This window comes from Bacillus sp. FDAARGOS_235 (genome assembly GCF_002073415.2).
Taxonomy (GTDB): domain Bacteria; phylum Bacillota; class Bacilli; order Bacillales; family Bacillaceae_G; genus Bacillus_A; species Bacillus_A toyonensis.
This window is the reverse complement of sequence record NZ_CP020437.2, coordinates 346,028-807,400: the sequence shown is the minus strand read 5'-3', so window position 1 is coordinate 807,400 and position 461,373 is coordinate 346,028. Positions and strand designations below refer to the sequence as shown.

436 protein-coding genes, 15 pseudogenes, 3 riboswitches and 4 other annotated features (1 of these 458 running past the window's edge) are annotated in these 461,373 nt (G+C 33.2%); of the genes and pseudogenes, 340 read left to right on the top strand and 111 right to left on the bottom strand.

The window, feature by feature from the left end; genetic code table 11:
- Both A6J74_RS05720 and A6J74_RS05715 read right to left on the bottom strand, forming a co-directional pair.
- Window positions 1-987, bottom strand: the 5' portion of a protein-coding gene (locus A6J74_RS05720; RefSeq protein WP_000836580.1) for an ABC transporter permease. It extends 33 nt beyond the left edge of the window; 987 of the gene's 1,020 nt are visible here — the first part of the coding sequence; it begins with the start codon at window positions 985-987; its stop codon lies off the left edge, out of view.
- Entirely contained in the window at window positions 984-1,886 is a 903-nt protein-coding gene (locus A6J74_RS05715; protein ID WP_000903311.1) for an ABC transporter permease subunit, read from the bottom strand. The genes A6J74_RS05720 and A6J74_RS05715 overlap by 4 nt, the downstream gene beginning before the upstream one ends.
- Before the next feature lie 652 nt (window positions 1,887-2,538).
- Here A6J74_RS05715 and A6J74_RS05710 point away from each other — a divergent pair.
- The 5 genes from A6J74_RS05710 (at window position 2,539) to gnd (ending at window position 9,587) form a co-directional block, all read left to right on the top strand.
- Window positions 2,539-3,696: a serine hydrolase domain-containing protein gene (locus A6J74_RS05710; protein WP_000747388.1), complete on the top strand. Its 1,158-nt coding sequence runs from the start codon at window positions 2,539-2,541 to the stop codon at window positions 3,694-3,696.
- Between the two features lie 152 nt (window positions 3,697-3,848).
- The gene (locus tag A6J74_RS05705) at window positions 3,849-5,180 is read left to right on the top strand and encodes an erythromycin esterase family protein (protein WP_000728394.1); all 1,332 of its coding nucleotides are present in this window, start codon (window positions 3,849-3,851) and stop codon (window positions 5,178-5,180) included.
- A 589-nt stretch (window positions 5,181-5,769) separates the two neighbouring features.
- Window positions 5,770-7,308: a gluconokinase gene (gntK, locus tag A6J74_RS05695; RefSeq protein WP_000450022.1), complete on the top strand. Its 1,539-nt coding sequence runs from the start codon at window positions 5,770-5,772 to the stop codon at window positions 7,306-7,308.
- Window positions 7,309-7,322: 14 nt separating this feature from the next.
- Window positions 7,323-8,672: a GntP family permease gene (locus A6J74_RS05690; protein WP_000260212.1), complete on the top strand. Its 1,350-nt coding sequence runs from the start codon at window positions 7,323-7,325 to the stop codon at window positions 8,670-8,672.
- Window positions 8,673-8,690: 18 nt separating this feature from the next.
- On the top strand, window positions 8,691-9,587 hold the full coding sequence (gene gnd, locus A6J74_RS05685; protein WP_000765983.1) for a phosphogluconate dehydrogenase (NAD(+)-dependent, decarboxylating): 897 nt from the start codon (window positions 8,691-8,693) through the stop codon (window positions 9,585-9,587).
- A gap of 68 nt (window positions 9,588-9,655) precedes the next feature.
- Here the strand turns inward: gnd and A6J74_RS05680 are convergent, their stop codons facing one another.
- The gene (locus tag A6J74_RS05680; RefSeq protein ID WP_002047963.1) at window positions 9,656-10,420 is read right to left on the bottom strand and encodes a DUF2711 domain-containing protein; all 765 of its coding nucleotides are present in this window, start codon (window positions 10,418-10,420) and stop codon (window positions 9,656-9,658) included.
- Window positions 10,421-10,559: 139 nt separating this feature from the next.
- On the opposite strand from A6J74_RS05680, the gene A6J74_RS05675 reads away from it, so the two are divergent.
- The 12 genes from A6J74_RS05675 to A6J74_RS05620 all read left to right on the top strand — a co-directional run bounded on the left by A6J74_RS05675 (window position 10,560) and on the right by A6J74_RS05620 (window position 24,678).
- Window positions 10,560-11,780 carry a glycosyltransferase gene (locus A6J74_RS05675; protein WP_000526215.1) on the top strand — a complete coding sequence of 407 codons (1,221 nt, stop codon included), beginning with the start codon at window positions 10,560-10,562 and terminating at the stop codon, window positions 11,778-11,780.
- A 34-nt stretch (window positions 11,781-11,814) separates the two neighbouring features.
- Entirely contained in the window at window positions 11,815-12,969 is a 1,155-nt protein-coding gene (locus tag A6J74_RS05670; protein WP_000422338.1) for a CgeB family protein, read from the top strand.
- 145 nt (window positions 12,970-13,114) lie between these two features.
- Window positions 13,115-13,651 carry an NADPH-dependent FMN reductase gene (locus A6J74_RS05665; RefSeq protein WP_000780368.1) on the top strand — a complete coding sequence of 179 codons (537 nt, stop codon included), beginning with the start codon at window positions 13,115-13,117 and terminating at the stop codon, window positions 13,649-13,651.
- A gap of 1 nt (window position 13,652) precedes the next feature.
- Window positions 13,653-14,882, top strand: a complete 1,230-nt coding sequence (locus A6J74_RS05660) for an MFS transporter (protein WP_000097148.1) — start codon at window positions 13,653-13,655, stop codon at window positions 14,880-14,882.
- A gap of 63 nt (window positions 14,883-14,945) precedes the next feature.
- Complete coding sequence (locus tag A6J74_RS05655; protein ID WP_001045784.1) at window positions 14,946-15,503, top strand: YdcF family protein; 558 nt, start codon at window positions 14,946-14,948, stop codon at window positions 15,501-15,503.
- 104 nt (window positions 15,504-15,607) lie between these two features.
- Entirely contained in the window at window positions 15,608-16,555 is a 948-nt protein-coding gene (locus tag A6J74_RS05650) for an ABC transporter ATP-binding protein (protein ID WP_000614062.1), read from the top strand.
- A 3-nt stretch (window positions 16,556-16,558) separates the two neighbouring features.
- Window positions 16,559-18,070 (top strand): ABC transporter permease/substrate-binding protein, encoded by a 1,512-nt coding sequence (locus tag A6J74_RS05645; RefSeq protein WP_000129123.1) that lies wholly within the window; start codon window positions 16,559-16,561, stop codon window positions 18,068-18,070.
- A gap of 213 nt (window positions 18,071-18,283) precedes the next feature.
- Complete coding sequence (locus A6J74_RS05640) at window positions 18,284-19,711, top strand: basic amino acid/polyamine antiporter (RefSeq protein ID WP_000129459.1); 1,428 nt, start codon at window positions 18,284-18,286, stop codon at window positions 19,709-19,711.
- Window positions 19,712-19,787: 76 nt separating this feature from the next.
- Window positions 19,788-20,048, top strand: coding sequence for a hypothetical protein (locus A6J74_RS05635; protein WP_000391448.1), 261 nt, complete (start codon window positions 19,788-19,790; stop codon window positions 20,046-20,048).
- Between the two features lie 105 nt (window positions 20,049-20,153).
- Window positions 20,154-21,971 (top strand): AAA family ATPase, encoded by a 1,818-nt coding sequence (locus A6J74_RS05630; protein ID WP_000766161.1) that lies wholly within the window; start codon window positions 20,154-20,156, stop codon window positions 21,969-21,971.
- On the top strand, window positions 21,961-23,811 hold the full coding sequence (locus A6J74_RS05625; RefSeq protein WP_001243345.1) for a hypothetical protein: 1,851 nt from the start codon (window positions 21,961-21,963) through the stop codon (window positions 23,809-23,811). The genes A6J74_RS05630 and A6J74_RS05625 overlap by 11 nt, the downstream gene beginning before the upstream one ends.
- 270 nt (window positions 23,812-24,081) lie before the next feature.
- Complete coding sequence (locus A6J74_RS05620; RefSeq protein WP_000487809.1) at window positions 24,082-24,678, top strand: hypothetical protein; 597 nt, start codon at window positions 24,082-24,084, stop codon at window positions 24,676-24,678.
- 97 nt (window positions 24,679-24,775) lie between these two features.
- Here A6J74_RS05620 and racA read toward each other — a convergent pair whose 3' ends face one another.
- A complete protein-coding gene (racA, locus tag A6J74_RS05615) occupies window positions 24,776-25,318 on the bottom strand; it encodes a chromosome-anchoring protein RacA (protein ID WP_000456002.1) in 543 nt (180 codons plus the stop codon).
- A gap of 359 nt (window positions 25,319-25,677) precedes the next feature.
- Here racA and A6J74_RS05610 point away from each other — a divergent pair, with 359 nt between their 5' ends.
- Complete coding sequence (locus A6J74_RS05610; RefSeq protein ID WP_000356239.1) at window positions 25,678-27,033, top strand: hemolysin family protein; 1,356 nt, start codon at window positions 25,678-25,680, stop codon at window positions 27,031-27,033.
- Between the two features lie 132 nt (window positions 27,034-27,165).
- A complete protein-coding gene (locus tag A6J74_RS05605) occupies window positions 27,166-28,590 on the top strand; it encodes an aldehyde dehydrogenase family protein (protein WP_000716471.1) in 1,425 nt (474 codons plus the stop codon).
- Window positions 28,591-28,630: 40 nt separating this feature from the next.
- Here the strand turns inward: A6J74_RS05605 and A6J74_RS05600 are convergent, their stop codons facing one another.
- Entirely contained in the window at window positions 28,631-29,023 is a 393-nt protein-coding gene (locus tag A6J74_RS05600; protein WP_000247575.1) for a YueI family protein, read from the bottom strand.
- A gap of 253 nt (window positions 29,024-29,276) precedes the next feature.
- Between A6J74_RS05600 and A6J74_RS05595 the strand changes: the two genes are divergently transcribed.
- Window positions 29,277-30,395 carry a BA2291 family sporulation histidine kinase gene (locus tag A6J74_RS05595; RefSeq protein ID WP_000451750.1) on the top strand — a complete coding sequence of 373 codons (1,119 nt, stop codon included), beginning with the start codon at window positions 29,277-29,279 and terminating at the stop codon, window positions 30,393-30,395.
- A 33-nt stretch (window positions 30,396-30,428) separates the two neighbouring features.
- Here the strand turns inward: A6J74_RS05595 and A6J74_RS05590 are convergent, their stop codons facing one another.
- The gene (locus tag A6J74_RS05590) at window positions 30,429-31,178 is read right to left on the bottom strand and encodes a DUF4397 domain-containing protein (protein ID WP_000083272.1); all 750 of its coding nucleotides are present in this window, start codon (window positions 31,176-31,178) and stop codon (window positions 30,429-30,431) included.
- A 1,003-nt stretch (window positions 31,179-32,181) separates the two neighbouring features.
- Here A6J74_RS05590 and A6J74_RS05585 point away from each other — a divergent pair.
- The 10 genes from A6J74_RS05585 to A6J74_RS05540 all read left to right on the top strand — a co-directional run bounded on the left by A6J74_RS05585 (window position 32,182) and on the right by A6J74_RS05540 (window position 41,666).
- The gene (locus A6J74_RS05585; protein ID WP_001205888.1) at window positions 32,182-33,492 is read left to right on the top strand and encodes an aspartate aminotransferase family protein; all 1,311 of its coding nucleotides are present in this window, start codon (window positions 32,182-32,184) and stop codon (window positions 33,490-33,492) included.
- The gene (gene atoD, locus A6J74_RS05580; protein WP_000208115.1) at window positions 33,489-34,187 is read left to right on the top strand and encodes an acetate CoA-transferase subunit alpha; all 699 of its coding nucleotides are present in this window, start codon (window positions 33,489-33,491) and stop codon (window positions 34,185-34,187) included. The genes A6J74_RS05585 and atoD overlap by 4 nt, the downstream gene beginning before the upstream one ends.
- Window positions 34,172-34,834, top strand: coding sequence for a CoA transferase subunit B (locus A6J74_RS05575; RefSeq protein WP_000525263.1), 663 nt, complete (start codon window positions 34,172-34,174; stop codon window positions 34,832-34,834). Before atoD ends, A6J74_RS05575 begins: the two co-directional genes overlap by 16 nt.
- Before the next feature lie 15 nt (window positions 34,835-34,849).
- Complete coding sequence (locus A6J74_RS05570) at window positions 34,850-36,118, top strand: peptidase (protein WP_080609409.1); 1,269 nt, start codon at window positions 34,850-34,852, stop codon at window positions 36,116-36,118.
- Complete coding sequence (gene ablB / locus A6J74_RS05565; RefSeq protein ID WP_000878583.1) at window positions 36,115-36,972, top strand: putative beta-lysine N-acetyltransferase; 858 nt, start codon at window positions 36,115-36,117, stop codon at window positions 36,970-36,972. Before A6J74_RS05570 ends, ablB begins: the two co-directional genes overlap by 4 nt.
- Window positions 36,973-37,180: 208 nt before the next feature.
- Window positions 37,181-38,566: an arginine utilization transcriptional regulator RocR gene (rocR, locus tag A6J74_RS05560; protein ID WP_002047977.1), complete on the top strand. Its 1,386-nt coding sequence runs from the start codon at window positions 37,181-37,183 to the stop codon at window positions 38,564-38,566.
- A 210-nt stretch (window positions 38,567-38,776) separates the two neighbouring features.
- On the top strand, window positions 38,777-40,198 hold the full coding sequence (kamA, locus tag A6J74_RS05555; protein WP_000902144.1) for a lysine 2,3-aminomutase: 1,422 nt from the start codon (window positions 38,777-38,779) through the stop codon (window positions 40,196-40,198).
- Window positions 40,195-40,467 (top strand): YokU family protein, encoded by a 273-nt coding sequence (locus A6J74_RS05550; RefSeq protein ID WP_000995765.1) that lies wholly within the window; start codon window positions 40,195-40,197, stop codon window positions 40,465-40,467. The genes kamA and A6J74_RS05550 overlap by 4 nt, the downstream gene beginning before the upstream one ends.
- Before the next feature lie 72 nt (window positions 40,468-40,539).
- Window positions 40,540-40,755 carry a YozE family protein gene (locus A6J74_RS05545; protein WP_000750718.1) on the top strand — a complete coding sequence of 72 codons (216 nt, stop codon included), beginning with the start codon at window positions 40,540-40,542 and terminating at the stop codon, window positions 40,753-40,755.
- 248 nt (window positions 40,756-41,003) lie between these two features.
- Window positions 41,004-41,666 (top strand): hypothetical protein, encoded by a 663-nt coding sequence (locus tag A6J74_RS05540; protein WP_000101503.1) that lies wholly within the window; start codon window positions 41,004-41,006, stop codon window positions 41,664-41,666.
- A 4-nt stretch (window positions 41,667-41,670) separates the two neighbouring features.
- On the opposite strand, the gene A6J74_RS29720 is transcribed toward A6J74_RS05540, so the two are convergent.
- Window positions 41,671-41,826 carry a DUF3930 family protein gene (locus A6J74_RS29720; RefSeq protein ID WP_000456536.1) on the bottom strand — a complete coding sequence of 52 codons (156 nt, stop codon included), beginning with the start codon at window positions 41,824-41,826 and terminating at the stop codon, window positions 41,671-41,673.
- Between the two features lie 149 nt (window positions 41,827-41,975).
- On the opposite strand from A6J74_RS29720, the gene A6J74_RS05530 reads away from it, so the two are divergent.
- From A6J74_RS05530 to A6J74_RS05510, 5 genes are all read left to right on the top strand, one after another.
- Window positions 41,976-42,155, top strand: a complete 180-nt coding sequence (locus A6J74_RS05530; RefSeq protein ID WP_000658452.1) for a YozD family protein — start codon at window positions 41,976-41,978, stop codon at window positions 42,153-42,155.
- Between the two features lie 110 nt (window positions 42,156-42,265).
- Complete coding sequence (locus A6J74_RS05525; protein WP_000473369.1) at window positions 42,266-42,448, top strand: hypothetical protein; 183 nt, start codon at window positions 42,266-42,268, stop codon at window positions 42,446-42,448.
- Complete coding sequence (locus tag A6J74_RS05520) at window positions 42,448-43,269, top strand: serine/threonine protein kinase (protein WP_000871044.1); 822 nt, start codon at window positions 42,448-42,450, stop codon at window positions 43,267-43,269. The genes A6J74_RS05525 and A6J74_RS05520 overlap by 1 nt, the downstream gene beginning before the upstream one ends.
- Window positions 43,251-44,006 carry a sporulation protein gene (locus A6J74_RS05515; RefSeq protein ID WP_000486638.1) on the top strand — a complete coding sequence of 252 codons (756 nt, stop codon included), beginning with the start codon at window positions 43,251-43,253 and terminating at the stop codon, window positions 44,004-44,006. The genes A6J74_RS05520 and A6J74_RS05515 overlap by 19 nt, the downstream gene beginning before the upstream one ends.
- A gap of 77 nt (window positions 44,007-44,083) precedes the next feature.
- On the top strand, window positions 44,084-44,719 hold the full coding sequence (locus A6J74_RS05510) for a phosphatase PAP2 family protein (protein ID WP_002093763.1): 636 nt from the start codon (window positions 44,084-44,086) through the stop codon (window positions 44,717-44,719).
- On the opposite strand, the gene A6J74_RS05505 is transcribed toward A6J74_RS05510, so the two are convergent.
- Window positions 44,709-45,590 carry a cation diffusion facilitator family transporter gene (locus A6J74_RS05505; RefSeq protein WP_000380382.1) on the bottom strand — a complete coding sequence of 294 codons (882 nt, stop codon included), beginning with the start codon at window positions 45,588-45,590 and terminating at the stop codon, window positions 44,709-44,711. The two genes, A6J74_RS05510 and A6J74_RS05505, sit on opposite strands and share 11 nt — an antisense overlap.
- A gap of 628 nt (window positions 45,591-46,218) precedes the next feature.
- The gene (locus tag A6J74_RS05500) at window positions 46,219-46,533 is read right to left on the bottom strand and encodes a thioredoxin family protein (protein ID WP_001206937.1); all 315 of its coding nucleotides are present in this window, start codon (window positions 46,531-46,533) and stop codon (window positions 46,219-46,221) included.
- A 636-nt stretch (window positions 46,534-47,169) separates the two neighbouring features.
- Here A6J74_RS05500 and A6J74_RS05485 point away from each other — a divergent pair.
- The 5 genes from A6J74_RS05485 (at window position 47,170) to A6J74_RS05465 (ending at window position 50,473) form a co-directional block, all read left to right on the top strand.
- Entirely contained in the window at window positions 47,170-47,910 is a 741-nt protein-coding gene (locus A6J74_RS05485; RefSeq protein ID WP_000135303.1) for an N-acetylmuramoyl-L-alanine amidase, read from the top strand.
- A gap of 200 nt (window positions 47,911-48,110) precedes the next feature.
- The gene (locus tag A6J74_RS05480) at window positions 48,111-48,389 is read left to right on the top strand and encodes a hypothetical protein (RefSeq protein WP_002093762.1); all 279 of its coding nucleotides are present in this window, start codon (window positions 48,111-48,113) and stop codon (window positions 48,387-48,389) included.
- 414 nt (window positions 48,390-48,803) lie between these two features.
- Window positions 48,804-49,070 (top strand): DUF3947 family protein, encoded by a 267-nt coding sequence (locus A6J74_RS05475; RefSeq protein ID WP_000500115.1) that lies wholly within the window; start codon window positions 48,804-48,806, stop codon window positions 49,068-49,070.
- 131 nt (window positions 49,071-49,201) lie between these two features.
- Window positions 49,202-49,738: a C1q-like domain-containing protein gene (locus tag A6J74_RS05470; RefSeq protein ID WP_001278084.1), complete on the top strand. Its 537-nt coding sequence runs from the start codon at window positions 49,202-49,204 to the stop codon at window positions 49,736-49,738.
- 117 nt (window positions 49,739-49,855) lie between these two features.
- Complete coding sequence (locus A6J74_RS05465) at window positions 49,856-50,473, top strand: hypothetical protein (RefSeq protein ID WP_079995200.1); 618 nt, start codon at window positions 49,856-49,858, stop codon at window positions 50,471-50,473.
- A 426-nt stretch (window positions 50,474-50,899) separates the two neighbouring features.
- Here A6J74_RS05465 and A6J74_RS05460 read toward each other — a convergent pair whose 3' ends face one another.
- Window positions 50,900-51,094, bottom strand: a complete 195-nt coding sequence (locus tag A6J74_RS05460) for a hypothetical protein (RefSeq protein ID WP_000712072.1) — start codon at window positions 51,092-51,094, stop codon at window positions 50,900-50,902.
- A 272-nt stretch (window positions 51,095-51,366) separates the two neighbouring features.
- On the opposite strand from A6J74_RS05460, the gene A6J74_RS05455 reads away from it, so the two are divergent.
- From A6J74_RS05455 to A6J74_RS05435, 5 genes are all read left to right on the top strand, one after another.
- Window positions 51,367-51,963 carry a hypothetical protein gene (locus A6J74_RS05455; RefSeq protein ID WP_001157702.1) on the top strand — a complete coding sequence of 199 codons (597 nt, stop codon included), beginning with the start codon at window positions 51,367-51,369 and terminating at the stop codon, window positions 51,961-51,963.
- Window positions 51,964-52,452: 489 nt separating this feature from the next.
- Window positions 52,453-53,451 (top strand): glycoside hydrolase family 25 protein, encoded by a 999-nt coding sequence (locus A6J74_RS05450; RefSeq protein WP_000540675.1) that lies wholly within the window; start codon window positions 52,453-52,455, stop codon window positions 53,449-53,451.
- 198 nt (window positions 53,452-53,649) lie between these two features.
- Entirely contained in the window at window positions 53,650-54,501 is an 852-nt protein-coding gene (locus A6J74_RS05445) for a peptidylprolyl isomerase PrsA (protein WP_000727478.1), read from the top strand.
- Between the two features lie 570 nt (window positions 54,502-55,071).
- Window positions 55,072-55,290: a hypothetical protein gene (locus A6J74_RS05440; protein ID WP_000864289.1), complete on the top strand. Its 219-nt coding sequence runs from the start codon at window positions 55,072-55,074 to the stop codon at window positions 55,288-55,290.
- 620 nt (window positions 55,291-55,910) lie between these two features.
- Complete coding sequence (locus A6J74_RS05435; RefSeq protein WP_033658415.1) at window positions 55,911-56,246, top strand: YolD-like family protein; 336 nt, start codon at window positions 55,911-55,913, stop codon at window positions 56,244-56,246.
- A gap of 207 nt (window positions 56,247-56,453) precedes the next feature.
- On the opposite strand, the gene gerPF is transcribed toward A6J74_RS05435, so the two are convergent.
- Window positions 56,454-56,669: a spore germination protein GerPF gene (gene gerPF, locus A6J74_RS05430; protein WP_001141565.1), complete on the bottom strand. Its 216-nt coding sequence runs from the start codon at window positions 56,667-56,669 to the stop codon at window positions 56,454-56,456.
- Window positions 56,670-56,873: 204 nt separating this feature from the next.
- Here gerPF and A6J74_RS05425 point away from each other — a divergent pair, with 204 nt between their 5' ends.
- The 4 genes from A6J74_RS05425 (at window position 56,874) to A6J74_RS05410 (ending at window position 59,577) form a co-directional block, all read left to right on the top strand.
- A complete protein-coding gene (locus A6J74_RS05425) occupies window positions 56,874-57,209 on the top strand; it encodes a hypothetical protein (RefSeq protein WP_001066863.1) in 336 nt (111 codons plus the stop codon).
- Window positions 57,210-57,570: 361 nt separating this feature from the next.
- A complete protein-coding gene (locus A6J74_RS05420) occupies window positions 57,571-58,299 on the top strand; it encodes an SDR family oxidoreductase (RefSeq protein WP_000238413.1) in 729 nt (242 codons plus the stop codon).
- A 191-nt stretch (window positions 58,300-58,490) separates the two neighbouring features.
- Complete coding sequence (locus A6J74_RS05415) at window positions 58,491-59,192, top strand: DUF6944 family repetitive protein (protein ID WP_001070052.1); 702 nt, start codon at window positions 58,491-58,493, stop codon at window positions 59,190-59,192.
- Window positions 59,193-59,364: 172 nt separating this feature from the next.
- The gene (locus A6J74_RS05410; RefSeq protein WP_000990226.1) at window positions 59,365-59,577 is read left to right on the top strand and encodes a YqaE/Pmp3 family membrane protein; all 213 of its coding nucleotides are present in this window, start codon (window positions 59,365-59,367) and stop codon (window positions 59,575-59,577) included.
- A 68-nt stretch (window positions 59,578-59,645) separates the two neighbouring features.
- Here A6J74_RS05410 and A6J74_RS05405 read toward each other — a convergent pair whose 3' ends face one another.
- Window positions 59,646-59,852: a KTSC domain-containing protein gene (locus A6J74_RS05405; RefSeq protein ID WP_000777816.1), complete on the bottom strand. Its 207-nt coding sequence runs from the start codon at window positions 59,850-59,852 to the stop codon at window positions 59,646-59,648.
- Window positions 59,853-60,318: 466 nt separating this feature from the next.
- Between A6J74_RS05405 and A6J74_RS05400 the strand changes: the two genes are divergently transcribed.
- Window positions 60,319-62,808: a transglycosylase domain-containing protein gene (locus A6J74_RS05400; protein WP_001294001.1), complete on the top strand. Its 2,490-nt coding sequence runs from the start codon at window positions 60,319-60,321 to the stop codon at window positions 62,806-62,808.
- Between the two features lie 112 nt (window positions 62,809-62,920).
- Here the strand turns inward: A6J74_RS05400 and A6J74_RS05395 are convergent, their stop codons facing one another.
- Window positions 62,921-63,202, bottom strand: a complete 282-nt coding sequence (locus A6J74_RS05395; protein WP_000270098.1) for a hypothetical protein — start codon at window positions 63,200-63,202, stop codon at window positions 62,921-62,923.
- Between the two features lie 237 nt (window positions 63,203-63,439).
- Here A6J74_RS05395 and A6J74_RS05390 point away from each other — a divergent pair, with 237 nt between their 5' ends.
- From A6J74_RS05390 to A6J74_RS05355, 8 genes and pseudogenes are all read left to right on the top strand, one after another.
- The gene (locus tag A6J74_RS05390; RefSeq protein WP_000440643.1) at window positions 63,440-64,594 is read left to right on the top strand and encodes an MFS transporter; all 1,155 of its coding nucleotides are present in this window, start codon (window positions 63,440-63,442) and stop codon (window positions 64,592-64,594) included.
- Window positions 64,595-64,596: 2 nt separating this feature from the next.
- Window positions 64,597-64,869 (top strand): annotated as a pseudogene (locus tag A6J74_RS30190) (HesB/YadR/YfhF family protein).
- A gap of 417 nt (window positions 64,870-65,286) precedes the next feature.
- Window positions 65,287-66,405 (top strand): citrate synthase, encoded by a 1,119-nt coding sequence (mmgD, locus tag A6J74_RS05380; protein WP_000642649.1) that lies wholly within the window; start codon window positions 65,287-65,289, stop codon window positions 66,403-66,405.
- 98 nt (window positions 66,406-66,503) lie between these two features.
- Window positions 66,504-67,940 (top strand): 2-methylcitrate dehydratase, encoded by a 1,437-nt coding sequence (prpD, locus tag A6J74_RS05375; RefSeq protein WP_000598146.1) that lies wholly within the window; start codon window positions 66,504-66,506, stop codon window positions 67,938-67,940.
- 18 nt (window positions 67,941-67,958) lie between these two features.
- The gene (gene prpB / locus A6J74_RS05370; protein WP_000312644.1) at window positions 67,959-68,867 is read left to right on the top strand and encodes a methylisocitrate lyase; all 909 of its coding nucleotides are present in this window, start codon (window positions 67,959-67,961) and stop codon (window positions 68,865-68,867) included.
- Between the two features lie 155 nt (window positions 68,868-69,022).
- A complete protein-coding gene (locus A6J74_RS05365) occupies window positions 69,023-70,732 on the top strand; it encodes an acyl-CoA dehydrogenase family protein (RefSeq protein ID WP_000415977.1) in 1,710 nt (569 codons plus the stop codon).
- A gap of 16 nt (window positions 70,733-70,748) precedes the next feature.
- Window positions 70,749-71,639 (top strand): NAD(P)-dependent oxidoreductase, encoded by an 891-nt coding sequence (locus tag A6J74_RS05360; RefSeq protein WP_000719424.1) that lies wholly within the window; start codon window positions 70,749-70,751, stop codon window positions 71,637-71,639.
- Between the two features lie 22 nt (window positions 71,640-71,661).
- Window positions 71,662-73,122 carry a CoA-acylating methylmalonate-semialdehyde dehydrogenase gene (locus tag A6J74_RS05355; protein ID WP_000633339.1) on the top strand — a complete coding sequence of 487 codons (1,461 nt, stop codon included), beginning with the start codon at window positions 71,662-71,664 and terminating at the stop codon, window positions 73,120-73,122.
- Between the two features lie 228 nt (window positions 73,123-73,350).
- Here A6J74_RS05355 and A6J74_RS05350 read toward each other — a convergent pair whose 3' ends face one another.
- Together A6J74_RS05350 and A6J74_RS05345 are read right to left on the bottom strand one after the other, a co-directional pair.
- Window positions 73,351-73,983 carry a LysE family translocator gene (locus A6J74_RS05350; RefSeq protein ID WP_000572351.1) on the bottom strand — a complete coding sequence of 211 codons (633 nt, stop codon included), beginning with the start codon at window positions 73,981-73,983 and terminating at the stop codon, window positions 73,351-73,353.
- A 149-nt stretch (window positions 73,984-74,132) separates the two neighbouring features.
- On the bottom strand, window positions 74,133-75,185 hold the full coding sequence (locus A6J74_RS05345; protein ID WP_000138562.1) for an enoyl-CoA hydratase/isomerase family protein: 1,053 nt from the start codon (window positions 75,183-75,185) through the stop codon (window positions 74,133-74,135).
- Between the two features lie 460 nt (window positions 75,186-75,645).
- On the opposite strand from A6J74_RS05345, the gene A6J74_RS05340 reads away from it, so the two are divergent.
- From A6J74_RS05340 to A6J74_RS05325, 4 genes are all read left to right on the top strand, one after another.
- On the top strand, window positions 75,646-75,903 hold the full coding sequence (locus A6J74_RS05340) for a hypothetical protein (protein ID WP_002093761.1): 258 nt from the start codon (window positions 75,646-75,648) through the stop codon (window positions 75,901-75,903).
- A 182-nt stretch (window positions 75,904-76,085) separates the two neighbouring features.
- A complete protein-coding gene (locus tag A6J74_RS05335) occupies window positions 76,086-76,325 on the top strand; it encodes a DUF2584 domain-containing protein (RefSeq protein WP_000667358.1) in 240 nt (79 codons plus the stop codon).
- Window positions 76,326-76,340: 15 nt separating this feature from the next.
- Window positions 76,341-77,498, top strand: coding sequence for an exonuclease SbcCD subunit D (locus tag A6J74_RS05330; protein WP_000765125.1), 1,158 nt, complete (start codon window positions 76,341-76,343; stop codon window positions 77,496-77,498).
- The gene (locus A6J74_RS05325; RefSeq protein WP_001247478.1) at window positions 77,495-80,584 is read left to right on the top strand and encodes an AAA family ATPase; all 3,090 of its coding nucleotides are present in this window, start codon (window positions 77,495-77,497) and stop codon (window positions 80,582-80,584) included. The genes A6J74_RS05330 and A6J74_RS05325 overlap by 4 nt, the downstream gene beginning before the upstream one ends.
- A 236-nt stretch (window positions 80,585-80,820) precedes the next feature.
- On the opposite strand, the gene A6J74_RS29965 is transcribed toward A6J74_RS05325, so the two are convergent.
- The gene (locus tag A6J74_RS29965; RefSeq protein ID WP_001142745.1) at window positions 80,821-80,994 is read right to left on the bottom strand and encodes a hypothetical protein; all 174 of its coding nucleotides are present in this window, start codon (window positions 80,992-80,994) and stop codon (window positions 80,821-80,823) included.
- 371 nt (window positions 80,995-81,365) lie between these two features.
- On the opposite strand from A6J74_RS29965, the gene A6J74_RS05315 reads away from it, so the two are divergent.
- On the top strand, window positions 81,366-81,665 hold the full coding sequence (locus A6J74_RS05315; protein ID WP_000214792.1) for an ArsR/SmtB family transcription factor: 300 nt from the start codon (window positions 81,366-81,368) through the stop codon (window positions 81,663-81,665).
- A gap of 179 nt (window positions 81,666-81,844) precedes the next feature.
- Here the strand turns inward: A6J74_RS05315 and A6J74_RS05310 are convergent, their stop codons facing one another.
- Window positions 81,845-82,030 (bottom strand): YkvS family protein, encoded by a 186-nt coding sequence (locus tag A6J74_RS05310; RefSeq protein ID WP_000646787.1) that lies wholly within the window; start codon window positions 82,028-82,030, stop codon window positions 81,845-81,847.
- A gap of 649 nt (window positions 82,031-82,679) precedes the next feature.
- Between A6J74_RS05310 and A6J74_RS05305 the strand changes: the two genes are divergently transcribed.
- The 11 genes from A6J74_RS05305 (at window position 82,680) to A6J74_RS05255 (ending at window position 100,511) form a co-directional block, all read left to right on the top strand.
- Window positions 82,680-82,997 (top strand): hypothetical protein, encoded by a 318-nt coding sequence (locus tag A6J74_RS05305; RefSeq protein WP_000627296.1) that lies wholly within the window; start codon window positions 82,680-82,682, stop codon window positions 82,995-82,997.
- 796 nt (window positions 82,998-83,793) lie between these two features.
- Entirely contained in the window at window positions 83,794-84,996 is a 1,203-nt protein-coding gene (locus A6J74_RS05300) for an L-lactate MFS transporter (RefSeq protein WP_000750116.1), read from the top strand.
- Window positions 84,997-85,712: 716 nt separating this feature from the next.
- The gene (dhbA, locus tag A6J74_RS05295; protein ID WP_000991101.1) at window positions 85,713-86,498 is read left to right on the top strand and encodes a 2,3-dihydro-2,3-dihydroxybenzoate dehydrogenase; all 786 of its coding nucleotides are present in this window, start codon (window positions 85,713-85,715) and stop codon (window positions 86,496-86,498) included.
- 26 nt (window positions 86,499-86,524) lie between these two features.
- Entirely contained in the window at window positions 86,525-87,724 is a 1,200-nt protein-coding gene (gene dhbC / locus A6J74_RS05290) for an isochorismate synthase DhbC (protein ID WP_001004385.1), read from the top strand.
- 12 nt (window positions 87,725-87,736) lie between these two features.
- Window positions 87,737-89,353, top strand: a complete 1,617-nt coding sequence (locus A6J74_RS05285; protein ID WP_000955332.1) for a (2,3-dihydroxybenzoyl)adenylate synthase — start codon at window positions 87,737-87,739, stop codon at window positions 89,351-89,353.
- Between the two features lie 24 nt (window positions 89,354-89,377).
- Window positions 89,378-90,271 carry an isochorismatase family protein gene (locus A6J74_RS05280; RefSeq protein ID WP_001007270.1) on the top strand — a complete coding sequence of 298 codons (894 nt, stop codon included), beginning with the start codon at window positions 89,378-89,380 and terminating at the stop codon, window positions 90,269-90,271.
- A 33-nt stretch (window positions 90,272-90,304) separates the two neighbouring features.
- Entirely contained in the window at window positions 90,305-97,462 is a 7,158-nt protein-coding gene (locus tag A6J74_RS05275) for an amino acid adenylation domain-containing protein (RefSeq protein ID WP_080609406.1), read from the top strand.
- On the top strand, window positions 97,459-97,683 hold the full coding sequence (locus tag A6J74_RS05270; RefSeq protein WP_000184074.1) for an MbtH family protein: 225 nt from the start codon (window positions 97,459-97,461) through the stop codon (window positions 97,681-97,683). Before A6J74_RS05275 ends, A6J74_RS05270 begins: the two co-directional genes overlap by 4 nt.
- Complete coding sequence (locus tag A6J74_RS05265) at window positions 97,683-99,125, top strand: MDR family MFS transporter (protein WP_000865164.1); 1,443 nt, start codon at window positions 97,683-97,685, stop codon at window positions 99,123-99,125. Before A6J74_RS05270 ends, A6J74_RS05265 begins: the two co-directional genes overlap by 1 nt.
- 58 nt (window positions 99,126-99,183) lie before the next feature.
- Window positions 99,184-99,933, top strand: coding sequence for a 4'-phosphopantetheinyl transferase Sfp (sfp, locus tag A6J74_RS05260; RefSeq protein WP_000573008.1), 750 nt, complete (start codon window positions 99,184-99,186; stop codon window positions 99,931-99,933).
- Between the two features lie 35 nt (window positions 99,934-99,968).
- Complete coding sequence (locus A6J74_RS05255) at window positions 99,969-100,511, top strand: hypothetical protein (RefSeq protein ID WP_000959151.1); 543 nt, start codon at window positions 99,969-99,971, stop codon at window positions 100,509-100,511.
- 43 nt (window positions 100,512-100,554) lie between these two features.
- Here A6J74_RS05255 and A6J74_RS05250 read toward each other — a convergent pair whose 3' ends face one another.
- Window positions 100,555-100,827, bottom strand: a complete 273-nt coding sequence (locus A6J74_RS05250; RefSeq protein ID WP_001043908.1) for an HU family DNA-binding protein — start codon at window positions 100,825-100,827, stop codon at window positions 100,555-100,557.
- 204 nt (window positions 100,828-101,031) lie between these two features.
- Between A6J74_RS05250 and A6J74_RS05245 the strand changes: the two genes are divergently transcribed.
- Both A6J74_RS05245 and A6J74_RS05240 read left to right on the top strand, forming a co-directional pair.
- Window positions 101,032-101,799, top strand: a complete 768-nt coding sequence (locus A6J74_RS05245) for a DUF3891 family protein (RefSeq protein WP_000577310.1) — start codon at window positions 101,032-101,034, stop codon at window positions 101,797-101,799.
- Between the two features lie 14 nt (window positions 101,800-101,813).
- The gene (locus A6J74_RS05240; protein WP_000656262.1) at window positions 101,814-102,338 is read left to right on the top strand and encodes a DinB family protein; all 525 of its coding nucleotides are present in this window, start codon (window positions 101,814-101,816) and stop codon (window positions 102,336-102,338) included.
- Between the two features lie 149 nt (window positions 102,339-102,487).
- Here A6J74_RS05240 and A6J74_RS05235 read toward each other — a convergent pair whose 3' ends face one another.
- From A6J74_RS05235 to A6J74_RS05210, 5 genes are all read right to left on the bottom strand, one after another.
- Complete coding sequence (locus A6J74_RS05235; RefSeq protein ID WP_000790784.1) at window positions 102,488-103,681, bottom strand: S8 family peptidase; 1,194 nt, start codon at window positions 103,679-103,681, stop codon at window positions 102,488-102,490.
- Between the two features lie 341 nt (window positions 103,682-104,022).
- The gene (locus A6J74_RS05230; protein ID WP_000644814.1) at window positions 104,023-105,033 is read right to left on the bottom strand and encodes a DUF3994 domain-containing protein; all 1,011 of its coding nucleotides are present in this window, start codon (window positions 105,031-105,033) and stop codon (window positions 104,023-104,025) included.
- A 62-nt stretch (window positions 105,034-105,095) separates the two neighbouring features.
- Window positions 105,096-105,749 carry a DUF7018 domain-containing (lipo)protein gene (locus A6J74_RS05225; protein WP_000644851.1) on the bottom strand — a complete coding sequence of 218 codons (654 nt, stop codon included), beginning with the start codon at window positions 105,747-105,749 and terminating at the stop codon, window positions 105,096-105,098.
- A gap of 537 nt (window positions 105,750-106,286) precedes the next feature.
- A complete protein-coding gene (locus tag A6J74_RS05215; RefSeq protein ID WP_000451042.1) occupies window positions 106,287-107,654 on the bottom strand; it encodes an alanine/glycine:cation symporter family protein in 1,368 nt (455 codons plus the stop codon).
- Window positions 107,655-107,761: 107 nt separating this feature from the next.
- A riboswitch (glycine riboswitch) is annotated at window positions 107,762-107,882 on the bottom strand.
- A gap of 208 nt (window positions 107,883-108,090) precedes the next feature.
- Window positions 108,091-108,672 (bottom strand): hypothetical protein, encoded by a 582-nt coding sequence (locus A6J74_RS05210; protein WP_000721822.1) that lies wholly within the window; start codon window positions 108,670-108,672, stop codon window positions 108,091-108,093.
- Window positions 108,673-109,014: 342 nt separating this feature from the next.
- On the opposite strand from A6J74_RS05210, the pseudogene A6J74_RS05205 reads away from it, so the two are divergent.
- The 9 genes and pseudogenes from A6J74_RS05205 (at window position 109,015) to A6J74_RS05165 (ending at window position 119,859) form a co-directional block, all read left to right on the top strand.
- Window positions 109,015-109,235, top strand: a pseudogene (locus A6J74_RS05205) (hypothetical protein).
- 212 nt (window positions 109,236-109,447) lie between these two features.
- Window positions 109,448-110,068, top strand: coding sequence for a DUF4937 domain-containing protein (locus A6J74_RS05200; protein ID WP_000925134.1), 621 nt, complete (start codon window positions 109,448-109,450; stop codon window positions 110,066-110,068).
- 185 nt (window positions 110,069-110,253) lie between these two features.
- Complete coding sequence (gene rluF / locus A6J74_RS05195) at window positions 110,254-110,961, top strand: 23S rRNA pseudouridine(2604) synthase RluF (RefSeq protein WP_001222161.1); 708 nt, start codon at window positions 110,254-110,256, stop codon at window positions 110,959-110,961.
- Between the two features lie 121 nt (window positions 110,962-111,082).
- Window positions 111,083-111,306 (top strand) — a binding site (T-box leader).
- A gap of 35 nt (window positions 111,307-111,341) precedes the next feature.
- Window positions 111,342-111,564: a binding site (T-box leader), on the top strand.
- 44 nt (window positions 111,565-111,608) lie between these two features.
- Window positions 111,609-113,531, top strand: coding sequence for a threonine--tRNA ligase (gene thrS, locus A6J74_RS05190; RefSeq protein ID WP_000663081.1), 1,923 nt, complete (start codon window positions 111,609-111,611; stop codon window positions 113,529-113,531).
- A gap of 249 nt (window positions 113,532-113,780) precedes the next feature.
- A complete protein-coding gene (locus tag A6J74_RS05185) occupies window positions 113,781-114,548 on the top strand; it encodes an ABC transporter ATP-binding protein (RefSeq protein WP_000106414.1) in 768 nt (255 codons plus the stop codon).
- 11 nt (window positions 114,549-114,559) lie between these two features.
- Window positions 114,560-116,443, top strand: a complete 1,884-nt coding sequence (locus tag A6J74_RS05180; protein ID WP_000897866.1) for an FtsX-like permease family protein — start codon at window positions 114,560-114,562, stop codon at window positions 116,441-116,443.
- A gap of 289 nt (window positions 116,444-116,732) precedes the next feature.
- Entirely contained in the window at window positions 116,733-117,764 is a 1,032-nt protein-coding gene (locus tag A6J74_RS05175; protein WP_000721401.1) for an alpha/beta hydrolase, read from the top strand.
- Window positions 117,765-117,989: 225 nt separating this feature from the next.
- A complete protein-coding gene (locus A6J74_RS05170; RefSeq protein ID WP_000470649.1) occupies window positions 117,990-118,856 on the top strand; it encodes an ABC transporter permease subunit in 867 nt (288 codons plus the stop codon).
- A 1-nt stretch (window position 118,857) separates the two neighbouring features.
- Window positions 118,858-119,859 (top strand): ABC transporter permease, encoded by a 1,002-nt coding sequence (locus tag A6J74_RS05165; RefSeq protein ID WP_000267901.1) that lies wholly within the window; start codon window positions 118,858-118,860, stop codon window positions 119,857-119,859.
- 45 nt (window positions 119,860-119,904) lie between these two features.
- Here the strand turns inward: A6J74_RS05165 and A6J74_RS05160 are convergent, their stop codons facing one another.
- Together A6J74_RS05160 and A6J74_RS05155 are read right to left on the bottom strand one after the other, a co-directional pair.
- Entirely contained in the window at window positions 119,905-121,605 is a 1,701-nt protein-coding gene (locus tag A6J74_RS05160; protein WP_000467253.1) for a pyruvate oxidase, read from the bottom strand.
- An 81-nt stretch (window positions 121,606-121,686) separates the two neighbouring features.
- Complete coding sequence (locus tag A6J74_RS05155) at window positions 121,687-122,424, bottom strand: ZIP family metal transporter (protein WP_000440622.1); 738 nt, start codon at window positions 122,422-122,424, stop codon at window positions 121,687-121,689.
- A gap of 155 nt (window positions 122,425-122,579) precedes the next feature.
- Here A6J74_RS05155 and A6J74_RS05150 point away from each other — a divergent pair, with 155 nt between their 5' ends.
- Complete coding sequence (locus A6J74_RS05150; RefSeq protein ID WP_001184102.1) at window positions 122,580-123,446, top strand: MBL fold metallo-hydrolase; 867 nt, start codon at window positions 122,580-122,582, stop codon at window positions 123,444-123,446.
- Between the two features lie 166 nt (window positions 123,447-123,612).
- On the opposite strand, the gene A6J74_RS05145 is transcribed toward A6J74_RS05150, so the two are convergent.
- Window positions 123,613-124,554, bottom strand: a complete 942-nt coding sequence (locus A6J74_RS05145; RefSeq protein WP_002093760.1) for a nucleoside hydrolase — start codon at window positions 124,552-124,554, stop codon at window positions 123,613-123,615.
- Window positions 124,555-124,587: 33 nt separating this feature from the next.
- Window positions 124,588-125,190, bottom strand: coding sequence for a DUF2441 domain-containing protein (locus A6J74_RS05140; protein ID WP_001001042.1), 603 nt, complete (start codon window positions 125,188-125,190; stop codon window positions 124,588-124,590).
- A 223-nt stretch (window positions 125,191-125,413) separates the two neighbouring features.
- On the opposite strand from A6J74_RS05140, the gene A6J74_RS05135 reads away from it, so the two are divergent.
- The 16 genes from A6J74_RS05135 to A6J74_RS05055 all read left to right on the top strand — a co-directional run bounded on the left by A6J74_RS05135 (window position 125,414) and on the right by A6J74_RS05055 (window position 148,565).
- Window positions 125,414-125,896, top strand: a complete 483-nt coding sequence (locus A6J74_RS05135) for a DUF2798 domain-containing protein (protein WP_001143399.1) — start codon at window positions 125,414-125,416, stop codon at window positions 125,894-125,896.
- Between the two features lie 175 nt (window positions 125,897-126,071).
- Window positions 126,072-126,497 carry a DMT family transporter gene (locus A6J74_RS05130; protein WP_000676419.1) on the top strand — a complete coding sequence of 142 codons (426 nt, stop codon included), beginning with the start codon at window positions 126,072-126,074 and terminating at the stop codon, window positions 126,495-126,497.
- 19 nt (window positions 126,498-126,516) lie between these two features.
- Window positions 126,517-127,212, top strand: a complete 696-nt coding sequence (locus A6J74_RS05125) for a Crp/Fnr family transcriptional regulator (RefSeq protein WP_000431587.1) — start codon at window positions 126,517-126,519, stop codon at window positions 127,210-127,212.
- 16 nt (window positions 127,213-127,228) lie between these two features.
- Window positions 127,229-127,699 carry a DMT family transporter gene (locus tag A6J74_RS05120; protein ID WP_000578999.1) on the top strand — a complete coding sequence of 157 codons (471 nt, stop codon included), beginning with the start codon at window positions 127,229-127,231 and terminating at the stop codon, window positions 127,697-127,699.
- 1,294 nt (window positions 127,700-128,993) lie between these two features.
- Window positions 128,994-130,223, top strand: coding sequence for a helix-turn-helix domain-containing protein (locus A6J74_RS05115; protein ID WP_001097923.1), 1,230 nt, complete (start codon window positions 128,994-128,996; stop codon window positions 130,221-130,223).
- A gap of 1,507 nt (window positions 130,224-131,730) precedes the next feature.
- Entirely contained in the window at window positions 131,731-133,050 is a 1,320-nt protein-coding gene (hblC, locus tag A6J74_RS05110) for a hemolytic enterotoxin HBL lytic component L2 (RefSeq protein ID WP_002105282.1), read from the top strand.
- A 61-nt stretch (window positions 133,051-133,111) separates the two neighbouring features.
- Complete coding sequence (gene hblD / locus A6J74_RS05105) at window positions 133,112-134,332, top strand: hemolytic enterotoxin HBL lytic component L1 (protein ID WP_000714444.1); 1,221 nt, start codon at window positions 133,112-133,114, stop codon at window positions 134,330-134,332.
- A gap of 36 nt (window positions 134,333-134,368) precedes the next feature.
- Entirely contained in the window at window positions 134,369-135,496 is a 1,128-nt protein-coding gene (gene hblA, locus A6J74_RS05100) for a hemolysin BL binding component B (protein ID WP_000977258.1), read from the top strand.
- Window positions 135,497-135,821: 325 nt separating this feature from the next.
- On the top strand, window positions 135,822-137,219 hold the full coding sequence (hblB, locus tag A6J74_RS05095; protein ID WP_000730117.1) for a hemolysin BL regulatory component HblB: 1,398 nt from the start codon (window positions 135,822-135,824) through the stop codon (window positions 137,217-137,219).
- Window positions 137,220-138,050: 831 nt separating this feature from the next.
- Window positions 138,051-139,865: an acyltransferase family protein gene (locus A6J74_RS05090; protein WP_000165414.1), complete on the top strand. Its 1,815-nt coding sequence runs from the start codon at window positions 138,051-138,053 to the stop codon at window positions 139,863-139,865.
- Window positions 139,866-140,342: 477 nt separating this feature from the next.
- Window positions 140,343-140,750: a hypothetical protein gene (locus tag A6J74_RS05080; protein WP_000866988.1), complete on the top strand. Its 408-nt coding sequence runs from the start codon at window positions 140,343-140,345 to the stop codon at window positions 140,748-140,750.
- Window positions 140,751-141,020: 270 nt separating this feature from the next.
- On the top strand, window positions 141,021-143,426 hold the full coding sequence (locus tag A6J74_RS05075; protein ID WP_000584266.1) for a PAS domain S-box protein: 2,406 nt from the start codon (window positions 141,021-141,023) through the stop codon (window positions 143,424-143,426).
- Between the two features lie 266 nt (window positions 143,427-143,692).
- Entirely contained in the window at window positions 143,693-145,909 is a 2,217-nt protein-coding gene (locus tag A6J74_RS05070) for a binary toxin-like calcium binding domain-containing protein (RefSeq protein ID WP_000811548.1), read from the top strand.
- Window positions 145,910-146,201: 292 nt separating this feature from the next.
- Window positions 146,202-146,915 carry a response regulator transcription factor gene (locus A6J74_RS05065; protein WP_000746049.1) on the top strand — a complete coding sequence of 238 codons (714 nt, stop codon included), beginning with the start codon at window positions 146,202-146,204 and terminating at the stop codon, window positions 146,913-146,915.
- Complete coding sequence (locus A6J74_RS05060) at window positions 146,912-147,991, top strand: sensor histidine kinase (protein WP_001239395.1); 1,080 nt, start codon at window positions 146,912-146,914, stop codon at window positions 147,989-147,991. The genes A6J74_RS05065 and A6J74_RS05060 overlap by 4 nt, the downstream gene beginning before the upstream one ends.
- A 76-nt stretch (window positions 147,992-148,067) precedes the next feature.
- The gene (locus tag A6J74_RS05055) at window positions 148,068-148,565 is read left to right on the top strand and encodes a DM13 domain-containing protein (RefSeq protein ID WP_000824730.1); all 498 of its coding nucleotides are present in this window, start codon (window positions 148,068-148,070) and stop codon (window positions 148,563-148,565) included.
- A 429-nt stretch (window positions 148,566-148,994) separates the two neighbouring features.
- Here A6J74_RS05055 and A6J74_RS05050 read toward each other — a convergent pair whose 3' ends face one another.
- Together A6J74_RS05050 and A6J74_RS05045 are read right to left on the bottom strand one after the other, a co-directional pair.
- The gene (locus A6J74_RS05050; RefSeq protein WP_000237906.1) at window positions 148,995-149,816 is read right to left on the bottom strand and encodes a class I SAM-dependent methyltransferase; all 822 of its coding nucleotides are present in this window, start codon (window positions 149,814-149,816) and stop codon (window positions 148,995-148,997) included.
- Window positions 149,817-149,849: 33 nt separating this feature from the next.
- A complete protein-coding gene (locus A6J74_RS05045; protein WP_000018437.1) occupies window positions 149,850-150,290 on the bottom strand; it encodes a MarR family winged helix-turn-helix transcriptional regulator in 441 nt (146 codons plus the stop codon).
- Between the two features lie 534 nt (window positions 150,291-150,824).
- Between A6J74_RS05045 and A6J74_RS05040 the strand changes: the two genes are divergently transcribed.
- Together A6J74_RS05040 and A6J74_RS05035 are read left to right on the top strand one after the other, a co-directional pair.
- Entirely contained in the window at window positions 150,825-151,232 is a 408-nt protein-coding gene (locus A6J74_RS05040) for a GNAT family N-acetyltransferase (protein ID WP_001065229.1), read from the top strand.
- A gap of 66 nt (window positions 151,233-151,298) precedes the next feature.
- Complete coding sequence (locus tag A6J74_RS05035; protein WP_000401507.1) at window positions 151,299-151,952, top strand: MBL fold metallo-hydrolase; 654 nt, start codon at window positions 151,299-151,301, stop codon at window positions 151,950-151,952.
- Between the two features lie 124 nt (window positions 151,953-152,076).
- On the opposite strand, the gene A6J74_RS05030 is transcribed toward A6J74_RS05035, so the two are convergent.
- On the bottom strand, window positions 152,077-152,700 hold the full coding sequence (locus A6J74_RS05030) for a TetR/AcrR family transcriptional regulator (RefSeq protein WP_000436004.1): 624 nt from the start codon (window positions 152,698-152,700) through the stop codon (window positions 152,077-152,079).
- A gap of 121 nt (window positions 152,701-152,821) precedes the next feature.
- Between A6J74_RS05030 and A6J74_RS05025 the strand changes: the two genes are divergently transcribed.
- Complete coding sequence (locus A6J74_RS05025) at window positions 152,822-155,053, top strand: MMPL family transporter (RefSeq protein WP_000716532.1); 2,232 nt, start codon at window positions 152,822-152,824, stop codon at window positions 155,051-155,053.
- A 47-nt stretch (window positions 155,054-155,100) separates the two neighbouring features.
- On the opposite strand, the gene A6J74_RS05020 is transcribed toward A6J74_RS05025, so the two are convergent.
- Entirely contained in the window at window positions 155,101-155,283 is a 183-nt protein-coding gene (locus tag A6J74_RS05020; protein WP_000543745.1) for a DUF4021 domain-containing protein, read from the bottom strand.
- A gap of 302 nt (window positions 155,284-155,585) precedes the next feature.
- On the opposite strand from A6J74_RS05020, the gene catA reads away from it, so the two are divergent.
- The 3 genes from catA (at window position 155,586) to A6J74_RS05005 (ending at window position 158,068) form a co-directional block, all read left to right on the top strand.
- A complete protein-coding gene (catA, locus tag A6J74_RS05015; protein ID WP_000668560.1) occupies window positions 155,586-156,233 on the top strand; it encodes a type A chloramphenicol O-acetyltransferase in 648 nt (215 codons plus the stop codon).
- A 221-nt stretch (window positions 156,234-156,454) separates the two neighbouring features.
- Window positions 156,455-157,399 carry a GNAT family N-acetyltransferase gene (locus tag A6J74_RS05010; protein WP_002048030.1) on the top strand — a complete coding sequence of 315 codons (945 nt, stop codon included), beginning with the start codon at window positions 156,455-156,457 and terminating at the stop codon, window positions 157,397-157,399.
- 159 nt (window positions 157,400-157,558) lie between these two features.
- Window positions 157,559-158,068, top strand: a complete 510-nt coding sequence (locus A6J74_RS05005) for a GNAT family N-acetyltransferase (protein ID WP_000406153.1) — start codon at window positions 157,559-157,561, stop codon at window positions 158,066-158,068.
- Window positions 158,069-158,110: 42 nt separating this feature from the next.
- Here A6J74_RS05005 and A6J74_RS05000 read toward each other — a convergent pair whose 3' ends face one another.
- Window positions 158,111-158,998 carry a DMT family transporter gene (locus A6J74_RS05000; RefSeq protein WP_000842526.1) on the bottom strand — a complete coding sequence of 296 codons (888 nt, stop codon included), beginning with the start codon at window positions 158,996-158,998 and terminating at the stop codon, window positions 158,111-158,113.
- Window positions 158,999-159,169: 171 nt separating this feature from the next.
- Between A6J74_RS05000 and A6J74_RS04995 the strand changes: the two genes are divergently transcribed.
- The 4 genes from A6J74_RS04995 to A6J74_RS04980 all read left to right on the top strand — a co-directional run bounded on the left by A6J74_RS04995 (window position 159,170) and on the right by A6J74_RS04980 (window position 162,641).
- The gene (locus A6J74_RS04995) at window positions 159,170-159,730 is read left to right on the top strand and encodes a helix-turn-helix domain-containing protein (RefSeq protein ID WP_000582249.1); all 561 of its coding nucleotides are present in this window, start codon (window positions 159,170-159,172) and stop codon (window positions 159,728-159,730) included.
- 33 nt (window positions 159,731-159,763) lie between these two features.
- Window positions 159,764-160,711 (top strand): hypothetical protein, encoded by a 948-nt coding sequence (locus A6J74_RS04990; RefSeq protein ID WP_000428927.1) that lies wholly within the window; start codon window positions 159,764-159,766, stop codon window positions 160,709-160,711.
- A gap of 169 nt (window positions 160,712-160,880) precedes the next feature.
- Window positions 160,881-161,030, top strand: coding sequence for an aspartyl-phosphate phosphatase Spo0E family protein (locus A6J74_RS04985; protein WP_000424361.1), 150 nt, complete (start codon window positions 160,881-160,883; stop codon window positions 161,028-161,030).
- A 210-nt stretch (window positions 161,031-161,240) separates the two neighbouring features.
- Window positions 161,241-162,641 carry a protoporphyrinogen oxidase gene (locus tag A6J74_RS04980; RefSeq protein WP_000860341.1) on the top strand — a complete coding sequence of 467 codons (1,401 nt, stop codon included), beginning with the start codon at window positions 161,241-161,243 and terminating at the stop codon, window positions 162,639-162,641.
- A 60-nt stretch (window positions 162,642-162,701) separates the two neighbouring features.
- Here A6J74_RS04980 and A6J74_RS04975 read toward each other — a convergent pair whose 3' ends face one another.
- On the bottom strand, window positions 162,702-163,250 hold the full coding sequence (locus tag A6J74_RS04975; RefSeq protein ID WP_000275259.1) for a hypothetical protein: 549 nt from the start codon (window positions 163,248-163,250) through the stop codon (window positions 162,702-162,704).
- A gap of 338 nt (window positions 163,251-163,588) precedes the next feature.
- Here A6J74_RS04975 and A6J74_RS04970 point away from each other — a divergent pair, with 338 nt between their 5' ends.
- Entirely contained in the window at window positions 163,589-164,140 is a 552-nt protein-coding gene (locus A6J74_RS04970) for a GNAT family N-acetyltransferase (protein WP_000231763.1), read from the top strand.
- A gap of 37 nt (window positions 164,141-164,177) precedes the next feature.
- Here the strand turns inward: A6J74_RS04970 and A6J74_RS04965 are convergent, their stop codons facing one another.
- Together A6J74_RS04965 and cspD are read right to left on the bottom strand one after the other, a co-directional pair.
- Entirely contained in the window at window positions 164,178-164,363 is a 186-nt protein-coding gene (locus A6J74_RS04965; protein WP_000286203.1) for a cold-shock protein, read from the bottom strand.
- 86 nt (window positions 164,364-164,449) lie between these two features.
- On the bottom strand, window positions 164,450-164,653 hold the full coding sequence (gene cspD, locus A6J74_RS04960; protein WP_000176365.1) for a cold-shock protein CspD: 204 nt from the start codon (window positions 164,651-164,653) through the stop codon (window positions 164,450-164,452).
- A 381-nt stretch (window positions 164,654-165,034) separates the two neighbouring features.
- On the opposite strand from cspD, the gene A6J74_RS04955 reads away from it, so the two are divergent.
- The 3 genes from A6J74_RS04955 to A6J74_RS04945 all read left to right on the top strand — a co-directional run bounded on the left by A6J74_RS04955 (window position 165,035) and on the right by A6J74_RS04945 (window position 167,451).
- The gene (locus A6J74_RS04955) at window positions 165,035-165,931 is read left to right on the top strand and encodes a CPBP family intramembrane glutamic endopeptidase (protein WP_001180195.1); all 897 of its coding nucleotides are present in this window, start codon (window positions 165,035-165,037) and stop codon (window positions 165,929-165,931) included.
- Complete coding sequence (locus A6J74_RS04950) at window positions 165,931-166,590, top strand: DEAD/DEAH box helicase family protein (RefSeq protein ID WP_000862575.1); 660 nt, start codon at window positions 165,931-165,933, stop codon at window positions 166,588-166,590. Before A6J74_RS04955 ends, A6J74_RS04950 begins: the two co-directional genes overlap by 1 nt.
- A gap of 255 nt (window positions 166,591-166,845) precedes the next feature.
- A complete protein-coding gene (locus A6J74_RS04945; RefSeq protein WP_000853587.1) occupies window positions 166,846-167,451 on the top strand; it encodes a PRK06770 family protein in 606 nt (201 codons plus the stop codon).
- A 71-nt stretch (window positions 167,452-167,522) separates the two neighbouring features.
- Here the strand turns inward: A6J74_RS04945 and A6J74_RS04940 are convergent, their stop codons facing one another.
- Window positions 167,523-168,413, bottom strand: a complete 891-nt coding sequence (locus A6J74_RS04940) for a LysR family transcriptional regulator (RefSeq protein ID WP_002038649.1) — start codon at window positions 168,411-168,413, stop codon at window positions 167,523-167,525.
- A gap of 105 nt (window positions 168,414-168,518) precedes the next feature.
- On the opposite strand from A6J74_RS04940, the gene A6J74_RS04935 reads away from it, so the two are divergent.
- On the top strand, window positions 168,519-169,562 hold the full coding sequence (locus tag A6J74_RS04935; RefSeq protein ID WP_000039420.1) for an aspartate-semialdehyde dehydrogenase: 1,044 nt from the start codon (window positions 168,519-168,521) through the stop codon (window positions 169,560-169,562).
- 122 nt (window positions 169,563-169,684) lie between these two features.
- On the opposite strand, the gene A6J74_RS04930 is transcribed toward A6J74_RS04935, so the two are convergent.
- Window positions 169,685-170,587, bottom strand: a complete 903-nt coding sequence (locus A6J74_RS04930) for a LysR family transcriptional regulator (RefSeq protein WP_080609792.1) — start codon at window positions 170,585-170,587, stop codon at window positions 169,685-169,687.
- 130 nt (window positions 170,588-170,717) lie between these two features.
- Between A6J74_RS04930 and gabT the strand changes: the two genes are divergently transcribed.
- The 6 genes and pseudogenes from gabT (at window position 170,718) to A6J74_RS04900 (ending at window position 178,284) form a co-directional block, all read left to right on the top strand.
- Window positions 170,718-172,043 (top strand): 4-aminobutyrate--2-oxoglutarate transaminase, encoded by a 1,326-nt coding sequence (gene gabT, locus A6J74_RS04925; RefSeq protein ID WP_000920471.1) that lies wholly within the window; start codon window positions 170,718-170,720, stop codon window positions 172,041-172,043.
- Window positions 172,044-172,054: 11 nt separating this feature from the next.
- Window positions 172,055-172,747: an MOSC domain-containing protein gene (locus A6J74_RS04920; RefSeq protein WP_002048039.1), complete on the top strand. Its 693-nt coding sequence runs from the start codon at window positions 172,055-172,057 to the stop codon at window positions 172,745-172,747.
- Window positions 172,748-173,004: 257 nt separating this feature from the next.
- Window positions 173,005-173,889 (top strand): GNAT family N-acetyltransferase, encoded by an 885-nt coding sequence (locus tag A6J74_RS04915; RefSeq protein WP_000528654.1) that lies wholly within the window; start codon window positions 173,005-173,007, stop codon window positions 173,887-173,889.
- A gap of 33 nt (window positions 173,890-173,922) precedes the next feature.
- Window positions 173,923-174,518: pseudogene (locus tag A6J74_RS04910) on the top strand (DUF1349 domain-containing protein).
- 222 nt (window positions 174,519-174,740) lie between these two features.
- Window positions 174,741-176,495, top strand: coding sequence for an ABC transporter ATP-binding protein (locus A6J74_RS04905; protein ID WP_000834796.1), 1,755 nt, complete (start codon window positions 174,741-174,743; stop codon window positions 176,493-176,495).
- Window positions 176,488-178,284 carry an ABC transporter ATP-binding protein gene (locus A6J74_RS04900; protein ID WP_001243546.1) on the top strand — a complete coding sequence of 599 codons (1,797 nt, stop codon included), beginning with the start codon at window positions 176,488-176,490 and terminating at the stop codon, window positions 178,282-178,284. Before A6J74_RS04905 ends, A6J74_RS04900 begins: the two co-directional genes overlap by 8 nt.
- A 247-nt stretch (window positions 178,285-178,531) precedes the next feature.
- Here A6J74_RS04900 and A6J74_RS04895 read toward each other — a convergent pair whose 3' ends face one another.
- Both A6J74_RS04895 and A6J74_RS04890 read right to left on the bottom strand, forming a co-directional pair.
- On the bottom strand, window positions 178,532-178,792 hold the full coding sequence (locus A6J74_RS04895) for a hypothetical protein (protein ID WP_001281132.1): 261 nt from the start codon (window positions 178,790-178,792) through the stop codon (window positions 178,532-178,534).
- A gap of 459 nt (window positions 178,793-179,251) precedes the next feature.
- Window positions 179,252-179,836, bottom strand: coding sequence for a LysE family translocator (locus A6J74_RS04890; RefSeq protein ID WP_001121301.1), 585 nt, complete (start codon window positions 179,834-179,836; stop codon window positions 179,252-179,254).
- 116 nt (window positions 179,837-179,952) lie between these two features.
- Between A6J74_RS04890 and A6J74_RS04885 the strand changes: the two genes are divergently transcribed.
- The gene (locus A6J74_RS04885) at window positions 179,953-180,510 is read left to right on the top strand and encodes a helix-turn-helix domain-containing protein (RefSeq protein ID WP_000391306.1); all 558 of its coding nucleotides are present in this window, start codon (window positions 179,953-179,955) and stop codon (window positions 180,508-180,510) included.
- 380 nt (window positions 180,511-180,890) lie between these two features.
- Here the strand turns inward: A6J74_RS04885 and A6J74_RS04880 are convergent, their stop codons facing one another.
- Window positions 180,891-181,514 (bottom strand): BclA C-terminal domain-containing protein, encoded by a 624-nt coding sequence (locus A6J74_RS04880; RefSeq protein ID WP_001152966.1) that lies wholly within the window; start codon window positions 181,512-181,514, stop codon window positions 180,891-180,893.
- A 220-nt stretch (window positions 181,515-181,734) separates the two neighbouring features.
- Between A6J74_RS04880 and A6J74_RS04875 the strand changes: the two genes are divergently transcribed.
- Entirely contained in the window at window positions 181,735-182,997 is a 1,263-nt protein-coding gene (locus A6J74_RS04875) for a DUF4183 domain-containing protein (protein ID WP_080609404.1), read from the top strand.
- 63 nt (window positions 182,998-183,060) lie between these two features.
- Here A6J74_RS04875 and A6J74_RS04870 read toward each other — a convergent pair whose 3' ends face one another.
- Window positions 183,061-183,351 carry a DUF4183 domain-containing protein gene (locus A6J74_RS04870; RefSeq protein WP_001121652.1) on the bottom strand — a complete coding sequence of 97 codons (291 nt, stop codon included), beginning with the start codon at window positions 183,349-183,351 and terminating at the stop codon, window positions 183,061-183,063.
- Window positions 183,352-183,820: 469 nt separating this feature from the next.
- Between A6J74_RS04870 and A6J74_RS04865 the strand changes: the two genes are divergently transcribed.
- Window positions 183,821-185,071 carry an exosporium glycoprotein BclB-related protein gene (locus A6J74_RS04865; protein WP_000203325.1) on the top strand — a complete coding sequence of 417 codons (1,251 nt, stop codon included), beginning with the start codon at window positions 183,821-183,823 and terminating at the stop codon, window positions 185,069-185,071.
- A 541-nt stretch (window positions 185,072-185,612) separates the two neighbouring features.
- On the opposite strand, the gene A6J74_RS04860 is transcribed toward A6J74_RS04865, so the two are convergent.
- Window positions 185,613-186,245 (bottom strand): cupin domain-containing protein, encoded by a 633-nt coding sequence (locus A6J74_RS04860; RefSeq protein WP_000126318.1) that lies wholly within the window; start codon window positions 186,243-186,245, stop codon window positions 185,613-185,615.
- A 229-nt stretch (window positions 186,246-186,474) separates the two neighbouring features.
- Between A6J74_RS04860 and A6J74_RS04855 the strand changes: the two genes are divergently transcribed.
- From A6J74_RS04855 to A6J74_RS04845, 3 genes are all read left to right on the top strand, one after another.
- Window positions 186,475-186,780 (top strand): luciferase domain-containing protein, encoded by a 306-nt coding sequence (locus A6J74_RS04855; protein WP_000010328.1) that lies wholly within the window; start codon window positions 186,475-186,477, stop codon window positions 186,778-186,780.
- Window positions 186,781-186,873: 93 nt separating this feature from the next.
- On the top strand, window positions 186,874-188,184 hold the full coding sequence (locus A6J74_RS04850; RefSeq protein ID WP_000712982.1) for a phytoene desaturase family protein: 1,311 nt from the start codon (window positions 186,874-186,876) through the stop codon (window positions 188,182-188,184).
- A complete protein-coding gene (locus A6J74_RS04845; protein ID WP_000447155.1) occupies window positions 188,162-189,031 on the top strand; it encodes a sigma-70 family RNA polymerase sigma factor in 870 nt (289 codons plus the stop codon). Before A6J74_RS04850 ends, A6J74_RS04845 begins: the two co-directional genes overlap by 23 nt.
- A 32-nt stretch (window positions 189,032-189,063) precedes the next feature.
- Here the strand turns inward: A6J74_RS04845 and A6J74_RS29960 are convergent, their stop codons facing one another.
- A complete protein-coding gene (locus A6J74_RS29960) occupies window positions 189,064-189,222 on the bottom strand; it encodes a hypothetical protein (protein ID WP_001100984.1) in 159 nt (52 codons plus the stop codon).
- Between the two features lie 304 nt (window positions 189,223-189,526).
- Here A6J74_RS29960 and A6J74_RS04830 point away from each other — a divergent pair, with 304 nt between their 5' ends.
- From A6J74_RS04830 to A6J74_RS04820, 3 genes are all read left to right on the top strand, one after another.
- Window positions 189,527-190,120: an O-methyltransferase gene (locus tag A6J74_RS04830; RefSeq protein ID WP_002105252.1), complete on the top strand. Its 594-nt coding sequence runs from the start codon at window positions 189,527-189,529 to the stop codon at window positions 190,118-190,120.
- Window positions 190,121-190,434: 314 nt separating this feature from the next.
- Window positions 190,435-191,547 (top strand): toxic anion resistance protein, encoded by a 1,113-nt coding sequence (locus tag A6J74_RS04825; protein WP_000137413.1) that lies wholly within the window; start codon window positions 190,435-190,437, stop codon window positions 191,545-191,547.
- Between the two features lie 24 nt (window positions 191,548-191,571).
- Window positions 191,572-192,405 (top strand): DUF3974 domain-containing protein, encoded by an 834-nt coding sequence (locus A6J74_RS04820; protein WP_000008388.1) that lies wholly within the window; start codon window positions 191,572-191,574, stop codon window positions 192,403-192,405.
- Window positions 192,406-192,460: 55 nt separating this feature from the next.
- Here A6J74_RS04820 and A6J74_RS04815 read toward each other — a convergent pair whose 3' ends face one another.
- Complete coding sequence (locus A6J74_RS04815; RefSeq protein WP_000605562.1) at window positions 192,461-194,020, bottom strand: glycoside hydrolase family 10-like protein; 1,560 nt, start codon at window positions 194,018-194,020, stop codon at window positions 192,461-192,463.
- Window positions 194,021-194,246: 226 nt separating this feature from the next.
- Between A6J74_RS04815 and A6J74_RS04810 the strand changes: the two genes are divergently transcribed.
- The 7 genes from A6J74_RS04810 to A6J74_RS04780 all read left to right on the top strand — a co-directional run bounded on the left by A6J74_RS04810 (window position 194,247) and on the right by A6J74_RS04780 (window position 200,809).
- Window positions 194,247-194,552, top strand: a complete 306-nt coding sequence (locus tag A6J74_RS04810) for a PTS sugar transporter subunit IIB (protein WP_000865901.1) — start codon at window positions 194,247-194,249, stop codon at window positions 194,550-194,552.
- Between the two features lie 11 nt (window positions 194,553-194,563).
- Window positions 194,564-195,847 (top strand): PTS sugar transporter subunit IIC, encoded by a 1,284-nt coding sequence (locus A6J74_RS04805; RefSeq protein WP_001032297.1) that lies wholly within the window; start codon window positions 194,564-194,566, stop codon window positions 195,845-195,847.
- 78 nt (window positions 195,848-195,925) lie between these two features.
- Window positions 195,926-196,192 (top strand): hypothetical protein, encoded by a 267-nt coding sequence (locus A6J74_RS04800; RefSeq protein ID WP_001021949.1) that lies wholly within the window; start codon window positions 195,926-195,928, stop codon window positions 196,190-196,192.
- Between the two features lie 21 nt (window positions 196,193-196,213).
- Window positions 196,214-197,368, top strand: a complete 1,155-nt coding sequence (gene anmK, locus A6J74_RS04795) for an anhydro-N-acetylmuramic acid kinase AnmK (protein ID WP_000274948.1) — start codon at window positions 196,214-196,216, stop codon at window positions 197,366-197,368.
- 15 nt (window positions 197,369-197,383) lie between these two features.
- Entirely contained in the window at window positions 197,384-198,283 is a 900-nt protein-coding gene (locus A6J74_RS04790) for a BadF/BadG/BcrA/BcrD ATPase family protein (RefSeq protein WP_000876608.1), read from the top strand.
- A 138-nt stretch (window positions 198,284-198,421) separates the two neighbouring features.
- The gene (gene plsY, locus A6J74_RS04785; protein WP_000610842.1) at window positions 198,422-198,970 is read left to right on the top strand and encodes a glycerol-3-phosphate 1-O-acyltransferase PlsY; all 549 of its coding nucleotides are present in this window, start codon (window positions 198,422-198,424) and stop codon (window positions 198,968-198,970) included.
- 243 nt (window positions 198,971-199,213) lie between these two features.
- Entirely contained in the window at window positions 199,214-200,809 is a 1,596-nt protein-coding gene (locus tag A6J74_RS04780; protein ID WP_000511441.1) for an aminotransferase class V-fold PLP-dependent enzyme, read from the top strand.
- A 104-nt stretch (window positions 200,810-200,913) separates the two neighbouring features.
- Here the strand turns inward: A6J74_RS04780 and A6J74_RS04775 are convergent, their stop codons facing one another.
- Window positions 200,914-201,051 (bottom strand): DUF3956 domain-containing protein, encoded by a 138-nt coding sequence (locus A6J74_RS04775; protein ID WP_000443202.1) that lies wholly within the window; start codon window positions 201,049-201,051, stop codon window positions 200,914-200,916.
- Window positions 201,052-201,385: 334 nt separating this feature from the next.
- Between A6J74_RS04775 and A6J74_RS04770 the strand changes: the two genes are divergently transcribed.
- On the top strand, window positions 201,386-201,598 hold the full coding sequence (locus A6J74_RS04770) for a hypothetical protein (protein ID WP_000416118.1): 213 nt from the start codon (window positions 201,386-201,388) through the stop codon (window positions 201,596-201,598).
- A gap of 248 nt (window positions 201,599-201,846) precedes the next feature.
- Here the strand turns inward: A6J74_RS04770 and A6J74_RS04765 are convergent, their stop codons facing one another.
- Window positions 201,847-202,176, bottom strand: a complete 330-nt coding sequence (locus tag A6J74_RS04765; RefSeq protein ID WP_000415068.1) for a YkvA family protein — start codon at window positions 202,174-202,176, stop codon at window positions 201,847-201,849.
- Between the two features lie 204 nt (window positions 202,177-202,380).
- On the opposite strand from A6J74_RS04765, the pseudogene A6J74_RS30320 reads away from it, so the two are divergent.
- Window positions 202,381-202,642: pseudogene (locus A6J74_RS30320) on the top strand (MazG nucleotide pyrophosphohydrolase domain-containing protein); the annotation flags it as partial.
- Between the two features lie 126 nt (window positions 202,643-202,768).
- Window positions 202,769-203,455 carry an MBL fold metallo-hydrolase gene (locus A6J74_RS04755; protein ID WP_000691130.1) on the top strand — a complete coding sequence of 229 codons (687 nt, stop codon included), beginning with the start codon at window positions 202,769-202,771 and terminating at the stop codon, window positions 203,453-203,455.
- A gap of 46 nt (window positions 203,456-203,501) precedes the next feature.
- Here the strand turns inward: A6J74_RS04755 and A6J74_RS04750 are convergent, their stop codons facing one another.
- The gene (locus tag A6J74_RS04750) at window positions 203,502-204,293 is read right to left on the bottom strand and encodes a hypothetical protein (RefSeq protein ID WP_073990678.1); all 792 of its coding nucleotides are present in this window, start codon (window positions 204,291-204,293) and stop codon (window positions 203,502-203,504) included.
- Between the two features lie 29 nt (window positions 204,294-204,322).
- On the opposite strand from A6J74_RS04750, the gene A6J74_RS04745 reads away from it, so the two are divergent.
- The 5 genes from A6J74_RS04745 (at window position 204,323) to A6J74_RS04725 (ending at window position 208,681) form a co-directional block, all read left to right on the top strand.
- Window positions 204,323-204,592 (top strand): hypothetical protein, encoded by a 270-nt coding sequence (locus A6J74_RS04745; protein WP_000054889.1) that lies wholly within the window; start codon window positions 204,323-204,325, stop codon window positions 204,590-204,592.
- A 73-nt stretch (window positions 204,593-204,665) separates the two neighbouring features.
- Window positions 204,666-206,018, top strand: coding sequence for a DEAD/DEAH box helicase (locus A6J74_RS04740; RefSeq protein ID WP_002038674.1), 1,353 nt, complete (start codon window positions 204,666-204,668; stop codon window positions 206,016-206,018).
- 302 nt (window positions 206,019-206,320) lie between these two features.
- Complete coding sequence (locus A6J74_RS04735; protein ID WP_000787490.1) at window positions 206,321-207,031, top strand: class I SAM-dependent methyltransferase; 711 nt, start codon at window positions 206,321-206,323, stop codon at window positions 207,029-207,031.
- Between the two features lie 118 nt (window positions 207,032-207,149).
- Window positions 207,150-207,557: a VOC family protein gene (locus tag A6J74_RS04730; RefSeq protein WP_000072494.1), complete on the top strand. Its 408-nt coding sequence runs from the start codon at window positions 207,150-207,152 to the stop codon at window positions 207,555-207,557.
- Between the two features lie 341 nt (window positions 207,558-207,898).
- Window positions 207,899-208,681, top strand: coding sequence for a class I SAM-dependent methyltransferase (locus A6J74_RS04725; protein ID WP_000381781.1), 783 nt, complete (start codon window positions 207,899-207,901; stop codon window positions 208,679-208,681).
- A gap of 180 nt (window positions 208,682-208,861) precedes the next feature.
- Here A6J74_RS04725 and A6J74_RS04720 read toward each other — a convergent pair whose 3' ends face one another.
- Window positions 208,862-210,538, bottom strand: a complete 1,677-nt coding sequence (locus A6J74_RS04720; protein ID WP_000857157.1) for an alpha-keto acid decarboxylase family protein — start codon at window positions 210,536-210,538, stop codon at window positions 208,862-208,864.
- Window positions 210,539-210,664: 126 nt separating this feature from the next.
- On the opposite strand from A6J74_RS04720, the gene A6J74_RS04715 reads away from it, so the two are divergent.
- From A6J74_RS04715 to spoIISB, 5 genes are all read left to right on the top strand, one after another.
- Window positions 210,665-211,147: a MarR family winged helix-turn-helix transcriptional regulator gene (locus A6J74_RS04715; RefSeq protein ID WP_000191892.1), complete on the top strand. Its 483-nt coding sequence runs from the start codon at window positions 210,665-210,667 to the stop codon at window positions 211,145-211,147.
- A 167-nt stretch (window positions 211,148-211,314) separates the two neighbouring features.
- Window positions 211,315-212,052, top strand: coding sequence for a 2,3-diphosphoglycerate-dependent phosphoglycerate mutase (gene gpmA, locus A6J74_RS04710; protein WP_000594132.1), 738 nt, complete (start codon window positions 211,315-211,317; stop codon window positions 212,050-212,052).
- Window positions 212,053-212,238: 186 nt separating this feature from the next.
- Entirely contained in the window at window positions 212,239-212,979 is a 741-nt protein-coding gene (locus tag A6J74_RS04700; protein WP_000155917.1) for a type II toxin-antitoxin system SpoIISA family toxin, read from the top strand.
- A gap of 112 nt (window positions 212,980-213,091) precedes the next feature.
- A complete protein-coding gene (locus tag A6J74_RS04695; protein ID WP_000588713.1) occupies window positions 213,092-213,217 on the top strand; it encodes a hypothetical protein in 126 nt (41 codons plus the stop codon).
- A 75-nt stretch (window positions 213,218-213,292) separates the two neighbouring features.
- Entirely contained in the window at window positions 213,293-213,469 is a 177-nt protein-coding gene (spoIISB, locus tag A6J74_RS04690; RefSeq protein ID WP_000808012.1) for a stage II sporulation protein SB, read from the top strand.
- Window positions 213,470-213,517: 48 nt separating this feature from the next.
- Here spoIISB and A6J74_RS04685 read toward each other — a convergent pair whose 3' ends face one another.
- Window positions 213,518-213,907: a YxeA family protein gene (locus tag A6J74_RS04685; protein ID WP_000732294.1), complete on the bottom strand. Its 390-nt coding sequence runs from the start codon at window positions 213,905-213,907 to the stop codon at window positions 213,518-213,520.
- A gap of 243 nt (window positions 213,908-214,150) precedes the next feature.
- Between A6J74_RS04685 and pepD the strand changes: the two genes are divergently transcribed.
- The 4 genes from pepD to A6J74_RS04665 all read left to right on the top strand — a co-directional run bounded on the left by pepD (window position 214,151) and on the right by A6J74_RS04665 (window position 219,051).
- Window positions 214,151-215,620: a beta-Ala-His dipeptidase gene (pepD, locus tag A6J74_RS04680; RefSeq protein WP_000287565.1), complete on the top strand. Its 1,470-nt coding sequence runs from the start codon at window positions 214,151-214,153 to the stop codon at window positions 215,618-215,620.
- Between the two features lie 310 nt (window positions 215,621-215,930).
- Window positions 215,931-216,740: a papain-like cysteine protease family protein gene (locus A6J74_RS04675; protein WP_000678380.1), complete on the top strand. Its 810-nt coding sequence runs from the start codon at window positions 215,931-215,933 to the stop codon at window positions 216,738-216,740.
- Window positions 216,741-216,767: 27 nt separating this feature from the next.
- A complete protein-coding gene (locus A6J74_RS04670; protein ID WP_000517300.1) occupies window positions 216,768-217,370 on the top strand; it encodes a hypothetical protein in 603 nt (200 codons plus the stop codon).
- Window positions 217,371-217,869: 499 nt separating this feature from the next.
- On the top strand, window positions 217,870-219,051 hold the full coding sequence (locus A6J74_RS04665; RefSeq protein WP_001169635.1) for an agmatine deiminase family protein: 1,182 nt from the start codon (window positions 217,870-217,872) through the stop codon (window positions 219,049-219,051).
- Between the two features lie 425 nt (window positions 219,052-219,476).
- Here the strand turns inward: A6J74_RS04665 and A6J74_RS04660 are convergent, their stop codons facing one another.
- Window positions 219,477-219,728, bottom strand: a complete 252-nt coding sequence (locus A6J74_RS04660) for a response regulator transcription factor (RefSeq protein ID WP_000827556.1) — start codon at window positions 219,726-219,728, stop codon at window positions 219,477-219,479.
- 247 nt (window positions 219,729-219,975) lie between these two features.
- Here A6J74_RS04660 and A6J74_RS04655 point away from each other — a divergent pair, with 247 nt between their 5' ends.
- The 6 genes from A6J74_RS04655 (at window position 219,976) to A6J74_RS04630 (ending at window position 226,533) form a co-directional block, all read left to right on the top strand.
- The gene (locus tag A6J74_RS04655) at window positions 219,976-220,854 is read left to right on the top strand and encodes a helix-turn-helix domain-containing protein (RefSeq protein ID WP_000397971.1); all 879 of its coding nucleotides are present in this window, start codon (window positions 219,976-219,978) and stop codon (window positions 220,852-220,854) included.
- A 140-nt stretch (window positions 220,855-220,994) separates the two neighbouring features.
- Window positions 220,995-221,273 carry an AbrB/MazE/SpoVT family DNA-binding domain-containing protein gene (locus tag A6J74_RS04650; protein ID WP_000842219.1) on the top strand — a complete coding sequence of 93 codons (279 nt, stop codon included), beginning with the start codon at window positions 220,995-220,997 and terminating at the stop codon, window positions 221,271-221,273.
- 478 nt (window positions 221,274-221,751) lie between these two features.
- Window positions 221,752-223,002: a hypothetical protein gene (locus A6J74_RS04645; protein ID WP_001032371.1), complete on the top strand. Its 1,251-nt coding sequence runs from the start codon at window positions 221,752-221,754 to the stop codon at window positions 223,000-223,002.
- Window positions 223,003-223,069: 67 nt separating this feature from the next.
- The gene (locus A6J74_RS04640; protein ID WP_000347979.1) at window positions 223,070-223,828 is read left to right on the top strand and encodes a TSUP family transporter; all 759 of its coding nucleotides are present in this window, start codon (window positions 223,070-223,072) and stop codon (window positions 223,826-223,828) included.
- A gap of 252 nt (window positions 223,829-224,080) precedes the next feature.
- Window positions 224,081-224,740: a CatB-related O-acetyltransferase gene (locus A6J74_RS04635; RefSeq protein WP_000682552.1), complete on the top strand. Its 660-nt coding sequence runs from the start codon at window positions 224,081-224,083 to the stop codon at window positions 224,738-224,740.
- Between the two features lie 479 nt (window positions 224,741-225,219).
- Entirely contained in the window at window positions 225,220-226,533 is a 1,314-nt protein-coding gene (locus A6J74_RS04630; protein WP_033658416.1) for a D-alanyl-D-alanine carboxypeptidase family protein, read from the top strand.
- 235 nt (window positions 226,534-226,768) lie between these two features.
- Here A6J74_RS04630 and A6J74_RS04625 read toward each other — a convergent pair.
- Window positions 226,769-227,931, bottom strand: a protein-coding gene (locus A6J74_RS04625) for an IS3 family transposase (protein ID WP_087963640.1) whose coding sequence is annotated in 2 segments (ribosomal slippage) — window positions 226,769-227,664 and window positions 227,664-227,931 — 1,164 coding nt in all. Because the reading frame shifts where the segments join, the coding sequence is not laid out codon by codon here.
- Between the two features lie 449 nt (window positions 227,932-228,380).
- Here A6J74_RS04625 and A6J74_RS04620 point away from each other — a divergent pair.
- The 5 genes from A6J74_RS04620 to A6J74_RS04600 all read left to right on the top strand — a co-directional run bounded on the left by A6J74_RS04620 (window position 228,381) and on the right by A6J74_RS04600 (window position 234,814).
- On the top strand, window positions 228,381-229,490 hold the full coding sequence (locus tag A6J74_RS04620; RefSeq protein ID WP_000044180.1) for an acyltransferase family protein: 1,110 nt from the start codon (window positions 228,381-228,383) through the stop codon (window positions 229,488-229,490).
- Window positions 229,491-229,665: 175 nt separating this feature from the next.
- Entirely contained in the window at window positions 229,666-230,286 is a 621-nt protein-coding gene (locus tag A6J74_RS04615; protein WP_002050274.1) for an SGNH/GDSL hydrolase family protein, read from the top strand.
- A 460-nt stretch (window positions 230,287-230,746) separates the two neighbouring features.
- Window positions 230,747-232,714, top strand: a complete 1,968-nt coding sequence (locus A6J74_RS04610) for a penicillin-binding transpeptidase domain-containing protein (protein ID WP_000737734.1) — start codon at window positions 230,747-230,749, stop codon at window positions 232,712-232,714.
- Window positions 232,715-233,463: 749 nt separating this feature from the next.
- Window positions 233,464-233,997, top strand: a complete 534-nt coding sequence (locus tag A6J74_RS04605) for an RNA polymerase sigma factor (protein WP_000435490.1) — start codon at window positions 233,464-233,466, stop codon at window positions 233,995-233,997.
- Window positions 233,987-234,814 carry an SH3 domain-containing protein gene (locus A6J74_RS04600; protein ID WP_001086152.1) on the top strand — a complete coding sequence of 276 codons (828 nt, stop codon included), beginning with the start codon at window positions 233,987-233,989 and terminating at the stop codon, window positions 234,812-234,814. Before A6J74_RS04605 ends, A6J74_RS04600 begins: the two co-directional genes overlap by 11 nt.
- Window positions 234,815-234,825: 11 nt before the next feature.
- Here A6J74_RS04600 and A6J74_RS04595 read toward each other — a convergent pair whose 3' ends face one another.
- Entirely contained in the window at window positions 234,826-236,586 is a 1,761-nt protein-coding gene (locus tag A6J74_RS04595; protein WP_000903346.1) for a peptidoglycan D,D-transpeptidase FtsI family protein, read from the bottom strand.
- Between the two features lie 390 nt (window positions 236,587-236,976).
- Here A6J74_RS04595 and A6J74_RS04590 point away from each other — a divergent pair, with 390 nt between their 5' ends.
- From A6J74_RS04590 to A6J74_RS04560, 7 genes and pseudogenes are all read left to right on the top strand, one after another.
- Window positions 236,977-239,112, top strand: a complete 2,136-nt coding sequence (locus A6J74_RS04590; protein WP_000744251.1) for a peptidoglycan D,D-transpeptidase FtsI family protein — start codon at window positions 236,977-236,979, stop codon at window positions 239,110-239,112.
- Between the two features lie 220 nt (window positions 239,113-239,332).
- The gene (gene bla / locus A6J74_RS04585; protein WP_033657364.1) at window positions 239,333-240,259 is read left to right on the top strand and encodes a class A beta-lactamase Bla1; all 927 of its coding nucleotides are present in this window, start codon (window positions 239,333-239,335) and stop codon (window positions 240,257-240,259) included.
- A 702-nt stretch (window positions 240,260-240,961) separates the two neighbouring features.
- Window positions 240,962-242,281 (top strand): hemolysin BL lytic component L2, encoded by a 1,320-nt coding sequence (gene hblC / locus A6J74_RS04580; protein WP_000791008.1) that lies wholly within the window; start codon window positions 240,962-240,964, stop codon window positions 242,279-242,281.
- A 61-nt stretch (window positions 242,282-242,342) separates the two neighbouring features.
- Window positions 242,343-243,572: a hemolysin BL lytic component L1 gene (hblD, locus tag A6J74_RS04575; RefSeq protein ID WP_079995204.1), complete on the top strand. Its 1,230-nt coding sequence runs from the start codon at window positions 242,343-242,345 to the stop codon at window positions 243,570-243,572.
- Window positions 243,573-243,599: 27 nt separating this feature from the next.
- On the top strand, window positions 243,600-244,733 hold the full coding sequence (gene hblA, locus A6J74_RS04570) for a hemolysin BL binding component B (RefSeq protein ID WP_001063465.1): 1,134 nt from the start codon (window positions 243,600-243,602) through the stop codon (window positions 244,731-244,733).
- Window positions 244,734-245,289: 556 nt separating this feature from the next.
- Window positions 245,290-247,899 (top strand): putative mucin/carbohydrate-binding domain-containing protein, encoded by a 2,610-nt coding sequence (locus tag A6J74_RS04565; protein ID WP_001245633.1) that lies wholly within the window; start codon window positions 245,290-245,292, stop codon window positions 247,897-247,899.
- A 392-nt stretch (window positions 247,900-248,291) separates the two neighbouring features.
- A pseudogene (locus tag A6J74_RS04560) lies at window positions 248,292-248,393 on the top strand (DUF2179 domain-containing protein); the annotation flags it as partial.
- Between the two features lie 537 nt (window positions 248,394-248,930).
- Here A6J74_RS04560 and A6J74_RS04555 read toward each other — a convergent pair.
- The 4 genes from A6J74_RS04555 to A6J74_RS04535 all read right to left on the bottom strand — a co-directional run bounded on the left by A6J74_RS04555 (window position 248,931) and on the right by A6J74_RS04535 (window position 254,543).
- A complete protein-coding gene (locus A6J74_RS04555) occupies window positions 248,931-250,058 on the bottom strand; it encodes a Ger(x)C family spore germination protein (RefSeq protein WP_000619989.1) in 1,128 nt (375 codons plus the stop codon).
- Window positions 250,055-251,158 carry a GerAB/ArcD/ProY family transporter gene (locus A6J74_RS04550; protein ID WP_000527375.1) on the bottom strand — a complete coding sequence of 368 codons (1,104 nt, stop codon included), beginning with the start codon at window positions 251,156-251,158 and terminating at the stop codon, window positions 250,055-250,057. The genes A6J74_RS04555 and A6J74_RS04550 overlap by 4 nt, the downstream gene beginning before the upstream one ends.
- Entirely contained in the window at window positions 251,145-252,653 is a 1,509-nt protein-coding gene (locus A6J74_RS04545) for a spore germination protein (protein WP_000055708.1), read from the bottom strand. Before A6J74_RS04545 ends, A6J74_RS04550 begins: the two co-directional genes overlap by 14 nt.
- Window positions 252,654-253,499: 846 nt before the next feature.
- The gene (locus A6J74_RS04535) at window positions 253,500-254,543 is read right to left on the bottom strand and encodes a Fic family protein (RefSeq protein ID WP_001204202.1); all 1,044 of its coding nucleotides are present in this window, start codon (window positions 254,541-254,543) and stop codon (window positions 253,500-253,502) included.
- Window positions 254,544-255,821: 1,278 nt separating this feature from the next.
- On the opposite strand from A6J74_RS04535, the gene A6J74_RS04530 reads away from it, so the two are divergent.
- Window positions 255,822-257,198, top strand: coding sequence for a lytic polysaccharide monooxygenase (locus tag A6J74_RS04530; protein WP_001049730.1), 1,377 nt, complete (start codon window positions 255,822-255,824; stop codon window positions 257,196-257,198).
- A 189-nt stretch (window positions 257,199-257,387) separates the two neighbouring features.
- On the opposite strand, the gene A6J74_RS04525 is transcribed toward A6J74_RS04530, so the two are convergent.
- Window positions 257,388-258,803 carry a phosphatidylinositol-specific phospholipase C gene (locus A6J74_RS04525; RefSeq protein ID WP_001033557.1) on the bottom strand — a complete coding sequence of 472 codons (1,416 nt, stop codon included), beginning with the start codon at window positions 258,801-258,803 and terminating at the stop codon, window positions 257,388-257,390.
- A gap of 412 nt (window positions 258,804-259,215) precedes the next feature.
- Window positions 259,216-259,785, bottom strand: coding sequence for a hypothetical protein (locus tag A6J74_RS04515; RefSeq protein WP_000782800.1), 570 nt, complete (start codon window positions 259,783-259,785; stop codon window positions 259,216-259,218).
- A gap of 658 nt (window positions 259,786-260,443) precedes the next feature.
- Between A6J74_RS04515 and A6J74_RS04510 the strand changes: the two are divergent.
- The 13 genes and pseudogenes from A6J74_RS04510 (at window position 260,444) to A6J74_RS04450 (ending at window position 273,548) form a co-directional block, all read left to right on the top strand.
- Window positions 260,444-261,285, top strand: a pseudogene (locus A6J74_RS04510) (metallophosphoesterase).
- A 215-nt stretch (window positions 261,286-261,500) separates the two neighbouring features.
- Window positions 261,501-261,752, top strand: a complete 252-nt coding sequence (locus tag A6J74_RS04505) for a hypothetical protein (protein WP_000548627.1) — start codon at window positions 261,501-261,503, stop codon at window positions 261,750-261,752.
- 186 nt (window positions 261,753-261,938) lie between these two features.
- Entirely contained in the window at window positions 261,939-262,664 is a 726-nt protein-coding gene (locus A6J74_RS04500; protein WP_001171599.1) for an ABC transporter ATP-binding protein, read from the top strand.
- Window positions 262,661-263,680, top strand: a complete 1,020-nt coding sequence (locus A6J74_RS04495) for an ABC transporter permease (RefSeq protein WP_001265602.1) — start codon at window positions 262,661-262,663, stop codon at window positions 263,678-263,680. The genes A6J74_RS04500 and A6J74_RS04495 overlap by 4 nt, the downstream gene beginning before the upstream one ends.
- A gap of 24 nt (window positions 263,681-263,704) precedes the next feature.
- Entirely contained in the window at window positions 263,705-264,358 is a 654-nt protein-coding gene (locus A6J74_RS04490) for a TetR/AcrR family transcriptional regulator (protein WP_000711182.1), read from the top strand.
- A gap of 4 nt (window positions 264,359-264,362) precedes the next feature.
- Window positions 264,363-265,331 (top strand): YbgA family protein, encoded by a 969-nt coding sequence (locus A6J74_RS04485; protein ID WP_001248627.1) that lies wholly within the window; start codon window positions 264,363-264,365, stop codon window positions 265,329-265,331.
- A 216-nt stretch (window positions 265,332-265,547) separates the two neighbouring features.
- Window positions 265,548-266,693: an acyl-CoA dehydrogenase gene (locus A6J74_RS04480; RefSeq protein WP_000397277.1), complete on the top strand. Its 1,146-nt coding sequence runs from the start codon at window positions 265,548-265,550 to the stop codon at window positions 266,691-266,693.
- A 15-nt stretch (window positions 266,694-266,708) separates the two neighbouring features.
- Window positions 266,709-268,046, top strand: a complete 1,338-nt coding sequence (locus A6J74_RS04475) for an acetyl-CoA carboxylase biotin carboxylase subunit (protein ID WP_000486758.1) — start codon at window positions 266,709-266,711, stop codon at window positions 268,044-268,046.
- A 26-nt stretch (window positions 268,047-268,072) separates the two neighbouring features.
- Entirely contained in the window at window positions 268,073-268,288 is a 216-nt protein-coding gene (locus tag A6J74_RS04470) for an acetyl-CoA carboxylase biotin carboxyl carrier protein subunit (RefSeq protein ID WP_001987345.1), read from the top strand.
- Between the two features lie 21 nt (window positions 268,289-268,309).
- A complete protein-coding gene (mvaB, locus tag A6J74_RS04465) occupies window positions 268,310-269,221 on the top strand; it encodes a hydroxymethylglutaryl-CoA lyase (protein WP_000775419.1) in 912 nt (303 codons plus the stop codon).
- A gap of 4 nt (window positions 269,222-269,225) precedes the next feature.
- Window positions 269,226-270,014, top strand: coding sequence for an enoyl-CoA hydratase (locus A6J74_RS04460; protein WP_000939823.1), 789 nt, complete (start codon window positions 269,226-269,228; stop codon window positions 270,012-270,014).
- A 2-nt stretch (window positions 270,015-270,016) separates the two neighbouring features.
- The gene (locus A6J74_RS04455; RefSeq protein WP_000893092.1) at window positions 270,017-271,558 is read left to right on the top strand and encodes an acyl-CoA carboxylase subunit beta; all 1,542 of its coding nucleotides are present in this window, start codon (window positions 270,017-270,019) and stop codon (window positions 271,556-271,558) included.
- Between the two features lie 49 nt (window positions 271,559-271,607).
- Complete coding sequence (locus tag A6J74_RS04450; protein ID WP_000806475.1) at window positions 271,608-273,548, top strand: AMP-binding protein; 1,941 nt, start codon at window positions 271,608-271,610, stop codon at window positions 273,546-273,548.
- Window positions 273,549-274,013: 465 nt separating this feature from the next.
- Here the strand turns inward: A6J74_RS04450 and A6J74_RS29955 are convergent, their stop codons facing one another.
- The gene (locus A6J74_RS29955; RefSeq protein ID WP_000358199.1) at window positions 274,014-274,181 is read right to left on the bottom strand and encodes a hypothetical protein; all 168 of its coding nucleotides are present in this window, start codon (window positions 274,179-274,181) and stop codon (window positions 274,014-274,016) included.
- Between the two features lie 317 nt (window positions 274,182-274,498).
- Here A6J74_RS29955 and A6J74_RS30315 point away from each other — a divergent pair, with 317 nt between their 5' ends.
- Window positions 274,499-274,744 carry a hypothetical protein gene (locus tag A6J74_RS30315; RefSeq protein ID WP_000237355.1) on the top strand — a complete coding sequence of 82 codons (246 nt, stop codon included), beginning with the start codon at window positions 274,499-274,501 and terminating at the stop codon, window positions 274,742-274,744.
- 15 nt (window positions 274,745-274,759) lie between these two features.
- A complete protein-coding gene (locus A6J74_RS30620; protein ID WP_275952108.1) occupies window positions 274,760-274,945 on the top strand; it encodes a hypothetical protein in 186 nt (61 codons plus the stop codon).
- Window positions 274,946-274,962: 17 nt separating this feature from the next.
- Here the strand turns inward: A6J74_RS30620 and A6J74_RS30555 are convergent.
- Both A6J74_RS30555 and A6J74_RS04435 read right to left on the bottom strand, forming a co-directional pair.
- Window positions 274,963-275,019: pseudogene (locus tag A6J74_RS30555) on the bottom strand (exosporium leader peptide-containing protein); the annotation flags it as partial.
- A 197-nt stretch (window positions 275,020-275,216) separates the two neighbouring features.
- Complete coding sequence (locus A6J74_RS04435; protein WP_000526889.1) at window positions 275,217-275,585, bottom strand: FtsB family cell division protein; 369 nt, start codon at window positions 275,583-275,585, stop codon at window positions 275,217-275,219.
- A gap of 635 nt (window positions 275,586-276,220) precedes the next feature.
- Between A6J74_RS04435 and A6J74_RS04430 the strand changes: the two genes are divergently transcribed.
- Both A6J74_RS04430 and A6J74_RS04425 read left to right on the top strand, forming a co-directional pair.
- Window positions 276,221-276,601, top strand: a complete 381-nt coding sequence (locus tag A6J74_RS04430; RefSeq protein ID WP_000450239.1) for a hypothetical protein — start codon at window positions 276,221-276,223, stop codon at window positions 276,599-276,601.
- A gap of 391 nt (window positions 276,602-276,992) precedes the next feature.
- Complete coding sequence (locus A6J74_RS04425) at window positions 276,993-277,454, top strand: hypothetical protein (RefSeq protein ID WP_000569863.1); 462 nt, start codon at window positions 276,993-276,995, stop codon at window positions 277,452-277,454.
- Between the two features lie 554 nt (window positions 277,455-278,008).
- On the opposite strand, the gene A6J74_RS04420 is transcribed toward A6J74_RS04425, so the two are convergent.
- On the bottom strand, window positions 278,009-278,287 hold the full coding sequence (locus A6J74_RS04420) for a hypothetical protein (RefSeq protein WP_172101613.1): 279 nt from the start codon (window positions 278,285-278,287) through the stop codon (window positions 278,009-278,011).
- Window positions 278,288-278,862: 575 nt separating this feature from the next.
- Between A6J74_RS04420 and A6J74_RS04410 the strand changes: the two genes are divergently transcribed.
- From A6J74_RS04410 to A6J74_RS04390, 5 genes are all read left to right on the top strand, one after another.
- Complete coding sequence (locus A6J74_RS04410) at window positions 278,863-279,219, top strand: hypothetical protein (RefSeq protein WP_000535569.1); 357 nt, start codon at window positions 278,863-278,865, stop codon at window positions 279,217-279,219.
- 103 nt (window positions 279,220-279,322) lie between these two features.
- Window positions 279,323-279,862 (top strand): GNAT family N-acetyltransferase, encoded by a 540-nt coding sequence (locus A6J74_RS04405; RefSeq protein WP_073990635.1) that lies wholly within the window; start codon window positions 279,323-279,325, stop codon window positions 279,860-279,862.
- A gap of 50 nt (window positions 279,863-279,912) precedes the next feature.
- Window positions 279,913-280,473, top strand: coding sequence for a nucleoside/nucleotide kinase family protein (locus A6J74_RS04400; RefSeq protein ID WP_001080627.1), 561 nt, complete (start codon window positions 279,913-279,915; stop codon window positions 280,471-280,473).
- Window positions 280,466-281,206, top strand: a complete 741-nt coding sequence (locus tag A6J74_RS04395) for an alpha/beta fold hydrolase (RefSeq protein WP_000237661.1) — start codon at window positions 280,466-280,468, stop codon at window positions 281,204-281,206. The genes A6J74_RS04400 and A6J74_RS04395 overlap by 8 nt, the downstream gene beginning before the upstream one ends.
- A 2-nt stretch (window positions 281,207-281,208) precedes the next feature.
- Entirely contained in the window at window positions 281,209-281,667 is a 459-nt protein-coding gene (locus tag A6J74_RS04390) for a DinB family protein (RefSeq protein ID WP_000288861.1), read from the top strand.
- Between the two features lie 58 nt (window positions 281,668-281,725).
- Here A6J74_RS04390 and A6J74_RS04385 read toward each other — a convergent pair whose 3' ends face one another.
- The 3 genes from A6J74_RS04385 to A6J74_RS04375 all read right to left on the bottom strand — a co-directional run bounded on the left by A6J74_RS04385 (window position 281,726) and on the right by A6J74_RS04375 (window position 284,766).
- On the bottom strand, window positions 281,726-282,742 hold the full coding sequence (locus A6J74_RS04385; RefSeq protein ID WP_001160069.1) for a D-alanyl-D-alanine carboxypeptidase family protein: 1,017 nt from the start codon (window positions 282,740-282,742) through the stop codon (window positions 281,726-281,728).
- Between the two features lie 181 nt (window positions 282,743-282,923).
- Window positions 282,924-284,081, bottom strand: coding sequence for a sensor histidine kinase (locus A6J74_RS04380; protein WP_001243277.1), 1,158 nt, complete (start codon window positions 284,079-284,081; stop codon window positions 282,924-282,926).
- On the bottom strand, window positions 284,071-284,766 hold the full coding sequence (locus A6J74_RS04375) for a response regulator transcription factor (RefSeq protein WP_001043192.1): 696 nt from the start codon (window positions 284,764-284,766) through the stop codon (window positions 284,071-284,073). The genes A6J74_RS04380 and A6J74_RS04375 overlap by 11 nt, the downstream gene beginning before the upstream one ends.
- Before the next feature lie 198 nt (window positions 284,767-284,964).
- Between A6J74_RS04375 and yqeK the strand changes: the two genes are divergently transcribed.
- The 4 genes from yqeK to A6J74_RS04355 all read left to right on the top strand — a co-directional run bounded on the left by yqeK (window position 284,965) and on the right by A6J74_RS04355 (window position 287,925).
- Window positions 284,965-285,573 carry a bis(5'-nucleosyl)-tetraphosphatase (symmetrical) YqeK gene (yqeK, locus tag A6J74_RS04370; RefSeq protein ID WP_000966606.1) on the top strand — a complete coding sequence of 203 codons (609 nt, stop codon included), beginning with the start codon at window positions 284,965-284,967 and terminating at the stop codon, window positions 285,571-285,573.
- Window positions 285,574-285,586: 13 nt separating this feature from the next.
- On the top strand, window positions 285,587-286,261 hold the full coding sequence (locus tag A6J74_RS04365; RefSeq protein WP_001176113.1) for a DUF3885 domain-containing protein: 675 nt from the start codon (window positions 285,587-285,589) through the stop codon (window positions 286,259-286,261).
- Window positions 286,258-286,995, top strand: coding sequence for a 5'-methylthioadenosine/S-adenosylhomocysteine nucleosidase (gene mtnN, locus A6J74_RS04360; protein WP_000215738.1), 738 nt, complete (start codon window positions 286,258-286,260; stop codon window positions 286,993-286,995). Before A6J74_RS04365 ends, mtnN begins: the two co-directional genes overlap by 4 nt.
- An 81-nt stretch (window positions 286,996-287,076) precedes the next feature.
- Complete coding sequence (locus A6J74_RS04355; RefSeq protein ID WP_000617088.1) at window positions 287,077-287,925, top strand: GNAT family N-acetyltransferase; 849 nt, start codon at window positions 287,077-287,079, stop codon at window positions 287,923-287,925.
- 537 nt (window positions 287,926-288,462) lie between these two features.
- Here the strand turns inward: A6J74_RS04355 and A6J74_RS29950 are convergent.
- The gene (locus A6J74_RS29950) at window positions 288,463-288,627 is read right to left on the bottom strand and encodes a hypothetical protein (protein ID WP_001115305.1); all 165 of its coding nucleotides are present in this window, start codon (window positions 288,625-288,627) and stop codon (window positions 288,463-288,465) included.
- Between the two features lie 194 nt (window positions 288,628-288,821).
- On the opposite strand from A6J74_RS29950, the gene A6J74_RS04340 reads away from it, so the two are divergent.
- Both A6J74_RS04340 and A6J74_RS04335 read left to right on the top strand, forming a co-directional pair.
- Window positions 288,822-289,196, top strand: a complete 375-nt coding sequence (locus A6J74_RS04340; protein ID WP_001106150.1) for a hypothetical protein — start codon at window positions 288,822-288,824, stop codon at window positions 289,194-289,196.
- 540 nt (window positions 289,197-289,736) lie between these two features.
- A complete protein-coding gene (locus tag A6J74_RS04335) occupies window positions 289,737-292,409 on the top strand; it encodes a M4 family metallopeptidase (protein ID WP_000791124.1) in 2,673 nt (890 codons plus the stop codon).
- Between the two features lie 436 nt (window positions 292,410-292,845).
- On the opposite strand, the gene A6J74_RS04330 is transcribed toward A6J74_RS04335, so the two are convergent.
- Window positions 292,846-294,072: an AraC family transcriptional regulator gene (locus A6J74_RS04330; RefSeq protein ID WP_000162857.1), complete on the bottom strand. Its 1,227-nt coding sequence runs from the start codon at window positions 294,070-294,072 to the stop codon at window positions 292,846-292,848.
- 581 nt (window positions 294,073-294,653) lie between these two features.
- Here A6J74_RS04330 and A6J74_RS04325 point away from each other — a divergent pair.
- The 7 genes from A6J74_RS04325 to A6J74_RS04295 all read left to right on the top strand — a co-directional run bounded on the left by A6J74_RS04325 (window position 294,654) and on the right by A6J74_RS04295 (window position 305,479).
- Window positions 294,654-296,315, top strand: coding sequence for a SpaA isopeptide-forming pilin-related protein (locus A6J74_RS04325; protein WP_000722899.1), 1,662 nt, complete (start codon window positions 294,654-294,656; stop codon window positions 296,313-296,315).
- A gap of 92 nt (window positions 296,316-296,407) precedes the next feature.
- Window positions 296,408-297,220, top strand: a complete 813-nt coding sequence (locus A6J74_RS04320) for a class C sortase (protein ID WP_000827934.1) — start codon at window positions 296,408-296,410, stop codon at window positions 297,218-297,220.
- A 147-nt stretch (window positions 297,221-297,367) separates the two neighbouring features.
- Complete coding sequence (locus A6J74_RS04315) at window positions 297,368-299,602, top strand: MSCRAMM family protein (RefSeq protein WP_001239491.1); 2,235 nt, start codon at window positions 297,368-297,370, stop codon at window positions 299,600-299,602.
- 395 nt (window positions 299,603-299,997) lie between these two features.
- A complete protein-coding gene (locus A6J74_RS04310) occupies window positions 299,998-300,555 on the top strand; it encodes a class I SAM-dependent methyltransferase (protein WP_002109459.1) in 558 nt (185 codons plus the stop codon).
- A gap of 200 nt (window positions 300,556-300,755) precedes the next feature.
- Window positions 300,756-301,235, top strand: coding sequence for an SRPBCC family protein (locus A6J74_RS04305; protein WP_000879009.1), 480 nt, complete (start codon window positions 300,756-300,758; stop codon window positions 301,233-301,235).
- A gap of 79 nt (window positions 301,236-301,314) precedes the next feature.
- Window positions 301,315-304,485, top strand: a complete 3,171-nt coding sequence (locus tag A6J74_RS04300; RefSeq protein ID WP_000867744.1) for an ATP-binding cassette domain-containing protein — start codon at window positions 301,315-301,317, stop codon at window positions 304,483-304,485.
- 181 nt (window positions 304,486-304,666) lie between these two features.
- Complete coding sequence (locus tag A6J74_RS04295; RefSeq protein ID WP_000472652.1) at window positions 304,667-305,479, top strand: MerR family transcriptional regulator; 813 nt, start codon at window positions 304,667-304,669, stop codon at window positions 305,477-305,479.
- A gap of 196 nt (window positions 305,480-305,675) precedes the next feature.
- On the opposite strand, the gene A6J74_RS04290 is transcribed toward A6J74_RS04295, so the two are convergent.
- Entirely contained in the window at window positions 305,676-306,392 is a 717-nt protein-coding gene (locus A6J74_RS04290) for an SDR family oxidoreductase (RefSeq protein ID WP_000011251.1), read from the bottom strand.
- Between the two features lie 195 nt (window positions 306,393-306,587).
- On the opposite strand from A6J74_RS04290, the gene A6J74_RS04285 reads away from it, so the two are divergent.
- From A6J74_RS04285 to A6J74_RS04275, 3 genes are all read left to right on the top strand, one after another.
- Window positions 306,588-306,926 carry a winged helix-turn-helix transcriptional regulator gene (locus A6J74_RS04285; protein ID WP_000365532.1) on the top strand — a complete coding sequence of 113 codons (339 nt, stop codon included), beginning with the start codon at window positions 306,588-306,590 and terminating at the stop codon, window positions 306,924-306,926.
- A gap of 273 nt (window positions 306,927-307,199) precedes the next feature.
- Window positions 307,200-307,949 carry a class I SAM-dependent methyltransferase gene (locus A6J74_RS04280; RefSeq protein WP_001003847.1) on the top strand — a complete coding sequence of 250 codons (750 nt, stop codon included), beginning with the start codon at window positions 307,200-307,202 and terminating at the stop codon, window positions 307,947-307,949.
- 138 nt (window positions 307,950-308,087) lie between these two features.
- The gene (locus tag A6J74_RS04275) at window positions 308,088-308,918 is read left to right on the top strand and encodes an alpha/beta fold hydrolase (protein WP_000833435.1); all 831 of its coding nucleotides are present in this window, start codon (window positions 308,088-308,090) and stop codon (window positions 308,916-308,918) included.
- Window positions 308,919-309,021: 103 nt separating this feature from the next.
- Here A6J74_RS04275 and A6J74_RS04270 read toward each other — a convergent pair whose 3' ends face one another.
- On the bottom strand, window positions 309,022-309,465 hold the full coding sequence (locus A6J74_RS04270) for a carboxymuconolactone decarboxylase family protein (RefSeq protein ID WP_000194102.1): 444 nt from the start codon (window positions 309,463-309,465) through the stop codon (window positions 309,022-309,024).
- Window positions 309,466-309,710: 245 nt separating this feature from the next.
- On the opposite strand from A6J74_RS04270, the gene A6J74_RS04265 reads away from it, so the two are divergent.
- Window positions 309,711-310,505, top strand: a complete 795-nt coding sequence (locus A6J74_RS04265; protein WP_000627950.1) for a VOC family protein — start codon at window positions 309,711-309,713, stop codon at window positions 310,503-310,505.
- A 44-nt stretch (window positions 310,506-310,549) separates the two neighbouring features.
- Here A6J74_RS04265 and A6J74_RS04260 read toward each other — a convergent pair whose 3' ends face one another.
- Window positions 310,550-310,957, bottom strand: a complete 408-nt coding sequence (locus tag A6J74_RS04260) for a tautomerase family protein (protein ID WP_001117403.1) — start codon at window positions 310,955-310,957, stop codon at window positions 310,550-310,552.
- Between the two features lie 110 nt (window positions 310,958-311,067).
- Between A6J74_RS04260 and A6J74_RS04255 the strand changes: the two genes are divergently transcribed.
- Window positions 311,068-311,937 carry a LysR family transcriptional regulator gene (locus A6J74_RS04255; RefSeq protein WP_000403086.1) on the top strand — a complete coding sequence of 290 codons (870 nt, stop codon included), beginning with the start codon at window positions 311,068-311,070 and terminating at the stop codon, window positions 311,935-311,937.
- A 167-nt stretch (window positions 311,938-312,104) separates the two neighbouring features.
- Complete coding sequence (locus A6J74_RS04250) at window positions 312,105-312,854, top strand: aminoglycoside phosphotransferase family protein (RefSeq protein ID WP_001048445.1); 750 nt, start codon at window positions 312,105-312,107, stop codon at window positions 312,852-312,854.
- Window positions 312,855-312,934: 80 nt separating this feature from the next.
- Here the strand turns inward: A6J74_RS04250 and A6J74_RS04245 are convergent, their stop codons facing one another.
- Entirely contained in the window at window positions 312,935-313,882 is a 948-nt protein-coding gene (locus A6J74_RS04245) for a phosphotransferase enzyme family protein (protein WP_000661041.1), read from the bottom strand.
- A 323-nt stretch (window positions 313,883-314,205) separates the two neighbouring features.
- Here A6J74_RS04245 and A6J74_RS04240 point away from each other — a divergent pair, with 323 nt between their 5' ends.
- Entirely contained in the window at window positions 314,206-315,300 is a 1,095-nt protein-coding gene (locus A6J74_RS04240; protein ID WP_001008133.1) for a helix-turn-helix domain-containing protein, read from the top strand.
- A 14-nt stretch (window positions 315,301-315,314) separates the two neighbouring features.
- Here A6J74_RS04240 and A6J74_RS04235 read toward each other — a convergent pair whose 3' ends face one another.
- Window positions 315,315-317,006 (bottom strand): M3 family oligoendopeptidase, encoded by a 1,692-nt coding sequence (locus tag A6J74_RS04235; protein WP_000903465.1) that lies wholly within the window; start codon window positions 317,004-317,006, stop codon window positions 315,315-315,317.
- A gap of 17 nt (window positions 317,007-317,023) precedes the next feature.
- Window positions 317,024-317,962, bottom strand: a complete 939-nt coding sequence (locus A6J74_RS04230; protein ID WP_000683321.1) for a DMT family transporter — start codon at window positions 317,960-317,962, stop codon at window positions 317,024-317,026.
- 127 nt (window positions 317,963-318,089) lie between these two features.
- On the opposite strand from A6J74_RS04230, the gene A6J74_RS04225 reads away from it, so the two are divergent.
- The 3 genes from A6J74_RS04225 to A6J74_RS04215 all read left to right on the top strand — a co-directional run bounded on the left by A6J74_RS04225 (window position 318,090) and on the right by A6J74_RS04215 (window position 320,214).
- Window positions 318,090-319,460, top strand: a complete 1,371-nt coding sequence (locus tag A6J74_RS04225; RefSeq protein ID WP_000280147.1) for an aminotransferase-like domain-containing protein — start codon at window positions 318,090-318,092, stop codon at window positions 319,458-319,460.
- A gap of 20 nt (window positions 319,461-319,480) precedes the next feature.
- The gene (locus A6J74_RS04220) at window positions 319,481-319,828 is read left to right on the top strand and encodes a hypothetical protein (protein ID WP_001214245.1); all 348 of its coding nucleotides are present in this window, start codon (window positions 319,481-319,483) and stop codon (window positions 319,826-319,828) included.
- Between the two features lie 182 nt (window positions 319,829-320,010).
- Complete coding sequence (locus A6J74_RS04215) at window positions 320,011-320,214, top strand: hypothetical protein (RefSeq protein ID WP_000290882.1); 204 nt, start codon at window positions 320,011-320,013, stop codon at window positions 320,212-320,214.
- Window positions 320,215-320,241: 27 nt separating this feature from the next.
- On the opposite strand, the gene A6J74_RS04210 is transcribed toward A6J74_RS04215, so the two are convergent.
- A complete protein-coding gene (locus tag A6J74_RS04210) occupies window positions 320,242-320,484 on the bottom strand; it encodes a hypothetical protein (RefSeq protein ID WP_000582705.1) in 243 nt (80 codons plus the stop codon).
- 227 nt (window positions 320,485-320,711) lie between these two features.
- Here A6J74_RS04210 and A6J74_RS04205 point away from each other — a divergent pair, with 227 nt between their 5' ends.
- The 4 genes from A6J74_RS04205 (at window position 320,712) to A6J74_RS04190 (ending at window position 323,946) form a co-directional block, all read left to right on the top strand.
- A complete protein-coding gene (locus A6J74_RS04205; protein WP_000689422.1) occupies window positions 320,712-321,569 on the top strand; it encodes an NAD-dependent epimerase/dehydratase family protein in 858 nt (285 codons plus the stop codon).
- Window positions 321,570-321,624: 55 nt separating this feature from the next.
- Entirely contained in the window at window positions 321,625-322,122 is a 498-nt protein-coding gene (locus A6J74_RS04200) for a DUF421 domain-containing protein (RefSeq protein ID WP_001021705.1), read from the top strand.
- Between the two features lie 262 nt (window positions 322,123-322,384).
- Entirely contained in the window at window positions 322,385-323,014 is a 630-nt protein-coding gene (locus tag A6J74_RS04195) for a class I SAM-dependent methyltransferase (RefSeq protein ID WP_000397623.1), read from the top strand.
- 299 nt (window positions 323,015-323,313) lie between these two features.
- The gene (locus A6J74_RS04190; protein WP_001194786.1) at window positions 323,314-323,946 is read left to right on the top strand and encodes a type 1 glutamine amidotransferase family protein; all 633 of its coding nucleotides are present in this window, start codon (window positions 323,314-323,316) and stop codon (window positions 323,944-323,946) included.
- 149 nt (window positions 323,947-324,095) lie between these two features.
- Here A6J74_RS04190 and A6J74_RS04185 read toward each other — a convergent pair whose 3' ends face one another.
- Together A6J74_RS04185 and A6J74_RS04180 are read right to left on the bottom strand one after the other, a co-directional pair.
- On the bottom strand, window positions 324,096-324,797 hold the full coding sequence (locus A6J74_RS04185; protein ID WP_001079469.1) for a class I SAM-dependent methyltransferase: 702 nt from the start codon (window positions 324,795-324,797) through the stop codon (window positions 324,096-324,098).
- Window positions 324,794-325,696, bottom strand: coding sequence for an SMP-30/gluconolactonase/LRE family protein (locus tag A6J74_RS04180; RefSeq protein ID WP_000492439.1), 903 nt, complete (start codon window positions 325,694-325,696; stop codon window positions 324,794-324,796). Before A6J74_RS04180 ends, A6J74_RS04185 begins: the two co-directional genes overlap by 4 nt.
- Before the next feature lie 139 nt (window positions 325,697-325,835).
- Between A6J74_RS04180 and A6J74_RS04175 the strand changes: the two genes are divergently transcribed.
- Together A6J74_RS04175 and lysS are read left to right on the top strand one after the other, a co-directional pair.
- Window positions 325,836-326,006, top strand: coding sequence for a DUF2197 domain-containing protein (locus tag A6J74_RS04175; RefSeq protein ID WP_044810524.1), 171 nt, complete (start codon window positions 325,836-325,838; stop codon window positions 326,004-326,006).
- 78 nt (window positions 326,007-326,084) lie between these two features.
- Window positions 326,085-326,341: a binding site (T-box leader), on the top strand.
- An 82-nt stretch (window positions 326,342-326,423) separates the two neighbouring features.
- Window positions 326,424-327,977, top strand: a complete 1,554-nt coding sequence (lysS, locus tag A6J74_RS04170; protein ID WP_000558628.1) for a lysine--tRNA ligase — start codon at window positions 326,424-326,426, stop codon at window positions 327,975-327,977.
- 59 nt (window positions 327,978-328,036) lie between these two features.
- Here lysS and A6J74_RS04165 read toward each other — a convergent pair whose 3' ends face one another.
- A complete protein-coding gene (locus A6J74_RS04165; RefSeq protein WP_001128414.1) occupies window positions 328,037-328,465 on the bottom strand; it encodes a cell wall hydrolase in 429 nt (142 codons plus the stop codon).
- Between the two features lie 151 nt (window positions 328,466-328,616).
- On the opposite strand from A6J74_RS04165, the gene A6J74_RS04160 reads away from it, so the two are divergent.
- The 3 genes from A6J74_RS04160 to A6J74_RS04150 all read left to right on the top strand — a co-directional run bounded on the left by A6J74_RS04160 (window position 328,617) and on the right by A6J74_RS04150 (window position 331,343).
- On the top strand, window positions 328,617-329,531 hold the full coding sequence (locus tag A6J74_RS04160; protein WP_000285650.1) for an acetamidase/formamidase family protein: 915 nt from the start codon (window positions 328,617-328,619) through the stop codon (window positions 329,529-329,531).
- Window positions 329,532-329,655: 124 nt separating this feature from the next.
- The gene (locus A6J74_RS04155; protein ID WP_000239006.1) at window positions 329,656-330,363 is read left to right on the top strand and encodes a response regulator transcription factor; all 708 of its coding nucleotides are present in this window, start codon (window positions 329,656-329,658) and stop codon (window positions 330,361-330,363) included.
- Window positions 330,360-331,343, top strand: coding sequence for a sensor histidine kinase (locus A6J74_RS04150; protein WP_000620173.1), 984 nt, complete (start codon window positions 330,360-330,362; stop codon window positions 331,341-331,343). The genes A6J74_RS04155 and A6J74_RS04150 overlap by 4 nt, the downstream gene beginning before the upstream one ends.
- A 182-nt stretch (window positions 331,344-331,525) precedes the next feature.
- On the opposite strand, the gene A6J74_RS04145 is transcribed toward A6J74_RS04150, so the two are convergent.
- Window positions 331,526-332,152, bottom strand: a complete 627-nt coding sequence (locus A6J74_RS04145) for a DUF6518 family protein (RefSeq protein ID WP_000361817.1) — start codon at window positions 332,150-332,152, stop codon at window positions 331,526-331,528.
- A 424-nt stretch (window positions 332,153-332,576) separates the two neighbouring features.
- On the opposite strand from A6J74_RS04145, the gene A6J74_RS04140 reads away from it, so the two are divergent.
- A complete protein-coding gene (locus tag A6J74_RS04140) occupies window positions 332,577-333,476 on the top strand; it encodes a LysR substrate-binding domain-containing protein (RefSeq protein ID WP_306472665.1) in 900 nt (299 codons plus the stop codon).
- 74 nt (window positions 333,477-333,550) lie between these two features.
- Here the strand turns inward: A6J74_RS04140 and A6J74_RS04135 are convergent, their stop codons facing one another.
- A complete protein-coding gene (locus A6J74_RS04135) occupies window positions 333,551-334,540 on the bottom strand; it encodes an aldo/keto reductase family protein (protein ID WP_000395979.1) in 990 nt (329 codons plus the stop codon).
- A gap of 518 nt (window positions 334,541-335,058) precedes the next feature.
- On the opposite strand from A6J74_RS04135, the gene abc-f reads away from it, so the two are divergent.
- From abc-f to A6J74_RS04105, 5 genes and pseudogenes are all read left to right on the top strand, one after another.
- A complete protein-coding gene (gene abc-f / locus A6J74_RS04130) occupies window positions 335,059-336,687 on the top strand; it encodes a ribosomal protection-like ABC-F family protein (RefSeq protein ID WP_002105200.1) in 1,629 nt (542 codons plus the stop codon).
- An 18-nt stretch (window positions 336,688-336,705) separates the two neighbouring features.
- Window positions 336,706-337,299 (top strand): annotated as a pseudogene (locus A6J74_RS04125) (GNAT family N-acetyltransferase).
- Between the two features lie 370 nt (window positions 337,300-337,669).
- Complete coding sequence (locus tag A6J74_RS04120) at window positions 337,670-338,440, top strand: ABC transporter ATP-binding protein (RefSeq protein ID WP_000404264.1); 771 nt, start codon at window positions 337,670-337,672, stop codon at window positions 338,438-338,440.
- Window positions 338,415-340,346, top strand: a complete 1,932-nt coding sequence (locus A6J74_RS04115; RefSeq protein WP_000144137.1) for an ABC transporter permease — start codon at window positions 338,415-338,417, stop codon at window positions 340,344-340,346. The genes A6J74_RS04120 and A6J74_RS04115 overlap by 26 nt, the downstream gene beginning before the upstream one ends.
- Window positions 340,347-340,566: 220 nt before the next feature.
- Window positions 340,567-341,235 (top strand): lipoprotein BA_5634 family protein, encoded by a 669-nt coding sequence (locus tag A6J74_RS04105; protein WP_000831680.1) that lies wholly within the window; start codon window positions 340,567-340,569, stop codon window positions 341,233-341,235.
- A gap of 66 nt (window positions 341,236-341,301) precedes the next feature.
- Here the strand turns inward: A6J74_RS04105 and A6J74_RS04100 are convergent, their stop codons facing one another.
- A complete protein-coding gene (locus A6J74_RS04100; protein ID WP_001165487.1) occupies window positions 341,302-341,643 on the bottom strand; it encodes a DUF3914 domain-containing protein in 342 nt (113 codons plus the stop codon).
- Window positions 341,644-341,921: 278 nt separating this feature from the next.
- Here A6J74_RS04100 and A6J74_RS04095 point away from each other — a divergent pair, with 278 nt between their 5' ends.
- From A6J74_RS04095 to A6J74_RS04070, 6 genes are all read left to right on the top strand, one after another.
- A complete protein-coding gene (locus A6J74_RS04095) occupies window positions 341,922-343,163 on the top strand; it encodes an esterase/lipase family protein (RefSeq protein ID WP_000517087.1) in 1,242 nt (413 codons plus the stop codon).
- 87 nt (window positions 343,164-343,250) lie between these two features.
- Window positions 343,251-344,276 carry a homoserine dehydrogenase gene (locus A6J74_RS04090; protein ID WP_000701775.1) on the top strand — a complete coding sequence of 342 codons (1,026 nt, stop codon included), beginning with the start codon at window positions 343,251-343,253 and terminating at the stop codon, window positions 344,274-344,276.
- A gap of 227 nt (window positions 344,277-344,503) precedes the next feature.
- Window positions 344,504-345,952, top strand: coding sequence for a MocR-like pyridoxine biosynthesis transcription factor PdxR (gene pdxR / locus A6J74_RS04085; RefSeq protein WP_000471599.1), 1,449 nt, complete (start codon window positions 344,504-344,506; stop codon window positions 345,950-345,952).
- Window positions 345,953-345,956: 4 nt separating this feature from the next.
- The gene (gene ddlB / locus A6J74_RS04080) at window positions 345,957-346,871 is read left to right on the top strand and encodes a D-alanine--D-alanine ligase (protein WP_002038752.1); all 915 of its coding nucleotides are present in this window, start codon (window positions 345,957-345,959) and stop codon (window positions 346,869-346,871) included.
- 73 nt (window positions 346,872-346,944) lie between these two features.
- A riboswitch (TPP riboswitch) is annotated at window positions 346,945-347,050 on the top strand.
- Between the two features lie 127 nt (window positions 347,051-347,177).
- Complete coding sequence (gene tenA, locus A6J74_RS04075; RefSeq protein ID WP_000144530.1) at window positions 347,178-347,867, top strand: thiaminase II; 690 nt, start codon at window positions 347,178-347,180, stop codon at window positions 347,865-347,867.
- A gap of 649 nt (window positions 347,868-348,516) precedes the next feature.
- Window positions 348,517-348,840, top strand: coding sequence for a heterocycloanthracin/sonorensin family bacteriocin (locus tag A6J74_RS04070; protein ID WP_001032074.1), 324 nt, complete (start codon window positions 348,517-348,519; stop codon window positions 348,838-348,840).
- Between the two features lie 155 nt (window positions 348,841-348,995).
- Here A6J74_RS04070 and A6J74_RS04065 read toward each other — a convergent pair whose 3' ends face one another.
- The 4 genes from A6J74_RS04065 to A6J74_RS04050 all read right to left on the bottom strand — a co-directional run bounded on the left by A6J74_RS04065 (window position 348,996) and on the right by A6J74_RS04050 (window position 351,762).
- Window positions 348,996-349,268: a hypothetical protein gene (locus tag A6J74_RS04065; protein ID WP_000088127.1), complete on the bottom strand. Its 273-nt coding sequence runs from the start codon at window positions 349,266-349,268 to the stop codon at window positions 348,996-348,998.
- A gap of 437 nt (window positions 349,269-349,705) precedes the next feature.
- Complete coding sequence (locus tag A6J74_RS04060) at window positions 349,706-350,053, bottom strand: exosporium leader peptide-containing protein (protein ID WP_000343263.1); 348 nt, start codon at window positions 350,051-350,053, stop codon at window positions 349,706-349,708.
- A 1,107-nt stretch (window positions 350,054-351,160) separates the two neighbouring features.
- Complete coding sequence (locus A6J74_RS04055) at window positions 351,161-351,460, bottom strand: hypothetical protein (RefSeq protein ID WP_000110270.1); 300 nt, start codon at window positions 351,458-351,460, stop codon at window positions 351,161-351,163.
- An 80-nt stretch (window positions 351,461-351,540) separates the two neighbouring features.
- Window positions 351,541-351,762: a hypothetical protein gene (locus A6J74_RS04050; RefSeq protein ID WP_000807684.1), complete on the bottom strand. Its 222-nt coding sequence runs from the start codon at window positions 351,760-351,762 to the stop codon at window positions 351,541-351,543.
- A 493-nt stretch (window positions 351,763-352,255) separates the two neighbouring features.
- Here A6J74_RS04050 and A6J74_RS04045 point away from each other — a divergent pair, with 493 nt between their 5' ends.
- From A6J74_RS04045 to A6J74_RS04025, 4 genes and pseudogenes are all read left to right on the top strand, one after another.
- Complete coding sequence (locus tag A6J74_RS04045) at window positions 352,256-353,056, top strand: C1 family peptidase (RefSeq protein ID WP_000097507.1); 801 nt, start codon at window positions 352,256-352,258, stop codon at window positions 353,054-353,056.
- A 279-nt stretch (window positions 353,057-353,335) separates the two neighbouring features.
- The gene (locus A6J74_RS29945) at window positions 353,336-353,506 is read left to right on the top strand and encodes a hypothetical protein (RefSeq protein WP_002109451.1); all 171 of its coding nucleotides are present in this window, start codon (window positions 353,336-353,338) and stop codon (window positions 353,504-353,506) included.
- Between the two features lie 27 nt (window positions 353,507-353,533).
- Window positions 353,534-354,017, top strand: a pseudogene (locus A6J74_RS04030) (ArpU family phage packaging/lysis transcriptional regulator).
- A pseudogene (locus tag A6J74_RS04025) lies at window positions 354,017-354,106 on the top strand (site-specific integrase); the annotation flags it as partial. The pseudogenes A6J74_RS04030 and A6J74_RS04025, both read left to right, overlap by 1 nt.
- A gap of 190 nt (window positions 354,107-354,296) precedes the next feature.
- Here the strand turns inward: A6J74_RS04025 and A6J74_RS04020 are convergent.
- Window positions 354,297-355,520 (bottom strand): ATP-grasp domain-containing protein, encoded by a 1,224-nt coding sequence (locus A6J74_RS04020; protein ID WP_000379782.1) that lies wholly within the window; start codon window positions 355,518-355,520, stop codon window positions 354,297-354,299.
- Window positions 355,521-355,650: 130 nt separating this feature from the next.
- Between A6J74_RS04020 and A6J74_RS04015 the strand changes: the two genes are divergently transcribed.
- Both A6J74_RS04015 and A6J74_RS04010 read left to right on the top strand, forming a co-directional pair.
- Window positions 355,651-356,748: a YheC/YheD family endospore coat-associated protein gene (locus A6J74_RS04015; protein ID WP_001028915.1), complete on the top strand. Its 1,098-nt coding sequence runs from the start codon at window positions 355,651-355,653 to the stop codon at window positions 356,746-356,748.
- A 271-nt stretch (window positions 356,749-357,019) separates the two neighbouring features.
- Window positions 357,020-357,550 (top strand): hypothetical protein, encoded by a 531-nt coding sequence (locus A6J74_RS04010; protein ID WP_000429651.1) that lies wholly within the window; start codon window positions 357,020-357,022, stop codon window positions 357,548-357,550.
- Window positions 357,551-357,962: 412 nt separating this feature from the next.
- Here the strand turns inward: A6J74_RS04010 and A6J74_RS04005 are convergent, their stop codons facing one another.
- Window positions 357,963-358,268 (bottom strand): WGxxGxxG family protein, encoded by a 306-nt coding sequence (locus A6J74_RS04005; protein WP_000728142.1) that lies wholly within the window; start codon window positions 358,266-358,268, stop codon window positions 357,963-357,965.
- A 642-nt stretch (window positions 358,269-358,910) separates the two neighbouring features.
- Between A6J74_RS04005 and A6J74_RS29940 the strand changes: the two genes are divergently transcribed.
- The 8 genes from A6J74_RS29940 to A6J74_RS03970 all read left to right on the top strand — a co-directional run bounded on the left by A6J74_RS29940 (window position 358,911) and on the right by A6J74_RS03970 (window position 361,633).
- Window positions 358,911-359,078: a hypothetical protein gene (locus A6J74_RS29940; protein WP_001293570.1), complete on the top strand. Its 168-nt coding sequence runs from the start codon at window positions 358,911-358,913 to the stop codon at window positions 359,076-359,078.
- Window positions 359,079-359,140: 62 nt separating this feature from the next.
- Entirely contained in the window at window positions 359,141-359,413 is a 273-nt protein-coding gene (locus A6J74_RS04000) for a hypothetical protein (RefSeq protein ID WP_000368154.1), read from the top strand.
- Entirely contained in the window at window positions 359,392-360,042 is a 651-nt protein-coding gene (locus tag A6J74_RS03995; RefSeq protein ID WP_002050290.1) for a P-loop NTPase family protein, read from the top strand. Before A6J74_RS04000 ends, A6J74_RS03995 begins: the two co-directional genes overlap by 22 nt.
- 15 nt (window positions 360,043-360,057) lie before the next feature.
- A complete protein-coding gene (locus tag A6J74_RS03990; protein ID WP_000332432.1) occupies window positions 360,058-360,252 on the top strand; it encodes a hypothetical protein in 195 nt (64 codons plus the stop codon).
- A gap of 26 nt (window positions 360,253-360,278) precedes the next feature.
- Complete coding sequence (locus tag A6J74_RS03985) at window positions 360,279-360,452, top strand: DUF3954 domain-containing protein (RefSeq protein WP_000761511.1); 174 nt, start codon at window positions 360,279-360,281, stop codon at window positions 360,450-360,452.
- A gap of 14 nt (window positions 360,453-360,466) precedes the next feature.
- Window positions 360,467-360,721: a hypothetical protein gene (locus A6J74_RS03980; protein ID WP_000811857.1), complete on the top strand. Its 255-nt coding sequence runs from the start codon at window positions 360,467-360,469 to the stop codon at window positions 360,719-360,721.
- A 12-nt stretch (window positions 360,722-360,733) separates the two neighbouring features.
- On the top strand, window positions 360,734-361,162 hold the full coding sequence (locus tag A6J74_RS03975) for a hypothetical protein (RefSeq protein ID WP_000174365.1): 429 nt from the start codon (window positions 360,734-360,736) through the stop codon (window positions 361,160-361,162).
- A gap of 15 nt (window positions 361,163-361,177) precedes the next feature.
- Entirely contained in the window at window positions 361,178-361,633 is a 456-nt protein-coding gene (locus A6J74_RS03970; protein ID WP_016091113.1) for a nucleoside triphosphate pyrophosphohydrolase family protein, read from the top strand.
- A gap of 331 nt (window positions 361,634-361,964) precedes the next feature.
- Here A6J74_RS03970 and A6J74_RS30300 read toward each other — a convergent pair whose 3' ends face one another.
- Complete coding sequence (locus A6J74_RS30300) at window positions 361,965-363,281, bottom strand: exosporium leader peptide-containing protein (protein ID WP_080609398.1); 1,317 nt, start codon at window positions 363,279-363,281, stop codon at window positions 361,965-361,967.
- A 392-nt stretch (window positions 363,282-363,673) separates the two neighbouring features.
- Window positions 363,674-364,393, bottom strand: coding sequence for a hypothetical protein (locus A6J74_RS03955; protein ID WP_080609395.1), 720 nt, complete (start codon window positions 364,391-364,393; stop codon window positions 363,674-363,676).
- Window positions 364,394-365,173: 780 nt separating this feature from the next.
- On the opposite strand from A6J74_RS03955, the gene A6J74_RS03950 reads away from it, so the two are divergent.
- From A6J74_RS03950 to A6J74_RS03895, 11 genes and pseudogenes are all read left to right on the top strand, one after another.
- Window positions 365,174-365,635 carry a nucleoside 2-deoxyribosyltransferase gene (locus A6J74_RS03950; RefSeq protein ID WP_000358207.1) on the top strand — a complete coding sequence of 154 codons (462 nt, stop codon included), beginning with the start codon at window positions 365,174-365,176 and terminating at the stop codon, window positions 365,633-365,635.
- A gap of 169 nt (window positions 365,636-365,804) precedes the next feature.
- Window positions 365,805-366,002, top strand: a complete 198-nt coding sequence (locus A6J74_RS03945) for a hypothetical protein (protein WP_000901425.1) — start codon at window positions 365,805-365,807, stop codon at window positions 366,000-366,002.
- A 116-nt stretch (window positions 366,003-366,118) separates the two neighbouring features.
- Window positions 366,119-366,289 carry a hypothetical protein gene (locus A6J74_RS29935; RefSeq protein ID WP_000862383.1) on the top strand — a complete coding sequence of 57 codons (171 nt, stop codon included), beginning with the start codon at window positions 366,119-366,121 and terminating at the stop codon, window positions 366,287-366,289.
- Window positions 366,290-366,316: 27 nt separating this feature from the next.
- Complete coding sequence (locus A6J74_RS03935) at window positions 366,317-366,799, top strand: ArpU family phage packaging/lysis transcriptional regulator (protein WP_000166153.1); 483 nt, start codon at window positions 366,317-366,319, stop codon at window positions 366,797-366,799.
- Entirely contained in the window at window positions 366,799-367,341 is a 543-nt protein-coding gene (locus A6J74_RS03930; protein WP_001012111.1) for a site-specific integrase, read from the top strand. The genes A6J74_RS03935 and A6J74_RS03930 overlap by 1 nt, the downstream gene beginning before the upstream one ends.
- Window positions 367,342-367,671: 330 nt before the next feature.
- Window positions 367,672-369,636 (top strand): M6 family metalloprotease domain-containing protein, encoded by a 1,965-nt coding sequence (locus tag A6J74_RS03925; protein ID WP_001188942.1) that lies wholly within the window; start codon window positions 367,672-367,674, stop codon window positions 369,634-369,636.
- Window positions 369,637-370,592: 956 nt separating this feature from the next.
- Window positions 370,593-371,341 (top strand): annotated as a pseudogene (locus A6J74_RS30610) (terminase large subunit domain-containing protein); the annotation flags it as partial.
- Window positions 371,326-371,949 (top strand): annotated as a pseudogene (locus A6J74_RS03910) (N-acetylmuramoyl-L-alanine amidase); the annotation flags it as partial. The pseudogenes A6J74_RS30610 and A6J74_RS03910, both read left to right, overlap by 16 nt.
- A 41-nt stretch (window positions 371,950-371,990) precedes the next feature.
- A complete protein-coding gene (locus tag A6J74_RS03905; RefSeq protein WP_080609391.1) occupies window positions 371,991-372,827 on the top strand; it encodes an exosporium leader peptide-containing protein in 837 nt (278 codons plus the stop codon).
- A gap of 37 nt (window positions 372,828-372,864) precedes the next feature.
- Window positions 372,865-373,092, top strand: a pseudogene (locus A6J74_RS30550) (hypothetical protein); the annotation flags it as partial.
- A gap of 232 nt (window positions 373,093-373,324) precedes the next feature.
- Window positions 373,325-373,828: a hypothetical protein gene (locus A6J74_RS03895; RefSeq protein WP_000343310.1), complete on the top strand. Its 504-nt coding sequence runs from the start codon at window positions 373,325-373,327 to the stop codon at window positions 373,826-373,828.
- A gap of 1,131 nt (window positions 373,829-374,959) precedes the next feature.
- Here A6J74_RS03895 and A6J74_RS30765 read toward each other — a convergent pair.
- Window positions 374,960-375,115, bottom strand: a pseudogene (locus tag A6J74_RS30765) (DUF7852 domain-containing protein); the annotation flags it as partial.
- A 323-nt stretch (window positions 375,116-375,438) separates the two neighbouring features.
- Between A6J74_RS30765 and A6J74_RS03880 the strand changes: the two are divergent.
- Window positions 375,439-376,107, top strand: a complete 669-nt coding sequence (locus A6J74_RS03880) for a pPIWI_RE module domain-containing protein (RefSeq protein WP_080609389.1) — start codon at window positions 375,439-375,441, stop codon at window positions 376,105-376,107.
- Between the two features lie 68 nt (window positions 376,108-376,175).
- Here A6J74_RS03880 and A6J74_RS03875 read toward each other — a convergent pair whose 3' ends face one another.
- Window positions 376,176-377,285, bottom strand: coding sequence for a site-specific integrase (locus tag A6J74_RS03875; protein ID WP_080609387.1), 1,110 nt, complete (start codon window positions 377,283-377,285; stop codon window positions 376,176-376,178).
- A gap of 656 nt (window positions 377,286-377,941) precedes the next feature.
- Here A6J74_RS03875 and A6J74_RS03870 point away from each other — a divergent pair.
- The 3 genes from A6J74_RS03870 to A6J74_RS03865 all read left to right on the top strand — a co-directional run bounded on the left by A6J74_RS03870 (window position 377,942) and on the right by A6J74_RS03865 (window position 379,555).
- Window positions 377,942-379,081 carry an AimR family lysis-lysogeny pheromone receptor gene (locus tag A6J74_RS03870; RefSeq protein ID WP_179863402.1) on the top strand — a complete coding sequence of 380 codons (1,140 nt, stop codon included), beginning with the start codon at window positions 377,942-377,944 and terminating at the stop codon, window positions 379,079-379,081.
- A 2-nt stretch (window positions 379,082-379,083) separates the two neighbouring features.
- Entirely contained in the window at window positions 379,084-379,227 is a 144-nt protein-coding gene (locus tag A6J74_RS29930) for a hypothetical protein (RefSeq protein WP_179863400.1), read from the top strand.
- A 142-nt stretch (window positions 379,228-379,369) separates the two neighbouring features.
- Complete coding sequence (locus tag A6J74_RS03865) at window positions 379,370-379,555, top strand: hypothetical protein (RefSeq protein WP_255410456.1); 186 nt, start codon at window positions 379,370-379,372, stop codon at window positions 379,553-379,555.
- A gap of 10 nt (window positions 379,556-379,565) precedes the next feature.
- On the opposite strand, the gene A6J74_RS03860 is transcribed toward A6J74_RS03865, so the two are convergent.
- The gene (locus A6J74_RS03860; RefSeq protein WP_080609385.1) at window positions 379,566-379,913 is read right to left on the bottom strand and encodes a helix-turn-helix domain-containing protein; all 348 of its coding nucleotides are present in this window, start codon (window positions 379,911-379,913) and stop codon (window positions 379,566-379,568) included.
- A gap of 164 nt (window positions 379,914-380,077) precedes the next feature.
- Between A6J74_RS03860 and A6J74_RS03855 the strand changes: the two genes are divergently transcribed.
- From A6J74_RS03855 to A6J74_RS03810, 11 genes are all read left to right on the top strand, one after another.
- The gene (locus A6J74_RS03855) at window positions 380,078-380,350 is read left to right on the top strand and encodes a helix-turn-helix transcriptional regulator (RefSeq protein WP_080609383.1); all 273 of its coding nucleotides are present in this window, start codon (window positions 380,078-380,080) and stop codon (window positions 380,348-380,350) included.
- A gap of 223 nt (window positions 380,351-380,573) precedes the next feature.
- Entirely contained in the window at window positions 380,574-380,840 is a 267-nt protein-coding gene (locus tag A6J74_RS03850; protein ID WP_080609381.1) for a helix-turn-helix domain-containing protein, read from the top strand.
- Entirely contained in the window at window positions 380,840-381,004 is a 165-nt protein-coding gene (locus A6J74_RS29925) for a hypothetical protein (RefSeq protein ID WP_080609379.1), read from the top strand. Before A6J74_RS03850 ends, A6J74_RS29925 begins: the two co-directional genes overlap by 1 nt.
- A 29-nt stretch (window positions 381,005-381,033) precedes the next feature.
- A complete protein-coding gene (locus tag A6J74_RS29920; protein ID WP_080609377.1) occupies window positions 381,034-381,210 on the top strand; it encodes a hypothetical protein in 177 nt (58 codons plus the stop codon).
- Window positions 381,211-381,215: 5 nt separating this feature from the next.
- Window positions 381,216-382,079 (top strand): phage replisome organizer N-terminal domain-containing protein, encoded by an 864-nt coding sequence (locus A6J74_RS03840; RefSeq protein WP_080609375.1) that lies wholly within the window; start codon window positions 381,216-381,218, stop codon window positions 382,077-382,079.
- Window positions 382,021-382,884: an ATP-binding protein gene (locus A6J74_RS03835; RefSeq protein WP_080609373.1), complete on the top strand. Its 864-nt coding sequence runs from the start codon at window positions 382,021-382,023 to the stop codon at window positions 382,882-382,884. Before A6J74_RS03840 ends, A6J74_RS03835 begins: the two co-directional genes overlap by 59 nt.
- Window positions 382,885-382,886: 2 nt before the next feature.
- Window positions 382,887-383,081: a hypothetical protein gene (locus tag A6J74_RS03830; protein ID WP_080609371.1), complete on the top strand. Its 195-nt coding sequence runs from the start codon at window positions 382,887-382,889 to the stop codon at window positions 383,079-383,081.
- A 26-nt stretch (window positions 383,082-383,107) separates the two neighbouring features.
- Window positions 383,108-383,281 carry a DUF3954 domain-containing protein gene (locus tag A6J74_RS03825; RefSeq protein WP_080609369.1) on the top strand — a complete coding sequence of 58 codons (174 nt, stop codon included), beginning with the start codon at window positions 383,108-383,110 and terminating at the stop codon, window positions 383,279-383,281.
- Window positions 383,282-383,295: 14 nt separating this feature from the next.
- Window positions 383,296-383,550: a hypothetical protein gene (locus A6J74_RS03820; protein ID WP_080609367.1), complete on the top strand. Its 255-nt coding sequence runs from the start codon at window positions 383,296-383,298 to the stop codon at window positions 383,548-383,550.
- Window positions 383,551-383,562: 12 nt separating this feature from the next.
- Window positions 383,563-383,991, top strand: a complete 429-nt coding sequence (locus A6J74_RS03815) for a hypothetical protein (protein ID WP_080609365.1) — start codon at window positions 383,563-383,565, stop codon at window positions 383,989-383,991.
- Between the two features lie 15 nt (window positions 383,992-384,006).
- Window positions 384,007-384,471 (top strand): nucleoside triphosphate pyrophosphohydrolase family protein, encoded by a 465-nt coding sequence (locus A6J74_RS03810; protein WP_080609363.1) that lies wholly within the window; start codon window positions 384,007-384,009, stop codon window positions 384,469-384,471.
- A gap of 851 nt (window positions 384,472-385,322) precedes the next feature.
- On the opposite strand, the gene A6J74_RS03805 is transcribed toward A6J74_RS03810, so the two are convergent.
- The 4 genes from A6J74_RS03805 to A6J74_RS03790 form a co-directional block, all read right to left on the bottom strand.
- Window positions 385,323-385,610 (bottom strand): phosphoglycolate phosphatase, encoded by a 288-nt coding sequence (locus tag A6J74_RS03805; protein WP_255410455.1) that lies wholly within the window; start codon window positions 385,608-385,610, stop codon window positions 385,323-385,325.
- Between the two features lie 1,967 nt (window positions 385,611-387,577).
- Window positions 387,578-388,366 (bottom strand): sulfotransferase family 2 domain-containing protein, encoded by a 789-nt coding sequence (locus A6J74_RS03800; protein ID WP_001123055.1) that lies wholly within the window; start codon window positions 388,364-388,366, stop codon window positions 387,578-387,580.
- A 1,503-nt stretch (window positions 388,367-389,869) separates the two neighbouring features.
- Complete coding sequence (locus A6J74_RS03795; protein ID WP_001123249.1) at window positions 389,870-390,154, bottom strand: DUF4183 domain-containing protein; 285 nt, start codon at window positions 390,152-390,154, stop codon at window positions 389,870-389,872.
- 255 nt (window positions 390,155-390,409) lie between these two features.
- Window positions 390,410-391,096, bottom strand: coding sequence for a CPBP family glutamic-type intramembrane protease (locus A6J74_RS03790; protein WP_001087425.1), 687 nt, complete (start codon window positions 391,094-391,096; stop codon window positions 390,410-390,412).
- A 303-nt stretch (window positions 391,097-391,399) separates the two neighbouring features.
- Here A6J74_RS03790 and A6J74_RS03785 point away from each other — a divergent pair, with 303 nt between their 5' ends.
- The 4 genes from A6J74_RS03785 (at window position 391,400) to A6J74_RS03775 (ending at window position 392,920) form a co-directional block, all read left to right on the top strand.
- Window positions 391,400-391,597, top strand: a complete 198-nt coding sequence (locus A6J74_RS03785) for a hypothetical protein (RefSeq protein ID WP_080609360.1) — start codon at window positions 391,400-391,402, stop codon at window positions 391,595-391,597.
- A gap of 116 nt (window positions 391,598-391,713) precedes the next feature.
- Window positions 391,714-391,884 carry a hypothetical protein gene (locus A6J74_RS29915; RefSeq protein WP_080609358.1) on the top strand — a complete coding sequence of 57 codons (171 nt, stop codon included), beginning with the start codon at window positions 391,714-391,716 and terminating at the stop codon, window positions 391,882-391,884.
- Between the two features lie 23 nt (window positions 391,885-391,907).
- Window positions 391,908-392,381, top strand: coding sequence for an ArpU family phage packaging/lysis transcriptional regulator (locus A6J74_RS03780; protein ID WP_080609356.1), 474 nt, complete (start codon window positions 391,908-391,910; stop codon window positions 392,379-392,381).
- Window positions 392,378-392,920 carry a tyrosine-type recombinase/integrase gene (locus tag A6J74_RS03775; RefSeq protein WP_080609355.1) on the top strand — a complete coding sequence of 181 codons (543 nt, stop codon included), beginning with the start codon at window positions 392,378-392,380 and terminating at the stop codon, window positions 392,918-392,920. The genes A6J74_RS03780 and A6J74_RS03775 overlap by 4 nt, the downstream gene beginning before the upstream one ends.
- 121 nt (window positions 392,921-393,041) lie before the next feature.
- Here the strand turns inward: A6J74_RS03775 and A6J74_RS03770 are convergent, their stop codons facing one another.
- Together A6J74_RS03770 and A6J74_RS03765 are read right to left on the bottom strand one after the other, a co-directional pair.
- Window positions 393,042-393,836: an FRG domain-containing protein gene (locus tag A6J74_RS03770; protein WP_080609353.1), complete on the bottom strand. Its 795-nt coding sequence runs from the start codon at window positions 393,834-393,836 to the stop codon at window positions 393,042-393,044.
- A 322-nt stretch (window positions 393,837-394,158) separates the two neighbouring features.
- On the bottom strand, window positions 394,159-395,610 hold the full coding sequence (locus A6J74_RS03765) for an ApeA N-terminal domain 1-containing protein (protein ID WP_080609351.1): 1,452 nt from the start codon (window positions 395,608-395,610) through the stop codon (window positions 394,159-394,161).
- Window positions 395,611-396,046: 436 nt separating this feature from the next.
- On the opposite strand from A6J74_RS03765, the gene A6J74_RS03760 reads away from it, so the two are divergent.
- The 21 genes from A6J74_RS03760 to A6J74_RS03660 all read left to right on the top strand — a co-directional run bounded on the left by A6J74_RS03760 (window position 396,047) and on the right by A6J74_RS03660 (window position 415,816).
- Window positions 396,047-396,262 carry a hypothetical protein gene (locus A6J74_RS03760; RefSeq protein WP_080609350.1) on the top strand — a complete coding sequence of 72 codons (216 nt, stop codon included), beginning with the start codon at window positions 396,047-396,049 and terminating at the stop codon, window positions 396,260-396,262.
- The gene (locus tag A6J74_RS03755; protein ID WP_071730879.1) at window positions 396,255-396,617 is read left to right on the top strand and encodes an HNH endonuclease; all 363 of its coding nucleotides are present in this window, start codon (window positions 396,255-396,257) and stop codon (window positions 396,615-396,617) included. The genes A6J74_RS03760 and A6J74_RS03755 overlap by 8 nt, the downstream gene beginning before the upstream one ends.
- 161 nt (window positions 396,618-396,778) lie before the next feature.
- Window positions 396,779-397,159: a phage terminase small subunit P27 family gene (locus A6J74_RS03750; protein WP_000357493.1), complete on the top strand. Its 381-nt coding sequence runs from the start codon at window positions 396,779-396,781 to the stop codon at window positions 397,157-397,159.
- Complete coding sequence (locus A6J74_RS03745; RefSeq protein ID WP_080609348.1) at window positions 397,140-398,912, top strand: terminase large subunit; 1,773 nt, start codon at window positions 397,140-397,142, stop codon at window positions 398,910-398,912. Before A6J74_RS03750 ends, A6J74_RS03745 begins: the two co-directional genes overlap by 20 nt.
- A gap of 21 nt (window positions 398,913-398,933) precedes the next feature.
- A complete protein-coding gene (locus tag A6J74_RS03740) occupies window positions 398,934-400,142 on the top strand; it encodes a phage portal protein (protein ID WP_179874626.1) in 1,209 nt (402 codons plus the stop codon).
- Window positions 400,120-400,872: a head maturation protease, ClpP-related gene (locus A6J74_RS03735; protein ID WP_080609344.1), complete on the top strand. Its 753-nt coding sequence runs from the start codon at window positions 400,120-400,122 to the stop codon at window positions 400,870-400,872. The genes A6J74_RS03740 and A6J74_RS03735 overlap by 23 nt, the downstream gene beginning before the upstream one ends.
- A complete protein-coding gene (locus A6J74_RS03730; RefSeq protein ID WP_080609342.1) occupies window positions 400,872-402,053 on the top strand; it encodes a phage major capsid protein in 1,182 nt (393 codons plus the stop codon). Before A6J74_RS03735 ends, A6J74_RS03730 begins: the two co-directional genes overlap by 1 nt.
- A gap of 58 nt (window positions 402,054-402,111) precedes the next feature.
- Window positions 402,112-402,330: a fibronectin type III domain-containing protein gene (locus tag A6J74_RS03725; protein WP_472926415.1), complete on the top strand. Its 219-nt coding sequence runs from the start codon at window positions 402,112-402,114 to the stop codon at window positions 402,328-402,330.
- An 8-nt stretch (window positions 402,331-402,338) separates the two neighbouring features.
- Complete coding sequence (locus tag A6J74_RS03720; protein ID WP_080609338.1) at window positions 402,339-402,605, top strand: head-tail connector protein; 267 nt, start codon at window positions 402,339-402,341, stop codon at window positions 402,603-402,605.
- Complete coding sequence (locus tag A6J74_RS03715) at window positions 402,602-402,949, top strand: phage head closure protein (protein WP_001069935.1); 348 nt, start codon at window positions 402,602-402,604, stop codon at window positions 402,947-402,949. Before A6J74_RS03720 ends, A6J74_RS03715 begins: the two co-directional genes overlap by 4 nt.
- The gene (locus A6J74_RS03710) at window positions 402,937-403,374 is read left to right on the top strand and encodes an HK97-gp10 family putative phage morphogenesis protein (RefSeq protein ID WP_080609336.1); all 438 of its coding nucleotides are present in this window, start codon (window positions 402,937-402,939) and stop codon (window positions 403,372-403,374) included. Before A6J74_RS03715 ends, A6J74_RS03710 begins: the two co-directional genes overlap by 13 nt.
- Complete coding sequence (gene gp17, locus A6J74_RS03705; protein WP_080609334.1) at window positions 403,371-403,733, top strand: tail completion protein gp17; 363 nt, start codon at window positions 403,371-403,373, stop codon at window positions 403,731-403,733. Before A6J74_RS03710 ends, gp17 begins: the two co-directional genes overlap by 4 nt.
- A gap of 15 nt (window positions 403,734-403,748) precedes the next feature.
- The gene (locus A6J74_RS03700) at window positions 403,749-404,318 is read left to right on the top strand and encodes a major tail protein (RefSeq protein ID WP_080609332.1); all 570 of its coding nucleotides are present in this window, start codon (window positions 403,749-403,751) and stop codon (window positions 404,316-404,318) included.
- Window positions 404,319-404,378: 60 nt separating this feature from the next.
- Window positions 404,379-404,753 (top strand): phage tail assembly chaperone G, encoded by a 375-nt coding sequence (gpG, locus tag A6J74_RS03695; protein ID WP_080609330.1) that lies wholly within the window; start codon window positions 404,379-404,381, stop codon window positions 404,751-404,753.
- 163 nt (window positions 404,754-404,916) lie between these two features.
- Window positions 404,917-409,800: a phage tail tape measure protein gene (locus tag A6J74_RS03690; protein WP_080609328.1), complete on the top strand. Its 4,884-nt coding sequence runs from the start codon at window positions 404,917-404,919 to the stop codon at window positions 409,798-409,800.
- Window positions 409,797-410,582, top strand: coding sequence for a phage tail domain-containing protein (locus A6J74_RS03685; protein ID WP_080609326.1), 786 nt, complete (start codon window positions 409,797-409,799; stop codon window positions 410,580-410,582). The genes A6J74_RS03690 and A6J74_RS03685 overlap by 4 nt, the downstream gene beginning before the upstream one ends.
- Before the next feature lie 10 nt (window positions 410,583-410,592).
- Window positions 410,593-413,844 carry a phage tail spike protein gene (locus A6J74_RS30605; protein ID WP_080609324.1) on the top strand — a complete coding sequence of 1,084 codons (3,252 nt, stop codon included), beginning with the start codon at window positions 410,593-410,595 and terminating at the stop codon, window positions 413,842-413,844.
- A gap of 5 nt (window positions 413,845-413,849) precedes the next feature.
- Window positions 413,850-414,218 (top strand): phosphodiesterase, encoded by a 369-nt coding sequence (locus tag A6J74_RS03675; RefSeq protein ID WP_176543868.1) that lies wholly within the window; start codon window positions 413,850-413,852, stop codon window positions 414,216-414,218.
- A gap of 61 nt (window positions 414,219-414,279) precedes the next feature.
- Window positions 414,280-414,516 carry a hemolysin XhlA family protein gene (locus tag A6J74_RS03670; RefSeq protein ID WP_080609319.1) on the top strand — a complete coding sequence of 79 codons (237 nt, stop codon included), beginning with the start codon at window positions 414,280-414,282 and terminating at the stop codon, window positions 414,514-414,516.
- Window positions 414,516-414,755 (top strand): holin, encoded by a 240-nt coding sequence (locus tag A6J74_RS03665; RefSeq protein WP_080609317.1) that lies wholly within the window; start codon window positions 414,516-414,518, stop codon window positions 414,753-414,755. Before A6J74_RS03670 ends, A6J74_RS03665 begins: the two co-directional genes overlap by 1 nt.
- Entirely contained in the window at window positions 414,752-415,816 is a 1,065-nt protein-coding gene (locus tag A6J74_RS03660; protein WP_080609314.1) for an N-acetylmuramoyl-L-alanine amidase, read from the top strand. The genes A6J74_RS03665 and A6J74_RS03660 overlap by 4 nt, the downstream gene beginning before the upstream one ends.
- Window positions 415,817-415,879: 63 nt before the next feature.
- On the opposite strand, the gene A6J74_RS30290 is transcribed toward A6J74_RS03660, so the two are convergent.
- From A6J74_RS30290 to A6J74_RS03630, 7 genes are all read right to left on the bottom strand, one after another.
- Window positions 415,880-416,014 carry a hypothetical protein gene (locus A6J74_RS30290; protein WP_002109431.1) on the bottom strand — a complete coding sequence of 45 codons (135 nt, stop codon included), beginning with the start codon at window positions 416,012-416,014 and terminating at the stop codon, window positions 415,880-415,882.
- 40 nt (window positions 416,015-416,054) lie between these two features.
- Window positions 416,055-416,660: an immunity protein Imm33 domain-containing protein gene (locus tag A6J74_RS03655; RefSeq protein WP_080609312.1), complete on the bottom strand. Its 606-nt coding sequence runs from the start codon at window positions 416,658-416,660 to the stop codon at window positions 416,055-416,057.
- Complete coding sequence (locus tag A6J74_RS03650) at window positions 416,644-416,847, bottom strand: hypothetical protein (protein ID WP_080609310.1); 204 nt, start codon at window positions 416,845-416,847, stop codon at window positions 416,644-416,646. Before A6J74_RS03650 ends, A6J74_RS03655 begins: the two co-directional genes overlap by 17 nt.
- Before the next feature lie 211 nt (window positions 416,848-417,058).
- Window positions 417,059-417,511, bottom strand: coding sequence for an SMI1/KNR4 family protein (locus A6J74_RS03645; RefSeq protein WP_001060035.1), 453 nt, complete (start codon window positions 417,509-417,511; stop codon window positions 417,059-417,061).
- 12 nt (window positions 417,512-417,523) lie between these two features.
- Window positions 417,524-419,107: an HNH endonuclease gene (locus tag A6J74_RS03640; protein WP_000056063.1), complete on the bottom strand. Its 1,584-nt coding sequence runs from the start codon at window positions 419,105-419,107 to the stop codon at window positions 417,524-417,526.
- Window positions 419,104-419,466, bottom strand: a complete 363-nt coding sequence (locus A6J74_RS03635; RefSeq protein ID WP_080609307.1) for a DUF3958 family protein — start codon at window positions 419,464-419,466, stop codon at window positions 419,104-419,106. The genes A6J74_RS03640 and A6J74_RS03635 overlap by 4 nt, the downstream gene beginning before the upstream one ends.
- Window positions 419,467-419,507: 41 nt before the next feature.
- Window positions 419,508-419,783, bottom strand: a complete 276-nt coding sequence (locus A6J74_RS03630; protein WP_080609304.1) for a TIGR04197 family type VII secretion effector — start codon at window positions 419,781-419,783, stop codon at window positions 419,508-419,510.
- 302 nt (window positions 419,784-420,085) lie between these two features.
- Between A6J74_RS03630 and A6J74_RS30600 the strand changes: the two are divergent.
- A pseudogene (locus A6J74_RS30600) lies at window positions 420,086-420,160 on the top strand (N-acetylmuramoyl-L-alanine amidase); the annotation flags it as partial.
- A gap of 57 nt (window positions 420,161-420,217) precedes the next feature.
- Here the strand turns inward: A6J74_RS30600 and A6J74_RS03620 are convergent.
- Complete coding sequence (locus A6J74_RS03620) at window positions 420,218-420,676, bottom strand: DUF2691 family protein (RefSeq protein WP_080609302.1); 459 nt, start codon at window positions 420,674-420,676, stop codon at window positions 420,218-420,220.
- A 352-nt stretch (window positions 420,677-421,028) separates the two neighbouring features.
- Between A6J74_RS03620 and A6J74_RS03615 the strand changes: the two genes are divergently transcribed.
- From A6J74_RS03615 to A6J74_RS03605, 3 genes are all read left to right on the top strand, one after another.
- Window positions 421,029-422,699 (top strand): RNaseH domain-containing protein, encoded by a 1,671-nt coding sequence (locus A6J74_RS03615; protein WP_000626117.1) that lies wholly within the window; start codon window positions 421,029-421,031, stop codon window positions 422,697-422,699.
- A gap of 218 nt (window positions 422,700-422,917) precedes the next feature.
- A complete protein-coding gene (locus A6J74_RS03610; protein WP_000732196.1) occupies window positions 422,918-423,691 on the top strand; it encodes a DUF3959 family protein in 774 nt (257 codons plus the stop codon).
- A 143-nt stretch (window positions 423,692-423,834) separates the two neighbouring features.
- A complete protein-coding gene (locus A6J74_RS03605; protein ID WP_000905313.1) occupies window positions 423,835-424,251 on the top strand; it encodes a DUF3995 domain-containing protein in 417 nt (138 codons plus the stop codon).
- A gap of 191 nt (window positions 424,252-424,442) precedes the next feature.
- On the opposite strand, the gene A6J74_RS03600 is transcribed toward A6J74_RS03605, so the two are convergent.
- Entirely contained in the window at window positions 424,443-424,634 is a 192-nt protein-coding gene (locus A6J74_RS03600; protein ID WP_000369809.1) for a hypothetical protein, read from the bottom strand.
- Between the two features lie 628 nt (window positions 424,635-425,262).
- Between A6J74_RS03600 and A6J74_RS03595 the strand changes: the two genes are divergently transcribed.
- Complete coding sequence (locus A6J74_RS03595) at window positions 425,263-425,466, top strand: hypothetical protein (RefSeq protein ID WP_000878374.1); 204 nt, start codon at window positions 425,263-425,265, stop codon at window positions 425,464-425,466.
- A 249-nt stretch (window positions 425,467-425,715) separates the two neighbouring features.
- Here A6J74_RS03595 and A6J74_RS03590 read toward each other — a convergent pair whose 3' ends face one another.
- Window positions 425,716-425,928 (bottom strand): hypothetical protein, encoded by a 213-nt coding sequence (locus A6J74_RS03590; protein ID WP_000416832.1) that lies wholly within the window; start codon window positions 425,926-425,928, stop codon window positions 425,716-425,718.
- Window positions 425,929-426,226: 298 nt separating this feature from the next.
- On the opposite strand from A6J74_RS03590, the gene A6J74_RS03585 reads away from it, so the two are divergent.
- From A6J74_RS03585 to A6J74_RS03560, 6 genes are all read left to right on the top strand, one after another.
- On the top strand, window positions 426,227-427,231 hold the full coding sequence (locus A6J74_RS03585) for a DUF1835 domain-containing protein (protein ID WP_000565711.1): 1,005 nt from the start codon (window positions 426,227-426,229) through the stop codon (window positions 427,229-427,231).
- A gap of 142 nt (window positions 427,232-427,373) precedes the next feature.
- Complete coding sequence (locus tag A6J74_RS03580) at window positions 427,374-427,778, top strand: hypothetical protein (protein WP_000282698.1); 405 nt, start codon at window positions 427,374-427,376, stop codon at window positions 427,776-427,778.
- A gap of 159 nt (window positions 427,779-427,937) precedes the next feature.
- Window positions 427,938-429,173, top strand: coding sequence for a cytochrome P450 family protein (locus tag A6J74_RS03575; RefSeq protein ID WP_000062113.1), 1,236 nt, complete (start codon window positions 427,938-427,940; stop codon window positions 429,171-429,173).
- A gap of 268 nt (window positions 429,174-429,441) precedes the next feature.
- Window positions 429,442-430,725: an MFS transporter gene (locus A6J74_RS03570; protein ID WP_000108180.1), complete on the top strand. Its 1,284-nt coding sequence runs from the start codon at window positions 429,442-429,444 to the stop codon at window positions 430,723-430,725.
- On the top strand, window positions 430,715-431,344 hold the full coding sequence (locus A6J74_RS03565) for a Vat family streptogramin A O-acetyltransferase (protein WP_001069238.1): 630 nt from the start codon (window positions 430,715-430,717) through the stop codon (window positions 431,342-431,344). Before A6J74_RS03570 ends, A6J74_RS03565 begins: the two co-directional genes overlap by 11 nt.
- Before the next feature lie 73 nt (window positions 431,345-431,417).
- The gene (locus A6J74_RS03560) at window positions 431,418-431,573 is read left to right on the top strand and encodes a DUF1540 domain-containing protein (RefSeq protein ID WP_000046090.1); all 156 of its coding nucleotides are present in this window, start codon (window positions 431,418-431,420) and stop codon (window positions 431,571-431,573) included.
- 102 nt (window positions 431,574-431,675) lie between these two features.
- Here the strand turns inward: A6J74_RS03560 and A6J74_RS03555 are convergent, their stop codons facing one another.
- The gene (locus tag A6J74_RS03555; RefSeq protein WP_000289118.1) at window positions 431,676-432,173 is read right to left on the bottom strand and encodes a PadR family transcriptional regulator; all 498 of its coding nucleotides are present in this window, start codon (window positions 432,171-432,173) and stop codon (window positions 431,676-431,678) included.
- 141 nt (window positions 432,174-432,314) lie between these two features.
- On the opposite strand from A6J74_RS03555, the gene A6J74_RS03550 reads away from it, so the two are divergent.
- The 7 genes from A6J74_RS03550 (at window position 432,315) to A6J74_RS03520 (ending at window position 441,878) form a co-directional block, all read left to right on the top strand.
- Window positions 432,315-433,529, top strand: a complete 1,215-nt coding sequence (locus tag A6J74_RS03550) for a cytochrome P450 (protein WP_000378115.1) — start codon at window positions 432,315-432,317, stop codon at window positions 433,527-433,529.
- A 113-nt stretch (window positions 433,530-433,642) separates the two neighbouring features.
- Window positions 433,643-434,221: a cysteine dioxygenase family protein gene (locus A6J74_RS03545; RefSeq protein WP_080609299.1), complete on the top strand. Its 579-nt coding sequence runs from the start codon at window positions 433,643-433,645 to the stop codon at window positions 434,219-434,221.
- Window positions 434,222-434,398: 177 nt separating this feature from the next.
- Entirely contained in the window at window positions 434,399-435,250 is an 852-nt protein-coding gene (locus A6J74_RS03540) for a Cof-type HAD-IIB family hydrolase (RefSeq protein ID WP_000766360.1), read from the top strand.
- A gap of 455 nt (window positions 435,251-435,705) precedes the next feature.
- Entirely contained in the window at window positions 435,706-437,493 is a 1,788-nt protein-coding gene (locus A6J74_RS03535) for a PAS domain-containing sensor histidine kinase (protein ID WP_000994069.1), read from the top strand.
- 219 nt (window positions 437,494-437,712) lie between these two features.
- On the top strand, window positions 437,713-439,839 hold the full coding sequence (locus tag A6J74_RS03530; RefSeq protein WP_000726031.1) for a peptidoglycan D,D-transpeptidase FtsI family protein: 2,127 nt from the start codon (window positions 437,713-437,715) through the stop codon (window positions 439,837-439,839).
- 76 nt (window positions 439,840-439,915) lie between these two features.
- Complete coding sequence (lepB, locus tag A6J74_RS03525) at window positions 439,916-440,446, top strand: signal peptidase I (RefSeq protein WP_000811461.1); 531 nt, start codon at window positions 439,916-439,918, stop codon at window positions 440,444-440,446.
- Between the two features lie 253 nt (window positions 440,447-440,699).
- Window positions 440,700-441,878: a macrolide family glycosyltransferase gene (locus A6J74_RS03520; RefSeq protein ID WP_000932110.1), complete on the top strand. Its 1,179-nt coding sequence runs from the start codon at window positions 440,700-440,702 to the stop codon at window positions 441,876-441,878.
- Window positions 441,879-441,927: 49 nt separating this feature from the next.
- Here A6J74_RS03520 and A6J74_RS03515 read toward each other — a convergent pair whose 3' ends face one another.
- On the bottom strand, window positions 441,928-442,611 hold the full coding sequence (locus A6J74_RS03515; RefSeq protein WP_002048228.1) for an aspartate/glutamate racemase family protein: 684 nt from the start codon (window positions 442,609-442,611) through the stop codon (window positions 441,928-441,930).
- A gap of 151 nt (window positions 442,612-442,762) precedes the next feature.
- A riboswitch (SAM riboswitch) is annotated at window positions 442,763-442,878 on the top strand.
- A 139-nt stretch (window positions 442,879-443,017) separates the two neighbouring features.
- Here A6J74_RS03515 and A6J74_RS03510 point away from each other — a divergent pair.
- The 4 genes from A6J74_RS03510 (at window position 443,018) to A6J74_RS03495 (ending at window position 446,313) form a co-directional block, all read left to right on the top strand.
- Entirely contained in the window at window positions 443,018-443,566 is a 549-nt protein-coding gene (locus A6J74_RS03510) for an ECF-type riboflavin transporter substrate-binding protein (RefSeq protein ID WP_001038217.1), read from the top strand.
- A gap of 10 nt (window positions 443,567-443,576) precedes the next feature.
- Window positions 443,577-445,277, top strand: a complete 1,701-nt coding sequence (locus A6J74_RS03505; RefSeq protein WP_001182462.1) for an ABC transporter ATP-binding protein — start codon at window positions 443,577-443,579, stop codon at window positions 445,275-445,277.
- The gene (locus A6J74_RS03500) at window positions 445,270-446,070 is read left to right on the top strand and encodes an energy-coupling factor transporter transmembrane component T family protein (RefSeq protein ID WP_000552028.1); all 801 of its coding nucleotides are present in this window, start codon (window positions 445,270-445,272) and stop codon (window positions 446,068-446,070) included. Before A6J74_RS03505 ends, A6J74_RS03500 begins: the two co-directional genes overlap by 8 nt.
- A gap of 135 nt (window positions 446,071-446,205) precedes the next feature.
- Window positions 446,206-446,313: a YjcZ family sporulation protein gene (locus A6J74_RS03495; RefSeq protein ID WP_000120182.1), complete on the top strand. Its 108-nt coding sequence runs from the start codon at window positions 446,206-446,208 to the stop codon at window positions 446,311-446,313.
- Between the two features lie 99 nt (window positions 446,314-446,412).
- Here A6J74_RS03495 and A6J74_RS03490 read toward each other — a convergent pair whose 3' ends face one another.
- Window positions 446,413-447,714 carry a sensor histidine kinase gene (locus tag A6J74_RS03490; RefSeq protein ID WP_002038784.1) on the bottom strand — a complete coding sequence of 434 codons (1,302 nt, stop codon included), beginning with the start codon at window positions 447,712-447,714 and terminating at the stop codon, window positions 446,413-446,415.
- A 41-nt stretch (window positions 447,715-447,755) separates the two neighbouring features.
- Window positions 447,756-448,637, bottom strand: a complete 882-nt coding sequence (locus A6J74_RS03485) for a serine/threonine-protein kinase (RefSeq protein ID WP_000651958.1) — start codon at window positions 448,635-448,637, stop codon at window positions 447,756-447,758.
- A 127-nt stretch (window positions 448,638-448,764) separates the two neighbouring features.
- On the opposite strand from A6J74_RS03485, the gene A6J74_RS03480 reads away from it, so the two are divergent.
- The 12 genes from A6J74_RS03480 (at window position 448,765) to A6J74_RS03425 (ending at window position 461,262) form a co-directional block, all read left to right on the top strand.
- Window positions 448,765-449,271: a GrpB family protein gene (locus tag A6J74_RS03480; protein ID WP_000372152.1), complete on the top strand. Its 507-nt coding sequence runs from the start codon at window positions 448,765-448,767 to the stop codon at window positions 449,269-449,271.
- A 189-nt stretch (window positions 449,272-449,460) separates the two neighbouring features.
- Window positions 449,461-450,450, top strand: a complete 990-nt coding sequence (locus tag A6J74_RS03475) for a zinc-binding dehydrogenase (RefSeq protein WP_000643940.1) — start codon at window positions 449,461-449,463, stop codon at window positions 450,448-450,450.
- A 263-nt stretch (window positions 450,451-450,713) separates the two neighbouring features.
- Entirely contained in the window at window positions 450,714-451,313 is a 600-nt protein-coding gene (locus A6J74_RS03470; protein WP_001110147.1) for an undecaprenyl-diphosphatase, read from the top strand.
- Window positions 451,314-452,048: 735 nt separating this feature from the next.
- Window positions 452,049-454,187 carry a penicillin-binding protein gene (locus A6J74_RS03465; protein WP_080609297.1) on the top strand — a complete coding sequence of 713 codons (2,139 nt, stop codon included), beginning with the start codon at window positions 452,049-452,051 and terminating at the stop codon, window positions 454,185-454,187.
- A gap of 176 nt (window positions 454,188-454,363) precedes the next feature.
- Window positions 454,364-454,621, top strand: a binding site (T-box leader).
- A gap of 65 nt (window positions 454,622-454,686) precedes the next feature.
- Window positions 454,687-455,925: an MFS transporter gene (locus tag A6J74_RS03460; RefSeq protein ID WP_000722090.1), complete on the top strand. Its 1,239-nt coding sequence runs from the start codon at window positions 454,687-454,689 to the stop codon at window positions 455,923-455,925.
- Window positions 455,926-456,035: 110 nt separating this feature from the next.
- Window positions 456,036-457,061 (top strand): serine hydrolase domain-containing protein, encoded by a 1,026-nt coding sequence (locus A6J74_RS03455; protein WP_000598070.1) that lies wholly within the window; start codon window positions 456,036-456,038, stop codon window positions 457,059-457,061.
- Between the two features lie 177 nt (window positions 457,062-457,238).
- The gene (locus A6J74_RS03450) at window positions 457,239-457,874 is read left to right on the top strand and encodes a VanZ family protein (RefSeq protein ID WP_105299425.1); all 636 of its coding nucleotides are present in this window, start codon (window positions 457,239-457,241) and stop codon (window positions 457,872-457,874) included.
- Between the two features lie 204 nt (window positions 457,875-458,078).
- Complete coding sequence (locus tag A6J74_RS03445) at window positions 458,079-458,534, top strand: CcdC protein domain-containing protein (RefSeq protein WP_000353187.1); 456 nt, start codon at window positions 458,079-458,081, stop codon at window positions 458,532-458,534.
- A 79-nt stretch (window positions 458,535-458,613) separates the two neighbouring features.
- The gene (locus A6J74_RS03440; protein WP_000576345.1) at window positions 458,614-459,120 is read left to right on the top strand and encodes a DUF3189 family protein; all 507 of its coding nucleotides are present in this window, start codon (window positions 458,614-458,616) and stop codon (window positions 459,118-459,120) included.
- Between the two features lie 199 nt (window positions 459,121-459,319).
- Complete coding sequence (locus A6J74_RS03435; protein WP_000831953.1) at window positions 459,320-460,126, top strand: DegV family protein; 807 nt, start codon at window positions 459,320-459,322, stop codon at window positions 460,124-460,126.
- A 243-nt stretch (window positions 460,127-460,369) separates the two neighbouring features.
- Entirely contained in the window at window positions 460,370-460,843 is a 474-nt protein-coding gene (locus A6J74_RS03430; RefSeq protein WP_001030626.1) for a helix-turn-helix transcriptional regulator, read from the top strand.
- A 38-nt stretch (window positions 460,844-460,881) separates the two neighbouring features.
- Window positions 460,882-461,262 (top strand): hypothetical protein, encoded by a 381-nt coding sequence (locus A6J74_RS03425; RefSeq protein WP_000584987.1) that lies wholly within the window; start codon window positions 460,882-460,884, stop codon window positions 461,260-461,262.
- The last annotated feature ends 111 nt before the right edge of the window (window positions 461,263-461,373 follow it).

Genomic DNA, 461,373 nt, shown 5'->3' with positions numbered 1-461,373 from the left:
ATCTTTATTTTTAACAAACTTTTTATGATCTGGAACGTTTTGAGTTGCTACAACTTGAGAATCTCTTGCTTTCAGTGCATCTTGAATCCCGATTGTCATAAGCTTAATAAATAGAATCGTAATAAAGAATGAAGCGAGAGTATAAAAAATAATCCACCATGAAAGATTCATTTCATTACGATTTAATCCAATAAGGCCTGCCCAATCATTAGATATAGAAACAGGTCTGAGCACTCCGTCATAGAGTTCACGCATTTGTATCCCGCCAATTACAATGTTAAGCAACGCTAAATGGATAACGAGTATGAGTGTTTGGACGATATGTTCCATGAATAACACAAATAAGCGGTCAAGTAATAAGACTCGTAAGTGTTTTTTGATAATATGAAAACGGCTAGCACCCAGTAATTGTGAACTTAAGATGTAATCTCGTTTCATAAATTCATCCACCTCTGAGGATATATATAAAGAAAGTGTAGGCAGAGCGACGAAAATAAGTACGAGTACTTGATAAAACGTAAATGAAATATTTGGATCTAACCCATCGGCATTTGATGTGATTACAATATTAACGGGCGTGATGAGTATGAATGCGATAAATAGAGTTGGAATATAATAAAAAACTTCTGAGCATGCCTGGAAAAATCTCTTGAGTTTTGGAGCGTATAAACTTAAGAGGATTCCTATACATGTTCCGCATAAAATTCGAAAGAAGCTAATTGCCACGGCTAATAAAATAGTGAATTTTGCTCCTTCTACAATTTGTAAGAAAACAGATTCTCCAAAACGATCAGATCCAAAAGGCGGTATTAACGATGGTGGAAAGGGGGCCTTTCCAAGTAATTCGTTATTGCCATTGTAAAGTAACTGAGGAGGTTTTGGGATGTTATCTTTAAAGAACCAACTATAAATAAAACTAGCTGAAATAAGTATGAATAAATAAGTAAAGCCGATTAAAAAGCGTTTTGATTTCCAAATAGATTTCATAATGTTGCTCCTTTCAATTGATTTTGCCATCTATTCATCATGAATGAGATTATTTGAAAAATGGCATAAAACGGTAAAATAATCATAACAAGTATGATAAATGCAGCTGGTGGTGAAATAAACGCCTTATTAAATAAAAATTGAATAATACCTTGCATATTAAAAACAAATTCTAAAATGAATAAGTTAGACAGTAAGAAAACAAAAATCGTTTTTAAATGATGGAAGAAGTGGATAGATATATTTTTGAATAAATGAATGCATAGTATATAACTTGATGAAAGGCCTTTTCCATATGCAACCTCTACGTAATGTTTTCCATGTTCTTCTTTTATGTATAACACCATCATCCGAAACATTTGTAATGTAGGTAAGACAGCTAAAGATAAAATAGGGAGTAAATAAGCTCGATTTTCATTAAAAGAAATAATGGTGACAGGAGATTCCCCGAATTTCTGAAGTACCCATATGAAAAATATTTGCAAACAAATCATCATCATCATATCAGGGACAGCTTCTAATATGAACACAATTCGGTTTATCCATTTTTTTATATAATCTTTTGCTAAAAAATAAAAAAATGCCATGCTAGAAGATAGAAAGAGCGCAAGTAAAAAGGCTAAAAATAATACAGTAAATGAATATAGGTAAGGTTCTAAAACAGTTGGGAATAATGGTGTTTTTTTGAAACTACCAAATTTCGGGTCTGAGCCGATAACCACTAATGATTCAGGGGAGAAAACCTCTTTTAACATAGTAACGATCTGATTAAAAAAATATATTGGTTGAAAGGTAAATCCTTGTTGAGTGATAAATAAATAAGGTAAATTTAATAATAGTAAGAGTGATAAAAGAATTGATGAAAGCTTAATTGTGAATTGAGTTATTGTATGTAACATTAAATCCCTCCGACATCTTTTTACAACATTATACAATAAATCCTAATTTATTGTTTTATTTTTCTGAAAAATAAGAAATTTTTTAGGTTTTATAATTATAATACGTAATATATATTCATATGGTAAAAAGGTTATACTAAGGAGCCGGTCCCTATGTCCATCAAGCAAAATGTGCAGTATTTTCATTTTCGAGGCATTTACTTTTCTTCAGTTGATGGGCATTTGGTGCTATTCCATTGCGATCAAGTTAATAGAACTAAGTTTTCTTAAAATAAAAACCACCGAAATATAGAAGTGATTTTGAACGTAAGGAATTTGTAAGGAAGGAGTAAGAAAAAAGAGATTTTCAATGTGTATGATCAAAATATAGAGAAGAACGAGAGGGGGAATAGTTACTGTATATTTATATAAAAAAATTAATTAATGAAACTCTATGGAAGAAAAGAAGAAATTATAGAAGTGAACAGACAACTGAAGAAGAGGGGTTAATCATTTATTAGGTCAGAGAGTTGTTTGTGGAAATAATTGGTGTATAGATGATTGCAAATTCAGTATTGACTTTTATCATTGGGAGGGTTGATAGCTGTGTGATTAGCATATGAGATACCTATCAACCATCAATACAATTTAAATAAGAGGAGGGGAATGCTTTATGAAAAAACGCAGTAAAATTACATGTGCCAGTCTAGCACTTTTAATAGGTGGAAGTTCCCTGTTATACATAACATCAAACTCAATTGTAAAAGCAGAACCCATGCAAAATGTATCTAGCTCGTTACAAACAAGTACTCAAAGCGATCGTACTTCCGTTAAGAACGCAATACGGGATGCACTACAACTTGGATACCCGGGAATACTCGCTAACATTTCTAAGGGTGGTAAAACTTGGAGTTATGCCGCTGGGATAGCGGATGTGAGAACCAAGAAACCAATGAAAGCAGATTTTCGCTTTCGTATTGGCAGTGTGACGAAAACGTTCATTGCAACAGTTCTACTTCAATTATCTGGAGAGAATCGTTTGAATTTAGACGACTCCATTGAAAAATGGTTGCCTGGTGTCATTCAAGGAAACGGATATGATGGTAACCAGATTACGATCCGGCAAATATTGAATCATACAAGTGGTATTGCTGACTATATGAATTCAAAAGACTTCGATATTATGGATACAAAAAAATCGTATACGGCTGAAGAATTTGTAAAGATGGGGATTTCACTTCCCCCAGAATTTGCCCCAGGAAAGGGTTGGTCTTATTCAAACACAGGATACGTATTACTGGGGATCCTTATTGAAAAAGTAACTGGCAACAGCTATGCGGAAGAGATTGAAAATCGGATTATTGAACCGCTTGATTTGTCAAATACATTTCTACCTGGTAATTCAAGCGTAATTCCAGGCACGAAGCATGCCCGTGGCTATATCCAACTAGACGGAGCAAGTGAGCTAAAAGACGTTACGTATATTAACCCAGGTAGCTCGGATGGGGATATGATTTCTACTGCTGACGATTTAAATAAATTCTTCTCATACTTACTCAGTGGTAAATTGCTGAAGGAACAGCAGCTAAAAGAAATGCTTACTACAGTTCCTACAGATAGAGAAGGAACGGGATATGGTCTTGGAATCGTTGAATTTAAGCTTCCGAATGGTGTCTCGGTATGGGGACATAGAGGTAGCGTTCTAGGGTTTTCCACTTTTGTTGGTGGAACACTTGGAGGCAAACATACATTGGCCGTCAATTTGAACAGCTTTAATTTTAGTAATCCTGATCCTTTTAAAAGTATTTTACTTGCTGAATTTAGGAAGTAGGCAAAAAGGCGAAATGGATAAGTTTTGTCATAGGTTTATAGTTTAAAATATATCATTTTGGTGCAAAAAACAACTTGCTCTAAAAAATTTAATACTCGTAATTAAGTATAAAAGAACGCTATCGCTTTAAGACAATATTTCAGGAGGGTTTTATGAAAAAGAAAATGATTACTGCATTTGGTGTTTCTGCTATAATACTGACTAATTTTGTAGGAAGTACTTATGCAGACTCGAAAACAGGAGTTTCTGTTACAGCTCCCTACAATAAAAATCAAATAGCGGAATGGTTAGAAATGCACGCGAAGCCTTTAAGAACAACGAATCCAAATTCACCTTTTAATGATTTAAAACCACTTAAGAATATGGTAGGTTCAGCTTCAATTGTAGGTTTAGGTGAAGCTACGCATGGGGCTCATGAAATTTTTACGATGAAAAACCGTATTGTGAATTATTTAGTATCTGAAAAGGGCTTTACCAATCTAGTTTTAGAAGAGGGGTGGGACAGAGCTTTAGAACTTGATCGATATGTTCTTACTGGTGAGGGAAATCCAAGCCAACATCTATCACCTGTATTTAAGACGAAAGAAATGTTAGATTTACTTGATTGGATTCGGCAATATAATGCTAATCCAAAACATAAATCTAAAGTGCGTATCATCGGGATGGACATTCAATCAGTAAACGAGAATGTTTATAATAATATAATAGAATATATTAAAAGAACCAATTCAAAACTTGTGCCGAGGATAGAAGAGAAGATAAAAGGTCTTATTCCTGTAACAAAGGATATGAATACTTTTGAAAGCCTTACGAAAGAAGAAAAAGAAAAGTATATTTCAGATGCTAAACAAATTAGTGCTTTATTAGAGGGAAATAAAAGTTATTTAAATGGGAAATCTAAAGAGTTCGCATGGATAAAACAAAATGCTCGTATTATTGAACAGTTTACTACAATGTTAACGTCACCTCCTGATAAACCATCTGATTTATATTTGAAACATGATATCGCAATGTATGAAAATGCGAAGTGGACTGAAGAACATTTAGGAAAAACTATTGTATGGGGGCATAATGGCCACGTTTCGAAAACAAATATGCTTCCTTTTGTATACCCTAAAGTAGCTGGGCAGTATTTAGCAGAGTATTATGGAAAACGGTACGTATCTATTGGAACATCAGTTTATGAAGGACAATACAATGTCAAGAATAGCGATGGTGAATTTGGCCCATATGGAATATTAAAATCGGATGATCCAAACAGTTATAACTACATCTTTGGACAAGTTAAAAAAGATCAATTTTTTATTGATTTACGTAAGGCAAACGGCGTGACAAAAACTTGGTTGAACGAACAACATCCAATTTTCGCTGGAGTAACTACCGAAGGGCCTGATATACCAAAAACAGTTGATATATCATTAGGTAAAGCGTTTGATATACTTGTTCAAATTCAAAAAGTGAGTCCATCTCAACTACATCAATAAATTTAGAATAATGTACCTTAATGAAGTGTAGTGTTAAGTGTCAATAGAGTTGTTTGAATATGTCAGTTAGGTTATTTTCATTAAAGAATTATTAAATGGAATAAATGTTTTTAAATTAGAGACGATGTGGTGGGATAGAAGCACAGTATCATCAAGTTAACAAAATAAAATTCTACCTAAAATGAAAAAATACGCTATTCTTTCTATAGAATCATAGGAAAGGATGGCGTTTTTTGATCTAATCTATTACTACAATTTGCTCAAGGAATTTAAAATTTTTTATGCAAAAATACCTTACGAAATCTTACTAAAAATGTTGGTTTTGTACAATGAACCACATATCCATCAAGCTAAAGAACTAGTTACCCAAAAACTAGAAAAAGAGTGTGTTGTGAAACAAATATGAAGCAATTTTACCGCATGGAAAAGCTAAATATAGTATGTAAATGAAAGGGAATGAGGGAATTTATTTTCCGTTATGAAAAAAATTTTCTTTTTAAAACTTGATTAAAGAAAAAATATTTTATATACTAATTCATGTAAACGGTTTACTAAATCGTATTTTGCTAGAAACGAAGGGAAGATTCGCATGGAAACAAGGGGGAGAGTAATCGGGATTGATATCGGTACCACAAGTACGAAAACGGTTGTATTCACTGAAAACGGTAAAGTCGTTGCATCACATGCAATTGATTATCCAATCATTCAACCGAACGTCGGATGGGCGGAGCAAGATCCTGATGTAATATGTGCCGCTGTATACAAAAGTGTAAGCGTTGCCATTAAAAAAGGTAATGTACTACCAGAAGATATTTCTTCAATCGGTATTAGTACAGCTATGCACGCATTAATTGCAGTAGATGAAAACGGTGCGCCGTTAACGCGTTCTATCATTTGGGCAGATAATCGAAGTACGAAGCAATCAGAAAAATTATTACAACAAATGAATGGGCATGAAATTTATAGACGTACAGGTACACCAATTCATCCGATGTCACCACTTTCTAAATTGTTATGGATGAAAGAAGAGGAACCAGAGTTATATACAAGTGCTTATAAATTCATTTCCATTAAAGAGTATGTGATTTACCAATTATTTTCACGCTACGTAGTTGATTATTCGATTGCTTCTGCTACGGGGTTATTTAATTTAGAAACATTAAACTGGGATGAAGATGTTTTAACTATGTTACATATGTCACCAGAACAATTATCAACACCTGTACCAACTACATATATTTTATCGGGAATGAAACCGGAATTAGCACAAAAAATGGGCATTCATGAAGATACTCCAGTTGTTATTGGTGCGAGTGATGGTGTTCTTGCAAATGTAGGTGTTGGTGCAATATCACCTGGCTCCGCTGCAATTACGATTGGGACAAGTGGTGCGGTTCGAACTATTGCATCGAGTGTTAATACAGATGAAAAAGGAAGAACTTTTTGTTACGCATTAACAGATGAGCACTGGGTTATCGGTGGGCCAACGAATAACGGTGGAATATTACTTAGGTGGTTACGTGATGAATTTGGTAGCCCGGAACAAGAGGTAGCGAGGAAGCTTGGGATTGATCCTTATGATTTATTAATTAAGTATGCGGAAAGTGTACCAGCTGGAGCAGATGGATTACTATTTTTACCGTTTCTATCTGGAGAACGTGCACCCTACTGGAATGCAAATGCTCGAGGTACATTCTTTGGGATAAACCTTCAGCACAAACGAGAACATTTTATACGAGCAGTTATGGAAGGTGTCTGTATGAGTGTATATTCAGTTGCACTTGCAATCCGTGATTGTACAGGACCACTTACTGAAATACGTGTTTCAGGAGGATTTGCGAAGTCTGCATTTTGGAGACAAATGCTCTCCGATATGATGGGAAAAGAATTGCTTGTTCCTGAAAGTCATGAAGCATCTGCGCTTGGGGCAGCGGCACTTGCTTTATATGCGGTAGGAAAAATTGATTCTCTTGACGAGGTGAAGGATTGGATTGATATTGTCCATCACCATGTACCAAATAAAGAAAATACGGCTATTTATTTAGAAATGTTTTATATGTATGAACGACTTTACAATCGATTGAAAGAAGAATTTGATTGTATAGCTGCTTTCCAACGTAAACAATAGGGGGATTGGGAGAAATGGTAGTTGGGATTGTACTAGCGGCAGTTGTCATACTACTTCTACTTATTACAGTAGTGAAATGGCATCCATTTGTCGCATTAATTTTAACAGCAATCGGAGTTGGGCTAGCAATGGGGATGCCCTTGGTTGCAACTTCACCACAACATCCAGGGATTATTGATTCTATTAAATCGGGTCTTGGAAGTACGTTAGGGTTTTTAGCAATTGTTTTAGCATTAGGAACGATGCTTGGGAAAATGATGGCCGAATCTGGCGGTGCTGAACGAATTGCTAACACATTAATTGATCGTTTTGGGAAGAAACGTGTTCACTGGGCAATGATGTTTGTTGCATTTTTAGTAGGGATTCCGGTGTTTTTCCAAGTTGGATTTGTACTATTAATTCCATTAGTATTTACAATCGCCATAGAAACAGGGGTATCACTTATTACAATCGGTATTCCGCTTGTAGCAGGTCTTTCAGTTGTACATGGACTTGTTCCACCACATCCAGCAGCGATGGCAGCGGTAGGTATTTTTAAAGCAGATGTAGGGAAGACAATTTTATATGCATTAATTGTCGGACTTCCAACTGCAATTATTTCGGGGCCGCTTTACGGAAAATGGATCGGTGCTCGTATACATAAAGAAGTGCCGTTAGATATAGCGGAGCAATTTATTGAAAGAGACAAGAAGAAAGAACTTCCTAGCTTCGGAAATACATTGTTTACTATTTTACTTCCAGTATTTCTTATGCTTGGTGCATCCATTGCTGAAGTAGCGTTACATAAAACGAGTCAACTTGCACAAGTGTTACACTTTATTGGAGATCCAATAGTCGCTTTATTAATTGCAACGATTTATTCTTTCTTTAGTCTTGGTTATGCAAAAGGATTTTCTAAAGATAAAGTATTACAATTTACAAATGATTGCTTAGGGCCAATTGCAAACATACTGTTAGTAATTGGTGCTGGTGGTGCGTTTAATAAGGTGTTATTAGATTCTGGAATTGGTACTACAATTGCTGAAATGGCGAAAGAATCACATATTTCACCAATATTACTTGGATGGGGAATTGCAGCACTTATCCGAGTTGCAACGGGATCAGCTACTGTTTCTATGATGACAGCAGCTGGAATTGTAGCACCGATTGCAGCAAGTACACCTGGGGTAAATGTTGAACTACTAGCACTTGCAACAGGCGCAGGGTCATTAATTTTATCACATGTGAATGATTCTGGATTTTGGATGATTAAAGAGTATTTCGGAATGACTGTGAAAGAAACATTATTAACATGGACTGCAATGGAGACGATACTATCAGTTGTAGCACTTGGATTAATTTCGTTATTAAATATATTTGTATAGAATGGGAGATTGATTAATATGAAACTAGGTTTAATTGGATTAGGAAAAATGGGATTCCCATTAGCTGAACACTTACATGAAGACAAGCATGAAGTAGTTGTATACGATGTAAATAAAGAGCTTGTAGAAAAGGCAGGAAAACTAGGAATTACTGCACGTCATACATTAAAAGAAATGATCGCTGAATTAGAAGCTCCTCGTACGATCTGGGTAATGGTGCCTGCAGGAGAAGTTGTAGAGTCAGTATTAAAAGATGTGTATCCGTTATTAGATGAAGGTGATATCGTTATTGAAGGTGGAAATTCATTCTATAAAGATACGTTACGCCGTGCTGAAGAAGCAAAAAGCTTCGGATTACATTATGTAGATATCGGTACATCTGGCGGTGTAGAAGGAGCTAGATACGGTGCTTGTTTAATGGTTGGTGGAGAAAAAGAAATTTATTACCAATTAGAACCTTTATTTAAAGATTTAGCAGTAGAAAATGGCTATTCTTATGCTGGCCGCGTTGGTAGTGGTCATTTCTTAAAAATGGTTCATAACGGTATTGAGTACGGCATGATGCAAGCAATCGCTGAAGGATTTGAAGTACTAGATAAGAGTGACTTTGATTTCAATTATGAAGATGTTGCAAAAGTATGGGCGAACGGATCAGTAATCCGCGGTTGGTTAATGGACTTAACTGAAAAAGCATTTGCAGATGATCCTAAACTTGATGGCATTAAAGGTGTAATGAACTCTTCAGGAGAAGGGAAATGGACTGTTGAAACTGCGCTTGAGTTACAAGCAGCGGCACCAGTAATCGCGATGTCATTATTTATGCGCTATCGTTCTCAGGAAGATGATACATTCCACGGAAAAGTAGTTTCAGCACTACGTAATCAGTTCGGTGGACATGAAGTTGTAAAAAAATAAGGATGTTTTTGAAAAGAAACTTGTGCATAAGCGCAAGTTTCTTTTTTATAGTTTAAGAAATTACTAATTTAAAAATACCAATCAATCATCGTTTTTTTGTCACAAATGACAGCTTCAACATTCATTGATTGAACAATATATTCTATATTTTCTTCTTTAGCTAATAATAAGGTTGTAAAGGAATCGTATATACTCATAAACGCATACTCATTGTCTTCTCCAGTAATAATTAACTCATTATTGCTAATGTCCCAAATATCTAATGGAGTAGTATTATTTACCTGTAATAATCCGTTTGTATCAAGAATTGGTTCAGAGAAATATAGATTTTTTGCACCTTTAGAACCGAGGAGTTTAAGTAATTTGTGTAATAAAAATATAGACGTATAATCTTCTGTTGGATAATAAAGATCTTTTTTTAAGTTTGAATGTAGCTTTTCAGCTAAATCCTCTCTTTTATATTCTTCTGAAAAGGCACTAATGGAAGTCAACATGGCCATTGCTAGGTCTGCGTATGAATGTAATCCACTACAAGACATTATTTCCTTCCAATAAACGGATTTCCCATTGTGAATGATTTCTTCAGCGCTAGGATAGATGTGCTCATATGGTCTTTTTCTCACAGACTTTTCCCATCCTAAAGGCATTTGGACAAATGGATGTAGCAATATAGCTGCAGATTTAAAATTACTTGGTAGTTGTTCTAAAATTGGTGATTTGTCATCTAGCCAAATGTAATCCAACAAAATATAACCTCCTTTTAGACTTTGAAATGTACGGATTCCCGTATTATGTTTTTTTGTATTGATTGTATCAAATATAAAGCGAAGCATGAAATATGTCCCAACATAAAAGTAAGAATAAATAAAATGAAGTTTTCATAAATAGTAAAAGGGTGCTTATGTCATCAGTATAGCTAAAAAATGTTGTTACATATGAGAAGAGCGTGTTAATAAAATATGAGGTGGTTAAATGGGAAATGAGCAAGTGAAGTCTGCAAAGGAAGAAAAAAAGTTATGTCTTTGTATGATTGTCAAAAATGAGTCTAGAATTATGGAAAGATGTTTAAATGCAACAAAATCAATTGTAGATTATGTTTCTATTTGTGATACTGGATCGACGGATAATACGCCTGAAATTATTGAAAATTGGTGTAAGGAAAATGAGATACCTGGGACGGTTCATCATGAGCCGTTTAAAAACTTTGGTTATAACAGAAGTTTAGCTGTTTCATTAGCGCAAAAAACATATCCAGAAGCAGATTATTTATTAATATTAGATGCGGATATGATTTTAGAGGTTGATCCGAATTTCGATAAAACGAGCTTAACGGAAGATCATTATCTTACATTGCAATATGATGTTCATATTAAATATTGGCTTACACGTCTTTTGAAAGCTTCTTTACCATGGAAATCTGTCGGTGTTACTCATGAGTATTGGGATATAGATCGCTCAAAAGTTGGAGCGAATTACAATACGAGGGTAGATCGGTTAGAGACTCTTGTCGTGAATGATCCCGGAGATGGCGGGAGTAAAGCTGATAAATTTGAAAGAGATGAGAGGTTGTTGTTACAAGGAATAAACGACCCAGAAACAACGCCAGATTTGCATATAAGATATTTATTTTATTTAGCTCAGACTTATTTTCATTTAAGTCAATTTGAAGATTCGATTAAATGGTATAAAAAACGAGTGGAAGCAGGGGGTTGGGTTGAAGAGGTATTCTATTCGTTATTGCGAATAGGATTTTGTTATGAGCAGTTAGCAAATCGTTCAGCAAATAAACAAAATGAAGTGACAGATGCTGATGAAAAAGAAAATGTTAAAGGGCAAGAAGAGAAATATTTAGCATTAGCTGTTTTTTATTTTCAAAAAGCGTGGGAATATAGACCAACTCGGGCTGAACCATTATACCAACTTGCAAGGTTGTATCGATTACGATCTCAAAACAATATTGCTTTGATGTATGCTCTGCAAGGGAAGGAAATTCCTTTTCCAAAGGATGATCTTTTATTTGTAGATTATCATGTGTATGATTACTTATTTGACTATGAAATTTCTATTAGTGCTTTCTATATACCTCATAAAAAACATTTAGGGGCGGTGTCGCAAAAGTATTTGGAATCGATTAAAGAAGAGATTCCATTTCATATAGCAAATGTAGTAGAGAATAATGCGAAATTTTATTAAATACATTTTCGGTTAAAGGAGTAGTGGAGTAATCATGGAATTAATGCGATGGGCGATTGAACTAGGAGAATCGGTGCATGGAAATACGTATGAAGAATTGATGCCACTACTAGACTATTATTATGATCGTGATCATTTAAAAGCGTATTGTATCGCAAATCTTCTTTTAAACATGGATGTATTAGATGAACATCGTGAAAGAATCGAATTAAGAAGATGCATCGCTGCTTATTATGCTGGATTATATAAAGTGGCAAGAAAACATGCAAATGAGTTGGTACTTAAACATCCGGATGTAGATTTATATAAAAATAATTTAAAATTAATGGAAGTTTATTTGAATAAAGAATATGATTATTGTCTTTTTATATGCCCAAAAACATACGGTAGTTTCATAGATGTTGCGCGAGCTTTGAAATGGAGGTTGGAGCAGGAGGGAAATACAGTAATTATATCAGAAACAATACTGGGAAATGTAAAGAATACAGTTGTTTTTGGAGCGCATACATACGCTTATAACCCGAATCTCCTTCCGCAAGATGCAATTATTTATAATTTAGAACAGCTATACGAAGGAAGTCCATATGCGCACCCGCTTTATTTAATATTATTAAAAAATAGAGTGATTTGGGATTATAGTAAACAAAATATAGAATGGTTAAAACAAAAAGGGGTAGGAAAAGAAATAAAACATGTAGGAATGAACTATGCTCCAACTTTGGAAATAAAAAAAGATGCATTTGAAGATGACATTACTGAAGATATTGATATTCTGTTTATAGGTGCTCTTAATCCGAGGCGGCAAGCTATTTTTGATCATCTAAAAGCGATTGCCCCAAATTTAAATATAGTTTTTAAAAATAATGCGTGGGGAATTGTTAGAAATGAATTGATTGCTAGAGCTAAAATTATATTAAATATTCATTTTTACTTATCAGGAATTCTTGAAACACCTCGCGTGTCTTATGCAGTCGCAAATAAGAAATTTATTATTTCCGAAAATAGTAATCCAGAAGATGAGGTAGAGTGGCCGGGAATTGTATTTACTCCGTACGAAAAAATAATTGAAAACGTAATGAAATATATAGAATTACCAGAAGAACGAAAAGAATTAGCGAAAAAAGCATATTACCATTTTGAAGCAAATAAAAGCATAGGTACAATAAGTCAGAATGGTGAAACAAAGTAATAGCGCGAAACTCATACGAAAGTATGAGTTCTTTTTTCGTGTATCATACTATTTGATTAAGGAAGTTCCCTCTTTATATTGTGTTTTGTATAGAAATTTCTGATAATATATAAGTAGAATTTGAAAACAAAGGGGAGAATTGTTTATGAAACTAGTCGTTATTAACGGTACACCAAGAAAATTAGGTAGAACTCGCGTTGTGGCAAAATATATTGCAGATCAATTTGAAGGGGAATTATACGATTTAGCAATAGAGGAATTGCCTTTATATAATGGCGAAGAATCGCAACGTGATTTAGAGGCAGTAAAAAAATTAAAAGCGTTAGTGAAAGCAGCAGACGGTGTAGTACTATGTACACCAGAATATCATAATGCAATGAGCGGAGCGCTGAAAAACTCGTTAGATTACTTAAGTAGTAGTGAGTTTATCCATAAACCTGTCGCATTACTAGCTGTTGCGGGGGGCGGTAAAGGAGGAATTAACGCATTAAATAGTATGCGAACTGTTGCTAGAGGTGTTTACGCAAATGCAATCCCAAAACAAGTAGTACTTGATGGACTTCACGTACAAGATGGTGAACTTGGAGAAGATGCAAAACCATTAATTCATGATGTAGTTAAAGAATTAAAAGCATATATGAGCGTATATAAAGAGGTGAAAAAACAACTAGGAGTGGAGTGATATGTCCTCGCTTTATCATGATTCTCGCTTGTATTACATTCTAGGAGCCAATAGTCTATCAGCCATTGGTTCCGGGATTGTTATGATTACGATCCCATGGTTGTTAATTAAAGAAGGTGGGGGAGAGACAACGTTTGGTTATGTTTCGATCGTTGCAACCCTCATTATGTTTTTATTCACACCATTCATTGGGCAAAGTATTGATCGTTTTTCAAGAAAATCTTTATTGTTATGTAACGAAGGTATCGGGATAGCCGTTATAGGAATGATGACTATATGGGGATTTGCCGGGCAATCTTATCATTCTATTCATTACATTATTATTTATATAGCAGGGTCATTCTATTATCTATTATTCTATCCTACAATTTTTGCATTTAACCAAGAAATATTTCAAGCAGAACATTATAAAAGTTTAAGTGGAACGATGGAGATACAAGGACAGTTAACACAAGTTATTTCAGGAGCAGCTGCGAGTTTTTTAATTGAAATTGTTTCTTTGAAATGGATCTTGTTAGTAGATATGTTAACTTTTGCAGGAGCATTTTTTCTTTTCTTATGTATACCGTACGTAAAGAAAAAAGAAGTGAAACGGAAAGTACCGTTTAAGAAGCAATTGTTCGAAGGAATTCACTTTATGAAAAAGTGTCCTAAGCTTTTTTGGTTTTTACTTGCCACTTATATGCCGTTTATCGGTGTTATGATGGCAAATTATTTAATACCAGTTTATATTTCAGATATACTTAAAGCCAATGCTTCTGTATACGCAGTAGAAGGTATGATGTACGGTGTCGGAGCGGTTATTGCGGGAATCAGTATTCCACTCATAATGAAGTATGTCAAAACAGAAGTTTCAATCGTTTTGACGATGATCATTTATGTAATTTCAATTACCATAATGATCATTGAACCGTCCGTAATGCTGTTATATGGACTAGCGATTTTTCATGCGATTGGAAACGCTGGAACAAGAGTCGCGAGAAATGTATTGATGATGGAGGAAATCCCAAACGAAGTAATGGGACGAGTGGACAGCTTATTTCGCTTAATTGGTACAGGAATACGAATAGTAATATTAATGGTGTTTACAGCAGGTGTATCTAAAGTTGGGGTAATGCTCCCATTTTACCTATTAAGCTGTATATTGATCCTATCATTAGGAATCGCTCTTTACTATGTGATATCACAACGTAAAATCAGAGCGGATGTTCCGAATAAATCACTCGTTTAAAAATTACTTCTGCCTCCCTTTCTTTTTCTATATAATAAAAAGAAAGGGAGTGTTAACTTATTTATGAACAAATGGATATTACTTATAATCTTATTACTACCGCCACTATACATTATTTATATGACGTTTCGAATGAATAAAGTTGCTCGTGAGAAATTGAGTAATCACTCTCCATACGTTCTTATATTAGGTGCAAAGTTATTTGGAGATAGACCGTCTTTATCACTTCAAAACCGTTTGGATGTAGCGTTGGAATATTTATATTCTCACCCTGAGGTGAAAGTAATTGTTTCAGGTGGTCAAGGAGAAGATGAAGATATACCGGAAGCTCACAGTATGAGAAACTATTTAATGGTACACGGTATAGATGAGAGTCGTATTTTAATGGAAGACCGTTCGACAAATACGTATGAAAATTTGAAGTTTAGTATGGATTTATTTGATGTAAAACATGCGGTAGTTGTCAGTAATACGTATCATTTATATCGAACAAAAATAATTGCAAGGCGTTTAGGAATAAAGATGGAGGCATTAGCTGCAGAAACGCCAATGCGTTCTAAGAGAAAAATGTATGTGCGTGAATATGCTGCTATTATGAAAACAATATTGTTCGACCGTTAGAGCTCAAATGTGAGCTCTTTTTTATATAGAAACAATGCGTATCATTTGAAATGAATTCCATATTCCATCAAAATAAAGGAAACAACAATAAAGGAGTTGTATTTGTGATTCAATTTAATCATGTGTCAAAAGCGTATGAAGATGGCACAAAAGCAGTGGATTCATTGCATTTAGAAATTAAAAAAGGAGAATTTTTTGTTCTCATTGGTCCGAGTGGTTGCGGGAAAACAACGACAATGAAGATGATTAATCGTTTGATTGAAACGACAGAAGGTTCAATTTTAATCGATGGAAAAGATATTCAACAATATAATATAAATGAATTACGTTGGAATATAGGATACGTGTTGCAGCAAATTGCTTTATTTCCACATATGACAATCGCTGAAAATATTGCAGTTGTTCCTGAAATGAGAAAATGGAGCAAAAAAGAAATAAAAGCACGTGTCGATGACTTGCTACAGATGGTTGGGCTCGATCCAGATGTATATCGTGATCGTATGCCTGATGAATTGTCAGGAGGGCAAAAACAACGTGTCGGTGTCGTACGGGCATTAGCCGCAAATCCGAAAATTGTTCTTATGGACGAACCATTTAGTGCGTTAGATCCGTTAAGCAGGGAGCAACTTCAGAAGGATATCGTACAACTGCAAAAAAAGATTCAAAAAACGATCGTGTTTGTAACGCACGATATGCAAGAGGCATTATCACTTGGTGATCGCATTTGTGTAATGAGAGCAGGAAAAGTTGTTCAATTAGATACACCTGAAGGTATTATACATAATCCGAAAAATGAGTTTGTTGAGGAGTTCATTGGAAATCGTGGGCGACAATGGTATGAGGGAATAATTATAGAAGATGTAATGCCACTAGACGATCATACACGAATAGAAGGAGCTGCTTTATCTTTACATGCTCCTTTACAAGAAGCACTAGTCCGTTTACAAACTGAAGAATCAGTGCCGGTTGAAAAAGATGGTCAATATGTTGGTATGTTAACAAGTCGTCATATTGTCAATTATATTGTTGAACAAATGAAGGAGAGAGGCTAAACAGTGACTGATTTTATTCAAACGTTCCAAGAAAGAAAAATAGAATTGCTAAGTGCATTAAGTGAGCATTTACAAATATCGCTTATTTCACTATTTTTTGCAGTAATTATTGCAGTGCCACTTGGCATTATATTAACGAGAAAAGAACGAATGGCTGAATTTATAATAGGGACTTCTGCTGTTATGCAGACAGTGCCCTCACTTGCTTTACTTGGACTATTAATTCCGTTAGTAGGAATTGGAAAACTGCCAGCTATAATCGCATTAGTTGTGTATGCACTATTACCTATTTTACGAAATACATATACAGGAATACGGGAATTAGATGAATCACTTATAGAAGCGGCGAGAGCTATGGGGATGAATAGCTGGAAAAGGTTATGGAAGGTAGAGCTTCCGCTCGCGTTGCCAATTATTATGGCTGGTATTCGTACAGCGATGGTATTAATTGTTGGAACGGCTACATTAGCTGCTTTAATAGGTGCTGGTGGGCTCGGTAAGCTCATACTACTCGGGATCGATCGAAATGACCATGCGCTTATCATTTTAGGGGCCGTACCAGCTGCGTTACTCGCTTTATTCTTTGATATAGTACTTCGCATACTTGAGAGTCCCAAACGCTCTTCTAAGCGCGTTATATTGACGATATGTATAGTTGTAGTTATGATTGCTACTCCATTTCTATGGAATACACAAAAGAAAGATATAGTTATTGCTGGAAAACTTGGATCGGAGCCAGAAATTTTAATTCAAATGTACAAACAACTTATTGAACAGGATACAGATTTACAAGTAGAATTAAAGCCGGGTCTTGGGAAAACAGCATTTGTATTTGAAGCGTTAAAATCAGGTGAAGTAGATATATATCCAGAATTTTCAGGAACAGCCTTATCTACTTTCGTGAAAGAAGAACCGAAAAGCACAAATCGTGAGGAAGTATATGAACAAGCTCGCGTTGGAATGGAAAAAAAATATAATATGGTTATGTTAAATCCAATGGAGTATAACAATACATATGCACTAGCGATGCCGAAAAAAATAGCAGATCAAAAGAATATAAATACAATTTCTGATTTAGGAAATATTGCACAGGAAGCTAAAGTAGGATTTACATTAGAATTTGCAGATCGTGAAGATGGTTATAAAGGAATGCAAAAGTTATATAACTATAAGTTTTTAAATGTTAAAACGATGGAACCGAAACTGCGTTATAGTGCAATTCAATCTGGTGATGTGAACGTAATCGATGCATATTCAACGGATAGTGAATTGGAGCAATACGGACTTAAAGTGCTAAAAGATGATAAAGGATTATTCCCACCTTATCAAGGTGCGCCGTTATTAAGAAAAGAGACATTACAAAAATATCCTGAACTTGAAAAAGTATTAAATAAATTAGCTGGAAAGATTTCAGATGAAGAAATGCGAAAAATGAATTATGAAGTAAATGTGAATGGTAAAAGTAGTGAAGAAGTAGCGAAACAATTTTTACAAAAAGAGAATTTACTTCGTTAATTTTACAAGAAATATACAATTTTATATGTTTAAAATGACCGCTCATTACAAAATGAGCGGTTTTTTTGTGCATACTTATACATTTTTTCAAAAAAGTATTCCATTTTTCTTCATTTTCTTTTAGAATAAGTAATGTTTTCCTGAAAAAATATAAGAGAAACGTCTATTAGAGAAAAAGGTGACTTTAATAGTTGAACGAACATAACACCTAGAATGACAGATGGGGTGGTACAAATAGAAAAGAAGTTAGGATTTTTTCCGTTAATCGCATTAGTAGTTGGAACGATGGTTGGTGGCGGTGTTTTTAGTTTACCGCATGATTTAGCAGTAGGAGCAAATAGTGGTGCAACGATAATTGGTTGGTGTATTACAGCAATGGGAATGATTCCACTTGCGCTCGTATATCAAACGTTAGCAAGACAAAAACCGGAGCTTGAGGGCGGAATTTATAGTTATGCACGAGCTGGATTCGGTGAATATATTGGTTTTAACAGTGCTTGGGGATACTGGCTGGCAGGGATTTTAGGAAATGTTGCAACAATTATGCTACTGTTTAGTACATTAGGTTACTTCTTCCCAATTTTTAAAGGTGGAAATAATGTTGCGTCAATCGTAGGTGCATCACTTTTACTATGGACATTGCATTTTCTAATTTTATTTGGAATTCGTGAAGCTTCCATTATGAATGTTATTGCAACAGTAGGGAAATTAGTTCCGATCTTATTATTTATTGTCGTAATGGTAACAGCGTTTCGCTGGGATACATTTACACATGATTTTTGGGGAGAAGGAACAATCTCACTTTCCGCTATTCTTGGTCAAGTGAAAAATACAATGCTTGTAACGCTATGGGTGTTCATTGGGGTTGAAGGAGCAGTTGTATTATCAGGAAGAGCAAAAAATAGTAGGGACGTTGGAAAAGCGACAGTACTTGGATTAATTTTAGTTATGTCTATTTATATTTTAATTTCTGTTCTGTCAATGGGAGCAATGACGCGAGGAGAACTTTCCGTTTTAGAAACTCCTTCAATGGGACATGTATTAGAACATGTTGTTGGGCCATGGGGTGCAATGGCAATTAATATTGGATTAGTTGCGTCACTTGTAGGTACATTAATTGGCTGGTTTTTACTTGTTTCGGAAATTTCTCACGTAGCAGGAAAAGATGGCGTGTTTCCGAAGGTCTTTACGAAAACCAATAAAAAGCAAACGCCACACATGGCATTATGGATTTCAAATATCGTTGCTCAAATTATATTTATAATTGTTCTGTTTTCAGAATCGACATATCAAATTATGTATTTTATTGCGTCAACATCAATATTATTACCATATTTATTATCAGCGCTATACCAATTCAAATTAGTAATTACAAATGAACTAAAAGATGCAAAAGTAAAAAATGGCTCGTTAGCTTTAATTGCCTCTATTTATTCTGTATGGCTTATTTATGCAGCGGGTTTAAAGAATTTATTACTCGTTTCAATCGTATATGGAATTGGGATTATCGTTTACATGTTTGCACGAAAAGAAAAAGGGAATCGTTGTTTTGTAGGTATAGAGAGCTATGTGATGTGGGCAATTGTTGTCGCAGCTATCACATCACTTTATCTGTTGATAACTGGAACGATAAAAATGTAAAAGTCCTTTTCATTTAAAGGGCTTTTTTCTTTGTGTAGAGAATATTTAATACATAAGATATTCAGGAGGGATGAAAATGGAAGAAAAAGAACAGTTGTCTAGAATAATTGATTTAGCTAGTGAGTTAAGGAAAGTATTAGTACAAGAATCTTTTTTTAATCATCATCCTGAACTAAGGGGAGTAATTGAAAATTTAGCGAGTTCTGTTGAGAATTTAGCGGAGTTGCAGCAAAATAAAGATGAAAACGCTGAGGATCGATTACGATATGTACTGGCTAAAATGAAAATTGCTCACAATGCTATTTTACAAGAGAAAAAAGCATTTCCATCTCATTAATATACGTTTTAATTTTGAACCTGGCGGATAACGTCAGGTTTTTTATTTCTAGTTTTTTTTTTCTTTCATACACTAAGAATAGTATGAAAAAAGAAGGTGATTAAGATGAAATTACATAAAGCTCTTCAGCCAAGTTTTATAAAACGAATGTACTATATGAGGTTTATCGGGAAATTTATAAAAGCGGAGAGAGAGAAGAATGGAGAGAACTTTTTTGTACAATGTCTATCGCCAATACCATCTAATTTACAAGAGCAATTTACAAATGAACATTATATATTTGAAGGGTTATGTAGCAATAAAAAGAATGAAAAGATTTTTTCAGAATTAAAGAAGAAGAAATTAGAAAAGCAATTGGTTATGTTTCGTCTTTATTATGAAAGAGGAAATGTGTACGTGGAGTTAATATGTACAGAAGAACCTAGAGAAATAGCAACTGGCTATAAAATGATTCCAGCACCTAAAGTTGCAGATAATAAAAAAAGAGAGTCTTTAGAACGAAAGCTTTGTAATGGTTATTTATCATTTCTTATGCCGAAATATCCAAAAGACTTTGAGTCTCCTGAATTACTGTGGCATGATGGAAGGTTATATGGAAATATATTGTTAAAGTCATCAATTAGTTCAATCGCGTATTTTGAACAAAATCGAGAATGTAAATATATAGACTTAAGTGACTGGATGAAGCATGTAGAAATCGCGGTAGAAGAGCAATTGTATTTCGTAAGTGATCAAGTGTATGAGCTATTAAAAAAACGAATAACGGAAGAAGGGAAGCTAGTTGAAGTAGAGGATATAAAAATACACAAGGAAGTATGGGAATGGGATGAGCGTGAATCATCCTTTTTACAGTATGTACAAAGTACGGTGCGTAATAAAGGGATGTATTTGGACGAAACAGATATTTATAATTTTCATATAAGTGTAAAAACCAATATGTTAACGATTCTTGGTGGTATACCGGGAGTTGGAAAATCACGCTTTGTGCAAGCTTATGCAGAGGCACTTGGATTACAGTATGGAGAAGAATTGGTTTGGATTCCGATTTCTCCATCGTATCAAGAACCACATGATTTACTTGGATATCTTCACCCAAATGGTACTTTTATTGAAAGTGAAACAAAGTTAGTTAGAGCGTTAATGAAGGCAAAAGAAAATCAAAATCAATTGTATATAATCGTTTTTGATGAAATGAACATGTCACATATTGAACACTGGTTTACTCCATTTCTATCTGTTCTTCAACTTGAAAAGGAAAATCGTATTTTGAATTTGTATGAGGGTGCGCAGAAATTAGAAAACCAAATTCCATCAAAAATTGAAATTGGAGAAAATATTATCTTTGTAGGTACTGTGAATTTTGATGAAACAACGAAAGAACTCTCTGATCGATTATTAGACCGAACCAATTTAATTACGTTACAAAAAATTCCGTTTTGTGAGATGTGCATGGTACAAGAGAAAGGTGTATTACAACCACCTCTGAAAGTAACAGCGGGAGAATTTCGGATAAATTGGATCAGAAAGAAATCTATGATTGAAGTGTTTTCTGAAGAAGAGTTAGAGCTATTAGATAAGTTGCATGTTGTATTGTCATCACATGATGCGTCAAAGGGAATTTCTTTTCGATGTGCAAATGCAATTGCTATGTATTTGCAAAATATACCGTTTCAAAATAATCATTCTTATATGATTAGCAGAGAAGAAGGTTTTGATTTACAAATAAAGCAACGTGTACTGACGAAATTAAGAGGTACTGAAATGATGGTTGGGTCATTACTTTCTGAAGAAGTAAAAAGGGGAGCGACTTTAGTACCTCTTTTGCAATCGCCACTTGCAAACAGAGTCTCTACATTTGAACACTCTTTAGCATATATAAGAGAAAAACGTAGAGAACTGGAGTTGTATGGATATGCGAAATGAAGAGCGGTATGAAACAGAAATCGTTGATACGAATGAAACGCTCCCTTTTGTATTAAAGTTAATCATAGGAACAGAGGCAAAAGGGGAGTATATTTTATTAAATCGTCTTTGCACATCTACTACAGCATTAGTTCAATGTATTTACAAAGTACAAGAATTAAAACCGATAAGATTGCATTACCATTATGAAAGTCCAATGAATATTACTTTCATATGGAATAAAGTGTATGAGGGCCAGAAAAATATAAAAGAGTCACAATACGAAATAAATGAAAAAAAACAAAAGGTACTAATTTATGAACATGGAAAAACGGAATTCTTTTATCCATGGCGATGTGGTTTATATCATTTTGAAGTTCGCATAGAAGACACAACGTATTATGGTGCTTTTCAAATCGTTCCAAAAAATTTTTTTGATGACCAATTTGAAATGATTCAAAACTATGTAAAGTCAATTTTAAATGAGTTGATTTTAGATAGAGGTTATTATAAAAAGACTTTCTCTGCCCTTAGTGATATTGAGGATTCTTCTTATTTAGTATTACTTAGAAAGCTGCCGCAAAAAATGAAAAAGATAAAACAAGTTTTTAAAAAGATTGAATCAAGTTCAAAATTTATACATGAATATAAATGGGAAGTGAAGGAACGGAAGGCAACGAGAAAAGGAACAATAATGGCGGAAAGAAAGTCCTATACGAAATATTATAATCGTAAGTTTATTGAACAAAAAAATAGTAGGGAAAATGCATTTCTTAAATTTAAAGCGATGCAATTTTATCATTATTTACTTGAAGCCGAAAGTTTTTTACGTCAAACAATTGAAATATTAGAAAGAGAAAAAAAGAAAAAATTAGAAGAGTTTCAAGCTGTAAAAACGATTATGCAAACAATTGAGCGTAATGGATCTGTGACTGATAGAGAGAAGCAAAAATATAAAAATATATATTTACTAAAAGAAGCCGATTTACGTAAAAGCTCTGTGAAAATACAAGAATATAAAATATTAGCTCATATTGTACGTGAAAGTGTACAATACTTTAAAACTTTAATATATTCCCCCTTTTGGAGAGAAGTTTCTGAAACGGGTAATATGAACTCATACGATTTACCAATTCCACATCAACAATTACTACAGCATTTAAACTTACTTCCACAATATACAGATCAATCTCCATCTTTATTATTTGTATATAAACCAACGTTTTTAGTGTATGAATATTACGCTTTTTTTATCGTTATTTCCATGCTAGAGCAAATTGGTTTTAAAGCTAGAAATCCCATTCGTGAACAAATACAAGAGCATTTTTATGTAGATGGGTTACAAGATGGGACGACAGTAGTTTTACATCAAGATGATATGAAGGTCCATGTTGCATTTAATGACTTAATTGAAACACACCCCCTTATTGCATTAAGTAAAGGGAGTAACTTTTATAATGGCGAGGATACAAAAAAACCAGATATTCGCTTAGACTGTTATGTAAAGGAAGAAGGGAAATACGTATATAAATCTTCTATTATTATTGAAGTGAAGTATAGCCCAATGTACAATATTTTTCAGCACGTTGGAAATACGAAAGCGACTGAGCAAATGTATAAATACTGGTCTATAAAGTATGTAGAAGAACAGAATGGAAAACGTGTTTTTCATCGACGGGCAATTTATGAAGTTATTTGTGTATATCCAGGAAGTCATATGCATAGTAAAAAAATTGAATCTGGGTGCGGTGTCTTTTTGCAATTATATCCATATAAGACGAAACAAGGAGAAGAAAAATTAGCAGGAAAACATGGGATGGTACAAATCTTTGAGAAGTGGTTAAAAAATAATAAGAAGTAAAAGAAATCCTTTTTCATAAAGGATTTCTTTTAGATTAAGAAGAATTATATGCTGTATGGAAGTAAGTAGGATGTAATTTGAAAAGTGATACACATAAGTTATTAGAATAACTGTACATGTGAGGTAAAAGACGACGAAGTTGGAATTTAATTCATTTTGCAGAATATAATAAGTCATAAATATTTTTAGTTGCATACGAAGATTTGTTCTTATATGATAGATAGTGAAAGCGTTATCAAAACAGAGCGACGATGGGAAAGGCGGGGAAATATGTTCCAGCGTGTTCAAACAAAGGAAGAACATTTTTGGTTCGAGCAACTATGGGGAGATTTTTGTGAAGAAAGAAACTTAATGTTCGTAGAACGTAATTTAAATCCAACACGATTTTTATTAATAGAAGATGAGCATCATATAGGTACAGTAGAGTGTATTAAGTATACGGTACCCGAACAATCAAATTCTGAGTTTTTCTATCCGTTTTCTAAAAATGATTTAGTGAAAGATTTGAAAAATGTGTATGAAATAGGCAAGCTAAGTATTGCGAAAACGTCTCGTGGGAGAGGGCATTTCAAAAGGCTAACAGCTATTTTATTTGTGCATGCGTTAGAAACGAAAGCGGAATGGTATATTGCAGCAGTTACAAAAAGAATGTATATGTATCTACTAACACTCGGTTTTCCTATAGAGCCGATAGACAATCCATTTCAGTTTCATGATACTTTACAAGGTGTACCAGTGCGAATTCATGCTCGAAAAGGAGTTACGCATTTGTATTCTTTAAAAGAATTTCGCGATGTGATTCAAGGGAATGCTCATGCACAGGCATTAATCGCGGAATACAGTAAGAATATTATGTTAACAAAATAATTAGAAGTGAATATATATAATATAGAGAATGATATATTAATATGGCAGTATCCTTCATGAAAAAATGACCCTTATTGTTTTAATAAGGGTCTAAAAATCATAATCCAAATATACTAAAAATCATTTTGCGGCGCTTCGGTTTCTTTTCTCTTTCATATGTTGGTTTTGAATCAGGAGTAATATATATGGGCTCTTCTTTTTTGAGGGAAGCTTCTAGCTTTTGGATTCGTTCTAACATTTCCTCCATTTCACGACGGTGTTGCAAAAGTTGGTACGTAACGACATCGTTTGCCTTATCTTGCATTTGCTCCTCCATTCGATCTAGCCTTCTTGTAATTGTGTGTAATTGAATAGCTAATTGTTCAAAGTCATTTGATGATGTGTTTTGAAAAATTGTGTTTACTTGAGTTTTTAATTTTTCAACATCATTTGATGATGTTTTTTGAGTAGGTTGAGAGTTTTGCGAATGCTCAATTTGAGAACGATGGTATTCTAACATTTGATCTACATCATCTTGTTTGAAAATAAAGTGACCATATTTATTTTTTTCTATCGTAAGATTTAATTGTTGTGCAATCCGGACAACAGCCTTGGGGCTAACACCTAACTTTTTTGCGATAAATGGTGTTTTATATTCCAAAATAATCCCTCCTATATATATCCTGTTGAATGATTTCGATCTATGAAGTAAGTTCCCTTCCGGTATGACAAAAGAAGTGTGGAATCGGCAAAGAAAGTGTTTTTTCACGAAATTAAGTTGTGAAGAATATATCGTTTATATAAAAATGATTCATCTTAAGATTTAGAATAATTTGATTTGACGAGGGGAAATGAATTAGATTATCATAATGATAAATATCTTTTTTATGTATGCATATAATATATAAAAAGGTGGTTGCTAATGTAGAATTTTGTTAGAGTATTAGAATGCTTACTTCACTTGAATAAAATTAAGTAGGAGGTGGCTTCCTTGCTTACAATGTAAGTAAGGAAAAGTATTTGGACATATATAGTATAAGTATAGTGATTGTTTTAATTGCCTTAACGGCATTTTTCGTTGCAGCAGAATTTGCAATTGTTAAAGTGAGGAGTTCACGAATTGACAATTTAATTGCAGAGGGAAATAATCGTGCAACTTCTGTCAAAACAGTCATTACAAACTTAGACGAATATTTATCGGCTTGCCAGTTAGGAATAACAGTTACAGCTCTTGGAATTGGTTGGTTTGGTAAACCTGCGCTAAAGCAAATATTTGACACGCTTTTTGCAAATTGGAACATATCTACTCAGCTCGCAGATATTTTTGCTGTAATTTTAGTATTTTTGTTAATTACTTTTTTACATGTTGTAATAGGGGAATTGGCCCCAAAAACAGTTGCAATTCAAAAATCTGAACAAGTGAGTTTGCTTGTTTCTAAGCCGTTAATTTTCTTTTATCGTATTGCATTCCCATTCATTTGGCTATTAAATGGTTCAGCTCGAATCATTACGAAGCTGCTAGGGCTGAAACCGCCGAAAGGGCATGATGAGGTTCATTCGGAAGAAGAATTACGGTTGTTAGTTTCAGAAAGTTATAAAAATGGTGAGATTAATCAATCTGAATATAAATATGTAAATAAAATTTTTGAATTTGATGATCGGATTGCAAAAGAAATAATGGTACCTCGAACTGAAATGAATATTATAAGTAAAGAAATGCCCGCTGAAGAAGCTTTGCAAAAAATGTCTCGTGAAAAATATACAAGGTATCCAGTTGTTGATGGCGACAAAGACCACGTAATAGGTTTTGTAAATTTTAAAGATATTTTTACTGAGTTTGTACAGCATAAAGCTGTTAATAAAAAGACAGTAGAGCAATATGTTAGACCAATTATTTTAGTTATTGATTCTATTCCAATTCATGATTTGTTTTTAAAAATGCAAAAAGAAAGAACACATATTGCTATATTGATAGATGAATATGGTGGTACATCTGGACTTGTTACTGTTGAAGATATTTTAGAGGAAATTGTAGGAGATATTCAGGATGAGTTTGATACGGATGAACAGCCAGAAATTCAACAAGTTAGTGAAACAAAGACGATACTAGAGGGAAAAGTACTCGTTAGTGAAGTGAATACGTTATTTGGTCTAGCGATTGATGATGATGGTGTTGATACAATTGGTGGTTGGATATTAACGAAGAATATAGAGATTGCTGAAGAGGATTCCATTGAAATTGAAAATTATAAGTTTTGTGTGAAAGAATTAGACGGGCGCTATATTAAAAGGTTAGAAGTTACAAAAACAGTAGAATCGATTGTCGTTTTAGAAGATGAAAAACAAATTTCTTTACAAGAGCAAATTAGCTCGTAAACTCTGCTATATAGCAGAGTTTTTTTGAGCATAATGTTTTTGGAGGAATACGGGCTATGATACAATTACATAAGTCAGACCTTTCACTAGGTGAAGTATTATTTTATACATATATTTGGAAGGGGAAGAAAGATGAAAAAGCATTTATATATAAATGGAGATTGGAAGTCAGTAAACACGTATAAACCATTATATGCACCATACTCTGAAGAAACGTTAGCGGAAATTGCACAAGGAACGGAAGAAGATGTTCAAGAGGCTGTTACTTCTGCAAAAAATGCAATGAAAAAAATGAATACATTAACAGCATACGATCGGGCAACTATTTTAGAGAAGGTTGCGCAAATAATGGATGAAAGAAGAGAAGAGTTTGCAGAAATTATTGCAAAAGAGGCTGCAAAACCAATACGTGCTGCAAGGGGAGAAGTAGATCGTACTGTTCTAACATATAAATTTGCAGCAGAAGAAGCGAAGCGTATATATGGTGAAACATTGCCACTTGACGCAGCACCTGGTGCAGATGGGCGGATTGCCTATACGATTCGCAAACCAATTGGGGTTATAGGAGCTATTACGCCATTTAACTTTCCGTTAAATTTAGTAGCGCATAAAGTGGGCCCTGCAATTGCTGCCGGAAACACAGTTGTGTTAAAACCAGCTGATCAAACGCCATTATCTTCTTACGCATTAGTTGAATTATTTGAAGAAGCAGGGTTGCCAAAGGGAGCTTTGAATATCATTTCTGGTCCTGGTGCAACTGTTGGCGAGGCAATTGTTAAAAATGATGATGTTGCGTCCATTACTTTTACCGGAAGTCCGAAAGTCGGAATCGGAATAAAGGAAAAGGCTGGATTAAAACGAGTTACGTTGGAATTAGGATCCAATGCTGCCGTTATTATTGATGAAGATGTAGAGTTAACTGATGAGATAATGGAACGCGTGAAATGGGGCGCATTTGTTAATAATGGACAAGTTTGTATTTCGGTACAACGTGTGTTTGTACACGAAAAGAGAATGGATGAATTTCTTTCGAAGCTAAAGAAAGCGATGGAAACTGTTGTTGTTGGTGATCCAATGAATGAGGAAACGGATGTATCAGCTTTAATTTCGAAAAAAGATGTAAAGCGAATTGAAATGTGGGTGCAAGAAGCAATTAAGGAAGGAGCAACTGTTTTATACGGTGGTAAGAAGCGTGATGAAAGAATTTTCGAACCAACTGTATTAACAAATGTTCCAGAGCATGTATCTGTACAGTGCCAAGAAGTATTTGGTCCAGTTATGACAGTAAATACATTTAAAGAATTTGATGAGGCGATAGAGAAAGTAAATCATTCACGTTACGGTTTACAAGCAGGCGTATTTACAAATAACTTATTTAAAGCGATGCGTGCAATTGATGAGTTAGAGGTTGGTGGGGTTATGATTAATGATATTCCAACGTTTAGAGTAGATCATATGCCTTACGGTGGTGTGAAAGAAAGTGGCACGGGTCGTGAAGGAATTAAATATGCAATTGAAGAAATGACAGAAATGAAATTAGTGTGTATTAAAAAATAAAGCAAAAGGTACACTTGTTTAATTAAGTGTACCTTTTATTTTACTTCATTTCTTGTTTGAAAATAGCATCTTCTACATAAATTTGTTCTTTATCTACAGCTGTGCTATGAGATAATACTAAACCGATTGGTGTTGCTGTATCTTTATTTTGAACAATTGTAAAAGGAATATTTTTTTCGTTTGCTAATTTAATGTATTTTGATAAATGTGGGTAAGCAATGCCACCGTTTAGGAGGATTTGTAATGATTGAGAAGAGCGTATGCTACTTGCTACTTCAGTATATACATTACTTTGCATTACTTGACCGATAGTTAAAGCGATTTCTACGCGCTCACGTAATGTAGTTAAATACATATTACGTTCTTCTGGTTTGTTTTGCTTTTGGCCATAAATGCCTTCTTGGAGATAGTCTTCCACATTTTTATTTACCATATTTTTCACACCTTTCACTTCCTATTGTACGCAAGAATTAAAAATGATGCAAAAAAAGTCGTTTTGAATATGGAAATAATTAAAAAAATGAGAAGGAAAAAGAGAGATTTGAATATAAATAATTAAATAAGAAAGAAAAAAATAATTTTATCAACAGAAATTAACAAAATGTGACAATAATCTATTAACGAAACATATTTTTTGTGTTAATATTCAAAATATAAAGGGTATTCGTCGTATGGAAATGGAGTGAATGGAGGTTTTTCCAATCGATAAGGATATTAAAGAAGTATTTTGTTCACACTTGAAAAACAATAGGCACCAATTCGTAGAGAACTGGAAAAACAAAATGATAATTTCCGAAAAAGATCCATTTAAACTAGAAGTAGTTCAAAATGGAGAGGATTTATTAGAGTTAATAATCGAACTTACTATGGAAGATAAAGATATAAATTATCTTCAACCATTATGCGAGAAAATCGCAATTGAACGAGCAGGAGCAGATGCGAATATTGGAGACTTTGTTTATAATGCAAATGTGGGAAGAAATGAACTTTTTGAAGCGATGTGTGAATTAGATGTTAGCGCTCGTGAATTGAAACCAATTATGGCCAAAATACATACTTGTTTTGACAAATTAATTTATTATACCGTTTTAAAATACTCGGAAATTATATCGAGGAATTTAGAGGAAAAACAGCAATATATTAATGAAACACATAAAGAAAGGCTGACGATTTTAGGCCAAATGTCAGCTAGTTTTGTACATGAATTTCGTAATCCGCTTACTTCAATTATGGGATTTGTCAAATTATTAAAGGCAGACCATCCGAGTTTATCGTATTTAGATATCATTTCGCATGAATTAGATCAATTAAATTTTCGAATCTCGCAATTTTTACTCGTTTCGAAAAAAGAAATGTGGAATGAATCGGAACGTTTTTGGCTTAATGACTTGTTCCAAGATATTATACAGTTCTTATATCCGAGTTTGGTTAATGCAAATGTTTCGATTGAAAAGAATTTGCCGTATCCAATACCACTTGTTGGTTATCGGAGTGAAGTGAGGCAAGTATTTTTAAATATTTTAATGAACTCAATTGACGCTATGGAAGCAATGAAAGAAGAGCGGAAAATTATCATTGATGTTTTTGAAGAAGAGCAAGCTATTCGAATTGTGATAAAAAATAATGGACCGATGATTCCAGCTGAAAATGTAGAAACGATTTTTGAACCATTTGTAACTACTAAAAAATTAGGAACTGGTATTGGGTTATTTGTATGTAAACAAATTGTAGAAAAACATAACGGGTCCATTATGTGTCGTTCAGATAGCGATTGGACAGAATTTCAAATTGCATTTCAAAAGTAAACAGTCTACACCAAATAAATGGTGTAGACTGTTTTAATTTGTAAGTATAACGACTTCTAATTTAGGGTCTTTAGTTGAATAACCTACTATTGAAATGGTATAAATTATATTCGGTTCAACATCGAATTTAGGTAAAGTTAACAGGATTTTTTTATTATCTGCGAGTGAAACTTCAATATCTGCTGTACCAGGGCTAACTTGTAAAAAATCTGTTATTTGTTTAAAGAGCACATTTTCAAATAAATGATCTCCACCTTTTAAATCTACGTTAACAACAGGGGTATCTGGAGAAAAATGCATAAATCGAATTTTGGCTTGCCCAGATGGTATATGTGTATTATCAAGTATAGGTTGTAATTGTAGGTGATTATCACTATTTATTGCGGCAAGTGTATACGTATGATTTCCCATTATCGGTACTAAAGCTGAAAAAATTGGAGTTTCGTTCCCGACAGGGACGATATCAATGCGATATTTACCTTGCACTAATGATAAATAGGGGCTAAATTGCTTAAATGAAATGTTTTTGATTACCTTTTGTCCATTTACTAAAATGTCAACCGCAGGCGTGTTTGGTGCAGAATGAAAAATTCTTATATGTGACGGTAAAGCAGCTTCTTGTGAATCTCTTTTTTCATATGCCTGTACAAGTTTTGTAAGTGCATCGTAATACTTCATATATAGTTCTACATATTTTTTGGGATTGCTATATTGATAGTAACGGGCGAGCTGATCGTAACGTACAGCTTCTTGTCCATATTTTTCGATTTCAGATTGAGACATGCACATTCCTCCTTTGTCATCATTAAAACTATATGCGAAGTGAGAAAGAGGTTATGCGAAAAACTTGTATTTCTGAATGGGAAAAGTAAAAGATTAAAAACATATTTTGGGAGAAGTATGTCTGAGTATTATTGGCTAGTAAAGTGGTGCTAAAAGAGATGTATATGGAGTTAGTTAAGTTGAATAGAAGCTTATATTTACTAGGAGTAATAAAAATATAAAAAGACTAAATTATAAGGGCATTTCAATCAACGTATCGAATACATGTATAAAAAATTTTTAGTAAAGGGATTTTTTAATTTATAGGCAAACACACATACAAAGGGATAATTGTCCTACATAATTTATAAAGGAAAGGTAGTTTAACTTCGGTGGAAGGAGTGGCACCTTGGGATGGGGATATCCCGATTATGATTGTGAATGAAGTTATGAAGGAATTTGTGTGAAAAATCGTTATATGACTGTTGAATTCGTAAAACGTATGGTTTTTTGATTTATTTTAGCGAGTCCCAGTAATATTGATAAAAGAGCGTCGTGCCGAACTGATTAATGTGGTTAATCGGTTCTTTTTTTATGTATAAACTGAAAATATTAAATGTGGAAAATTAGTTTCTATAAAAAGATTGTTATCATTGCGGCGAGATAATTGTCGAAATTTTTTTGGAAATATGCAATTTAAAGTAGGATAATAGGAAGGAGTTTAAAGGGAGTTCCGTCGAAGTTTACACAATGTCGGCATTTGAGGGAAGCTGTCATTATGTTAGGAAAACATTTAGTAATACGTTACTTTTATATAAGGGAGGGTTATTTGAGCGTATAGATAAGGATTGGTCTTCGTTTTAAGTTCTGAATTTTCTGTTTTCGAAACATTTATTAGCACTCATTTGTATATTTTATAATAGTATTTTGATAAATTCACTGCTTGTGCAGAGGATTCTTTTTTATGAAAGAAACGTCAATTTTCTTCATATACATATACAAATTGAAGAAATGGGGGAGCGCTATGCGCGATTACTTAATTAAACCACTTGTTGGTCAGCCGTATCCAATGATTTCACATGGAAAAGGTGTATATTTGTATGACCAGAACGGAAATAAATATTTTGATGGTTCGTCAGGAGCAATTACGGCAGGTATTGGACATGGCGTAAAGGAGATTGCAGATGTTATTAAAAAGCAAGCAGAGGAGATTGCTTTCGTATATAGATCACAGTTTACGAGTGAACCAGCTGAAAAACTAGCAAAGAAGTTAAGTGATTTAAGTGTAGGAGATTTGAACTGGAGCTTTTTCGTAAATAGTGGTACGGAAGCAAATGAAACAGCTATGAAAATTGCAATTCAGCATTTTCAGGAGCGCGGTATTCAAGGGAAACATAAAATTTTATCACGCTGGATGAGCTATCACGGTATTACGATGGGAGCCTTGTCAATGTCTGGGCATCCGCTGCGCAGACAACGTTTCGTATCTATTTTGGAAGATTATCCAACTATTCCAGCCCCATATTGTTTCAGGTGCCCTGTACAAAAGGTATATCCAACTTGTCAGCTTGCTTGTGCAACTGAACTAGAAAGATCAATTGAAAGAATTGGTGCGGAGCATATTGCAGCTTTTATTGCTGAACCGATTATCGGAGCAGCTGGCGGTGCGGTTGTACCGCCGAAAGAATATTATAAAGTGATTAAAGATATTTGTAGTCATTACGATATTTTATTCATTGCGGATGAAGTAATGACTGGGCTTGGTCGTACTGGTGCATGGTTTGCGATGGAGCATTGGGGTGTAGAACCGGATATTATGACGCTTGGTAAGGGATTAGGAGCGGGATATACACCAATGGCTGCGACGATTGTTAGTGACCGAGTTATGGAGCCAATTTTACGTGGGTCACGTTCTGTTATGAGTGGTCATACGCTAAGTGCAAATCCATTATCTGCAGCAACGGCTCTAGCTGTTATTGAATACATGGAGAAACATAATCTACCTGAAAAAACAGCGGAAAAGGGAGAATATTTAATTAAGGGACTACAGAAAGTTCAGCAACAATCGACAATTATTGCGGATGTGCGTGGAAAAGGGTTGCTGATCGGAATAGAATTGCAACCGTTTACAAAAGCTTCGGAGCTTATTTCGGTTGCAGCTAAAAATGGTCTCCTTTTATACCAAGCTGTTTCAGGGCAAGCAGGAAAAGAAGATAGCGCACTGCTTGTGGCACCGCCAATGACAACTACATATTCCGAGTTAGATGAATTACTTTCAATTTTTGCAAAAAGTGTAGAAGAGATGATGCAAAAAGGAGGGCATAGTATCGTATGACAACAATTACAAATACATTCAATAAATTAAAAGGGATAGAGGAAGTAATTTCTTTGTTCCATGATGATATGACATTAATGTTTGGGGGATTTGGGGGAATTGGATCCCCTCCAACTTTAATACAGGCTATTTTAGAAAAGGGAGTTACAAATTTAAATTTAATAGGAAATGACACTGGCTTTCCTGATGTAGGAATCGGTCGTCTTGTTACAAATGAACGGGTTAAGTCTTTAGTTACTTCCCATATTGGTTCAAATCCAAATGCAGGAAGACAGTTAAATGAAGGACGATTACAAATTGAGTTTTCCCCGCAAGGAACATTAGCAGAGCGTATTCGCGCTGGAGGCGTAGGGCTTGGTGGTGTTTTAGTTGATGTTGGTGTTGATACGATTGTTGAAGATGGAAAACGAACAGTCGAAATGAATGGCAAGACATACTTAGTTGAAACTGCATTAACTGCTGAAGTTGCGATTGTTTATGCGAAAAAAGCTGATCCGTTTGGTAATCTTGTATTCGACAAAAGTGCGCGGAATATGAATCCTCATGTTGCTATGGCTGGGGACATAACGATTGTAGAAGCAGAAGAAATTGTTCCACTTGGAAGTTTAGATCCTGAGGAAATTGTCGTTCCAGGTGTTTTCGTAAATTATATCGTACCGTCGGAAGGAGTGAATTGGAAATGGGTATGGGCGTAGAAGTGAGAGATAAGATTGCTAGGCGTGCGGCGAAAGAAATACAAAATGGCATGATTGTAAATTTAGGTATTGGCATTCCATCGCTTATACCGAATCATTTGCCTGACGATATAAATGTAATGTTTCATGCAGAAAATGGAATCGTCGGTATGGGGCCAACGCCAAGTAAAGGGAATGAAGACGAGAATTTATGTAATGCAGCAGGTTTACCGACTTCTCTTATTACAGGAGCGAGTTATTTTGATAGCTGCACTGCGTTTGGGATGATTCGAAAAGGTTTACTAGATATAACGATTCTTGGGTCATTACAAGTGAGTGAGAATGGAGATTTAGCAAACTGGATTGTACCAGGGAAACGTGTGCCCGGTATTGGGGGAGCGATGGATTTAGCACAAAAAGCGAAGCGTGTCGTTGTTGTGATGAATCATGTTGATAAATACGGAAATGCAAAAATTGTTTCAGAGTGTACATTGCCATTAACGTCAAAGAAATGTGTAGATTTAATTATTACAGATATGGCGGTTATGGAAGTGACTTCGAGTGGACTCATTTTACAAGAATTAATGAGCCCGTATACAGTAGAAGATATAAAGCGACATACGGAAGCTGAGTTTCAAATTGGCTCTAACTTACTAGTTATTGAATGAGGGGAGATATAATATATGAAGCAATTAAAAAAGCAAGTTTGTGATTATATTGAGAGTCATGAAGAGGAAAGTGTGAAATTTTTAACACGGTTAATTCAAGAAAAAAGCGTATCTGGTGATGAAAGTGGTGCGCAGGCAATTGTGATTGAAAAATTACGTGAGCTAGGTTTAGATCTTGATATTTGGGAACCATCTTTTTCTAAAATGAAAGATCATCCTTATTTTGTATCACCACGTACAAGTTTTTCAGACAGCCCGAACATTGTGGCAACTTTAAAAGGAAGCGGCGATGGAAAATCTATGATATTAAATGGGCATATTGATGTAGTACCAGACGGCGATGCGAATCAATGGGACCATCACCCATATAGTGGTGAGAAAATAGGGAATCGTATATATGGCCGCGGAACGACGGATATGAAAGGCGGCAATGTCGCACTTATGCTTGCGATGGAAGCGATTATTGAATCTGGTGTTGAATTAAAAGGAGATATTTATTTTCAAAGTGTCATAGAAGAAGAAAGTGGCGGGGCAGGGACATTAGCGACTATATTACGAGGATATAAGGCAGATGGTGTCATTATTCCAGAACCGACTAATATGAAGTTTTTCCCGAAGCAACAAGGGTCAATGTGGTTCCGTCTACATGTAAAAGGGAAAGCTGCACACGGTGGTACACGTTATGAAGGAGTAAGTGCAATTGAAAAAAGCATGTTTGTTATAGATCATTTGAGAAAATTAGAAGAGAAGAGAAATGGTCGAATTACTGATCCGTTATTTAAAGGAATTCCGATTCCAATTCCAATTAATATTGGGAAAATTGAAGGTGGTAGCTGGCCAAGTTCTGTTCCTGATTCGTTAATTTTAGAAGGAAGATATGGTATTGCGCCGAATGAGACTATAGAGGCAGCAAAAGAAGAGTTTGAGAGTTGGATCGCTGAATTACATGATGTGGACAATTGGTTTGTTGAAAATCCAGTAGAGGTAGAATGGTTTGGAGCGAGATGGGTTCCTGGTGAACTAGAAGAAAACCATGAGTTAATTACAACACTTCAGCATAACTTTGTTGAAATTGAAGGGAAGGAACCAATGATTGAAGCATCTCCGTGGGGGACTGATGGAGGTTTATTTACACAAATCTCAGGTGTACCAACGATAGTATTTGGTCCGGGAGAGACGAAAGTAGCACACTATCCAAACGAATATATAGAAATTGATAAAATGATAGCTGCCGCAAAAATTATTGCATGTACATTACTAGATTGGTGTGAGGTGAAAAAATGAAATACTATGAATCTTTTAGAGAGCAGACAAATTGCCATACAGTAGAAGGAGTTTTAGATTATTTTAATAAACGTATTCGAATAGATCACTATACAGGAAATGTTGAAAGTATTATACAGACAATTGACGGACTAGCAGAGAAACATTCTTTCACTAAATGTATTATTAAAGGAAAGGGAGAGCATGTTTCAACATGGCTCTCTTTCGGTTTCTTATTGGAAGCGACGATACCTCATTATTTTCAAGGACACGATGCATACTTCTTTGTGAAATATAATAATGATGAAAGACGAAATAGTATTCATTGGTCTGAGGAAGATACTATTTTAAGTGGTGTAAAAGCAAAAGAAGTAAAAGAAAAAGTAGTCCCGGAGAAATTTCTGTTAAGAAAAGCGACTGAAGAAGATGCAGAAGAATTAGCAACTGTCTTTGGAAAAGTATTTGAAGTGTATCCGACACCTTTAAATGAAGCGAGTTATGTATTACAGACGATGAAAGAAGACGATACAATTTACTACGTATATGAATTTGAGGGGAAAATCATTAGTACAGCGTCTGCAGAAATGAACGTAAAGGAAGGCAATGCAGAATTAACGAATTGTGCTACTTTACCTGAATATCGTAAACATGGGTTTATGAAAAGTTTGCTCATTAAGTTAGAAGAAGAGCTTCAAGAAAAATCTATTTTCTGTTCCTATACAATTGCTCGATCGCTATCTTTCGGTATGAATGCTGCCTTTCATCAGTTAGGCTATACATATACAGGAAGACTGGCGAACAATTGCTACATTTTCGATAAGTTGGAAGATATGAATATATGGGTAAAAGATTTATCTAGCTATTCGAAAGCATGAAGGCTCCCGCCTCAAAATTCGGCTGTAAAGTAAAAAAGTTAGGTGGGAATCGGGCCGCTCGTAAAAGCCCGACTAATTAAAGTTTTACGTTATCTAATCAAAAATAAATTTCATCAAAATATTAGAACGGAATCGTCATGCTTATAATCGCACATAGGTATGCCGGAAATTCGGCATAGTATTTGCTGAATTTTCGGCAAAAGGGGGGATGACATTGCTAGCAGTTTCGACACAAGAAGTCATTGAAGCGATTTTGGGCAGTATTGATGAGGCTATACACGCAGTAGATGAAAATGGTATTACAATTTTTTATAATACAGTTGCTGCGAAACACGATGGATCCAAAATTGAAAAAGTGTTAGGAAAGCATTTGTTAGAGGCGTTCCCATCTTTAACTAGGGAAACGAGTACATTGATGAAAGTTTTAGATACAAAAAAACCAATTGTACATCAAGTGCAACATTATCAAAATTTAAATGGAGAAGATGTTTGTACTGTAAATACGACGTTACCTATTTTTATAGATGGGAATATTGCTGGTGCTGTTGAAATTGCGAAAGACTACTCTACAATTCAAAAGCTAACTGATACCATTGTCGATTTACAGTCGAAAATAAAGCGATCGTCTAGAAAAAAAGTGATTAAAAAGCATGCTGCATTTGAGACGATAGTGACAAATGATTCTCGCTTTAAACAGACGAAAGAGTTAGCGCAAAAAGTAGCGCCAACAGATGCAAACGTTTTAATATATGGTGAAACGGGAACAGGAAAAGAACTGTTCGTGCAAGCAATTCATGAAGCTTCTAAAAGAAAAAACAAGCCATTTATTGCACAAAACTGTGCAGCTTTACCAGAATCACTATTAGAAAGCTTACTGTTTGGAACGACAAAAGGTAGCTATACAGGGGCGATTGAACGGGCAGGCTTATTTGAACTTGTAGATGGAGGAACATTATTTTTAGATGAACTGAATTCAATGCCGCTCGATTTACAAGCGAAAATGCTACGTGTATTAGAGGATGGAGTCATTAGACGAATCGGTGATAATAAGACGAGGAAAGTAGATGTTCGCGTGATTACCGCGATGAATCAGCCGCCAGAAGTATGTTTACGAGAAAATAAAATTCGCACTGATTTATATTATAGATTAAATGTGTTTTCATTATATATCCCGCCACTACGTGAAAGAACTGAGGATGTATTACTATTAGCTTCTTATTTCTTGAAAGAATATAATAAAAGCTATAAAAAAGGTGTACTTCAAATTGATAAGGAAGCGAAAGAAAGACTACAAGCTTATCAATGGCCTGGAAATGTTCGTGAGTTAAAACATACAATTGAACATGCTGTCATTATTGCGGAAGGAAATGCATTAACCGCAAATTGTTTACCTCGTATATTTAAGAAAGAGAAACTTCAAAAGAAGAAAAGTATATTACCGCTTCGGGAAGCTCTTCATCAAACAGAAAAGGAATTAATAGACCAAGCGTTGATTGAAACGGAAGGAAATATTTTGCAAGCAGCAAAAATGTTAGGTATTCCGCGTCAAACTCTTCAATATAAACTGAGTAAGTACGACAAAACCGCCGAATAATCGGCGGTTTTTGTGTGTTTGCACCAATAAAAGAACGTTTACATATATAAAAGGTAATGAATATGATAGTTAATATTCTGTTATTACTGCACTTGAAAATATTTTTTCTCCTATATAATAGGGTATTTCGCACATTTACTTATCAAGAATATGAAGTTGGCATAACAATTGCTTATATAAAGGATGAGCGTATAAAAAGGGGGAATAGCAATGTTACATGATGTATACAAACCAAATCGTCACTGGAAGGATATCGAATTATGGAAAGATGTTACTGAAGAGCAATGGAATGATTGGGTTTGGCAATTAACGAATACGATCAAAACGTTAGATGACTTAAGGAAAGTGATTAACTTAACACCTGAAGAAGAAGAGGGCGTTAAAATTTCAACGAAAACGATCCCGTTAAATATTACACCGTATTATGCTTGGCTAATGAATCCTGATGACCCACGCTGTCCGATTCGGATGCAATCTGTACCGATCTCGGAAGAGTTATATAAAACGAAATATGATTTAGAAGATCCACTTCATGAAGATGAAGATTCACCAGTTCCAGGGCTAACACATCGTTATCCTGACCGCGTATTATTCTTAGTAACGAATCAATGTTCTATGTATTGTCGTTACTGTACACGCCGTCGTTTTAGTGGACAAATTGGAATGGGTGTACCGAAGAAACAATTAGACGATGCGATTGCTTATATTAGTGAAACACCACAAGTACGTGACGTTTTAATCTCTGGTGGTGACGGTCTTCTAATTAATGATAAAATTTTAGAATACGTATTAAAAAATTTACGAGAGATTCCGCATGTTGAAATTATTCGTATCGGAACGAGAGCACCAGTAGTATTCCCGCAACGTATTACAGAAAACTTATGTAACATTATTAAAAAGTACCATCCAGTATGGTTAAATACACATTTCAACACTTCTATTGAAATTACAGAGGAATCGAAAAAAGCATGTGAAATGCTAGCGAACGCGGGTGTTCCAATTGGAAACCAAGCGGTAATTTTAGCAGGTATTAACGATAGCGTTCCAATTATGAAAAAGCTAATGCATGACTTAGTAAAAATCCGTGTACGTCCATATTACATTTACCAATGTGACTTATCTGAAGGTATTGGACATTTCCGTGCACCAGTTTCTAAAGGTCTTGAAATTATTGAAGGCTTACGTGGACATACTTCTGGCTATGCAGTACCGACATTCGTTGTGGATGCACCGGGCGGAGGCGGAAAAATTGCGCTTCAGCCAAACTATTTAATTTCACAAAGTGCGGATAAAGTTGTACTTCGTAACTTTGAAGGGGTTATTACGACGTATCCAGAACCAGAGAGCTACATTCCAGGAAGAGCTGAAGGTTACTTTAAAGAAATTTATCCGAACTATGAAGAAAAACGTTCAGATGTTGGTATTGCAGGTCTTATGAGCGATAAGAAATTTAACCTTGTTCCAGATGATTTACAGCGTATGAACCGTCGTAAAGACTATGAAGATAATGATACGCATGCATCTTTAAAAGATAAACGTGATAAGCGAGACCAATTAAAAGATAAAAAATATCAATCGCAAATGGCTAAATTAGAAGAAAACGACAAAAAAACTGAGGGTGATGCAGTATGAATTGTATGTGGTGTGACAGTACAGAAGCGAAAGAAAGCTTGAATACTGTGTATTGGGAACTACCAGATGGTACGAAAGCCATTGAAATCCAAAAGACACCATGTATTTCTTGTTCCTCATGTGGAATGGACTATCAAGCAGACCATACTGTAAAAGAAATTGAAGATCAGTTGTTTTTAATTTATACGAAAGATTTGCCAAAACAACTAACATATGAAGAGTTAATGGGAAGACCAAGACTATTAAAAAGAAATTATTTCGACTTTTAACCAGCTTTTATGCTGGTTTTTTTCTTTTTTGCCTTGTATAATGTATCCAAGTTAGAAAGGCAGGGAATATTTTTGAAAAAGACATTTTACCATTATATGATGAAGCATCGCGCAGCTTTATTTAGAAATGAAATTTCAGATTTAGCAGAGGCAATGTATGATGATTTAAGTTTTCCGAAGCAATCTGAAGACTATGATGAAATTAGTTCATACTTAGAGTTAAGTGGAATGCTAGAAAGTATGTCTATATTTGATGAAGCGTGGGATTTATACATACAAGAAGGATAAAAACGATTTGAAAACATACAGAATACATTACTTTTTGAAAGTGAAGTATTCTGTATGTTTTTTTATATGAAATGTCTTGATTTAAAGCTAGTCTATTTACTAGCTTTTTTTGCGTTTCACATAAATTTTATGTAGTGATATTTTTTTATCGAAAAAATTTATGAATATAAGCTTCTGTGATAAGCGTTTTTAAGTAGGTTGCATATACTGTTATCAAAATCACGACGTCAAAAAAAGGAGAGATAGAGATGGCAAGAAAAAAACAACCTAAATACAACGTAGGGGACATAGTCGTGATTACGCTATATGGAACCGTTGGTAAAATCACAAATATGAAAGTTTTAGATGGGGTTTATGTATACGAAGTCAATAATCACGATGGATTTTATGTAGAACAAACATTGCAGCACGTTACAGAGCAAGAAATGAAAAAGGGCGATACGGAGTGGATTGAATTAAATTATAATTTCACCTTTGGTGATCTCGTGCAAGTGACTGGATATGATAAAGATGTTTTCCGTATTGTTGGTTTTCGTACAGAGGTATGGAGATACAAAAATGACGCATGGGAAGATACGATATATGAGTTATCACGAATTACGGATGGTGAATGGTTAGAAGCGGATGAATCAGATTTAACTTTACTTGCCAATGCTCAAACGGCAAATGCAATTTTGAAGAAAATGAAACAAGATAAAGCTGGCATGAATAAATTGGATTTAGGAAAATTAAAGTCAATTAACAACTCGAAAAAAGTGAGTGTTAAGACAAATCGTCAAGAAATCATAGATGGGTTACTTGATATTTATAACGATTATCAATTGTTATTTGATACATTTAAAGATGAAGAATATAAAATTGTTATGGATGTTGTTCATAATTATTTAGTTAAATTGACAGAGAAAAAATAGTTAACTAGACAGAGAGAATAAATTGAACAACAACATATGCAGTATAAGGTATGCCTACAATTATTAAAAAAATAAAAAGCCATTTAATAAGAGAGTCTGCCCATTGATCTTCATGCATGAACTCTTCTTTTGTTTGTTCTACTTCGTATTGGTATTCCATTATTATTTCCCCCTTTTGGATAGCTTGTACTACCATCGTATGCACCTCGTCCAAATGATATGACCTATAAAAAAGAAAAACTATTTTTCTAATCTCATATACATAATTTTGAGATTTTTTCATAAAACAGAAATAAAGGAGTGATGCTCATGAAGGAAATTGAAGTCGTAATTGATACGGAAGAGATTGCGGAGTTTTTTTATGAGCAACTAATTGAAAGGGGATACGTCCCAAAGCGAGAGGAAATTGAAGATCTCGCAGATATTACATTCGAGTATTTATTAGAGAAATGCATGATTGACGAAGTTTTTGATGAAGAGGAAGATTGAAAGTAACGGCGGGCTAAACTCGTCGTTTTTTACTCTTTACAAACTTGTCACAAATGTGCTTATAAATTATTGGTATAATTAAGAGAAAATTTTACTAAAGAGGTGAAGGGATGTTCAAAAAAATTATTGATTCTTTATTAGGAAAGAAAAAAAATCGTTCGTATTCGAGTAGTGATTATCGTCATAGAGGGCGCTCTTATTCAAGTAGTGACTATAAGCGACGTTCTTCTGGTTATGGACACCAACATTATAAAAGAAAACGTAAAAGCCGTAGCTTCTTTTCAAGTAGCTGATGAAATGGCATCGTGTACTAGCTTTATTTGATAGACCACTGCGAAAAAATACAATTGTAGCAGAACGTTATAAAATTGAATCAGTAATTGGAATGGGCAGTTATGGGGTTACATATGTCGTTAATGATTTACAAATAAATAGATATAAAGTCTTAAAACAGTTAAGACAAAGTAAACAAAGATATGAGTCTGGTAGAAAATCATTTGAGCAAGAGAAAATGATTTTACAAACATTGAATCATCAAGCAATTCCTAGTTTCTATGATCAGTTCTTATGGGGGAAAAAAAGCTTTTTTGTGATGGAATATATGCCTGGTGAAAATTTTGAAGATTATATTTTCTCAGATGGGCGTGTATATAAAGAACGTGAAGTTTTTGAAATTTTATATGAAATATTAGGAATTGTTTCAGTTTTTCATAGTAAAGGTATTATTCACCGAGATTTACGTATTCCGAACATATTAATGAAAGAAAATCAAATTAGTATTATTGATTTTGGATTAGCTAAATATAAAGGTGAGGATGATGAGCGAGCTACAACGTATGAAGGTGAACAAGCTTTGATGCGAGAAGTTCACTTTCGTAGCGATTTTTATGCGCTTGGCCATTTCTCGTTATTTTTATTATATGCAGGATATGAATCTATTGAAAAACATGAAAAGCCATGGTATGAAGAGTTAACTTTGAAAAATGATAATCGTGAAATATTGATGCGAATGTTACAAATAAAAACACCGTACTATGAGAATGTACAAGATTTAAAAAAAGATATAGCTTTTGCTTTAGAAAGGATGGAGACTCCATGTTTCAAAAGTTTTTAGCGAGTGTTGGCATTGGTAGTGCAAAAGTAGATACTGTTCTTGAAAAAGAGGAGTATGTAGTTGGAGAAACGATAGTAGGGAAGGTTCGTATAACTGGGGGATCAGTTAGCCAACAAATTGAAAGCATTTACTTAACGTTATCTACATCATATGTAAGAGAAGTGGATGATAAAAAAGTAACAGCAACGTTTGACTTAGAGCGAGTTCGTTTAACAGATCCATTTTCTGTAGAGCCAAATGAAAAGAAAGAAATTCCATTTTCATTTAAGATGCCAATTGAAGCACCACTAACACTTGGAATGAAAACGGTTTGGGTTCATACAGGCCTTGATATTAAAAATAGTATTGATCCAAGTGACCGTGATTACATTCAAGTGTTGCCAAATGCACTATTGAACAGTGTATTAGAGAGTGTAAATCAATTAGGTTTTAAAGCGCGTCATATAGAATGCGAAGAATTACCATATCGATTACGTAAGCAAGTACCATTCGCACAAGAGTTTGAGTTTATTCCTGTTTCAGGACAGTATTATGGGAAATTAGATGAATTAGAATTATTAATCTTGCCAAGTTCCCACGATCGGTTAGAAATCATTATGGAAGTAGATAGAAAATCACGTGGATTGGCAGGTTTATTTGCAGAAGCACTTGATCTGGATGAGAAGGTTATTCGCTTTACAGTAACGAATGAAGATATCCCAACGATGCAGCAAAAAATTAACAATTATATTTTTTAATAAACTATGCATAAAAAAGAAATGGAGAGGAAAACTAAAACAACCGCTCCATTTTTTTGCATAGTGAGGTTATGTATGTGAAACGATATCGACATTTATACTTGTTAAGCTTTACTCTACTCATTTGTTTTGTCGCACTATCACTTTCGTATCATACCGCTTGTATTGAGAAATTTGACAATATAGTTGCACACTTTATTCAAAGTTTTCGAAACGATTATTTGACAACCTATTTTACTTGGGTGTCCTTTATCGGTTCCAAAAGAATATATTTTCCGTTACTCATTATTCTTGTAATGTATTTTCTCGTTAGAAAAAAGTTGCTTAGTGCATTACTTCTAACAATTAATTACTACGGATCTCGTTATTTAAACAGTATGCTTAAACTATGGTATGAACGGGCAAGACCTGATGTAACGCAGCTTGTTACTGCAACTGGATATAGTTTTCCGAGCGGTCATACGATGAATGCTACTGCTTTTTTAGGATTTATTGCATACGTCACAATTACTGAAGAGCGTATTTCATTGCATAAAAAACTGTTGATTATTCTTATAGCAAGCTTTGTTGTATTATCTATTTCAGTTAGCCGAATATATCTTGGCGTGCATTTTCCATCTGACATATTAGCAGGATGGGCAGCTGGCGGTAGCTGGCTCGTTTTATGTGTTATATTTCATAAAGCGTTTATAAAAAAAGAACCTATGTCATAATAGGTTCTTTTTCCATTGGTTCAACATGAATGTGGGCATGGTAAATTCCGAATTTTTTTCGAAGCATGGCTTCGATGTTGTCAGTAATACAGTGACTTTCTCCAACATCCATACGAGCGTCTACCTCGATTGTAATATCAACGTACGTTTGATTCCCGTACATACGCGCTCGAATATCTACAATGTTTTCCACACCAGAAATATGCTCAATAGCATCAGCATATTCTTCCATTTTATTAGGATCAATGCCATCTGTTAGCATATGAGAAGCTTCTACGAAAATTTCCCATGCAGTTTTACAAATAATAAGGCCGACAATTAGAGCGGCAATAGGATCTAAAATAGGCATTTGGAACTGTGAGCCGACAATGCCTACAACTGTACCAATACTTACGAGCGCATCTGATAAATTATCCTTTGCGGCAGCTTCTAATGATTTACTCTTTGTTCGAATTGCAATCTTTTTCGTATACCTAAATACACAGTACATAACGACAGCAGAAAATAAAGCTACCCATGCAGCAAGTACATTGGGCGCAGCTTGTTTCGGATTTAAAAATGATTGAATGGCACTAATAACAACTTCTAATCCGACCGTTGCCATAATGAAAGAAGCAACAAGCGAAGCTATTTGTTCTGCACGCGAATGCCCATATGGATGATCTGGATCTCGAGGTTTACGAGAAATTTTTAAACCGATTAATATTGCTAAAGAGGCACCAATATCCGTTAAGTTATTCAAACCGTCAGCACGTAATGCGCTAGAGAGGGTAATATAACTGATGATAATTTTCATAGAGGATAAAAATATGTAGGCCATAATGCTGACAATAGCACCTTTATCAGCTTCTTTATGAGAAAGAGTATCCATTTTAATCACGCACCTTTCTTTAAAGGAATTTCTTTCTATACATAGAGTATCAAATGAAACTCGTGTGGGTCTATACAAACATTGTTGACACTTTATAGCTTTTTAAGTAGGGGGTAACAATGTTTCGTTAAGGAAAAATATGTTGAAAAGTACAAAGTGAGGGTATGAATATAATTGGGAATCATTCACAATGAAAGGGATACGATGGTAGGTGGATGTAGAAACGAATACTTTTCTTACTATGTATTTTTCTAATAATGACTGGATGTAATTCATCAAATGATGAAATTGTGAAGAAGTATTATATTTCTAAATGATCAATATCTACATGTAAAGGATACGGTGGATTAAATGAAAGATATGTAATGAACATAGAAAACAAACAAATAATCAATGGGGTTCATAATTTTTGGATTGAAATGAAAAAACAAAAGGAAAGTGGCGAAATACGACAATACGATATATTAATTACATATGAAAGTGGTGATACGAACGTATACATCTATACTTAGGGGATGAAGGGGGAAGGAGTGTAATTATATACATTGGTCATGAAGAAAGAGCTACGACAATAATTGTGAAAAAAGATGAAAATCCTCTGAAAAATATTTTTCAGAGGATTTTCATCTTAGTATGCTTCTAAAAACTCAGTAACTTGCTCTTCAGTTTTTGCATTAGCACTATGTAAGTGGCCTAGCTTCTCGCCATTTTGATATACAAGTAAACTTGGAATACCCATTACTTGATACTCTTCAGCGATACTTGGGAACTCATCTTTATTAATAGAATACCATTCAAACTTATTGAACTCTTCCATTACCTCTCCGATAAAGTTGTCCATGCGTACACAATCTGGGCACCATGTAGTAAAGAACTTAACAACTACTGGCTCCTCACTTGCGATGATGTCTTTGAATTCTTTTTCAGACTTGATTTCTCTCATGTTTTTGACTCCTCTCAATGTTACACGGATAAGCTAGTATTTGTATGCGAAATCCGTAATTGCAAACATTAGTATTTTTGAAATAGATTGTTTGCAAAATCTTCGACTGCTTTTTCTTGTAGGTCTGGTACAACTTGTGAGTAGGTGTCTAATGTGTTGCCTACTCTTTCATGTCCTAATCATTCGCTTACGATCTTTAGTTAAATACATTATTGCAACATTAATGTTAAGGGATTGCTTTAGATTATGAAACCGAATATCAGGAACCTCACTTTTCTTTATAAGCTTTTTCTTCATTTTTTGCAAGTAGCTGGGATGGCATGATTAGAAATTTCTTTAGATATTTATGGGGAAGTATCGTTAATAGAGTGACATTAAAACTAAATGGACTAGATAATTAGAAAGTGAGAGTGATTCATAATGAATTTTTCAAAAGAGAATACAAAAAAGATTCCGTAACTGAAAAAATGGGTTGCGGTTTTTTCTTTACTTGAATTTTATTATATTAAATTCGGTATGCGAAAAGATTTTAGATGAATTAGCGCCTTATTTGTCTGCACTTGGTATGGACTTAGGTATATGGACAGACCATGAGGAAATCTCTGAATATACTAATAAAAAAGGAGATGTTGAGTAATGGCGCGTTATAGTTTACATGGAGGACACAATAGTATTGTACAAGGGGCTAACTGGGGAAATCGGAAAGAGCATGTTTTGGATCGTCAAGTTAAAGATGCGGTTGCGGCCAAGTTAAAAGCTTTAGGACACACAGTCTATGATGATACGGACGAAGTAGGAAGCACTCAAGCTCAAAATTTAAATAATATTATTCGTAATAGTAATTCACATGTTGTAGATTTAGCTATTGCTTTTCACCTTAATGCAAGTGATGGGACTGGGCAGGGTGTTGAAGTGCTGTATTATGATCAGAATGAACTAGCATCTAAAATTTCAGCTCAACTAGCAAAAGATATTGGATGGCGTGATCGTGGTGCGAAACAACGTAAAGATTTAGCAGTATTGAATGGGACTAAAGCACCAGCTATTCTTATCGAATTAGGATTCATTGATAATGATTCCGACATGGCAAAATGGGATGTTGATAAAATCGCTAATTCAATCGTTTTTGCTTTAACTGGACAATCTGGTGGAGGTAGCCAACCACCTCAAAAACGTAATATTGTCGAAGTTGGTGGAATAGGTAAAGAAAACTTGGCTGAATTAGTAAGTGCTTTAAACTCAGTTAAGATGACAGGTAACTTAATTCTTAGAAGTGATGGCTATGTTTATCCTGTAACTGATCCAACTAGCGATACTCAATTAAAAGCATTCACTGATTATCTTGACCGTAAAGGCTGGGCATATACTGTTAAGTAAACATACTATGTAAATACCAATAAGCCTATGTAAAGCGAAAAAAAGAGGCCTACTCGTATGATGAGTAGGCTGCTTTTTTATTTTATAAAATAAATTAATTTGAATAGAGGTTTTCCTCAAGCATTTATTAAAGCTACGAATATTTATAAGAATATGAGTATGGAAACAGGTCTAATTTTGGAATAGCGGAGGAGATTGTTGTGGACATAACTCAAAGTGTGGCAAGAATAGTGGTAAATGGGAAAGACCTTCCGTTCACTGCAGTTCAAACTTCTGCGTGGAATAATGGTCCTGTATATGATGTAACTGTTTCAACAAAGCAGAGAGTGAACGAGCTTTATCAATTTATGTGGTCACAGGTACCAGTTACACTTACGATGTATTTTCTTCAAGGAGCAGACTTAATGCGATTTGTAAGGATTACTGGGATTAATGAAAGTGTAACGGGAGAATATATATATCATTTCTCTTGGGGATAAAAGCAATTTAAAGTAGCCTAAAAGCTACTTTTTTATTTTGTTAAGGAATTATCGGAAAATCGTGAATGAAAAGTCTCTCCAAAATATATGAAGTGACTTTTCATTCACAAATACTAATAAATTAAGAATGTATGAAAAAGGTTGTAAGTTCACCTATATAAGGAGGGCTGATAGAGCTAGCCACATATAGTTTTTTATTTGAGGTACATTTATTTTTGGATCATAAAATCACCTTTAATAGTTAAAGTATTATTAGCAGATGAAGCTTGGAAGTGAAATAGGAAATTAGGAGGGCAATAGAAACGTTTAAAATGAAAAACGTGCTAAAGGCTAGTAGACTAGCTCTTAGCACTCACTGAAATAATTATACATAACATACTTTGTAATAACTTATTCGAAAGTGAGTTGAAATTAATGTTTTATTCATATGTGGATTCTCAAGTTGGCATACGACCAGCGTATGGTACGGCTATAACGTATAGCGGGGCACAAAGTACAGTTCAAGCTGTTCAACAAGCATTGCAAATGCAACAACAAATGCAAATGCAACAACAAATGCAAATGCAGCAAGGTATACAACCGTATTATTCCTCAATGGAGTATTTTTACCCAACGCAACATTTTACACCATATGGAATTGCTTTTACTTCAATTCCATATGGAACAGTATTCAATTTATAAATATAGAGGAATAAAATGAATACAAAAGGGTGCAAGTAAAAAGCACCCTTTTAAAAATAAGAATAGCTAGTCCAAACCTCTCTAATCAATCTTGCATAATATGTAGTAATAAGCTTGAAAGGGGAACGAGTATGTCTTGTTATTACTACTGTAAGTATTGTAAGGATTATAAAAAGAAGCAACATGATTGTCGTAATAACACTAGTAAGTGTCATGCCAACAAGGATAACCTTGTTAGGGCATCAGCATTTAGAGCTAGAAATACTGTAAATCAAAATGTTCCTGCTAATACTTTTGTGAAAGTGTCATTCCAAAATGAACAATTTGATTTAGCAAATGAGTATAATCCAGCAACGTCTATTTTTATGCCGAAGACGAAAGGCGTATATTCTATTATTGGAACGATTGGTTTCTTTCCAAACGATACAAATTTAAATTATAGAGCTCGTGTAGAAATTCGTGTGAATGGAAATGCAGCAATAGCTATAGATAATGACTTTTTTGGTCCAATAGGTTTTGGAAATGTTGTAAGTGTTTCAACAATCATTCAATTGAATGCAGGAGATACAGTTGAGATTTATGCACAAAGTAGTATAGATGGTGTTTTAAGCCCCTTAGAAGATGGTTCGCACTTTGAAGCGGCAAGATTTCCGTCTCCTACTAAATAAAGTAGGTAATTTAAAAATGAATAGAAGTTTAATAATAGATCCTCACCAAACAGGTGGGGATTCATTTTTTTATTAATAATAGTAACAGCTCATCCAAGCTTTTCTAATCAATTTTGCATAGTATGTAATAATAAATTTAAAGGGGGACTTACTACGTTTTATTATTACTGTAAGTATTGTAACGAGTACAAAAAGAAGAGTCATGATTGTTATAGGAAAAGTAGTCAATGTGATGGGAAGTATGTAAAAGTAAATTGTTGTGGTAATAAGAAAGAGGAGCTTGTAAGAGCGTCGGCATTTAGAGCTGTGAATACAGTTAATCAACCTATTCTGGCAAATACGTCTGTTAAAGTGTTATTTCAAAATGAACAATTTGATTTAGCAAATGAATATAATCCAGTAACATCCACTTTTATGCCTAAGACTAGAGGGGTGTATAGTGTATTAGGGAATATAACATTCTCACCAAATGATATTAATGTGAATTACAGAGCTAGAGTAGAAATTCGTGTAAATGGAAATACAGCAATAGCTATAGATAATGATTACTTTGGGACAGGGGTATTTTTTAATAATGATGTTTCAGTCACTTCTATTCTTCAATTAGAAGCAGGGGATGTAGTTGAAATTTTCGCAGAAAGTAGTATTGATGGCGTTATTGTACAAAACGTTAATGGTTTAAATACTGTTCATTTTGAAGCGGCAAGGTTTCCTTCTCCAATTGAATGGAGCTGATAAGTAGATGTTTTATAGAAAGTTTGTTAAGACCCTCACTAAATAGTGTGGGCTTTTTATTGTTTTTCTAAAATATATAAGCAATCAGATTTAATTTCGTTTATTATATGAGTGTTTTATGAATTAGATATAATAGAAGAGAAATGAATGGTAATAGTGAGAGTATAATATATAGAAGGTTATTGTCGAATCCACACGATGGATATAAAAAAAGAGCATACATAAAAAGTATGCTCAAAAGAAAGATAGGTTTTATGAGTGGATAATCTCCATAGGATAATATATGCGTGTTTAATGAAAATGTGTAAAGAATCAATAAATTATCAATGGAATATCATGAAATGAGTAATTTTAGTTTAGGGATGTAGTTGTTTTCTTTCGAAATAATCTAGGTAACAAAGTTGTGAAAATCGTGCATGATGGGGACTAACAATGGGATAATGATCGTACTTCAGTTACATATTTCTTAAAGTTTGGATATTGCGTGATAGTTTGGCATTTAGGGGTGAGTAGTTGATTAATTATAGAAACATTTGTAATTACTTCGTTACAAGGACCGAAAAATGTAACTTTTAGTTTTGAATTCGGTGGAACTTTGAACACGATAGGTTCTTTTTTCATGAAATCAGCTCCTAATATTCCACATTATATGTGCTTCACCTTTTGATTTAAATGATTATTAAGGTGTATTTATATAATATGAAATCTTTGTTAAGTTGATTATAATATAGAACCTCATTGTCGTATAAGTACATAAACATGTGGGGAAAAGCGGAGAATACTCTATGAAATGTATAATTAATATAATATGAAAAATGATTTGATTATCTAATGCATTTTATGTCCTGATACATATTACGGTAGTAAGAATAGTATGAGGAGGTAATAAAAGAATGCAAGAAAATGTACAAGCTCAGCCACAGCTTTCACCACCGTGGATCACACATTTTAATGAACTAAGAAATTCAATTGGTGCTGATCCAACAGTTACAGTGGGGCCACTTATTCCGGTTGGCGGGAATTATATTATTTTAGTGCATGCGTTAAGTAATGAAAAAGCGAGAGCATTAGCAACGCTTCTAAAATCTTCTGTACAATTTGGAAATGTAAGTGTAACGGTTATTGTAACGAATAATGAAAATGAAATTGTAAATCCATTTCCTTGTCCACTAGATGCATTTGAAATTGCGCATTTATTTCAAGTAGCGTTAGAGAATAATCCTTATTTTGAACAAGTTGTGGTACAACCTCAGTTCCCTGGTGGAGTGAATGTTGTATTTCCAGTTTTTAAAGCGGAAGTGATTCAATTTTTTAATGATGATATTTCAAATCTATGTCAAACGTTTACAGGTGTTGCTGCAAATGTGTTTCGTGATGTAATGCAGGATGATGTTTGTGATATCCCAATATTATTTTCCACAAGTTGCGTTATGAACAGTGAAAATCCACAATTACAAAATAAAGATTTAGAACCAAAGTTGTTTTATTAAGATGCAAAAAGACATTTTCAAAAATCGGAAATGTCTTTTTTTATGTATTAATATTATTTTGTACCAAAATTTATTGGCTGGCAATCAGTGGTAAAATGTAAAAAAATTATAGTTTTACTCAATTTTAAATAGGCTGGATAGCGTATGGAATTGTTGATTACAGATAGAAATGAAATAAACAATGAGTGTTAGGCTAGACTATTATAAAAAGATAGTTCACATATAGGGGTTTTCTACGTACAAGCAAATAAACATAGGACATATAGAAGATTTTATATTATCAACAGAAAAATCATTTTTAAATAAATTGATATTTTCACGCCTAATTATATGAGTTAGAGGAGAGATTGAAAGAAGTAGTTTTAAAGATTATATATTTCAAAAAATAAAGATTTCTTCTTATTTATATTATAGATAGATAGTAATAGATATATGTGGATTATGCTAAAACAAGCTTTGAATATGATAATAAAAAGGAGTTGAATTGTAATGGGTTACATTGTTGATATTTCAAAGTGGAATGGAACTATTAATTGGGAAATTGCAGCGCCTCAACTAGATTTAGTTATTGCTAGAGTGCAAGATGGTTCAAATACGGTGGATTTTATGTATCAAAATTATGTGAATGCAATGAAGAAGCATAGTGTTCCGTTTGGTAATTATGCATTTTGTCGTTTTATTTCTATTGCAGATGCAAAGAAAGAGGCACAAGATTTTTGGAATCGTGGCGATAAGTCTGCTGCGTTTTGGGTGGCGGATGTTGAAGTACAAACGATGGTAGATATGCAAGGCGGGACACAAGTATTTATAGATGAATTACGTCGTTTAGGTGCGAAAAAAGTAGGTTTATATGTTGGGCATCACACGTATGTATCGTTTGGAGCGCGTAATATTGATGCTGATTTTGTATGGATTCCTCGTTATGGAGGGAATAAGCCGGCGTATCCGTGTGATATTTGGCAATATACGGATTCGGGGAATGTTCCTGGGATCGGGAAATGTGATTTGAATCAATTAATAGGAAATAAGTCACTTTCCTGGTTTATAGATTCGAATCAAGAAAATCAATCTAATGTAGTGGATTTGCAGCAATCAAGTGGTATTGGTATTGCAGTTTCAAAATATCCTGATGGATACGGCATAAATTTATATGAAAATCCTGTGAACCCCCAGTATACAGGTGCAATCACTAAGAAAATCCCGTATTTAATTTTAAACAGTTATTGGGGAGGCGGCGATAAAGATATGATTTGCTTAGGGAATGATAAGCAGTGGGTATATTTAAACCATTTTGATGTGAGATGGTATTATGCTTCTTCAAAATATCCTGTCGGGTACGGAGTGAATTATTATGGAGAGCCTGAATGTATTAATTATAAAGGAAATATAGATGGATCAACATCTTACCGTGTGTGGGGAAGAGTAAAAAATGCGGTAGATATCGGACAAAGTAGTTGGATACCGGAAAAACATTTAATCATTAAGTAACCTTAGTCGTTAAATGTTTTTGAGGCATTCGTAAAGAGTCTTCTCATTAATAAATAGTGAGAAGATTTTTCATATTTGTGTATAAAAAATATGATACATATTTGATTCAAATGAAATGAATTACATATGGAAAACACACTGTTTTCACAATAACGGTGTATAGTTACGTTGCATAATAATAAAAGTGAGGTATTTGAATTGAAAAAGAAAAAGCTATTTTTGGGAACAATTATTTCATGCGTGGTACTCGCATTATCTGCATGTGGTTCCTCAGACAACGTAGTAACATCAAAAGTAGGAAATGTTACAGAGAAAGAGTTAAGTAAAGAATTAAAACAAAAATATGGAGAAAGTACATTATATCAAATGGTATTAAGTAAGGCGCTGCTAGATAAATATAAAGTTTCAGATGAGGAAGCAACAAAACAAGTAAAAGAAGCAAAAGATAAAATGGGCGACAATTTTAAAGAGACTTTAGAAAAACTTGGGTTAAAAAACGAAGATGAATTAAAAGAAAAAATGAAACCAGAAATTGCATTTGAAAAAGCGATTAAAGCGACTGTCACAGAAAAAGATGTAAAAGATAACTATAAACCAGAAATGAAGGTAAGTCATATTTTAGTAAAAGATGAAAAAACCGCTAAAGAAGTAAAAGAGAAAGTGAATAATGGTGAAGATTTTGCCGCTTTAGCGAAGCAGTACTCAGAAGATACTGGTTCAAAGGAACAGGGCGGGGAAATAGCTGGTTTTGGCCCTGGGCAAACTGTTAAAGAATTTGAGGAAGCTGCGTATAAATTAAATGCAGGACAAGTAAGTGAACCAGTTAAAACATCTTACGGTTACCATATTATTAAAGTGACCGATAAAAAAGAGTTGAAACCATTTGAAGAAGTGAAGGATAAGATCCGTAAAGATTTAGAACAACAAAGATTACAAGATACGACAGGTAAATGGAAACAGCAAGTAGTCAATGATTTATTAAAAGATGCTGATATTAAGGTGAATGATAAAGAATATAAAGAGACATTTAAATTTCTAGAAAAGAAATAATACGGATAAAAAAACAGAAATGTAGCATTTTGCTAGACTTCTGTTTTTTGTTTTTTTGAAAAAAGAATGCAGACTTCTTCGGTAAACACAATCATACTAGAATGATTCGGATAAGTAAAAAACAAAAAACTAAATAAAATAAAATTTTTAAAGGTAAAACTCTAGAAGTATTATGTAACTTGAATTAGAAAAGGGAACTCATATTGAGTTCCCTTTTCTAATTAGTGTGTGTGTTATAAAAAAGATAGTAAGACAATATAATATTACATTTAAATATTAAGAATTACAATGGAAAATTGTAGGAAAATGAAATTGGAAATAATAATCGTTTTAAAAAATGTTGATATAGTAATGTTTTGATTATTTTATTACATATAAATTAAGTATATAAATTTTTATAGTGGATCAACATAATTTGAAGAATAGTACATATAATATTTTTGAATAAACATTTGCAATATTATAGGAAGTGAAAAGTTGAGCATTCTATTAAAAAGGATGTTCTTTTTGTTATGAATATTTCTAAATGTATTATTTACTAGATGAATAAATGAAAGTGGGGGAGAATATATGAAAGTGATTTTTCAAAGAGAAGACGGAGGGAAAGTTTTTGAATCGAATGATGAAAATATAAGTGATTTATTAGCTATATTAAAAGAAACGAAAGGGATTAAAATTGGGATGGTTGAGTATGAAGTGTTAAAATATGAAATAGAGTATTTTCGTCATCCGAAAAGAGGAGAAACGGAGAGAGAGTTACATATAACCATACATCCTAAATATATGTAATGAATGGTAGCGATATCAAACTATTATGAAAGCAAAGGAGTATTTGATATTGTAATATGATATGTACGAAAAGAGAGTGTGGAAATCGCCCTCTTTTCACAGAAAACCTATAAGGAATAAATTGAATTACATTATAAATTTCTTAAATTTTGTGAGTTCGTTCATTATAATGTATGTTTGCGTTTAAGAATGGTTCATGCAAAAAAATAAAGGTTTGTAGTGTAGGCAGGGATTTTATATTCAATTAAACGAATATAATGTTGTAGTTTGTTGACGAATAATAAATGAAACTTTCATTCAGAAAGAAAGCTAGTCAAGATAAAAAAATAAAGTTGAAAATATAACGTATTAGAAAAAACGATTTCACTTTATGTGAAATCGTTTTTTATTCGCTAAATGTGTTTCAATGTGTAGAGAGTGAAAAGTTTGTTTTAAGGGAAAAAAATATAAATATGCTCCTTCTCAAAAGAACGTAGGTTCGTGTATAATTAGAACGAATGTTCTTTTTTGGTGCAGACCTTATACAATTTAGAAATAAATACGAACTTAGTAATTACTAAAAATGATGGAGTAACAGTATGTGTGAAATAGAGTGGATAAATGATCAAGGAGATAAAGAAATGAATCATGTAAAGAGGCAGAAAGAAGAAAGAGAGTGGGTTCCATTTACAGTAATGTCGGAACAATTGTTAAGTATGAGAAAGGTTATTGGTGAGAAATTAAAAGTGCAAAGGCCGATAGTAACAAATGAAGAAAAAGAAAGAATTTCTGATAAATTGCTAACGGCATTATTGTCTGAGCAAGAAATATTGGTGACATATTTTGAAGATGGCTACATACTTACAAGTTATATGACAGTCGTTCATATAGACCCGGTAAGGCAGATTATAATGTGCACAGACGCATTTTATAAAACTCACGTAATGAGTTTTACAGATGTAATTGAAATAATGTAATAGAAGCTGAACTTTAATATCCAGCTTCTATTATTTCTGATAGATGGAAGAAATAATGCGAAATAGCAGCTAGCTTCATGCTAACTGCTAAGCCCCAGGGAAAGGGAGAAAAAGATAGGTACTCCAACATTCAATAATAGCTGTGAAACAGCCTGATTATAGTATAGACAAATTTAAAATTCCTATACAGAAAGATGAAAAATAGGGTTAGGCTGTACCCACTTGATTTTGATCTGCAAGGTCCGAATCAAACGTATTAGTCGCACTAACACCGTTAAAAGTATTAACAACAAAACCAACGTTTGATGCGCCAGATCCATTGTAAGCTTTCGTATTTTCTTTCGGAGAAACGTTGTAGAAATCACCTAAGTTAAATGATCCGTTACTATTTTGTACAACTAAATTCCCTACAACTGAGGGCATAATTTTCACCTGCTTTATAATGAATTGTTAACATTACTATATGGGAGTAAAGTCCAAATGGTTCATGTAACAAAAATTGTGGAATAGTAAAACGTTTCAAGCGTGGCTTTCAATAAAAGTGTGTTAAACTTAATATGAGTTGGATAATAAAAAAGAAATAATTTGTATAATTAATATATACGAAAACAAAGGAGGCAAAATGTTATGAATAACGTTATAAAAAAAGTAGATTTATCAGATGCAAAATCAAGTAATCTTGTTGCGCTTATTTATAGCAATGAAGTTATATTGATTGAAAACGCATTTTGTCCAAATGAAATAAAATTAAAGTTTAATGAGATTGCAATTTTATCTGCAATTAAAACAGCTCATATTGCAAAAGTGTCCATCAGAAAAGAACTTGAAGCGCTTTTTCATGATACAGGAGTATTACTGGTGAAACAAAGTGCTGAAGTTGGTAGCAGTCAATCTATAACAATGCATTTTGAGCAGTTCAAAAAATTACAATATGAAATTGAGCTTTTAAATAAAAGTATGTAATCAGGCTAGTTGAAGATTTTTTCACAAAAGTGGACTGTGTTATGTTGAAAAGTGGATTGGAAATTATTTAGATGAATCGCACTATAAACATAAATATAGTTTTATGAAAATGCAGGGTAATGAGGATTTTCAAGCTGGTAAATTAGGTACAGTTTATATGTATCAATGTAAAAATGCGGGAAAGAAAAGTTGCAATTTAAAAATTAATAATGAAATAAACAACGAATTTTTAAATATGTAAACGGGAGTAACCATTATGGTTACTCTTTTGTTTATGTGTGCAATATTAAAAATACTTCTAAAGTATGAAGTGTTTTTAATACTTTAGTAAATAGATAAATGAAGGTTAAAGGAGTAAAATATGGTAAAGGGAGGCGAGGGATTGAAGCGAAATGACATTAGGAAACTCGTAATTATTACAGGAGTGACGCAAGGATTAGGACGCGCGATGGTTGATCGATTTCATGAATTGGGATGGAACATATGTGGATGTGGACGTTCAAAAGATAAAATTGAAGAACTAAAAAAACAATACGGTAATACACATGATTTTCAAATAATTGATGTTTCAGATTCGCAGCAAGTTAGTAGTTGGGCAAATGATATCCTTACTAAATATCGGGCTCCCGACTTGTTAATAAATAATGCATCAATTGTGAATCAAAATGCACCAATTTGGAAAGTTACCGCTGGGGAATTTGAAAATGTAATGAATGTAAACGTGAATGGTGTAGTAAATGTAATAAGAGCATTTGTCCCAGCAATGGTAGATAGAAAAGAAGGAATTATTATTAATATGAGTTCTAGTTGGGGAAGAGAAGGTGAGGCAGATCTTGCACCATACTGTGCCTCGAAGTTTGCAATTGAAGGTATCACGAAATCTATGGCACTGGAATTGCCTGATGGTGTGGCTGTAGTTGCTTTAGATCCTGGCGGTGGTATTAGCACTCCAATGCTGCATTCATGTGCACCACAGTATGTTAATGAATCACCCACACCTGAAATGTGGTCACATAATGCGATTCGATATATATTGAATATAACAATAGATAAAAATGGAGATTCATTGACATGCCCAGCATGTGTTTAAAAATAAGTATCTATTACTCAATGTAATTTCAGTGATATACGTTTTGGCTAAAAAAGTACCTTTAAGGTACTTTTTGTATTAGTAACACATTATAGAATGCACAAAATTACATATGGAAAATAAAATATTTGATTAAGAGTGACTTTTGGTTATTTCGAAAGCACGAGAAAATATCAAAATAGGTGATGAAAATGAATCCAAGCAGTTTAAAAGTGACAGGAGCATGGTATCAAGTAGGAGGAAATCTTACAGCTGCTATTGGAACGACAAGAGGATTTATTGGGGAAGAGAAAATTGAATCGGACCTTGTTATTATAGGAAGCTCATTACAAGCCTTCGGGTATATTTTACAAATTATAGCGAGTAATTATACCGAAGATGAAGATGAAGAAGTAGAAAATCGAAATATATGTTTGCAGAATGAAAGTGAAACACTGGATAAAATGGGAATTGAGTTATTGGCATTAGGGAATATATCAAATGTAATAGGAACATATTTTAATAAAAATGAACAATTAACAGAGAATGATTATCTTATCATTGTCGGGAACAGTTTACAATCGATTGGTGCTTTTTTAGGAGTAGAAGCAGCTTTGATTGAGATGAAAGTAATACAGCGAATCATTGTACTAGGCAATTCTATGCAAAGCTTAGGGGCCGGACTACAAGCGTATCAAGGCATAATTAATTTATCGAAGGATGAAGTAGAAAACGAAGATCGTATTCTTGATAAGAAGGATGAGAGGATAATAGCACTGATTGGTATTTGGATACAGGCAATAGGAACGGTAATTTCTGCGATTGGATTAACTGCAGTAGAGAAAGAGAAAAGTTTTGAAAATAATAAGAATTTTAAAATACTCATTGAAAGAGCGGATGTAAAATGTAATTAAATAGGTAGGAAGAGTTTGGTCTAGTAGGTTTTTTTGCATATGGACAGAATATATATTATAGAAGAAATGTTATAATTGCTTAATTGAAATTTGTGTAACTTCAAAATCAAAGAGTGTGCTTGCATATGAAAAGAAGTGTTATAAAAAATCCAAAATAAGGAGTTTTCAAGAGATGATGTACTTATTGGCAATTCTACTTCCACCTGTAGCTGTATTATTTTGCGGAAAGCCATTTCAAGCAATAATTAATTTCATATTAACTTTAATATTTTGGGTTCCAGGCGTCATACACGCGATTTTAGTCGTACATGATAAAAAGGCGGATCGGCGAGTGAGAAAACAAATTCAAGCATATGATGAAATTAATAAGAGGAATAGAAGATAATTCGTCTGTGAAAATAGTATAAAAAGAAAGGGGGATTAACCTCCTTTCTTTTTATTTGGTGCTTAAGTTTAAATTTTAGTGTAGCGGAAAGAATTTTTAATGTAAGTTTTATGGTAATAACTTTTAGATTGTGCATTTAATAAACCATTGTAAATGCTTTCAGGTACATTAAAGAAATCATACATGCCATTTTTGAATTGGATTCGTAAAATCATAGAAAAGGGATTATAACCAACAGCAATCAAATTTTTTGATATAACAGGAGATAATTTCATAAGCATACAACTCCTTAATTTTATTTGTAAATTCTTTTAGAAATGAGGATTAGGTTGTTGAAATAAGAATATGTAAAGCAGCAGTAATACGGATAGCCAATATATTAAATCTTTGTTATACCTATTTATAAAGAAGTTCACACGAAGTTCATATCGATATGCTATTTTTATCTCACCTTTGATGAAATTAATAAGAAAATATTGACCATTTGAAAAAAAGGTATATTATTTATACGAGGTATTAAAATTTTATCTCTTCCATTTTATGCGTAATGGGGCAGCTTTATTTGAAGGAATAGAGGTAAAAAATAATTTGTTTAAGAGTATCTAAAATTTATAATCTGTGAATTAGGAAAATATTGAATGCTTCCGATGAACACACTTTCTAAATGTAAAGATATTTGGGAAGGTGGCCTCAATATTTTTAGTAAATCAACGGGAGAATTGAAAGGCAGGAGAAAGTAACATGTCAGAAAATTATCGTTCTCGAGAAGAGCGACGACAAGTTAAAAAGAAAAATCAGCCAGCTTCTAAAAAACAAAAACCAAAGGGTAAAACATCATTTTTCCGTAAGTTTTTAATTAGTTGTTTATTACTTGGTATTGTAGGTTTAGTGGCGGGGGTTGCTACCTTTTTTGTAATGATTAAGGATGCACCAAAACTTGAAAAAGCAAAACTTGTTAATCCGTTATCCTCAAAAATTTATGATAAAGACGGGAAGTTGGTATATGAATACGGAAAAGAAAAGCGAACCAACGTTACGTATGATCAAATCCCTAAATTAGTAGAAAATGCTTTTTTAGCTGCGGAAGATGCACGTTTTTATGAGCATAGTGGTGTGGATTTCAAAGGTACTGCTCGTGCAGTTTTAGTTAGTTTAAAAGGAGATTACGGTTCGCAAGGCGGAAGTACAATAACGCAGCAAGTTATTAAAAACTACTTCTTATCAATGGATAAAACACCAAAGCGTAAGGCGCAAGAAGTGTATTTAGCTTATAAGCTAGAACAACAGTATTCAAAACATGAAATATTAGAGATGTACTTAAACAAAATTAATTTAGGAAACCGCTCATACGGAATCGCAACAGCAGCACAAAACTACTATAAAAAAGAATTAAAAGACTTAACATTACCAGAAGTTGCGATGCTTGCAGGTTTACCGAAAGCACCAAATAATTACGACCCGTCGAAACCACAAAATATTCAAAAGGCAACAGAAAGAAGAAATGTTGTACTAAAGTTAATGAATCGACATGGTTATATTACAAAAGCAGAAATGGAAGAAGCGTCGAAAGTACCAGTAGACAAAGGTGTTGAAAAGGCAGCTGAATTACAAGCGATGCCATATCCTGCATTTATGGATGCAGTTGTGAAAGAAGTTGAAAAAGAATTACCTGATGCTAATATTGGTTCTGACGGTTTAGAAATTTATACAACATTAGACACAGAGGCACAGAAATTGGCTGATAATATTTTAAATACAAATATTATTGATTATCCAAATGAGAAATTCCAAGGGGCTTTCACATTTATGGATACGAAAACAGGTGAAGTACGTGCTATAGGTAGTGGGCGTGGTGAAAATAAGGCTGTATTTAAAGGTCATAATATGGCAACTGAATTAGATCGCTCAGCAGGTTCAACAATGAAACCGATCTTTGATTATGCTCCTGCAATTGAATATTTAAAATGGGCTACTTATCATCAAGTCGATGACTCGCCATTTAAGTATACTGGTGGTCAAGATGTCAGAAACTCAGATAGAGGGTATTTAGGACAAATTACAATGCGTGAAGCATTAAAATTATCACGTAATGTTCCAGCTATTAAAACTGCAAAAGAAGTAGGAATAACTAAATCAAAAGCTTTCTCTGAAAAGTTAGGTATTACATTTAATGCACCACCGACAGAATCAACAGCGATTGGTACAAATGAAGTATCGCCAACTGAGATGGCAGGTGCGTATGCTGCATTTGGTAATGACGGTAAATATACGAAGCCGCATTTTGTTAAAAAAGTGGTTTATCCAGATGGTAAATCGAAAAGTTTTGAGCAAAAGTCAAAACGAGTGATGGAAGATTATACAGCTTATATGATTACAGATATGCTTCGTTCCGTCGTAACATCTGGTACTGGTACAGCTGCTAATATAAGTTCTTTAGATGTAGCTGGTAAAACAGGAACAACGAACTATTCTTCGGAAAAAGCAGCGCAATATAAATTACCAGACAGTGCGACTCGTGATAGCTGGTTTGCAGGATATACACCGCAGTATACGATGGCAGTATGGACTGGTTATATGAAAGATAGTAAAGACGATTATATTAGTAGTAAAAATACGAAAATTGCACAGTTGATCTTTAAAGAAATGATGAGCGAGATGGCTACTGATAAATCACAATTTAAGATGCCAAGTAGTGTTGTGAAAGAAGGTAATGAATTACGTATAAAAGGTGAGAAACGTGATTCTTCACCAAATACGAGCGTACCGAATACAACTGAACAGCCGAAACAAGATCAGCAGCAAAAAACTGAAGAAGAGAAAAAGCAAGAAGAACTTAAGAAACAGGAAGAATTAAAGAAACAAGAAGAACAAAAGAAACAAGATGACCTTAAGAAGCAACAAGAAGAACAAAAGAAACAAGATGACCTTAAGAAGCAAGAAGAACAAAAGAAAGAAAATGAACAAAATAATGGAAATGGTCAAGGAAATACAACGCCTCCAAACAACGGAGGAGGCGGGAGCACAACGCCGCCGAACAACGGAGGAGGCGGGAACACAACGCCGCCGAATAACGGAGGAGGCGGGAACACAACGCCGCCGAATAACGGAGGAGGCGGGAACACAACACCGCCGAATAACGGGGGAGGTCAAGGGAATCCAACCCCACCAGTGACAACTCCACCGAATAATGGGGGGAATGCAGGAGAAGTCCCTGCTAATACTGGCCAATAAGAAAAGTTAATAAAAAGCAATTAAAAAAGTCGAATTTCTTACATAAGGAATTCGACTTTTTTATGTTGAAAAGGGATTGGAAGTAAATATAGGAGCTATGCAATGATGCTATTTAAATGTTAAACGTACCATAGAAATTTTGAAAATAAATGGATGGAAAATGATAAAAGACTTGAGTCGGGGGTAATGGAACATAACTGGGGTTATAAAAGGTAGTGCTACTTGGGTGTGTACCGTGATGCCAAAATGAGGGAGTAACTTGACCGGGAACTTGATATTGTTGCCAAGTTGCGGGAAGTTCAATGCCAACATCAGAGCTAGCTGTATGGACGGCGGGCACATGTATTCCGGGAGTTGAAGGAACCACGGCAGTTACTCTTGATAATACCCACATAAAAATAATCACTCCTAAGTTGAGATAATAAAATAGTATATTCTCTTAACACGTATAAAGGTACAAATACATAGGACTTTCGGTTAAAGCATACGTACAAAGTCGTACGAGCAATCAATGCTGAGAGTGGACTATTTAATATGAAAAGATACGTCTTTTTGCTGAGGGAAAAGAGACAGAGAAAATGTACAATGGGAGTGTTAATCGTAAATTTCACGTGTTTATGGGGGGGGTTTTATGGAACGATTATGGACGAAGTCATTTATTCAAATGTCTTTCGCAATGTTATTTTTATTTACAGGGTTTTATTTACTTGTTCCAACGCTTCCTCTATTCATTAAAGAGATTGGTGGAAATGAATCACAAGTTGGATTGATGATGGGAATGTTTACAATAGCTGCTGTTGTAATACGACCGATTATTGGAGGTATGTTAGATCAATATGGTAGAAGGTCTTTTATTATTTTCGGACTCATCCTTTTTGGGCTAACGATGTATTCCTATAATTTAGCATCGACTATAGTCCTTTTAGCAGTTTTACGCGTTATTCACGGAGTGACATGGGCCGTTTCTACAACAGCTGTTGGAACTGCGATAACTGATATTATTCCAGATTCACGCCGTGGAGAAGGTATGGGCTGGTACGGGATGGCTATGACAATTGCAATGGCAATCGGACCGATGATTGGATTATGGGTAGTACAATATTATTCATTTCATGGTCTATTCCTTTTAGCAACTCTTTTATCTTTCATGGCAGTTATATTATCGTTAATAACGAAAATGTCATTCACGCCACAAAAGGAAAAAGGGAAAATTCAACTATTTGAAAAATCCGTTTTATCAATTACGGTTGTTGTTTTCTTTTTATCATTTGCATATGGTGGCATTACAACGTTTTTACCGTTATTCGCTTCTTCAATTAATGTGAATCCTGGGATGTTCTTTCTTGTATATGCAATTGCATTAACAATTGTAAGACCGATTTCAGGTAAATTATTAGATAAATATGGAGAAGTATTCATCATACTTCCAGCACTATGTATTACTATTTTAGCTATAGTTGTATTAACGATGGCAAATGGTTTGACGGGCATCATTATTGCAGCGACATTATACGGTGTGGGATTTGGCTCAGCACAGCCAGCTTTACAAGCGGCGATGCTTACAATTGTTGATCCTAGTAAAAGAGGAGTTGCTAACGCTTCGTTTTTTACAGCATTTGATTTAGGTATAGGATTAGGTGCAATTTTACTTGGATTTGTGTCACAAATTTTTGGCTATCGTATTTTATTTACAGCAAGCTCTGTTTCAGCTGTAATAGCTTTACTTGTTTTTGGTATGTTTGTAAGACAAAAGTTAAGTGAAAAAGAATTAAGCCGAGAGGGATAAAATTGAATATTATCGTTGAAAACGAAGCTGTAAAATGGTTTAAAGAAGAATTACGAATCAATCGCAATGAATGTATTCGATTTGTCATAAGATATGGTGGAAACAGTTCAATTCAGCCCGGATATTCTTTTAGGGATTGTTTCTGAGAAACCAGATGGGGAAATAGTGTCAGTGAAGAAAGATGGTATTCTATTTTTGTAGATTTTGATGATCTTTGGTACTTTCAAAACTATGATTTAGTTGTAAGTTATCATAAAGAAACAGAAGAAATTTAATTTAATTATGTAAAATAATAACTTTATTAAAAATGAATAAGTTTTATATAAGAATTATATTTAGAGGATAGTGAAATAAATATCATATAGAAACGAGCTGTACATGTGTACAGCTCGTTTTTTCTATTTTGTAATAAAATTCGGAAAAAAGATATGTTTGATGGGATTACATGAATTATCTTTATATTTTGTTTTAAAAAGAATTGTAAAGAAGTCTGTCCTTTCTTTGAAAAATATGAAAATTATTTTCAAAAAATTGTATTGTTACATCAATAAAAGTATAGGAAACTTATCATTATAAAATAAATTGAAATCTTCTAAAAACTCTGATACATTGAAATAGAAATGTAGTTCTAAAGTATTGTAAAGGCTTACAGTTATGTGCACGAAGATCTATTAGGATTGGAGGAAATAATAATGAAAGCTGAAGAAAAATTTTCCCCGGGATTAGATGGTGTAGTAGCAGCGGAGACGAAAATCTCGTTTCTTGACACAGTAAAAGGTGAAATTGTAATTCAAGGGTATGATTTAATCGAACTCTCAAAAACAAAAGAGTATTTAGACATTGTGCACCTTTTATTAGAAGAACATCTACCGAATGAGGATGAAAAAGAAACACTTGAAAAGAAATTAAAAGAAGAATATGCAGTGCCAGAAGGGGTATTCAACGTTCTAAAGGCGTTGCCTAAAGAAACGCATCCTATGGATGGCTTGCGTACAGGTGTGTCTGCATTAGCTGGTTATGATAATGATATTGAAAATCGCTCGTTAGAAGTAAACAAAGATCGAGGTTATAAGCTTTTAAGTAAAGTACCAAATATTGTAGCAAATAGCTATCATATTTTAAATAATGAGGAGCCAATTGAGCCTCTTCAGGAATTGTCATATAGTGCGAATTTCTTCTATATGTTAACTGGTAAGAAACCGACTGAACTTGAGGAGAAGATCTTTGATCGTTCCCTTGTTTTATATAGTGAACATGAAATGCCAAACTCTACATTTACAGCGCGTGTAATTGCGTCAACACAATCAGATTTATACGGTGCTCTAACTGGTGCGGTTGCATCTTTAAAGGGAAGCTTACACGGCGGTGCGAATGAAGCTGTTATGTACATGCTTTTAGAGGCTGGCAATGTTGAGAAGTTTGAAGAGTTATTACAGAAAAAACTATATAACAAAGAAAAAATTATGGGCTTTGGACACCGTGTTTATATGAAGAAAATGGATCCAAGAGCACTTATGATGAAGGAAGCTTTAAAACAGCTATGTGATGTAAAAGGCGATTATACACTATATGAAATGTGTGAAGCTGGAGAGAAAATCATGGAGAAGGAAAAAGGCATTTATCCGAATCTTGATTATTATGCAGCACCAGTATATTGGATGCTTGGTATCCCAATTCAACTGTACACACCAATCTTCTTTAGCTCTAGAACAGTAGGACTATGTGCGCACGTTATTGAGCAACATGCAAATAATCGCTTGTTCCGTCCACGTGTAAATTATGTTGGCGAGCGACATGTACTTAGTAAATAAGAACAACTGGGGAGTTGTTAGCGCCGCCCGCCAGATGGGTGTTTGACAGACACCCATCATTAATAATAACGAATTTTCGACAGAAAGGGAAGAATAGCATGATTAAAACAAATGAAATTAAACAAAAAGATGCATTATTAGAAGAAATTACGGATTATGTATTAAATAAAGAGGTTACTAGTGCAGAAGCATTTAGTACTGCTCGCTACGTATTATTAGATACACTTGGATGCGGAATTTTAGCACTGCAATATCCAGAGTGTACGAAATTATTAGGTCCAGTTGTACCAGGAACGGTTGTGCCAAACGGTACACGTGTACCAGGAACGTCTTATGTACTAGATCCAGTAAAAGGTGCATTCAATATTGGATGTATGATCCGTTGGTTAGACTATAACGATACTTGGCTTGCAGCAGAATGGGGACATCCATCTGATAACTTAGGCGGAATTTTAGCAGTTGCAGATTATATTAGCCGTGTTCGTATTTCAGAAGGAAAAGAACCATTAAAAGTACGTGAAGTACTAGAAATGATGATTAAAGCACATGAAATTCAGGGTGTACTTGCTTTAGAAAACAGCTTAAACCGCGTTGGTCTTGACCACGTATTATATGTAAAAGTAGCAACAACTGCAGTAGTTGCGAAAATGCTTGGTGGAACACGTGAAGAAATCTTTAATGCATTATCACATGCGTGGATTGATAACTCTAGTCTTCGTACATATCGACATGCTCCAAATACTGGATCACGTAAATCATGGGCAGCAGGTGATGCGACGAGTCGCGGTGTTCATCTTGCAATGACTGCTCTAAAAGGTGAAATGGGTTATCCAACAGCATTATCTGCGCCAGGATGGGGATTCCAAGATGTATTATTTAACAAACAAGAATTAAAATTAGCTAGACCACTAGAGTCTTATGTAATGGAAAATGTATTATTTAAAGTATCATATCCAGCAGAATTCCATGCACAAACAGCTGCAGAATGTGCAGTGAAATTACATCCGGAAATTAAAGAAAGATTAGATGAAATTGATCGTATTACAATTACAACTCATGAATCAGCAATTCGTATTATCGATAAAGAAGGTCCATTAAATAACCCAGCTGATCGTGATCATTGTTTACAATACATTACGGCAATTGGTTTATTAAAAGGAGATATCGTAGCGGACGATTATGAGGATGTAGTAGCAAATGATTCACGTGTAGATGAATTACGTAATAAGATGGTTGTTGTTGAAAACAAACAGTACAGTTTAGATTATCTTGACCCGAACAAGCGCTCAATCGCCAACGCTGTTCAAGTTCATTTTAAAGATGGTACTGTAACAGAAAACGTGGAATGTGAATACCCACTTGGTCACCGTTTCCGTAGAGACGAAGCGATTCCAAAAGTTGTTCAAAAATTCACTGCAAATATGGCAGGTCATTATTCTAGTAAGCAACAAGAACAAATTCATGAAGTTTGTTTAAATGAAGAAAAACTAGAAAATATGAATGTAAACGAATTTGTAGATCTATTCTTAATTTAATAATAGGGGGAATTTAGAATGGCTTGGGTTGTGAATAAACAGTCAACACAAGAGGAGCTTGCGAATGGCTTCCGAGCTTTAGTAGAAGCAAATGAAATTTTGCAAATTCCAGGTGCTCATGATGCAATGGCCGCTCTTGTTGCAAAAAATACAGGTTTTTCAGCTCTTTATTTATCGGGAGCTGCTTACACTGCAAGTAAAGGTCTGCCAGATTTAGGTATCGTGACATCTACTGAAGTAGCTGAAAGAGCAAGAGATCTAGTTAGAGCTACAGATTTACCAGTTCTTGTTGATATTGATACAGGATTTGGTGGAGTACTAAACGTAGCGAGAACAGCTGTAGAAATGGTAGAGGCAAAAGTAGCGGCTGTTCAAATTGAAGATCAACAATTACCGAAGAAATGTGGACATTTAAATGGTAAGAAACTTGTTACGACAGAAGAATTAGTTCAAAAAATTAAAGCGATTAAAGAAGTTGCGCCAAGCTTATATATTGTTGCACGCACAGATGCTCGCGGTGTAGAAGGACTAGATGCTGCGATTGAAAGAGCGAATGCATATGTTAAAGCAGGTGCAGACGCAATTTTCCCAGAAGCGCTTCAATCGGAAGAAGAATTCCGTTTATTTACTAGCAAAGTGAATGCACCTTTACTAGCAAATATGACTGAGTTTGGGAAAACACCATATTATAGTGCTGAGGAATTTGCGAATATGGGCTTCCAAATGGTGATTTATCCAGTAACGTCGCTTCGAGTTGCTGCAAAAGCATATGAGAATGTATTCACGCTAATTAAAGAGACTGGTTCTCAAAAAGATGCACTTTCAAATATGCAAACGAGAAGCGAGCTATATGAGACAATTTCATATCATGACTTTGAAGAATTAGATACTGGAATTGCAAAAACAGTATTATCAGAAGATCAATAGATAAAACAACTAGGGCGATGAGAATACATCTTTGGCAAAATGAACTGCTTGATGTGAAAATTCATCGCCTTCTGTTTTCAATAATAAGATATTCCACTCATCGTAGACGAGCATACGCAAAAAGCAATGAAGGTCGAAATGATAGGGGGATTCAGATGGAGAAAACGAAGTTACCTTGGGATGAATTTTTTTCAATCAATAAAGATGTGAACAATACTTTCTTTACACCAGAAGATTTTTCAGGGGATGAAGACTTAATCGCAAAAACGACAGAACAATTCGTTAAACAGGAAATTATTCCACAAATTGAAAACATTGAAAAACATAACTATAAAGTTTCTCGTCAATTATTTGAGAAAGCTGGGGAACTTGGATTATTAGGCATTGAGGTACCAGAAGATTATGGCGGGTTCGAGTTAGGAAAGGCTGTCTCAGGTCTTGTAGCAGAGAAGATGGGTTACGCTGGTGCATTTAGCGTTTCTTTTAATATACACGCTGGTGTCGGTACATTGCCTTACATATATTACGGAACGAAAGAACAGAAAGAAAAATATTTACCAAAAATCGCATCGGGAGAATGGATTGGGGCTTATGCTCTAACTGAGCCAAATGCTGGTTCTGATGCATTAAGTGCAAAAACAAGCGCAATTTTGAATGAAGAGGGTACAGCTTGGAAGTTGAATGGTGAGAAGCAGTGGATTACAAATGCTCATATGGCAGATGTATACGTTGTTTTTGCGAAGACAAATAAAGGAATGACAGCGTTTATTGTCGAAAGAGCATGTGAAGGTGTATCTATTGGATTAGAAGAAAAGAAAATGGGGATTAAAGGTTCTTCAACAGCGACGCTTATTTTAGAAGATGTAGTTATCCCTGCTGAAAATGTGTTAGGGGAAGTTGGGAAAGGGCATCACGTAGCCCTTAATATTCTTAACTTCGCTAGACTAAAACTTGCTTTTGGAAATATTGGAACAGCAAAACAAGCAATCGGTTTGTCAGTTCAATATGGAAAAGAGCGAAAACAGTTCCAAACGGAATTAGTAGACTTTACGATGATACAAGAGAAAATTGCAAATATGATCATTACAACATATGGAGCAGAAAGTGCAGCTTATCGTACAGCAGGTGTAATTGATGACGCAATTCATGAGAGTGATGAGGACCTTATGAAAAAAATGTCCCAATTTGCAATTGAATGTGCACTGAATAAAGTGAACGCTTCTGAAACACTTGCTTATATCGTAGATGAAGCTGTACAAATTCATGGCGGTTACGGTTATATGCAAGAATACGAAGTAGAACGATTATATCGTGATGCTAGAATTAGTCGTATTTTTGAAGGAACAAATGAAATTAATAGATTAACAGTTGCTAAAATGTTAATGAAGCAAATCGAACAAATAGAAGATACTGAAGTAGAAATTGATATAGCAACTGTAGAAAGAAACCATCGTTACATTTTATTAGCGAAAAAATTGTTGAAACAATCTTTGAAAACGCTCTCTAAAACTCCAGGATTAAAAATTGATCAAGAGCAAGAATATTCACGTGTATTATCAAATATGTTGACGGACGTGTACGTCATGGAATCAGCATTTTTACGTACGAGTAAAGCAATTAATAAAAATGGTGAAGAAAAAGAGCGTACAAAACAAATGATAACGGATGTTATTTGTGAGGAAGGCTATCGTAAAGTAGAAGAAGCGGCGATTTCTATACTTTCAGCGGCTGTCACAGAAGAACAAGATAGACACGTAATGTTAGCTGAAATCCGTCAATTATTAGTGCCTTTATACACGAACGTATTTACGAAAAAGAGAGAAATTGCGAAAGCTATTATAAATCGTGGGAAATATATTGTGTAAATAGGAGGAAAGCGATATGAAAAAGATTGGTTTTATCGGTTTAGGTAACATGGGCCTTCCGATGTCTAAAAATTTAGTTAAATCAAGTTACACAGTATATGGTGTGGATTTAAATAAAGAGGCTGAAGCTTCCTTTGAAAAAGAAGGAGGAATTATCGGCTTATCAATCTCAAAATTAGCAGAGACATGCGATGTGATTTTTACAAGTTTACCTTCACCTCGTGCTGTTGAAGCAGTATATTTTGGGGAAGAAGGATTATTTGAAAATAGCCACTCGAATGTCGTATTAATTGATACAAGTACTGTATCTCCACAATTAAACAAACAGTTAGAGGAGTCGGCGAAAGAAAAGAAAGTAGACTTTTTAGCCGCACCAGTTAGCGGTGGGGTAATTGGTGCAGAAAATCGTACATTAACGTTTATGGTAGGTGGATCAAAAGACGTATATGATAAAACTGAATCTATCATGGAAGTATTAGGAGCAAATATTTTCCACGTAAGCGAGCAAATTGATAGTGGTACGACTGTTAAATTAATTAACAATCTATTAATTGGTTTCTATACAGCTGGTGTGAGTGAAGCTTTAACATTAGCGAAAAAGAGTAATATGGATTTAGATAAAATGTTTAATATTTTAAATGTAAGTTACGGTCAAAGTAGAATTTATGAGCGCAATTATAAAAGTTTCATTGCAGCAGAAAACTATGAGCCAGGATTTACTGTAAATCTATTAAAAAAAGATTTAGGCTTTGCAGTTGATTTAGCTAAGGAAAGTGAACTTCACTTACCTGTAAGTGAAATGTTATTAAATGTATATGAAGAAGCGAGTGAGGCAGGATATGGTGAAAACGATATGGCTGCTTTATATAAGAAAGTTAGCGAACAATTAATTTCTAATCAAAAATAAATCATAAAAAGGAGAGAATACAATGATTACAACTGAAATTAAACGAGTAAAAAATCATATTAATGGCGAGTGGGTAGAATCTACTGGTACAGAAGTAGAAGCGGTTCCGAATCCAGCGACTGGAAAAATCATTGCTTACGTTCCACTTTCTCCAAAAGAAGACGTTGAAAAGGCTGTTGAAGCGGCAAAAGCGGCATTTGAAACATGGTCTAAAGTACCAGTTCCGAATCGTTCAAGAAATCTATATAAATATTTACAGCTATTACAAGAAAATAAAGATGAGCTTGCAAAAATCATTACGCTAGAAAATGGTAAAACGCTAACAGATGCAACAGGTGAAGTACAACGTGGTATTGAAGCGGTAGAACTTGCAACATCAGCTCCAAATTTAATGATGGGACAAGCTCTTCCTAATATCGCAAGCGGAATTGATGGATCGATCTGGCGCTATCCAATTGGAGTTGTTGCGGGTATTACACCGTTTAACTTCCCAATGATGATTCCATTATGGATGTTCCCACTTGCAATTGCTTGCGGTAATACGTTCGTATTAAAAACATCTGAGAGAACGCCACTTTTAGCAGAGCGACTTGTAGAGTTATTCTATGAAGCTGGTTTTCCAAAAGGGGTATTAAATTTAGTACAAGGCGGAAAAGATGTTGTAAATAGCATTTTAGAAAATAAAGATATTCAAGCTGTTTCGTTCGTTGGTTCTGAGCCGGTAGCTCGTTACGTATATGAAACAGGTACGAAACATGGAAAACGTGTACAAGCGTTAGCAGGTGCGAAAAATCATGCGATTGTAATGCCAGATTGCAATCTTGAAAAAACGGTACAAGGTGTAATTGGATCTGCGTTTGCAAGTAGTGGAGAGCGCTGCATGGCATGTTCAGTAGTAGCAGTAGTAGATGAAATTGCTGATGAATTTATCGACGTACTAGTAGCAGAGACGAAAAAACTAAAAGTAGGTGACGGTTTCAACGAAGATAATTACGTTGGACCATTAATCCGTGAATCGCATAAAGAGCGTGTTTTAGGCTATATTAATAGCGGTGTAGCAGATGGAGCAACTTTATTAGTAGATGGTCGTAAAATTAATGAAGAAGTTGGAGAAGGTTACTTCGTTGGAGCAACAATCTTTGATGGCGTAAACCAAGAAATGAAAATTTGGCAAGATGAAATTTTCGCTCCAGTATTAAGTATTGTGAGAGTGAAAGATTTAGAAGAAGGTATTAAATTAACAAATCAATCTAAATTTGCGAATGGTGCTGTTATTTACACTTCAAATGGGAAGCATGCACAAACATTCCGTGATAACATCGATGCTGGTATGATCGGTGTAAACGTAAATGTTCCTGCACCAATGGCATTCTTCGCATTTGCAGGAAATAAAGCTTCCTTCTTTGGTGATTTAGGTACAAATGGTACAGATGGCGTTCAATTCTATACACGTAAAAAGGTTGTAACGGAGCGCTGGTTTTAATAAAGAGTAGACTGCCAGATTAGTTGTTAAATGCGAAAAACACCACTATTAATAGTGGTGTTTTTCGCATTTATCCCGCTATTAGCGAGCAGTAAAACTCCCATCTCCAAATTCGGCTAGAGCAAAAAAGTTAAGTGGAAGCCCTGTGCAGTCCGTAAACGCCCGATTGGTGAAGGCTAATAATTGGCGGGGGATGAACAAAACCCCATTGATTAAAGTTTCACTTTATTAATTATTTTTTTCTAATGCTAGTTTAATACCAAATCCAATTAAAACGATTCCTGTTAGCCCTTGAATATAACGTTGCGTCTTCGGTTTCTTCATAAAAGCACTAATTTTATCAATTAAAAATATATAAAAGGCAAACCAAATGATTGTTAAAACGAGATAAGTAAGACCCATTACGAGAAGCTGAATAAATGTATTATGACTTGGATTTAAAAATTGTGGTAAAAAAGTTAAAAAGAAGACTGCAATTTTAGGGTTTAATAAATTCGTAAGAAACCCTTGGCGAAAACAAGAAGTATGTTCTTTATCATTATTTATAGATACATCATTTGTATTTACACCTTCTTTGTTTTTCACTGCTAATAGGGCTTTAATACCAATATAGATTAAATAAAGGGCCCCAACATATTTGAAAATAGAAAATAAAAGAGCTGACTTTACAATAAGTGCGGAAAGACCAATTACAGCAGCTAAAGTATGAATCAAAAGTGCTACACATGTACCGAATACTGTTTTAACACCGCCCATTTTACCAGCAACTAATGTGTTCTTCGTAGCCATCGCTGTATCAGGTCCAGGTAAAATGATTAGACAAATAGACATAATGATGAAAAGAAGATAATTTTCTATCATATTCGTCCTCCTTCTTTATTTTTAGAATATTTGATTAAAATTAGTTTAGCACAAAATTTGATTTAATAAAATTAAATTTTGTTAAAAAATATTAAATAAGAAGAGGCTATATTCGTAGTGGTGAATACACTACAAATATAGCCTCACTGTTAGGCATTAAGTAAGTTAAAGAAACGATTTACGTCGTCTTCTGAAACATCGCTTACCTGTTTATATTTATAATTCGGATTTTGGTCTTTATCAACGACAACGGAGCGTACGCCTTCGAAGAAATCTTCATGTCTCATGAAATTTTTAGCAAGTATAAGATCTGTAGCGAAACATTCTTCAACAGATTTTCCTTTGCCATCTAATAGTTGTTTTAAAGTTACTTTTAATGAAATTGGAGATTTTGATAATAATATTTGTTTCGTTTGTAAAGCGAATTCGCTATCTCCTTTTTCTAATGAGTCGATAATTTCTTCAATCGTTTCTAAGGCAAAGTGTGTATTAATTTCCTCTAATGAAGCAGCAAGTTTGCTTTCTAAGTCAGGAGTAGATGTAAAGGTTTGAAGAACTGCTTTTAAATGAGTATGTACATCTTCAGTATGCCAATTTACGTTGTCAAGTTCGGCTAGAAAAGCTGGTAATGAATCAGACGTCATAAAGTAATCAGCAGCATGAATAAATAATACGTCAGAAGCTTTTAAAATAGATGCTGTTAAAGCAACGTAATATCCTGTATATCCAGGTGCTTTATTTAAGAAATATGCGGCGCCGACGTCTGGAAAGAAGCCGATGTTCATCTCAGGCATCGCCCATTTTGTGCGCTCCGTCACAATACGATACTTCGCACCATTTGTAAGTCCGACACCACCACCCATTACAATTCCATCTAAACAAGCGATAATCGGTTTTTTATATTGATAAATATATGTATCAATTTCATACTCTTCTTCAAAAAAACGTTCTGCATGCTGTAAAGCAACTTCGTTTGAACGTGCTTCGTAAAGAGTTTTAATGTCACCGCCTGCGCAAAAACCTTTCGTTCCGGCTCCCTTTAATACGATAATTGCAATGCGCTCATCGTTCTCCCATTCTTTAAGTTTTTGCCCAATTGGTTGTAACATATCATAAGATAAAGAGTTAAGTGCTTTTGGGCGGTTTAAAGTAATTGATGCAACGCCGTTTTCACTAACAGAAAATAAAACGTTTTCAGTCATGATTCATCCTCCCTTATATATCTTCTTATTCTTAATTCTTGATACGTATTGAAATGTCCTGTATAAATTTTGTCTAAAGTTGACGGTAAGTGTTATTTTATTCCGCTATTTGTGGATAAGAAGGCCCACACCTTGAAATTCGACGCATACGAGAAAGTTAGGTAGAAGAGAATGGCTGTTAAAAGTTTGATAGGTACGAGCGATAGGCAGTGGGAGTTTTGTTCATACCTATTAATTCATGCTTCACTTTATTCAACGCATATTTTGCCGAGTTATCTTTGCAGGATTTTGAATATTGAAGATGAATAATACATTATTAATGTAAGTGATATTATTTGAAATTATTATGGCAAAAGCGCTATTATAAATGTGTAAAATGTAAAAAATTTCTTGAAAACAGATGGTTTAAATGATAAAGAATGTTTACATGGAATTAGAAATAGAGAAAGGAGAAATCGGAATGCCAGGACCTTTATTATTGTCGGTTATTATCTTGTCATCATTAATGATAGGGATTACTCAGTTTTTTCATCATACAGATACGACAGAAGAAGTAAAGGATAAAGTTCGTCTCGTATTTCCGATTTTTATCGTATCTATTTCCTTATGTTTTCTATTAAATAAAGATGGGTATATTGTGGTGGTTTTTTCATTTTTCGTAGCGAGCGTTTTAATAACGATTTTATATTATGTAATGAAAGATTATATGCAAAAATAAAAATGTCTAAATAGACATTTTTATTTTTGCATAGCATTAAATTTCACATACCGTAATTTTAATAAAAACATAAAACATATAGCAACAGAAAAGTGTGTACTTTACCGTGTATGTACTTGTCAATCTTGCATAGCCACTATACTATTAAAATGTAGAGATTATAAGAAGGGGTTGTATCTATTATGAAATTTGAGATGCACACAAAAATAGTTTCAAATGAAAAAGAAGTAAGATTACATATGGAAGAAAACATATTTCAATTAAACTTGAATGGTTATCATTTATTTGCAGTTCAAGAAATATTACCTTTATATAAATCAAATGAAGAAAGAATTGGTAGTGCGATTATACAAAAGTTAGAGTGGGAGAACGGAAAAACTACAGTAAACTATCAACTCGTATCACTAAACTCAGTAAATTAAAAGGAGAAGGAAATTATGAAGTTATTTCATACAGCGGATTGGCATTTAGGCAAGCTTGTTCATGGCGTGTATATGACTGAAGATCAAAAGATTGTATTAGATCAGTTTGTACAAGCTATTGAAGAAGAAAAACCAGATGCCGTAATTATTGCAGGGGACTTATATGACCGAGCAATTCCACCTACGGAAGCAGTAGACTTATTAAATGATGTATTACAAAAAATAGTGATTGATTTACAAACACCAGTTATCGCAGTTGCAGGAAACCATGATAGTCCAGATCGTATACATTTCGGTAGTAGTTTAATGAAGAAACAAGGATTATTTATTGTGGGGCAATTTCAATTTCCATATGAACCCATTGTATTAAATGATGAATATGGCGAGGTTCACTTCCATCTAGTTCCCTATGCGGATCCAAGCATAGTTAGACATGTATTGAAAAACGAAGACGTCCGATCTCATGATGATGCGATGCGTATTTTTATGAATGAACTTTCTGAAACGATGGATAAAGAAGCAAGACATGTATTTGTAGGTCATGCATTTGTAACTTCTGCGGGAGAAGCGGAGGAGAATACAAGTGATGCAGAACGTCCGCTTTCAATTGGTGGTGCTGAATACGTAAATAGTCATTATTTTGATAAATTTCATTACACAGCGCTTGGACATTTACATCAAGCGCATTTCGTACGTAATGAGACAATTCGATATTCAGGTTCGCCACTTGCATATTCTATTTCTGAAGAAAAACATAAAAAAGGATATTATATCGTGGAACTGGACGAAAAGGGTGAAACAACAATTGAAAAAAGATTACTTACACCACGTCGTAAAATGCGAACAGTAGAAGCGAAAATAGATGAATTATTACAACATCCGGTAAGTGAAGATTACGTGTTTGTAAAACTATTAGATGAAAATCCTGTTTTGCAGCCAATGGAAAAAATACGCTCTGTATATCCAAATGCAATGCATGTTGAAAGGTCTATTCAAAGGCGAGAGTTCACAGAGTCAAATGAAGTAACTGTTTCAAGACATAAAACGGATGATGTATCTCTTTTAAAAGCTTTTTATAAAGAAATGAAAGGCTTAGATTTATCAGAAGAGAAAGAACGTCTATTTGTAGAAGTATTACAAACAGTGCAAGAACGGGAAGGTGAACGAGGATGAGACCGATTCAGCTAATTATGACAGCATTTGGGCCATATAAACAGACAGAAGTAATCAATTTTGATGATCTTGGAGAGCATCGCATCTTCGCCATTTCTGGAAATACGGGAGCTGGAAAAACAACGATTTTTGATGCGATTTGTTACGTATTATATGGTGAAGCTAGTGGGGAAGAACGTAGTGATACGAGCATGCTTCGAAGTCAGTTTGCTGATGATGATGTTTATACAAGTGTAGAACTAACTTTTCAGTTAAAAGGGAAGCGCTATGAAATAAAACGGCAACTTGGCCATAAAAAACAAGGGAATAAGACGATTACAGGGCATGCAGTAGAATTATATGACGTTATGGATGGAGAAAAAATTCCAGCTGTTGATCGTTTTCATGTAACAGATGTAAACAAAAAATTGGAAGATTTAATTGGGTTAAGTAAACATCAATTTAGTCAAATTGTTATGTTACCACAAGGAGAATTCCGAAAACTATTAACATCTGAGACAGAAAACAAAGAAGAGATTTTACGTCGTATTTTTAAAACAGATCGTTATAAATTAATGCGTGAATTACTTGATCAAAAACGAAAACAATGGAAAGACGTTCTGCAAGAAAAACAAAAAGAGCGAGAGTTACATTTCCGCAATGTATTTAAACTACCAATTCGAGATGGAGCATTATTAGAGACATTAGTGGAACAAGAACATGTAAATACGCATCAAGTAGTAGAGGCGTTAGAGCAAGAAACAACGGCATATAAGACAGAGGTTGCGCAATTACAACTAGAACAAGATGCTCGAACAAAGCAATTAAAAGAAGCTGAAACACGTTTTCATGCAGCAAAATCTGTAAATGAGAAATTTACAGATTTACAACAAAAGAATGAGAGATACAACACTTTACAAGAAAACCGTGCAGTCATTGAAAGGAAAGAAACATCTTTTAGACGTGCGGAACAAGCAAAGCATTTATTACCATTTGAGCAATGGCACGAGGAAGCAATGCAAAATGAACAGAAGGCTGAAAGTTTATTAAAGCAGATTATCGTAAAAAAAGAGAATATAATAACCAGTTTTACACTTGCACAGCAGAAATACGAAGTAGAAAAAAATAAAGAACTTGAACGAGAAGATGCTAAAAAACTTGTTCAAAGATTAGAAGAATTACAATCAATTATTGCATCATTAGCTGAAAAAAAGTTGAATTTACAAAACGCTGAAATTCAACTAGGAAGATTAAAAGAAAGTATGCAAAAGCTCGATCAACTACTAGAAGAGCATACAAATCAAAAACAGAGAATGTCTGGTGAATTACAGCAATTGGAACAAGCACTTGAGCAGTATGTAGCGAAAGTAGAAGAACTAACGAACATGCGAGAAGATGCAAAAGTTTTAAAGCAAGCATATGACGTTTGGCAAGAGAAACAAAAATTCGAGCAAGAAAAAGAAGCAGCATATACTAAGATGCAAGAGGCAGTTCGTGCATATGAAAATATGGAACGCCGCTGGCTAAGCGAACAAGCAGGCATATTAGCACTTCATTTACATGATGGTGAATCTTGTCCAGTTTGTGGTAGTACGAATCATCCGAAAAAAGCGACAGAGCAAAGTAATGCGATCGATGAAAAAGAGTTAAACGATTTAAGAGACAAGAAAAATGTTGCTGAAAAATTACATGTTCAAGTAGAGGAGAAATGGAATTTCTATCGACTACAATATGAACAGGTGATCGAAGAAGTCATGAAACGAGGGTATCACTCAGATGAATTAGTTGAAACGTACAGTGCACTCGTTCAAAAAGGAAAACAATTAGCGGCAGAAGTTAATACGTTAAAAGAAAGCGAAGAAACGCGTAAGCAAATTGCTGTGAATATAAAAAGTGTAGAAGAAAAAGTAGATGAACTTCAGAAACAAAAGCGTGAAGCAGAAACATTGCAGCACCGTACAGAAATGGAGTGCATGCAACTTCGTACGTCATATGAACATGATAAACAAAATATTCCAGATAACTTACAAACAGTACAAGCTTGGAAAGCACAGTTTGACCAAGCAATGCAACAACTTAGGTTAATGGAAGACGAATGGAAGAAAGTGCAAGAAGCATATCAACATTGGCAAAATGAAAATATACGTATTCAAGCAGAACATGAAGGTGCATCTAATCAATTTGAAAGTGCAAAATTGAAGAAAGAAGAGACTCTCGCGCGCTTTATGAAAGAACTAGAGCAGAGGGGATTTATAGATCAGCTAACGTATAAAGAAGCTAAGTTAAATGATGCTGAGATGGAGATGTTACAAAAAGAAATTCAAAGTTACTATTCATCTCTTGAAGTACTTGCAAAACAAATTGAAGAGTTACATGCTGAATTAAAAGATAAAGAGTTTATGGATATTACATCGTTAGGTGAGTATATAAAAGAATTAGAAATCAATCTCGATATAAGTAAAGAAAAACGACAACGTGCGCAAAACGCTGTAACATATATTTCTGATTTACATGAAAGTATTAGACGTATTGATGAACAAATTCATGAGGAAGAAAAAGCTTTCCAAGAACTAGTTGATTTATATGAAGTAATGAAAGGCGATAACGAAAGTCGCATATCATTCGAGCGTTACATCTTAATTGAGTATTTAGAACAAATTGTTCAAATTGCAAACGAACGATTACGAAAATTATCAAATGGGCAATTTTATTTAAAAAGAAGTGAGCGAGTTGAAAAAAGAAACCGTCAAAGTGGATTAGGTTTAGATGTGTACGATGCATACACCGGCCAAACACGTGATGTGAAAACATTATCTGGCGGTGAGAAGTTTAACGCATCGCTTTGCTTGGCGCTTGGAATGGCAGACGTCATTCAAGCGTATGAAGGTGGTATTTCCATTGAAACGATGTTTATCGATGAAGGTTTCGGTTCATTAGATGAGGAATCATTAACGAAAGCAGTAGACGCTTTAATTGACTTACAAAAATCAGGCCGATTTATCGGTGTTATTTCACACGTTCAAGAGTTGAAAAACGCAATGCCAGCTGTATTAGAAGTAACAAAGCAGAAGGATGGGTGTAGTCAGACTCGGTTTGTGGTGAAGTAAGTTCAATTTTAGTTCATGCTAAAAGATTTAATCACGCTTTTCTCGAATTGTTTCATAAATTTATTATGTAAGTAATAGTTTATATTTTAAAATGTTTTATTTACATTTAAATTTAAATAAAAGTATGTAAGCTGGTTCTAATCGTTATTAAATGTAGAACTTATGAAAAATCAAAGGCCGTCTCTTTTTTTAGAGACGGCCTTTGTATGTTTGTTATTCAAAATTTGATAACTCACCTATGAATTATCAGAAGAAGGCGGTGTATTTTCCAAACGATTATAAGCTTTAAAAGCTACGATTGCCGATATAACACCACCTACTAAAAATAGAGTTGATCCACCAACTAAAATGATACGACTGACATATGTCTCACGTGCTTCTTCAATTTCTTCTTGTAACATTGTAGGCATATGGAATCCTCCTTTGCCAAATTGTTTTGTAAATAGTATATACAAACGCCTAAAATGTGTTAAGATTACTGGATAGTTTTATGCGGAAGATACAAAATGCATAAAACTATCCAGCACGTAGTAGGATGCAAGTCATTAAATAAATCTTCATCATAAATTTATGCTAACTTCACATAGAGCACATATTAACATTGTATTATGTATATGTACCAAATAAATAAATGAATAAATAAAAAAAGTGAATAATTGTAAGTTCTATTTTTGAAAATTTGAGATCCTATTATTTCTATATAAAGGTCTTGAGCGGGAGTATTGAATTTTGTAGAAATGGATCTTAATAAAAAGGAATTCATATAAAAGGGGAATGTCTTATGACAACATATACGAGTGAAATGAAAAAAAGTGTAGTTTCAGAAGAGGATGTAGATATTTTAAAAATTATGGCGCATCCAATCCGATTACAAATTGTAAATGAATTAAGTACTAGAAAAACTTGTAATGTAACACAATTAACAGAATTGTTGAATATTCCACAATCGACTGTTTCGCAACATTTATCAAAAATGAAAGGTAAAGTGTTACGAGCTGAGCGAAAGGGTTTAGAAATTTATTATCACATTAATAATTTAAAAGCGAGTAAGATTGTTAATGTTTTAGGATATATAAACTAATGAAGTATTATGATATAAAATAGCCTCTGCTGGTGAGCAGAGGCTATTTTGTGTTGTTTTATCCCGCATTAACGGGCAATGAAACTTCCACCTCAAAATTTAGCTTGAGCAAAGAAATTAGGATGGGAGATAAACTGCCCGTTAATGCCCGATTGGTGAGGGTTGATTAAAGTTTTACTTTATGTATTTGCATTTAAAATTTTATAGTTTTTATGATTTACTATCGTTCGATCAAATTCAAAAGTACCACCGCTTACATCTGTAATTTCAACTAAGACCGATTCAGTATATAGTTTTAGTACAGACCCTGTAATCTTTAAATTATTTCGTTGAAAAAGTATAGTATCCCCTACGTTTGCTTTCATAGTACCTCCTTATAAAAGACAGAAATATTTGTTTATTACATATATTAAACCACGGATAGTTATATTAGTGAATATTTAGTTTTGTTTATCAATGAAAAATTTTTTATTTAATAAAAAAGTATAGAGTGCTCCTATGGTAAAAGTTATATTTTGTTTAAGGTTATTATATGCAAAGTAAAATTTTTCAGAATTGGCGAACCAATATTTCTATGTAAATTATGTAGCTAAACAAATTAATCAAAAGAGAGATAATATGTAGCTCTAAACGTAAAGTAGATAAGCAAAGTTTTATAGGGAAGGCAGCATTGTTTTTAGGAGTACAGTAAGTGATTTCTTCAATAAGTATAAATAAGCGTTTCTCAAAAGTAATAGTATTCAGGTGAATATAGTATAAGGAATGAAAAGAAATGGAGTTATGATCTGTATAAATCTGACTAAAAATATAGAAAAACTCAAATATAAAAAGGTATTCAATTAAAAATGGAGAAGTAATATATATGAAAGGAGAGATTCATATGAGTAAAGGGAAAAAGAAAGTTAAGCAAACTAGTTTTCTGGTGAATTTTTTGAACGGCAAGGGGAGTCTCGTGAAATTTTAATAGTATTATAGTTATCCCCTTGTGAAAAAATTGGTTGGGGGAATATATAAATGATAACAGAAATGAATATTAAAGTAGTTTGTGAGGAACAGTTTTCAAATAGAGAAATAAAAATTTTAGAGACGTTTCTTTCAACTCTATCGGGGCATTCTAACGCTTTCGTTACAAAAGAGGGGATGTTTTTAAATCCTTTAAGTAAAGAGAAGAGTGTGGTCTATTATCACAATTTTGTATTTGTAAAATCACTTACAGAAGAAAAGTGTGCAGAATTAAAAGAAGTTTTAACAAGACGTATTAAAAACGCTTTCGTTATGATGGAATTTGTAGAGCCAATCGTTACATTTGAAGAAACAATTATAAACGTATAAAGAAAATCAGCCTTATGAATTGACCTAATAAAACCTTCTCTTTACTAAATAGTAAAGAGAAGGTTTTATTACAGCCCAGTTTAATTTACGAAAATACAACAACTCAATTCAAATAGTACGTGTATTAACAAAGGCTGACAATGATTTCATTTGTGTTCTACTATTTAAAGTTCAATTCAAAGATGGTTGTCAAACAGATATTCATATAGGCCGAATTTTTGAAAGTAAAGTTTTTAATAAGATAGGTATAGATGAGAAGTCATTCTGAGATTAAAGAGGACACTATAGGATTGTAACCATTACACTTTTAATGTAATGGTTTTTTTCATGCAAACAACCAGAAACTTCGAAAAGAAGTTATATATATTCGTATCCAATTAAGTAGGGAACCTTTTGTTTGCATAAGGTAATCAAAATTTGACTGGAGCAAAGAAATTAGGTGGGAGTCGGGCTGCCCGTAAACATCTGATTGGTGTGGCCTAATAATCAATGAGAGGTGAATAAAATCCTACAGATTAAAGTTTCACTAAATGAAAAAGATTTCAAAAACACTTGTAAGCCGTACTTATATAACACAATACGAACGGCCGCTACGTATTTAATAAGTAGTTCTTTGTATTTCACCCTTCGTTTTCTGTAACTGATTTCATATTTTTGACGCTTTGTATTGTAAGTGCTTACATAAGCGGAAACATCTTATACAATGAAGTTGTCAAATCAAAGAGGTGGACAAAATGAACATAAAAAAATCAAATGTAGCGAATAGCATTGAAATAGAAGGAGGAGGCGGGATAATATGAAAAAATCAACTGTTAATCCATGGCTTGTTGTCCTTGGTACAGTCATAGTACAAATGGGGCTTGGAACGATATATACTTGGAGCTTGTTCAATCAGCCTTTAGTTAGTAAATTTGGTTGGAGTCTGAATGCTGTTGCTATAACTTTCTCGATTACAAGCCTTTCTTTAGCGTTTTCAACATTGTTTGCGAGTAAATTGCAAGAAAAATGGGGACTTCGTAAACTCATTATGATAGCTGGACTAGCATTAGGACTAGGATTAATACTTAGTTCACAAGCTTCCTCATTAATATTGCTTTATGTATTAGCAGGAGTTGTCGTAGGGTATGCAGATGGTACAGCATATATCACTTCACTATCGAATTTAATTAAGTGGTTTCCAGAGCGTAAAGGTTTAATTGCTGGTATATCTGTCTCTGCATATGGTTCAGGTAGCCTAATCTTTAAATACATAAACGCACAGTTGATTGAATCAGTTGGTGTATCACAAGCGTTTATATACTGGGGTTTAATTGTTACAGCTATGATTGTGATTGGCGCTTGTTTAATCCATCAAGCTGCTGATCAAGGGGCAGTTCATGAAACAAAAACGCAGGAATATACAACGAAAGAAATGCTAGGTACAAAACAAGTATACTTATTATTTATTATGTTATTTACATCATGTATGAGTGGCTTATACTTAATTGGCATGGTAAAAGACATCGGTGTTCAACTTGTAGGGCTTAGCGCAACAACAGCAGCTAATGCAGTGGCTATGGTTGCAATCTTCAATACATTAGGTCGTATTATTCTAGGACCGTTATCAGATAAAATCGGCCGTTTAAAAATCGTTACTGGTACTTTTGTTGCTATGGCGACTTCAGTCTTGGTCCTAAGTTTCGTAGATTTAAATTATGGTATCTACTTCGTCTGTGTAGCAAGTGTAGCGTTTTGCTTTGGCGGAAATATCACTATTTTCCCAGCTATTGTTGGTGATTTCTTCGGCATGAAAAATCATAGTAAAAACTACGGAATTGTGTATCAAGGATTCGGGTTTGGAGCGCTTGCAGGTTCCTTTATCGGTGCAATTCTAGGTGGATTTAAACCAACTTTCATGGTGATCGGCGTATTATGTGTCGTGTCATTTATTATCGCAATTTTAATTCAAGCACCTAATAAGAAAAAAGAAAAAGAAGAAGAATATCGCAGTGTAGCGTAACGATTTAAACCTTCTATGGCACTACGATAAGAAAAAGCACTCTATGAAATAGGGTGCTTTTTTCTATATGAACTTTTTTAAATTATTTTTCCCTACCAAGTCCTTGTAATCGACGTAATGATACGAATAAAAGCGCGAGTAAAACATCAATTTGGATTATATTAGGATTTTATTAAGGGATGCATAATATAGGAAAATCTAAATAAATCTTAGATTATACATAGAATATTTATTGAGAAATGAAAGATGTAAAATAAAATATTTTCAGAAAAATGTTGAGAAAAGAAAAAATGAATTTTTGGTAAAGCATTGTAGGCGAAGAAATCTACAAGTTATCTTTTTGAATTTCAAAAAGATGATAAGGAATTATGGATTTATTTTGTATCCTTTATTACAGCCCGTAAAACCCCCAATGAATAAAGTTGCACTTTATTTAAAGTACTTTTTAATGCTTATAGATGTAGACTTACATAGAAACATAAAAAATATTTTGTCTGAAAAATAAAAAAAGATTGACAAGATTATTGAGAAACATTATCATTTCGATGTAAGAGCAGTAAATGAAAAACATTATCAATTAATTGCATTTTAATGAAAAATACACTTGACCAATTAGTTTAGTAAGTGTATTATTTTTTACATTACCAATGATAATGAAAATCGTTATCATTTAATTTGTTTCATTAGATTAATTTTTATATGAAAGGATAGAGGAAATGAATGCAGGGGAATTTGATGGAAAAACCGTTTTCGTAACAGGTGCAGCGCAAGGTATAGGTAGTGTTGTAGCAAAAATGTTTTTAGAAAGAGGGGCTACAGTTATTGCGGTTGATCAAAATGAAGAAGGGTTAAATGTGTTATTAAATCATGATGCATCATATGAAACGCGTATGAAGACATTTCATTTAGATGTGAGTGATAGCAATGCTGTTGAAGAGGTAGTAAACCGAATTGAAAATGACATAGCGCCTATAGATATATTAGTAAATGTCGCAGGAGTTTTACGAATGGGAGCGATTAACTCTTTAAGTGATGAAGATTGGCATAAAACATTCTCTGTAAATACTACAGGAGTTTTCTATATATCTCGATCGGTAAGTAAACGTATGATGGTAAGAAAATCAGGGGCAATTGTTACAGTTGGCTCAAATGCAGCAAATACTCCGAGAATGGAAATGGCTGCGTATGCTGCATCAAAAGCTGCAACGACAATGTTCATGAAATGTTTAGGATTAGAGCTTGCATCATACAATATTCGCTGCAACTTAGTTTCTCCTGGTTCTACTGAAACTGAAATGCAAAGGTTACTATGGGCTGATGAGAATGGAGCTAAAAATATAATTGCTGGTTCCCAAAATACATATAGAATCGGTATACCATTACAAAAAATTGCACAACCTTCAGAAATTGCTGAAGCAGTATTGTTTTTAGCTTCTGATAAAGCGAGTCATATTACAATGCACAATTTATGTGTCGATGGCGGAGCTACATTAGGAGTTTAATAAAAAATTCAGGAGGTTTTCATACTATGAATGAACTTACAGCCGTAAAGGAACTGTCAGAAAAATTATTAGAAGATTATAAGACTGAATCTTCGTTCTTTTTCGCTTCACCAACTCGAACGATATTGACAGAAGGAGAGGTTACTACAGTAAAACATCATGAAATTGAAAGTTTTCCAGAACTTGTACAAGCGGTATTAAGTAATGCAAAACAATCCGGAAATCCGAATCCTATCGTTGTTGGTGCTTTGCCTTTTGATCGTAGAAAAGAAGTTCAACTTATTGTACCGGAATATTGCAGAATTACTGAGCGTTTACAGTTGGAGACAACAAATGAGATAAAACCAAATGAGAAACTGACATTTGAAATGACACCGGTTCCAGCTTCTGAAACTTATATGAATGGTGTGAAGCAAGGGATTGAAAAAATTCAGGATGGAGATTTAAAGAAAATCGTTCTATCTAGATCGTTAGATGTTAAATCTTCAGAGAAGATTGATAAACAAAAACTACTTCGCGAATTAGCAGAGCATAATAAGCACGGTTATACATTTGCTGTGAATTTACCGAAAGATGAAAAAGAGAACAATAAGACATTAATTGGAGCAAGCCCTGAATTGCTTGTTTCACGTAGTGGTATGCAAGTCGTTTCTAATCCATTAGCTGGTTCAAGACCAAGAAGTGACGATCCAGCTGAAGATAAAAGAAGAGCAGAGGAACTACTCTCTTCACCAAAAGATTTACATGAACATGCGGTAGTAGTTGAAGCGGTTGCTGCTGCGCTTCGTCCGTATTGTCATACATTGCATGTGCCAGAAAAACCATCAGTTATTCATAGTGAAACAATGTGGCATTTGTCTACCGAAGTGAAAGGTGAACTTAAGAATCCAAATACTTCTTCTTTACAATTAGCAATTGCTCTCCATCCTACGCCAGCAGTTTGCGGAACTCCAATGGAAGCAGCAAGAGAGGCTATTCAAAAAATTGAGCCATTTGACCGTGAATTCTTTACAGGAATGTTAGGGTGGAGCGATCTAAATGGAGATGGCGAATGGATTGTTACAATTCGTTGTGCGGAAGTGCAAGAGAATACACTTCGTTTATATGCAGGAGCTGGAGTTGTTGCTGAGTCAAAACCAGAAGATGAGCTAGCAGAAACATCAGCTAAGTTCCAAACAATGCTGAAGGCTTTAGGGTTAAGAGATAATTCGTTGAATGAAAAATAGGGGGAAGAAAGAATGTTAACAGGTTATACGGAATGGCCAAAAGAATTCGTCGATCGTTACCGAGAAGAAGGGTGTTGGCTTGGTGAAACATTTGGCGGAGTGTTAAGAGAGCGTGCTGAAAAATATGGAGATCAGATTGCAGTTGTAAGCGGTAATAAGCATATAACGTATAGTGAACTTGATAAAAAGGTAGATCGCTTAGCTTCAGGTTTACTGAATGTAGGAATAAAGAAAGAAGACCGAGTTGTAATCCAGTTACCTAATATTATAGAGTTTTTCGAAATATGTTTTGCACTATTTCGAATTGGAGCGCTTCCTGTTTTTGCGCTACCTTCACATCGAAGCAGTGAAATTAGTTATTTTTGTGAGTTTGGCGAGGCGAGCGCTTACGTTATTTCAGATAAGGCTCTCGGTTTTGATTATCGAAAACTAGCAAGAGAAGTGAAAGAGAAAGTGCCAACTTTACAACATGTAATTGTAGTGGGAGAAGAAGAAGAGTTTGTGAACATAAATGATCTGTATATGGATCCCGTCTCATTACCAGAAGTTCAGCCAAGTGATGTTGCGTTTCTTCAATTATCAGGAGGGACAACAGGACTTTCTAAATTAATTCCTAGAACACATGATGACTATATTTATAGTTTACGTGTTAGTGCTGAAATTTGTAATTTAAATGCAGAAAGTGTCTATATGGCCGTTCTTCCAGTAGCACACAATTACCCGATGAGTTCTCCAGGAACATTTGGAACTTTCTATGCGGGTGGAAAGGTAGTGTTGGCAACTGGAGGGAGTCCAGACGAGGCATTTGCTCTTATAGAAAAAGAAAAAGTGACGATTACAGCGCTCGTTCCACCATTAGCAATGATTTGGCTTGATGCTGCATCTTCCCGTAATAACGATTTATCGAGCTTGCAAGTGATTCAAGTAGGTGGCGCGAAATTTAGTGCCGAAGTTGCGAAGCGTATTCGTCCTACATTTGGATGTACGTTACAGCAAGTGTTTGGTATGGCAGAAGGGCTAGTAAATTACACAAGATTAAATGATCCGGAAGAAATCATTATTCATACACAAGGTAGACCGATGTCTACATCCGATGAAGTAAAGGTTGTTGATGAAAATGATAACGATGTAAAACCGGGTGAAGTAGGTAGTTTATTAACACGAGGTCCATATACAATTCGTGGTTATTATAAAGCGGAAGAGCATAATGCACGATCATTTACAAAGGATGGATTTTATCGCACAGGTGATCTTGTAAAAGTAAATGAACAAGGTTACATCATTGTAGAAGGAAGAGATAAAGATCAAATTAATCGTGGTGGTGAGAAAGTTGCTGCGGAAGAGGTTGAAAATCATCTATTAGCACATGATGCAGTACATGATGTAGCAATTGTATCTATGCCTGACGATTATTTAGGTGAACGCACCTGTGCTTTTGTTATAGCTCGCGGACAAGTTCCAACTGTAAGTGAATTAAAAATGTTTTTAAGAGAACGTGGTATAGCGGCTTATAAAATTCCAGATCGAATTGAATTTATTGAATCATTCCCGCAAACAGGAGTCGGAAAAGTCAGCAAAAAAGAACTACGTAAAGTCATTGCTGAAAAACTTATTACAGTAAAACAATAATAAAAACCGGAAGGAAGTGATTAGATGGCTATCCCATCTATTTCAGTATATAAAATGCCAATTGAATCAGAACTACCAAAAAATAAAGTGAATTGGACACCAGACCCGAAACGTGCAGTACTTTTAATTCATGACATGCAAGAATATTTTCTTGATGCATATAGCGATAAAGAATCACCAAAAGTAGAACTTATTTCAAATATTAAAATGATAAGAGAAAAATGTAAACAACTTGGTATACCAGTTGTTTATACAGCGCAACCTGGTGGACAAACGTTAGAACAAAGAGGTTTATTACAAGACTTTTGGGGTGACGGTATTCCTGCTGGACCAGATAAAAAGAAAATTGTTGATGAACTTACTCCTGATGAGGATGATATATTCCTAACAAAATGGAGATATAGTGCATTTAAAAAGACAAATCTATTAGAAATTTTAAATGAACAAGGAAGAAATCAACTCATTATTTGCGGTATTTATGCGCATATTGGATGCCTTTTAACAGCTTGTGAAGCATTTATGGATGGTATAGAGCCGTTCTTTGTAGCAGATGCAGTTGCTGATTTTTCACTAGAGCATCATAAACAAGCATTGGAGTATGCATCTAATAGATGCGCAGTAACGACATCAACAAACCTATTGTTAAAAGATTTACAAAGTGTAAAAGGTGATGAGAGTGAAGGAATCACTATACAGGAAGTACATGAACTAGTTGCACAACTACTTCGTGAGCCAGTAGAGAGTATTGATATTGATGAGGACTTATTAAATAGAGGGCTTGATTCGGTCAGAATTATGAGTTTAGTAGAGAAGTGGCGTCGTGAAGGGAAAGAAATCACGTTTGCAGATTTAGCAGAACGTCCAACTGTTGCAGGTTGGTACAGCTTACTATCTTCACAAACAGCACAGGTGCTGTAACAAATAGACTACATAATAAAGGGGTAGTAAAGAATGCCTAACAGTCAAAAGATTCGTCATTCGTTATCATCTGCGCAGTCTGGTATGTGGTTTGCGCAACAATTAGATCCGCTTAATCCGATATATAATACTGGGGAATATGTAGAAATAAACGGGAATATTCATCAAGACATTTTTGAATTAGCTGTACGTAAAGTTGTAATGGAAGCAGAAGCACTTCATGTTCGCTTCGAAGAGGATGAAATTGGCCCATGGCAAGTTATTGAAGAATCACAGTTTCATATGCATTTTATTGACGTTCGTAAAGAAGAAAATCCTGAAGAAGCTGCTAAAGTATGGATGAAAAATGATTTATCTATGCCAGTCGATTTGAAAAAAGATACTTTATTTACTGAAGCACTTATTCAAGTTGAAAATAATCGTTTCTTTTGGTATCAGCGCATCCATCACATTGTGATGGATGGCTATGGATTTTCACTTCTTAGCCAAAAGATAGCGAATGAGTATACATCACTTATAGAAGAAACAAACAAGAATGAAAAGCCATTTGGTTCTCTTGCAAAAGTTGTGCAAGAAGATATTGAGTATCGTGAGTCTAAACAATTTCAGGAAGATCGTACTTTTTGGTTAGAAAAATTTGCGGATGAACCAGAAGTTGTAAGTTTGGCAGAACGAGCACCGAGAACATCAAATGGATTTTCACGAGAAACAGCTTATTTATCTAGTTCTAGCACGAAAACTTTACTAGAAGAAATCAATATTTCGTTAACAAGTTGGCCGGAATTCATTGTCGCTGTAACAAGTATTTATATGCATAAATTAACAGGTGAAAATGATATTGTTTTAGGTTTACCAATGATGGGACGTCTAGGTTCTGTATCTATTCATACACCTAGTATGGTAATGAATTTAGTTCCACTTCGTATTACAGTAACTCCAAATATAACTCTTGCGGAATTATTGCAACAAGTTTCTAAAGAAATCCGAGATGTACGTCGCCATCATAAATACCGTCATGAGGAATTAAGAAGAGACTTAAAGTTACTAGGTGAAAATCAAAGGTTGTTTGGACCGTTAGTGAATGTTATGCCATTTGATTACGGGCTTAATTTTGCTGGGAAGCGTGGTATTACGCATAACTTATCAGCAGGACCTGTCGATGATTTATCGATAAATGTATATAAACGTTTTGATCAAAAGGAGTTAATGATTCATTTTGATGCGAATCCCGAAGTATATAATGGCGCGGAGCTAGCATTGCATAAAGAAAGATTTATGAATCTATTTGAATTAGTAATAAATAATTATGAGAAAAACGAGTCTATTGGAAAAATAAACATTACTCTGCCTGAAGAAAACCATAAAGTTTTATTGGAATGGAATGAAACGAAGGAAGATGATGAGTTAATCAGTCTACCTATATCATTTGAAAAACAAGTGCAAAAAAATCCAAATAAACTAGCGATTACTTGTGACGGTGTAAACCTTACGTATAAAGAGCTAAATGAACGAGCGAATGAACTAGCACATTATTTAGTAGAAGAAGGCATACGACCAAACCAGTTTGTAGCTTTAGTATTCCCTAGATCAATAGAAATGGTAGTTAGTATGCTAGCGGTCTTAAAGGCTGGTGCAGCATATTTACCAATAGATCCAGAATACCCAGCAGAAAGAGTTAATTATATAGTAAATGATGCAAAACTAGTTTGTATCATAACACATTCATCTGTTTCATCTAAGTTAGTTATAGAAAATGATATGAAAAAAATTGTATTAGATGAAGAAGAAACGAAACTAGCGTTACATACATATTCTCGTATGAATATAGCATGTAAGAATGATGTATCACTTTTAAACCCAGCCTATACAATATATACTTCAGGCTCAACAGGAAACCCAAAAGGTGTAATTGTTCCTATGAGAGGTTTAAGTAACTTTTTAATGGCTATGCAACAAAAGTTTTCATTAAATGAAAATGATCATTTATTAGCAGTTACAACTTTTGCGTTTGATATTTCTGCTCTAGAAATTTATTTACCTCTTATTAGTGGCGCAAGTTTAACAATTGCGCAAAAAGAAGACATACAAGAGCCATCAGCATTAACGACACTTTTACAAGAAGAAAGAGTGACCATTATGCAGGCTACACCGACGCTTTGGCAGGCGTTAGTAACTGATTATCCAGAAAAGCTACAAGGGCTAAACATACTTGTTGGTGGTGAAGCTCTTCCAGCGTATTTAGCAAATAAATTAAAAGAATTAGGTTGCTCAATAACTAATTTATATGGACCAACTGAAACGACGATTTGGTCTACTTTCATGAACATTGATGAAAGTGAAAAGGGTATACCACCTATTGGAAAGCCAATTTGCAATACAGAAGTGTATGTATTGGATGCAGGATTACAACCTGTTCCACCTGAAGTTATCGGTGAATTATATATTGCAGGAGAAGGAATCGCAAGCGGATATTTAGGAAAACCTGCGTTAACGGCTGAACGATTTGTTGCAAATCCATATGGAGAACCAGGGAAGCTTATGTACCGCACAGGTGATCTTGTGAAATGGCGTAACGACGGTGTGCTAGAGTACATGAGTCGCGCAGATCATCAAATAAAAATTCGTGGTTTCCGAATTGAATTAGCTGAAATTGAAACGGTATTACAACGACATGAAAATATTCAACAAGCGGTAGTGATGGTACGAGAAGATCGTCCAAATGATAAACGCATCATTGCGTATATCGTTGCAGAAGAAAAGGAACCGATTAATCTTTCAGAAATTCGTTCTTATGTTTCAGAAAGTTTAGCGAATTATATGATACCATCGGCATTTGTTGTGCTAGAAGAATTACCATTAACGCCAAATGGTAAGGTTGACAGAAAGAAATTACCTGCTCCTGATTTTAATGGAATGAACAATGAGAGAGTTGCTAGAAATCCGAAAGAAGAAATATTATGTGATTTATTTGCAGAAGTACTTGGTGTTTCTCGAATTAACATTGATGATAATTTCTTTGAAATGGGTGGACATTCACTTCTCGCATCTCGTTTAATGGCAAGAATTCGTGAAACGTTAAGTGTGGAATTAGGAATCGGGAAACTATTTGAATCACCAACTGTTGCCGAACTGGCGAAACAATTAAACCATGCAAAAAGTGCAAGACCAGCTATTCAGAAAGCAAGTAGGCCAAATGAAGTTCCACTTTCATTTGCACAGCGCAGGTTATGGTTCTTAAATTGTTTAGAAGGTCCAAGTCCTACTTATAATATTCCGCTAGTCATTCGTATGAATGGAATATTGAATCGGCAAGCATTACAAGGTGCTTTTTATGATGTAGTTGAGAAACATGAAACACTTAGAACAATTTTCCCTAACGTATTAGGTAGTTCCTATCAGAAAATTTTAGATATGGAAAACTTAAATCTAGAAATGGTTATAACTAATACATGTAAAGATGAATTAGAAAGTGTACTTTCAGAGGCGGTAAGATATAGCTTTAACCTCGATTTTGAGCCGGCAGTTCGTTTGCAACTTTTTACAGTGAGTGAAAACGAACATGTATTATTAATTCTATTACATCATATTGTAGGTGATGGCTGGTCATTACAGCCGTTAACGAGAGATTTTACAGCGGCGTATAAAGCACGATGTCAAGGTGACAGAGTTCAGCTGGAGACACTACCAGTTCAATACGCAGATTATGCACTTTGGCAACAGCAATTGCTAGGTGATGAAACGACACCAGAAAGTCTTATTTCAACACAATTAGATTTTTGGAAAGAAGAACTTAAAGGTTTACCAGACCAAATGGAGTTGCCTACAGATTACCAGCGTCCGGTGGAAACGAGTTATCGCGGGGAAACAATTCATTTTCATATAGATGAAGGTATGCATAGTAGGTTAGTAGAGCTTGGTCGTAAAAATGGGGTTAGTTTGTTTATGGTATTGCAAGCAGGACTTAGTGCACTATTTACAAGATTAGGTGCAGGCACTGATATACCAATTGGAAGTCCGATTGCTGGAAGAAATGATGATGTACTTTCAGATATTGTTGGTTTATTTGTAAATACATTAGTGTTACGTACAAATACGTCAGGAGATCCAAGTTTTAAAGAATTATTAAATAGAGTGAAGCAGGTAAATCTTGCAGCTTATGAAAATCAAGATGTTCCATTTGAAAGGCTTGTTGAAGTGTTAAATCCAGTACGTACTCGAAACAGCCACCCGTTGTTTCAAGTTATGTTGGCTTTTCAAAATACACCAGAAGCAACGTTTAATGCACCAGATTTAGAAGCGAGCCTTGAAATTCAAAGCGTTGGTTCTGCAAAATTTGATTTAACATTTGAAATTAGTGAGAGTAACGAGGTTGATGGTACTCCGAACGGTTTACATGGATTACTAGAGTTTAGTACCGATTTATATAAACGTGAAACGGTTCAAAAACTAATAGAACGATTCATTTTGTTATTAGATGATGCAGCTACAAATCCGAATCAATCAATTGGCAGATTAGAAATATTAACTGTAGCAGAGAAAAATACAGTATTAGAAAAGTGGAATGGTGGTTTTCAAATTGCACCAGAAATGACATTGCCACAATTGTTTGAAAAGCAGGCTCATATAAATCCAAATTCTATAGCTGTTGTCTTTGAAGATAAGAAATTAACTTATGAAAAGTTAAATAGAAAAGCAAATAAAATAGCTCGATTCCTAATAGCAAAAGGGGTTGGTCCTGATCAACTCGTTGCTTTAGCGATGCCAAGATCATTAAACATGGTTGTAAGCTTACTTGCTGTTCTTAAAGCAGGTGCCGGATACCTTCCGTTAGATCCAGATTATCCGTCAGATCGTATTTCATTTATGCTACACGATGCGAAACCATCATGTGTATTAACAAATTCAAGTGTAGAAATTGAATGTGATGAGTCACTAAAGATTTTAGTTGATGATGTGAACGTAATGGAAAAAATTGAGAAATATAGTGAAGACAATATTGATGAAATGGAGTGCCTGAAGCCGTTATCTCCTTCACATATTGCTTACGTTATTTATACGTCAGGCTCAACAGGTAGACCGAAAGGAGTTATGATACCTCATCAAAATGTAGTAAGACTTTTAGGAGCAACCGATCATTGGTTCCAATTTGACGCAGACGATGTGTGGACGATGTTCCATTCATACGCTTTTGATTTCTCGGTTTGGGAAATTTGGGGACCTTTATTATATGGAGGGCGTTTAGTTGTAGTACCACATACTGTAAGTCGCTCGCCGAAAGAATTTTTACAGCTTCTTGTTAAGGAAAAGGTTACTGTTTTAAACCAAACTCCATCAGCGTTCTATCAATTGATGCAAGCAGATCGTGAAAATGAAGAGGTTGGTCAAAAACTATCTTTACGATATGTTGTTTTTGGTGGAGAAGCACTTGAACTAAGTCGATTAGAAGATTGGTATAGTCGTCATCCTCATAACGCACCGAAACTTATTAATATGTACGGTATAACGGAGACGACGGTACATGTTAGTTATATTGAGTTAGATGAGAGTATCGTTTCTTTACGAGCAAATAGTTTAATCGGGTGCAGTATACCAGATCTTAAAGTATACGTATTAGATAACTATTTACAACCAGTGCCGCCAGGAGTAGTTGGAGAAATGTATGTTGCAGGTGCTGGACTAGCTCGTGGATATTTAGGAAGAGCAGGATTAACGGCTGAACGTTTTATCGCAGATCCATTTGGTAAACCTGGTACAAGAATGTATCGCACAGGAGACTTAGCGCGCTGGCGTCAAGATGGGACGTTAGATTATATAGGACGTGCAGATCATCAAATTAAAATTCGTGGATTCCGAATTGAATTAGGGGAAATAGAAGCGGTCATAATGAAACATGATAAAGTTGAACAAGTGGCTGTTATTGTCCGGGAGGATCAACCAGGGGATAAACGATTAGTTGCTTATATCGTCGCATCAAATAATGAAACGATTGATACGAATGAAATGCGTCAGCATGCTAGTGGTAGTTTACCAGATTATATGGTTCCATACGCTTTTGTAGTAGTAAATGAGTTACCTTTAACTCCAAACGGTAAATTAGATAGAAAGGCATTGCCAGCTCCAGAGTTTATTGCATCATCATCTAGCCGCGGACCGAGAACACCGCAAGAAGAAATGTTATGTGACTTGTTTACAGAAGTTTTAAGTGTGTCTCAAATTGGAATTGATGATGGATTCTTTGATCTTGGTGGTCATTCACTTCTTGCAGTGCAGCTTATGAGTCGTATGAAAGAGGCACTTGGCGTTGAACTGAATATTGGAACTTTATTTGCAGCACCTACTGTTGCGGGGCTTGCTGAAAGGCTTGAGATTGGGAATGGTCAAAGTGCACTTGATGTATTGCTTCCATTACGAGCAAGCGGGGATCAATTACCACTATTTTGTGTACATCCAGCAGGTGGATTAAGTTGGTGCTATGCAGGACTTATGAAATCTTTAGGAACAGATTATCCAATCTATGGTGTACAAGCACGTGGTATCGCTGAAAATGAAGAACTTCCAAAAAGTTTAGAGGAGATGGCGGCGGATTACTTGAAACATGTTCGTGAAATACAGCCTCATGGACCATATCGTTTATTAGGTTGGTCGCTTGGAGGAAATGTTGTGCATGCAATGGCGGCGCAACTACAAAATGAAGGAGAAGAAGTAGAATTACTCGTTATGCTTGATTCTTATCCTGGACACTTCTTACCGAATACGGAAGCGCCTACTGAAGAGGAAGCGTTAATCGCATTACTTGCTTTAGGCGGATATGACCCAGACAACATGGATGGTAAACCACTTACAATGGAAAGTGCAGTTGAAATCCTTCGTAAAGATGGAAGTGCATTAGCAAGTCTTGAAGAAGAGACTATATTGAACTTGAAAGAAACATATGTAAATTCAGTAGGGTTGTTAGGGAAATATGTACCGAAAGTTTATAACGGGGATATTTTATTCTTTAGGTCTACTGTTATACCAGACTGGTTTGATCCTATTTCTCCAAATACATGGCTAAATTATTTAGATGGAGATATCGTGCAACATGATATTGATTGTAGACATAAAGATTTATGTCAGCCAGGGCCGCTTACAGAAATTGGGCAAGTACTAGCGAAATATTTACAGAATAAGAAAGGGGTAAATAGAGTATGACGAATCCATTTGAAAATGATAATTACACATATAAAGTATTAATGAATGAGGAGGGCCAGTATTCTCTCTGGCCTGCCTTTCTCGATGTACCAATTGGATGGAATGTCGTACATGAAGAAGCTAGCAGACAAGTTTGCTTAGAATGCGTTGAAGTAAACTGGAATGATTTAGAGCCAAAAAAAAATCAAATTAGCGAAAAAATATTAGTAGGAAAACAATAATGAAAGTAAAAATAAATCCAAAAGTAGTTATAAGCATCGTGTATATAACAGCGATGTTTATGGCTGCGATGGATGCAACAATTGTGAATGTAGCATTGCAAACGATAAGCAAAGAACTGCAAGTACCCCCATCTGCAATGGGGACAGTAAATGTTGGGTATTTAGTTAGCTTAGCTGTTTTTCTTCCGATTTCCGGTTGGTTAGGCGATCGTTTTGGTACGAAAAGAGTATTTTTAACTGCCCTTTTCGTTTTTACAATTGCATCTGCATTATGTGGAATTGCGAATGATATTACTTCATTAAATATTTTTCGTATCATTCAAGGTGCTGGTGGCGGACTTTTAACACCGGTCGGGATGGCGATGTTATTCCGAACATTTTCACCAGAGGAAAGACCAAAAATTTCTCGATTTATTGTACTGCCAATTGCTGTTGCACCAGCGATTGGACCAATTATTGGTGGTTTCTTTGTAGATCAAATGTCTTGGCGCTGGGCATTTTATATTAATTTGCCGTTTGGTATTATTGCGTTGCTATTTGGACTTCTATTTTTAGCAGAGCATATTGAAAAATCAGCTGGTCGTTTTGATTCTCTCGGTTTTGTTCTTTCAGCACCAGGTTTTGCGATGCTCATCTATGCACTCAGTCAAGGGCCGTCAAAAGGATGGATTTCTCCAGAAATAATAAGTACTGGGATAGCTGGGATTGTATTCATTTCACTGTTTATAATAGTAGAATTGAAAGTAAAGCAACCGATGTTAGATTTACGCTTATTAAAAGAACCCGTTTTTAGAAAAATGAGTCTCATATCCTTGTTTTCATCTGCTGGTTTACTTGGAATGCTATTTGTTTTTCCGCTTATGTATCAAAATGTAATCGGAGTTTCTGCGCTGGAATCAGGTCTTACGACATTCCCAGAGGCGATTGGATTAATGATTTCTTCGCAAATTGTACCATGGACGTATAAGAAATTAGGTGCTCGAAAGGTAATCTCTATTGGACTAATAAGTACCGCGGTTATATTTGTATTATTAAGTTTTGTAAATCATGATACGAATCCATGGCAAATACGGGCATTATTGTTTGGCATAGGTATTTTCTTAGGGCAGTCTGTCGGTGCAGTTCAATTTTCTGCTTTTAACAATATCACACCATCTTCTATGGGTAGAGCAACTACTATATTCAATGTGCAAAACCGATTAGGATCTGCAATAGGAGTTGCTGTTTTAGCTAGTATACTGTCTGGTTTTGGAAGTAATAACGTACAGAATAACGCACAATCAGATTTCTTGCCATATCAAGCGGCATTAATTGGATCAGCACTATTTTTACTTATAGCATTACTATTTTCTTTACGTATTTCTGATAAAGAGGTAATGTCAAAGAAGAAAGAAAAAATGTTATCCGTATCACAAAAAGAGAAAGAACTCGTCAATGAATAGCAATATATGTATGCTACTTTAATTGAAATTGATATTAGTAGTAAAAAGGAGATTTTACATGATAGAAAGTAAAGTTGTAGATTCTATACCAACTTTGAATGAGAATGATTGTCAAATATGGTGGGCAAGAATTTCAGATTTACAATCATGGCATTACAATTTACTAAATGATGTAGAGCAAGAGAAAGCAAATTCATATCATCATTCGGCAGATCGTGCACGTTTTATAATAGGTTGCGTAATTAGTAGGTTAGTTCTTGGAAAGATACTTTCTATGTCGCCAGTTCAAGTGCCGATTGATCGATTGTGCCCAGTATGTAAGTTACAACATGGTAGGCCGCAATTACCAGAAGGTATGCCACAATTATCAGTTTCACATTCGGGTGAGTGGGTTGTCGTTGCATTTACAAAATCTGCATCTGTCGGTGTTGATGTTGAACAAATGAATCCAAATGTAGATGTGATGAAAATGGCAGAGGGCGTATTAACAGATATTGAAATAGCACAAGTTATGAAATTACCTAATGAACAGCGATTAGAAGGATTTTTAACGTATTGGACTCGAAAAGAAGCTGTGCTGAAAGCGACAGGTGAAGGACTATTGATTCCACCAGTTGAAATTACTGTATCAGCTCCAAATGATCCTCCTAAATTGTTGGTTTTTAGGGATAGACAAGAGTTAGCAGAAAATACAAGGATGGAAGATGTAAGGCCTAGTTTAGATTATATGGCTTCCATTGCAATATTTAGTAAAGAAGTAACTGAAATTACGCAGTTAGACGCGGTAGCGCTATTAAATTATAAATAAGTTTAATAAAATATTTTATAGAAGAGGTGTTCCACATGTTAGTGGCGGAAAGTAGAACAAATGAATTCACTTATAATGTACAAGCAATTAAAAATATTTTATTTTCTGGAGATACATCATCTATTCTTGCTTTAGAAAAGCTTTTGAATGATACAGTTCAATTTGATGTTCTAGAACAAGAGGTAATAGATAGGCAGTACATTCCGAAAGAAGCAAAAAATTTCTTTGATAAAAACGGAACATTTCTTTATCGTGTATCTAATGTTAGTTATAATGGTAAGGTGTTATCTGAAAATCTAATTTTTGCGGATACTTCTTTTTTACCGGATACAATAAAAAGTGAATTAGAAAGTGGAACTATTCCTGTTGAAAACCTGATAGAAAAAATGGAAGTAAGAAGAAACGTATTATATGAAGGATATCAGCCATCTGGAAATATTATCGAATTGTTTGATGGATGTTCAGTTGCGGCGAATGTGTATCCAACTAGAAAATATCAAATTGTAAGTAACTGCAAATGTGTATTTTATATTTGTGAAGTGTATCATGCAGAAAATATAAAGGACTTGCTTAAATAAGAAATAAACAAGAAACCAGCCTATAAAATGGCTGGTTTCTTGTTTATTTAACAGCTTCTTTTAATTCTTTACCTGCTTTAAATGCTGGAACTTTACCAGCCGCAATTTGAATTTCTTCCCCAGTTTGTGGGTTACGCCCTGTACGAGCAGATCTTTCACGCACTTCAAACGTTCCAAAACCGATTAATTGAACTTTATCGCCAGATTGTAATGCGTTAGCAATTGTGTCAAATACGGATTGTACAGCTGCAGAAGCATCCTTTTGAGAAATATCAGCTGTTTGTGCCACATTTTTAATTAATTCTGTTTTATTCATGTTTTCACCTCATAAAAATTTTTTTAGAATGAATGTTTTAGTATAATGGATAGTAAAGATAAAGCTAGTTTTATGGTTGGAAAGAATACTATATAGTTATGTTAATTTCGTTGCAAGAGACTGAATCCCTGCTAATAATTGGGGATTAATTAAGAATTGATGCATACAAAAAGCAATAGTATGAGGATGAGGGGGAATATACGTATGATTTTTCGTGAAAAGAGTGAGAAAGAGAGTATATTAATTCGTCAACATGATCATGGTTTTTTGGCTGGAGAGATTGCTAGGCATATAAAAGAATGTTTTTTTGAAGATACAACATACTTAAAAGAGACAATTGATGCAATATATGAACATGATAGAGGATGGATAGAACTTGATAAAGTACCAATTTTGAATGATGCTAAAAATATTCCGTATACATTTATGGATTGTCCAAGCCCATTACGTTTTGTTTTTTATACGATTGGTTTGAATGAAATTGAAGATTCTAATCCATACGGGGCATTACTGTGTAGTAAACACTTTTTATCATTCCCATTAAATGAGGAAGATGAAGAGATGCTTTCTTTTTATAAACATGAATTAGAACGGCAAAAAAGAATTTTGAAAACGTTAACAAAGGAACAGTTTGCAATGTTCGATAAACATTATAGATTATTAAAGTTTTGTGATGAACTTTCTTTATACGTATGTATGAATAAGCCTGGTGTCAAAAAGAAAGATGAAGTTGATTTATTTAAAGATGGTTTTGAAGGAACAGAAATGTTTAATAGTAAAGAGGAGAAACTTATTCAAGCTGAATGGGTGGACGAGGAAACAATTCGGATTACACCATTTCCATTTCAAACGGAATTTTATACGTATGTAAAATATAAAACGATAAATAAACATGAAATTGAAGAAAAAGGGATTGTAAAAGCTGATAGAGAATCGGAAATGAAGGAGCAAAACATTCGTTTTATACAATAAGGAGGTAATATAAATTGAAAGATTATATATTAAAACAGTGTGATTACCATGCTTGGGCTAATACTAGATTATTCAATCGATTAAAAGAGTTACCAAATTATGAGACAATTTTTAAAGAGCAGATACAGAGTGTATTCCCATCCATTAAGGATACTTTTGCGCATATTTATATTACAGATCAAGTGTGGTTACACATATTACATGGCAGAAGTATGAGTGAAGCAATACAAGATCGTGAAAAGTTAAAAAAACAAATCGATACAAAATCGCTAAATGAATTAGAAGAAATGTTTTTAAATATAGCTAATCAGTATAAAGAATTTCTAAGTACACAACAAGATGTACATGCTGAATTTGTTATTAAGAATCCATATGCAGGGACACTACATACTTCAATTTTAGAATTAGTGCAACACGTCGTAAATCATGGTACATATCATAGAGGAAATATAACAGCAATGATCCGTCAACTTGGTCATTCATCGACAATGATGGATTTTGTACTGTATTTACATATGATTCAGAAAAAGGGGGAGTAATATAGTTTGTAAGAAGGAGAGACTTTAATTGTAAAAGTCTCTCCTTCTATTTTATCCTGCATGAACTGCCTATAAAGTACCAATTAGTGTGGGAAAATAATCATTTGGGATGTACAAAGCCTCCAATAATTAAAGTTTCACTGTATTTCTTACGAAGCTTTATTTTCTTGTAATTGCTTAGCGTATTGTACAGCCTTATATGCATTGACTCTACCGTTTTTCCAGTACGTACCTGTACCACTAATTTTATCAGAAGTTGACTCAATAATTTGGCGGATTTGTGTATTGCTATATCCTTGATTTGCTAAAAGAGCAGCGACTCCTGCAACATGAGGTGTTGCCATAGATGTACCACTTAATGATTGATACGTGCTCCCTTTATATGTTGAATATATATTTGAACCTGGTGCTGCAACATCTACCCAGCTACCATAAGTAGAAAATGAAGATTTTCTATCTGATTGATCTGTAGAAGCAACTGCAATTACTTCGCTGTAATAAGCAGGGTAATTAGCTTTTGTATTTCCAGCATTTCCAGCAGCTGCAACTATAACAGAGCCTTTATTCCATGCATATTGAACTGCTTGTTGTAATGCAGTACCACCATTTGGAGCTCCTAAACTTAAACTAATTACTTTTGCACCCGAATCAGCAGCTTCTCGAATACCTTGCGCTACAGCATCAAGAGTCCCGCTTCCTTGATTATCTAATACGCGAACAGCGTAAATGGAAGTCTGCGGGGCAACACCAGCAATTCCGACGCTATTATTCGTAAGTGCTCCAGTAATTCCAGCGCAATGTGTACCATGACCATTACCATCATCAGATGTATTGTCGTTATCAACATAATCATGTCCGTAAATTACTTTAGAAGCTAAATCAGGGTGTGAGCCTTGAACTCCTGTATCAATGATAGCTACTTTTACACCAGGATCACTTCGTTGGCTATCCCAAGCTTGTGGAGCTTGGATCTTTTGTAATCCATATTGATTTTTAAAATATGGATCGTTTGGATTCCAAAAGGCATGAACGTAATAATTCGGCTCTGCATATTCCACATCTGGATTATTTTTATAACTCTTTATTTTTTCTTTTACAGTACCTTTTGAAAATTGAACGACTTCAAAACCTAACTTATCATCTTTAGATAAGACATTAGCTCCGACAGATTTATGAAAAGATTGCACATTATTTAAAGATGCATTTTGCTTGAACTTAACGATTAATTGGTTAGGAACGTAATCAGTAGATGATGTTTCAGCACTTGAAGTATTCGTGTTAAAGAAGAAACCACCAATAATAAATGACAAAACAGATAGGAAAACAATGAATTTGTTTTTCAAAAGATTTTTCCTCCCTTTTCTTGGATGAGTTTTTCAGCGACACTTTAATGTCGCATTCCTTTTCAACTATATAGTTAGACCATACGATTTATGACATTTATGTGAAAAACTTTTATTGGAATAAAAAGGGGGGAAGATTGATATAAATTTATTTTAAATGATATTGGTTGAGTAAGAGAACGAAAAAAGGAATGCTCATTATGCATGAATCATTCCTTTTTTCATAGATTAATTGTGATTTCCAAATGAAGTTATACCATTTATAAATAGTTGTTACGTTTTATCCATCTTGATAAAAGAAATCTAAGTGGTTAAGAGGGAGTGACTCTATTTCTTGTCTATTAGAAACTTTGTTTCACATATCTTGTTGTATTATTTGTTTCTGTATTTAATAATTGTAAGGTCTTACCATCGAAATTCTGTACCATATAAGGTATGTCTTTCTTAGAAACAGTGACTTCTTTACCGTTGTCCATTCGCTTCGTTATATGTAATTCAAAAGTCATAGAGTTTTTATCGTAAGACCATGTTCCTTCCGTTATATTGTCCTTGTTTGGGTAAGTTCCTGCTGTATATAACTCAAAAGTATTTCCACCTTTTATGATAAATGTTACTAGGAAACCACTAGAAGTTTCAAGTCCCCAGTCAGCAATTAACTCAGTTCCGTCTGTTACTTTACTCTTAACGTTTGCTTCGTTAACACCTGAATTAGTGTCTATTCCTGTTTTCTCACTAGCAGATATTCCGCCGCCGTTCGCCTTCGTTACTTCGTTTTTCATGTTGTTATATACTTCAATCCAGTATTTGTCGCCTTCTTTAACTAACTTTTCAGCGTTTTCAATTACTTCTTTGTCAGTTTTACCACCAGTATTTTTCTCTGTGTTTTGTGAGAAAATACGTTCTACTCCCTCAAAGGCTTTTCTGTACTTAGCGGTTGCTTTCTCAATATCCTTTTGAGCATCTATATACTTGTTCGGTGGGTCGATTTCTTCAAACTTATCAATTGCTTTAAAGATGTTTTCGACACTAACTAATACGTCTTTTCGTGTCTTATTGCCTTTGCTAGCTTCCCCAACTATATTATTGTACTCTTTGAATAATCTATCAAACTCATTTCCTAAATCAATTAAATACATAGGATAGTCGTCTGCTAATACTCTTACTTTCTTCACATCAGAAGTTGACTGCTTTGAAGTACTAGAGTCAGCTTCTTTAGAAGTCTTAACTTCAGAATCCGTCTTAGCGGTTTTAGACTCTTCTGTTTTAGCAGGTTTAGACTCTTCTATTTTTATGCAACCGTTCATTAACAACATAACTGGTATGGTTAATCCTATTAGTTTCTTTGCTTTCATGATTAAATGCCCCTTATCCTTAGTTAATAAATTAGCCGTATCTATTTACCTTGATTTCAGCCTTACTGTGTTTTTCTAGAAATACTATCTGTTGCTTCCTCAAAAAGCTTTGAACCATCTTTAGCTTTCGTTAATGACTGATTCATCTTACTTTCGTTTTGTTCTTCTATTGCATCAAAAAGAAGTGCAAATGCTTCATTATAAAGTTCCATTGATTGTTTTATATTTTCTTGTTCTACTTTTAACTCAGGCGGTGCTTGGAGGTTTCTTAACTTTGTTACATATGCTTTTGCTCCACCTATACTTAATTGTACTTCACTTTTCTTTTGACTATATGACTTAATATCTGAACTTGCTACCTTTTCCATTAATTTCAAAACATCATCAACTTTAGTAGCATTTTCTACTATTTCTGACTTGTATTTCTCAACTTCTGAACCACTTAACTTTGCAGTGGATGAACTAGAGGAAGTAGATGATTTTGAATTGTTAGAAGAAGAACTTGGTTTACTACTTGATGAGTTACTGTTTGCATCTTTACCATTCGCTGCAGATAAGCTATCATCTTTTTTACTATCGGTTGACTTACTCTCTTTCTCCATCTTTTGCGTTTCTTCTTTCTTTGGTTCCGCTTTCTTACTATCAGTTTCAATTGTAATACAACCACTTAATAACATAACTGGTAATGCTAAACTTACTAATTTCTTTGCTTTCATGATTCTTAATACCCCTTTATTTGTAAAATTTAGTGCAAACAAGTTAACATACTTAACTAAGAAGTTTTCTCCGAATAACATCTTAGAATCGTCTATCTATAGATTACCTTTATATTACATAATCTTCAAGAGTTTTCCTTTTGTAATTTTCTGGTTATTAAGTTGTGATTTGTATTGATTTGTATATAATCAACTGGACTTTAAAGTTTTTTGATAATACTGCTTAAAAAAAGAGGGGATTCTTACAGAGATATTTATGTTGAGTTTTGTTCTATTTTAGCATTACTTCACTATAATTTATGTGTGATGCTAATGATTTTTAGAGTAACCAACACTGATCAATTTAAATGAAGTTTACTTAAAAAATAAAAGAATATGCTAAACATATTCTTTTATTTACTTTAATGGAATTTTTTTAATAATATAAAATAAAAAGCCCTACATTTTGACCAATTTCTTTTTCAAAATGTAGGGCTGTATTCTATATAAAATTAATATTTATAGTGAAATTTGAACTGCAGTTATTTTAAACATAGATTAACTTGCCTGTTTTTTATGATTTTCTTTCAATTTTTCTGCTTGTAAAAAGCGATTTGTTTCAGCGACAACGATACCACTTAATCCGATTAATCCGATTAAGTTTGGAATTGCCATAAGTCCATTTGCAATATCAGCAAATGTCCATACGATACCAAGTTTTAAATTGGCACCAATCGCAATCATCACGATAAAGATTGCTTTATAATATCGAACAGCACCTTCTCCAAATAAATAAGCGACACATTTCTCACCGTAATATGACCAGCCTAAAATAGTAGAGTAGGCGAATAAAATTATGGCAATACCAAGGATCATACTACCAGCGGTGCCGAATACAGATTGGAATGCAAGTGTTGTAGCTTCAACACCGGTTTTACCGGATTTCCATGCTCCAGTTGTAATTAATACAAGTCCTGTAATTGTACAGACGATAAATGTATCAAGAAAAGTACCAGTCATAGAAACTAAAGCTTGTTTTGCAGGTGAATCTGTTTTTGCTGCAGCGGCCGCAATAGGAGCACTACCTAAACCAGCTTCGTTCGCAAATACACCGCGCGCCATTCCGATTTGAATAGCTGATGCGACTGTTGCTCCAATAAAACCACCTGCGGCTGCTGTACCTTGAAATGCACCAGAAAAAATAAGTGAAAATGCTTCTGGAATTTGATCAAAGTGATAGAAAATAATAATAAGACCAGCAATTATATAAAAGAAAGCTTTAATAGGAACGATAAATCCCGTTACTTTCCCGATTTTTTTTACACCGCCTAAAATAACAATAGCGATTAAAAATGACATTAATATACCAGTTAAAGCAGGGGGGAAAGAGAAATTAATTCGCATTGCCTCTGCAACTGAGTTAGATTGCACCATATTACCGATCCCGAAAGAAGCAGTTGTACCGAATATAGCGAATAAAACAGCAAGCCATTTCTTACCTAAGCCACGCTCTAAATAATACATTGGTCCACCTGAATATTCACCATTTTCATTACTAACACGGTATTTCACTGCTAGAATTGCTTCGGCATACTTTGTTGCCATTCCGAATAAAGCGGTAATCCACATCCAAAAAATTGCACCAGGACCACCAATTGTAACAGCTGTTGCAACACCGGCGATATTTCCCATACCAATCGTTGCGGCCATAGCTGTCATGAGTGCTTGGAAGTGGCTAATATCTCCAGAAGATGACGTATCTTCTGACTTTTTAAATGCTATTTTGTGAGCGTATAATAGTTTACTAAACTGTAAACCTTTCAAACGCACTGTGAGAATGATACCAGTACCAACGAGTAGCAACAAAGTTGGCAATCCCCACACGTAATGATTCATTTGTTCTAATACTTTACTTACTGTCTCCATCTTTATTCTCCTTTTTTAGAAAAAATAAAAACCACTTCAAGTAAATGAAATGGTCTCTGGAGAAACAAGGAATAGAAAAATAAACCGATACAAATCGGCATTTTCCTTCGCTTGTCTCTGTCCTTTTTACCTGAGAGATTATCCGCTAAAATAGCGGATTTGCTCCTTCGGCGCTCTTTTTCCTCCGCGCTATTAAAAGCGAGAGGGAGTCTCTCCAGAGATTCGTCCCCATGCAGTTCTACTTGTAACCAAGACCTGAGAGTTTCAAAGTTGGTATTACAACTTTTTGCCCCGTCGGTAGATCAATTGACCTTCTCCTGAATGGTTCATCCGAATTATAAAATTAATATACACATTGAATGTAAATCAATAAAAATATTATAGACAGATAAACTGTGAATTGCAATCTTTTTTTATTTTAAAATAGTAAACAGTTTTATTTTTTAGAAATTCCTAATTTATCTTTAATTTCATTTAAAGTAGATAAAGCGATGACAATATGTTGATCGGCAAGCCCTAAAGCCTGTTTTGTATTTTCAATTATTTCATTGGCCGGAGTAGAATTATTGTATTTATCAATAATTAAATCTGCTGCATTTTTCATGTAATTTGATGCGGATTTAAACTGAGTTGTGAATTGGATTAGTTGTTTTTGTATATGTATATCCGTTATGTTTTCTTCGATTTTTATCGTGTCTATTTCGTTCATAAGTGTTTCATACTGTTTGGAAACAGCACTCATTGTAACTAATAGTTTATTTCTATCCACTGAATCTCCGTTCGTGTTCATCTCTTCCCAGGCAGGCAACCAATCTTTTTCGATAATGTCATTATAATTAGTAGTCAATTCCTTAATTTTAGGTTGTAATTTAGTTTTGAAAGTTTTTGTATCCACTGTTTCTACAGTTTCTTTTTCATTATCAGTTTTATTTTTACCATTAGTTACGTAGAAAATCGTACCGAAAATGATGAAAATAGAAATAACTACTGTCCATTTAGTAAAAAGAATTTTCTTCAATATGTAACGCCTCCAAAATTTAAAAACTTATAATTATAATATATAACAATAATGTTGTTTTAAATAGAGAAAATAAAGTTAGAAGTGATTTGAATTACATCTTTTTTATACGTAACTAATTAAAATTAGTAAAAAGATGAAAGGAATATGTAAGAAAGGGGAATCTTAGTGAAAGTGAATAAAAGAAAACTAGTTTTAAATATTGTAACGGCTATGTTATTAATTGGTGTATCTCGCATTAACGGGCAGTAAGACCCCCACTTCAAAATGCAGCGAAAGCAAAGAAGTTAGGTGGGGGATGAAGAATCCCAAAATGAGTAAAGTTTCACTTTATTTGCACTCATTTATGTAGACAAAGAATCTAAAATTGAAAAATTTCCAGTACCAATGTCAGCAATCCATATTAATGATGATAATGAAGAGGTTTATACATATATAAGTGTAATGCTTATTATAAAGGCAAGTGGATGGGAGCCAGCCTAGTTAGTTTTAAAAAAGTGGAACGAAAGGTAAATGTAAAACATTATCCGAGAGAAATTACGTATTATTTATTTGAGCAATAGATATACAAGGGAGAAAAGATTTCGATGTAATTCCTATAGAGCTACATTTTTTATATTCCGAATTATTTGAAATGAAAACAGATAGATGGTTTGATAGATATAGTGCAAAAAAATGATTATTTGTACAAAAGTAGAAGTTTTTAGTTACCATAGTTTTGTTATGTAAACTAATTGTTGTAAGAGAGAGATTGTATAATAAGGGGGAAGTAGAAATGTTACTAAAAACAATATTTTGCAAAGTGGGAGAAGAGAAAAGGGAGATGTTTTCGGCTGCTCAAGAAAAATGGCGTGATTTACAACATTTAGATGGTTTTCATGGGCAATTTGGTGGATGGAATGAAGATGAGGCATGTGTATATACTTTATGGGAAGATAGAAGTGCATATCAATCATTTATGAACGGTGCTCACGATACAATTTATTTAAATAGTAATCAAAAAGATACGTTTCTTTCATGTGAAATTGAACTATTTCAAACGTTGTATGATATAAATGATAAGCCTTTGCAAAACGTTGTTACAGAAGGATCATTCGTAAGAGTTGCCATATGTGATGTAAAGGGAGAAAAAGAAAATCATTTTTTACATAAGCAAGAAACAATTTGGAATAAAGGAATGGAGAATGCAAAAGGGATGTTAGGTGGAGTAGTTGCGAAGTCTTTAAAAAATGAAACTCGTTACATAGTATTAACTTATTGGGAAGATGAAATGGCGCATCAATATTATGTGGAAGAGGGTTTTCCCATGTTGTATAAACTGGCTAACATTCATGAAGATATAGAAGAGATAAGAAGTAAACAAGCTGTATGTAAGGAAGAATGGCTTGTATATTAAGTGCAGAAAAAGTGTATAAATGAATGTATAATAAAGATAATTTCTTGTAAACAAGAAATTAATAGAAGACGTCATATACCCTTTCATGTTAATATATTTAAGTTAAAATAGGAGGCTTACCCTTTTGTATTGTACGGTAGAAGCAGTGTGAGCTTGAAATTTTTTATGAAAAGGATGTGCCTAACTTGCGTATCAATAAATTTATTAGTGAAGCTGGAAAAGCGTCTCGACGCGGAGCAGATAAATTAATTAATGAGAGAAGAGTAATTATTAACGGTAAGGTTGCAAAAATTGGTGACCAAGTAAATCCAGGTGATGATGTACGAGTGAATGGAGAGCAACTTCGTATTGCTCGAGACCATGTGTATATCGCTTTAAATAAACCAGTAGGTATTACATGTACAAGTGAAAAAGCAGTAAAAGGTAATATTATTGATTTAGTGAATCACCCTTTACGTATTAGTCATATTGGACGTCTCGATAAAGACTCAGACGGTTTAATTTTGTTAACGAATGATGGCGATATCGTTAATGAGATTTTACGTGCTGAAAACAAGCATGAGAAAGAATATATCGTTTCAGTGGATAAGCCAATTACACCTGATTTCTTAGAGAAAATGGCAGCGGGAGTTAAAATTTTAGGTACAAAAACACTTCCTTGTGAGGTTACACAGTTATCAAAATATGAGTTCCAAATTATTTTAACACAAGGGCTGAATCGTCAAATTCGCCGTATGTGTGAAGCTTTAGGTTATCAAGTGTATACGTTAAAACGTACGAGAATTATGAATATAGAATTGAATAATTTACCAGTTGGGCAGTGGAGAGATTTATCGAAGAAAGAGAAAAGACGTCTATTTTCAGATTTAAATTACGAACCACAAGATTGGTAAAATTGTGAAGTGAAACCAAAAAAATTTGGTTTCACTTTTTTAAATTAAATAAATAATTTTTTTAAACACTTGCAAAAATAAAATGAATAAGATATATTAAATAACAATAAATGGATGTTTTATAAAAGCAAAGAAAAGGACACGAGTTATTTTACCCGGTTATACAGAGAAGGAAGGAAAGCTGAGAACTTCCTAACGCAGAAAAATAACTTACCACCTTAGAGCTGCACTGGGGAAATGAAGTATCTAGTGCCGTGTATGCGACGTTATCGCAAAAGAAGCCATTATGTTTTTTGTGATGGGAATCTGGGTGGAACCACGGATATAAGTATATTCGTCCCTATTTTAGGGATGAATATGCTTTTTTGCATTCAATTTCATAATAAGCGAAGAAAAGGACACGAGTTATTTTACCCGGTTATACAGAGAAGGAAGGAAAGCTGAGAACTTCCTAACGCAGAAAAATAACTTACCACCTTAGAGCTGCACTGGGGAAATGAAGTATCTAGTGCCGTGTAAACGACGTTACCGTAAAAGAAGCCATTGTAGGTTTACAATGGGAATCTGGGTGGAACCACGGGTAAAAGCACGCTCGTCCCTATTTTAGGGATGAGTGTGCTTTTTATTATGAAATGGAGAGATGAAAAATGAAAGAACAGATGATTGAAATTAAATTTCCAGATGGTAGTGTTAAAGAATTTGTAAAAGGAATTACTTTAGAAGAAATTGCTGGATCAATTAGTAGTAGCTTGAAAAGGAAAGCAGTCGCGGGGAAAGTAAATGATCAGTTATATGATTTACGCCGAAATATTGAAGAAAATGCGGAAGTAGAAATCATTACTATAGATTCAAATGATGGAGTAGAAATTGCAAGACACTCTGTGGCACATATTTTAGCGCAAGCTGTAAAAAGATTATATGGTGATATAAATCTTGGGGTAGGGCCTGTTATTGAAAATGGATTTTATTATGATATGGATCTTCCAAGTAGTGTAAACGTAGAAGATTTACCAAAAATCGAGAAAGAAATGAGAAATATTATAAAAGAAAATATAAGTATAGAACGAGTTGAGGTTTCTCGAGAAGAAGCAGCAAAACTGTTTCAAGAAATGAACGATCGCTTGAAATTAGAACTTTTAGAAGCAATTCCTAGTGGGGAAAGTGTAACACTATATAAACAAGGTGAATTTGTAGATTTATGTAGGGGGCCACATGTACCATCTACAAGTTATTTGAAAGCATTTCAATTAACTCACGTTTCCGGTGCATATTGGCGAGGTGATAGTAATAACCAAGTGCTTCAGCGTATATATGGTGTTGCATTCTCTTCTCAAAAAGAGTTAGAAGAGTATTTACATTTTGTTGAAGAAGCAGCAAAAAGAAACCACCGTAAGTTAGGTAATGAACTTGAGTTATTTATGTTTTCTGAAGAGGCTCCGGGAATGCCATTTTATTTACCGAAAGGCCAAATTATTCGGAATGAATTAGAAGCATTTTTAAGAGAAATTCAAAAAGAATACAATTATCAAGAAGTACGCACTCCGTTTATGATGAACCAAGAAGTATGGGAGAGATCAGGGCACTGGGGCCATTATAAAGATAATATGTATTTCTCAGAAGTAGACAACAAAAGTTTTGCATTAAAGCCAATGAACTGTCCAGGACACATGCTTATGTTCAAAAATAAATTGCATTCTTATCGTGAATTACCAATTCGCATGTGTGAGTTCGGTCAAGTGCATCGCCATGAATTTAGCGGAGCGTTAAACGGATTATTAAGAGTACGTACTTTCTGCCAAGATGATGCTCATTTATTTGTAACACCAGAACAAATTGAGGATGAAATTAAATCCGTAATGGGGCAAATTGATTACGTATATAAAACTTTTGGATTCGAATATGAAGTGGAGCTGTCTACTCGTCCAGAAGATTCAATGGGTGACGATAAATTGTGGGAGCAAGCAGAAGCCGCATTAGAAAATGTATTACAGTCATTGAATTATAAATATAGACTAAATGAAGGTGACGGCGCATTTTATGGACCGAAGATTGATTTCCATATTAAAGATGCCTTAAATAGAAGTCACCAGTGCGGAACAATTCAGCTTGATTTCCAAATGCCAGAGAAATTCGATTTAAATTATATAGATGTGAAGAATGAAAAGAAAAGACCAGTTGTTATTCACCGAGCAGTTTTAGGTTCGTTAGACCGCTTTTTAGCAATATTAATTGAACACTTTGGAGGCGCGTTCCCGGCATGGGTAGCACCAGTTCAAGTGAAAGTAATTCCAGTTTCAAATGCAGTTCATGTACAATATGCAAATGAGGTTGCAGATAAATTAGCACAAGCTGGAGTTCGTATTGAACGAGATGTGCGAGACGAAAAGTTAGGATATAAAATAAGAGAAGCACAAATGCAAAAAATTCCTTATGTTCTTGTTATTGGGGATAAGGAAATGGAAAACGGATCTGTAAATGTACGTAAATATGGGGAAGAAAAGTCAGAAGTTGTTGCGCTAGATGTATTTGCGGCAAGTATGGAAGAGGAAATAAAGAATAGAAAATATTGATTAAAAAGAAAACACACCATTAGAATTTGGTGTGTTTTCTTGTTTACCTTACAAAAATGTAAGGTAAATGTAAGAGAAATCGAATGAACGAGTTTTAGAAAAGTGAGAATATGAAGGAGGAAAAAGGTTCATGTTACTTGTGCATCTCTTTCTGTTTGAAAAGCTAAAAAATAGTAAGATTTTACATGAGTGAAAAATAAGGATTATATGAAAAAAATAATACTATACAAAAGGGATGGAGTGAAAGAAATGTCAACAAATGTAGTTACTGTAGAAAGTGTAGAAAAAACGTATGGGAAAAGAAATGAGAATCAGTCAAAAGCATTAAGAGGCGTATCATTACATATTAAGGAAGGGGAATTCGTCGGGATCATGGGTCCTTCTGGATCTGGAAAAACGACTTTACTTAATGTGATTAGTACACTGGATCAAGCGACAGGTGGTAGTGTGACGATAGCTGGTACAAATATTACTTCTATGAAGGGGAATGCATTATCAGATTTTCGTTCTCAAAAATTAGGATTCATTTTTCAAGATTTTAACTTACTAGAAAACTTATCAATTTATGAAAATATTGCTTTGCCTCTTTCTTTGCAAGGTGTACCGTCAAGTGAGATTACAGGAAAAGTAAATGAGGTTGCGAAGAAATTAGGAATTACTGAAATTTTAACAAAATATCCGACTGCTGTTTCTGGTGGGCAAAAACAAAGAACAGCGGCAGCACGAGCTTTAGTACATAATCCGGCAATCGTATTAGCAGATGAACCAACAGGAGCACTTGATAGTAAAAATGCAAAAAGTTTATTAGAAGCAATGCAAGATTTACATGAAAATCACAATGTAAGTATTTTGATGGTTACACATGATGCGTTTAGTGCAAGTTACTGTGAGCGTATTTTATTCATTCAAGATGGTCTTCTTTATAAAGAATTAAATCGTCAAGGCACTCGAGAGAATTTCTATCAAGACATTTTAGGTGTGCTCGCTCATATGGGCTCAGCTGCTGAGTCTAAGTAGGGGGCGAAACAATGTTATTTAAATTATCACGTCATAGTATGAAAAAGATGTTAAAAGATTATATGGTTTTACTGATTGGTCTCGTTATTAGTATTAGTATTTTCTATATGTTCCAAACGATGGCGATGAACAGTGAATTTACAAAAGATAATAGTCTCATTAGTAGTATTAGACTCGTCTTCTGGGTAGGTGCAATATTACTTTCTTTCATAACTGTATTTTATATTATATATGCCAATTCTTTTTTACTTACATTAAGAAGAAAAGAACTTGGTATGTATATGATGCTTGGAGCGAAAAAGAAAAAAGTAGCACAGTTATTATTTATTGAAACATTCGGTATGGGTATTGTCAGTATTATTATCGGTATTTTAGTAGGAATGTTACTTGCAAGTGTAGCAGGAAATTTTTTAATGAATGGCATGGAAATTTCAGCAAAAGGTAGTTACGCATCTGTATACACACCAGCTATTTTAGTTACATCTATTTTCTTCTTAATACTATTTTTCATTACGGGTATAATGAATAGCATTCGATTGTTACGTAAAACAGAACTAGAGTTAATTCGTGAAGATGAAACACTAGATGAAGTAAAGAAAAGTAAAACTCGCATTATTATAATGACAGTACTGGGTGTATTACTAGTAAGTACAGGGTATTATTTTATGGTAAATATAAGAACGTATGCTGAACTTGGTTTTATAATAGCGACGATTGTTACAACACTTGGAACGTACTTTATTTTTAGTTCATTGCTCCCATTTTTTGTGATGAAAATTAAGGGAAATAAAAAACGAAATGAAATGGGCTTAAATAGTTTTACATATGCACAGTTACGCTTTCGAGTAAATAGTTTATCGAGAGTATTAGGAACTGTAGCGATGTTAATTGCATTAGGTGCAGGGGCAATGACAGCAGGTATGGCATTTCAAAAAAATGTAGGCATTATGACAGATTTCTCACGTGTATATGATGTCGTAATTCATGATCCAAATGATCAAGATACAGCAGCATTAAAGGAAATGGAAATAGTTGAAGAAAGCAAGTATAAGTATAAAGTAGATGGAGAAGCGGTGTATTACTTACGTGACGATTTAACTGCGAAACCGCCACTTATTTCCGACCGCTTTAATATGGAAACTTTAAAAGAGCCTGCGCGTAAACGGGTGGCTGAACCTTTAACTGAACCTGTATATTCTGCTTTGGAAGCTCCCGAAGCAGTGAATAAACTTCCTCGTATGCCAAAAGATTGGGAAGATGCGGTTGTAAGAGAAATACAAATTACACATAATCAATTTAACGGAAAGCCTGTAAGAATTGCTGATGAAGAGCATTATAAAGGAATTCAAGGAACAGAACATACTGTAACATTAGCAAAAGTAGATGATATGAAAAAATATAAACCATTATTGATCGAAATAGACAAGAGACAAAAAGAACAAATTGAAAAAACAACAGGTGCAAAAGTAGACTTATTTACGAAAATGACAATTTATCAGTTTATGAACAGTTTCATGAGTGGGACAATGTTTATGGGGTTTTTCCTCGGAATTGCCTTTCTAGCAATGATGGCAAGTTCGCTTATGTTCAAAATATTAACGGGTGCTTCTCGTGATGTACGACGTTATGAAATGTTACGAAAAATAGGTGTTAGACGTAGTATGCTGACAAAAAGTATTTATAAAGAAATTTCATATTTATTTATCTTCCCAGCAATCATTGGAATTTCCCACGTTTTAGTAGGGCTTAACTTATTCAGTTTTATTTTAGTTGACCCGTTTGTAAAAGTGTGGGTGCCAATAGGGATTTTCTTAGTCATTTATTTCATCTATTACTGGATAACTGTTCAACTTTATAAAGGGATGGTAATGCCGAAAGAAGAAGTAGCGAAATAGTTTATGAAAAAAGTCCTTGTTTTGAAAACAAGGGCTTTTTTCTATGTTTGTGATACATAAATACGGTATGCAAGACGTTATTAAGTCTTCATAATAATAAAATATTGAAAATTAAGAAAATATTAAGAGTTTATATAGCGGAAAGTTAAGATGTGTATGGGACATTAGTAATGTACAAAAACATTGAGATGAAATTGGAAAGTGTACTGGTTTAGTACTTTTATTTTCTTGAGGTAGTTTTGCAGAAATAAATTGATATTTTATAAATTTAACAGAAAGGAAGCGTATTATGAAAAAGATAAAAAAATCAATAAAACTTATTGGAGTCATTACTATACTATTACTAACCATAGCACTAATATTTCCTACATGGACTTCGCAAATAAAGAGTAATAACAGTATAAGTACATTAGAACAAGTAGAGATAAATGGAAGTGGTCATGAGATTATGATACGTGGCAAAGATAAGAGGAATCCAGTAATTATCTTTGTTCATGGTGGACCAGGTTCTTCGGAAATACCATATGCTCAAAAATATCAATACTTATTGGAAGAGAAATTCACAGTTGTTAATTATGATCAAAGGGCAAGCGGGAAATCGTATCATTTTTTTGAAGACTATTCGAAATTATCATCAGACCTACTTGTAGAAGATTTATTAGCTATGACAGATTATGTTTCAAAACGTCTCGGTAAAGAAAAAGTAATATTGATTGGGCATTCTTACGGTACATATATTGGAATGCAAGCTGCCTATAAAGCTCCTGAAAAATATGAAGCGTATGTTGGTATAGGGCAGATGAGTGACACAGTAGAAAGTGAGATGGATAGTTTAAAATACGTTATTGAACAGGCGCAAAATGGGGGAAATGCGGAGGAGGTTTCATATTTAAAAGAGTTAACCGAAAAAATTAAAAACGGCGATACATACACTCCGAGAGATTATGTTACAAAATATGGTGGAACATCAAGACTCATTGAAAATCCAGATGGTGATAACATTCAGATGTTACTTAGTAATGAATATAACTTGTTAGACGTAATTCGTTATAACGTTGGATTATCACATTCCCAAACGGTCTTATTAGAAAAAGATTTAAAGAATCCATTACCTACTAAAGTAACTAAGCTAAAGCTACCATTTTATCTTCTTATGGGTAAATATGACTATAATACTTCATTTCATGCAGCTAAAAAATATTTTGATTTGATTGAAGCGGATCAAAAGGAATTTATAGCTTTTGAAAACTCAGCACATTACCCTCAATTTGAAGAAAAGGAAAAGTTTTATGAGTGGATGTGTGATACATTCGTAAAATAGAATTAAATACAAAAAGCACTTAGTTTAAAAATAAGTGCTTTTTTATAGTATGGAATTGATTAGGAAGGAAAATATTGGATAATGATCGAAAGATATAATACAACTTCCAAAAAATGACGGGAATTGCTATGTTTTTTAGAAAGAGGAGTTAATTTGTTAAAAGGTATAGGTACTATACATGGATTTTATTTCCGAATATTCATTTAAATAGGAAGGATAATAGTTATGTTCATTCGAATTGGTAAGTGGTGTGGAGTTACATGTTTACAATTATTTGCGGCACTTATTTGTATCCTTTTTTTAGGGGCACTTCCGCGTTTATTTAAAGGACTGCAAATTGATTTAATCGGTTTTTGGGACACAGTTCTGTTTCTCGGGGAGAAGTTACTAAAACCGGGTGAAATTACGTATGGATTTCGGAACTCAAGAAAGTTATTTCCACAAATATGGATTCATTATGTAGAGACAATGTTTGTATTTATTTCGGCATTTATACTTTCTTTACTCATTGCGTATGTTATCGTTGTGTGGGTATTGCAGCGCTCTCAATCAAAGCAACGTATATGGAATGGAGTTTTCGTCGCACTTGAAAGTATCCCGGACATTTTATTAATTTTATTATCTCAACTTCTAGTAGTAATTATCTTTCAAAAAACAGGATTTATGCCAGTGAAACATGCGGGATTTGGTGAGGATAGAGCTCGTATGTTACCAATAATATGTCTTGCTATACCTACAACGTTATTATTTATGAAGCTACTATTATTACGTTTTAGAGAAGAATTAGAGAAAGATTATAGCATATTTGCAAAGAGTAAAGGACTGAGTTTAAGACATGTTTTGACGCACCATATTTCAAGAAATGTCTTGTTAACAACAGTCTATTATGCAAAAACAAATATTTTATTTATGTTATCAAATTTATATATTATTGAATGGCTATTTAATACGTACGGCATGTTTGTTTTTTTAAAAGAAAATTCCAAATTAGAAATATTTACAGTGAGTTTAGTTATATTATACGTACCGCTTTTTATACTATTTCGTTTATTACATACGCTTTTAAAAAATGTTATAAAGGAGCGTGTGTAACATGTGGCAAGTTGTAAAAAGAGATGTGAGATTTTGGCTAGGTGTTACTTTTTTGAGTGTATTAATGATTGTTAGTATTGGAAATACGGTGTTTTTTGACGGAAATATTCGTGAATTAACAATGATGTATAACGAAAAAGGAGAATTAGAGGCTGCTCCGTTTTCACCATCGAGTAAATTTTGGTTTGGAAGCGATGAGAAAGGACGCGACCTTTTTCAGTTAATAATAGAAGGAGCGAAATGGACAGTTGGTGCTAGTATCGTTATCGCAATTTTACGTGTAGTAATTGGCGGAACGATTGGTTTATTGCTTGGTATGTACAGTAAACGCTCATTTTCAGTTATCTCATCTTTTTTTGATCCGTTTAGTATTGTACCGATGATTATGATTTCCTATTTTATGTTAAATGAAGTTTTAATGTTTGAAAGTGGAGAGGAGGCTGCTCCGTTTCACTTACGGGTTACGTTTCAAATTATAGTTCTTGCGTGCCTTGCTGTACCAACTGTTATGTTGTATACGGCGCAAGAAGTAAAGCGTATTAAGAATGAAGAATTTATGTTGGCTGCTACTGTGCTCGGAGGGAGTAAGTGGCAGCGGTTGAAACGCCATGTATGGCCACATATGTTACCATCATTTCTTTTATTAGTAGCCCAGCAATTTGTAAGCACCCTATTACTTCTCTTACATCTTGGTTTGTTAGAACTGTTTTTCGGCGGAACAATAATCTTTGGTATAGAGGCGGATAGTGTAACAAAAGAATGGACAGGATTAATTGGTCAAAACTTCCGTCATTTAACTACTCATACTTGGATCGTGGTCATACCAATTCTTTTTTATAGTATGACAATCTTATCTGGAAATTTGATTAGTAATAGTATGCAAGATGCAATTAAATTAGGAAATGTGAGAAGGCCAAAGGGGGAAAAGAAAAAAGGGAAAGTAGAGAAACAAATACAACCAACTATGAATGATTTTTCATTCTATAGAGAGGTACAAAAATAAAAAAAGATAGCTGAAGACAAATCGTTTTCAGCTATCTTTTTTCGTTTAAAGTGGAGGTAAATCAATTTTACCTTCTTCAAATAATTCTTTTATCATATGTTTCGTATAACCAGCTGCTTGACCAAATGTGATTTTTGCTGGCATTGGTGCTTCGTTTACATCTACAACTACATCAATAATACACGGCCTGTTTTGTTTTACTGCACTTTCGAAAGCAGGTAGTAGTTCATCTAATTTCTCAATACGGTAGCCAATACCGCCGCACGCCTCTGCATATTTTGCGAAATCTGGATTCGTTAAATCGGTGCCGAATTCGATATTACCCATAACTTCTTGTTCGAATTTAATCATGGCAATTTTATTATTGTTCAATACGACGACAACGATTGGTAGTTTATATTTTACAGCTGTTACAAAATCGTTCATAGTCATTCCAAATCCGCCGTCACCACAAACTGCAAATACTTGTTTATTCGGGAACGCAATTTTTCCAGCAAGTGCACCAGGTAAACCGCAGCCAAGTGTTGCGAGCCAGCTTGAAATGATAAATTGCTGGTTCGTCATACGGAAGTGCCTTGCTGTCCAGACCGTTACATTTCCGACATCAACTGAAAGAATGGCGTCATCTTCTGCTACTTGCTGCAATGCATGCATAACGCGTTGTGGTTTAATTGGAGTAGAGGAATCTTCTTCCTGACCGTGTAATTTTTCTTCCCACTTTTTCATCATTTCTTGATGATCCTCTAAGAAGGAATGGTCCTCGTGTTTTTCTACATTTTCAATTAACCATTTTAATGTTTTATCAGCATCACCGGCTAAGCCGATATCTGTCACATAACGCTTCCCGATTTGGGCAGGATCTGTATCGATATGAATTGTTTTTGCCTTTTCAGGTAAGAAACCAGTGAACGGATAAGAAGTACCCACCATAATTAAAGTATCCGCGTGTTTCATTGCTTCATAAGATGGTTTCGTTCCAATTAATCCTAATCCACCGATGCAAAGTGGGTGTTCATCAGGAACAATTCCTTTAGCTGGCAATGTAAGTACGATTGGAGCGCCGATATGTTCTGCGAATGCAAGTAAAGATTCTCTTGCATGTTTTGCGCCTTTACCTGCTAAAATAACAGGTTTTGTCGCTTCATTTATTGCGAGTTTCGCTGCATCTAAATCTTCTTTTTGCGGAAATAGCTCAGGCAATGTAAAAGAAGTGTTTGTAACACGAGCCCCATTTTTTACTTCGAATTTCGGAACGTCATCCGGAATAGTGAGAACAGATACACCTTTTTTCGTATAGGCCATACGAATCGCTTGATTCACTACAGCAGGTAGTTGCTCCGCTGACATAATGCGCTGGTTATACACTGCAACATCATCAAACAATCTTTCTAAGTTTACTTCTTGGAAAAAATCCGTTCCGAGTAAATCGGTTTCTACCTGTCCTGAAATTGCTAGCACAGGAGCCTTATCGAGTTTCGCATCATATAAACCGTTTAATAAATGAATAGCTCCAGGTCCTGCGATTGCCATACAAACACCGAGTTTCCCTGTTAATTTCGCATAAGCGGCCGCTGCTAATGCGCCAGCTTCTTCGTGGCGAACTTGAATGAATTTAATTTTATCTTGTTTTTTTCTTAAAGCTTCAATTATAGAATTAATAGAATCTCCAGGCATACCGTATATATGTTCTACTCCCCATTCAATTAATAAATCAACTAATGCTTCACCAGCTGTTTTCCCAAACATAATTGTTCCTCCTCATAATAGGTAGATAACATTATGTTTTGAAGAAAAAGGAAAAATATACAAATAATAAATTTTTTAGCTTTAATGATGAACAGCGAATAAAGTAAACACTGTTATTAGTAAAAAACCACTAGTTGCCCACATGAGAAATATAAGGAAAGAGAGCTGTTTCTTAGCTTTCCAAAGCATTTCATGAATTGTGACATAACCAAGTGAACCGATAGCGCTTCCCATAATGAGACCTTGTAAATGAAGAGCTTTTCCTTCCATTAAAATGCCAAACACCGTACCGGTACCGAGAATAAGAGAAAGTAATAAAGTTGTTAATAGAAATGAAATATATTTATGTTTTGTAAAAAGAAAGGGGATAATTAAAGCTAATCCTTCTGGAATATGGTGAACGACGATTGCTATTAAAAAGGGGATGGCTGAGTCAGCATGATTAATAAAAGCTGTGCCTAACGCAAATCCACTCGGTATATTATGAATAAATATAGCGAAAGAGAGAAACAGGAATGTTTGCCATGCTTGTTGATCCTTTTTATGTATCATTGGATGGTGACAATAGTTATCTAATAAGCTCATAACTAAAATACCGATAGCTATACCAAGTATAGGACCAATCATTTCATAGCTTGAAAATGTTTCAGGAATAATTTCAAGGGATAAAAGGCCAAGCAAAATACCACCACATAATGCATATAAACGATGCATTTTTTCTTCAATTAGTTGACGTGTTGCAACTCCAACAGCACCTCCTAATAGTAATCCACCGAACGAAAAAAATGTTACAATCATTGGAATCCATAAACGCTCCATAATATCACACTCCGATTGTAGTCCCTTATTTTTAACTTACGAAAAGTTAAGTTGGATTAGTCCAAGTAATTGTGTTTGAGTATAGAGAAAAAACTAGCAATTCGTTATAATTTATATATTAAATTTAAGTGGGAATATGAAAAGGGGAATTGATTATGCAGCAAATTAAAAAAATAGGAAACTCATTTTGGTATATGACACCTGTTTCTGAAACAGATAGACCTATATTAGGAATGGTCGTTGGAAAAGAAAAAACTTTAATGATTGATGCAGGGAATTCAGAAGAACATGCACAATTGTTTTTAGAAATGCTAAAAGAACAGAATGTATCGAGTCCTGATTTCGTAGCACTAACGCATTGGCACTGGGATCATATTTTTGGATTACCTGTACTACAAGAGGCATTGTCTATTGCACATTCTGAAACGAAAAAAGAGATGAGTACACTTGTTTCTTATGAATGGACAGATGAAGCGTTGGACACACGTGTAAAAGAGGGTACTGAAATTGAATTTTGTGCGGAGTGTATCAAAAAAGAGTTTAATGAAAAAGCGAGAAATATTAAAATTATTCCTCCAACTTTAACATTCCAGAATCAACTTGAATTAGATCTTGGTGAAGTGACATGTGTGCTAAAGCATGTGGGCGGAGATCATTCACATGACTCTGTTGTTATGTATATAAAAGAAGAAAAGATATTGTTTTTAGGAGACTGTATATATGCAGATATTTTTTCTTCGAAGTGGAACTATACGACGAAACGAACGGTTACATTAATAGATGAATTAGAAAAATTTGATGCTGAGACATATATTCTTTCTCATGGGACAGCTATAAATCGGGAGGAGTTTTTAAAAGAAATACAATTGCTAAAAACAGTAGGAACATACACAGAAGCTCATAAAGGCGATGAAGAGAAGATAAAGGCAGCGTATAAACAAGAGCTAGATAGAGAATTAAATGAAGATGAGTTAGAAACAATAACGTATTTTGTAAATGGTTATGAAATGGTTAGCCAGTAAAACGCAACTCTAATCAAATAGCCTTAAACTGTACAAAAAGAGTATTGAAGTTTACTTCAATACTCTTTTTAATAAGTAAATATTAAGCCGCAACCAATTTGAGTTTTTTTGCAGGCTTATCATCTGAAGTTATACGACTTTATTTATTTTTCGTATAGATAGAATTTCAAGTGGAAGCTTTCTTTGCTAAGTCAGTTATATAGTTGAAAAAAACATTGTGGTTTACATTATAAACGACATTTACAGGTCGCCCATCATCAGTTTCCACTGTACGCCCTTGGCTAGGTCCGTATGTATGAACAATACTTTTAATCGTTTGTACCTTTGCAAGGTCAGCTTTCCCAACAAACGCAGCGGTTAATACATCCCACAAATAGTAAGTAGAGTTCGTTGAAAAGTGAACGAGAGGAGGAACCATCGCATAGCATTGACCAAGGAAATCAACACCAATATATTTACGCTCTTTTGCCCACTGTTCACGTATGTCTATTGTTAACGGAACTTGATTTGTACTTTCTAGTGTTACTAAGTCGATTTCAATCTTCGCCTCCCATACACGATCTACTGCTTCAGGGTCCCAAAACGAATTCCACTCAGCCGTTCCATCGTGTTCCGGCTCATGTACATTGCCTGCGGTCCGAAATGTACCGCCCATCCAAACGAGACGTTCAATTTTATCTTCGATTATAGGAGCCTCATATAATGCACGGGCTAGGTCAGTTAGCGGCCCTGTAAATAATAAAGTTGTTTTTCCTTCCGTTTGTAGAAGAGTTTCTATTAAATGATGATGCGCAGGTTTGGCTGCTGCAGGTGTTGCAACTTTTCCATACTCATTTAAAATGGGTAAAGCATCTACATAAAATGCATGCATTCGCCAGTCTTTCGGAAATGGATTTTTTCCACGAGAGTTTGACGCTGCTACTTCGATATTACCTTTGCCGAAGCGATCAATAATTTTACGACTTGCAGACATTGCGGGTTCTAAATAACAATCTGCAGGGATAACTGAAACACCTGTAAGTTCGACATTACCCATCTGGAGTAATAAAAATAGTGAAATTAGATCATCTACACCACCATCATGATTGAAGTACACCTTTTTCATCATTGTAATCTCCATTCTCTAATATTTAGCCAAGAATTAAATTTTAATTTTGGAAAAATCATCGATAATTTCCACCACCTGAATTTTCCCATTAATCAGTAGTTCAGGTAATTCGCTTTTGCTATTTCCTTTCCAATAGTCTCTAGCCTGTTCAATTTTTCTGGAGAAAGAAATACCATCTTCTTTTGGTAAAAGATTTCCGTCGCTTTCAAAAGAATTTCCACTCACTAGTAGCTTAACAATCTGTAAAACATCTCGGTTGTAAGAATCAAATAACGCTTTCCATTTCAAAGCATCTTCATAGCTTTTAGAAGCATATAAGCAAGATAACCTTGAAGGGTATTCAGGATATTCTTGAAGCCTAACCATTTCGACAATCGTTTCCCTAACGGCTCTAATTGTTTGATCCGTATATTTCATAACTACTTGAGCGTTTTCATTATTTATATGTAGTTCGTTATTTATATAATTGCTTTTTAAAATTTGAATAGAATCTTCGCCAGTAGCATTTAAGTGTTCTCTTTCAAAAAAGAAGTGATATAAAGTGTTAGTTTGATTATTATCAAAATGAATGATTTGTCCGATATTCATTTTTTTCTTTGTAACGATGTGATATGCGTAAAATTCTGCTTCATTCATAGTTATCCTCCTAGTAGTAATATATTTCAATGTTAAATTTAGTAATTCAACATTGAAATATATAAAACCTTTATAAGCATACAGTTATAGAATGGGAAGATTAGAGTGAAGAGTGAAAGAAATACACGTAAACGCTTTCGAAATGTTCACAAAATGTTCACTTACGAAGGAGTTTCCAATATCGATATAATGGCAAAGACTCAAAGAGAAGGGATGATGAAAGTTGCCAACAACAAGAAAGGAAAACCTCCAATTCGGTATGATGATGTGCCTAGGGATGGTTATCGTAATGACGTTTTACAATTTATTATTGAACGGAGCAGGAGGGCCAATTCATATTAAGGAGATCGCATTAGAACTACTAATTGGATTTATGATTGCGTTATTAATTGAGATATGTATCGTTGGACCTTGTGCGAAAAAAATTGTATTCGCGATACCGTTTAATAAATCGAAGAAAATAAATATTATAGTAGCGATGGCTACAGCTATGGTAATCGGAATGGTTTTCTTTATGTCATTTTACGGAATGGCTATGATGTATTTACATGGTGGACTACAAGGGGAATCATTTGTTTCAAGTTATTTTTCAATTTTTATTAAAAATTTCATTATGGCTTATCCATTACAATTAATTATTATGGGGCCGCTTGTGCGTTTCTTATTTGCGAAGTTTGTTATGAAGAAGACTGTTAATGTAGCGTAGTTATAATATGTAAAAAATTATATATTAATAAAAATATAAAAACACATCTCAAATTTTTGAGATGTGTTTTTTGTTCATTTCTAATTATTTTCATAGTGATGTGACATTTGTCCTTTTGCCTTTTAGGGTCATAGCTTTTAATTAAGTTAGAAATAAAAAATTAGGAGATGATTTTTTGAAAGGCATTGTATTTGCTGTTTTTGCTGGTGTATGTATAACACTTCAAGGAACCTTTAATGCGAAACTTAGTTCACATATCGGCATATGGTCAACGAGTATTATAACGCATTTAATTGGGTTCCTTATTGCAATAACTATATTTTTGTTAAAGAAAGAAGAGAAAGTAACGGATTTAAAGGGTGTGAAAAAAACATATTTAGTAGCCGGTGCATTTGGTGGATTCATTATTTGTGCAGAAACTATGGCGATATATTCAATGGGGGTTACATTGACAGCTGGCACACTTATGGTTGCTCAATTGTTAACAGCAACTTTCATTGAAATAAAAGGACTGTTCCATATAAAAAAGATACAGATGGAGAGATATCATATTGTGGGAACAATAGTAATGATTATAGGGATTGTAATATTTAATATGTGAATAGAAGGAGGAAATGAGAATGGAGAATAGATCAGATTTAATTATTCATTATTTGAAAACTAATAAAATATTTGAGATTTTTTCAGAAATAGATACAGCTTATTTTCAAATAAATCATTTTGAAAAAGGCAAGTTTATTTGCAATATAGATGACGAAATGGATCGTTTATATTTTGTAGTGAAAGGTAAAGTAAAAGTTTATACGATTACACCAGAAGGAAAGAAACTAATTCTTCGCTTTATCAATCCATTGGCGGTTGTTGGTGATCTTGAATTGATACAAAAAAGCAAGACTCATAATGTCGTTGAAGCTTGTTCAGATGTTGTAGCTATCTCCATTTCTAATACGGTTATTAGAAACAAGTTATTACATGATCCTATATTTATGAACTTCTTGCTTGAAAACATTGCGAACACGTTAAAAATATCGACCCGTTTTACAGCTCTAAATTTACTTTATCCAGTAGAAGTGCGTGTAGCTAGTTATTTACTATCAATTTCAACAGATAGTAACGGAAATATGTATAAAGAGGATTTAGATGCAACTTCCATATCAAGTATTGCTGATTTTATAGGAGTAAGTTATAGGCACGTAATTCGGGTGTTACAAAAATTAAATAAAGAAAAATTAATTGAAAAGAAAAATGGAGTTATCGTAATTAAAGATTTTTCTAGAATGAAGGAAGTTGCTAAAGATAATATATATGAGCAATGAAAGGGAGAGGAATATTTTGATTGGATTTAGTTTAGCTATATTTGCTGGAGTATTAATTAGCTTACAATCTATTTTTAACACAAAGGTCAATGAATGTGTAGGACAGTGGTTAACAACTGCATGTGTTCTTGGAATAGGTCTCATAAGTTCTGGTCTATTTTATATCATAACAGAGAAAAGTATTAGCATTAATTTTTACACTACAAATTATTTGTTTTATATAAGCGGATTGTTTGGCATTGGATTAATTATTTGTATAATGGGTGCAATAAAGAGTTTAGGTCCAGCGTATACGGTGTTAATTAGTCTTATTACACAATTAGTTGTTGCATTATGTATTGATACATTCGGATTGTTTGGAATGGAGAGCGTTCCAATACAAATAAATAAATTAGTTGGAATAGGTGTATTAATTGTAGGGGTAGGAATTTTTAAAAATCTATTTTCGAATAAGAAAGCTATTCATATAAACAAGGATAGGGTCTAAAGAATTTAAAGGAAAAAGGTGTTAATGATTAGAATAATTACACTTAGCTCGAATGGCTGAGGAACAATTAACTGGGCAATATAGATTAGACTAAGTTAAAGAAATGAAAAAAGAAACTATATATAAAACGGGTTCTTTTTTACATAAATTTCAAGAATTTTGATGGTGAACTAGAAAAATGGCTTCTCAAATTCTTTTAAAACGATCCTTTAAAGTGGAGTTAATACCATAGGTATCATTAGGGGAAAAACCTCATATGAGTAGTCAGAGGATGTTTAAATAGCATTTTGTTTTTATTTATAGTATTTAATAAACTATAATATAACTTCATTTAAAGGTATTTTGATTCTTAATTAAAAATAAAGTGGAAAATTAAGAATATGTTGATGTGGTGCGGTATGAAAGCTAGGTAGCATAAAGATTAATAATACAAAGATGAACAACATATAAATAAAGTTTATTCATATGTTCTATCTCCCCTGCAATTCCTAGTATTTTTGAAATCTATATATTTCTTCCTCATTTGTGGAAAATAAAACTAATGTTGGGACCAGTAATATTGTGGGGATTAGATAAAAATAGTTGTCCCTATATCGCCAGAATTTTAAATATTCCATTCGTTTTTTATGTTTTCTTTTTTTATTTTTGTACTGATGATAAGATTCTTTTCTCAATTAGATCTTTAAATAACGTAGATCTATTTGGTGCTTGAATTTCTTCCAACGTGTACTTTCCGAAGCATAGTGGTTCATAAATAGTCTTATCATTGTCCTCTGTCGTTAATTTCCCGACTTTTTGTTATCTTTGTCTAAAATTTGAAACACAGTAGGTTTTCAGTTTTACATTTAAATGAGCATTATCTATTTTTGGAATTCAATTTGTACAAGTAATTGAATTGAAATTTTGATTGTTGGTTTTTGTGGTGGTACAGTATCTCTTGTTACTTTCGCTGTATTTTGAATCTTTTTTCCAGCTTGGTCCTCGCATGGAGTACCACTGTATTTTGTATGTTCTTCACTGTTTTCTCAAGTGTAATGATTAGATCTTGTAGAATTAAGAAATGACCTTCATTCATTTCATTTTCTTATCTACTCTGATATTTAGATGCTAATTACAATTAAATAATATATGATTTTCATAAAAAAGATATAGTAATATTTTGTCGTGAATTGTACTAATTTGATATTTTATAGTATTATTTGTCGTGAATTATACCTAGCAGAATATATATTATGAAACTATAAAAGGAACAATGAGGAAATTTATCAAATAATTTACTTAAAAGGAGAATGTAATGAATACTTCTATCGATATACAACACTTGTGTGATCTTGCACATAAAGCATTTAATGCCCCTGTACATATTTTATCTACAGACAAAAAAATTTTATATCATTCTACATCTGATGATGTTTATAGTCCTTTTTATTCTTCAAAAGAAGAACATCTTAGTGATATTTATCAAGAAAACGATCCCTTTAACTTACCACTTTTCAGATGTAACAGCTATCTTGAAAATTTTGTTCTAATACATATAGAAAATCATGATCACATTAAAGGGACTATTATTATCGGTCCCACTATACATCCAAAAGGTTCAGATGATATGACCATAAAACTTCAAAAAGAATTTAAATCAAATGATAAAATTCAAGAAAGACTAGCCTATTATCAGTGTTTATCTGAGATTGAAAAAACTACATTAATTGATATGGGAATTTTATTACATTACATGATTTTCAATGAAAAGTTAGATGTGGGTATTGTTTTAGAAAAAAATAAAGTACTAGAGGAAGTTCCTAATAAAATTGTGAAACCTGATTTATATATTTTAAAACGCCGACAAAACAAACCTAAAACTCACAACATGGCATTAGTAAATGATTTCTTTTTGACTATCAAAGAAGGAAATAAAAAAAGGTTAATACAGTATATGTATGCAGTTTCACAAGAGGATGTTGAACTGATGTTAATAGAGGATCCGCTCAGGAACCAAAAAAACCTTGGAATTATTGCGATTACCTTAGCTACTCGATATGCGATAGAAGGGAACCTGCCACCAGATATTGCTTTTGCTCATAGTATTTTATATATACAAACTCTGGAACAATTAGATAACGTAGAATCTGCAAAGCGATTGTCAGGAGACGCTTTACGTACCTTTGCAGATCGTGTGAAAGAATTCAATGCACAAAAGTATTCATACGCGGTTACTACATGTATGAAACATATTAATAAAAATGTTTACGATGGAATAACTCTCAATGAACTTGCTAATCATTTGGAAATTACCCCTACTTATCTGTCTAAACTATTTAAAAAAGAAATGGGAATTACTTTAAGCGAATATATTCAAAGGGAACGAGTGGAAGAAGCAAAAAAATTATTAACTCTAACTACTTATTCGCTATCAGATATCTGTGCTTGGCTTAACTTTAATGACCAAAGTTATTTTACGAGGGTTTTCAAAAAAATTACTAGCATGACCCCTAGACAGTACCGTGAAAAATATACAATAATATAGGCTTGTTATCTGGTCTCAATGTAAAAACTTAAAAATAGGTGTAAGTAATCTCTAAAACTTGAAAATACTGAGCTTATTACTCTAGAAAAAGTGTGTGATTTGTTTAGATAAGGAACTTGTATTCAAATAGACGTATGATCAACCTGATATTATCTTGTTAGCGGAACAGTTTCAATTTTCAGGAGTTGGCAAAAATAATGGAGAAACGAAGCTTATCTATTTTTTAAATAATAATTAGGCGCTGGATTTATCAGTATAGTTCTGAATTAGACAAACGAGTCTGACGTCAGCTCAAACAAATAGCTTTTGAAGAGTCCATGAAACATATATCCAAGCAAAAGCACAATGGAAATGTTTATACCATATTGTTAACTTGAAACACTATTTTTCTAAAGAAAACAAAAAAACAGAAGGCTGCAAAGGATTTTTAAGAAAGCTTTGCAGCTATTTTATATTTTAAAATCTATGGTTATAACGATGGATAAGTTTATAGATTAATATCTCCATTTTAAATATTTATTAATGTTGATATTAGGGTATATTTCGTAAAAATTAATAATGTAACATATATCACATGATATATCTATGTTTTATGCAATTATACATAACTAAATAAAGGTAAAAAAGTATAAAAAAACCTATTAAATTATTCTATAAGTATTTTTTCTAAAATATAATTTCTTGGTTAAGCTAAAATAGTTATTTTGTAACCTTATATATATTAATTTGTAATCATTACAATTACAGAGGTGAAATTTTTAATTAATTATATTTGTATAATATTTTTGGCTCGTATTTTTACTTAACAGTTAAATTATTGAGTACAATCGACAAAATTTTGCTATTTACGCATTAAAAATTTAATGTTTTAATGAACAACATAACTGGTATGACCAGAGAGAAAGGAGAAGATGACGCTAATAGGAGTATAGCGAAGTTGTAAGTAACATTATGTTGAAAATAATTTTCTTAATAATCAGTTAATTAACGAGAGACCTAGAATCTCAAAATGATCAAGTTTGTAATAAAAGTGTTCTAAGTTTTTGCATAACAAAAGTGAATTTATTCCGCAATAAAAGTATAAGCAATGTACAGTATAAGTTCATCTTTTGTAGTCTTGTAAGGCTCTTGCTGACAAAACTAAGAGACATATTATGTAATTGATATTAAACAAGGTCAAAACAGGATTAACTGTCAGCATTGGTTTATCTATCCTCGCGGTTCTGTAAGTTAAACCGCAACTCTATGGGAGAATTAATATTTTACTACCCATTGGGTGTCTAATTCAAATATAGCTGATGAATTTTTATTGTTTATTTTGAAAAATAGAGTATCTAAATGAGAGATGAGTAAAATTCTTACATCCTATTAGAAGTAAAAAATAAGGATAACACCCTATCTGAAAGACTTCTCTTTCCTCATCCGTGTACAAAGAGAGAGCCTAGTGCTAGGTCGTACAAGTTATATGAATCAATTTATAGAAAAAAATGGTAAAGGAGTGTACGGAATGAAGAATAAAATAATGACAGGATTTTTAATAACATCCATTGTAACTGGAGCGACTATTCCTATCAATACTCTCGCAACACCAATCGTTCAAGCAGAAACTCAACAGGAAAACATGGATATTTCTTCATCATTACGAAAATTAGGTGCGCAATCTAAATTAATCCAAACGTATATTGATCAATCTTTAATGAGTCCTAATGTACAGCTAGAGGAAGTCCCAGCTTTAAATACAAATCAATTCCTAATCAAACAAGATATGAAGGAATGGTCATCGGAACTCTATCCACAGTTAATTCTATTAAATTCAAAAAGCAAAGGATTTGTAACAAAATTTAATAGCTATTATCCGACATTAAAATCGTATGTAGACAATAAAGAAGATAGAGAAGGTTTTGTGGATAGACTTGAAGTACTTCAAGAAATGGCTATGACGAATCAAGAAAATGCGCAACGACAAATTAATGAGTTAACTGATCTTAAATTACAGCTTGATAAAAAATTAAAAGATTTCGATACTAATGTGGCAACTGCGCAAGGCATATTAGGTACAGATGGAACAGGAAAAATAGATCAGTTAAAAAATGAAATATTAAATACCAAAAAAGCAATTCAAAATGATTTACAACAAATTGCATTAATACCAGGAGCTTTAAATGAGCAGGGATTTGCTATATTCAAAGAAATTTATAGTCTTTCAAAAGAAATTATTGAACCGGCTGCTCAAGCGGGGATGGCAGCGTATAACAAAGGAAAAGAAATTAACAACTCTATTCTAGAAGCGGAGAAAAAAGCAGCGCAAGAAGCGACAGAACAAGGTAAAACTGCTCTAGAGATTGAATCGGCCAAAAAGGCAGCTCGTGAAGCAATTGAGAAAAGCAAACAAGGTGAAATAGCTGCAGCTGCAGCTGCAAAAACGCAAGAATATGACCTGATGAAAGCCATTGATACTGAAAAGATTAAGAAAACATTTGGTGTCTTCGCAGAAGTAAATAAACTAACAGCAGAGCAGCGATCATATTTAGATGACTTAGAGAAACAAAACCAAAAAATATATGATTTAACAACGAAACTATCAATAGCAGATTTGCAAAAATCAATGCTTCTTCTTTCACAAAATGATTTGCATACATTTGCAAATCAAGTAGATGTAGAACTTGACCTACTAAAGCGCTATAAAGAAGATTTGGATCAAATAAAAAATAATATTACAAAATTATCTACTAATGTTGATGCAACTAACGAGCAGTCTCAAAAAGATACATTAAGACAATTAAAAAATGTAATAAGTTACCTTGAAGAACAGGTATATAAATTTTGATATTACGTTTTTGGAAAAACTATGAAAATTCTAGGAATCTAGCGAAAAAAGGAGAAAAGTGATGAAAAAATTCCCATTCAAAGTGCTAACTTTAGCCACTCTGGCAACGGTTATAACTGCTACTACTGGTAACACTATTCATGCATTTGCACAAGAAACGACCGCTCAAGAACAAAAAGTAGGCAATTATGTTTTAGGTCCTGAGGGACTGAAGAAAGCATTGGCTGAAACAGGGTCTCATATTCTTGTAATGGATTTGTACGCAAAAACAATGATTAAGCAACCGAATGTAAATTTATCTAATATCGATTTAGGATCAGAAGGAGGAGAGTTGCTCAAAAATATTCACCTTAATCAAGAACTGTCACGAATCAATGCGAATTATTGGTTAGATACAGCGAAGCCACAGATTCAAAAAACAGCTCGTAATATTGTAAATTACGATGAACAATTTCAAAATTATTACGACACATTAGTAGATACTGTACAAAAGAAAGATAAGGCAGGTCTAAAAGAGGGCATAAATGATTTAATTACAACAATTAATACAAATTCAAAAGAGGTAACAGATGTAATTAAGATGCTACAAGACTTCAAAGGGAAACTATATCAAAATTCTACAGATTTTAAAAATAATGTTGGTGGTCCAGATGGGAAAGGTGGATTAACTGCAATATTAGCAGGTCAACAAGCAACGATTCCACAACTTCAAGCTGAAATTGAGCAACTTCGTTCTACTCAGAAAAAACATTTTGATGATGTATTAGCATGGTCAATTGGTGGTGGATTGGGAGCAGCTATTTTAGTTATTGCAGCTATTGGAGGAGCAGTTGTAATTGTTGTAACTGGTGGTACAGCAACACCGGCTGTTGTTGGTGGACTTTCAGCTCTTGGAGCAGCTGGTATCGGTCTAGGAACTGCGGCTGGTGTCACGGCATCTAAGCATATGGACTCCTATAACGAAATTTCTAACAAAATCGGGGAATTAAGTATGAAAGCAGATCGTGCTAATCAAGCAGTTCTTTCGCTTACTAACGCGAAAGAAACATTGGCATATCTATACCAGACTGTAGATCAAGCGATATTGTCTCTAACAAATATTCAAAAGCAATGGAATACAATGGGCGCAAATTATACAGATTTACTGGATAATATCGATTCTATGCAAGACCACAAATTCTCTTTAATACCGGATGATTTAAAAGCTGCTAAAGAAAGTTGGAATGATATTCATAAAGATGCAGAATTCATTTCAAAAGACATCGCTTTTAAACAGGAATAGAACTGAAAATGAAAACTTATATTGGAGGAATATAAAATGATGAAAAATATCCCGTACAAACTAATCGTCGCATCGGCTCTTTTAACTATGACAGCAACTTCTGTAGTCTCACCAGTAGCAACTTTTGCAAGTGAAATTGAACAAACGAACAATGGAGATACGGCTCTTTCTGCAAATGAAGCGAGAATGAAAGAGACCTTGCAAAAGGCTGGATTATTTGCAAAATCTATGAATGCCTATTCTTATATGCTAATTAAGAATCCTGATGTAAATTTTGAAGGAATTACTATTAATGGATATGTAGATTTACCTGGTAGAATCGTACAAGATCAAAAGAATGCAAGAGCACATGCTGTTACTTGGGACACGAAAGTAAAAAAACAGCTTTTAGATACATTGACTGGTATTGTTGAATATGATACAACGTTCGACAATTATTATGAAACATTGGTTGAGGCGATTAATACAGGGGATGGAGAAACTTTAAAAGAAGGAATTACAGATTTACGAGGTGAAATTCAACAAAACCAAAAGTACGCACAACAATTAATAGAAGAATTAACTAAATTAAGAGACTCTATTGGACAAGATGTTAGAGCATTTGGAGGCAATAAAGATCTTTTGCAGTCGATTCTAAAAAACCAAGGTGCAGATGTTGATGCAGATCAAAAGCGTCTAGAAGAAGTATTAGGATCAGTAAACTATTATAAACAATTAGAATCTGATGGGTTTAATGTAATGAAGGGTGCTATTTTGGGTCTACCAATAATTGGCGGTATTATAGTGGGAGTAGCAAGAGACAACTTAGGTAAGTTAGAGCCTTTATTAGCAGAATTACGTCAGACCGTGGATTATAAAGTAACATTAAATCGTGTAGTTGGAGTTGCTTATAGTAATATTAATGAAATGCACAAGGCACTTGATGATGCTATTAACGCTCTTACTTATATGTCAACGCAGTGGCATGATTTAGATTCTCAATATTCGGGCGTTCTAGGCCATATTGAGAATGCAGCTCAAAAAGCGGATCAAAATAAATTTAAATTCTTAAAACCTAATTTAAATGCAGCGAAAGATAGTTGGAAAACATTACGAACAGATGCTGTTACATTAAAAGAGGGGATAAAGGAATTAAAAGTGGAAACTGTTACTCCACAAAAATAGGGAAATATTTATTCTGTTGCAAAGTGACCCATAACATAGAGAGTCTATGATTACACTGATAAACAGTAAAGCGGTAATTAATAAATCCTTATATATTAAAAAGGCGGAGTCTCATTAAAGACTTCGCCTTTCACTTATATATAAGTTGTATCCAAATAAAAAGATAGCCATGTAGTTTACTTGTTTTTAAAAATTTGTAACAGAATCGATCAATAGGAGACAGGTTATATAGATTTGCTTAATAATATCGAATCTATGCAACAACATCTTCTTTTAATAAGAATAGGACTTGAAATCATACTCTATACAGGAGGAATAAGAAAAGATGAAAAAAAAACCTTATAAAATACTGGCTGTATCAGCATTTTTAATTATGACAACTACCTATGCACTCACACCAATAGCAACCTTTGCAATTGAAACTGAACAAACGAACACTGGAGATATGTCTCTTTCAGCAAATGAAGAAAAGATGAAAAAAACTGTACAAGATGCTGGGTTATTTGCAAAGGCTATGAATGAATATTCTTATTTGCTAATTAATAATCCGGATGTGAGTTTTGAAGGGATTTCTATTAATGGGTATGCAGATTTACCTAGTAAAATTGTACAGGATCAAAAGAATGCAAGAGCACATGCTGTTACATGGAATACAAAAGTAAAAAAACAGCTTTTAGATACATTGACCGGCATTATTGAATACGATACAAAGTTTGAAAATTATTATGAAACATTAGTAGAGGCGATCAATAATGGAAATGGGGATACTTTAAAAAAGGGGATTACAGATTTAAGGGTGGGGATTCAACGAAACCAAAAGTCCGCAAAAGCGTTAATAGAAGAATTAACTAAATTTAAAAACGCTATTGGAGAAGATGTTAGAGTATTTGGAAGCCATAAAGAGACCTTGCAATCGATTTTAAAAAACCAAGGAGCTGATGTAGAGACTGATCAAAAGCGTTTAGATGAAGTTTTAGGACAAGTAAACTATTATAAGAAATTAGAATCTGATGGGTTAATAATGGTGAAAGTCCCTTTTATCCCCACGCTTATTTCTGGTGGCATAATGATAGGTACTGCTAGAGATAATTTAGGTCGATTAGAGCCTGCTTTAGCAGAATTACGTAAAACTGTAGATTATAAAATTACATTAAATCGTGTAGTCGGAGTTGCATTTCATAATATTAGTGATATGCATAGTACGATTGATAGTGCTATTACTGCTCTTACTTATATGTCCACACAATGGGATGATTTAGACTCTCAATATTCGGGCGTAATGGGGCATATTGATAAAGTTGATGAAAAAGCTGATCAAAATAGATATAAATTTTTAAAGCCTAACTTGAATTCAGCTAAAGACAGTTGGAAAACATTAAGAGCAGATGTTGTCACATTACTAGAAGGCATAAAAATTGCAGAGAAGAAAGAACAAGATTTTATGAATCTACTTCGTCCATCAAACGTTTTTTACTTTTATAAAAAAATCCATAACGCATATACTTTTGAAATAAAGACTGGAACAAATGCACCAAATGCGTCTTATAAAGTTATGAATTTAACTAAAAACACTGTTCATCATATGTGGAGTGGAGGTGCTAATACAAGCATGTGGGCTGACTGGCTTTCATTCAATCCAAATGATGAATTTGCGGTGGTAGCAGTAGTGGATGGAAAAGAATATGTTGTATATAAAGACAAAGTAGAAAATATAATGAACTGAACCCGAAAAAACGTATTAATTGGAGATGGTACACTAAACTAGACACCAAGTTAATTGAAAAATTGACCGGCATATGGCTCCTTATTTCCTAGAACCCCTAGCTAAAGCAAAGGAATTCGTACATAGATTAGTTGACATTTATGTAGGTTTCATCCATTTTCAAAGATAGTTTTTCTTTTTTGTTTTATTTTTCAAAAATCACGAATGAAATTTCCGCATTTACGAACTCAGCACATAATGGTTGTTAGATGAATTGACATACCACGTCCCTTTAGAATTTCAGGCATATTATGATAACTTAAAGAAAAAAATAATAGTAGCAAATGGCTACTATTATTTTTCTTTAAAATATCACATCTATCATGTTCCTTATTTGCTTTCCCAGAATTTATTCTAGTTAAAAAAACCTTGCACCAGAACACATATTGTTCTGATGCAAGGTTCGCTGCAATATAAAATACACGACAGTAAGGGCAAGACATAAAATGTGATTTCAAATGAAACATATGTATATGTGAAGTAAGGTAAAAGAGGGGCTGCTCATAACCAGTAGCCCTTCTTTATAACGTTATTTTGCAGGGGAATGTTCAAATATACGTTATATATCATATTCCTCTTTTTCGGAAGAGCAACAAGAACATCTAGCTTAAAAATTTTCACAACAGAGCCAGATAACGTGTTAAAGTATTAATTACTGTGCATGTAAAGATAAAAAAAAGAGCCTTACAAAAAGATGTTTGTAATAGTTTAGCTTATACGATTTTAGGGGATTAATAGTACTTTGTGCCGTTATTATTAACCTAATTTCCAAGAAAAAGAGGTGAATGTAGGATGACTAAACCTTTTAAAAAAAATAGTCGTTATATGGTTGGATTGGACAGTCTAAGGGGCCTAGCTATACTAGGTGTTATTTTGTATCATATTAATTTTAATTGGATGCCTGGAGGATTTTTAGGAGTTACTGTATTTTTTGTACTTTCAGGTTATTTAATTACAGATATTCTAGCCATAGAGTGGAAGAGAAATAAGAGAATTGATTTAAAAAAATTCTGGCTTAGTAGGGCAAGGAGATTGCTTCCAGGAATGCTTGTTATGCTCGTTATAACGTTGGCATGGATTACAGTTTTTCATAGCTCTTTACTTGAAAAAATGCGCGGAGATTCATTAGCGGCATTATTTTATGTTAGTAACTGGTGGTATATTTATCATAAATTATCGTACTTTGATAATTTTAACCAGCTTTCTCCATTGAATCATTTTTGGTCGTTAGCAGTTGAGGAACAATTCTACGTTGTTTGGCCATTTATCATTAGTTTAGGGCTTTACTACATAAAAAAACAATCCCGTATGATTTTATTAATTTGTCTGGGAGCCGTTGCTTCAGCTTTAGCGATGGCAATTTTGTATGAACCTGGAGCTGATCCGAGCAGAATATATTATGGTACAGATACGAGGGCCTTTTCCTTACTTATCGGAGCGGTACTTGCCTTAGTTTGGCCAAGCAATAGACTTGCAAATAAAATTATCCCAAAGGCGCGTTTCATTCTTGATGTAGTGGGGGGCATTGCCCTTATTATTATTTTGGTTATGTTTTGGAAGACCAATCAATATGATCCATTTCTATACAAGGGAGGAATGGTTCTCTTATCAATTGCAACAGCATTGTTAGTCGCAAATCTAGCTCATCCAGCTAGTCGTATTGCTCAATTTTTACGATTTAGACCTTTACGTTGGATAGGGATAAGATCGTATGGCATATACCTCTGGCATTATCCAATTCTTACATTGACGACTCCAAAGGTAAATGCTGGGGATTTTTCATTAATAAGAGCAATCCTTCAATTTCTTTTGATTATATTGATTGCGCAAATTTCATGGAAGTTTATTGAAAAACCAATCCGACAAGGTGCGCTCCGGAACATTCAGTTTAAGAATTTAAGAATTCAAAATGTCACTTTAGGTGTTAAGTTAGCTTTAATTTGTACATTATTCGTTTCGTCGATAGCGGTCGTAGGGTTATCAAAAGCTAGTAAGGCTAAGGAGAACTCTCAACAAGATAAGGTAAAAGCAGCACAAACACAACCGGCGCCACATCCAGTTGCAGTTTGGGAAAATCCAAATCAAGAGACGCCTCAAAAACAAGGGGAATCAAGAGAAGTAAATTCTGCGCAACCTAAAAATTCACTCACAGTTACTGCGATAGGCGATTCCGTTATGATTGATATTACTCCGTATTTAAAAAATACTTTTCCTGATATTAGGATTGATGCCCAAATTGGTCGCCAGCTGTCAAAAGCGATTCCGGTAGTTGAACAGTTAAAATATGAAGGTAATTTAGGAAATTATGTCATTATTGGATTAGGTACAAATGGAGCCTTTACTACTGAACAACTTGTTTCATTAATAAAAGTAATTGGAAACGAACGTAAAATCATATTTATTAATACGAGAGTACCACGTCCGTGGGAATCAATCGTGAATGAGAGACTGAAAGTAACGGTATCTGAATATCCGAATGTAACTCTAGTTGATTGGTATGCAGCAAGTGCTGGAAAGAAAGACTACTTTGCACCTGACGGTGTGCATTTAACCAAAGTAGGTGCAGAAGCATACGCAGCACTTGTAGCCAAAGCGGTGAAGCAATAATTAAATATGTTTTATTAACTTCTGTTGGGTAAGGAAATGGTTCTGAGTATGAGGTGCCACTCTGAGGTTTAATTACAATTCAAAAAAGAATATTATTCATGTTCTTCTAATCTAAGATTTAGAGTGGCCTGACTCACTTCTGTAATTTGACATGAAATATATGCAAACCTGAAAAAAAAGAAAAGGAACTAGAAGAGGCTACAAAGAATACAAAATATGAAGTTGAAATATTAGGAAGAGACTCCGCAGGTAGAAGCACTGCAAATACATTAAAAGAACGACTTGCAATGAAAAAAATTAATTCAAATCCACAAAGAATAGTTCTAACGAGAATACCAATGACAGATTCTTGTTGACCCAAAGAAGGTGGCTAGGAATGGAACTCTTGTAGCAATTCATTATTTTAAAAATAATAGAACAGGCGAATTTAATGATTTTAAATTTAAAAATTAATTTTTTGTTGATAGGAGCTTGTATGTGAAGGTAATGTGTATAAAAAATTCAGGAGATACATTTTCAGAGGTTTTATTAGATCAAGGATATAATCGAGACTCTATTATAAATTTAGAAACCGATAAGGAATATGTGGTTTATGGTATTAGTTCATTGAATGGAGCATTAGACTATCTAATCTTGGGTGAAAATGCAAACTTGCCTTCATGGTACCCAGCAGAATTGTTTGAAGTATCGAACCCTTTACAACCTTTAGAATGGTATTTTGCGGATCATAAACATAGTAAAGCGACAACGATACAATATATATGGGGTTATAAAGAATTAGCTTTAAATGATAGACATGCTCTTGGTTTAATAGAAAGGGAGAATAAAGATATTGCAATATTTTTAAAGCGAAAAGCCGAAATTGAGGAATTAGAAGAATCGTAATAGTGAAGGAATTGATTAATTTATAAAAAACGTAGGAATTAAATATTCCTACGTTTTTTTGTACATAACATTTAAATAAACACCTTATTTTTGGGGGATTTACAGGTTCAAATGGAAGATGCCCTGATTTTCGATTTGAATCAATATGATACTATTTACATGTATTGTCATGTACGGAATTATATTTTTTTGCACCTGAACTGTGTATATTATTTGTAGGATTTTCTGTTTTTATGTCGAATATATCTTTAATGCAGGGAGGGACATTACATGATTATTAAAGACTATTTCATCAATCTTTCTATTTTTTCTTTATTAGTTAGCGCAGCGATATTTATTCAAGTGTTTTTGATTCATTCCAGGCGATATTTCGAAAAATTCTATGGAGGGATTATTGCAGTTACTTTGATGCTCTTTTCTTTTCCATACATGGGATTTTCCTACGATCTTCGAGTTGTTCCTCTTATTCTATCTTTTATTTACTTTGGTCGCATTGCTGGTTGGATTACACTAATTAGCATAATTATAATGCGTATCTTTTTCATTGGTGGGTATTGGGAGCCACCTGTGATTGCATATTTAAGTATGAGTGTTCTATTTTTTACTTTTAAAACATATTTTAAAAACCTTCATCCTTTTAAAAGTGCATCTTTATATTTTTCTATTTTTGTCGGAATAAAGTGGTTAGTTGGTGTATTATTTAATACTACATTACTTTACACAGGAGGCTTATTATATATAGCGTTAGGACTTTTAATTGGGCTATTTCTTATGGAAGCCTACCAGAGATTGTATTATTTAACACAGGACTTATCTAAAATGAACCGGGAATTAAAAAAATCCAAGCAAGAACTTACAGATACCGTACATGAGCTTCAAGGAGGGATTTTTAAATTTAAAAAAGTGGGTAAGCACTTTATACACACTTTATGTGATGGACAGTTTTATTATCAAAAAGGATTTTACTCTGAACAGGTGGTAGGGAAAAGCTTACGGACTATTGATGCCTCTATTGTTCCACCACATTTAGTTTCACAATTGATGAAGTATTATCTTCAGGCATGGGAAGGGAAAGAAATTATATTCGAATTACCCTGGCCAGATGATAAAACAATTATTCTTATTGCACTTAGGCCGATTAAACGAAATGGACAAGTTATTGAAGTTGTTGGTTCTACAGTCGATATAACCGAAAGGAAAAAGGTAGAATCAGAATTAAGAGCTACCAAAGAATTACTAGAATCATTTATAAAGCATAATGTAGATGCTATTACCATATCTGATCGAGAAGGGCATATTTTACAAGCAAATAAAGCTTATGAAAAGATATTTGGATGGTCATTAGAAGAAATCATAGGTAAGAGATTACCTTGTGTACCAGATTTCTTAATGGAAGAATCACTCGAAAATATTCAGAAAATTCTAACAGGAGAATCCGTAGTTACTAGATTAGAAACTGTTAGACGACGTAACGATGGAAGTCTTCTTGATGTCAGTCTGACAGTTTCTCCTATATTAGACGTAAGAGGAAATGTGATAGCTTTATCTGCAATATGTAGAGACATCTCTGAAAGAAAACAAGCAGAAAGAGAGCGACATCAATTACATCAACAATTAAAAGATAGTGAAATGAAGTACCGTGCACTAATCGAACAAGCAACTGATGCAGTATATGTAGTAGAGCTGAATGAAAATTATGTTCCCAGTCGATTCATTGAGGTAAACCCTGTTGGTTGTAAAAGATTTGGATATAGTAGAGAAGAGCTGCTCTCGTTACCATTTCCAAATGTAGTACCACAAGATTCTAAAATGATTGTAAGGTTGTTAGAAAAAATTAGAGAGGGAGAAACTTCCTTCACTTTACAAGATGAATATGCTTTTCCAACAGGAAAAATAATAACAACTGAGTTTAGTGTCCGTGTTTTTAACTTAAATGGTAAAAAGGTTTTCCTGAGTATTTCTCGTGATATCACTGAACGGCTAAAAACAGAAGAATTACTACGGAAATCTGAAAAACTTGCTGTCGTAGGACAATTAGCGACTGCAATGGCTCATGAAATTAATAATCCATTAACCGCAATGAAAGGGTTTATGCAATTACTAAAATCAACGGAAACTGAGAATAATCAGGGGTATATAAATATAGTATCATCAGAGATTGAGCGTATAGAAAGTATTACTAATGAATTTATGGCGGTAGCCAAACCACAGGTGGTAAAGATACAACCTAATGATATTAGTGTGCTAATGGATCAAGTTTTAATGCTACTGCAACCTCAAGCAATGATGAATAATATAAAAATTAGAATTGATTTTACACCCGGTATTCCATTGATTCCATGTGAAGGAAATCAATTAAAACAAGTATTTGTTAATATTATAAAAAATGCAATTGAATCCATGCCAACAGGAGGAGAAATTTTGATTCAATTTGATAAACTTGATAATAATCAAATAAGGATTCGCTTTATCGATCAAGGATGTGGGATTCCAAAAGAACGTATACCATACTTAGGAGAACCTTTTTACAGTATTAAGGAAGAGGGAATCGGCTTAGGATTAATGGTATGTTATAAAATTATTGAAACACACCAGGGGAAGGTATTTATTGAGAGTGAAGTGAATAAGGGAACTATAGTTGAAGTCACTCTTCCAATTTGCACGCTTCAAAATTAAAACATTCTTTTACTGAAATTTTATAAATTAGTAAGCAGTTAGCTTTGGCTAGCTGTTTTTTTGTATATATTGTAATCGATTCTTCATATTACGGCTTTTTAATGTTTCATATATAGATTTTAAAAACTCTGTAAGTGTTTTGTAACATTTACGAGAGACTTTTTTAACAGTTATGAGAGAGAAAAGAAAGATTTGTTATATATGATGAAATTAATCTTACTAGTAGGTGTTCTAATTGACCTAGAAACCAAGGAGGAAAAATAACAATGAAACAATTGAAGCCAGCAATTAGTGTATTAGGTAGTGTATCGATGGCACTGACTTTAGCATCTCCTGCTTTAGCAGATGTAAAACAACCGAATCCAGGAGGTACAGTTGAAATATTCAAAGAGAATGTAAATGTAAAAAAAGAAGATAAGAATTTCACGCTCGGATCTGATGGGGAAATAGGTTCACTCATTACACAAAACATTGAAATGGCAAACAACGATTGGGATAAAGATGGTATTTCTAACGACTTAGAGATGAATGGATATAAAATTGAATTCAATTCACAAACTGGAAAAAATGAAGCGAAAGCATGGGATCCCGAGAAGGATAAAGGGAAACCAAAATTTATATCGAATCCTATGAATGCAAATACGGATGGTGATCCTTTTACTGATATGTATGAGGTTGAGAATTATAACAACGATTCTGATACTAATTTCAATCCGATAGTTGCCAACATGCCGAATTTGCAAATTGGTGTCAAACGAATTGAAGTAATTCCTATTGCAACCATTACGGATAATAATGGCGGATCAGTCAGCAGAGGATGGGAAAAAAGTGTATCTACACAACATTCATTTAATGTAGGTTTAAGTGGTTCAGGTGGTGTAGAAGGCTCAGCAGCCGGTCCTGTTCCTTCCGGAAGTGTTTCAGCAAATGTGGGATACGGATATTCAAAAACAACTACGGAAACGGAGAGTTATACAAATAATTTTGATTGGTCTACTGCAACAACTGTGGATACAGCGAACGCAGCAAAATTACGGGTACATTTGGAATATAAGAATGTAGGAACAGCATCCGCTGAAAATGTTTCGCCTCATTTTAATATTCGTTTAGGAAACAAAATTATTAATACTGTAAAGGCAACACAAGATCGTTATAAAGCAAACTATTTAAGTACAGAAAAAGGTGGACGGAATAAAACAGAAGTAGTAATTGACAGTTTAGAAGGACAAGCAGATGCGAATATTGTCTTATCTTTGGATGAATTGAAAGCTGTTGAACAAGGGGAACTTCTTTCGATTGAAGTTTTACCTACAAGTACAATGGATTTATCTATTGAAAAAGGTGAAGAAATTATGCATTTGGGGGATTCAGGGAGATATGAGTCTAGAGTAAATGCAGCTACTGAACAATTAGAAACAGATATAGGAAATATACCAAAGTTTAGGGTATATACTCCTAAAGACAAATCCCTTGCTGATACGCCAGTTTTATCCTATAACGAAGTTTTTCAACATGTAAATATAGATACGAAAAAAGTAAATCATATTGTAAACAAGGCTAAAAGTACTAATAGCGTATCAGTAGTTTCAGCTAATAATGGAACTGATGCATTGAACGATTTAAAAGCGGGACAGGGAAATCGCGGTTATTTACATAAAGACTCTGTACACGGTGCTTTTGCAAAACTACAGCAACCAACATTAGTAGAAGGTAGTTTTGATTCTGTGACGCAAAAGATTAGGGCAACAATTTTACCTGGTTTATTTGGTGTGAGTAAAGAGATTCCTACTACTTATAGTAAGAAATGGAATGCTCCGTCACAAACAGTAACACTAGTTAAACGTGAGAATGGATTTACATATGAGTCTAGAGAAAATATACACCCTATTAAATCTGAAATTGCTTCGCACAGAAAAGTTACATTTGAAATCAATGACGCACACAATCTAACCCCTACACAAAAGATTGATACTGAAATTAAAGCTAATAAAGAATTTGAAGATTATGTAGTAGATAATTCAGGTGAATTTGTTACAGAAGGGGTTCCTTATACCGTAGCTTCATATGGAAATACAGCTTATTGGGGAAGTCATCATGCCGGGAATAAATGGGAGTATCTTTGGGCTGAAAAATCTAGCGATGAAAAAGTGAATGTAATTATTGAAAGAGTAGGTCAACCTAAACCTGGAAAACCAATTAAAAAGGATGAAGAGGTATTAATTAAATTTCGAAATCCTATTTATTCAGATTATGCATATTTAAAACTTCAAGATAGTTATATCCATTTAGATCAAAAACAGAATGCAAGTACTTTTAAATTTAATCATGCATATCCAAAGAATTTCACTGGATACCATAAGCAATGGAACATACTATCTAATGGTAACAAGTTAAAGGTAGGATATTTAATCGATTATATGAAATATGGTAATGGAGAGAATGGGACTGATACTATAGCATGGAATCTATCAAGAGTTCAGTAATCGGTAACAGTTCTGTTGCTAAGTTTGAAAAGAGAACCGGAAATGAATTGAATCCGTAAAGTTAGATACAATAATTTAGGTTACTAATAAGGAATGAGTTCGATGTTGAATCGGACTCATTCCTTTTAATTTATATAATTTAGTAACTACTATTTTAAATACTTATCTAGTCATATAAGTAATCAAATGTTAAGATTACTATCTGTATTACAAAATTTATTTTCTGAATTTTCATTGGATAATAGAAACAATAAATTTTGCATTATTGGTGAAAAAGAAGTGAGGATAGTATATGAAGAAAAGAATTTTAATCGTAGAAGATGAAGAAAATATTCGAGAAGTATGCAAACGGTATTTAGAAAGAGAAGAATATGAAGTTTATACCGCTGTAAATGGTAAAGAAGGTTGGGATTTATTTCTTACACATCAACCAGATTTAATTATATTAGATTTGATGATGCCAAAAAAAGATGGATGGGAATTATGCGAGGAAATTCGTCAACAGTCAAATGTCCCTATTATTATGTTAACTGCTAAGGGAGAGGAAAGGGATCGAATTTTAGGCTTAACAATGGGAGCAGATGATTATTTAACAAAGCCATTTTCCCCTCGTGAATTAGTATTAAGGGTTCAAATTATACTAAGAAGAGGAAGCCATGTACCAATACAAGCGAAAGAATCTCTATTGGAAGTGATAGAGTTTCCAGATTTAAAAATATATCCAAAGACAAGATATGTACTTGTTTGTGATAAGGAAGTGGAGTTAACGGTGAAAGAGTTTGAGGTACTTTATCTCATGGCAAAGCATCCAAAACAAGTATTTTCTCGCTCGCAGCTTCTTGAATTAATTTGGGATTTTGGACATGAAGGAGCATCAAACACAGTTACCGTGTTAGTGAGTCGTTTACGTGAAAAGCTCGAAAAGCATACGATAAAGAATCGTTGGATTCATACGGTTTGGGGTATAGGATATCGCTTTGAGCCAAATGGAGGAAATGAAACATGAGATTACGTATTCAATTGTTACTCATGAATCTATTAAGTACTAGTATTATGGTAATTGCTATATGGTATAGTGAGACGAAAATGTTACTTGAACCGGAACAAACGCGGTTATTAACAGTAATTGCATTTGTGGCATTCATTATTTCAACGTTTATTTATTGGTTAATGACACGTCCTATCATGAAATCTATACAAAATTTAATAAAATTGACGAAACAATTTAGTGATAGACACTTTGAAACGATGTATATAATTGGGCAAGAACCACGTGAGTTTAAAGAATTGGCAACAGCTTTTCAACAGATGGCAAAAAAATTAGAAGAAGGGTTTACTAAGTTAGAGGAACAGGAAAACTCTCGTAAGGAGCTAATTACCAATATCTCACACGACTTACGAACACCTATGGCGAGCATGCAAATGATGATAGAAGCATTACAAGATAACCTGATTGAAGATCCTGAAATAAAAAAGCAATACCTGGCAACGATTTTAAAAGAAATAGAAAGATTAAATGGATTAATTAACGACTTATTTGATCTTTCAAAGTTAGAGTTTGAGCAAGTAGATTTTCACCCAAGTTTCACACATTTAGATAAAGTTCTATTAGATGTATTAGAGTCACATTCTGTCTTATTAGGAGACAAACAAATCCATGTGCAATTGGATGTCCCTGATACATTACCTCGACTTTTGATTATGCCTTGCAAAATTGAAAGGGTCATAGGTAATTTATTACATAATGCAATTCGATATTCTCCTATCTCTGGAACAATTGAATTGACTGTAGTGGAAAATAAATCAACTCAACAGGTCCAATTCACTATGCGGGATGAAGGAATGGGAATTTCTCCAAATGATCAATTACGTGTATTTGAACGTTTTTTTAGAACAGATCGATCAAGAAGTTCACAATCTGGAGGTTCCGGACTTGGATTAGCTATTGCAAAATCATTAATTGAAATGCACAAAGGGGAAATTGGTGTAAGGAATCGCGCAGATGGTAAGCAGGGAAGTGAATTTTGGTTCACTCTTCCCATCACATCAGTAAAAAATAAGATGGCTGAAAGACTTTTGTAACATTTACGTTAGAAAAATGAAAGACCTTCTTGTTAACATACTACTACACAGTATGTTACAGGAGGTTTTTTACTTTATGAAAAGAAAATATGTATGGCTTATAGGTGGTTTAATAATTGTATTGGGGATTTTATGGTCATTGTTCCGACCAGAGAAATTATTTATTGATAAGCACGTAAATGAATCATTGCCACAAGCAGAGATACAATCAACTGAAGTAAGGCAACAAAGTGATCGAGTAATAAGGGAAGGTCAGTTTCAAAACGGTGTCCATGAAACAACTGGAACGGCAAAAATTCACCAATTAGCGGATGGAAAACGTGTTTTACGACTTTCTAATTTTGCAACATCAAATGGGCCAGATGTACGAGTTGTATTAGTTCCTACAAATCGTTTGAAAAATAATGAAGACGTAAAAAACTATCAGTATATTGAATTAGGAAAATTAAAGGGAAATAAAGGAGACCAAAACTACGAAATTCCTGAAGGGATAGATGTAAATGAATATGGTTCGGTTTCTGTTTGGTGTAAAAGATTTAATGAAAACTTTGGTGCGGCTTATTTTAATAATTAAATATGAACTTAAAATTTCCTCTTACAGACGAAATTCATATGGGTTATGGTAAAAGCTGCAGCGGACTTAGTTGCTAAGAAGGGCACTCATAAGAGTGTCTTTTTCATATTTCTCAATTTTTGTATATTTTAGTGCAATTGGAGGTTTACGAAGAGATTTTATTCGTGCATAAATAATTTTAAGAGTATGCCAGGAAATCTTTGATTTATCAAGAAAAATTAAATTTAAAATGTATTATATACAGAAGCCACTTGAGGGGTGTTAAGATGCTAAATTTCTTATTTTGGGGTAGTTGCTTTTCATAGCTATATGACTATGTATCGGTACCCCATAAGAAAAAGGCAGGAACATATCAAATATGTTCCTGCCTTTTTCTTAAGTTTAACATGTATAACCTAAATATAAATGTAATGCGGCCTTCTTTATTTATTATTTTTCAAACCGCAAATGAACAAACTTCAACATCTTTATTACGTTTACAATTCGCATCATAATACGTGTACTACCATCCCAATCTTTATTTGTAGGTATACCTTTAAAAAAAGGGGAGCAACTTAATACTTTTATGGAAGAAGACCATTTTTCTATTGATTTTGGATTGTTTACATAAAAATACATCATCGCGCCGTTATTACCAGATTTTTTTACGGTTGCATTCGAAAGGTTCAGTGCGAATTTTGATTCAGCATCAAAATATAGCTCTCCTCCAGGAAAACGTTTTGACATAGCAACTATGATCTCTTTTAAATCTTCTTCTTTAAAGTAATAAAATACACCTGCTGATATAAAAAGAATACCGTCGTTTGGATCATATCTTATATCGTCAAACCAAGAAGTATCAAAAAATGATTTAGTGATGCTAATATTCCTCGGTGTATCTTCAATTAAAGTCTTGCGAAAAGAGATTGCATCGGGTAAATCAAGGTTATACCAATGTATTGTACCGTTATCAATTCTTGAAAAAGTAGTATCTACTCCTGAACCGATATTTACTATAGTGGCGTTCGGGTGTTTTGCTATAAATTGTTTTATCGTATCATCAATTTTTCGTGCACGAGTAATGTATGTGATACATCCGTATTCGCCAAATGTATTTGCTATTGTCGAGAAGTCAAAATCGCATTCTTTAATTATTCGAATAGCCTCTGTATCATCTAAAATATCCTTATTTTTCTCGCTGCCATATGCTCGTCCCCATAGGGGAATAAGCATCGTACCTTGTACTGATTGTAAATCTAACTCTTTAACCATGAAACATCCTCCGTTTAATCATAAACAATATATTTAGTCGTTATGTAACATTTTTGAGAGCATTGTATTTGTTTTATATAGTCCGTAAGTTAAATCCCGCCTATCTTCTTCAGATAACTTTTCGAGGTTTACTGTGAAATTTTTATAAATTTGTTTCCATCTCTCATAATGTACCTTTTCAGCCTTTTCTGTCAGAGAAATTAATACAGCTCTTTTGTCTACCGTATCTTGTTTTTTTACAATATAGCCGTTTAGTTCTAAATTACGTAAAGTTACACTTAATTGTTGCTTAGGAATGTTTAAATAATTAGCAATCATCTTTGAATTTACAGGTACTTTTTGCTGGGCGAGATACTCCACTACGTGTTGTTCTAAATGTGTAAATTCAGAGGATTTTTCTGATAGAAATTTGAAAGTACCTGACATATTTAATAATAAATTCATGTATTCGTTTAATAATTCTTTATGAGACATTATTTTCGCTTCCTTTTTGGATTTAGTCATTATTTTATTACTAATTTAGCTATAAATCAAATGTTTAAACTTATTATAGTAAATTAACATTTACTAATTTGTTATTTTGAGATTATGTGGACTAAAGCAGAGGAGGAGGAGAATTGATTTTAGAAAAGGCGAATATGGCTAAAATTAAAATATTACTAAATATACGTAACTAATGAATGTAATGTCTTTTTCAGTTATTATGTTGTAAATAATTTTATGATAAAATCTTTTACATAATGAAATAAAGGGGTAGTATTCTATGGGTTATTTCTCAAATGGTTTATTAGTTTTGTTTGTTCTTATCGTCTGTAGCTGTATGATTTTTGGTTGATAATATAATAATAGATTTTTATAAAAGAAGTTAACTGAGGTGAGGTTAACTTCTTTTTATTTTATGTTGAGTAGGAATTTTATTATTTTTATGGAAGTTTATTTAAATTAATTTCATATTAATAAGGGGAATTTTATAAAATACAAACAAACGAAGGAATAAGGAGTATTTACATGAATAATAGAATAAATTACACAATTAAACACCCAACAGATTTCAATGGATTATTAAGCTTATATGAATCTTTAGAATGGAATTCTCTTAATTTAACGCTGAATGAATTGGAACAAATGTGTAAACAAAGTTGGTATGTAATTTATGCTTTTGATGATAAAGAGTTAGTTGGGATGGGGCGTATTATATCAGATGGTGTAATAACAGGCGTTATTTGCGGTGTATGTGTATTGCCAAAATATCAGTCCATTGGCATTGGAAAAGAAATAGTGGAACGATTAATCCAGCACTGTGAACAAAACAAAGTTATTCCCCAACTTATGTGTGTGGAAAAATTGCAATCTTACTATGAATCTATAGGGTTTGAGGTATTCTCTGTTGGGATGACAAAACATCTTAAAAGATAGCGGCGCTTTATATTTTCAGTTTACTCGTACATATTTTCAAACTTCAGTATAAAGGAGAATTGCTGTATGGAGATTGCTAAAGGAGTAGAAATGTTACAACTTGAATTTCAAGGATTTATTATTCACCCAATTCTTTTATGGGATGATGAAATGGCAGTATTAATAGATACTGGCTTCCCTGGACAAATTGAAGATATACAAGTAGAGATGGAGAGAGTTGGCGTATCGTTTGATAAATTAAAAGCTGTGATTTTAACGCATCAGGATATAGATCATACAGGTAGTCTTCCAAAGTTGTTGCAGAATTGTGGAAGTAATATTAAAGTTTATGCGCACGAGCTAGATAAGCCATATATTGAAGGAGATTTACCTTTATTGAAAGGTGGAAATGTGGAGAATCCACCAAAAGGAAAAGTGAGTGATACTGTGATTGATGGACAAGAACTTCCGTATTGCGGTGGCATACTAATTCTCCATACGCCAGGACACACGCCGGGTCATATTAGTTTATATTTGAAACAAAGTAAAACTCTTATCGCTGGGGATTCAATGTATAGTGCAAATGGAATGTTAGGAGGAATTCATGCTCCAACTACTTTGGATGTTCAGGAAGCACAACAGTCTTTGAAGAAGTATTTAAATCTAGATATTGAATCCGTAGTTTGTTACCATGGGGGATTAAGTAAAGGGAATATAAATGCACAAATTCAAAATTTGTAAATAAAAAATTTTGAATTTGTGCTAAAGAATAATCTAATTGTAAGTATATAAATAAAACACGTAATTGATAAAAGAGCATGTTTGAGAAAAATTCAAATATGCTCTTTTATTAAAGGGAATTTATTTAATACGAATGACCTAACCCGTTCCAATAAAAAGAAACGATTTCTTGTGCTAACTCATCTATATTTGCAAGAATAGGATTGTGATTTTCATCCTTAAAATTCCCAATTGATAATAAAGATACGAAAGCATGGGCAGCAAATTTAGGATTGCCTTTACTTATTTCTCCAAGTTGCATCGCGTTATGAAGTGCTTTTTCCAACACTTCATACATGTTATCTTCGGCATTTTTTAATTCTTTCAACTGCTCTTCACATAAAGAGTGTTTTGCATCTTTCATAAAGTTCGTCATGTCAATATCCATCGTTGCGTGTAAGTATACTGTAGCGAAGTCTAACAACCTTTCTTCCAAAGTTTTATTCGTGGAAAGTATTTGATCCATATTCTCTCTTATACGTATCATCATTTGAATCATAGTAGCGGTAAATAAATCAGCTTTTGTAGAATAGTAATAGTAGACGGTTGCTTTCGTAACACCGCATTCTTTCGCGACCTCATCCATGGAAACGACTTGATAATTTTGAGTAAGAAATAATCGAGTTGCAACTTCTAAAATTATTTCTTTTGTAGATTTTGTATTTTTATTTTGACGAGGTCTTCCGAGAGGACGTTGTTTTTGTTCCAAATACATTCGCTCCTGACATTTATTATTGAGATAATTATAACATAATTTTTAATCTTTCTTGATTAATTAACTGACCAGTATATATAATTAATATTGGAGGAAAAAAGGAAGGTGGGTTTTTATGAAAAAGCACCCGTTACATATGTTAGGGAGGATTGTAGCAGGGAAGAATACGCAATGGATAACTTTATCAGTTTGGATTCTTATTACATTAGTACTTTCATTTACGTTGCCACAAGTAAATAGTACGAAAGAACCAAATCCGAAAAATTTACCTGAAACAGCTATGTCACAGCAAGCGGAAGAACTTATGAAAAAAGAGTTTCCTAATAATGCAGGAAATCCGTTGTTAGTAGTATGGCATAGAGATGGTGGATTACAGTCAAAAGACTATAAACTCATACAGGACGTTTATAAAGAGTTAAAAGCTAGCCCTTTAAAAGAACAATCAATGTTACCACCATTTGATACAATTCCAGAGCAAGTATTATCAAAAAGTGCATCAAAAGATGGTACATCATTTGTCACACCGATATTCTTTAATAAATCAGCTGGTACGGATATATTAAAGGGAAATCTTGAAGATGTAAGAAAACTAGTGAATAGTAAGGTGGATGTTGATCCATTTAAACAAAAAATAACGGAATCTGGTTTACATGTTCGATTATCTGGCCCTGTAGGTATTCAAACAGATGCGGTTAGTTTATTTAGTCAAGCTGATGTGAAATTATTAGTCGCTACTGTACTATTAGTATTGGTTTTATTAATTTTACTTTACCGTTCACCAATTTTAGCAATTTTACCTTTACTTGTTGTTGGCTTTGCATACGGTATTATTAGTCCTACACTTGGTTTTTTAGCTGATCATGGGTGGATTAAAGTAGATGCCCAAGCGATATCAATCATGACCGTATTATTGTTTGGCGCGGGTACAGACTATTGTCTATTTTTAATTTCAAGATATAGAGAGTACTTGTTAGAAGAAGAAAGTAAATATAAAGCGCTGCAACTTGCGATTAAAGCATCTGGCGGGGCAATTATAATGAGTGCATTAACTGTCGTACTTGGATTAGGAACATTATTACTTGCTCATTACGGCGCCTTTCATCGATTTGCAGTACCATTTAGTGTTGCTGTATTCATAATGGGGGTTGCTGCTTTAACAATTCTTCCTGCATTTTTATTAATTTTCGGCAGAGTTGCATTCTTCCCGTTTATACCAAGAACAACTGCGATGAATGAGGAGTTTGCAAGAAAGAAACAGAAAGTAATAGAAGTTAAAAAATCAAAAGGCTCCTTTAGTAATAAACTTGGAGATATTGTCGTACGAAGACCGTGGACAATAATTATGCTAACTATGTTTGTATTAGGTGGATTAGCTTCATTCGTACCACGTATTCAATACACATATGACCTTTTAGAATCGTTTCCGAAGGATATGCCTTCACGTGAAGGGTTTACGTTAATTAGTGATCATTTTTCAGCTGGAGAACTAGCGCCAGTAAAAGTTGTTGTTAATACGAAAGGAAAAGAGCTTCCTATTAAACAAGAGATAGAGAAATTTTCTTTTGTAAATACAGTGAAAGAGCCAAAAGAGGGAAAAGAAAATAAACAAATACAAATGTATGAAGTTTCTTTAGCGGAAAATCCGTACGCAATTGAAGCGCTAGATCAAATCCCTAAATTGAAAAATAGTGTAGAAAAAGTATTAAAAGATGCGGGGATTAATGATGTTGAAGGTCAATTGTGGATTGGTGGAGAAACAGCGTCACTATATGACACAAAACAAATTACGGAACGTGATGAAGCAGTTATTATTCCAGTAATGATTAGTATTATAGCTTTACTATTACTTGTCTACTTACGATCAATTGTAGCGATGATTTATTTAATAGTAACAGTTGTTTTATCATTCTTCTCTGCATTAGGAGCAGGATGGATATTACTTCACTTTGGTATGGGAGCGCCGGCAATACAAGGGGCGATACCGCTATACGCATTCGTATTTTTAGTTGCTTTAGGTGAAGATTATAATATCTTTATGGTTTCAGAAATATGGAAAAACAGAAAGACACAAAATCACTTGGATGCAGTAAAAAATGGTGTTATACAAACAGGAAGTGTCATTACATCCGCAGGTTTAATTTTAGCAGGAACTTTTGCGGTGTTAGGTACGTTACCGATTCAAGTTTTAGTTCAATTTGGTATTGTGACGGCAATTGGAGTTTTACTTGATACGTTTATTGTAAGACCGTTACTTGTACCGGCAATTACAGTTGTTTTAGGTCGCTTTGCTTTTTGGCCAGGGAAACTTTCAAAAAAGAGTGAAGAAATACAAAAAGTGGATGCATAGTTAAAAAAGCCGAGGATATTTTCCTTGGCTTTTTTCTATGTAGTTCATTAATTTTTTGAAGTCAAATCATCAGTTACAGCGTGATCAGCATCTTCAATGGTTGTTTCGGGCATTCCGTATAAGCCGTTCATTGCTTGTTCTTCGCTAGTTAAATTTGCAGTATTATTATTGTGAATAGATGTAGTGTTTTCGATAACATTTACTTTTTTATTTTCATTTTTATCATGCATGTTTGAATCCTCCAAACGTCATTTGATTTATCCCGCATTAACGGACAGTAAGACCTCCACCTCAAAATTCGGCAAAAACAAAGAAGGTTAGGTGGGGGATCAACTGCCCCCACTGATTAAAGTTTCACATTATTAATAGTATGTGGATGGATTGCAAGAAATATGTGAATGGATTTTTGCAAATGTTATATAATTAAATAAAAACGTGAGTATAAATGTAAACTATAAGGAGTGAACAAGTGTGGTGAAAACAAGGAAATTAGCCTTCTAAAATAAAAATGAAATTTTAGGAGGCTAATGAAATGAAGTTTCATGTAATTGACAGAGAAAATTGGAATAGAGAGCAGTATTTTGAACATTATTTAAAATTAAAGTGTTCGTTTAGTATGACAGCGAATGTTGATATTACGATGATGCTAGAGAAAATACATCAAAAGGAAATAAAATTTTATCCGACTTTTATTTATATAATTTCTAGAATGATAAATAAACATAAAGAATTTCGAACATGTTTTAATGATGAAGGAGTTTTAGGGTATTGGGAGGAAATGATACCTAGTTATACAATCTTTCATAAAGGTGATAAATCTTTTTCAAGTATATGGACGGATTATTCTAGTGATTTCCACATTTTCTATAAAAACTATGAAGAGGATATGAAATGTTTTGCTAATGTTCATGGTCTCTTCCCGAAAGAAAATATTCCGCCAAATGTTTATCCGATTTCTGGGATACCTTGGACTAGTTTTACAGGATTTAATTTAAATATTAATAATGATGGTGATTTTCTATTACCAATTATAACTTGCGGAAAATATTTCAATGATGGAAGCAAGGTAATGCTACCTTTTTCATTGCAAGTACATCATGCGGTTTGTGATGGATATCATGCGAGTCGTTTTATAGAGGATTTACAGGAACTAGTTAATACATGTAACGAATGGCTTTAAGTAATATCAAATTTTTAATTATATAAAATTGAAAATGAATAAGCGTAAAATAAAAAGAAGAGAACATGTGTATATTACATGTTCTCTTCTTTTTATTCATTCATACTAAGTAACAGTGGAAAATATAGGTTGATTTGTAGTTTAATAGTAAAGAGAGTGATTGATTTTAATTTTCTTTATTTTATAACTATATAGATTACAAAAGTTATGAGATTGTAACAATGAAGGGGAACACAAAAATGACAATAATATCTATAGAAAAAGCTACAATTTTAGATGCTGAAAAGTTAACAGAAATAATGAAAAGAACATTTGACGAAGAAGCGAAGCGGTGGTTATGCGGCCAAGATGATGTAATTGATTATAACATTCAACCGCCAGGATATTCTTCAGTTGAAATGATGAAATATTCAATTGAAGAATTGGATTCTTACAAAGTGATAATGGATGAAAAAATAATCGGGGGAATTATAGTTACGATCTCTGGTAAATCGTACGGAAGAATCGATCGTATTTTTGTAGAGCCTTTTCTTCAAGGAAAAGGAATTGGATCAAGGATTATTAAGTTAATAGAAGAAAAATTTCCGAACATAAGGATTTGGGATCTTGAAACATCTAGTAGACAAGTTAATAATCATCATTTTTATAAAAAAATGGGCTATGAAATCATTTTTAAATCTGAAGATGAGTATTGCTATGTAAAAAGAAAAAATGTAGGTGCAGGTGAAGAGAACCTAATTAAAAATAAAGATATGAAAAATGGTCAATACGAAAACTGTAATTTGGTTCATACAGAATATTATCAAGTAAATTTAAAAAATAGTGCATTTGTTGGTAGTAATATAATGCATATGAATATGAGTAATTGTAATGTAAGTCAATCAAAGTTTAGGAATATAAACTTTAGAAGGTCTTCATATGCAGATTTAAATCTTTCTAGTAGTACATTTAATTTGGTGACATTAGGTGGAGTGCAATTCAAAAATACAAGTCTTGGAGATGAGAAGGAACCTCTTTCATTTGAAAACTGTGATTTGGAAGGTAGTACAATGCATAATAGTAACCTGAAAAATATTGAAATAGTAAATTGTGATGTAACTGGTATGAAAATAAATGGTATTCCAATAGAGAATTTTCTTGAGCTATATAATAAGGTGAAAATTTAAAGTATAGGGTTATTAGGTTGTTAGGATAAGGTGTTTGGAAACTAAGTGTTATACTAAAATAATTATGTAGAAATAACATAAAGACATACATGTGGGGAATGATTTAATATAGGTTTCTAGAATGATAATATAATTCTATTTATATGGAGGGTGAGGAATATGGAAATCAGCATACGAGCAGTAGAAATACAAGATGCTAGAGCAATTCATCGTATATGTATACAGGATGAGGTTTTACCTTATATGGTTTTCTTACCTAGCATGCGTGTAGACGCTATGGAAAATAGAATTCGAAACTTAGCACCAAATCAATTTGAATTTGTTGCAGAGTATGACGGGGAAGTAGTAGGGTTTATTGGCTTAACACAAAGTCCGGGACGAAGATCTCATTCAGGCGATTTATTTATTGGGGTAGACAGTGAATATCATAATAAAGGTATTGGCAAAGCACTTCTTACAAAAATGCTTGATTTAGCTGATAATTGGTTAATGTTAGAGAGAGTAGAACTTGGTGTATTAGAAACGAATCCGAAAGCAAAAGATCTATATGAAAAATTTGGGTTTGTAGTAGAAGGGGTAAAGGTAGGGAATTTAAAGGCTCACGGAAAGTTTATAAATGAAATTATGATGAGTCGTTTTAGACCTGATGGTTTAATTGTACATAATTAATATGTAAAAGCATGACAAATCAATGTCATGCTTTTTTAATTGTCATTTGCGATTCACTAGTTTCGGTTGTAATAAAAATAATGTTAATCCAATGAAAATAATTGAAATTCCTAGTGCTTGTTGTAAAGTAATGGTTTCACTCAAAATAAAATATGCTAGAACACAAGTACCAATTGTTTCACCTAAAATACTCATTGAAATAACAGTAGCGCTCATCCATTTTAATAACCAATTGAATATCGTTTGTCCTAAAATCGTTGCAATGAAAGCTAGTCCAATAAAGGACAACCAAGTTTGTGTAGCGTAATGAATGAAAGATTGTTGCTGCATATAAGCAAATATACCGAGAAAGCATGCGCTACTTCCATAACTAATTACCGAATATGGTATAAGAGATAAATCTTTACGAATGTGTTGACTAATGAAAAAGTAAGCTGTAATAATGCCGGCCGCCATAAATGCTAAAATATCTCCGTATAAAGCGTCGCCACTAATTTGGAAATCTTGCCAACCGATGACGATACTTCCTGAAATGGCAATGAGGCAACCGATAACCGCTCCTTTCGTAAATCTCTCTTTAAATAAAAAGTAACCACCAATCATTGAAAATAAAGGTTGTAACGTTACGATAACTGTAGAACTTGCTACGGAAGTATATTGTAAGGATTCAAACCATAGTACATAATGTGCAGCTAAAAATAGCCCGGATAGAAATCCGAATCCCCATTGTTTTTTTGCTAATGTTTTTAGTTCGTTTCGATTCCTTTTATTAAATAGTAATAACGGTAACAGAATTACTGTAGCAAATAATAATCGATAAAAAGCAATAATTGCCGCAGGAGCATCTGCCAATTTCACAAAAATTGCTGAAGTTGATAAGGCGAATACACCGAAAAATAAGATGAAATATGAAAAAATAGATGATTTCAAAGTCTGTCCCTCCGATAGAATGTTTATTATAATATACTTAATGCGATATAATACACAAAGGTAAGTATATAAGTCTCGGAGACGATAGAAAAGGATTATTTGCCCTTGTTTAGTAAGTCAGCACAAAGGGAATGAAACATACATTATGATGGACGAAAGGGAGTAGTTATTTTGATTCACTATCGACTTGGACAAACTGTTTTAAGTTATCGTAAGAAAAATAATATGACAATTCGTGAGTTTGCTGAGTATGCAGGGATCAGCACGTCACTGATTAGCCAAATTGAAAGAGGACATGCTAATCCTTCTTTAAATGTATTGGAATTAATTGCGAAAGCATTAAATGTGCCGCTATTTACACTTTTTATTAATGATATTGATACAGACTCACTCATTTCTAAGAAAAAAGATCGAAAAAAAGTATATCGGGAAAATAATGATCACATTGTATATGATGTATTAACACCTGATTTTATGAAAGCACGTATTGAAATGTTAATGATGGATTTAAATAAAAAAGCAAACACAACGGAAAGTCACTATTCACATGAAGATAAGGAAGAGATTGCGGTTGTCATGAAAGGGGAAGTTTATGTGGAATTAGAAGGAAAAGAATATTTTTTAGAAGAAGGTGATGTTGTACGTATCCCACCAAACGTGAAGCATCGATTTTTGAATAAAAGTGATGAATCGAATCACATTTTATTTGTATTAACGCCATCTTTAGGATGAATATAAAGTGAGTTTTATTATGGGGGATAGAAAATGGAAAATAAAAGTGTGTTAAAAGGCGGCCTTTCAATTATTTCTCAATGCAAAAAACAAACAAAGGATATTTGGCATGCACATTACGGGGCAGCTGCAATTGCTAGTTATTTTTTCATGAAGGATAATAATATTGAAGAAGAGATAGCTCGTAATATGCATTCTCATACAAAAATGATGCTGAACAAGAAAAACTTAGATGAAATCATCGATAGTAAAGAAGAAATTGATTTTCAAAGTGCTGAAAAAAAGATAATAAAATCATTGGAATATACAATTGATGAACTTCATTGGGTCGGGCATAACGTCATTTATGCGGCATTAAGTTTATTAGCTATGAAAGAGCTACAAAAATGGGGAAATAATCAAGCGATAGAAGGGATAACTGATCTTATATTATCATTTCAAAAAACAATTCCTGGTAGATCGTGGATTGGTTTTACGACGAAAGAAGTTAAACAATTAAGTATATATGACGAGATACAAAGTGAATTAAGAAATCCAAAACAATTATCTAAGTTTATTTTAAATGAACTATCGGAGTTTAAGGTTATTTATAGAGCAGAATCACATCATGATTTAATTGGCCATATGCTTACTTTTTCCCACGCAATTAATATAATGTATGATTTAGGACATAAAGATGTATTTCAACGAGGGATACGTCCGCTTTTAAAACTAGTATACGTACTGCGTGCTAGTAAAAAACTTATGCTGAATACTAAAATAAATCTACATTCTCCTATAGATCATTTGCCTTTAATTGAATCTAAACGTGCTCACGTATTACCAACTGAAAATCAATTTTGGCTAAAGGACTATAGTGAATTTGATTGGGATTTTGGACATGTTTTCAAATTCTCATATAGTTATTTTGATCATATAAAGAGAGCTCCGGAATATAAAGGTATAACCTTAGAACAATTCCGGTATGTTATTCATTCGTAATGAATTTTAATAATCTGTAAAAAGGGAGGATATAAGTTTCTTTTTTTGTTAGTAGCATATTGTTTTTTCAAATATGTAAGATTTTACATGTGTATTTTACTTTTACTAATTATGTAAGTAGGCTATACTAAATAACATACATTTTATGTTTGGAGAGAAGTAAATCGACATGGAACTAGTAAAATTGGAAAAGGTAATTGAAATAAAAAAAGAAGAACTTTTATATTTAGTATCGGATTATGGAATTCAACATGAAAAAGTACTGGCATTAAGTCAAGAAATAGACAAACTGATCAATTACTTTATGTTTTTAAAATAGAGAGAACTATGACGTGATTTGTAAATGTTATAGTTCTTTTTTATATATTCATTTACAATGATGGTTATGTACGGATTAAATGTATATAAATGTATTTGTATATAGTGTCAAATTTTTTACAGAATGCGCAAGCCGCTAGTCGAATGTAAGGAGTATTGGGTATAATAAATAAAGGAATGATTAATTGTATCGGTTAGGAGCGCAGCGCATATGAAAACAGTTGTTGTTATCGGTGGAGGTATAACGGGACTTTCTACTATGTTTTATTTAGAAAAATTAAAAAAGGATTATAATATCGATTTACATTTAATCCTTGTCGAGAAAGAAGAGTCTTTAGGTGGTAAAATCCATAGTGTTGAAGAACAGGATTTTATTATGGAATCAGGAGCGGATTCTATCGTTGCTCGCAATGAACATGTTATGCCGCTTGTAAAAGATTTAAACTTAGAAGAAGAAATGGTATATAACGAAACGGGTATTTCATACATATATTCTGATAATATTTTACACCCAATTCCTTCTGACAGTATATTTGGTATTCCGATGAGTGTCGAGTCGTTGTTTAGCAGTACGCTAGTCTCAACGAAAGGGAAAATTGTTGCTTTAAAAGATTTTATAACGAAAAATAAAGAGTTTACGAAAGATACATCACTTGCTCTATTTTTAGAAAGCTTTTTAGGAAAAGAGTTAGTGGAAAGACAAATTGCGCCGGTACTTTCAGGCGTGTATTCTGGTAAATTGAATGAGCTTACAATGGCATCAACATTACCGTATTTACTTGATTATAAAAATAAATATGGAAGTATTATGAAAGGTTTTGAAGAGAATAAAAAGCAATTTCAATCAGCAGGAAATAAAAAGTTTGTATCATTTAAAAGTGGACTATCTACGATAATTAATCGCTTAGAAGACAAGTTAACTGAAACTGTCATAAAAAAAGGTGCTGTAACGACGGCTGTAAGTAAACGAGGAGATCAATATGAGATTTCTATTGCAAATCAGGAATCAATCCAAGCTGATTATGTTGTTTTAGCAGCTCCGCATGATATAGCACAAACTTTATTACAATCTAATGAGTTAAACGAGCATTTTAATAAATTTAAAAATTCATCACTTATTAGTATTTATTTAGGTTTTGACATTCCAGATGAACAACTACCGGCGGACGGTACAGGGTTTATCGTAACAGAAAACAGTGATTTACATTGTGATGCTTGTACATGGACAAGCCGGAAGTGGAAACATACATCGGGTACACAAAAGCTTTTAGTAAGAATGTTTTATAAGAGTACCAATCCGATATATGAAACGATCAAAAATTATAGTGAAGAAGAATTAGTACGAGTCGCTTTATATGATATTGAAAAGAGTCTTGGAATTAAAGGTGAACCAGAAGTAGTTGAAGTTACAAATTGGAAAGATTTAATGCCGAAATATCATTTAGAACATAATCAAGCGGTTCAAGCATTAAATGAAAAATTGACTGCTCTATATCCTAATGTATATTTAGCTGGCGCTTCATATTACGGTGTTGGAATTGGTGCATGTATTGGAAACGGGAAGAATACGGCCAAAGAAATAATGACTACATTAAGTGAAGAGTTAAAATAATAATATAGAATACATATGTAAAAACTGTCCATTCAGTCTACTGGAGGGACAGTTTTTTATTTATTTCACTTGAATGGAAACTTTTTTAGTTCTTCCATTATTCTCTTTTATTGTTAATGTAATATTTCCAGACTCTTTAAATGAGTATGGTGAGAGTTGATAAATTTCTTTTATGTTGTGTTTTTCTTTTAGTTTATTTGTGGATATTGATACTATACTTGCCCTCCAAAATTCTTGTTTGCCTGAAGGATAATCTATGAATATTTCTGGATTTTTAAACTGTAATGTTTCCCAAGAGGCGAAATACAGTTCAACTTCTACATCTTTTTTCGGTAAGTTCGCTGAGAAATAACCGAACTCGCCCACATTACCGAAAACGGTGTAGTTTTGGTTATGTAATTTAATATCTAAATAACTAGGTTGATATGTTGCTGCGTGATAGATTCCATATGAAAGAGAGAGTGTGGCAGCGATTAATATACCAATTGAAAATGTCTTAAAGCTATTTCCTTTAAAGTTAGTCATCATGGATGAGTTTGGTGTGAATTTTTTTGCGAATAAAAAAATAAGCAAAATGAGTAAGAGGGCTAAGCTGATGAATATATACATAGAATTTTTACACCTCCATAATAGAATGGAATATTTTCTATATTTTAACATTAATGTATGAATTAGTCTGTTGTTTTAGAATGGAAATTATTCTTATAATGAGCGAACGGATGTATCTGGAGGGATATTGGTATTATGTAAAGCGAAATAAGCAAAATATAAATTACATTATATGACCAAGGCGGTAATCAACAAGTAAGAAGGTATACTCTTACTTGTTATAGAATAAAAAGGAAAAGAGTCATTAGAAATATTTGATTAGTGGGACATTGAGGACTTGCCTAATTATGAATATTTTTTCTGCTATAATAAATTAGTAGAGAGAAAGGAGTGATCCTGTGGTATTCCCTATATTAGAAACAGAGCGCTTGCGTTTAGTTGAAATAGAACAATCTTATTGTCAAAAAATATATGAAATCTTTTCATTGGATGAAGTTACATGTTATTACGGTATGAATTCTTTTACGGAATTTGGCCAAGCTTCACGTATGATTGAATCTTTTTCGAAAAATTACTTTGAGAAAAAGGCAATACGATGGGGGATTGTGTTAAAAGAAACAAACACTTTAATTGGGACAATTGGGTTGAATAATTTACAATTATGGAGTAAACGATCTGAAATAGGGTATGATTTGCATCCGCGTTATTGGGGGCAGGGATATGCTTCGGAAGCAGCCGGGGAAATCATTCATTATGGATTTCAAGATTTAGGTTTATATAGAATTGGAGCTATTACATATCCTGAAAACGTTACTTCTTGTAAAATGCTATCTAAAATAGGTTTTCAAAAGGAAGGTTTGTTACGCGGCTATATTCATCAAGGAAATAAACAACACGATGCATTGTTATATTCTATAGTGCGAACAGATGTAGAGGAATTAAATATTTAATAAAAACCCCTCTTATTAAAAGAGGGGTTAAGTAAAATTAACCTAACTTAGGTAATAAACGTTCTCCGCTTTTCATGCTACTTTTACATAAAGGGCATTTAGGTTCTTCTTCAAATGAAAAGTTCTTTCTCATCCATCCTAAACAATCCTCTGATTCACATTCCCAAACAGGTGTTTGTTCTGGTGGTACTTCTGCTACATCGTTCTTTCGATTGCGATACATGTAACCACTCCTTTTATGTAAAAAATTTTAGTTATATATTAAAAAGGTTGTTAACCGAGCTGGTAACAACCTTTTTATTGTTTGAATTATAGCTTTACAACGTTTTTAGCTTGAGGTCCACGGTTACCGTCTTCAACTTCGAAGCTAACTTCTTGACCTTCGTCAAGAGACTTGAAGCCGTCGCCAGTGATAGCTGAGAAGTGAACGAATACGTCGTTACCGTCTGCAACTTCGATGAAACCGAAACCTTTTTCGCTGTTAAACCATTTTACTTTACCTGTTAATGTCATGGTAATGCCTCCTAAAATTTAAAAAGATTACAATATGATCGGCCTTATTTGAATGAAAATAAAAGTTCACATATTATCAAAAACCCATAAGGAGTACGAAATGGTCCTGATTGATACTTGATAATATGCAAAGAAAATATATTGTTAAATTGACCTTAATTACTATCTTACAACAAATGGTGTGAAATAGCAAGTGCTGGTAATACCAGTGAGTAATTTGGGCGATAATGGTAAAACGCACAAAGACATCTCTTTTATTTATATATTATTCCTAATCTGAATGTATTCCAAACAGAAATCATTTATATAAAAAAGTATGTTTAAAGGAAACGGTATATTTTTTAAGAATAAAGATGATTACAATAATTAGGAGGATGAATATTGCAAAATAAACAATTTAAAATAATCGAAGCAGCAAAAGAAGGAAGAAGGAAAGTTCACCCTGTCTTTGCTGTTATACTTGCAATTGTATTTTTGACTTTAGGTGAATTGTTTATGTTATTTATGCTGTTTTTACCGAAAACAGAAACAACTTTTATGAAGGCAATTTATAGCAATATTGAGATGATATTAACGTTTGGCGGGGCTATATTTTTTGTGTTTTTATGGATTAAATTTGTAGAGAAAAGGTCGTTTTCATCTATTGGTTTTTGGAATGAGCAATGGATGAGAAAGTATTTGAGAGGGGCACTAATAGGGTGTATTTTCATTTCGATACCAGTAATTTTACTCATATTAACAGGAAATGTAAAACTACAAATGCAAGAAATTACGATGACAGTTATATTTGGTATTGTAGGATCTTTAGTCGCATTTTTAATACAAGGGGCCACTGAAGAAATTGTTGTAAGAGGTTGGTTATTCCCAGTTCTTTCTGTTAGAAGCCGTATATGGATTGGAATTGTTGTGACGTCCTTTTTATTTGGTTTTCTTCATTTGCTTAATCCAGGAATTACAATTCTTTCAATATCGAATATAATATTAGTTGGCGTATTTGCAGCTTTTTACGTTTTAAAGGACAGTAGTCTTTGGGGGATTTGTGCATGGCATTCCATTTGGAATTGGGCACAATATAACGTTTATGGCTTTGCCGTTAGTGGAATGACGATATATTCAACACCACTATTTAAACCTGTAAAAAATGGCAATGAAGTCCTTCATGGAGGCTCATTTGGGATTGAAGGTAGTATTATTACAACAATAATGCTTTCTATCGCTTCAATTGTTTTATGGAGACAGTTATGGGGGAGAAGAGCGAAACAACGAGATTTTAGTTAATGAAAGTGGGAGAAACTATGGGGATTATAGCGTTTGAGGGAGCGAGTGCTGTTGGGAAAAGTACAACATGCCGTGAACTAGAAAACAATTATGGAGCCTTCATTATACCTGAAGTGAATTTTTTATTTGAAAGACCAAAAAATGAACATAGAACATGGTATTTTGAAAAACAAGTAGAGCGCTGGAATATGGCAGTGCAAAAATCGCAGCAATATGAATTAGTAATACTTGATGGGGATATATATCAGCCACTTAGTTATAATTGGTGTTTTCATTTTGATATATTTAATCAGCCTTTATCTTTAATAGAAAACTTTTATAAAGAAAAGATGATAAATAGGGAAATTGGTTTTCCAGATCAATATTTTTATTTGTACACGAATGATGAAGAACCTAGAAAACGAAAAGAATTTGATGAGACGAGAAGCAGAAGAAACTTTGAAAAACATTTACATATATCAAAATCGTTGCAGTGTTATTATGAAAATTTAAATACCGTCACAGACGGGTACTGTAAATTGATTGAAGCAAAAAGTATAAAGTCGAATGAATTAGAAATTGTGAAAAGTTTAAACAGCTTAAACGTATGTGAAGATAGACGTTTTGATGTTTCGAGGTTAGATGCTATTACGGAGTGGTTAAAAGAAAATCGTGCATAAAGTAAAAACAACGAGTGTTGTAGAAGGCGCTCGTTGTTTTTTGTTTCCATATAAATATAAAGGGAAATTTTGTAGAATATTTTTGGATTTTGACGGAATAATCTTTCAATTTTACAAAAAAAGAAATACAATATAAGGAAATATATATAAATAATATGGTAGGGGATGGGATGAACTATTTTGAATGAAGGAACTGTTTTATATAAGAAATAATGAGGTAGTAAGAACAGAGATATTTGGGAGGAAATAAGCGAGATGAAAACACTATTTAAAATAATCGGTATTATAGCTGGTATGGCAGTAATCGGAGTAGGTTTAACATATGGTATGCTTTATTATTTGAATAATAGTAAACCAGTTGCGAAAAAGTCAACGCCAGCAGCTCCGGCAGTAGAAGTGCTAGCTGATAGTAATGTAAAAGCCGAAGATGCGAAGCTTTTAGAAAATGGCAATCATTCATTACCTAATAGTGGTTTTAATAAAAATTTTAAATGGACAGATGAGAACATACAGACAGCGTTACATGAAATGGCACACCAAAAAACGAAAGCTGAACAAAAATGGGGCTATATTTTTATCACACAAGAACGTATTGAAAGTTTACTTGAAATTATAAATAGTAATGATGTTGCACAAAAAAATACATATGTGGATATTTTAGAACGATGGAAACAAGGGGAATATGAAAAGGTTGATGTGGATCATAATAAAATTTGGAAATTGCAAAGTGGGAATTTAGGAGAAGGAAAAGGAATAATGTCGCAAGCTGAACAAAAAGAATTAATTAATCAAGTGTTTATGCAAAAAGGTACATATTCAGGTAGTAAATTAATTGCAGGTGGGGGACAGGCTAACAAATAATATACTTATCAATGAAAAAGAGTAAGTGCTTTTTAGGCAGTTACTCTTTTTTTGTGCACATTTTTAATAATTTAGCCTCGCTCTAGTAAGGAAAGAAACGACTGTAGTACCGGGGAAATCCATCTAGATTTATGATAGATTACATGACTTTGAATAACGGCTGGAGTTTCGATAGGTTGAAAACGTATTTGTTCCTTTTGACAATTCTCTTGTACAACGATGTAAGGAAGAATTGAAATTCCTAATTCACACATAACAGCTTGTTTAATGACTTCAACATTAGAAGTTTCAAATGTTTTTTCTAGAATATTTCCACTTTGACGCAAAAAACGATCGACCATTGGTCGATAACCGCAGCTTTGTTCTGTAAAAATAAACTGAGTATCCTGTAATAAACGAAATGGATTTTCCTGTACGGGGGAATGAATAGGTAAAATCCATCCGAATGTTTCATTACAAAAAGTACGTATAATAAAATCGTTATGTGCTATACTTTCACCAATTAAGAAGATAACATCTGTTTCTCCTTCATGTAGCTTTTTCAGTGCATGTTCATTTGTAGTAGTCTCAAGAACGATATTTACTTTCGGATTTTGCTGTTTGTAAGTACGTAATAATTGTGGTAAACGGTACACTGCTAACGATTCGTTAGATGTAATACTTAACGTCCCTTCCAAATAATCATTATTTTGAGGGATTTCTTGTGCTTTTTCATAAATAGCAAGTAATTCTAATGCATAAGGATGAAATTGATGACCTGCTTTTGTAAGAAGTACTTTTTTCCCTAATCGATCGAAAAGAGGGATATGTAAGTCGTTTTCTAATGCTTTTATATGCCCTGTAACAGTAGATTGCGCATAACCTAATGCAAGAGCAGCTTTAGAAAAACCGCCATGCTTAACAATGGCACAAAATGTTTTAACATGTCTCATTTCCATAAGTGACCCCTCTTTTAATATCATGATTTGTGAATGATTATATCATGTATTTCAATTTTTCAAATGATTAAATTTCTTTTAATATTATGTTGTGGGGAAATTCATGTAAGCAGTATTGGAGGAGAAAAAATGAGTAAAAAGAGCTATCATGTAGCTGTTGTTGGAGCTATAGGTGCAGTAGGTCAGAAAATTATTGAACTGTTAGAACAAGAAACAAAGTTTAATATAGCTGAAGTTACATTCCTTTCGTCAAAACGATCTGCTGGTAAGAAAGTACAATTTAAAGGGCGAGAGATTACAATACAAGAGGCAAAAACAACTAGTTTTGAAAGTGTAGATATTGCCTTTTTCAGTGCTGGAGGAGAAGTGTCTAGACAATTTGTAAATCACGCAGTTTCTAGTGGCGCAATCGTAATTGATAACACAAGTGAGTACCGAATGGTGCACGATGTACCGCTCGTTGTTCCAGAGGTTAATTCACACACTTTAAAGGAGCATAACGGTATTATTGCAGTTCCGAATTGTTCAGCATTACAGATGGTAACAGCTCTTCAGCCAATCCGAAAATCATTCGGTTTAGAACGAATTATCGTTTCCACTTATCAAGCTGTATCAGGTTCTGGAATTCATGCGATTCATGAATTAAAAGAACAAGCTAAGTCGATGCTTACAGGTGAAGAAGTGAAGAGTGCTATATTACCAGTGAAAAAAGATAAAAAGCATTATCCAATTGCGTTTAATGTACTGCCTCAAGTAGATATATTCACTGATAATGATTTCACTTTTGAAGAAGTAAAGATGATTCAAGAGACGAAGAAAATTTTAGAAGACCCAAACCTGAAAATGGCAGCTACTTGTGTACGTGTTCCAGTTGTATCAGGTCATTCAGAATCAGTTTATATAGAACTTGAAAAAGAAACAACTGTTACAGAAATTAAAGAAGTACTGCTCGATGCACCAGGTGTTATTTTACAAGATAATCCTAGTGAACAGCTGTATCCAATGCCATTATATGCAGAAGGGAAAATAGATACGTTTGTCGGAAGAATTAGGAAAGACCCTGATACGCCAAAAGGATTCCATCTTTGGATCGTTTCCGATAATTTGTTAAAAGGTGCGGCTTGGAATTCAGTTCAAATCGCAGAGACGTTGGTGGAAAAGGGAATCATTTAGCATAATAGAGTTACACATGTATTATAAGAACTAGGAAACTATTGATTGTAAAAGTATCCTAGTTTTTATTTTAGTGAGAATTTAAAATGAATTAGTTTTTATAGTGTTTTTATAAATATCCATTAGTTTTGTAAAGAATGTACTGTTATTTTTAGTTGCTCAATAAATTCTCGAGTTGCAGCGCACATATATTTATCTTTTCTATAAATCAGTCCTATATCTATAGTTGGAGTAGGATCTTCTATTTTAATAGCTTGAATGTTTTCGTTTTGCAAAAAGTCTATATACGGTTTGGGTAACACTGTAATTCCCATACCTTTTGAAACCATTTGAATTAAAGATTCCATCGTACTAATTTCTAAAATTGGTTTTGGTTTGAAGCTAAAGTTTTGACAATAGGTCGTAAGTAGTTCTGTTAAATAAAAGTTTTTTGGTAGAAGGATTAAAGGGTAGTTCTGTAATTCTTTAATAGACACGTGATCAAGCTCACTTAAAGGATGACCGATTGGAATAACTAATGTAAGTTCACTTTTATATAGCGGGATAGAAACAATTTCTTTATCTTGTACCGGGAGAAATGTAATACCAATATCTAATTCGTTTTGAAACAATTTTTCGCGAATTTCTCCTGTGCGAAGTCCTAACACAGAAAGCTCAATGTTTGGATAAAGAGTATTGAAGTGTAAAAGGGTTGGCGGTAGTAAATAATTTACAACGGTTAACAATGAGCCGATTGTTAAGGATCCGTACTGTAATCCATTTAAGTCCTGGATAGCAGAACGGGCTTGTTCGACTTTATGAAAAATGGTTTTACTATGTGATAATAAAATCTTTCCTGCTTCAGTTAAAGATATCTTTTTACCAATTCGATCGAAAAGTGGCATTCCTACTTCATGTTCTAACGCACGTATTTGTTGACTTAGTGAAGGTTGGGAAATGTTTAATTTTTCGGCTGCCTTTGTGAAATGCAATTCTTTCGAAACAGCTAAAAAGTATTCTAATTGTCGTAATTCGATTGGAATCACCTCAAATTTAATCATAGGATATACCTATCATTATTATATAAATAATTGAATTGAACAATGGTTTTGTGCGATTTATAATCACTTTATTAGAAATAGATTGATGATAAAGATTAGATGAGGTGAAGAGGAATTGTTGAAATCGAGCGTATTACCAGGCAGTTATTCAAAAGTACTTCAAAAAAGGTATGAGGAGGCTGTACCGACAGGAATATATCATTTAACACCTTTATATGTAAAAAAAGCTAGCGGAGCGATCATTACAGATGTAGATGGGAATCAGTTTATTGATTTTGCTGGTGGTATTGGAATGCAAAATGTTGGTCATTGTCATCCGAAAGTTGTAAGAGCGGTACAAGAACAAGCAAAGTCATTTATTCATCCTTGTTTTCATGTAACTCCATATGAAAACTATATTGCTTTAGCAGAGAAAATTAATGAAAAAATACCAGGAACAAGTAAGAAAAAAACGATGTTTGCAAATAGTGGTGCGGAAGCGATTGAAAATGCTGTAAAAATCGCACGTAAAGTAACAGGGAGAAGTAAAGTAATTTCGTTTGAACGAGGATTTCATGGGAGAACATTAATGACGATGTCTTTATCAACGAAAGAAAACCCATATAAAGCAGGATTTGGCCCGTTCGTTTCAGACATGCATATATTGTCGTATCCGTACTATTACAGAGCTGCAGAAGGAGTTTCTTCTGAAGAAGTGGATTCTCAAGTCATCTATCAGTTTGAAAAATTTTTAGAGGAAGTATCACCTGAAAAAGTAGCGGCAATCGTAATGGAACCAGTACAAGGAGAAGGGGGATTTATTGTTCCTTCCATTTTATTTGTAAAACGAATCCGGGAAATTTGTGATCAATATGGAATTTTAATGATCATGGATGAAGTGCAAACTGGATTTGGCAGAACTGGAAAATGGTTTGCAACGGAACATTTTAATATAGAACCTGACATTATTGCATTATCAAAATCAATAGCTGGAGGCTTACCATTAAGTGCGATTGTTGGGCGCGCTGAGTTTATGGATGTTCCTGGAAGGGGGCAAATCGGTGGGACCTTTGCAGGAAGTCCGTTATCATGCGCAGCCGGTCTTGCTGTATTTGAAATTATGGAAGAAGAAAACCTAGTTGAAAGAGCTCAACAAATTGGAAATAGAATAATGTCACATTTACATGCAATGCAATTAAAATACGAAGTCATAGGTGACGTTCGTGGAATTGGTGCAATGGTTGCAATGGAACTTGTAACGGATCGTATAACAAAAGAACCAGCAAAAGAACTAACAGTACAATTAATTGATGAATTCTGGAAGAATGGGCTTATAAGTATTGGGGCAGGGATATTTGATAATGTACTACGTTTTTTACCGCCTCTAGTTATTTCAAATGAAGAAATTGATAAAGGTTTTGAAATAATAAATCAATCTTTTAAAAAATTGTGCGGAAAGTGAGAGAGGCAATTATGATGAATAAATTATATGAGGTACTATCACTAAATATAGGACTCCCAAAAGAAGTTATGTATGGAGGAAAATTAATTCATACGGGTATAAATAAAACGAAAACAAAGGAACCTATATATTTATCATTTTTAAAATTTAAAGGTGATGGTCAGGCGGATTTAGTTCATCATGGAGGGGTGGATAAAGCGGTTTGTGTGTATTCGGGTGAACATTATAGTTATTGGGAAGAAACATTGAATCAAGATCTTGAATATGGAGCATTCGGAGAAAATATAACAGTAAGTGGTATGCGTGAAGAGGATGTTTGTATCGGTGATACGTTTGAGCTCGGAGAAGCGATAGTACAAGTAACGCAACCAAGGCAACCTTGTTTTAAGTTAGCTAAGAAATACAATATTCCAAAGTTACCACTGTATTTTCAAGAAACAGGATATACAGGATTTTATTTTCGTGTATTAAAAGAAGGGTGGGTATCGCCAGTTGATACGTTAAAGTTGCTGAAGTCTGATCCAATAAGTATTACAGTAGCGTTTGCTAATCGTATTATGCATAAGGAAAAACAAAATATAGAAGGGATAAAGAGAATTTTAGAAGTACATGCACTTTCTACTAGTTGGAGAAAGACATTTGAAAAGCGACTGAGGGGAGAAGAAATAAATACGAAGGAGAGGCTTGAAGGAATAAAAGAATAAAAAAATATTTTTATAAATAGTGCATTTCTAATAGTAAAAACTAACTAGAAAGCACTGTTTTTATATAATAACCTTATTAATATACAAAAATCTTAATATTTTTTTATTCGACTTTTTTTCTAATTGTGAAAACATAAAATTAATTGGATTATTTTTTTATATTTTATGATAGTATATTGATTTGTAAGACCTATTATTTTAAGGTCAGGTCATATAACCATATATAATTTTATGGAATTGAAGTATGGAGGGACAACATGGGGAATGTTGAAAAATTTGCAAATCTTCTAATAGAAGAACCGAAAAGAGAGCAGTTATTTCCTTTATTTGAAGAAGTGTTTGGTATTGAGAGTCAAACATTACGTGATTTTACGGAGAAAGGATATTGGGATTATACATATAAAGCTTTATCATTTTTACAAGATAACAAAGTGATTGCGAATGTTGCTGCATTTTCACTTCCGCTTTTAATGAATGGTGAAAAAATAAATGCAGTGGGTATTCAATCGGTAATGACACATCCGAATCATCGTCGACATGGGTTAATGAAACAATTGTTTAGTAAGATGATAGAAGAAATTGATGAGCAATGTGAGTGTGCGCTTTTATTTACTGAAAATCCAGAACTATATAAACCATTTGGTTTTCAAATTGTGCAAGAATATTTGATGGAACTATCATACGAAAACAAGAGTGATAAAGATTCTCAACTTAAAAAGTTAGATTTTTATAATGAAGAGGATAGACAATTAATACATGAGATGATTGAAAATGGCCAAAGGCTTTCTAATACATTTTCAACGTTAAATTACCGCTCTTCGTTTTATTTAAATATGTATGATTCAACATGGAATGAAAACCTATATTATTCAGAGAAATTAGATACGTTGATTGTTTTTACAATAGAAAATCAAAAACTAAAATTATATGGAGTGTTTGCTCCGGTACTTCCGATTTTAGATGAATTATGTGAGGAAATCTCTGGGGAATTTAAGGAGATTGAATTTTATTTTTGCCCAGATCAATTAGGAATTGATGATGTACAATATACAGAATTACAGACTAGTAAGTATTTAATGGTTCGAAGTAATAAGGAATTAGATTTTAAAGGTTATAAATTCCCAGTGTTAACCGAGTTTTAAATATTAATTTAATTGCTTTTTTATGGAAGAATTATGAAAACATCATATATACCAAATCATATTGAGCAACTTACCGTAATGAATGTACCTAAATATTACAAACTGGAAGAAAATCATACATTCATTGTCCATTCGAAGGCAGAAACAGATTTTGGCTGAAAACACATTATGGCTTTGAAATAATGAATGGTCATGTATTTTATAATGAGATTATGACAGATTTTCAGGCTGAAGTTCAGTTACGTATGAGTCCAAATGCGACATACGATCAAGCAGGTCTTTTTGTTATGATTTCGGAGAACTGTTGGTTAAAAACTTCTTTAGAGTATATCCCTGAGGGGCCATCTCATTTAGGTGCTGTCGTAACGAATAATGGATATTCTGACTGGTCAACGCAAGATTATCCAACTGAAGCAGCTAAGCAACAACTTCGTTTTCGAATTATTCGAAAACGCGGTGATTATTCAATATATGTGAAAATAAGTCAGCGATGGGAACAAATAAGAATCGCTCATTTAATGGAGGATATAGGGAATGAGCCTGTTAAAATAGGCTTTTACACGTGTAGTCCTTCTAAAAATAAAGGATTTGAGACTGAGTTTTTCGATTTTACAATTGAAGAAATATAGATAAAAAACCGCATTCTTTTCATTAAGAATGCGGTTTTTGTATTTGTATATTTATAAAGCACATTTATTGACCGAAAAGTCATTAATGCTTATCATTTAATAATGTTAAATATTAATTTGCATAATATAATAAAAGTAAAGAAGAAATTACAAACTATAGGGTTTAAATAAGGAGGGGTATGAATTACTCAGTGGTAATTTCATGGAAAAAGGAGATTATGTATGAAATCATTTCGCAAGCTATTACAGTATTTAAAACCATACATGTTCTTCGCTATTATTGGACCGCTATTTATGGTACTTGAGGTTGCGATGGACTTAATTCAACCGACTATTATGCAACATATTATTGATGTTGGGATTGCAAATAGGGATTTGAATTATGTAATAAAAATGGGGCTTCTTATGATAGGAGCAGCGGCACTTGGGTTAGTTGGAGGACTTGGGTGTATGATGTATTCTACAAAAGCAGCTGTAAATTTCGCTACAGACATACGAAAAGATGTGTTTACAAAAATAGAAACATTTTCTAGTAAAAATCGGGATACATTTGGAACCGGAAAATTATTAACGATTGTGACAAATGATATTACATCAATTCAATCGGCGATGACGATGACTTTACGTGTTCTCGTTCGTGGCCCTTTGTTATTTATCGGAAGTATAATTATTGTTTTTGTAACAGCGAGGGAGTTATTTCCAATATTACTTGTAGTTGTACCAATTTTATTACTTGCGATTATTTTAATTGCAAGTAAAGCGAGTGGAACGTTTAAAAAGGTGCAAGAAGCATTAGATAAAGTGAATACAAAGTTACAAGAAAATTTATCTGGTGTACGTGTTATAAAAGCGTATGTAAGACAAAAATATGAAATTTCTCAGTTTGGAAATGTGAATACAAATTTAACGAAGATAAATATTCAAGCTGTGCAACTTATTTCCTTAATGATGCCAATTATTATGCTAGTTGTAAGTGGTGGGATTGTCGCAACACTATGGATTGGTGGAGAAAAAGTATTTAATGGAACTCTTCAAGTAGGTGCGATTTTAGCATTTATAAACTATTTGAATATCATTTTAATGGCACTTATGTCTATTAGTATGGTATTTATTCAAATTGCTCGAGCTTTTCCATCTGCGGATCGTGTACAACAAGTCTTAAATACTGAAGTTGATATTATGAACGAAGCTAACGCAATTGAACCTGAGAAAATCGAAGGAAATATTGATTTTAAAGATGTTAGTTATAGTTATACGAAAAATAATGAATACGTTTTAAAAGATATTTCATTCAGCATACGTAAAGGTGAAAAAGTAGGAATTATCGGTTCTACAGGGAGTGGTAAGTCTACTTTAGCTAAACTGCTACCACGCTTATATGATATTGAGCAAGGTGAAATTTGTATTGACGGAATAAATGTTAAGAGGTACGATTTACAAAAATTGCGTGCTTCAATAGGTTTTGTACCTCAAACGGCATTGTTGTTCTCAGGAAGTATAGAAGAGAATTTACGTTACGGTAAAGAAGATGCAACACACGATGAATTGGAAACAGCAGCTTCATCTGCGTGTGCGACTGAGTTTATTAACAAGTTGGAAGAATCGTATCATTATAACTTAACACAAGGTGCGACGAATTTATCAGGTGGACAAAAACAACGTGTATCCATTGCGAGAGCGCTTGTGAGAAAACCATCTATTCTTATATTAGATGATTCTACATCAGCAGTTGATGCGAAATCAGAAGCGAACATTCAATCGGCATTAAGAACAGAATATAAAGGAACAACGACATTATTAATTGCTTCTAAAATCTCATCTATAATAGATGCTGATAAAATTCTCGTATTAGATAATGGTGAATTAGTTGGTGATGGTACACATGAACAACTGCTAGAACAATGTGAGGTATATCAGGAAATTTATCTTTCCCAAGGTGGTAATTTGCATAAAGAAGGTGGGAAAGAACATGCGTAATTTTCAAGGACAATTTGCTAATAAAGGTGGACGTAACTCGCCTAAGAGTGGAAAAGTTAAAAATACTAAAGGTACTGTAAAGCGGATTTGGAACTATATGGGGTATGAAAAGGCTGCTCTAATGTTCGTTATATTTCTAGTATTTGTTACGACATTACTTGGGTTATTAGGTCCATATTTTATGGGAGTAATTATAGATCAATATATTGTACCGAAAGATTTAAACGGTACGGCAAGAATGTGTATGTTACTTATTGCAATTTACGGTGTAACGGTGCTTTTAACGTGGTTACAAACGTATGTCATGATTAATGTTGCATTAAAGACAATTCAAAAAATACGACAAGATATATTTGAGAAAATCCAAACGCTTTCTTTACGGTTCTTTGATGTACGTTCTCAAGGTGATTTAATGAGCCGTGTGACAAATGATATTGACAATTTAAATCAAGCGTTGACGCAAAGTGTCGTACAGATTATTTCATCAGCGTTAACCTTTATAGGTGTGACGATTGCGATGTTCTCATTAAATTGGATTTTGGCACTTGTAACTTTAATTACAGTACCTATTATGTTTTTCGTTACAAAAAAACTTGTTGCATATAGTGGTAAAAACTTTGCAAAGCGTCAAAAAGATTTAGGAGAATTAAATGGTTTTATTGAAGAAGCTATAACAGGCGCGGATGTTACAACGTTATACGGGAAAGAAAAAGAAACCGTACAAAATTTCAATAAAATTAATGAACAACTAAGAATTTCAGCAACGAAGGCTGATACATTTTCAGCTTTTATTTTTCCGAGTATGAACTTTATTAATAACTTAGGAATGGGGCTTGTAATTGGGACTGGATCCGTTATGGTATTAAACGGTATGACAACAGTAGGTGTCATTGCGGCGTTTATTAATTATTCTCGTCAATTTTCAAGACCACTAAGTCAATTTGCAACGTTAATGAATACGATTCAAGCGGCAGTTGCGGGTGGAGAACGTGTTTTTGAAATTATGGATGAGGTACCAGAAATTCAAAATAAAAAAGACGCATTCGTTGTACAAAATATACATGGGCATGTTGAACTTGAGAATGTTTCGTTTGGTTATGTGGAGAATAAAACAATTTTAAAAGAAGTAAGTCTTAAGGCACAGCCTGGAGAGACAATTGCTTTAGTTGGTCCAACGGGATCGGGAAAAACAACAATCATAAACTTATTAACTCGATTTTATGATATACAGCAAGGACAAATTCATATTGATGGAAAAGATATAAAAGATTATGATATCAATTCTTTACGAAGTAAAATAGGAGTAGTTTTACAAGATACGTATTTATTTGCTGGGACAATTATGGATAATATCCGTTATGGACGATTACATGCAAGTGATGAAGAAGTAATCAATGCAGCAAAGGCTGCATCGGCACATTCTTTTATTAAACATTTACCGAAACAATATGAAACAGAGATTGCTTCAGAAGGATCGAATTTAAGTCAAGGACAAAAACAACTTCTTGCGATTGCAAGGGCAATTTTAGCAGATGCGGACATATTAATTCTTGATGAAGCGACATCTAATATTGATACGAGAACAGAATTGCAAATTCAAGCAGGATTAAACAATTTAATGAGAGGTAGAACGAGTTTCGTAATCGCTCATCGACTCAAAACGATTGAAAAGGCAGATCAAATCCTAGTTATAAAGGATGGGAGTATTTTAGAAAGAGGGAATCATGAATCTCTCATGGAAGATCGAGGATTTTACTTTGAATTGTATACGAGTCAGTTTAAAATTTAATAATAATATTCATGTGGTGCGGTTTCTGTAGAAAAGAGAAACCGCATTTTTAATGATTGTAAACATTGCTAAACCCAATAGTCTTTCATTAAATACTTTGACAGTATCACCTTGAATCTCTGGTAAAACATATGAATAGCGTTTGAGGTTGCAAAAATGCGGATTAAACATAGTTAAGTTACAAAAAGGGTAGAATATACAGTTGTTCAGGTATGTAATTTATGTGTTTTTTTAGAATTACGAGTTGTTAGTAAAAACTAGCGGCCTCAGTGACAGATGGTAGAAATAGTTTACGTGGTATTGTAATAATCTCAAGCGCTATCTGCGTTGAATATAGGAGTATTTGAGTTAAATCTAAAGCGAGTGTTAAAAGTATTATGAAGCTTGTAAGAATTACAAAACTACCCCAAAAGAAACTTTTTGAAGTGTTGCGGAAATCTTTTATTAAGGAAAAGAAAGAAAAAAATGCGGTAACAATAAGAATGAAAATTTTATACTTATCAGACATTATAACCCTCCCAAAGAACAGTAACTTATATTATACCGTATTTTTCAGTATTATTATAAATAGACTTTAAAGTGAATATTACGAAAAAAGAAAACCACAACTAATGTTTTAAGTTGTGGTTTTCTTTTTTGAGTACTTTGTTTTAGAAGATAGATAATCTAGAATTGAAAAAACTTTAAAGGGATTACCATACTTTATTTCCGATCCAGCATCAGGTGCTCAATGAAACGGTATGAAAGGTTATAGGCTGGTAATACGAGAATAAATAAGGGCGGATCTGTGTACAACAATATTCCCATATCAAAGTTCTACTAGAGAAAAGTAGTTAGTTAAGGGCAGTATGTGAATAAAAAACAGATGGGTGTGGAAACTAAATATTTATGACATTAAGGACAAAGATTAGGAAATATAGATTGGTATGAAAAAGTACAAAAATCTAAAATTAGAATGAGCATTGAACTAGTGTATAACGATTGAAACGGCACTGAAGACTAATAAAACGGCCATAATGATGTTAAATAATTGGTTATGTTTTATTAATAATTTTTGGAATATTGAACCAAATAAACTCCAACTACATGTACTCATTAAACCGACTACACCTAGAAATAATGAAAAAAGTAGAAAACTTGAATATGAATTGTAGTAAGGGAGTATGAAAGTCGATACTACAGTCAGTCCGAATAATATCCCTTTAGGGTTAACGAATTGAAGAGAAATCCCCACTGTAAATAAGTTTTTATTATCTTTTTCACTGGGATTCGTACTGCCTTTACTAGTGAGTATTTTAAAAGCTAAATATAACATGTATGTTACACCTAAAACTTTTAAAGGGAATTCGATTATGGGTAAGATATTAAGTAGTACTACATTAAAGAAACTACATAAAGAAGTGAGGATGAAAAAGCCGAAAGCTACTCCAAAGCAAAATTGCATGCTCCTCTTTAACCCGTATTGATTGGCGTATGTCATAGCTAAAAAATTGTTAGGGCCGGGTGTGAAACTACTTATAAAAACAAATAATAAAAAAGAAAATATAGGCATTTCAAAACCCCCTTATTATTTTTGTGTGTTATAATGACCGAAAAGAACAATATAACGTGTACTTTTTATTATACATAACGGTCGTTATATTGTATATAGTGTAGGGGTGTTTTTTTATGGAAGAAATTCAACTTATTCTAGCGAAAAATTTAAAAACAATACGAGAAAAAGAAAAATTAAGTTTAGAAAAGGTTTCTCAATTAACAGGAGTGAGTAAAACGATGATTGGACAAATTGAAAGAGGAGAATCAAGTCCGACACTAACAACAATATGGAAAATTGCTAATGGATTGAAAGTGTCTTTTACTTCTTTAATCAATAATCCACAACCCGATATAAAAGTTGTTTTACGGGATGATGTTCAAGTATTGTCTGAAGATAATGGGAGATATAAAGTGTATCCTTCTTTTCCTTTTCAAGATGATAGAAATTTTGAAATGTATACAGTTGAAATAGAAACAGAAGGGGAACTGAGTTCAGAAGGGCATAAAGAAGGAGCAGAAGAATTTATAACGGTATTTGAAGGAGAATTGACAATAAAAGTGAATAATTGTCAGTATAAATTAAATAGTGGAGATTCCATTCGTTTTAAGGCCGATAGATCACACTCTTATCATAATTTAGGGAAATCGTTGACTCGATTAAGCATGACAATTTATTACCCAGCTACATAAGTGTGCATTTATATATATAAAAGATAAAACCATCTATACAAGGTGGTTTTTATTTTGTGTTAAATTACAAAAAAAGACACTCGTTTGAGTGTCAACATAGTATTGCTCTCGCGTATAGGATTGGAGTACGTTTCTCAAATACGTATTGAGAGATGGTTCGTAAAGGAGAAACTGTCTTCATATTTAATGTAACATCGGTAAGGGTGAGTGTAAATTGATAATGTATATACGGAAAATTTAGTATAGATAGTTTCTACTATAAATATAGTGCAATTTGTTCTGTGTTACGTAATCAACGCCATGAAATAATTGAGTGGTTCTTATTATTATGACAGACTTGGTATTTAATAATGTGTATTAGAAAAAGAATGAATCATTTTTTAATCGATTCGTATAATTGTTAGAGAGGCACCTGTTGAACCACCTCCAACTAAATTAACAATGGATAATATACCGAATAATTGAAGTGAAATTGTATTACCAGCAATTAAATTAGTAATTAAATTATTATTATAATTTGAAGTTGATATAGCGGGAGAAAAAATAGAGCCAGAAAGTGGAGTTGAAGCGTTTAATAGTAACCTTGTTCCAGCGAGTAGAGAAGTTGTCGTATTAACTTGATAGGTTAAATGATATCTTCCGGTTACAGGAATTGTAAATACATCGTTTGAAGCGTTAACTGTAAAATTACCGAGGCTTTGGTTATTAGAAAGTGGAATATTAGTTCCACCTAATATAACTGAGATGGGACCACCTAATGTATTATTAGCGAACATAGAGTTTGTTGTAACTATTGACCCAGTACTTCCGGTAGGTCCAGTACTTCCGGTAGGTCCAGTACTTCCAGTAGGTCCAGTACTTCCGGTAGGTCCAGTATTTCCGGTAGGTCCAGTACTTCCGGTAGACCCAGTATTCCCAGTAGGTCCTGTAAGTCTGTATGGAAGAATTATTTCAAGAGCCATTGATAGTAGTTCTTCTTTTATTTTTTCATTTTTATCTTGCATATAAATCACCTCATTTTTAAATTAGATACCAATAAGTGTAGTATTTTTAGAATGGAACTATCATTTTATTCTATTAATAGTAGTAGTTTATAGTAACGGTAAAATGTTTAATAAATATATGAATCATTTGGAAAGAAAAAGAATAGTTATGAAGTTATTTCTTAATAATAGAGTCATAATAATGTATGTTAGTTAAAAACGTGTGGAATGAGGTATTGAATTGAAGCGGAATGATAAATTATCAATGAATAAAGGTAGGATAGGACCTGAGAATATTGGACCTACATTTCCAGTTCTTCCACCAATTTATGTTCCGACTGGAAGTACAGGGCCAACGGGAGCAACGGGAGTAACAGGAGCAACGGGAGTAACGGGATCAACCGGAGTAACGGGGGCAACCGGAGTAACCGGAGTAACAGGGGTAACAGGAGCAACCGGAGTAACAGGGGTAACAGGAGCAACCGGAGTAACAGGGGTAACAGGAGCAACCGGATCAACCGGATCAACAGGATCAACAGGAGTAACCGGAGCAACAGGAGTAACAGGAGTAACGGGAGTAACGGGATCAACCGGAGTAACGGGGGTAACGGGAGTAACCGGAGTAACCGGATCAACCGGAGCGACAGGAGCAACGGGAGCAACAGGAGTAACAGGAGTAACAGGAGCAACGGGAGCAACAGGAGTAACAGGAGCAACAGGAGTAACAGGAATAACCGGAGCAACCGGAGCAACCGGAGTAACGGGAGTAACAGGGCCAACGGGAGCAACCGGAGTAACAGGGCCAACGGGAGTAACAGGAGCAACCGGAGTAACAGGAGCAACGGGAGTAACGGGAGCAACCGGAGTAACGGGGGCAACGGGAGCAACCGGAGCAACGGGAGCAACAGGAGCAACCGGAGTAACAGGGGTAACAGGAGCAACCGGAGTAACAGGGGTAACAGGAGCAACCGGAGTAACAGGGCCAACGGGAGTAACAGGAGCAACCGGAGCGACAGGAGCAACAGGAGCAACAGGAGTAACAGGAGCAACGGGAGCAACAGGAGTAACAGGAGCAACAGGAGTAACAGGAGTAACCGGAGCAACAGGAGCAACCGGAGTAACAGGGCCAACGGGAGCAACAGGGCCAACGGGAGCAACAGGGCCAACGGGAGCAACAGGGCCAACGGGAGCAACGGGAGTAACAGGGATAACAGGAGCAACAGGTCCTACTGGGGGGATTGGCCCCATAACAACAACAAATTTGTTATATTATACTTTTTCAGATGGAGAGAAACTTATATATACAAACGCAGATGGGATAGCTCAATATGGTACAACGAATATATTATCACCTAGTGAGGTTTCATATATTAATTTGTTTATTAATGGGATTCTGCAACCACAACCATTTTATGAAGTTAGTACAGGTAAACTAACTTTATTGGATAATCAACCACCATCGCAAGGGTCTTCAATTATTTTGCAATTTATCATTATTAATTAAAAAAGACAGATTCTTATTATAAAAGGAATCTGTCTTTTTTGTTTTAAATTACATTCGTTAACATTAAGTGACGATAAATTCGATTGTGATTGGAATTCCGCCGTCTAATGCATCTCCACCAGGGATTGTAATAGCGCCAGTAGGGCCAGTAGTAACACTGGAGTTCACACTGGGCTGAAGGATACCGTTTACATATAGGTTGTAATACGTGAAAGTCGGAAATGCAGTTGCAGTAGTACCCGCATCGTTTAAGCAAGCTGTGGCAGCAACCGCAAAGGCTGCGCCTGTGCCAGTCCCAGCTCCTAGTGTAGATGTGAATCTTCTAGATGCCATAAATGGTTGAATGATAGGCAATTAATTCTCACTCCTATTCATATTTTATTGGAACGAAGTATTGAATAACTTGTCCACTATATTGTATGAGAGTTTTCTAGAATAGAAACGGCTTTAGGATTAGAAGAGTAGCATAATTTTATTAAAGGTATAACTTTTACTACAATTAAAAAGCGATGTTGGTATTTATGGAATATATGCTAAGGGTTAATTTGAATTTTTGTATTCAAATTAATATGTATTCTTTGGTTTAAGAGATAAACGTGGAAAAATAAAATAAACTCTTAAGTTTAGGTGTTTAATCTAAGCACTCAATTATTAAAAACATATAATTAATATGTGAGTCATGAACATAATTAAATAGCGTTTGCAAGTTTAATTATATTTCATGTTTCCTATTTTAAGTCAATATATAACACATACTCTTTTACAACTTTATGATCCTTATAATAGGAAAAACTCAAATATAAAACAAGTAAGGAGGACATAAATGACAAGTAATAATTGTTTTGGTCATAACCACTGCAATAATCCGATTGTTTTCACTCCAGATTGTTGTAACAATCCACAAACAGTTCCAATTACTAGTGAGCAATTAGGTAGATTAATTACTTTACTAAATTCTTTAATTTCGGCTATTGCAGCATTTTTTGCAAATCCAAGTGACGCAAACAGATTAGCTTTACTCAATTTGTTTACTCAACTATTAAATTTACTAAATGAATTACCACCTTCTCCAGAAGGTAATTATTTGAAACAATTAATTCAAAGTATTATCAATGTACTACAATCTCCTAATCCAGACTTAAGCCAATTGCTTTCTTTGTTGCAACAATTCTACAGTGCTCTTGCACCATTCTTCTTCTCTTTAATTATTGACCCTGCAAGTTTACAACTTTTATTAAACTTATTAGTTCAACTAATTGGTGCTACTCCAGGAGGAGGCCCAACAGGAGCAACAGGAGCAACGGGAGCAACAGGAGCAACAGGCCCAACAGGAGCAGGAGCGACAGGCCCAACAGGTCCAACGGGAGACACAGGAGCAACAGGCCCAACAGGTCCAACAGGTCCAACGGGAGACACAGGAGCAACAGGCCCAACAGGTCCAACGGGAGATACAGGAGCAACAGGCCCAACAGGTCCAACAGGAGACACAGGAGCAACAGGCCCAACAGGTCCAACGGGAGACACAGGCCCAACAGGAGCAACAGGTCCGACAGGCTTAACTGGAGCGACAGGAGCAACAGGTGGCGGAGCTATTATTCCATTTGCTTCAGGTACAACACCATCTGCGTTAGTTAACGCGTTAATAGCTAATACAGGAACTCTTCTTGGATTTGGATTTAGTCAGCCAGGTATAGCATTAACGGGTGGAACAAGTATCACATTAGCATTAGGTATAGGTGATTATGCATTTGTAGCACCGCGCGATGGCATTATTACGTCATTAGCAGGTTTCTTTAGTGCAACAGCTGCATTAGCTCCATTATCACCTGTTCAAGTGCAGATACAAATATTAACTGCACCTCCAGCAAGTAATACGTTTACAGTACAAGGCGCACCTCTATTATTAACACCAGCATTTGCTGCAATAGCGATTGGTTCTACAGCATCAGGGATCATAGCTGAAGCTATTCCAGTAACAGCTGGAGATAAAATACTGTTATACGTTTCATTAACAGCAGCAAGTCCAATAGCTGCAGTTGCTGGATTTGTAAGTGCAGGTATTAATATCGTCTAATTTGTTACAATGTTTAATTAGAAATTAAACAGGGATTTGTATATAGTCCTTCCTAATAAAATTAGGGAGGACTATATTTTTGTAGAAAATAAATAATGAATCAATTGAACAATTACTCTTTGTTAAGTTCGTATAAAAAAAGTATAATTTACCCTTCCTCATTTGAGGAATAAGTTATGTAACTTTAAAAATTTCTGATCAGCAAAAAAAGATGAATTCTTTTAAAAAAGAATTCATCCATAAAATAAACTATTTATTTTTATTGCAGTTACATCCTTTTTTCTTTACATAGCCTTGCTCGGCTAAGTCTCTTTGCGATTGGGAATTGGAAGATTGGGCATTGGAAGATTGAGAGGATGCTGACGAGCTACTATTTTTATTATTTGAGTAGTTTTTTCGATAGTTATAATTACTCATAGTACTATCACCTCCAATTAATTATATAAATATTATATGTATGAACTCTATTATTTGTTACGATAAAAAATCTCCTTGGTATTTTCCAAGGAGATAAAGGATGGTTCTATTAAAATGATACTAATTAATACCCCCAGTAAAGAGGGAAGTAATAAGAATCTTGGTAATATAGATTTTGTTGTTGAGTAGGGGGCTGAGTTGACTGATTTATCATGTCGCGGTTTTGATTACAGTTTGCTGGAGGACCAATTACAGTAGTGGATTGAATTGGGGATACTGCTTGTTTCCATTGTTGTTCATTGAGACAATAAGTATGAGCCATCATATGAGCCGGAGTTAATCTTAAAATATCAGAGCCGAAAATAACTTCTGGGATAGGGGCATCAAAAATAGCTAATAAATGAGTATTATCTGCTGTAGCAATTTCATAATGCCACCACGCTTGTGGAATGTTGGCAACTTGCCCCGGTTTTATCGGTAAGTTTAATATTTGATTCGTAAATGGATTAAGTAAAGAAACAACAGCAGACCCTGAAATACAATAAACAAGTTCAGCTGCATTTTGATGAATATGTGGTTCTACAACATTGCCTGTACTTAAATAAATATCTAATAAAGAAGTATTTTCTAAAGTATTTAATTGTTTAATGCCAAGTACATTTATATAATTTTGGGCATCTTTCCGAAAAAAATTACTTTTATTTACATCATAAGTAAAATTGGTTGAGGGGGAGGTATAGTCGATGTTGGCAGTCAATTGTATTACCCGCCTTTCTATAGGTAAGTTAGGTTACAAAATTAGGATATGTGTCTAGTCTTTGTTTTGTGCTGTTGTCGGTAGTTTAATAAATTCACTTATTTCATAAAGAATAAGGTGTTAAGACTAAACTATATTCGTATTCCCATTCATACTTTGGATTGATGGAAAAAAGTAATGAAAATGTTAATTTAAAAGTACATCAATCATTTATAAGGAGTGAATGTTCATGTCATTTAGTGAAATGATTAGAAATGAAGTGCTCAGCTGGACGGGTGTTTCTGAAAAACCGCACCGATTTGGTGGTATTGAAATAAATTATGGTAAGAAAGAACTTGGCCATCTTCATGGTGATAAATTAGCTGATTTACCATTTCCGAAGTTAAAGCGAGATGAATTAGTGAAGCAAGGATTGGTAAAACCACATCACGTATTACCTGAATCAGGATGGATCAGTTATTATATAAAGAGTGAAGAGGATATTCCATTTGCAATTGAGTTATTTCGAATGCAATATGACCGAATAAAAAAATAATGAAAGTAAGTAGATAAATAAAAATATATTTTCATGTCACATCCCTCCTTAATCGTTCGTCTTGTATGTAGAACGATAAGGAGGGATTTTATTATGAAGAAATTTGATGTAGCAATTGTTGGCGGTGGGCTTGCTGGATTAACAGCATCTATATATTTAGCGAAAGCTGGAAAGAAAGTGATTGTATTAGAAAAGTCCAGGCGATTTGGTGGTCGAGGGATGACTATAAATAAAAATGGGATCTGCATGAATCTTGGTGCACATGCCTTATATAGAGGAGGAGCAGCATTTTTAACTTTTAATGAGCTCGGTATGAATCTTCCGGGTGGAATACCGACTACAAAAGCACATGGAATATGGAAAGGGGATATATTCACTATCCCAACAGATTTTCGCTCTATTTTATCAACACCACTACTTTCGTGGTCTGCAAAAGTACAATTCTCACGTCTTATGATTCGTTTAGGGAATTTAGATGTAGGAGAAGTTCCAAAAATGAGCCTAACTGCATGGGCGGAAAATGAAATAAAAGATCCAATGGTTCGCAATATATTTTATGCGCTATGCCGAACAACAACATATACGTTTGCTCCTACAATACAATTAGCTTCTTCAGTATTAAAGCAAATACAACTATCTATGAAAGAAGGCGTACTTTATGTAGATGGTGGTTGGGAGACGATTATAACAAAATTAAGAGATATAGCGAATAATGTCGGGGTGCAATTTTTGGCTAAAAAGCATGTTTTGGAAATAGAGCATTACGAAGATAAACAAAGAATACATTGTTTTGATGATGAGGTTTTTGAAGTAGGCACAGTCATCGTGACGACTCCGCCGAAAGAAGCTTGTAAAATAATAAAAGGTGCAGAAGGAACAAGTTTGCATAGATGGAGTGAACAATCGGTACCGGTTACTGTTGCTGCATTAGATATTGGCTTGAGACGATTACCCAATCCTACACATCAATTTGTAATAGGACTAGATCAACCTATATTTTTCACAAATCAATCGAGAGCAGCTAAATTAAGTGAAGATGGATCCATTGCAGTGAGTCTAATTAAGTACCATAATACTGTGCTAGAGATGAATCATATTCATGAAGATAAAGAACAGTTAGAAAGTACGATGGAGTTGTTACATCCAAATTGGAAAAGAGAAGTTGTTGCACAGCAATATTTACCGAAAATAACAGTAGCATATGATTTTCCTCATATTGAACGAGTTGAAACTCCAGGTCCTAATATCCCTGAAATGCCAGGTGTTTATGTTGCAGGTGATTGGACTGGGCAAGATGAATTATTAGCTGATGCTGCAGTAGCAAGCGGAAAACGTGCAGCGTTACACATTTTAAAGCAATTAGAAAGTGAGGGTGTTCATCATGGAAACGGAGCAGTTATATGAAGCGTATCAACCATTATTATTTTCGTTAGCATATAGAATTCTTGGGAGTGTTATGGATGCCGAGGATATCGTTCAGGATGTATTTATCTCGCTGAATAACATAGAGAATATTCAGTCTATCGAAAATATGAAAGCATATTTGTGTAAGATGGCAACAAATCGTTCAATTGATAAATTACGTTCGGCAGCGCATAAACGTAACGTGTATGTGGGGATGTGGTTACCAGAGCCACTTGTAGAAGAGAGTGATGAGCCATCAGAGTCATTTGTAATGAAAGAATCCCTTTCCACAGCATATTTATTACTTTTACAACAACTGTCTGAAGTAGAAAGGATTGTTTTCATATTAAGAGAGGTTTTCAGTTATGAATATGAAGAAATAGCTTCAATTGTTGATAAGAGTAGTGTGAACTGCAGGAAGATCTTTCAACGTGCACGAAAAAGCATTTTGGAGAAACCGAAGCAATCAAAATTAAGCACAGAGAAAATGGCTGCTTATGTTGAAAAGTTTGTATCATCATTACAGTGTGGGGATGCGGAAGGCATGCTAGAAGTATTAAAAACAGATGCTATACTCAAAGCTGATGGTGGTGGTAAAGTTACGACTGCGATCCATCCGATTTATTCTGCGGATCGAATTATACGTTTGTTCTTTGGAATTGCACAACGATTGACTGAAGAGTACACTGTTGATTTCAAAATGGTAAATGGTATACCAGGAGTTATAGTTACAATAAATAATAAAGTAACTTATGTTCTTTCGTTTGCATTTGAGGATGAGAAAATTTCAAATATTTATATGATGGTTAACCCTGAAAAACTTATGCATTTAAATGTAAAAATATAAAAAAGCGCATTTCTTCAGAAATGCGTTTTTTATTATTTTTCTAACATTTCAAGAGGTACATCTTTTTCGCCAGCTACCTCAAATTTAATTTCCCCGTCTTCTTCATAAATACGTGTAATAATCGGTATAGTAATCATTAATTTTTTATGCTGCTTTCGTTTTCGAGCAGCATCTAAGCTAATCACGTTCATTTGTAAGCATCCTTTCTTCTGGAAATATATAAACAAAGAAAATGCGTCCGAAAAGGGCGCTTAATTGAATTTGAAATACCGATTCATTTAAATGGGGTTTATATAATTTAATAACTGCAATTTTAATGTGAAATAATATGAATGGAATAATTGCACGTAGAAATTAACTTTACCAAAAAACGAAACAATATGCTATAAAAAATTATAAATCTTTGTCATATAACAGGAAAAAGGTTTATGTTTCGCATATAATAAAAAGTAGACGGGCAGCAAGAGCTTTTTCATCATATTGCTTGGAAAGGCGATGAAAAGAATGGATACGTTAAATTCATTATTATTTCAACTTGAACAATATGGAGAAGAGCATGATCGAAATAAAAAAACAAGGGAAGAAAAATTACGGAATGTTTCTCGTGAAATGGGGCAATTTTTATCAATTTTAGTAAAAGGGTGTAATGCAAAAAAAATTTTAGAAATTGGAACTTCTAATGGCTATTCTACATTGTGGTTAGCGAATGCGGTAGAAGAAACAAATGGAAATGTAACAACTGTAGAGCTTTCTTCAGAACGAGTTGGAGAGGCACTTGCCAATTTTGAAAAGGCACACCTGTTACAAAGAATCGATATTCATAATCAAGAAGCAGGGGCATTTTTAGATTTGCAATTAGATCATTCATTTGATTTTATTTTCCTAGATTCAGAGCGTACGCAATACATGTGGTGGTTTGAGCATATAAAACGTATGTTACAACCAAAAGGTTTTCTTGTTGTTGATAATGCAACTTCTCATGCGAGTGAATTAGGTGAGTTTATAAAAATGATTGAAGAAGATGATACGTTTGAAACGGTGTTATTAGCTTTTCAAAAGGGGGCATTTGTAGCGCGCAAGAATAAATAGAAGTGAACGTAATATAATTATCACATTGAAAGCGGGCAAATGTCAAAAGATTGACTACAGCATGACAGAAAGAATGTAAATTATATAGATAACATACGAAGAATCCGCCTTCAGCATGTTCTTCTCTAGGTCTTAAGTCTGAGGAAAATAATGTGGATAACAGGTATACTTATACTAAGAAACAGGGAATGACTGCATAAGCAGATATTTCTTGAAAAATCGATTTCAAACAGACTGATTGTACATGAAATACGATAAATGAAATGAAAAATAGTGCATATAAATTCGCACATATAAATAAAGGAGCGATTTTGTTGACTGAACTCGAGAAAAAAGAACCCGTATCAATTGTGAAAGATAATAATGTAGGAGTAGTAGTTGATACAGTTATAAAAGATGAAGAACTTGATGAATTGAATAAAGAAGCTGATCTTTATGTACACAAGTTAAATAGCGAGCAAAATACAGATTTATCAAAAGTATTGTCTCAGCTAGGAGATTTAGGGGATAAAGAGCAACAAGCGGCAGGACAAACGTTATCGGCGTTAAAACGTCCTGTAACAGCGATGATGAATGGGAAAAATGAAGAAATTCCAAATACATTGTTAGAGTTACGAAAAGTGGTATCAGAGCTTGATCCGAATTCATTAAAAGCAAGTGGTATGAAGAAAATAATGTTTAAAGTATTCAAAAAAAATCCACTTGAAACATATGTGCATAAATACCAATCTATAGATAAGCAAATCGAGGAGATTATTAGATCCCTTCTAATTGGCCGTGACAATTTGCAAGAAGATACGGTTGGCCTTGAAATGTTAAAAGAGCAATCGCATGATAAAATTCATGCTCTTGATAAACAAGTATACTTAGGGAAAAAACTTGCTGGGATGCTTGAAGCTGAGAAGCAAAACCCAGAGCGTCAAAGAGATATTCCATTAATAAACGATGCATTAGAAAAGATACTTGTACGTACACGTAATATGCAGCAAGCGAAAAGTGTACTATTACAATCGATTGCATCTGTAGATATCATTAAGAAAAATAATGAAAAGTTAACAGAGGCAATTCGTAATGCAATTACGATGACGCAAAACGTTGTAACAGTTTCAGCTGCTATTCAGCTAGCATTAACGAATCAACGTAAAACAATTGATGCTGTTAATGCGACAAATGAAGCAATTGAATCAATGGTATTAAGTAACTCTCAAGCATTGAAACAAAATACAGAAGAAACAACAAAGTTGCTTGAAAATCCTGCTATTAGCATGGATAAATTACGTGAGTCATTCCAAAATGTATTCGCAGCGATTGAAGCTTCTGAGAAATCGTCAGAACGTATTATTGAGTCTAGTAAGAAATTTGTCATTGAATTAGACACATTTAATGATGAGATGAAGCAGAAACTCATTCAACGTCCAAGAAAATAACAGATTATTAGAGGAGGTGAAAAAATGAGTTTCATTCAAACAGTATTAGTACTATTAGGTACATTACTTTTAATCGCATTTACTGTCGTTGTTTTAGTAGTATATTTCGGACGTAAACTGTATTTTTCATGGACGAAACCGTACAAGAGGGCGCAAGATTCTATAGAAAAGTTATCGAATAAATCGACACCGTTTTTACAAGAGTTTACGCAACATCCACTCTTTTATCGATGGATTCGTACAGAAGGAAAGAAAGAACAACATACATTGAATACTCTTTTCTGTACATCAAGTCAACGTACGAGAGAGCAAGTATTTTCAATGTTACCGAAAGAAAAACAGAAAAAAGTGCATGTAATGGCAAAAACAACGAAAAAGCTTACAAATGAAGATATCGATGTGGCCGCGATGAAAGTGAAAGATTTCTTAAGACAAGAAACGCAGCAAACTGTAAAACCGTCAGACCTATCGTTTTATAAATTGTATTTTTATGATCGATATCCAGATGCATTGAATACAATTCAAACGTATAAACGCTCGATAAATCCTTCATTACAAAGAACAGTTGATGATATTACAATTTCAGTATTAAATGCATTGCCGTATTATCAAGAGCAGCGTATGTTTGAACAACAACATAAACTTGAAACGTTCTTAATGAAAGATTTAACTGCGATGTTATCTTTAGTGGTGCAATTACCTCCGTCACAACGACCAGAAAAAGAAGAAGAGTTAAAAGTCTACTTGCAAAATTTCAAAAAAGAAATGGAAGTAGTAGAGCGTGATATTCGGGACTCCATTGATCATGATTTGAATGTGAAGATGAGAGCAGCGACTGAGAAGTTTAAGAATAAATAGAAAAAGCGCCTTAAAAGCTAAGTGTTTCTCAGCTTTAAGGCGTTTTTTTGAGATTTTATTTTGCCTTAACGGTAGTATAACTAGAAGCAACACTTTCGTTATGCAATCGATCAACTGCAGTTACCACATACGTATAAGTTTCTCCAGAAATAGCCGTTTTATCTACGTAAATTTCTCCAAGTTTTGTTTTTCTTACAGTGGTAAGTAAATGTTTTGGGTTGTGTATATCCACTTCATTTTTTCCATTCACACGGTAAATGGCGTAATAAGCAGAGTCATTATCTCTATTGTCAATTATTCCTACAGCAATACCGTCATCTCTTGGAATGGCACCTTTTAAAGTAGGTTGTTTTGGTGGATCATGATCAAGCCAAGGCATGGGCGGGATTAATGCAGGATGTATATATATGTCTTTGGAGAGTCTATCTTTTATTCCAAGTGGATTGTTATTTATATCTTTTAAACTGAAATGCATACTACCTTTTATTTGTGGATATTGATGGTTTAATGCGATTTGCTTCGGATATTCTTCTGGATTAGACCAAGCAGGGACAGAGTTGTTATTAATTTTATAAGCCGCTTGACCGATGTAAAGGTGAATCGGTTTGTTATTTGTTTCTTTTACCCACCAATCTACTAATATGTCATATGCAGCAGGTGTGAAACCGATATTCCAATATATTTGCGGTGTAATGTAATCAATGTACCCTTTTTGTATCCACTCACGTGTGTCAGCATAAAGATCATCGTAGTTTCTTTGACCTGCGGCTGTATTAGAGCCAGTTGGATCGTCAGCTATATTTCGCCATACGCCGAACGGACTAATGCCAAACTTTACGTATGATTTTTCTTGTTTTATAGCAGTATTTAAACCTTTTACGAGTTCATTTACATTATTGCGACGCCAATCTTCGATAGTTGAAAAATTCCCGTTATTATATAATTCAAATGTTTTTTGATCAGGAAATTCTTCGCCAACTACTTTATAAGGATAAAAATAATCGTCCATATGAATTGCATCAACATCATAATTTTTTACGATTTCTAAAGCGCCTTCTGTTATAAAGTTTTTCACTTCTGGAATACCAGGGTTGTAATATAGCTTCCCGCCGTAAGGTACAACCCAATCGGGATGTTGTCTTGCAGGGTGATTTTCTGATAGTCGATTTATATCAGTGTGATTCATCGTTATTCGGTATGGATTAATCCATGCGTGGAATTCTATATTTCTTTTATGTGCTTCTTCAATCATAAATGCGAGCGGGTCGTATCCAGGGTCTTTTCCTTGTGTACCTGTAATGTATTCAGACCAAGGACCGTAATTTGAAGGATAAAAAGCATCAGCGGTTGGTTTTATTTGTACAACGACTGCGTTCATACCAGTGTTTTTTACATCGTCTAATAATTTTATAAATTCTTGTTTCTGCTTTTCGATAGGTAAGCCAGTTTTTGAGGGCCAATCAATATTAAGAACAGATGCTATCCATACAGCGCGTAATTCATGCTTTTTGTAAGTAGTATTTACTTCAGCATAGGTAGAGTGAGGGGAAATGAAAGAGAAAGGAGTAAACAAGATGATGATACAACACATCATTAATAAACGTTTCATAATCATTTATACGCCTCCCTATTATACGATTATTTAAAATAATATATGATGTGAGGTTGGCCTTGCAATTGAGAAAAATAAATATTGAAACATTAATTTAATAGGAAAAATATTTTTAGTGAAATTTACTTTCAGTATAACTAAATCGTTTCATGTCTTCATATGCTTGTTAGTAAAGTGAAACTTTCTTTCATTTGAAGGAAATAATTTATAAGTATAGGAGGCTTCAATAATGAAAGTTTTATTCGTTTGTTCTGGAGGAATGTCCAGCGCAATTGTTGTAAACGCTTTAAAAAAAGAAGCGGAGAAAAAAGGTGTGAGCATGGAAGTGCATGCAATTGGAACGAATGAGGTAGAGGAAGAAGTGAAGAATGGTTGGGATGTTGTAATGGTTGCACCTCAAATAAGACACCGATTCGATTCTGTAAAAAAATTTGCAGAAGAGGAATCCATTCCGTGCGGTATTATTCCACCGCAAGCATACACACCGCTTGGTGGACCGACTTTGTTGAAAACTGTAAATGAATTAATTAGTTAGGGGGAAGCGTTATGAATAAGTTTGTCACGTTTCTTGATAAAAACTTATCTGGACCGATGGCAAGGCTTTCTGAACAGAGGCATTTACAAGCAATCCGTGATGGAGTTATTTCGGCGTTACCATTTATTATTGTAGGGAGTTTCTTTTTAATAGTAGCATTTCCCCCATTACCGAAAGATAGTTTCATATCAGTATGGGCATTGAAAAATCAAACAAGTATATTAATACCATATCGGTTAACGATGTTTATTATGTCTTTATATATAGCATTTGGAATAGGATATAATTTAGCAAAAAGTTATAAGTTAGATGCTTTATCAGGAGCACAGCTTGCGGTATGTTCACTGCTATTAACGTTAACCCCTGAATTAATTGATAAAAAAGGATTTATGCTTCCGATGACAAATCTCGGAGGTCATGGATTATTTGTGACGATGATTGTTTCTATTTTATCCGTAGAGATATTAAGGTTTTGTAAGACGAAAAATGTAATGATTAAAATGCCAGAACAAGTACCGCCATCTGTATCACGTTCATTTGAAGCACTTATACCTGCTGCATTCGTTATTATTATAATGAGTCTAGTAACTGTCGTTTTTAGCATTGATTTACACCATGTTGTTGATAAATTAGCAGCACCATTAGTAAAAGCTGGTGATAGTTACTTCGGTGTAATCATTCCAGTGTTTTTAATTACATTTTTTTGGTCATTCGGAATCCATGGTGTGTCGGTTGTTGGAACTGTTGCTCGGCCATTATGGGAAGTTTACTTAGGGAAAAATGGTGAAGCAATTGCTAGTGGAGCAGATCAGTTGCCATTCATATCACCAGAACCGTTATATCAATGGTTTATATGGATTGGCGGTTCTGGTGCGACGTTAGGGCTTGTATTAGCTATGATTGTATTTGGTCGATCAAAATATTCGAAAGCATTATCAAGAACTTGTATTGTTCCTGGTATTTTTAATATTAATGAACCTGTTATTTTTGGATTACCGATTGTACTAAATCCGATTTTAATTATCCCGTTTATCATTACACCACTCGTAACAGCAACTGTTGCATATTCAGCAACTGCGATGGGATTTGTAACGCCAACACATATTATGCCGCCGTGGACATTACCAGCTCCAATTGGCGCGTATTTAGCCACAGGTGGGGATTGGCGTGCAGTGGTATTAGTTTTTATAAATATAGCAATATCATTTCTTATTTACCTACCATTCTTTAAAATGTATGACAAAAATATGATTGAAATTGAAAAGAATGGTGACGGGGAATCTGTTAGTCCTTAAGCTTTATACGGTTATTTTGAGTGATAGACTTTATGTCTATCACTTCTTTCGTATTAAACTGAGAGAAGGTGTAAAGGAATGAATATAAAATTTAGTTATAAAGGTGTATTTATATTATTGTTTGGAGTAATATGTGCAAATTTACTCTTAGTACCTGTATTAAGAATACTAAATCTATCACAAATGCATAGTATATGGCTCGTTACAAGTATTGCGGCAAGTGTTTTGCTTACGATCGTTGTTTCTTTTATTGATGGCACATTTGTATCGAAAGTCCAGTTGTTTATTAGATTTGTATTGTTTTCTGTAGGTTGTACGTTGTTTACTTACATAATTGTTTTTTAGTGAATAGGGGGCATGCATAGTATGTATATTGCAGGGATAATGTCCGGTACATCGTTAGACGGAATAGATGTAGCGCTCGTTCATATTGAAGGAAACGGTGTAGATTCTAAAGTTGAACTCATTCATTTTACTACTGTTCCATTTTGTAAGGATATAAAAAATGAGATACAGCAGGCTTTATCAATTGATACATCTAATGTTCAATTGATATGCAGTTTGAACTTTAAGCTTGGTTTATGTTTTGCTAATGCTGTAAAGGAAGTTTGTAAAAAGGCTAATTTGTCATTGGAACGATTAGATTTAATAGGTTCTCACGGACAAACGATTTATCATCAGCCAAAACAAGAAGGCAATTTTATTTCTTCGACATTACAAATTGGAGAACCAGCAGTTATAGCATATGAAACGGAAACAACAGTAATCTCTAATTTTCGAACGATGGATATGGCAGCAGGAGGACAAGGCGCACCACTTGTACCATATTCAGAGATTATTTTATACCAGCATCAAACTAAAAATAGGATACTGCAAAATATTGGTGGGATTGGTAATGTTACAGTCATACCAAGTAAACGAAGTAATAAAAGTGTTATTGCTTTTGATACTGGTCCAGGAAATATGGTAATTGATGAAGTGTGTCAAAGATTATTTCATTTACCATATGATCGAAAGGGTGAAATTGCAAAACAGGGGGTAGTTGTAGATGAAATATTAACATACTGTATGAACCATCCATTCTTAAAAATGAAACCACCAAAATCAACAGGTAGAGAACAATTTGGAAAAGAGTTTGTGAGTGAATTATTAAAGCGATTTGAAAAGTATAGTAAAGAAAGTATATTGACGACTGTCACGATGTTTACAGCAAGTTCAATTGTTCAGCATTATAAGGAGTTTATTTTTCCATTGTATGAAATTGATGAGGTAGTTCTAGGTGGAGGCGGAAGCTATAATGACACACTTGTCGAAATGATACAGAATAAATTAAGAGAAGAAAGATGCAGAATATGTATTCAAGAAGATATTGGGTATTCTTCAGCGGCGAAAGAAGCAATCGCATTTGCAGTTTTAGCAAACGAAACGTACCATCGTAATCCGAGTAATGTGCCGAGTGCTACAGGTGCTAAGGAACCGGTTGTTTTAGGGAATATAACTTTCCATACGACTAGAAGATGAAAGTAGGGCAAGTAAATGAAGTATATGATTGGAGTAGATGGTGGGGGGACGAAGACAGAAGCAATTGCATTTGATCAAGACGGAAATGAGCTTGCGAGAGGTACAAGTGGATTTGGAAATATAGTAATAAATTATGAGAATGCACTCACACATATTATAGATGCGATTAATCAATGTTGGGAACGTTTAATAAATGAGCATTGCGTTTGTATTTGTTTAGGATTAGCAGGTATAAGTGGAGCAAATACAAATGAATTAACAATACGTCTAAAAAAGAAGTACGGAACACAAATTGAAGTTTTTAATGACGCAATGATTGCACATGCAGCTGCTTTAAAAGGGAAGGAAGGAATTTTAACAATTGGCGGTACAGGTGCGATTTGCCTAGGAAAGAAAGGGACAGTATACGAGTATAGCGGTGGATGGGGACATATTTTAGGGGATGAAGGAAGCGGATATTGGATTGCATTACAAGCTTTAAAGAAAATGGCATTACAATTCGATCAAGGAGTTAGCCTTTGTCCATTAAGCTTGAATATTCAAAGGCAGTTTCAACTTTTGACACCGTCTCATATAAAAAGCCTAGTATATACTTCTTCAAAAGATAAAGTTGCAGCAATCGCACCATTAGTTATTCAGGAAGCGAGAAATGGGAATGAGGGTGCACATGAAATTATGATGCAAGCTGGTAAGGAATTAGCGAGAATTACAGTAGATGTTTATAATAAGATGCAATGTAAGTTTTCAACTCCAATTGCAGTAAGTGGTAGCATATTACGTTTAGTTCCTGAAATATATGATGTATTTAAGAAGTGCTGTGAGGAAAGGATTGAAGAACTTACATTTGTATCACAATCAGAAATGGCAGTGAAAGGAACATACTATTTAATGAAGGATTTATATTTTAAAGTGTAAATAGATAAATGAGAATTTTTGTATGATTTGTAAAAATATGATGTTAAAATGTACAAAGGGATGTAGATTAAAAAATGTACAATATACGTAGTAATTGAATAGTGTATATGTATTCCCATGTAGAAAGTGAATGATTACATGATTAATAGTATGCAGTTTTTGTATTTGGTGGCTTCTTATTTATTTGGTAACATCTTGACCGCTTATATAGTAACAAAGTTGAGACATAATGTTGATATTAGGGATGAAGGAAGCGGAAATCCTGGCGCAAGAAATATGGGGCGCGTATATGGAAAATGGTATTTCGTCGCTACATTTTTAGGTGATGCCATTAAAGGTGCAATTGTAGTTTGTATAGCAAAATATCTTTTTGAAGATGCTACATTCGTAATGTTAACATTATTGGTCGTTATTATTGGACATATTTACCCAATGTTGTTTAAAGGTAAGGGCGGAAAGGGCATTTCAACATTTATCGGAGGACTCATCGCATTTGATTATTTGATAGCGCTTACTCTCATAGGTATTTTTATTGTTTTTTATTTAATATTTAAAGGATTTACAAAGCCAGGGTTAATTACAATCGCTTGTTTACCAATTTGTATGGTTTTTTATTCTTACTCTATTGGTACGAATATATTAAGTGTACTTATTATTGTTCTTATTTTATATGTAAATCGAGAATAAAGTGGACCTTTTATCCCGCTATTTGCCGGGCAGTAAGACCCCCACCTCAAAATTCAGCGGAAGCAAAGAAGTTAGGTGGGGGTCGGGCTGCCCGTAAAAGCCCGATTGGTGAAGGTTAATAATCAGTGGGGGATGAACAAAACCCCCACTGATTAAAGTTTCACTTTATAAGTGGGGGTATCTCCACTTATAATTTTTATGAATTAAACAACGAGCAATAAGTAGATAGAAAGGGGATAGGACATGGGGATAATTTATAAAATTGCTGATCAAGCTTGGGAATTTGAAAGTATACATAAATTGAACTATAAAACATTTGTAGAAGAAATTCCGCAACATGAAGAAACGGAGGAACGTTTTCGTATAGATCGATTTCATGAAGAAAATACATATTTAATTTGTTTAGACGGTGTGAAGTTAGTAGGTATGGTCGCGGTAAGAGGAAAACGCCCATTCTCATTACATAATAAAATCTCAAATTTAGATGTATATTTAAACAAACATGGTGAAAACGTATATGAAATTCGTTTGCTTTCAGTAGAACGTGAATATAGAAATGGTAGAGCGTTGTTAGGATTAATTCGCTTTTTACATCGTTATTTGCTTCTAAATGGATATGAATTGGCACTCATTTCAGCTACAACACGTGAGCTGCCTTTATATGAGCAAATGGGGTTCAAATCTTTCCATACGTTAGTTGGAACAGAAGAAGCAGCTTTTCAGCCAATGTATGTTACACCTACTATGTTCGAAGAATCGAGTGTTGGAGGTATTATGACGAAAGAATTTACGTTTTTACCTGGTCCAGTAGACATGGAAGAGAATGTTCAAAAGGCGTTTTCTACTAAGCCTATTTCGCATCGTTCTAAGTCATTTCAAGTGACAATGGACAATGTAAAGAAACGATTACTTCAAATGACAAAAGCAAAACATGTACAAATTATGTTAGGAACAGGGACGTTAGCGAATGATGCGATTGCTTTACAGATACGTTCTTTAAAAGGTAAAGGGTTAGTTTTAGCGAATGGAGAGTTTGGTAATAGATTAATTGAGCAGGCAAAACGAGCACATTTAAATTTTGATACGTATAAAAAACAAATGGGAGAGTCGTTTAAACAAATCGAATTAGAAAAAATAATTGTAAGTGGAAATTATGAATGGCTTTGGTTTGTTCATCATGAAACATCAACTGGAATGTTAAATAATTTGGACGAGCTAAATGTCTTTTGTAAAAAGTATCATATGAAACTATGTGTAGATTGTATTAGTTCAATTGGAGCAATACCGATAGATTTGAAGGATGTATATTTTGCAAGTGGCGTTAGCGGGAAAGCGATTAAATCATTTACAGGATTATCTTTCGTTTTTCATAATCACAATATAGAGAAAAACGAAGCAATACCTGCGTATATGGACATTGGTATGTATGAAATGAATGACAGCATTCCATATTCACATTCATGGAATTTAATTTACGCACTGCAAGAAGCATTGAAGAAATTTGAGGATGAAACGGCGTTTGTAAAAATAAAAGAGACATATGCTTATATGGAAGAAGCTATTACTAATATGGGTTTAAAGCTTGTTTCACCTAAAGAGCACACCGCGCAAATTATACTCACCATTCAGTTAAATGAAGGGTATTCTTCTAAAACAGTAGGCGATGCATTAGCATTGCAAGGATACATTGTTCATTATGAGTCATCTTATTTGCAAAAAAATAATTGGATCCAAATTGCATGTTTAAATCATTATAAAGAACGTGATAGGAAGAGGATGTTGAATTGTTTGCAGGTGTGTGTTACAGAAAGTCCTTTTAGCGTAAATAATTATTTATAAATTTTATAAAGTTATAATTTACACTTGCTAAGCGAATAGAAGTACATGTATTGACAACAGTCTAAAAGAGAGCGAAAGCCCTCTTTTAAACTTACTTAAATGGACTACTCACAGATTGGAATACCGAGAACTCTCAAAGCTAGTGCTACTTGAAGAGTAATTTCCAATCTAGCAATTTCGATGCCAGCAACTGTGAGTACTAAAAAAGGTTGGCCGTTTACGAACACGATACAACTTTCCATATATACGCCTCCTTTCTAGTAATCTACTACAGTATATGAATAAAACTATAATACGTTATAGTCAGATTCATGAATTTTATGAAAAATAATAGATTTAACCTATGTTCACGAAATAAATGGGCTCATAGTGTCAATCATATAATAAAAAGCATCTAAAATAAGATGCTTTTTACTATATGTACGTTTTCAGCGTGACAATAAATAAAGCGAATCAATAATCAATAGAGAGGGAAATATATTGATAAATATTTGTATGAGGTAAACTAAGAAGGTTTTAGAAAAACAAAAAGGAATTTTTATACTTGTAACATAAAAATTCTAGGGGGATGTTAATATGGAAAAAACTATGATGGTAGAAACAACAAACATGATGATGTCTATGGAAAAAATGATGTGTGAAATGAAGTGTATGAAAATGATGATGAATAACATGATGCAAATGGATGTAGAAATGGATAAGGCAATGATGGTAAAAATGAACGAATGTGATGAAATGATGAAGACAACTATGTCTATGATGAAAGCGATGAAAGAGAAATGTTGTTGAAGTAACAAAGTATAGCGTAAAATGATGCGGATTTTGCAAATTTGAATTAGAAAAGAGCCTGTATTAGTTGGTACACTAAAATAGGCTCTTTTTAAAGATTGTTCAAAAATAAATTGATTTGATAAAAAAAGAACTAAAGATTATTTTAGTTCTTTTTTCTGTTTTAACACTGTTCAAATCATTGGATTAAAAGCTATAGAAGATGGATAAGTAGTGAACAAAGACAAGTGAGAGCCTATCTTTCTTCGTTAAATGTGTGCTGAAGTAAACAAGGACTCCATTTTAATTTTACTCTTTTCACGAATTTCAGCGTCTGCATGCCTCATAACGTATTTATGCGCTACAGCAATTGCTAAAACATCATCTAATAAGCCAATCCCGATAATAGCAGCTATATCTGGAATGAAATCGATTGTTAATACGTAATAGGATAAAGCAGCTAATATTATGAGTTTTGCTTTAGTAGGTAACGTTTTCTTTTTCATTGTGTAAAATAAAATAATACTTTCATATACGCTGGATTTTCCAAGGTTTGCGGAGCTTTTTTTGAATTTTTTCCAAAGCGTCTGTTTCTCCATATAAACACTCCTTTTACAAAAACATATATTTTTTAAAAGGATGGACAAAGAAGTGAGGGAATAATCCATTTTATTTTTGTTTATTAATTTATAATTCCATAAGAATAGGAAATTACCTGTTCAAAATAATATAATGTTTATGATGCAACGACCTACAGTGTTTCATTACATAGTATGGATAATAAAATTTATGTAGTCAAAAATGGTGAGGTTGCTGATATTGTAAGAAAGGCTATTTTTCATGGGCATGGATTTGATCCGGTTCATTGTTTAGGAGAAGAGAACGGCAATACTTATAGGTTAGCTTTAGAATTGGGTGACATTATGTACTATAATCTCTATCACGGCTCATGAGGTGGAATATACGTTAGATGACATCGCTCAAATGAATATATCTAAATTAGCAATAAGATACCCAGACGGATTTAATCGAGAAGCTTGTCGGAAATCTGTTGATGGGAAGTGAGACCAAGTTTGAATTTTGTACAGAAACTAAAGAAGCCCATACTTCAATTCGTGATATGTATAGTAAAATGTATGTGGATGATGCAGTTATTATTAAACATTTAATAAACGGTATGGGGGAAGGGAAATGAAGATAATAGAATTACCAATTGAATTTGAATGTAACGGGCGAAAACAATGGATTTATCCGAGCTTAATTGTATTAAACAATGAATTAACTTTAGTAGATACAGGTTATAAAAATTTTTTACCTTTAATTGAAAATGAAATTTTAAAACATGGATATGAGATGAAAAACTTAAAAAATATAATTATTACTCATTATGATGATGATCATATAGGGTCTTTATACGATTTCAAAGTGAAATATCCTCAACTTCATGTTATTGCTAGTGAAATAGAATCTAACTACATTAATGGTGAAATAAAATCAGAGAGACTAGTTCAAGCTGAAGAAATGTTAGAACATATGCCAATTGAAGAGAAAGAATTTAGTGAATGGTTTATACAACAGTTAAAAAATATAAGACATATTTCTGTCGATGAAAAAGTATATGATGGTCAAATGATTTTGAATGATAAATGTCAAATAGTAGCGACGCCAGGACATACTTCGGGGCATATTTCATTATATTTTCCGGACTTAGACTGTGTAATTACAGGGGATACGGCCGTTCAAGATAATAATGAATTAGTAATAGCTAATCCAAATTTTTGCTTAGATATAGAAAAAGCGGAAGAATCTTTAAAGAGAATTAAAAACCTTAAAGCAGCAAGTTATTATTGCTATCATGGAGGAAAACTCATTATATAAAATATATAAAAAAACCGACCTTTCTTATATTGAAAAGATCGGTTTTTTAATTCATAGATTCCGCAATTCTTATTAAATCAGTAACATTGTATTTTCTTTTTATGTATAGTTTGTTACCAAGGGCGATTTTATATTGAAAACCGTCCTTCTGAAAGATAAGTTCGTATGCTAAATCAAAATGAGGATTATATACTGCCTTTATATTATGTTTTAAAATGTAAAATTTAGTGCCCTTATGTACATATTGATCTAATTTATGTTGAACTGGTGAAACAGTGATTTTAAAAATCCCATTACTATCTTTATTGTAGTATCGTAGTTCTAAGTAATCGTTATAGATGTACCCTTGAAATTCATGAATTTCGAACGGGAATTTTGTAGGAGTAAGTATATGTTCCTTACACTTCATTTCATATTTTTTTACAATAGTAGCTTCTCTCATTAGAGGATTAGTTCCATCATAAATTTGATTAATTTGAGATATTTTATTGTTTTTTGTTATTATTTCTAAAATGTAACCGATAGTAAATTCATCATCAGTGTCTTTGAAATAGGAAATAAGAATTGTAGTATCCTCTTTTGGAGATGGTATTATTTTAATTTCATGAATAGGTTTTTCCTTTTGGAATGTAGGTAGTTCAATCCCTTCTGTTACATATGACCGCATAAATTTTTTATCATTTTGGAGTAAAGCTTGTTTAAATTCACTTATCACATTTGTTTGAGATTTCGCCATAATAATTGAGGTCGATTGAAAATATAGTAAGAACAATATACAAAATATCTTTATGAATGTATTGGTCAATTTTATCACCTTGTAACTATGTTTCCTTAACATTGAAATATATATGTATAGGAGGGGAAAAGATGAGTTTATTGCTTGATGTAATAATGGCTATAATTACATTTTATCCTCGAAATGATATGAAATTAAAACATCATATTGCAAAGTTAAGTGAATTCGAGTGGTTTCGAAAGCTACACGAAGATACAAAGTATACAAGACTAATTTGGAGTAATAGAAAAATTAAAATGTTCATTTTGTCTACTACTAACATGGAAGCATTAATAAATTCCGAGACAAAACAAAAAGAATTTGTCCACCTAGTACATGATGAATATAAAAAAAGAAGGTAAGAATTTTTTTATTTTTCATATTTGGCGAAACAAATGGTACAATGAAAGCTAATGTGAAAAATAAGGAAAAGAAGTGGTCTATTTGAAAAACTTTTTAGAATTAGGAATTAGTGAAACTTTTAATCATACATTACGTGAAAATGGAATTACGGAAGCAACACCAATTCAGGAAAAAGCAATTCCTGTTATTATGTCAGGTAAAGATATTATTGGGCAAGCGAAAACAGGAACGGGTAAAACATTAGCATTTGTCTTACCGATTTTAGAAAAAATCGATCCAGAGTCTAGTGATGTTCAGGCTTTAATTGTTGCACCAACAAGGGAACTAGCATTGCAAATTACAACTGAAATTAAAAAAATGCTTGTTCAAAGAGAAGATATTAATGTACTAGCGATTTATGGCGGGCAAGATGTAGCACAACAATTGAGAAAGTTAAAAGGTAATACACATATTGTTGTAGCAACACCAGGACGATTATTAGATCATATACGACGTGAAACAATTGATCTAAGTAATCTTTCAACGATTGTACTAGATGAAGCGGATCAAATGCTTTATTTCGGTTTCTTATATGATATTGAAGATATTTTAGATGAGACACCTGGTAGCAAACAAACGATGTTATTCTCAGCAACGATGCCAAAAGATATTAAAAAATTGGCGAAACGTTATATGGATGAGCCGCAAATGATTCAAGTACAAAGTGAAGAAGTAACGGTAGATACAATTGAACAGCGTGTCATTGAGACGACAGATCGTGCAAAGCCAGATGCACTTCGTTTTGTTATGGATCGTGATCAGCCATTTTTAGCAGTTATTTTCTGTCGTACAAAGGTTAGAGCAAGTAAGTTGTATGATAATTTAAAAGGACTAGGTTATAATTGTGCTGAACTTCATGGTGATATACCTCAAGCGAAACGTGAAAGAGTCATGAAGAGTTTCCGCGAAGCTAAAATTCAGTACTTAATCGCAACGGATGTAGCAGCTCGTGGACTTGATGTAGATGGTGTAACGCACGTATTTAACTATGATATCCCTGAAGATGTAGAAAGTTATATTCACCGCATTGGCCGAACAGGACGTGCAGGTGGATCAGGTCTTGCAATTACGTTCGTTGCAGCGAAAGATGAAAAACATTTAGAAGAAATTGAAAAAACGCTTGGTGCACCAATACAAAGAGAAATAATCGAACAACCGAAGATAAAACGTGTAGATGAAAATGGAAAACCGGTACCAAAGCCGGCTCCAAAGAAATCAGGTCAAAATCGTCAAAGAGATAGCCGTGAAGGTTCAAGACGTGATTCGAGAAATAGCTCAAGAAGTGATTCGAGAAATGGTTCGAGAAATGAAAATAATCAATCATTTAATAAGCCAAGCAATAAGAAAAGTAGTACAAATCAAGGTCAGAAAAGACGTGGGCGTTAAAATATGAAGTGGTAATTGGGATGAAGAGATATATTGTTTGTTAATAGAGAAATCGATATATAATAAAAAAATCCTGATACAATTATGAATGCAGAAGGAGTCACAAAAATTTGTGGCTCTTTTTGTATTTTAAGATTAGGTTGGTATGCATTTGCTCAATGCGAGTAAAGTTGATAATTTCATTTACCGTATTTAAAGTGAATTGAAAAATAAAGAAAGAATAAAATGTGGAGTTTCATTTGTCTGAATGTTCAGGAGGTTATATAATGATTTTCTGACTATTAAAATATGGAGGAGTGCAAATGAAAAATGAAACGTTACACACACAAGAAGACATTTTAAAAATGCTTGATTCATTATTAAGACCTGCAGAACCATTTTGGAATGAATTTTATGCCAATAGAGAAAAGGATGTTCCGTTTTTTGAAAATATTCCAGATGAGAATCTAGTTTCGTATATACAAAAAGAGAGAGTTTCAAAAGGGAAAGTATTAGAACTTGGATGTGGTCCAGGTAGAAATGCCATTTATTTAGCGAATGAAGGATTTGATGTTACAGCAGTGGATTTATCTGCAGAAGGCATTCAGTGGGCAAAAGAGAGGGCGTTGGCAAAAGGGGTACAAATTCACTTCATTTGTGATTCAATTTTCAATTTAGAGGTTCAAAATGAATTTGATTTTATATATGATTCTGGTTGCCTTCATCATATTCCACCACATAGAAGAATGAATTATATAGAGTTAATTGATAGATATTTAAAATCAGGTGGTTATTTCGGATTAACATGTTTTGCAGCAGGTGATTTGGATGAACGAAATGGATCAGAAATAACAGATTGGGACGTATATAGAGGTTGGAGTTTACGAGGTGGTCTTGCATATTCTGAAGAAAAATTGAGAGAGATATTTAAAGAGTTTGAAGTAATTGAAATTAGGAAGATGAAACAAATGAAACAACCGAATGATATGTTTGGGGAATCATTTCTTTGGACAGCATTGTTTAAGAAGAAATGAAAATTAGATAATTGACAAATTTACCGTTTTTATAGACAATACATTTATAAGAATGTACGTTCGGTTTTGTTGAACGATGTATGTTTTGCATAAATACATAACAAGGGGCTGTCTCTATATGAGTAACACAAATCAAAAAATTACTACATTTTTAATGTTTGAAGGAAAAGCTGAAGAAGCGATGAATTTTTACACATCCCTATTTGATCAATCAGAAATTGTAAGTATCTCTCGCTACGATGAAAATGGACCTGGTAAAGAGGGAACTGTAATTCATGCAACTTTTACGCTAAACGGACAAGAGTTCATGTGTATTGATAGTTATGTAAATCATAATTTTACATTCACTCCAGCTATGTCTCTTTATGTAACTTGTGAGACAGAAGAAGAAATTGAAACGGTCTTTCATAAACTAGCGCAGGATGGAGCAATTCTTATGCCTTTAGGTGCCTATCCATTTAGTAAAAAGTTTGGTTGGTTAAATGATAAGTATGGTGTATCTTGGCAGTTAACGCTTGCTGAATAAAAAAGAAGCATCGCTTATTTGTATAATGTGTTTAGTTAAGAGTTTGAAAAATTAAATAACTTTAAAAAGCGTTCCAACTGTCAACAGGTTTGGAACGCTTTTTTGTTGGTATATCATTTTTGGGGAATTGTTAATTAATATCGCTTATTTTAAATGAATTGAATAGTTGTCTAATTTCATGTTTATTTAGAATGTTTTTATATTTACGGTCGATTATTTGTTAAGATAAATATATACAACTAAGTATTTACTATCTGGTAGGTTAATAAAAAAAGAAATGTATAAATAGTTAATAATCTTACAATTAAATTGCAACTAGGTAGTTAGGAGGAAAAATCGCAATGGATACTACACAACAAAACAGTAATGCATGGGATAAGAAGGTGGAAGAAGGTTCTAGATACACGCAGCCTGTAAGTAGCGAGATTATTGAGAAAAGCAAATCAGGTGAATGGGAGATTACAGTCACTACGGAAAAATCAGTTCCTAGAGAGTGGTTTCCAAAGTCATTAGATGGATTAAAGATACTTTGCTTAGCATCAGGTGGCGGACAACAAGCACCAGTTCTAGCTGCTGCTGGAGCAGATGTAACAGTTACTGATATATCTAAGAAGCAATTGGAACAAGATGAAAAGGTAGCAAAACGGGATGGTTTAACTTTAAAAACCGTACAAGGAGATATGTCAGACCTTGGTGATTTTGAGGATGAATATTTTGATATTGTCGTAAATCCTGTCTCTAATTTGTTTGTAAAAGATGTTCATCTTGTATGGAATGAAGTTTCTAGGGTTTTAAAGAATAAAGGTATTCTTATTGCTGGATTTACAAATCCGTTACTATGGATTTTTGATGATAACCAAGAACAAAAAGGTATTCTTGATGTTAAACATTCAATTCCTTCATCAACATTGGATTATTTACCAGAGGATGAAGTTCAAGATTACATCGATTTAAATCAAACAATAGAATATGCACATACTTTAGAAAACCAAATCCAAGGTCAAATTGAAGCTGGTTTTGTTATAGTGGGTTTTTATGAGGATGATTTTGGTGGAACAAGGATATTAGATAAGCATATTAAAACCTTTATTGCCACTAAAGCTATAAAGTTAAAGGTTGATTAAAAATTTTAGCTTGTTACACAGGGTGTTAGTCGAAGAAGGGATTTATAAATAGTAAAAGTTCAATATACAAGGAAAAGGATGGCACTTACGATCCTTTTCCTTGTATATTTTGAGTGGCAAAACAAGTTTTACAACTTGTAGCTGAACCCGTTATGATTTTTGTAGCGACGCTTTTTCTTTTTAAGAATTTTGGATGCCGAATCTTTTTCTAAGTTTAGCTAACAATTCAGGCTGATCCCCTTGGCTCATTACAACTTCAATAAAGATAAGTCGATTCATATTAAAACTTATTTTATTTAAGACTTCTGCTAACTCTATTTCATTTTCTACTTTAAATGTGAGACTTTTTTCTTCTGATCCGAATACATTTGGCAGTTTATTATAATCCCACATTTGTATGTCATTATATGGTTGGTCTCGTCCATGAATCGCTCGTTCAACAGTATATCCGTTGTTATTAATTAAAAATATGATTGGTTTTAAATTATGACGTAACATAGTGGATAATTCTTGAACAGTTAACTGGAAAGAACCATCACCAATAATTAAAATGTTACGCCGTGTTACATTAGCGAGTTGTGTTCCTAATAGAGCGGGAAGTGTATATCCGATAGATCCCCATAATGGTTGTCCTACAAATGAAGCGTTATTAGGTAAAGGGATAGCGGCACTACCGAAGTATGGTGTTCCTTGCTCTGCAATTAAGACGTCGTTTTCTTGTAAGAAGTGGTACAATTGTTGCCAAAAACGTTGTTGTGTAACGATTTGTGCTTTTGGATTGAACTCTTTAGTAATAGATGATGATTCTGAAATAAATGGCTTAATTTCAAACGTTTCTTCATTACGATGCTTGATTGAATTACTTAAATATTGTAATACGTCTTTCATTACAACCGGTCCGTATTTTTTATCTATAATTTTCACAGTATAGGGATGGATTTCTATAACTTGTTCTTTCGTAAAACCTTGTGTAAAGCCACCGGTAATAGTATCAGTTAATTTCACACCGATACTAATGATACAGTCAGATTCATCAACTCTTTTTCGCAAGTATGGAGGACTAACATCGCCAGTGTAAATTCCTATAAATTGAGGATGTTTTTCTGGGAATATGCCCTTGCCCATACTTAGTGAAGCGATAGGGAAGCCAGTTTTTTCTACGAGTTGATGTAAATCTTCTTCAGCATAAAAACGATTCACTTCAAAATCAGCTAATATAACCGGTTTTTTGGCGCTATTTATTTTTGAAATGGCATGTAGAAGCATTTTATCTAATGCGTCTTTATTACTTACTATGGGATGATTTAAGATTGGTTCCGTAGGTTTATTAATTGGTTTATTATATACATCGATCGGTAAATTAATATGGACTGGACGTTTTTCATTCCAACATGCACGGAGTACACGGTCAATTTCCTCAGCGGCATGCTCAGGGATTAAAGTTGTTTGTGCTATAGTAATTTCTCGATACATATTGGAAAAGTGATCGAACTTTCCATCACCTAATGTATGATGAACGAGTTCTCCATTTTCCATTACAGTTGTTGTTGGTGTACCGGTAATTTTTATAACTGGTACGTTTTCGGCATATGAGCCGGCAATGCCGTTTATGGCGCTCAATTCCCCCACACCAAAAGTGGTAATAAGAGCAGCAACACCTTTTATGCGAGCATATCCATCTGCTGCATATGCCGCATTTAATTCATTACAGTTGCCAATCCACTCTAAATTTTTATGTGCAATCACATCATCTAAAAAGGCAAGATTATAATCACCAGGAACACCAAATATATGCTCAATTCCTAATTCGTATAATCGATCTAATAAATATGTACTTACAGTATATTGCGTTTTCAAGAGAATCATCTCCTAATTATTTTAGTTCGTGTAGCGAATGCTTCAATGGACTACAGAAGTTCAAGTGCGTTGATTAAAATATTCATTACTGGATTGTGGTATAATTTACATACAGGGGGAAAGTAGATGACACAACATAAAGAAGAACAGATGAATGAGGCATTGGCATTATTTTATTTTGCATATAAGACATTTACTGAAAAGCCAGATGAAATTATAAAAGAATATGGTATACAACGAGTGCATCACCGAATTTTATTTTTTATCGCACGTTTTCCAGGGATAAGTGTAAATGAGTTACTATCGCTATTAGAAATAAGTAAACAAGCTCTTCATGGACCACTGCGTCAACTTGTGGAAAAGGGACTAATTGAAAGTAATGAAGCTACTCATGATCGTCGAGTAAAACAATTATCCTTAACAGAAGAAGGGACAGATTTAGAGAAAAAACTAAGTGATGTTCAAAGAAAGCAAATGGGTGCTATTTTTTCAAAATTTGGTGAATCATGTGAAGAGAATTGGCATCAAGTTATGAACGAAATGGCGAATAGCCGTTCAGGTCATGATGCATGGATAGCGAAAAGAGAAATTCCAGTTGATCAAAAATAATGAGAAATAGGCCTTTCTTTATAGTTTGAAAAAGAAAGAATTTTATCCATGCATTTGGCAACTATGGATAAATCATAGAGTGAATGGATAAAAAGGTGCATTACTAGATACTTTATACGTGTACGCGATGGAACAATAAAATTCACATTTCCGAGAGGGGAATTATAATGATAAAACTTGTACTAATTCGTCACGGACAAAGTTTATGGAACCTTGAAAATCGTTTTACTGGATGGACGGATGTAGATCTATCAGAGAATGGATTAAGTGAAGCAAGAGAAGCAGGAGCAATATTAAAGGAAAACGGTTATACTTTCGATGTTGCTTACACATCTGTATTAAAACGAGCAATCCGGACTGTATGGATTGTTCTTCATGAAATGGATCTTACTTGGGTGCCTGTACATAAATCATGGAAACTAAATGAAAGGCATTATGGAGCGCTACAAGGATTGAATAAAGAAGAAACTGCAAAAAAATACGGTGAAGAACAAGTTCATATTTGGAGAAGAAGTGTCAATGTAAGACCACCGGCTATTACTGAAGAAGATCCTAGATATGAAGCGAATGATCCGAGATACAAAACACTCAAAAAAGGTGAATTTCCATTGACAGAATGTTTAGAGGATACGGAGAAGAGAGTGCTGGAGTATTGGCATTCAGAAATTGCACCATCATTAAAAAGTGGTGAGAAAGTAATTATTTCATCGCATGGTAATACAATTCGATCGCTAGTGAAATACTTAGACAACCTTTCAAATGATGGTGTGGTTTCATTAAATATTCCAACTAGCATTCCGCTCGTTTATGAATTAGACGAAAATTTACGTCCGATTCGCCATTATTATTTAAGTATGGATGGAGAAGTACCTGAAGGGGAAATTCCGAAACATATTTCTTTTTAACATGAAAATTTGAAATGCATGCTTGTCTACATATACAATGTAGACTCATGATAAAAGACGTGGCCTCCTTCTAATGTATATGCGATGTAGCTAAATTTAGAAGCTTGTCCACGTCTTTTGTCATAAAGAGAGCTGCTTGCGCATGTAATGATATCGTGAGTAGTTTTTGAATGGAGGGTGATGTAATTGACGATCTCTAACATTCGAATTGGCTTATTTATTTTAGCAATCGTTTTTGTAGTTCTTGTTTTCTTTTATTGGAGAAATGAAGAGTTGTATGAAGAGAAAAAGCAGCGAATTCGAAAAACTTGGTATGGATTATTCATAACATCAGTCACAGTTTATTTCATGATTAAAGGAATCGATTTAACCCTCTGGAAAAATTTATTAATGTTCACTGCGATGGTCATTTTCGTTGATATTTCATTTATTTTAACACCTAACATTTCGGAAATATGGGGAGCGAAATTTAGCGATATCGGTAAAACTGTTCAATCCATAAAGCGGTCATTAATCGCTTCAAAAGCAAGAGGGGAAATATATACGAACATTATCCAAAATATTAATCCAGCAGCATTTGGGACGATGGAATGGCATACGGAAGAGGAATATACAAAAAGCTTAAACACATTTTTAGATTCATATGGGGAAAAAATCGGAGCGAAAATTGTTGTATTTGAAGCAGCGAATGAATTAAATACGGGCTTTCGTGGTATTCGTTCTCAATTTAGTATTACAATACCTATAGAGCATATAGAGCAATTGAATGAACAAAAAGCAGTACAAGTAGAAAACGTGGGAATTATACCAGCAAAAATAATGAATGATGTTTTTATCGTTATTGATGGGAAGAAGAATAGCCTGCAAGATCGAGATTTTGAAAATGTATATAATTTAACAATACATCATAGTTATTTTAGTAAGTAGGACAGAATCGTTTTTCTGTCCTTTTCTTCTATACATAAATTCAAAACAAAATTCGACAAAGTTGAATAAAATAGGACAATCATTCCTACACTAGCAGGTAGAGGTGATTGTAGTGATAAAAGATTATGACAATGATTTTTTTAAAGAAGAAAATGAAGATACAACAGATTTCTCTTTAATCAAAGGAGATACGTTGCAGCAAGTAGAAAAGTTAGAAGAAGAATTAAAAAGAAAATGATTCGTGTACACTGTGTCTTTATTTGCTATATAATATAAATAGAAGGTTGTATCTTTTTGAAAAGGGGGAGAAGAGATGGCTGAAATAAATGTACAAAAGTCTTCGTTTTTTAAAGAAAAAAAAGAAGAATCAAATACAGATTTCTCTCTAGTGAAAGGTGCATTAACGGAAAATATAAATCGGTTAGAAAAACTTATGAATAATAGCAGTTCAAAATATATACGAGTACAAAAAACAAAAGAAAATGCATAGAGCATTTTCTTTTGTTTTTTATTCCGTTATTTGCGGGTTAGTTTCAAGTTAGTTAACATTTAATTTTTCTTTTACTTTTCCGGGTAAATCTACTTTCTGAATTTCTTCATAGGACTTCACTTCAAAAGATGATATTTCATTTTTATCTATATCATCTTGATCTACATAAAGACGTAAAAACGCATTATCATTTAATTTATGGTCGTTTTCTTTTTTTGTACTTCTAAATGTAATTTGTTTTTTTTCTCCGTCTTCATCATATGCGGGCAACGTATAGTTCCGTAAGCTTCTGCCTTCTACTTTTTCAATAGCGCCTTCACCTTTTATCTGTACGTAATATACATCCTTACCAATTCTATTTAGTGATGCTCTCTCACATCCAATAGTAATGCTTGAAAATAATAAACATAGTGTCATAACAGCAAAAAGCTTTTTCATATTATTTATCTCCTTCAATTTGTTTCTTTAAAAAGTATACAACTATTGTTAAATTAGAAAAATCGATATAGATTACAACATTCTTACAATGATGTAAGAGTATAAGGTATAGAGCGCAGAAGGATTAAATTGAACTGTTCATAATAAATTTTTAATACGTTTAAAGAAAGGTAAAATAATGAATCATGGTATAATGATAAAAGACTTACATACTATTTTTTCATTTTGAGAGGAGCTTGAAAAATGTATTCTACTTTAGAACAATTAACAAAGCACCCTGTATTTTATCATTTTGCAGAAATTTCAAAGATTCCTAGAGGATCAGGTAATGAAAAGGAAATTAGTGATTATTTAGTGCGCTTTGCAAAAGAGCGTAACTTAGAAGTGATTCAAGATCAAGCATTGAATGTCATTATTAAAAAAGACGCAACTGCTGGCTATGAGAGTGTACCAGCTATTATCATTCAAGGTCACATGGATATGGTTTGTGAAAAAAATCAAGCAACAGTACATGATTTTGAAAAAGATCCAATTGAGTTACGAATTATTGGAGACATGCTATATGCGAATCAAACAACTTTAGGTGCTGATAACGGTATTGCTGTTGCATATGCATTAGCTTTATTAGATTCAAAAGATATTCCGCATCCAGCACTTGAAGTAGTAATTACTACTGAAGAAGAAACGACAATGGGCGGAGCTTTTGCTGTTGATGCAAACCACTTTGATGGAAAGATCTTTATAAATATTGATTCTGAAGAAGATCATAAATTACTTGTAAGTAGCGCAGGTGGTGCGAAAGCAGTTGAAACAATTGCAGTAATTTGGGATGAGGCACCTGCACATATGGACGCATACCGTCTATATGTTGGTGGACTTAAGGGCGGACATTCTGGTATGGAAATTGATAAACAACGCGGAAATGCGAACAAAGTACTAGGACGAGTTTTACGTGATTTATCAATAAATATTCAATTTGATATATGTGAGGCTCACGGCGGATTAAAAACGAATGCAATTCCACGTGAAAGTGTAGCTACAATTTTATTACGTCAAGAAGATGTAGAGCAAGTTGAAGAAAAGTTAAAATCATGGACACGAGTATTACAAGAAGAAATGCGTGCTGTTGATCCAGATGTTCATGTTACACTGACAAAATTAGATGAGAAAGTAGAAAAAGTATTTGCTAAAGAAACACAAAAACAGCTGATTTCATCATTATTCTTAATTCCAAATGGCATTCAAAGTATGAGCATGGATATTAAAGGCCTTGTAGAAAGTTCAACAAATTTAGGGGTTATTGAAACGCTGCAAGATGAAATTAAATTGCGAAACGAAGTAAGAAGTTCTGTAAGTAGTTTAAAACGACATATTGCAGATGAAATTAAATATATTGCTGAATTAGTTGGAGCAACATTTGAATTAGAGTCAGAATATCCGGAGTGGCCATACAATCCAAACTCACAAATTCGTAATTTGTTTGAAAAAGTACATCAAGAAAAATACAACAAAGATGTTGAAATCTTCGCTGTACATGCAGGGATTGAATGCAGTGTATTCGTTCAAAAGATGCCTGAATTAGATGCAATTTCATTCGGGCCAGATATATTCAACGTCCACACTCCAGATGAGCATATTAGTATTTCTTCTGTTGTGAACAACTGGGGATTCTTCGTTGATGTAATGCAGGGAATGAAAGAATTAGCCAAATAATAACGATAAAATGAAAAGTAGCCTATAAAAATTTATAGGCTCTTTTTTTGTGTTGGAATTTATCCCGCATTAACAGGTAGTAAGACCCCCACCTCAAAATTCAGCGAGGGCAAAGAAGTTAGGTGGGGGTCGGGCTGCCCATAAAAGCCCGATTGGTTTAACTAATAATCAGTGGGGGATGAATAAAACCCCCACTGATTAAAGTTTCACTTTATGAGAAGTCATTTTTCGTTAGTATGTAATATTAAGCTTGAACAATTAATAAGGATGAATTGTTGATGTTTTTTAATACTTATGAAGGGGTGAAAAAATGAAGGGAAGAAAGCAATGTATTGTTTGTATGTTTTTATTGTTCTTTACATTTAGTTTCATTGGTGTTCACAAAATAATAGCAGAAGAAGTTGAATTTTCAGGAACAACTGCTCCATTGAATGTAAATGTTAGAGAAGAAAAAAGCTTGAATGCAAATATTGTAGAGGTGATTCCCGGAAATACAAAAGTATCCTTTAAAGGATGGGAGTATGGTGAAGCGGTTAAAGATTACTGGACAGGAAATTTAGATAATCGTTGGTTTTATTATTTTAAAGATGGGAAAAAAGTATATGTAACGTCAGCTTATATTAATGGGAATCCTCCAAATACATCAACAGATCGTGAATTATCTGTTCCTAACATATTACAAGAAAGATCAAATTGGTGTTGGGCGGGCACTTCGGTTTCAGTTTTAAATTATTTTGGGAAAACTCCTTCACAAGATCAGTATGTTAGGTATGTCAAAGGTGGATCATATAATAATCCTGCAACTTCACGTGAAATACAATATGGATTATCAGGATATGGTGTTAGCTCAGCTATAAGTTCTGGAGCAAAATCGTATGATTGGTTCAAAAATCAAATTAATAGTAATCAACCGATGATTGCACTCATTATGTGGCAAAATGGAGCTAACATCGGACACTTTCTAGTACTTGATGGATTCTATAAAGGTACAAATGGAACAGACTATATAACTTACATGGACCCTTGGTATGGTGATCATTATAATCATAATTTCAGTACGTTCCATAACAATAATAATTTTTGGTGGAATGAAACTGTTTATAATATCCGTGCAAATTAATAATATTAAAAGTGTGGGGGTTCATGAATGGGAAAACTACTTAGGCTTGTGATACCATGCATTTGTTTAATGACTGTTATTATTTTCGCTAGTAAAATTAGTTATGCATCAAAAAATAAAAGTGAGCCAGTACAATCGATCGCATTAAAAGATTATCAATATAGTAAGAGTAGTTCTTCTGAAAATGTAAGTTTTGAAAAAATAACAACCTCACCATTTTCGTTACCAATCTATGAAACAATTCCAGCACAGCAAATGTTAAATAGCTCTGAATTTAAGCATATACTATTACCAACAAATGAAAAGTTGTGGTTTATTATGAAAGGTGAGCAGCCGGAGGGACTAATTGTTGCGAATGATACTGAACCGATTCGAACGGGTGGAGAAAATAGAAGTAAAGATTTATATGGGCTATATAAAGCAATAAAAAATAATACAAATGAAACAAAAAATATTAGTTATTTTGAATTTGAAGGGCAAGGAATATTGGTAGTAAATCAAAATAATGACCAAGAAATATATCTTAGTAAGGGTGCTGCTGCTATATTAAAACTTCCTGCTGGTCAAAAAATAGTAAGCAGTGAAGTAATACAGAAAATGAAAGAGAGAATCGTAACTGCTTTTGAATAGTTAATTATAAACTGAATAAATATATACGTATGTAATATGAAATTTCATGTACTGTATTAGTTTTAGAAATGAATACATTCATAAAAAATACAGTAGACGGAGCAGAAAAGATAACAAGTGAAAAAAAGCGCGAGATGTTATAGGGGTCAATGGTGATTATAGTAGGAATTGTTGATTCTTATTTGTTATTTATATGAGGTTGAACAGGCAAAAGGCAAAAGGATTGATGTTAGAGGTATAAACATAATAGTGCATATAAAAAGGTTAGAGAAGCTAATTCTTAAACCTTTTTATATGCATTCCAATTATTAGTTTTTATAAATGGTGGAGTTACACATGCTCATCAAGTTAACATTTCATACCACCCCCGGAGTGGATTTTTTGCACAGAAAGATATTGTTCGATTTAAATCGTGCTTCATACGTAATAATTTAATTAAAAAAGCTTGACCTTAACACTATGTAAAGGTTTACAGTGGAACAGAAAAGGAGGTTAAGAAATGCAAAAAATAACGAAATTGTGTATGAGTGCTGTACTAACCACATCTATTATTAGTGGTTATGCTCAAATTAAGGGAATTGAGAAAGTCCAGGCGAAGGAAATTGAAAAACCGCAGAGAGAAGATAGGAAGAAAGTAGAGGCGCAAAAAATAGTAGGAAAGTATACAATGCCAGATGAAAAAAGCAAACATGAAGGAACATGGCTACAATGGCCTCATGAACTTACATACGGGTCAAAATATCAGCAAGAAGTAGAACCGATTTGGATTCAAATGACAGAATCTTTAAGCAAAGGAGAAAAAGTTCATATTGTTGCATATGATCAAGAAGAGAAAGAAAGAATTATTGAAGTTCTAACGGATCAAGGGGTAAATATGGAGAAAATTGATTTCTTTATCGCACCTACTGACGATGTATGGGCTAGAGATACTGGACCAATTTTTGTTTACGATAATGACAAAAATTTAAAGATATTAGATCCAGGCTTTAACGGATGGGGAAAGAAAACGCCATATAAGAAAGATGCTCGTCTTCGTGAGAATCTTAGCAATCAGTTAGGCATTGAAAGAATAAATTGGAATAAATTTGTTCTTGAAGGTGGCGCATTTGAATTGGATGGTAATGGAACTGTTTTATTAACTAGAAGTGCTGTGACGAATAAAAATAGGAACGCTAAATTGTTAGAAAAGGATATTGAAAAATATTTTAGTGAACTTGGGGTAACAAATTTTATTTGGTTAGATGGAGCACCTAACTTAGATATTACTGATTTTCATATTGATGGATTTGCCAAATTCCACGATAAATCTACTATTATAACGTTAAAAGAAAAAGATTTGGCTGAATGGGGAGCGTCTGGCAAAGATATTAACAAGTTGCTGCAGGCAAAAGATGCTACAGGTAATAAGTACAAGTATGTATATCTACCGCTAAGTAAGAATAATGTTACATTAAAAAATGGGAAGAAGCTTGATTATAAAGGTTCCTATATTAATTATTATATAGCGAATGAAGTCATCTTAGTTCCAAACTATAATGATCCTAATGATAAAATAGCAAATGAGATGATTCAAAAACTTTATCCTGATCGTAAAGTGTTGGGGATAGATGTAAGAGAGCTGTATAAAAATGGTGGTATGATTCATTGTATTACTCAACAACAACCAATTAATTTAAAATAATATATTTATAATTCTTTGGGAAGTTGTCTATTTCTTATGAGAATCTGTTTATCCATAGGATAGGTAAAGACGCGATAGCATTTTTACCTATTTTATTGTATTTTTTTATGAGTTTAGTATAACTTTCCTATAAACTGAAGAAACCTACCCTTTTTGAAAAAATCTTAATCAAAATGATAGGTTTTTTAAATGAAAAGCTATACTTGCTGTTGCGGAAGAAACATTGTTTAAAGGTATGTTTTCACCTTTTAAAAGTTTCTAGTACAATCATTCTTACTAAAATATCTATAAGAATAAGATTTATATGTTTTTTTTAACAATCCATACATGCCCATCAACTTCAGAATGCAGAATTACCATAAATAATAAAAGTTCAGCGGTTTTTCTGTTTTTATTTGTAACTTAAACGAATTATACTTGGACAATTATTGTGCAATCTTTTCAAATAAATGACTTTCTTTATTTGAAAATAAGGGTGCATCTATAAACCCAAAATGATAAACTAAAATACCTAATTCCACTCTAGAATGAATACGCCATTTTTCTTTAATATGATTAATTATCGTTGAAATTCTTCTAGGGCTAATATATATCTTTTTGGAAATTTCTGCATCTGTTAATCCTTTTGCTACATAAATAGCCACTTCTAACTCTCTTTCGGTTAACATTCTTTTCATAAAATAAGCTCCTTCGAAATTATTCATATAAAAATCAAAAGAAACTATTATTTGAAATAAAGCTGAAAAATCATATCCAATACTCTTTATTCCCTTTAATTGTAATAATTTCTCTCATTTTAATACAAGTTTGTAAAAGAAACTATAAATCAATATAATTAGTAATTGTAACTATATTAATTTTACATCACATTAAAAGTTGGAAAATATTCTTATACTCATAAATTGTTACATTTGAGGGGGAGAAATGGAATTCTATAATCTCGGTATTATTATTAAAGAACTTAGAAAGAAAAAAAATATATCACAATCTGAACTATGTCGGGGAATATGTTCACAAAGTCAGATTAGTAAGATAGAAAAAGGTATTATTTATCCATCTAGCATATTGTTGTATCAATTATCTGAAAGACTTGGTGTTGATCCGAATTATATATTTGCGCTAACTCAAAATAAAAAATTAAAATATGTAGAAAACGTAAAATATGTAATAAGAGATTGCATAAAACAAAAACAATATGAAGAACTTTATGAAATAGTGAAAAAAGAGAAAAACGAAAATAATTTCGAGTCAAAAGAAAATAAACAATTTCTACTATGGCATGAAGCAATTGCTATATTTATGGTGAACAGATCAACAAAAACTGCTTTAAATCTTTTAAATCATGCATTAAAACTAACTGTAACCAATGCTGATTTTTTATCAGAAAGAGAAATAGATATTATGCATACAATGGCAGTAATCTATGCGGAAAATGGAGAATATGAAAAAAGTATAGGCATATTAAAGAAATGTTTAAGTAATTTTAATAAGATAGAATTTCCTAGAAATAAAGAAATTAAATTAAGAATTATTTATAACTTAACAAAATGTTTACATCTTACATATGAACATGTAGAAGCAATAAAGTACAGTGATATAGGTATTAAATTAGCCATTAATATAAATAGTTTATACTTATTAGGGGAACTAAATTTCGAAAAAGGTTCAAATTTATTAGAACTTCAGCAATCTAGTGAAGATGGTTTTAACTATATTAATAAGGCTTTATTTATTTTTGAACTAACAGAAAGAAAACAATATATTAAGATAATCAAGGATAAATATTTTAAAAACCAGAAATAAACATGAGAAAGCTTTAATATGAGCTATTCCTTATTGGAATTTCCTGTTAAAATAAGTGCTGTAATACGAACTATTCCTTATTGCTGTTTATTGCTAAAATAAGTCCTGTAATAGTAGATAAAAATAAAGGGTGACATTTTATGAAATCAAGAGGGAGTACTCGTAAAGCAGATAGTATGGGGCGTATTGTTATTCCAATGGAAATAAGACGGAGTTTAGGAATTGTAGAAAAAGATGCGCTAGAAATGTTTGTGGAAGATGATCAGATTATTTTGCGGAAATATCAATCTTCGCAAGCTTGTGCAATTACAGGTGATATTTCAGATAAGAATATTTCGTTAGCGAATGGGAAGATTATTGTAAGTCCAGAGGGAACAGAACTGTTAATAAAGAAGTTACAGCAATATCTTTTAAAATAAAAGATAAGTAAGAACTTTAAAATAAAATATACTTGTAAAGAAGGTCCTCTATCATTCAGGGGACTTTTTTTATTGCAAAGACAGGTTGTTTAATTGTTATAAATAAAATAGAGGGGAATAGCTGGTCCAATGAAATGCGAATTATCCTAAAAGTAGTCTGACTATTTTTTATAAAAAATCCTAACTATTTACATTTTTTGGTTTCGTGTTATATTTTTACTGTTAGTATGAAGAAAATTCTGATTTCGATTTTCGGAAAGTTTTAGAAAATGAATTAGATTTTTAAATTAAATATGCTAATTCAAGGGGAATTCGTTGGAGAAATGTAACTAAGAGGAAATCTCGTATCATTCACGTTTAGTATCTGTAAATTGGTGGTTCTAATAGTTCTGACGAAAAGCAAAGGAGCAAAAAAGAAGTGGGTAGTTCATTTAACAGGAGATATGGTGTAGAAAAATAAAATAACGGAGGTTTTATAATGAATAAAGGAATACTGCAGATTACGGAAATTGAAGAAATTACTATTCCTAATGTATTAAAGGATAAAATCAAGAATCTGATAGACAATGAATTAAAAACTCATAATCCTTATACTTGTGATCAAGAAATAGCTGCAAGCTTTTCAAAAGAGTGGCTCATTTGTTTGATTGACTATTCAAAGAAAACTCCGAATTCAGATGTAAAAAAACTACTTCATATGATAAAAGAAGCGAATTGTGGTGGAAACGTACCGCCTATCCTTATTAAAAATATTCCGTGTGATCCTATGGAAACCCTATTACCTGGAGAAAATCGCAAAGGCTTTAATTATGGTGAAAACGAACACGATAGAATGAAAAAATATTTTTATGCTGAATGGGTCACATGGCTTTTTGCCACACTTTTTAATTATGATGCTTTGATTCATCCGTCCGAACATGCAGGGAAAAATAGATTTCATCTCATTTCCCCTTTAAACAATGATGAAGTTTTGCGAAATGTCGGTGCAAGCACTGGTGGCGGAAACTTTTATCAACATAACGATGCGACAGTGTATACAGATATGAAAGATCAATTACATATTGAAGAAAGATTGAAATCGTTCAATACGAATTTAGACATTGTATCGAATAGACTTAATAAATCCGTCGAACTAATAGTTTCGGAAATTACTTGCGGCAAATTTACGAGGGTTGATGCTCTTTTATTAAAAGGAGTGTTAAATTTAAAAACCAATACTCATATTGGAACACCAAAATTACTTCAAAAGCATCTTGAAGAAAATCACTTCAGTAAAGATGATATATTGGCGATAAGTAAAATGCCTATTGCTCATATCGCAGGAATGGCGGATGGTGAAATATCGGGATTCGTAGGGGAAATAAACCAAATTATATTTTTGGATGATAATGGTGATATTATTGCAACTTGTTTGAATGGAGCAGAAAATAGATTGATTTATGTGGGAGGAAGTGAAGAAGAAAAGTTAAAATTCGACATGTTTTTGGAACTGTTACGGACAATGCCTACTTATAAAGTCCCGCTTACATCTGAAGATTTATTGATTATGCCAAATTCATACTATGGTAAGCAAACAAATGTAACCCATGGTAGAGAAAGGTTATCGGAGGAAGAATATAAAATTCCGATTGGTGATAATAAGTATGGACGTAGAATTGTTTGCAGGCAATACGTTTCCAGCCGATTACGCGACCAGAAAGAGAGTTACTTTACAGATATCATAAACTAGTTTAAAGAGAGGAGGGAGAATGGGAAGGTTTGGGCTGTAATAGCTCAAACCTTCCCATTTCCTTTATATGGATTTTACTATTGAATTACTCATATTACTATTTTTAGTAGCTATTTTAGCAGGATGGATAGATACAATTGCTGGGGGCGGTGGTATGATAACTATCCCAGTAATGTTATTAGTAGGTATGTCTCCTTCTGTAGCGATAGCAACTAATAAACTACAAGGGAGTAGCGGAACCCTCATGGCAACTGTGATTTTTATTAAGAAGAAAGAAATTAATCTCAAAGAAATGCGTTTGTCCATCTTAATGACCTTTTTTGGATCTATTTTGGGTGGATGGCTTATTTTACAGATACGAGCAGAATATTTAATCATGATATTACCTTTCTTACTTATTATTATTGGTCTTTATTTTCTATTATCTCCAAATATAGCAAACGAAGATCGACCGAGAAAAATAAGTATGTTGTTATTTGCGTTAACAGTGGCTCCATTCCTTGGATTTTATGATGGTTTCTTCGGCCCAGGAACAGGTAGCTTAATTGCTTTAGCTTTCATTCTTTTATGTGGATATAGTGCTACAAGAGCAACTGCAAATGCTAAGATTTTGAATTTTACTAGTAATTTCGCTGCTTTGTTATATTTTATTATTTTTGGCCAAATTGATTGGACAATTGGGCTGATTATGATGCTTGGTCAAATTATAGGGTCATATATTGGGGCAAAGATGGTGCTTACAAAAGGGACGTCATTAATACGACCAATAGTGGTTATTGTTTGCTTTGTCATGGCAATTAAAATTTTTTTACAAAATATGAACTAAATGTAATCAATATATTATTTGTATCAAAGTCAGAGTGTTTTAATGTTCTTATTACAGTATTACGCTGTTTAAGATGTGTTCAAAATTAAACAATTTGACTAGTGTAATGTATTGCGGTATGCTTTTTTTAGTATAAAAGAAAGGCTTGAAGATAATGATTCGTCGTTTGAAAAAGTTTAAAAATGTAGCTGTCGTATTAAGCTTCTAAGTAAATTATTAAATCTACCATACTTAGAAGCGAGGAATGTAATTATGAAGCATCCATTATATAATCATTGGTCTGAAACGAAGTATTTAAAAGATATAGTAACAAATCCACTTATTGAAGTAGGAGAGTACTCCTATTATTCAGGATATTATGGCGATCAAAATTTTGAAGATGGTTGCGTTAGATATTTATGGGGCGATGCTAAGTCTCGAGTACTGTTCAATCCAATTGAACAGATGGGTTGGCAACTTGATAAACTCATTATTGGAAATTATGTTTGTATTGCAAGTGGAGTTGTCATTTTAATGGGTGGGAATCATAATCATCACCCTGAATGGATTACAGTTTATCCATTCATTGAGCAAATAGAACAATCATATGAACCGAAGGGTGATACAGTCATTAAAAGCGATGCCTGGATTGGTATGAATGCTATAATAATGCCTGGCGTTACAATCGGTGAAGGTGCAATTGTTGCGGCAGGATCTGTCGTAAGTAAAGATGTTCCGTCGTATACAATAGTTGGTGGAAATCCTGCTAAGGAAATAAAGAAACGATTCACTGATATAGAAATAAACATGTTAATGGAAATGCGTTGGTTTGATTGGGATAGGGAATTGATTGAGAAGGCAATTCCTCTTTTATCTAGTCCATCCATCGAACCATTATTTGCTTTTTATAAAAATGAAGTGAAAAATAAATAAATCAGTTAGAAAAACTACATCCAGTATAGGGTGTAGTTTTTTTATTACAAAAAACTAATAGTTTAGACTAAAGGAAATTTATCTCTAATATAAGTCTAGCAAATAGCTGAATTGAATAATTAAAATCCTTGATAGCTAATAAACGAATGCTTGATTACCAGTGTGTCTCGATATTTAATCGGGACACACTTGTTTTATTTTTTGTAAATGTGGAACAAATGTATTATTTAGATTGTCTATTAAGTGTAATCCTAAAAAATATGAAAGTACGGATCATTTTGAAAAATACGAAGGTATTAAAAAGAGGGATGTGTGTGGGAGTACGAAGTGTCATTGTCCTAAAAGGGTTTGATGAGATGGTCTATATGAAAGTTATCCTAACGTCTTATATGTATATAGAATTTGATAACACTGTCTATTTTTTGAGGATTATGTTAGAAGAACGTTTTTTGAGTACAAAGATATTGGAGGTAACAGAAGTGAAAGGTATGTTTTGCAAGAGATTTATTGCAATAGTAACAGTGCTTGCACTATTTTGTAGCATTGTTGTTACATCTGGAAGAGCATCAGCGGAAACAGTTCCTGCTATAGACGTTGAAGCAGGATCAGCAATTTTAATAGAGGCAAATTCCGGAAAAATTTTATATCAAAAAAATGCAGATGAATCATTGGCAATTGCTAGTATGACAAAAATGATGAGCGAATACTTAGTGCATGAAGCGGTAGATAAAGGAAAACTTAAATGGGATCAAAAAGTTAAAATCTCTGAATATGCACATAAGATTTCGCAAGATCGTTCATTATCAAACGTTCCATTAGAAAATGGTGGCTCTTATACGGTAAAAGAGTTATATGAGGCAATGGCAATTTACTCTGCAAATGGTGCAACAATTGCTTTAGTTGAAGAGATTGCTGGTAAAGAAGTCAATTTTGTAAAAATGATGAACGATAAGTCAAAAGAGTTTGGAATGAAAGATTATAAATTTGTAAACTCTACAGGCTTAACAAATCAAGATTTAAAAGGATATCACCCAGAAGGGACAACTCTAGACGAGAAAAATAAAATGTCTGCAAGGGATTGTGCAATTTTAGCACAACGTCTTATTCAAGATTTCCCCCAAATATTAAATACAGCAAAAATTCCTAAAAAAACATTCCAAGAGGGTGGTAAATATCCAATTGATATGGCGAACTTTAATTGGATGTTAAAAGGTTTAATTAAGCAATATGAAGGTGTAGATGGTTTGAAAACAGGAACGACTCCAGAAGCGGGAGATTGTTTCACTGGTACAGTAGAAAGAAATGGTATGCGCCTAATTTCTGTAGTGATAAAAGCAAAATCTCATACAGCACGTTTTGATGAAACAAAGAAATTATACGATTATGGATTTGCGAATTTTGAAGTGAAGAATGTCTACGGAAAAGATGCAGTAGTAAAAGGACATGAAACAGTTCGAGTAGCAAATGCAAAAGATAAAGATGTAGTAGTTCAAACGAAACAAGCTGTTGCACTTCCAATGCCGAAGGGCAACAATGACGTTTATAAAAAAGAATTTAAAGTATCGAATAAAGAACAAGAAGCGCCTATTAAAAAAGGTGTAACAATTAGTAAAATGATTATCTCGCCTAAAGATAATATAGATCCTGGGTTCTTATCAGGTAAATCATTACAAATAGACCTTGTAACAAAATCTGATGTAGAACAAGCAAATTGGTTTACACGTTTTATGCGCCAAATCGGATCTTTCTTTAGTGGTATGTGGGATAGTGCGGTTGATATAGTAAAAAGCTAACTTTATAGGATAAAACTAAATAGTAATCTGGAACAAAAAGTTTCAAAGTACTATAGATTCTTATGAGGGTAGCTTGGAATGGAAGATTGTATTAATTCTCAAATTTGGTTCTTCGGAACTTTTCGTATTGCAATTAAGCTAAAATAAATTTGTATCCATATAATCAAAAAACGCTATTCTTTTTGTAGAAATATACAGTGGTCTGGCCCCATTTGGTGAGACAAAGAAAAAACACCTAGATAACATGTTTCCTATAAGCTATAGGTGACATATTATCTAATTTTCTCTGAATCCGTTCATTATTATAGTAGTGGATGTATTCATCCACAGTTTGTATTATACTAGCATTATTCGATTGTTTTATATTTTGCGCATAGAATCCTTCGGATTTCAAATGAGAATGAAAGGATTCTATGAGGGCATTATCATGGCAGTTTCCTGTACGAGACATGCTTGTGATAATGCCTTTTTCTTTGGCATATGTTTGAAATTGTTTTGATGTATACACCTTTCCTTGATCCGAATGTAAAATCGTATCAATCACATTTCGCTTTTTTAAAGCCTCTTTTAGAGTATCTAATACAAGAGAAACATCCTGTGTCTCAGCTATTTTATAACTTACAATTTCATTGTTAAACCCATCTATAATAGATGAAAAATAAAGAGTCTTATTGCCGAACATCAAATATGTGATATCAGTGAACCATTTTTCATTAGGCTTGGTAGCTTTAAATCTCCGTTGTATTCTATTTTTAGCTACCACTGGTTCATGACCGAGTACAAATATCTTTTTCTTTTTTCTAACCCGAGATAATACGTTGTATTTTCTCATGATACGTAATACTTTTTTATGATTCATTACGATGTTAAATTGATCACGTAGACAAGCTGTAACCCGACGATATCCATACCGATATTTATGATGTTGACATATTTCTATTACGGTTTTTTCTTCATGGTTAGTTACTGTTTTCTCCTGCTTTTTCCAACGATAATAAGTAGCACGTGAAATATTAAATATGGAACACAGTTCTGCAATTGTAAAAATTGATTGCCATTCCTTTATCATTTTCATTATTTCTTCTTTTCCTCCCACCTCCTTAAGATTTCTTGGCACTTTTCCAGCAATATAATCTTTGCCTTTAAATAACGTATTTCTAATTCTTTTTGTTCAAGTTCTGTTAACCTTTTTAAGCCTTTTCCATGTGCAGATTGTCTTACAATAGATTGTTCAAACCGATAGGTTTCGCCTTCACGATACCATTTCATCCAAGTTTTAATTTGAGCCACATGTCTAATTCCTAAGGCATCCATAATTTCTTTATTTTTGAATCCTTGGTGTTTCATTTCAACTACTTTCCACTTTATTTCGGCGGGATAATGCACCTTTTTCCCCATACGAAAAACACCTCCATTAAAATCATAACTGATACTTACGATTTAGAGAGGTGTTTTTTATCGTCTCATTCCCAGGGTTCACTCCATACAGGAAGGATGGCGTTTATTATGAATATTTAGATTCAAAGGGTTCTGATGCAAGGTTAGTTTAATAAAGTTACATGATGAAAGAACATTCATTATTCCATCAGGTGAAAATAAAAATTGATACCTGGTACTTATTTCTGTTATTAAATTTTATAAAAATTTAATAAAATCTTTTCTTTCTATTAAATATTTTGTTTTAAATTAATTATATAAAGAAATGGATGCTAGAAAATAGATGCATAGATTGAGTTTGTACTGCTTATATTAGAGATTTAAAGAAAGAATATGTACGATTCTCCCACTACACTAGTATAGTGGCCTTTATTAACAGCAAAATTTACAATTTACAAGGAGAATATTTTATGAGTAAGAGAATAAAAGAATTAGATTCCATACGAGGGTTAGCGGCACTTACAGTGGTATTTGGACATTTTTGTTTAATGCTACCATCGTTGCCTAATTCTATTAAATTTTCCCCGCTTAGGTTTTTATGGGCGGGTGGAGAAGCGGTAATCGTTTTTTATGTACTGAGTGGTTTTGTGTTATCTATGGCACTTTATCATTCAAAAACAAATTATTGGGGATATTTAATTAAGCGATTTGTAAGAATTTATATTCCTTACTATTTTTGGATAATCATTACCTTTGCGTTATTTATTTTGTTTTCACCGTATGAGGTGGCAGGACTACGGGATTGGTTCTATGATAGGTGGCAAGGGTCTATAACAAAAATAGATATTATAAACCACATTGTGCTTCTTAATAACTTTTTTACGGAAAATTACAATCCAGTTATTTGGTCATTGGCTCAAGAAATGCGTATATCGATTGTATTTCCTTTGTTATTCCTTCTTTTTTATAAACTGAGTTGGAAGAAAACGATATTAATTGCTTTGAGCTTTTCTTTAATTAGTGTTTTCCTTAATATGTTGCATATTGGGAAAGCAGAGGGATTTTATAATGGTTATGCCGATACACTGCATTTCACATCTATGTTTATGGTTGGAATGTTACTTTTTAAGTATCAGGAAAAACTTATTTACTTATATCAAAATATGAAAAAATATAAAAAAGGATTTCTTATTGCATTAGGGATTATTCTATATTTATATTCCATTTTAATTTATGGTTTTTTCCGTAATGATACTACTTTCTTATTCAAAGATTGGGGTGTCGTAATGGGGGTTAGTATATTTATTATAATGGCTATGAGTAACCTAAAAATAAAAGCATTTTTAAATAAGAGTGTATTTGTATATTTAGGAGAAATTTCATACAGTATCTATTTGTGTCATTTTCCAATCATGATGGTACTATTTAAACTTTTGTATACAAAGATACCTATTTTTTTCCTGCTCACTTTGTGCATTATAATGTCACTACTTTTTTCTATAGTTTCGTATCATTTAATCGAAAAGAAATGTATCAACTGGGCAAAACAAAGAACAACAAATTTTTTGAAAAAAGTATAATTCCTAGAGAGATTTTATTTCTTTAGTAAATATACGAATATGACTGATTCCTAAGTATACTTAGGAATCGGTCAATTTAGGATTCTAAATGTAAATATAGTAAAGTGGAATATAATTGAAAACGAAAACCACTTAGAAATAACAATTACGGTGTGAGCTATTGTATAGTATAGATATGGTTAATAATAAAGGGGGAATACATATGTGGAAGCGATTTGTAGCAATTGGTGATAGTTTTACAGAGGGGATAGGGGATGAAGTTGAGGGAATAGCATTAAAAAGCTGGGTAGATCATTTTGTTCAACTGTGTGAAAACGATATAGAATATGCTAATTTTGCAAAGCGTGGGTTAGTAACTGAAGAAATTCGCTCGCAGCAATTGGAAAAGGCATTAACTTTTAATCCAGATTTGGTTAGTCTCATTGCAGGTGCAAATGATGTTTTAAAAGGACGTTGGAATCATGATGCATATAAGAACGATATGGAATTTATGATAGACACATTAAGTAAAGCAGGCGCTGATATTATGATAGCAAACCTTCCAGATTTTACTGTTAGGCTTCCATTTCCTTCTGAAAAAAAACAAGTAGTAAAAGAACAATTATTAGAGGCAAATGAAGTTATACTTTCACTGAGTAGAGAGTATAAGCTTCATCATGTTGACTTTTGGAATCATCATTTAGTTAATGACAATACGCTTTGGTCTACGGATTTCATTCATCCAAACTCAAAAGGATATGTAAAAGTTGCTGAATTGATTTTTAGTAGTTTGCATGTACATGACTCTTCTAAATAAGCTATAGAATGAACTATGATGATACCGTCAGAAATCCCTGTCGCATACAGCGCAGGGGTTTTTAATGAGAAAAAGAAGGATGTAGGGCACCTATAAATTATACTTACCCGCATTAACGGGCAGTAAGACCCCCCACCTCAAAATTCAGCGGAAGCAAAGAAGTTAGGTGGGGGTCGGGCTGCCCGTAAAAGCCCGATTGGTGAAGGCTAATAATCAGTGGGGGATGAACAAAACCCCCACTGATTAACGTTTCACTTTATTGTTTATATTTTTATTATTCTCTGCTAAGGAATCCTTGCTATAAGGATTCCTTTTTTGAATGCAGTTTAACAATAAAGTTAATTCTTTTTGCAAATGTGGAACTATTTCATTACTTACACTGTCTATTAAGCGATAAAACATTTTTTATTTAATATTTTAAGAAAGGAATAATCATTTTTAACTAAGGGAGAAGATTGAATTGAAAAAATTATGGATGCTGTTTTTCATTTGTTTCGCAGTTATGTTAGTAGGGTGTAATAAAAACGAACCGCCAAAACAGGCGTTTGAAGAATATATTAATTTATGGAATGATAAAAAATTTGCAAATATGTATGAACATTTATCAGAACATGCAAAAAAGACGATCTCTAAAAAGGATTTCACCGAGAAATATGAAAAAATCTATGAAGGTATTGGAGTTCAGAATTTAAAAATTAAAACGAAAGGAGAGAATACGAAAGATAAAGAACGTTTTCTTTTTGAAGTTAAAATGGATACGGATGGAGGAACAGTTTCATTCATCCATGAAGCAGAACTTGTGAAAGAAAAGGAATCTTGGAAAATAGATTGGACGCCAGACTTCATTTTCCCAGGAATGAAAAAAGATTACAAAGTACGTATGCAAATAGAACAAGGAAAACGCGGAGAAATATATGATCGAAATGGAAAAGGGCTCGCAACGAACGGTAAAGCGTCTGAGGTTGGAATAATTCCAGAGAAACTAGGTGAAACGGCAGCGCAAACGAAAGAAATAGTAGCGCAATTACTTGATATGTCTATAGAAGAGGTCGATCAGAAGCTCGCAGCGAAATGGATAAAACCAGATTCCTTTGTACCAATTGGTATTTTAAAAGAGGGAACCAGGCAGAATGATTATATTGAATTAGAAGGAGTTTCATCTCGTCCAGTAAATATTCGTACGTATCCATTAGGAGAAGCAGCGGCACACTTAACAGGATATATAGGAAAGGTGAATGCAGAGGAGTTAAAATCGCTTCAAAAAAAAGGTTATCAAGCAGATGATTTAGTGGGTAAGACAGGTTTAGAAAAAGTATTAGAGAATAAATTGCGTGGTGAAAAGGGTGGACGCGTATTTATGGAAGATGAGAACGGTAAAGAGATTAAAAACGTAGCAAAAAAAGAAGCAAAAGAAGGGGAAAATGTTACGTTAACAATTGATGCTGCAATTCAAGAAAAAATCTTTAATGAGATGAAAAATGAAGCAGGATCTAGTGCAGCGGTCAATCCTAAAACGGGTGAAACAATCGCACTTGTAAGTAGCCCTGCTTATAATCCAAATATAATAGTTAGAGGAGCGTCAAAAGCCCAAAGAGAAGCATGGAATAACGACTCGAAACTGCCAATGATGAATCGCTTCACAAAAGCATTTGTACCAGGTTCTGTATTTAAAACGATTACAGGTGCAATTGGTTTGGAAACGAAAACTATAAATCCTAAAGAAGAATTTAAAATTCAAGGATTAAAATGGACAAAAGATTCATCGTGGGGAAATTATTATATAACACGCGTGAAGGAAGCTAGTCCAATTGATTTTGATAAGGCAATGAAGTACTCTGATAATATTTATTTTGCTCAACAAGCTTTGAAAATGGGGAAAGATCAGTATGTAAGTGAATTTAAGAAATACGGATTTCATGAAAAATTACCAATCGAATACGAATTTCCTATTTCAACAATTGCAAAAGATGGGATAAAAAACGATATTCAACTAGCAGACACAGGATATGGACAAGGACAAGTATTAATGACGCCACTTCATTTAGCATTAACATATGCACCGATTGTGAATGAAGGGAATATTCCGTCGCCTCATCTGTTAAAAGAAGTAAAAGTAGCGGGGAATTGGAAAGAAAATGTACTTTCTAAAAAGAATCAAGAGATAGTAAAGAGTGCATTAATAAAAGTCATTAATGACCCTGATGGCGCTGGGAGAATTGCAAAGGTTGATGGTGTAACTCTTGCTGGTAAAACCGGTACAGCAGAACTGAAGGAGTCGAAAGAAGCAGACGGAAAAGAACTTGGATGGTTTGCAGCGTTTGATGCAAATGCACCAGACATGATTGTTACCATGATGATTGAAGACGTAAAAGGAAGAGGGGGGAGTAATGTTCCCGGCGAAAAAGTAAAACATATTTTTCAGAAATAACACTTAAGTATAAGGTGAAATCTATTACTACATTTATTATATGTATGCTTAACTCAAAGGTATAAATGGGGCAAAACAAAGAACAATTAAGTTTCAAAAAAAGCATTCTCCCTAATTGAGAATGCTTTTTCTATGTTATTGTGGCTCTAGAAAGTTGATATCGCATCATTTTCATTGTTTGCAAGTACGGGCTGATTGGTAGTTTGCCCTAAATACTGATTTAAAACTAGAGGATTCAGTCGGAAGTGCAAGTCTGATTGGGACAGGTACTAATACAGCTGGTGATAAAAAACTTGTTCATTTTTATTTTCATATTTGAAATCTTGGTGTTGCTAATAGTAAATATAAGAGAAGAACAAATTGAAATAGACAAACGAGGATGATTGTAAGCTTTAATAAAAGAGTTATTTAGAAAAAAATAAATAGAGCACACCAATAAGTATGCTCTTAGAAAAATAGGTGATACAAATCGGGTGTTGCGTGAAATTTTAAAAATCATAATCAGATTTTTACGAGTGAATTTTTAACATTGTATGCATTACTTGTTTTTTGGAGCCTGTCATAAAAAAGAATGTAAAGGTGATTAAGTAATGAAATGTATTGCACACCTTTACATTTTTCAGGAGAATTCTTCTATCAAAAAAAGATAAACAATGGAACAAATGAATCTTGTATCATGTCTATATATTGAAACCATATTAAAAGTGAGGGCAGTTTTATGTTTATTCAAATAAGTTTGAGGTGTGGAAATGGAACAGAAGTTTATTGAAAAATGTAATCATGATGAGCTTGACTATGTTATTAAAGACTATTGGCAAGATGTATGGAATTATTCATTTATTATTACGAAAGATCCACACTTATCAGATGACATCACACAAGATGTCTTTATAAAGGTTTTTAAACATTGGCATTCGTTTCGAAAGGAGTCATCTATTAAAACGTGGATATTAAAAATCACAAGAAATACAGCAATAAACTATTTGAAATCCTCTTATTTTAAAAGGATATCTTTAGTGGGGTTTTTTAGTGACGATAAGCAGTCTGCCTCGGCAGAACAAGAGTTTTTTAAGCAAGAGGAACTAAATGAAGTGTGGGAAGTTGTATTAAAACTACCTAAAAAACACCGTGAAATACTAATATTGGACGCGAAATATGAATTATCTTATGAAGAAATGGCTGAAACATTAGGTGTATCAATTGGAACAGTAAAATCTAGATTAAGCCGAGCGAGAAGTAAAGTTTCAAAACTAATAGGGGAGGGTAGAAGTGATGAACAGTAAAAAAAATCCTGACTGGTATAGTAAATTGAAAAAAGGCCCAATGGAGCATCGGAAAGATGAAGAAGAATTTATTTATAAAATAAAGCAATCGGTATATCAAAATAGTGAAGTAGATTCTGTAACAAATAAGAGACCATTTCGTAAAAAAGCATTGCCTGTTGTAGTTGTTTTGGTTTGTACAATGTTATTTTTTATTGTTCAACAACCTTGGCTTGATGATAATAAATCACCGGTACAAAGTAGTACTCAAATTAAGCCGAAAACAAAAGATGAATCTGCTCAAGATCCATCATTAAAACCATTTATGAATGATTTATATCAAAGCACAAATTCAAAAAATGAAAATGATTTGTATAGAGCATTAAATGATGAAGTTCTATTTAAAGGGAAGAGTTATAAGAAGGATGAATTGAAGTTTGATGAAGATATTTTTCATGAGTTGCAAGTCGCTCTTACAATGGGAGGAGAATTTGCAAATGATACAAAAAAAGTATACAAAGTACCAAGTGGATTGACAGAAAGTAACCAACCAAAGCAAGCGCATTTTATATATGCAACTATTACTGGAAATAAAACAAAAATTTTTGCTGAACCAAAACGAGAATCACAAGTTTTATATGAAGTATCTAATGAAATGGTAAAAGCTTGGATTCCAGAAAAAGTGCAAAATGATGGATATATAAAAATATCGACAATTAACGGCAATACTGGATATGTGCAAAAAGAGTATGTTTTAACTGATATTAAGTATTCATTTATGTTCGAAAAGAATGATAATGGTGAATGGAAAATAATAAATATAGATTCTATATGGTAAAAGAGGAAGGTTCACTTTAATGAACCTTCCTCTTTGCTATTATTTTCTTTTTGAAGTGTATGCCAAGAATCTAAAATTTCTGATGTCACGAGAGCAGCGATGTTTTTTTCTGAATTACTACCAGGAATAACGACAGAAATGGCGATTTGTGGATCTTCAGTAGGAGCATATGCAATGAAAAGAGAATGATTTATCATTTTTTCTTGCTCATTCGGAAAACCTGTAATACCCGTTTTACCTGCGACATGAAAGGGTAAGTTTTTAATCTCCTCTATATTTTGACTCATTCCGCCTTGCACGACACTCCAAAACTTCATAGGATAACGATTTGAGCTTTCTAAAATTGGTTTAAACTTTTTTGTTTCCTTACCGTCTGGACTCATAATAGCACTTACGATTTGAGGTTTATATTTATCACCTTTACTCGCCAAAGTTGCTGCATATTGAGCGAGTTGAAGAGGGGTATGCACTTCATTTCCTCCCCAAGAGGCATTTAATAAAGCGGAGATTCCATTTTCAAACTTATTAGATGGATGGAATTCATATTGTCCGTCTTCTTCAAAGGGTAAATCAATCCCGGTTTTAGAACGTAGGCCGAATTGCATTAAATAATCTGTCCATATATGTGCCACTTTTTCTATATTCCCATTATTTTGGTTGAATAAGGGCAGAGCTACTTTTGCTGTCATAAATGTATTAGATGAATTAATGATAGCCTGCCTCGGTGTAATTGCACCTGTTGGCGTTCCAGGTGCATTCGTAATGTTATTTTGATTATCATACTGAAAAGTACCCTTATCTAAATAAGTATCTTCAGGTTGAAAAAGCTTTTCGTTTAATCCAATTAAAATAGTAAGAGGCTTTATAGTAGAGGCCATATTTACATAAGATTCACCGTACTTTAATTTTTGAATTGCTTTATTTTGCGAAAGTGATTTAATGTTTTCATTTTTAGATGATACATGTGTATGTAATGTATTTGGATTAAAAACTGCCGAGTTGGCCATAGTTAAAATTGCGCCAGTTTTTACATCGGTTACTACAACATAACCAGCTTTAGCAGCAGGTATTTTCTTAATTTGAGATCTTAATGCTTCTTCTGTTTTTTGCTGCAATTCAGTGTCTAAAGCTAGCTGGACATCTTTTCCTTTTTGTACTTTTTGAATGTTCCATAAGAACTTTTTATTATTCATTTTAAAAATCAGAGTTTTTCCGGGTTTTCCTTTTAAATCATTTTCATATTGAAGCTCAATCCCACTTTTCCCAACAGGTCCATACTTAGAATTAAGGTCATTTTTTACATACCCAATTAGCTGTGAACCAATTTCGTGTTTAGGATAATATCGAATCCATTCATCTTTAATTATTACATTATCGGGTTTGTTCTTGTTTATGAATGTAAGTTCACTCTCATTTATGTCAGAGTATAACGGTATATCATTCATAGTCTGCTTTTTACAAGATTGTTGTAAGTGTGATTTTACGTCCTCTGCAGAAATGTCATGTTGAAACTCGTTTGAAAATTGATTAAAAAAAGCTAATGTGTTTGATGTATCTTGATTTGATAGCTTTTCATCATTAGAAGTGCAATATAGAGACTTAACTTTCTTATTTGTAGCTAGTATTACACCATTTTGATCAAAAATTTTTCCTCTTTCAGCTGAAGAAGTTGCGATAGTAATTGAAATGAAGTTGATTTTTACTAAAAGTAGTAAAATCAAACCTACAATAGAAAGAACCGCAAAAAATCTCCATCTTTTTGTATGTAACATATAACCCTCCCTTATGTAGCCTATTTCATCTTATAGTTAATTATTTTTTTTGTAAATGTGGAACAATTTTATTATTTAGGTTGTCTATTAAGTATTACAGCATGAAGAAAGGAATAATTAGTATGAAAAGTTACTAGCAAGTCTATGTGTAAGCTTAATATGAGTCATTATACAGTTTAGCATTTCTAATGCAAGTGATAAAAAAAGATAGAAAACAGGAAAGGAGATGTATCAATTACGCGGCTAAACGAAAGGGACTTGACGCTTACAAGGATGTATAAAAAAAGATAAGGCACTATTTATAACTGAATGGTGGTTTCTAATATATAGGGAACGTATTTATTTACTAAGTATTAGTGAGGAGTTCCGGAAGAATTATATGGAGGGTTTATGAAAAAACAAAAAGAAAAGAAGCTGCAGACATATATATCTATACGATTGAATATAATGTTCCTTTGCATATTTCTACTATTCTCAGCCATTATTATGCAGCTAGGAAAAGTACAAATCGTTGAGGGAGAGGCTTATAAGAACCAAGTGGAAAGCAGTCAAAATGAAACAACTAGTATACCCGTTCCACGTGGACAAATTCTAGATCGAGAAGGGAAAGCAGTCGTTAATAATAAATCTCTTCGCACAATTACGTATACAAGGGTGAAGGGGATTACGAGTGAAGATATTTTAAAAACAGCAAAAGACTTGGCGAAAGTACTTGAAATGCCCGAACAAGATATAAATAAGTTAACCGAAATCGATAAAAAAGATTTCTGGATGCAGTTGAATAAGAAACGCGCGGAGACAAAGGTTACTAAAAAAGATATAGAAAAGTTTAAAGAAAAGGGAATAGAGGGAAAAGAGTTAGATAAAAAAATTGATGACTTAAGACGAAGTCGCGTTACAGAAGTAGAATTGGCAGAATTAACAGCACAAGATTTAAAGGTGTTAGCTATTAAAAGCAAAATGAATGCAGGTTATCAATTGACACCACAAATTATCAAAAAAGACGTAACAGATGAAGAGTATGCGCGGATAAGTGAAAAGCTTGGGGAGTTTCCGGGAGTAGATGCAACGGTTGATTGGGAACGTAATTATGTAAATGGTAATTTATTTCGTTCCGTGTTAGGTAATATTACAAGCAGTGAAGAAGGATTACCGAAAGAAAACTTAGATTCTTATTTGGTACGTGGATATAACCGTAATGATCGTGTAGGAAAAAGCTATATTGAACAACGATATGAAGATGCATTACACGGTACAAAAGAAGAAGTGAAAAACATTACTGATAAATCCGGAAATATTGTTAGCACAGAAATAATCTCTAAAGGAAAAAGTGGTAATAGTTTAACATTAACGATTGATATGGAATTACAAAAAAAAGTGGAAGAAAGTATAGAGAAAAACTTGAGAGCTTTTAAGAGTTCAGAGCCACTGTTGGACCGAGCTTTTGTCGTCATGACGAATCCAAATAATGGACAGATTTTATCTATGGCAGGCAAAAAGATTGTAGAAAAAGAAGGGAAAATAGAGATTGAGGATTTGGCTTTAGGTAACATGACAACTTCGTATGAGCTAGGGTCAGCTGTAAAAGGTGCTACTTTATTAACTGGATATGAGACAGGGGCAATACATCCAGGAGATCAATTTTATGACGCGCCCATGAAATTTAAAGGTACACAAGCTAAGAAATCATGGAATGTATCTGGATTTGGTAATATTAATGATTTAAGAGCTTTACAAGTATCTTCGAATGTATACATGTTCCAAACGGCCTTACAAATCGCAGGGGTTAATTACGTACCAAATGGTACGTTGGATATTAAACAAGAAGCATTTGATACGATGCGCTATTATTTTAAACAATTTGGTTTAGGTGTCCCAACAGGTATTGATTTACCGAATGAAATAACCGGACAAACGAGAACGGTAGATAGTCAACCTGGGTTTTTACTAGATTTTTCTATCGGTCAGTATGATACGTATACGCCATTGCAATTGGCACAATATATTTCAACAATTGCGAATGGCGGTTATAGAATGCAACCTCAAATTGTACAAGAAATACGAGAACAATCAATAAAAGAAGAAGAGGTTGGCAAAGTTATACGCTCTATAGAGCCTGTCGTATTAAATCGAGTTGATATGAAGACAGAACATATTGATCGGATAAAAGAGGGGTTTAGATGGGTATTCCAAGAAGGTGATGGAACTGGCGTGAAACATTTCAAAAATGCTCCATATAAACCAGCAGGAAAGACAGGGACAGCTCAAACTGTATATGGAGGAGATGATCCAATTGGTAGAAATGCAAAAGGAGAACGTATGGAATGTTACAATTTAACATTAGTTGGATATGCTCCATATGATAATCCAGAAGTAGCATTTTCTATAGTAGTCCCATGGCTTCATGATGATAAAAGTGGAATTAATTCTATAATTGGAAAGGAAGTTTTAGATGTATACTTTGATTTAAAAAAGCAACGTATACATGGTGAAGCTACTAATACAGATAGTTCTAAGCAAAATTAGAGTACTTTTCTCAGGGAAGAGACCCTGTTTATATAAAGCCATTTATAAGTAAAAAAATGAAATGTGAAATAAGAGATAGCGGCGATCATAGCTACTATCTCTTATTTGTTAATAACTCTCATACTAGCTATAAATTTTTTTCGGTTTATGGAACAAATTTGGTTCCGTGATTGTCTATTATGTGTACGTATAAAAAGGTGCTGAAAATTTGAAAGGAATGATGATTTTGAAAAACAAGAGGATGCTAAAAATAGGAATGTGCGTTGGTATATTAGGTTTAAGTGTTACAAGTCTAGAAGCTTTTACAGGAGGGGCATTGCAAGTTGAAGCGAAGGAAAAGACTGGACAAGTGAAACATAAAAATCAGGCGACGCATAAAGAGTTCTCTCAACTTGAGAAAAAATTTGATGCTCGATTAGGTGTATATGCGATTGATACTGGTACAAATCAAACAATCTCTTATCGACATAACGAAAGATTTGCCTTCGCATCAACCTACAAGGCTTTAGCGGCAGGAGTATTACTACAGCAAAACTCAATTGATACATTAAATGAAGTCATAAAATTTACGAAAGAAGACTTAGTGGATTATTCACCTGTTACAGAGAAACATGTAGATACTGGAATGAAACTAGGAGAAATTGCTGAGGCTGCTGTTCGTTCAAGTGATAATACTGCAGGGAACATTTTATTTCATAAAATAGGCGGACCTAAAGGATATGAAAAAGCGCTTAGACAGATCGGGGATCGGGTTACTATGTCTGATCGCTTTGAAACAGAATTAAACGAAGCTATTCCAGGAGACATTCGTGACACTAGTACAGCAAAAGCAATTGCTTCGAATCTTAAAGCTTTTACGGTCGGAAATGCACTTCCGGCTGAAAAACGTAAAATTCTTACAGAGTGGATGAAAGGAAATGCTACAGGAGACAAACTTATTCGTGCAGGCGTACCAACTGACTGGATAGTTGGAGATAAATCAGGAGCTGGAAGTTATGGTACACGAAATGATATTGCTATCGTATGGCCGCCAAATAGAGCACCTATTATCATCGCAATTTTATCTAGTAAAGATGAGAAAGAGGCTACCTATGATAATCAACTAATTGCAGAGGCAACTGAAGTGATAGTTAAGTCTCTTAAATGATAATTCCTCAATTCTTTATGTAACGTAATTGAAAATATGAACCTAGAAAGCGATTCTTTTCATGTGAAAAGAATCGCTTTTTTGTATTCCTATAATGAATAGTAAGTAAATAAGCAAATATTGTTATTTTATGGATAATTTATCCGTTAAAAAGTGCATGAGGGGAGTTTTCTCCTGTGATGTTCGTAGTAACAAAAATATTATTTATACGATAATAATATTTTTGGCGTATGTATGCTAGTTACTCCTAGATGGATATGTAATTTTACATATCCATCTAAAAGACACATATGCGTCAATCACTATTAAATTATATTGAAATTATTTTCGGATGAGGGATTCATATAGGCTTTAGGGAATAAAAGGATTTTTATGTTTAATTATCATAGTATAATTATTTCACTATATGAAATGAAATTTGATTTAACTTTTTTAAATATAATATTTTATAATTTGAATAATAAATATCTGAAAAATCAAATTTAATAAAAGCGATTTTCTGGTTTACTTATGAAAAACATAGTGTTTAAAATGAGGGGGAAGTAAGGTCCTTATATTCTTTCAAAAATAAATAAAAAACGAGATGTAATTACTTTTTTGAAAAAATCTCTAACCTCAAGTATGTGTGAAGAAATCCTAACGTTATGTTGTACAACATTTACGATTAAAACTGTAAAAAACAATAGTGAAGAGGTGTACGGAATGAAGAATAAAATTATGACAGGATTTTTAATAACATCAATCGTTACTGGAGCGACTATTCCTATGAATACTCTCGCAACGCCAACCGTTCAGGCAGAAACGAAACAAGAAAATATAGATATATCCTCAGCATTACGAAAAATAGGTGCACACTCCAAATTAACACAAACCTTTATAGATGGAGCCTTAGCAAATCCGAATGTGCAACTTGAAGAAGTTCCATCTTTAAATACAACTCAATTTCTAATTAAACAAGATATGAAAGAGTGGTCATCAGAACTATATCCAAAATTAATTCTACTAAATTCAAAAAGTAAAGGATTTGCAACCAAATTTAATAGCTATTATCCAACATTAAAAGGATTTGTAGATAATAAGGAAGATAAAGAAGGGTTTTTAGATAGACTGGAAGTTCTTCAAGATATGACTATAACAAACCAAGAAAACGTGCAACGTCAGATTAATGAGTTAACAGATCTTAAACTACAGGTAGATAAGAAACTGAAAAATCTTGATACAGATGTGGTAAAAGCACAAAGTGTACTTAGTTTAGAGGGAACAGGAAAAATAGACAAATTAAAAAATGAAATGCTAAATACAAAAAAATCAATTCAAAATGATTTACAGCAAATAGCATTATTACCAGGAGCTTTAAATGAACAAGGGCTAAAGGTATTCCAAGAAATTTATAGTCTATCAAAAGATATCATTGAACCGGCTGCTCAAACCGCAGTAGTGGCGTATAACAAAGGAAAAGAAATAAACAATGCTATTGTAGAAGCAGAGAAGAAAGCAGAGCAGGAAGCAACAGAAAAGGGAAAATCAGCTATAGAAATTGAAGCTGCAAAAAAAGAAGCACGTGAAGCGATAGAGAAAAGTAAAAAAGGTGAAATTGCTGCAGCTGCAGTTACAAAAACGAAAGAGTATGATCTTATGAAAGTGATTGATCCCGAAAAAATTAAAAAAACATATAGTACCTTTGCCGAAATTAATAAACTAACAGCAGAGCAAAGAGCATATTTAAATGATTTAGAGAAACAAAATCAGAAATTATATGAATTAACAACTAAATTAACAGTAGCAGATTTACAAAAATCAATGATTCTTTTCATGCAAAATGATTTGCATACATTTGCTAATCAAGTAGATGGGGAAATTGAGCTAATGAAACGTTATAAAGAGGATTTGAATTTAATAAGTAATAGTATTACAAAAGTATCGACTGAAGTTGATACTAATAACACTCAGTCTCAAAAAGATACATTAAGACGACTAAAAAATGTAACAAATCAACTCGAAGAACAAGTTTATAAATTTTAATATTAAGAAATTAAATTTAATAAAAAATTATAATGCAACTGAAAATAAGGAGGAGAATCAAATAATGAAATTTCCATTTAAGCTCATAACTTTGGCCACGTTAGCAACGGTTATAACTGCTACGAATGGTAGTACTATTCATGCACTTGCACAAGAACAGACAGCACAAGAACAGAAAATAGAAAATTATGCGTTAGGACCTGAAGGGTTAAAGAAAGTGTTGGCTGAAACAGGCTCTCATATTCTTGTAATGGATTTGTACGCAAAAACAATGATTAAGCAATCGAATGTAAATTTATCCAACATTGAATTAGGTTCAGGAGGGGGAGAATTAATCAAAAACATTCACCTGAATCAGGAACTGTCACGAATCAATGCAAATTACTGGTTAGATACAGCGAAGCCAAACATTCAAAAGACAGCACGTAATATTGTAAATTATGATGAACAATTTCAAAATTATTACGACACACTAGTAGATACTGTAAAAAAGAAAGATAAGGCAGGCCTCAAAGAAGGAATAGGGGATTTAATCGGTACAATTCATACAAATTCAAATGAAGTTACGGAAGTTATTAAGATGTTAGAAGCTTTTAAAACAAAGTTGTATACAAATACTGTAGATTTTAAAAATAATGTTGGAGGTCCAGATGGACAGGGGGGATTAACGGCTATATTAGCGGGAAAACAAGCGTTAGTCCCACAACTTCAGGCCGAAATTGAGAATTTACGTTCTACGCAGAAAGCACATTTTGATAATGTATTAGCCTGGTCAATTGGTGGTGGATTAGGAGCAGCTATTTTAGTTATTGGAACGATTGCAGGAGCGGTAGTAATTGTTGTGACTGGTGGCACAGCGACACCAGCTGTTGTTGGTGGTCTAGCAGCTCTAGGGGCAGCTGGTATTGGTTTAGGAACAGCAGCTGGTGTTGAGGCATCGAATCATATGAACTCCTATAATGAAATTTCGAATAAAATTGGAGAATTAAGTATGAAAGCGGATCTAGCTAACCGAGCAGTTATTTCACTTACTAATACAAAAGACACTTTAACATATTTGTATCAAACAGTTGATCAAGCAATTATGTCTCTAACAAGTATTCAGCAACAATGGAATACAATGGGAGCAAATTATAAAGATTTATATGATAATATCGATCAAATGCAAGAACATAAACTTTCGTTAATACCTGACGATTTAAAGGCTGCAAAACAAAGTTGGAATGATATTCATAAGGATGCAGAATTCATTTCAAAAGACATTGCATTTAAACAAGAAAAAACAAACTAAAAATATATATGTATAGGAGGAATTAAAGTGAATAATAATTTTCCATATAAACTACTTGCTGTATCGACGTTTTTAACTCTGACAACAACTACTGTAGTTTCTCCAGTAGCAGCTTTTGCAAGTGAAAGTAAAATAGAACAAACGAGTGCTGAAGATATATCTCTTTCTGTAAACAGCGAAAAGATGAAAAAGGCTTTGCAAGATGCTGGGATATTTGCAAAATCCATGAATGATTACTCTTATTTGTTAATTAATAATCCAGATGTTAACTTTGAAGGAATTGATATTAAAGGATATACAAATCTACCTAGACAAATTCTACAAGATCAAAAGAATGCTAGAGAGCATGCTTCAAAATGGGATTCACACATAAAAAAACAACTTTTAGATACACTGACGGGGATTGTAGAGTATGATACTAAATTCGACAATTATTACGATACATTAGTAGAAGCGATTAATGAAGGAGATGCAGATACATTAAAAGAAGGCATTACAGATTTACAAGGTGAGATTAAACAAAATCAAGCATATACACAGAATTTAATACAAGAACTAGCTAAGTTAAGAGATAGTATTGGAGAAGATGTTCGAGCATTTGGAGGTCATAAATATATCTTGCAATCGATTTTAAAAAACCAAGCATCTGGAATAGATGAAGATGAAAAACGCCTAAATGATGTTTTAGAGCAAGTAAGACATTTTAAACAAGTAGAATCAGATGGAATAATAACTGTATCAGTTCCTTCAATCCCTACATGGATTGCTGGCGGTATTATGATAGGGGTAGCAAGAGATAATTTAGGTACGTTAGAGCCGTTGTTAGCACAATTACGTCAGACTATAGACTATAAAGTAACGTTAAACCGCGTAGTTGGTGTTGCGTATAATAATATTAATGAAATGCACGATGCAATTGGATCCGCTATTAATGCTCTTACCTATATGTCTGCACAATGGCATGATTTAGATTCTCAATATTCAGGAGTGCTTAGTCATATTGACAAAGCGTCCCAAAAAGCAGATCAAAATAAATTTAAATTCTTAAAACCAAATCTGAATGCAGCGAAAGACAGTTGGAAAACATTAAAAGCAGATGCGTTTACATTAAAAGAAGGTATAAAAACATTAAAAATGGATCCTGTTTCTTCAAAAAAATAGGGGAATACGGTTTTTGTTTCAATGGCATTTATACAGTCATAAAATGATTTTTTGTTCTTTATAAATTGAAAAGACAGAGGTGTAATTGGGCCTCTGTCTTCTATTTTTATTGAAATATTTCTTAGTGTAGTGAAGGCTCTTACATTAAGAGTAAATAAATATATGTATAACTCTATCCTATATGTAAAAAGTAGTTATACAAGTTTAAACTTTTAAGGTAAATGATTTTTATGAATTTTTCCATAAATAATAATCTATGATTAGTAAGCTTTATATTCTTATTTTACTAATTGAATACTTTTATACAATTAGATGGAAGTTAACAATACTGAATCAAAACATAATAGGTTGTTATTGATGAGTTTATCGCAAAGTTGTTATTTTATGTGTCATCAAATAACATTTATAAACAATTAGTAATAAAGAAAAGGAGATTAGTATGAGAAAAAATAGAGTATTAGATACAACATAAATAGCGTAAATAATTTTTGGTGTAAAAAAATAATAAATAAAATAATAATCCTTACATGCACTAAGGAAAAATGAGGGAGATAATATGAGGAATAATTCAAAATATAAAACTAGAAAAATACTTGCAGCTACTGCTACAGTAACTATGCTTGCGACTGGAATGATTTCTTCATCGGATGTCTTTGCAGAGGAAAGGCAGCAGCAAAAAAAAATATCAACATCACTGCAAGAAGAAAAATCAGTTAAATTAGAAAATAGAACATATATAGTCCCAGGAAAAGGGGATGTTGAGGCACTAAAACAACAGGAAAGAAAAAGTATGGCATTTAGCCCATATGAACCAACTGGTTTATATGCAAAGCCAAATGAACAAATAACGATAAATGTAGAAGGAAATCAAAATATTCAAGCATACATTGGAACGTATTCGTATGATGCTTCTTGGAGAGAAGATTCTAAAATAAAATCATTTACATTAAAACCTGGTACAAACACAATCCAATCTCCAAATGGGGGGATGATTTATTTTTATAATAAACAACAAGGTGGCACTATTCGAACAACAGTCACAACAGGTGGAACGACTACTCCTTTCTTTGAACTAGGCAAGCATACGAAACAAGATTTAATAAACATGCTGGACCAATATCCAAATGCACATGCAGTGGAGTTAAAAGGAGAACGTGTATTAATTACGGCCAGCCCGGCACGTGTTAAGAAATATTTGTTAGGTTCTAATACAGATCCTGTACAACTCTTAAAAAAGATGGATGAAGCTACTCGAATTCAAGACAAAGTGGCTGGATTATCTGAAGAACAAGTAGATAAACATTATATTCATTACGTAGAAGAAAATCATTCTCCTGATTATTATATGTATGCAACTTCTTATCGAACCGCATATGTAGGAGACGCAATCCAATACGTGTTAGATATTAATAAATTTATAAAAGATGGTTGGGGTCCATGGCATGAGGCAGGGCATTTGAGACAGCAATCACCTTGGAAGTTTTATAATATGACAGAAGTACAAAATAATATTTACAGCCTTTCTGTAGAAAAAGCATTTACATCTAATCAACCTTTTAGATTACAACAAGAGGGTGCTTATACTAAGGCATTTCAATACTTAGAACAATCTAATAAAAATTATGATGAAATTAGTGATGCTTTTGTTAAGCTTGTTATGCTTTGGCAACTACAGTTAGCATATGGAGAGGATTTCTATCCTAAATTGCATCAATTGTATAGAGACATGCCTTCAAATGAACTTCCACAAACTGATGAAACTAAAAAACAATTATTTATGATTTCAGCATCAAAAGTAGCTAAACAAAATTTGATTCCTTTCTTTGAGAAGTGGGGATTACGTCCAAATAACGATACCATTCAAAAAGTGACTGCATTAGGATATCCAGTTTTAACAGCAGAAATTTGGAAGGGTACGGATTCTAATCCAATTAAACCAGATATGCCTAATGGAATTAATATTTTAGAAGGAAAACAGTTTGCATGGTCACTAAAAGGAATTAGTGATTTCGAGTTTGCTAAAATCAATTTCAATAAGTCGACAGAAGAAATGCAAGTTGACTTAAAAACAGGCGTACCACATCATTATTTTAATGAAACATATGCGAGTATTAAAGTACAAAATGCATCAGGGAAAGTAGTATACAAGAAAGACATTTATGGAAACAAACAACAAAGTGCTGAATCGCAAAAAGTCCCAGTCAAAATAGGAGATTATATTGAGTTAACACATCTAGAAGGTTTGCATAGAGCTACTCTCATAAATGTAGATAATAGTAAACAAGAGAGCTTTGGAAAAAAAGCAATGTATGAAGTTACAAAAGAGGGCTTGAAAAAAGTAGAAAAAATGCCAGAAGTAACAATTTTAGATGGAAATCAATTTGCATGGTCACTAAAAGGAATTAGTGATTTCGAGTTTGCTAAAATCAATTTTAATAAGTCGACAGAAGAAATGCAAGTTGACTTAAAAGCAGGCATACCGCATCATTATTTTAATGAAACATATGCGAGTATTAAAGTACAAAATGCAACAGGAAAAGTAGTATACAAGAAAGACATTTATGGAAACAAACAACAAAATGCTGAATCGCAAAAAGTTCCAGTCAAAGTAGGAGATTATATTGAGTTAACACATTTAGAAGGTGTGCATAGAGCTACTTTCACAAATGTAGACAACAGTAAACAAGAAAGCTTTGGAAAAAAAGTTATGTACGAAGTTACAAAAGAAGGCATGAAGAAAGTAGAAAAAATGCCAGAAACAACGGTTTTAGACGGAAATCAATTTGGTTGGTCTTTAAAAGGATATAGTGATAGAGAAATCGCAAAAGTAGATTATAATAGGGCAACTGAGAAAATGCAGGTGAAGTTAGAAGCAGGCGTACCACATTCTTACTTTAATAATACGTATGCAAGTATTAAAGTACAAAATTCATCCGGTAGTATTGTGTACAATAAGGAAATAGTGGGAAATAGACAACAAACTGCCGAAAGCCAAACCGTGCCCGTAAAAGTGGGAGATTACATTGAGTTTACCCATATAGAAGGGGAAGCAGTAAAGGAAAAGACACGCGCTACACTTATTAACCTTGAGAATAATAAACAAGAATATATAGGCAAAAAAAGAACCTATCAAGTTACTTCAACGGGATTAAACAAAATAGATTAACATGAAGAACATTTAAATTATTAGTAAGAAGCCAAATAGTCGTTCATTATGAACGGCTATTTGGCTTTTGGAGCACTTTAAGTTTAAGTGTAAGCAATAGAATAAATATAATGCTTATACTGGCATGGATGATGTTGTTATTAATTGGAGGATTATTTCCAAAAAAACGAAGTAGTACAAAGAAAACGCTAAAGTTTGAAGCTGTTTATTATAAACGAAAAGGGAATTAAACGGATAGTTGGTTTAAATAAATATAAGACTAGTTAAGTTTGGATAGATACATAGGGTAAACTGAATTTATAAGAGGAAAAATAGCTAAAAATTATGTTGGAGAATAGAGCAATGTCTAGGAGCTATAAATTTGAGAAAAAAGAAACAGAATAATAAGGTAAATGAAAGAACTTATTCATGAAATTGATGAAAATGCCTTTGTCACTGTATATGATGTTGCGGAAGTAAAAGGAGGAAACTTTAAAAAGCAAGATATCCATTAAGGGTATTAACAAAGTTAAATATTTTATACATAGTTGATTATTGAAAAAGATGAAACCCACATTTAGATAGAAATCTGATACGTAATAAGGGGGACAACAGTAAGGCATAAGGGCAGTACTTTTTGTTTTTTAATAATTGATTATTATTTTTTGTAACTTTTTATGGATATGATATCTGATAATAATTAGTTATTGATATAGAAAAGCAAGAAATTTGAAATAATCTAAGGGGATAAGTAATAAAATTTCATTGATAACAGAATAGGATATTTAAACTAACAATGATTTATTAAAGCCACATTAAACGAAAACATTATGCACAAATATGTTGATGTGTATCTATTATATCAAGGTACATAAAACAAAAACTAAGATGTTCGTACGAACTCGAAAAGCTGAAATTCCTTAATTTAGGAATTTCGGCTTTGATATTATGTCATGGAGTTACAATTGGAATGGAATCTGGCATATATACTGCACTAGAGTTAAAAGTTCTTCAGTTCCTTAAATTAGAAACTTGTACTTGAATAGGCTAGTCTAATTTCTAATGGTCCCAGTATCTTTTATTTTGACGTGTGTCTTTACATTTATTTTAGCCTCTGCTAACGCTTGCAACCAATCTCCTTTTCGTTTTTTCCACTCTTTATATTGAAAAGCTCTAGCATATAGGGATAATCCGATTGGATCAATTTTATTCTGCTGTATTTCATTCAACATATTTTGTAAATTCTTATTAATTTCTTTTTGAATAGCACTTTCTAAATTATTTATATTTTTTTTATTATCATAATGCTCCTTAATTAAATTCACATTGGTTTTTTCTATTAAAGCTACATTAGCATTTATATGGAGATTAAATACAAACTTTCCGTTTTGAAAATTAACATCCACCTTCCGTGTCGCATTTTGTACCAAGATAGAAGTGTTTGGTTTTTTGTTGGATTTTTTAGGAGGAAGCACAAGGTGTAGTATCATTCGGCCGCTATTTTTCGACTTATTTATAAGATTGAAAAATTTAACGTCTTTTTTAGGGATATGAGTTAAATATTTTCCTTGTCGATTTAAAAATGCAATGCCTACTGTGTCGATTTCATTCTTTGTTTTCTTGATAATCGGAACAGTTTGTGTCATTCCTTCTTCATTTCGTTCTCTCATTAATTGTTGAATTGTAGAAGAGACGGATTGATTATTTTGAATTGAAGATTCAATTACACCATTTATATAAGATGGCAGTGATGGTTTACTAGGCTTATGAACTTTAAAAATTTCTTCTGTAGGTCCATCTACAAGTACTACTTTAGCATTAATGGTAGCGTAAGGATCACGGTAAGAAGAATCAAGTTCCTGTAACCAATTTGATTCTTGTGCTAATTTTTTCCCAATTAAAATAATTTCAGCTTTTGAGGCTGTCATATAGCCCGTTAACTTCGTATCTATCTTACTGAATCCATTATATACAGTGGATGCCTGTGTCCAATGCTCTATAGTACTTTGTTGCTGTTTATGATGAAAGAGTGGGATGCTTGTGCCAACTTTTATGTCTCCATTAGGGGTTCTATCCAAGCCAATTAATAGGATTAATGAAACCTTCTCAAGAGGAATTCTCTGACTACAACCAATCAAATATACACAACAAATTACAATCCATATCCATTTTCGAATCAAAGTTGTTTCCTCCTAGTAACCCAAGCAAAAAGAATGCTGTAAGCGAAAAATAAGATTGGTAATAGAATAAAGAAAATGATATTTAAGATATCCATAAGAGAATATATAAATAAATATTGATCCACATTTGGATTTAGAAAAATAAATAAGCCGACTATTAATACCATAAAACCAACCAACGCCCAATTGCGAGCGTTTTTTTGAAGTGAAATGGTCACAGACTCAAAACTGAAAAATAAATATGGATATATTGTAGTGGAAAATACAATTAAATAGTAAGCGATATATATAATTTCTAATCGTTCTATGAAAGAAAAACGAACTCCTTTTAACAGATGAAATACTGGCCAAATTACGTCTTTTATCCCCTCAGGACTAAAGTATATATAAGAAAGAATAGTCACATAGAGATAGAAAAACATGGTTCCAGTATTCGCTATTAGTAGTCCCTTTATAGCTTGTTGTTTTTTTTGTAAGAATGGATATATATAATATGCAATTTCTAAGCCGGCATAAGGGGTAATGGTTTCTTTTGTTGCCTTTACAATAGGGTATAAGCCATCTTTAAAAATAGGTAGTAGATGTAAAGGAGCATACATACTCTTTAATGAAAAAAGAAGAAATAGTGGCATCCAAGTAGTGAAGAAGAAAACAAGCATAGAATAACTAGTAAGGGCCCTTAACCCACTTAGGGCTAAAATAATAAAAGGCAATAGTAATAATATGGTGATTTGATAAGCAGGAGTGGAAGGGAATATCCACACTTTTACAATATCAGTTGCCTTTAATAAAGTATTAAAGCCAGCAAAAAATAGATAAAAAGCATATAAAAGAAAAAAAATTGTCCCTAGCCATTTACCAAAGTATGTTTTTAAAATCTGTGAGAAATTTTTGTTAGGATTTTTTTGTAACATTAATATAATAAATACGCCAATTATAGAAGTAGTTATCCAACCCAGAATGATAGAAATCCAGCCATCTGTGCCAGCGGTAGTAGCAAGTGGGCTCGGCATAATTAACATACCTGAGGCTAGTTGCAGTGAATGAATGAAAACAATAAATTCAAATAAAGTTATGTTTTGGAATTTAAGATTCCCCATGCGAACCACCTTCTTTTTTCTTTTTTTGTTTCGGCTGTCCAGTACTCGAGCGGGTGGTGATCATAGAAATAGGAAATCTTACAAAGGAATCTTTTAACTCTTGGAGACGAAATGGTGCTATTGGCAATCCGTATGGTGAACCATAGGAAGTTAGTGAAACAAAATGAGCAAATAAGAGCATTAATCCACTAACAATACCTACAATGCCATAAAAGTATGCCAATAACATCATTGGAAAACGAATAAGGCGTATAGAACTTGATAAATCGTAATTAGAAACAATAAATGATGCAATGGCTGTAATAGATACGATAATAACCATAACGTTACTCACAAGACCAGCTTGAACAGCCGCCTGCCCAATTACAATTCCTCCAACGATCCCAATAGTTTGTCCAATTGGTTGTGGTAAGCGAATACCAGCTTCACGTAGCATTTCAAGTGTAATTTCCATTATAAATGCTTCCAGCAGGGGAGAAAAAGGGACTTTGACTCTTGACGTTGCAATAGAAGTGTATAAATCTAAAGGAATGATTTCAAAGTGAAAAGAGACGATAGCAATATAAATTGCGGGTAAAAAAATCGCTATAATAAAACCAGCAAATCGTAATAAACGAAAAAACGATGCAATGAGCCAATGAATATTATAATCATCCGGGGTTTGAAAAAATGCAATTAAATTCATTGGAACAATCATTGCACCAGGGGATCTATCCATTAAGACTGCTACTTTTCCATCAAGGATATGATTTGAAATCGCGTCTGGGCGTTCGCTTAAATAGGCCTGTGGAAAAGGAGTCCAATTTTGATCTTTTGTATAATTAGATAGTTCTCCAATGCTCAATACCGCATCCGTTTTAATATTACAGATTCTAGTTTCTATTTCTTGGACTACGTCTGCGCTTGCTACATCACCTAAGTAAATTAAATAGACTAAAGAAGTGGCTCGTTCTCCAATCGTCAGCTTTTTGATTTTTAACTCTGTAGAAGGAATATATCGACGAATTAGGCCTATATTTTTTGTGGCATTCTCAATAAAACCATCATGTGAGCCTTTAATAGTAACTTCTGAAATCGGTTCTTGAATGGATCTCTCTGCCCAGCCTTTTGTATTTATTAGAAGTGACCGCTTTTCTCCCTCCATAAACAGTACACATTGACCCTCAAGTAATCCTTCTTTAATTTCATTCCATGTATATACTATTTTGGTATGAGTAGCAATAATATTAGAATTAAATATTTGACTGTCTTCCTTTACTTCTTGTAATAATGGTGTAACAACATTGCTTTTTAATGCGACACCATCTGTAAGGCCTTCAAAATAATATAATAAAATATTCGTTTTTGTTTTTAATTGCAAAGGATGTTCAATCAAATCTGCACTAATATCAAAGATGTTATTTAGTGTATCTTTAAGTCTTTGTAAGTTACTCGTTTGGATCTTTTCAATGGTTTTATCTGTCTTCGTTTCTAAGGTCTCTTCATTTAAGGACAAAATTGACACCTCTTTAATATATAACGATTAGTTGTATTTATTATTTTTATATGATTGAATTTTATTCACTAATTTAAACTGATTGGGAACAAGAATAACTAAATTTGATGTGCAATATTATAAATGCAATAATTGAGAGCCAAAAAGTAGATGTAATCTGTGTGGAAATCTAAGTATCAAGATAGAATTGAAATTTGAATCATTATAATAAAAAAGAACCTTCGATAGGTTCTTTTTTATAGTTGGTAAGTATATTGTCAACAATAGATGGCGTTAAAGGAAGTAATTTAGATGTTTTTATGCTACTCAGCTGAATTTTGTAGGAAGAATTCTTTTTTCATACCTCAATGCTCAATAAAAAAGGACATTTCATTTATTTGGGTGTTCTAGTGTATTTGAATTTTGCGTGCTAATAAATTTTGTTTAGGGACAAAATGTGTTTTCTTAATTATCAGAAAAATCAGCGCAACAAAATTCTTATTGGTTATTTTGGTAAGTATCAAATATTTCTTTGGCCTTATTTTCTTGAAAGTACCGTACGTTTATATGTTTCTAAGGGAAAGAAATACTATCATTTTTATTACCATCTATTGTTTGATTAAGATGTTAACATGAAATTGAAACGTTTACAACCAGAAAATAAAGAAAAAATAGTAAAATACGACTTTTTTCGACAATTATTCTTTACTTATATAATATTTTTATAGGAAAAGGCATAGGGAAACGTACCTTTTCCTATAAAATGTATTGTTAGAATTAGAAATAACTAAAGTAGTAATAATAGCCTAAAATTAAAATGAAATTCTGTGATAAAGTTATAATTTTTATTTTTGGAACCCAAGTGTTTTAAACTTTAATCCATTTTGCGTTTCTTCCTTTTGTAACCAGCTTAATATGGCCAAATAATTGCAATGAATTTAAAGCTTTACTGATTGTACTCTCTGCAATGTCTGGATATGTGTTACGAATACTCTCCTTAGTAAAGGGTTGTTTTTGTTTAAGTATATAACCCTGAATTCTCTCAACTTTAGTGTGTTTACATATAGAATCTAGAACTGTGTTATGAAGATCTTTGTAAGCCTCTAAAATAATAGTTAAAAACGTTTTTAACCAAAAGCTACTATTATGTTCCTCGCAATACCAATTCACAGAAGATTTATAAATCGAATTGTAATATTCAGATTCGTTTTTCTTAATATATTTATCCAAACATACATATTTTACAAATGTATGTCCACTCTTAATTAACAGCAATTGCATTAACATAAATGCCAGCCTACCATTACCTTGATTGAAAGGGACTATGCAATAAAAATTTAATATAAAACGAGCTATCAATAAAAGCGAATGGAGCCCCTTACTAGTATTTAATGAGTTGTATTGATCACATAATTGCTCCATAAACTGTGGAATAAGTTCATGCGGAAGAATGCGGTAACTATTCAAGTGCATTCCATGTTCTGGAATTCCTGGAATAATAAAAGGTTTTTCACGCCATTTGGCACTGTCCGAGGTAATGTAATGTATAAGTTGAAAATGCAATTCCTGTATAGTTGCTGGATTGATTAATAAAGTACAGGAATTTTTATGTACAAAAGAAAGTGTTTGATAATAACAAAAAATAGCATCTTCCGAAATATTTTGAGGTACTATATCATCTAAAATAAGTTCTTTTAATCTTTTATTAGGAACTTTTATATCCTCATAAATAGTAGTGAAATTTTTTATGTAATGTAGTGGTATAGTTTTTTCTAAACTATTAAATATGTCAGGGTTTTGTTCCTGATAAGCAGCTAATTTTCCTTTCAATTCGCTAATTTCACTTATTAAATGTATTAACCTCCTTTTTAATTCAATATTCTTATACTTATCATCAAAAAAGTCTCTCATTTTTGTTCCCCCTGTAACCCCTTAACACGTTGTTGCATACATCTGTCCATTCTAAAGGTATTTCACGACATTATTATAAAATAATGACATTTCCGTTCTGATTTTGAATATATTTCAGAATCTATAATTTTATTTAACAATTAAAATATGGAAATTATAAAGAAGAATCATTAGGATTCAATTTTAATAGGCATAATCCTAACATCAAATGTACAAATGTACAATAAAAAAATAAAAAATATAAAACTATCGACTCTTTTGAAAGATTATTTAAAAGAGTTTTAAGTAATTGTTGGTATAGATGCACTTTAGTTTAGGAGTAAAGATTGAAGTGGTAATAAAGTTTTTCAAAGGTAATCAATAAGTAGATAAACTATTAATTTGTGACAATTATGTGCCTGATCTATTATTTGCTATTATGAGAATTCTAAAATTAAATCCTAACGAGCTGAATTTTCTATATTTAGCATATGGATTAGGAGAGACGTGTTGATGAAATGTATCATTTTATATAGAAAGATGTAACGTTTAACACTTGTATTGTAAAATATTTTGACATACGTTAATTTAAATATTAGGTACAGGAACATTTAATAAAAACTCAGTACTAAAGTACCCTTTAAACGTTTATTTTTATATTTCAAGCACACTGAAGTTTACCCTTTGTTTCTGTACCTTATTAGATAAAAATAATATAATAAATTAGTGGTATTTGATAGGAAATGTCTATAAATGTATTACAAGAAATTATGTTAAGATGAATATTTTAAGTTATTTTATGGATAGTTAAGGTTTAGTTTGAATTAGTAGGGGGATATGTCTAAGATTAAACGATCTATGCGCATTAACCATATAAATCAAACCATATTATTTATGGTGTTTTTTAAGGTTCAGAAACTATGTGTCAACTTAACATTGGAAATGTCGTATTTGTATGTTGTATAACAGAAGTGTGAAGTCTGGAAGAAACTGATATAATCGGTGTCTTCCAGACTTTTTTTACTTTTTGGTAACATAAAAAGTTAAATTTTTCCTACATGAGATAATTCTCTAAAATAATATTTGAATTTTTTGTGAAATTAAACGAAGTTTTTATTCTTCTTTTAATACATAATGTTACAAAATAGAGTTATTGTATTTACTTTATTTTTATAAGAGATTAAAAATATTAATAAATGTACCAATTTATGAGAGATATTAATATATTAATTAGCGATTTGTTCGTTTATCCCTATATTGCTATTATATTAGCGTAAACAATATATTGGGGGGACAATAATGAATTTGAAATTAATATCTAAATTAGAAAGATTAAGAAAAAGTAAAAAAGGAATTGGTGCTTTTGTTCTGGCTGCAGGGGTGACGGCAATTACAATGGTTCCTCAAAGTGCGTATGCACATGGGTTTGTTGAAAAGCCAAGTAGTCGTGCTGCTTTATGTAGTCAGAATTATGGGGCATTAAACTTAAATTGTGGAAATGTAATGTACGAACCTCAAAGTCTAGAAGCACCTAAAGGATTCCCAGATGGTGGACCGATTGATGGAAAAATTGCTTCGGCAGGAGGATTGTTTGGAGGAACTCTTGACCAACAAACATCAAGTCGCTGGTTCAAAAACACAATTAAGGGTGGAGCAAATACATTTACATGGAAATATACAGCGGCACATTCTACAAGCAAATGGCATTATTACATTACAAAAAAGGGATGGGATCCTAATAAACCATTAACACGTGCTGAATTAGAACCAATTGGAACTGTGAAACATGACGGCTCGGCCGCATCAAATAATTTAACACATACAATTAATGTACCAACTGATCGTAATGGTTATCATGTTATTTTAGCTGTATGGGATGTAGCAGATACGTCAAATGCGTTTTATAATGTAATTGATGTAAATTTAGTAAATAATGAAACTCCTGATACAGTAGCTCCAAGTCAACCAACTGGATTAAATGCGTCTAAAGTTGCTGCCAATAGTGTTGAAATAACATGGAAGGCCTCTACTGATAATATAGGTGTAAAAGAATATCAAGTGTTACGCAATGGAGAAGTAATTGATACGGTACCAGGTACAACTTTTATTGATAAAAAACTAAAAGCAGATACGGAATATACCTATACAATAAAGGCATTAGACACTGCTGGAAACATATCAAAAGAAAGTGAAAAACTAAAAGTTAAGACAACAAATGAAACTCCAGATATAGAGGCTCCGACTCAACCGAAAGGATTACATAGTATGGGTACAACAGCGACAACTGTTGATTTGATGTGGAGTCCATCTGAAGATAATGTAGGTGTTGACCATTATATTGTATATAGAGAAAGCGCTGGGGTTATGAATAAAATTGGGACAGCGGATAATACATCCTTTATGGATAAAAATTTGAAGGCTAATACATCGTACAAATATGTAGTGACGGCGGTTGATTTAGCTGGAAATGAATCTAGTAGAAGTGATGTTTTGAATGTAACTACAAAGTCAGAGGATTCCACATATGAAAAATGGGATGCAAGAAAAGCATATACTAAAGGTGATAGAGTAGTATATGAGGGAAAAGTATATGAAGCGGTTCAAGATCATCAAGGAAATGGCGACTCAAATTGGATTTTTGCCCTATCGCTTTGGAAGCCAGTTATGAATAAATGATAAGCGGGAAAAGGTAGTTAACATTTTTGCACTTCTTTTTGAAAAGTAAGGGTCGTTTTAAGTATGGATTATCTAATGGTTTAAATGATATGAGAATAAATTTAATCACTTAATGTTTACGAAATGAAATCAAAAAAGAATCCCAATGGTATTCCATCAAAAAGGAATTCAGTTGGGATTCTTTATTTTCTAATTTGTAATAGCGTATATTTTCACTGTAAATTTGTTAGTGGCACCAATTGGACTTGCAATATAATATTTAGTATTTGTGTAAGCTTCAGTCCTAGATCCATGTGAAATATTTTTCCAACGAGTAGAATCTGTACCTAGGGAAACATCAATCATTACATTGAAAGAAATAGTAGAAGGATGATCTTTTTCTGAAGGCTCAATAATCCATTTTAATTCCTTAGTACCTACAGGTAAATTATCAATTCTAAAGTTTTGACTGGATCGATTTTGTTGTCCGGATAAAGGACTAGATTCGGATGAAATTTGCGAAATTAATAGTTCTTTTTCATTTGAATGTATACCATTTAATTTAATGATACTATCAATTAAACCTGGTCCAGGAAAATCAGCTGCGATGATACCAACATGTTTTATTTCACCTTGATGCAAGAGTTCGGTCCCAAGTGTATTCATTCCACCATAATATATTTGCCCACTTCTATCGCGAGGGAAATCACTCCACTCATGAGTGAAATTCATTTGAATTAACTTAGGACTACTATCAGTATTTCTATTCTCTTTTCCGCTTGCAACAAACCAAGGATATACATTATTTAAAAATGCGGCTGCACCACCTGTACCACTAAAATGGTTGAGATATATTTTTCCGTTATTAAAGTTAGTATTTGCATTTTGTAGATGGCTTTTTACCGCATTCCATTTTCCATATATTTCGTCTGGACCACTTCCAATTTCAAATTTATCTTGTATATTCAAACTTTCGTAATCAATACCGTACAATTGAGAGGATGTAAAGTTTTGTAAGATTACAATTTTACCCCGGATATCTCCTAAAGTAGGGTTGTTTCTATCAGAAGTTTGTACGGAATTAGGATCCCAAAAATATGAAGCATTAACGTTTTTATATTTTAAAAATATCTCCTCAAATGATAGTGATCCACTTTCAGGAGTAGTTTCTTCTTTTAAGCGCATTAAAATTGTTTCTGTCGGATAATCTTTTAAAAATTGAATTGCCTCTTTTAATACATCTTCAAACATTGCTTTTTGATTTACAATCCCATGGTACATTGCAAAAGAATCTTTTACACGTTTAACACGCATATCTACATATCGAATTCCAGAATTTAATTGTTGAGGTAGACTCATAGTTTGATTTCTTGTCAAATTTTCATCAAGAAAACTTGCTCCATGTAAAGCCATTGTACCGTGAGTCCCTGGAATAGATATTTTACTTAGTTTTGTTGAATCTTCTACTTTCGACATCCACGATGGATTTTGATATCCTATATTGGATTCATAGGAATAACCTGGATGACTATCAGCTAAAATAGGAGATGGTGTACTTAAACTTGCTAGTGTAAAACATGTGAGGATGCTAATTTTAAAGAAATTTATTATTTTTATTTTGTTCATTTTATCTCTCCTGACCTTTAAACAATAGATTAAGATGATTTTGTACTATATTTATTGTTTTCATTTTAAAGTAATGAAATTTTGTGTTTGAAAATAATTAAAAATAGGGGGAGTAACTTATTTGAGACTTTAATAATTTGTTGTTATGAATTGTACTTAATAACCAAACGGATTCTTAAAGAATCGAAGTATAGACTCGAAAAAACAACCTTTTATCGTATTGTATACAAACAAAACAGAAGCCTTAAAAAAGACTTCTATTCTGTGACATATAATGAATGATAAGGTGGTTAACAAATCAAGATAATGTGACTGAGTGGTAAAAATCTATTTATAGCTGTTTCAGAATCTCTTATAACAAGGTTACCTACGAAAAATGGGCCTCTGCAAGGCTAATAAAAATTAAAAAGTTCTACTCATTAAAACTTAAACTAACTACAGTTGCGATAGATTGGGCTGCATGTTCCCAGCTTCCATCTATAACTTTTCCAAGCTGCTGACCAAGTGCATTTAAATCATTTGGGTTAACTGGAATCCCATTATAGGCAGCAAGAATTGATAAAAGTGGAGCAGCAAATGGTGTCCAACCACCTCTATCAATATTAAATACAGGCTTATCTATTACCTTTCCATCTTGCACTGTAAACTCATAATAAAATTGATCATCTGGACGAAAACTTAAATGATGAGAAATTTGCCCCTTAACATATTTTTTTCCAGCACCTAGATTTACTACTTCTATTTCTTTTACATTAAATTCATGCTCAAATACTTTTATTTTTTTGACTTCTGGGCCATTTAAGGCAGCATTAACGGCTGTTTCCAAATTATTTTGTGCAAATGGTTGAATACTCACTTGTGCCTCTTTTTGTTGGATAGGAGCCTCTTTTTCAGCAGCAAACACCGATGTAGTTGGTAGTGCACCTGTAGCTAATGTAGCCGCAAGTGCTGTTGTCATCATGATTTTTCTTTTCATCTTCATAGTTTTCCTTCCTCTCTTAAAGTTATGATATATAATCTTTTAAAGACTGACACGGTGCAATATATTATTTCATAATGCACGCAAAAAATAGTTTAAGAATTATGTGAAACTATGTCAGAAAATTAAAGTTAATTATATATTCATTTACAATGATATCTATCTACACACATTTTTTCAATTTTCTAATAAATAATATAATAATAACTTTTCATAAGGGAATTTAATGTTTTAATTCTCTCTATATACGCTTTAAACAAATTAAAATCGTAGTGGTAATAATATATTTGCAAGCAAATGTCATATATACTTCGAGAAAAATACACAATTTTTTTATAAAAAACTTTAGGAATTATCATTATATCGTTATTAACTAAATAAGATAAATGATAATATGATGAAGAGCTTCCAGGGATTCGCTATAAATTCACTAGAGAATGAGCATGATATCATACACTCATGCAGGACGCCTAGGATATTAAAGCTCCACTTTATAGTAAGTTAATACGAAGGAGATTGGAAACAGCAGTAAGTGTTTATTAGAGACGTATAACACTATGAAAAATACTTCAAATTAATTGGAAAGTTTCAGTTTTTTGAATTCAAAGGGCACGGAATGTTTATTAGAATTGTAGTTCTGATTAAGATTTTAGGAGGAAAAATGAACAAGAAGACTAAAAGAATCATATTACTTATCGGTACAATAGTAGGTATTTGCATCTTTTTATATTTACAGAACAATTTAATAAGTATAACTGAGGTTAAAATAACCTCTAGTAAAATTCCCTCCGCTTTTAAAGGGTATAAAATTCTACAAATTTCAGATTTACATAATAAAAAATTTGGTGATAATCAAGACATTTTAATTCAAAAAGTAAAAAGCATAAATCCAGATATTATTGCTATTACTGGTGATTTAATAGACAGTAAATCGTACGATGAAGAAATTAGTATGCAAGTAATACGAGAACTTGTAAAGGAGTATCCGGTATATTTTGTAACAGGAAACCATGAAAAATGGTCAGGAAAATATAACAGTTTAGAAAAAGAATTAAAGAAAAACCATGTTACTGTTTTGAGAAATGAACATGTAATAATACAAAAAGGCGGACAAGAAATAAACTTGTTAGGTATTGATGATCCGGAATTTAATAACAGAGATATTAATGAAGGAAGTATTGTAAAAGATGCAATTGTAAAAGCGAAAATTGAAACGCAACCAAATAGATATAATGTATTATTATCCCATAGGCCAGAATTTATTGAGGAGTATGCAGAGGAGCGAATAGATTTAGTTTTCTCAGGGCATGCTCATGGTGGGCAAGTTAGGTTACCATTTATCAGCGGATTAGTTGCTCAAAACAAGGTGTTTTACCTAAATATACAGCAGGTTTATATGAAGAACAAAATACATCAATGGTGGTTAGTAGAGGATTAGGCAATAGTATCATTCCGCAAAGAATTTTGAATAGGCCAGAAATTGTAGTCGCCCAGTTAAATTAAATTGGGCGACTTTTTATGTACAGAATGAGTAAAGGGGCTTTATGTATTTTGCAGGAGTTAACATTACAATTTTGTTAAAAATTTTCTACGTTACATAAAGTAACAAAATTTGACCTGAAGAGTTTGTTATAGTGTAAATAATCAAAAAACTTAAAAATTAGTCGAGTGAAAAGTGTGATAAGGAATTTATGTAAAAAACTTAAAGGGGTGTACACATGCATAAAGAATATGAAATTGAAGAGTATACGGCGATTGAGGAACAAATACATTATTATTGTCAATGTTTATTAGTGAGCCATCCTGAGCAAATTATAAAATATTTAGAAAAAAGATTAGAAAAATATGCAGAAACATTACAATATGCACATTTATATCCCGATACAGTTATTTTACCGTTACAGCAATTAGTTATCGAATATTCTTTAGACCTTGCTAGAATTAGGAAGTATATGAATTTAGAAACATAAAGTAAAATGCATAGTTTAAATGAAACAGAGTCGACTTTAAGAAATTATATTCTAATGTCGATTCTGTTTCATTGTTTAATATTGTTGATTGAAAATAAATACTAATCAATGAAGTTTGACATATAATTACGCAAGAGTAAAATAAAAGTGAGTACTCACTCATTTTATAGAAAAGAGGGATAATACATGCAAAAACCTTCAATTGTTTTACAGAATGTATCGAAAAGTTTTGGGAAAAAAGAAGTTTTACACGATCTTTCATTACAAATTGAAAAAGCAGAGATATTTGGTTTAGTTGGGCCTTCAGGATCAGGGAAAACGACGCTTATTAAATTGATTGCAGGTATTAATCAGGCATCTAAAGGTGATGTATTTGTATACAACATTAACATGCCAAATTTAAATGAGATGAAAAGAATTGGCTATATGGCTCAAGCTGATGCATTATACGAAGAACTATCAGCATATGAAAATGCAGATTTTATTGCAACGATGTATGGATTAAAGGGAAAGCATAAAAAGGAAAGAATCAAAGAGGTTTTTGACCTGGTACAATTATCACAACATATGAAAAAGCAAGTACAGCATTTTTCAGGTGGGATGAAAAAGCGTCTATCATTAGCAATAGCACTTCTTCATGAACCTGAAATATTAATTTTAGATGAGCCAACAGTGGGGATAGATCCGCTTCTTAGAAAAACAATCTGGGGAAAATTTTATGAACTTAAAAAGAAAGGCACAACTATTATTGTAACGACGCACATTATGGATGAAGCAGAGTTTTGTGAGCGTCTAGGGTTGATTAGAGAAGGGAACTTAGTTGCGGTTGGAACGCCAGAGGAATTGAAAAAACGTGTATCATCTGGACGAATTGAAGATGTCTTTTTGTTAGAAGAGGGGGTTGAATCGTGAGAGTTAATGGTGTAATCATTCGTATTATTCGTCAATTTTTTCGAGATAAACGTTCGTTAGCCATGATGTTTGGGGCACCAATGTTATTACTTTGGCTATTGTCTTTAGTATTTACACAAAAAGATTATAAACCACATATTGCTGTAGTTGATGTGCCCGCTTCTATAGTAAAAGTGATGAAAAATCAAGAAGCCTCAATTTATGAATATAGCAAAAAGAAAGCGATTTCTGAGTTGGAAAAACAAAAGATCGATGCAGTAATTCATTTAGAGAATGGAAAAATAAATCTTTTGTTAGAAGGCAGTGATTCGTCGAAAAACCGTGCTGTACTCCAAGTATTGCAAAAGAGCACAGAGAAGAATGATGTATCGATTATGAAACCTGAAGTGAATTATTTACATGGCTCTAAAGACTTTACGATGTTTGATGGGCTCGGTCCCGTGTTAATTGGATTCTTTACATTTTTCTTTGTATTCATTTTGTCAGGAGTTTCTTTCGTAAGAGAACGTTTAAGTGGTACATTAGAGCGATTATTGTCCACACCAGTTAGACGATGGGAAATAGTTGTTGGATATATAATTGGTTTTGGAATTTTTGCATTCATACAATCTGTTATAATTGTAAGTTTTTCAGTCTATGTTTTAGATTTATATGTAGCAGGTTCTATATGGCTAACGCTACTTATTACATGTATGCTCTCTTTAACGGCACTAACATTAGGGACGTTTTTATCAGCATACGCAAATAATGAATTTCAAATGATCCAGTTTATACCGCTAGTTATTGTGCCACAAATCTTCTTTTCTGGCTTGTTTCCAATTGAATCTATGAATAAGTGGCTACAAATGTTAGGGAAATTATTTCCACTCACATACGGCGCTGATGCAATGAGGCAAGTGATGATTCGAAATCAAGGATTTACAGAAATTGCATTGGATCTTACTGTATTACTACTTTTTTCACTATTATTTGCAGTAGGGAATGTATTTGCTTTAAAGAAACATCGCAAAATATAATAATGACAAAAAGGAGCTTTGTACATGAAGAAGGATTGGCTTGAGGAATTGATTGCTGCAACTAATACTGATAATCGAAATGAACGTCAAATGCGTATTTTAGAAGCAGCTGTTGATATGTTTGGAGAAAAAGGATATGCTTCAACTTCAACAAGTGAAATTGCAAAGCGTGCTGGTGTAGCGGAAGGAACGATTTTCCGCTACTATAAGACGAAAAAAAATTTATTGTTAGCGGTCGTAATGCCAACTTTAACAAAGTTTGCTGCACCATTTTTCGTACAAGCTTTTGCGAAAGAGATATTTAAAACTGATTATGAATCGTATGAAGGGCTTTTAAGGGTAGTCATTCATAATCGATTTGAATTTGCCAAAAAGCACTTTCCAATGATTAAAATATTAATTCAAGAAGTGCCGTTTCAGCCAGAGCTAAAAAGTGAAATACAACAATTAGTAGAAACAGAACTGCTTTCACATTTTAAAAAGTTAATTGTAAAGTTTCAAGAAGAAGGGGGAATTATTGAGATGCCACCACCTTCCGTGTTACGGCTTACATTATCAGCTGTTTTAGGATTTCTATTAACTCGGTTTTTATTATTACCTGAAGAGAATTGGGATGATGAATTGGAAATTGAAAATACGATTCAATTTATTTTGTACGGACTAACGCCACGGAGGTAATGAAATGCGACAATTTGCAAAACCTACAATCGTCGTAAGTAAATGTTTAGAATTTGATGCTTGTCGTTATAATGGAGAAATGATTCCGGATGTAACAATACGAAATTTGCAACCATTTGTTACATTTATACCTGTTTGTCCAGAAGTCGAGATTGGATTGGGAATTCCTCGTGAAACGATACGAATCGTAGAAGAAAATGGTGTGAATACACTTGTGCAACCGTCGACAAGAGAAGACGTTACTGAAAAAATGGAGCAATTTTCAAATGGATTTTTACAAACGATATCCGATGTGGATGGATTTATTTTAAAGAATCGCTCGCCAAGTTGTGGTACGCGTGATGTGAAAATTTATTCTGGTTTTGAAAAAGCGCCAGCAAAAGGAAAGGGACCAGGCTTATTTGGCGGAGCAGTATTAAAAAATTTTTCGCACCTTCCAATTGAAGAAGAAGGTAGATTGTCGAATTTTATTATTAGAGAACATTTCTTTACAAGGTTATTTACAATCGCATATTACAAAATGATTAAACATAATAAAAATATGAAAGACCTTGTATCGTTTCAGTCGGACAATAAATATTTATTTATGGCATATAATCAGGTAAAACAAAAAGAATTAGGGCGTATTATTGCAAATCAAAAAAATGAAACGATTGAAATTGTATTTGATGATTATGAGAAGACTTTATATGAATTATTTTTGCGCGCGCCCCGCTATACATCGAATGTAAATGTATGTGAACATATTTTCGGATATTTTAAAACGAAATTAAAAAAACAAGAAAAAGATTATTTTTTAGAACTGATACAAAAGTATGCAGAAAAGAAAATACCACTTAGTAGTTTGCTTGCAATTTTAAAATCATGGGCCATTCGGTTTGATGAAAAGTATTTATTAGGACAAACATATTTTGAGCCATATCCTGAAGCGTTAGTAGAAATTTCTGATTCGGGAAAAGGTAGAGATTATTAAACAATAAATTACATAATTCGACATAAAACTTCCTATGTTGTTGTAGAACAATGTAGGAATTTTTTTGTGCATTAGCACAGAATCTGTTTTAAAATTAAGTTATGACAGAATTGTAGCAATTGTCTAACTAATATTCTTGTCTTTTAAGAAGTAATGTTTGTAGTAGAAACTCGCACGCTGTCGAAACTCAATATTCGATAAGGGGTGTGTAGCGGAATGGAATTTACTCTAACTCGCGAAAAACAAATGATTAAAGAAATGGTACGTGACTTTGCTGAAAAGGAAATCGCACCGAAAGCTGTGTATTATGACAAAACTGCAGAGTTTCCATATGAAACATTTCAAAAAATGGGCGAACTAGGATTATTAGGCATCCCATTCCCAGAAGAGTATGGAGGTTCAGGTGGCGATACAGTATCGTACGCGCTAGCAGTTGAAGAAATTGGTCGTGCTTGTGGTGGTACAGGATTAAGCTACGCTGCAACAATTTCATTAGGTGCTTCTCCAATTTATTATTTCGGTACAGAAGAACAAAAACAAAAATATTTAGTTCCAATGGCATCAGGTAAAACGTTAGGCGCTTTCGGATTAACGGAGCCAAACGCTGGATCAGATGCAGGAGGCACACAAACGAAAGCGGTATTAGATGGTGATGAGTATGTAATCAGTGGTGAAAAGTGCTGGATTACAAACGCAGAGTATGCAAATACAATTATTGTAACCGCTATCAACGGTGTTGAAGAGAATGGTAGAAAACGTATTTCTGCATTTATCGTACCGACTACAAGTGAAGGATTAACGATCTCAAGTCCTTACGATAAGATGGGTGTTCGCGCTTCTAATACTTGTGAAATCGTACTTGATGGTGTGCGTGTACCGAAAGAAAATATTCTTGGTGATGTTAATAAAGGATTTAAACAATTCTTATATACACTTGATGGAGGACGTATTTCAATTGCAGCATTAGCAGTAGGTATTGCACAATCTGCATTTGAACGTGCATTGCAATATGCGAAAGAACGTCAACAATTTGGAAAAACAATTTCTAATTTCCAAGCGATTCAATTTAAATTAGCGGATATGGCGACTGAAGTAGAGTTAGCACGTAATTTAGTACATAAAGCAGCTTGGTTAAAAGATAACGATAAACCTTTCGGTAAAGAAGCGGCTATGGCAAAACTATTTGCATCTGAAGCAGCTAGTCGTATTGCGAATCATGCAGTACAAATTCATGGCGGTTATGGCTATATGCGTGAATATGAAGTTGAAAGACATATTCGTGATGCAAAACTGTTAGAAATTGGTGAAGGAACTTCTGAAATTCAACGTCTCGTAATTGCTAGACATTTAGGATGTAGATAAAAAGGAGGAATCACTATGTTTCAAAAAATATTAATTGCCAATCGCGGGGAAATCGCAGTTCGCATTATGAAAACTTGTCAAAAACTTGGAATTCGTACCGTCGCTATTTATTCTGAGGCTGATGAAAATGCCCTTCATGTAAAAATGGCAAATGAAGCTTATCTAGTAGGTGGTCCACGAGTTCAAGAAAGCTATTTAAACCTTGAAAAAATTATTGAAATAGCTAAGAAGACAAATGTTGAAGCAATCCATCCGGGGTACGGATTATTATCAGAGAATCCATCTTTTCCGATTCGCTGTAAAGAAGAAGGAATCGTATTTATTGGTCCTTCAGAAGAAATCATTACGAAGATGGGAAGTAAAATTGAGTCACGTATAGCAATGCAAGCAGCAGATGTACCAGTAGTTCCAGGTATTACTACAAATATTGAAACTGCTGAAGAGGCAATTGAAATTGCAAAACAAATTGGTTATCCATTAATGCTTAAGGCATCCGCGGGCGGCGGAGGCATTGGAATGCAGTTGATGGAAACTGAGCAAACGCTCACCAAAGCATTTGAAAGTAACAAAACAAGGGCACAAAATTTCTTCGGTAATGGAGAAATGTATTTAGAGCGTTATATTGCAGACGCGCATCATATTGAAATTCAGCTTTTAGCAGATACACATGGTAACACAGTGTACTTATGGGAACGTGAATGTTCCGTACAGCGCCGAAATCAAAAAGTAATCGAAGAAGCACCTTCACCTTTTTTAGATGAAGGTACACGAAAAGCAATGGGAGAAGTGGCTGTACAAGCTGCTAAAGCTCTTGGGTATACAAATGCAGGTACAGTTGAGTTTCTTGTAGATGATCAGAAAAATTTCTATTTCTTAGAAATGAATACGAGATTACAAGTAGAGCATCCCGTTACAGAAGAAATTACGGGGTTAGATCTTGTAGAACAACAACTTCTTATCGCAAGTGGAGAGAAACTATCATTTACTCAGGATGATGTAAAACGTAGTGGTCATGCCATTGAAGCACGTATTTATGCAGAAGACCCGAAAACATTCTTCCCGTCACCTGGGAAAATTACAGATTTCACATTACCATCAAATATACGTATGGATCACTTTTTAGAGAATCATGTAACAATTACACCGTTTTATGATCCAATGATTGCAAAAGTCATTGCTCATGGTGAAACTCGTGAAGAGGCAATTTCAAAATTAGAAAATGCTCTAGAGGAGTTGAAAATTGAAGGTATTAAAACAAATACACCGATGCTACTGCAAGTGCTCGGAGACGATGTGTTCAAAAGTGGTATTTATACAACGGGTTTCGTAACGAAACAGCTTGTTAAAAAATAAGATTTATGAATATTAAGGGGGAAAAAATGATGACGAAAGTATATGCATCGATGGCAGGAAATGTTTGGAAGATAGTTGTAGGAGTAGGAGATACAGTAGAGGAAGAGCAGGATGTCGTCATTTTGGAATCTATGAAAATGGAAATTCCAATCATTTCAGAAGAAGCTGGCACAGTTATGAAAATTAATGTGCAAGAAGGCGATTTTGTAAATGAAGGAGATGTATTACTAGAAATTGAATAGGGAGATATAGGGGGAAGCGAATTGAAACTACCTAATTTTGCTGTCATTAAAGAAGTAGGGCCACGTGATGGCTTACAGAATGAAAAAAAGATTGTTGGCACAAAAGATAAAGTAAAATGGATTCAACTACTTACAGAAGCCGGATTGTCGTACGTTGAAGTTTCCTCATTCGTTCACCCAAAATGGGTTCCTGCCTTAGCGGATGCAAATGATGTCTTTTCTGAGCTAAAAAGGGATCCCAATGTTACATATGCTGCGCTTGTTCCAAATCAAAATGGTTTGGAACGAGCTTTTTTGCAAAATGTAGATGAGGTGAATGTTTTTTTATCAGCGAGTGAATCTCATAATAAAAGTAATATTAATAAATCAATTAAAGAAGCATTAACTGTTATTGAAGATATAACAAAACAGGCAATATTCGAAGGGAAAAAGGTTAGAGGTTATGTTTCTACTGTATTTGGATGTCCGTATGAGGGAGATATAAGTGCCGCAGCAGTTGATGAAATATGTAATCAACTATTTTCATACGGCATTTATGAAGTTTCTCTCGGTGACACGATTGGTGTAGCGAATCCATTACAAGTAGAACAAGTATTAGAACATCTATTAAAGAAATATGATGCTTCGCAGTTTGCAATGCATTTTCATAATACGTATGGGATGGCACTTGCAAATGTAGTGAAGTCTTTAGAACACGGTATTACAACGTTTGATAGTTCTTGTGGTGGACTCGGGGGATGTCCATATGCACCGGGAGCATCAGGAAATGTTGCAACTGATGATTTAGTGCATATGCTCCATAAGTTAGGTGTCCAAACAAATATAGACGAAGAAAAGTTATGGAGAGCTAGTCAATTTATTCAAAGTAAGTTAAATATCCAATTACCGAGTCATGTGTATAGAGCGCTTCAACATAAAACGATAAGTAGGTGAGAAGATGCTACAATTACAAAATATTTCAGTTGACTATGTAACACCGCATGTTGTAAAGATTTCGTTATATCGTGAAAGACAAGCAAATTCTTTATCTTTAGCGTTATTAGAAGAATTGCAAACAATATTAACGGAAATAAGTGAAGAGTCAAATACACGTGTAGTTATTTTAACAGGGGCTGGTGAAAAAGCGTTTTGTGCTGGCGCAGATTTAAAAGAACGAGCTGGTATGAATGAAGGGCAAGTTCGCCATGCGGTTGGTATGATTCGTACTACTATGGAAATGGTGGAACAATTACCACAACCAGTTATTGCAGCTATTAATGGAATTGCTCTTGGTGGTGGTACGGAATTGAGTTTAGCCTGTGACTTTAGAATCGCTTCTGAAAATGCAAGCCTTGGTCTGACTGAAACTACCCTTGCAATTATACCTGGAGCAGGTGGTACGCAGCGTTTACCGAGATTAATTGGTGTTGGTAGAGCGAAAGAATTAATTTATACAGGAAGACGTATTTCGGCGCAAGAAGCGAAAGAATATGGTTTAGTAGAATTCGTCGTACCAGCTGATTTACTAGAAGAGAAAGCGATTGAAATTGCAAATCAAATTGCTAGTAATGGTCCTATTGCAGTTCGATTAGCAAAAGAAGCAATTTCTAATGGTGTTCAAGTAGATTTACATACCGGATTACAAATGGAAAAACAGGCGTACGAGGGTGTAATCCATACGGAAGATAGATTAGAAGGATTACAGGCATTTAAGGAAAAACGCAAACCGATGTATAAGGGGGAGTAAATGTGTTAGAACAAAAACAACAATCAAATAATTTTGAAGAACGAGTTGAAACGATTAAACAAGGTGGAGCACCGAAATATCATGAACAAAACAAAGCAAAAGGAAAACTCTTTGTTCGAGATCGTTTAGCTCTTCTATTTGATAATGGCGAATATGTAGAAGATGCATTATTTGCAAATTGTGAGCAAACAGGGTTACCGGCTGATGGTGTTGTAACTGCAACTGGTAAAATACATGGGCGTACTGCGTGCGTAATGGCAAATGATTCAACTGTGAAAGCCGGATCATGGGGAGCTCGTACAGTTGAAAAGATTTTACGTATTCAAGAAACGGCTGAAAAGTTACGTGTTCCATTATTTTATTTAGTTGACTCTGCTGGAGCGCGTATTACAGATCAAGTAGAAATGTTCCCAGGGCGCCGCGGTGCGGGAAGAATCTTTTATAACCAAGTGAAATTATCAGGTAAAGTTCCACAAATTTGTTTATTATTTGGTCCTTCTGCTGCTGGTGGTGCATATATTCCAGCTTTTTGTGACGTTGTTATGATGGTGGAAGGTAATGCATCTATGTATTTAGGATCTCCACGTATGGCTGAAATGGTTATCGGTGAGAAGGTAACTTTAGAAGAAATGGGCGGGGCTCGTATGCATTGCTCAGTATCAGGATGCGGAGACGTTTTATGTAAGACAGAAGAAGATGCAATTACACAGGCTAGACAATACATTTCATATTTTCCAAGCAACTACTTAGAAAAGACTCCATTGATGACACCTCAAGAACCGAAACAGTTCGATAAAACGTTAGAACAAATCATTCCAGAAAATCAAAATGCTCCTTTCAATATGAAAGATCTGATTAACAGAATTATAGATGACGGCTCATTCTTTGAAGTGAAAAAATTATTTGCTCAAGAACTCATTACAGGTTTAGCACGCATTGATGGTAAGCCAATAGGTATTATTGCAAATCAGCCGCGTATGAAAGGTGGCGTTTTATTCCACGATTCAGCTGATAAAGCAGCGAAGTTTATTAATTTATGCGATGCATACCATATTCCATTATTATTCCTTGCAGATGTACCAGGATTTATGATTGGTACAAAAGTAGAGCGCGCTGGTATTATTCGTCACGGTGCAAAAATGATTTCTGCAATGAGTGAAGCAACTGTACCGAAAATTTCTATCATTGTTCGAAAAGCATATGGAGCTGGTTTATATGCAATGGCAGGTCCGGCATTTGAACCAGATTGCTGCTTAGCATTACCGACAGCTTCTATTGCTGTAATGGGTCCAGAAGCAGCGGTCAATGCTGTATATGCAAATAAAATTGCGGCTTTACCAGAAGAAGAGCGTGCAAGCTTCATAGCTGAAAAACGTGAAGAGTATAAGAAAGATATTGATATTTATCATTTAGCATCAGAGATGGTGATTGATGGTATTGTTCATCCAAACAATTTACGTGAAGAGTTAAAAGGGCGTTTCGAAATGTATATGAGTAAATATCAAGTATTCACGGATCGTAAACATCCTGTATATCCAGTTTAAAAGCCCTATTTAGGGCTTTCTTGCTCAAAAAGTCAAGGAGGGGAAAACATTGAAACAAGCAGTTTGGTTTCCAACAGAAGAGTATAAGGAAAAAACACGTTTATATGGTTGGATGAAATCATTGGGATATGAAGACTATGAAACTTTTTATAATAAATCTATTGAGGAAACAGCTTGGTTTTGGGGAGAGGCAGAAAAAGCAGTTGGCTATCAATGGATGAAACCTTATACAGAAGTGTTAGATTTAGAAAATGGTACGCCATTTGCACAGTGGTATAATGATGGAACATGTAACGTTGTAGAATCAGCTTTATCCCGCTGGATTGCGGATGAAGTGACAAGAAAACAGCCAGCACTTCAGTACGAAGGGGAAAATGGAACTTCAAAATCATTTACATATGAAGAGCTTGACAATTGGGTAAGCCGTGTGGCCAATGGTTTGAAACAAGCGGGTATTGAGAAGGGCGATCGTGTAACAATTTATATGCCGATGATTCCGGAAACAGTTGTTGCGATGCTAGCTGTAATGAAAATCGGAGCAATTATTTCACCAATATTTTCGGGATTTGCTTCGGATGCAGTTATGACACGCGTACAAGCAGCTGGTTCAAAAATGATTATTACCGCAGATGGATTTTCACGCCGCGGGAAAATTGTTTCTTTAAAGGATGAAGTAGATAAAGCTTGTGAACATTGCCCGACTGTTGAAAAGGTGGTAATTGTTCGTCATGCAGGAAATAATTTTACACCGCATCATTATGACTTTTCATGGAGTACGCTAGAAAAAGAAAAACCATTCATACATGCCGAAGAAATGCATAGTGATGATCCTTTAATGCTCATATATACATCAGGAACGACTGGTAAGCCGAAAGGAACGGTACACACGCATGCAGGATTTCCTTTGAAAGCAGCTTTTGATGCAGGATTTGGAATGAATATTAAACAAGGTGATCGTGTATTATGGGTAACTGATATGGGCTGGATGATGGGGCCATTTTTATTATTCGGTTCACTCATAAATGGTGCAACGATGGTTATGTACGAAGGTGTTCCAGACTTTCCAGAAGCAGATCGCTTATGGGAGACGGTTGATAAATATGAAATTACTCATCTCGGTATTTCGCCAACGTTAATCCGTGCATTAATGGCAAAAGGTGATGAGTATGTGAATAAACATTCTTTAAAGAGTTTAGAAGTATTCGCATCAACAGGAGAGCCTTGGAATCCTGATCCATGGATGTGGCTGTTTGAAACAGTTGGAAAAGGAAAAGTGCCAATCTGTAACTATTCAGGCGGAACTGAAATTTCTGGTGGGATTTTCGGTAATGTTCTGATTAAGCCAATCGCACCAATTAGTTTTAACGCATCGTTACCAGGTATGGCTGCGGTTGTACTTGATGATCAAGGTAAACCAATCCGTGATGAAGTTGGAGAATTATGTTTAGAGAAACCTTGGGTTGGAATGACGAAAAGTTTCTGGGAAGACGATGAGCGTTATGTGAACACATATTGGTCACGATTTGAAAATAAATGGGTTCATGGTGACTGGGTTATTTATGATGGTGAACAATATATCATTACAGGGCGTTCAGATGATACGCTAAATATTGCTGGTAAACGTATTGGGCCTGCTGAATATGAGTCTATTCTTGTGAAACATATTAATGTAATAGAAGCAGCTTCCATTGGTGTACCTGACGATGTAAAAGGTGAGGTTTGTCATTGCTTTGTAGTATTACGAGATGGTGTAATATTTACAGCAGAATTAAAGAAAGAATTAATGAGTTTAGTAAATTCTCATATCGGAAAAGCATTATGTCCAAAGGATATCCACGTTGTAGCGGATTTGCCAAAAACACGTAATTCTAAAGTAATGCGACGCGTCATCAAAGCGGCTTACTTAGGAAAAGAATTAGGAGATTTATCATCACTTGTAAATCCAGAAGTAGTTCCACATATTCAGGGTCTACAGTCTAGTAAATTATAAATGTAGGAATGAGCTCTATGTAAATGGAGCTCATTTTTCATGTTTATAAAAAGAGAAGAAGTAAATTTGAAGTAGTAAAATTCTACTTGTATTATTACGACGTATGTTTGTTTTATAGTTTTTATCAAAATAGGATTGTGGCGTGTCTATTCATTGGAGTGATTGAATTGTGTTAAGGATGAAAATTTAGTGAAGCGAAAAGTAATGAATAAAAGGAGAAATCCCTGGGGGACAGGGATTCACTAAGGGAGATAGTATTGTCGTGCGATGTCGAAATTTGGCGTATTCGACAAATTAATATTATCACGAATTTTCAGGAGATTGTAATAGGGAATGTGTCAAAAATGTGTACGTATTTCCTATTAAAGTGTTATGTAAATAGGAAAAGGGAAAAAATTAAGTTCACTCGTTCTTAAGAATTTTTCCCCTTAAAATTTAGTATTTGTTCGTTATTCTATATACGTCTTAATTTGGTAAATCTTCAACATGTAAAGATTGAGTATTGCCCTTTTTGTTTGAATTATGTGCCTTCTGAGATGTTTCTTGCATTTGCTCTTGGGCTTTACTAGGAGTATTCAGCGCATCAGATGATACATGATCAAGTTGTTGACTTAATAAATCTTTTTTATCCATGTTATGTAGCTCCTTTTTGAACTTTGATATAAAAACGAAGTGTTTTTAAATAGTTACGTGGGTATTATGTATCTTTGAATGGAATTATATACACAAACTACATTGAGAAGTTAACTACTTATAAAAATTACCTGTGATGACAAGCTGAAGAAATATAAAGATCATTAGTGATTAATAAAAGCATTATTTTAGTAGGGTGTTACGAAATTTCATTTAAAAAGAACATCCCAATGATAAAAAAGAGCACTGTAAATCAGTGCTCATCTTATCAGAAACTGCTTAGTCCTTAAAAACAAAACCATTACGGACAATTCACAATGGTAATAGTGATGCTAGCCATTGTTCCAGGAGAATCAAGAAGTGAAGCAGTAACGGTTACTGTTCCAGGCCCATTAGCGGCTAGAAATACAGCGGTAAAGTTACCTGAAGCATTGGTAATGACAGCAAGAGGAACCATGAAAGCAAGAGAAGGGTTACTAAATGAAAAACTGACCACTACCCCTGGAGTAGGACTACCGTTTACTAATACTTGCCCCGAAAAAAATAAAGTATTATTTCCTTGAGTGGATACACATGCTGTGGTTTCGTTAGAAGTCAAGGTAATAGATGCAGGTCCAGCAGGAAGATTAAATCCAGTTGGTCCGGTTGGTCCGGTTGGTCCGGTTGGTCCGGTTGGTCCAGTTGGTCCAGTTGGTCCGGTTGATCCGGTTGGTCCAGTTGAACCAGTAGCTCCTGTAGAACCTGTGGGACCAGTAGGGAATTGAAAGGGTTGAACAGGTGGAAGTGTAGGTCCAATAGAACCGGGATTATGTGCAACAAAAGATAAAAACTCGTCCATAATTTATCACCTCTAAAAATTGTATTACTATTAGTAAATGTACTGACAGAGCAAACTGAAATGGACAAGCGGTTGTATTTTAATAAATTAAACAAAATAGTTATTTGATAGAAAGAGAGAGTAGTATGATTCCTTTAGAAATTAAATATAAAAAGGCGATTATCTTCAAATCGCCTTTTGGGTAATGCAGTGTAATTTTATTCAGTTATTTGAAATATAGTTTCATTCGGTTTAGAAAATCCATACAATTTCCTTGCGAATTTTAAAATTTCTTCTTCACTACTTGTTAAAGCTTTAACATCATTCTTAAGGGAATGGCCATCCTTCTTTACAGAAGATAATTTTTGTTGTTCCGTATTCAGCGTGATTTGTTTTTCTTTAATCATTTCTTGTTGGTTATTCAGAGAATATTGAAGGACAAAAATTATAGGTACCATAATAGCCAAAGTAGTTATAATACGGCGTCTTGTTTTTTTTCTATTGCCTTGTTGTGTATTAGGGTTCACTTGCTGTGAGGGTATATTAGGACTTGATTGGTGTGATGATACTTTTGGGATGTTTCCCATTAAAATGCCTCCATTACTGATTGTAGAATTTAAACCGTTTAAAAGTATTATAAATGTTTAATGGGAATTTTAGAAGATATTTTAATATAGTTGCATATCGTAAAGTTTAAACAAAATCCTTATTTACATAAAAGAAACACCGATTGTCTGCGAGGCTCCTAAGGATAATCATCAAGTAATGAAGTACTCGACTAATTAACGATATCACGAATTTTTGGGTAAAAACACTGAAAAATCCGTTTAAATTAATAGGAGTATCATTTGAAATAAAAACGCTATTTTAATAGGGAAGGGAATAATGATGATTCCATGGGATAAGCGAGTATACATTGTATCAAGGTGATCATTTTATTACAGAGGGGACAATTGTAGAGGTTAGTGAAAAGGCAAATAAATCATTATATTGGCTCCAGTGCATGATAGCTCCAAGTTATGAAAAAGTGTGCGGGAATAGTATAAAGCGACTTCGGTTGATTCGGATAGATAATGACGAAGAATGAGATGATTAAGGATAGGTATTGAATATGCCATATTTGTATGAATAAAGAGCAGAATATAGCCAATATATAGGTGCTGAAATTGTTCTAAAGGTAGGAATATCTGAAATATAAATAATTGAGGGGAGTGAACTAAAAATGGAAACTAGCACTTTTTTAGGATTGTTTTGGGGATGGATCACGGTTATCGTATCGGGAATACTTTTCGTACGCCCATCGGTATTACGTGAATTGAAAAAATTAGTGGTTGAAGACAGAGGGTTTGGTATTATGTACGGTTTTTTATCGATTTTCCTAGGGCTAGGTACTGTAATCTTACATAATGTATGGGCATTCAACTGGCAGGGGTTCCTAACGGTTATTGCATGGCTTGCATTATTAAAGGGAATTTACATAATTGCATATCCTGAACCCTCCAAGAAAACTGATTTTGAATTAAGGATACTATCTACACGTATAGCGCTCGCTATCATTGGCGCCTTGGCTTTATGGATGCTTATAGTAATCTATATAAAATAATCTTTTTCTAATGAGAAATATACTAAAATATGAGAAAAGGCTATAATAATAATTATAAATTTAGTCCTACTGGAAGAATCCGTGGACATCAAACTAAAAAGGGAGTTGTTATATTACTCTGTAGTTTGGTGGCCACTTTTTTATTTTTTATTAACAAAATAGATCAGGGTTATTTTTATAAATGACGCAATTAACTTCCGAATTAAAACTGAGCGGAAAGAAATGTATGTTTGTTCGGGAGGGGTGTTAAAGAAATTATTACAACTGTGTAAGGTTAATGTAATATTAATCGATAGTAAATCAAGATACTTAAGTGTATTTTTAATAGGATTTGAAAGTACTGTTTTTAACATATTGGGTTAAATAAAATTTAATTAGGAAGTGTAATACAATGATTGAGATTAAATCTATGATTTATTCGTACAAACTAAAAAGAAGAATAGCTAAAGATTTATATGGCAGCAGAGATGAGTTGACGATGTTATTAAATGAATTTAATAATATGAAAAGTAAACTGAAGTCTGACAAAAAGAAAAATAATATGTTATCTCGTTTACAATTAATGTACCAAAATATGAAATTAGACAAGCAGTATTCTCTTCCGTTTGCTCTTAATAGTAGGTTATTGGAGCGATTAGAAGATGAATCTATTCAAACAACTGAAGAATGTGTATCATGTCTACACGTAATGTTAGAAATAAATTATGAGAAAATACAACATTATGGATCTAATACAAGTAGGTCATTTGTTCCTTTATCACAGTCTTCCATTTGTCTTGCTGATTTTGTTTGTTTGACAGGATTTGTTTTATTAGGCTTACTAGGAACAATTACATTTGGAGGGATAATGTAATCTTTTTATTCACTTACATAAAAGACCACCCATTTAAGGTGTATTTTTTAGTTACATAGAAGAGCTCATGCGATAGACAGGGAAGAATGACACGGATGCTAATTTCTAGTTGCTCATTGTTAATGCATTGTGTAACTAGAAAGATAAAATGTTATGATGCTATGAATAACAAGGAATTTAGCGTTTGGGCTAGTTACACAAAATATAAGATATGGGTAACTCATAATAAACGTGAAATGATAAACCCTATGTTGTCGCAGCGATTAAGTGAGTATGCTGAGGGTTTGTTATTGATGCAAAATTAAGTGTTACAGGACTTAATTTTGCATCAATAACAAAAGGAAAACTTACTACTGTAAATAAAGTGTATGTGAAATAATTACAAAGTCGATTTATAAGAGTCAGCTTATATTTCGACACTCCACTCAACTTGTAACTATAGATGGCAGTATAAATCTTTATGTGTTAATATACAAAAAAGCCGACTATACTCAGTCAGCTTTTTGTATATTATATTCTAGTATTTATCGATCCCAAAAGACATATTCTTTCCGTTAAGTTGACATTAAAATCTTACCAATGTTTTCTTTTACAATGACAACAAATAAAGAAACATTTACAACGACACTTATTTCGTTTAGAACTCCAATCATCATCACAATGATGCTTTTCTTTAGATTTCCACCAATCATCATTACAATGCTTTTCCTTAGAACTCCAATCATCATCACAATGATGCTTTTCTTTAGACTTCCACCAGTCATCACAACAATGCTGTTTCTTAGAACTCCAGCAATCATTATTCCAGGACATTTTTTTATACCTCCCTTCAATAGGATTACTATCATTCTATGTTTTAGTGAAGAAATGGCTTGTTTATAAACCTATTATTTTATCTTTATATGATAGAGTGCTTTCTACTACATATAGAATTCATAAAAACTATGCTAATTTCCAAGAGATAGTGGAGAGAATTACTGGTTATGACATTTATCAATAAACACATGTTGAAGAAAACATTCTGATTATAAATAATATCTTATTTTGGAGTACGTTTTTCTGAATGTATATTTCAAAACAGCGGAGAAAAAATATACTATATTGCTACAAACAAAGCCTATGTATATGTAAAGTAATAGGAAAAACAGCTAACTCTTAAAGGGGCTGGCTTATTAAAAGAAAAAAAGATTCTTTTGATAAAGAGGTTATCTAAACTTTAAATTCAGCAGAATTAAATCCAAGTCCCCTCACTAAACAAGCCGCTAACTGTTAAAGAATTGTTTTTATAATTAATAAAGAAAAAAATGTTTAGTACAATTGTTTGTTTTTTTCTTTCTATGTGTTTGCCTCGTACACTTTTAAGCTAGTGGACATACTCTACTAATAGAAAGGATTAGGGGGTGAGGTTTTGGGTTCTCGATTTAATAATTGTAAAAAGAAATGTACATGTAAACAGGATGATTGTTGGGAGATATTCGAAGAGTGTAAAAAGGAAAAGCATGAGAAATGTGATAATTCTTGTGTACAAGGAATTAGAGATGAGCTTAAGAAATTAATTAATCGAACAGTTCAAATTAATACAGAGGGACGTACTTATGTAGGTACTGTTGCGTCTGTAAGTTGCGATGTAGTTAAGCTTGCAGCTATTCCTGGATCTGTTGCAGTAATTATCTCCATTTGCAAAATTGAAGCAATTTTCCCTCCTGTTACAACGATTACTGCAGAGTTTGATTTTAATGGTGTTGACGTAGCAAATAAAGCATAATTATGCTTTGTTTGTAAAGCCATTCTGATGAATGGCTTTATTTTAATTTCGTATAAAAGGAGAATATATTCTTTATATAGAAATAAGTTTGAGGCTATAAAGAGTGATGTACGAAAGGAGAATGAGAGTGATTAAATTAGTGCCCTTTAAAAGATCTGATTTCAAACAATTAATAAATTGGATTCATTCCGAACAATTTTTAATACAGTGGTCAGGAAATGCATTTACATATCCTTTAAACGAACAGCAATTAGAGAAATATATAGAAAGTGCAAATACACTCGCTTTCAAAGTAATAGATGAAAAGACTGAAGAAGTACTTGGTCATATTTCACTTGGTCAAATAGACGATATAAATAAGTCTGCGAGAATTGGAAAAGTGTTAGTTGGTAATACGAAAATGAGAGGGCGTTCAATAGGAAAACATATGATGAAAGCAGTACTTCATATTGCGTTTGAAGAATTAAAACTACATAGAGTAACTCTTGGCGTGTATGATTTTAATACGTCGGCCATTTCTTGTTATGAAAAAATAGGATTTGTAAAAGAAGGTTTATTAAGAGATTCAAAAAAAGTAGGAGAAACGTATTGGAATTTATGGGAAATGAGTATGCTAGAATATGAATGGAATAATAAAAAATAATAGTTTCTTATAATTTTATTATGTTAATTAAAAGGGATTGGTGGGAAATTATGAATAGAAAGACTATAGTAATCACAATTGCAGCTGTTTCAGGGGGAGGTAAAACTACTATTACAGAAAGTTTAACTCATGAGTTAACAAATTCAAAAGCGCTATTTTTTGATAGTTATAACTTTGATAACTGTCCTGCTGATATTTGTAAATGGATTGATGATGGAGCGAATTATGACGAGTGGGTACTTACACCATTAATTCATGATATTCAGCATCTTATACGAGATAGTAAATTAGACTATATTATTGTAGATTATCCTTTTGCATACTTAAATAGAGAAATGGGGCAGTTCATTGATGTAACTATATTTATTGACACACCTTTAGATATTGCAATGGCTAGAAGAATTTTACGAGATTTTAAAGAAGATACTATGAGTGAAATACATAATGATTTAAAACATTACATGGCACATGCGAGAAAAGCTTATTTAGAGGCAATTCATACTGTTAAACCGAATTCAGATATCGTATTGGATGGATCTTTTTCTGTAAGTGAAATAATTGATCATGTTGTTGAGGAACTTGACCGAAGAGAAGTGATTGTCAATGGTTAAATGTATAGAGGAATATGTACAAGTTGATGATTTTAAAATGTATACGAAAGTATTTCAAGGAAAAAAGCGGCAGCCTGTTATTATAATGGAATCAGGCTACGGGGATTATTCAAAGGCATGGGATTATATTGCTGAAAGACTGACGGAATTTGGGACGATACTTACATATGATCGAGCTGGATTAGGGAAAAGTGGGAAGAGTTTCAAGCAACGTATTAGTTCTGAAATGGTCAAAGATTTAAGAACATGTTTAAATCTTTTACAACTGAAGCCACCTTATATTTTTGTAGGGCATTCTTTTGGTGGTATAAATGCACGGTTATTTACGGTTTTTTATCCCGAGGATATGTTGGGAACAGTTTTGGTTGATTCGACACCAGAAAATTATAAAGAAGTATTTTTGCCAATCATGTCTCCAGAATTTCAAGAAGCTTACTATAAACAATTTGCATATGAAAGTTCATATGAAGAGTTTATGTTTAGTCTAGGTGAAGCAGATAGACATTGTAAATCAATGAACGATATTCCCCTTGTCGTGCTAGCTGCTGGTAAAAAAGCTTTTTATTCGCAAGCTGCACAACTGAAATGGTTACAATTACAAAGAGAATTATTACAATTATCCAGTAAAAGTAAATTTATAATTGCAGAACATAGCGGTCACTATATTCAAAAGGATGAGCCACATTATATTATAGGTGCTGTTAAGTGGATACTTGGGGTAGGGGAGAGATAAATGTGTACACTGTATTTCAATATAACTGGCAAGTAAGAGAAGATTGGTTTAAGTGGTGTGAACAACTTACAGTGGAAGAATTACTTCGCAAACGTGTTGGTGGTGTTGGAAGTATATTAGAAACATTATTTCATATTGTAGATGTTGAGTATAGCTGGATTTGTGATTTGAAAGGAAAAGAAGTAGATGAGCCGCAATTTAAGGATTATCAATCTATTCAAAAAGTGAAAGCATTATCTCATTTGTATAATAAGGATTTAGAGGGATTTTTACAATCGTGGACAGAAGACTTAGAGAATAAAATATTAAAAGTTTCATGGACGGATAAAGAGTACAAGTATGGTGAAGTGTTACGACATGTTGTCGTACATGAAATTCATCATATAGGTCAGCTATCAATATGGGCAAGAGAGTTAAATCTTCAGCCCGTTTCAGCGAATTTAATTGGAAGAGGATTATAGACGTAAAAACCGACTTGTACTGTAAACGCAAGTCGGTTTTTATATGTAAGAAGATTTCTTAGTTGAAATCCTCGGATTTTCTTTGACGTAAATGTAAAAACATTAAAATTGTAATAATGAAAAAGATCATCATCGTTTGTATGATTAAATTTTTAAACTGTAGCAATATTGCCCAAGATGTAAGAGTATCTTTAAAAGCTTGGAGTGCAGAGTACGAGGAAGGTTCAAAACCGTACTGAAGTAATTTTTTTGTTTCAATAAAAGTAGTGTTTTCTTCATCGGATTCTAATATTACTGAAATAAGCCTAGTATCTCCTAGTTTTGCAGTACCGACAAAACTATTATTACCGTTAGTTGAAAAACTAGTTTGCAAGCCATCAACACCTTGGAATTTAATGTTTTCATTGAGGGAATAAATCATTTTATTTGTGTTGAAAACTTGAAAATTTTTGAAGGTAAATTGGTAAGAGGTTAGTTTCGTCATATTCAGTACATTAGGGAAATCTTTTACTAAATGCGTTGCTAGTTTAGCTGCATCTTTCGCTGTTGTATTCGATTGTTTATTTGTATCTTGATTAGCTCCAGTAGAGTTTAGAAAAGGAGATGGCTGTGATAACTGTAGCTGTTTTGCTTTTTCATTCATTAACGTTGTAAAGTTATCTTCATTGCCACCAATGTGTTCTGCCAGTGCGAGTGCAGAACGATTATTTCCTGTTAAAAGCAATGCATGAAGTAAATCACGAACCGTCGTTTTATCCTTTGCTGTTACTTGCATAGGAGTCGTTTCCGCTTGGAATAATTCGTTACTTATTTTTACGGATTCATCTAACTGTATTTTGCCGTCATTTAGTTGTTCCAATACGATATACTCTGTCATTAATTTAGACAAAGTAGCTGATTGTATAGGGGTTTCTTCATTTTTTTTATAAATAACTTCACCTGAATTAGCATCTATTAAAATAGCTGATTTAGCTTGAATAATTGGACCATTTACATAAAGATAAAAATATAAAACGATAAGTGCAGTAATAATAAAAGATAATAATAAAATTGTGAATTTTTTCAAGAATTGCATAAGCGATCCTCCTACTATGACATCAATAATAATATTGTAAAAAGGAATGCTTAATTAGGAAGAAAGAAAAGGTAAAGAATTTCTAAAGAATTATAAAAGATTATTAAACTTTGGATATTGATGGAAAATAAAAGGTTCAATTTCTTATCATATTAGAAATTGAACCTAAAATTATGGTGTATTAATTTTTATATGGTAGTAGTTTTACAGTGAAAGTTGTTTTCTTGTCATCACTATATACTTCAATCGTTCCTTTATGCAGTTCGACAATACTTTTTGCAATTGCTAATCCGAGTCCTGATCCACCAGTGTTTGTTGAACGTGATTTTTCAACACGATAAAAACGTTCAAAAATATGAGGTAAATCTGTACTAGGAATAGGTTGTCCGTAATTTGTTATATCAATTGTAATCATATTATTGCTTTCATAAGCGGTAAGGTCAATATAACCACCTTCGTTTCCATAAGCGATAGCGTTTATAATAAGATTTTCAAATACACGCACTAATTTGTCTCCATCAGCTAATACCATGAGTTTTTGAGAGGGGAAAGAAGGACGGCATTGAATATTTGCTTCTTGCACTTGTATTCGGAATTGAACAGTTAATTGTCCAAGTAGCTCTACAATATCAATGGGAGCAGAATATAAACTTAACTCTTTATTTTGAACACGGGTGTATTCAAACAAGTCATTCATTAATGCATTTAGACGTGTTACTTTACCATAAATGACTTGTATGTAATGACGTAATTCCACTTCATCTCTATAATTATCATGATGGATTAAATTCACGTATCCAACTATTGATGTAAGGGGAGTACGTAAATCATGTGATACATTTGTAATTAGTTCGCTTTTTGCTTGTTCTGCCTGTCTTTCTTCGTCAATTGACTCTTTTAATTGTTCAACAATTTGATTGACCCCAGTCGCTAACTCTTCTAAATAATTATGATTTACGATGGAAACTTTATGATTGAAATTTCCATCTGCAATATATCGAATCTCTTCTATCATTTTTTTAATACAAGTTTCATAGTAAAGCTTTCTCTCGTGACGATAAAAAATGTATAGATAGGATGAAAAAATAGAAAATAAAAATAAATAAGAAACAATCATCATCCATAAAGATTCTTTAATCCCTTTATACTTTTCATAACCAAAAATCCGAATGAATTCTTTACCGAGTTCGGTTAGAGTAAGTGAACTCTCGATTACACTCGTAATGAGGCGATATATAATTAATTCAGTAATAGGTGTAAGAGTGATAGCTAATAAAAACCAAAAAATTATCTTCCATTTTGGGATATCTTTTAAAATATCAAATGCTTCATTTCTCAATTTTATAGCCTACTCCCCAAACAGTATGAATAAATTTTTCTCCATTCATTACTGTTTCAAGTTTATCCCGTAAATTACTAATATGAACCATTACAGTTTTATTTGAGCCATAACCATCTTCATTCCAAACACGTTCGAATATTTCTTCGGAACTAAATACTCTTCCTGTATTGCTCGCTAGTAAATATAAAATATCAAATTCAATAGATGTAAGTTTAATATATTCATTATTTACTTTAACAGTATGATTATGCTTATGGATTTCAGCTGTTCGAATACGAATGATACCATCGTCTTTCTTTTGAGTAGCAGCGTTTTGGAAAGTGGATCTTCTCAGCAAAGCTTTCACTCTAGCGACTAATTCTAGTGGATTAAACGGTTTAATCATATAATCATCTGCACCTGTCATAAGCCCTAATATTTTGTCCATGTCTTCAGCCTTTGCACTCAGCATAAGGATAGGTACAGTATTATTTTCACGCACTTCCTGACAAACTTCTAATCCATTTCGCTTTGGCATCATAATGTCCAAAATCATGAGGTCAACTTCATATGCAGATATCATTTGTATTGCTTCATCACCGTCATAAGCTTTAAAAATGTTATATCCTTCATTTCGTAAATAAACAGCGAGTAATTCTACAATATCTTTATCATCATCAATAATTAATATGCTTTTATTCATTATATAGTTAGTTCCTTTCCTTACAAATCATCAACACTACTATAATAACAAACATTTATGTACTTTGTAGCAATGATTTTATATAAAATTTCATGTAACGTATTAAAAAGGAATTAAAGCATTCATAACGAATTAAAAATAGAAGAATTATTTGAATTTCCTATTATATTGAAGGGACGTAATAAGGAGGAGATTAACGTGTTATATAATGAAATATGTTCATTTACTCCAACTGGGAAAATAGAACATGATATAAAAGAGTTTCTATTAAAATACAATAAAGAATTTACATATAAACATTCAATTCGTGTGGCAAATGAAGCGCGAAAAATAGCGATAATGTTTCATGAAAATGAAGAAAAAGCAGAAATTGCAGGGTATTTACATGATATAAGTGCAATCTTTCCGAATGAGGAACGGATTAAAGTTGCTGAAGCAGTTGGAATCGAAATATTACAAGAAGAACGGAAATTTCCAATGATTATTCATCAAAAACTATCGAGAGTAATCGTAAAAGAGATATTTAAAGTGGAAGATGAAGAGATTTTAGATGCAATTTGTTGCCATACTACATTGCGTAAACATGCAACGAAGATGGATTTAGTGTTATTTGTTGCAGATAAAATAGAATGGGATCAAAATGGGACACCATCATACTTAGTAGGTATAAAAAATGGATTAGAAAAATCTTTAGAACATGCTGCTTTTGTATATATTTCATATTTGTGGGAAAGAAAAGATACATTGAAAGTTATACATCCGTGGCTAGAAGAAGCTTATTGGTATTTAAAAGAACTTGTAGAGTAGAAAGGATATGAAAATGCAGTTAAAAGAATATATGAATCAAATATTCCCAGGAGTTACGTTAGTACCGTCCATCTACTCTCAGTGGGAAAATCATCTACATTTTGATTTTGGGAAAGATAAATATCAAATTGTAGAAGGAACCGACGATTTAAATATGGAATACTTCTCTCAACTATATACATATAATAAATACTTATTTGAAGATATATTTTTAAAAGAAGATGTAGTGTTTGTAGTAGCAAATGTTTATCGGTTTAAAAAGGAAAATATAAAAACTCCACAGAAAATAAATATATACAATAAATATATTAAAAAGAGAGATTTAAAGTTTCGTATAAGACAAGAAACGTTACCTTTTCTATTTGAAGATGAAGAAGCAGATTTATATTGTACATCTCAATTTTCTTTAAAATGTCTTGCGGAAGATATTAAATATGAACCACTTATTCAAGCTGTTAATCATGAGGATTTTCCAGATCTTTATCCTCGTTTTGGACGCAAAAAAGAGTTTTTTTATCCAGACGTATTTCTCATTAACGCAACGAAAGATATTGTCATGTTTATTTATGATGATAGAGGATGTGAAGTCATTGCGAAGAATAAAGAAATAATACGAGGCTTATATGAAAAATACAAAGAGTGGATTCCAGATTATGAACGAGAAAGTATAGATAGCTTATTTAAATGACAGTAGGGGAAGTGAAGTGTGTAATGAAACGTATCGCAATCGTATCCGCATGGGAACCAGAACTTACGTATTTGCATCAACATTATCCGAGTGAACGCATTGAAAAAAGAGCAGCTTGGGAATTTCATTTTCATTATATAAATGATCTGGAAATTATTTCAGTAATAACTGGTGTTGGCAAAGTAAGTTGTGCTAGTTGTGTACAATTATTAATAAGTGAATTTCAGCCGGACGAGCTATTTATGACAGGAATATGCGGAAGTTTATCAAATAAGGTGAAAAATGGTCACATTGTAGTAGCACTTAATGCAATACAACACGATGTTACTGCTGCTGGTTCAGGGGAAGATGTTTTTAATTTATATGATGGTAGAACAGCACCTATTGAAACAACAAAGTCAATTGTAAGAAAAATAAAAAAAATAAGATCTTATGATCCAGTTCACTTCGGTACGTTCTTATCTGGAGATCAGCGTATTCGTAGTTCCGAAATGAGATATTTACTGCATACTGTATACGGAGCATTGGCGGTTGATCAAGAAGTCGCTGCTTTCGCTTACGTATGTCATATAAATAAAAAACCATTTTTATGTTTAAAAGCTGCTTCAGATCAAGCGAATGATAAAACGAAAGAAGAACAAAAGGTTTTTAAAATGTTAGCATGTGAACGAGCATGTGAGCATTTAATTGCTTTTTTACGTGTTTATGAGATTACTGTAGTAAATAATAGATAGTTAAAAGATTCAGGTGAAAGGAATTCATTTCATGTATTTGAATGTAGTATATAACAAGCCAAAGCGGAGGATTATATTTATATGATTCAATATAAAAGATGTAGTGAAGTAAGTATAGATTTAGTGTATGGAGCTTTTAAGGATGGATTTTCAGATTACATTATTAAAATGGATGTTTCAAAAGAAGATTTTATACAAAGATTTTTTGGACCAGAAGGTAACTCGCTAGAACACTCTTTTCTTGCTTTAGATGGTGACAAATCTGTTGGCATAATACTTGGTGGTATAAAGGTTTATGAAACTATAAAAACAATGCGTTGTGGAACATTAGCTGTTCATCCAGAGTTTCGCGGCATTGGAGTAAGTCAAAAGTTATTTGAGCTACATAAAGAAGAAGCGATACAAAATGAATGCCAGCAACTTTTTCTTGAAGTTATTGTAGGTAATGATAGGGCGATTCATTTTTATAACAAATTAGGTTATGAAAAAGTGTATGATCTTTCTTATTATAATTTATATGATGTAACTAAATTAACAAATAAAGATAATAAAAATATTGAAGTGCAAAGATTAGAATTTCAAACATTTAAACTTGAAATTCAGAAATGGCTTAACTTCCATATAAATTGGCAAAATGATATTGATTACATTGAAAAAACAAATAATACGTATTACGGTGCATATGTTGATAATGATTTAAAAGGCTCTGTATGTGTAAATGAACAAGGTAAAATTAGTTATATTTTCGTAGATAAAGATTATAGAAATATTGGGATTGGGATGAAATTATTACAAGTAGCAAGAGTAGAATCGAATTTATCAAGTTTATCTATTGGTTTTCCAAACAACAGTTTACTGGAAGGGTTTTTAAAGAAATCTGGGTTTAAAAAGAATTCTTTAGCACAATATGAAATGTATTTATTGTTATAAAAAGCGGAAGGAATTATTCTTTGCGCTTTTTATTTTTGCACTATGAGCGTAAAATGGTTCACACATATAATCCCCACATACTATATGTGCGGTTTTTTTATTAGAGGCTTATTTATAAAGTGACAGTAAAATAACGAGAGATTACATATTGAATAAGAAACGAGGAAGCAGGTTAGAAATTATATAACAGTTCCAGAAAGCAGGGAATAGTTTTTTGGAAATTAGATTTTTTTGAAAATAAAAAGGCGGTTGTTTCCGCAACCACCTTTCAGTAAAACAAAGCACTTTTTCAGAAATAAATTATGGATGATTCTAAAAAAAGTTATAGGATATAATCCCATTTTTATAACCGAAGTGACGAGCTTAATTTATAAGAAAGGAATGACTATATTATATGAAAATTTGTGTATAATGGTTACAAAGAAAAGAGCAGCTAGCAAAAGTGAACTGCTCCATTAAAGGCATATGGTTAAGAAATGGGTGTTTACAGTATTGATTGAATAGTAAGGTTTATCGAGACGAGAGGAATTATATAAATTAAATTATGATAGTCGATATTCTCCATATTGACCAGAAAAAAACTAAAAATTCTAGTGAAATTCCAAGCGTTCTTTTCTTAGGTTTTTGAATTTCTTTTATTAGATAACCTGCAGCACTAATTGCTATAAGTATGAAAAGAATGAGTTCTAATGTTTCTGGCATTACATCTACTCCTAATTATATATTTAGTTTATTATATAACAATTAAGAGATTATTTGAAGATTAAAAGTAAGGATTGAAAAGTTTGAATTTGTTTCTTCTTTCGTTATCTTTTTAAATGTCACTTTCATAATAATATTTTATTTTGTAAAATATTATTATTTTATGTAGAATAGATAGGATGGGAGGGAATGAAATGAATTATGGTTTAAAGTTTAAGATTCTTGAATTACAATGCTTCATTCAAAAGACTTATTCTGATATTAAAACAGCATGTGATATTGCTATTTATCAAGAAAACACTTCTAAATATTTAATTTCATTAGGATTTTTAAATAAATCATATATGACTTATATAGAAGCAAAAAGATTTTATCGTGAAAATGACGAGCTTGTAAGTGTAGAATTTGATAATTTCTTTGATGCGTATGACAAATTAGAACACGAATTAAAACAAGTTATTGCAAGAGAAGATAAAAATCCTTCATTGCTACATAGCAAATTTGATCAATTTCAACAGAAAATTGAAAATATAAATGACCTAATAAAAGTTTTGGAAAATGCTCGTTAATAAATTATTTTTCTTTGTTACATAGAAATTATACATTATAAACATTTTTGGGGTAATATGTATTGCGAATCTATTGTAAGAAGGTGACTTTTGTTGATTACAGAAGTCACCTTTTTATAATATGCTTTATATCTGTAATTAATATATTGTGTTACACAATTCACTTTTATATGACTTCATTTATTGATGAAAATTAAAATAGAAAGATCTGAAAATAGAAACCTACTAAGGCTTATTTGCTATGCTAACCTTAAAAAACTCAAACTGGATCTTTAAAAAAAGAGAATTTACATGTGAAATTTAATTTATCGAATCTTATATATAGCGATGTAGTGCAACCATTATATATATCTATAAAAGAAAAGTTCATTAAAAGTAGTGATTTTTCTAGAATAACTATATTTAAATAATGAATTAACATCATTGAATTATACGATTTTGTTTAATTTTATATACTTTTTATTTTCTTTTTTTTGATACGAATGAATAGTATAATTTTTAGCAGTTTTATATTTTAGGAAATTATAAGAGGTAAATATCATGAAAAATAAAAAAGAAATAGCTATAGTTGCATTAACAACAGGATTGGCTTTAACAGCTGTAGCGCCATACGGAATAGGTCATGCAGAGGAAACAGATCAACTACAAGTTCAAATGCAGGAGGAATCGTTCCGCTCAGGTGAACTTACACAACCGTCACAAAAGGCACCAGAAAATGTAGTAAAGGATGCACTTAAGGAGAAAACAGAACAAGCGCTTTCTCCAAAGCAAATCAATGGAGAAACAGGAGTAGATTATAAAGTCTTTCAAAAACGTGGTTCGTATGATGGGACTACACTCGTACGTATGCAGCAAACATACGAAGGAAAAGAAGTATATGGCCATCAATTAACTGCACACGTAGATAATAAGGGTGTTATTAAAAGTGTTTCAGGCGATAGCGCGCAAAATTTAAAACAAGAAGATTTGAAAAAGCCTATTAAGCTATCAAAAGAAGAAGCCAAACAATATATTTATACGAAGTACGGGAGCAATATCAAGTTCATTTCTGAACCAGAAGTTAAGGAAGTTATTTTTGTGGATGAAAATAATGGACAAGCTTCAAATGCATATCAAGTTACATTTGCTGCTGCAACACCAAGCTATGTATCTGGAACTTATTTAGTGAATGCCGATAATGGTGAAATGTTGAAAAATATGGTACAAGAATCAGGTTTAAAAGTAAGTGAAGAGCATGTTGAACCTTTAAAGGAAAGTAAAAAAAACAATTTCGTATCACTAACTGGAACAGGGAAAGATGATTTAGGTATAACTCGCACTTTTGGTATTTCTGAACAAAGTAATGGGAAATATGCTCTTGCTGATTACACAAGAGGGCAAGGAATTGAGACATATGATGTAAATTATAGAGATATTACAAATGAAGAAAAATATTATCCTGGTATATTAGTAACTAGCACTTCACCAACATTTACTGATCCAAAGGCGGTAAGTGCTCATTTTTTAGCAACAAAGGTATATGATTTTTATAAAGATAAATACAAGCGTAATAGTTTTGATAATAAGGGAAAAAAAGTAGTATCAGTTGTACATGCATGGGATTCTGGAGGAACAAATAACCCTAAAAATTGGGAGAATGCATTTAGTGCTAATATTAATAATATTAGTATGCTTATATATGGTGACCCCATGGTGAAATCGTTCGATATAGTGGGCCATGAATTTACACATGCGGTTACCTCTAGCGAATCTAACCTTGAATTTTTCGGAGAATCTGGTGCAATTAACGAAGCGTTATCTGATATTATGGGAACGGCTATTGAGAAATACATAAATAACGGAAAATTTAACTGGACAACAGGAGAACAAACTGGATCGGTTTTCCGTAATATGAAAAATCCATCTTCAATCAATTATTCAAATGGAGTACCATATCCAGATGATTATAGTAAATATAATGATTTAAATGGAGAGGATAATGGAGGCATTCATTTCAACTCAAGTATTATTAATAAAGTTGCGTATTTAATTGCTCAAGGTGGTACTCATAACGGTGTAACTGTAAATGGTATTGGTGAAGATAAAATGTTTGATATTTTCTACTATGCAAATACTGATGAATTGAACATGACTTCTAATTTCTCAGAATTGAGATTAGCGTGCCTTAAAGTTGCAACAAACAAATATGGAGCGAACTCAATTGAGGTTCAAGCGGTCCAAAAAGCTTTTGATGCAGCAAAAATTAAGGGAGCAGTGACAGAAAACGAAAAAACTGCCGAAAACCAAGTCCCAGAGTTAACTGTACCGTCTACAATTACATTACATGTAGGTGACACGTTTGACCCGATGAGAAATGTAACAGCTGCTGATAAAGAAGATGGTAATTTAACAACTAGAGTACAGCATAAAGGTGATGTAGATACATCTAAACCAGGTAAATACATTGTGGACTACTTGGTTGTCGATTCCCAAGGGGGTAATGCAACGGCTACGCAGACTGTAATTGTAGAGGAAAATGGAGAAATATTAGATATAGAGCCTAAATTAACAGTGCCTGTTGGAGTGACTATTAATGTAGGAGATTCATTTGTTCCAATGACAGAAGTGTTAGCTATTGATAAAGAAGATGGCGATCTTACTTCTAAAGTAAAAGTAGATGGTAAAGTAGATACATCTAAAGCTGGTACTTACGTATTAACATACACAGTTACCGACTCTAAAGGTCATGAAGTAACTGCGAAACAAACTGTAACGGTTAAAGTTAGAGAAGAAGTTAAAAATGAAAAACCAATACTAAAAGTACCTGCTACAACTACAATTAATGAGAATGATCAATTTGACCCAATGGTAGGAGTATCAGCTACTAATAAAAAGAATGATGACCTTAGTTCTAAAGTAAAAGTTGATGGTAAAGTAGATACATCTAAAGCTGATACTTATGAAATAATATATAGTGTCAGAGATTCCGTAGGTAATGAGGTAAAGGCAATACAAAAAGTACTAGTGAAAGATAAAGACACTAGCAAAGCTAATGGCCTTGCTAATAATAGTAATATCTCAAACAATAGTAATTCAGATAAAAAAGAATATACATATAAAGAGCTTCCAAAAACGGGTGCAAGTACAACTAACAGTGCAGTAATGGGCATGTTGATGGTTATTGCAGGTACAGTACTCACTTTGATTCGTAAATTTAGAAAGACACATAAATAATAGTAGGTATAGGTATCATTCGTTTGAGGAAAAGAATTCATAATCCAGAAAAAACAAAGTGAAAAATATGTGAAACAAAAAAGGGAGTGTGTCTTAGGCGTAAATTATATTATCGGTACCGAAGGGCGAATGTCACTAGCTGATAAATAGTTTGGAATTTTGTACACACAATAATTATTAGATAAGGTTTTTACTTACTAAGATTTTAGTAGTTAGGAGGTACATTTGGCTTCCATAAAACTTTGCGCTTGGATGCGATTCTGTCTACAGAAATACATTACATATAAAACACGTTACTATTCTCATTAAAATAAAAGAATAGTAACGTGTTTTTTGTTTAAAAATGGCCTGAATCGTAAAGTTCATGAATGTTGGGGTAGTTTTAATTAGCCATGCATTAATTACTGAAAGCACTTTGTATTAATGGAAGTTTCACTTATATGACAACATGAGATTTCCGGTATTTACCAGGTGTTTCATTAGTGAATTTTTTGAAAATTTTAGTGAAGTAGCTTTGATCAGTGAAATTTAGTGAAGCACAGATGTCAGATAAGGAAGAGGTTGTGAAAGTTAATAATTTCTTTGCTTCTTCAATTCGTTCACGCTGAATATATTCACTTAATGAAATACCAACTTCTCTTTTAAATAATATAGATAAATAATCCGAATTCACGTTTGAAAATGTAGCAAGTTGTTTAACTGATATTGGATTGTAAATGTTTTTGAAAATGTAGTTTTTGCAAATAGCAATAGTCTGTGAATGTTGCTGTGCTTTTTGTGCCTTTACACGGTCTGCAAAAGTACAGAAAACATTTTTTAATAAATCCCAAACAGATTCTTTGTCTTTTAAATGTTCTGTTCTTTGGATATGTAGATCATAAATCTTGTAAGCAATTCCAGATGGAAGCCCTCCTTTTATCGCATATCTAGTAGCGAGTGTAATAGATGAAATACAAATGTTTTTATGACGTCTTAATTGATGGAATGAAGATAATGATGAAAGAGTCTCTTGTTGGAATACATAATAATATTTGAGTACTGTTTCTTTATCCCCGTTTTCTATAGCTCCAAGTAGTTGTTGCTCTAAATACAAATTATGACAGATAGATTCGTTTTTTTGCATTGAAGTATATACATCTTCGTTTAAGATACTGCTATGACTTACATGAAATGAGTCACTTTTATTTGCAAATGTACTTACATTTGAAATTTTTTTATAAAGAATGTTATGGAACAAAATCGCCATATTTACAAAGAAATATTGATCTTTAAGTGACAATGAAAAGTAATAGTCTCTTGTTTTTTTATAATTCGGCATAAAATGAAAGCTGCTATCCGTTTCGTTTTTAGAAAAGCTTACATCTGTTACAGGTCCAATAATAACAGTGCCGTTCACCATATAATCGCTCTTTATGTGAATTAAAATGAAGTGCCCTAGATGTTGATGAGTCCTGAAGATGGGAGAATTATATGAATCATTTCTCTGATAAAGCATATGTAACTGTTCTATTTTTGATGTATACAATGAAAGTGAATCATTTTTTGATGTAAAAGCTAAAAGAATATTTTTGTTGCAATCTAAAAAACAAACTGGAACTTCAAAAGATTGGAAAAACATATTGCAAATGTACTCTATCTCAACTAGACTGAGCTTTTTAGTCATATTCTTCCTCCTTACAGTTGTGCGTGATAGTTGAATAAACACATATTCCTTTTTTCATAAGTAGAAACGGAAAAACTTTATCAATAAAAATTATAAACTTCTAAGAATAATACCATAATTTAACATGGATAGCACATATTATTTGAATATACAGGTAATAGTTTTGGGGAGTAGCATAAAATATGAATCATCACACTTATTTGCTAGTTACTGCTAACATGTATCAAAAAATGTTTAAGATTGGATTCAAATAGAGATAAGAGGGGGAGATTAACGAATTGGCGCCTAAGTAATTAGTAAAAATTAGCGATGAAAGCTACTATGTAACAATAATAATTATTTTTGAAGTAGAGACATAAGTGAAATGTAGGAGAGAAAATTACATATATCATACGGGGAGACGACGTAATAGTAGAAATAAGAACAGTGAATAAGTGATTGTAAACAATGGGGTGTGGGGACAACTATGTTTTATGTTATTCGTTCAAGGCTAATACTTTGTACACAATTTTATTTTTAGATGGTAATAGTAAAAAATAGATTTTTAAAATGATAGAAGTAGTAAAGGGGATAATAGAGAAATGAAAAAAATATTAAGTGTGCTTCTAGTTGTATTCTTAACATTTTCAGCGTGGTCTAATGAATTAGTAAAGGCAGCTTCACCAACCAAAGGTTCTTTAACAATTCATAAGTACGAACAAGAAAAAGAGGGAACAACAGGAGTAGAAGGTGATGGTTCCACAAATCAAGAGGTGCCAACAAATGTGAAGCCGTTAAAAGGTGTAACGTTTGAAGTAAAAAAGGTTGCATCGTTTGAAAAAATTTCAAATGATGGGAAAATCGTGAAAGAAGATGTGAAACCTGTAACGGGGGCAACTCCATCTCAAGTAGTAACTGATGATAACGGACAAGCTGTATTAAAAGATCTTCCGCTAGGACGTTATGAAGTGAAAGAGGTGGCAGGCCCTCCACATGTTAACCTAAATCCAAATACGTATACAGTAGATATTCCATTAACGAATAAAGAGGGTAAGGTGTTAAACTATGATGTTCATATGTATCCAAAAAATGAGATTAAACGCGGTGCAGTTGATTTAATAAAAACTGGTGCAAACGATAAAGCATTAGCGGGTGCAGCATTCTCTGTATTTAAAAAAGATGGAACAGAAGTGAAAAAAGATTTAGTAACGGATGCTAATGGTCATATTCGTGTGCAAGGATTAGAGTATGGAGAATACTATTTCCAAGAAACAAAAGCTCCGAAAGGCTATGTAATAGATCCAACTAAACGCGAGTTTTTTATTAAGAACTCAGGAACAATTAATGAAGATGGAACAATTACTTCTGGTACAGTAGTTAAAGTAGAATTGAAAAACTATGAAGAACCAACTATTGATAAAAAGATTAATGGTAATTTGGAAGCGTTACCAATAAATCCGTTAACTAATTACAATTATGATATTAAAACATTAATTCCAGAAGACATTAAAGAATACAAAAAATATGTGGTAACAGATACTTTGGACAATCGATTAGTGATGCAAGGAAAGCCAATCGTGAAGATTGATGGAGCGGAAGTAAATGCAAGCGTTGTAGATGTAGCTGTAGAAGGTCAAAAAGTAACAGCTACAGTAAAAGATTTTACAAAATTAGATGGTAAAAAAGAATTTCATTTACAAATTAAATCACAAGTAAAAGAAGGAGTACCATCTAGTTCGGAAATTTTAAATATAGCAAAAATTGATTTTACAAATAAAAATGATGTAATTGGAGAAAAAGAATCTAAATCAGTAGTTGTTGTTCCGACAACCGGAATTATTGAGTTATCAAAAATTGATGGTGATAATAAGAAGAAATTAAAAGGTGCAGAGTTTGTACTTAAAGATAAAAATGGGAAAATAGTTGTTGTAGCAGGAAAAGAAGTAATAGGTGTATCAGATGAAAATGGTGTTATTAAGTGGTCTAACATTCCATACGGAGACTATCAAATTTTTGAAACGAAAGCACCAACATATACAAAAGAAGATGGTAAAACAGCTTCTTATCAATTATTAAAAGACCCAATTGATGTAAAGGTTAGCGAAAATAATCAAACGGTTAAATTAACGATAGAAAATAATAAAAGTGGATGGATTCTTCCAGTAACCGGTGGTATAGGAACGACTCTTTTTACTGTACTAGGCCTTACGTTAATGGTTACAGCAGCGTTTGTTTTCTTTAGAAAAAAATTTGCTAATAAATAAAGTTTTAGGAACATGTAACCATGTGATGTGAAAAGGGGAGAAGCAAAATGCTTTCCTCTTTTCGGTATTTTAGTATATACAGAGGTGGAAATATGAAACGAAATCTTTTTTTAGGAGGTATTTTTTTATTTGGATTAGGTATTTTTTTATATCCTACTATTAGTAATTGGTTGGCGACTCGTGCTCATTATTCTGAGATTAGTTCTTATGATAAGAAGATTAAAGCGCTACAAAAGAAAGAAATTGAACGTAGGGAAAAAGAAGCAGCCGACTATAATAAACAAGTTCAAACTTCCACGAAAACATTTGCAGATCCATTTGCTGAGGAAAATAGAAATCAACAAGCGTATGCCGATGCGTTAAATTTAGGTGATGTAATGGGGTATATTGAAATATCGAAAATTAAAATAAAACTGCCAATCTATCAAGGTACCTCTGAAGAAGTATTGAGTCGGGGGATAGGTCATTTAGATTATTCGTCACTCCCGGTAGGTGGTGAGAATACGCACACTATTTTAACCGGACATCGTGGTTTACCATCAGCAAAGTTATTTTCAGATTTAGATAAGTTAAGTGAAGGAGATCTTTTTTATATTCACTCTTTAGACAAAATTCTTGCTTATAAAGTAGATCAAATTAAAGTAGTTTTACCACACGAAACGGACGATTTGAAAATTGTGGAAAATAAAGATTATACAACATTAATTACATGTACGCCTTATGGAGTAAATACAAATAGATTGCTCGTTCGAGGTGAGCGTGTAGAGTTCAACCAGAAAGAAAAACAAGAAATAAGTACAGAGGTATTTATGTTTAATAAGTGGACGGTAATAGTTGTAATAGTTCCAATCCTATTGTTATGTGCGTTTCTAGTCGTAATTTATAAGAAAAAAATAACTAGATAAATTGCATGTATCCCGCAATAACGGGCAGTGGATCCATTAATTTAGGGATAAGTAAGGAAGGTATAGAAGGGATGAAGTAAATCCACACTGATTAATGTTCACTTTTTTTGACAGTAGAAAAATACGGTAAAGGTGGGAACAAGGAAATTGAGGCTACGATTAAAGCTGGTAAGTATTCATTTAATGGTTTTGTTAATGATATGTGTAAGTTTTGTCATATATGTACCAAAAGAAGTTTATGGATCCACGGTAGACTTAAAAGGTTTAGGTGACATATCGCGTTATAATGCAGTTATCTTTGGTAACCATAAAGCAGTAGGTGGAGACGTTGAAGGTGCAATCGCAGTTCAAGGTGATATGGATGCATCAGGTTATACGATTGTAGGTGCAGCGGCAGGTACATCTAATATAGCTGGCGAAAAATGGAGTGATGAAGGATATCCGTCCTTGTTATTGTCTGGAAAATTTAAAAAATCAAGAGATGAATCTTTTATCATTCAAAACGGAATAGTCGTTATGACAAAAGAGAGTGATCCAGATCGTACAATACAATCTTCTTATGATCGTATTGTTTTTAAAGAAAAGCAAGAAATTGATGCGAAATTTAATGAGTTCCGTAACATAGTGAACCAAGTCAATCAAAATGCAGGTCAATATAAAACGAATACCTCAATTCCAAATATGAGTTTTGGCATCGGAAAAGAGATAAACAATCCTAATATTTATGTTTCATCAGAATTGACAGGGAAAATAAATTTAGAAATAAGAGATGTATTTTTACCCAATGCTAAGGACAAAGATTTTATTGTTATGTACTCGGATGCAAGAGAGGTTACATTTAAAAATGGGTCTATTCTATATGACACGAATAATATAGGAAGGGCTACAGAGATAATTCCTACATCACAACCCTATTCTCCAGATTCACCGTTTACTGAGCTATATGGGAAAGTGATTTGGGTATTTCCTAATGCGAAACAAATCACAGCAGAGGGGTATGGTGTTGTTGGAAGTGTATTTGCTCCAAATGCTGTATTAGAAACAAAAGGCGGCTCAATTAATGGACAAGCATTTGTCGGTGCAGTGCAACAAACTGGTGGATTCGAATTTCACAATTTCAAATTTAACTGGAAACATTGGAACAAGCCTAGTACAGGAAAAATAAAAATAAAAAAAGTAGATAGTAATAATGATGATAAAAAATTAGTGGGAGCAAAGTTTTATATAGAAGATTCAAACGGAAAAGTAGTTGGGGAGTTAATAACAGAGGAAAAAGGAGAAACGATATCTAAAGATTTACCAATAGGAAACTATAGCCTAGTGGAAATAGAAGCGCCTAAAGGTTATGAATTATTGAAAGATAAAGTAGCTGTAAAAGTAGAAAAAGATAAAGTAATAGAAATGAAAATAGGAAATAAAAAATTGCCAGATCCAATAGGGAAAATAAAGCTGGTGAAAGTAGACACAAATGATAAAAATAAAAAGCTAGCAGGAGCAAAGTTTTATATAGAAGATTCAAACGGAAAAGTAGTTGGGGAGTTAATAACAGAGGAAAAAGGAGAAACGATATCTAAAGATTTACCAATAGGAAACTATAGCCTAGTGGAAATAGAAGCGCCTAAAGGTTATGAATTATTGAAAGATAAAGTAGCTGTAAAAGTAGAAAAAGATAAAGTAATAGAAATGAAAATAGGAAATAAAAAATTGCCAGATCCAATAGGGAAAATAAAGCTGGTGAAAGTAGACACAAATGATAAAAATAAAAAGCTAGCAGGAGCAAAGTTTCATATAGAAGATTCAAAGGGAAAAATAGTCGGAGAGCTAATAACAGATGAAAAAGGAGAAGCGATATCTAAAGATTTACCAATAGGAAACTATAGCTTAGTGGAAGTAGAAGCGCCTAAAGGTTACGAATTATTGAAAGATAAAGTAGCTGTAAAAGTAGAAAAAGATAAAGTGATAGAAATGAAAATAGGAAATAAGAAATTGCCAGATCCGGGTGGGAAAATTGAAATTGAGAAAGTGGATGACAAGGATATCAATTTAAAACTAAAAGGTGCTGTATTTCAAGTGTTAGATAAAGAAGGGAAAGAAGTTGCTAGATTAACAACAGATGAAAAAGGAAAGGTGATTTCCAGGCAATTAGTACTAGGGAAATATACGATTAAAGAAATAAAAGCACCAAACGGATATATGTTACTTAGAGATCCAATAGAGGTAGAAATTACAGAGGCAGTAAGGACACAAAAAATAACAGTAAAAAATGCGAAGAATAATTGGATGATTCCTAATACTGGTGGCAGTGGTACAACAATTTTTTATGTGGTTGGTATTTTGGTAATGTTTGGTGTGTTATATTTCTGTAAGAAAAAGCATGTGTAAATAGTTATAAAAACAGTACATATAATGAACTGTTTTCATAACGTTAGACAGATTTTGCATTAGACAATTTTAATGGCATGAATTCGGTATTGTACCGGGCTCATGCTACTGAATTTCCACTTAATTCGTTTGTTGTGATAATAATCACTATATTTTTATGACGTTTAACAATTCATTTTTTCGCTAAAGTACCATATAATGGAATGATAGAAAAGTTACATTCGACTGAATGGTTTTATTTAATAAATCCAATTTGCTTCTTAGTTCATTCAGAAACTACTTTAAACTTTTCTCTCATATTAGAGGAGGGATATATGTTTCTTAATTTGTTGCAGCAGGAAAGGTTATAGTAAACATAGAATATATTAATAAATCAAAATGTTTACGGGGTGAAAATGATGGTAATAAAACAAGATGAAATTAAAGTAGTAGTTGGAGTGTTTAATAATAATCCAGGTTGGATTCAAACGCAAGAAGATGAACTTAATTTACTAGACAATACCACTTGGGAAGAAAGATTTGAATACAATTCTATTTCAGCTATTTTAGCTGAGCATGTATGGGAACATCTTACGTTTGAAGAAGGTGTAAAAGCAGCTGAAATTTGTTATGAATTTTTAAAACCATCTGGTCATATTCGGTGCGGAGTCCCTGATGCATTCTTTCAGGATGAGGCATATCAAAATATAGTTCAAATAGGGGGCCCTGGTCCGAAAGATCATCCTGCTGCAAGTCATAAAATAGTTCATAATTACAAAACATTAACGAAAATGTTTGAAACGGCTGGATTTGAGGTAGTTCTACTTGAGTATTGTGATGAAAATGGTCAATTTTATTACAACGACTGGGATGCGAATGACGGGGTTATTTTCCGTTCGAAAAGGTATGATTCTAGGAATCGAGGCGATAAACTTGGTTTTCCATCGTTAATTGTTGACGCAATTAAAAGATAAGTCATTCAAATCAAGTAGGTATTAGTTCATGAGTCGCAAATGCGGCTTTTTTATTTGTGCTGAAATTATAATAAATCAATCAATTTTCAAAATGTCATCTACACATTAAATTAATATTTAGTTGCCATATAGATTTCTTTTATGCATAAATTCGTGTAAAATAAGAACGTACATTCTACACGAGAGTGAGGGGAATAAATATGTTAGCTGAGATAGAGAAACAATCTAATGGCTATATTGTAAAATTTCAACGCCAATTTCCTTATACGATAGAGGAAGTTTGGTCTGTGTTAACTGAAAACAGTAAGCTTAAAAAATGGATGTCTAATTTGCAGATTGAAAACCTTAAAACAGGTGGAATGATAAAGTTCGATATGATGGACGGTTCATTTTTAAATATTGATATTTTAGAGTGTCAACTAAATGCAGTACTTGAATTCAAATGGGATAAAGATCGTGTCCGATTTGAAATACATAAAGCAGGAAATGGATCCCTATTACTTCTTAAAGAATTCATTCATGAATTAACAGATCATACACCGAAAGATATTGCTGGTTGGCATATTTGTTTAGAACTTTTTTCTTCCGTGTTAGAAGGAAAAGAGAAAGAATTTCCAAAAGATGAGTGGCAACAATGGTTTGGAAAATACAAGGTCAAGATTCATGAACTGAAAGGATAATTACATAATAGGTAATATTAATTATGTAATTATTATATTATAAAAATGATTTTTTAAGAAGATAAGAATAGAGGTTAATATGAAAGTAAATCAATTAATTGCAAATAACATAAATAAATTGGATGCAACTATACCATTTAATAAATCGTTTGGAATTGCTGGTTTATCTGGATCAGGTAAAACAACTTTTTGCCAAACAATTGGTGAAGAGTCAAAAAAACGATTAGTTTCTTTATTACCAAAGGCTGAATATCAATATTTATTTCCTAACATTATGGAAACAAATTTTAGTGCTATTAAGATGGAAGAAATGCCATTAGTACTTTTTCTAGGAAAATCATCGATTTCATCTAATCCGCGTTCAACGATTGGTACTCATACTGGTGTTTTTACAGCGGTTCGGGAAAAACTTGCTGAAGTATTTAATCTTTCTCCAGAGGTCTTTTCATTTAATAATCAACTAGGGTGGTGTACTGGTTGTAAAGGTCGTGGTACTACAAAAAATGTTGAGTGTAAAAAATGTAAGGGAAAACGTTATAGTGAAGAAATTGAACAATATGAAATTGATTTGTTCGCTAATCCGCATTCAATTTCAAATATTAATGATTTAAGTGTTGAATCTATTCTTTCACTAGCAAAAGAATTAAATATTAGTGAAGAAAAACAGCATATACTGCAAAATATTATTAATATGAACATTGGCTATTTAACATTAAATCGAATTATGGGTACGTTGTCAGGTGGAGAATTAACACGACTTTACTTAGCTGAATTCATGGCAGTAAGTGAAAATGCAGTAATTATTATTGATGAGATTTCTGTGGGGCTTGATCACGTAACATTATTACAAATATTAGAAGAGATCAAAAAATTAGGGTGCAAAAATCAAATTTGGCTCATTGATCATTCAGATACAGTACTGGATACAACTGATGAGCAATTATTCTTTGGACCTGGTAGTGGAAAATATGGCGGGAAAATTGTGAAAGAATCACCAAGGCCAAAGCCATTACTATCAGAACGAAATAACGAAATGCCAACAGAATATTATACATTCCATGAATTATATTGTCGAAATATCCAAATGACTAAATTTCAGATTCCTAAAAATAGACTTGTAACTGTTACAGGGGAATCAGGATGTGGAAAATCTACACTTGTTAATGAATGTATCGCTAAAGATTTTCAAAAGCGATATCCAAAAGACAAACTTGTTATGGTAGGACAAGATCGCAATCAGTCAATTACAAGTCGATCAACCGTTGCTACTTTCCTTGATATTAAAAAGAAACTGACAAAGTATAGTGAAGAAATTGATGATATTTTTGAACGTTCAATTGAGGATATTATTGATGACCTTCCAAATGAAGATATCGCATATAAGCGCTTGAGTTTACTAATCAAATTAGGACTCGGCTATTTAACATTAGAAAGAAAAACACAAACATTATCAACAGGTGAGTTTCAATGTGTTCATTTAGTGTCGGAGTTATTTGCCAACACAAGAAACCCACATACTTTATTTATTTTTGATGAGCCTTCAAAAGGTTTATCACAAAATATTTTAAATCAATTTATAGATAGTGTCAGAGGGATTTTACAAGATGAATCAGTCTCAATCATAATGATTGAACATAATAGTTACATGCTAGAAAGTTCGGATTACATTGTTGATTTTGGGAAAAGACAGCTTGAATCTGTAGAACATCTTGATGTTATTAGTCATAATGATTATTATCGTCAAAAGAGTAGTGTGAAAAAGGCTGCGCAAATACATATTTCTTCAACGCTAAAGCGTAAAGAAGGAATTCACTATGTAAAAGAAAATCATAATAACTATTTTAAAAATGCTGAAAACGTTTATAAGGGTGGTATTTTAAAAAGTTTATCATCAATGGCCCGATTAATTTATGGCGAATATGAATCTGATACAATTGCACCAATAATTGCTATTGATCTTGAAAGACATTTGTATAGTCAATATAGTTTCTTATATGAGATTGGTGGATTAATTAATCAAATTATAGCTTCCCATCCAACCAATAAAGATACGAGAAGTTTTGATTTTTATTCACAGGATAATCACTGTCCGTCTTGTTCAGGTCGCCTTAAGATTGAAATCTTTAATAAAGACATTACAATACAAGATAAAAATGTTCCATTTTGGGGTGGTTTATTCGATCCGGAAATCATGAAAGTATTGAAATTTTATCAATATGAAAAAATAGAATTTTTATTTGAAGAAATTAAAAATGAACTCGGTCATGATTTATCAAAGAGCTATAATGATATGTCAGAAGAGGAAAAACATACATTTTGGTACGGGTATTTTGAAAAATCATTTTATGATAAGAAAGGTAAGACACGTAGAACATGGGTAGGATTTAATACGATCATTGGTGGATATATTGTGATTTCTAAAGCAGCTATTAAAGAACAAATTAAGGAATCTAAAGAAATCGTGACATGTCCAATTTGTGAGGGGACGGTTTTAAATCATCATAAATCGCTTAAGTTTGGAAACTCAGATATTCGTGAAATAATTAATCAGCCTATGGATGAAGTGTTGAACACAGTTGGTAATTTACCGGCACTCGTTAAATTGAAGTCTATAATAGGTGGAAATATGAGATTGACGGAAGATGTTTCTTTATTGCCAAGAAAAGTGCAAGTTGCACTGAAAATGTTCGAATTAGAACAAGCAAGTTTTTCAAATTATGAAATAGTGTTACAAAATGTTTTACCATTCTGGGACGAAATTAAAGGGAATATAGAATCCATTAGCGCCAATAATCAAGTAACTATTTGTGATTTTTCTAATGTGTATGAAACAAGAGAAACCATTATAGATCAGTATTTCACAAATGGAAAATATAAAAAACTAACATATGTTTACGAAGCATTTGGTTACAAAAAATTAGTTACACAAATTAATAAAATTAAAAAAAGCAACCCATGTCCATTCTGTAACGGAAAGAAAGTTATAACTGAAGATAACCTACATGATGGCGTGTTTAAATTAACAATTCCATGTGTCACTTGTAATGCAAGTGGTATTAATGATGAAGGGCTTAAAGAAATTGTTGATGGCATAGATGTGCAAACATGGTTAACTGGAACAGTTAGTGATGTTGTGGATGAAAGTTTATTAACGGAGGCCGTTGCACAAATACCGATTTTTAATCGTATTCGTGAGTTGGATAAACGAGATATGATGGTGGTTTATGAATGTCTGGAGAAAAATAATTAAGTTGCACTACTTGTATTTAGTTGAACTGATCTGTTTTAAATTGATAATACGTGATTTTAATTATGTAAATATAATATATTTAATTGTTGTTTTAATCGTTAAAAGTAGTTGACTCTCACACGATGTCATTGTTTAAAATAAAGTTGAGATTCGAAGTAGACAGAATTTTTAGGAGGAAACCATGTTTAAAATTGGAGATTTTTCAAAATTATCTTCCATTAGTATACGTATGTTGAGACACTACGATAAAGTGGAGCTATTACAGCCAGTAAAAGTCGATGAGCAAAGTGGTTATCGATATTATTCAGCGGCTCAACTAAAGAAAGTAAATCAAATTCAAACGTTTAAAGATATGGGGTTTAATATCGCTACCATTAAAAAAATAATAGAATGCGATAATATGGATAGTATAAAGGAGCAATTTCTAAATCGTAGTACTCAAATTAAAGAAGACATGAATAACCTCCAAAAACAATTACGTCTCCTCGGAAACTCAATGAAAACGATGAGAGAGGATGTTGTTGAGATGAACTATCATGTTTCAATAAAAGAAATTCCAGAAAGAAATGTAGCTACTGTTAGAAAGGTTATTCCATCGTATAATTGTGAAGGCGATTTATGGAGTATATTAATGCAAGAAATTCATATGAAAAATATTAGTATGGCTCACCCGAGTTATAGTATCGCTGTCTTCCATGATCAAGAATACAAAGAAAATGATGTGGATATAGAAATACAGCTAAATATCTTAGGAAAGCATGAAAATACAAAAGATGTTCATTTTCAAAAAATAGAGCCAATCAAAGTAGCTTCTATAACAGTAAGCGGAAGTTATGAACAAATGACAAACGTAAATGAAGCAGCCGCAAAATGGATTGAGACGGAAGGTTACGAATTAGCAGGCCCAATGTTTAATATTTATCATGTGAGCCCAGCGATGGAAACGGATCCTAATAAGTGGGTTACAGAGGTTTGTTATCCAATCAACAAATAAGCAAAAAAAGGCATATTTTATGCCTTTTTTATTTTATTGTACTCAAAAGTGTATAGAAAAATGGTGTGTCTGTTGGATTCATTCACTATAAGTTTGAATGTGAGAATAAATGAGGTACTTAAAAATATTTTTCATCTAATTGAAATTGTGTTTTAAGTAAAGCCCTTAAGATAATATACAGGTGAATAAAATTAATTTAATGATATGTGTATCCTCCATCAGGAAATAATACACTACCCGTAGTAAACTCATTTTGCATTAAAAACAGGACAGTATGTGCAATTTCATCATTATGCCCAGGTCTTTTTACAAGAGAAAGAGACTTATAATCTTCATAAGCAGCTAGTCTTTTTTCGTTTTGTTCATTCTCTCTTTGTATCGTTCCAGGAGAAACAACATTAACTCTAATCGAAGCTAATTCAACAGCTAAAGCTTTTCCTAAACTTTCAATAGCACCATTACAAGCTCCATAAGCAGGAGCACCTTTAAGTGGCCTTTGGCTAAATGCACCAGACATTAACACGATAGATCCTGATTTTGAAAGAAAAGGAATGGCATATTTCACGGCATAATATTGAGGCCAAAACTTTCCGATAAAGCTACTTTCAGCAATTTCCTCTGTAGTGGTTATTGGTCCAAGTGTGTAAGAAGCCCCCGGTGTAAATAAATGATCAAATTTCCCGACATCTTTGAAAAAATTTTGTAATTGCTCTTTATTTTGATTATCCAATACATAAGTTTGAAGGTGATTGTTATTTATTAATTCTTGAGCAGCCTTTAGCTTTTCTTCCGAGCGTCCGGCAATAATAACATGTGCGCCTTGTTCAACTGCTTGTGTTGCTGTCGCTAATCCAATACCAGAACTTCCACCAATAATAACGATTTGTTTATCTTTTAATGTAGTAAAAGACATGATTAAGCCTCTCCCTTAATATAAAATTAAAAATAAATATGTGTTGCTTTTATTATTCGTTAAAAAATGGTTATTGAAAAGTAGGCACTTTACTTGTACTTAGTCGCAACTTTCGTACTAATGAAGTAGTGAACGGAGAAATAAACATGAAAAATGATTTATTATGATCTATGATGGGATGGGAGAGGTGAGAAGATGGATTTACAAGAACCTAAATTAAAAGGGGTAATAGCGACATTACAAATAATCGGTGGGAAATGGAAGCCATTGATTTTATTTATTTTGCTAACAGATGGAACGAAACGGTTTGGTGAATTAAAGAGATTAATACCCGATATATCTCAAGGAACATTAGCGAAGCAGCTTCGTGAATTAGAGCAAGATCAACTAATAAAACGTGAAATGTATCAAGAAATACCACCTAAAGTAGAATATAGTTTATCTGAGCATGGAAAAACGGTAAGCACGGTGTTGGATAGTATGTGTGGTTGGGGTAGAGGACATTTAGAATTCATCGATAAAAATAGACTATAAAATTATTATGTAAACTAAATGATTTTGCGGAAAAGTATTTTTTTGATAATTTATATTTTATTATATATAATTAAACCATGTTATTATACATAGAATCTTCGAATTGAGATGGGGTAGATGAAATCCTATATTATTCGAAGTAACTAGTTGTTCGGGGCTGAAAAAATGCATACTAGATATAAAAGAAGCTTTACGAGAATATAAACTATGAGTCTATATCGAGGATCGTCAGTATTAAACATTTCATGCATTTTACAAAGGGGAAATAATAAAATGAACGAATTAGAATACAAAAACTTTTATGATAAAGTAGGAAGATTAAATGGGTGGGATTTCAGTAAGCTGAAATGTGAAACGGTAGGAGACACTTGGGACTTTTATGGCGAAGTGAAAGAAAGATGCAAACCATCAGACATGCTACTTGATGTAGGTACAGGTGGAGGAGAGAATGTACTTAACATAGCATCTTCAGCTAAATTGTTAATTGGAATAGATAATTCTAATGGCATGATTGAAACAGCACATTCCAACTTGAAAAAAGTAGGTGTACAAAATGTTGAGTTTCTCCAAATGGGTTCTGAAGCTTTAACGTTTCCGCATGCTTATTTTGATATTGCTTCTAGTTGTCATGCACCGTTTCTAGCATCTGAGTTAGCAAAAGTAATGAAAAAAGGTGCTTTTTTCTTAACACAACAAGTTTGTGAACATGATAAATTAAACCTTAAAGAAGCATTTGGCAGAGGACAATGCTTAGGTGAAAGAGATGGCACTTTAAAAGAAAAGTATATGAGTGAACTTATTAGTGCAGGATTTGAACTCGTGCAAGTACGTGAATATGATGTTACCGATTATTACAGTACACCTGAAGATCTCATTTTTTTATTAAAACATACGCCTATTATTCCTAATTTTGGAGAAGAGGAAGAGGATTTTACTATTTTACAAAAGTTCATCGACGCGAATAGTTCTGAAAAGGGGATTCGTACGAATTCAAAGAGGTTTATGATTATTGCTGTTAAATAATAATATACATTAGCGTAAAGGCAGATTTTCTTTTAAAGAAAATTTGCTTTTTTGTATAGAAAAAAGCAGGGTAAACTTGAAAAAAGTAGAAATAATCATAATGTAAATTTGAAAATTAAAATATGGAGGATAACTGTTTTGAAACGTTACTATATTAACAATGAAAAATTAAACGTACATATTACTGAGTGGGGAGAAAATGATAAACCCGTTATTTTTTGTTTACATGGATTAGGTAGTACAAGTTTAAGTTTTATAGAAATCGCAGAAAAACTAAAGGAAGAGTATAGACTTATATCCATTGATGCACCTGGGCATGGTAAAACACCGCCATTTGAAAGAACAGAAGATTATGAGATGCAAAACTTAGCAAATTGGTTAAATGAAATAATAAATGAACTGAAAATTGAACATTTTTATTTTCTATCACATTCGTGGGGAAGTTTTGTAGCGCTATTTTATTTGTTACATAATCCAGAAAAGGTATTAGGGAGTATTCTCATTGATGGAGGGTACCAAACGAAAAGGCTTCAAGAAGAAACGTTGGAAGAAGAAATTGCTTATTATGAAAAGGACTTTGAAGAGTATGTATTTAATAGTTGGGATGATTTCTTTAAAAGTGAAAAAGAAGTGTATACAAGATGGTCTCCATTATTAGAACTTGCAGTTAAGGATCTTGGTATAGAAATAGATAATAAAGTATGTTGGCATGCGAGGGGTACAACAGCTGGTAATATCGTAAAGGGTATGCACAAGGATGAAATAATGGATATATATGAGGAGTTACCATCTAATATAATATTACTTCGTGCTACAGTACCAGAAATTTGGGATGAGTATAGAGGGAAGACAGCGAGTATTTTTAGTGAGAGAACAAAAGCGACAGTAAAACTAATCCCGAATTCTACCCATCTGTTACATTGGGATTATCCGGAGGTTATAGTAGAAGAAATAAGAAAACATTGGTAAAGTCCAATATAATTTAAAAAGGTTGATTCTTGTAATGTATTAGAATCAACCTTTTTGAAGTGGATGTAATAAAACGTATTGAGCAAGTTGTTTGCTTAAAGTGTTATTTTTTTGCCGGTGTATTTCCCATCGCGATAGAAATTCTATTCCAACTATTAATTTGATTAATAATCAAGACAAGGTCAATATATTGTTTTTCATCATAATGTTCACATACTCGTTTGTATAGGGAATCAGGAACTCTTTTAGTAGGAATAAGTGTAATATGCTCAGCTAATTCAATTGCGATTTTTTCCTCCGCTGTATAAAAAGTACATTCACCCCAAGTACTTAAGCAATAAATTCTTTGTTCAGTCTCTCCCATTTTTCGTGCATCAGATGTATGTAAATCTATGCAGTAAGCACAGCCATTGATTTGAGAAACTCTAATTTTAATAAGTTCTCTAGTCGTTCGATTAATCGTGGATTGTTTTGTGTACTTTTCCATGTCCATCATAATTTTCATAGCATCAGGTGCAGCATCATAGTAAGAAATTCTTTGCGTCACAACACAACACTCCTTTTAGCTTAAAATATTATTCATTATATCTTGAAGTGGTCGTTCATACTAATTATTTGTACTAAAACGCAAACTGCTTAAAGCTTAGATTGTATTAGCTGAAATGTTAACGCAACAGTTCTAATACAAAAGTAGTAGTTTGTTAATTAAAGTTTCAATCTCCAGATGGATTTTTCCTGTTAGTTTTTGAAATACAATACTAATAGAAATAATGAATTTGGAGGTTTATTATAATGATTACACACATTTCAGATATTAAACTACAAACTGTTTCTATAGAAGGAGTAAAACAAGTATACAGAGATATATTATCTTTTCCGATAAAAAAAGAAACAGCATCATTTATTCAATTTGAAGTAACGCCATACACAACAATTAGTTTTCAGGAAGTGTATGAACCAATTGCACCTGCGCATTTCGCTTTTGAGATTCCATATTCAAAATTTCAAGAAACAGCAAACTGGCTTGAAGGATCTGGTTTACTCATTGTGAAATGGAAAGATGGTCATACAATTGACGAGGAGAGCGGTCGATTCAATTTATACTTTAAAGACGGTGATGGAAATCTTCTTGAAATTATCGCACATAGTTATATTAATGAAGAGGTATTAGTTTCACATTCACCGTTAAACGTTTTATACGTAAGGGAAATTGGTCTTCCTGTTAAAAGTGTACCTGTATTTACGGAGTGGTTGAAATCAAATCTAAATATGAAAACGATGGAAGATGGGGACATTTTTAACTTTGTTATAGGTGGCACTGCATACATTGTTGCAACTTGGTGGCAGCGAGCTTGGATTCCAATTGCTATGAAAGCTTTACCACCAAAAGTACATGTTTCTTTCGGAACACCAGATCAAGCATTTTTACAACGAATACAAAATAATTTGAAGAAAAATAGTGTTCCATATGAATGTAAACATAATGAAGTATTATTTATTGAGCAGGGATATACGTTTACTGTCTTGTATACACCAGAGTTCCGTTCTGATATTGCTAGTAAATTACACTTACCACTTTCTATTTAGTTATAGAGAGCGGTAAGTTTATATTGTTTTAAAGAATATAAAATCTAGTTATTATGTTGATGTAACATTTGAGCTATTCCTTGACCAAATGACCAGTTCTCAATTGATGTCTCATGTAAAGTAATGAAAACATCAGCACTAGAGATGTGTAATATAGTAGCCGTGGTAGTTGCTATAGCATTATACAAATCCTTTTTTTGATTCATTGTTCTTCCTGGTCCACACGTAATTGAAACATAAATCATATTATTAGATCGTTTTGTTGAATCCTCTAATAGATAAGAAGAATCATAAAACAGCTGATGGGATGCATAAGGTAAAAACATTTGGAAATAATCGTTTTCGGGGATATTAAAATGTTCCATTAATGAATGATGGATTTTGATACTTACATTTTTTAATAACTTATTATCGGATAATTCTTCAGGATGATAAACAGTAACAAATGGCATATTAGAGCACTTCCTTTCTTTTGAATTCATTTTACTTCCAATCATTTCATTTGTATAATTGAAAATATATTAACTTATTATCAATAAAATCGATAAAGATGGTGTGTCAAATGGAAATAAAAGAATTAATTACATTTAAAAAAATTATTGAAGAAGGAACGTTTTCACAAGCTGCTAAACAATTAAACTATGCCCAATCAACTGTAACAGCACATATAAAAAAGCTAGAGAATGAAATAGGTTTTCTATTATTTGAAAGAGGATGGGATGCGAGATTAACAGAAGAGGGAAAACTCTTTGCAGAGGAAGTAGAAAACTTATTAACACATTGGGAGTATTCCAAATCTCAAGCACAACGTATTAGTAATGAAGAGAGAGGGAGTTTAAGGATTGGTCTATTAGAATCTTTTGCTAAAAGGTTAATTCCAATAATATTAAAGTTTTTAAACGATGAAAAACCATATATACATTGTGATTTTGTAGTGGGAAATACTGCACTTTTAGCAGAGATGATTAAACAAAATAAGGTCGATTTTGCGGTGTGTGGACATAATAATGGTTCGAATATAAAATTCACTCCAATAAGTGATGAACAAATTGAATTTATAGTAAACCATCCGAATCATCCTTTACTACAAAAAGATTTTGTTGAAGTATTTGATATTATAGATTACCCCATAATTGTAGGTGAAAATAGTTGTTTTTCATATCAATCTGTAAGTTCTTTATTAGCGGAAAATAATTTGTCTTTTAAGAGAGTATACAATTGTAGTGCTTTGAACCTTATTCCACAAATGCTCTTTGAGAATGCTATAGGAATTATACCAAAAGGTACAATTTTGAATGAAGAAGTACTATCTTTTAAGATTAAGGGTTTTAATTCTAACATTCCGATTGGTATATTAATATCTACTAAAAATAAAAATTATTTAAGTCAAACGAAACAAAAAATTATGAACATCATTAAAGTAGCCATATAATTATGCAGAAAATAATTATATGGCTATTTTTAATACGTATTTTTCATTTATTATTTCAAAGGTTTTATAATGACAGGATTTATATGAGTAGAAGGATTCCCTAACATTACAGTGAATTTAAAATAAAGGTGTAGTAATAATACTATATAGTTTAAGGAGGAGAAGATTTGAATTTAGGTGAGTTGATAGCCAAAGGAAATACAGCGAAGATATATCTTCATGAAAATAAAGTTATTAAATTATTTGAGGAATACCTTCCAAACACAGAGTCTACAAATGAAGCAAAAAAACAAAAATATGCTTATTCATGCGGACTACCAGTTCCGAACGTATTTGAAGTGACAAAGATACAAAATAGACAGGTAATTATTATGGAATATGTAAAAGGAGAAAATATTGGCGAACTCCTGCTTAATAATCTAAATAAGGCAAAACATTACATCAATATTTGTGTTAATGAACAAAAAAAGATTCATGCTATACGTGTGAATATAGATGAAATGGAACCAATGAGAGAAAGGTTAGAGCGTCAAATTAAATCTGTTCATAAATTGGATAAAAACAAAAAGAAAAATATTTTACAAAAATTAGATTCAATTGTATTTGATTCTAGGCTATGTCATGGAGATTTTCATCCGTTTAATTTGATTTTGAGTAACGATAACGTAAAAATTATAGACTGGATAGATGCAAGTTCAGGTGATATCCGTGCAGATGTATTTCGTACATACTTATTGTACGCTCAGGTCTCAGTAGAATTAGCTGAAATGTATTTACATATGTATTGTAGAAATACTGGCCTATCAAGAGATGAGATTTTTCAATGGGCTCCAATTATTATTACAGCTAGATTTGCTGAGAAGATATCTCCGCATAACGCAGTTTATTTAAATGGAGTGTTAGATCAGTATGTATAATTAAAAAACAAATAAAATCCAGTAAGTAATTATCCTTATATAGGATGTGGTTTAACTATTGTAGCTAAACCACATTTGCTTTACATTTTGATTAATGAATCTTTATTTTCAAGTTTCATTCTATAAAGATTCATTATCCGTACTTGATTCTCAGTTAATTCTTCTTTATTCCAATACATGTGCATTAAACTATATTCAAATATCTCTTTTAATTTGATAAACAACGGAAGCTTGTCTATCATTTCTTTAGGTAGTTCTCTTTCTTCTTGATACCCGTCAAGTATCGCTTTTGTAATAGAATTCTCATAGTCAACAATATTCCCATTTCCAGCAAATGAATATTCTATTGCACTATAAATTAGAACTGCTAAATCGAATATGTAAAAGTGTTTTTCACAGTCTTGAAAATCAATCATGGATAAGTTTGAATCGCTATCAACTAAAATGTTTTCTAACCATAAATCTCCATGGATCAGGCCGTAGTTCGTAGATGTTTTTGGTAGGTTCTTAATGGAAGATAAAACATCGCATGCAATTTCTCTAATAATAGTCTCTTCATTAGGGATATATTTAAGGAAATTATATTCTTCATTTTCATACCAAGCATTAATATGTTTAACTCGTTCAATACTTTCAAAGTCTTGAGATATCAGATGTAATTTGCCAATTTCTTGACCCAATTGTTTAAATACATCGGGATTCCATTCACTTCTTGGTAAGTGAATGCCAGGAGCAGCTTTATAAACTACAGCAAATACCTCCTTGTCTAATGTTAAATTTTCTACTAAATTCCCCTGTAAAGAAGGTATGATTGGTGGAACACCTAATCCAGTTTGATATAAAAAGTTTGTATATTTAACTTCTTCTAACTGTTCTTCATATGTTTTATAGTTTGTAATTCTAATGAAGTAATTCCCTTGTACTGTATTACATTGATACATTTCGTTTGTTATGGGTTTAATGTTAATAAAATGTAATGGATAACGTTCGTTTACTAATGTGAGTATTTCTTTTTCTAATTCCTTCATTTTGAATTCCTCTCTATATTTAAATTTTTTCAACCTAAAAACTAAAAGTTCCTTAATTTACAAAATTCGTGTTTTATTTTATGAAATCCTTTAAAAAGATATATCCTGTAATTTACGTGTTAATAATTAGTAGGGTAGGAACACTCCACAATGATTAAAGTTAAATTGAAAAGTGAATAGAATATATGACAAAATAAGATAGCTGAAAAAATATAAAACAAAGTATTTAAGGATTTTAGAGAATGGTTCGTGTTATAAACCACAAGAAACATCAAAAAAAAGAAACGTATCCCTCTTATAATTTTTAGTGGGGAGTGAAGTAAATGAATGAGTATATACAGCAAATGATTGATTGGATTGAGAAGAATTTGAGGAAGGGATTCTCATTGGAAAAATTATCGCATTACATGGGATATTCCCCTTATTATTGTTCTTTCAAATTTCATCAAGCAACAGGTGTCAGCATTAGGCATTATGTTCTTCTTAGAAGATTGTATTTATCTACGGAGGAATTGACGAACGGTAGAAAGATAATAGATATCGCAATGGATTACGATTACTCTTCGCAAGAGGCTTATGGTAGAGCTTTTAAAACTGTTTTTGGTATAACCCCAAAAGATTTCCAACTTAACAAGATGCCAGTTCAATCATTTGTTAAACTCAATATAAATAAAGAAGAGGAGTTTAAAATGAATATTTCTAGAAAAATAGAGGTTGAGCAGTTACGAAATAGGAAATGTGAACTGTTCGATAAAGACGTACTAAATATATTAAATGGCCAATTTATGTATGAAGAATTTAAAAACGAAAAATTAATGGGAGAGTCTGATTATGCCCCATTTAATGAAGCAATGTGTGTAAATGCTACTAGTACACAAGTTTTCGATGAAGAATTCATTGAAGTAAGAGCAAGGGGGCATAATAGTTCAGTAGAGAATTATATAAAAAAGGTTATAGATCCATTAGAAAAGTTTTTTAAGAATAATTATGAATGTATTGTTTTATGGTTTGGTGAAGATATGTTTTGCCAAATGAACCTAGTAACAATACTTTCTTATCTTGAGCAGTCAGGCTATGAGGGGAGAGTGATTTTAAATAGCTTTAGGGAAGATGAATTCAAAGTCAGTCAAACTGAACTTAAGTTAGGTAACTATTGTTCTGTATACAAAGAGGTATTGGTAAACCATAGAAAACCATCTGTGGATTTACTCCCAGTGATGTATCAGGCTATAAAGTTATATTTAGAAATGTTAAAAGAAGATAATGCTGTAACAAAATTCATCTACAAAAATAAAGAATTATCAAACCAAGAATTATTAATAAAGTTGTTCCATCTTTTTCACGCAATCGGATATGGAGATTCTCAGTACATAGAACTTATTAATAAAATAAAGAAGAAAGCTGCACCTAAAATATAGGTGCAGCTTTCTATTTATATACGTTCAAGTGAATCTAACTCTGCTTCTACAAATGTCATTAATTCTTTAATAGTTTCACCAGAGAAATCAAAACGAATACCAGCTGCTTCATACACTTCTTTTATAGATTTTGAGCTTCCTAGTGATAATGCCTTCCTATAATTATTTAGTGCTTGTTTAGGATTTTTTTTATATTGTTTATACATTTGCAGTGCACCAAGTTGTGCGATTGCATATTCAATATAATAGAATGGTACTTCAAAAATATGAAGTACTGGCAACCAACTCGTTGCTATCCAGTTTTCGTAACCATCAATATGTATGACGCTAGACTGATAATGTTTTTGAAGTTGTAAGTATTTTTCATTTCTTTCCTCAGTAGTATGATTAGGGTTTTCATACAGCCAGTGTTGGAACTGATCTACGATAAGCATAACAGGTAAATATGAAATAACATCTTTAAAGTAGTTGATTTTTGCTTGTTTTAAATCTTCTTTGTCTGTATAGAAAGTATCCCAATAGTCTATTGTGAATACTTCCATTGTCATACTAGCTAGTTCAGCCGTTTCAGCGGGAATTTCTATATACTGTCGTAATTCTAATGGTTTTACGCACTCGTTATGAATGCTATGACCCATTTCATGTATGAAAGTAATAATATCATCTTGTGTATAGTTTAGGTTCATAAAAATAAAAGATAATTGAGAAGCAGGTAAGTACTCACAAAAACCACCAGCTGCTTTTCCTTTACGACTTCCTAAATCTAAGCAATCATGAGTATACATTTGGTTTAATAAAGCTGAAAATTCAACATCTAGTTTATTGAAGATATAAGTGCATTTTTCAATTAAATCTTTTTCATTTGCAATTGGTTTAAGCACTTTTTGATCAGGTGCTACAGCTGTTACATCCCATGGGCGAAGCGTATCTACTTGTAGTTTCTCTTTTTTCTCTTGTAATATTTTATCTTTAAGTGGTACAACGTACTCTCGTATTGATTCGGCTAGTTCATAGCAATCTTTCGCTGTATAATCAAAACGCTCATATTTTTTAAACATATAATCACGATAATTCTCTACTTGAATGTTTTTTGCTTTTTGGTGGCGAATGTTAATTAATGTATTTAAGATGCTTTGGAGTTCTTTTTCAACAGATAAAAACTGTTCAGAAATAATTGTTTTTGCTTTTTTACGGATGTCACGATTCGGATTTTGTAAATAGGATTGTAATTCCGTTATCGTTTTTTCTTCGCCGTCCCAATTTCCACTTAGTCCTCCTGTAATTTCAAAGTACTCTGTTACTAATTGGTCTTCTTTAATTTCTAATTCGATATTTTCCTCGCAAAATAAAGTTTGAGCATTTTTTATTTTTACATCTAATAAACCATATACTTTAGAATCTAATTCCATTCGAAATGGTGACTGTAAGTATTTATTATTAAATAAATTTTGATAACGTTTTAAAAGTGGCTTTACAAATTGTTGATCATGTTCAAAAGTATCTTTTATTTCTTTATTATCTGTATTACTTTGAAAGGCGATATAGTGTAATCGTAATTGTTCTTCGATTTCCCAAATTAATGTAGATTGTTCTTTTAACCAGTGTTCAAGGTCTAGTTTTGAAGAAATCTTTTTATTTATTAAAGTTGAAAGAGCTTGTTCCAATTCAAGTATATTACTAATATCAATCGTATTTACGTGCAGCATTATATATCCCTCACTTTTTATTTACTTAAGGAAGTATTCTTTTTCTTTATTACAATCCCTTTTTTTCCTAAAAAGTTTGTGCCCACTACTCCAAGAACAATCAGAATTGTGCCGATGATATGGTAGTATGCGATTTGTTCATGTAAGAATGCAACTCCTGCGATAATGGTAATAAGTGTAGATAAATTGCTGAAAACACTTATTTTAGCTGCTTCAATATAAGATAATGAATAGTTTAATAACAATGCGGTCAGTAAAGAAGATAGTAATCCTAAATATAAAATGGAAATAAGAAATGTTCCATTCATAAATGGCTTAAAGAATATAGTTAATGTACCTTTGTTTATATGGCTAGTGATAGCAATTACATTAAAACTAATAAAACCAATCGCTGTCATTGTGTAAGTTAGATCCATTAGCCTGAAATTCTTTGTCATTTTTCGAGCTAATACATTATAGCAAGCAGATGATAATGCCGATAACAAAATAAGAATAACACCGATGAGACTAGTTTCATGTGCCTCTAAACCATTCATGATAAATATATAAATAACACCGATGACAGAAACGAGAACAGAGGTTTTTTGCCATATATTCGTATATTCTTTTAAAAAATAGGAAGCTAATATCATCGTAAATATAGGAATTGCCGCTTGGATAATTCCAGCTTCAGATGAACTTGTATACACTAAGCCAAACGCTTGGAAAGCAAAAAATAGTGCTGGATAAAATATTGCAATTGGTAAAAGGGCAAGTATGTTTTTAAATGATATATTTAACTTTACAAAACCGAAAATAACGGGAATGCTTGCAGCTACGAAAGCAATTGTAAAACGATGAGCAAGAGTATCGAGGGGACTCGTAACTGTTAGTGCTAATTTCACAAACATAAAGGAGAATCCAATAATAAATGAATAGAGTAATGCTGATAAATATGCCTTTGTTGTATGTTTCATAATTTCACCTCATAGTAGTTGATTTCATACTGGCCAGTATACGTACATAGTAATCTTTCTGATCTAGTGCTACAATGTGAACAAATACAAACTGTACCGGTACAAATTAAATGTTGAGGTGGTAATGATGTATAAGTATTTACATGTTTTAAACGACTTAGAAAGTATGATTCAAAATGGAGAGGTAAAAGAAGGGGGAAAATTACCGTCTATTCGGGCTTTAGTTACGCAATATGAATGTAATAAGGCGACAGTTATACGTGCACTTCATGAATTAGAAAAGCGTCATATTATTTATTCCGTCCCTCAAAGTGGATACTACGTTGTTAAGAAATCCGGGAGTATCATAGAAACTAACGAGATAATTGATTTTGCTTCCTCAGCACCAGATCCAGATGTGTTTCCGTATTTAGATTTTCAACATTGTATTAATAAGGCCATTGATACATATAAAAACGACTTGTTCATATATGGAACGCCGAAAGGTTTACCAATTCTAATTCCAGTTATTCAAAAACAGCTGACAAACTATCAAGTTTTCACAAAAGAAGAAAATATTTTTATAACGTCAGGTGTGCAGCAAGCGCTTGCTATATTAACATCAATACCATTTCCGAATGAAAATGAAACGATATTAATTGAACAGCCAACCTATCATCTATATATTGAATATCTAGAAATAAATAAAATTCCTGTAATCGGTATTAAACGTACGAATGAAGGTATCGACTTAAATGAATTGGAACGTATATTTCGAACAGAAAAAATAAAATTCTTTTATACGATACCGAGATATCATCATCCGCTTGGAACTTCTTATTCTAAAGATGAGAAAGAAAAAATAGTGCTATTGGCTAAGAAGTATAATGTATTTATAGTAGAAGATGATTATTTAGCAGATTTAGAAACTGATTCAAAAGCAGATCCGTTATATAGCTTGGATAATTGTAATCATGTCATATATTTGAAAAGTTACTCGAAGATTATATTTCCTGGTTTACGAGTCGGTGTGGCGGTTATTCCACCAGCTATTGCAAATGCTTTTCATAAATATAAAAAGATTTTAGATATCGATAGTCCAATGATATCCCAAGCTGCATTAGAAATTTATATAAAGAGTGGCATGTTCGAACGCCATAAAAATAAAATTAAATCTTCCTATTACGATAGATCAAAAAAACTAGCAGAAATATTAGAGAAAGTGCAAAATGAAAACCCACTTTTATTTACATATAAAAAGCATAGTACGATAGGAATTCATACTTGTTTAGAAATACATAAAACAAGTATTTCGGAAATGTTTTTTGAGAAATTGAGTGACATTCAAATAAATATTGATTCTATTGATAAAAATTACGTCAAAGGTTTTCCTAAAGAGAGATTGTTAAAGTTAAACGTATCGAATGTAAAAGAAGATAAGATTGAAGAAGGAATTCGCAAAGTAATCGAGGAAGTAAAGCAATCGGCACGTCTAGATTTTCAATTTAAAAAAGAATAATACGAATAAGGAGGTTTATTGTGAGAGGGAAAATAATAACCTTGTTTGTATGTATTGCTATAGGTATTGGAGCAATGGTAGTTATTAAATATTATATAGATGATGATCAGTGCATAGCAGTTGCAAAATATTCAAGAGGTATTATCGTAGATCAAAATAACGAACCTATATCTAATGTGAAAATTTATGAAGATTCTATTGAAAGTGAGGAACGTAGTATTTCAAATGCACAAGGTGAATTTGAGATACCACATGGTGTTTGTGGTGAAATTGCGTTACAAGTGGTTACTCCAGATGGCGGAATTTATACGAGAAAATATGATAGTGAACATATACCAAAAGTAATAAAGATGGAGTATAAAAAGTAAGAAGAATCATTTTAAACCAATGCAAGGTGAATATGTTAAATCAAAATTGATAATTTTTTAGAGCACTCAATAGCTAAGTGCTCTTTTTGTGTATGACATAAGTGCATTGTATGGAAAAATATAACAATAAATGATATCCTTAAAATATAGCTTTTATTTTGAATAGGAGGGCGATGGAGTCTATGGCGGTACGTATAGTCGATGATTTACAGCAATTATCTTTGCTCCTTATGTTTTTAAGTACATTTATATTTTACAGATATTTAAAAAAGATTAAACGAGAGAGAAAATTGAGTTGTTTCGAATGGACAATGTATTTTGTCACTCAATTTGCGACATTAATTTGGGCAATTACTTATTTTATTAAACACTTAGCAGAATCGTAAATTCTAATCATTCAATCTAGCTTACTGTTATCTATTAGGTGTATAAATATAGTCTGTATCTAAATCGATGACAACATCGCTTATGACGTCTTCCTGTAATAATTTTGGAATTTTTTCGTATTGATATCGTACACAAAATAAGCTTAGAAGGTCCTCATTAGATATCTCTTCATTTTTTATATTTAAATACATTGTTATTAATTCGTTAATAGAACAGTTATGGCCAATAACATACTCATTTATTCCATATCCATCAAATTCAATTATCATGTTATCACTGCTGGGTGCTAGCCAACGTTTTAGCTTAAAATTTGGATAAAACATCCACATGAAATATATTATACTTCACTCACACAATGTTTTGAAGAATTGAGATCAGGGGTAATTAAACAAAAGTATATGTTTCATATGAATAACGAAAAAATAGAGAAAATATTTGTCACAAACCTCACATCTGTTTCGTCACATTTATGATTACTAAATGAGGAGGAACATATATGAAAATATTTGTAGCAGGTGCAACAGGTGTTATAGGACGTTCTTTATTACCTATGTTAATAAAAGAGGGGCATACGGTATTTGCAATGATTCGTAATGAATTACAAGTAGAAGCAATGAAGAAAATTGGTGCTATACCAGTAATAGCCGATGTGTTTAATCGACAGGCTGTATTTTCTGTATTGGAAGAAACAACTCCCGATGTAGTTATACATCAATTAACGTCATTGTCTACATGGAATTTTGAGGATAATGCAAAAATTAGAACAAAAGGCACTCGTAACCTTGTCGATGCCGCAAAAAATGTAGGGGTAAAGAAAATAATCGCTCAAAGTATTTCATGGGCGTATGAAGCAGGGGATACATTTGCGACAGAAAAAGATTCACTACATATTACTGCTCCTATGCCTCGGCAAATCACTGTTAATGGCATATTAAAATTAGAATCAGCTGTTTCTGAGTTACCAGAATCGATTATTCTTCGTTACGGTACACTATACGGACCGGGAACATGGTATGCGGAAAACGGCTTAGTTGCAAATCAAGTTCGTAATAATGAAATGATTGCAACAGATGGGATAAGCTCTTTTATACATGTCGAAGATGCCGCTAGAGCAACTATGTTAGCTCTTAATTGGCCTCCAGGAATCGTAAATATTGTAGATGATTCCCCAGCAACTAGTAAAGAATGGTTACCAATATACGCAGCTGCAATTGGGGCACCGGCTCCTAAAGCTCAAGCTGGGAAAAATAGTTGGGAAAGAGGAGCCTCAAATTATAAGGCACGTAAAGAGTATGGATGGACACCTTTATTTCCATTATGGTCTGAAGGATTTAAAAATTTGATAAGTATGTAAAATAATCCTTTAATGGGAATGCTAATAACATTCACCGTTAAAGGATTGGGCTATTATGAATATAATTTGGGAAAGTATTATTTTAACCCTTACTGGAATTATTGTTTTAAAAATGACAGGTAGTACATCTGTTAGCCAAATGACGAGAGCTGAAATAATTATAGTTGTATCAATTGGACGTATTATTGTAGAACCTGTATTAAGTAGGAAAGTAGTTCCATCTATCTTTGCCGCTATCATATTTTCGGGCATACTACTTATCATTCATTTCTTTGAATTGAAATCAAGGAAGGTGGAGCAATTCCTAAATGGAAGTAGCATTGTAATTGTTGAAAACGGAAAGATTGTAAAAGCAAATTTGATACGGGCAAAAATGTCAGAACAACAACTTTATATGCAATTAAGAGAAAAAGGGATTCATGATGTAAAGCGTTTACAGCAAGTTACAGCGGAACCGAATGGGCGTATTGGCTATCAATTAATAAAACAAGCACAACCAATAACTTTAGAAATGTTAGAAAAAGTATTAGATCAGTACAATATAAAAAGATAATTTTTCATGAGAAACAGCCAATACTACAATAAAAATATTGGCTGTTTTTTTATTTTCTATAAACGTAAGGATTAATAAAATAGGGGAGATTTTTAACCAATCTTTATAATAGATATAAGCTTATTATTATGCTATATTCAATGGGCTACGATGACTAAGGTAAGTCGTATGAATAGAAGAAAAAACTATATACCAACAATACAAAAAATTTACCTTTACTTTGATACTAAAAATGGATTGAAAATAAGGAGATAGATACATAATGGAATTTTGGGAATCAAGTTTTATTGAAAAACAAACGATGTGGGGATTTGAACCTACAGAATCTGCAATTATGACGAAAGATTTTTTTCTTGAAAAGAACGTTAAGGATATATTAGTTCCGGGTATTGGATATGGAAGAAATGCAAAGGTTTTTATTGATAATAGGATAAATGTAACAGGTATTGAAATTTCAAAAACAGCCATCGATTTAGCAAAGCAAAACGGACTAGAAAATATTAGTATGTATCACGGTTCAGTAAATGATATGCCTTTTGATAACAATCTTTATGATGGGATATTTAGTCATGCACTTCTTCATTTGTTGAATAAGCATGAGCGTGAGAAATTTATTAAAGATTGTTATAATCAGTTAAAACCAGGCGGATATATGGTTTTTACAACGGTTTCTAAAAAAGCGCCAATGTACGGAAAAGGGAAACAGTTGGACCAAGATTATTTTGAGATAATGGAAGGTGTAAAAATGTTCTTCTATGATTCTGAATCTATAAAACATGATTTTAATGAATATGGACTAGTACAAGTTTCGGAAATTGACGAACCAAATAAGAACATGGAAAATAAGCCTTCAATCAATTTTTTAATGATAAAATGTAAGAAAGAACAATAAATAAAGAATTGTAAGCATTACTAACAATCTCTATATGTTGAATATGAACCAATAAAGAGGACGAGCATATATTATAAATACCTCTTAACTTTCGTTAATAGGATATCTCAAAATCCCCGAAAAGAGCACTTGCGGAAACGAGTGCTCTTTTATTTATGTGATAATAGATTTTTATGGGTATTCTATTTGGAATTTTAAACCATAAATATAGAATGTAATGTTAAACTTAATGTAGCACTTGTTGAAATTAATAGTTGTGCTGTAATAGAGAATAAAGTACTTGAATGGAGTGTTATTGAATGCAAACAAGAAAAGCTTATTTATATGTATTTCATACGATGTCAGATTGGGAGTACGGACATTTAATTGCCGAACTGAATACAGGAAGATATTTCAAAAAAGGTTTAGCGCCTTTAAAAGTAATTACAGTAGGAGTAAATAAAGAAACGGTTATTTCAATGGGAGGCTTGAATATAAAGCCAGATATTTCCCTAGATGAATGTGTGTTTGAGAGTAACGATCTATTAATTTTACCTGGAGGAAATACTTGGAGTGAAAATATACATAAACCTATTTTGCAAAAAGTTGATGAAGCTTTAAAGATGGGCGTAATTGTTGCTGCGATTTGCGGTGCAACTATAGGGCTTGCAAATTACGAATTCTTAGATGATAGAAAGCATACAAGTAATAGTTTAGATTATATGAAAATGGTTTGCCCGAATTATAATGGAGAAAATTTGTATGAAATGGGACCTGTAGCATCTGACCAAAATCTCATTACTGCATCTGGAGTAGCCCCTCTGGAGTTCGCAATGGAAGTACTGAAAAAATTGGATGTACTTGCGCCGGATACACTTCATTCATGGTATAACTTACATAAGACTCATGAACCTGATTATTTCTTCCAGTTAATGAATTCTCTTAATAATTGAGTAGTTTTATAGTATCTCGAATAGGAACCATGCTTTAGATAGACAACGTCAAAGCATGTTTTTTTTGTTTTATTTCATGAATATTTAAATATGCAAATCTCGTATAATAAAAATGAATTCGAGAGAAATATTCTTCTCTTTTTATACGATTATTGCTGAACGACAAAAGTAATAGTATTTGTTTTTAATTGAATCTTTCTTTCATTTCGAACTATATCATATGCTAATTCTTTTATTTCAAGTTTTATTTCTTTCCATCCAGTATAAATGCTTTTTAATAGATGTATCATTTCTTCGGTAGGGAGATTAATTTCAATTAAAGCATCTAATGTTTGATTCGTTTTCTTGTCTATTTCTCGTATGTTCGAGTTGATAATTAAACAATTGATACCATCATTCTTTATGCCTTTTTTCGTAGATTGGAGCACGTTTTTAAAATCTTCTTCTGATTTAACATGCTCTAAACTTGATACTGCAACGATATAGTCATAAGTGTTAGGAGGAATATAGTAGTTTTCAATTACTATTTGTTCCGTTTTTATTACTTCAAATACACCATGTACTTTGCTATAAACTTGTAACTTTGTTAAAGCAGAATGAAGTAAATCAACACAAGTAACAGTGCCGCTACAATTTTTTATTTTTTGTGCAATTGGAATACTATTTCTTCCAACGCCAGATCCGAGGTCAAGTACTTGCAAGTTGTTTTGTCCTTCGAAATAGTCCATCATGTCCATAACTGTTTTAACTGGTTTGTAAAGCCAAGATCCAGTCTCAAATAGTTTATATTGTTCATAACAAAGGTCATGATATTTCTTTTCTTCTTGTCTTATGTAATCGATACGATTCATATTGTTTCAGCTCCAATATGTTCACTGCAAAATGAATAGGTAGGACAGCCTTTTATATTCGTTTGAATTCGAAAGATACCACCAGCATGTGGGTACTTTTTTAATTCTTCATCCGTCATTCTTGTTCTGGCTGTCGTAACATATAAGTCAGTTGAATTATGGCCTCCAAATGTACACGACGTTACATATAATGCAGGAATTGGAACACTTAATATTTGTTCTCCAGTCAAAGAATTCCATCTAGTAATCTTCGAACCACCCCAATGTGCAATCCATAAGCAACCTTCTTCATCGATTGTCATCCCATCAGGTAAACCATCATTTTCAGGAAAAAGGATAACATCAGTTGGATTACTAATTTCTCCAGTACGTATATCATAATGAAAACGAACTACTTTTTTAGTAGGTGTATCAATAAAATAAAGGTATGTATGATCAGGTGACCAAGCGATTCCATTTGATGTATTTACATATGAAACTTTTTTCTCAACGCTCAAATTATTATATAAACAATATAAGGAACCTGCAGCATTTATTCCATTTAAATCAGTAGTACCCGCCCAGAAGCGACCAGCTGGATCACATTTCCCATCATTAAAACGATTTTCTACTAAATGTGGTTCAGGATCATAAATATGTGTCAGTTTTTCTGTTTTCAGGTTAAGAGAGTAAAATCCGTTTTCCGTTGCTAAAAGTACTACATCCTCTACATATGGAACAACACAGCCGATTTGCTGATTAAGGGCAATTACCCGGTTTGTATTGTTAGTGGGATTATAGATGCATAATGTTTTCTCCATAATATCAACCCAATATAAAAGTTGCTTTTTTTCATTCCAACATGGTCCTTCAGCTAAAGTTGCTTTAGCATCTAAAACTAATTCTATATTACTAAACAAGATGTTCACCTCGCATTATAAGATATTTATATAATTCGATAAAAATAGAGGTAAACCTTTTAGCGAGAGAATCTTAAGATTTGCAATGTAGAAAACAGACCTTTTCATATTAAAAAAGTGTATAAACACAGAGAGGAAAATGCATATGATGTTTTATGAGGTTGTTTGCTTTTCTTGTAAAAATATATTCCGAGTATATGAAGGTAGTGAACAATATAAGCGGTTTAAAGAGAAATCGAAAGGGATATATTGTTGTGATGAATGTAGCCACAAGATTCAATTAGAAGCGATAAAACATTTTTTCAGATAATTATATGTAATGTATTACCGTTCAGAAAAATTTGACAATAAACGTGTAATAAATTATCATATGTAAAAATCAACATTTAAAATGGCATGGAAGAGAAGAGTAGTTAAGAAAGAATACGTACAGAGAGCTCTGGTAGCTGAGAAAGAGCGGTATACATCTTAATGAAAAAAGACTTGGAGCTGCGCAAGGAACTAATTTATTTAGGGATGGTGCGACGGGTTCTCCCGTTATAGAGATAGGGTATAAGCATATTTTGCCGTACCTGAAAAGGTTAATATGGTGACGTATTAACAAACTGAGGTGGTACCGCGAAGCTAATAACTCTCGTCCTCAAGATGAATAATCTTGGGGGTGGGAGTTTTTTTGTTGTATAAAACTGAAAATGTGAAAACAAAAAATAATTGAGGTGAGTGACATATGCATTGGGCGTATGAAGTAGCACATGAATTAATTAGAAAACATCCAAATAAAGAAACTTTTGTTTGTGCATCTGGAATTAGTCCATCTGGTTCTGTTCACATTGGAAACTTCCGTGAAATAGTAACGACTTATTTTGTTGTAAGAGCTCTGCAAAATTTAGGGAAAAAGACTCGTTTTATCTTTTCATGGGATGATTATGACAGGTTTAGAAAAGTTCCTAAAAATATTGATCCATCTTTTGCAAGATACATTGGTATGCCGTACTGTGATATCCCTGATCCGCATGGGTGTCATAACTCATATGCAGAGCATTTTGAAAAAGAGTTTGAGAAATCGCTTCAAGCATTTGGGATTGAAGTGGAATTCATATATCAACATGCTGAATATAGAAGCGGAAGGTATAATGGCAATATATTAGAGGCTTTGCATAAAAGAAAAGAAATATATGATATTTTAATGCGTTTTAAAACAGGAGTTCACTTTGAAGAAGATAGAGAAAACTTTTATCCAGTTACGTTATATTGCGAGAGGTGCGGGAAAGATGCAACAACGATTACACAATTTGATGAAGTATTAGAAACAGTACGGTATGCATGTGAATGCGGAAATGAAAATGAATTATCGGTAGTAAATACAAATAAAATGAAACTGAATTGGAAAATTGATTGGCCGATGAGATGGATGATAGAGGATGTTATTTTTGAACCAGGCGGAAGAGATCATTCATCGGAAACAGGTAGTTACAATGTATCAAAAGAAATTGTAAGGGAAATATTCAATCGTGAAGCGCCTTATTACGTTGCTTATGATTTCATTGGTCTTAAAGGTAATCATGAAAAAATGTCTAGTTCTTCAGGAAATAGCATTACACCTAGCGACTTATTAAACGTGTATGTACCAGAAGTAATTCTTTTTATGTTTGCAAAATATAGGCCAGGCGCAGTTTTTCATATTGGCCTTGATGAAGATGTGATCCGAAATTATACAGAGTATGAACGATTGAAAGATAGTTATGAAAATGAAGCACTAAAAAATGAAGATTTATTTGATGCAATTAAACTTTCTAGAGTTGATAACCGATTTAATGAATATCCAAAGTTTAATCAAGTTGCAAGTACTTTACCACTATTAAATTTTGATTCCTCTATTTTACAAAATATATTAGAGAAAATAGATAGGAGTTATGCATTACCTGAAATGATTGCGATAAGTAATCGTGCAGAGTATTGGATAAGAAATTTTCAATCTGAAAAATTGATTACGGTAAATAAAGAGAAGAATACGGAGTTTTATAACACATTAGAAGATAGACAGAAAAACTGGGTGGAAGAAGTTTGTAAAACACTTCGTTCTAATAAAGAATATTCTAATTTAATGGAGCAACTGTATACGATTTGTCATCATGAAAATAAAAAAATAATGAAAGGAAATCAAAAGCTATTATTCACCATTATATATAGGCTCGTTATGAATCAATCAAGTGGCCCACGTATACCGTTATTAATACATGTGGTAGGCATCAAAAAAATCATCACTTTATTAGATTTCTAATATATAGCTAAAAGCAACGCAAGTACTCAAAGATCTAAGTGCTTGCGTTGTAAATTTTACTACCGTGTATACAGTTTTGGACATTCATCACCACTTGGCTCATAAAAACAATGGCTTTTAAATTGCCCTACAAACGGCTGATTATACCATTCAGGTGGGCAAGCTCCAACTGGACGGAAATACCAAAGAGCCCATCGTGCTGGCCAGCGCCATTCACCTTGTAAAACCTTTCTTGCAATTTCTTTTTCTGACTCACGAGCGCGTTGATAAAAATATCCATATTGTACCGCTTCAAATCCACCGGGGCTTTGATATACAGCATCACGAACGGTACGGAGTTGTTTGAAATCTAAGCAATCGCAAAATACACGATTCACAACAACGCAGCCAACAAGCTGTTCACCTTGTCGGCCTTCTCCTTCAGCTTCAGCACGAATTAAACGAGCTAGTAAATCAACATCGCTTTCGTTATATGGAATAAGGGGCATAGTGATACCACCTTTCTGTTATAGTAAAGAGTGTATGTTATAAAATAAGCTACGTGCTTTTTTACATAAAAATAATATTTGATTTTAATAGGAGTTTGTATAAAAAAAGTTAATTAGTAATAGTAGATAAATAGAAAAGGGGAGAGGTATTATGTATCGAATTCATAAAGATGACATTATTTACGCAATGTCACCAGAAAATAAGCCGTGTATGGAAGTGGAAATTGGGAGCCGTCTTGTATTTGAAACATATGATTGCTTTGAAAACCAAATTGATTCTGAAGATGTTGTGTTCCAAGAATTAGATTGGAACCGAATTAATCCAGCGACTGGGCCTGTATATATTACAGGTGCAGAACAGGATGATATATTGGCCGTAACGATTGAAAAGATTAAAATTGCAGAGCAGGGTGTTTTAACTACAGGTGCGAACCTCGGTGTAATGGGTGAAGTGCTAAATGAAAATACAGTGAAAATCGTCCCAATACATAATAAACATGTTTTGTTTTCAAATGAACTGCAAATTCCGATTAATCCAATGATCGGTGTGATTGGTACTGCGCCGAAAGAGGAGAGTATTTCCTGTGGAACACCGCATGACCATGGCGGAAATATGGACTGTAAAGAGATAAAAGAAGGGACAATATTGTTATTACCTGTAAATGTTCCTGGTGCTCTATTAGCATTAGGCGATTTACATGCAGCGATGGGTGATGGTGAAATTGGTGTTAGTGGAGTAGAGGTTGCTGGTGAGGTGACGGTAACAGTTCAGATTATAAAAGGAAAGAAATGGCCACTACCAATGGCTATCCAAAAAGAAAAAGTAATGACGATTGCTTCAGAGAAATTGTTAGACGATGCAGCGAATCGTGCTGTACATAATATGGTGACATTTTTACATGAGGAATTAGAAATGTCTAAAGCAGATGCAACTCTTTTATTATCAGCAGCGGGTAATTTAAAAGTTTGCCAAGTAGTGGATCCACTAAAAACGACGCGGATGGAACTAGGAATGGAATATGCGGAAAAGCTAGGTTTTAATTGGAGTAAATTTAATATTAAATAAGAATACTAGAAGAAGGATGCTGTTTTTTAAAAGTATCCTTTTTTAATTTACGGATGAAATAAAAAGAGGTAGTATTTACTTTGTATAAGTATATTTGAGATTGTGAATTAAAAGGAGTTTAAGAATGGTCAAAATTATGATTGTTGAAGATGATATGAAAATTGCGGAGCTATTATCAACTTATGTTGCGAAATACGGTTACCAAGGAATTGTAATATCGGATTTTCAAAATGTGTTAGACATATTTTTAGAAGAACAACCAGAGTTAGTTTTATTAGATATTAATTTACCAAGCTTTGACGGTTACTATTGGTGTCGTCAAATTCGCGGAGTTTCCACATGTCCAATTTTATTTATCTCGGCCCGTGAAGGTACGATGGATCAGGTTATGGCGTTAGAAAATGGTGGCGATGATTTTATTCCGAAGCCTTTTCATTATGAAGTTGTAATGGCAAAAATTCGTAGCCATTTAAGACGTGCTTACGGTGATTATGCACCGAAACTAGAAGAAAGAATGGTTGAGCAACAAGGACTTAGTTTATATCCCGAAAGGCTTGTATTGAAGTTGCGGAATCAAGAGATTGATATAACGAGAAACGAAGCCATTTTATTAGAAATGTTAATGAAAAATTATCCGCGTGTTGTGAGTAGAGAAGTGTTACTTAATAAGTTATGGGATAGTGAATCTTACGTTGATGATAATACATTAAGTGTAAATACAACACGTGTGCGTAAAAAGTTAAAAACATTACATATTGAGGATGCGATTGAAACAATTCGTAGTGTTGGATATAGGTTGCATATTACTTGGGAAAATGGTGTGGAAAAATGATAAGGCTGTTTATACGTGACCATATACCACTTATTTGTTTTACAGTGCTCCAACTACTAGCCATATTCCTCGTATATTGGTTTGATGGACATAATCATATTACAACAGCATTATATGCAATGTTTTTAGGTGCTTTTTTTATGGTAAGCTACTTAATATTTCGTTATTTTACACATCGTTCTTTTTATGAGCGTTTAGCAAATCCATTGCAATCTTTGGATGAATCCGTTCAAAAATCTGATTTTGCAGTTGTATCTACTGCTCTCCAAGATTTGCTTGATGCACAATATCGTCATTATCAAAATCAACTGCAATTACAAGAAAGAAAAAATAATGATCATTTAACCTTTATGAATCAGTGGATTCATCAAATGAAAACACCTCTATCTGTAATAGAATTAATTACACAGGATGAAGTGGATTCGCGTTTTGAAAGTATTAATGAGGAAACAGATCGCTTGAAAAAGGGATTAGAGATGGCATTATATGTCGCGCGTTTAGAAGCATTTACACAAGATTTTTATGTAGAAAGAGTCCAACTACATAAAGTAGTAAATGATTCCGTGCATGAACATAAACGCTTCTTTATCCGGAATTTTGTATATCCAGAGCTTGAAATTGATAAAGGTATTACTGTAGAAAGTGATGCGAAATGGTTGCAATTTTTAATAGGACAAATTATATCGAATGCGATTAAATACTCATCAGGTAGTAGAGAAAAGATTAAAGTGAAAGCATGTAAGGAATGTAATACTGTTGTACTTGAAATAGCCGATAGTGGCGTCGGGATACCGAAGCAAGATTTACCAAGAGTATTTAAACCGTTCTTTACAGGAGAAAATGGTAGAGATTTTAAAGAATCAACTGGAATGGGGTTATATCTTGTATATGAAATTACGAAACAATTAGGGCATCGTGTAGAAATTCATTCAGAAGTTGGTAAAGGTACCATTGTACAAATAACATTTTTTAATGTGTAAAAAAGTGATCTAGGCTAAAGAACTTTGGAGTTAAGTTTTTTAGCCTTATTTTATAGCGAGTAAATGAAATGATAATAAATACGACTGTTAAATTAGAAGGATTTAATAATAAGTTAATTGATAGATAATTTTTTGTAAGAAACAAGCTACCCCTTTGAAAGAGCTAGCTTTATGAATTGTAATTAAGCAAACAAACTTAATAATTTATATCCAATTAAACCTAAAATAATGATAGGAATCACCACTAAAAAAGAAGAAATTCGATTAGCATTAGAGCGTTCCAATACAATAATCAAGATAATTCCGACTATCACTTCGGTATATCCAACAGGTAACATGTGACTGTAGTCTTCAAAATTTAAAAGAATGTGAAGCCCATCCGTTACAAAAACTCCACTTATAAGTGCGCTTCCGAATTTATGAAGAGGATTTGTAGTATCTTTCCATAGAAAACCTGCAATTCCGAAGATAGTTCCTCCTATACATGCACATACAATCCATACAGATATAAAATAAATAGAGTGAGCTACATTTTTAATAATTATTGCATAACCATAATAGCCTAAAACCATACCTAGCAGCGCAAGTATACCGGAAAGCATAGCTGTACGCTTAGAATAACTAAGACTAGCCACAAAAAAGGATGGAACTAACCAAACACTTCCTAGGTTAGCTAATGAATTCCAATTTCCTGGAAGTATACCTTGACCCAATTTAGTTAGTATACCAACAATAATCCCTACTATAATCGGGATGAGAAAAATCTTTAAAAACATATTTGATTTTGTGATTTTTAATGTCTTGTCCATAAATTCAATCCTTACTTTCATATTTTCTGCAAACTTATAATAGCTTATTAAGGGGGAATAATCAATAAAATTTTATTGAAAAACAATAAAATTTTATTGAATAATAAATGATACTTTGTTTTTACAATTAGGTGAATACAATATCAAAAACTAGTTACTCAACTAAAATGGTAAATGAAATAATATATGCAAGTAATAAAATTGCTGAAAACATATAATTCAACTTATCATAAGATGCTCTTGAGGATAACATTCACTCTTATACTTGTAATTTAGAATTTTTAATGATTTTCATCTCGTATTTACAATGAAATGATTTATGATAAAAAAGAAAAGGGATTGATATATTTTCCTCCTGTTTTTTATTTACGATTTATTAGAAGGAGGGCTTCTTTGCTAGTTGTTAATAATAGGGGGGATTGCAATAGATATTCGGAAAATGAGATATTTTATAACAGTGGCAGAAGAATTAAACTTTAGTCGTGCAGCAGAGCGTCTTATGATGGCACAACCGCCTTTAAGCCAAGAGATTCGTAAATTAGAAGATGAATTAGGGGTTCAACTTTTTTACCGGACAAAGAGAATGGTTGAGCTTACCGATGCCGGGAAAATATTTTTAGAAGGTGCGCGACAAACGCTGCTTCAAGTAGATAGAACGATTAAAGAAACACAGCTTGCGGATGAAGGAAAGATAGGACATTTAATAATTGGGTTTGTCGATTCTACAGAAACCGTTATAAATGTATTAAAAAAATTTCGGGAACGGTTTCCTAAAATTAAGCTCATATTACGCGAAATGACAACAGATCAACAAATAAAAGCACTCTATGAAAAACAAATTCATATTGGATTTATTCGTTCCAAGCAGAATAATGAAATTTTAACTTCCGAAGTTTGTTCTGTAGAATATTTAAAATTGGTTTTGCATGAAGAGCACCCTTTCGTTATGTTACGTAACATTCCAATTAAATCATTAGTGGATGAACCATTTATTTTATTTCCACGTCATTTTGGTACAAACTTTTATGATGTAATTATTAGTTACTTTTGGGAACATGGAGTAAGTTTAAATATTGTTCAAGAAGCGATTCAAATGCAAACGATTGTGAATTTAGTTGCAGCAGGAATGGGGATTTCTGTCGTTCCATCATCAATGGAAAGTTATAAAAAACCGGGAGTTACATATAAAGAAATTCAAGAAAATACCCCAAAAATAAATTTATATGCTGGATGGAGACTAGATGAACAGTCCGTTGTGTTAGAGAACTTTTTAATAGTTGTTAGAGAGGTTTATACAACTTCACAATGTGAATGTAAAAGATAATAACCCATCTGTATAGGATGGGCAGTGTAGATTTGAAAAGGAAAGCTTCTTTATAGGTAGAACAAAAAGGTGTTTTAACCTGTTTTGCTCGGATCATACTCAATGAAATCTTTTAGTACACCATCGATTTGATCAATAATTTCAGGTTGTAATTTAACGCTAGAAGCAATTACGTTTTCTCTTATTTGCTCTGGATTTGATGCACCAATAATTGCAGAGGAAACAGCTGGATTTTGTAATACCCAAGCAACTGCAAGTTGAGGTAAGGTAAGATTAGTTTCTTGCGCGATGGGATTAAGTTTCTGAATTGCATTGAGTACATCATCGCTCATCCAGCGTTGCACGAGTTTTTGGAAAAATGGTTTACCAGCATCAGAGTTAGCACGTGATTGATTCGGCAATGGTTTACCAGGTTGATATTTTCCTGTGAGAATACCTTGTGCAAGGGGAGACCAAACAACTTGACCAAGTCCCTCACGTTGACATGTTGGTATTACATCAGTTTCAATAACTCGCCACAACATCGAATATTGAGGTTGGCTAGCGATAAGTGGAATGTTCAATTCTCGTGCAAGTGCTGCACCACGGGTAATTTGTTCTGATGTCCACTCACTTACGCCTAAGTAAAGGACTTTACCTTGTCTTACAAGATCAGCAAAAGCTAACATCGTTTCTTCAAGGGGAGTTGTTGTATCAAATCTATGTGCATAATAGACATCAATGTAGTCTGTCTGCAACCGTTTTAATGATGCATTACAATTTTCAATAATATGTTTCCGCGACAATCCACGATCATTTTTTCCAGGTCCGGTCGGATGACATACTTTTGTACATAGTTCTATACTTTCTCGCCGTATGCCTTTTAAAGACCGGCCTAGTACTTCTTCGGCTATCGTGTCCGAATAAACATCAGCAGTATCAAACGTTGTAATTCCGACATCTAGTGCGGTTTTCACACAATCATTTGCAGTATCTTCATTTACCTTTCCGCCATGGTTTATCCAGTTCCCGTATGCAATCTTACTTACTGTTAACCCACTGTTTCCGAGTTTGCTAAATTCCATTGTAGAATCCCCCCTTAAAAATGATACCTTTATTATAAGAACTGAAATTTAGTATGTATAATATATGATTTATGATGAATCTATATAAAAATTATATAAGAGGGAGATGTTTAGAATTTTATTGTTAGGGGAATCTAAAGCAAGTAGTACAACAAATGTGGTTTATGCTTGTTTAATATGAAGTTTAGAATTGATAAATAGACCTTAAAAAAAAGCAATCTTTTTAAAAGCACATATAATTGCATTTACTCATACAGTACTATTATGGTACAATATGGTTACTAACGACGGAAAGGAATGATGGGTGGACGATGATTAACTAATCTTATTTTTAAATGTTGAAATTAAATAAATTTCAATTTGTAAAAAATAGGATTAGTCTGCCCAATTCCATTCAACGGTATTGCTATTTGATTTGCGTAATAGCTTATTTGGGTATAAATAATGTAATGACTAATCCTGCCAAAATTACTTTGGGAGGATTTTTTTGTTCTCCCTTTATGAAAGGGATCGGTAATATGAAAGAGCTTTTAAAATTAAATGATGTGTATGTTGAAATAAAGGAAAATACTTTGTTAGAAAAAATGAATGTAGTAGTAAAACAAGGGGATATAATCGGATTAATTGGTAAAAATGGTGCTGGTAAATCAACGTTACTTCAATTAATAAATGGGAAGATTGAGCCATCAAAAGGAATTGTTGAGTGGCAGCAAATGAATATGACAACAGCATATGTTGAACAAGAAATAGAATCTTTTATTAGTAAGGATGTGATTGCAAAAGAAGCAGAGCTTCTTGCAAAATGGGGCGTGCCAACGAATGATTTTCGTACTTTAAGTGGTGGTGAAAAGCTGAAAGTTCGGTTAGCGAAAGGATTTGCGAAAAATCCTAATGTCTTAATATTAGACGAACCGACAAATCATTTAGATGAGATGAGTACGGAATTTCTTATTAAACAAATAAAAAATATGAAAGGTACAGTTATCGTTGTATCGCATGATCGATATTTTTTAGATGTTGTCGCAACAAAAATATGGTCAATTGAGGATAAAAAATTAATTGAGCATAGCGGTAATTATACGAGTTATATGAAAGCACGTGAGCAAAAAAGACAGACGCAACAACGTGAATATGAAAAGCAGCAAAAAAAGATTGAACAAGTAGAAACACATATAAAAGAATTAAGTTCATGGTCACAAAAGGCACACGCACAGTCTACAAAACAAGAAGGTGTTAAAGAATTTTATCGTGTAAAAGCGAAGCGAATGGATGCGCAAGTTAAGTCAAAACGAAAACGTCTCGAAAAAGAGCTAGAGAAAACGAAAGTAGAACGTGTGAAAGAGGAATACTCAGTTGAGTTCTCTATTCAAGCGAGTAAAAAAGTAGGAAAACGCTTTTTAGAAGTAAAACAATTAAAAAAAGACTTTCATGGAAAAATATTATTTGAAAACGTTAATTTTACAATTCAGCACGGTGAGAAGGTTGCGATTGTTGGACCAAACGGTAGTGGGAAAACAACATTACTAAAGATGATTATGGGAACGGAAACTGTGGAAGGAGAAGTATGGGTTTCACCATCTGCAAACATCGGTTATTTAACACAAGAAGTATTTGATTTACCACTTGATAAAACGCCAGAAGATTTATTTTTTAAAGATTCATTTGAAAAAAGAGGGAAAGTCCAAAATTTAATGAAACATTTAGGGTTCCAAGCTTCTCAATGGAAAGAGCAGATTGAACATATGAGCATGGGAGAACGAGTGAAATGTAAATTAATGGTTTATATTTTAGATGAAAAAGACGTACTCATTTTAGATGAACCGACAAATCACCTTGATCTGCCTTCACGCGAACAGCTTGAAAATACATTAGCGGAGTATAATGGAACACTAGTTATCGTTTCTCACGATCGATATTTTCTAGAGAAAACAACTAACACAAAACTCGTGTTTTCAAATCATACGATACAAAAACAGCTAGAAGAACCTCCTAAAACAAGAGATGAAATTGAAGAGTTGCGTTTAACGTTAGAAACAGAGAGACAAGAAGTATTAGGAAAATTAAGCTTTTTAACTTCTAATGATAAAGAATATAAAGAACTTGATGAACGATTTATAGAACTTACGAAACAGATTAAGGCGCTATAATTATTTAGGGGGATTAACATGGGAGCAGAGAGTTCAACTAAGTTATTTAGAATAGACTGTGGAGATATATATCTACAAGAGTTTACTATGAAAGATACTGAGAGTATTTATAAAATATCGAATCAACCGGAAATAGAAAAATTTTTGCCAGACTAGAAATCAACGAAAGAACAGAGGGTTAATTGGATTATCAATGATGAAATACCAGCAAATAAAGCATTTCTTGAGGCAGTGAAAACTACGAATAACATAGATAATCATATGTTAAAGCTAGGAATATTTAAGCAAGCTACAAATGAATTCATTGGATGGTGCTGCACAGGTATTAAAGAAGAACTCCCTTCACCAAACAGAGAGATAATGTATGCTATCTCAAGTGAATATCAAAATAATGGCTATGCTACAAAAGCGACTAAAGGCTTAATTGACTATTTGTTTAAAAAAACAAATGTAAATGTCCTCAACGCAATTGCTTTAATTAAAAATGTACCATCAAATAAAGTTATTGAAAAATGCGGATTTACTTATATGAGCCAACAGACGATAGAAAATCGACTATTTAATCATTATGTATTGAGTAAATCAGAGTGGATAAAAAATATAGCTCTTTGAAGGGAGCTATATTGCATATGAAATCAGTAATAAAGCTTAGAGCTAAAACTCTGAGCTTTTTTTCGTACTATATGATAAGTTGTTATTCATTGTTTTAAAGTTGTATAGTTATTCTTTATAATATATTGCATGTTGCTAATAAAGAATACAAGGTGTTTCAGCGAATAGAAGTAAGAAGCATTGTATTCCATACCACTATACAAATATTATAAGATAGATATACGTTGATTATATATTGGAAATAGATTTGTTATCAGTTTTTTTAGAAATCTTACAAGCGTGTAAGATAAATGAAAGATGAATCAATATGTGCTATAAGACAATTCATTTACACTTTATAGTGAGCAGCGGAAATGAAGGGAGAATATAAATGGAAATTTTACATGCAAAAAGTATTAGTAAAGTATATAAAGGGAAAATACCTTTTAAAGCATTGGTAGATATTGATTTATCAATTCAAGAAGGTGAATTTGTAGGAATTATGGGACCATCAGGTAGCGGGAAAACAACATTATTAAATATGGTATCTACTATTGATTCTCCTACATCGGGAGAAATATTAATAAATGGTACAAATCCTTTTCAGTTATCATCAGACAGTTTAGCTTTATTTCGTAGGAAACAATTAGGATTTGTTTTTCAATCATTTAATTTACTTAGCACACTTACAGTGAAAGAAAACATTGTATTGCCGATGACACTAGATGGTGTATCTGTACAAGAAATGAACAAACGAGTGGAAGATATTGCAGAGAAATTAAATATTGCAGATATATTGAGTAAAAGAACGTTTGAAATATCAGGGGGGCAAGCTCAAAGAACTGCAATCGCTCGTGCTATCGTTCATAAACCACAATTATTACTTGCAGATGAACCAACAGGGAATTTAGACTCTAAATCTTCAAATGATGTAATGGAGATGCTAGATACTCTTAATAAAGAAGAAAAAGCAACGATGATGTTAGTTACACATGATCCGTATGCAGCGAGCTTTTGCAGCAGAGTTATATTTATTAAAGATGGTCAATTATATAATGAAATTTATTGTGGTGAAAGCAGGCAAGCCTTTTATCAAAAGATTATGGATGTCCTTTCTTTGTTAGGAGGCAAAAGGCATGACTTTTCGTCAGTTCGCGTTTAATAATATTTTTCGTAATAAGCGTACATATGCTGCTCATTTTTTAAGTTGTACATTTTCTATTATGATTTTCTTTACGTATGCCCTTTTATTATTTCATCCTGATTTACAAGGGGAGTTGAAATCGACAAGTGCAACAATAAGTGCATTTGGTACATTAGGATTTACAGTTTCGCAAGGCTTGATATTTGTTTTTTCATTTTTCTTTATTCTATATTCAGTAAGTTCATTTTTAAAAACGCGTAAGAAAGAATTTGGCATTTTAATGATGCAAGGTATGTCAATGAGGCAGCTAAAGAAATTATTATTAATTGAAAATATGTTAATTGGGCTTGGGTCAATTTGTATAGGGATTTTCATCGGTCTCATATTTTCTAAACTAGTATTATTGATTAGTGCAAGTGTATTAATGATTAGTAATGGCTTACCTTTTTATATACCAGTGAAGGCTGTACTATTAACAGTCATCACATTTCTTTTCTTATTTTTAATCGTTTCGCTTGTTACTTTTAAAATGATAAAAGTAACGGAACTTGTGGAACTTATTCAAGCAGAGGAAAAGCCAAAGCCTGAACCGAAATTTTCCATTTTATTATCGCTACTTTCTTTAATTAGTATAGGCTATGGATATATTTCAGTATTTCGCTTTATCCCAAGTATTAATTTTATTACGCTCGGAATAGGTGTACTTCTAGTCATTATTGGAACGTACTTTTTATATACACAGTGTAGCGTGTATATATTGTATCTTGCTAAAAGGAGAGAATCTTTCTTTTTAAAGAGAACAAATATATTAACATTTTCAGAATTGATTTACCGTATGAAAGATAATGCAACGATGTTTTTTATAGTATCTATTATTTCAGCAGTTGCATTTACAGCAATAGGTACAACAGCCGCTCTTGGTAATAGGAATTTAGTGTGGATGACAAACCCATATACATTTCTGTATGAAAGCTCTGAAAACAACAAATTAGTAGATAAACATCTCTCTATTATAAAAAAACATCTCTCTGATGCAAATATTCCGTACCGAATGGCTTCATCTTCAAGTAAATTTACAGAAAGTAACGTAAATGTATTGAAATTAAGTGAATATAACGAACTTACGAGAGCACTAGGGTACCAACAAGAAACAATTGAAAAAGAAGATGAAATTTTACTAATTCCTGGGAGGGTGTCACAAAAACAAGAATTTAAAAATGGTGACTATAAAAAAAATATTGAAGTTATTCAAGGTGATTGGACAAAGACATTTCGTGTGAAAAAAACTGTTGGGGATTTAGTTTTACCACATGATTCTAGTAGTATTTATATTGCTGTTCAAGATCATGTGTATGATGAAATTCCTCTGACGAGTAATCCACAAGATGAAAATATTCAACATCGTACTTATGGATTTGTTGTAGATGATTGGATAAAAACGAAAGAGATTTCAAATCAATTAAAGAGTATACTCGATAAAGATCTCAGGGACAGAGATTTCTACTTTGAAGCTTTAACATTAAACTTGTTGGAGGCAAAGCAAAAGAATGGTTTATTACTCATGGCAAGTGTTTTAGTCGGAATCGTCTTCTTTACATTTGCTGCTAGTTTTATTTATTTCCGATTATATACTGATTTGGACCGTGATCAACAACAATATAAAATGATTTCGAAAATGGGATTAAGTAAACGAGAGTTAAAAAAAGTTGTAACGAGACAGTTAGTATTAATGTTCTTCTTACCAATTATCATTGCAGTGATTCATACTGTAGTTGCGTATACGGCACTGCAACAATTAGTCAGTTTTTCTATTTTAAACAGCTCGATCTTTATTTTAATTTCATTTATATGTATACAAGTTTTATATTTTTTTATCACTCGTTGGCGTTACCTACAAAAGCTTTATAAGACTATGGAGCAATAAAGTGAAACTTTAATCAGTGGGGGTTTCCTTCATCCCCCACTGATTATTAGCCTTCACCAATCGGGCTTTTGCGGGCAGTTGAGCCCCCACCTAACTTCTTTGCTCTCGCTGAATTTTGAGGTGGGGGTCTTACTGCCCGTTAATGCGAGATAGAGGATATTAACTAATAAAATTACAAAAAAACATGTAAAAAATGATATGAATTATGAAAGGAACCGTGATGAAAAGAACTTTAACTATTTTTATGTTAACTATAATACTTTTAATAAGCTTTAGTGCATGCTCTAAAAAGGACAACGCATTCCCTGCAAACGGTGTATTAATTATTGGAGATGAAAATAATATTTCACCAATTATTAATCGTTATCAGGAAATTACGAAAGAAAATGAAGTGTTTTCTGTGAAAAAAAGTGAAGTTGGAAATGGACATGTCTTAATTTTAAATGAATCTACAGCACTAGCGTTGATTAAAGAAAAAGTTTTTCGTAAACGAGATAATGACTCCGATTATATTATAGATACGTTACCGAAATTCCCAAAAGAAGGATCGCTACTGTTTACAAGTGAAGACGAAAAGACTATGAAAAGTATTAAAATAGAAGGAAAAGAGATTCCTGTTACATACGATAGTGACGCTTGGATAGGTAACAATCGTAAATATCCAACGCAATCGTATGTGATTGTAGCAAAAAATAGTGTATATAAGGAAATAAAAGCAAATGAAACGAAAATGCATCTTCTTCAATTTAAGAAATCTTTAGGTGACGAAAGGCCTAAAATGTCGACAGATAATACAATGGTTAATGAAAATGTCAAAGTAAAAAAGCTAATTAAAGGTTTGGAAGGAGAAGTATCTTTTCAGTTTGTAACGATTGGAGAAAAATCTTAAAAAAGAGTTCGAGGTTGATAGAAACTATATCAACCTCGAACTCTTTTTAGTTATATGCCATTTAGATTACATTACTTCATTTAATCGAGTCTCGTTTGTTTCCTCAATCACATTTGGGTTTTGAACCGAATTACTTTGAGCTTCTTTTTCTTTACGAGACTTTTGTAGCATTTCAAGAATGATCCATAATGGAACACCTTTATCCTTTAACATCTTCCATAAATCTAATTCGTTAAATTTATGCTCAGGCTGTTTCATTTCTTTTTCAGATGAACGAATATCGAACTTGATAGGATCATTTGCTTTCTTACCTTCAAGTTTAGTAGAAGAGATAGTATTATGCTCAAGGTTAGATGGAGTTATTTTAGTAGGTTGAGCTAATGTATGAATGTTTGATCCGATTTGCATGCTTTTTCCTCCTTTTCAAGCAATAAAATTAGTTTTCTTATGATTGTTAAATTCATGTAACATGAGGAAACTACATTCAATTATAAATTCAAATAATCAGATTTACAAGTTGTATTGTAAAAAGTAAATGTTTACTTGAATTAATATTTATCAACATTTGTGTATGTTTTCTATATATACAACGTATATAAAATACTTTACATTATGTGTAAGTTAAAAACTGAATGTGTCAATATTTTTCACGGAAAAATGAAAGCGTTTAATTAGGGGGAGAAAGTATGGGAAAGTTATTTTTAAAAGTATGTTTTTTCACATTAGTGACTGTTTGTTCATTCATAGCGAAAACAACTTACGCTGAAGAGAGGCAACAAAATAATTATCCTATCATTTTAGTGAATGGATTTGCTGGATGGGGTAGGGAAGAAATGTTAGGGGTAAAATATTGGGGTGGTGTTCATGATATACAGGAAGATTTAAAAAGAAATGGCTATACAGTACATACGGCTGCTGTTGGTCCTGTTTCTAGTAACTGGGACCGTGCATGTGAATTATATGCACAAATTAACGGTGGAATTGTAGACTATGGTGCGGCACACGCTGAGAAACATGGACATAATCGTTTTGGTAGAACTTATAGTGGATTTGCACCAAATTGGAGTGAAACAAATAAAGTTCATTTAGTTGGGCATAGCATGGGTGGACAAACGACAAGAACATTAGTGCAGTTATTAAAAGAAGGCAGTTATGAAGAAAAAGACTATGTGAAAAATCATCCGAACGCAAAGATATCACCACTATTTGAAGGCGGTAAATCGTATGTTCATAGTGTTACAACTTTAGCAACTCCTCATAATGGCACAACACTCGCGGACGGAAGTCTTCTATTGCCGTTCGTTAAAGATTTACTCATTACAGCTGCGAGTTTAGGAGGAAACAATAATTTATCATTATATGATTTTAAATTGGACCAATGGGGTATGAAAAAAAATGCTGGAGAGTCCTTCTTCCAATATGCTGATCGGATTTTAAATAGTTCAATTTGGGAAAATACAAAAGATATTAGTCAATGGGATTTAAGTACTGATGGAGCAAGGGAGTTAAATAGTTGGGTAAAGACGCAATCGGATGTGTATTACTTATCGTATAGTGGACATGCATCACAAGCAGCACCTATAACAGGTTTACAACTACCTCATATTACAATGAACAAAGTGTTAATGGGGAATGCATTTTTCTTAGGTTCCTATGCAAGATTTGAAGAAAATCGCCCATTAATTGATACATCTTGGTGGCAAAATGACGGTGTAGTAAATACAAATTCTATGATTGCGCCTTCAACTAGTATTGCTGTAAATAATAATGAGTTTTTACAGGTTGGTAAATGGAATCATATTGAAACGAAAGCAAATTGGGATCATTTAGACATGGTAGGACTAAGCGTTTCAGACACGTTAGGTTTTTCTAATATTCAAGAGTTTTATAGAACAGTTGCAGAAAAGTTATCGCGGTTACCGCAATAGTTAATAATAAAGCGCTCTCGATGGAATTCGGGAGCGCTTTATATTATATTGAAAGAGGGATATGGAAGAAAAATATGGGGGGATATTATGAAAATACAAGTTGTTTTATCAGGATACGGGACAGTAGGAAGAGAGTTTATAAAATTAGTAAACGAAAAATATTTATATATATACGAAACATATGGAATCCATTTAGTTGTAAGTGGCGTATTAGGTAGAAATATTGCAATACATAATGAGGAAGGTTTGTCTATTCATCATTTATTAATGTATGGTAGCGGTACTGCAGCAATTGAAAAGTATATAGAACATCACCCGAAAGACCGTGCAACAAGTGGGATAAGTGGTACTGTATTGGTAGAATCAACAGTTACAAATCTTAAAGATGGAAATCCGGGAAAAAAATATATAAAACAAGCGATTGAGAAACATATGGATATTGTTGCAATTTCAAAAGGTGCACTCGTTACTAACTGGAGAGAAATAAAGGCAGCAGCAAAAGAAGCGAATGTACGAATTCGCTATAGTGGCGCAACTGCTGCAGCACTACCGACATTAGATATTGGACAATTTAGTTTGGCTGGATGCAATATTGAAAAAATAGAAGGAATATTAAACGGGACAACTAATTATATTCTTACAAAAATGTATGAAGAAGATGTTACGTTTGAAGAAGCACTGAAAGAAGCGCAAAATAAAGGAATTGCTGAGACGAACCCAATATTAGATGTAAGTGGTTCGGATAGTGCGTGTAAATTATTACTTTTGGCAAACAGCTTGATGGGTGTTGAGAATATGCTTACTGATATGCATATAAAAGGAATCGAAAATGTTACAAAACAACAAATTCGACATGCTAAGGAACAAAACAATTATATTAAATTAATAGCTTCAGCATATAAGGATATGGATGGTAAAGTGAATCTTAATGTAGAACCGCTTGAAATACAAAAAGACCATCCACTAGCAAAAGTAAATGGAACTGAAAAAGGAATAACATTCTTTACAGATACAATGGGACAAGTTACTACAATTGGTGGAGCTTCTAATCCACGCGGAGCCGCAGCAGCTGCTTTAAAAGATGTAATTAACTTATATCGTAGAGATTTATAGAAGTAAAACTCACACCTTCAAAATTCGGATGGAGAAAAAAAGTTAGGTGGGAGCCTTTTAGCCCATATATGTCCGATTCGGGCTAAAAATCGGTGGGGGATGAATAAAATTCCCACGGATTAAAGTTTCACTTTATAAGACCGTACCGCTGTTAATAAAAAATACATATGTAGTGGACCTTTTGAGAATGAAATAAATATGCAAAAATAATTGCAGGGGGTAAGAAATTGTTTAAAGATTTTAAAGTTGTAAAAGATCGTCCCGTTTATATTCAATTAAAGGATTATTTTAAAAAGATGATTATGAAAGGGCATTTGCTCGGTGATCAAAAGATCCCATCAACAAGGGAACTGAGTGAATTATTATCAGTGAGCAGAAATACAGTACTCTCTGCTTATGCGGATTTAGAACAAGAAGGACTCATTTATGCAGTAAAAGGAAAAGGGAATTTCGTTGCGAAGGTGGATATATCTAACACTTCGTCTGTTGAAATAGATTGGAAAAATAAACTTAATACAGTTACCACATTAGCGGATGAATTAGACTTAATGAAGCATGGAGTCCGCTGGGAAAAAGGAATGGTTGTTTTTAATAGTATAGCCCCGGACGAAAAGCTATTTGATGTTGAAAATTTCAAAAGAGCTTTTCTTACTCGTATGTCCATTGAAGGGGATATCGTATTGAACTATGGATATGCAAAAGGTTACCGCCCGTTAATGAAATATCTACTTCATTACATGGAAATAAAAGGTGTAGATATTTCGAACAAAGATATTTTAATTACAAATGGATTTACAGAAGGATTAGATATTGTACTATCTTCCTTAGCGAAAAAATCAGGGCGTGTGATTTGTGAGAATCCAACTCACCATGCTGCATTGAAACTTTTTCGCTTACATGGACTTGAAGTTCATGGGATAGATATGAATGATGATGGTATTGATACGACTGAAGTAGAAAAAAGTTTACGTGAAAAGGATTTTGATTTTGCGTATTTAATTCCTTCTTATCATAATCCAACTGGTATTGTTACAAGTTCGGAGAAAAGAACGGAATTGATGAGGTTATTTTCGAAATATAAGGTTCCTATTATAGAGGACGGATTTAATGAAGAATTACGTTATTCAGGTTCACATTTATCGCCACTATTAACTTTTGCAGGGGCTGGTAATAATGTGATTTATATTAGTAGCTTTTCGAAGGTACTTTTCCCTGGTTTACGTGTAGGGTGGATTATTGCCGATAAAGAACTGATTCATTATTTAGAAAGTGTTAAAAGAGCAAGAACCATTCACACATCTACGTTAGATCAAGCTGTTTTGTTTCAATATTTACATGAAGGATATTTTGAAAAATATTTAAAAAAGGCAAGATCTGTTTACAAGAAAAAATATGAGTTAGCCGTTGGGGCTTGCAATCAGTACATTCCGTTTAAAAGGATGACTGGAGATGGCGGACTTCATTTGTTTATAGAGTTGGAAGAGAAAATTCACGCTCGCACACTTTTACAAAAGTGTTATGAGAAAGGTGTAACGTTTTCTCCTGGAGATGTTTTTTATTCTGATGGAGGGGGAGCGAATACATTCCGCTTAGGTTTTTCACGTTTGAAGGAGAAAGAAATAGTTAGTGGGATTCAAATAATTGGTGAAACTTTAAAAAATGAAACTTGGAGTTGAGAAAATGAGAATTGGCGTTATTATGGGAGGAGTATCCTCTGAAAAACAAGTATCAATTATGACTGGAAATGAAATGATTGCACATTTAGATAAAAATAAGTATGAAATCGTTCCAATTACGTTAAATGAAAAAATGGATTTAATTGAAAAAGCGAAAGACATTGATTTTGCATTGCTAGCATTACACGGAAAATACGGAGAAGATGGTACGGTTCAAGGGACGCTTGAGAGTTTAGGTATTCCATATAGTGGCAGCAATATGTTATCTAGCGGTATATGTATGGATAAAAATATTTCGAAAAAGATTTTACGTTATGAAGGAGTAGAAACACCAGATTGGATTGAACTTACAAAAATGGCGGATCTAAAGCTTGATGATTTAGATAAGTTAGGATTTCCGTTAGTGGTAAAACCAAACTCTGGCGGCTCGAGTGTTGGCGTAAAGATCGTCAATGATAAAAATGAATTGATCTCAATGCTGGAAACTGTATTCGAATGGGATTCTGAAGTAGTAATTGAGAAGTATATAAAAGGTGACGAGATTACTTGTTCAATTTTTGATGGTAAACATTTACCTATCGTTTCAATTCGACATGCAGCTGAGTTTTTTGACTACAATGCAAAATACGATGATGTTAGTACAATTGAAGAAGTTATTGAACTTCCAACTGAAATTAAGGAACGTGTAAATAAAGCGTCATTGGCTTGTTATAAAGCATTAAAATGTAGTGTTTATGCAAGGGTTGATATGATGGTGAAGGACGGAATTCCATATGTAATGGAGGTTAATACATTACCAGGGATGACCCAATCAAGTTTACTGCCAAAAAGTGCAGATGCCGCGGGGATTAATTATAGTAAACTATTAGATATGATAATTGAAACTTCATTAAGAGTGAGGAAAGAAGAAGGTTTTTAAGATAATTATACAATTAAAACTTTTGATAGTTCCACGAAGTATGCTATGATAATTACAATACGACAACTAAATATTTATCCACTAGGGGGGCCTTTTGTAGGCTGAGATCAAACATAATTTTGAGACTCTTAGTACCTGATCTGGTTAATACCAGCGTAGGGAAGTGGGAAGACGATTATATTTAAAGAATACATTAATATTGTCTATTTCACTTTCTTTACGCCTGTAAAGAAAGTTTTTTTTGTTTTACAGATTTAATAACTGTGGATAAATACATATATTTTATACATTATTGGAGGAATTTAAATGACTTTTTCACAAACATTACGTAAAGAAGTAGATTCTATTTGGGAGGCAAGTTTTCATCATCCTTTTGTAAAAAAACTTGGTGAAGGTACGTTAGATTTGGCAAGTTTTCGTTATTACGTACTTCAAGATTCATATTATTTAAGTCATTTTGCTAGAGTACAAACTTTAGGAGCTGCAAAGGCTCTTGAATTAGAAACGACAGCTCGCATGGCACACCATGCTCAAAATACATACGAGGCAGAATTATCATTACATGAGAATTTCGCAAAGAAATTAGGAATTACGGAAGAAGAAAAAGGTCATTTTATCCCTGCCCCAACTGCATATGCGTATACTTCACATATGTACCGTGCGGCGTATGAAGGGCATTTAGGGGATATTATCGCAGCAATTTTACCTTGCTACTGGCTATATTATGAAATTGGTGAACGTTTAAAAGAATGTCAGCCAGAAGAGCCGATTTATAAAGAGTGGATTTCTGCTTATGGATCTGATTGGTTCCGTACTTTAGTTGAAGAGCAAATTACACGATTAGATACTATCGCTGAACTAGTGACAGAGTCTGATCGGAAGCGTATGAAACAGCATTTCATTATTAGTAGTCAATATGAATATTCATTTTGGGAAATGGCTTATACATTAGAAAAATGGCCAGTGGATACAGAAGTAAAAGATGTAATTGGATAAAGAGTAGAGGTATTGTTATACATATGTATGGATAATACCTCTTTATATGATTTCAAAAAAGGGGTATCGCAAAAAAGACGTATCAATCTAAGTGCGTCTTTTTTCAATTTTCTTCAATTAGCAATTTCATGGAGAGCTTGCTGAAAAAGTAGAATGAAAAGCCCTAATCAGGGCTTTTTTTGTAGGAATTTCTTAACCGTCATTGAGTCCTGTCACTAGTAGGTGTTTTGACGCTACGACGGACTAAATCGATTATTCGGCTAGTGAAGTATATAAAAAAGTTAGGAATATCTGAAGGTGCTCTCAGAAAGTATATGGAAGTGTTATAACGAGAGGCATTTACAGTACAGAAAAATCTAAGCGGCATACGGGAATACGTAGGATACGGCATCATGGTTATTGAGAAATGAATTGAACTTAGTAAGCATGAAGATATGACGCAAGCATTCACATTTTATAATTTCTATTTATAAAAATGAGCCCATAGTAAAAATAGGTATATGAACAAGGTGCACCGTCTAGTGATAGGTCATACTTTATAGGTGTACGTATTGAACTTAGTTTATAGCGTTATTTCTACTTAGATTTAACGAACAGAAATATTGGAAAGCATCGATGAGGTTAAAGTTTATAAACGGAGGTCATGAAAATGAATAAGTTTCAACAAGAACTACAAGCGTTAAGCCTTAATGATTACCAGTCTGGAAATATTGTGTATTGGGACCAGCAAAACCAATATCCATACTACTATTTTGAAGATGCTGCTCGTCGCTGTGGCGGTTGCGGTCGTTGTGGCGGTTGTGGAGGTCGTTGTGGTGGTGGTGGATTCCGTTGTGGTGGATTCCGTTGTATTGGTTGCTTCGGTTGTTTTGGTTGTGGCGGCTGTGGCGGCTGTGGCGGTTGTTCAAATTGTTTTAATGGTTTTAATGGTACCACTGATACTACTGGTACTATTGTAACATATGAATATTGATAAGAGAGAAAAGGAATCTACTTTGTAAAGCGTTATACAATTTTATAAAAGAGATAAATCAAAACACACGTAGCATCTTTTAATTTAGAGAGATAATTTATCCAACCTTTTATAAACATTGTGACTTTATTTCAAATCAAAAATCGAATGTCTTTTTATGTTTTATACTCTTGACGCACTCTTTGACTTTTATAAGCAGATTTATTGCACCAGAACCAAAAAGAAGAGCTGCTATCAGCCCTTCTTTCTCTTTTCTTTTTAAGATTGTAATTCTTATAGCCTGTATAATATCTGTCCATAAATGCAACCATGTCACCAAAGAATCCCCATTTACCTACATTTATCCAACCTTTAACAACTGCCGATTTTAATGCTTTTTTCCCCGCATCTTTACGATCTTTTGCTGTTATATCTGATTTTCTGCTCATTCTCATACTTTATATGAAATATGTGAAAATCAGTATGAATGGTGGAAGTGAGCGCAACTTTAAAAGCTATTTATTGGGATTAACAAATTTAATAATCTATTTTTATTACTATTGATTAATTTTGAAACGTAACAAAACTACGTAACTGTTTGTATAAAATGCACTGCTCTAGTATTGAAAATTTAGAACATGGAATAGGGTGCTTTGTTTCTACAAGCTGTTTTTGTTTTACTTCATATTACGATTTATAGACCGGGAATTACACTTTAAATGTTTATTACTGTAGCAGTTATGTTTCTTTCACTAATAGTGTTAGTGGATGTACCAATTCCCGTGGCATTCAGAGATAGCCTGTATACATAAGTACCAGGGGGAGGCGTATCTATCCAGACTATTGAAACGTTGTGTGTTAAATTTGTTGAAACATTTACTGGTTATTAAATATCTTCTTGAAGCTCCATCTGAACCGCAATAGTAAAGACGCCTCTTTTTAGAGCGAGAATTGAAGATACAGTAAATTCTGTAAGGGGACTTAGGGAAACATAATCAGATCTGAAAACTCCTTCTAACTTTACTATTTGATTAACGCCTACACTAATAGCTGGTAATACGAGGTTAGTTGGGCTAGTTGCAGGAATATGACTTTGGTTAAATGTAACTGAAACAATGCCAGGTGGTCCGGTGTTACCGGTCGGTCTAGTAGGGAATTGAAAAGGTTGCATAGGTGGGAGTGTTGGTCCAATCGAATTCTGGTTTAATGCAGCAGAAGATAAAAACTCGTCCAATATAATTCACCTCTAAAAAATTTATATTACTGATAGTAAATGTAGGCGTTGAGCAAAGTGACATGGACAAGCGGTTGTATGTTAAAAATTAAACAAAATAGTTATTTTATTAAAGAAAAAACATGCACAAAAATTGCGCATGTATAATAAAAAGCTATTTCTTGTCTATGTAAATATATGATTGGCTTATACAAACCGTGAGTGTGTTTGAGAAAAATGGTTATTTATTAACAAATATAAAGAGCGCTTTTAAGGCGCTCTTTAACCAAAACTAATATTAAAAAAGAATACCGCATGATATTTTATGTATGTTCTTAATAAATGTGCGGTTTTTAAACAAAATCCTTATTTTATCTTAAATAAAAAGAGCACACATATAAGCGTGCTCTCAAATAAGAAAGGTAGAATGCTATGAATGGAAAGCCTCGATAGAATAACATATACTTGTCCGGTTTAAATGTGAGAAGTTTTTAATAAAAACGCTATTTTAGTAAGGAACAAGTTTAAAAGGCCCTGATTGACACAGGACCTTTTAAAAGGGAACAACACTTGACATGTTAAAAATTATGACTGAAAGGTATTTTCATATTACCATTAGTGGGGTTTTAATTCCAATAATGGTTGTTGAGAAATAAAACCTTTATTTTGCACAACAAAGCAGCTAGCTGAAGTAGCTAATTGCTTTATTGTACAATTTTAGAAGTTCACTGGATACAGATATATGTTGTAACAAATAGTTACATCTATGGTATAAACAAATACCAAAATATTATGCAGGAAAGAAAACTAAATTAAAACTTCATTTTATAAAGAGAGAAGCACAAAATATTATATGTGTATCCAGTCAATTGAGTGCGTTTTTACTAACAAAGAGCATCTAGCAAAAGCTAACTGTTCGGTTCTCCAAGGGGGAACAAGGAGAAAGTAACTTAATGGGTTGTCTACATTATTGACGGAATCTGGAGGCTTATTCGGTCAAATAAAAAAGGTACTGTATATAAGTGCACTTTGGACCAAGTTTTTTATGGTAACAGTTATTGGTATTATGTGTAAGAACTAACGCGTATCTTGAAAATAATGATTATTTATTTAAATGTAAATTCATAATTAGAGTAGAATCGCATCAATACGCTCGCAGTTAACTACAGTGATATCTCCGTTTTCATCTATAAATGTAGCAAGGCGGGATCTATTATGGAATCCTACAAATATAGAAGCTTTTAATATTGTGCCGTTAACTAACAGCTGTTTTATTTTTTTTCCTAAGTAATATGTTTCTAAAAGATAGCAAATATTTTTAGAACTCTCTTTTTGGGTTGGGATAAAAGAACGTCGGTTATTTGGAAGAGATGTTAGATTAGGATTGAATACTTTGGGAGTAATAGCATAGTTGATGAAAACTGACATTTTTCCGGCTCCTCTATTTTATAATTTATATTGAAATATGCTGTGTGAAATAGGGCTTTTTTCAAAGCCCCATCTTTACTCTACTCAGCTTCAATTCTAAGCGCTTGAATATCACGACAGTCCAAAACAATTATAGAGCCAGGTTCTGTTGTGTTATCCACAAATGTTACACAAAAATTATCTGGATTAAAGTTAGTAAAAATAAGATCCTCTAGTGTTGTTCCTGTAAGGAAAACATCTACTTCTGTACCTAACTGTAATCTTTCTAATTGTTCGCAAACACATTTTGTATGCTCAGCCATATAAAAACACCTCCTTTTCTCAAATTACTATTAATATATGTATAAATTAAATAGAACGATTGGAGTAATAGCTTAGTAATATTAATTATTTTGCTAGTTAATATTTTTATAAAATAATCCTTTGAAATGAATATCGTCCGGCTAGAAAACTAGAGGACACCAATTCATTAAAGCAGCCAGCCATTAAAGCTGTTTTAGGAATAGGTGTCCTTTTTATTTTGAAAAGGGAGATGGGGAAATGAATGTGTTAAGAGATCAATTAAGTGAATAGAAAAAGTAATCGAAACAAATAAAGAAGAAAAAAAATATAGAGTTCAAGTGGTTGTGAGATAAATTGAAAATAGAAATTGATAATTAAAAAGATAAATAATTAAAAATTTGGATGTAGTGAATGCAAATGAAATTAAAATTAAAAAGGTATAATTTTAATTTTTAAGTTAAGTATAGAAAAGAAATGAATCATCTAGATATAAAGAAAGGATGGATTTTTGCAATGAGCTCAAATGAATCAAATTTCAGTTTTACCAGTAACAAAGATATTGTAAAGTACCTTAATGTAAGAAAAGACCCTGTTGATTTAAGAGACAAAATATTTCGGAGTTACTTGTTTAGTAATGAGGCGGATTTGCCAACGCAAGTCGATCTTCGTCCTAAAATGTCAGGTATAGTAAACCAATGGAATATAGGTTCTTGTACGGCGAATGCAATTGTTTCAGGGTTAAGAGAATACCTATTATTACAATCAGGTCGTCCATTTACTTGCTTATCTCGTTTGTTTTTATATTATCATGAGCGAGAAATAGAAGGACATATTCAGGAAGATAGCGGAGCGAATGTTCGTGATGGTATGGATGTTCTTAAAAAAATTGGGGTATGTCCTGAAGAGGATTTTCCTTATACTGAGAATTTTAGAGATAAGCCATCACCAAAGGCTGAATCAGATGCAACGCTTTATAAAATTGGAACCTACCATCGTATTCAAGATTTATCGGGATTAAAGGCTGCACTTGCCCATGGATTAGTTGTTGTACTTGGATTTGCTGTGCCAAAATCTTTTATGTCAGAAGAAGTTAAAAAGACTGGTATAGTTCCGGTATCAGGAACAGATGATGTAATTGTTGAAGATGGTCAACAGGCAGGACATGCTGTTTGTGCTGCTGGATATGATGATAATAAGAAAACTGTTATTATTCGAAACAGCTGGGGAGAAGAGTGGGGAGATAAAGGATATTGTTATTTCCCATATGAATTATTTGAAAATGGAATTGTACAAGATATGTGGACAGGTCGTTAATTAGATAAAGAAGTGGAAGTATGGAAACAATAAAACACGTTATACATGTTACGGGTAGTATAAAAGAGCTTGAAAAAGATGTGGAAATAAAGGGAGTCAGGTTTGTTACCTACAACGGAAAAAGATATGAGTAATATTTTTATACAAGCTGGTATTTTAAGTGAACGAAAAACAAATATAGTCCGGCTAGAAAACTAGAGGACACCAATTCATTAAAGCAGCAATTAAAGCTGTTTTAGGAATAGGTGTCCTTTTTATTTTGAAAAGGGAGATGGGGAAATGAAGGTATTTAAGGATCAGCTACGTGAGTGGAAAAAGCAATCAAAATCAGCAAAGAAGAAAGGCAAGAAAAAGCGAAAAGAGAAATTTAGTACTCATGAAATTGAGGATTTGATGGGGGTGCATAGACCTTGTTATGAACGCAGACGTGGAGCATTAAGACAAAAGTAATTTAAAAATAAAAAGGAGTGGTCTTACATGACTAAACAATTATCTTTCTTACCAAAAATTGATAGAACAGCGACACAAGAGGAATTAGAAGGTGTGTTGGAAAGTGTACGTATACATAGACAATTTGGGATGATGCGTAAAGAAATGAAAGTCACTCCTTCTTATGAAATACGTGAGCACGGTCCTACACATACAGTTGGTAAGCTGTTAGAAGATGTTGCTATAGCAAATATTCAACAAAGCAAACGAGAAGAGTGGCTTGAAAGAATGTCAGTACGTATTGATCAGTTTCTAAATCGATTAGGGAACGGACGTGCAGGAAGCATTCAAAGAGATATTATTTATAAACGTTTTTTTAGAAGAAGAAGACGTATGTGATTACATGGTTTATAACGAAATAGGGATGTCTGAGCGTACTTATCGACGTTGGAAGTATAAAGCATTTTATAAACTTGCTTTTGCACTTGGATTAGAAGTTTACGAGACAGAAGAAACGGGAGGTATTGAATAATGAATTTCGTTCAACCAATACGTGATCCGGAGCAAATACAACAGATTAAAGAATATCTGAAGGAAAACAATGAACGTAATAATATTTTGTAAGAAATCATTTTGCAGTTATCTATTTAGTAAATAAATTAAAATTTCATAATAAAAAAGCTCACTACTTATATAAAAATAGATAAGTAGTGACTTTTTTTATTATGAATAATGATAGATTATGATAATTAGAATTATATGAAATATGATTTTTATTATATTTTTATCTGTTGGTGTATATAAGTTGTTCTTATTCTTCTTGGATTTCAAATGAAATTTCTTTAGCTGCTTCTAAAGCTATTTTTTTAGCTTCTGCTTTAAAATCGGCTGCTGCTAAAACGTATCCACATCGATGTCCCATTGATGTAGGTGGTTTTAAGTTAGTTCCTTTTTTAGGTTTTATAAAAACTTTCTCTACACCAGGATATTTAGAACTACGATTTTTTCCTGTAACTCGAATTAGTTTTCCTGTAGATTTAACTGTTAGGTAATGAGCGTACACATATTTATAATGTTTTTTTACTAGTGAAGGTTTATTTCCTAACATTAACCGAATAGTCTCTTGCACTAAGTTAATTCCATGCCCAATTTCAATTATGTCATTCATTGCTCCACCTGATATTCTGGGATTTATCTCAATTAATTTCCAAACATTATCTATTCTCCGGAGTTCTAGATGACACGCTCCATTTTTCATATTAAAAGCCTGAATAACAGAATTAATTGCATTGAAAAGACTATTATATAGTCTTTTTTCTACCCTTCCTAGTAAAGAATAACCAGTAACAATAAATCGTTCAAAAAATGTAATTTCTTGTTCAATTACTGCTATAATATGGACTTTTCCATCTTGAACTAAAATTTCAACTAAGTACTGAGGTCCATCTATATATTCTTCAAGTAAAATCTCTTCATTAGGTAGTTTGTTTAAAAGACTTTGTATAGATAAAATTAATTGATCTTTATTTTTTACTAATAATACATCTTTTGATCCTGTTGATTTAGGGGATTTCACAATAAGAGGGAAATTTATCTTATTATTTTTTTTAAAAAAAGATGATAATGATTCTGTTGGTTTGTAAATTGAATAGTTGAGTGAGATTGGTAAATCTTTAAGTACATTACGAGTTAATATTTTGTTTTCCATATGATGGATAGCTTTAGTAGATACAATATTTGAGCAAAATTTTTCTGATAAACGTGCAGCCATATAAACATAAGGGTCAATAAAACTAAAAATCCCTTTTATGTTTTTTCCTGATTTATTCAATTTTTCAATTGTTGTAAGTATATTATCATAGTCATTTATATCAGTGAAAATCATCTGATGTACATCAGGGAATATAGTGCGTTCATTAATAAATTTTGTTTTTTTAGTTAATAAAACAGTAAAGAAATTAAGTTTTTCAGCTGCTTTGATTGCTTCCCTACTTGATCCGGATTTATTTGTTTCAATGAAAACGATAGTATCCATTTTATGTCACCTTAACCTTTATCATTTATCATTTTATAAAACCTCAGGTTTATTATTTCTATAGGTAGAATATTAAAATGAGGTTAAGCTTGTTCCGGATTTTTCGAAAAATGGTTGAATGAGGGAGAACATGAATATATATATAATGAATTTGATATTTGTTTTGAAAAAGATTTTTAGAAAGAAGGGAAGAAGAACTAACATGACTATAATTGGTATGCTTCATCATCGGAAAGATCCGAATGACGTAAAGAAAGCATATACTTACGCTGCTGTAGCTAAAGCTGAAGGTGTGGATTTTTTTTATTTCACTTTAGGGAAAGTAAATTTAGAAACGAAGAAGATTTTAGGTAAAACTTATGAAAATGGTAAATGGATTGAAAAAGAATTTTCTTTTCCAGATGTTATTTATAATGCAAGTGTTCATATTAGTGATAAAACTCAGCAAATCTATGATTATCTGCATGACAAAGTTCCTTTTACAAGTCATTCAATTGGAAATAAATTAAGTGTATATAACAGAATAAATAGAGCAAAAAAATTTAAGCAATATCTTATTCCTTTTTATGAATTAAATGATGTTAATAAGTTTTTTGACTTGATTAATTGTTATGAAAAAATTATTATTAAACCTATTTCTGGACATCAAGGTAGTGGTATTGTTTTCATTGAAAAAAATGGAATAGATTACAGTATGAATGAGTCAGAACAAATTTCAACTATTAATAAAAAACAATTACGGAGCTTTATATTGGATAAAATTCAAGAGCAAGGATACATAGTTCAGCAGTTTATCTCATGTCAAATGAAATCTGGTCATGTTTATGATTTTCGATTGCATGTTCAAAGAAATGGGGAAGGTAGGTGGGTTGTTACTTCTATATTCCCGAGAATAGGTCCATTAGGAAGTATTGTATCAAATATGGCTAAGGGTGGTTATAGTACTTATTTAGATGTTTTTTTAAAATCGGAGTTTGATAACGATTGGTATAATATTAAAAGGTATTTAGAACGATTCGCAGTAACTTTTTCTAACCATTTTAATTCTTTATTTAGGGATGTATTATTTGATGAGCTAGGAATTGACGTAGGGATTGATAAAGATCAAAAATTGTGGTTATTTGAGGTGAATTGGAGACCAGGGGTACCTAATATATTTAATCTTGAATTAGATGTAGCTAGAAATTTAATTCACTACGCTAGATATTTGGCTGATAGATCTAAATAAGAAAAGGAAAGTAGAAAAATAAAATGAAACCTTTATATACCAATGTTTCTACTAATCTCTCTTTCTATATCTCCTGTAAGATTATTCTCTATGCATCCCGAAATTTGGCGGATGTTGGACTGTCGTCAAGTCGACGTACCTCAAATGAGCAAAATACCGGAATCTGATAATACATCCTTCATTGTGAGCGGGGGCACATATTTATAAAAAAATACGCTTGTCCAATCCATTATCATTCTCCAGTCATTTAATATTACAAAGGGGGGAGAACATGGAAAACAATGAAGAAATCACGTTTCGATTTGTAAAAAAAGATGGAGAAGAAATTAATTTGGGAAATCTTGCTGGTAAACGAAAAATTGTCATTGTCATTAATAATCAGATAACATTTGCACCAAATACAACACAAATTGCCAGTGGGGCCGGACAAAATAGTGCAGCAGGAAGTAATGCAGCAATAGATTCATCGAATACCCGACAGCAACAAACGGTGGGCGCGGGAGGCGAAGCCATAAATAAGGGAATTAGTGGGGACCAGATTGAGCCGCATAAAATGAAAAAAGAAACTTCGAATGAAGAGGAAGAATTTGTAATTGTCATCAATAATCAAATTAATAAAACCCGTAAGGAACAGGCTAGTGCTACTCAAGTGGCAAGTGGTGGTGGAGATGACAGTGCAGCTGGAACCAACGCTGCTATCGAAAGTTCTAATACTAAACAGCAACATGCAGTAGGAGGAGGAACGGATAGTTCGGCAGTAAATGCAGGCGAAGAAGGCGACCAAATAGAAAAATGCGATTAAAAAAAAGAAGCTGTAGTTATTTTACAGCTTCTTTTTTTTTAAGGAAATACAAGTTTTAGATAGGAGATGAACAAGATTATTGCTTCATAGTTACCCATGTTTATCGTACTGTGTAACTCAAAAAGGTAAGTGATATGAAACAATGAATAATAAGGGCTATAGCATTTGGCTTAGTTACACACAATATAAGATATGGGTAAGTGAAGAAACGGCATAAAAAGAAGCGTAGTTCGTCAAATGGAAGTAATGCTCCATTACCATCAAGTTAAGAAATTCATTGTATCCGTTTTTATGTAATTGTTATTGATTTTAAAAAATAAAAAATCGCTTTATTAAAGGCGATTCATAATGTATTCATTTTGCATTCTTTTGATAAATAAATATCTTTTAAAATTAAATACAATGTTCTACATTAACGTGTTTCTGGATCTTTGTCTTTTTTTCTAAGACCAAATAATCCTAGTAGTCCCAATAAACCAAGCCAAGTCCAATTATTATTTTTATTACGATTATCATTTAAATCATTTGTCGTATTTACATTTCGAGTTCTCACATCATTATTAACTCTATTTGTGTTATAGTCATTAACTCGAGTTGTAATATTATTATCGTTAACTCTATTCGTATTATATCCATCGTATTCAGCATGGACGCTTGTACCAAAAACCGTAATAGTTAGTAAAAGGGCACCTAAAATAGATGAAAGTTTTTTCTTCATGATTTTCCCTCCTTTCGTATTTAATAATGTCTCCAGTTCCTTTAGACAATATTCGGTTGAAAATATATAAAACCATGTACATGTTCTACAATCAGATCAAGCATAATACCTAAATAAATTTCAATCGATTCTTTATGGCTGTTGTATTAAAGTAGTCTAGGGAAATAAAGGTTATTAGCGAATTAAAATAAGTGGCAGATTCATGACTGCTTTTTGGCAGTAAATGTGCCGGTTGTTTTGAAATCAAAGTGATATATTTGTATTGTGAGAAATGATGGAAAACATTGCTCGCAAAATTCCTTATAACTGAAAATGGATCGTCATAACCGGTGGCGATGGGTGTAGATTGGATGAACAGTTGTTTCTTGTTTTCACATTCAATTGCAATTCACGTTGTGTAAACGGAGAAGGTCTTTTGCTCTTCTTCCAGGGACTTAATAATGTTTGTGTAGATAAATGTAAACAACATTAGGTGGTTGGAAGAAGAATAAAACTTCATTTACCGGATTTATAGTTATAAAATTATGATGAAAGGGAAGTTGGTGCACAGTTGCCCCTTCATAATGAAAAAATAGTATATTACCTTTCTTAATGTACATATTAAGTAAAGTGTTTAATATCACACATAAAAGGCGGGGTAATATGAGTGAAAATAAGAAGAATGAAGAATTGAATAAGATAAAGAAGTATTATTTTAATGAGGATAATCAGCCGGTAGCTGGTATAGAGTTAACTTTGCCGCCTGATATAGGAAGCTTGTTAGACCCGAAATCAGTTAATGATGAAAGTAAAGATATTGATAATGAATAAGTTTAATTTAAGCATCCATTCGGGTGCTTTTTATTATGTAAAAAGATAAGGGGTGAGGGTAGATGGATAACGATTTACAAAATAAGATTGATGTACTCGGTCTTCAAGCTGTGGATGAAGCAGCTTATAACAAAGATCTAAAACCTCACGAGGAAACATACAAGCGAGCGAAGATAGATATTAATCGTTTTGAAAATTACAAACTGTATGATGGGGTACACATGCTCTATTCTATTGAATATATCGAACGAACTCCAATAGAAGAGTTATTAAATCCCATAAGGCTAATGCTCACTATAAAAAGATTAATCGCTTGCAGAAATTTAACATACTAGAAAAAACTAGTGTTATTACAAATGAAAAAATCCCTCTTTCAAGATTATCAGATTACAGAATCGGATGTGATGAAACGAATAGTCATAAGAAAACTGTAGAAGAAATTTTGGAAGATTTAAAGAATGGGGAAACAAGAAAAGCTGTATTTACAGGAAATCAAGGGACGGGAAAAAGATTCCTAGCATACAGTATGCTTCATGAATTAAATCAATATTTCTGGGATATCAGTCAGGAAGAAGAAAACTATCATCTTATGAAAAGTTGTCTATATGTTGAATTAGAAACAATAACAAGGTTGATTATGGATTCTTTCGATGATAAGAGCGGCAAATATACTCTTCAATATTTTGTTCAATTAATTGGACAAGCTGATTTTGTTGTATTAGATGATCTTGGTGCAGAAAGCGGGTTAACTGATTCGAATAGACAGGCATCGGATTTCATTCAACGTCTTTTATATGCAGTATCAAATACTAGACAAGGAATGAGTACATTTACCACTACAAACTTTACTGGAAAACAACTTTTTAATAAATATGATGCTAAAACAGTTAGTCGTTTATTAGGTGATTCAGAGGTTTTGAAATTCACAACAGCTGATCAAAGGCTTGCAAATTTAGGTTTCTAATAAGGAGGAATAAACATGTGTGCAATATGTAATGGTACAGGAATTATTCGTAAAGAAACTTATCCAGGTGTAATTGAAACAAACGGTTGTAAGTGTGAAGTAGCAAAGCAACAACAAGAGGAAAACCAAAAGCGCTGGGAAGCATGGTTAATAAAATTCGAGCTAATGAAACAAGAGTTACAACGTAATCAACATCAAAAAGTTAGCTAACAAGAAAAAAGGAGGATTTCAGTCGTATGAAGCTTGCGAAAATTGAAATTGATGTTACGGATAATAAAATTTATGTAGTTAAAAATGGAGAGGTTACTCCGCTGAATCCTCCAGCAACAGGATTCGGAGAACAAGTAATTACTTGGCAAGGCGGAAAAGTTGATCGTGTATCAACTACAATCACAGAAAAAATCAAATAACTGGGGATGCGATTATGAAGCAATTAACAATTGATGATGTTATAGGCAGTTTTAACTATAGCGCGATAAGTACCAGTGAAAAGTTTTTGAATCCAAGCTATGAAGTGCATTTCTATGATAAAGAGGAACGGCAAAAGATGGATTGCTTTGATGCTAGGAGTGAAGCTGAAGCTTGGAATGCAACGTTAGAAGAGCATGGTAAAGGTATTCAGAAGATTAGGGTAATTCATTCGAATCGTAACAGAGCTGAATTTTTGGCACTAGATTAGGAGGGGGAACAAATGACCTTAAATCGCTGGTTAACTAATGAAGAATATGAAGTAGCTAAATCTAATGGTATTAGTAGAAGAGCTCTTTACATGAGAGTTTACACATATGGATGGGAATTACAAGAAGCGTTAACAATACCGCCAAGAGCATACTGGCATTTTGGCGAAGGGAAATTCAACAAGTTATTAATAGTAGCGAAAGAAAACGGAATTATTCCTAGTACGTTTTATGGGAGAGTCAATAGCGGATGGAATCCACAAGAAGCAGCGACTATTCCTGTTCGTAAACAAAATGATAGAAAAGATTGGGCTAAGATAGCTCAAGAAAATGGAATTAGTGCTAGTACTTTTAGATCAAGAGTAGCAACTTACGGATGGGATCCAATGAAAGCAGCTACAACACCAGCTAGGAATAAAAAAGCAAAGAAAAATATTAGTTAAAGGGAGTAGATGGAAATGAAAGTAATGGAAAATGGTGTATATGCAACAACTAAATTAGTTAGTGAATCAAAGGGAGGACAAGCTGTAATGAATATCAATCAAATCTGTGAATTAGATCAATATCAGGAAGCAACATTACGTACATGGAATGCAAATAATGATTTCGGTGGACGTGTTTTAAATGCAGCATTAGGGCTTACGGGAGAAGCTGGTGAGGTTGCTGATATCGTAAAAAAAGCTATATTTCATGGTCATGGATTTGATCCGGCTCATTGTCCAGAAGAAGAGAACGGGAATACTCATAAATTAGCTTTAGAGTTGGGAGACATCTTGTATTACATTGCAATCATGTCTCACGAAATGGGATATACCTTAGAAGATATTGCACAAATGAACATTTCTAAACTGGAAAAAAGATATCCAAATGGTTTTAGCAGGGAAGCTAGTCAAAAACGTATTGATGTGAAGTAAGATCAAATTTGAATTTTGTAGAAAAAAAGCACTATTAGAATAGTGCCCAACTTCAATTCACAGGAGTATTATGAGGAAACTTACGTAAGTAGCTTAAGTTTCTCTGTAATAATTATGAATCTGTGATTCGAAAAATGATTATCTTTTAAAGGGAATTTAAGGGGTATTGGTATATGTTGAAATCTTTGTTGAAAATGTCTTTAACTAATATGATAGTTTCGGCATTGTAAAAACTATCATATTAATGGGAATTAATTAAAGAATACTGTATGTCAGATTGTTGCTAATGTTATCCATCCAATTGTAAGGATAATATATTTTAAGATTTTCATTATGGTAATAATGCGCCACTAAAAAAATTACTACTACCTACAGTTAAAGTTCCGCTTTCTGCTGCAGAAAATTGTATATCTATTGTTTGGCCAGCTAATAAATCAATAATAGTTGTAATTTCAAGTTGAGGTGTACCACCAGTAGTAATTGTTCCTGTTTGGCTAGCAACTGATACTAAATTTTTTCTTATAGTTATTCTTAGAGTAGAAGTCGTACCTAAGGTTGGATTAAATCCTATACTGGCACTGAATAAATAGACCCCATTTATAGGAGCTGTAAATGTATTCGTTACTGAAGAATACCCTCCACCATTATTAAATATTATACTACCATACGATACTTGAATATCTGCAGGAGGAGTAAAAGGCTGTGCAACATTTTTTTCTGCACGAAAATTAATGTTAAATGTGGATCCGGTAGGTCCAGTGATGCCGGTAGGTCCAGTGATGCCGGTAGGTCCAGTGATGCCGGTAGGTCCAGTGTCGCCAGTAGGTCCAGTGATGCCGGTAGGTCCAGTGTCGCCAGTAGGTCCAGTGATGCCGGTAGGTCCAGTGTCGCCGGTAGGTCCAGTAATACCGGTAGGTCCAGTGTCGCCAGTAGGTCCAGTGATGCCGGTAGGTCCAGTAATACCGGTAGGTCCAATGTCGCCAGTAGGTCCAGTGATACCAGTAGGTCCAGTGTCGCCAGTAGGTCCAGTGATGCCGGTAGGTCCAGTGTCGCCGGTAGGTCCAGTAATACCGGTAGGTCCAGTGTCGCCAGTAGGTCCAGTGATGCCGGTAGGTCCAGTAATACCGGTAGGTCCAATGTCGCCAGTAGGTCCAGTGATACCAGTAGGTCCAATGTCGCCAGTAGGTCCAGTGATACCGGTAGGTCCAATGTCGCCAGTAGGTCCAGTGATACCGGTAGGCCCAGTGTCGCCGGTAGGTCCAGTAATACCGGTAGGTCCAGTGTCGCCAATAGGTCCAGTGATACCGGTAGGTCCAGTGTCGCCAGTAGGTCCAGTGATACCGGTAGGTCCAGTGTCGCCAATAGGTCCAGTGATACCGGTAGGTCCAGTGTCGCCAGTAGGTCCAGTGATACCGGTAGGTCCAGTGTCGCCAGTAGGCCCAGTGTCACCAGTAGGTCCGGTAATGCCAGTAGGCCCCGTATTACCAGTAGGTCCCGTGACACCAGTCGGCAGAGTAAATGATGGGATTGGTGGGAATGTAGGTCCGACTAGGTCTGGAGAAATCAATATTTCAGATTTTATTTTAGGCGAATTAAATCTGTCTCTCCTAGATATACGTGATCGATTGAATTTATCTTTTCTAGTCATATGTATATCATCCCTTCTTAGAATATCTGATAATACCCAATAGATGCATGATATGAATTGGGTGTGATTATATTCTGAGATAATAAGAACAAATTTTTCTAATCTAATTTTAAAACTCAGAACTAAACAAAAGCGTTATTTTACAGGAAAAGAACAGCTAGCAAAAGCTAACTGCTCAATAGTTTCATATTTTACGCAGGGATGAAATAGTGAATCTAATGTAGTATAGCTTATATAAAGGTGAATATCATTCGTATGTTGATCATAAAGGGATACGTTCAATATATGGGCGCATATGGTGATTTTCTAATATGAAAAGAGAGCCAGGGGGCCCTTCTTTAATAGTTATTGGATTCGCTAGAAAAACGAAAAGCTTCAGATATATTAATGCATTAAAAATTTTGTGAACATGAAGTGCAAGGTCCACCAGTAGGTTGGAATACAACATTATCAACAAAAGCTGTTGCGCCTTCTCCACCCGTAGCTAAGTTTTGGAAACTAATACATGCTGTAGTTACATCAGCAGGTATACACACAACAAGGGTATAATGTTGGAAGCCAGCTTGTTGTTGATTTGCAACAGGTACAATGTGCGGAATGTTTAATGGTCCAAGTGTTGTAGGGTTAGGAGGACATCCTTGACCAAGTTCTGGAAACGATACAGAAGCAACAAGGAGTGCTCCATCTCTTATATCCCCAGCAAAAGAAAGGGTAAAGCAACAACCTTCGCCCACATCAACAGATTGGGTCATAATTCCTCCAGGTCCAATAGAAACAGCTAAAGCACTCAAGGATCCATTTGGAAGAAAACGACCGCTGTGCGCATTTGGAAATCCTACTTCTGAAACATTTCCCGTTACAATCCATCCTGGAACTGGAGTACCTGGTGTTGCAGGTTCATCAAATCCAGGGTTATCAAGAACATTCGTACATGGGCAACATGCCGTAGCAGCTGGTCCCGTAGGTCCCGTAGGTCCTGTAACTCCTGTAGCCCCGGTAGGTCCAGTCGGCCCGGTAGGTCCAGTCGGCCCTGTTGGTCCAACTTGAGGTGGGGGTACAGGGGGGAGAAAACACTCACATGGAATATGAAATTTCTTTTTAAATTCACTCATTTTTACACCATCCTTATCATTCACCCACTTACACACTACAACTTATGAATTGGTTAACAAACAAGTATAAGAAAAAGGCCCTTGAAAATTAAAATAAATAAAAAAATAAGCCCTTATGTCACAAATATAAACCCATTCCATAATATATAAGGAACATGGGTTCACTTCAAAAAGCTATTAATATATATATATAAGGGAGTCCGCTTCCTAAATCAATATCGTTGAACCTGTTGCTCCTGTTGCTTCTGTTGGTAAAGTGAATGACGAAGAATAGATATGAGAGTTGAATCGATTAAACTTGATTCAACAGCAACTCCATGTAAAACAATATTTTTTTCATTCATACCTTTACCTTCTATGATTGCTCGCCATAGGAGGTAAAGGTTGCAAAAAGCAAATCACGAAGTCGGAATGTAATTATATGGAAGTTTAAAGATTGTTAAGGGGAATTAAAGAATGTATCGAAGTGAATGGAAAATGCAAGAAGAATTATACGATCATAGTAGTTAGATAATATACGATGGTGAATGGGTTGAAGTGGACAAGCAGTTTTATTTTATAAATTAAATAAAAATTTCATTTTATTAAGTTGGAACATAAAAAGAGCACTTAGTAAAGTGCCCTCTTGACGAGACCCATTTTATAACGACTATTTTATAAAGAACGGAACTTTAAGTTTTATTCAAGGGATAGATATTCATAATTTTTAAGTAAACGATAATATCTATGTAATGCACTGAATATTTAAAGTTTATAAGAGCGAAAGGAGGTATAGGTGGTATGGATAAAAAGGATACCAGGGTGGTTAGGGTATTTATAGCAAGTCCATTTTTTAATGATGAACAACTTAACAGGGTAAAGAGGCTAGAAAGAGCCCTTAGTAGCAATCCTTTTGTTGCAGATATTTTTTCAGCTAGGTTTTATCAACATGAACATTTAACTTTTGGATTTACGGAGTGGAGAACTGTAGTTTTTCATAATGATTTAAAATATTTAAGAAGAGCGGATGTAGTAGTGGCAATTCATGATTTTGTGAATGGATGTGTAGATAGTGGCACGGCTTTTGAACTTGGTTACGCATATGCATTCCAAAAGCCTATTATTTTGATAAAAGAAAAAGAAAGTATACCTAATCTTATGTTAATTGAAAGCTTACATGCCTATCTGGCAAATGTAGAAGATATTGTGACGTATGACTTCATTAATATGCCACGTATTCCATATAAAGGGCCGCTGGAGTGAGTTTTTCCAGTCTCTTAGATGTATTAAGAGACTGGAAAGACTCAACAAAATAATCCTTTTGTTTAAAGAAAAACAAGCTACCACGTTACATTGATTGGACATCTTTTCTAAGTTATTCTTAAGAGGATGGGAATAGAAAGATTATCTTCGAGAGGAAAGGGATTAATTTATGTTAGGAAATTGGTTGGATAAATTAAAAGAACCTAAATGTATACATAGATATAAACTTATTAAAAGTCAAGACAGTGAAGATTTTAAAACCGGTAAGATGGGGATAGTTAGTTATTATAAATGTGAAAAGTGTGGGAAAGAGAAGGAAATCAGCAAATATACTAATGATGTTAATAGTGACTATTGGGATATTTAAGATAAAAATCGAATAAAGTCCGGCTAGAAAACTAGAGGACACCAATTCATTAAAGCAGCAATTAAAGCTGTTTTAGGAATAGGTGTCCTTTTTATTTTGAAAAGGGAGATGGGGAAATGAAGGTATTTAAGGATCAGCTACGTGAGTGGAAAAAGCAATCAAAACCAGCAAAGAAGAAAGGCAAGAAAAAGCGAAAAGAGAAATTTAGTACTCATGAAATTGAGGATTTGATGGGGATGCATAGACCTTGTTATGAACGGAGACGTGGAGCTTTAAGACAAAAATAATTAAAAAATAAAAAGGAGTGGTCTTACATGACTAAACAATTATCTTTCTTACCAAAAATTGATAGAGCAGCAACGCAAGAGAAATTAGAAGGTGTTCTTGAAAGTGTGCGTATATATAGACAGCTCGTAATGATTCGTAAAGAAATGAAAGTCATTCCTTCTTATGAAATGAGAGAACACGGTCCAACTTATACAGTAGGGAAGCCTTTAGAGGATGTAGCAATCGCTAATTTACAACAAAGTGAGCATGAAGAGTGGTTGGAGTTAATGTCATTCCGTATTAATCAGTTTTTAAGTCGCTTAGGTAATAGTTATGCAGGAAAGATTCAGAGAGACATTATAAATAAGCGTTATTTAGACGAAGAAGCCGTATGTGATTATATGGTTTATAACGAAATTGGAATGGCTGAACGTACATATCGCCGTTGGAAGTCCAGGGCATTTTATAATTTAGCTTTTGCTCTTAGATTAGAAGTTTATGAAACTGAAGGAACTGGAGGGAATGAATAATGAACTTCGTTCAACCAATACGTGATCCAGAAGAAATACAGCAACTAAAAGAGTATTTTAAGGAAAAGAGCTTACGTAATTACATCCTCTTCATTATAGGTATTAATACTGGCCTGAGAATCTCTGATATTTTGAAACTGAGGGTAGGAGATGTCAAAGGTAGTCATATATCTATGAGAGAAAAGAAAACAGGGAAACAGAAACGAATACAAATTACTGCAGCACTGAAAAGAGAACTTAAATGGTTTATTGAGGTAAGGAAAGATAATGAGTACCTATTGCAAAGTAGACAAGGTAGGAATCGTCCAATTGGTCGTAGTATGGCATATAAGATATTAAGCGGAGCAGCGGCGGAGTTTGGATTAGATGAAATAGGAACACATACGTTGAGAAAAACCTACGGGTATCACATGTACATGCAAACGAAAAACATAGCATTGCTCATGGAGATATTTAATCACTCGTCAGAGAAGGTCACGTTACGTTATATAGGTGTAAATCAAGATGCAATGGATAAGGCAATGACTAGGTTTAAAATTTAATCATTGGTTTTTCTTTTGCGCTAGTTTAAAACCTTAGTCTAATTGCGATTGGATTACCATATCAAAAAAATGAATGTTACGTTAAGACACATTTTAGACAGAAAATCATTAGTTCTCTGAAGGACTACCATTATCAATCTTGTTTTATTGGATAATCTTGAGAAAATATTTATCTGGATAAAAAATTAACATTTTTTCAATTTCCTGTAATTATAATTAAAGGTATTCTGTTAGTGTTATACAAATGTATCTTTCAATCTATTCCATGTATGAATCTAGTCTGGCTATCAACAGAATATTCCACACACAATTGAAAAAGGGGGAAAGTTTATGCAAAGAATTTTAAAATTCCTGATCATGTCCGTTTTTTCTTTGATTTGTGTTTTGTATGTTCAAACGAACGCTTTTGCCGCACCAGCATACGAGGGAGTTGTCAAAATGAAGCAGCCGTCAGGCGAAACTTTTGAAGGCTCGTTACATGGAGATGAATGGTTCCACTGGGTAAGTACAAAGGATGGCGACATACTTTTACAAGATCAGAAGGGATATTGGAATTACGCTGAGCTTACATCAGATGAACTGAAATCAACGGGTACAAAATATAAAATCGATAAGAAGCCTTCAATGGCGGTAAATGAGGACAATTTGAATAAATGGATAAAAAAATACAACCCTCAAGCAAAGAAAAAACAGGAGCACATGAATAAGTTACAAAAAGAATCACCAAAAAATATTGATGGAACTGTCACTCCAGTTGTAGGAACCAAAAAATTACTTGTTTTGTTAATTGGGTTTACAGATGTTGATATTGCATATAACGATAACGACTGGAGTAACAAATTCTTTTCTACAAATCAAAAGTCAGTTAAGAATTACTATAATGAAGTAAGTAACGGAAAAGTACAGATAACTCCAGCTCCTGAAACATATGGTACTCAAAATGATGGAGTAGTTAAAGTGAAATTAGATTACGCTCATCCGAGTACATCGGGAAAAAGTATGGGTACGGTTATAACAGATGCACTGGCTAAAGCTGATTCTCAAGTGAATTTTGCTAGTCTTGATACTAATAATGATCAAGTCATTGACTCTAAAGATGGCTTCTACATTGTAAGTTTTCTTGCTGGTAATGAACAGGCTGCTCCTGGTGCCCCACTTCCTTATATTTGGGCACATCAGTCGTATGCTCCCAATACAAATCACGATGGTGTTACTGTATCAGGCATGTATACGGCGCAGGGTGAAAAACAATATGGTCATATGGCAACGATTGGTATCCCTGCGCACGAGTTAGGTCATTCCTTTGGTCTTCCAGATCTATATGGTGATAATAATCGTGTGGGTAGCCTAAGTATAATGGGTAATGGATCTTGGAATAATCTTCAAGGAGAAGATTATGGAGCTACACCCGGTCATATGGATGCTTGGTCAAAAGTAAAATTAGGATTTGTAACACCAAATGTAGTAAATACCACTAATAACTTTACTCTAAATGCGATTCCAAATAACTATAATGTGTTAAAGATTCCTTTAAAGGATAATACGTATTTTTTAGTTGAGAATCGCGCAAAGGTTGGGTATGATGCGAGCTTACCAACAAATTCTGGTGGTATTGCGGTTTGGCATATTGATGAATCCATGAATAATAATTCCAGTGATCCTCATCCCTTCATTGATATAGAGCAATCAGTCAGTGAATACCAAGACCCGTTCTATTACACGAATCAAAATCATGCTGCTTCCTTTGGTCCAGACACCAATCCGAATAGTAATACCTATACGGGAGAAAAATCAGGAGTAACGATTACAACTACAAGTACAAGTAATTCTGCTATGAATGTAGCAGTCACAACAAAAGAAGCTAGTTTAATTCCGCAAACAAACTGGACACTAAAATATGTAGATAGCTATAATTGGTACAATTTAGGTACGTATGCCTTTGATGGAAACAAAGACACATTTTGGCATACAAACTGGAGCCCCGTAGCTCCAATGCCGCACGAGATTCAAATTGATTTAGGTGCAACTTATAACCTCTCCAAATTCAGCTACTTGCCAAGGCAAGACGGCCAAATTAACGGAACGATTAAGGACTATGAGTTTTACGTCAGTAGTGATGGAGTAAACTGGGGAACAGCGGTATCCATAGGTGCTTTTGCAAACAATACTAACTTGAAAGAGGTCAGCTTTGCAAACAAGACAGGTCGTTATATTAAACTACGTGCATTAAGCGAGGTAAACAACAATCCATGGACAAGTGCCGCTGAAATTAATGTATTTGGAGTGGTTCAATAATATATTTGTGAGGTTATCTAATTAAATCATTGATACGCTAGTTCAAAAGGTTATCATCTGCTGAGGGTTCGCTCAGCATTTGATAACCTTTTTGTTCTATACTAGCCAATATGCAAAAGAAAAATATGGATTGATAAAATTCATATTTTTAGCTTGATAGCAATGTGGTGGTATTCCTTACAGTTACTCATAAATTTTGTACTATGTAACTCAAAAAAGAAAGGATTATAAATTTAATGATACCAAGGGATTCAGCGAAGGGGGCAGTTACACACAATATAAGATATGGATAAGTCAGTTGAAGTGTTATAATAAGATTTATTGATATAAAATATTTAAAGAGGAGGATGGTCATGGGATATACTCGTGAGCAGTGGGAAGAGCGAAGTAGTCATAGAACAGATCTAAGTGCTTTTTTAGTTCATTTAACAAAAGGTATATATGATGAAAACGGAGGGCAATTAAAAACAGCAAGTCAGGTTCTTGGTGAAATATTGACTTCTAAGAAGTTATTGGGAAGTACAACGCAGTCGGGGTATATAATTGGAGATAATAAAGCAGTATGTTTTCAGGACATGCCGTTACATAGTGTATGTCAAAATATATTGTTCGAACAGGAGCGAACAAAGGACAGGTCTCAAATGAGGTACACTGCAGTCGGTATAGCTTTTCCGAAGGCTTATGTGTATGCCAAAGGTGGCAGACCTGTAATGTATGAAAAAAAAGAAATTGCTAAGAATCTTCTTCCAAGAGATGAATGGTGGCGGATAGTAAATTTAAATTTAGACGATAAAGAGAATTTTATTGATTGGACACATGAAAGAGAATGGAGGGTAAAAGGAGACTTCCAATTTGACCTTAAATCGGCAGTTGTTCTTTTTGGTAGTCCACCTGGATATAGAGGTTTTGTAGAAAATACAAATTCAACAATTTTAAAGGAATTAGGTGGAATAAATATGATGGCTCGTGGTGGCGGTAAAAATGGTTTGATTTCATCATTATGTCATTTCTTTATTAGTCCACTACACGGGATAGAACGCTACAATGTTTCAATTGTGGCTAACAACGAGAAGCAAGCTAAAGTTTCTTTTCGTGAAGTCTATGATGCTATTAAAGGAAAAGAAATACTAGAAGATATGTTTTATCGAACTAAGGTAGAGATACTGAGTAACGATACTCAAAGCATTATGCAATATCATACATCTAATGCTGGTTCTAAGGATGGACTTCGTGACGGTTGTGTTATTTACGATGAAATACATCGATATGAAAACTTTGATGTAGTAAATGTATTCTCTAGTGGACTTGGAAAAGTGCCAAATGCTAGAGAATTTTTTATTGGTACAGATCGTTTTGTTCGCGATGGGTTCTTAGACAAGACGAGAGAGCGAGCGATGAATATTCTAAAAGGCAAAGATTTAGAAGACCATTGTTTCCCTTCATCTGCAAGATCGATAATCCAGAAGAAATTGATAATCCTGATATGTGGGAAAAAGCAAATCCTATGTTCAGCGAGCCGAGAAGTTCTTACGCTAAACAATTATTTAAAAAGGTATTAACTCAATATAAACAATTAGAAAATAATCCTTCAAACCGTGAAGAATTTATAACAAAACGGATGAATTATCCCGAAACAGATTTAACAAAGTCTGTAGCTTCATGGGAAGAGATAATGCGTACTGGTTTTGAAGAAGATGGAGAAACGCGTTCGTTCATTATGCGGTTGACTGGAATGGAATAATCCAAATCGCAGATACAAAGTCCATTGCTTATGGTGGAGGTACTGCTGCTAATAAACGATTTGTACATGTAGAGTTATGCGAAACAGTGGACTATACAAAATTCAAACGCAGCTATGATAAATATGTTAAGTTACTAGCTAAAATCTTACGTGACCTTAGATTATCTGTAGAAAAAGGATTATGGACTCACTATGATGTAACGAAATACCTTGGTGGAACAGATTATGAAGATCCACTTGACTACTTAAAGTTTCATTTATTTTGTGCGGGCTGAAAGGGATGGTTGGTTAAATCTTGGTGGGGATCAGTGGATTAAGAACGATCCATCTTATGTGCAGTTTAATAAGAAAAGTACAGTTGATTCATCTATTGTAGGGAAGCGTGTGGTTTCTAAGGTTAATAATCTACGTTTCTATGATGCTCCATCTTGGCAGGTTTCGTAGATGCAGGTGAGGGATATACAATTGAAGGAAAGGTAAATATGGACGGTTCACTACAATTTAAGGTGCACCATTGTATAGGGAAAACATATTATATTACGATTAATGAAGTTTATGTGTATGTAAGATAACTGTATTACTACAATATAGTACAATCATAGGAGGTAGTTATGTGTTTGATAAAAATGAAATACAAAAGATAAATGGGATACTTCAAGCAAATGCATTAAATCCAAATGTAATTGGCCCTACACTTCCCCCAATCCCACCATTTACTTTACCAACCGGTCCCACGGGTCCAACAGGAGGGACAGGCCCAACGGGAGGAACGGGTTCAACAGGAGGGACAGGCCCAACGGGAGGAACGGGTCCAACAGGAGACACAGGCCCAACGGGAGGAACGGGTCCAACAGGAGACACAGGCCCAACGGGAGGAACGGGTCCAACAGGAGACACAGGCCCAACGGGAGGAACGGGTCCAACAGGAGACACAGGCCCGACAGGAGCAACTGAAGGTTGTCTTTGTGATTGCTGTGTTTTACCTATGCAAAGCGTTTTACAACAACTTATTGGAGAAACTGTTATTCTTGGCACTATTGCAGACACACCTAACACGCCCCCACTTTTCTTTCTATTTACTATCACTTCCGTGAATGATTTTTTAGTTACAGTTACAGATGGCACTACAACCTTTGTGGTCAATATTTCTGATGTAACAGGAGTAGGTTTTTTACCACCAGGACCACCTATAACATTACTTCCACCTACCGATGTAGGATGCGAGTGTGAATGTCGTGAACGACCAATTAGACAGTTACTGGATGCGTTTATTGGATCTACAGTGAGTCTTTTAGCAAGTAATGGTTCTATTGCAGCGGATTTTAACGTGGAACAAACGGGACTTGGTATAGTACTAGGGACATTACCTATAAATCCAACTACAACTGTTAGGTTTGCTATTTCAACTTGTAAAATTACAGCTGTGAATATAACTCCTGCTACGATATAGTGGATTTCTTTCAGAAGTATCTGTTCCTAATAGATTAAAAAGCAGAGTAGACAATCTACGTTTCTATAATGCTCCATCTTAGCAGGATAAAGATGGAGCTGGTTCTGTAGATACAGGATTGGGATTTATAATTGATGCAAAAGTGAGTGTCAATGGTTCGCCACAGTATAAAGTACATAACAGTAAAGGAAAAACATACTATACTACTACAAATGAAGCCTATGTATTTACTCATCTAACACAATGTATCTTCATGATTAATTAGCTGTGTCCTCTTGCTCTTTCTAAATCCTCTATCTGTAAATTCTCCACAACTATATTATTGGCGTACAATAATTAGGTAAATGTGTCTAAATGGTTTTCTAAGCGTACAAAATTCCCAAATTGATATGGTAAGTTTATGAAAATAATAGTGAAAAATAATATATATGTCTAATACACTATCGAGTTTTATCCATATTATCTTATTAAGAATTACAAAAGGAGGTGGAAAAAGAATGGACGAGCATATACAACCTCAACTTTCACCGCCATGGATCACATATTTTAATGAACTTAGAAATTCAGTAGGAGCTGATCCAACTGTAACAGTAGGTCCGCTAATACCGACTGATGGAAATTTTATTATTTTAGTACAAACTACGGATTTTGAAAAAGCGATTACATTAGCTACACTTCTTAAACCTACAGTGCAATTTGGCAATGTAACTATTATTGTTAGTGTTATTGGGGATGGGATTGTAAATCCAATTCCTTATCCTTTAGACGCTTTTGAACTTGTACAAGTTGTTGTACAGCCGCAGTTCTCGGGTGGAGCGAATGTTGTTTTTCCAGTTTTTTCTGCAGAAGTAATACAGTTTTTTAATGATGATATATCTAATCTGTGTCAAACTTTCACAGAAGTCGCTGCAAAAGTTTTTCGTGATGTAATGAATGATGCAATATGCGGTATACCGATTTTATACTCGACAAGTTGTAGTACAAGTACTGAAACTACATAATTTATTGGTGAAAAAACTGATCAAAATAAAGAAATACAACCAAAATTGTTTTATTAATTTAAAAGAGACATTTCCAATTTTAGGAGATGTCTTCTTTCATTTGTAAAACGAATACATGTCCTAAGAAATTTACTTCATTTATAAAAATTCTTATATATGATTAATGGAATGATTATAAAAAGTGCTAACAAGTTTGCAAACGAACTTACTAACACATATAAGAAATAGATAAAAAATATCGCTGATATGTTACCTTCAAATATAGACTTAATCATATAGAAAACACTAATACTGAATACTCATAAAATCATTCGTGATATCAAAGATAGATAATGTATTCAAGGAATTTTGATACCCGATATATCTAGAAGTCCATAATAAGTTTTTGAGAGTGTACGTACTAAAAAATATAGGCTGGTTAATAAAATTTTATTAAAATGCTGAAACTTCGATAGTCGCGGTTGTTATTAAAGTGATTGGGATAGTAAAGGTAATTGTATTTGTTGCTCCACCAGAAATAGTAAGTACGCCAGTGTCAATTACCCTATCGGTAAGAATTAATGTTGGTAGATCCGTATTACCGGTAGGTCCAATTGAACCTGGATTTAATGCGGTGGTATTGGCTTTAACTCGACTTCAAATAATTCACTTTCAAGTTCATTAAGTGCAAACATTGATACAGGGTATGGAGATGTATTAGACAAAATTTGTGATGAAATAGGTTCTCCTAATGATGAGAAAAATGTAACAAACACTTGTGAAAGTGGAGGGACCATAATGATAATACGATCAGTTTTTTGTAACGTATGAACCAACTCCAAAATTATATAGTTTATAAGAATTCAAAACTATATTCGATAAATATGAAGATATTTTTATTAAGGTTTTTCCATTAGTGAATTGAGAAAATTAATACATTCTATCTTTCTATGAGTGGGGGGTATACAATAGCGTATGCTTGTCCAATTTATATGTGAGAAGCTAACTAAAATTTTACTGGTTTCAGGATTTATATGAGTGATTATAGCATTATTAGTCATACTAATAAGGGTAAGACCGCATGTCCATCAACTTAATTTTTAAGTAGGTCAATTTTGAACAATAAGAAATTCTATTAGTTACAAATGGCTAGTTTAATTCTGTAGGACAAGGTGAAATGTCTAATTCGAAAAATTGAGCGCTGACTAATTCACAATACGGTTGTTCGTTATAAAACACTGTATTTTCGAAGAAGTATTTGTCTAAACGTGGTAAATCACCATTTTTAGGCTTAATAAAGTGAGACGTAATTGGATAAAGAATAGAGGAATTGCTAGTAAGTATAGGCAATACTTTTTTTATATTTGTTTTTTGTAAAATTATTGTAAAATATAAATACAGTATATAAATATATAGTATATAATGTGTACGTAATATGTTTGAGATGTTAGGGGTGATGTATATGATAATTACGTGTAACTTTTAAAAGTGTTTCTTTAATAACGTATTATTCTAATAAATAGTTTTAAATTCTTCTTTTAGATAGTTAGTTTTAAATTGATTAGATTAAGTAATTGTTATTTCTCATTTTTTGATAATCAAGACAAATGAAGAGAGGAAGTACTCAATACATGGAAAAATTACGGTTATTAACATTTAAAAATATAGTAGAGCCACTTTTAAAGGAACATGTCTCATTTATATATTTTCCTATTGAATGGCTAGACATTGTAGAGATACATTATAAGACATTTTTATTAACTAGTAAGTTAAAGCGTTTAAATGAAAGATTGTATGATATGTTTTCTGATATATTGTTTATTCAGCATAATCCGTATGTATTAAATGAAAATACGCCATGGATTGTGTCAAAAGAACCAATTAGGCAAGAACAACTTGATTATATATTTCAAAGTTGGTATGAGGTCATTCATGATTGGAAACCGAATCAATTAATGGAACCGCCAAAATATGAATGGCATGACGATTTGATTTCGAATGTAACAGTATTACATGATAGTGAAACGTTTTCTAAATGGGTACCCGCATTAATTTCACATGTTTTTTGTGTACAACCTATACGAATTGAGAATAAAAATGAAGAAATCTATTTTTCTCCACTTCGATCACAAAATATTTGTGAGGCAATGTCAGAGCCGATTAAAGATGAAAAAACACAAGACTTTTTCGCCTATGTATACCGATTTGAATGTATAACTCGTGGTGGTGAGAATATTCCATTATTAAAGGTTACAGTAGGTATTCGGAGATTCTACCAAGAATATAAGATGATAGGTTAAACAAACCTTGATATAACAACGTTTGTTTGACCTATTTTTATGGAATGCAAACATTTTGCAAACATAAGTTATCCAAAAATGCTTTTTCCAAAGTTTTTAACAGCTTCTTCTTGCATATTCGGTAAAACATGAGAATAAACACTTAATGTCAATGAAATATCTGTATGACCTAACCTTTCACTGATAATTTTAGGATTAACTCCTTGTTTCAATAGTATGGTTGCATGTGTATGTCTTAAATCATGGAATTTAATTTCTTTTATGCCTGCGTTGTGTGTCGCTCTAATGAAATTTTTTCTGAAATTAGCTTTTTTTATAATCCTTCCAAACTCATTACAATTAATTAAATCACAATCTTGATACGCAGAACCAAATCTTAATTTCTCTTTATTAATCGTAATCTTATGCCTTTTTAAGGAGTCTATAGTTTCTTTAGGTACAGGAATGGTGCGCTTTGACGAATTCGTTTTTGCTGTTTTTTTGATTTTATTGTCATGGCCAGATGTTTGATTTATTGTAACGGTATGTTTTTCAAAATCAACGTCCTGCCATCGTAAGCCTAGAACTTCTCCCATACGCATACCTGTAGTTATTGCAAGTAGATACCCAATGTGATATCGTGATTCTTGTGAATGCAAAAGAAACTTTTTTACTTCTTCCTCTGTCCAAGTTTGGATAGAGGTTCTTTCTTTTTTTGGTATCTCAGCAAAAGCAGCAGGATTTTGTGAAATAATATTTTGTTTTACAGCTAGATTTAAAGCGCTCTTTAAAATTCTATGCGTAAGGAGAATAGAATTGTTTGCAATACCTTTATCCATTGCAGTTTTATAGCATTTTTGAATATGCATGACATTTAATTTATGGAGTGCAACCATTCCAATACTAGGTATAACATGTTGGTTGATAAATGCCCTATAGCCGACAAAGGTACTTCTTTCTATACTCATACTTTTAATTTCTAGCCAATGATTTAGGTACTCCTTTAATGTAACCTTAGACGGCTCTATAAAAGTCCCTTCATTCAATTCTGTAATTTTCTTCGCAACATCAGCCTGTGCTTCTTTTTTTGTCTTATATCCAGAAAACCATTTCTGTCTTCTTTTTCCTGTCTCTGGATCGGGTCCGATATCAATAACAATACAATACTTATTTCCTCTTTTTCGAATATGTCCTTTCACTTAAAACACTCCTTCATTTGTTTTGAATCATGTTGTATAAGTCTAGTTGTAATTTTGCTGCTATGAAAATTACATGTTTGGACATATCAGCGATGGATATATTCTACCATATATGAACAAATACAGTTATAGGATATGATTTTTATCTAATGTTAAATAATAGTAAAATATTAGTATGTTTAGATAAGAGAGGAAGGGAAACTATGAGAGAATTCACAAAGGATCCAGGTGGGCACAAAGTAACTGATCCTGGTGTAGGATGGCATAATGAACCGGGTGGTTGGTGGTAAAAATATGCATATAAGCTTCAATGAAAAATATGTAAAATTGCATGTGCAACTAAATCTTGATTTATAGCGATTAAAAAACTTTCTCAACATTTGATTAACAATTGTTTTGTTAAAATTGTAAAAATTCGTGTTAGTATTGAAATAATTAAACCGAACGAAAAAGACCCATATGAGCGCGTTCAAGAGGGACTCTCACACCGCCTCTTAAACGGTCCCCTAACCTAGACTTAGGAAACACTTACCCACACGAGTCACATCTAAGTATAACACGAAATTAAGATATTCCCTTCTCGTAATCTGTTTCCAACTTGAGAAAATTGTTAGGATGGTGTCCTGTGTTCATCAGGAAAGGGAAGTGCTGTTATTGTGAAAGAATTAATGAAACGTATAAAAAAACAATCTAATAGAAGGGAATTAACATTTCCGGATATTGAACGAAAAACTGGAGTAGATCGTGTAGTAATATGTGATGCAGTAAGTGGTAAAACAGCAGAAATGAAATTTGATAAGTTTCTACCTGTAGCTTCGATTCTTTTTGAAGATATGGAAGAACGAAAAGAGATTCTTAATAAATTTATCATGCTGTGTACGGGAGACTTAAACATTCGCAAAGCATTATGTTATTGTCAGGGCATTGGTGAGTATGAAGTTATAGATAAACTCATAAAGAAGCATCAGAAAAATATTCATTTAAGGAAATACTTTAAAATATACAAGTTATTTAATTGCAGAAGTCAAAATATTAAACGAGGACAAGCTTTAATTGATGACATGGATAAAGTTATGTTTGCAAATGATTCAGAAGTTCAGGTTCTAGTGAATATGTTATATAGCTTTTCTATGTATGATATTTTCAATTATAGAGCAATGCTTCCGTATTCAGACAAAGTAGAAAAAAATTTAATAACTATAAAAAATACATTTATACAATCTTGTCATGAGATACATTACAATGTTCGAAGTGCTTATATTAATTTATTTAACGAAGATTTAGAAACATGCAGAATTAAATGTGATGCAATATTAAAATCCGAATTAGAAGCACCCATAGTAAAGGCAACGGCATTATGTTGCCTTGGAGAGAGCTATTTGTTTACCGATCTTTTGAAATCTGAAAAATTTTTATTAAAGAGTCTAAAATACTTAGACGAAAACGGGATTTCGAAAGATAGTAGAAAGTATAAGTCTTTTCAGTCTACATTAGCCTTCTTGTATATAGACAACGGCTTTAACCTCGATAAAATAGATTTTTCTTGTATTGATTTATCTGAAGTTGCGTATTATGAAGGCTTATATGGAGATAAGAATAAAGCACTAAAAATGTTTGAAGAATTAGCTAAAGAAAGAAAATTAGATTCACCGTTCACGATGTACTATATTTCCAGAATTAACAATGATATACTGGGATTAAGAGAAGCATTGAATCGCTTTGAACGGGTTGGAAACTATCACTATGCTAATGTTGTGAAGCGTGTGTTAGCATCATTAGAAAAGAAAGTGGGATGAGGATGAAAAAAATTAGTATAGCAGTTTTATGTATTATGAGTGCATTTACTTTATCATTAAATGTAGGAGCAGCAACTAAGGAAAGTAAAGAAAAACCAGTTAAACAACAAGTACAATATATGATGTCTGAGCCTGGTGGGCTTTAATAATAAAAATTAAATAGTTAATAAAAAGTTAGAGGTTGCGATTTCGCAGCCTCTTTCGTAATTTTTGGCGAATGTTGGTTTTTGGATAAGTGATAAAAAATCGACACCTAATTTTTACCAACAACATAGGGAGGAAATATAAATGATGAATAAAGGGGTAGAAGTACAAGTGAAGCAAATGGTACAAGTGTTATTAGGAAGTCACAATGTGACAGGTGATGTAATTTATGTATTAGAAGAATTACATAAACAAGGGCTACTGACAGATATTGAATTAAGAAAATTTCAACATATATCAACAACAAAAAAAGGAATAGCTTCTTGCTAATCCTTTTTTGTTATTTAAGCATTCTTTTAACTGCAATTTCTAATAAATCTTTAAGACTTTCTACATCATCCTCAGATAACTTTTTTCCGTCCCAATGTAATTTTTGATTATCAAAGAAATCTTTAATATTAGAAGATGTTGCTTTGTCTAGGGTCGGATCGTCAGTTTTACATAAAATATAGTCAGTTGTTGTATTATGCAGGTCAGCTAATTTGCAAATCATTTCCGCATCTGGTTTTCTATAATTAGTTTCGTATCCACTATAAGTTGAATCGCCTATTCCTAATTTTGAAGAAATTTCTTTCATAGTCCATTTTTGTTTAGTCCTTAAATATTTTAAACGTTCCCCTATGTTCATATATAACACCTCCCTATAAATAAAGATAACATTTCACAGAACAAAATCAATATTTTTTTCGCGCTACGCGAATTTATTTTATTTCAAAAAATAATCAAAAAGATATTTACTTATTCGCGAAACGCGAGTATACTGAAATCATACAAAAGACATTGGAGGTAAAAATGAAAAGAGAATGGTTAATCAAATTGCGTGAAGATAAAGGACTTAAGCAATTTGAAATAGCTAAAACACTAGATATTTCTTCTAACTATTATTGTGAAATCGAAAAAGGAAAGAAGAATCCTAGATGGAATATAGCTATGCGAATTGCGAAGTTCTTTGATGTATCGGTAGATAATTTTTTTTATAATCCCACTCGCGTTTCGAGAGTAAAAGAAGAAATGGAGGCAAAAGAAAATGAACCAATTACCCGCATTGTAACATCCAGTGAGTGAGTTTGTTTTTCTGGAAGGGAATCAAGTTGTTCATGACAGCAGAAAGAAACTTCTTACAGCAGCATGGAGAGATGTGAAATCAGCATTTGCAGTAAATAGTTATTGCAACATCTTATAGAAAGACTTCAATGTAGCGATATCATACATAAGTGCATGGCGACCGAAATTGGTATGATTATCTATCTTTAATAAAATTCAGGTATTTCGAAAGGAGTAGAAAGAAATGGGATTAGATCAAATCATTAAAGAATCAATCCGCGAAGTTGTTCGAGAGGAAATTCAAGCAGCATTAGCTTCATTTCAGCAACAAGCACAACCAAATAAAGTAATGAGAGTGAAAGAAGCGGCAGCTTATCTAAACATAGCAGTTTGTCGAATGTATGAATTAGCAAACCACCCACAGTTTCCAGTGATTAGGGAGGGGCGCAAACTACTTTTCCTGCAAAAGGATTTAGAAGCTTGGCTTGAAGCACAAAAGGAGGGGATTTAGTGGAAGATACAACATCGTTAGTTATATTCGCAATGGTAATTGCTTGCGGTTCATGGTTGTTTTACACCACTTATGAACCAATAAAACAATGGGCTTGGAGTGATGTGGAACAAAATAAAAAGACCCATGGCAGTGGGTCCTTAAGAAAAAATAACCTGTTATAAGTATATCACGGAAAGTAGGGAAGTAGTACATGGATTTAGTTGAATATCAAGTACTATTGCCTAATAAGTTCTGGGAATCAGCCAAAAGAAAAGATGTGTTAAAGCAAATGATCGCACAGTATTTCAGTGTTGGTTATCCGCATTATGAAATTCAACGGATTATCAAAAGTGGACAAGCACATATAGCAGTTTGTACAAGGAGGTAAGAATTATGTCTGAAGTAAAAGTGAAATGGATTAAACTTTCAACAACGATGTTTGAGGATGAAAAAATACGTTTAATAGAAAGTATGCCTGAAGCTGATACATTATTGATCATTTGGATTAAGTTGTTAGCTCAAGCTGGTAAAACAAATGCAAGTGGGTATATTTTCTTAAACGAGAATATTTCATATACGGAAGATATGTTAGCAACGCTTTTTAATCGACCTCTAAATACAGTCCGGATGGCACTAGGTGTATTTAAAAAATTTGGAATGATTGATATTGACAATAATCATTACATCAACGTTGTTAATTGGGGAAATCATCAGAATCTCGACCGTTTAGAAAAGATCAAGGAAGACACTAGAAAACGTGTAGCGGCACATCGAGAAAGAAAAAAACAACAAACACTTATTTGTAACGTTACATGTAACGATGGCGTAACGGACATAGATAAAGATTTAGATAAAGATTTAGATAAAGAAATACAAAAAGGATATAGTCCTGAAAAACCTCAGGACATCGTTCAATCTATTCCGTATCAAGAGATTGTTGATTATCTCAATATGAAAGCAAAAACCCATTATAAACATACATCAAAAAAAACACAGGAACTAATCAAAACAAGATGGAAAGAGGGGTTCGGATTCACTCATTTTCAACAGGTAATTGATATCAAGGCTTCGCAATGGATTGATAATACGGAAATGAATGGCTATTTGAGACCTATCACATTATTTGGAACTAAATTCGAAAGTTATTTAAATGAAAACTTTGTACAAAGAAAAGGAGTTTTTAAAGGAGGTCCGACTAATGCAAGCGATCAAAAAAATAGTAACTTCATCGACAAGTACGATTTCAAGAAACGCTAGCCAAAGATACGTATTGTCGCCTAATAGATGCATGAATGTATTTTTAGTAGGTAGAGATAATTTTAAAGATGTTTGTAGTAAACGCATGTTGATAGATACAGAAACAAATGAGGAGTTTTGTCCTCAATGTAGATTGGTAGAAAAAGAAGATCAGAAATTAGCTATAGAGACACTAGCTATAAAAAAGAAAAATGAAATCATTCATTTATATGATTCATTTGCTGATAACAGCTTAATAAATGACAAACTCAAAAAAGCTACATTTGAAAACTATGTACCAACAAAAAGGGACTTAGCTGATGCGAAAGAGACAATTATGAATTTTGTTGCTTCATTCAATAAAGAAGAACCAATAAGCATGATAATAACAGGGGATTATGGAGTAGGAAAAAGTCATTTATGTGTGGCAGCCACTAAAGAACTTATGAAAAAGGGTCACAGTGCAATGTTTATTCAAATGAATAAGCTATTTACCAAAATTAAATCCACTTGGAATAAAAACAGTGAAGTGACAGAGGACAAGCTTATGTCACTTCTAGCAAAAGTCGATGTCCTAATTATCGATGACTTTGGAGCGGAATTCACGGAGAAAGATAAAGAAGGTGTTACTTGGAAGCAAACGAAGACAAATGAGATTGTAGACAGCCGTATAGGTAAAAGTACTTTATTCACTACTAATTTTACGATTGATGAATTAGCAGGAATGTATGGAGAACGTGATTTTAGTCGGATGATGGAAAACGCTGAAATGTTAGAAATGCATGGGGATAATTATAGATTACGCAATTTTAAAAAGGAGGAATAAGTATGTGTGCATTATGTCGTGATACAGGAATTATTCGTAAAGAAACTTATCCAGGTGTGATTGAAACGAACGGTTGTAATTGTGAAGTAGCAAAGCAACAGCAAGAAGAAAACGATAAGCGTTGGCAAGCATGGCTAGTAAAATTTGAATCAATGAAACAAGAGTTACAACGTAATCAACAACAAAAAGTTAGCTAACAAGAAAAAAGGGGGATTTCAGTCGTATGAAACCTACGAAAATCGAAATCGATGTTACTGATAATAGAATTTATGTGGTCAAGAATGGTGAGGTTACGCCTCTGAATCCCCCGATAACAGGATTCGGGGAACAAGTAATTACTTGGCAAGGCGGAAAAGTTGATCGTGTATCAACTACAATTACAGAAAAAATTAAATAACTGGGGATGCGATTATGAAGCAATTAACAATTGATGATGTTATAGGTAGTTTTAGCTATAACGCGATAAGTACCAGTGAAAAGTTTTTGAATCCAAGCTATGAAGTGCATTTCTACGATAAAGAGGAACGGCAAAAGATGGATTGTTTTGATGCTAAGAGTGAAGCTGAAGCTTGGAATGCAACGTTAGAAGAGCACGGTAAGAGTATTCAGAAGATTATGATAATTCATTCGAAGCGTAACAGAGCTGAATTTTTGGCACTAGATTAGGAGGGGAAGCAAATGACCTTAAATCGGTGGTTAACTAATGAAGAGTATGAGGTAGCTAAATCTAATGGCATTAGTAGAAGAACTCTTTACATGAGAGTTTACACATATGGATGGGAATTACAAGAAGCATTAACAATACTGCCAAGAGCATACTGGCATATTGGCGAAGGGAAATTCAACAGGTTATTAAAAGTAGCGAAAGAAAACGGAATTATTCCAAGTACGTTTTATGGGAGAGTCAATAGCGGATGGGATCCACAAGATGCAGCGACTATTCCTGTTCGTAAACAAAATGATAGAAAAAATTGGGCTAAGATAGCTGAAGAAAATGGGATTAGTGCTAGTACTTTTAGATCAAGAGTAGCAACTTACGGGTGGGATCCAAAGAAAGCAGCTACAACACCAGCTAGAAGCAAAAGAGCAAAGAAAAATATTAGTTAGAGGGAGTAGAGGAAAATGAAAACCATGGAAAACGGTGTATTTGGAGTAACAAAATTAATCAGTAAATCAAAGGGTGGACAAGCTGTAATGAATATTAATCAGATTTGTGAATTAGATCAATATCAAGAAGGAGCATTACGTACATGGAATACAAATAACGATTTCGGTGGACGTGTTTTAAATGCAGCATTAGGGCTTACGGGAGAAGCTGGTGAGGTTGCTGATATCGTAAAAAGAGCTATCTTTCATGGCCATGGATTTAATCCGGCTCATTGCCCAGGAGAAGAAGAAGGTAACACACATAAAATAGCTTTAGAGCTAGGCGACATCTTGTACTACATTGCAATCATGTCTCACGAAATAGGATATACCCTAGAAGATATCGCTCAAATGAATATATCTAAATTAGCAACAAGATACCCAGAAGGATTTAGTCGAGAAGCTAGTCAAAAACGTGTAGATGTGAAGTGTAAATCGTAATAAAAAAGAGCCATGAGTGGAAAGGCTCATAGCTCCTTGCGTAAGGGTAATGATTTTATAGGTAAATATTATCATGAAATTCCAAAAAATTCAATGTCAGTAAATTAATTGGCATATAATTTGAATTTTGTACAAATATAAACAGAGTGTTAGGTACAGTTCTATAAATAGAAGCCCTACTCTCAAAAGGGAATGATGAGAGTAGAGCCTGTGGATGGTGTTACTGAATGCTCGGGTTGATGAACACCAGCAACAAAATAATATCACGAGTATTCAGAAAAAACACTAGATAATTGTTTCCGATTTTTCAAATAATAGTTAATTGTTTTTATGGGAAAAAGAGTTAATGGAAACTAAATAAGATCCTAATTTAAATTGAAAAGAGCACCTTCGAACAGTGCTCTTTCCCGGAGTGAATTCAGTCTATAATAAAGCATCTATCTATATAGAGTATGAATTTTTATGTAGTTAGGTGATAAAAAAGAGTATCATAGTTGAAACGAAGAAGCCCTGCACACAGGGCATCTAAAAAGATACCTTAGCAAAACGACGACTAGGGGGACGTATTGGCTAAGGTATCTGGATGGATGGTTACATACCAAGTATGCAATTAAGAGCATTGTTGAATGTATTGGGTTATTCAACAAGATAAGAATAACACGAAATTTCTGTTAATTCATCCGGTAAATTTGTCCAATAAAGGGGCTTCTATAAAAGTTTTTCACCTAAGAAATGGATTCGTGGATATTAACAAAAGCGTTATTTTAACTGAAAGAGCATCCAACCTTTATTAAAAGGCTCATTGATTTTAACTTCAGATGTGTCTCTAATTGAATAGTTATCACGAAAATTTACAACAGAAGAAACTTTTTTCTTTTTTTATCTGCCACATGTCCGTATAGGTGGATTTCATGTGTTCTATATTCTTCTGAAGGTTCAACTTTTTTAATTATAATATCAAGATCCTTTTCTTTTTTAAAGTAACCGATAGTTATTAGTTCAGCAGTTTTACTTACTTCCGGCCATCCTTCACTGTATTCTTTTGGAACGAATTGAGATGAAGCAAAGTGTATAAATAAAATGGGGATAGTAATAAAAGCTATACTTACAATGCCATAACGTAATAATTTTCTTTCCACAAACTGTCACCTACCAATGGTGTTTTGTTTAATCAAGTTAACAATCTATATATTAAACCATTATTAACCAGGAAAAAATTCTTTTAGGTGACATTAGTATTACAAATTTGTAAGGATTATTGGCTAAATGGATTTATATAGAAACGTTATTTGAAAACAAAAAAAGAGCGTACAAGTGAGTAGGCTCTTAGAAAGATAGGTTATACGAGTATTGGATTACCATATACTTTATGTTCCTTCTGCATAATCGTGTAAACAAAATTAAATAAAAGAGCACATATTTAAATGTGCTCCTTTAAAAGGTGTCAGCTCACAAGGCCTAATTTGTAAGCTGAATACATGCGCAGCCGATATTAATATATGTATTTTCTCATGAAGGGTGAAAAGAGAGCACCTTTTCAAAGTGCTCTTTGTAAAGAGATTCCTATAAGTGAAAAGCTTCCATATCAATAATATATGCTTGTCCAGCTTGAACGTGAAAAACTTTTAACAAAATAGTTATTTAACAACAAATAAAAAGAGCGCATTTCTATATGCACTCTTAGTAAGGTAGGTGAATGTCTCATGAGATATAAAAAACCAAAAAATCGTAATCAGATTTTTACGAGTAAATTTTTTATATTTTATGCCTTAATTGAATGAATTGATCCTGTCATAGAACAAAACCTTTATTTTAATTAAAAAGAGCGCCATTAGGGAGTATGGCGCTCTTTGACCAAGAACTATATTGTGTATTTTTATAGTCCGTATAAGTATATGGAGGTTGAAAATAAATAGTGAATCCATTTTTAATACAATCTTTTTTGAACTAAAGAGCGCCTTGGAAAGCGCTCCTGATACCTAATCATAATGAAAATAACGAGCTCATATAGAAAGGAAGGTATTTATAGCAATCAGGAATCATTATGTTTCAGCTTAGATTTCTCGGTTGGAGGAATAAAATGCTCACGGACAAAGTTTTGATAAATTATACCGCTTATAAATGTAATATAAAACACTACACACAAGAAGATTAAAATGTATTTAAATACCTTGTTCATATTAGCACCACCCTAAAAGAGAGTTTTAATAGAGTGCGTAAAAAAAGGTAAGGTTATACAAGGGCAGAGCAGTTAGTAAGAATAAAACAAAAGCGTTAATTTATTTGATTGTTATAGATCTTTGATTTGGTATAAATATACAAAAATGATTGGAGATAAACTTATAAATAAGCCCTGTACTTTCCTCCTATAGAAAGTACAGGGAGCTGAGTTCCTGGGATGGTGAACAACAGCGATTAAATAATAACATGAGTATCCAGAAAAAACATTGAATAATTGTTTACGTTTTTTTAAATAATAGTAAATTGGTTTGAGACTAACAAAATAGTTATTTAAAAGCAAGAAGCCCTAGAGTTAGGGCTCTAGGGCTTCTTGTTTTGGTATTCTCACATGGTTCTTCAAAAAAAATAGAACATATTGAAGATAACATATGAATGTTTCATAAATGTATCGAAAAAGTGAACAAAATTGCTATTGCAGAAGTAGCAGAAATGAAGTTTCTAATATTTAAGTATATAAAAGGTATTATTTCCAGTGGATAAAATGTGCATAGGGTACCTAATCATTATTTTACTAGAAGAAAAGAATATGTTATGAACTTGGGTGAATGAAAAAATGAATATTTTACTTTAAGCGAAGTTAATGAAATATATTTTTGGGGTTAGATCAATGATTGTTATCTTGATGGACACTTTAACTTTATAAAAGTTCTAGAATAAAAACAGAACTATGAGGAATAGTAAGCTATAAAAGTGAATAAAATCGTTATTCTGATAAAGATTTTGTTTTATAGAAAAAAATTAAAAAAGAGCACTATTAGAATAGTGCCCAACTTCAATTTACAAGAGTATTATGAGGAAACTTAAGTAGGTGGCTTAAGTTTCTCTGTAATAATTATGAATTTGTGATAAGGAAAATGCCTATATTTTAAAGTAATGTTGAGGGATATTTGTAAGTAGTGAAATCTTCTTTGAAGATATCTTTAACTAGTTGAATCGTTTCTTCATCATAAAAACTATTATAGGTGGGATGCCTTGGGAATAAGGGATCTGTAATATCACCATCTGCATAGTTACCTTTGTAAATTGCTAGATTACTTTGGTGGTGCCATGAGTTAATTAATCCGTTTAATGGAGATTTTTTTAAACAATGTTTGTCTTCTAGGGCAGACAGATGAGCAGAGAGATTTTCAAGGTATATGTAATTTGTAACAAACTCTTCTTCTCCTTGTATATATTGAGGTGTGAAGTGTGGGTTTACACCTTCAAAATTTGGTGCATGCGCTTTTAAATAATATAAATACAGTTTAAAGGAAATCTTTTTATTGCAAGATTCATCACCATAAAGATAACGGCGGATTGGCTTCCACTCAGTGGATTCGTAATATGGCGCTGGTATAAGAGAAATAAAGGAACTTACAGCTCTTTTGAAAGGGTTTCTTACCAATTTATACGTGTCTTTTTCTTTTGTTTGTAATGCGTTGGCTAAATCAGTGAAATATGGTATAGAATTTTTATAAATTTCAAATTCATAGTTATGAACAAAAGGGCTATATTTTACAACTTCTTTAAACAAATTAATGTGATAAAAGAACCAATATGCGAGTGAAGTGCAGCCGCTTTTTTGGCTCCAAAATAAGATTAGAGGGAAATCTTTATGAAAGTGAGGGGGACGTCCATACTTGGCTATAAAATCATAAATATTTGTGATAGGCATTTTTATCCTCCCTTCTTATTTTTATCCTCCCTTCTTATTTTTGAGTTTCGTTTTAGTGTATGGTGGAAGCTTTTAATATATGAAGAGAGGTAATGAAAATGCCTAAATGGATTTATATAGAAACGTTATTTGAAAACAAAAAAAAGAGCACAAGTGAGTAGGCTCTTAGAAAGATAGGTTATACGAGTATTGGATTACCATATACTTTATGTTCCTTCTGCATAATCGTGTAAACAAAATTAAATAAAAGAGCACATATTTAAATGTGCTCCTTTAAAAGGTGTCAGCTCACAAGGCCTAATTTGTAAGCTGAATACATGCGCAGCCGATATTAATATATGTAATTTCTCATGAAGGGTGAAAAGGGAGCACCTTTTCAAAGTGCTCTTTGTAAAGAGATTCCTATAAGTGAAAAGCTTCCATATCAATAATATATGCTTGTCCAGCTTAACGTGAAAAGCTTTTAACAAAATAGTTATTTAACAACAAATAAAAAGAGCGCATTTTTATATGCACTCTTAGTAAGATAAGTGAATGTCTCATGAGTTATAAAAAATCCAAAAAATTGTAATCAGATTTTTACGAGTAAATTTTTAATATTGTATGCCTTAATTGGATGAATTGAGCCTGTCATAGAATAAAATCTTTATTTTAATTAAAAAGAGCGCCCGGGAAAGCGCTCTTTGACCAGAAGTCATATTGAGAAGTGAAAATGTGATAGCAATATATCGTATGTATTTTCTTAGTGTATGTGCAAATTCTGAACAAAATCGTTATTAAGACATAAAAAAAGAGCACGTATATATCGTGCCCTTGGTCAAGAAAGGTAGATCCTATGAGTGGAGGGTTTCTCCATACATTAACATATACTTGTCCAGTTAAAAGGTGAAAAGTATTTTTCGAAACCAGCAAAAAATGAATAGAGCGTCTTGGGAGAAAGACGCTCTAAAGGTGACTGTACTGTAGAGAGTATTCGATTTAGTATATGCAATATATTTAAGAAATGTTTTCAATAAAAACGCTAATTTATTTGATTTCAGAAATACCATATATATCCCATGAATATTAAAAGAGAAATTCCAATTGCAATTAATAAATATTTTAGAATTGTGAGTATTAATTCCATTGATTAGCTCCTAAATCTTTGGGCTATTTTAGGCATTTAGAAAGTGATTTATGTATATAAAAACTTTATTTTATAAAAAAGAGAAGTGCTTGACCAGAGCGCTTCTCCTAATACGATGTTAATACAAAATACCTATCCAATTACAATGTATATGCGTTATTTATTCAATGAGTGCTTTTATAATAAAAATTTCATTTTGTAGAAAAGAGGAATCTAAAAAAGAGCACTATATATAAGTGCTCTTTTCGAGAGTGAGTATAAATTCCTATCATTCTATACTAGTATATGCATTGCATTATGTAGTTGCTACTAAAGTTAATGTCAATTTTTAAAATTAGAGGTTTCTTTTAATGAAACCTCTAAAAAGACAACTAATGTTACGTTATAGTAAATTCAATTGCAATAGGAGTACCTCCATCTAGGACGGCTCCCCCTACAATAGTAGCAGCTGTAGTAGTCACACCAGTAATAGTATCACTAGTTTGAATAACGCCATTAATATAAAGTGTAAAATAAGCATAAGAAGCAGGGAATGTTGTTACAGCACCAGTGTCATCAGTGAAGTCTGTGTTAGCAAAAGTTAAGTCTGCTCCAGCGGCAGTTCCTGTTGCTGCGGTACTTACAAATCGTCTCCCAGCTATAAAAGGCTTAACGATAGGCATTTATGTTCACCCCTTTTTGAGATTTAACTCAGACAAGTTTTTTGAAAGTCTTGTCCTGTATTGTATTCTATGTTGTGTTTCTTTTAAAAGATACGGCTTGTATACTAGTAAAAAAGTATAATTATATGTATTTATAAAATATAAATTGGTTTGTTTTAAATGATTAAAAAAGTATCTTTACATACAAAAATTTCATTTTGTAGTGTTATTTATATATAAAAGAGCACTTTTCAAAAGTGCTCCTTAATCATCATTTTAGCGTAGGACAGAAAATAATAATGCTGCTAAGAAGGGTGTGAAATCAAATAAGATATGTGTGATAGAACTAGCCCATAATGAATTAGCTTTAAATGCAACCCAGTTAAGTGGCAATCTAGCTAAACCAATAACAAAGAAAATCTGAACGAGGTTACCGTTATATGTAGAATAATGTGCCAAACCAAAAAAGAATGCGCCAATAATTGTAACAATAATCATTGATCGTTTCTCGTTTACTCCATGTTTTTTCAAAAAGTAAATTGCTAGTATAGATGGAATTAAAACGAAGCATTCTTCACCGATTAAACTAAATATAATATCTATAGCGTTATAGATGAATTGAGTAGGTGTGTTGTCTACAAAAATATTAGTCGCTCCGTTAGCGGCAACCGGAAAATCAAAACCATATGTGATCACTACTGCAACAAGTGAGCTTTGGACTGCATTCCATATGTAACCAATTAAAATAATTTTAATTACTCCTTTTTGGAGGGGGCTAAACGCTGACTTAATTCCGTATGTGCCATAGTTCAAATATAGAGCAATGACACCAGCTAGAGCTATAAATGTAAAACTGAATGGTAGACTTGCATAAATCAAACCTACGTAAGCAATAAGAATTAAAAAAATACCGATAATTACAGTTAAAGTGCTACTAGGTCTTCTGTCGTAAAGACTGTTCATTGAGTTTTCCTCCTGCTCTGTTAATAAAATTCGTTTAATTAAATTCCAAAAATATGAAATTTCACTTTTATTGTATGACGGAGGTAACCAATTTAAAAGAAAAAAATATGTAATTATACGAATAAATTTTGGGCATATGAAAATTTTACGAATCTATTCATGTAAATAAAACTGAACAAAATAATCCTTTTGTTTATAGAAAAAACAAGCTATCACGTTCCGTTGATTGGGAAACTTTTCTAATGTATTCTTAAGAGAAGATGGGGATAGAAAGACTATCTTCAAGAGGAGAGTGATTAATTTATGTTAGGAAAGTGGTTGGATAAATTAAAAGAACCTAAATGTATACATAGATATAAACTCATTAAAAGTCAAGATAGTGAAAATTTTAAAACCGGTAAGATGGGGATAGTTAGTTATTATAAATGTGAAAAGTGTGGGAAAGAGAAGGAAATCAGTAAATATACTAATGATCTTAATAGTGACTATGGGGATATTTAAAATAACATTCGAATATAGTCCGGCTAGAAAACTAGAGGACACCAATTCATTAAAGCAGCAATTAAAGCTGTTTTAGGAATAGGTGTCCTTTTTATTTTGAAAAGGGAGATGGGGAAATGAAGGTGTTAAAGGGTCAGCTACGTGAGTGGAAAAAGCAATCAAAACAAGCAAAGAAGAAAGGCAAGAAAAAGCAAAAAGAGAAATTTAGTACTCGTGAAATTGAAGAGTTAATGGGTATGCATAGACCTTGTTATGAGCGTAGACGTGGAGCTTTAAGACAAAAGTAAAATTAATTAAGGAGGAACTCATTATGAGAGAACAGTTATTTTTTAATATGCCAGTTGTTGATACAAAGAAGACAAAGAAAGTGTTAGAAGAAGTTCTGGGGAATTATCGTGAGTATTTAAATACATTGCCGAGTAGCTTAATGCCGAAAGTAACGACAATGCTTTCAGAGGTTCCTCCGACATATACAAATGAATTCCATAGTTCTACAGAAGATATTGCTATTGAGCGGATTGAACTGGAACAACAAAGAAAAGAGTTTATGGATTGGATACACCAAGCTGTAAATATGTTGAAGCCTGATGAAAGGTTCATTATTTATAAAAGTTATATGGAAGAAGAAATGGAATCAGATTTAAATATTTGGCTAGAGCTAGGTGTTGGGAAAACAAAGTATTACAAATTGAAAGGTTCAGCATTACTACGTTTAGCATTTAATCTTAAAGTAGAGGTATATAAGAAGAAATTAAAACGTAAGGAAGGAGTGAAAAATGCATGAATCTTGTTCAACCAATCAGAGATAAAGAAATGATCAACGAACTTAAAGAATATTTTAAGGAACAGAATGAGCGTAATTACATTCTGTTCCTTCTCGGAATTAATACAGGGTTACGTATTTCTGATATCTTACGTCTGAGAGTTCGTGATGTAGAAGGCTGGAGTATATTTATTCGTGAAAAGAAAACAAAAAAAGTTAAGGAGGTAAAGATGCCTTCAGACTTAAAGAAAGCATTGAGGGAATATGTGAAAGGGAAACAGAAGAACGAGTTTCTTATTAAAAGTAGAAATGGGAAGAATAAACCTCTTACTAGATCGATGGCCTATGTAATTTTAAATCAAGCAGCCTTGAATTTTGGATTAGACCGAATTGGTACTCACTCACTTAGAAAAACATATGGATACCATCATTATAAGCAATTTAAAGATATAGTTGTTTTGCAAAGGATGTTAAATCATACAGATCAAAAAGAGACGTTAAGATATATAGGGATTGAACAAGATACGTTAAATGATTATCAAAAGAAATTTAGAATTTAATTAAATTTTAAAGGTTTGAATTGGTAATAAGAATTATATAGCAGATTCTTATTACCAATCTATATAAAAATTCATAGAAAAAGAGTTAATAATGCTAAGGATTAAGTGAATTTTAGTTCCTCTACCATCTCCACATTTCACGTTCTGGTATCTCAGCACTATTTGCAGCAGAAAACCCATCAAAGTCTGGGAAAATAGTTTCAGTTCGAATATTAAATGTATCAATTAATATTTGGCGAGCTTCATTTTTTAGTGTTGGTGTTATAGCGATGAACTGTCGTTCATGTTCTTTTGTAGGGATTTTAAGACTACCTGTTTTTTCACTACTTACATCACTATAAAGAAATACACCATGTTGAGCTGAAATTCTTGGTGATACAACTGGTGGATCCATTAATATTGGATGATTGTAATCAGATAGATCTTGTGTGAAATCAGAGTATGACATTGTGACCTCTGCTATATCCGATTCCATTCCACCAATACAATCGGTATGAATAGCTAGAAGTAACCCAGTTTTATCACATTGAGAATTAACACAAAACCACAAAGCAATCAAGGCGTTTTTGGAGAAATCAACTAATCTAGTAGCTGCCCCATGATGTTGTAGTTTAGCAAGTAACTCAACTTCGCTTAAAACCCTCCCGTTTTCATATCTAAATCCTTTATGTGTAGCCTGTTGTATTAACGATTGTTCATAATGTAAAATATCCAGCTCCTTGATATTTCGTTGACCAGAATTAATAAGTCTTCTATATGCCCCACTATGTATTGGCCAATTAATATCCCCTTGTCCTCTCCAAAGTTTTACATTACCAGAATTAGGTTTGAATTCATTGTTTAAAACTATTATAAGTTCATTGAAATTAGTGGGTTCTATTATGGTTTCGAATAATTCGTTTTTAAAATTTTTCATTTAATCCTCCTAGTTTTATAAAAGAATATTACAATGTAGATATTAAACTATTTTTGAAAAGGAGTCATGTTTTTTAATTAGCTATAAAAGAAGAATGCCAAATTGATTTTATAGAATTAATGAAAAACTTGATATATCTAAGGGGAAAAGAGATGATTCAATTCAACACAATCTAGTTTATAGCTAATTCAGTTTTGATGAAAATGGGCATAAAATATAAAAAACATTAAAGATTAATGCGTTTTATAAGGGCAAAAAAATCTTATTTACTTAAATCAAAAAAACGCGAAGGAAGAGATTATCTTTCTACGCGTTTTTTTGTTTATGAATTCAGCTCTCTTTTTGCAGTGCCTAATGGATAATAGAGATAAGACAATTTGTGTTCAATAAAATCAGAGGGGAACCCCAAATCTATTAATATTAAAGCATTAATTAAAGCACTTAATCTAATATTGGCTAGATATAATTTAAAATCAATAAAAATATTACTTTCTTCGGTTTGAGGATGTGTCATTTTATTTCTTGTGTCTTTTACTTTATTCATAAACCCTTTCATATCTTTTTTACTTTTAAAAATCCCTTTGAAAATAGGTTCGTCAATTGAATTAGCGATCTCAATTAGTCTCTTTTTAAAAGGGTACTCATAAGCATAAGAAATAGAATTTTGCATATTTTTCTTTAATTCTTGCAGTGTATCATCAGTTATCATTTCTTCTAGATAAGATATAACTGCATTTTTAATTGGATTATAGTCCGTAGGATTGCAGAAAGTACTATTTGTAAATTTTAATCGATGATAGCCTTCGAGAATACGTGTATAATTAAGAAATTTCCAGGTGTCATAAATGCCGTGAAACTTAGTATTTATGTATAGATTATATAAAGGTTCTAATTCGTCATATAGGAGGTACCATTTATTCAAATAATCAGCTAAATTATTCTCTATATCAGGGAATGTTATGCTCTTATATGTATCGAGGTCTTTTTCTTCTTTAAATTCTTTTTGTGTAAAGAAGACTTTAAATTTATTATTTTGAACCTCAGGTGTATCTTCAATTTTAAAAGATAGGTCTTTTAAGAATTGTTCTTTCCCAGTGAAAAGAGAAATTAAACTTAAGAGATTGTATATTTTCTTTAAGAACCAGTGATAGTTTTGGCTTGAATTTGATATTAATTCTAATAAAGCTTTATATTCCATATCTACTTTTTTATAACCGTTTGTATCGAAATCAAAATGGGAACTAGTTGCAAAAGTACAGTCTATACTAGGGACATCCCATTTTTTTCTTTCTGGATACCTAAATGAAGTGCTAGCACTTTCCAAGATCCCCTTCTCACTATGTTCAAATTCATGGGTAAATGCTGATGTATTCATGAAACTTTCTAAATAAGTACTGTTAAAAGAAACTTTTTGAAACATTAGCTCTTCAACAGAAGAAAAATATCCACCAACAATCATGAATTTAAACTTATATGTTTGACTGGGAAATCCTGAATTGTTAATTCTATTAGATGCTCGATGAATATTAAATAAACAAACTGATTCTCCAGACCATGTTACGCCATGTAAAGTATCAAAATCGACTTTTGAACGAAGACCAAGTGGATCATCTTCACTTTGGGTTAAACTACCGCGTAAATTAAGAGATGCATCTTGTGGGGAAAACGAAAGTGTTCCCTGTACTTTATGATTTGGGTTGTTTGGGGCAAACCAAAATCCATCTACCTCAAATTCATCGATCATTGTTTGCTTTGCTAATTTAATAGTTTTCATAAAAATATCAATCATCCTTTCTAAAGATTATTATATATGATTCGCGAACTATTCGCGGACAATTTGCGAACTATTTACGGACACGTTTTGGTTTTTAACATGATATATTTGTATTGTGAGAAGTGGCGGAAAACATTTTTCACATTCCTTTATAACTCAAATGGATCGTTAGGCTATGGGTGATGGTTGAGGATTGAATGAGATGTTGTTTCTTGTTTTCGATTCACAGTCAAATCTGTTGTGTAAACGGAGAGGGGCTTTGCTCTTCTTCCAGTTACTTAATAATGTTGGCACAGAAGAATGTAACACATTAAGTGATTGGAAAAAGGATAAAACTTCACGTACCGCAATTGAAACATAAATGAATAATCGAGAGAAAAGCATCCATTCGGGTGCTTTTTATTATACAAAGAAAAAAGACAAGGAGTGTTGAATAATGACAAAACAAAATATAGTTTCAGCTCTTATTGATATTGATACGACAGAAGCGAAAGTAAATATTGAAGAACTTACATTAGCTATCAACGAATGTGTAAGTGCATTCGAAAAATTAGAAAAGGTTATGAGCAAGTATACAGTAGGTGTTGAAACCGTTGAATTACATTGTAATGGTGAAGTCATAGCTCGAAATATAGTTAAAGGTAATGAATGAATATAAAACTAAACAACAAAGAAAATTCTACGATAAATACAAACGGGATAAAGAAGCGAAGAAGTTCTACGACAGCATAGCTTGGCGAAGGTGTAGAGAGTTAGCGTTGATACGAGACAACTACCGTTGCCAAGAGTGTATGAAGCACGATCCATTGATACCAGTACCTGCTGATATGGTTCATCATATCAAAGAAAGAAATGAATATCCCGAACTTGCATTGACATTAGATAACTTAATTAGTTTATGTAATGGATGTCATAACAAAGAACATCCTGAAAAGGGTGGAGGGAAAAAGAAGAAAAAAAGAAAGATATTAGTTGTAAAAGCAAAAGCAAATACAGAATTGATATAGCCCCCCTTCTTTTATTGTTCAGAGTCGTTTCCACCCAGACCGGATGCCTCCGTCGTACGTAGCGCAAGTGGTGTTTCTAAAGGGGGGTAAACCCTGAAAACAAGGGCTTTTTATTTTTGAGTCAATACTTTTTATCCATAAAATGTAAGTGAGGTGATATCGTGGATAAAGGATTGATAGAGAGGAAACCACCTACTCATTTAAAAAAAGTAGGAAAAGACACTTGGATTCGTATTTGGTCTGTTCTAGAAGTGGAAGGTAAGGCAGATAAAAATGATCCCATTGTAGTTGAAGCAATCGCTTTCAGTTATCAAATGTTTAGGGAGATGGCGGCCAATGTTAAAAAAGAAGGGCTGACAATGGAGTATACAAATAAAGCAGGTGCTACAAATCTTACTAAGCACACTTTGATACCAGAGATACCTAAGTATTTACAGCAGATTCGTCAATACTTAGGAGAGCTAGGGTTGACTGGGGCAAGCAGAAAAAAGCTTCAAGAAGAGTTAACTGGAGATTCTGATGATGATTACGACAACTTCTAAGCCATCTGAAATAGCGAATTGGTATAAAAATTGGCGGAATGAACAGATACAGCATTTTCATATTTTGGTAGATCCATCTCCTGAACTAAGAACAACTTGGTATGCAGAACAAGTTGTGAAAGGAAACATAATAGCTAGTAAGAAAAATATCTTGTCTTGTCAACGTCATCTAAATGATTTGAAGAGACAAGGGACTGAGGAGTTCCCTTGGGTTTTTGAGGAAGAAAAAGCTCATAGACCGATACGATATATCGAAAAGTTTTGTCGCCCATCAAAAGGTGACTATAAAAGGTTAGTTCTTCAACCGTGGCAGCACTTTGTTATAGGTTCTTTGTATGGATGGGTTCATAAAGATACAGGTTACAGGCGTTTTCGTGAGGGCCTTATTTTTATTGGACGTAAAAACGGAAAAACTACAATGATTTCTGGTTTGTCCAATTATGCTGTTGCAAAAGATAACGAGCCAGGTGCTCGTGTTTATGTTTTGGCAAATACAAAACAACAAGCGGGAGAATTATTTGATGAAAGTCGTGCAATGGTTCAAAAATCACCCCTTCTTCGGAAACATTTACGCGAAAATCAGAAAGGGATTTTCCATGATAAAACGCATTCTAAAATTGAACCTCGTGCATCGGATAGTAAGAAACTAGACGGATTAAATACACACCTTGGTATTTTTGATGAAATACATGAATTTAAAAACTTTAAGTTAATCAATGTTATTAAAAAATCACGTGGCGCACGTAAACAGCCCATGATTGTTTACATTACTACGGCAGGATATCAACTTGAAGGACCACTTGTTCAATACTATGAAATTGCAACTGATGTGTTGGAAGGTGTTATCGACCAAGATAGAAAGTTTTATTTCATGGCTGAAATGGATAGCGTGGATGAAATTGAGAATCCTGAACTATGGATTAAAGCAAATCCTAATATGGGAGTTTCACTAGACCTTCCATCGCTTATTGATGATTGGAATACAGACAAACATACAGATGCTGAAAAATACGACTGGATTACAAAACAATTTAACATCTTTGTTGATAATGATGAAATGTCCTTTGTTGGTATTGAGATATTAAAAAGAAATAAAGAAGTTATTGATATAAAGGAATTAGCTGGTAAAGAATGTGTTGCAGGTTATGATTTGTCTTCATCAGAAGATTTTACAAGCGCTTGTCTAGAGTTTCCTTTAGATGATGGAAAGGTTTTTGTGCTATCTCATAGTTGGGTTCCGCAAGCTAAAGTTGACCGTGATAATGAGGACATCGAATATAAAGAGTTTAAAGATAAAGGTTGGTTAACTATTATTCCTGGTGAATATGTGAAATACGAGTATGTTTATGATTGGTTTGTTAAGCAATCCGAAAAGTATTTCATAAAGAAAATCACTTATGATCCGGCAAATGCTTATCGTTTAAATGAAGATTTGAAAGCATATGGATTTGAAACAGAACCAGTTCGGCAGGGGCATTTAACTTTAAGTCCAGCATTAAAAGATGTAAAAGAATTGTTATTGGATGGCAAAATAATCAGTAATAAAAACCGTCTTTTCCGTTGGTATATGAACAATGTAAAGCTTGTGGAAGATCGGAATGGAAACTTTTTACCTTCGAAACAGAGTAAATATCGTAAAATTGATGGTTTTGCAGCATTTCTAAATGCTCATACAGAAGTAATCCCGATGTTAACTCAGTTACAAGGTGATGGAAATATTGAATTTGTATCAGTTAGCGATCTTTTTAAATAGAAGGGCGGTGAGAAATTGAAAATGTTAGATCGTGTGAAGGGAGCATTAAAAGGTGCGGCCGCCGGGTGGAAAGGCGCGGGATTTGACTTCTCTTCATGGTTTGGAAGAAAGTTTTGGGGTATTGATAATGCAAAATTAGCTACAAACGAGACGATTTTCAGTGTAATTAGTAGATTATCGAATACGGTAGCATCTTTGCCATTAAAGCTTTATAAGGATTATGACACTGTTTTTAATCAAGTGTCTGATGTTGTGATGAATGAACCCAATCCAAACATGACCGGATTTGAATGGATAAATAAAATTGAAGTTTCAAGAAATGAAACTGGAAATGGATATGCAGCTATCGTTCGTGATATTCGATTTCAAGTGGAAGCATTAATCCCTATTGAATCCGCTTATGTAACACCTTTTATAAATAGGGATGATAATAATTTGTGGTATGAGGTATGTGGGATTGAAGGTACGTATTACATCCACAATATGAACATGTTTCATGTCAAACACATCACAGGTATTTCAAGATGGAAAGGTATTTGTCCAATTGATGTTTTGCGAAATACTCTTGAATATGATAAGGCAGTACAAGAATTTAGTTTGTCAGAAATGCAGAAAAAGGATAGTTTTATTTTGGAGTATGGAGCGAACGTGGATAGTGATAAGAGACAAAGGATTATTGATGACTTTAGACGTTTTTACCAAGAAAATGGCGGTATTTTATTTAGAGAACCAGGTGTAAATATAGATGAAATGGAGCGGAAATACTTTGCTTCAGACACGTTAGCATCAGAACGAATTACACGTTCACGAGTTGCTAACGTTTTTAATGTTCCGGTCACATTTTTAAATGACACTGAAGGACAAAGCTATAGCAGTAATGAACAGTTGATGATTCAATTTGTTCAAATGACTCTAACGCCCATTGTTCGTCAGTATGAGCAAGAAATGAATCGTAAGTTGCTAAATAAAAAAGAACGCCAAGAGGGACATTACTTTAAATTCAATCTTGGAGGGCTATTAAGAGGTGATACAGCTTCAAGAACAGCGTATTATCAAGCGGCAATTAGGAGCGGATGGTTATCACAAGATGATGTGCGCCAAAAAGAAGACGAACCACCTGTTGGTGGTAATGCTTCGAAACTTTGGGTAAGCGGTGATTTATATCCAATTGATATGGAGCCAACTCAACGAAAGGGGGTGAAAAACAGTGGCAAAGAACAAACAGAATAAGTTTTTCCAAATGAAAGCATCCGCCAATGGTAAAACGGCTGATGTTTTTATTTATGGAGAAATTACAAAGTATGCATGGGAAGAGTATGGCGAGGTATCGTCTATTACTTTTAAAAATGAACTGGATGAATTAGGTGATGGTATTGAAACGATTAACCTTTACATCAATAGTCCAGGTGGATCTGTCTTTGAAACAATGGCTATTATCGCAATGTTACAACGACATCCAGCAAAGGTTATTTCCTATATTGATGGCATAGGTGCTTCTTGCGCATCAGTATTACCGATGATTTCAGACAAAATAATTATGTATGCTAATTCAATGTTGATGGTACACAATGCATGGACATATGCATCAGGAAATGCTGATCAGCTACGTAAAGCAGCGGATGACATTGAACGTATTAACCAATCGATGGTGCAACACTATTTAACTCGTGCTGGTGATAAGTTAGATGAAGATATATTAAAACAATTACTAGATGCAGAGACGTGGTTATCGGCTGATGAAGCTATGGAGTATGGACTTTGTGATGAAATTATCTCAGCAAATAATGCCGCAGCATGTCTAGATGAAAAATGGGTGAAGGAATACAAAAATATTCCACAACAATTAGTAAATACACAAGCAAACGTATCGCCAAACGAAATGTTAGAACGACAAAAAATTGCCGAAGAAGCGAAAGCAAACGTGGACTATATAAACACAATTTTAGGAGGAATTCATTAATGAAAAATAAATTTCGATTATCTATTGGTAACTTTCAATACTTCTCAAAAAATACATTGTTTGAACTAAAACAAAATTTATCTACTATTGGTCAACAACTACAAAAAGTAGAGAGTGAGCTTTCTCAGAAGGCGATTGATCCATCCACAACTATGGAAAGTCTTAAAGCGTTACAACAATCCAAGCAAGATCTTCAAATGCGTTTTAATGTAATTAAAGAACAACATGACACGATGGAAGCTGAACAAAAAGCACAATTTCAAACTCAAACTGGCTTGCAATCTATTGAAGACCCAAAGCAAAAGGTAGTTGCAGCGAAAGCAGAATTGGTTCGAGCTACAATTCGTGGAGGTACATTGTCACAAGAAGCACGAGCAGCTCTTGGTGATAAAAATTCAACAGGTGGCGAAAAGATTCTTCCAACTACAATGACAAATGAATTATTGCATGAACCATTTGTCAAAAACCCATTAAGAGACGTATCTACATTTACAAGTGTAACAAACCTTGAAATCCCTAAAGTTACTTTTACATTAGATGATGATGATTTTATTGCTGATACAGCAACAGCAAAAGAATTAAAAGCGGAAGGTGATGTTGTAACCTTCGGACGTAATAAATTTAAGGTGTTTGTACCTATTTCAGAGACTGTTTTAGCAGCAACTGATACAAACTTAGTACAAACTGTAGATCAAGCGTTAGAAAGTGGTTTAGCAGCAAAAGAGAAAAAAGTAGCATTTGCTACAACGCCTAAAGCTGGAGAAGAATCTATGTCATTCTATAAAGCTGGCATTAAGTCAGTTAAAGGCGCAACTTTATATAAAGCTATTAAGTCAGCAGTTGCAGATTTACATGAAGATTTTCGTGAAAATGCGACTATTGAGATGCGCTACACAGATTATCTAGAAATAATTGAAACACTTGCTAATGGTAGTGCTACCTTATATAATGCGCAACCAGAACAGGTTTTAGGGAAGCCAGTTAAGTTCTGTGATTCAGCAGTGAATCCAGTTGTTGGTGATTTCCGATATTCTCACTTCAACTACGATCCAAATATGATTTATGATCGTGACAAAGATGTAAAAACAGGTATTGAATTATTTGTTTTAACAGCTTGGTTTGACCATAAAATTAAACTAAAATCAGCATTCCGTATCGCTGAAGTGCAGACTACCCCCTAATCCTCCCCAAGGACCAACAGGGTTACAAGTTGATTCTACAACAGTAACAACGACCAACATTAGTTGGTCTCCTGTTGTGTATGATGGGGGCATTAAAGAGTATCAAATACTGCGCAATGGAAAACAAGTAGGGACATCAGTAACAGCGACCTATAAAGACACAGGTCTAACTGGTGATACAACATATTCTTATCAAGTGAAAGCAGTTGGAAATAACGGATTAAATTCTCCGTTTAGCGTTGAATTATCAGCGAAAACCAATGCTTCAGGATCATAGGTGATTATATGTTAGAGCTATTAAAAAGAAAAATGAAAATCGATGGAGATGAAGAGGATACAGATATTCAACTTCTAATCGATGGAGCAAAAGAATCCTTATTACAATCGGGTGTTCCTGAAAGTGAAAAGGCACTATATAAAATCGCGGTAATAACGCATGTTTTATTAAATTATGAGAATCAAGATAAATCATTAAATGTCCCTGCATTAAAGCAGTCGCTAGAAACTATGATATTACAATTAAGGGATTACGATAGCGGTGATAACCAATGAATCCAAGTAAATTAAATAAACGAATCATACTAGAACGAAAATCATCAGAAACAAAAGATGAGGAAGGGAACGCTATTCCATCTGAATGGAAAGAGTTCGTTAAAGTGTGGGCAGAAGCTAAAACGCCATTTGGTACAGGGTTTAGATCTGAAATATTTCAAGGGAATGCAGAGTTTGTTATTAAATTGATAAATTTTACAATCCGATATCGAAAAGGCATCAATTCAGCAATGCGTGCAAGGTATGATGGCAAACTATATGAGATTAAGTCAGTTATTGATATCGACGAACAGCATAAGGAAATGTGCCTAATTTGTGAGGAGCGATCCAATTGGCAGAATTAGAGGTCTTCGGTATAGAAGAATGGATTCGTGAATTAGAGGGTTTAGGTCAAGATGTCCCTAAAATTACAAAAGAAGCATTAAAAGCGGGTGCGGGAGTATTTAAGCAGAAGCTAGAGTTTAATTCTCCTGTAGGACCTGAACCAAATACACCGACACCAAAGCAACCATGGTGGGATGGTAAACATGCTAAAAATGCTATTGAAGAGGGAAGAGTCGTAAAAAAAGGCGGCTCTTATTTTGTTGAAATAGGATGGGATAAAGCAGACCGATCTCCTCACTTCTATATGAAGTTTCAAAATTGGGGGACTAGTAGAAATCCTAACCCTCCACATAAAGGCTTTGTAGAGAAAACATTGGTTCAGAGTGAAAAAGAGGTGTTGCAAGCAATGGAACGAGAATTTATGCGTAGGGTCACAGGACGATGAGGAATTTCAATAAAGATGTGTTCGATGTATTACGTACAGATGTATTTATTAAATCTGAGCTAGGCGGAGAGTTCATATATCAGTTTGTAAAAGGTAACGATAATACACCTATATGGATTACATTTTCTGAATTAAATACATCTCCAGGAATGTATGCGGAGAATGAGGAAACAACTTCAATCGTTATGTATCAAGTTGATATATGGTCAATGTCACCAATCAAAGCACAACTAAAAACCGCAGTTCAGGCAGCTATGAAAAAGCTGTCTTTTCAGCGTTTAAGTACCTATCCAGATTATGAAATGGATACAAAAATTTATCGATATGGTTTTCGTTTTGTAACGGAAATTATTAATTAAGGAGGAAAATGAAATATGGCAATGGCAATTGATTTTAGAGACTTACATTATGCGGTTTTGACAGAGGCGGCAGATGGAAAGGCAACGTACACTACACCAAAACGAATCGGTAAAACAGTTAGTGGGAAAGCTTCACCTAAAGCCGAAGGGGCAACTTTTTATGCTGAAGGTGGACCAGCAGCAACAGCTAGTGCATTCGGGGGTACTGAAATCGAATTGGAAGTAGATAGATTACCTTTATCCATTTATGCGGAGTTGTTAGGAAAAAAGGTTGTAAAAGGTCAAGTTGTGGATAACACAAGCGATGTAGCTCCTTATGTAGCTTTATTATATCGCTTACCATACGACAACGGGAAAAATTTATATGTATGTTATTACAAAATGAAGTTTGAGCTTCCGAGCGATGAGCATAAAACGGCTGAAGACAAACCGACATTCCAAAGCGCAAAAATCAAAGGTAAGGCTATTCAACGTGCGGATGGTAACTGGAGACATCGATTAGATGAAGAAGAAGTTGGATTTGATGCAGCAGCAGCGGCGAATTGGTTTAAAGCAGTGCCGACTCTACCTGTAGCAACACCTTAATAGAATAAGAATAATGGGATGGCAAATGCCATCCCTATTTTAATGTAGGAGGAAAAGTGGATGAAAATTACTTTACAGAATGCAGAAGGTCAAAAAGATTTTTATTTACCACAGTTTATTCCGGGTTCAGCAACGTTTGAAGCATCAACATTAGCGGACGAATTACAAGCAGACCTTGTACCAAAAGAAACAATTGAAAGAGCAGCTAATTTTGTTGCTAAAGTGTATGGTAATCAATTTACGGCACAGGAATTTGTTGATGGTACTCATGTATGGTTTTTAAGCCTTACCATTCATTCTATTTGTTTAACAATTATGGGTCGTCTAAATGAAGCGATAACGGTAATGGAAACGGTAGAAGATGCGAAAAAAAAGTTGATGAAACAGCTAGAGATGAAACCGAAAAGAAAACAATCAAGTATCAAGACATCGTAATCGATATATACAACGTACTTATGGATGCAGGAATGACACAAAATCAAATTAACGAAATGGATATTGCGTTTTACTTTACCTGTTTGGCTAAAAAGCAAAAGACAAATCGAGTGACATCGGCAAATCAAGCGCCAGCATGGTTATAAAGGTAGGTGAGAATTGAATGGCATTAGGTGATAATACAATAGGTGGTCGCGTCCGGTTGGACACAGATCAGTTTGAAAATGGAATTGCAGGTATTAATCGAAGTCTGAAACGAATTGATGCAGAGTTTAGAAATACTTCAGAACAGTTACGTGGCGTTGGCTCTGAGATGGATCAGCTGGAGAATAAGGCAAATCATTTAAATCAAAAGATTGAAGCGCAAACGCAAAAAATGAAGCATTATGAGCAAGCTTTAAGGACTTCACAGCAAAAACAACAAGAAATGCGCCAAAAGTGTGAGCAATTAGCTACATCAATGCAACAGTTGGAACAAGAAATACAGCAAAGTACACAAGCATATGGCAAAAATGCGCAAGAAACAAAAGATTTACAAACTCAATATAATCAATTACAACAAGAATATAAACAAGGCACACAAGCTTTACAACGATTAACAGCACAAGTTTCCCGAAATGATACAGCCTTTAATAACGCTTCAGCAGCATTACATCGTTATCGGAATGAATTAGGCGATACACAAGAAAGAATGGACCAGTTAGGTAATGTTTCTGGAAGATTGCGAGAACGCATGAACGAAGTTGGAAACACAATGCAAGATACTGGGTCAAGAATTAGTCAAGGATTTGGAGCGGCCGCGGTGGGTGTAGCGGCAGGTGTTGGTGCATTAGTAGTAAATGCAGGTCAATTTGAAGAAGCAAATAAAAAAGTACAGGCTGGTTTAGGATTAACGAGAGAAGAAAGCTTAAAAGTTAGTGCTGTAGCAAAAGAAGTATGGCGTGAAGGATATGGTGAGGATTTAGCTAGTGTCAGCGATTCTTTAGTTAAAGTAAAGCGTAATATTAAAGATATTAACGATGATGAAACCTTAAAACAAGTAACTCGAGACAGTGAAATCTTAGCGGAAACAATGGAGTCGGATGTAAACGAGGTTACTCGTGGTGCGGCTCAATTAATGGGCCGTTTTGGCTTATCTGGACAACAAGCGTTTGATTTATTAGCACAAGGATCAGCTAAAGGGTTAAATTATTCAAATGAGCTATTTGATAATTTAAGTGAGTATGGTCCTTTGTTCCATGAGATGGGATTTAGTGCGGATGAAATGTTTACGATTTTGATTAATGGTAGTAAAAATGGTGCTTATAATCTCGACTATGTGAATGATGTAATGAAAGAGTTTGGTATCCGTGTTAAAGATGGTAGTAAGTCCACAACAGAAGCGATGGGCCAAATGAGCAAGGAAACTCAAAAGGTTTGGCAAGCAATGTTAGAAGGGAAAGCTACTTCAAAGGATGTCTTCAATGCTGTATTAAATGAGTTACGAACTACTGATGACCAAATTAAAGTAAATCAGTTAGGCGTTGCACTTTTTGGCGTGAAATGGGAAGACCTCGAAGCTACTACTATGTTATCTCTAAACAATATGGAAACGGGCTTAGGAAACTATAGTGGTGCAATGAATAAAATGGTTGACGGTTATGATACAAGTGCAAAGCAATGGAAATCAGTCACCAGAGAATTACAAATTGCATTAGAACCACTTGGTAAAGTGATTCTAGATATTGCTAAACAAGCTATACCGGAACTAAAAGAATCAATTAAAGGTGTAGCAGATTGGTTTAACGGATTAGATGATAGTACAAAAAAAGTATATGGTACATCATTATTATTAGCCCCAGCAGTATTAGGGGTAGTAAGTGCCCTTGGAATGCTTTCTTTTGCTGTAGGTGCAATTATAGCAAACCCAATTGTTGCAACAATTGGTGGCGTTGTAATCGGATTAGGTGCATTAGGATTTGCTTTTGCCGAAGCTGGTAAAAAAGCGAAACAAGCAGAAGAAGATAGCAGGAAATACGGCGAGGGTGTAAGCGAAGGTACAAAAAAAGCAATTGAAGGATACGTAAATTTAAAAGAAAAAGCTTTTAAGACGTTAGATGAAATCCCGGTGCTTACTGGGGATAAAGCAAAAGAAGCTGTACAACGTGCTCATGATGAGTTCGGTAAATTAGCGGATGAAGCCATTCAAGCGATTAATAAAGATAGAGGGAAACTTCAGGCGCATTTAGATAGCTGGTTTTCTGATGAAACAGATACAGCAGTATTAAGAGCGAAAGACAAAATTCTAAATGATCAAATGGAAGTATTTAAAGCGCAAGAAGAGGCAGTTATCAAAGCGAATGAGAAAATTCAAAGCTTACTTACACAATATAATGGACAGATATATAAGATGACTGCAGCTGATAAGTCGGTATTTCTTACAGCTTTAAAAGCTATCGATAGTGAAGTAGGAAAAGCAGCGTCAAAAAGCGTGGATGAGATTCAAAAAATAGGTAAAGCAATGGATAACTTCAACAGCAATACTTCTGTTGAAACAATCCAAGGTAAAGTAAAAGATTTAGGGTCTGAATATAAAAAATTAACGGATGAGTTAGATAAGGCTAGACAGAAAGAAATAGAATTTGCAAAAAGTAAAATAGCTGATACTAAAGGGCAAGAGATTGCGATTGCACAAATTAATAAGAAATACTCTGATCAGTCTATCTTAATAACAGAAGGATATAAACAACAACTTCAACAAGCACAGGAAGTGTTAAAGTCCAAGGGTATTGAAATGGATTTAACAACGGGTATTACGAAAGCCGAAACTGAAAAAATTAAAATTCAAGGTCGAGGATTTGGCGAATACGTAAAGAATTCAGAGATAATCGAGAGTACGAATGAAAATTTATTTAAAAGGCTTCAAGATAGAGCCGCAAAAGAATCTGATTTACGTAAGAAAAGTGCTGATGAGGTAAAAAGATATGGTGAAGCACTAATTGCCAATTCTAATACTGTTTATGATAGCCTTTTTCAATCAACTCGTGAAAAGGCTGTGCAAATTGGTAGTGATATCGCTTATGCATTAGAAGATGGTACAAAGGCTGTTAACTTAGGTGAAAAAGGCGTAGTAAAGGTCGAAGAGTTTGTTGATGGTATAAAAACAGGTAAATATAAGGTTCAGGATGTAGCGGTTGCTCTTATAAATACAATGCGTGTAGAGATGGGGAGTAAACCATTAACCGCAGAGGGTATTAAAGTGATGACTACGTTTGCTGATGGATTAAAGCAAATGAACGTTACAGATATTGCTACAAAATTAAATCTTGATCTTAAAAAGAATTTAGAAATTGATTTGGGCCCACTGGGCAAAATGACATCAACACAATTTGTAAATGGTTTGAAAGAAGGCACAGTTGGTATTGACGCTGTGTTTATTTATTTTCAACAACATTTATCTAAATTAACAGCTACTGATTTATCTCAAGATGGAACCAAAATCATGTCTACTTTAAAAACAGGCATGGAAATGGGCTTCATCGGTGTACAAGATGTATTTAACAAGTTAGGAATAACACTGGACGATCAAACAAAATATGATTTAGGTCCTAATGGACAGTTTACAGCTAGTTCCCTTGCACAAGGGTTGCAAAACGGACAAATTAACATAGATACAGCGCTTGAAGTCATTAGACAAATGGTTGTGCAAAAAACAAATATTGATACAACTCAACAAGGTTCAAATATCTCACAAACAACCGCAAATGGAATTGCTAGTAATACAGCCCCAGAAAATGCAGCAACAGGGAAAAAACAAGCTGTGGAAGGTATTATGGGAAGTACAACCGATGGCGGTGGAGGGAATAAGAGCGGTAGTGAATTAGGACAAGGGATAATAAATCAAGAGGGCTATATTAGAGGAAGTACTTTGCAAGTAGTCGCTAGTGCTCATGGTGCTTTTAACACGATAAATGGAAACCCGGCAGGTAATCAAGGGGGCCAAGGTTTTGCAGGTGGTATCGTCAATCAAAATGGTTATATCCGAGGGAGTGCTCTTGAAGCTGTAGCTTCAGCTCATGCTGGCTTTAATAACGTTAATGGTACGCCACAGGGTCAAAAAGGTGGTAGTCAGTTTGCTCAAGGTATGGAAGATACAAAGGGGCAAGCGAGATCAAGTGGTTCTAATGTAGCGGAAAGTGGGAATTCTGGTCTGAAAAGTGTTAGTTCGATCAGTCCCGGTGAAGCATTTTCTAGTGGATTTGCTTCAGGTATTTCTAATGGTAGATGGAATGTACAAAGTGTAGCATCTAGTTTAGCAAGAGGTGCATTCGATGCTTTAAAGGCTACACTTAATATGAACTCTCCATCAAGATTAACACGTGATCAGGGTGGTAAACCTTTTAGTGAAGGTTTTGCGCTGGGTATTCAAAAAACATCTTATATGGCAGAAAATGAAAGCCGCACTCTTGGGACGAATGCTTATAAGTCTCTTGTAAATACGCTAAAATCCAATAATTTAGCATTTGCAGGTGTTCAAATGGCGCAAGGACTTGCAGCCGGGATTAAGAGTCAATATTCTGTAGTACGAGATGCCTTGCAAGATACAGTAACAGGTGCAATTGATGGTATTCGTTCTATAAAACCAGAAGAAATATTTAGTTTTCAAGGTGATGAGCCATTAACGAAATATTTCAATGCAATCTTTGTGGATGGAGATTGGCAAAACGATTGGATAACACATATCCCAGAGAATATGCGTGATATGGTTAGAGAAATCGGACGTCAAATGGAACGTTTTGAAGGACTTTCAATTTATGATGTTGGTAATCTTTCTAGATGGAGAGAAGTGTTATCGGATAATCCTAATGCCATTCAGTATAGACCAGATAACGATAATCCAGATAAGGGACAATATATGCCATATAGTAACAAAGATCTTGCACAACAAAGACCACTACAAATTGTAATAGATAGAATGGTTCTCGCAGAATTATTAATATCTCCATTAGAGCTATTGCAAGAACAGAAGTTTGAGACAGATTTATACAATGCAGGGGTGAGACGATGACGAATCAAACTCTTACAATTATTCAGGAAGATGGTTCTAAGTTTGTTATTTCATCTAATGACAAACTTACTGTTTTAAACTTTCTTCCTAATTCCCCCTTCTATAACACTGGATACGAAAAGTTAGATGGGAGACATGGGGAAATTGATTTAGGTGGAAGTTTTAATTCAAGGGAAGATATTAAATCTTTATTTCTCGCAGAACCACATGGGATAGATGATTTTTATAAAGTTCGAAATTTTATGTTCCGTCTTTTCGCTTCGCAATCTCCATTTTATATTGTTTCAAATAGAGAGCCTGAAAAGCGTTGGAAAGTACGAGTGTCAAATAAGTATGAAGTAGAACCGCAGGCGAACGGAAACTACAGCCTTATAGAAATTCAGTATAAATCAGCGAATGCTTTTGCTGAATCCGTACAATCGACGTTAGAAAAGATGAAAACAGAGTACACAAGAACAACAGCTACATTCTCTATTGATAATAAAGGTGAAGTAGAAATTGATCCAAGGCAAATGCCTTTACGAATTACCTTTAAAGGTGCTTCTGAAAACCTTAAGATTAAAAACAAAACAACGAAAGACGAATGGACGTATAACGGCACAACAACGGATAAAGATACAATTGTGATAGATCAAGTGAGAAGTACGAAAAACAGCTTGTCCATTGTTCGAAACACAAATAAAAAAGTAATATCTTTAAGGGAAGGAATAAATGAATTTGAAATCACAGGCGCTAAAGGCGCTTTTTCTATTTCATTCGATTTTCGTTTCCAATACTTATAGAGGAGGTGCGATGTTGGAATTAGTTACAGTAACTGATTTAGCAGGAAGTACAGAGATACTAACAGGGTTTCCAACTATAACTAGAGTCCGTAGGGTGAATGGGGAAAAAGGAATCAGTTTTCTACTATATCCTACAGAAGAAAATACACATTCCTTTCCGTTGGTACAAGAAGAAAGCAAAATTGAATTTGATGGCGAAATTTATATTGTAAAGCATTTAGCAGAAAGAACTATAGGGGATAAGTTTTATAAAAGGGCCGAATGCATTCATGAATTTTACGTGAATATGTTGAATAAACAACAGTACAAAGTTCATAATGGCAGCATGACGTTTCGTGATGCGGTAGATTTTGTATTCGAAGGAACTGGTTATCAAACAGCAATTATTGATCAGTTTTATGCGGAAGACTTTCAAGAGTTTGGTAAAGAAAATCGATTGGCGTTATTAAAAAAGATATTAGAACGCTATAAGGCAGAAATATCCGTGCGTGGAAACCTCGCGAGTTTTAAAGAAAGAATAGGGGAAGATACAGACTTTCAATTTCGATACAATTATAATATCAAAACATTCGAGCGTGATACTGATACAAAACCCCTTGCTACTTATATTCGTGGATATGGTAAAGACGGATTAGAGAGAGAATACACCAGTCCGAATGTACATAAATTCGGTCTAAATGAAGCTGATTCCATAGATGATGAACGATATACAACTATAGAAGGGCTAGATAAGGCATTAAAAGAAAACCTACAGGACACGCCAGTTGTCAGTATGACAATTGACTTTATAGATTTGAGAAAAGCCGGATACCCCTACAATGTTCCGAATGAAGGGGATCGGGTTCTTTTAATTTATGAGCCAATGGATATTGATATTGAAACCAGAATTATGGAGATTGAGGAAGTATTTAATGCGAAGCTAGAGCCGATTGCATGTAGGGTTACACTAGCTAACTATAAAAAATCTTTTGGTGGGACACTTTTTCAAACTGTACAGAAGGCAATGAGTGGCGTTGTAAACGAAGATGGGAAAATTAAATACAATGCCTTAGATGAAGGCGTTAAACGTGCAAGTGAAGCAATTAAGAACGCTCAAACAGAATTAACATTTGAGAATGGCATACTTGGCGTTGATCCTAAAAATCCAAATAACCTTGTAGCCTTCACCAGTGCTGGTATCGGAATTAGCCGAGATAGTGGAAAAACATTTAAAGAAGCCCTTACTTATGAAGGGCTTGTTACTTCAGCGGGTGTTGTTGGTCAATTGGAAGCAAATAATGTCCGAATTGGACTAGGTACATTTTTTGAAGAAGGTTATGATCCATTAAAGGTTTCAAACAGATTAGAAACCTTAATTGATAATGTATCTAAAGATAATGTGATTAGCGTAATTGAAAAACAGTATCTTAATTCTGAATGGAATAAAATACAAAATGAGTATCGATCCATGATACAGATCGCACTTGGATATTGGAAGGCAGAAGAAAAGATTGCAGAAAGAGATATGTATACTCAAAGGTACAACGAATTAAAAACTTTTTTAACAGTGTTGGTTGATGAAAATAACAAGGCTGCCATTTTAGCGCCTTCAAATATGAAAAAAGATTCTATAATCGATGGGGAATTGTATAAAAATCGTTTGAAGAATTATTTTGAAACGCAAACCGCCTTGAACGGATTGATTGTATTAAAAGCGAAAGAAATAGCAGAAACGGCTCAAAAAACAACGGAAAATATATCAAAGACATTATTAGATTTTGTGGACGATTCCAAAATTGACATTATGGAACGGAGATATATTAAAGAACAACTAGCAAATATAATTGGAACAGTGTTGCCTGATACAGCAAATACTTTGCCAATCGTTACCGCCTTAGACAGTGGAGGAAAAGGTGAGTTTTATTCTATTCGTAAACAGGCAACTAACATAGGGATACCTACTTCAGATGCGAACTATATCGCTGTGGCAACCCAATATACGAATTTAAAACTATTTCTAGAAGATCTTACACCAATTGATGTATGGGACACCTCTATTGGTAATAAAGACAAAGTTATCTCCATTAACCCTACTGTATGGGGTGATACATGGCTCAAATACTATCAAGCTGTAGATGCTCTAAGTGAAGTTATCCAAGCGAAAGCGAAAAAGAATGTGGACGAACAAACATCTGGTGGAAGTAATATTTTAAAAAATACAGCGGACTTTATTGCGAATCGGCTGTGGGGAGACAATGGACAAGGTGGCGGTGTTCCAGATAGTTCAATCTTATATAACGGAAAGAGAACATTAAGGGTTCTTATGCCACAAGGGGTTAAGTACCTTGAACCTAATATACCTTTGAAAAGAAATACCTATTATACGTATTCTACAATGGCATACGGTTCAGCAGCAGGAAATGGGACAGTGATAACGCCACTTCATTTTTGGGCGCATACAGCAAAAGATACAGCTGGACAGATGGTTGAAATTATTAAGTATGATCAATCATTTTTATCAAAACAATGGAAAAGGTTATACGTCACTTTTTTAACACCAAAAGATAAAGATTTATATTTTTCTCCTTATATTTTTAATGGGATGGCATCCGGTACATTAAATGTGATTGAGATGGCGTTTCAAGAAGGTAGCATATTAACTGGCTGGACAGAAAACCCGGATGAAGTACGAGAGAAGATTGAAAAGATTCAAACGGATTTACGTTTAACAAGTCCACTTCCAACAACAATAAATTTGGACTCGAATGGTATAACGGCCAATACAGGGAAATCAGATTCCTTTGCAAGATTGGACTATCGTGGTCTGTATTCAAAAAAAGGCGCTGTGCAAATAGAACGGGAAGATGGTTACAATTTAATCATAAACGGGATAGCCAACTTTGATATGAATGTTAGTTCTCATGAACCGCCGTTTATGTCACCAGGTGTAAATTATAGCGCCTATTGGTATGCAACACGTAATACAACATGGTCGAATTGTAATTACTTCACTTTAAAACATACAGGTAGATATTTAGTTTTTGCGTTGAGTCTTGCAATTGATCCGGGTTCATCGGCACAAGTGAAAATAACCGATGTAGACGGAAAGGACTTATGGTACACCATGCATAGCAAAACGATTGCGAATGATTATTATGTAAATGCCATGATTGATCTGGGTGTACCAACAGGAAATATGAAGTATATCTATTTGAAATTAGCATCCAATAGTGCCAATCATACCGCTTATGCAAGATTATTAAGTGCATGGCAAGAAAGGTGATGGGAATGGAAATGAAAGAACAATACGATTTGTATGAACGGTATAAAACATGTATTTATGCTGATTCAGATGATGCAGGGAATATAACGCGGTTAGAATGTGGTCAACATATTATACCAAGTAATGATTATATGCATTTCTTCCGAGTTGATCGCTATGTAACTGACACTATACAAAACTATAAGGTTGTCTGGAATGGAAGGGTTGCAGAGTTACAGGCAATTGATTTAGAAATAGAAAAATCAGTAAAAGCAATATATTTCGCCCCTACAAAAGAAGAATTAGAACGAGAAAAGGCAGAGATGGAAGCGAAAATTAAAATGCTTGAAGAACAAATAGCAGCACAACAAGTCGCACCAATCGAAAAAGAATAAACCAAAGAGAGACAATCAAATATGTCGCTCTATTTTTTTTGCCTAAAAAGGGGTGGTCAAAGTGGAAGGGTTACAAGAAGTAAGAAGTGACGTTCAAGAAATAAAGCAAGATATCAAGGACATTCGTTTAGAAATCAAAAGCTTAGAAAATCGAACGACAGGTAACGAAAAAGACATTATTAATATCACTAAACAGTTAGATAAAATTGGTGCCAATACTACCTGGATATTACGACTTATAGTGGGTGGAATTGTTTTGGCAGCTCTTAACTTCTTCTTGAAAGGAGGTGGTATGTAATGTTTGAAATTACAGTAATGATTGGAATTGTAGTTGGTCTTTCACAAATTGGGAAGACAATTGGATTACAAACAAAATATGTTCCGCTATTGAATTTAACGCTTGGCATTGTGCTAGGCGTTTTATTTTTGGGCGGAGATATCAAAACAAATGTATTTCAAGGAATCATCATTGGATTGTCAGCAAGTGGATTATTTCACCACACAAAAATTATGAAAAAGGATGTTGATGCTAAATGAAAAAGACACTGAAACATATTACCTCGTTTCATATGATTTTAGTACTTGCTAGTTCGTTTGCTACAAGTGCTTTTGCTGATAGAACACTTTTTATTCCTGATTTACCTAAACAACCATATCGTTACGGTGTTGGTGCTTACGAGGGCGTCGTAGCTCATTCTACGGCGACTCCAGAAGCACCAGCTATCAATATTCAAAAATATGAGTCTCGTACATGGAGAAATGCATTCGTTCATTATGCAGTAGATTGGAATGAAACAATCCAAATTGCTGATACAAAGTACATTGCTTATGGTGGTGGACCAGGAGCAAATAAACGCTTTGTACATGTAGAACTTTGCGAAACAGCGGATTACGATAAATTCAAACGCAGCTATGATAAATACGTGAAGTTACTTGCTAAAATTCTTCGTGATCGTGGTTTATCTGTGGAAAAAGGATTATGGACTCACAATGATGTAACAAAATACCTTGGTGGAACAGATCATGAAGATCCACTTGACTACTTAAAGTCTCATGGCGTTTCAGAAGCTCAATTTAGAGCAGATGTACAACGAGCATATAAAAATTCTAATGTGGATGTTTCTGTGCCTGAAAAGCCATCTAAGCCGGTAGAGGTACCGACAGCGGTAACAGATGGAATTGCTTATATTGAAGGCTACAATGTTAATTTACGTAAAGGGCCAGATACAAGCTATTCTAAGATTCGTCAGTTAAATAAACCAGAATCTTATGTTGTATGGGCTGAAAAGGATGGTTGGTTAAATCTTGGTGGAGAGCAGTGGATCAAGAACGATCCATCTTATGTGAAATTCGAAAAGAAAAGTAAAGTGGATTCATCTATTGTAGGGAAACGCGTTGTATCTAAAGTTAACAATCTACGTTTCTATGATGCTCTATCTTGGCAGGATAAAGATGTTGCTGGTTCTGTAGATACAGGACTAGGATTTACTATTGATGCAAAAGTAACTGTCAATGGATCGTCACAATATAAAGTACACAATAGCAAAGGTAAAACATACTATGTAACTGCAAATGAAGCCTATGTGTATGTGAAGTAATAGCGAAATTAAAAAAAAAGCATTCCTGTTTTAATAGGAGGGATGCTCTTTTTTTATTTATACTTAATTATTTTCCATATTGTATGTGTCTAGTTTAATGTGAGCCATTCCTTCAGCTTCTATCATTTCAAAAATTTCTCTTTTACTTTCTTCATAAACGTCTAATATTCCTAGAATTTCCGAAGCTTCGGGGTCCATGCGGTTAACTCCTATCAATTATTTTAGAACTTAACCAATCTCAGTTTGTAACTCCATTCCAAACATCAAGATCGTTATCATCTAAAATTGCTTTGATTTTATCTTTCTCAAAAACTACTAGATATTCATAAGGTAAGGCTAAAACTTGAATAATTGAAGGTCTAATTTTTAGTAGCTGATATGCATAAAATGCTTCTAATTCACCTTCTGTTTCATCGACAGGACCGATATACCAACCAGAATAACCTTTTTCACAATCCTCAGCCCTTTGTAAATAAATCTCATCTAGTTGTAACACATTTTTTGCAGTCACTATTTTATCGCTAAACCTTATCATTTCACCATCAATATTTAACTGACGTAAACAGTGTACTTGTTCTAATTGCACCCATAAAGCAATTGTTAGATCCTCTGTAGTATCCTTAAATGGATTTTTTGTATAATCTGGGGCAATAATGTGATACCCATCTTCACGTTTGGATAGAACAAAAATAGACCAACCAGCTTGTATAGAAAATCCATCAACTAATTTGTTATATTCTACTTTAGTTAGCAAATACAATAACTTTTCTATTTGAGGGCTTAAATGTTCTTCTGCTGTAGCTAATATATTTTTACCACCTATATTTTTAACTATTGTTTTCAATGGACTGCAACCTCTCTTTTATTGATTTTTTCAAACCGTCTCTAGCTACTGCTTCACGTTCTAACATTTCCAGTCTTATATTTTCGGGAACCTCACCGTATTTAGGGTGCCCCAGCAATGTACTCCAATCTTTTGCATTCTTAGAAGCATTTGTTGGTTTTCCAAGTCCAACAAAGTTTACAGCCATATTAAACACTTCTATAAACGTTTACAGGTTGCAGCTTGAGCTTGTTCGAATTGTTGCATACGTTGTAACGATGCAGTCGAATTATAACTCCTTGAAATAATACCAATTTCATGTAACAACTGTAAATATTACATTTTTGATGGATAATTACATAGACCAATAAAAAAGAAGAACGTTTACCCTTACTACAAGGCGTTCTTCTTTTTTTATTTTATTCGTCGTCTTCAAAATCGCGTAAGCTATCCAGCAATTCTGTAAAAGATGAACAAACAGGGTAAATTGCTTCTTCCAGCTCTTCTTCCTCATGATCCCAAAATACAACGGTTGGGGCTTCGGGATTATTTCGGTAATCAAAACATAGAAGGTTACCAAACGGGTCTCTAGCAAAAGGGTATACTTTATCAACTAATCTATCTTTTATACCTTCATAGTTTTGGACAATCGAATATTTATCTTCTATATGAAGAGTTAAGAGGTCACTGAATACATTTTCATCTTGTCCTGGTACATCAAATACTTTTGGGTTAGGGTATCCCCCGTCATATTTCTTCACGCACGCAACAAAATCGTTGGGTAATTTAATATTAAAATATTGTTCTATCTTTTGGATTTCTACGTCTGTAATTGGTGTTTTACTCATAAAGGACCATGTAATATTGTTCATTTTTGCCACTCCTTATTTATCGCTATCTTTTCCCCAAATTTTATATCCACCTGTATGACCAGTATCGTGATGTATCTGATAATCTACAAGTTGCATTCTACCAGTATCTTGATGGTGATGCCATGTGTAATGCTTTGGTGTTTCACCTTGTTTAAACATTTGGATTTCTTCTTTCGTAAATTTTGAAGCTAAATCAGGGTCTTTTATTATTTGTTCGTATAATGCTTTACTACATTTTCTAAAATGTGTTGGTCTAGATTTTTTGAAGTCTGCCTCTTTTAGGATTACCTCACCCTTAGATTTAAAAATAGGGAACCCATCTGCATCATACGGAATACCTGTAACAGGATGTTTGTCTCCTGCCAACTCACCTTTTCTTAATCTTATTGTCTTAGGACCATTTGGACCTTCATAAGTATATGGAGCTGCTTTCTGCAAATACTGTTGGATACTTCCAACTCCTGCATATGAGAACGGAGTTCCAGGTATGAATTCATAGTTATTTAATATATGCAATGCATTTCTGTATGCAGAGGAGTTTGTTAGAAGCGATCCTCCTTTTGTAAGACTTGTAACAGCTGTTACTTTTCCTACTTGTCCAACCTTATCCAGACCTTTGCTACCAATAAAACCTGTGAGTAGCGAGGTGACTGCATAAGCTGCATAATGTTCTCTACTTTTCATATCCCCATTCCATAACTCATTTATGAATGAATCGGATAGAGCATTCCATGCCGCAGGTAGGGTTTCTTTATAATTTACGATTGCATCCTTCATGTCTAACCAGGTCTCTTTATCTCCTAAAGCGACGAATCCGTCCCATGCGTCTACAACCCCATCTACAACCCCAGTAGAAATCCCAGTCCACGCATCATTCAAGTCCTTTTTATTTCTATCCCAAAATGTCTCTTCTGATTTTGGCGGGATTTTGCCACACATGGCACCTTCTTCAATTGAATTATCAGCCTGACGATTCCTATCTTCTGTAATCGCTTGAATAGAAGTCGCCCATTCCATATTCAACCCTTGCGTACTAAATGTTCCGCTTGCAGGACTAAATCCTTTGCCACTTTGTACTTCCGCAAGCCCTTGTGCGATACTCGTAGCTAGTTGAAGTGCTGTAGTATAGTTATTGCTAGACGTTTGATTAAATTCATATAGATGATTTAACTTTTCTTGAAGTTTGTGTCTCATGAGAGTAAAAAGATTCGCCATGGCGTCCATACCCGGGATTGGCATAGCTTGACTAATGGCTTCCATACTTGCCTTCATTCGGTCAATTTCTCGAATTTGTTCTAATATTTCTTGTTCAATAACATCTGTTGAAGCCACCTGTGATTGAAATTGACTTGGAAAGGCATCGTTCTGACGGATTAATTCTTCACATAAGTAAATAATTCCTTGTGCTAATGGACGAAAGGTTTCTGTGAAAAATGCTTTTGCACTATCGTAAGTTTGTCCTTGTAGAACAGTATCAATTGCAAAAGCATCAATCGATTGAATGGCTTGTTCCATACCTTGAATGGTAGCGGTACATACAGCGTTCATGCTCTGAGTTTGGTTCTGTACTTCTCCCAAATACATATTTAAACTCATGCATTCGTCCTCCTTACTAATTGTTGTTGTTGGTAGGATAGGTTGTTTTCTAAATTACTAAGGTCTCGTCTTTCTTTAAGCAATGTTTCTTTTTTGTTTTCCAATTCGAATGTAAGTTTTCGCTCAATGTGTTGTGCTTCTTGACGGATATCCATAAAAAAATGAGATAATTCTCTATCGCTGTGCCAAGTTTCTAAAATACGGTTGAATAGGCGATTACTTCGATTTTTCCATTCGTGAAAATCTGTTTCCGCTTGTTCTTGAGTTTGAATCGCGGATTGATTTCGTTCCTGTTTTTCAAATACATTTTGTAACTTCTGATTTAACTGTTTAGTTTGGTTTTCAATATCTGGATCCATCTTTTTCCTCCTATCGTTTTATCTTTACGAAGGTGGTCACATTAGCGAAAATTGTTGTGAAGCTCGTGATCCATTCTCTCAAACTCTTTGGCTACTGAATGAATATTATCGACAGCTTGTTGAAAGGCGGTTGAGAATTGTTTCGTCAAATCTAAAACTTGTTGGTTCACTTCTTGTGCTTTTGAATTAACAGAGAGTGTAGTACGCGTTGCCTTTTTTATAGAGCGATTTGTTGCACTTTGGATGGTATCTGAAGCTGCTCTCATCTGCGTAGCGATTTGTTGTGCTGATTGAAAATTACTTTGAAATTGTCCCATCGTATAAACCCTTTCTATATTTCTATGAACGTATTTAAGAAGGAGAGTGCCTAGTGTGTATGTCCAGTGTCTACTGTTCTTTATAGGAATACTCCCGGAAAAATATTGCGAACTTAATTATAACAATAATTGTATATATTTTCCTTGAAAGATTTACTTTTTATAAAATTTTTGTGTTTTACAGTCTTTGGTCAGTGGGAAAGAGTCCATCATGAGAGAAAGCGATTTGCTAGGAATGAAATAATAGATAAAGAGATTAGTATAGTATTTATAATTGATGCAAAGGTAACTGTTGATGCTTCCAATATAAAGTACATAATAGTAAAGGAAAAACATACTATGTAACAGCTAATGAAGGCTATGTGTATGTGAAGTAGCAAAGAGAGTCTGCTCAAATATGAGTAGACTCTCTTTTTTATTTAATTCATATTGGATTAAAATGTACCGCTATTATTTTCTGTTAGATACTTGGTATCTACATAATCAAGATCCTGGACATGTTGGTATAACGTCGTTAATAACTCTTTGTCTTTGCATAAAATACTAATATCAAAACCATCCACTATACTTAATAAAAATTCACAATTACTATTAATAAAATCCGTTGCTGTAATTATCGATGTATAATCCTCCTTTTTAGTAAAAGCAGACATCGTCAAAAAAATTAAATAATATTTCTGGTTTAAGGTACGTTCTAAATCACTCCCAGTTATGAAACGATCCTTATTGAATGAAAATGCATTTGGAAAATTACCGTTAGAATCTTTAACGTATACTTCAGCCGTATCAATTTGCCATACATAGTTTTTGAAATTAAAAGGTTCTAATAAACTCAGTACGGATAAAAAGAAATTTTCATCTTCTGGAGCGTGAAAGTGTATTCCTATATTCATATTATAATAATCTCCTTTTTAAAAGTGTTGTAATTGATTAACATATGAAACCATATCATAAATTATTTAAATTATATATATAAATTTTAATCCTGAGGAGGGATTTAGTAAGAAGAGATATTAAAGAAGAAATGCGTGTATTATCTAAACAAAAAAGTGCTAACAAGTTTGCAAACGAACTTGCTAACACATATAAGAAATAGATAAAAAATATCGCTGATATGTCACCTTCAAATATAGACTTAATCATATAGAAAACACTAATACTGAATCCTCATAAAATCATTCGTGATACCAAGAATATAACCATCCCGATATCCCTTTACTTTTGCGACGAAAACGAGGCATGATATTGATTTCTACTTCAGAATTTGCATCAGATAATAAAAAAATGCGGTTTGTAAAGTTAAAAGTACAACAAGCTACAAACGGTATGAAATGGATTAAGTTATTTAGAACATTAAAAGATGATTTTCAAATAGGTGGAGAAATTGAATTAGACCATATTGTCCAATATCCGAAAGATTATATTGTCGGAACAAATAGAAGAGTATTACTTCCGTATAATGAGAGAATATATAAAGTGCAAGGTACTAAAAAAAAGCTAGGTATAAAAGTAAAGGAGAAAGGATATCTATTTAAAGAATTTCAGCGGAAATTCTCTCATTTCACATTACTGCCAGAATGCAAAAGGGTAGCAACAAATAATGAAAATGAATTATTTCCTTTATTTGCACCAAAAGGATTAGAGACCATAACATTAGAAATTTGGTCCGAAAATATAGTATTGGAAATAGAACAAGCATTATTTGATAGTGAAATAGTTTTAGCTAAAATAGGAGAAACATCTTATGTAGTAAATGCAGATTTACCAGTATTATTAAAGATTGTAAGATTTAATATGGAAAAAGTGTTACAAAATCCATATAAAATGCAGTATTGCCAAAAATATAAAACAAATCTTGTAGATGATGTTGTAAAAGCAGTTCATGCTACGGCAGGTAAGCGAAGTGATACGACGTTAGCATTAATTGCAATGAAGAAGTGTGATGGAAGAGAGAAGATTGATCCGAAACAAATTATTCGTGAAGGGTTTGCACGAACAAAACGTATTTCAACATTTATTAATTTATTTATAGGTCAAAGTGTATCTCGTGAAACAATTGTAACTAGTATTTTTAATTTATTAGAACAAAAAGGATTTTTGAAAGGCAATTGGAATAAGAGGAATTTACCTTGTACATATGTCAATTTATCAGTTGAACGAATCTCGAAGTTTGATTTCTTGCCTATTATTTCAAAAATAAAAGATAAAGAAATATCATATAAATTATATGGGGATACGGAGTGGCAACCAATCGACTATATGTTATTACATATAAATAAACATAATGTATTTTTACCACAACCATCAAAAAGAAATGATGTGGGTGCCCGTTTTAAGGAATTTGTATCTGAAACATTAATGGGAATGCTACAACATACGCAAAAGGAAAATGAACAAGTTTATTTCATTGTAGATGCGAATTTGAGAAAATATTGGATTAAAGAGTTGCAAAATGAAAAAATTAATATAGATATTGTACCTGAGATTATTCCAGATATGTTAAAGGTTCCGAATTTAAACGTTATAAGAATAAATACTGCTTTTGATGTACCAAGCTTTGTTGTAATAGAGCGTGAAAATGATATGGATAGAACTGGATTATATGCGGATCAAACAGGGATGTATTATAGCACTGGTGAATATCGATTAAATTGTAGTGACACAATTCAACAATATATACTTGAAATTCTACCATTAGGTGTAAAACATGTAGAAAGGGAATATATCGCTAAAATGATACATTTCATGTGTTGTAATTCAAGTATACTTCCGGAAAAAAATGTGCATATGCCATATTCTATGCATATGGCTAAAGTAATAAAGAGTTATGCCACTGATATAGATGCAAGAGAGTTTAAAGAATTCGATGATGAATTAGATGTTGATGTAATAAAGAGAGAAAAGAAAGATTCATAGTGCTAATTTAAACAATAGTAAACAAATCCTGCTCGTTATACCGATTAGGATTTGTCATTTGTTCATGTAAATATAGCTATCCTTTGTCATGTATCTTTTCTATTATGTATTTACTTTATAAACATTCAGGATTAAGATGTTTTTTAGAAATACAAAAACTGAATCACGTGGAAAATTAATTTTAAAATTTAATAGAAATTTGAAAGGAATGGGGAATTGTGAAGAAATTAGATGTATTATTAATGCTACTGAGCGGCCTCTTTCCAATTGCAGGAATGTTAAAGCAAATCCCTCTTGAACAATCTTTATATATTGGAGGACTTTTATTTTTTACTAGTTTCGGTAGTTACTTTGCAAAAAAGATATATTCACGTATTTGTAGCTGGATAGCATATGCACCATTTATAACACTACTGTTAGTTATTTGGAATCAGGATATTTCAACAAGTGCTATAATAGCAAATGCCAAAATTGCCGCCTGTATCGCTTTAATACCTTGTATATTTCGCTTTCGTACATACGGGCTTACTTTAGGTTTATTCTCATTATGGGCCGGTTTATTATGGGATATAAAAGAAGTACAGTCGTTAGTCATACTTGAGCGTATGACGAGTTTAATGACAAGCAATTACGTATATCTTCTACTCTTAGCTGGAGGACTTATATTAGGTGGATTACTTGCGACGTTTATACACCGTAAAGAGAAGGATGATAATAAAGAAAATATAAATCTATTTCAACAAAAAAAGAAACGCAAAAAACTATCATTTAAGATGCCACTTCCAAGATTACCGAAATTTAAGATGAAATTATTTAAGTTTGGTGGAAAAGGTTCTAAACGTAAAACGCCAGAAAAAATACGTAAGCATAATTACGAAGAATCAGCTCCAGCTGCAACATATGAAATGTCGGAGCAAATAGATCAATATAAAGAAGATACTGTTCAAGGACAAACGAGGATGGAACGTCGTAGAAATAGGTATAATGCATAATAAATTTCAGTAAACCTTTAATGATTTATCGTTAAATTGATAAATTATTAAAGGTTTTTTATGTAATTAAATATAGATTGCCAATGAGAAATTCATAGCATATTCTAAAGTTGAGGACTTAAATAAAATAATGGGAGGACAAAATGCTTATTATTGCATATATTTCTGTCTGTATATTATTTTCAGTTAGTTTTTTACATATTTATTGGGCTTTCGGGGGTAAGTGGGCGACAAATAGTGTCATTCCAACTAAAGCTGGAGAAAAGGCGTTTACACCAGGTACAGGAATGACATTGTGCATTGCGTTATTATTAAGTATGGCAGCAATGATTTTATTACAACAAGCAAATATTGTTCATTTCGCAGTTCCAAATATTTTTGTTCAAATGGGATCCTGGGTTTGTATGGTTGTTTTTTTCATAAGAGTAATTGGTGAGTTTCATTATTTTGGTATCTTTAAACGAAAAAAAGGTACGCAGTTTGCTAGAATGGATACTGTTTTATATATACCACTTTGTGCATTTTTATCATTATCCTTTTTATTATCAATTATAAAGTGAACTTAGGAAAGATAATCATGTAATGTATTTAGTAAATAAAGATGCGGATATTAAATAAGAGGTTTCTGTGCAATCAGAAACCTCTTATTTTTTGTGATTGTAAACATCGGTTATTAGGGAGCTTATTTATTTAATTAAGATAATAGAATGTTTATATTTGAAAGAAATGAATTGGGATTTAGTTATTACTTCTATGAATGATGCATTTTCTTCATTTTTTTGGTCCCTAAAATACAACTAATAATTGCGAGTAATGCATTTGAAGAAATAAAGTTTACGGTCCAATAAATTCCTGTTCCAGCGATTATATCGATAATTATAAATCGTTTAATTGCCGAACTTTTGACTACATGAAAAACAAATTGATTGTTATTGTTATCCAATGTTATCACATCCCTTATCTAATATATGACAAGGCATGCTTGTTCTAGTCTCGATGATAGATAATACACAAAAGAGTAATTAGCAGAAGCATATAAAGTAGTTATATATAAAGGATAACTTATTGGAAGTTAAATTCTTAAATTCAGTGAAAAAAATAAAAATCATAATTTATCCTGCGTTATTGATGGAATATTATGTTTTACTTAAGAGGTTATGCGGAAAGTTTGAAGAAGAATTCTTTCATTAAAAGTACGATTCCCAGCAGAAACAAGACTTCAATTGAGAACCAAAACATACTTTTTTGAGGTTTTTTAAATTCCATAATAATTGATGAAAATAAAAAAATTGCAATCAGTATGATGATTAAGAGTCGGATTATATCAACCATTCATAACACTCCTATTATTTAATCAATACTATTATATAATCTTTTCCAAAGATATAGAATGCTAGAACCATTTTATTATAATTTCAATAAATAGAACAGGCGGTGTATAGTATCTGTTTTTCTGCAAATTATTTCAAACGTGTAGTGGAAAGTAATAAAAGTGATAAATCCACGTTTTAATAAAAGGATGTAAGCGTATTCTTAGCGAATTATAGATAATTAAGAGAGGCGGTGACACTATGAAATATGTAAAAGTTAGCATGAATGGTGGAAGTGAGCACAAGTTCTCAATGACTTTAGAACGATTTGAAGAGCTTATTACTACAGAGAATGGATTATTAGAAAATAAATTAGTTTGTATTGAAAATGTAATGATTAACCCAACTAATATATCTTCCGTAGTTGAAAAAATTGGTGTACCTGCTAAATTTATGGAAGTTTAAAGGTAATTAGATAAAAAACATCCATGGGGATGTTTTTTGTTTATAAATAAAGTAATTGTACAATGAATATATGAGCAGATTTTAATAGTAATCATGTAGGCTATCAAGAATGAATGGATATAGAAAGGTCTTTTCTACTACATACTCAGAAAAAACCTCTAATCACATTAGAGCATCCAATAGCAGGGTGCTCTTATTTTTTATGAAAAATGTAGCTTCATAAAGGTTTCGTTTCAATTATAGTTTTCATTAACTTTTGATTTTAAACTTATCTTTAACGTTAATAAATATTATGGTTAATATAATAGCAATAATTAAATTAGACAAATAGAAATTTTGGTGAATCAGTAGTTCGAAGATGACATCGAATGTATACAATAAAGCGACAGCAGGTAATATACAAATAAATATAAATCTCCAATTTTTTAAATAATGTTTATAATTAGTAAGTACTTTCTCCATTCATATTGCTCCTGTATTTTTTATTTTCTATATAATTATACATTTAAATAAAAAGATTTACAAAGTATTTAAAAAATATTTAGCAACTAATGTGATTTTGGGAGATAGATAAGGAGAAAGTAAAAAACATTATAGATCTATAGATTGAGAGAAATATAGAGAAAGCTTTTGTTAAAAACTTAGATGGTTGCAGCAATATGTGTAATAAACGATTTGGCTTTAAAAAGACTTTTAAACATCTAGACTAAAATGATACACTATAATCTACGTTATTTTAGAAATGAATAGAGGGATTTATATGATAGATAAAATTAAAAATGTTGTTGAGGATATGTATGAAGATGAAGCAAAACATTTACTTCAAAGTATTCTCATACAGTTAGATGTATTAGACGGGAATTATAGCGAAGATATGCTAAAAAATTTAACGAATATCCCTAAGCAATTGACGAGTCATACAACTCAGGAAAAGAATTTAGAAGAAAGTACACACATTCATATTGCCTTTGATGATTCAACAGCTGGATGTTTAAAATATATGTTGAAACAAGAAGGATTACACGAGGAGAATGTTGTTTCATACTCTGAATTCTTTTCAATTGGTCCCATACATCAATTACATACGAATGAAGGTCAATTAGCAAGGTCACAGTGGTTATTAAATAACTTAACTTCTTATGATTGTTATTTTGAAGAAGAGTATTTACCAAGATTTAAGGAGACTTTAGAAGAGCTACATTCAATTCCGAATGAAACACCGATTACCATTTGGAAGGCGGATAATGCCCATGAGCATGTAGGACTTTGTTTTGCAATTGCTCAATTAAAAGATAAGAAAAATATTCGTGTTATAAATACTTCTGAAGCGAGTAGAGAAATATTAAAACAAGATTATGATATTCGTGGAACTGGAGAATTATCTCCTGAAATTTTAGCTCTTTTTCTAAAACGTTTTGTGGAATTTCCGTATTTAACTGAAGAGAAGCGAATGAAGTTTGCACATGAGTGGGATATATTATCGCAAAGCATGGAGTTTTTAAGAGTTTGGAAAGACGATGAAGTGCATTCTGTACAAGAAGGTTATTTTGATCAATTCATTATTGAGTGTGCAAAAAATGTAGGAGCAGATAAAGAATTTCATAAAGCTCCGAGAGTAATAGGTGAAGCACTTGGTCTTGCGGATCAATTGGTTGGGGATACGTTTTTGGAATATCGCTTGAAAGAATTAATTAAGCAAGAAGTATTTGAATATGAAGGTTCATTAGATCAAATGCGTTTTTATAGTGTGAAGTTAAAAAAATAATAAATATATCCAGTGTATGAAAAAGTTCGTATTTTTAAAATGCGAACTTTTTTCAATTGAATTTAGGCTATACATAAGCTTCCTATAGTTAACGAATTACATATGAATGTTAAAGGAAATGAAAAGAAGGTGATTTGTTAATATGTATAACCAACAAAACTATCCATATGATCAAGGGATGTATTATAATCCACAAAACTACGGTTATGAATCTGCAAATGAAGTGAGAGATATTGAACAAGAAGATTACAGGCCAGATGATGCGGAAGATGCTCCAACGTCACCACCACCGTCACAAGCTCCGTCGTTACCGTCCACATTTGCTTCTCCAGCACAAGCAGGTAATATGAAATCATGGATGTGTAACTGTCTAGGAAGATGGGGCTATTTACGTTTACATCGACCTGGTCCTTTCGGAAGAGATTTATGGTTCTTTCCAACTGAGGTAAGAAGAAATGGGGTTTCAGGTTATACTTGGCAAGGTGGTCGCCGTCGTAAAGTAAGTTACCGATATCAACAAATTAGTAACTTTATGTGCTTCGCATAAAGAAAAGTGAGCGAGTAGAATACTTTTACTCGCTCACCTTTTTATTTTTCAATATACGAAGTAAGATTTTAATTAAAAATTTACAATTTTCAAGTTTTTATTAGAGTATAATGCATATGTTGGTTGATTTTCAAAAACAAGTGAGAGTGAGGGAATGCAATGTCAATGAAAAACAAAGTGGGCCTAAGAATAGAGGATGGCATTAATTTAGCTTCAGCTCAGTTTAAAAAAGATGCGTATGAAATTTATAAAGAATCGAGAAAAGTCCAGCCTATATTATTTGTAAATCAAATTGAAATCGGTAAAGAATGGCTCATTACAAGATATGAAGATGCTCTGCCGCTTTTAAAAGATAATCGCTTAAAAAAAGATCAGGCAAATGTGTTTCCTCAAGATACAAAGAACATGTATCTTTCCGTTGACAATAGTGATCATTTAACAACGCACATGTTAAATTCAGACCCACCTAACCACAGTCGTTTACGATCTTTAGTTCAAAAAGCTTTTACACCGAAGATGATTTCACAATTAGACGGAAGAATTCAGAGAATAGCGGATGATTTAATAAGTGAAATAGAGCGGAAAGGTACATTAAATCTTGTGGATGATTATTCATTCCCATTACCGATTATTGTAATAAGTGAGATGCTTGGCATTCCAAAAGAGGATCAAGCGAAATTTAGAATTTGGTCTCATGCGGTCATTGCATCGCCAGAAACACCTGAAGAAATAAAAGAAACCGAAAAACAACTATCTGAGTTTATTACATATCTTCAATATATAGTTGATGTAAAACGAAAAAATCCAAAAGAAGATTTGGTTAGTGCGTTAATACTTGCAGAAAATGAAGGGCAGAAACTTAGTGCTCGAGAGCTATATTCAATGATCATGTTATTAATTGTAGCCGGACACGAGACAACAGTGAATTTAATAACAAATACGGTATTAGCACTTCTTGAAAATCCGAAGCAATTACAGTTATTAAAAGATAATCCGAAATTAATTGATTCAGCTATTGAGGAAGGATTGCGTTATTATTCTCCAGTTGAGGTGACAACTGCAAGATGGGCGGCTGAGCCGTTTCAAATTCATGACCAAACAATCCAAAAAGGAGATATGGTTATTATCGCATTAGCTTCCGCAAACCGTGATGAAACAGTATTTGAAAACCCAGAAGTATTTGATATTATGCGTGAGAATAACCGTCACATTGCTTTCGGACATGGTAGTCATTTCTGTTTAGGAGCTCCACTTGCTAGGTTAGAAGCAAAGATTGCTATTACTACTCTGTTTAAAAGAATGCCTGAACTACAAATAAAGGGCGATCGTGAAGATATTAAATGGCAAGGAAATTATTTAATGCGTTCTTTAGAGGAATTGCCTTTGACTTTCTAGAATAGTTAAAATGAGACATGCATACATTGAAAATGTTTTACATAGAGTATGTATGTGTAATTTAAATTCGAAACGGAAGGGTGAAACTATCCCAATGATCAACTAATTCTATTTTTAAGAGATCTTCGTTAAAAAACGAAATATTCTTCTGAATAGGATTAGTATGTACATATATAGAAAAGGGATGTGTTTCGCACTGCGAAAAATATAGTCTTTTCATATGATTTGTGCTGCCTCCTGTTCAGAACATGAAATAGGAGGCTTTTTTATGTCGACGACTATAGAACCGAAACAAAATCATGGGGTATCACAAGTATTGAAAAATCGATTTGTACAGGGAATTCTTGCATCAGCATTATTTTTACAAATAGGAATATGGGTTCGAAACTTTGCGGTATTATTGTATGTTATGGAAATGACGAAAGGTGATGCTTTCGCTATATCAATGATTTCAGTTGCTGAATTCGCCCCGATTTTTATATTCTCATTCATTGGTGGAACTTTTGCTGATAGGTGGAAGCCGAAGAGGACAATGATATGGTGTGAAACGTTAAGTTCTATTTCAGTATTCGCTGTATTAATTACACTTATGTTTGGAACGTGGAAAATTGTGTTTTTTGTGACGCTAATCTCTGCAATCCTTTCGCAGTTTTCTCAACCATCTGGAATGAAGTTGTTTAAACAACACTTATCGACGGAACAAATTCAATTAGCAATGTCGATATATCAAACGATTTTTGCGATATTTATGGTGTTAGGACCAATTCTCGGAACATTTATTTTTCATAGTTTTGGAATTTATATTTCAATCATTATAACAGGTATCGCGTTTTTACTTGCTGCAGGTGTATTGTTATTTCTTCCAAAAGATCTTGAAAACGAAGCAGAAAAGAAAGACATCACGCTGTTGCAGGAAATGAAGGATGGTATTAAATACGTCAAAAAGAAAAAAGCATTAACTTTACTTGGATTATGTTTTATGGCAGCAGGACTAGGAATAGGCTTAATTCAGCCACTAGGCATATTTATTGTAACTGAGCAGTTAGGGTTATCAAAAGAGAGTTTACAATGGTTACTAACAGTAAATGGCGCAGGGATGATTGTTGGCGGAGCTTTAGCGATGGTATTCGCAAAAAACGTTGCGCCGCAAAAAATGTTAATCGTAGGTATGCTTGGTCAGGCTATTGGAATTGGTATAATTGGTTACTCCACAAATTTATGGGTGACACTTACGGCACAACTTTTTAGTGGGTTAGCTCTACCGTGTATTCAAATAGGTATTAATACACTTATTATACAAAATAGCGATACGGATTTTATTGGTAGAGTAAATGGCATTTTAAGTCCACTGTTCACCGGTTCAATGGTAGTAACGATGAGTATTGCTGGTTCATTAAAGGAGATGTTTTCGTTAAGTATGATGTACGAGGGGACGGCTCTACTATTTGTTATTGGATTATTGTTTATTTTACCTATATACAATTTAAAGCCAGTAATAGCAGTAGAAAGTGAAATGAATGGTAAAGGAAGTGCTGTGCAACATGAATCCTAATCCAAACGTTAAATACCCAATTGAAGGAAATCAAAACGTTCATTTTATAAAAAATACAATAACGAAATCTAATATACTTGTTGGTGACTATTCTTATTATGATGCGAAACATGGGGAAACATTGGAAGATCGAGTATTATATCATTATGAATTTATCGGAGATCGTCTCTTCATTGGCAAGTTTTGCTGTATTGCATCTGGAGTTACCTTTATTATGAACGGAGCGAATCATCGAATGGATGGATTTTCAGCTTATCCGTTTAATATTTTTGGGAATGGATGGGAGAAGTTTACACCAGATTTGTCTGATTTACCGTATAAAGGAGATACAGTTATAGGAAATGACGTTTGGATTGGTATGGATACAACGATTATGCCCGGAATTAAAATAGGAGATGGTGCAATCATTGCAGCGAAATCTGTTGTGACTAAAGATGTCGCACCATATACAATTGTTGGTGGAAACCCTGCAAATAAAATAAAAGAGAGATTTTCAAATGAAATAATAGAAGAATTATTGCAAATTCAATGGTGGCATTTTGACATTGAAAAGATAACTGAAAATATCGATGCTATTGTACGAGGGCATATAGAAACATTAAGAAAGCTAAAAAGGTAATAAAAAATAGATGACAAAGAGTATCATACCTCCGAATTTTGTTAATGATAATAGAACAAGGAGGTGTGATACTATGGCACAAGACGTTTTATGTGAAGTAAACAATTGTAAATTTTGGGCTAACGGTAATAAATGTAGTGCAGATGCAATTTATGTAGTTAGTCATAAAGGGAAACAAGCATCTACAACGGAAGAAACAGATTGCAAAACTTTCGATCCAGAATTGTAAATTTTTGAAGGGTAGCCAAATCGTGGTTGCCCTTTTATTAATACTAGTATTGATAATAAATCTCATTTTCATTCATTATTTTTAACTTTTTCTGTTATTTTTTTATATTTTCTTCATAAGTGATGTAATCCAACGTAGTTCATGCTCAATACGTGATTTAGTAAATTCAACAACTTCTGTAATAAAAGGTGAGACAACGTCAAGGGATTGGATGGCTGTAAGTTGTTTTTGAAGAACGTTTTGGCGCGTAGTTAAAATTTCTATTCTAGCCTCGTAATCAAGTTTGTCGAAAAGCGCGATACGTACAAGGACCTCAGTGTTGTTTGTCGCAATCTTTTCGGGGAATTCTCTTAACATTTCATAAAAAATTTCTTCTCCTGTTTCTGTTATATTGTACATATTTCGGTTTGGTTTTCCGACTTGTTTCTGTACATTTTTCATTATGGCTCCCATGTTTTCAAAACGCCGAAGAGTAGGGTAAAGCATGTTATGATTTAATCCAAAATTATTGCCTAACCGATTTTGAATATTTTTCTTTATTTCATAGCCATGTTTTGGCCCTGTTGTTAATTCTGCAAGTAATAAAATATCAACATACATAAAAAAGCCTCCTCATATATTTCTCAAGTTTTCATTTGAAAAGTTTTGCTATGTATATGTTAAAATAACATATGTTAGTTTATACAACTTTGAATTACCTACCTATCACTTTTATTGTAAAAGAAAAGGGAGGAAAGAACTATGGATTCACCTGAAAATGTTATTTTAGTTCATGAAATTTCAAAGCTAAAAACAAAAGAAGAGCTGTGGAACCCGTATGGATGGTATCAATTTATGAGGGATAATCACCAAGTACATTATGATGAAGAGCAAGATGTTTGGAATGTTTTTTTATATGAGGACGTGAATCGTGTTTTATCAGACTATCGCTTATTTTCAAGTAGAAGGGAGCGGAGACAATTCGCAATCCCTCCTTTAGAAACTAGAATAAATATAAACTCTACAGATCCGCCAGAACACCGTAACGTACGTTCAATTGTTTCTAAAGCATTTACTCCAAGAAGTTTAGAACAGTGGAAACCTCGTATACAAGCTATTGCAGACGAACTTGTAAAAAATATAAAAAAGTATGATGAAGTTAATATTGTTAATCAATTTGCTGCACCTTTACCTGTTACCGTTATATCAGACCTATTGGGAGTACCTACTACAGACCGTAAACAAATTAAAGAATGGTCTGATATTTTATTTATGCCGTATAGTAAAGAAAAGTTTAATGATCTGGATGCCGAGAAAGGGATTGCATTAAATGAATTTAAAGCATATCTTTTACCGATCGTTCAAGAAAAAAGATATCATTTAACAGATGATATTATTTCAGATTTAATACGAGCTGAATATGAAGGTGAAAGATTAACCGATGAAGAAATTGTAACTTTTTCATTAGGTTTATTAGCAGCTGGTAATGAAACGACTACAAATTTAATTATTAATAGTTTTTATTGCTTTTTAGTGGATTCACCTGGAATTTATCAAGAATTAAGAGAAGAACCTAAATTAGTTGCAAAAGCGATTGAGGAAGTATTACGCTATCGCTTTCCTGTTACATTAGCTCGGAGGATTACAGAGGATACAAACATATTTGGTCCTTTAATGAAAAAGGATCAAATGATTGTTGCATGGGTTAGTGCAGCAAATTTAGATGAGAACAAATTCTCACATGCTTCTAAGTATAATTTACACCGCATAGGAAATGAAAAACATTTAACCTTTGGTAAAGGTCCGCACTTTTGCTTAGGGGCACCGCTTGCACGTTTAGAAGCGGAGATTGCATTAAGTACCTTTATAAATGCTTTCGAAAAAATAGAGTTATCTCCATCTTTTAATTTAGAAAGATGTATATTGAAAAATGAGCAAACTTTAAAATATTTACCTATTCGCTTAAAAACTCAATAAAACGTTCAACAAGGTACATTGTATTGTACCTTGTTTTTTTATTTCTCAATTGTAAAATTTTGGTGTGTTTTATAGTATGGAGGTGTGTGAAAAAAGCGTAGAGGAGGATGCTTATGTTAACGTGCAATGGGAGTAAAACGTTTCAAACATTTATTAAAGCTGTAACTGAGTTAATAAATGGTGATTTATTAGAAGAAGAAATCGTGTGTAAAATTGAAACATTACTAGAAGAACTTTTAGAAAAGAAAACATGGCTTCCGTTAGATAAACAGAAGTCAAATTCGGCTCAATATGCACGACACTTACTGTATGAAGATCCATTAAAACGTTTTGAAGTATTAGCTCTCGTATGGAAAGATGGACAATCTACACCATTACATGATCATGATGGCACATGGGGAGTAGAAGGCGTTTTTTCAGGAAGGATAATGGTGCAGAACTTTGTTCAAACGAAGCAGCTTGGAAATTCACTTTCTTATTTAACACATACAGGAAATCTTTATTTGGGAGAAGGCGAAACAGATAAAGTAATTCCACCAGCTGATTGTCATATTCTAGAAATATCCGGAAATGAAAGCGTAATCACTATTCATATATACGGAAAGCGTTTAGAAAAGTTTAAAGTATATATCCCAACAGAAGAAAAAAATGTATATATGTGTGAGACAAAATATATTAGTTATAATTCATAGCATAAAATCCAAGGCTTTTCTATAAAAAGAACAGCTTTGGATTTTATTTTTAATTATTTCTTGACCTGAAACGCTTTTCATAAATTATAAATAAGGAGTACTTCACGAGATTCGTATGAAAACGATACCTTTTATTTAATAAAAACTCGTGTATTTATAGAAAGTGGTGAAGAAATAATGAAATTAATCGCAATTGATCTAGATGGAACTCTTCTTTCAGGGAATAAAATGATTAGTAAAGAGAATGCAGAAGCAATTCGAAAATGTCAAGAAGCTGGCCATGTTGTAGCAATTTGTACAGGACGTTCTATTGTGGATATTGAACGACTATTGTTAGAAGTTGGTTTGGAGTGTCCGATTATCGCAGAAAATGGTGCGCTTATATATAAAGATAAAAAAATGATGAAGAGATATCCAATTCAAAATATGCAGGCACTTGAGATTGTAGAATATCTTGAAGAGAATGGCTTGTATTATCAGCTCTATACTAATAAAGGTGTGTATGTACCCGATTATGGAGTAGAGAGTGTACGTAATGAAATCGAGTATGTGAAGAATGCAAAAGGAAATTTCGATTTGAAAGAGTTAGAAACGATTGCTGCATTATACCTTGAGCATACAGCATTTCATAGCACAGAAAGTTGTAAACCAATTGTAGAAATGGATATACATGTGCATAAACTTTTACCGTTTTCTTATGACATAGAGAAATTAAAAAAATTAAAAGAAACGTTTCTGCATAATACGGATTTAGCTATTACATCTTCCTATTGGCATAATTTAGAGATTAATCATCGAGATGCTCAAAAAGGAAATGGATTATATACTTTAGCAGAACATCTTAATATTCCAGTTGAAAACACTGTAGCAATAGGCGATGGCTTAAACGATGTTTCTATGATGGAGAAAGCAAATATATCAATTGCAATGGGAAATGCAGTTGAAGAAATAAAAGCGATGTGTAAATACGAAACGTTAACAAATGAAGAACATGGTGTCGCACATGCTTTATATAAATATGTAATGTAATAAAAAGAAAAAAAGAATCCAAAAAGATTCTTTTTTTCTTTTTATTAGGGGTAAGGTATTCTATGAGATTCATAGAAACCTTATTACACCTCATTATATAGAATATATTGGAATAAATGTTTATATTTTTCATGAAAGTTGTGAATTTTTTATGAATTTTATGATTATTATATTTTTATCCCGCATTAACGGGCAGTAAGACCCCTCACCTCAAAATTCAGCGGAAGCAAAGAAGTTAGGTGGGGGATGAACAAAATCCCCACTGATTAAAGTTTCACTTTATACTTCTACTAGCAGCGCATAACATTCCCATATTATTTTCTGTTTTTAATTGAAAAATAGAATTTGTTTGAATAATTATTCTACAGCTATATACCTAGGAGCACTTTCTTCGTATAATGAAGAAGTATGAATTTTGAATTTGTATAAATTTTACATATTGAGGTGAAAAAGGAATGAATGCGCGGCTAATGGAACTTATTGATGTGAGTACAATAGAAACCATGGCAGAACAATTTTATAAATTAACCAACATATCACATCAACTTCTTGATGCTGAAAACGAATGTATATTTTCATTTGGAATTAATGAAATGAAAGTATGTAAACTTCCAAAAATTGAAATCCCCCTTTTCTTATACAATCAATATTTAGGATCTTTTGTTGTATGGTCCAAACGAAGCGAAATTTTCAATTGCCAAAAATATTTTGAAATGCTTTCTAACCTTATTATAACTGGGGTGAAAAAAGAAGTTCAAAGTAAAAATATATCGTTACTTTCTCGAAAAGAGGAAGAACTACATACGATCTTACAAAACATGCCTGTTATGGTTGATGCGCTTGACTATAATGGAGATTTTGTTTTGTGGAATCGAGAATGCGAGATTGTAACAGGTTATACTGCTGAAGAAATAATTGGGAATCCAAACGCTCTTCAATTACTGTATCCTGACCATAATTATCGCCATCAAATACAAAATAAATTTTTAACTCGTGGAAAAAATTTTAGAGATTGGGAAATGAGTTTAACATGTAAAAATGGAGAAATTAAAACGATAATGTGGTCCAATATATCAGAGCAATTTCCTGTAACAGGATTTAGTTACTGGGCTGTTGGGGTAGATATTACACATTTAAAAGCAATAGAAGAGCAATTAAAACAACAAACCTCTGAATTAGAATTAATTTTCAAAGCTTTACCAGATTTATGTTTTTTAACAAAAGATGATGGGACAATTATAGATTATAAAGCAGGATCCCCTACAAAATTTTACGTGCCCGCAGAAGCTTTTATGGGAAAAAAGTTTTACGAAATATTACCGTCTCCAGTAGCACAGCAATTTCAAGAAGCAATTCGCCAATTGAAAGATGAAGGAAAGAATGTAATTGTAGAATATCCTCTAACAATTAATGGAAGTATTGATTTCTTTGAAGCTAGATGTTTACCATTATTACAAGATAAAATTATGATCATTGTCCGCGATATTACAGAGCGGAAAAAGGCAGAAGAATTGCTAAATAAATCAGATACACTTGCGGCAATTGGTCAATTAGCAGCCGGTGTAGCTCATGAAGTGAGAAACCCATTAACTGTAATTAAAGGATTTATACAGTTATTCCAAATTAATAAAGAGGATCAAGAGAAATACTTTGACCTTATGCTTTCCGAAATAGAAAGAATAGAAGCAATTCTCCAAGAGTTTTTGTCGATTGCTAAAACTGATGAAATAAATACAGAAAAGAAAAATATTTATCAAATTTTTAAAAATGTCGTATCACTAATTAATACAAAAGCAATCATGACAAATATTCAAGTTGAACTATTTACAGATTCCGAAGAGATAATCATTGAATGCTCAGAAAATCAATTGAAACAAGTTTTTATTAATATTTTGCAAAATTCAATTGAAGCAATGCTAAATGGTGGGAAAATTTCAATTCATATAAAAGAAATACATAAAAATGGTGTCATTATTAGTGTAATAGATGAAGGAATAGGAATACCTGAAGAAAGAATTAAAAGATTAGGTGAACCTTTTTATAGTACGAAAGAAAAAGGTACCGGTATTGGATTGATGTTAAGTTATAAAATTATTGAAAGTCATCAAGGAACAATAAGTATAATGAGTGAGGTTGGTGTCGGGACAACTGTAACGATTTACTTGCCAAAAATGCAGAGTAAACAATCTCTATCAAATTGTGATGATAGATGTATTTCAATACGTTCTAATATTAAATCTTAAAATACTTAATACCCAATAACAAAGCTAAGCTTTTGTTATTGGGTATTTTTATATTTAATTTAGTAAACTTTACCTTTTCTTTATGTTTGTTTTAATTTCTATTAAGTTTTGAACGTTATATTTATATGCGTACAAAGTAATGTGTGGAAATTGTACATTACTTTTAATATAGAAAGCCTAAAAGTATTAAAAATGTTGTAAGGAGGAGATTATGACGAGGTGAAAAAGAAAGAGAAAAAGAGTGGTAGAGCAATACCGATGCGCTTAAATATTTTATTCTTTTGTGTATTTTTATTATTTTCTGCCATGATTATACAGTTAGGTAAAGTACAAATTGTCGATGGAGAGACATATAAAAATGAAGTAGAGAAGAGAGAAAAGGCAACTGTGAGTCTTTCTGTCCCGCGTGGGAAAATATTTGATCGAGAAGGGAATCCAGTTGTTGATAATAAGTCTTTACGCACGATTACGTATACAAAGATGAAAGGTGTAAAATCAGAAGATATACTAAAAACTGCAAGACAACTTGAGGAAATAATTGAAATGCCGCAAGAAGATATAGACAAGTTAACTGAGACGGATAAGAAAGATTTTTGGATGCAATTAAATCCAAAACTCGCACAAAATTTAATATCAAAAAAAGAAATAGACAAGTTTAGGGAAAAAGATATTACGGGTAAAGACCTAGATAAGAAAATAGAAGATTTAAGAAGAAAGCGTGTTACAGATAAAAATCTTCAAGAGTTAACAGCTCAAGATATAAAAGTGTTAGCTATTAAAAGTAAAATGACTGCAGGTTACCAAATGGCTCCTCAAATTATTAAAAAAGATGTGAGTGAAAAGGAATATGCAAAAGTTAGTGAAAATTTAGGAAATCTTTCAGGGGTAGACGCATCGGTTGATTGGGAGAGACACTATGTAAATGATGGCTTATTTCGTTCAGTCCTTGGAAACGTTTCGAATGCTGATGAAGGATTGCCACGTGAACGATTAGATTATTATTTAGTGCGTGATTATAGCCGAAATGACAGGATAGGGAAAAGTTACATTGAGCAGCAATACGAGGATGTGCTTCACGGCTCGAAAAAAGAAGTGAGAAGTGTAGCTGATAAGCAAGGAAATACAATGAGAATGGAAACAGTTTCTGAGGGGAAAAGTGGGAAAAATTTAACGTTAACAATTGATATGGAATTACAGAAAAAAGTTGAAGAGAGCATAGAAAAAATATTAAAGGCATATAAAGGTTCAGAATCAATGTTAGACCGTGCTTTCGTTGTAATGATGAATCCGAAAAACGGCCAAGTATTATCAATGGCTGGGAAAAAGCTTATAGAAAAAGACGGAAAAACGGAAGTAGAAGATTATGCTTTAGGTACGATGACAAGTTCATATGAGCTTGGATCAACTGTTAAAGGTGCAACAGTATTAACAGGATTTGAAACGAAAGCTATAACACCAGGTACATATTTTTATGATGCACCAATGAAGTTTAAAGGAACTAAGGAAAAAAAGTCTTGGAAAGAGTTCGGAAATATTGATGATCTAAGGGCGTTACAAGTTTCTTCAAACGTTTATATGTTTAATACAGCATTGAAAATTGCAGGTGTAGATTATGTGAAAAATAGTTCGTTAAATATTAAACAGGAATATTTTGATAAAATGAGATATTATTTCAGGCAATTTGGATTAGGTGTTCCAACTGGTATTGATTTACCGAACGAAACAGCTGGACAAATTGGTAAAAAAGATAATCAACCTGGTTTCTTACTAGACTACTCGATTGGACAGTATGATACGTATACACCACTTCAGCTTGTACAGTATATTTCGACTATCGCAAACGGCGGTTATCGAATGAAACCACAAATTGTTCAAGAGATTAGAGAACAAACCGCTCAAAAGGATGAAATCGGTAAAGTGATGCATGCAATAGAACCTGTTGTTTTAAATAGAATTGATATGAAAGAAGAATATATCAATCAAGTAAAAGAAGGGTTTAGAAGAGTATTCCAAGAAGGGGATGGAACGGGAGTAAGGGCGTTCCAAAAAGCACCGTATAAACCAGCTGGCAAAACAGGAACTGCACAGACTGTATACGGTGGAGAAAGTGATATTGGGAGAAATGAGAAAGGCGATCGTAGAGAATGCTATAATTTAACATTAGCAGGATATGCGCCATATGATGATCCAGAAGTAGCATTTTCCGTTGTAGTACCATGGGTTATAAATGATAAGTCTGGTATTAACTCTGATATTGGGAAAGAAGTTTTAGATGCTTATTTTGATTTGAAAAATAAGCGATTAACTGGCGAAGCACCAAAAACTTATGACTCTAAAGAGAATTAATATATACGAAACGTCTCTAGCATTTATATGAACTAGAGGCGTTTTTACATACGAATAGGTTAGAAATGAGGTATATATGAAGCAATTAATTCTAAAAGATTGGAGAAAAATATGCAGCTATATTTTAATTATAATAGGCATTCTTTTTATTAATAAGTCATTTTTATTTTGTATGGTAGAAGGAATTTCAATGCAACCTACTTTGAATGAAAATAATCGAATACTAGTTAATAAGGCTAGTATCTATTTTTCTTCTTTTCATCATGGTGATGTTGTAATAATAAAAAAAGAAGACGAGCCTACATACTACGTGAAACGAATTATTGGATTACCAGGGGATAACGTACAAGTAAGAAACGATGTGGTATATATTAACGGCAAAAAACGAGATGAGTTGTATATACAGTTAGATATGTCACAAGTATCAAATCGTTTTTCAAACTTTAGAGAAATGAAAGTTCCCACGCATAAATTATTTGTGTTAGGTGATAATCGAAATCATAGTAAAGATAGTAGGAATACGCTTGGACTAATTGATGAGTCAAATATAATAGGTAAAGTAAAAATGGTATATTATCCATTTGATCAAATAAAATGGTTAAAATAATTCTATTAACTATTCACGTTTTATAAAATAATTCATATATTGATAGCATAGGACAAGCAGAAAAGCTTATCCTAACCTCACAGAACACTCCTTATCACAGTTAGGCATCTACTTATGTAGATGCCTTTTCCGATGAATAATAATTATTTATCAACCTAAAGTAGTAAGCAAATTGGGACTATTAGGGGAAGATTGCTTGTAATAATTACAGTACGATTAATAAGAACATTGAATTGTAAGGAGTGAGAAATACGTGTTGAATATTTTAATAGTTAATTTTCCTGCAGAGGGACATGTAAATCCTACATTAAGTTTAGTAAAGGCTTTTACTGAAAGAGGAGATAAGGTACACTATATTACAACGGAAAACTTTAAGGAAAGGCTTGAAGTTTTGGGAGCTATTGTACATACTCATCCGGATTTATTAAAGGAGATTTCTATTGATAATGAAACTTCCTATGGATTAACAACTTTCTTTCATGTACATGTTCAAACTTCTTTATATATATTAGAAATTACGAAAGAATTATGTAAAAGCATAAATTTTGATTTCGTAGTTTATGATATATTTGGTGCCGGAGAGTTAGTAAAGGAATATTTACAAGTTCCAGGCATAGTTTCCTCTCCTATATTTTTAATTCCACCAGAAGTATTGGAAACCTTACCTTTTCATCCAAATGCAGAAAAACAATTCCAACCCGATGAACTCTCTGAAAAATTACTGTATCAAATGGAACATGAATTTGGAGTAAAGCCCAAAAATCATCTTCAATTTATGCAAAATAAGGGAGACATTAGTCTCGTGTATACAAGTCGTTATTTTCAACCTAATAGCGATTCGTTCGGAGAAAAGAATGTTTTTATTGGGCCGAGTATGATAAAGCGCAAAACAAATATAAAGTTTCCACTTGAATTGCTTTCAAAAAAGAAAGTTATTTATATTTCAATGGGAACACTTCTTGAAGGGCTCGAACCATTCTTTAATACTTGTATTGATGCTTTTTCAAATTTCGAAGGGATTGTAGTAATGGCGATCGGTGATAGAAATGATATTTCAAAAATTAAGCAAGCTCCAGACAATTTTATTATATCCCCTTACGTACCTCAATCAGAAATATTAAGTGAAGCAAATGTTTTTATTACACATGGTGGAATGAATAGTGTACACGATGCAATTCATTACAATGTCCCATTTGTGATAATACCGCATGATAAAGATCAACCAATGATAGCGCAAAGATTAACTGAACTTGAGGCAGCACATAGATTATTGAAAGAGCATGTTAATGTGCAAACTTTAAAAGAGGCGGTAACAGACGTTCTTTCAAATGAAAAGTATAAACATGGCATTCGAAAACTGAATGAAAGTTTTTTAGGGTGTGGTGGTTCCAAAAGAGCCATTGCAGTTATTGATGCTCTTTTAAATAAATAGTTCGGACAATATACAAGCATAGAGGCTCTACCTTTATGCTTGTATATTATTATCCAGCAAATTGTACAGCAGTATTTGCATGTAAAAAAGCAGTATCAAAAACAGGAACAGTAAGGTCATTTTGGGAAATAAGTAATGGTATTTCAGTACAGCCTAGTAATATACCTTCCGCACCGTTTTGAATTAATGAATTGGTAATTTGTATTAGTTTCTCTCTTGAAGTTTCTGAAATAATGCCTCTACTTAATTCGTTTAATATGACGTGATGGATAAAAGTTCTTTCTTCGTCATTTGGGATAAGTGTCTCAATGTTATATTTTGCTAGTCGTGATGTATAAAAATCTTGTTCCATCGTTTGTTTCGTTCCTAATAGTCCGATACGTTTTATATTCTGTTCTACCATTTCTTTAGCACTTACATCACCGATATGAAGAAGTGGAATTGATATTGCTTGTTCTACTTCCTCAGCAAATAAATGGACTGTATTTGAACACATTAATAAACATTCCGCCCCGGACTTTTCAACCTTTTTAGCAACTGTGACTAATTCGTTTTTTACTTCTTCATATTGATGGTTTTGTAATAAAGTAGTTACTTCTCCAAAATCCATACTATATAAAACGAGCTTCGCATTTTGATCGTATTGAGAGAGTGTTAGCGTATTAATATGTTTATAGTATAGTGATGTAGATTCCCAGCTTAACCCACCAATTAAACCAATTACTTTCATCATACATTCCCCCTTGTAACAATTTCGAATCCATTATTTCATAATTCCGATAAGAATACAATGATTTAAATACACTATTTAATAAAAAATAAAAATAATTAGAAAAGTGTTGAAATTTATCTTTCTTAGTGCCATAATACGAATTACAAATTAATACTTATCCAGAGAGGTGGAGGGAACGGCCCTAAGAAACCTCAGCAACCCCTATGTGCATTCATAGGAAGGTGCTAATTCCGCAGAGGACACGATGTGTTTTTTGAAAGATAAGAGGATTCTTGCACGTGAAAGAAAATGACCTCTTATGTAAGAGGTCATTTTTTGTTGTATAGAAAGGGAGTGTCGATGCATAATTCATTATTAAAATAAATATAGAGTAATGAAAGCTGACTAATTTGAGAGGAGAATTGAAATGAACAAATTATCAACAAAGTTAGTAGTAGCAATCGGAATCGGAGCAGCTTTATATGGGATATTAGGACTTTGGGGATTTACTATTGCACCAAATACATTTATTAAACCTGGATTAGCTATATTAACCATTTTTGGAGCGTTATTTGGTCCAGTAGCAGGACTGTTAATAGGACTTATCGGTCATACCGTAACAGATACGATCTCTGGTGGGGGGATTTGGTGGGGCTGGGTTCTGAGCTCAGGAATTATTGGTTTTGCGATGGGGCTCATTCAAAAAAGAGGTGGGTTTAATGTGAAAAATGGGTCGTTTAGTAAGGGAGATATTTCTTATTTAGCAATTACTGGTTTAGTAGGTATTGTCATTGCTATTATATTTGCTGGGGTATTCGATATTATCGTGATGGGAGAACCGTTTGACAAAATTGTTATACAAGTATTAGGGGCAACCATTGCTGATGTTATTATTTTCTTAGTTCTTGGATTACCGATTACAATTGGCCTAGCAAAATCGAATAAAAAACATACACATTTAAAAATTGAAAAGTAGGGATGTTAACATGCAACCAATTATTTCGTTTGAAGAATTCAGCTTTCAATATAAGCATGCTGCGCAGCCTACTTTGAAAGATATTACATTTCATATCAACCCTGGAGAAAAAGTACTAATTGCTGGACGAAGCGGTTCTGGGAAGTCGACATTAGCTCATTGTATTAATGGGCTAATCCCATTTTCGTATGAAGGGATTAGTGCTGGTAACGTATTAATTGCTGGTAAAGACCCGAGGAAAGGCAGTATTTTTGAACAGAGTAAGCATGTAGGAACAATATTACAAGATCAAGATGCTCAGTTTATTGGCCTTACAGTAGAAGAAGATGTCGCTTTTTATTTAGAAAATGAATGTGTAAATCAAGATGATATGAAAAAGAGTGTTGCAGACTCATTAACAAAGGTAAAGATGCATACTTTTCGTAAACAAAGTCCGCATGAATTATCAGGAGGACAAAAACAAACGGTTTCTCTTGCAGGTCTCTTAACAACAAATGCGGATATATTATTGTTCGATGAACCTTTAGCAAACTTAGATCCGCTAAGCGCCATACATACGATAGAACTTATGAAAGATATACATGCACAAACTAATAAAACAATTGTAATTATTGAACATCGAATAGAAGAAATATTAAAATTGGATTTAGATAAAATGATTTTAATTGATGAAGGTAAAGTCATTACGGTAGGGACTTCGGAAGAAATATTAGCATCAAATATATTGCCTCGTATTGGCTTAAGGGAGCCGATTTATATTGAAGCATTAAAGAGATTACATTTTGATAGTAATAATGCCGTAATATATCCACTGGAAAAAATTCAAAAGGAAAAAATTAGTGGCGTTTTAAAAGAATGGATGGAGAAGCAAGTTTTTTTTAAAGATGCTACTAAAAATAAAGAATTATTAAGAGTAGAGAATTTATCATTTTCCTATCCTAATAGACAAAGAGTATTGAAAAATATAAATTTTTCGATAAGCAAAGGAGAACTTATCGCTCTTTTAGGACACAATGGAGCTGGAAAATCAACATTAGCTCACAGTCTTATTGGTATAAATAAAACAAGTAATGCAGGGATTTTATTAGATGGAGAAAATATTAGTTCTTGGTCTATTCGTAAGCGTGGGGAGATGATCTCTTATGTGATGCAAAATCCAAATCATATGATTACACAACCTACTGTTTTAGAAGAGGTTTCATTCACATTAAAATTAAAAAAGTTTTCTAAGAAAGAAGTTAACTATAGAGCTGAAGAATCATTAAAAATCTGTGGTTTATATCCATTTCGTAATTGGCCAATTCAGGCATTAAGCTATGGGCAGAAAAAGAGATTAACTATCGCATCTGTATTAACAACAAATCCTAAACTTATCATATTAGATGAACCGACGGCTGGACAAGATTATTATCATTATAAACAGTTTATGTCATTTATTAGAAACCTGGCTAAAAAGGGAATATCCTTTATTTTCATAACACACGATATGAATCTAGCATTAGAATATGCAGACCGAGCGGTAGTTCTACATGAGGGAGAAATCATTGCGGATAATACTGCAACTACTGTATTAGGACATAAAGAAACGTTACAAAGAGCCAATCTAAGAGAGAGTTCTTTATTCGAGCTTGTTACATTTAGTGAAATTTCATGTCCAGAAAAGTTTATGGAACTTTATTGCGATGTTAGTAGGAGGGAGGAAAATGCATAATACGTATTTTCGTCGTATGGATGGGGCTGTGAAATTAGTTTTGTTTATATTTTGTATGACGCTTACTTTTATGTTTTTTGATTTTCGCATATTACTAATTTTATTTATGTTTGGATGTATCGGACTCTTACTTGCTAAAATTCCACTTCGTAAAATTTTACTTATTTTTACTGTTATATTTACATTTAGTTTATTAAACACTGTTATGATTTTATTAATTACACCGACTCATGGATCTGAATTAACTGGATCGTATACTTCGTTTTTACATATTGGTTATGCAACAATTACATATGAAACATTATTTTATGCAGTTACACTTTCATTAAAATATTTTACGTTGTTACCATTTACACTTATCTTTATTTACACGACAGATCCAAGTGAATTTGTAAGTGGCTTAAGTAAACTTGGTATTCATTATAAGATTACATATGCAATAAATATTGCACTACGTTATATACCTGATATTCAGTCCGAATATAAAATTATTAAACATGCGCAAGAAGCGAGAGGAGTAGCTTTTGAAAAAGGGGAAGCGAGCTTATGGATTCGTATGAAAAACCGTATTTTAATTTTCTGGCCGCTAATCATTCATTCTCTAGAAAGAATCGATACCGTTTCAAATGCAATGGATTTAAGAGGGTTTGGAAAGAAGGATAAACGTACGTGGTTCTATACAAGTAAAGCGGAAAGTGGTGATTTCATTGCTTTATTTACAGGTGTTTTTATTTTAATGGTTGCAGTATATTTAAAACTAAATGTATTTCAAAACTTTTGGTATCCATTTTAAAGCACTCGCAATCGAGTGCTTTTACTTATTTTTAAGTAGACATGCTCAAAAAAGGGATATATACATAATGTATAATACGAACCAGTTAAAATGATCAACTACCTATTAGTTTTCAAACCAAAAGGAGGAAAAAATATGAGTTACGGTGGTTCTTGTGGTTTTGGTGGAGGTTTCGCTTTATTAGTTGTGTTATTCATTTTATTAATAATTGTAGGATGCAGCTGTTGGGGCGGAGGATACTAATTTTTAATTAGTCTTCACAAATGTAAACTTAAAAAACATAGAAGATACTTATGTATCGAGACAAAGAAAAAAGGAGCTATTATGCTCCTTTTTTCTTTGTTATATATTTTTATCTTTTGGGAATGTAATCGTTAAAGCCGTTCCTTTACTAACGGTACTTTGGATTTTTAAATTACCATGCATCGTTTCAATAATTTTAACAGCAACCATCGTACCTAAACCAGTACCTTTTGATTTTGTACTAAAATAAGGTTCGCCAAACCTGTTAATTTGCTCTTGTGACATTCCAATTCCGCTATCTTCAATTCGTATTATAACTTTATTATTGCTTATGGTGGAGGATATATTTAAGGTACCACCATTAGGCATTGCTTCAATACTATTTTTTATTAAGTTTAAAAAACATTGTTGAAAGTGCTGTTTATTACCAACAATGTTTGCCTTTGAGAAATCTTTTGTAATATGTATCGTATTCATATTACATAATGGCAATATCATATTAATAGCTCGATTTAACTCTTGGTCTATTGAAATATGATCTAGTTTTTCTGGTGCTGGTTTAGCAAACGTTAAATAGTCATCAATAATCTCTTGCGCACGATTTAATTCTTCAAGTATATGTTCAATGTATTCGTCCCTTGATTCAGGAGATAAATTTGGTGTTTTTAAAAGTTGTGTAAATCCCTTTACGACAGTTAAGGGATTTCTTACTTCGTGCGATATACTAGCAGCAAGTTGACTAACGATCTCCATCTTTTCCATTTTAATTAATTTTGAGCGCATAAATACTGCATCTTTTAAAACTTCATTAAAATAAACAATAAATAACATTAAAGTAGTCGGTAATAATATGAAATAAATAATATATAAATTATTTACTTCAAATTCTGATAATGTTAGTACAATCACAGTTGTAAATATTGCTAGGAAAAAAGTTAAAAACATAGCAAAAGCTACTTTAACCTTTCTATTGTATGCATTAAATTTTGTAGATGCGAATGCTGTTATGATGAACATTGTGCCATAAACAATAACTGTTAACATGTTAAATCCATAAAATAAAACTCTTGTAATTAATAAAATAGTAAACAATATAATGCCGACAGGGAATCCACCATAAAGTGTACCTATTATTACTGGGATTTGTCTTAAATCATGAATACAACTTTCATCCATATAGATAGGGTATCGCATACATAAAATAAGTGGGATACTCGTACAAAGAATAATAAGCAGTCTTTTATATTTCTTCAAATAGCGCCTGTTATCATATATAAAATAAAAAATAAATATACTACTTAAAATGTAAAGAAGATTATTTAATACATTTTGATTAATATAAACAAAGTCCATAATATTAGCCTCGTCATTCTGAATTTCCATTTCATATGTATTATACATGATAAAAGTATAAACTCTATATTTGTTTTAAAAATATAAGCTTATATCATTTTAGCACTAGATACTTTTAACCATGCTTCATAAAATTCTTTTACTGATGTATACCGTTCTGCACGGTTTTCATTCACAGCACGAGAGGCAACCTCATATAATTCTTTACTTGCACCCCATTTTATAAAGGAACGATCTTTTTCACCACCTAAAAGTGCGAAAGCTACCGCGCCCATATTAAATACATTTGTTTTTTCATCAATTATAGCGTTTAGCTCAAATTCTTCAGGAGACATAAAACGAGAGGAACCCCATAGTCTTCCCATTTTATTTATGTATGGTTTTTTAGAGTATAAATCAATATCACAAATCTTCGTCTCATTTGTACTAAAATTATGTAAAATACTACCGTCATAAAAATCTATAGCTACATAGTTTTTCTGTTCTACATGAGCATGGAAAGAAAAAATCGCATTCAATGAATAAATTCGTTCCACAACAGTTAAATGTCTAAATTTATAAAATGGAGAGTTTGGATTTTTATATTTCTCAGGAGGTGGGAAACTCCAATGTGGGTGAAGCGATTCCCCATCAAACCAATCAAATATTAAAACATATCCATTATGTACTGGAAAGTGTTCAATTAAAGTTATTAGTGATTCATGTTTTAATTCATCGTAAAGGGAAACCGATTTTATTAATGTTTCAATAGCGGCCTCTGGAGTTCCATTATATGCAATTGTTTGTGCTCCTGCATATTTAATAAATTTCTTATGACCATCCTTTTCTACACCAAAACATATATTACCCGAATCTTGTTGGTCAAAAACGGCAAATACAGTTCCTAATTTCAAAAGCCAATCAAAATTATGATGTTCTTTTAATTGTAATGTTACTTGATTCAACTGAATTTCAACTGGAATATCTTTCATAATGTACCTCGCATTTATTATAATAAAGTTGTATGTTTTAATATTCGACATATTTTGTGAAAATCCTATTTTAATAACATGAAATTTTATAAATATAATGATAAAAGCTTTTTAGGAGGCAAATAAAATGGATCAAAAAATTATTATAAAATCCTATCAAAAAGACTGGCATGAAGAATACTTAAAGGAAAGATACAAATTTAATTCTTTATTAGGGGAAGAAATCGTTGCTATTGAACATATAGGAAGTACTGCCGTAGAAGGGTTAGGCGCTAAACCTCTTATTGATATGATGATTGGCGTAACGGATTTACAAATTACCGAAAAGTGGACTCATATCCTTTCGGAAATTGGATATGAGTATGTCCCAAAAGAAACACCAAGTTGGCGGTTTTTCAGAAAGGGGAAATGGAGAGCGGGTACTCATCATTTGCATGTTTATATTTATAATAGCGAGGAATGGAGAAATAATCTTTTGTTTCGAGACTTTCTAAAAAAACATGAATGGGCACGTAAAGAATATAGAGAACTAAAAGAGGGGCTTGCAGCTACATATCCTTTTGATCGTGTGTCGTATACAAATGCAAAAGCGCCATTTATTCGAAATATAATAGAATTGGCTAGAATTAATTAAAGTTAAATTTACAGTTTTTTATCTAAATAGTTTTGAAAATAGTACTGATAAATCCTTCTTTTGCTTTTTAAAAGGAAGGATGTTCTGTTTTGTCATAAAAATATACTTTCTTTCTATTTATTGGAGACAGATTGTTTTATTTATTTCAATGTTTCTAGTACATTAAAAATATTAAGGGGGAATGAAACAATGAAAGCAATTATACATCAATATAAAAAAGGATTAGAGGGGTTAGAATATAAAATTTTATCTGAATCAACTCCTAATGCTGGTGAAGTAAAAGTAAAGTTAAAAGCTGCAGGGGTAAATCATAGAGACTTATTTATAATAAATAATAGAAAAGAAATGGATATACCATTAGTAATAGGATCAGATGGATCGGGCATTGTTACAGAAATCGGAGAAGGGGTTTCAAATACTTCACTACATACCGAGGTTATTATTAATCCTAGTATTGGATGGGACAGTATTGCTAATGTGCCAGAGTTACCTGAAGTGTTAGGTGGACCGAAAGATGGAACGTTTGCTGAATATGTAATTGTACCAGCTGAAAATGTAGTGGAAAAGCCGTCATATCTTACTTGGGAAGAATCCGGTGTTCTATCATTATCGGCATTAACTGCATATAGAGCACTTTTTACAAAGGGGAGATTGAAGTGCGGTGAACATGTTTTAATTCCAGGAATAAGCGGTGGTGTGGCAACCTTTTCCATGTTATTTGCGAAAGCAATTGGCGCAAAAGTAAGTGTTACTTCAAGGTCAGAGAACAAAAGAGTGATTGCTGAAAAATATGGTGCAGACTGTTCTTTTAATAGTTCTGGAAATTGGGAAGAGAGCTTGCAAGGAGAAAAAGTAGATTTAATTATAGATAGTATTGGTCCTGCGACGTTCTTAAAATATTTTGATGTATTAAAACCAAATGGAAGAATTGTTAATTTTGGTGCAAGCTCAGGAGATAAAATTGAATTGCCATTACGTGCATTATTTTATAATCAAATCGATATTATGGGAACATCTATGGGAAGCCGTGAGGAATTTAATGAAATGATTCAGTTTATAAAAAAACATAAAATTAAACCAATTATGGATAAAAGTTTTTCGTTAGAAGAAGCAGTTCAGGCATTAAATCGTATGGAACAAGGCGAACAATTTGGTAATATCGCTCTACGTATGGAATAAAAATATGATTTAACAACTAATATTTTTATATCAATATGGTATGTATTTTATGTATGTATAGATTTTTAATTTTGTTATTTAGAAAGGTTTTTTAACATTATATATTTTTAACGCATGTAAATAGTTACATAATTGTAAAATGAAAAATAGTAAAAACAAATAAAGTGAAAATCCAAATGTGACTAAATGTTGTATACTGTGTAAATCAAGTAAACTCGTATCTTTATTTTAAGTACGATGAGAAAAATTAAGGAGAGAGTAACGTGAATTACACAGTATTTCAATGGATAAACAATTTAGCTGGTACATCTACACTATTAGATAAGGTAATGATTGTTATTACAAATAGCGCTGCATATGTGGCGATTCTATTTATGTTTATCTTATGGTTTCATAATGGAAAAAAAGAGAAAGCGATAAGAAAACAATACACAGTGTTATATACGACACTTTCTGTAATGATTGCATTATTAGTAAATGTTTTCATTCATGCGGTATATTACCATCCGCGTCCGTTTATATCACATGATGTGCATCAATTAGTACCACATGCAGAAAATTCATCATTCGTTAGCGATCATTCTGTACTTGTATTTTCGATTGCGTTCGTCTTTATGCTTAGAGGAGAAAAACTTAAATATATAGCGCTTATTTGGGCGGTATTAGTTGGCATATCACGTTTATATGTAGGTGTTCATTTCCCGTTAGATGTAATTGGTGCCGCTGTAATAACAATTATAACAAGCAGCTTGTTGTTGCAGAATAAACGAATATTTGAACCAATCGCAAAAATCGTTTTCAAAATGTATGCGTTGGTAGCAAAACGAATTCCTTTTTTAGCAAAATATAACCATATAGCTTAGGGTTAAAATCTACTATTTATAAGTTTGGTTTAAAAAAGTTCCCACCTTGGGTATCAATAGGGGGAACTTTTTTTATTGAATAAAAGAATGGTATTGGAAATGAAATGTAGAAAAAACTGATGATTGTCAACAAGTAGTTAGAGTAAATAATGTAGGAAATATGAGTACAGTAGGGGGTGTAATAATAACATTATTATCGGTAATCTCAAATTTTTTTATTTAGGAGAGCTTTACATTATATATAATAACAGCCAGGTTACGAAAAATAGTTAAAAAGATACGGTATCGATAATATAAGGATTACACCTACAACAGTCACGGCTATAATTTTAATTACTTCGCTCTTTACTTCCTTCTCCAAAACAACACCTCCCGACGCGTTTAAAAATCTATTGTAATAATACTATCATTAGACAACCTTATTTTTCCAATTATAATATTCATGTTAAACACTTGAAAAAATTACTTATCTATATAGCAAATAAAGGTTTTTAGTCTCTCTTTACACGATAAAGGAAAGCTAACTTTAAAAAAAGTATTTTTATTTGAATATTCATTAATTTCACATACCGTACTATAAATGAATAAAATTAAACCCAAAATAATAATAGTTGGTTTTGTTTTAAAGGGATTAAACAGAAAACTTCGAAACATATAGTATCGAAAATAAAACAAAAACTACATATTTTAAAGCGCATCTTCGCAGGAATCAATTACAAATGAAAGGAGATAAATATGCATAAACTTCAAACGAATAAAGGTGCTCGTTATATGATGGTTGCTTTTATTGTTTTGTTTCTTACTATGCTTTTGCGTATATTCTATATACAAGCAGTAGGAGTCGTGCATAATGTGGATGTAAAAGATCTCGCGAATGAACAACATAATAAAAATGGAGTATTAGAAGCAAACCGTGGCACAATTTATGACCAAACTGGAAAGGTACTAGTACAAGATTCCGCAACGTATCGAGTTGTTGTGAATTTAAAAGGAAAAGATAAAGTGAAAAATAGTGATGAAACGGCACAACAATTAGCTGATGTACTTGAAATTGATAAAGAGGAAGTAATAAAAAATTTTCATGAAGGACGCACACAAGTTGAAATTGGAAAAATTGGTCGGAACTTATCTAGAGAAACGAAGGAGAAAATTAGGAAATTAAAAATACCGGGTGTATCTTTTATGCCTGAAAAAGCAAGAGTGTATCCAAATGAAGATTTTGCATCCTATATACTTGGTTTTGCTAAACCAGATGATAAAGGAAATACGGAAGGGAAATTTGGACTTGAAAAAAGTTTGGATAAATATTTGCGCTCTACGAACGGGAATATAGAATATGTAGGAACACGAAAAGGTATCCCACTTACAAATGACATAGGTAAAGTAGAACCTGCTAAACATGGAAATAACGTATATCTTACGCTTGATAAGCAAATTAATAGTTTTTTAGAAGAAGCGATGAACAAAGCACAACAACACTATGATCCTTCTATGTTAATAGGAATTATTGCAAATCCAAAAACTGGTAAGGTTTTAGCGATGTCTAGTAAGCCTAGTTATAATCCTAATAAAGGCGATATCGAATACTTTTTAAATGATCCAATTGCAAACGCATATGAACCAGGTTCAACAATGAAAGTGTTTACGTTAGCTGCTGCTATTAATGAAGGTGTATATAACGGGAAAGAATATTTTCAATCAGGAAAATATTCGGTTGGTTCAACAGATATAAAGGATCATAATGGTGGATTTGGATGGGGCTCAATTACATTTGATGAAGGCTTTGAAAGATCGTCAAATGTAGCTTTTTCTATTTTAGAAGATCAGTTATTAAAACCCAATAAATTTAAGCAATATATGAATAAATTTGGTTTCAATCAAAAAACAGGAATAGATTTACCCGGAGAAAGTAAAAATACATTATTATTAAACACACAAATCCAACAAGTTACAACTTCTTTCGGGCAAGGTTCCACTGTCACTCCTATTCAATTAATACAAGCCGCTACGGCAATAGCAAATGACGGGAAAATGATGCAACCATATATCGTTGATAAAGTTGTAAATCCAACAAACAAACAAGTTATTATGGAAAATCAACCGAAAGAAATTGGGAATCCGATAAAAAAAGAGACAGCGGACAAGGTAAGAAGCTTAATGGAGCGCGTTATTACGTCTTCAAAAGGAACTGGTACAATGTATAAAGTGGATGGTTATCCAATTGGGGGTAAGACAGGAACAGCCCAAATTCCGAACCCTGAAAATGGACGATATATGGAAGGGAAAGAAAATTATATTTTTTCATTTTTAGGAATGGCTCCAATTGATGACCCAGAGTTAATCGTATACTTAGCTATTAAGCAGCCAAAATTAAAGGGAGACGAGTATGGAGCTCAGCCTCTTGCTGAAATATTTAAACCAGTTATAAAAAATAGTTTAGAATATTTAAAGGTGAAACCATATACAGAAAAACAAATTGTCGATGCAACGAAGCAATCTCAATTAAAAGTACAAAGTTATGTGAATCAATCCATGGGGACAGTAGAAAAAAGTGCAGAAAAAGAGAAGCTACAGCCGGTTATTTTAGGAGAAGGAAAAATAATAAAACAATACCCACAGTCTGGTGAGGTAATGAGTGAAGGAGATCGTATATTTCTATTAGGAAATAACGCAAAAATGCCAAATATAAAAGGTTGGTCCATGCGTGATGTTATGTATTTCTCTAAGCTTTTGAAATTAGATTTAAAAACTTCAGGGACGGGTTATGTAACAAATCAAAGTATTGAAAAAGGGAAATATTTACAAGAAGGTGATACGTTAAAACTAGAATTAGAACCACCGCTACAACCGTTAGTAGAGGCAAATACGAATTAATTTGGACATTGTGAAGGGCCTATATATAAGAGGCTCTTTTTTTAGAGATTCTAGTAATTTCACGCACCGTAATTTTTAGAAAAAATAATAAATAAGACTGTTAACATTGGCATAACTTGAAATATGTAATTATTTATTATTTACAGTTAAATATATATGTGATAATATGGAAAAAATCAAATGCAGTGAAGAGAAGAGTAAATAAAATGAATTTTTCACAGAGAGCTCCATAAAGCTGAAAAGGAGCAAAAATTCTTTATTGAACCAAGCCTCTGAGCAGTACATCGGAATCTTTTATAAGAGGATGGTGTGACGGGAGCTCCCGTTATAGAGCTACGGTATAAGCATGAAAACAATGCAGTACCTGATAAGTTTAATATGGCGACATATTAATAAACTAGGGTGGCACCGCGATGATAAATCTCGTCCCTAAGACTATAAGTCTTGGGGGTGGGATTTTTTTATTGTTTTAAAACAATATGGAAAGCGGGGACCTAAAGTGAAAAAAATACTTAAAGATTGGAAATATCCTTTATTACTACTGTCCGGAGTTGGTATTGCGAATTTAGGTGCATGGATTTACTTAATAGCACTGAATGTACTTGTCTATAATATGGGTGGCTCAGCCTTAGCTGTTGCTACTTTATATGTAATTAAGCCACTAGCCGCTTTATTTACAAACGCTTGGTCAGGAAGTATGATTGATCGTTTAAATAAACGAAAATTAATGATACACCTTGATATATATCGTGCAATATGTATTGCTATGTTACCTGTACTTCCATCACTTTGGATTGTTTATGTATTCGTATTCTTTATAAGTATGGCCAGCGCGATTTATGAGCCGACTACTATGACGTATATGACGAAATTAATTCCAGTAGAGCAAAGACAACGTTTCAATTCACTACGTAGCTTAATATCATCCGGTGCATTTTTAATTGGTCCGGCGGTAGCGGGAGCTTTATTAATAGTGAGTACACCAGAGTTTACTATATATATGAATACTATAGCATTTCTCTTATCAGGATTAATTACACTACTTTTACCTAATCTTGATAAAAAAGAAGATTCTCATTCACCTAGTAATACAATATCTATTTCACTATTAAAAAAAGATTGGAACACTGTTATAAATTTTAGTAAAAAACATGTGTATGTCGTATGTGTGTACTTCTTATTCCAAGGAATGATGGTACTAGCTACCGCAACTGATTCACTTGAATTATCATTTGCGAAAGAAATTTTATTGTTAACAGATAGTGAGTATGGCTTTTTAGTAAGTATTGGTGGAGCGGGCTGTATTTTAGGCGCCATAACAAATACAATTTTATCAAAAAGATTAGCACCTTCATTTCTAATTGGGATAGGATCATTATTCATCGCACTCGGATATTTAATCTACGCTTTTTCAAGTGGATTTTTAATAGCTGCTACCGGATTTCTTATTTTATCTTTCTCTATGGCATATGCAAATACAGGGTATTATACATTTTACCAAAATAACGTTCCTGTTCATATGATGGGACGGATTGGGAGTATATATGGGCTCTTTATTGCAGTAGTAACAATTTTTATTACAATATTGTCCGCTGTTGCAACGCAATTCATTTCTATACAACTTGTAGTCATTGTAGGAACATTAGGAATGCTGTTTATAACTATCGTATTGTGTGTATTTACTTTATTACCATCACAATTTAAGTGGGGTTCCGATGAATCAATAAATTCGAAATGAATTTTGTGTTCTTATTAATAATTTATCGTATTCAATTAAAGGGTTCTTTCCCCTTTATATGGAAAAATAATAAGGGGAAAGAACAATAAGGAAAGACAAGGGTGGTTGTCGTGATAAAAACAAAAGGGGAAATAGACAAAATTGTAAAAGAGATGTATCGGAATATAGATTTCTCTGGGGTAGTTTTAGTGAAAAAAGAAAAAAACTTAATCTATGAAGAGGCGTTTGGTAACGCAAATAGAAGTGAATGTATAAACAATACACTACAAACAAAATTCGGAATTGCTTCAGGATGTAAATTATTCACTGCAATCGGCATCTGTCAACTTGTTGAAAAAGGTGTAATTACTTTTCATACAAAGTTAAAAGATTGTCTACATATTAAATTTCCAAACTTCAATGATGATATTACAATACACCAACTTTTAACACATAGTTCTGGTATTCCAGATTATTTTGACGAAAGTATAATGGATAACTTTGAGGATCTTTGGAAGCAAACACCTATGTACCTTTTAAAAAATTTAAAAGACTTTTTACCATTATTTCAAAACAATAATATGATGTTTGCACCAGGAAGTAAGTTTCACTACAACAATGCAGGCTTTATCTTACTTGGATTAATAATAGAAGAGCAAACAGGACTTGAGTTTGCGGAATATATAGAGCAAAAAATATTCAATCCAATTGGCATGAATGATTCCGGTTATTTCTCTTTAGATACATTACCAAAGCACACTGCTTTGGGATATATAAAAGATGTAAATAGCCAAAAATGGAGAACAAATGCATATTCTATACCGATAAAAGGTGGTTCTGATGGCGGTGCTTATATTACCGCACCAGACATGCTCAAGTTCTGGGAAGCATTATTTAACTTTGAAATATTAAGCCAAGAATATACTAATTTACTTTTAACTCCTCATATTCAAGTAAATAATAATCAGTTTTACGGCTATGGAATATGGATTGAAACAAGACAAAATGATATTTTTAAATATCATATAATGGGCTATGATCCAGGTGTTAGTTTTCGCTCGGCCGTTTATCCAGACTTAGGAATTACATTAGTTATTCCTTCGAATAAAGGAGCAGGACCTGAAAAATTAATGAAAGAACTAGAAAAATTTTTTTGAAAAAGTTAAAAGAGTTCATAATTGCATCTGCCTTGAAATGTACTCTTTATATTTCGATAAACGTTTGATTAAAAGTCTTCATTTTTATTATTAAATGAAGATTTTCTGTAATTGAATAACACTGTTTTATAATTGTATATCGATATGCACATGTAATATTAAAGAGGTGGAAAAAATTTGTATATATTAAACGGTAGTATGTTTATTGTTTTTGGAGTCATCTCCTATTTGATTGTACGAAGTATTTTAATTAGGATGAAAAATAAAAAACATGTAAATTGGTGGAAAGAATTAATTCGTTTTCTATTCGTAGTATACATTTGTATGGTTGTTGCCGTAACTTTATTTCCTTTACCAATTGGTTTTCCTTCTAGTGCTGAAAATCTTAATTGTTCAGTTAATTTTATTCCCTTTGCATCAATTTTTAAGGATATTGGTCAAATAGGAAGTGCTTATGATGGTGATGTCCTATTTATGATCGGTCTAATCGTAAGAAATGTTGGTGGGAACGTTTTATTATTAATACCTTTAGGTTTTTTAGCACCAATTATATGGGATACATATAAAAAGATTAAAAATACTATTTTATTAGGATTTACCATATCAGTTAGTATTGAATTATTACAACTAATTGAGTCTTTATTTAGTGGATCGGCACGTATTACTGATATTGATGATGTGATCTGTAACGTTCTAGGTTCTATTGTTGGATATTTTATTTATAAAATCACTTTAAAGCTAGCTGCTACATTTAACATGCAAGTAGTAGATAAAACTAATTCTAAAGATATAAAATGTATTGATAAAAGTTAAACGAGTTTATGAATGTAATAATAAAGGTAATAAAGACGTACGAGTAAAAAGTATGTCTTTTTATTTTTATAACTAATGAGTAAGATTGATGGGAAATTACATTTCACATTACACTACTTTAAAGTAGCTATCGTGTTTCAAGTATGGAATGAAAAGAGGCGAATATAATTTTCAAAGGCAAACAAGTATATAGGAGGACTCTAAATGGATATTCTATTTGTTATTCTTATAATTATATTAATGCAAGGTAAGGAATATAAAGTGAATATTAATCGTATTTGGATCATTCCGGCTTTGCTGTGCCTCGTAACAATCCAGTCCATTTTTCATATGGGACAATTAAATATATTACAAGTACTACTATTTGTTGCAATGCTCGGTATTGGATTGGGTCTTGGGGTTATTAGGGGAAAAGCATTAACATTTCGATTAGATAGTGAAACAGGTCATGTATTACGAAAGGGAAATTGGTTAAGTACAATTATTCTACTTGTTATTTTAGGTGCAAAAGTTGTGATTAAGCAGAGTATGTTTTCTGGCAGTACGCATCAAACATTAACGATTGTAACGAATGCCTTTTTATGTATCACATTAGGTACTGTAATCAGTAGAAGATATTATATTTGGAAAAAATATAATGATTTAACACAAAAAGCGTAATTTCATTCTTCCCTTGTTTAACAATGCTATGAACGGTCATACTAAATAACATTGAACATTTACAACAAGGGATGATAATATGATATTCATTTACACAGACTTCGGTGGTACACATACAACTTCACTAGCTGCAGCGTATCATTTAAATAAATTACCAACTGATCGGAAGTTAACGAAAGAAGAAATATTAAATGTAGAGTACTTCAATAAATTAAAAACAGAAGATATGGGGAAAATTATTTTTCATGGATTAGACGAAAATGGCAATCCTGTATATACGATTGGATGCGGCGCATCAAAAGTCGTTGTACCTGCGATGAAGCATTTAGGAGAGATTCTACAAAAACATTATGAAAGCCATGAAAAGATTATTTTTTCTAATACATCACCAACAGTGCCTTTACCAATGACTTTTGGTGGTCTGTTTTCTAGGAGGTTTCATATCGATTTTATCGGCGTACCCTTACTCGTATGGGGAGCAAAAATTTGTTGTGATAACATACAAAGGCTTGTCAGTTATACGAAAGAAGCTGGGCGATTGACGAATGATTATGTTGTAATTTTAGATAATGAAAATTTTAAATAATGTATGGAAGAAGAAAATCGGACATATGCTCCGATTTTCTTTTTTTATTGGTGAAACAGACAAGAAATAGTCACATTTAATTTTCATCTACTATAGCCAAAACAATAAAGTCCTGTTACTATTACAGGGATATTCTCTTTTCATAGCATAAATATATAGAAAAATTAGAAAAGAGGAATTGAATTAAGGGAGGAACAACATGAAGCGTGTTGCTTGGATTACTGATAGTACAACTGCGAGTTTTACAACAGAAGGAGATAACTTTGTTATCCCAATCGAGGTTATTATTGATGGTGTGTCGTACAAAGATTGTGAAGAAGGTGTACGTGAACGTGTTTATAATGCGTTAAACGAAGGTAAGACAGTCACTACATCACAACCTAACATTGGGGAAATGGTAGAGTTATTTACGAAATGCAAAGAAGAATATGAAGAAGGATTTGCAGTTGCTATTAGCGGAAAAGTAAGTGGAACCTATCAAAACATGAAATTAGCTGCAGAAATGGCTGGGTTCCCATTAACGGTATTAGACAGTGAAACGACAAGTTATCCAATGGATGAACTAATTAGAAAAGCGAAATTGTTATACAATGATGGTATGACTTTACAAGATATACACAAAACATTAGTAGATGAAAAAAGAAGACCTTTTCATGTATTTCCAAAGAGCTTAAAAGGTTTGTATGCAAGTGGACGTGTAAAGGGAGTTCAATTTTTACTTGGAAGTTTATTAAGTGTCAACTTAATATTAGAAGTAAAAGGCGGCGAACTTTTACTTGAAAAGAAAGTTCGTAAAATCCAAAAATGTCGAGAATATATTAAAAATGAGCTTGAAAAAGAATTACCTAAAGTACTTCATATGTTCCATGCTAATGACAAAGATGGAGCTGAAGAATGGATTTCAGATATAAGACAAGCATTCCCTGAAATGGACTTCAAACTATATCCATTACCGATTTCATTTGCTGTTCATGCAGGTGAGGGAACAATAGCAATTAGTTATTAAATAAAAAACCCGTGAATGATTCACGGGTTTTTTATTTAATTAAAATGAAATGGACCCCTGCCAAATCTCCATCGAGCTTAGAAATCGATAATTCCTCAATACCTCATAGAAAACTGTGGAATGCTCTTTTATGGCTTATCCGATTATTTCTTACAAGATTTAGGGAGGATCGAGTTGAAAATGGGATTATTTTAGTGTAAAATTACACTAAATAAAACATTAGTTACTTTTGGAGGAGAGAAAGTGAATAAAGATCATACAATTGAACTCATTTCAACGAAAATAAAGTTAATACGTACTGAAAAAAGATATACGCAAGATAAAATGGCTGAAATTCTCGGGATATCCAAAAAAACGCTTGTTCAAATTGAGAAAGGGAGAACGAATGCAGGCTGGACCAACACCATTGCTATTTGTGCATTGTTTAGAGATAGTGAAGTTTTACAGAATGCTCTTGGGGATGATCCATTAGTAGTAATCGAAACAATGGCCCACAGTAGCACTAGCAATTTCAAAGAAAAAACATTGGGAGGAAAAGTCTGGTGGAAACAGATTCAAGAAAAAGGGAACTTTCGTTTACAACAAAATCTGATTAGTCAGCATTATCGTATTTTAGACAAACAGGATTACCGTTGGTTTAATTCATTTGATTTAGAAGAAGCGCTAAATCAAATGAATCAATTAGCAACGAATTCAGACAGTCAAATAACCCCTTAAAATTATAGAGAATGCAGAAAAATTGGAGGGAATTACATATGATCATTTTGAGTTTACTTTGGATCTACTATATGCCTTATCTCGTGTTATGCGGATTTTTTGGAGGATTGTATTTAATTATTAATGGGATTAAACATCGTAACTTACTCGTAAGTATACTAGGATTACTTAGCCTTTCCTTTGTCGTACTGCCTTTTATTTTTTGGGGAATGGGGATTTCTGAGAATAAACTTTTTGATATTCCTACAGAATTATACTGGATTCTATTTTCTTTAACTGGGCTATTAGCTGGAATCATTGGATTACGGTCAAAAATGAAAGGAATACGTAATATGGGATTTATTATTTTTACTAGTGGAATAGTAGGAGCCCTTTTTTATGTTTTAATGTCTGTACCTGATTCCATGTATATCAACTAGTTTTTTAAACTAAGCTCATTTTTATTTACTGCTACATGGTGACTTAATCCAAAAAAGATAGCACAACAAAGGTAGAGGAAGAATCGCTGTCTTTCTTTATGAATCAGTACA

Bases quoted from the DNA above. Each gene is read 5' to 3' on its own strand.
- A6J74_RS29930 (WP_179863400.1), top strand. From the start codon at position 379,084: ATGAAAAAAATTAGTATAGCAGTTTTATGTATTATGAGTGCATTTACT.
- A6J74_RS03555 (WP_000289118.1), bottom strand. From the start codon at position 432,173: ATGTATGTTGATATTTTATTACTTGCAGAATTAACAACAGGGCCAAAA.
- A6J74_RS05250 (WP_001043908.1), bottom strand. From the start codon at position 100,827: ATGAATAAAACAGAATTAATTAAAAATGTGGCACAAACAGCTGATATT.
- A6J74_RS05180 (WP_000897866.1), top strand. From the start codon at position 114,560: ATGTTATTTAAATTATCACGTCATAGTATGAAAAAGATGTTAAAAGAT.
- A6J74_RS04605 (WP_000435490.1), top strand. From the start codon at position 233,464: ATGGAACAGAAGTTTATTGAAAAATGTAATCATGATGAGCTTGACTAT.
- A6J74_RS04515 (WP_000782800.1), bottom strand. From the start codon at position 259,785: ATGAAGATGAAAAGAAAAATCATGATGACAACAGCACTTGCGGCTACA.
- A6J74_RS05570 (WP_080609409.1), top strand. From the start codon at position 34,850: ATGAAGCAATTAAAAAAGCAAGTTTGTGATTATATTGAGAGTCATGAA.
- A6J74_RS04775 (WP_000443202.1), bottom strand. From the start codon at position 201,051: ATGGAAAGTTGTATCGTGTTCGTAAACGGCCAACCTTTTTTAGTACTC.
- A6J74_RS04530 (WP_001049730.1), top strand. From the start codon at position 255,822: ATGAATTTGAAATTAATATCTAAATTAGAAAGATTAAGAAAAAGTAAA.
- A6J74_RS04095 (WP_000517087.1), top strand. From the start codon at position 341,922: ATGGGAAAGTTATTTTTAAAAGTATGTTTTTTCACATTAGTGACTGTT.
- A6J74_RS29945 (WP_002109451.1), top strand. From the start codon at position 353,336: ATGAAGGTATTTAAGGATCAGCTACGTGAGTGGAAAAAGCAATCAAAA.
- A6J74_RS04295 (WP_000472652.1), top strand. From the start codon at position 304,667: ATGTTTAAAATTGGAGATTTTTCAAAATTATCTTCCATTAGTATACGT.
- A6J74_RS05410 (WP_000990226.1), top strand. From the start codon at position 59,365: ATGATGTACTTATTGGCAATTCTACTTCCACCTGTAGCTGTATTATTT.
- A6J74_RS03755 (WP_071730879.1), top strand. From the start codon at position 396,255: ATGAATGAATATAAAACTAAACAACAAAGAAAATTCTACGATAAATAC.
- A6J74_RS03865 (WP_255410456.1), top strand. From the start codon at position 379,370: ATGATGAATAAAGGGGTAGAAGTACAAGTGAAGCAAATGGTACAAGTG.
- A6J74_RS05200 (WP_000925134.1), top strand. From the start codon at position 109,448: ATGTTACTAAAAACAATATTTTGCAAAGTGGGAGAAGAGAAAAGGGAG.
- A6J74_RS04890 (WP_001121301.1), bottom strand. From the start codon at position 179,836: ATGCCTATATTTTCTTTTTTATTATTTGTTTTTATAAGTAGTTTCACA.
- A6J74_RS03505 (WP_001182462.1), top strand. From the start codon at position 443,577: ATGCAACCAATTATTTCGTTTGAAGAATTCAGCTTTCAATATAAGCAT.
- A6J74_RS04145 (WP_000361817.1), bottom strand. From the start codon at position 332,152: ATGGACAAGACATTAAAAATCACAAAATCAAATATGTTTTTAAAGATT.
- A6J74_RS05065 (WP_000746049.1), top strand. From the start codon at position 146,202: ATGAAGAAAAGAATTTTAATCGTAGAAGATGAAGAAAATATTCGAGAA.
- A6J74_RS04290 (WP_000011251.1), bottom strand. From the start codon at position 306,392: ATGTCTTTTACTACATTAAAAGATAAACAAATCGTTATTATTGGTGGA.
- A6J74_RS05390 (WP_000440643.1), top strand. From the start codon at position 63,440: ATGGAACGATTATGGACGAAGTCATTTATTCAAATGTCTTTCGCAATG.
- dhbC (WP_001004385.1), top strand. From the start codon at position 86,525: ATGAATGAACTTACAGCCGTAAAGGAACTGTCAGAAAAATTATTAGAA.
- A6J74_RS05600 (WP_000247575.1), bottom strand. From the start codon at position 29,023: ATGGTAAATAAAAATGTGGAAGACTATCTCCAAGAAGGCATTTATGGC.
- A6J74_RS05665 (WP_000780368.1), top strand. From the start codon at position 13,115: ATGAAACTAGTCGTTATTAACGGTACACCAAGAAAATTAGGTAGAACT.
- sfp (WP_000573008.1), top strand. From the start codon at position 99,184: ATGATAGAAAGTAAAGTTGTAGATTCTATACCAACTTTGAATGAGAAT.
- A6J74_RS03660 (WP_080609314.1), top strand. From the start codon at position 414,752: ATGAAAAAGACACTGAAACATATTACCTCGTTTCATATGATTTTAGTA.
- atoD (WP_000208115.1), top strand. From the start codon at position 33,489: ATGACAACAATTACAAATACATTCAATAAATTAAAAGGGATAGAGGAA.
- A6J74_RS03970 (WP_016091113.1), top strand. From the start codon at position 361,178: ATGAAAGTAATGGAAAATGGTGTATATGCAACAACTAAATTAGTTAGT.
- A6J74_RS03745 (WP_080609348.1), top strand. From the start codon at position 397,140: ATGATTACGACAACTTCTAAGCCATCTGAAATAGCGAATTGGTATAAA.
- rocR (WP_002047977.1), top strand. From the start codon at position 37,181: ATGACATTGCTAGCAGTTTCGACACAAGAAGTCATTGAAGCGATTTTG.
- A6J74_RS05425 (WP_001066863.1), top strand. From the start codon at position 56,874: ATGAATAACGTTATAAAAAAAGTAGATTTATCAGATGCAAAATCAAGT.
- A6J74_RS03535 (WP_000994069.1), top strand. From the start codon at position 435,706: ATGAATGCGCGGCTAATGGAACTTATTGATGTGAGTACAATAGAAACC.
- A6J74_RS04425 (WP_000569863.1), top strand. From the start codon at position 276,993: ATGATTGAGATTAAATCTATGATTTATTCGTACAAACTAAAAAGAAGA.
- A6J74_RS04770 (WP_000416118.1), top strand. From the start codon at position 201,386: ATGGAAAAAACTATGATGGTAGAAACAACAAACATGATGATGTCTATG.
- A6J74_RS05035 (WP_000401507.1), top strand. From the start codon at position 151,299: ATGGAGATTGCTAAAGGAGTAGAAATGTTACAACTTGAATTTCAAGGA.
- A6J74_RS04305 (WP_000879009.1), top strand. From the start codon at position 300,756: ATGTTAGCTGAGATAGAGAAACAATCTAATGGCTATATTGTAAAATTT.
- A6J74_RS05315 (WP_000214792.1), top strand. From the start codon at position 81,366: ATGACAACATATACGAGTGAAATGAAAAAAAGTGTAGTTTCAGAAGAG.
- A6J74_RS05360 (WP_000719424.1), top strand. From the start codon at position 70,749: ATGAAAAAGATTGGTTTTATCGGTTTAGGTAACATGGGCCTTCCGATG.
- A6J74_RS05455 (WP_001157702.1), top strand. From the start codon at position 51,367: ATGCAAGAAAATGTACAAGCTCAGCCACAGCTTTCACCACCGTGGATC.
- A6J74_RS05505 (WP_000380382.1), bottom strand. From the start codon at position 45,590: ATGGATACTCTTTCTCATAAAGAAGCTGATAAAGGTGCTATTGTCAGC.
- A6J74_RS04050 (WP_000807684.1), bottom strand. From the start codon at position 351,762: ATGGCTGAGCATACAAAATGTGTTTGCGAACAATTAGAAAGATTACAG.
- A6J74_RS05575 (WP_000525263.1), top strand. From the start codon at position 34,172: ATGGGTATGGGCGTAGAAGTGAGAGATAAGATTGCTAGGCGTGCGGCG.
- A6J74_RS04650 (WP_000842219.1), top strand. From the start codon at position 220,995: ATGAAATCAAGAGGGAGTACTCGTAAAGCAGATAGTATGGGGCGTATT.
- A6J74_RS05070 (WP_000811548.1), top strand. From the start codon at position 143,693: ATGAAACAATTGAAGCCAGCAATTAGTGTATTAGGTAGTGTATCGATG.
- A6J74_RS03730 (WP_080609342.1), top strand. From the start codon at position 400,872: ATGAAAAATAAATTTCGATTATCTATTGGTAACTTTCAATACTTCTCA.
- A6J74_RS04920 (WP_002048039.1), top strand. From the start codon at position 172,055: ATGATGAATAAATTATATGAGGTACTATCACTAAATATAGGACTCCCA.
- A6J74_RS04230 (WP_000683321.1), bottom strand. From the start codon at position 317,962: ATGAAACATACAACAAAGGCATATTTATCAGCATTACTCTATTCATTT.
- A6J74_RS03445 (WP_000353187.1), top strand. From the start codon at position 458,079: ATGGATATTCTATTTGTTATTCTTATAATTATATTAATGCAAGGTAAG.
- A6J74_RS05145 (WP_002093760.1), bottom strand. From the start codon at position 124,554: ATGATGAAAAAGGTGTACTTCAATCATGATGGTGGTGTAGATGATCTA.
- A6J74_RS03475 (WP_000643940.1), top strand. From the start codon at position 449,461: ATGAAAGCAATTATACATCAATATAAAAAAGGATTAGAGGGGTTAGAA.
- A6J74_RS05155 (WP_000440622.1), bottom strand. From the start codon at position 122,424: ATGGAGCGTTTATGGATTCCAATGATTGTAACATTTTTTTCGTTCGGT.
- hblD (WP_000714444.1), top strand. From the start codon at position 133,112: ATGAAAAAATTCCCATTCAAAGTGCTAACTTTAGCCACTCTGGCAACG.
- A6J74_RS04915 (WP_000528654.1), top strand. From the start codon at position 173,005: ATGGGGAATGTTGAAAAATTTGCAAATCTTCTAATAGAAGAACCGAAA.
- A6J74_RS05595 (WP_000451750.1), top strand. From the start codon at position 29,277: ATGGAGGTTTTTCCAATCGATAAGGATATTAAAGAAGTATTTTGTTCA.
- A6J74_RS04500 (WP_001171599.1), top strand. From the start codon at position 261,939: ATGCAAAAACCTTCAATTGTTTTACAGAATGTATCGAAAAGTTTTGGG.
- A6J74_RS04325 (WP_000722899.1), top strand. From the start codon at position 294,654: ATGAAAAAAATATTAAGTGTGCTTCTAGTTGTATTCTTAACATTTTCA.
- A6J74_RS04670 (WP_000517300.1), top strand. From the start codon at position 216,768: ATGGGAAAACTACTTAGGCTTGTGATACCATGCATTTGTTTAATGACT.
- A6J74_RS05055 (WP_000824730.1), top strand. From the start codon at position 148,068: ATGAAAAGAAAATATGTATGGCTTATAGGTGGTTTAATAATTGTATTG.
- A6J74_RS04055 (WP_000110270.1), bottom strand. From the start codon at position 351,460: ATGTCAGTTTTCATCAACTATGCTATTACTCCCAAAGTATTCAATCCT.
- A6J74_RS04660 (WP_000827556.1), bottom strand. From the start codon at position 219,728: ATGAAAAGAATGTTAACCGAAAGAGAGTTAGAAGTGGCTATTTATGTA.
- A6J74_RS05340 (WP_002093761.1), top strand. From the start codon at position 75,646: ATGCCAGGACCTTTATTATTGTCGGTTATTATCTTGTCATCATTAATG.
- A6J74_RS04015 (WP_001028915.1), top strand. From the start codon at position 355,651: ATGAATATATATATAATGAATTTGATATTTGTTTTGAAAAAGATTTTT.
- A6J74_RS03665 (WP_080609317.1), top strand. From the start codon at position 414,516: ATGTTTGAAATTACAGTAATGATTGGAATTGTAGTTGGTCTTTCACAA.
- A6J74_RS03930 (WP_001012111.1), top strand. From the start codon at position 366,799: ATGAACTTCGTTCAACCAATACGTGATCCAGAAGAAATACAGCAACTA.
- catA (WP_000668560.1), top strand. From the start codon at position 155,586: ATGAAGTTTCATGTAATTGACAGAGAAAATTGGAATAGAGAGCAGTAT.
- A6J74_RS04185 (WP_001079469.1), bottom strand. From the start codon at position 324,797: ATGAATCGTATCGATTACATAAGACAAGAAGAAAAGAAATATCATGAC.
- A6J74_RS05255 (WP_000959151.1), top strand. From the start codon at position 99,969: ATGTTAGTGGCGGAAAGTAGAACAAATGAATTCACTTATAATGTACAA.
- A6J74_RS04935 (WP_000039420.1), top strand. From the start codon at position 168,519: ATGAGTAAAAAGAGCTATCATGTAGCTGTTGTTGGAGCTATAGGTGCA.
- A6J74_RS04155 (WP_000239006.1), top strand. From the start codon at position 329,656: ATGGTCAAAATTATGATTGTTGAAGATGATATGAAAATTGCGGAGCTA.
- A6J74_RS04265 (WP_000627950.1), top strand. From the start codon at position 309,711: ATGATTACACACATTTCAGATATTAAACTACAAACTGTTTCTATAGAA.
- hblA (WP_000977258.1), top strand. From the start codon at position 134,369: ATGATGAAAAATATCCCGTACAAACTAATCGTCGCATCGGCTCTTTTA.
- A6J74_RS04100 (WP_001165487.1), bottom strand. From the start codon at position 341,643: ATGCAAATCGGATCAAACATTCATACATTAGCTCAACCTACTAAAATA.
- A6J74_RS04810 (WP_000865901.1), top strand. From the start codon at position 194,247: ATGAAAGTTTTATTCGTTTGTTCTGGAGGAATGTCCAGCGCAATTGTT.
- A6J74_RS03465 (WP_080609297.1), top strand. From the start codon at position 452,049: ATGCATAAACTTCAAACGAATAAAGGTGCTCGTTATATGATGGTTGCT.
- A6J74_RS03780 (WP_080609356.1), top strand. From the start codon at position 391,908: ATGAGAGAACAGTTATTTTTTAATATGCCAGTTGTTGATACAAAGAAG.
- A6J74_RS03630 (WP_080609304.1), bottom strand. From the start codon at position 419,783: ATGGGACAATTTCAAAGTAATTTTCAATCAGCACAACAAATCGCTACG.
- A6J74_RS05140 (WP_001001042.1), bottom strand. From the start codon at position 125,190: ATGAATGAAGCAGAATTTTACGCATATCACATCGTTACAAAGAAAAAA.
- A6J74_RS03435 (WP_000831953.1), top strand. From the start codon at position 459,320: ATGAAGCGTGTTGCTTGGATTACTGATAGTACAACTGCGAGTTTTACA.
- A6J74_RS03850 (WP_080609381.1), top strand. From the start codon at position 380,574: ATGGGATTAGATCAAATCATTAAAGAATCAATCCGCGAAGTTGTTCGA.
- A6J74_RS05590 (WP_000083272.1), bottom strand. From the start codon at position 31,178: ATGTCTCAATCTGAAATCGAAAAATATGGACAAGAAGCTGTACGTTAC.
- A6J74_RS05640 (WP_000129459.1), top strand. From the start codon at position 18,284: ATGACAGATGGGGTGGTACAAATAGAAAAGAAGTTAGGATTTTTTCCG.
- A6J74_RS05350 (WP_000572351.1), bottom strand. From the start codon at position 73,983: ATGATAGAAAATTATCTTCTTTTCATCATTATGTCTATTTGTCTAATC.
- A6J74_RS05670 (WP_000422338.1), top strand. From the start codon at position 11,815: ATGGAATTAATGCGATGGGCGATTGAACTAGGAGAATCGGTGCATGGA.
- A6J74_RS03550 (WP_000378115.1), top strand. From the start codon at position 432,315: ATGGATTCACCTGAAAATGTTATTTTAGTTCATGAAATTTCAAAGCTA.
- A6J74_RS04640 (WP_000347979.1), top strand. From the start codon at position 223,070: ATGGATTTTACTATTGAATTACTCATATTACTATTTTTAGTAGCTATT.
- A6J74_RS03775 (WP_080609355.1), top strand. From the start codon at position 392,378: ATGAATCTTGTTCAACCAATCAGAGATAAAGAAATGATCAACGAACTT.
- A6J74_RS03815 (WP_080609365.1), top strand. From the start codon at position 383,563: ATGACCTTAAATCGGTGGTTAACTAATGAAGAGTATGAGGTAGCTAAA.
- bla (WP_033657364.1), top strand. From the start codon at position 239,333: ATGATTTTGAAAAACAAGAGGATGCTAAAAATAGGAATGTGCGTTGGT.
- abc-f (WP_002105200.1), top strand. From the start codon at position 335,059: ATGAAAGAGCTTTTAAAATTAAATGATGTGTATGTTGAAATAAAGGAA.
- A6J74_RS03495 (WP_000120182.1), top strand. From the start codon at position 446,206: ATGAGTTACGGTGGTTCTTGTGGTTTTGGTGGAGGTTTCGCTTTATTA.
- A6J74_RS04090 (WP_000701775.1), top strand. From the start codon at position 343,251: ATGAAAATACAAGTTGTTTTATCAGGATACGGGACAGTAGGAAGAGAG.
- A6J74_RS03840 (WP_080609375.1), top strand. From the start codon at position 381,216: ATGTCTGAAGTAAAAGTGAAATGGATTAAACTTTCAACAACGATGTTT.
- A6J74_RS04120 (WP_000404264.1), top strand. From the start codon at position 337,670: ATGGAAATTTTACATGCAAAAAGTATTAGTAAAGTATATAAAGGGAAA.
- A6J74_RS04525 (WP_001033557.1), bottom strand. From the start codon at position 258,803: ATGAACAAAATAAAAATAATAAATTTCTTTAAAATTAGCATCCTCACA.
- gnd (WP_000765983.1), top strand. From the start codon at position 8,691: ATGAAACTAGGTTTAATTGGATTAGGAAAAATGGGATTCCCATTAGCT.
- A6J74_RS05550 (WP_000995765.1), top strand. From the start codon at position 40,195: ATGAATTGTATGTGGTGTGACAGTACAGAAGCGAAAGAAAGCTTGAAT.
- A6J74_RS03825 (WP_080609369.1), top strand. From the start codon at position 383,108: ATGAAACCTACGAAAATCGAAATCGATGTTACTGATAATAGAATTTAT.
- A6J74_RS05280 (WP_001007270.1), top strand. From the start codon at position 89,378: ATGGCTATCCCATCTATTTCAGTATATAAAATGCCAATTGAATCAGAA.
- A6J74_RS03595 (WP_000878374.1), top strand. From the start codon at position 425,263: ATGAAATATGTAAAAGTTAGCATGAATGGTGGAAGTGAGCACAAGTTC.
- A6J74_RS03790 (WP_001087425.1), bottom strand. From the start codon at position 391,096: ATGAACAGTCTTTACGACAGAAGACCTAGTAGCACTTTAACTGTAATT.
- A6J74_RS03645 (WP_001060035.1), bottom strand. From the start codon at position 417,511: ATGAACAATATTACATGGTCCTTTATGAGTAAAACACCAATTACAGAC.
- A6J74_RS03855 (WP_080609383.1), top strand. From the start codon at position 380,078: ATGAAAAGAGAATGGTTAATCAAATTGCGTGAAGATAAAGGACTTAAG.
- A6J74_RS04975 (WP_000275259.1), bottom strand. From the start codon at position 163,250: ATGTATATATTCATCAGCTTAGCCCTCTTACTCATTTTGCTTATTTTT.
- A6J74_RS05355 (WP_000633339.1), top strand. From the start codon at position 71,662: ATGATTACAACTGAAATTAAACGAGTAAAAAATCATATTAATGGCGAG.
- A6J74_RS04780 (WP_000511441.1), top strand. From the start codon at position 199,214: ATGGGGATAATTTATAAAATTGCTGATCAAGCTTGGGAATTTGAAAGT.
- A6J74_RS03700 (WP_080609332.1), top strand. From the start codon at position 403,749: ATGGCAATGGCAATTGATTTTAGAGACTTACATTATGCGGTTTTGACA.
- A6J74_RS04395 (WP_000237661.1), top strand. From the start codon at position 280,466: ATGGTTAAATGTATAGAGGAATATGTACAAGTTGATGATTTTAAAATG.
- A6J74_RS05285 (WP_000955332.1), top strand. From the start codon at position 87,737: ATGTTAACAGGTTATACGGAATGGCCAAAAGAATTCGTCGATCGTTAC.
- gntK (WP_000450022.1), top strand. From the start codon at position 5,770: ATGGAAACAAGGGGGAGAGTAATCGGGATTGATATCGGTACCACAAGT.
- A6J74_RS05275 (WP_080609406.1), top strand. From the start codon at position 90,305: ATGCCTAACAGTCAAAAGATTCGTCATTCGTTATCATCTGCGCAGTCT.
- A6J74_RS04260 (WP_001117403.1), bottom strand. From the start codon at position 310,957: ATGCCATTTGTTACTGTTTATCATCCTGAAGAATTATCCGATAATAAG.
- A6J74_RS04715 (WP_000191892.1), top strand. From the start codon at position 210,665: ATGACACAACATAAAGAAGAACAGATGAATGAGGCATTGGCATTATTT.
- A6J74_RS03895 (WP_000343310.1), top strand. From the start codon at position 373,325: ATGGACGAGCATATACAACCTCAACTTTCACCGCCATGGATCACATAT.
- A6J74_RS05020 (WP_000543745.1), bottom strand. From the start codon at position 155,283: ATGCATGATAAAAATGAAAATAAAAAAGTAAATGTTATCGAAAACACT.
- A6J74_RS03560 (WP_000046090.1), top strand. From the start codon at position 431,418: ATGGCACAAGACGTTTTATGTGAAGTAAACAATTGTAAATTTTGGGCT.
- A6J74_RS04285 (WP_000365532.1), top strand. From the start codon at position 306,588: ATGGATTTACAAGAACCTAAATTAAAAGGGGTAATAGCGACATTACAA.
- A6J74_RS04620 (WP_000044180.1), top strand. From the start codon at position 228,381: ATGAGTAAGAGAATAAAAGAATTAGATTCCATACGAGGGTTAGCGGCA.
- A6J74_RS03990 (WP_000332432.1), top strand. From the start codon at position 360,058: ATGTGTGCAATATGTAATGGTACAGGAATTATTCGTAAAGAAACTTAT.
- A6J74_RS04150 (WP_000620173.1), top strand. From the start codon at position 330,360: ATGATAAGGCTGTTTATACGTGACCATATACCACTTATTTGTTTTACA.
- A6J74_RS03640 (WP_000056063.1), bottom strand. From the start codon at position 419,107: ATGAGTTTAAATATGTATTTGGGAGAAGTACAGAACCAAACTCAGAGC.
- A6J74_RS03880 (WP_080609389.1), top strand. From the start codon at position 375,439: ATGGAAAAATTACGGTTATTAACATTTAAAAATATAGTAGAGCCACTT.
- A6J74_RS04400 (WP_001080627.1), top strand. From the start codon at position 279,913: ATGAATAGAAAGACTATAGTAATCACAATTGCAGCTGTTTCAGGGGGA.
- A6J74_RS05435 (WP_033658415.1), top strand. From the start codon at position 55,911: ATGAATCATGTAAAGAGGCAGAAAGAAGAAAGAGAGTGGGTTCCATTT.
- A6J74_RS04330 (WP_000162857.1), bottom strand. From the start codon at position 294,072: ATGACTAAAAAGCTCAGTCTAGTTGAGATAGAGTACATTTGCAATATG.
- A6J74_RS03515 (WP_002048228.1), bottom strand. From the start codon at position 442,611: ATGATGAAAGTAATTGGTTTAATTGGTGGGTTAAGCTGGGAATCTACA.
- A6J74_RS05265 (WP_000865164.1), top strand. From the start codon at position 97,683: ATGAAAGTAAAAATAAATCCAAAAGTAGTTATAAGCATCGTGTATATA.
- A6J74_RS04115 (WP_000144137.1), top strand. From the start codon at position 338,415: ATGACTTTTCGTCAGTTCGCGTTTAATAATATTTTTCGTAATAAGCGT.
- A6J74_RS05515 (WP_000486638.1), top strand. From the start codon at position 43,251: ATGTTTCAAAAGTTTTTAGCGAGTGTTGGCATTGGTAGTGCAAAAGTA.
- A6J74_RS05005 (WP_000406153.1), top strand. From the start codon at position 157,559: ATGGAAATCAGCATACGAGCAGTAGAAATACAAGATGCTAGAGCAATT.
- A6J74_RS05395 (WP_000270098.1), bottom strand. From the start codon at position 63,202: ATGTGGGTATTATCAAGAGTAACTGCCGTGGTTCCTTCAACTCCCGGA.
- A6J74_RS04635 (WP_000682552.1), top strand. From the start codon at position 224,081: ATGAAGCATCCATTATATAATCATTGGTCTGAAACGAAGTATTTAAAA.
- A6J74_RS03740 (WP_179874626.1), top strand. From the start codon at position 398,934: ATGTTAGATCGTGTGAAGGGAGCATTAAAAGGTGCGGCCGCCGGGTGG.
- A6J74_RS04550 (WP_000527375.1), bottom strand. From the start codon at position 251,158: ATGGGGAATCTTAAATTCCAAAACATAACTTTATTTGAATTTATTGTT.
- A6J74_RS05160 (WP_000467253.1), bottom strand. From the start codon at position 121,605: ATGTTTGGGAAAACAGCTGGTGAAGCATTAGTTGATTTATTAATTGAA.
- A6J74_RS03985 (WP_000761511.1), top strand. From the start codon at position 360,279: ATGAAGCTTGCGAAAATTGAAATTGATGTTACGGATAATAAAATTTAT.
- A6J74_RS03490 (WP_002038784.1), bottom strand. From the start codon at position 447,714: ATGTATAATACATATGAAATGGAAATTCAGAATGACGAGGCTAATATT.
- A6J74_RS03685 (WP_080609326.1), top strand. From the start codon at position 409,797: ATGACGAATCAAACTCTTACAATTATTCAGGAAGATGGTTCTAAGTTT.
- A6J74_RS05115 (WP_001097923.1), top strand. From the start codon at position 128,994: ATGAATACTTCTATCGATATACAACACTTGTGTGATCTTGCACATAAA.
- A6J74_RS03510 (WP_001038217.1), top strand. From the start codon at position 443,018: ATGAACAAATTATCAACAAAGTTAGTAGTAGCAATCGGAATCGGAGCA.
- A6J74_RS05420 (WP_000238413.1), top strand. From the start codon at position 57,571: ATGGTAAAGGGAGGCGAGGGATTGAAGCGAAATGACATTAGGAAACTC.
- A6J74_RS05300 (WP_000750116.1), top strand. From the start codon at position 83,794: ATGAAAAAATCAACTGTTAATCCATGGCTTGTTGTCCTTGGTACAGTC.
- A6J74_RS29935 (WP_000862383.1), top strand. From the start codon at position 366,119: ATGAAGGTATTTAAGGATCAGCTACGTGAGTGGAAAAAGCAATCAAAA.
- A6J74_RS05345 (WP_000138562.1), bottom strand. From the start codon at position 75,185: ATGACTGAAAACGTTTTATTTTCTGTTAGTGAAAACGGCGTTGCATCA.
- A6J74_RS05530 (WP_000658452.1), top strand. From the start codon at position 41,976: ATGAAGGAAATTGAAGTCGTAATTGATACGGAAGAGATTGCGGAGTTT.
- A6J74_RS04735 (WP_000787490.1), top strand. From the start codon at position 206,321: ATGAAAAATGAAACGTTACACACACAAGAAGACATTTTAAAAATGCTT.
- A6J74_RS04215 (WP_000290882.1), top strand. From the start codon at position 320,011: ATGGCGGTACGTATAGTCGATGATTTACAGCAATTATCTTTGCTCCTT.
- A6J74_RS04375 (WP_001043192.1), bottom strand. From the start codon at position 284,766: ATGAATAAAAGCATATTAATTATTGATGATGATAAAGATATTGTAGAA.
- A6J74_RS03810 (WP_080609363.1), top strand. From the start codon at position 384,007: ATGAAAACCATGGAAAACGGTGTATTTGGAGTAACAAAATTAATCAGT.
- A6J74_RS05450 (WP_000540675.1), top strand. From the start codon at position 52,453: ATGGGTTACATTGTTGATATTTCAAAGTGGAATGGAACTATTAATTGG.
- lepB (WP_000811461.1), top strand. From the start codon at position 439,916: ATGAAGCAATTAATTCTAAAAGATTGGAGAAAAATATGCAGCTATATT.
- A6J74_RS04310 (WP_002109459.1), top strand. From the start codon at position 299,998: ATGATGGTAATAAAACAAGATGAAATTAAAGTAGTAGTTGGAGTGTTT.
- A6J74_RS04615 (WP_002050274.1), top strand. From the start codon at position 229,666: ATGGTTAATAATAAAGGGGGAATACATATGTGGAAGCGATTTGTAGCA.
- anmK (WP_000274948.1), top strand. From the start codon at position 196,214: ATGTATATTGCAGGGATAATGTCCGGTACATCGTTAGACGGAATAGAT.
- A6J74_RS04165 (WP_001128414.1), bottom strand. From the start codon at position 328,465: ATGCCCCTTATTCCATATAACGAAAGCGATGTTGATTTACTAGCTCGT.
- A6J74_RS03575 (WP_000062113.1), top strand. From the start codon at position 427,938: ATGTCAATGAAAAACAAAGTGGGCCTAAGAATAGAGGATGGCATTAAT.
- lysS (WP_000558628.1), top strand. From the start codon at position 326,424: ATGCATTGGGCGTATGAAGTAGCACATGAATTAATTAGAAAACATCCA.
- A6J74_RS30300 (WP_080609398.1), bottom strand. From the start codon at position 363,281: ATGACTAGAAAAGATAAATTCAATCGATCACGTATATCTAGGAGAGAC.
- A6J74_RS05485 (WP_000135303.1), top strand. From the start codon at position 47,170: ATGGCGCGTTATAGTTTACATGGAGGACACAATAGTATTGTACAAGGG.
- A6J74_RS04280 (WP_001003847.1), top strand. From the start codon at position 307,200: ATGAACGAATTAGAATACAAAAACTTTTATGATAAAGTAGGAAGATTA.
- A6J74_RS04765 (WP_000415068.1), bottom strand. From the start codon at position 202,176: ATGGAGAAACAGACGCTTTGGAAAAAATTCAAAAAAAGCTCCGCAAAC.
- A6J74_RS04730 (WP_000072494.1), top strand. From the start codon at position 207,150: ATGAGTAACACAAATCAAAAAATTACTACATTTTTAATGTTTGAAGGA.
- A6J74_RS04335 (WP_000791124.1), top strand. From the start codon at position 289,737: ATGAAAAATAAAAAAGAAATAGCTATAGTTGCATTAACAACAGGATTG.
- mmgD (WP_000642649.1), top strand. From the start codon at position 65,287: ATGAAAGCTGAAGAAAAATTTTCCCCGGGATTAGATGGTGTAGTAGCA.
- A6J74_RS03675 (WP_176543868.1), top strand. From the start codon at position 413,850: ATGGAAATGAAAGAACAATACGATTTGTATGAACGGTATAAAACATGT.
- A6J74_RS04945 (WP_000853587.1), top strand. From the start codon at position 166,846: ATGAAAACACTATTTAAAATAATCGGTATTATAGCTGGTATGGCAGTA.
- A6J74_RS05680 (WP_002047963.1), bottom strand. From the start codon at position 10,420: ATGCTTCGCTTTATATTTGATACAATCAATACAAAAAAACATAATACG.
- A6J74_RS03795 (WP_001123249.1), bottom strand. From the start codon at position 390,154: ATGCCTATCGTTAAGCCTTTTATAGCTGGGAGACGATTTGTAAGTACC.
- A6J74_RS05090 (WP_000165414.1), top strand. From the start codon at position 138,051: ATGACTAAACCTTTTAAAAAAAATAGTCGTTATATGGTTGGATTGGAC.
- A6J74_RS03770 (WP_080609353.1), bottom strand. From the start codon at position 393,836: ATGAAAAATTTTAAAAACGAATTATTCGAAACCATAATAGAACCCACT.
- A6J74_RS04815 (WP_000605562.1), bottom strand. From the start codon at position 194,020: ATGATTATGAAACGTTTATTAATGATGTGTTGTATCATCATCTTGTTT.
- A6J74_RS04005 (WP_000728142.1), bottom strand. From the start codon at position 358,268: ATGAAGAAAAAACTTTCATCTATTTTAGGTGCCCTTTTACTAACTATT.
- A6J74_RS04685 (WP_000732294.1), bottom strand. From the start codon at position 213,907: ATGAAAAAGCTTTTTGCTGTTATGACACTATGTTTATTATTTTCAAGC.
- A6J74_RS04490 (WP_000711182.1), top strand. From the start codon at position 263,705: ATGAAGAAGGATTGGCTTGAGGAATTGATTGCTGCAACTAATACTGAT.
- A6J74_RS03545 (WP_080609299.1), top strand. From the start codon at position 433,643: ATGTTAACGTGCAATGGGAGTAAAACGTTTCAAACATTTATTAAAGCT.
- A6J74_RS05230 (WP_000644814.1), bottom strand. From the start codon at position 105,033: ATGAAAGCAAAGAAACTAATAGGATTAACCATACCAGTTATGTTGTTA.
- A6J74_RS05310 (WP_000646787.1), bottom strand. From the start codon at position 82,030: ATGAAAGCAAACGTAGGGGATACTATACTTTTTCAACGAAATAATTTA.
- A6J74_RS05215 (WP_000451042.1), bottom strand. From the start codon at position 107,654: ATGGAGACAGTAAGTAAAGTATTAGAACAAATGAATCATTACGTGTGG.
- A6J74_RS04675 (WP_000678380.1), top strand. From the start codon at position 215,931: ATGAAGGGAAGAAAGCAATGTATTGTTTGTATGTTTTTATTGTTCTTT.
- A6J74_RS03690 (WP_080609328.1), top strand. From the start codon at position 404,917: ATGGCATTAGGTGATAATACAATAGGTGGTCGCGTCCGGTTGGACACA.
- A6J74_RS04905 (WP_000834796.1), top strand. From the start codon at position 174,741: ATGAAATCATTTCGCAAGCTATTACAGTATTTAAAACCATACATGTTC.
- A6J74_RS05050 (WP_000237906.1), bottom strand. From the start codon at position 149,816: ATGGTTAAAGAGTTAGATTTACAATCAGTACAAGGTACGATGCTTATT.
- A6J74_RS04745 (WP_000054889.1), top strand. From the start codon at position 204,323: ATGAGTTTATTGCTTGATGTAATAATGGCTATAATTACATTTTATCCT.
- A6J74_RS05025 (WP_000716532.1), top strand. From the start codon at position 152,822: ATGAAAAAGCACCCGTTACATATGTTAGGGAGGATTGTAGCAGGGAAG.
- A6J74_RS04725 (WP_000381781.1), top strand. From the start codon at position 207,899: ATGGATACTACACAACAAAACAGTAATGCATGGGATAAGAAGGTGGAA.
- A6J74_RS05245 (WP_000577310.1), top strand. From the start codon at position 101,032: ATGATTTTTCGTGAAAAGAGTGAGAAAGAGAGTATATTAATTCGTCAA.
- A6J74_RS05270 (WP_000184074.1), top strand. From the start codon at position 97,459: ATGACGAATCCATTTGAAAATGATAATTACACATATAAAGTATTAATG.
- A6J74_RS04820 (WP_000008388.1), top strand. From the start codon at position 191,572: ATGAGTTTCATTCAAACAGTATTAGTACTATTAGGTACATTACTTTTA.
- A6J74_RS03950 (WP_000358207.1), top strand. From the start codon at position 365,174: ATGGATAAAAAGGATACCAGGGTGGTTAGGGTATTTATAGCAAGTCCA.
- A6J74_RS03820 (WP_080609367.1), top strand. From the start codon at position 383,296: ATGAAGCAATTAACAATTGATGATGTTATAGGTAGTTTTAGCTATAAC.
- A6J74_RS03635 (WP_080609307.1), bottom strand. From the start codon at position 419,466: ATGGATCCAGATATTGAAAACCAAACTAAACAGTTAAATCAGAAGTTA.
- ddlB (WP_002038752.1), top strand. From the start codon at position 345,957: ATGAGAATTGGCGTTATTATGGGAGGAGTATCCTCTGAAAAACAAGTA.
- cspD (WP_000176365.1), bottom strand. From the start codon at position 164,653: ATGACATTAACAGGTAAAGTAAAATGGTTTAACAGCGAAAAAGGTTTC.
- A6J74_RS04470 (WP_001987345.1), top strand. From the start codon at position 268,073: ATGATGACGAAAGTATATGCATCGATGGCAGGAAATGTTTGGAAGATA.
- A6J74_RS03935 (WP_000166153.1), top strand. From the start codon at position 366,317: ATGACTAAACAATTATCTTTCTTACCAAAAATTGATAGAGCAGCAACG.
- A6J74_RS04320 (WP_000827934.1), top strand. From the start codon at position 296,408: ATGAAACGAAATCTTTTTTTAGGAGGTATTTTTTTATTTGGATTAGGT.
- A6J74_RS05170 (WP_000470649.1), top strand. From the start codon at position 117,990: ATGTTCATTCGAATTGGTAAGTGGTGTGGAGTTACATGTTTACAATTA.
- A6J74_RS05635 (WP_000391448.1), top strand. From the start codon at position 19,788: ATGGAAGAAAAAGAACAGTTGTCTAGAATAATTGATTTAGCTAGTGAG.
- A6J74_RS03580 (WP_000282698.1), top strand. From the start codon at position 427,374: ATGTATAACCAACAAAACTATCCATATGATCAAGGGATGTATTATAAT.
- A6J74_RS04195 (WP_000397623.1), top strand. From the start codon at position 322,385: ATGGAATTTTGGGAATCAAGTTTTATTGAAAAACAAACGATGTGGGGA.
- A6J74_RS05605 (WP_000716471.1), top strand. From the start codon at position 27,166: ATGAAAAAGCATTTATATATAAATGGAGATTGGAAGTCAGTAAACACG.
- A6J74_RS29955 (WP_000358199.1), bottom strand. From the start codon at position 274,181: ATGGATAAAAAAGATTTATTAAGTCAACAACTTGATCATGTATCATCT.
- A6J74_RS05625 (WP_001243345.1), top strand. From the start codon at position 21,961: ATGCGAAATGAAGAGCGGTATGAAACAGAAATCGTTGATACGAATGAA.
- A6J74_RS05125 (WP_000431587.1), top strand. From the start codon at position 126,517: ATGGAGAATAGATCAGATTTAATTATTCATTATTTGAAAACTAATAAA.
- A6J74_RS04665 (WP_001169635.1), top strand. From the start codon at position 217,870: ATGCAAAAAATAACGAAATTGTGTATGAGTGCTGTACTAACCACATCT.
- prpD (WP_000598146.1), top strand. From the start codon at position 66,504: ATGATTAAAACAAATGAAATTAAACAAAAAGATGCATTATTAGAAGAA.
- A6J74_RS04070 (WP_001032074.1), top strand. From the start codon at position 348,517: ATGAATAAGTTTCAACAAGAACTACAAGCGTTAAGCCTTAATGATTAC.
- ablB (WP_000878583.1), top strand. From the start codon at position 36,115: ATGAAATACTATGAATCTTTTAGAGAGCAGACAAATTGCCATACAGTA.
- A6J74_RS03585 (WP_000565711.1), top strand. From the start codon at position 426,227: ATGATAGATAAAATTAAAAATGTTGTTGAGGATATGTATGAAGATGAA.
- gpmA (WP_000594132.1), top strand. From the start codon at position 211,315: ATGATAAAACTTGTACTAATTCGTCACGGACAAAGTTTATGGAACCTT.
- A6J74_RS05460 (WP_000712072.1), bottom strand. From the start codon at position 51,094: ATGAAAAAAGAACCTATCGTGTTCAAAGTTCCACCGAATTCAAAACTA.
- A6J74_RS05175 (WP_000721401.1), top strand. From the start codon at position 116,733: ATGAAAAAGATAAAAAAATCAATAAAACTTATTGGAGTCATTACTATA.
- A6J74_RS04805 (WP_001032297.1), top strand. From the start codon at position 194,564: ATGAATAAGTTTGTCACGTTTCTTGATAAAAACTTATCTGGACCGATG.
- A6J74_RS29960 (WP_001100984.1), bottom strand. From the start codon at position 189,222: ATGAACGTGATTAGCTTAGATGCTGCTCGAAAACGAAAGCAGCATAAA.
- A6J74_RS05225 (WP_000644851.1), bottom strand. From the start codon at position 105,749: ATGAAAGCAAAGAAATTAGTAAGTTTAGCATTACCAGTTATGTTATTA.
- A6J74_RS04980 (WP_000860341.1), top strand. From the start codon at position 161,241: ATGAAAACAGTTGTTGTTATCGGTGGAGGTATAACGGGACTTTCTACT.
- A6J74_RS05705 (WP_000728394.1), top strand. From the start codon at position 3,849: ATGAAAAAGAAAATGATTACTGCATTTGGTGTTTCTGCTATAATACTG.
- A6J74_RS04340 (WP_001106150.1), top strand. From the start codon at position 288,822: ATGAATTATGGTTTAAAGTTTAAGATTCTTGAATTACAATGCTTCATT.
- A6J74_RS05060 (WP_001239395.1), top strand. From the start codon at position 146,912: ATGAGATTACGTATTCAATTGTTACTCATGAATCTATTAAGTACTAGT.
- A6J74_RS05075 (WP_000584266.1), top strand. From the start codon at position 141,021: ATGATTATTAAAGACTATTTCATCAATCTTTCTATTTTTTCTTTATTA.
- A6J74_RS03925 (WP_001188942.1), top strand. From the start codon at position 367,672: ATGCAAAGAATTTTAAAATTCCTGATCATGTCCGTTTTTTCTTTGATT.
- A6J74_RS03620 (WP_080609302.1), bottom strand. From the start codon at position 420,676: ATGAATATAGGAATACACTTTCACGCTCCAGAAGATGAAAATTTCTTT.
- A6J74_RS05045 (WP_000018437.1), bottom strand. From the start codon at position 150,290: ATGTCTCATAAAGAATTATTAAACGAATACATGAATTTATTATTAAAT.
- A6J74_RS03605 (WP_000905313.1), top strand. From the start codon at position 423,835: ATGCTTATTATTGCATATATTTCTGTCTGTATATTATTTTCAGTTAGT.
- A6J74_RS05335 (WP_000667358.1), top strand. From the start codon at position 76,086: ATGAAATTTGAGATGCACACAAAAATAGTTTCAAATGAAAAAGAAGTA.
- A6J74_RS04830 (WP_002105252.1), top strand. From the start codon at position 189,527: ATGAAAAGAATGGATACGTTAAATTCATTATTATTTCAACTTGAACAA.
- A6J74_RS04105 (WP_000831680.1), top strand. From the start codon at position 340,567: ATGAAAAGAACTTTAACTATTTTTATGTTAACTATAATACTTTTAATA.
- A6J74_RS05690 (WP_000260212.1), top strand. From the start codon at position 7,323: ATGGTAGTTGGGATTGTACTAGCGGCAGTTGTCATACTACTTCTACTT.
- A6J74_RS04750 (WP_073990678.1), bottom strand. From the start codon at position 204,293: ATGTTAAGGAAACATAGTTACAAGGTGATAAAATTGACCAATACATTC.
- A6J74_RS03540 (WP_000766360.1), top strand. From the start codon at position 434,399: ATGAAATTAATCGCAATTGATCTAGATGGAACTCTTCTTTCAGGGAAT.
- A6J74_RS05165 (WP_000267901.1), top strand. From the start codon at position 118,858: ATGTGGCAAGTTGTAAAAAGAGATGTGAGATTTTGGCTAGGTGTTACT.
- A6J74_RS04010 (WP_000429651.1), top strand. From the start codon at position 357,020: ATGGAAAACAATGAAGAAATCACGTTTCGATTTGTAAAAAAAGATGGA.
- A6J74_RS04385 (WP_001160069.1), bottom strand. From the start codon at position 282,742: ATGCAATTCTTGAAAAAATTCACAATTTTATTATTATCTTTTATTATT.
- A6J74_RS05500 (WP_001206937.1), bottom strand. From the start codon at position 46,533: ATGAGAGAAATCAAGTCTGAAAAAGAATTCAAAGACATCATCGCAAGT.
- A6J74_RS05715 (WP_000903311.1), bottom strand. From the start codon at position 1,886: ATGTTACATACAATAACTCAATTCACAATTAAGCTTTCATCAATTCTT.
- A6J74_RS04535 (WP_001204202.1), bottom strand. From the start codon at position 254,543: ATGAGAGACTTTTTTGATGATAAGTATAAGAATATTGAATTAAAAAGG.
- thrS (WP_000663081.1), top strand. From the start codon at position 111,609: ATGAAAGAACAGATGATTGAAATTAAATTTCCAGATGGTAGTGTTAAA.
- A6J74_RS03570 (WP_000108180.1), top strand. From the start codon at position 429,442: ATGTCGACGACTATAGAACCGAAACAAAATCATGGGGTATCACAAGTA.
- A6J74_RS05325 (WP_001247478.1), top strand. From the start codon at position 77,495: ATGAGACCGATTCAGCTAATTATGACAGCATTTGGGCCATATAAACAG.
- A6J74_RS05400 (WP_001294001.1), top strand. From the start codon at position 60,319: ATGTCAGAAAATTATCGTTCTCGAGAAGAGCGACGACAAGTTAAAAAG.
- hblC (WP_000791008.1), top strand. From the start codon at position 240,962: ATGAAGAATAAAATTATGACAGGATTTTTAATAACATCAATCGTTACT.
- A6J74_RS04800 (WP_001021949.1), top strand. From the start codon at position 195,926: ATGAATATAAAATTTAGTTATAAAGGTGTATTTATATTATTGTTTGGA.
- A6J74_RS04845 (WP_000447155.1), top strand. From the start codon at position 188,162: ATGGAAACGGAGCAGTTATATGAAGCGTATCAACCATTATTATTTTCG.
- A6J74_RS04475 (WP_000486758.1), top strand. From the start codon at position 266,709: ATGTTTCAAAAAATATTAATTGCCAATCGCGGGGAAATCGCAGTTCGC.
- A6J74_RS04175 (WP_044810524.1), top strand. From the start codon at position 325,836: ATGCATATGATGTTTTATGAGGTTGTTTGCTTTTCTTGTAAAAATATA.
- A6J74_RS03650 (WP_080609310.1), bottom strand. From the start codon at position 416,847: ATGGCTGTAAACTTTGTTGGACTTGGAAAACCAACAAATGCTTCTAAG.
- A6J74_RS04855 (WP_000010328.1), top strand. From the start codon at position 186,475: ATGTCATTTAGTGAAATGATTAGAAATGAAGTGCTCAGCTGGACGGGT.
- A6J74_RS04430 (WP_000450239.1), top strand. From the start codon at position 276,221: ATGGAAACTAGCACTTTTTTAGGATTGTTTTGGGGATGGATCACGGTT.
- A6J74_RS04880 (WP_001152966.1), bottom strand. From the start codon at position 181,514: ATGCAAGATAAAAATGAAAAAATAAAAGAAGAACTACTATCAATGGCT.
- A6J74_RS04065 (WP_000088127.1), bottom strand. From the start codon at position 349,268: ATGAGCAGAAAATCAGATATAACAGCAAAAGATCGTAAAGATGCGGGG.
- A6J74_RS29720 (WP_000456536.1), bottom strand. From the start codon at position 41,826: ATGGAATACCAATACGAAGTAGAACAAACAAAAGAAGAGTTCATGCAT.
- A6J74_RS03785 (WP_080609360.1), top strand. From the start codon at position 391,400: ATGTTAGGAAAGTGGTTGGATAAATTAAAAGAACCTAAATGTATACAT.
- A6J74_RS05620 (WP_000487809.1), top strand. From the start codon at position 24,082: ATGTTCCAGCGTGTTCAAACAAAGGAAGAACATTTTTGGTTCGAGCAA.
- A6J74_RS03835 (WP_080609373.1), top strand. From the start codon at position 382,021: ATGCAAGCGATCAAAAAAATAGTAACTTCATCGACAAGTACGATTTCA.
- A6J74_RS04355 (WP_000617088.1), top strand. From the start codon at position 287,077: ATGATTCAATATAAAAGATGTAGTGAAGTAAGTATAGATTTAGTGTAT.
- A6J74_RS04595 (WP_000903346.1), bottom strand. From the start codon at position 236,586: ATGTTACATACAAAAAGATGGAGATTTTTTGCGGTTCTTTCTATTGTA.
- A6J74_RS04600 (WP_001086152.1), top strand. From the start codon at position 233,987: ATGAACAGTAAAAAAAATCCTGACTGGTATAGTAAATTGAAAAAAGGC.
- tenA (WP_000144530.1), top strand. From the start codon at position 347,178: ATGACTTTTTCACAAACATTACGTAAAGAAGTAGATTCTATTTGGGAG.
- gp17 (WP_080609334.1), top strand. From the start codon at position 403,371: ATGAGGAATTTCAATAAAGATGTGTTCGATGTATTACGTACAGATGTA.
- A6J74_RS04205 (WP_000689422.1), top strand. From the start codon at position 320,712: ATGAAAATATTTGTAGCAGGTGCAACAGGTGTTATAGGACGTTCTTTA.
- A6J74_RS30605 (WP_080609324.1), top strand. From the start codon at position 410,593: ATGTTGGAATTAGTTACAGTAACTGATTTAGCAGGAAGTACAGAGATA.
- A6J74_RS29950 (WP_001115305.1), bottom strand. From the start codon at position 288,627: ATGCCAGAAACATTAGAACTCATTCTTTTCATACTTATAGCAATTAGT.
- A6J74_RS04895 (WP_001281132.1), bottom strand. From the start codon at position 178,792: ATGTCTGATAAGTATAAAATTTTCATTCTTATTGTTACCGCATTTTTT.
- prpB (WP_000312644.1), top strand. From the start codon at position 67,959: ATGGCTTGGGTTGTGAATAAACAGTCAACACAAGAGGAGCTTGCGAAT.
- A6J74_RS05365 (WP_000415977.1), top strand. From the start codon at position 69,023: ATGGAGAAAACGAAGTTACCTTGGGATGAATTTTTTTCAATCAATAAA.
- A6J74_RS04480 (WP_000397277.1), top strand. From the start codon at position 265,548: ATGGAATTTACTCTAACTCGCGAAAAACAAATGATTAAAGAAATGGTA.
- A6J74_RS04590 (WP_000744251.1), top strand. From the start codon at position 236,977: ATGAAAAAACAAAAAGAAAAGAAGCTGCAGACATATATATCTATACGA.
- A6J74_RS29940 (WP_001293570.1), top strand. From the start codon at position 358,911: ATGAGTGAAAATAAGAAGAATGAAGAATTGAATAAGATAAAGAAGTAT.
- A6J74_RS04190 (WP_001194786.1), top strand. From the start codon at position 323,314: ATGCAAACAAGAAAAGCTTATTTATATGTATTTCATACGATGTCAGAT.
- A6J74_RS03980 (WP_000811857.1), top strand. From the start codon at position 360,467: ATGAAGCAATTAACAATTGATGATGTTATAGGCAGTTTTAACTATAGC.
- A6J74_RS04850 (WP_000712982.1), top strand. From the start codon at position 186,874: ATGAAGAAATTTGATGTAGCAATTGTTGGCGGTGGGCTTGCTGGATTA.
- gpG (WP_080609330.1), top strand. From the start codon at position 404,379: ATGAAAATTACTTTACAGAATGCAGAAGGTCAAAAAGATTTTTATTTA.
- A6J74_RS05470 (WP_001278084.1), top strand. From the start codon at position 49,202: ATGTCTTGTTATTACTACTGTAAGTATTGTAAGGATTATAAAAAGAAG.
- A6J74_RS03590 (WP_000416832.1), bottom strand. From the start codon at position 425,928: ATGGAGAAAGTACTTACTAATTATAAACATTATTTAAAAAATTGGAGA.
- gerPF (WP_001141565.1), bottom strand. From the start codon at position 56,669: ATGCCCTCAGTTGTAGGGAATTTAGTTGTACAAAATAGTAACGGATCA.
- A6J74_RS05010 (WP_002048030.1), top strand. From the start codon at position 156,455: ATGAAGGGGAACACAAAAATGACAATAATATCTATAGAAAAAGCTACA.
- A6J74_RS04655 (WP_000397971.1), top strand. From the start codon at position 219,976: ATGGAATTCTATAATCTCGGTATTATTATTAAAGAACTTAGAAAGAAA.
- A6J74_RS05185 (WP_000106414.1), top strand. From the start codon at position 113,781: ATGTCAACAAATGTAGTTACTGTAGAAAGTGTAGAAAAAACGTATGGG.
- hblC (WP_002105282.1), top strand. From the start codon at position 131,731: ATGAAGAATAAAATAATGACAGGATTTTTAATAACATCCATTGTAACT.
- A6J74_RS05415 (WP_001070052.1), top strand. From the start codon at position 58,491: ATGAATCCAAGCAGTTTAAAAGTGACAGGAGCATGGTATCAAGTAGGA.
- dhbA (WP_000991101.1), top strand. From the start codon at position 85,713: ATGAATGCAGGGGAATTTGATGGAAAAACCGTTTTCGTAACAGGTGCA.
- A6J74_RS05040 (WP_001065229.1), top strand. From the start codon at position 150,825: ATGAATAATAGAATAAATTACACAATTAAACACCCAACAGATTTCAAT.
- plsY (WP_000610842.1), top strand. From the start codon at position 198,422: ATGATTAATAGTATGCAGTTTTTGTATTTGGTGGCTTCTTATTTATTT.
- A6J74_RS05405 (WP_000777816.1), bottom strand. From the start codon at position 59,852: ATGAAATTATCTCCTGTTATATCAAAAAATTTGATTGCTGTTGGTTAT.
- A6J74_RS03975 (WP_000174365.1), top strand. From the start codon at position 360,734: ATGACCTTAAATCGCTGGTTAACTAATGAAGAATATGAAGTAGCTAAA.
- A6J74_RS03765 (WP_080609351.1), bottom strand. From the start codon at position 395,610: ATGAAAACTATTAAATTAGCAAAGCAAACAATGATCGATGAATTTGAG.
- A6J74_RS05710 (WP_000747388.1), top strand. From the start codon at position 2,539: ATGAAAAAACGCAGTAAAATTACATGTGCCAGTCTAGCACTTTTAATA.
- A6J74_RS03945 (WP_000901425.1), top strand. From the start codon at position 365,805: ATGTTAGGAAATTGGTTGGATAAATTAAAAGAACCTAAATGTATACAT.
- A6J74_RS04940 (WP_002038649.1), bottom strand. From the start codon at position 168,413: ATGATATTAAAAGAGGGGTCACTTATGGAAATGAGACATGTTAAAACA.
- mtnN (WP_000215738.1), top strand. From the start codon at position 286,258: ATGACAGTAGGGGAAGTGAAGTGTGTAATGAAACGTATCGCAATCGTA.
- A6J74_RS05585 (WP_001205888.1), top strand. From the start codon at position 32,182: ATGCGCGATTACTTAATTAAACCACTTGTTGGTCAGCCGTATCCAATG.
- A6J74_RS03830 (WP_080609371.1), top strand. From the start codon at position 382,887: ATGTGTGCATTATGTCGTGATACAGGAATTATTCGTAAAGAAACTTAT.
- A6J74_RS04255 (WP_000403086.1), top strand. From the start codon at position 311,068: ATGGAAATAAAAGAATTAATTACATTTAAAAAAATTATTGAAGAAGGA.
- A6J74_RS03440 (WP_000576345.1), top strand. From the start codon at position 458,614: ATGATATTCATTTACACAGACTTCGGTGGTACACATACAACTTCACTA.
- A6J74_RS30315 (WP_000237355.1), top strand. From the start codon at position 274,499: ATGGTAATAGTGATGCTAGCCATTGTTCCAGGAGAATCAAGAAGTGAA.
- A6J74_RS03800 (WP_001123055.1), bottom strand. From the start codon at position 388,366: ATGCCTATCACAAATATTTATGATTTTATAGCCAAGTATGGACGTCCC.
- A6J74_RS03860 (WP_080609385.1), bottom strand. From the start codon at position 379,913: ATGAACATAGGGGAACGTTTAAAATATTTAAGGACTAAACAAAAATGG.
- spoIISB (WP_000808012.1), top strand. From the start codon at position 213,293: ATGGCTGAAATAAATGTACAAAAGTCTTCGTTTTTTAAAGAAAAAAAA.
- A6J74_RS04365 (WP_001176113.1), top strand. From the start codon at position 285,587: ATGCAGTTAAAAGAATATATGAATCAAATATTCCCAGGAGTTACGTTA.
- A6J74_RS04160 (WP_000285650.1), top strand. From the start codon at position 328,617: ATGTATCGAATTCATAAAGATGACATTATTTACGCAATGTCACCAGAA.
- A6J74_RS05440 (WP_000864289.1), top strand. From the start codon at position 55,072: ATGAAAGTGATTTTTCAAAGAGAAGACGGAGGGAAAGTTTTTGAATCG.
- A6J74_RS04300 (WP_000867744.1), top strand. From the start codon at position 301,315: ATGAAAGTAAATCAATTAATTGCAAATAACATAAATAAATTGGATGCA.
- A6J74_RS04565 (WP_001245633.1), top strand. From the start codon at position 245,290: ATGAGGAATAATTCAAAATATAAAACTAGAAAAATACTTGCAGCTACT.
- A6J74_RS04790 (WP_000876608.1), top strand. From the start codon at position 197,384: ATGAAGTATATGATTGGAGTAGATGGTGGGGGGACGAAGACAGAAGCA.
- A6J74_RS04045 (WP_000097507.1), top strand. From the start codon at position 352,256: ATGAGCTCAAATGAATCAAATTTCAGTTTTACCAGTAACAAAGATATT.
- A6J74_RS29920 (WP_080609377.1), top strand. From the start codon at position 381,034: ATGGATTTAGTTGAATATCAAGTACTATTGCCTAATAAGTTCTGGGAA.
- A6J74_RS05655 (WP_001045784.1), top strand. From the start codon at position 14,946: ATGAACAAATGGATATTACTTATAATCTTATTACTACCGCCACTATAC.
- A6J74_RS03715 (WP_001069935.1), top strand. From the start codon at position 402,602: ATGAATCCAAGTAAATTAAATAAACGAATCATACTAGAACGAAAATCA.
- A6J74_RS04645 (WP_001032371.1), top strand. From the start codon at position 221,752: ATGAATAAAGGAATACTGCAGATTACGGAAATTGAAGAAATTACTATT.
- A6J74_RS04135 (WP_000395979.1), bottom strand. From the start codon at position 334,540: ATGGAATTTAGCAAACTCGGAAACAGTGGGTTAACAGTAAGTAAGATT.
- A6J74_RS05520 (WP_000871044.1), top strand. From the start codon at position 42,448: ATGAAATGGCATCGTGTACTAGCTTTATTTGATAGACCACTGCGAAAA.
- A6J74_RS04460 (WP_000939823.1), top strand. From the start codon at position 269,226: ATGCTACAATTACAAAATATTTCAGTTGACTATGTAACACCGCATGTT.
- A6J74_RS03720 (WP_080609338.1), top strand. From the start codon at position 402,339: ATGTTAGAGCTATTAAAAAGAAAAATGAAAATCGATGGAGATGAAGAG.
- A6J74_RS04485 (WP_001248627.1), top strand. From the start codon at position 264,363: ATGCGACAATTTGCAAAACCTACAATCGTCGTAAGTAAATGTTTAGAA.
- A6J74_RS04000 (WP_000368154.1), top strand. From the start codon at position 359,141: ATGGATAACGATTTACAAAATAAGATTGATGTACTCGGTCTTCAAGCT.
- A6J74_RS04505 (WP_000548627.1), top strand. From the start codon at position 261,501: ATGCATAAAGAATATGAAATTGAAGAGTATACGGCGATTGAGGAACAA.
- A6J74_RS04965 (WP_000286203.1), bottom strand. From the start codon at position 164,363: ATGTATCGCAATCGAAAGAACGATGTAGCAGAAGTACCACCAGAACAA.
- A6J74_RS03955 (WP_080609395.1), bottom strand. From the start codon at position 364,393: ATGAGTGAATTTAAAAAGAAATTTCATATTCCATGTGAGTGTTTTCTC.
- A6J74_RS05660 (WP_000097148.1), top strand. From the start codon at position 13,653: ATGTCCTCGCTTTATCATGATTCTCGCTTGTATTACATTCTAGGAGCC.
- A6J74_RS04990 (WP_000428927.1), top strand. From the start codon at position 159,764: ATGGAAAATAAAAGTGTGTTAAAAGGCGGCCTTTCAATTATTTCTCAA.
- A6J74_RS04435 (WP_000526889.1), bottom strand. From the start codon at position 275,585: ATGGGAAACATCCCAAAAGTATCATCACACCAATCAAGTCCTAATATA.
- kamA (WP_000902144.1), top strand. From the start codon at position 38,777: ATGTTACATGATGTATACAAACCAAATCGTCACTGGAAGGATATCGAA.
- A6J74_RS04755 (WP_000691130.1), top strand. From the start codon at position 202,769: ATGAAGATAATAGAATTACCAATTGAATTTGAATGTAACGGGCGAAAA.
- A6J74_RS04245 (WP_000661041.1), bottom strand. From the start codon at position 313,882: ATGAAGGAATTAGAAAAAGAAATACTCACATTAGTAAACGAACGTTAT.
- A6J74_RS05475 (WP_000500115.1), top strand. From the start codon at position 48,804: ATGTTTTATTCATATGTGGATTCTCAAGTTGGCATACGACCAGCGTAT.
- A6J74_RS05305 (WP_000627296.1), top strand. From the start codon at position 82,680: ATGATAACAGAAATGAATATTAAAGTAGTTTGTGAGGAACAGTTTTCA.
- A6J74_RS03485 (WP_000651958.1), bottom strand. From the start codon at position 448,637: ATGAAAGATATTCCAGTTGAAATTCAGTTGAATCAAGTAACATTACAA.
- A6J74_RS29915 (WP_080609358.1), top strand. From the start codon at position 391,714: ATGAAGGTGTTAAAGGGTCAGCTACGTGAGTGGAAAAAGCAATCAAAA.
- A6J74_RS03760 (WP_080609350.1), top strand. From the start codon at position 396,047: ATGACAAAACAAAATATAGTTTCAGCTCTTATTGATATTGATACGACA.
- A6J74_RS04885 (WP_000391306.1), top strand. From the start codon at position 179,953: ATGGAAGAAATTCAACTTATTCTAGCGAAAAATTTAAAAACAATACGA.
- A6J74_RS05330 (WP_000765125.1), top strand. From the start codon at position 76,341: ATGAAGTTATTTCATACAGCGGATTGGCATTTAGGCAAGCTTGTTCAT.
- A6J74_RS04240 (WP_001008133.1), top strand. From the start codon at position 314,206: ATGAATGAGTATATACAGCAAATGATTGATTGGATTGAGAAGAATTTG.
- A6J74_RS05630 (WP_000766161.1), top strand. From the start codon at position 20,154: ATGAAATTACATAAAGCTCTTCAGCCAAGTTTTATAAAACGAATGTAC.
- A6J74_RS03425 (WP_000584987.1), top strand. From the start codon at position 460,882: ATGATCATTTTGAGTTTACTTTGGATCTACTATATGCCTTATCTCGTG.
- hblB (WP_000730117.1), top strand. From the start codon at position 135,822: ATGAAAAAAAAACCTTATAAAATACTGGCTGTATCAGCATTTTTAATT.
- A6J74_RS05150 (WP_001184102.1), top strand. From the start codon at position 122,580: ATGCAGCAAATTAAAAAAATAGGAAACTCATTTTGGTATATGACACCT.
- A6J74_RS03565 (WP_001069238.1), top strand. From the start codon at position 430,715: ATGAATCCTAATCCAAACGTTAAATACCCAATTGAAGGAAATCAAAAC.
- A6J74_RS03500 (WP_000552028.1), top strand. From the start codon at position 445,270: ATGCATAATACGTATTTTCGTCGTATGGATGGGGCTGTGAAATTAGTT.
- A6J74_RS05525 (WP_000473369.1), top strand. From the start codon at position 42,266: ATGTTCAAAAAAATTATTGATTCTTTATTAGGAAAGAAAAAAAATCGT.
- A6J74_RS04985 (WP_000424361.1), top strand. From the start codon at position 160,881: ATGGAACTAGTAAAATTGGAAAAGGTAATTGAAATAAAAAAAGAAGAA.
- A6J74_RS04900 (WP_001243546.1), top strand. From the start codon at position 176,488: ATGCGTAATTTTCAAGGACAATTTGCTAATAAAGGTGGACGTAACTCG.
- A6J74_RS04865 (WP_000203325.1), top strand. From the start codon at position 183,821: ATGACAAGTAATAATTGTTTTGGTCATAACCACTGCAATAATCCGATT.
- A6J74_RS05675 (WP_000526215.1), top strand. From the start codon at position 10,560: ATGGGAAATGAGCAAGTGAAGTCTGCAAAGGAAGAAAAAAAGTTATGT.
- A6J74_RS04210 (WP_000582705.1), bottom strand. From the start codon at position 320,484: ATGATAATTGAATTTGATGGATATGGAATAAATGAGTATGTTATTGGC.
- A6J74_RS04225 (WP_000280147.1), top strand. From the start codon at position 318,090: ATGTATAAGTATTTACATGTTTTAAACGACTTAGAAAGTATGATTCAA.
- pepD (WP_000287565.1), top strand. From the start codon at position 214,151: ATGTATTCTACTTTAGAACAATTAACAAAGCACCCTGTATTTTATCAT.
- A6J74_RS05540 (WP_000101503.1), top strand. From the start codon at position 41,004: ATGGCAAGAAAAAAACAACCTAAATACAACGTAGGGGACATAGTCGTG.
- A6J74_RS04020 (WP_000379782.1), bottom strand. From the start codon at position 355,520: ATGGATACTATCGTTTTCATTGAAACAAATAAATCCGGATCAAGTAGG.
- A6J74_RS04950 (WP_000862575.1), top strand. From the start codon at position 165,931: ATGAAAGTGGGAGAAACTATGGGGATTATAGCGTTTGAGGGAGCGAGT.
- A6J74_RS29965 (WP_001142745.1), bottom strand. From the start codon at position 80,994: ATGCCTACAATGTTACAAGAAGAAATTGAAGAAGCACGTGAGACATAT.
- A6J74_RS03480 (WP_000372152.1), top strand. From the start codon at position 448,765: ATGGATCAAAAAATTATTATAAAATCCTATCAAAAAGACTGGCATGAA.
- A6J74_RS30290 (WP_002109431.1), bottom strand. From the start codon at position 416,014: ATGGACCCCGAAGCTTCGGAAATTCTAGGAATATTAGACGTTTATGAA.
- A6J74_RS04235 (WP_000903465.1), bottom strand. From the start codon at position 317,006: ATGCTGCACGTAAATACGATTGATATTAGTAATATACTTGAATTGGAA.
- A6J74_RS04200 (WP_001021705.1), top strand. From the start codon at position 321,625: ATGAATATAATTTGGGAAAGTATTATTTTAACCCTTACTGGAATTATT.